This is a genomic window from Luteibacter sp. 9135, from assembly GCF_000745005.1.
In the GTDB taxonomy this organism is placed as follows: domain Bacteria; phylum Pseudomonadota; class Gammaproteobacteria; order Xanthomonadales; family Rhodanobacteraceae; genus Luteibacter.
Genome location: NZ_JQNB01000001.1, coordinates 685,057 through 1,146,429, shown reverse-complemented (window position 1 = coordinate 1,146,429; position 461,373 = coordinate 685,057). Strand labels below are relative to the sequence as shown.

Annotated in this window: 386 protein-coding genes, 2 tRNA genes and 8 pseudogenes (2 of these 396 cut by a window edge); 233 read left to right on the top strand and 163 right to left on the bottom strand. The window is 66.8% G+C overall.

Annotated elements, in window-relative coordinates; all coding sequences use genetic code 11:
- The 3 genes from FA89_RS05045 to FA89_RS05035 form a co-directional block, all read left to right on the top strand.
- Positions 1–535, top strand: the 3' end of a protein-coding gene (locus tag FA89_RS05045) for a prolyl oligopeptidase family serine peptidase (protein WP_036138812.1). Its footprint begins 1,580 nt before the window's first position; the window shows 535 of its 2,115 coding nt (coding positions 1,581–2,115); its start codon lies off the left edge, out of view; it ends in the stop codon at positions 533–535.
- 163 nt (positions 536–698) lie between these two features.
- Complete coding sequence (locus tag FA89_RS05040; protein WP_185754230.1) at positions 699–1,244, top strand: RNA polymerase sigma factor; 546 nt, start codon at positions 699–701, stop codon at positions 1,242–1,244.
- Positions 1,241–2,227 (top strand): FecR family protein, encoded by a 987-nt coding sequence (locus tag FA89_RS05035; RefSeq protein WP_051938547.1) that lies wholly within the window; start codon positions 1,241–1,243, stop codon positions 2,225–2,227. The genes FA89_RS05040 and FA89_RS05035 overlap by 4 nt, the downstream gene beginning before the upstream one ends.
- A gap of 18 nt (positions 2,228–2,245) precedes the next feature.
- Here FA89_RS05035 and FA89_RS05030 read toward each other — a convergent pair whose 3' ends face one another.
- Together FA89_RS05030 and FA89_RS05025 are read right to left on the bottom strand one after the other, a co-directional pair.
- On the bottom strand, positions 2,246–5,083 hold the full coding sequence (locus tag FA89_RS05030; protein WP_036138808.1) for a TonB-dependent receptor: 2,838 nt from the start codon (positions 5,081–5,083) through the stop codon (positions 2,246–2,248).
- Positions 5,084–5,212: 129 nt separating this feature from the next.
- Complete coding sequence (locus FA89_RS05025; RefSeq protein WP_185754229.1) at positions 5,213–6,295, bottom strand: hypothetical protein; 1,083 nt, start codon at positions 6,293–6,295, stop codon at positions 5,213–5,215.
- Between the two features lie 175 nt (positions 6,296–6,470).
- Here FA89_RS05025 and FA89_RS05020 point away from each other — a divergent pair, with 175 nt between their 5' ends.
- Positions 6,471–7,136: an alpha/beta hydrolase gene (locus FA89_RS05020; RefSeq protein ID WP_036138804.1), complete on the top strand. Its 666-nt coding sequence runs from the start codon at positions 6,471–6,473 to the stop codon at positions 7,134–7,136.
- A gap of 40 nt (positions 7,137–7,176) precedes the next feature.
- Positions 7,177–8,259, top strand: coding sequence for a sensor histidine kinase (locus tag FA89_RS05015; protein ID WP_036138802.1), 1,083 nt, complete (start codon positions 7,177–7,179; stop codon positions 8,257–8,259).
- On the opposite strand, the gene FA89_RS05010 is transcribed toward FA89_RS05015, so the two are convergent.
- Both FA89_RS05010 and FA89_RS05005 read right to left on the bottom strand, forming a co-directional pair.
- Positions 8,243–9,304, bottom strand: a complete 1,062-nt coding sequence (locus FA89_RS05010) for a hypothetical protein (protein ID WP_051938546.1) — start codon at positions 9,302–9,304, stop codon at positions 8,243–8,245. The genes FA89_RS05015 and FA89_RS05010 overlap by 17 nt on opposite strands.
- Positions 9,305–9,378: 74 nt before the next feature.
- Complete coding sequence (locus tag FA89_RS05005; RefSeq protein WP_185754228.1) at positions 9,379–10,443, bottom strand: hypothetical protein; 1,065 nt, start codon at positions 10,441–10,443, stop codon at positions 9,379–9,381.
- Positions 10,444–10,609: 166 nt separating this feature from the next.
- On the opposite strand from FA89_RS05005, the gene FA89_RS05000 reads away from it, so the two are divergent.
- Positions 10,610–11,326, top strand: a complete 717-nt coding sequence (locus FA89_RS05000) for a LytR/AlgR family response regulator transcription factor (protein WP_036138800.1) — start codon at positions 10,610–10,612, stop codon at positions 11,324–11,326.
- An 86-nt stretch (positions 11,327–11,412) separates the two neighbouring features.
- On the top strand, positions 11,413–12,333 hold the full coding sequence (hemC, locus tag FA89_RS04995) for a hydroxymethylbilane synthase (protein ID WP_036138797.1): 921 nt from the start codon (positions 11,413–11,415) through the stop codon (positions 12,331–12,333).
- Positions 12,334–12,361: 28 nt separating this feature from the next.
- Here the strand turns inward: hemC and FA89_RS04990 are convergent, their stop codons facing one another.
- A complete protein-coding gene (locus tag FA89_RS04990) occupies positions 12,362–13,240 on the bottom strand; it encodes a DUF481 domain-containing protein (protein ID WP_036138796.1) in 879 nt (292 codons plus the stop codon).
- 85 nt (positions 13,241–13,325) lie between these two features.
- Entirely contained in the window at positions 13,326–14,252 is a 927-nt protein-coding gene (locus FA89_RS04985) for a hypothetical protein (protein ID WP_051938545.1), read from the bottom strand.
- A gap of 194 nt (positions 14,253–14,446) precedes the next feature.
- Between FA89_RS04985 and FA89_RS04980 the strand changes: the two genes are divergently transcribed.
- Positions 14,447–15,439 carry a helix-turn-helix transcriptional regulator gene (locus tag FA89_RS04980; RefSeq protein ID WP_036138794.1) on the top strand — a complete coding sequence of 331 codons (993 nt, stop codon included), beginning with the start codon at positions 14,447–14,449 and terminating at the stop codon, positions 15,437–15,439.
- 13 nt (positions 15,440–15,452) lie between these two features.
- Positions 15,453–16,433 carry a patatin-like phospholipase family protein gene (locus tag FA89_RS04975; protein WP_051938544.1) on the top strand — a complete coding sequence of 327 codons (981 nt, stop codon included), beginning with the start codon at positions 15,453–15,455 and terminating at the stop codon, positions 16,431–16,433.
- 300 nt (positions 16,434–16,733) lie between these two features.
- Here the strand turns inward: FA89_RS04975 and FA89_RS04970 are convergent, their stop codons facing one another.
- The 6 genes from FA89_RS04970 to rsmG all read right to left on the bottom strand — a co-directional run bounded on the left by FA89_RS04970 (position 16,734) and on the right by rsmG (position 21,253).
- Positions 16,734–17,450, bottom strand: a complete 717-nt coding sequence (locus FA89_RS04970) for a glycosyltransferase (protein WP_036138793.1) — start codon at positions 17,448–17,450, stop codon at positions 16,734–16,736.
- A gap of 81 nt (positions 17,451–17,531) precedes the next feature.
- Positions 17,532–18,269, bottom strand: coding sequence for a DUF3379 family protein (locus FA89_RS19100; protein ID WP_051938543.1), 738 nt, complete (start codon positions 18,267–18,269; stop codon positions 17,532–17,534).
- Positions 18,266–18,799, bottom strand: a complete 534-nt coding sequence (locus tag FA89_RS04960) for a sigma-70 family RNA polymerase sigma factor (protein ID WP_036138792.1) — start codon at positions 18,797–18,799, stop codon at positions 18,266–18,268. Before FA89_RS04960 ends, FA89_RS19100 begins: the two co-directional genes overlap by 4 nt.
- Positions 18,800–18,823: 24 nt before the next feature.
- Positions 18,824–19,699: a ParB/RepB/Spo0J family partition protein gene (locus tag FA89_RS04955; protein WP_036138791.1), complete on the bottom strand. Its 876-nt coding sequence runs from the start codon at positions 19,697–19,699 to the stop codon at positions 18,824–18,826.
- A 9-nt stretch (positions 19,700–19,708) separates the two neighbouring features.
- Positions 19,709–20,551, bottom strand: a complete 843-nt coding sequence (locus FA89_RS04950) for a ParA family protein (RefSeq protein ID WP_036138789.1) — start codon at positions 20,549–20,551, stop codon at positions 19,709–19,711.
- 72 nt (positions 20,552–20,623) lie between these two features.
- Entirely contained in the window at positions 20,624–21,253 is a 630-nt protein-coding gene (rsmG, locus tag FA89_RS04945) for a 16S rRNA (guanine(527)-N(7))-methyltransferase RsmG (protein ID WP_036138786.1), read from the bottom strand.
- 115 nt (positions 21,254–21,368) lie between these two features.
- Between rsmG and FA89_RS19095 the strand changes: the two genes are divergently transcribed.
- Positions 21,369–22,571 (top strand): restriction endonuclease, encoded by a 1,203-nt coding sequence (locus FA89_RS19095; RefSeq protein WP_051938542.1) that lies wholly within the window; start codon positions 21,369–21,371, stop codon positions 22,569–22,571.
- A 7-nt stretch (positions 22,572–22,578) separates the two neighbouring features.
- On the opposite strand, the gene FA89_RS04935 is transcribed toward FA89_RS19095, so the two are convergent.
- The gene (locus FA89_RS04935; RefSeq protein ID WP_051938541.1) at positions 22,579–23,013 is read right to left on the bottom strand and encodes an SPFH domain-containing protein; all 435 of its coding nucleotides are present in this window, start codon (positions 23,011–23,013) and stop codon (positions 22,579–22,581) included.
- 369 nt (positions 23,014–23,382) lie between these two features.
- Between FA89_RS04935 and FA89_RS04930 the strand changes: the two genes are divergently transcribed.
- From FA89_RS04930 to FA89_RS04885, 10 genes are all read left to right on the top strand, one after another.
- Entirely contained in the window at positions 23,383–23,652 is a 270-nt protein-coding gene (locus FA89_RS04930; protein ID WP_036138783.1) for a hypothetical protein, read from the top strand.
- On the top strand, positions 23,652–23,915 hold the full coding sequence (locus tag FA89_RS04925) for a hypothetical protein (protein ID WP_036138780.1): 264 nt from the start codon (positions 23,652–23,654) through the stop codon (positions 23,913–23,915). Before FA89_RS04930 ends, FA89_RS04925 begins: the two co-directional genes overlap by 1 nt.
- A 4-nt stretch (positions 23,916–23,919) precedes the next feature.
- Positions 23,920–25,479 (top strand): PepSY-associated TM helix domain-containing protein, encoded by a 1,560-nt coding sequence (locus tag FA89_RS04920; protein ID WP_036138779.1) that lies wholly within the window; start codon positions 23,920–23,922, stop codon positions 25,477–25,479.
- Between the two features lie 268 nt (positions 25,480–25,747).
- Positions 25,748–26,767, top strand: coding sequence for a LacI family DNA-binding transcriptional regulator (locus tag FA89_RS04915; protein ID WP_036138777.1), 1,020 nt, complete (start codon positions 25,748–25,750; stop codon positions 26,765–26,767).
- Positions 26,768–27,009: 242 nt separating this feature from the next.
- Positions 27,010–30,045, top strand: a complete 3,036-nt coding sequence (locus tag FA89_RS04910) for a TonB-dependent receptor (protein WP_051938539.1) — start codon at positions 27,010–27,012, stop codon at positions 30,043–30,045.
- 232 nt (positions 30,046–30,277) lie between these two features.
- Entirely contained in the window at positions 30,278–31,762 is a 1,485-nt protein-coding gene (locus tag FA89_RS04905) for a glucoamylase family protein (protein ID WP_036138775.1), read from the top strand.
- Between the two features lie 5 nt (positions 31,763–31,767).
- A complete protein-coding gene (locus FA89_RS04900; RefSeq protein WP_240003851.1) occupies positions 31,768–33,048 on the top strand; it encodes a sugar ABC transporter substrate-binding protein in 1,281 nt (426 codons plus the stop codon).
- Positions 33,045–33,923, top strand: a complete 879-nt coding sequence (locus tag FA89_RS04895) for a carbohydrate ABC transporter permease (protein ID WP_036138770.1) — start codon at positions 33,045–33,047, stop codon at positions 33,921–33,923. The genes FA89_RS04900 and FA89_RS04895 overlap by 4 nt, the downstream gene beginning before the upstream one ends.
- Positions 33,920–34,741, top strand: a complete 822-nt coding sequence (locus tag FA89_RS04890) for a carbohydrate ABC transporter permease (RefSeq protein ID WP_036138768.1) — start codon at positions 33,920–33,922, stop codon at positions 34,739–34,741. The genes FA89_RS04895 and FA89_RS04890 overlap by 4 nt, the downstream gene beginning before the upstream one ends.
- A gap of 4 nt (positions 34,742–34,745) precedes the next feature.
- The gene (locus FA89_RS04885; protein ID WP_051938538.1) at positions 34,746–37,556 is read left to right on the top strand and encodes a hypothetical protein; all 2,811 of its coding nucleotides are present in this window, start codon (positions 34,746–34,748) and stop codon (positions 37,554–37,556) included.
- Here the strand turns inward: FA89_RS04885 and FA89_RS04880 are convergent.
- The 11 genes from FA89_RS04880 to FA89_RS04835 form a co-directional block, all read right to left on the bottom strand.
- Positions 37,553–37,921 (bottom strand): hypothetical protein, encoded by a 369-nt coding sequence (locus FA89_RS04880; protein ID WP_036138766.1) that lies wholly within the window; start codon positions 37,919–37,921, stop codon positions 37,553–37,555. The two genes, FA89_RS04885 and FA89_RS04880, sit on opposite strands and share 4 nt — an antisense overlap.
- Positions 37,922–38,034: 113 nt before the next feature.
- Positions 38,035–38,865, bottom strand: coding sequence for a pirin family protein (locus tag FA89_RS04875; protein ID WP_036138763.1), 831 nt, complete (start codon positions 38,863–38,865; stop codon positions 38,035–38,037).
- 92 nt (positions 38,866–38,957) lie between these two features.
- Entirely contained in the window at positions 38,958–39,629 is a 672-nt protein-coding gene (locus tag FA89_RS04870) for a YecA/YgfB family protein (RefSeq protein ID WP_036138760.1), read from the bottom strand.
- Complete coding sequence (gene xth / locus FA89_RS04865; RefSeq protein ID WP_036138758.1) at positions 39,626–40,393, bottom strand: exodeoxyribonuclease III; 768 nt, start codon at positions 40,391–40,393, stop codon at positions 39,626–39,628. The genes FA89_RS04870 and xth overlap by 4 nt, the downstream gene beginning before the upstream one ends.
- 56 nt (positions 40,394–40,449) lie before the next feature.
- A complete protein-coding gene (locus FA89_RS04860; RefSeq protein WP_036138755.1) occupies positions 40,450–42,495 on the bottom strand; it encodes a M3 family metallopeptidase in 2,046 nt (681 codons plus the stop codon).
- A gap of 92 nt (positions 42,496–42,587) precedes the next feature.
- Complete coding sequence (locus tag FA89_RS04855) at positions 42,588–43,121, bottom strand: gamma carbonic anhydrase family protein (protein ID WP_036138753.1); 534 nt, start codon at positions 43,119–43,121, stop codon at positions 42,588–42,590.
- A 37-nt stretch (positions 43,122–43,158) separates the two neighbouring features.
- Positions 43,159–43,689 (bottom strand): hypothetical protein, encoded by a 531-nt coding sequence (locus tag FA89_RS04850; RefSeq protein WP_036138750.1) that lies wholly within the window; start codon positions 43,687–43,689, stop codon positions 43,159–43,161.
- 118 nt (positions 43,690–43,807) lie between these two features.
- Positions 43,808–46,108: a TonB-dependent receptor family protein gene (locus tag FA89_RS04845; RefSeq protein WP_036138748.1), complete on the bottom strand. Its 2,301-nt coding sequence runs from the start codon at positions 46,106–46,108 to the stop codon at positions 43,808–43,810.
- Positions 46,109–46,280: 172 nt separating this feature from the next.
- Positions 46,281–46,544: a YkgJ family cysteine cluster protein gene (locus FA89_RS19540; protein WP_240003951.1), complete on the bottom strand. Its 264-nt coding sequence runs from the start codon at positions 46,542–46,544 to the stop codon at positions 46,281–46,283.
- Positions 46,541–47,371, bottom strand: a complete 831-nt coding sequence (aroE, locus tag FA89_RS04840; protein WP_036138746.1) for a shikimate dehydrogenase — start codon at positions 47,369–47,371, stop codon at positions 46,541–46,543. The genes FA89_RS19540 and aroE overlap by 4 nt, the downstream gene beginning before the upstream one ends.
- 76 nt (positions 47,372–47,447) lie before the next feature.
- Positions 47,448–47,996, bottom strand: a complete 549-nt coding sequence (locus FA89_RS04835) for a lipocalin family protein (protein ID WP_081916354.1) — start codon at positions 47,994–47,996, stop codon at positions 47,448–47,450.
- Between the two features lie 108 nt (positions 47,997–48,104).
- On the opposite strand from FA89_RS04835, the gene FA89_RS04830 reads away from it, so the two are divergent.
- A complete protein-coding gene (locus FA89_RS04830; RefSeq protein ID WP_036138742.1) occupies positions 48,105–48,323 on the top strand; it encodes a hypothetical protein in 219 nt (72 codons plus the stop codon).
- A gap of 8 nt (positions 48,324–48,331) precedes the next feature.
- On the opposite strand, the gene FA89_RS04825 is transcribed toward FA89_RS04830, so the two are convergent.
- Positions 48,332–49,816 carry a RimK family protein gene (locus FA89_RS04825; RefSeq protein WP_036138739.1) on the bottom strand — a complete coding sequence of 495 codons (1,485 nt, stop codon included), beginning with the start codon at positions 49,814–49,816 and terminating at the stop codon, positions 48,332–48,334.
- A gap of 239 nt (positions 49,817–50,055) precedes the next feature.
- Between FA89_RS04825 and FA89_RS04820 the strand changes: the two genes are divergently transcribed.
- From FA89_RS04820 to rbsB, 14 genes are all read left to right on the top strand, one after another.
- Positions 50,056–50,526, top strand: a complete 471-nt coding sequence (locus FA89_RS04820) for a GNAT family N-acetyltransferase (protein WP_036138737.1) — start codon at positions 50,056–50,058, stop codon at positions 50,524–50,526.
- 44 nt (positions 50,527–50,570) lie between these two features.
- Complete coding sequence (lptM, locus tag FA89_RS04815) at positions 50,571–50,792, top strand: LPS translocon maturation chaperone LptM (RefSeq protein ID WP_036138735.1); 222 nt, start codon at positions 50,571–50,573, stop codon at positions 50,790–50,792.
- A gap of 7 nt (positions 50,793–50,799) precedes the next feature.
- The gene (gene dapF, locus FA89_RS04810; RefSeq protein WP_036138732.1) at positions 50,800–51,627 is read left to right on the top strand and encodes a diaminopimelate epimerase; all 828 of its coding nucleotides are present in this window, start codon (positions 50,800–50,802) and stop codon (positions 51,625–51,627) included.
- Between the two features lie 82 nt (positions 51,628–51,709).
- Positions 51,710–52,396: a DUF484 family protein gene (locus tag FA89_RS04805; protein ID WP_036138729.1), complete on the top strand. Its 687-nt coding sequence runs from the start codon at positions 51,710–51,712 to the stop codon at positions 52,394–52,396.
- The gene (locus tag FA89_RS04800) at positions 52,393–53,304 is read left to right on the top strand and encodes a tyrosine recombinase XerC (RefSeq protein WP_036138727.1); all 912 of its coding nucleotides are present in this window, start codon (positions 52,393–52,395) and stop codon (positions 53,302–53,304) included. The genes FA89_RS04805 and FA89_RS04800 overlap by 4 nt, the downstream gene beginning before the upstream one ends.
- A gap of 91 nt (positions 53,305–53,395) precedes the next feature.
- A complete protein-coding gene (gene hslV / locus FA89_RS04795; protein ID WP_036138724.1) occupies positions 53,396–53,929 on the top strand; it encodes an ATP-dependent protease subunit HslV in 534 nt (177 codons plus the stop codon).
- 4 nt (positions 53,930–53,933) lie between these two features.
- Complete coding sequence (gene hslU, locus FA89_RS04790) at positions 53,934–55,274, top strand: ATP-dependent protease ATPase subunit HslU (RefSeq protein ID WP_036138721.1); 1,341 nt, start codon at positions 53,934–53,936, stop codon at positions 55,272–55,274.
- A 39-nt stretch (positions 55,275–55,313) separates the two neighbouring features.
- On the top strand, positions 55,314–55,931 hold the full coding sequence (locus FA89_RS04785) for a hypothetical protein (RefSeq protein ID WP_036138719.1): 618 nt from the start codon (positions 55,314–55,316) through the stop codon (positions 55,929–55,931).
- 145 nt (positions 55,932–56,076) lie between these two features.
- On the top strand, positions 56,077–56,430 hold the full coding sequence (locus tag FA89_RS04780; RefSeq protein WP_036138718.1) for a gamma-butyrobetaine hydroxylase-like domain-containing protein: 354 nt from the start codon (positions 56,077–56,079) through the stop codon (positions 56,428–56,430).
- Positions 56,431–56,541: 111 nt separating this feature from the next.
- Positions 56,542–57,438, top strand: a complete 897-nt coding sequence (gene rbsK, locus FA89_RS04775; RefSeq protein ID WP_036138716.1) for a ribokinase — start codon at positions 56,542–56,544, stop codon at positions 57,436–57,438.
- Positions 57,435–57,833: a D-ribose pyranase gene (rbsD, locus tag FA89_RS04770; RefSeq protein ID WP_036138714.1), complete on the top strand. Its 399-nt coding sequence runs from the start codon at positions 57,435–57,437 to the stop codon at positions 57,831–57,833. Before rbsK ends, rbsD begins: the two co-directional genes overlap by 4 nt.
- Positions 57,833–59,320 carry a sugar ABC transporter ATP-binding protein gene (locus FA89_RS04765; protein WP_036138712.1) on the top strand — a complete coding sequence of 496 codons (1,488 nt, stop codon included), beginning with the start codon at positions 57,833–57,835 and terminating at the stop codon, positions 59,318–59,320. The genes rbsD and FA89_RS04765 overlap by 1 nt, the downstream gene beginning before the upstream one ends.
- Before the next feature lies 1 nt (position 59,321).
- Positions 59,322–60,266, top strand: a complete 945-nt coding sequence (locus FA89_RS04760; protein WP_036138709.1) for an ABC transporter permease subunit — start codon at positions 59,322–59,324, stop codon at positions 60,264–60,266.
- Between the two features lie 20 nt (positions 60,267–60,286).
- Positions 60,287–61,222 carry a ribose ABC transporter substrate-binding protein RbsB gene (rbsB, locus tag FA89_RS04755; RefSeq protein ID WP_036138706.1) on the top strand — a complete coding sequence of 312 codons (936 nt, stop codon included), beginning with the start codon at positions 60,287–60,289 and terminating at the stop codon, positions 61,220–61,222.
- Positions 61,223–61,383: 161 nt separating this feature from the next.
- Here rbsB and FA89_RS19535 read toward each other — a convergent pair whose 3' ends face one another.
- The 3 genes from FA89_RS19535 to FA89_RS20930 form a co-directional block, all read right to left on the bottom strand.
- Positions 61,384–61,752 (bottom strand): DUF4279 domain-containing protein, encoded by a 369-nt coding sequence (locus tag FA89_RS19535; protein WP_185754227.1) that lies wholly within the window; start codon positions 61,750–61,752, stop codon positions 61,384–61,386.
- Positions 61,753–61,792: 40 nt separating this feature from the next.
- Positions 61,793–62,749 carry an RHS repeat-associated core domain-containing protein gene (locus FA89_RS19530; RefSeq protein WP_185754226.1) on the bottom strand — a complete coding sequence of 319 codons (957 nt, stop codon included), beginning with the start codon at positions 62,747–62,749 and terminating at the stop codon, positions 61,793–61,795.
- A gap of 104 nt (positions 62,750–62,853) precedes the next feature.
- Positions 62,854–65,568 carry a DNA translocase FtsK gene (locus FA89_RS20930; RefSeq protein ID WP_036138700.1) on the bottom strand — a complete coding sequence of 905 codons (2,715 nt, stop codon included), beginning with the start codon at positions 65,566–65,568 and terminating at the stop codon, positions 62,854–62,856.
- Positions 65,569–65,792: 224 nt separating this feature from the next.
- Here FA89_RS20930 and FA89_RS04740 point away from each other — a divergent pair, with 224 nt between their 5' ends.
- Positions 65,793–67,037 (top strand): PQQ-dependent sugar dehydrogenase, encoded by a 1,245-nt coding sequence (locus FA89_RS04740; RefSeq protein ID WP_036138698.1) that lies wholly within the window; start codon positions 65,793–65,795, stop codon positions 67,035–67,037.
- 54 nt (positions 67,038–67,091) lie between these two features.
- Here the strand turns inward: FA89_RS04740 and FA89_RS04735 are convergent, their stop codons facing one another.
- Entirely contained in the window at positions 67,092–67,886 is a 795-nt protein-coding gene (locus FA89_RS04735) for an SDR family NAD(P)-dependent oxidoreductase (protein WP_036138696.1), read from the bottom strand.
- A 134-nt stretch (positions 67,887–68,020) separates the two neighbouring features.
- On the opposite strand from FA89_RS04735, the gene FA89_RS04730 reads away from it, so the two are divergent.
- Positions 68,021–68,410, top strand: a complete 390-nt coding sequence (locus FA89_RS04730; RefSeq protein WP_240003850.1) for a winged helix-turn-helix transcriptional regulator — start codon at positions 68,021–68,023, stop codon at positions 68,408–68,410.
- A gap of 18 nt (positions 68,411–68,428) precedes the next feature.
- Here the strand turns inward: FA89_RS04730 and FA89_RS04725 are convergent, their stop codons facing one another.
- A complete protein-coding gene (locus FA89_RS04725; protein ID WP_221174279.1) occupies positions 68,429–69,313 on the bottom strand; it encodes an MBL fold metallo-hydrolase in 885 nt (294 codons plus the stop codon).
- Between the two features lie 412 nt (positions 69,314–69,725).
- Complete coding sequence (locus FA89_RS04720; protein WP_036138692.1) at positions 69,726–70,775, bottom strand: NAD(P)-dependent alcohol dehydrogenase; 1,050 nt, start codon at positions 70,773–70,775, stop codon at positions 69,726–69,728.
- A gap of 106 nt (positions 70,776–70,881) precedes the next feature.
- Between FA89_RS04720 and FA89_RS04715 the strand changes: the two genes are divergently transcribed.
- Together FA89_RS04715 and FA89_RS04710 are read left to right on the top strand one after the other, a co-directional pair.
- A complete protein-coding gene (locus tag FA89_RS04715) occupies positions 70,882–71,790 on the top strand; it encodes a LysR family transcriptional regulator (protein ID WP_036138689.1) in 909 nt (302 codons plus the stop codon).
- A 108-nt stretch (positions 71,791–71,898) separates the two neighbouring features.
- Complete coding sequence (locus FA89_RS04710) at positions 71,899–73,125, top strand: MFS transporter (RefSeq protein ID WP_081916812.1); 1,227 nt, start codon at positions 71,899–71,901, stop codon at positions 73,123–73,125.
- Between the two features lie 48 nt (positions 73,126–73,173).
- Here the strand turns inward: FA89_RS04710 and mnmE are convergent, their stop codons facing one another.
- The 4 genes from mnmE to rpmH all read right to left on the bottom strand — a co-directional run bounded on the left by mnmE (position 73,174) and on the right by rpmH (position 76,870).
- Positions 73,174–74,517 (bottom strand): tRNA uridine-5-carboxymethylaminomethyl(34) synthesis GTPase MnmE, encoded by a 1,344-nt coding sequence (gene mnmE / locus FA89_RS04705; RefSeq protein WP_036138686.1) that lies wholly within the window; start codon positions 74,515–74,517, stop codon positions 73,174–73,176.
- A gap of 52 nt (positions 74,518–74,569) precedes the next feature.
- Positions 74,570–76,273, bottom strand: coding sequence for a membrane protein insertase YidC (gene yidC / locus FA89_RS04700; protein WP_036138683.1), 1,704 nt, complete (start codon positions 76,271–76,273; stop codon positions 74,570–74,572).
- 67 nt (positions 76,274–76,340) lie between these two features.
- Positions 76,341–76,721 carry a ribonuclease P protein component gene (rnpA, locus tag FA89_RS19090; protein ID WP_051938536.1) on the bottom strand — a complete coding sequence of 127 codons (381 nt, stop codon included), beginning with the start codon at positions 76,719–76,721 and terminating at the stop codon, positions 76,341–76,343.
- 14 nt (positions 76,722–76,735) lie between these two features.
- Positions 76,736–76,870: a 50S ribosomal protein L34 gene (gene rpmH / locus FA89_RS04690; RefSeq protein ID WP_036109021.1), complete on the bottom strand. Its 135-nt coding sequence runs from the start codon at positions 76,868–76,870 to the stop codon at positions 76,736–76,738.
- A gap of 190 nt (positions 76,871–77,060) precedes the next feature.
- On the opposite strand from rpmH, the gene dnaA reads away from it, so the two are divergent.
- From dnaA to FA89_RS04645, 9 genes are all read left to right on the top strand, one after another.
- Complete coding sequence (gene dnaA, locus FA89_RS04685) at positions 77,061–78,419, top strand: chromosomal replication initiator protein DnaA (RefSeq protein WP_036138681.1); 1,359 nt, start codon at positions 77,061–77,063, stop codon at positions 78,417–78,419.
- Between the two features lie 214 nt (positions 78,420–78,633).
- A complete protein-coding gene (dnaN, locus tag FA89_RS04680; protein WP_036138679.1) occupies positions 78,634–79,734 on the top strand; it encodes a DNA polymerase III subunit beta in 1,101 nt (366 codons plus the stop codon).
- 95 nt (positions 79,735–79,829) lie between these two features.
- A complete protein-coding gene (gene recF / locus FA89_RS04675; RefSeq protein ID WP_036138676.1) occupies positions 79,830–80,912 on the top strand; it encodes a DNA replication/repair protein RecF in 1,083 nt (360 codons plus the stop codon).
- Between the two features lie 66 nt (positions 80,913–80,978).
- Positions 80,979–83,423 (top strand): DNA topoisomerase (ATP-hydrolyzing) subunit B, encoded by a 2,445-nt coding sequence (gene gyrB / locus FA89_RS04670; RefSeq protein ID WP_036138674.1) that lies wholly within the window; start codon positions 80,979–80,981, stop codon positions 83,421–83,423.
- A gap of 282 nt (positions 83,424–83,705) precedes the next feature.
- Positions 83,706–85,007 (top strand): tetratricopeptide repeat protein, encoded by a 1,302-nt coding sequence (locus FA89_RS04665; RefSeq protein ID WP_036138672.1) that lies wholly within the window; start codon positions 83,706–83,708, stop codon positions 85,005–85,007.
- Positions 85,008–85,206: 199 nt separating this feature from the next.
- The gene (locus tag FA89_RS04660; protein WP_036138669.1) at positions 85,207–85,869 is read left to right on the top strand and encodes an energy transducer TonB; all 663 of its coding nucleotides are present in this window, start codon (positions 85,207–85,209) and stop codon (positions 85,867–85,869) included.
- 53 nt (positions 85,870–85,922) lie between these two features.
- Entirely contained in the window at positions 85,923–86,690 is a 768-nt protein-coding gene (locus tag FA89_RS04655; RefSeq protein ID WP_036138666.1) for a MotA/TolQ/ExbB proton channel family protein, read from the top strand.
- Positions 86,691–86,701: 11 nt separating this feature from the next.
- Complete coding sequence (locus FA89_RS04650; RefSeq protein WP_036138663.1) at positions 86,702–87,115, top strand: ExbD/TolR family protein; 414 nt, start codon at positions 86,702–86,704, stop codon at positions 87,113–87,115.
- Positions 87,116–87,120: 5 nt separating this feature from the next.
- Positions 87,121–87,528 carry an ExbD/TolR family protein gene (locus FA89_RS04645; protein WP_036138661.1) on the top strand — a complete coding sequence of 136 codons (408 nt, stop codon included), beginning with the start codon at positions 87,121–87,123 and terminating at the stop codon, positions 87,526–87,528.
- Between the two features lie 51 nt (positions 87,529–87,579).
- Here the strand turns inward: FA89_RS04645 and FA89_RS04640 are convergent, their stop codons facing one another.
- Complete coding sequence (locus tag FA89_RS04640) at positions 87,580–88,323, bottom strand: pyridoxine 5'-phosphate synthase (RefSeq protein WP_036138659.1); 744 nt, start codon at positions 88,321–88,323, stop codon at positions 87,580–87,582.
- Positions 88,324–88,461: 138 nt separating this feature from the next.
- On the bottom strand, positions 88,462–89,088 hold the full coding sequence (locus FA89_RS04635; RefSeq protein ID WP_036143682.1) for a 4'-phosphopantetheinyl transferase family protein: 627 nt from the start codon (positions 89,086–89,088) through the stop codon (positions 88,462–88,464).
- An 89-nt stretch (positions 89,089–89,177) separates the two neighbouring features.
- On the opposite strand from FA89_RS04635, the gene FA89_RS04630 reads away from it, so the two are divergent.
- Entirely contained in the window at positions 89,178–92,666 is a 3,489-nt protein-coding gene (locus FA89_RS04630) for a hybrid sensor histidine kinase/response regulator (protein WP_036138656.1), read from the top strand.
- Between the two features lie 37 nt (positions 92,667–92,703).
- Here FA89_RS04630 and FA89_RS04625 read toward each other — a convergent pair whose 3' ends face one another.
- Both FA89_RS04625 and acs read right to left on the bottom strand, forming a co-directional pair.
- A complete protein-coding gene (locus FA89_RS04625; protein WP_036138653.1) occupies positions 92,704–93,372 on the bottom strand; it encodes a response regulator transcription factor in 669 nt (222 codons plus the stop codon).
- 31 nt (positions 93,373–93,403) lie between these two features.
- The gene (gene acs, locus FA89_RS04620; protein WP_036138652.1) at positions 93,404–95,344 is read right to left on the bottom strand and encodes an acetate--CoA ligase; all 1,941 of its coding nucleotides are present in this window, start codon (positions 95,342–95,344) and stop codon (positions 93,404–93,406) included.
- A gap of 168 nt (positions 95,345–95,512) precedes the next feature.
- Between acs and FA89_RS04615 the strand changes: the two genes are divergently transcribed.
- From FA89_RS04615 to FA89_RS19525, 4 genes are all read left to right on the top strand, one after another.
- Complete coding sequence (locus FA89_RS04615; protein ID WP_036143680.1) at positions 95,513–97,000, top strand: hypothetical protein; 1,488 nt, start codon at positions 95,513–95,515, stop codon at positions 96,998–97,000.
- 10 nt (positions 97,001–97,010) lie between these two features.
- Complete coding sequence (locus tag FA89_RS04610) at positions 97,011–98,675, top strand: MFS transporter (RefSeq protein ID WP_036138651.1); 1,665 nt, start codon at positions 97,011–97,013, stop codon at positions 98,673–98,675.
- Positions 98,676–98,783: 108 nt separating this feature from the next.
- On the top strand, positions 98,784–99,866 hold the full coding sequence (locus FA89_RS04605; RefSeq protein WP_036138649.1) for a PA0069 family radical SAM protein: 1,083 nt from the start codon (positions 98,784–98,786) through the stop codon (positions 99,864–99,866).
- A 514-nt stretch (positions 99,867–100,380) separates the two neighbouring features.
- The gene (locus FA89_RS19525) at positions 100,381–103,062 is read left to right on the top strand and encodes an SIR2 family protein (RefSeq protein ID WP_081916350.1); all 2,682 of its coding nucleotides are present in this window, start codon (positions 100,381–100,383) and stop codon (positions 103,060–103,062) included.
- 197 nt (positions 103,063–103,259) lie between these two features.
- On the opposite strand, the gene FA89_RS04595 is transcribed toward FA89_RS19525, so the two are convergent.
- On the bottom strand, positions 103,260–103,640 hold the full coding sequence (locus FA89_RS04595; protein ID WP_036138645.1) for a VOC family protein: 381 nt from the start codon (positions 103,638–103,640) through the stop codon (positions 103,260–103,262).
- Between the two features lie 50 nt (positions 103,641–103,690).
- Complete coding sequence (locus FA89_RS04590; RefSeq protein WP_036138642.1) at positions 103,691–104,818, bottom strand: FAD-dependent monooxygenase; 1,128 nt, start codon at positions 104,816–104,818, stop codon at positions 103,691–103,693.
- A gap of 287 nt (positions 104,819–105,105) precedes the next feature.
- On the opposite strand from FA89_RS04590, the pseudogene FA89_RS20580 reads away from it, so the two are divergent.
- The 3 genes and pseudogenes from FA89_RS20580 to FA89_RS04575 form a co-directional block, all read left to right on the top strand.
- Positions 105,106–106,773 (top strand): annotated as a pseudogene (locus FA89_RS20580) (methyl-accepting chemotaxis protein); the annotation flags it as partial.
- Positions 106,774–106,857: 84 nt separating this feature from the next.
- Positions 106,858–107,622, top strand: a complete 765-nt coding sequence (locus FA89_RS04580; RefSeq protein WP_036138639.1) for an SDR family NAD(P)-dependent oxidoreductase — start codon at positions 106,858–106,860, stop codon at positions 107,620–107,622.
- Between the two features lie 154 nt (positions 107,623–107,776).
- Positions 107,777–109,603 carry a M61 family metallopeptidase gene (locus tag FA89_RS04575; RefSeq protein WP_185754225.1) on the top strand — a complete coding sequence of 609 codons (1,827 nt, stop codon included), beginning with the start codon at positions 107,777–107,779 and terminating at the stop codon, positions 109,601–109,603.
- A 57-nt stretch (positions 109,604–109,660) separates the two neighbouring features.
- Here the strand turns inward: FA89_RS04575 and FA89_RS04570 are convergent, their stop codons facing one another.
- Positions 109,661–111,367, bottom strand: coding sequence for a methyl-accepting chemotaxis protein (locus FA89_RS04570; RefSeq protein WP_051938532.1), 1,707 nt, complete (start codon positions 111,365–111,367; stop codon positions 109,661–109,663).
- Between the two features lie 353 nt (positions 111,368–111,720).
- Positions 111,721–112,476 (bottom strand): hypothetical protein, encoded by a 756-nt coding sequence (locus FA89_RS19085; RefSeq protein ID WP_051938531.1) that lies wholly within the window; start codon positions 112,474–112,476, stop codon positions 111,721–111,723.
- Between the two features lie 134 nt (positions 112,477–112,610).
- Between FA89_RS19085 and FA89_RS04560 the strand changes: the two genes are divergently transcribed.
- A complete protein-coding gene (locus FA89_RS04560) occupies positions 112,611–113,258 on the top strand; it encodes an SDR family oxidoreductase (RefSeq protein WP_036138634.1) in 648 nt (215 codons plus the stop codon).
- A gap of 40 nt (positions 113,259–113,298) precedes the next feature.
- On the opposite strand, the gene FA89_RS20570 is transcribed toward FA89_RS04560, so the two are convergent.
- Positions 113,299–114,540 (bottom strand): flavin monoamine oxidase family protein, encoded by a 1,242-nt coding sequence (locus FA89_RS20570; protein WP_036138632.1) that lies wholly within the window; start codon positions 114,538–114,540, stop codon positions 113,299–113,301.
- Positions 114,541–114,620: 80 nt separating this feature from the next.
- A complete protein-coding gene (locus tag FA89_RS04550) occupies positions 114,621–115,103 on the bottom strand; it encodes a MarR family winged helix-turn-helix transcriptional regulator (RefSeq protein WP_036138629.1) in 483 nt (160 codons plus the stop codon).
- Positions 115,104–115,167: 64 nt separating this feature from the next.
- Here FA89_RS04550 and FA89_RS04545 point away from each other — a divergent pair, with 64 nt between their 5' ends.
- From FA89_RS04545 to FA89_RS04515, 7 genes are all read left to right on the top strand, one after another.
- The gene (locus FA89_RS04545; RefSeq protein ID WP_036138626.1) at positions 115,168–116,661 is read left to right on the top strand and encodes an FAD-dependent monooxygenase; all 1,494 of its coding nucleotides are present in this window, start codon (positions 115,168–115,170) and stop codon (positions 116,659–116,661) included.
- 499 nt (positions 116,662–117,160) lie between these two features.
- Positions 117,161–126,391 carry an autotransporter-associated beta strand repeat-containing protein gene (locus FA89_RS04540; protein WP_051938530.1) on the top strand — a complete coding sequence of 3,077 codons (9,231 nt, stop codon included), beginning with the start codon at positions 117,161–117,163 and terminating at the stop codon, positions 126,389–126,391.
- Between the two features lie 215 nt (positions 126,392–126,606).
- Positions 126,607–127,965, top strand: coding sequence for a TolC family outer membrane protein (locus FA89_RS04535; protein WP_185754224.1), 1,359 nt, complete (start codon positions 126,607–126,609; stop codon positions 127,963–127,965).
- A 103-nt stretch (positions 127,966–128,068) separates the two neighbouring features.
- On the top strand, positions 128,069–128,401 hold the full coding sequence (locus tag FA89_RS04530; protein WP_036138622.1) for a hypothetical protein: 333 nt from the start codon (positions 128,069–128,071) through the stop codon (positions 128,399–128,401).
- 21 nt (positions 128,402–128,422) lie between these two features.
- Entirely contained in the window at positions 128,423–129,499 is a 1,077-nt protein-coding gene (locus FA89_RS04525) for an NAD(P)H-dependent flavin oxidoreductase (RefSeq protein ID WP_221174278.1), read from the top strand.
- Between the two features lie 34 nt (positions 129,500–129,533).
- Positions 129,534–129,956, top strand: a complete 423-nt coding sequence (locus tag FA89_RS04520) for a hypothetical protein (protein ID WP_036138614.1) — start codon at positions 129,534–129,536, stop codon at positions 129,954–129,956.
- Between the two features lie 25 nt (positions 129,957–129,981).
- Entirely contained in the window at positions 129,982–130,641 is a 660-nt protein-coding gene (locus FA89_RS04515) for a M24 family metallopeptidase (RefSeq protein WP_036138611.1), read from the top strand.
- Position 130,642: 1 nt separating this feature from the next.
- Here FA89_RS04515 and FA89_RS04510 read toward each other — a convergent pair whose 3' ends face one another.
- Genes FA89_RS04510 through FA89_RS04500 form a run of 3 tightly spaced genes read right to left on the bottom strand, consistent with a single transcriptional unit; the run spans position 130,643 to position 132,782 of the window.
- Positions 130,643–130,915, bottom strand: a complete 273-nt coding sequence (locus tag FA89_RS04510) for a DUF3325 domain-containing protein (RefSeq protein WP_036138609.1) — start codon at positions 130,913–130,915, stop codon at positions 130,643–130,645.
- A complete protein-coding gene (locus FA89_RS04505) occupies positions 130,912–132,477 on the bottom strand; it encodes a PepSY-associated TM helix domain-containing protein (protein WP_036138606.1) in 1,566 nt (521 codons plus the stop codon). Before FA89_RS04505 ends, FA89_RS04510 begins: the two co-directional genes overlap by 4 nt.
- Positions 132,474–132,782, bottom strand: coding sequence for a hypothetical protein (locus FA89_RS04500; RefSeq protein WP_081916348.1), 309 nt, complete (start codon positions 132,780–132,782; stop codon positions 132,474–132,476). The genes FA89_RS04505 and FA89_RS04500 overlap by 4 nt, the downstream gene beginning before the upstream one ends.
- A 173-nt stretch (positions 132,783–132,955) precedes the next feature.
- Between FA89_RS04500 and FA89_RS04495 the strand changes: the two genes are divergently transcribed.
- A complete protein-coding gene (locus FA89_RS04495) occupies positions 132,956–135,049 on the top strand; it encodes a TonB-dependent siderophore receptor (RefSeq protein ID WP_051938528.1) in 2,094 nt (697 codons plus the stop codon).
- 69 nt (positions 135,050–135,118) lie between these two features.
- Positions 135,119–136,144, top strand: coding sequence for a glycoside hydrolase family 43 protein (locus FA89_RS04490; RefSeq protein ID WP_051939017.1), 1,026 nt, complete (start codon positions 135,119–135,121; stop codon positions 136,142–136,144).
- 746 nt (positions 136,145–136,890) lie between these two features.
- Here the strand turns inward: FA89_RS04490 and FA89_RS04485 are convergent.
- From FA89_RS04485 to FA89_RS04475, 3 genes are all read right to left on the bottom strand, one after another.
- Entirely contained in the window at positions 136,891–138,339 is a 1,449-nt protein-coding gene (locus FA89_RS04485; protein WP_051938527.1) for a glycoside hydrolase family 19 protein, read from the bottom strand.
- Positions 138,340–138,443: 104 nt separating this feature from the next.
- A complete protein-coding gene (locus FA89_RS04480; protein ID WP_036138598.1) occupies positions 138,444–139,367 on the bottom strand; it encodes a patatin-like phospholipase family protein in 924 nt (307 codons plus the stop codon).
- 101 nt (positions 139,368–139,468) lie between these two features.
- Positions 139,469–140,494, bottom strand: coding sequence for a class 1 fructose-bisphosphatase (locus tag FA89_RS04475; RefSeq protein ID WP_036138595.1), 1,026 nt, complete (start codon positions 140,492–140,494; stop codon positions 139,469–139,471).
- A 137-nt stretch (positions 140,495–140,631) separates the two neighbouring features.
- On the opposite strand from FA89_RS04475, the gene FA89_RS04470 reads away from it, so the two are divergent.
- The 6 genes from FA89_RS04470 to FA89_RS04445 all read left to right on the top strand — a co-directional run bounded on the left by FA89_RS04470 (position 140,632) and on the right by FA89_RS04445 (position 145,721).
- Positions 140,632–141,270 (top strand): glutathione S-transferase family protein, encoded by a 639-nt coding sequence (locus FA89_RS04470; protein ID WP_036138593.1) that lies wholly within the window; start codon positions 140,632–140,634, stop codon positions 141,268–141,270.
- A gap of 21 nt (positions 141,271–141,291) precedes the next feature.
- Entirely contained in the window at positions 141,292–141,996 is a 705-nt protein-coding gene (locus FA89_RS04465; protein WP_036138590.1) for a helix-turn-helix transcriptional regulator, read from the top strand.
- A 35-nt stretch (positions 141,997–142,031) separates the two neighbouring features.
- Positions 142,032–143,801 carry a DUF885 family protein gene (locus tag FA89_RS04460; protein WP_081916347.1) on the top strand — a complete coding sequence of 590 codons (1,770 nt, stop codon included), beginning with the start codon at positions 142,032–142,034 and terminating at the stop codon, positions 143,799–143,801.
- Between the two features lie 94 nt (positions 143,802–143,895).
- A complete protein-coding gene (locus FA89_RS04455; protein WP_036138588.1) occupies positions 143,896–144,297 on the top strand; it encodes an MbcA/ParS/Xre antitoxin family protein in 402 nt (133 codons plus the stop codon).
- The gene (locus tag FA89_RS04450; RefSeq protein ID WP_036138585.1) at positions 144,294–144,995 is read left to right on the top strand and encodes an RES family NAD+ phosphorylase; all 702 of its coding nucleotides are present in this window, start codon (positions 144,294–144,296) and stop codon (positions 144,993–144,995) included. The genes FA89_RS04455 and FA89_RS04450 overlap by 4 nt, the downstream gene beginning before the upstream one ends.
- An 18-nt stretch (positions 144,996–145,013) precedes the next feature.
- A complete protein-coding gene (locus tag FA89_RS04445) occupies positions 145,014–145,721 on the top strand; it encodes an SGNH/GDSL hydrolase family protein (RefSeq protein WP_051938525.1) in 708 nt (235 codons plus the stop codon).
- 572 nt (positions 145,722–146,293) lie between these two features.
- Here FA89_RS04445 and FA89_RS04440 read toward each other — a convergent pair.
- Positions 146,294–146,539, bottom strand: a complete 246-nt coding sequence (locus FA89_RS04440) for a hypothetical protein (RefSeq protein ID WP_036138582.1) — start codon at positions 146,537–146,539, stop codon at positions 146,294–146,296.
- Positions 146,540–146,609: 70 nt separating this feature from the next.
- Positions 146,610–147,497, bottom strand: a complete 888-nt coding sequence (gene phhA, locus FA89_RS04435; RefSeq protein WP_036138580.1) for a phenylalanine 4-monooxygenase — start codon at positions 147,495–147,497, stop codon at positions 146,610–146,612.
- 147 nt (positions 147,498–147,644) lie between these two features.
- On the opposite strand from phhA, the gene FA89_RS04430 reads away from it, so the two are divergent.
- The 9 genes from FA89_RS04430 to FA89_RS04390 all read left to right on the top strand — a co-directional run bounded on the left by FA89_RS04430 (position 147,645) and on the right by FA89_RS04390 (position 153,468).
- The gene (locus tag FA89_RS04430; protein ID WP_036138578.1) at positions 147,645–148,115 is read left to right on the top strand and encodes an Lrp/AsnC family transcriptional regulator; all 471 of its coding nucleotides are present in this window, start codon (positions 147,645–147,647) and stop codon (positions 148,113–148,115) included.
- Between the two features lie 82 nt (positions 148,116–148,197).
- A complete protein-coding gene (locus FA89_RS04425) occupies positions 148,198–148,998 on the top strand; it encodes a lysophospholipid acyltransferase family protein (protein ID WP_036138574.1) in 801 nt (266 codons plus the stop codon).
- Positions 148,995–149,996, top strand: a complete 1,002-nt coding sequence (locus FA89_RS04420; protein ID WP_036138571.1) for a YheT family hydrolase — start codon at positions 148,995–148,997, stop codon at positions 149,994–149,996. The genes FA89_RS04425 and FA89_RS04420 overlap by 4 nt, the downstream gene beginning before the upstream one ends.
- A gap of 69 nt (positions 149,997–150,065) precedes the next feature.
- Positions 150,066–150,689, top strand: coding sequence for a YbhB/YbcL family Raf kinase inhibitor-like protein (locus FA89_RS04415; protein ID WP_036138569.1), 624 nt, complete (start codon positions 150,066–150,068; stop codon positions 150,687–150,689).
- A 126-nt stretch (positions 150,690–150,815) separates the two neighbouring features.
- Entirely contained in the window at positions 150,816–150,974 is a 159-nt protein-coding gene (locus FA89_RS04410) for a DUF1328 domain-containing protein (protein WP_036143663.1), read from the top strand.
- A gap of 103 nt (positions 150,975–151,077) precedes the next feature.
- A complete protein-coding gene (locus tag FA89_RS04405) occupies positions 151,078–151,467 on the top strand; it encodes a DUF883 family protein (protein WP_185754223.1) in 390 nt (129 codons plus the stop codon).
- Between the two features lie 25 nt (positions 151,468–151,492).
- Positions 151,493–151,975, top strand: coding sequence for a hypothetical protein (locus FA89_RS04400; protein WP_036138567.1), 483 nt, complete (start codon positions 151,493–151,495; stop codon positions 151,973–151,975).
- A 3-nt stretch (positions 151,976–151,978) separates the two neighbouring features.
- Positions 151,979–152,308, top strand: a complete 330-nt coding sequence (locus tag FA89_RS04395) for a hypothetical protein (protein WP_036138564.1) — start codon at positions 151,979–151,981, stop codon at positions 152,306–152,308.
- Positions 152,305–153,468 carry an AI-2E family transporter gene (locus tag FA89_RS04390; RefSeq protein WP_036138562.1) on the top strand — a complete coding sequence of 388 codons (1,164 nt, stop codon included), beginning with the start codon at positions 152,305–152,307 and terminating at the stop codon, positions 153,466–153,468. The genes FA89_RS04395 and FA89_RS04390 overlap by 4 nt, the downstream gene beginning before the upstream one ends.
- Before the next feature lie 19 nt (positions 153,469–153,487).
- On the opposite strand, the gene FA89_RS04385 is transcribed toward FA89_RS04390, so the two are convergent.
- The 4 genes from FA89_RS04385 to FA89_RS04370 are packed head-to-tail and all read right to left on the bottom strand — an operon-like array spanning position 153,488 to position 160,071.
- On the bottom strand, positions 153,488–154,261 hold the full coding sequence (locus FA89_RS04385; RefSeq protein WP_081916346.1) for an SDR family NAD(P)-dependent oxidoreductase: 774 nt from the start codon (positions 154,259–154,261) through the stop codon (positions 153,488–153,490).
- On the bottom strand, positions 154,258–155,691 hold the full coding sequence (locus FA89_RS04380) for an efflux transporter outer membrane subunit (protein ID WP_036138559.1): 1,434 nt from the start codon (positions 155,689–155,691) through the stop codon (positions 154,258–154,260). Before FA89_RS04380 ends, FA89_RS04385 begins: the two co-directional genes overlap by 4 nt.
- A gap of 3 nt (positions 155,692–155,694) precedes the next feature.
- The gene (locus tag FA89_RS04375) at positions 155,695–158,886 is read right to left on the bottom strand and encodes an efflux RND transporter permease subunit (RefSeq protein ID WP_036138556.1); all 3,192 of its coding nucleotides are present in this window, start codon (positions 158,884–158,886) and stop codon (positions 155,695–155,697) included.
- Between the two features lie 3 nt (positions 158,887–158,889).
- Positions 158,890–160,071, bottom strand: a complete 1,182-nt coding sequence (locus FA89_RS04370; protein WP_036138553.1) for an efflux RND transporter periplasmic adaptor subunit — start codon at positions 160,069–160,071, stop codon at positions 158,890–158,892.
- Positions 160,072–160,266: 195 nt separating this feature from the next.
- Here FA89_RS04370 and FA89_RS04365 point away from each other — a divergent pair, with 195 nt between their 5' ends.
- Positions 160,267–161,259 carry a LysR family transcriptional regulator gene (locus FA89_RS04365; RefSeq protein ID WP_081916345.1) on the top strand — a complete coding sequence of 331 codons (993 nt, stop codon included), beginning with the start codon at positions 160,267–160,269 and terminating at the stop codon, positions 161,257–161,259.
- A gap of 31 nt (positions 161,260–161,290) precedes the next feature.
- Here FA89_RS04365 and FA89_RS04360 read toward each other — a convergent pair whose 3' ends face one another.
- Entirely contained in the window at positions 161,291–162,085 is a 795-nt protein-coding gene (locus FA89_RS04360; RefSeq protein WP_036138550.1) for an undecaprenyl-diphosphate phosphatase, read from the bottom strand.
- Between the two features lie 178 nt (positions 162,086–162,263).
- Between FA89_RS04360 and FA89_RS04355 the strand changes: the two genes are divergently transcribed.
- The 3 genes from FA89_RS04355 to FA89_RS04345 are packed head-to-tail and all read left to right on the top strand — an operon-like array spanning position 162,264 to position 166,786.
- Positions 162,264–163,778: an efflux transporter outer membrane subunit gene (locus FA89_RS04355; RefSeq protein ID WP_081916344.1), complete on the top strand. Its 1,515-nt coding sequence runs from the start codon at positions 162,264–162,266 to the stop codon at positions 163,776–163,778.
- A complete protein-coding gene (locus FA89_RS04350) occupies positions 163,775–165,232 on the top strand; it encodes an HlyD family secretion protein (protein ID WP_081916343.1) in 1,458 nt (485 codons plus the stop codon). Before FA89_RS04355 ends, FA89_RS04350 begins: the two co-directional genes overlap by 4 nt.
- A 3-nt stretch (positions 165,233–165,235) precedes the next feature.
- Entirely contained in the window at positions 165,236–166,786 is a 1,551-nt protein-coding gene (locus FA89_RS04345) for a DHA2 family efflux MFS transporter permease subunit (protein WP_036138547.1), read from the top strand.
- 299 nt (positions 166,787–167,085) lie between these two features.
- Here the strand turns inward: FA89_RS04345 and FA89_RS04340 are convergent, their stop codons facing one another.
- From FA89_RS04340 to acpA, 3 genes are all read right to left on the bottom strand, one after another.
- Entirely contained in the window at positions 167,086–168,720 is a 1,635-nt protein-coding gene (locus tag FA89_RS04340; RefSeq protein ID WP_036138544.1) for an alpha/beta fold hydrolase, read from the bottom strand.
- 148 nt (positions 168,721–168,868) lie between these two features.
- Positions 168,869–169,090, bottom strand: a complete 222-nt coding sequence (locus FA89_RS04335) for a hypothetical protein (RefSeq protein WP_036138542.1) — start codon at positions 169,088–169,090, stop codon at positions 168,869–168,871.
- A gap of 181 nt (positions 169,091–169,271) precedes the next feature.
- Positions 169,272–170,957, bottom strand: a complete 1,686-nt coding sequence (acpA, locus tag FA89_RS04330; RefSeq protein ID WP_036138539.1) for an acid phosphatase — start codon at positions 170,955–170,957, stop codon at positions 169,272–169,274.
- 237 nt (positions 170,958–171,194) lie between these two features.
- On the opposite strand from acpA, the gene glnA reads away from it, so the two are divergent.
- The 3 genes from glnA to FA89_RS04315 all read left to right on the top strand — a co-directional run bounded on the left by glnA (position 171,195) and on the right by FA89_RS04315 (position 174,755).
- A complete protein-coding gene (gene glnA, locus FA89_RS04325; RefSeq protein ID WP_036138536.1) occupies positions 171,195–172,607 on the top strand; it encodes a type I glutamate--ammonia ligase in 1,413 nt (470 codons plus the stop codon).
- A gap of 73 nt (positions 172,608–172,680) precedes the next feature.
- Positions 172,681–173,457 (top strand): glutaminyl-peptide cyclotransferase, encoded by a 777-nt coding sequence (locus FA89_RS04320; RefSeq protein WP_081916341.1) that lies wholly within the window; start codon positions 172,681–172,683, stop codon positions 173,455–173,457.
- Positions 173,458–173,591: 134 nt separating this feature from the next.
- Positions 173,592–174,755, top strand: coding sequence for a porin (locus FA89_RS04315; RefSeq protein WP_036143651.1), 1,164 nt, complete (start codon positions 173,592–173,594; stop codon positions 174,753–174,755).
- Positions 174,756–174,770: 15 nt separating this feature from the next.
- Here FA89_RS04315 and FA89_RS04310 read toward each other — a convergent pair whose 3' ends face one another.
- The 4 genes from FA89_RS04310 to FA89_RS04295 all read right to left on the bottom strand — a co-directional run bounded on the left by FA89_RS04310 (position 174,771) and on the right by FA89_RS04295 (position 182,290).
- Positions 174,771–176,474, bottom strand: a complete 1,704-nt coding sequence (locus FA89_RS04310) for an alpha/beta fold hydrolase (protein WP_036138532.1) — start codon at positions 176,472–176,474, stop codon at positions 174,771–174,773.
- 171 nt (positions 176,475–176,645) lie between these two features.
- Positions 176,646–177,422, bottom strand: a complete 777-nt coding sequence (locus tag FA89_RS04305; RefSeq protein WP_036138529.1) for a 3-hydroxybutyrate dehydrogenase — start codon at positions 177,420–177,422, stop codon at positions 176,646–176,648.
- Between the two features lie 3 nt (positions 177,423–177,425).
- Entirely contained in the window at positions 177,426–179,603 is a 2,178-nt protein-coding gene (locus FA89_RS04300) for a glycoside hydrolase family 3 N-terminal domain-containing protein (RefSeq protein ID WP_036138526.1), read from the bottom strand.
- Positions 179,604–179,764: 161 nt separating this feature from the next.
- The gene (locus tag FA89_RS04295; RefSeq protein ID WP_051938522.1) at positions 179,765–182,290 is read right to left on the bottom strand and encodes a hybrid sensor histidine kinase/response regulator; all 2,526 of its coding nucleotides are present in this window, start codon (positions 182,288–182,290) and stop codon (positions 179,765–179,767) included.
- A 201-nt stretch (positions 182,291–182,491) separates the two neighbouring features.
- Between FA89_RS04295 and FA89_RS04290 the strand changes: the two genes are divergently transcribed.
- From FA89_RS04290 to lanKC, 6 genes are all read left to right on the top strand, one after another.
- The gene (locus tag FA89_RS04290) at positions 182,492–183,256 is read left to right on the top strand and encodes an ABC transporter ATP-binding protein (protein ID WP_051938521.1); all 765 of its coding nucleotides are present in this window, start codon (positions 182,492–182,494) and stop codon (positions 183,254–183,256) included.
- Between the two features lie 20 nt (positions 183,257–183,276).
- Positions 183,277–185,607: an ABC transporter permease gene (locus tag FA89_RS04285; RefSeq protein WP_185754222.1), complete on the top strand. Its 2,331-nt coding sequence runs from the start codon at positions 183,277–183,279 to the stop codon at positions 185,605–185,607.
- Positions 185,608–185,620: 13 nt separating this feature from the next.
- Positions 185,621–187,000, top strand: coding sequence for a sigma-54-dependent transcriptional regulator (locus tag FA89_RS04280; protein WP_036138524.1), 1,380 nt, complete (start codon positions 185,621–185,623; stop codon positions 186,998–187,000).
- A 53-nt stretch (positions 187,001–187,053) separates the two neighbouring features.
- The gene (locus tag FA89_RS04275; RefSeq protein ID WP_051938520.1) at positions 187,054–188,403 is read left to right on the top strand and encodes a sensor histidine kinase; all 1,350 of its coding nucleotides are present in this window, start codon (positions 187,054–187,056) and stop codon (positions 188,401–188,403) included.
- 160 nt (positions 188,404–188,563) lie between these two features.
- The gene (locus FA89_RS20770; protein WP_255349631.1) at positions 188,564–188,695 is read left to right on the top strand and encodes a hypothetical protein; all 132 of its coding nucleotides are present in this window, start codon (positions 188,564–188,566) and stop codon (positions 188,693–188,695) included.
- A 147-nt stretch (positions 188,696–188,842) separates the two neighbouring features.
- Positions 188,843–191,533, top strand: coding sequence for a class III lanthionine synthetase LanKC (gene lanKC, locus FA89_RS04270; RefSeq protein WP_036138522.1), 2,691 nt, complete (start codon positions 188,843–188,845; stop codon positions 191,531–191,533).
- On the opposite strand, the gene FA89_RS04265 is transcribed toward lanKC, so the two are convergent.
- Positions 191,530–193,833, bottom strand: a complete 2,304-nt coding sequence (locus FA89_RS04265; protein WP_081916337.1) for a TonB-dependent receptor — start codon at positions 193,831–193,833, stop codon at positions 191,530–191,532. The two genes, lanKC and FA89_RS04265, sit on opposite strands and share 4 nt — an antisense overlap.
- Positions 193,834–193,878: 45 nt before the next feature.
- A complete protein-coding gene (locus tag FA89_RS04260; protein ID WP_036138520.1) occupies positions 193,879–194,214 on the bottom strand; it encodes a DUF2946 family protein in 336 nt (111 codons plus the stop codon).
- A gap of 194 nt (positions 194,215–194,408) precedes the next feature.
- Here FA89_RS04260 and glgX point away from each other — a divergent pair, with 194 nt between their 5' ends.
- The 7 genes from glgX to FA89_RS04225 all read left to right on the top strand — a co-directional run bounded on the left by glgX (position 194,409) and on the right by FA89_RS04225 (position 201,448).
- Positions 194,409–196,538, top strand: a complete 2,130-nt coding sequence (gene glgX / locus FA89_RS04255) for a glycogen debranching protein GlgX (protein WP_441295032.1) — start codon at positions 194,409–194,411, stop codon at positions 196,536–196,538.
- Positions 196,539–196,661: 123 nt separating this feature from the next.
- On the top strand, positions 196,662–197,408 hold the full coding sequence (gene modA / locus FA89_RS04250) for a molybdate ABC transporter substrate-binding protein (RefSeq protein ID WP_036138518.1): 747 nt from the start codon (positions 196,662–196,664) through the stop codon (positions 197,406–197,408).
- 6 nt (positions 197,409–197,414) lie between these two features.
- Complete coding sequence (gene modB / locus FA89_RS04245) at positions 197,415–198,089, top strand: molybdate ABC transporter permease subunit (protein ID WP_036138516.1); 675 nt, start codon at positions 197,415–197,417, stop codon at positions 198,087–198,089.
- The gene (locus tag FA89_RS04240) at positions 198,086–198,817 is read left to right on the top strand and encodes an ABC transporter ATP-binding protein (protein WP_051938519.1); all 732 of its coding nucleotides are present in this window, start codon (positions 198,086–198,088) and stop codon (positions 198,815–198,817) included. The genes modB and FA89_RS04240 overlap by 4 nt, the downstream gene beginning before the upstream one ends.
- 4 nt (positions 198,818–198,821) lie before the next feature.
- Complete coding sequence (locus FA89_RS04235) at positions 198,822–199,769, top strand: lysylphosphatidylglycerol synthase transmembrane domain-containing protein (protein ID WP_036138513.1); 948 nt, start codon at positions 198,822–198,824, stop codon at positions 199,767–199,769.
- Complete coding sequence (locus tag FA89_RS04230; protein WP_036138510.1) at positions 199,766–200,917, top strand: serine hydrolase domain-containing protein; 1,152 nt, start codon at positions 199,766–199,768, stop codon at positions 200,915–200,917. Before FA89_RS04235 ends, FA89_RS04230 begins: the two co-directional genes overlap by 4 nt.
- Positions 200,918–200,971: 54 nt before the next feature.
- On the top strand, positions 200,972–201,448 hold the full coding sequence (locus FA89_RS04225) for a T6SS immunity protein Tdi1 domain-containing protein (protein WP_036138507.1): 477 nt from the start codon (positions 200,972–200,974) through the stop codon (positions 201,446–201,448).
- Here the strand turns inward: FA89_RS04225 and FA89_RS04220 are convergent.
- Positions 201,438–202,433 (bottom strand): sensor histidine kinase, encoded by a 996-nt coding sequence (locus FA89_RS04220; RefSeq protein ID WP_051938517.1) that lies wholly within the window; start codon positions 202,431–202,433, stop codon positions 201,438–201,440. The two genes, FA89_RS04225 and FA89_RS04220, sit on opposite strands and share 11 nt — an antisense overlap.
- A 434-nt stretch (positions 202,434–202,867) precedes the next feature.
- Here FA89_RS04220 and FA89_RS04215 point away from each other — a divergent pair, with 434 nt between their 5' ends.
- From FA89_RS04215 to FA89_RS20920, 4 genes and pseudogenes are all read left to right on the top strand, one after another.
- Positions 202,868–208,903: an alpha-2-macroglobulin family protein gene (locus FA89_RS04215; protein ID WP_036138505.1), complete on the top strand. Its 6,036-nt coding sequence runs from the start codon at positions 202,868–202,870 to the stop codon at positions 208,901–208,903.
- Positions 208,904–208,950: 47 nt separating this feature from the next.
- Positions 208,951–211,317 carry a penicillin-binding protein 1C gene (pbpC, locus tag FA89_RS04210; RefSeq protein ID WP_051938516.1) on the top strand — a complete coding sequence of 789 codons (2,367 nt, stop codon included), beginning with the start codon at positions 208,951–208,953 and terminating at the stop codon, positions 211,315–211,317.
- 126 nt (positions 211,318–211,443) lie between these two features.
- Positions 211,444–212,202: pseudogene (locus FA89_RS20925) on the top strand (PAS domain-containing protein); the annotation flags it as partial.
- Entirely contained in the window at positions 212,182–212,745 is a 564-nt protein-coding gene (locus tag FA89_RS20920) for a methyl-accepting chemotaxis protein (RefSeq protein WP_255349644.1), read from the top strand. The pseudogene FA89_RS20925 and the gene FA89_RS20920, both read left to right, overlap by 21 nt.
- 19 nt (positions 212,746–212,764) lie before the next feature.
- Here the strand turns inward: FA89_RS20920 and FA89_RS04200 are convergent, their stop codons facing one another.
- Positions 212,765–213,589 (bottom strand): helix-turn-helix domain-containing protein, encoded by an 825-nt coding sequence (locus FA89_RS04200; RefSeq protein ID WP_081916335.1) that lies wholly within the window; start codon positions 213,587–213,589, stop codon positions 212,765–212,767.
- Positions 213,590–213,756: 167 nt separating this feature from the next.
- On the opposite strand from FA89_RS04200, the gene FA89_RS04195 reads away from it, so the two are divergent.
- The 4 genes from FA89_RS04195 (at position 213,757) to FA89_RS04180 (ending at position 217,066) form a co-directional block, all read left to right on the top strand.
- Positions 213,757–215,151 (top strand): sugar porter family MFS transporter, encoded by a 1,395-nt coding sequence (locus tag FA89_RS04195; protein ID WP_036138503.1) that lies wholly within the window; start codon positions 213,757–213,759, stop codon positions 215,149–215,151.
- Between the two features lie 254 nt (positions 215,152–215,405).
- Positions 215,406–215,951, top strand: coding sequence for a fimbrial protein (locus FA89_RS04190; RefSeq protein WP_036138500.1), 546 nt, complete (start codon positions 215,406–215,408; stop codon positions 215,949–215,951).
- Positions 215,952–216,220: 269 nt separating this feature from the next.
- Positions 216,221–216,439 (top strand): hypothetical protein, encoded by a 219-nt coding sequence (locus tag FA89_RS04185; protein WP_185754219.1) that lies wholly within the window; start codon positions 216,221–216,223, stop codon positions 216,437–216,439.
- 81 nt (positions 216,440–216,520) lie between these two features.
- Positions 216,521–217,066 (top strand): DUF2058 domain-containing protein, encoded by a 546-nt coding sequence (locus tag FA89_RS04180; protein WP_036138496.1) that lies wholly within the window; start codon positions 216,521–216,523, stop codon positions 217,064–217,066.
- Here FA89_RS04180 and FA89_RS20820 read toward each other — a convergent pair.
- Together FA89_RS20820 and FA89_RS04170 are read right to left on the bottom strand one after the other, a co-directional pair.
- Complete coding sequence (locus FA89_RS20820; protein WP_036138493.1) at positions 217,056–218,117, bottom strand: bifunctional transcriptional activator/DNA repair enzyme AdaA; 1,062 nt, start codon at positions 218,115–218,117, stop codon at positions 217,056–217,058. The two genes, FA89_RS04180 and FA89_RS20820, sit on opposite strands and share 11 nt — an antisense overlap.
- A gap of 65 nt (positions 218,118–218,182) precedes the next feature.
- Entirely contained in the window at positions 218,183–219,526 is a 1,344-nt protein-coding gene (locus FA89_RS04170; protein WP_036138490.1) for an MFS transporter, read from the bottom strand.
- 180 nt (positions 219,527–219,706) lie between these two features.
- Between FA89_RS04170 and cyoA the strand changes: the two genes are divergently transcribed.
- From cyoA to FA89_RS04140, 6 genes are all read left to right on the top strand, one after another.
- Complete coding sequence (gene cyoA / locus FA89_RS04165) at positions 219,707–220,768, top strand: ubiquinol oxidase subunit II (protein ID WP_221174277.1); 1,062 nt, start codon at positions 219,707–219,709, stop codon at positions 220,766–220,768.
- Positions 220,769–220,838: 70 nt separating this feature from the next.
- On the top strand, positions 220,839–222,812 hold the full coding sequence (cyoB, locus tag FA89_RS04160) for a cytochrome o ubiquinol oxidase subunit I (protein WP_221174354.1): 1,974 nt from the start codon (positions 220,839–220,841) through the stop codon (positions 222,810–222,812).
- Between the two features lies 1 nt (position 222,813).
- On the top strand, positions 222,814–223,440 hold the full coding sequence (gene cyoC / locus FA89_RS04155) for a cytochrome o ubiquinol oxidase subunit III (protein ID WP_221174353.1): 627 nt from the start codon (positions 222,814–222,816) through the stop codon (positions 223,438–223,440).
- Positions 223,437–223,844: a cytochrome o ubiquinol oxidase subunit IV gene (cyoD, locus tag FA89_RS04150; RefSeq protein WP_036138480.1), complete on the top strand. Its 408-nt coding sequence runs from the start codon at positions 223,437–223,439 to the stop codon at positions 223,842–223,844. Before cyoC ends, cyoD begins: the two co-directional genes overlap by 4 nt.
- Complete coding sequence (locus tag FA89_RS04145; RefSeq protein ID WP_051938514.1) at positions 223,841–224,623, top strand: SURF1 family protein; 783 nt, start codon at positions 223,841–223,843, stop codon at positions 224,621–224,623. The genes cyoD and FA89_RS04145 overlap by 4 nt, the downstream gene beginning before the upstream one ends.
- A gap of 71 nt (positions 224,624–224,694) precedes the next feature.
- Positions 224,695–225,627 carry a DUF535 family protein gene (locus FA89_RS04140; protein WP_051938513.1) on the top strand — a complete coding sequence of 311 codons (933 nt, stop codon included), beginning with the start codon at positions 224,695–224,697 and terminating at the stop codon, positions 225,625–225,627.
- On the opposite strand, the gene FA89_RS04135 is transcribed toward FA89_RS04140, so the two are convergent.
- From FA89_RS04135 to FA89_RS04125, 3 genes are read right to left on the bottom strand one after another with little or no spacing between them, the layout of a single operon-like run.
- Complete coding sequence (locus FA89_RS04135; protein WP_036138477.1) at positions 225,624–228,077, bottom strand: TonB-dependent siderophore receptor; 2,454 nt, start codon at positions 228,075–228,077, stop codon at positions 225,624–225,626. The two genes, FA89_RS04140 and FA89_RS04135, sit on opposite strands and share 4 nt — an antisense overlap.
- Positions 228,078–228,130: 53 nt before the next feature.
- Positions 228,131–229,144, bottom strand: a complete 1,014-nt coding sequence (locus FA89_RS04130; protein WP_051938512.1) for a FecR family protein — start codon at positions 229,142–229,144, stop codon at positions 228,131–228,133.
- A complete protein-coding gene (locus tag FA89_RS04125) occupies positions 229,144–229,683 on the bottom strand; it encodes an RNA polymerase sigma factor (protein ID WP_036138475.1) in 540 nt (179 codons plus the stop codon). The genes FA89_RS04130 and FA89_RS04125 overlap by 1 nt, the downstream gene beginning before the upstream one ends.
- 194 nt (positions 229,684–229,877) lie before the next feature.
- On the opposite strand from FA89_RS04125, the gene FA89_RS04120 reads away from it, so the two are divergent.
- Positions 229,878–231,590: an ArnT family glycosyltransferase gene (locus tag FA89_RS04120; RefSeq protein WP_240003848.1), complete on the top strand. Its 1,713-nt coding sequence runs from the start codon at positions 229,878–229,880 to the stop codon at positions 231,588–231,590.
- A gap of 36 nt (positions 231,591–231,626) precedes the next feature.
- On the opposite strand, the gene FA89_RS04115 is transcribed toward FA89_RS04120, so the two are convergent.
- The gene (locus FA89_RS04115; protein WP_036138472.1) at positions 231,627–232,250 is read right to left on the bottom strand and encodes a YrbL family protein; all 624 of its coding nucleotides are present in this window, start codon (positions 232,248–232,250) and stop codon (positions 231,627–231,629) included.
- Positions 232,251–232,384: 134 nt separating this feature from the next.
- Here FA89_RS04115 and FA89_RS04110 point away from each other — a divergent pair, with 134 nt between their 5' ends.
- Positions 232,385–234,301: an LTA synthase family protein gene (locus FA89_RS04110; protein ID WP_036138469.1), complete on the top strand. Its 1,917-nt coding sequence runs from the start codon at positions 232,385–232,387 to the stop codon at positions 234,299–234,301.
- A 21-nt stretch (positions 234,302–234,322) separates the two neighbouring features.
- On the opposite strand, the gene FA89_RS04105 is transcribed toward FA89_RS04110, so the two are convergent.
- The 4 genes from FA89_RS04105 to FA89_RS04090 form a co-directional block, all read right to left on the bottom strand.
- Entirely contained in the window at positions 234,323–236,554 is a 2,232-nt protein-coding gene (locus FA89_RS04105) for a response regulator (RefSeq protein ID WP_051938511.1), read from the bottom strand.
- Positions 236,555–236,639: 85 nt separating this feature from the next.
- Entirely contained in the window at positions 236,640–237,506 is an 867-nt protein-coding gene (locus FA89_RS04100) for a cobalamin-binding protein (protein WP_036138467.1), read from the bottom strand.
- A complete protein-coding gene (locus FA89_RS04095; protein WP_051938510.1) occupies positions 237,503–238,291 on the bottom strand; it encodes an ABC transporter ATP-binding protein in 789 nt (262 codons plus the stop codon). Before FA89_RS04095 ends, FA89_RS04100 begins: the two co-directional genes overlap by 4 nt.
- Positions 238,288–239,298 (bottom strand): FecCD family ABC transporter permease, encoded by a 1,011-nt coding sequence (locus FA89_RS04090; protein WP_036138465.1) that lies wholly within the window; start codon positions 239,296–239,298, stop codon positions 238,288–238,290. Before FA89_RS04090 ends, FA89_RS04095 begins: the two co-directional genes overlap by 4 nt.
- A gap of 121 nt (positions 239,299–239,419) precedes the next feature.
- Here FA89_RS04090 and mgrA point away from each other — a divergent pair, with 121 nt between their 5' ends.
- Positions 239,420–240,451 carry an L-glyceraldehyde 3-phosphate reductase gene (mgrA, locus tag FA89_RS04085; protein ID WP_036138463.1) on the top strand — a complete coding sequence of 344 codons (1,032 nt, stop codon included), beginning with the start codon at positions 239,420–239,422 and terminating at the stop codon, positions 240,449–240,451.
- Between the two features lie 22 nt (positions 240,452–240,473).
- Here the strand turns inward: mgrA and FA89_RS04080 are convergent, their stop codons facing one another.
- On the bottom strand, positions 240,474–242,231 hold the full coding sequence (locus tag FA89_RS04080) for an alpha-glucosidase (protein WP_036138461.1): 1,758 nt from the start codon (positions 242,229–242,231) through the stop codon (positions 240,474–240,476).
- 91 nt (positions 242,232–242,322) lie between these two features.
- Here FA89_RS04080 and FA89_RS04075 point away from each other — a divergent pair, with 91 nt between their 5' ends.
- From FA89_RS04075 to FA89_RS04050, 6 genes are all read left to right on the top strand, one after another.
- Complete coding sequence (locus FA89_RS04075) at positions 242,323–243,018, top strand: DUF3348 domain-containing protein (protein WP_051938509.1); 696 nt, start codon at positions 242,323–242,325, stop codon at positions 243,016–243,018.
- Positions 243,019–243,028: 10 nt separating this feature from the next.
- Positions 243,029–245,002, top strand: coding sequence for a DUF802 domain-containing protein (locus FA89_RS04070; protein ID WP_036138459.1), 1,974 nt, complete (start codon positions 243,029–243,031; stop codon positions 245,000–245,002).
- On the top strand, positions 244,999–245,643 hold the full coding sequence (locus tag FA89_RS04065) for an OmpA family protein (protein WP_036138457.1): 645 nt from the start codon (positions 244,999–245,001) through the stop codon (positions 245,641–245,643). Before FA89_RS04070 ends, FA89_RS04065 begins: the two co-directional genes overlap by 4 nt.
- Positions 245,640–246,032 carry a DUF2894 domain-containing protein gene (locus FA89_RS04060; protein ID WP_051938508.1) on the top strand — a complete coding sequence of 131 codons (393 nt, stop codon included), beginning with the start codon at positions 245,640–245,642 and terminating at the stop codon, positions 246,030–246,032. The genes FA89_RS04065 and FA89_RS04060 overlap by 4 nt, the downstream gene beginning before the upstream one ends.
- A 48-nt stretch (positions 246,033–246,080) precedes the next feature.
- Complete coding sequence (locus tag FA89_RS04055) at positions 246,081–246,602, top strand: DUF2127 domain-containing protein (RefSeq protein WP_051938507.1); 522 nt, start codon at positions 246,081–246,083, stop codon at positions 246,600–246,602.
- A 309-nt stretch (positions 246,603–246,911) separates the two neighbouring features.
- The gene (locus FA89_RS04050; RefSeq protein ID WP_036138453.1) at positions 246,912–249,224 is read left to right on the top strand and encodes a hypothetical protein; all 2,313 of its coding nucleotides are present in this window, start codon (positions 246,912–246,914) and stop codon (positions 249,222–249,224) included.
- A gap of 243 nt (positions 249,225–249,467) precedes the next feature.
- Here FA89_RS04050 and FA89_RS04045 read toward each other — a convergent pair whose 3' ends face one another.
- Positions 249,468–250,364 (bottom strand): SDR family oxidoreductase, encoded by an 897-nt coding sequence (locus FA89_RS04045; RefSeq protein WP_036138450.1) that lies wholly within the window; start codon positions 250,362–250,364, stop codon positions 249,468–249,470.
- A gap of 97 nt (positions 250,365–250,461) precedes the next feature.
- On the opposite strand from FA89_RS04045, the gene FA89_RS04040 reads away from it, so the two are divergent.
- The 4 genes from FA89_RS04040 to FA89_RS04025 all read left to right on the top strand — a co-directional run bounded on the left by FA89_RS04040 (position 250,462) and on the right by FA89_RS04025 (position 254,566).
- Positions 250,462–251,313 (top strand): helix-turn-helix transcriptional regulator, encoded by an 852-nt coding sequence (locus FA89_RS04040; RefSeq protein WP_036138447.1) that lies wholly within the window; start codon positions 250,462–250,464, stop codon positions 251,311–251,313.
- Positions 251,314–251,334: 21 nt separating this feature from the next.
- Positions 251,335–252,903, top strand: a complete 1,569-nt coding sequence (locus FA89_RS04035) for a glycoside hydrolase family 30 protein (RefSeq protein WP_036138445.1) — start codon at positions 251,335–251,337, stop codon at positions 252,901–252,903.
- A 77-nt stretch (positions 252,904–252,980) separates the two neighbouring features.
- Positions 252,981–254,105 carry a J domain-containing protein gene (locus tag FA89_RS04030; protein ID WP_051938506.1) on the top strand — a complete coding sequence of 375 codons (1,125 nt, stop codon included), beginning with the start codon at positions 252,981–252,983 and terminating at the stop codon, positions 254,103–254,105.
- A gap of 80 nt (positions 254,106–254,185) precedes the next feature.
- Entirely contained in the window at positions 254,186–254,566 is a 381-nt protein-coding gene (locus tag FA89_RS04025) for a hypothetical protein (RefSeq protein ID WP_036138443.1), read from the top strand.
- Between the two features lie 72 nt (positions 254,567–254,638).
- Here FA89_RS04025 and FA89_RS04020 read toward each other — a convergent pair whose 3' ends face one another.
- The 4 genes from FA89_RS04020 to FA89_RS04005 all read right to left on the bottom strand — a co-directional run bounded on the left by FA89_RS04020 (position 254,639) and on the right by FA89_RS04005 (position 259,464).
- On the bottom strand, positions 254,639–255,067 hold the full coding sequence (locus FA89_RS04020; RefSeq protein ID WP_036138440.1) for a DUF3617 domain-containing protein: 429 nt from the start codon (positions 255,065–255,067) through the stop codon (positions 254,639–254,641).
- 114 nt (positions 255,068–255,181) lie between these two features.
- On the bottom strand, positions 255,182–257,218 hold the full coding sequence (locus FA89_RS04015; protein ID WP_051938505.1) for an alkaline phosphatase family protein: 2,037 nt from the start codon (positions 257,216–257,218) through the stop codon (positions 255,182–255,184).
- Positions 257,219–257,423: 205 nt separating this feature from the next.
- Positions 257,424–259,067, bottom strand: a complete 1,644-nt coding sequence (locus FA89_RS04010; RefSeq protein ID WP_051938504.1) for a multicopper oxidase family protein — start codon at positions 259,065–259,067, stop codon at positions 257,424–257,426.
- 115 nt (positions 259,068–259,182) lie between these two features.
- Positions 259,183–259,464, bottom strand: a complete 282-nt coding sequence (locus FA89_RS04005) for a hypothetical protein (protein ID WP_036138436.1) — start codon at positions 259,462–259,464, stop codon at positions 259,183–259,185.
- A gap of 283 nt (positions 259,465–259,747) precedes the next feature.
- Between FA89_RS04005 and FA89_RS04000 the strand changes: the two genes are divergently transcribed.
- Positions 259,748–260,158: a YybH family protein gene (locus FA89_RS04000; RefSeq protein WP_036138434.1), complete on the top strand. Its 411-nt coding sequence runs from the start codon at positions 259,748–259,750 to the stop codon at positions 260,156–260,158.
- A gap of 303 nt (positions 260,159–260,461) precedes the next feature.
- Here FA89_RS04000 and FA89_RS03995 read toward each other — a convergent pair whose 3' ends face one another.
- Positions 260,462–261,391: an AraC family transcriptional regulator gene (locus FA89_RS03995; protein WP_036138432.1), complete on the bottom strand. Its 930-nt coding sequence runs from the start codon at positions 261,389–261,391 to the stop codon at positions 260,462–260,464.
- Positions 261,392–261,482: 91 nt separating this feature from the next.
- Here FA89_RS03995 and FA89_RS03990 point away from each other — a divergent pair, with 91 nt between their 5' ends.
- The gene (locus tag FA89_RS03990; protein ID WP_036138429.1) at positions 261,483–262,550 is read left to right on the top strand and encodes an aldo/keto reductase; all 1,068 of its coding nucleotides are present in this window, start codon (positions 261,483–261,485) and stop codon (positions 262,548–262,550) included.
- A gap of 35 nt (positions 262,551–262,585) precedes the next feature.
- On the opposite strand, the gene FA89_RS03985 is transcribed toward FA89_RS03990, so the two are convergent.
- The 5 genes from FA89_RS03985 to dtd all read right to left on the bottom strand — a co-directional run bounded on the left by FA89_RS03985 (position 262,586) and on the right by dtd (position 266,505).
- Positions 262,586–262,661 (bottom strand) — tRNA-Ile (locus FA89_RS03985).
- A gap of 64 nt (positions 262,662–262,725) precedes the next feature.
- Positions 262,726–263,268 carry a hypothetical protein gene (locus FA89_RS03980; RefSeq protein ID WP_036138426.1) on the bottom strand — a complete coding sequence of 181 codons (543 nt, stop codon included), beginning with the start codon at positions 263,266–263,268 and terminating at the stop codon, positions 262,726–262,728.
- Positions 263,269–263,364: 96 nt separating this feature from the next.
- Positions 263,365–263,895 (bottom strand): hypothetical protein, encoded by a 531-nt coding sequence (locus FA89_RS03975; RefSeq protein WP_036138424.1) that lies wholly within the window; start codon positions 263,893–263,895, stop codon positions 263,365–263,367.
- Positions 263,896–264,019: 124 nt separating this feature from the next.
- Positions 264,020–265,882: an RNA polymerase sigma factor RpoD gene (rpoD, locus tag FA89_RS03970; RefSeq protein WP_036138422.1), complete on the bottom strand. Its 1,863-nt coding sequence runs from the start codon at positions 265,880–265,882 to the stop codon at positions 264,020–264,022.
- Between the two features lie 182 nt (positions 265,883–266,064).
- A complete protein-coding gene (gene dtd, locus FA89_RS03965; protein WP_036138420.1) occupies positions 266,065–266,505 on the bottom strand; it encodes a D-aminoacyl-tRNA deacylase in 441 nt (146 codons plus the stop codon).
- 94 nt (positions 266,506–266,599) lie between these two features.
- Between dtd and FA89_RS03960 the strand changes: the two genes are divergently transcribed.
- Positions 266,600–267,505 carry an LpxL/LpxP family acyltransferase gene (locus FA89_RS03960; RefSeq protein ID WP_036138417.1) on the top strand — a complete coding sequence of 302 codons (906 nt, stop codon included), beginning with the start codon at positions 266,600–266,602 and terminating at the stop codon, positions 267,503–267,505.
- On the opposite strand, the gene FA89_RS03955 is transcribed toward FA89_RS03960, so the two are convergent.
- From FA89_RS03955 to FA89_RS20060, 4 genes are all read right to left on the bottom strand, one after another.
- Positions 267,480–267,806, bottom strand: a complete 327-nt coding sequence (locus FA89_RS03955) for a hypothetical protein (protein ID WP_036138415.1) — start codon at positions 267,804–267,806, stop codon at positions 267,480–267,482. The two genes, FA89_RS03960 and FA89_RS03955, sit on opposite strands and share 26 nt — an antisense overlap.
- Positions 267,803–269,671: an ArnT family glycosyltransferase gene (locus tag FA89_RS03950; protein ID WP_441295046.1), complete on the bottom strand. Its 1,869-nt coding sequence runs from the start codon at positions 269,669–269,671 to the stop codon at positions 267,803–267,805. The genes FA89_RS03955 and FA89_RS03950 overlap by 4 nt, the downstream gene beginning before the upstream one ends.
- Positions 269,672–269,774: 103 nt before the next feature.
- The gene (locus FA89_RS03945) at positions 269,775–270,785 is read right to left on the bottom strand and encodes a glycosyltransferase (RefSeq protein ID WP_036138413.1); all 1,011 of its coding nucleotides are present in this window, start codon (positions 270,783–270,785) and stop codon (positions 269,775–269,777) included.
- Between the two features lies 1 nt (position 270,786).
- Entirely contained in the window at positions 270,787–272,043 is a 1,257-nt protein-coding gene (locus tag FA89_RS20060; protein ID WP_051938503.1) for an O-antigen ligase family protein, read from the bottom strand.
- A gap of 162 nt (positions 272,044–272,205) precedes the next feature.
- On the opposite strand from FA89_RS20060, the gene FA89_RS20055 reads away from it, so the two are divergent.
- Complete coding sequence (locus FA89_RS20055; protein ID WP_036138410.1) at positions 272,206–273,360, top strand: glycosyltransferase; 1,155 nt, start codon at positions 272,206–272,208, stop codon at positions 273,358–273,360.
- 15 nt (positions 273,361–273,375) lie between these two features.
- On the opposite strand, the gene rsmB is transcribed toward FA89_RS20055, so the two are convergent.
- Genes rsmB through def form a run of 3 tightly spaced genes read right to left on the bottom strand, consistent with a single transcriptional unit; the run spans position 273,376 to position 276,130 of the window.
- Positions 273,376–274,683 (bottom strand): 16S rRNA (cytosine(967)-C(5))-methyltransferase RsmB, encoded by a 1,308-nt coding sequence (gene rsmB, locus FA89_RS03930; RefSeq protein ID WP_240003847.1) that lies wholly within the window; start codon positions 274,681–274,683, stop codon positions 273,376–273,378.
- Positions 274,680–275,624 carry a methionyl-tRNA formyltransferase gene (gene fmt, locus FA89_RS03925; protein ID WP_036138407.1) on the bottom strand — a complete coding sequence of 315 codons (945 nt, stop codon included), beginning with the start codon at positions 275,622–275,624 and terminating at the stop codon, positions 274,680–274,682. The genes rsmB and fmt overlap by 4 nt, the downstream gene beginning before the upstream one ends.
- 2 nt (positions 275,625–275,626) lie before the next feature.
- On the bottom strand, positions 275,627–276,130 hold the full coding sequence (gene def / locus FA89_RS03920) for a peptide deformylase (RefSeq protein WP_036138404.1): 504 nt from the start codon (positions 276,128–276,130) through the stop codon (positions 275,627–275,629).
- 207 nt (positions 276,131–276,337) lie between these two features.
- Here def and FA89_RS03915 point away from each other — a divergent pair, with 207 nt between their 5' ends.
- The 6 genes from FA89_RS03915 (at position 276,338) to purD (ending at position 284,621) form a co-directional block, all read left to right on the top strand.
- A complete protein-coding gene (locus FA89_RS03915) occupies positions 276,338–277,498 on the top strand; it encodes a LysM peptidoglycan-binding domain-containing protein (protein WP_036138402.1) in 1,161 nt (386 codons plus the stop codon).
- A 61-nt stretch (positions 277,499–277,559) separates the two neighbouring features.
- Entirely contained in the window at positions 277,560–278,702 is a 1,143-nt protein-coding gene (gene dprA, locus FA89_RS03910; RefSeq protein ID WP_036138400.1) for a DNA-processing protein DprA, read from the top strand.
- Between the two features lie 100 nt (positions 278,703–278,802).
- On the top strand, positions 278,803–281,355 hold the full coding sequence (locus tag FA89_RS03905) for a DNA topoisomerase I (RefSeq protein WP_036138397.1): 2,553 nt from the start codon (positions 278,803–278,805) through the stop codon (positions 281,353–281,355).
- 1 nt (position 281,356) lies between these two features.
- Positions 281,357–281,926 (top strand): L-threonylcarbamoyladenylate synthase, encoded by a 570-nt coding sequence (locus FA89_RS03900; RefSeq protein ID WP_036138394.1) that lies wholly within the window; start codon positions 281,357–281,359, stop codon positions 281,924–281,926.
- A gap of 16 nt (positions 281,927–281,942) precedes the next feature.
- Complete coding sequence (locus tag FA89_RS03895) at positions 281,943–283,307, top strand: AMP-binding protein (protein WP_036138392.1); 1,365 nt, start codon at positions 281,943–281,945, stop codon at positions 283,305–283,307.
- Between the two features lie 33 nt (positions 283,308–283,340).
- Entirely contained in the window at positions 283,341–284,621 is a 1,281-nt protein-coding gene (purD, locus tag FA89_RS03890) for a phosphoribosylamine--glycine ligase (protein WP_036138390.1), read from the top strand.
- Positions 284,622–284,623: 2 nt separating this feature from the next.
- On the opposite strand, the gene FA89_RS20545 is transcribed toward purD, so the two are convergent.
- Positions 284,624–284,920: a hypothetical protein gene (locus tag FA89_RS20545; protein WP_036138387.1), complete on the bottom strand. Its 297-nt coding sequence runs from the start codon at positions 284,918–284,920 to the stop codon at positions 284,624–284,626.
- 42 nt (positions 284,921–284,962) lie between these two features.
- Positions 284,963–285,142: pseudogene (locus tag FA89_RS20915) on the bottom strand (ricin-type beta-trefoil lectin domain protein); the annotation flags it as partial.
- A 1,554-nt stretch (positions 285,143–286,696) separates the two neighbouring features.
- On the opposite strand from FA89_RS20915, the gene FA89_RS03875 reads away from it, so the two are divergent.
- On the top strand, positions 286,697–288,571 hold the full coding sequence (locus FA89_RS03875) for an MFS transporter (protein ID WP_036138383.1): 1,875 nt from the start codon (positions 286,697–286,699) through the stop codon (positions 288,569–288,571).
- A gap of 60 nt (positions 288,572–288,631) precedes the next feature.
- Here FA89_RS03875 and FA89_RS03870 read toward each other — a convergent pair whose 3' ends face one another.
- From FA89_RS03870 to FA89_RS03830, 9 genes are all read right to left on the bottom strand, one after another.
- Complete coding sequence (locus FA89_RS03870; RefSeq protein WP_036138382.1) at positions 288,632–290,560, bottom strand: RICIN domain-containing protein; 1,929 nt, start codon at positions 290,558–290,560, stop codon at positions 288,632–288,634.
- 100 nt (positions 290,561–290,660) lie between these two features.
- A complete protein-coding gene (locus FA89_RS03865; RefSeq protein ID WP_036138380.1) occupies positions 290,661–291,527 on the bottom strand; it encodes a hypothetical protein in 867 nt (288 codons plus the stop codon).
- 46 nt (positions 291,528–291,573) lie between these two features.
- On the bottom strand, positions 291,574–292,515 hold the full coding sequence (gene nudC / locus FA89_RS03860; RefSeq protein ID WP_036138379.1) for an NAD(+) diphosphatase: 942 nt from the start codon (positions 292,513–292,515) through the stop codon (positions 291,574–291,576).
- A 13-nt stretch (positions 292,516–292,528) separates the two neighbouring features.
- Positions 292,529–292,915 (bottom strand): iron-sulfur cluster insertion protein ErpA, encoded by a 387-nt coding sequence (gene erpA, locus FA89_RS03855; protein ID WP_081916807.1) that lies wholly within the window; start codon positions 292,913–292,915, stop codon positions 292,529–292,531.
- 31 nt (positions 292,916–292,946) lie between these two features.
- A complete protein-coding gene (locus FA89_RS03850; RefSeq protein WP_051938502.1) occupies positions 292,947–293,381 on the bottom strand; it encodes a bactofilin family protein in 435 nt (144 codons plus the stop codon).
- Positions 293,368–294,060, bottom strand: coding sequence for a DUF6776 family protein (locus FA89_RS03845; RefSeq protein WP_051938501.1), 693 nt, complete (start codon positions 294,058–294,060; stop codon positions 293,368–293,370). Before FA89_RS03845 ends, FA89_RS03850 begins: the two co-directional genes overlap by 14 nt.
- An 812-nt stretch (positions 294,061–294,872) precedes the next feature.
- A complete protein-coding gene (bfr, locus tag FA89_RS03840) occupies positions 294,873–295,355 on the bottom strand; it encodes a bacterioferritin (protein WP_036109515.1) in 483 nt (160 codons plus the stop codon).
- A gap of 106 nt (positions 295,356–295,461) precedes the next feature.
- Positions 295,462–295,650: a (2Fe-2S)-binding protein gene (locus FA89_RS03835; RefSeq protein WP_441295031.1), complete on the bottom strand. Its 189-nt coding sequence runs from the start codon at positions 295,648–295,650 to the stop codon at positions 295,462–295,464.
- 82 nt (positions 295,651–295,732) lie between these two features.
- Complete coding sequence (locus FA89_RS03830) at positions 295,733–296,275, bottom strand: RNA pyrophosphohydrolase (protein WP_036138375.1); 543 nt, start codon at positions 296,273–296,275, stop codon at positions 295,733–295,735.
- A gap of 142 nt (positions 296,276–296,417) precedes the next feature.
- Between FA89_RS03830 and FA89_RS03825 the strand changes: the two genes are divergently transcribed.
- Positions 296,418–296,494: transfer RNA gene (locus FA89_RS03825), tRNA-Met, on the top strand.
- A gap of 63 nt (positions 296,495–296,557) precedes the next feature.
- Here FA89_RS03825 and FA89_RS20445 read toward each other — a convergent pair.
- Positions 296,558–297,193: a LuxR C-terminal-related transcriptional regulator gene (locus FA89_RS20445; protein WP_221174276.1), complete on the bottom strand. Its 636-nt coding sequence runs from the start codon at positions 297,191–297,193 to the stop codon at positions 296,558–296,560.
- A 209-nt stretch (positions 297,194–297,402) separates the two neighbouring features.
- On the opposite strand from FA89_RS20445, the gene queD reads away from it, so the two are divergent.
- From queD to glmU, 13 genes are all read left to right on the top strand, one after another.
- Positions 297,403–297,759, top strand: coding sequence for a 6-carboxytetrahydropterin synthase QueD (gene queD / locus FA89_RS03815; RefSeq protein WP_036138372.1), 357 nt, complete (start codon positions 297,403–297,405; stop codon positions 297,757–297,759).
- 92 nt (positions 297,760–297,851) lie between these two features.
- A complete protein-coding gene (locus tag FA89_RS03810) occupies positions 297,852–298,178 on the top strand; it encodes a hypothetical protein (RefSeq protein ID WP_036138369.1) in 327 nt (108 codons plus the stop codon).
- A gap of 168 nt (positions 298,179–298,346) precedes the next feature.
- On the top strand, positions 298,347–298,712 hold the full coding sequence (locus FA89_RS03805; RefSeq protein ID WP_036138367.1) for an ATP synthase subunit I: 366 nt from the start codon (positions 298,347–298,349) through the stop codon (positions 298,710–298,712).
- A 3-nt stretch (positions 298,713–298,715) separates the two neighbouring features.
- Positions 298,716–299,555, top strand: a complete 840-nt coding sequence (gene atpB, locus FA89_RS03800; RefSeq protein WP_036138365.1) for a F0F1 ATP synthase subunit A — start codon at positions 298,716–298,718, stop codon at positions 299,553–299,555.
- 85 nt (positions 299,556–299,640) lie between these two features.
- Positions 299,641–299,928 (top strand): F0F1 ATP synthase subunit C, encoded by a 288-nt coding sequence (atpE, locus tag FA89_RS03795; RefSeq protein ID WP_036109522.1) that lies wholly within the window; start codon positions 299,641–299,643, stop codon positions 299,926–299,928.
- An 83-nt stretch (positions 299,929–300,011) separates the two neighbouring features.
- Positions 300,012–300,482, top strand: a complete 471-nt coding sequence (locus FA89_RS03790) for a F0F1 ATP synthase subunit B (protein WP_036109523.1) — start codon at positions 300,012–300,014, stop codon at positions 300,480–300,482.
- A 2-nt stretch (positions 300,483–300,484) separates the two neighbouring features.
- Positions 300,485–301,018, top strand: coding sequence for a F0F1 ATP synthase subunit delta (locus FA89_RS03785; protein WP_036138362.1), 534 nt, complete (start codon positions 300,485–300,487; stop codon positions 301,016–301,018).
- Positions 301,019–301,075: 57 nt separating this feature from the next.
- The gene (gene atpA, locus FA89_RS03780) at positions 301,076–302,626 is read left to right on the top strand and encodes a F0F1 ATP synthase subunit alpha (RefSeq protein ID WP_036138359.1); all 1,551 of its coding nucleotides are present in this window, start codon (positions 301,076–301,078) and stop codon (positions 302,624–302,626) included.
- Positions 302,627–302,720: 94 nt separating this feature from the next.
- Positions 302,721–303,629 carry a F0F1 ATP synthase subunit gamma gene (gene atpG, locus FA89_RS03775; RefSeq protein ID WP_036138356.1) on the top strand — a complete coding sequence of 303 codons (909 nt, stop codon included), beginning with the start codon at positions 302,721–302,723 and terminating at the stop codon, positions 303,627–303,629.
- Positions 303,630–303,706: 77 nt separating this feature from the next.
- A complete protein-coding gene (gene atpD / locus FA89_RS03770) occupies positions 303,707–305,119 on the top strand; it encodes a F0F1 ATP synthase subunit beta (RefSeq protein ID WP_036138355.1) in 1,413 nt (470 codons plus the stop codon).
- A gap of 42 nt (positions 305,120–305,161) precedes the next feature.
- Positions 305,162–305,587 carry a F0F1 ATP synthase subunit epsilon gene (locus FA89_RS03765; RefSeq protein WP_036138353.1) on the top strand — a complete coding sequence of 142 codons (426 nt, stop codon included), beginning with the start codon at positions 305,162–305,164 and terminating at the stop codon, positions 305,585–305,587.
- Positions 305,588–305,779: 192 nt separating this feature from the next.
- Positions 305,780–306,856 carry a DUF748 domain-containing protein gene (locus tag FA89_RS03760; protein ID WP_036138350.1) on the top strand — a complete coding sequence of 359 codons (1,077 nt, stop codon included), beginning with the start codon at positions 305,780–305,782 and terminating at the stop codon, positions 306,854–306,856.
- A 67-nt stretch (positions 306,857–306,923) separates the two neighbouring features.
- Entirely contained in the window at positions 306,924–308,303 is a 1,380-nt protein-coding gene (glmU, locus tag FA89_RS03755; protein ID WP_036138346.1) for a bifunctional UDP-N-acetylglucosamine diphosphorylase/glucosamine-1-phosphate N-acetyltransferase GlmU, read from the top strand.
- 35 nt (positions 308,304–308,338) lie between these two features.
- Here glmU and FA89_RS03750 read toward each other — a convergent pair whose 3' ends face one another.
- Positions 308,339–309,328, bottom strand: a complete 990-nt coding sequence (locus FA89_RS03750; RefSeq protein WP_036138343.1) for a chorismate transformation enzyme, FkbO/Hyg5 family — start codon at positions 309,326–309,328, stop codon at positions 308,339–308,341.
- A 163-nt stretch (positions 309,329–309,491) separates the two neighbouring features.
- Between FA89_RS03750 and FA89_RS03745 the strand changes: the two genes are divergently transcribed.
- From FA89_RS03745 to FA89_RS03730, 4 genes and pseudogenes are all read left to right on the top strand, one after another.
- Positions 309,492–309,779 carry a phosphopantetheine-binding protein gene (locus FA89_RS03745; protein ID WP_255349643.1) on the top strand — a complete coding sequence of 96 codons (288 nt, stop codon included), beginning with the start codon at positions 309,492–309,494 and terminating at the stop codon, positions 309,777–309,779.
- A 61-nt stretch (positions 309,780–309,840) separates the two neighbouring features.
- Entirely contained in the window at positions 309,841–310,155 is a 315-nt protein-coding gene (locus FA89_RS03740; protein WP_036138339.1) for a hypothetical protein, read from the top strand.
- Positions 310,152–311,116: pseudogene (locus FA89_RS03735) on the top strand (LpxL/LpxP family acyltransferase). Before FA89_RS03740 ends, FA89_RS03735 begins: the two are co-directional and overlap by 4 nt.
- A gap of 5 nt (positions 311,117–311,121) precedes the next feature.
- Positions 311,122–311,556: a phosphotransferase gene (locus tag FA89_RS03730; RefSeq protein WP_036143605.1), complete on the top strand. Its 435-nt coding sequence runs from the start codon at positions 311,122–311,124 to the stop codon at positions 311,554–311,556.
- Positions 311,557–311,590: 34 nt separating this feature from the next.
- Here the strand turns inward: FA89_RS03730 and FA89_RS03725 are convergent, their stop codons facing one another.
- The 4 genes from FA89_RS03725 to FA89_RS03710 are packed head-to-tail and all read right to left on the bottom strand — an operon-like array spanning position 311,591 to position 315,990.
- Complete coding sequence (locus tag FA89_RS03725) at positions 311,591–313,195, bottom strand: NAD(P)/FAD-dependent oxidoreductase (RefSeq protein ID WP_081916330.1); 1,605 nt, start codon at positions 313,193–313,195, stop codon at positions 311,591–311,593.
- 37 nt (positions 313,196–313,232) lie between these two features.
- A complete protein-coding gene (locus tag FA89_RS03720) occupies positions 313,233–314,003 on the bottom strand; it encodes a glycosyltransferase family 2 protein (RefSeq protein WP_036138337.1) in 771 nt (256 codons plus the stop codon).
- Positions 314,000–314,803: a beta-ketoacyl synthase chain length factor gene (locus FA89_RS03715; protein ID WP_036138335.1), complete on the bottom strand. Its 804-nt coding sequence runs from the start codon at positions 314,801–314,803 to the stop codon at positions 314,000–314,002. Before FA89_RS03715 ends, FA89_RS03720 begins: the two co-directional genes overlap by 4 nt.
- Positions 314,800–315,990, bottom strand: a complete 1,191-nt coding sequence (locus FA89_RS03710; protein WP_036138332.1) for a beta-ketoacyl-[acyl-carrier-protein] synthase family protein — start codon at positions 315,988–315,990, stop codon at positions 314,800–314,802. Before FA89_RS03710 ends, FA89_RS03715 begins: the two co-directional genes overlap by 4 nt.
- A 115-nt stretch (positions 315,991–316,105) precedes the next feature.
- Between FA89_RS03710 and FA89_RS03705 the strand changes: the two genes are divergently transcribed.
- Positions 316,106–316,813 (top strand): YdcF family protein, encoded by a 708-nt coding sequence (locus FA89_RS03705; RefSeq protein WP_051938500.1) that lies wholly within the window; start codon positions 316,106–316,108, stop codon positions 316,811–316,813.
- Between the two features lie 92 nt (positions 316,814–316,905).
- Positions 316,906–317,808, top strand: a complete 903-nt coding sequence (gene hemF, locus FA89_RS03700) for an oxygen-dependent coproporphyrinogen oxidase (RefSeq protein WP_036138329.1) — start codon at positions 316,906–316,908, stop codon at positions 317,806–317,808.
- Positions 317,809–317,822: 14 nt separating this feature from the next.
- On the opposite strand, the gene FA89_RS03695 is transcribed toward hemF, so the two are convergent.
- Positions 317,823–318,479 carry a hypothetical protein gene (locus FA89_RS03695; protein WP_036138327.1) on the bottom strand — a complete coding sequence of 219 codons (657 nt, stop codon included), beginning with the start codon at positions 318,477–318,479 and terminating at the stop codon, positions 317,823–317,825.
- Between the two features lie 156 nt (positions 318,480–318,635).
- Here FA89_RS03695 and gpmA point away from each other — a divergent pair, with 156 nt between their 5' ends.
- Positions 318,636–319,370 carry a 2,3-diphosphoglycerate-dependent phosphoglycerate mutase gene (gene gpmA, locus FA89_RS03690; RefSeq protein ID WP_036138325.1) on the top strand — a complete coding sequence of 245 codons (735 nt, stop codon included), beginning with the start codon at positions 318,636–318,638 and terminating at the stop codon, positions 319,368–319,370.
- Positions 319,371–319,481: 111 nt separating this feature from the next.
- On the top strand, positions 319,482–320,009 hold the full coding sequence (locus tag FA89_RS03685; RefSeq protein ID WP_036138322.1) for a hypothetical protein: 528 nt from the start codon (positions 319,482–319,484) through the stop codon (positions 320,007–320,009).
- A gap of 15 nt (positions 320,010–320,024) precedes the next feature.
- On the opposite strand, the gene glnK is transcribed toward FA89_RS03685, so the two are convergent.
- A complete protein-coding gene (glnK, locus tag FA89_RS03680; RefSeq protein WP_036138319.1) occupies positions 320,025–320,363 on the bottom strand; it encodes a P-II family nitrogen regulator in 339 nt (112 codons plus the stop codon).
- Positions 320,364–320,545: 182 nt separating this feature from the next.
- Here glnK and ubiK point away from each other — a divergent pair, with 182 nt between their 5' ends.
- From ubiK to FA89_RS03650, 7 genes and pseudogenes are all read left to right on the top strand, one after another.
- Positions 320,546–320,812: a ubiquinone biosynthesis accessory factor UbiK gene (gene ubiK / locus FA89_RS19505; protein ID WP_081916803.1), complete on the top strand. Its 267-nt coding sequence runs from the start codon at positions 320,546–320,548 to the stop codon at positions 320,810–320,812.
- Positions 320,813–320,976: 164 nt separating this feature from the next.
- Complete coding sequence (locus FA89_RS03670) at positions 320,977–322,476, top strand: YifB family Mg chelatase-like AAA ATPase (RefSeq protein ID WP_051938499.1); 1,500 nt, start codon at positions 320,977–320,979, stop codon at positions 322,474–322,476.
- A gap of 129 nt (positions 322,477–322,605) precedes the next feature.
- Entirely contained in the window at positions 322,606–323,271 is a 666-nt protein-coding gene (locus FA89_RS03665; RefSeq protein ID WP_036138314.1) for a lysozyme inhibitor LprI family protein, read from the top strand.
- Positions 323,272–323,318: 47 nt separating this feature from the next.
- Positions 323,319–323,774 carry a hypothetical protein gene (locus FA89_RS20440; protein ID WP_221174275.1) on the top strand — a complete coding sequence of 152 codons (456 nt, stop codon included), beginning with the start codon at positions 323,319–323,321 and terminating at the stop codon, positions 323,772–323,774.
- Between the two features lie 26 nt (positions 323,775–323,800).
- Complete coding sequence (locus tag FA89_RS03660) at positions 323,801–324,478, top strand: peptidoglycan-binding domain-containing protein (RefSeq protein ID WP_343123043.1); 678 nt, start codon at positions 323,801–323,803, stop codon at positions 324,476–324,478.
- Positions 324,466–324,729, top strand: a pseudogene (locus FA89_RS03655) (XVIPCD domain-containing protein); the annotation flags it as partial. The gene FA89_RS03660 and the pseudogene FA89_RS03655, both read left to right, overlap by 13 nt.
- Before the next feature lie 244 nt (positions 324,730–324,973).
- Positions 324,974–326,761: a cation:proton antiporter gene (locus FA89_RS03650; RefSeq protein WP_036138306.1), complete on the top strand. Its 1,788-nt coding sequence runs from the start codon at positions 324,974–324,976 to the stop codon at positions 326,759–326,761.
- A gap of 26 nt (positions 326,762–326,787) precedes the next feature.
- Here FA89_RS03650 and aceA read toward each other — a convergent pair whose 3' ends face one another.
- Together aceA and aceB are read right to left on the bottom strand one after the other, a co-directional pair.
- Positions 326,788–328,083 carry an isocitrate lyase gene (aceA, locus tag FA89_RS03645; RefSeq protein WP_036138304.1) on the bottom strand — a complete coding sequence of 432 codons (1,296 nt, stop codon included), beginning with the start codon at positions 328,081–328,083 and terminating at the stop codon, positions 326,788–326,790.
- A 23-nt stretch (positions 328,084–328,106) separates the two neighbouring features.
- The gene (aceB, locus tag FA89_RS03640) at positions 328,107–329,705 is read right to left on the bottom strand and encodes a malate synthase A (protein WP_036138302.1); all 1,599 of its coding nucleotides are present in this window, start codon (positions 329,703–329,705) and stop codon (positions 328,107–328,109) included.
- A gap of 134 nt (positions 329,706–329,839) precedes the next feature.
- Here aceB and FA89_RS03635 point away from each other — a divergent pair, with 134 nt between their 5' ends.
- Complete coding sequence (locus FA89_RS03635) at positions 329,840–330,868, top strand: LysR family transcriptional regulator (protein ID WP_081916329.1); 1,029 nt, start codon at positions 329,840–329,842, stop codon at positions 330,866–330,868.
- On the opposite strand, the gene FA89_RS03630 is transcribed toward FA89_RS03635, so the two are convergent.
- Positions 330,869–331,330: a hypothetical protein gene (locus tag FA89_RS03630; RefSeq protein WP_036138299.1), complete on the bottom strand. Its 462-nt coding sequence runs from the start codon at positions 331,328–331,330 to the stop codon at positions 330,869–330,871. It lies immediately after the preceding gene.
- 218 nt (positions 331,331–331,548) lie between these two features.
- Between FA89_RS03630 and FA89_RS20040 the strand changes: the two genes are divergently transcribed.
- Positions 331,549–331,947: a hypothetical protein gene (locus FA89_RS20040; protein ID WP_185754216.1), complete on the top strand. Its 399-nt coding sequence runs from the start codon at positions 331,549–331,551 to the stop codon at positions 331,945–331,947.
- 2 nt (positions 331,948–331,949) lie between these two features.
- On the opposite strand, the gene FA89_RS03625 is transcribed toward FA89_RS20040, so the two are convergent.
- The 8 genes from FA89_RS03625 to FA89_RS20765 are packed head-to-tail and all read right to left on the bottom strand — an operon-like array spanning position 331,950 to position 336,899.
- Entirely contained in the window at positions 331,950–332,549 is a 600-nt protein-coding gene (locus tag FA89_RS03625) for a 1-acyl-sn-glycerol-3-phosphate acyltransferase (protein WP_240003845.1), read from the bottom strand.
- Positions 332,546–332,968, bottom strand: coding sequence for an alternative ribosome rescue aminoacyl-tRNA hydrolase ArfB (gene arfB, locus FA89_RS03620; RefSeq protein WP_036138296.1), 423 nt, complete (start codon positions 332,966–332,968; stop codon positions 332,546–332,548). The genes FA89_RS03625 and arfB overlap by 4 nt, the downstream gene beginning before the upstream one ends.
- A gap of 14 nt (positions 332,969–332,982) precedes the next feature.
- Positions 332,983–333,726 carry a pseudouridine synthase gene (locus tag FA89_RS03615; RefSeq protein WP_051938498.1) on the bottom strand — a complete coding sequence of 248 codons (744 nt, stop codon included), beginning with the start codon at positions 333,724–333,726 and terminating at the stop codon, positions 332,983–332,985.
- Positions 333,727–333,731: 5 nt separating this feature from the next.
- Positions 333,732–335,381, bottom strand: coding sequence for a ubiquinone biosynthesis regulatory protein kinase UbiB (gene ubiB / locus FA89_RS03610; protein ID WP_036138294.1), 1,650 nt, complete (start codon positions 335,379–335,381; stop codon positions 333,732–333,734).
- A complete protein-coding gene (locus tag FA89_RS03605; RefSeq protein ID WP_051938497.1) occupies positions 335,378–336,046 on the bottom strand; it encodes a ubiquinone biosynthesis accessory factor UbiJ in 669 nt (222 codons plus the stop codon). Before FA89_RS03605 ends, ubiB begins: the two co-directional genes overlap by 4 nt.
- 23 nt (positions 336,047–336,069) lie before the next feature.
- The gene (locus tag FA89_RS03600) at positions 336,070–336,534 is read right to left on the bottom strand and encodes a tRNA (cytidine(34)-2'-O)-methyltransferase (RefSeq protein WP_036138292.1); all 465 of its coding nucleotides are present in this window, start codon (positions 336,532–336,534) and stop codon (positions 336,070–336,072) included.
- Between the two features lie 7 nt (positions 336,535–336,541).
- Entirely contained in the window at positions 336,542–336,736 is a 195-nt protein-coding gene (locus FA89_RS03595; RefSeq protein WP_036138289.1) for a hypothetical protein, read from the bottom strand.
- A gap of 31 nt (positions 336,737–336,767) precedes the next feature.
- Complete coding sequence (locus FA89_RS20765) at positions 336,768–336,899, bottom strand: hypothetical protein (protein WP_255349630.1); 132 nt, start codon at positions 336,897–336,899, stop codon at positions 336,768–336,770.
- 217 nt (positions 336,900–337,116) lie between these two features.
- Here FA89_RS20765 and FA89_RS03590 point away from each other — a divergent pair, with 217 nt between their 5' ends.
- Both FA89_RS03590 and FA89_RS03585 read left to right on the top strand, forming a co-directional pair.
- A complete protein-coding gene (locus FA89_RS03590; protein WP_036138286.1) occupies positions 337,117–340,026 on the top strand; it encodes a M16 family metallopeptidase in 2,910 nt (969 codons plus the stop codon).
- 89 nt (positions 340,027–340,115) lie between these two features.
- Positions 340,116–340,532: a DUF4156 domain-containing protein gene (locus tag FA89_RS03585; protein ID WP_036138283.1), complete on the top strand. Its 417-nt coding sequence runs from the start codon at positions 340,116–340,118 to the stop codon at positions 340,530–340,532.
- A 68-nt stretch (positions 340,533–340,600) separates the two neighbouring features.
- Here the strand turns inward: FA89_RS03585 and FA89_RS03580 are convergent, their stop codons facing one another.
- Entirely contained in the window at positions 340,601–341,074 is a 474-nt protein-coding gene (locus FA89_RS03580) for a hypothetical protein (protein WP_036138281.1), read from the bottom strand.
- A 190-nt stretch (positions 341,075–341,264) separates the two neighbouring features.
- Between FA89_RS03580 and FA89_RS03575 the strand changes: the two genes are divergently transcribed.
- Genes FA89_RS03575 through FA89_RS03560 form a run of 4 tightly spaced genes read left to right on the top strand, consistent with a single transcriptional unit; the run spans position 341,265 to position 345,112 of the window.
- The gene (locus FA89_RS03575) at positions 341,265–341,756 is read left to right on the top strand and encodes a MarR family winged helix-turn-helix transcriptional regulator (RefSeq protein ID WP_036138279.1); all 492 of its coding nucleotides are present in this window, start codon (positions 341,265–341,267) and stop codon (positions 341,754–341,756) included.
- 11 nt (positions 341,757–341,767) lie between these two features.
- Entirely contained in the window at positions 341,768–343,894 is a 2,127-nt protein-coding gene (locus FA89_RS03570; RefSeq protein ID WP_036138278.1) for an FUSC family protein, read from the top strand.
- Positions 343,884–344,081: a DUF1656 domain-containing protein gene (locus FA89_RS03565; protein WP_036138275.1), complete on the top strand. Its 198-nt coding sequence runs from the start codon at positions 343,884–343,886 to the stop codon at positions 344,079–344,081. The genes FA89_RS03570 and FA89_RS03565 overlap by 11 nt, the downstream gene beginning before the upstream one ends.
- An 11-nt stretch (positions 344,082–344,092) precedes the next feature.
- Positions 344,093–345,112 (top strand): efflux RND transporter periplasmic adaptor subunit, encoded by a 1,020-nt coding sequence (locus FA89_RS03560; RefSeq protein WP_036138273.1) that lies wholly within the window; start codon positions 344,093–344,095, stop codon positions 345,110–345,112.
- Positions 345,113–345,162: 50 nt separating this feature from the next.
- Here the strand turns inward: FA89_RS03560 and FA89_RS03555 are convergent, their stop codons facing one another.
- Both FA89_RS03555 and FA89_RS03550 read right to left on the bottom strand, forming a co-directional pair.
- On the bottom strand, positions 345,163–345,768 hold the full coding sequence (locus FA89_RS03555) for a GNAT family N-acetyltransferase (protein ID WP_036138270.1): 606 nt from the start codon (positions 345,766–345,768) through the stop codon (positions 345,163–345,165).
- Complete coding sequence (locus FA89_RS03550; protein ID WP_036138267.1) at positions 345,769–345,975, bottom strand: YdcH family protein; 207 nt, start codon at positions 345,973–345,975, stop codon at positions 345,769–345,771.
- A 103-nt stretch (positions 345,976–346,078) separates the two neighbouring features.
- On the opposite strand from FA89_RS03550, the gene ttcA reads away from it, so the two are divergent.
- The 4 genes from ttcA to FA89_RS03530 all read left to right on the top strand — a co-directional run bounded on the left by ttcA (position 346,079) and on the right by FA89_RS03530 (position 349,999).
- Positions 346,079–346,951 (top strand): tRNA 2-thiocytidine(32) synthetase TtcA, encoded by an 873-nt coding sequence (ttcA, locus tag FA89_RS03545; protein ID WP_036138264.1) that lies wholly within the window; start codon positions 346,079–346,081, stop codon positions 346,949–346,951.
- Positions 346,952–346,985: 34 nt separating this feature from the next.
- A complete protein-coding gene (locus FA89_RS03540) occupies positions 346,986–348,173 on the top strand; it encodes an amino acid aminotransferase (RefSeq protein ID WP_036138261.1) in 1,188 nt (395 codons plus the stop codon).
- 77 nt (positions 348,174–348,250) lie between these two features.
- Positions 348,251–349,159 (top strand): recombination-associated protein RdgC, encoded by a 909-nt coding sequence (locus FA89_RS03535; protein ID WP_036138259.1) that lies wholly within the window; start codon positions 348,251–348,253, stop codon positions 349,157–349,159.
- 72 nt (positions 349,160–349,231) lie between these two features.
- Positions 349,232–349,999: a M48 family metallopeptidase gene (locus FA89_RS03530; RefSeq protein WP_036138257.1), complete on the top strand. Its 768-nt coding sequence runs from the start codon at positions 349,232–349,234 to the stop codon at positions 349,997–349,999.
- Here FA89_RS03530 and FA89_RS03525 read toward each other — a convergent pair.
- The 7 genes from FA89_RS03525 to plsB all read right to left on the bottom strand — a co-directional run bounded on the left by FA89_RS03525 (position 349,996) and on the right by plsB (position 366,567).
- A complete protein-coding gene (locus tag FA89_RS03525) occupies positions 349,996–353,193 on the bottom strand; it encodes a hypothetical protein (protein ID WP_036138254.1) in 3,198 nt (1,065 codons plus the stop codon). The genes FA89_RS03530 and FA89_RS03525 overlap by 4 nt on opposite strands.
- A gap of 131 nt (positions 353,194–353,324) precedes the next feature.
- Positions 353,325–354,323, bottom strand: a complete 999-nt coding sequence (locus FA89_RS03520) for an alpha/beta fold hydrolase (RefSeq protein ID WP_081916328.1) — start codon at positions 354,321–354,323, stop codon at positions 353,325–353,327.
- A 71-nt stretch (positions 354,324–354,394) separates the two neighbouring features.
- Positions 354,395–356,242 carry a M1 family metallopeptidase gene (locus FA89_RS03515; RefSeq protein ID WP_036138253.1) on the bottom strand — a complete coding sequence of 616 codons (1,848 nt, stop codon included), beginning with the start codon at positions 356,240–356,242 and terminating at the stop codon, positions 354,395–354,397.
- Between the two features lie 70 nt (positions 356,243–356,312).
- Positions 356,313–359,726 (bottom strand): DUF6543 domain-containing protein, encoded by a 3,414-nt coding sequence (locus FA89_RS03510; protein WP_036138251.1) that lies wholly within the window; start codon positions 359,724–359,726, stop codon positions 356,313–356,315.
- 120 nt (positions 359,727–359,846) lie between these two features.
- Positions 359,847–360,596 carry a bifunctional demethylmenaquinone methyltransferase/2-methoxy-6-polyprenyl-1,4-benzoquinol methylase UbiE gene (ubiE, locus tag FA89_RS03505; RefSeq protein ID WP_036138249.1) on the bottom strand — a complete coding sequence of 250 codons (750 nt, stop codon included), beginning with the start codon at positions 360,594–360,596 and terminating at the stop codon, positions 359,847–359,849.
- Positions 360,597–360,669: 73 nt separating this feature from the next.
- Positions 360,670–363,825 carry a dermonecrotic toxin domain-containing protein gene (locus FA89_RS03500; protein ID WP_036138246.1) on the bottom strand — a complete coding sequence of 1,052 codons (3,156 nt, stop codon included), beginning with the start codon at positions 363,823–363,825 and terminating at the stop codon, positions 360,670–360,672.
- A 141-nt stretch (positions 363,826–363,966) separates the two neighbouring features.
- Positions 363,967–366,567, bottom strand: a complete 2,601-nt coding sequence (gene plsB, locus FA89_RS03495; RefSeq protein WP_036138243.1) for a glycerol-3-phosphate 1-O-acyltransferase PlsB — start codon at positions 366,565–366,567, stop codon at positions 363,967–363,969.
- A gap of 142 nt (positions 366,568–366,709) precedes the next feature.
- Between plsB and FA89_RS03490 the strand changes: the two genes are divergently transcribed.
- Positions 366,710–367,669 (top strand): hypothetical protein, encoded by a 960-nt coding sequence (locus tag FA89_RS03490; protein ID WP_036138240.1) that lies wholly within the window; start codon positions 366,710–366,712, stop codon positions 367,667–367,669.
- Positions 367,670–367,783: 114 nt separating this feature from the next.
- On the opposite strand, the gene FA89_RS03485 is transcribed toward FA89_RS03490, so the two are convergent.
- Positions 367,784–368,707 carry a 5'-nucleotidase, lipoprotein e(P4) family gene (locus FA89_RS03485; RefSeq protein ID WP_036138238.1) on the bottom strand — a complete coding sequence of 308 codons (924 nt, stop codon included), beginning with the start codon at positions 368,705–368,707 and terminating at the stop codon, positions 367,784–367,786.
- Between the two features lie 145 nt (positions 368,708–368,852).
- Here FA89_RS03485 and FA89_RS03480 point away from each other — a divergent pair, with 145 nt between their 5' ends.
- A complete protein-coding gene (locus tag FA89_RS03480) occupies positions 368,853–369,872 on the top strand; it encodes an AI-2E family transporter (protein WP_036138236.1) in 1,020 nt (339 codons plus the stop codon).
- A 47-nt stretch (positions 369,873–369,919) separates the two neighbouring features.
- Positions 369,920–370,939, top strand: coding sequence for an AI-2E family transporter (locus FA89_RS03475; RefSeq protein WP_036143587.1), 1,020 nt, complete (start codon positions 369,920–369,922; stop codon positions 370,937–370,939).
- Between the two features lie 4 nt (positions 370,940–370,943).
- Here the strand turns inward: FA89_RS03475 and FA89_RS03470 are convergent, their stop codons facing one another.
- The gene (locus tag FA89_RS03470; RefSeq protein WP_036138234.1) at positions 370,944–372,938 is read right to left on the bottom strand and encodes a UvrD-helicase domain-containing protein; all 1,995 of its coding nucleotides are present in this window, start codon (positions 372,936–372,938) and stop codon (positions 370,944–370,946) included.
- 156 nt (positions 372,939–373,094) lie between these two features.
- Here FA89_RS03470 and FA89_RS03465 point away from each other — a divergent pair, with 156 nt between their 5' ends.
- Entirely contained in the window at positions 373,095–373,748 is a 654-nt protein-coding gene (locus FA89_RS03465; protein ID WP_036138231.1) for a thymidine kinase, read from the top strand.
- On the top strand, positions 373,745–374,518 hold the full coding sequence (locus tag FA89_RS03460) for a hypothetical protein (RefSeq protein ID WP_185754215.1): 774 nt from the start codon (positions 373,745–373,747) through the stop codon (positions 374,516–374,518). Before FA89_RS03465 ends, FA89_RS03460 begins: the two co-directional genes overlap by 4 nt.
- Here the strand turns inward: FA89_RS03460 and mutM are convergent, their stop codons facing one another.
- From mutM to FA89_RS03435, 5 genes are all read right to left on the bottom strand, one after another.
- A complete protein-coding gene (gene mutM, locus FA89_RS03455; protein ID WP_036138229.1) occupies positions 374,519–375,331 on the bottom strand; it encodes a bifunctional DNA-formamidopyrimidine glycosylase/DNA-(apurinic or apyrimidinic site) lyase in 813 nt (270 codons plus the stop codon). It lies immediately after the preceding gene.
- A 69-nt stretch (positions 375,332–375,400) separates the two neighbouring features.
- Complete coding sequence (locus tag FA89_RS03450) at positions 375,401–375,895, bottom strand: hypothetical protein (RefSeq protein WP_036138226.1); 495 nt, start codon at positions 375,893–375,895, stop codon at positions 375,401–375,403.
- Between the two features lies 1 nt (position 375,896).
- Positions 375,897–377,243: a GldG family protein gene (locus tag FA89_RS03445; protein ID WP_036138224.1), complete on the bottom strand. Its 1,347-nt coding sequence runs from the start codon at positions 377,241–377,243 to the stop codon at positions 375,897–375,899.
- Complete coding sequence (locus tag FA89_RS03440; RefSeq protein ID WP_036138222.1) at positions 377,243–377,998, bottom strand: ABC transporter permease; 756 nt, start codon at positions 377,996–377,998, stop codon at positions 377,243–377,245. Before FA89_RS03440 ends, FA89_RS03445 begins: the two co-directional genes overlap by 1 nt.
- Positions 377,995–378,726: an ABC transporter ATP-binding protein gene (locus tag FA89_RS03435; protein WP_036138220.1), complete on the bottom strand. Its 732-nt coding sequence runs from the start codon at positions 378,724–378,726 to the stop codon at positions 377,995–377,997. Before FA89_RS03435 ends, FA89_RS03440 begins: the two co-directional genes overlap by 4 nt.
- 235 nt (positions 378,727–378,961) lie before the next feature.
- Between FA89_RS03435 and FA89_RS03430 the strand changes: the two genes are divergently transcribed.
- Entirely contained in the window at positions 378,962–380,155 is a 1,194-nt protein-coding gene (locus tag FA89_RS03430) for a DesA family fatty acid desaturase (protein WP_036138213.1), read from the top strand.
- A 223-nt stretch (positions 380,156–380,378) separates the two neighbouring features.
- On the opposite strand, the gene rpmG is transcribed toward FA89_RS03430, so the two are convergent.
- Positions 380,379–380,543, bottom strand: a complete 165-nt coding sequence (gene rpmG, locus FA89_RS03425) for a 50S ribosomal protein L33 (RefSeq protein ID WP_036109728.1) — start codon at positions 380,541–380,543, stop codon at positions 380,379–380,381.
- An 11-nt stretch (positions 380,544–380,554) separates the two neighbouring features.
- Complete coding sequence (gene rpmB / locus FA89_RS03420; protein ID WP_036109731.1) at positions 380,555–380,791, bottom strand: 50S ribosomal protein L28; 237 nt, start codon at positions 380,789–380,791, stop codon at positions 380,555–380,557.
- Positions 380,792–381,095: 304 nt separating this feature from the next.
- Between rpmB and secB the strand changes: the two genes are divergently transcribed.
- From secB to FA89_RS03400, 5 genes and pseudogenes are all read left to right on the top strand, one after another.
- Entirely contained in the window at positions 381,096–381,587 is a 492-nt protein-coding gene (gene secB, locus FA89_RS03415; protein ID WP_036138212.1) for a protein-export chaperone SecB, read from the top strand.
- A gap of 3 nt (positions 381,588–381,590) precedes the next feature.
- Positions 381,591–382,634, top strand: a complete 1,044-nt coding sequence (locus FA89_RS03410) for an NAD(P)H-dependent glycerol-3-phosphate dehydrogenase (RefSeq protein ID WP_036138209.1) — start codon at positions 381,591–381,593, stop codon at positions 382,632–382,634.
- A gap of 115 nt (positions 382,635–382,749) precedes the next feature.
- A complete protein-coding gene (locus FA89_RS03405; RefSeq protein ID WP_036138208.1) occupies positions 382,750–385,761 on the top strand; it encodes a DEAD/DEAH box helicase in 3,012 nt (1,003 codons plus the stop codon).
- A 105-nt stretch (positions 385,762–385,866) separates the two neighbouring features.
- A pseudogene (locus FA89_RS20035) lies at positions 385,867–386,142 on the top strand (type II toxin-antitoxin system RelE/ParE family toxin); the annotation flags it as partial.
- Between the two features lie 23 nt (positions 386,143–386,165).
- Positions 386,166–386,450 carry an addiction module antidote protein gene (locus tag FA89_RS03400; protein WP_036138206.1) on the top strand — a complete coding sequence of 95 codons (285 nt, stop codon included), beginning with the start codon at positions 386,166–386,168 and terminating at the stop codon, positions 386,448–386,450.
- 24 nt (positions 386,451–386,474) lie between these two features.
- Here the strand turns inward: FA89_RS03400 and glk are convergent, their stop codons facing one another.
- The gene (gene glk, locus FA89_RS03395) at positions 386,475–387,515 is read right to left on the bottom strand and encodes a glucokinase (protein ID WP_036138205.1); all 1,041 of its coding nucleotides are present in this window, start codon (positions 387,513–387,515) and stop codon (positions 386,475–386,477) included.
- A gap of 227 nt (positions 387,516–387,742) precedes the next feature.
- Here glk and FA89_RS03390 point away from each other — a divergent pair, with 227 nt between their 5' ends.
- The 8 genes from FA89_RS03390 (at position 387,743) to FA89_RS03355 (ending at position 398,011) form a co-directional block, all read left to right on the top strand.
- Positions 387,743–388,837 (top strand): ABC transporter ATP-binding protein, encoded by a 1,095-nt coding sequence (locus FA89_RS03390; protein ID WP_036138203.1) that lies wholly within the window; start codon positions 387,743–387,745, stop codon positions 388,835–388,837.
- A gap of 173 nt (positions 388,838–389,010) precedes the next feature.
- Complete coding sequence (locus FA89_RS03385) at positions 389,011–391,329, top strand: TonB-dependent hemoglobin/transferrin/lactoferrin family receptor (protein ID WP_036138201.1); 2,319 nt, start codon at positions 389,011–389,013, stop codon at positions 391,327–391,329.
- A gap of 10 nt (positions 391,330–391,339) precedes the next feature.
- Positions 391,340–392,413 (top strand): hemin-degrading factor, encoded by a 1,074-nt coding sequence (locus FA89_RS03380; protein ID WP_051938496.1) that lies wholly within the window; start codon positions 391,340–391,342, stop codon positions 392,411–392,413.
- Positions 392,410–393,258 carry a heme/hemin ABC transporter substrate-binding protein gene (locus FA89_RS03375; RefSeq protein WP_036138198.1) on the top strand — a complete coding sequence of 283 codons (849 nt, stop codon included), beginning with the start codon at positions 392,410–392,412 and terminating at the stop codon, positions 393,256–393,258. The genes FA89_RS03380 and FA89_RS03375 overlap by 4 nt, the downstream gene beginning before the upstream one ends.
- Entirely contained in the window at positions 393,255–394,289 is a 1,035-nt protein-coding gene (locus FA89_RS03370; protein WP_036138196.1) for a FecCD family ABC transporter permease, read from the top strand. The genes FA89_RS03375 and FA89_RS03370 overlap by 4 nt, the downstream gene beginning before the upstream one ends.
- Positions 394,286–395,059: a heme ABC transporter ATP-binding protein gene (locus tag FA89_RS03365; protein ID WP_221174273.1), complete on the top strand. Its 774-nt coding sequence runs from the start codon at positions 394,286–394,288 to the stop codon at positions 395,057–395,059. The genes FA89_RS03370 and FA89_RS03365 overlap by 4 nt, the downstream gene beginning before the upstream one ends.
- Before the next feature lie 79 nt (positions 395,060–395,138).
- Positions 395,139–396,128: a porphobilinogen synthase gene (gene hemB, locus FA89_RS03360; RefSeq protein WP_036138194.1), complete on the top strand. Its 990-nt coding sequence runs from the start codon at positions 395,139–395,141 to the stop codon at positions 396,126–396,128.
- Positions 396,129–396,208: 80 nt separating this feature from the next.
- A complete protein-coding gene (locus tag FA89_RS03355; RefSeq protein ID WP_036138191.1) occupies positions 396,209–398,011 on the top strand; it encodes a monovalent cation:proton antiporter-2 (CPA2) family protein in 1,803 nt (600 codons plus the stop codon).
- A gap of 246 nt (positions 398,012–398,257) precedes the next feature.
- On the opposite strand, the gene FA89_RS03350 is transcribed toward FA89_RS03355, so the two are convergent.
- Positions 398,258–401,698 (bottom strand): ankyrin repeat domain-containing protein, encoded by a 3,441-nt coding sequence (locus tag FA89_RS03350; RefSeq protein WP_036138189.1) that lies wholly within the window; start codon positions 401,696–401,698, stop codon positions 398,258–398,260.
- 90 nt (positions 401,699–401,788) lie between these two features.
- Positions 401,789–402,091, bottom strand: coding sequence for a YcgL domain-containing protein (locus FA89_RS03345; RefSeq protein WP_036138187.1), 303 nt, complete (start codon positions 402,089–402,091; stop codon positions 401,789–401,791).
- Between the two features lie 225 nt (positions 402,092–402,316).
- Here FA89_RS03345 and FA89_RS03340 point away from each other — a divergent pair, with 225 nt between their 5' ends.
- Positions 402,317–403,741 (top strand): OmpP1/FadL family transporter, encoded by a 1,425-nt coding sequence (locus FA89_RS03340; protein ID WP_036138184.1) that lies wholly within the window; start codon positions 402,317–402,319, stop codon positions 403,739–403,741.
- A gap of 67 nt (positions 403,742–403,808) precedes the next feature.
- On the opposite strand, the gene FA89_RS03335 is transcribed toward FA89_RS03340, so the two are convergent.
- From FA89_RS03335 to trxA, 4 genes are all read right to left on the bottom strand, one after another.
- Positions 403,809–404,504, bottom strand: a complete 696-nt coding sequence (locus tag FA89_RS03335) for a UPF0149 family protein (protein WP_036138181.1) — start codon at positions 404,502–404,504, stop codon at positions 403,809–403,811.
- A 9-nt stretch (positions 404,505–404,513) separates the two neighbouring features.
- Positions 404,514–405,884, bottom strand: a complete 1,371-nt coding sequence (locus FA89_RS03330; protein WP_036138179.1) for a glutamate--cysteine ligase — start codon at positions 405,882–405,884, stop codon at positions 404,514–404,516.
- Between the two features lie 171 nt (positions 405,885–406,055).
- Positions 406,056–407,945, bottom strand: a complete 1,890-nt coding sequence (gene rho / locus FA89_RS03325) for a transcription termination factor Rho (protein ID WP_036138177.1) — start codon at positions 407,943–407,945, stop codon at positions 406,056–406,058.
- 153 nt (positions 407,946–408,098) lie between these two features.
- On the bottom strand, positions 408,099–408,425 hold the full coding sequence (gene trxA, locus FA89_RS03320; RefSeq protein WP_036143580.1) for a thioredoxin TrxA: 327 nt from the start codon (positions 408,423–408,425) through the stop codon (positions 408,099–408,101).
- A gap of 430 nt (positions 408,426–408,855) precedes the next feature.
- Between trxA and FA89_RS03315 the strand changes: the two genes are divergently transcribed.
- From FA89_RS03315 to FA89_RS03250, 14 genes are all read left to right on the top strand, one after another.
- Positions 408,856–410,634, top strand: a complete 1,779-nt coding sequence (locus FA89_RS03315) for a DEAD/DEAH box helicase (RefSeq protein WP_036138174.1) — start codon at positions 408,856–408,858, stop codon at positions 410,632–410,634.
- Between the two features lie 90 nt (positions 410,635–410,724).
- Positions 410,725–411,402, top strand: a complete 678-nt coding sequence (gene ftsE / locus FA89_RS03310; protein ID WP_036138171.1) for a cell division ATP-binding protein FtsE — start codon at positions 410,725–410,727, stop codon at positions 411,400–411,402.
- The gene (gene ftsX / locus FA89_RS03305; RefSeq protein WP_036138169.1) at positions 411,399–412,379 is read left to right on the top strand and encodes a permease-like cell division protein FtsX; all 981 of its coding nucleotides are present in this window, start codon (positions 411,399–411,401) and stop codon (positions 412,377–412,379) included. Before ftsE ends, ftsX begins: the two co-directional genes overlap by 4 nt.
- 59 nt (positions 412,380–412,438) lie before the next feature.
- Positions 412,439–413,233 carry a response regulator gene (locus tag FA89_RS03300; protein ID WP_051939003.1) on the top strand — a complete coding sequence of 265 codons (795 nt, stop codon included), beginning with the start codon at positions 412,439–412,441 and terminating at the stop codon, positions 413,231–413,233.
- Positions 413,230–413,925 carry a uracil-DNA glycosylase gene (ung, locus tag FA89_RS03295; protein WP_036138168.1) on the top strand — a complete coding sequence of 232 codons (696 nt, stop codon included), beginning with the start codon at positions 413,230–413,232 and terminating at the stop codon, positions 413,923–413,925. The genes FA89_RS03300 and ung overlap by 4 nt, the downstream gene beginning before the upstream one ends.
- Before the next feature lie 243 nt (positions 413,926–414,168).
- A complete protein-coding gene (gene rpoH / locus FA89_RS03290) occupies positions 414,169–415,029 on the top strand; it encodes an RNA polymerase sigma factor RpoH (RefSeq protein WP_036109786.1) in 861 nt (286 codons plus the stop codon).
- A gap of 85 nt (positions 415,030–415,114) precedes the next feature.
- Complete coding sequence (locus FA89_RS03285) at positions 415,115–415,795, top strand: response regulator transcription factor (protein WP_036138164.1); 681 nt, start codon at positions 415,115–415,117, stop codon at positions 415,793–415,795.
- Positions 415,779–417,149, top strand: a complete 1,371-nt coding sequence (locus FA89_RS03280) for a sensor histidine kinase (RefSeq protein WP_051938495.1) — start codon at positions 415,779–415,781, stop codon at positions 417,147–417,149. The genes FA89_RS03285 and FA89_RS03280 overlap by 17 nt, the downstream gene beginning before the upstream one ends.
- An 80-nt stretch (positions 417,150–417,229) precedes the next feature.
- Positions 417,230–420,436, top strand: a complete 3,207-nt coding sequence (locus FA89_RS03275; protein WP_036138162.1) for an efflux RND transporter permease subunit — start codon at positions 417,230–417,232, stop codon at positions 420,434–420,436.
- Positions 420,426–421,601 carry an efflux RND transporter periplasmic adaptor subunit gene (locus FA89_RS03270; RefSeq protein WP_036138160.1) on the top strand — a complete coding sequence of 392 codons (1,176 nt, stop codon included), beginning with the start codon at positions 420,426–420,428 and terminating at the stop codon, positions 421,599–421,601. Before FA89_RS03275 ends, FA89_RS03270 begins: the two co-directional genes overlap by 11 nt.
- Complete coding sequence (locus tag FA89_RS20030) at positions 421,588–423,009, top strand: efflux transporter outer membrane subunit (RefSeq protein ID WP_036138158.1); 1,422 nt, start codon at positions 421,588–421,590, stop codon at positions 423,007–423,009. Before FA89_RS03270 ends, FA89_RS20030 begins: the two co-directional genes overlap by 14 nt.
- A 27-nt stretch (positions 423,010–423,036) precedes the next feature.
- Positions 423,037–424,476, top strand: coding sequence for a coniferyl aldehyde dehydrogenase (locus FA89_RS20025; RefSeq protein WP_051938494.1), 1,440 nt, complete (start codon positions 423,037–423,039; stop codon positions 424,474–424,476).
- 140 nt (positions 424,477–424,616) lie between these two features.
- Entirely contained in the window at positions 424,617–424,922 is a 306-nt protein-coding gene (locus tag FA89_RS03255) for a transposase (protein ID WP_036137204.1), read from the top strand.
- Positions 424,913–425,782 carry an IS3 family transposase gene (locus FA89_RS03250; RefSeq protein WP_185754475.1) on the top strand — a complete coding sequence of 290 codons (870 nt, stop codon included), beginning with the start codon at positions 424,913–424,915 and terminating at the stop codon, positions 425,780–425,782. The genes FA89_RS03255 and FA89_RS03250 overlap by 10 nt, the downstream gene beginning before the upstream one ends.
- A gap of 292 nt (positions 425,783–426,074) precedes the next feature.
- Here FA89_RS03250 and tal read toward each other — a convergent pair whose 3' ends face one another.
- The 3 genes from tal to FA89_RS03235 form a co-directional block, all read right to left on the bottom strand.
- The gene (gene tal, locus FA89_RS03245; protein ID WP_036138153.1) at positions 426,075–427,028 is read right to left on the bottom strand and encodes a transaldolase; all 954 of its coding nucleotides are present in this window, start codon (positions 427,026–427,028) and stop codon (positions 426,075–426,077) included.
- 88 nt (positions 427,029–427,116) lie between these two features.
- Complete coding sequence (locus FA89_RS03240) at positions 427,117–429,291, bottom strand: primosomal protein N' (protein WP_036138151.1); 2,175 nt, start codon at positions 429,289–429,291, stop codon at positions 427,117–427,119.
- Between the two features lie 370 nt (positions 429,292–429,661).
- On the bottom strand, positions 429,662–430,834 hold the full coding sequence (locus tag FA89_RS03235) for a DUF3667 domain-containing protein (RefSeq protein WP_036138149.1): 1,173 nt from the start codon (positions 430,832–430,834) through the stop codon (positions 429,662–429,664).
- 85 nt (positions 430,835–430,919) lie between these two features.
- Here FA89_RS03235 and FA89_RS03230 point away from each other — a divergent pair, with 85 nt between their 5' ends.
- Positions 430,920–432,308: an MATE family efflux transporter gene (locus FA89_RS03230; RefSeq protein ID WP_051938492.1), complete on the top strand. Its 1,389-nt coding sequence runs from the start codon at positions 430,920–430,922 to the stop codon at positions 432,306–432,308.
- 161 nt (positions 432,309–432,469) lie between these two features.
- Positions 432,470–434,296 (top strand): signal peptide peptidase SppA, encoded by a 1,827-nt coding sequence (gene sppA, locus FA89_RS03225; RefSeq protein WP_441295045.1) that lies wholly within the window; start codon positions 432,470–432,472, stop codon positions 434,294–434,296.
- A gap of 3 nt (positions 434,297–434,299) precedes the next feature.
- Here sppA and FA89_RS03220 read toward each other — a convergent pair whose 3' ends face one another.
- Together FA89_RS03220 and FA89_RS03215 are read right to left on the bottom strand one after the other, a co-directional pair.
- Entirely contained in the window at positions 434,300–434,515 is a 216-nt protein-coding gene (locus FA89_RS03220; RefSeq protein WP_036138147.1) for a hypothetical protein, read from the bottom strand.
- Between the two features lie 49 nt (positions 434,516–434,564).
- The gene (locus tag FA89_RS03215) at positions 434,565–435,365 is read right to left on the bottom strand and encodes an ABC transporter ATP-binding protein (protein WP_036138146.1); all 801 of its coding nucleotides are present in this window, start codon (positions 435,363–435,365) and stop codon (positions 434,565–434,567) included.
- Between the two features lie 46 nt (positions 435,366–435,411).
- Here FA89_RS03215 and FA89_RS03210 point away from each other — a divergent pair, with 46 nt between their 5' ends.
- A complete protein-coding gene (locus FA89_RS03210; RefSeq protein ID WP_036138144.1) occupies positions 435,412–436,194 on the top strand; it encodes an SDR family oxidoreductase in 783 nt (260 codons plus the stop codon).
- A 12-nt stretch (positions 436,195–436,206) separates the two neighbouring features.
- On the opposite strand, the gene FA89_RS03205 is transcribed toward FA89_RS03210, so the two are convergent.
- A complete protein-coding gene (locus FA89_RS03205; protein ID WP_036138141.1) occupies positions 436,207–436,860 on the bottom strand; it encodes a DUF4124 domain-containing protein in 654 nt (217 codons plus the stop codon).
- 2 nt (positions 436,861–436,862) lie between these two features.
- The gene (locus tag FA89_RS03200; RefSeq protein ID WP_036138139.1) at positions 436,863–437,807 is read right to left on the bottom strand and encodes a DegV family protein; all 945 of its coding nucleotides are present in this window, start codon (positions 437,805–437,807) and stop codon (positions 436,863–436,865) included.
- Between the two features lie 194 nt (positions 437,808–438,001).
- Between FA89_RS03200 and FA89_RS03195 the strand changes: the two genes are divergently transcribed.
- The 3 genes from FA89_RS03195 (at position 438,002) to FA89_RS03185 (ending at position 440,523) form a co-directional block, all read left to right on the top strand.
- A complete protein-coding gene (locus FA89_RS03195; RefSeq protein WP_036138136.1) occupies positions 438,002–438,787 on the top strand; it encodes an AMP nucleosidase in 786 nt (261 codons plus the stop codon).
- A 170-nt stretch (positions 438,788–438,957) separates the two neighbouring features.
- Positions 438,958–439,635, top strand: coding sequence for a hypothetical protein (locus FA89_RS03190; RefSeq protein WP_036138134.1), 678 nt, complete (start codon positions 438,958–438,960; stop codon positions 439,633–439,635).
- Positions 439,636–439,647: 12 nt separating this feature from the next.
- The gene (locus FA89_RS03185; RefSeq protein WP_036138131.1) at positions 439,648–440,523 is read left to right on the top strand and encodes an EamA family transporter; all 876 of its coding nucleotides are present in this window, start codon (positions 439,648–439,650) and stop codon (positions 440,521–440,523) included.
- 143 nt (positions 440,524–440,666) lie between these two features.
- Here FA89_RS03185 and FA89_RS03180 read toward each other — a convergent pair whose 3' ends face one another.
- Positions 440,667–443,789, bottom strand: a complete 3,123-nt coding sequence (locus tag FA89_RS03180; protein WP_036138129.1) for a TonB-dependent receptor — start codon at positions 443,787–443,789, stop codon at positions 440,667–440,669.
- 254 nt (positions 443,790–444,043) lie between these two features.
- Between FA89_RS03180 and FA89_RS20020 the strand changes: the two genes are divergently transcribed.
- The gene (locus FA89_RS20020; RefSeq protein WP_185754213.1) at positions 444,044–444,238 is read left to right on the top strand and encodes a hypothetical protein; all 195 of its coding nucleotides are present in this window, start codon (positions 444,044–444,046) and stop codon (positions 444,236–444,238) included.
- A gap of 27 nt (positions 444,239–444,265) precedes the next feature.
- Positions 444,266–445,924, top strand: a complete 1,659-nt coding sequence (locus FA89_RS03175; protein ID WP_036138127.1) for a Na+/H+ antiporter — start codon at positions 444,266–444,268, stop codon at positions 445,922–445,924.
- Positions 445,925–445,930: 6 nt separating this feature from the next.
- On the opposite strand, the gene FA89_RS03170 is transcribed toward FA89_RS03175, so the two are convergent.
- Complete coding sequence (locus FA89_RS03170) at positions 445,931–446,716, bottom strand: TatD family hydrolase (RefSeq protein ID WP_036138124.1); 786 nt, start codon at positions 446,714–446,716, stop codon at positions 445,931–445,933.
- 337 nt (positions 446,717–447,053) lie between these two features.
- Here FA89_RS03170 and FA89_RS03165 point away from each other — a divergent pair, with 337 nt between their 5' ends.
- The 11 genes and pseudogenes from FA89_RS03165 to FA89_RS03125 all read left to right on the top strand — a co-directional run.
- Positions 447,054–449,012: a S8 family serine peptidase gene (locus FA89_RS03165; RefSeq protein WP_036138122.1), complete on the top strand. Its 1,959-nt coding sequence runs from the start codon at positions 447,054–447,056 to the stop codon at positions 449,010–449,012.
- A gap of 123 nt (positions 449,013–449,135) precedes the next feature.
- The gene (locus tag FA89_RS03160) at positions 449,136–449,579 is read left to right on the top strand and encodes a post-PEP-CTERM-1 domain-containing protein (RefSeq protein WP_051938490.1); all 444 of its coding nucleotides are present in this window, start codon (positions 449,136–449,138) and stop codon (positions 449,577–449,579) included.
- Positions 449,576–451,558, top strand: a complete 1,983-nt coding sequence (locus FA89_RS03155; RefSeq protein ID WP_051938489.1) for a PA domain-containing protein — start codon at positions 449,576–449,578, stop codon at positions 451,556–451,558. Before FA89_RS03160 ends, FA89_RS03155 begins: the two co-directional genes overlap by 4 nt.
- 123 nt (positions 451,559–451,681) lie before the next feature.
- Positions 451,682–454,210 (top strand): annotated as a pseudogene (locus tag FA89_RS20910) (ESPR-type extended signal peptide-containing protein); the annotation flags it as partial.
- Positions 454,211–454,381: 171 nt separating this feature from the next.
- Positions 454,382–455,698, top strand: a pseudogene (locus FA89_RS20905) (YadA family autotransporter adhesin); the annotation flags it as partial.
- Positions 455,690–457,120, top strand: coding sequence for a YadA family autotransporter adhesin (locus FA89_RS20900; protein ID WP_441295044.1), 1,431 nt, complete (start codon positions 455,690–455,692; stop codon positions 457,118–457,120). The pseudogene FA89_RS20905 and the gene FA89_RS20900, both read left to right, overlap by 9 nt.
- Positions 457,121–457,320: 200 nt before the next feature.
- Positions 457,321–459,045, top strand: a complete 1,725-nt coding sequence (gene gspE / locus FA89_RS03145; RefSeq protein WP_036138117.1) for a type II secretion system ATPase GspE — start codon at positions 457,321–457,323, stop codon at positions 459,043–459,045.
- Positions 459,046–459,055: 10 nt separating this feature from the next.
- Positions 459,056–460,273, top strand: coding sequence for a type II secretion system inner membrane protein GspF (gene gspF, locus FA89_RS03140; RefSeq protein ID WP_036138115.1), 1,218 nt, complete (start codon positions 459,056–459,058; stop codon positions 460,271–460,273).
- A 27-nt stretch (positions 460,274–460,300) separates the two neighbouring features.
- Complete coding sequence (gene gspG, locus FA89_RS03135; RefSeq protein ID WP_081916322.1) at positions 460,301–460,726, top strand: type II secretion system major pseudopilin GspG; 426 nt, start codon at positions 460,301–460,303, stop codon at positions 460,724–460,726.
- A gap of 24 nt (positions 460,727–460,750) precedes the next feature.
- Positions 460,751–461,191: a GspH/FimT family pseudopilin gene (locus FA89_RS03130; RefSeq protein WP_036138113.1), complete on the top strand. Its 441-nt coding sequence runs from the start codon at positions 460,751–460,753 to the stop codon at positions 461,189–461,191.
- A protein-coding gene (locus FA89_RS03125; protein WP_036138110.1) for a prepilin-type N-terminal cleavage/methylation domain-containing protein crosses the window boundary here: on the top strand, positions 461,188–461,373 show its 5' portion. 237 nt of this gene lie beyond the right edge of the window; 186 of the gene's 423 nt are visible here — the first part of the coding sequence; its start codon is at positions 461,188–461,190; its stop codon lies off the right edge, out of view. Before FA89_RS03130 ends, FA89_RS03125 begins: the two co-directional genes overlap by 4 nt.

Here is a 461,373-nt window from a genome sequence, read left to right as displayed (position 1 = left end):
GAACGTGTTCGACGATTTCTTCGCGGCGTCGCAGGCGCTGCTGGATACGAAGTGGACCGATCGCGCTCACCTGGGCATCCTGGGCGGTAGCAACGGTGGCCTGCTGATGGGCGCAGCGCTCACGCAGCACCCGGAGCAGTACCGTGCCGTGGTCGGCGCCGTGGGTATCTACGATGTGCCACGCCATATGACCGCCTTCGCCAACGGCCCCTACAACGTCAGCGAGTACGGCAGCACCACCGACCCGGTCGTCGCCCGCGCCATGCTGGCCTATTCACCGCTGCACAACGTCAAGCCGGGCACGAAGTATCCGGCCGTGCTGCTGGCTACCGGCGCCAACGACCCGCGCGTGGCACCGTGGCAATCGCGCAAGTTCGCCGCCGCGTTGCAGGACGCCACCACCTCGGGCCAGCCGGTGTTGCTGCTGACCCGGATGAACGCAGGCCACGGCATCGGCGCGCCCTTCAGCCAGCGTGTCGGCAACGCCGCGCTGCAGCTGACGTTCTTCGCCACCGAGCTGGGCCTGGGCGAATAAGCCCGGGCCGGCCCGAAAGCCGCCGGCCCCGCCGCGAGGTAGGGGGGCGGCGTGCCGGCTGCGTTATAGCTTCCGATGACTTGATGTCGGGTGAGGTGCGAGCGCGTCGATGCATAAGCTGTGCGTGGTCCCGGGCAGGGCGTCCTGCTGACAGGTGGTGCGGGTGACCGCTGAGGAACGCCAGGCCGGGATGGCCTTCGACCAGTTCGTACGCGAACAGCGTGCGCCGCTGGCGGGCTTCCTGCGCCATCGTGTCGCCACCGAGGACGAAGCCCAGGAAGTGGCGCAGGAGAGTTTCGTGCGCCTGATCCGCTACCGGGATGAACCGCCGGAGTCGTGGCCGGCGCTGCTGTATCGCATCGCCGTGAACGTCATCACCGATCGCGGGCGGCGGGCGCAGTCGCACCGTGCGTCTCACCATGTAGATGTGGATATCTATGCCGAGGCCATCGCGGCCCCGGGGCCCGATCCGGGTCAGGCCCTGGATACGCTGCGTGCGCTGGAGGAAGTGCAGCGCGCCCTGATGTGCCTGCCATCCCGCTGTCGCGACATCTACCTGCTCAACCGCATCGAAGGCATGAGTTATACGGAAGTGGCGGTGCATTGCGGCATCTCCGTCAAGGCCGTCGAAAAGCACATCGGCAAGGCCCTGGTCCTTCTTCGTAAGCAAGTCGGGCATCACCTCTCATCCGTGGTTTCGCAAGCATGACACCCTCACATACAGCGGATATTCCCGACACGGCCGAAGGCTGGGTAGCCCGGCTGGACGCGCCGCACGCGGGTCCGGCGGAAGCCGCGGCGTTCGACGCCTGGTGCGCGCGCGACCCGGCCCACCGGCCGGCCTACCGTGCCGCGCGCCAGCTGCATGACATGGCGCGTCGCCTGCGCGACAACGATATGCTGCGCGCGGCTTCGCGCAGGGCCCTGCGCGATACGGCACGGCGGCGGACGGCGCGGCGCTGGTGGTTCGGCAGCGCGGCGGTGGCCGCCGCGTTGCTGGTGGCGCTGCCCGCCGTGTGGTGGTACCTGCGCATGCCGATGGTCACCGCCGATTACGCCACGCAGACCCACATCGCCACGGTGACGCTGCCCGACGGCACACGCATGGTGATGGATGCCGGCACGCAAGCTGCCATCCGGTTCGACGGGGGGTTGCGCCAGGTGCTGCTCGAGCGGGGGCGCGCCCAGTTCCAGGTCGGGAAGGCCGAGGCGCCCTTCGAGGTGCGCGCGGGCGACGTGCGCGTGCACGACATCGGGACCACGTTCCAGGTGGACCGGAGCGATGCCGGCACGCGTGTCGCGCTGCTGGAGGGTCAGGTGATGGTGTCCGATGCGCGGCTGCCGGCCACGCGCACGCTCACCCACAGCCAATCCGTGCGCGTGGCGGCGGACGGCCACCTGGACGAGACGCTGCCCCTGGATACCGCCGAGGCCGAAGGCTGGACCAACGGCCGGCTGGTCTTTCGCGGCGAGCGACTGGCCGACCTGCTGGCCACGATGAACCGTTACGCGTCGCGCCGGATCACCCTTGCCAACGCCGGCATGGGCGACCTGCGCGTCAGCGGCAGTTTTCACGCCGGCGACCAGGATGCCCTGGTCAGTGCGCTGGTGACGGGCTGGCAGTTGCGGCCCGAGCGACTCGGCGACGGCACGGTGGTGCTGCACGATGGCGCCCCCGCGGTGCTGCGCTGAGCGGCGCCCGGTCGGCGGTCACAGCCGGAACGATACCGTGCCCAACCAGGCCCGGCCGATGACATCGTCGAACAGCGGGTTATAGGCGATACCGGGGGAGCCGTAGTAGACGGGGGCGTGGTCGAACACGTTGTGCAGGTTGAGCGCGAAGGTCCAGCGCGGCACACCGCGATAGGCAAGGCCCGCATCCACGAGGATGAAGTCCGGCGTGGAACAGTGCACGGCGGTGCCGCCGTCCGTTTCGCAGCCCAGCGGGTCGATCGACGACTGCGCATTGCGATAGCGGCCCGTGTAACGCGCGTTGGCGGACACGGTCCAGTCGCCCGTGTGCAGCACGACCTCGGCCAGGCCGGTCCAGCGCGGTTGCGAGGCGTAGCCGGCACCCTGGGCGACGGGCGTGCCATCGAAGGTCTGCCGGTCCAGCTGCCACAGGTAGCTGCCCGTGACTTTCAGGTCCACGCCCCAGGCCGGTCGGTCGACCAGTCGGAACTCGCCGTCCACATCGAGGGTGCGGGCGCTGGTGTGACCCAGGTTCACCCATTGTTGCCGTAGCCCGGTCAGTTCACCGGACGCATCACGTCCGAAGGCTTGCGGGTACGCCTCCGGATGGGTGAGGGCGTACGACAACGGCAGGCTGTCGATCTCGTGGTCGCGGCGAAGTGCGAAATAGTCCAGCGCGAGGCTGGCCGCCGGCGACGGGGCCCATACCAGGCCGAGCGTGTGGCTGTGGGAGGTTTCCGGCCGCAGGTCCCGGTTACGTACCGTGGACATCGTCAGGTAGCAGGTGTTGGCGTCGGTGGTGGGCACCGCCAGCACCCGGCATGGCAGCAGGCTGTCCGGCACATCCAGCAGGAACCCGTTCGGGTAGCTGGGCGACGCACGGCTGAGGTCGAGGGTGGCGGGCGCACGGTAGCCGCGTGCCCATGTCGCGCGCGCCGTGAGTGTCCCGGTCACGTTCCAGCGTAGCGTCGCCTTGGGCGAAAACGCGTTGCCGTAGCCCTCGGACCGGTCGACCCGCCAGGCCAGGCCGGCTTCCAGCCGCGACGTCAGCGGTGCATTGGCTTCCGCATAAGCCGATGTGGTCCAGCGGCTGGCGGAGCGATCGCTCGGACTCACGAACTGGAACACCCGGCCGGAGGTCAGCAGCGCATCCGGTCGGTCGTCGAGGCGATCGCTGGCGACTTCCGCGCCGGCCGTGACCACGAGCGGGCCGCCCGCCAGAGTCGCCAGCGGGTGGGTCGTCTGGAAATGCAGGGCATCGCGCGCGCTGCTTGCATGGCGGTTCGCCGTGGGTGACAGGGTGGTGAGCAGCGACGGGGCGTTGCGTCGCTTCAGCTGGTAGCTGCCGTCGTCCAGCGCACGGGTGAGGCTGTCGGATGGCAATAATCCGCCCAGATAATCGTCATAACTACCACGTTGCCCGTCCACATCGACATGCCAGTCGCCGTCACCCCATGGCCCACGCAAGCCAGTGGTGAACACGTACGTGTCCGACGTGGTGACATCGCGCACGGGCCCCACGTCGTCGAAGCGATAGCCATAGAAAATGCGCGAGGCGTCATCCGGATTGTCCGATGTGCCGGCGGGAAGCACCACGTTGTACTTCAGCGGCGCGGTCTGCTGGCGCTGCTTCTGCGACGTCCAGCGAAGATCCGCATAGGCCTGCACCTCACCGATCGTCCGGTCCGCATGCAGGTACATCGCGTGGCTACGCATGCCGGTCTGCACCGTGGTCTGCGCGGACGATGCATCGACGCAGCGGCTATCGCCCGTCGGGATGGGTCCCGTGCAGTCGGCCGCCTGCGAGCGCAGCTGCGCTCCCTGCAGGTAGAAGTCGTCGGCCGCCTCGGGGCCGTTCGACGCCGTCGCCGCCTGCGCCGGGCGGCTCCATGCACGGTCGCGACCCAGCGTGGGTGCCCGGTCGAGGCTGTCCACCATCAGCAGGAGGTTGCCATGCTCGCCGAGGCGGCCGCCCAGGCTGGCCGAGACGCGACGCTGCAAGGCGTCACCGCGCGTGGAAAGACCCGTGGCCAGCGAGGCGCGCACGCCGTCCAGCTTCTTGCGCAGCACGATGTTGATGACGCCGGCCATGGCGTCGGAGCCGTAGATGGCCGAGGCGCCGTCGCGCAGGATGTCCACGTGATCCACCATGGCCAGCGGTATGCCGTTGAGGTCGGTGACCGTACCCAGATCGTCCTGCGCCAGTCCGTAACCTGCCAGCCGGTGCCCGTCCACCAGCACCAGCGTGGCGTACGAGCCCAGGCCACGCAGGTCCACGGACGACGCGCCGGTGGCGCCGGCCAGTCCGTTGTTCTGGAACAGCGCGACGTTGGACACGCCCACGCCCGCGTTCACCACGCGCAGACCGGGCTGCGCGCGAAGCAGGTCGTAGAGGGTTTCGTAGCCGCCGCGATCGATCTGCTCGCGGCTGATCACGGTGACGGGCGACGCCGTTTCCATCTCGGTGCGACGGATATGGGTGCCGGTGACCTCCACCGGTTCCAGCGGAACGGTGACGGGCGCCTTAGTGGGCCGCAGCGGCGCGGGTAGCGGATGGATACCGAGCGGACTGGCGCGCAGGACGAAGGCCCGTTCGCCCGCGGGCACCACGGCCAGGCCGGTACCGCGGAGCAGGCGATCCAAGGCGTCGCGATCGGTGGTGACGGCGGTGACGCCCGGGCTGTCCAGGGTATGCACCGTGTCGGCGGGATACAGCAACTCGATGCCGCTGTCGCGCGTGAACGCCTGTAGCACATCGTCCAGTTTGCCCGCGGCGATATGGAAAGCGCGCGGCGGGGACGATTCCCCGGCAACCGCGGAACACGGGGCAGCCGCCATGGTCACGACCAGGGCCATGCGGCAAAACGGACGTCCCCTGGGTCGCAACGGCATGCGTGTGGCATCCCCTCCGTGGACCCCGTATTCAGCGCGGGTCGCGCGAGGCTGTCAACCTCGGCGCGACCCGCGCTGTTTACGCATGCGGCTTTAGTTGGATTCGCTGAACTGGATCGCCGGCGACGAGCCGCCGGAGGCCGTGCAGGAACCGAGTGCCAGGTTGTTCTGCTCGAACGTCGTACCGGCACCCGACAGGCAGGTGGGCGCGCTGGTGCTACCGTCCGTCACGCCGACACGCACGTTCAACTTCGAGCCACGGTTGAACGACACCAGGGGCTGCGACGAATCGTTGCCGAAGATGTTGAACTCGGACTGCTTCCAGATCTTGCCGATGTTAAGCGTGGTGGCCGATTCGGACACCGTGTGGGCCGTGCCGTTGATGGTGAAGGTCACGCTGTCCTTGCCGCTCTGGTTGGCCGCACCGGTCAGCCGGATGCTGGCGAGGTTGGCAAGCGGCACGTAGCTCACCGACACGGCGTTGCTGTTCCTGTAGCAGGCGTCCTGGTCCGGGTAGGCGTTCCAGCCCGACGGGCAACCCTGGCTGTTGTATTCGGAATCGCTACCGGCGAAGAACCAGTTCTGGATGAACGCGACGGGGCCGTTGCCATCGTCGGTGGCATAGATGAACTGCTCCCAGGTCTGGCAGCTGCTGTAGCCGAACTGGCTGCAGGTGGTCGGGTTGCTGCCGATGTCGGTGTTGATCTGCAACGAATAGTTCTGCGAGCCGCCGCTGTTGACGCCGGTCACCGTCGGGAACGTACCCACCGCGGTTTTCGTGAAGCCGCTGGTCTTCGCGGCGTAGTCGTTGCCGTTGCCGGTGGTGAGGGTGCCGCTCGTCGCGGCCTGCGGGGTGACACGACCCTTGTGCGCCGCGACGGCCGCCTTCGTGGCAGCGGTCAGGATGGCGGCCGACATGAGCTTCGGCGGCGGCGCGCACTGTTCGGCCGTCCACGTGTTGCTGGGGAACGAGGCGCGGTAGCAGCCGGTGCTGGGCGCGCCCTGCGCGGTGAGGTTGTCGTGCCAGCCGGCGACGGCCTGGGCATGGGCCTGTGCGGCCATTTGGTCGGTAGCCGGCTGCGCGAACGCGGCAGCGCCGGGAAGGCCGGCAACGATGGCGGCCAGCAGCGCACGGCGGATGAACGGCGTCGCACAGAAGCGATTGCTCGAAAGCATGATGAGTCCTCACTAGCGAATAAAAGGTTGCCCTGGTCTTTCCCCTTCTCCTGAAACGGGAGCCGGAGGCGTCCACCCCGTGAACTGCGTCACACTTTCGTGCGTGCCAGGCAGCGCATGTCCTGCCCCGGAGGCGACTGGTAGCATCGGGGGCCTTCGAATCCGGAAACACGCCATGCTCCCCACTGTCGAGAAGGAAACCGGCCCGTCGCCCACCTGGACGGTCCTCTGGCTGCACGGGCTCGGCGCCGATGGCAACGACTTCGCGCCCATCGTGCCCGAGCTGGTCGATCCGTCCTGGCCCCCCATCCGCTTCGTCTTCCCGCACGCCCCGGTGCGCCCGGTCACGGTGAACAACGGCGTGCCGATGCGGGCGTGGTACGACATCAAGGGCGTGTCCATCGCGGATAAACAGGATGCCGAGGGCATCCATGCGTCGATCCACGAGGTGGATGCGCTGATCGCACGTGAGGTCGAGCGCGGGGTGCCGGCCGACCACATCATCCTTGCCGGTTTCTCGCAGGGCGGCGCCATGACCCTCTGCGCCGGCCTGCGCCACGGAGAGGCGCTGGCCGGCCTGCTCGTTCTGTCGGCCTACCTGCCCCTGGCGGATACGCTGGAAGCGGAACGCAGCGACGCGAACCGCTCCACGCCCCTTTTCTGGGGCCACGGTAGCGCCGACTCCGTCGTGCCGATGGCACTGGCCGAACACTCGCGACAGGCGCTCGAAGCACTGGGCCACCACGTGGAGTGGCACAGCTACCCCATGGCCCACCAGGTCAGCCTGCCGGAGATCGCGGACATTCGTGCCTGGCTGGGGCAGCGCTTCGTCGCCCGCTGAAGCCACGCGAGAGCGGCGGACCTTCCGGCATACTCCCGGCATGTCCGCCGCTTCCGACGACACCGCCCCGGTTCCGCGCCCGCCATCGGCGCCGCTGCCCGATTTCTGCAGCCTGCCGGTGCTGTTCGCGTTGCTGGTGGTCGGTGCGCTCACCGTCACGCTGATGTGGCTGGCGCCCGGCAGCCGGGGCGACCTCGGCGACTACGGCACGGCGGTGCTCTTCACCAGCTGGCTGGCGGTGCTGCTGACCGTGGCCCTGTGCAAGCTGACCCCCTGGATGCAACGGCTGCCCGGCCTGCTGCCGTATGCCGCCGTGTGGCTGCTGCTGGTGCTGCTCGTCGGCGTGAGCGCCGCGGTGATCGGCTGGGTGGACCACAGCATCCACACCGGCATGACCCCGGTCTCCCGCGTGCGCTTCGTCCGTGATGCCAGCATCGCCACCGGCCTGCTCGGGGCGGGGCTGCTTCGCTATTTCTACGTGGTGGCGCAGTGGCAGGTGCGCGTGGCCGCCGCCGCGCAGGCGCAGGTCGCCGCCTTGCAGGCGCGCATCCGGCCCCATTTCCTGTTCAACAGCATGAACGCGGTGGCCGCCCTGATCCGGGTCGATCCGGACGCCGCCGAGCGCACGGTGGAAAACCTGGCCGAACTGTTCCGCGCGGCGCTGGGCACCGATCACGAGTCCCTCGGTACGCTGGGCGAGGAGTGGATGCTGGTGGATCGCTACCTGGATATCGAAGCGCTGCGCCTGGGCGACCGCCTGCACGTCGAACGCGCCATCGATGTCCCGGTCGACCTGCCGCTGCCACGCCTGTTGCTGCAACCGCTGGTGGAAAATGCGGTCCGCCACGGTATCCAGCCCAGCCGCCATGGCGGGCGCATTCGCCTCGCCGGGCATCGCGTGCCCGGCGGGGTGGAAATCGTCATCGAAAACACGTTGCCCGGGTCGTCCGCCAACCCCGGCACGGGGCACGGGTTGCGCAATGTCCGCGAGCGGGTGGCCCACCATTTCGGACAACGCGCCAGCGTACGCACGGAACGCCATGACGACAGGTTCGTCGTCACGGTGTTCCTCCCGGAGCCCGGTCAGCGGTTGCTTCCCCGCCGCGCTAGTTGGACTCGCTGAACTGGATATTCGGTGACGTGCCGCCGGCGGCGGTGCACGGACCGAGGTTGAGGTTGTTCGTTTCCGCCGTCGTGCCGGCGTTGGCCAGGCAGGCCGGCGCGTTGGTGGTGCCGTCGACCACGTCAAGGCGCACGTTCACGTGGGATCCCGAGTTGAACGACACGGCGGGAGGCGTTCCCCCGATGACGTTGAACTCCGTCTCTTTCCAGATCTTGCCGATGTTGAGCGTGCTGGCGGGCTGGGACACGGCATGCACGGTGCCGTTGACGGTGAACGTCACCACGTCCTTGCCGTTCTGGTTGGCGGCGCCGGCCAGGCGTACGCTGCCGAGGCTGGAAAGGGGCACGTAGGCCAGCGCCACTTCCTTGCTGTTGCGATAGCACGCTTGCTGTTCCGCATAGGCACCCCAGCCATCCGGGCACCCCTTGCTCTTGTACTCCGATGCGCTGCCGACGTAGAACCAGTCCTGCATGTAGATGCCGATGCCGGTGGCGCTGCCGTCGTTGGTGTCGTAGATGAACTGCTGCCAGGTCTCGCAGGTGGAAAAGCCGTATTGCGTGCATGCACCCGGATTGCTTGCGGAGGTGGTGTTCATCTGCAAGGTGTAGGTCTGCGAGCCGCCGCTGTCGACACCGCTCACCGTCGGGAAACTGCCCACGGCGCTGCGCGTCAGGCCTGTGGTCTGTGCGGCATAGTCGACGCCGTTGCCTGCGTCCAGCGGTTGGACGGCCGCCTGCGTCACCTGCCCGGCCCGCGTGTCGCGTGTCGCCCTGTGACCCGACGGAAACATACGCTTCGGCGGCGGAGCGCACGCTTCGGCGGTCCATGCATAGCTGGGAAACGAGGCGCGATAGCAGCCGGTACTCGGCGGGCCTTGGGCGATCAGCGTGTCATGCCAGTGCGTCATGGCCTGTGCCCGGGCTTCGACGGCCACGGTATCGACGGGCGCCTGCGCCATGGCGGCGAAGGGGGAGCCGCTGACGATGGCGATCAACAGGGCCCGACGAACGGTCGGCGCAGCGTGGTGGTTCTTGCTCGAGATCATGGTGGTTCCTCAGGAAGTGGTATGGCGTGATGGCACCGGCCCTGCGCAGGCAGGAACGGTGACTGACCCTGTCGTTAGTTGGACTCGCTGAACTGGATGCCCGGAGACGCGCCGCCCGAAGCCGTGCAGCTACCCAGCGTGAGGTTGTTCTGCTCGAAGGTCGTACCGGCGTTCTGCAGGCAGCTCGGTGCGTTGGTGCTACCGTCGACGACGTTCAGGCGCACGTTCACCGTGGAGCCCGGATTGAACGTCACCAGCGGTTTGTCCCCGCCGTAACCGAAGACGTTGAACTCCGACTGTTTCCATATCCTGGCGATGTCGAGCGTGGTCGCCGGCTGCGAGGCCGTGAATGCCTTCCCGTTCACGGTCAGCGTGACGACATCCCTGCCGTTCTGGTTGGCGACACCGCTGAGGCGCATGCTGCCGAGGCTGGCGAGCGGGATGTAGCCGACGGCTATCGCATCGCTGTTGCGATAGCAGGCCTGGTCGTCCGTGTAGGGCGTCCAGTCCGCCGGGCAACCCTTGCTGGCGTACTCAGAGGCACTGCCTACGTACAGCCAGTCCTGGATATAGACCGAAGCGCCTTCGCCATCGCCGGTGTCGTAGAGGAACTGCTGCCAGGTACTGCACGATGAATAGCCGTACTGGGGACACGCTGCCGGATTGCTGCCCGTTGTCGTGTTGATCTGCAGCGTGTAGGGCTGCGTGCCGCCGCCGCTCACGCCCGTCACCGAGGGGAAGCTACCCACGGCGCTGCGGGTAAGACCGTTCGTCTGCGCGGCATAATCGTTGCCGTTGCCGGTGGTGGGTGCGACGGCTTGCAGGATGACCCGGCCCGTACGGGAGTCCACGACCTTATGGACGGGCGGCGACACGTGCTTCGGTGGCGGCGCGCACCGTTCAGGCGTCCATATGGCGCTGGGGAACGACGCGCTGTAGCAGCCCGCGTCAGGAGGACCCTGGACGGTAAGCGTGTCGTGCCAGCGGGCGGACGCCTGGGCCTGGGCCTGCGCCGGGATGGAAGGCGTGCCCGCTTGCGCTTGCACTGTCGCCGCGGCGACAGCAAGCACGCCGACGACGGCCAGCGATACGGCACGACAGGCCGATCGCGTGGAAGGACTACGCTTGCTCGATATCATGGTGAATCCTCGGATAGGTAGCGTGATGTGTCCCCTCTCCAGGAGAACAACGCGGGCCGGGCCTGCCCACACCGTGACCCGCGTCTCACTCCCGCACCTGCCTGCCGATCACGTGCGTCGCCGGCGACGCTGATAGCATCGACGCTTTCCACCCGGAGCCCGGTGCATGCGCGTCCTGATCGCCGATGACGAGCCGCTGGCCCGTGCGCGCCTGAGGGTGTTGCTGGCGGCGCGTGGCGAGGTCGAGATCGTCGGCGAGTCCGCCGACGGCGATGCCACGCTCGACGCCTGCCTGGCGCTGCGGCCCGACGTGGTGCTGCTGGACGTGGAGATGCCCGGCCTGTCCGGCACGGCCGTGGCCCGGCAGCTGGCGGCCATGGCCAACCGGCCTCAGGTGATCTTCTGTACCGCCTACGAACAGCACGCCGTGAGCGCCTTCGATCTCGGCGCCACCGACTACCTGCTCAAGCCGGTGCGCGCCGAGCGACTGGGCGACGCGCTGGACCGCGCCGCCGCGCGCCGCCCCCAGGCATCGCCACCCACGCGCGGGGCCTGGCTACGCGCACGCAGCGGCAACGATGAAGTACGGGTAGCACTGGGCGATGTGCTGTACCTGCTTGCCGACGACAAATACGTCGAGGTGCACCACGCGACGGGCATGTGGCTGATCGACGAGTCGCTGCGCCAGCTGGAGATCGCGCACCCCGACCGCCTGGTCCGCCTGCATCGCAACTGCCTGGTGCCGCGCACGCGCCTGCTGGGCCTGAAGTCGCTGGCCGACGGGCGCGTGCTGGCGCGTCTGGCGGGCACGGAGGTGACCCCGGAAGTCAGCCGGCGCAACCTGCCCGCCGTGCGCCAGTTGCTGCGAGCCGACGACGGCTGAGCATCCGGCGTGACACCCCGTCGCGCTGCACGCGACGGCGGTTTGCGGGACAATCACCGTTTCGCCCGAGCCGCCGCCAGGACCCCATGACCCCACCGCTTCGTATCGCCACGCGCAAGAGCGCTCTGGCCCTGTGGCAGGCCGAACACGTGGCCGGCCTCCTGCGTCAGGCGCACCCGGGACTCGTGGTGGAGCTGGTGCCGCTGTCCACGCGCGGCGACGAGATCCTCGACCGCTCGCTGGCCACCATCGGCGGCAAGGGCCTGTTCCTCAAGGAGCTGGAAGTGGCGATGCAGGACGGCCGCGCGGACATCGCGGTGCATTCGCTCAAGGACGTGCCGGCTGCGCTGGAGCCGGGTTTCGAGTTGTCGGCCATCCTGCCGCGCGCGGATGCGGCCGACGCCTTCATCAGCAACCACTACGCGACGCTGGCCGACCTGCCCAACGGCGCGCGCGTGGGCACCTCGTCGCTGCGCCGGCAGGCCCAGCTGCGCGCGGTACGGGGCGACCTGCAACTGCTCGACCTTCGCGGCAACGTCAACACGCGGCTGGCGAAACTGGACGAAGGCCACTACGACGCGATCATCCTGGCCTGCGCGGGCGTGGAGCGCCTGGGTATGGCCCATCGCATCACCACGCGGCTGGCCAGCCCCGACTGGCTGCCCGCACCCGGGCAGGGCGCCATCGCCGTGGAATCGCGCCTGGGCGATGCACGGGTGGCCGGACTGCTGGGCGCCCTGACCGACCCCGACACCTTGCTGGCGGTGAACGCCGAGCGCGCCATGAACGAACGCCTGGGTGGCAGCTGTGCCGTCGCCATCGGCGCGTGGTGCGTCGTGGCCGAGTACGGCCTGACCCTGCATGGGATGGTGGGCGACGCGTTGACCGGCGAACTGCTGCACGCCCAGGCCGACAGCACCACCGACGATCCCGTGACCCTGGGTCACCAGGTGGCCGCCATGCTGCTCGACCAGGGCGCTGCCGCCCTGCTTCAGCCGCAGCGGTAGGAGCGCGGCAGGCCGCGCTCCGGCGCCGTCAGAAGTTGTAGACGAGGTTGGTCGTGGTCAGCTTGTCGGTGCTGACCGTGCCGGGCAGCGTGTCGCTGTTGTAGCGGATCTGGTAACCGATCTTCAGCGCCAGCTTCTTGGTCATGCTGACCGAGAGGCCGATGTCGTTCTGGTAGTACTGGTTCTTCGAGCCCGCTTCCACCAGCAGCGTGTCTTCCACCGCCGTGTTGTCGGTAATGCGGTACTTGGCGTTGATCAGGCTGCGGCCGACCACTTCGCTTTCGGCATCGGGCTTGTAGGTTTCTTCCAGGGGCACGACGCCGCCGGGCTCGAAAGCCGGCGTGCCGTCGGGGTTGGTGGCCTGCCGGGTGGTCTTCGCGGGCTGGTAGCGCTTGAAACCGGGACCGATTTCGAAGGAGAGCTCCGCACGCTCGTTCTTCAGGGCGATGTAGCCGTAGCCCACCGAGATGATGCCCTGCCACAGGTTGGCGCCGAAATCGTCGTGCTCGTAGCGGGCGGCCGTGACCACGTAGCTGCGCGGGTCGAACTTGTAGCCCACCGAGGCGCCGGTGTCGTAGCGGTTGGCGGTGGTGCTGAATTTGTCGATGGGGTTGCCCTGCTGGTCGTCCACCGTGACCTCACCCTTGGAGCGCAGGCCGTTGAGGTAGAAGTTGTTCTTCCACAGCTCGTTTTCCTGGTTGAAACCGAGCTTGGCATTGGCGTTTTCCGACCGCGAGTTGCCGCGCGAGGACGCGAAGCCGAATTCGCCGGAGCCGGTCCAGCCGCCGTTCTTCGAGGCGTCGGCATTCTGGTCCGGCGTCGAGGTGGGGTTGGCAGTGGCGTCCTGGGCCGACGCGGCGAGCGGCAGCGCGGCAAGGACGAGCGTGGCGAGAAGGAGTTGTTTCATCGTCGACCCGTAGATGGAATGGAAAACCGAAGGAACCGCGGCCGTCTGGATGGCCAGGCCGGGTGGAACGCGCCTCGCTGCGAGGTCAGTCGTTCACCCAGTAAACATAGGCCCGACCGTACAGCCGCTGTTCGAGACATTGACCGATAACGCAGCTTAACGCGGCCAGACCCGCCGCGACGGGCAACAGGTGTCCGGCCGGGTGCGATACCAGCAACACGCACGGCAACCCCACGGACAGCGCCGCCACGGCGAAGCGCCAGGCCAGCAGGGAGACCGCGGTGCGCCCGGTTTCAAGGCGGTGCACGGCACCGCGCTCCTCCGCCAGTTGCCGCAGCGCGCGCCAGCGCATGCCCTCTACGACACCCAGCGCCAGCGCCACGGCAAGCAGGGCGAGTCGCCAGGGGTTGAGCGGATTGATCGGCATCTCGGTCTGCAGGGCCACGCACAACCAGAACCAAAGCCCGCCGGCGAACAGGGCGGAGACGGTACGACCCAGCGGCAGTGCGTTGGCCACCGAGGCCACAGACGGCGGCAGGTGACGCGACACACCGCGGGCCGTGTAGACCAGGGTGGCCAGGCTGCAGAGCATGAGGGCCGCACCAGCGAGGCGGGTGGCCCAGAAGTCGTTGCCGCCCCGGGCCAGGCCGGCCAGCGCCAGCATGGGCAGGTAGTTGGCCATCGCCACCATGCCCTCGGGCGTGGGCATCATCCGCTTCACCGGATTCCAGCCGTGCCACTCGGGGGCGAAGGGCAGGCGCAGGCAGGTGGACACCAGGCCCAGGCTGACCAGCACCAGGCCGATCGACAGCGGCACCAGGACCTCGCCGCGGCCGTCGGGGTACAGACCCAGCGCCAGGGCGGTGCCGAGCACCATCCACAGGCCATAGCCCGCCGCCGTGCAGGCCTGGATCACCACCACGGGGGTGGAGAACAGGCTGCGCGCGGGCGTGGTTTCGTCATGCCGGCCCAGAGGGTCCAGCGCGACGGCGGCGTCGTTGGGTTCCGCCATGGTCGAAAAAGGCCTTCGGCGAATCGCAAAGGCACATTTTTGCGCCTTATCGTCCCGGGCGCAAACCCACGGTCGCGCGGTGGGCGAGACTCCCTTGCGGACGGCGCCGGGCGCCGCCATGCTTGGCCCGCGTAGATACAGGCGTCACGCCTGCGCGGACACACTTCCCCACGCTCCTCCTGCCGGCGACACCCATGGACCGCTACGAGCGCATTCTTACCCTGCACCGCCTGCTGAAGTCCGCGCATTACCCGGTGCCCCTGTCCCGGTTGATGGACGAACTGGAGTGCTCGCGCGCCACGCTCTATCGAGATGTGGCCTTCCTGCGCGATGCCCTGGGTGCCCCGGTGCAAAGCGTCGCCGGCGACCAGGCCTCCTTCCGTTACGAGGCGGACGAAGGCGATTCCTTCGAACTACCCGGCCTGTGGCTGACCAGCGACGAGCTGGCGGCGCTGATGGCGTTGAACGAGTTGATCGGCCGTTCCGATCCGGGCGTACTCGCCGGTGCGCTCGCCCCGTTCAAGGCCCGCATCGAGCGCCTGCTGTCCGACCACGGCAGCGGCAAGGCACTGCCGGTGGATCGCATCCGGGTGATCTCCTGGGGCGCGCGCACGATGGACCAGCAGGTGTTCCGGATCGTCGCCGGCGCCACGCTGGAGCGGCGCCAGGTCAGCTTCCGCTACCGCGCGCGCACCACCAATTCCGACACCAAGCGGACCGTCTCGCCTCAGCGCCTCACCCATTACCGCGACAACTGGTACCTGGACGTGTGGGACCACGACCGCGAGGCCCTGCGCAGCTTCGCCGTGGATCGCATCGCCGAGCCGCAGGCGCTGGATGCCCCGGCCAGGGATGTGGAAGACGCCGAGCTCAACGACCTGCTCGCCTCCAGCTACGGCATCTTCGCCGGCAAGCCCAAGGCCTGGGCTACCATCCGTTTCTCCTCGCACGCCGCGCGCTGGGTGGCCGACGAACACTGGCACTCCCAGCAGAAGGGCGAGTGGCTGGGCGATGGCCGCTACGAGCTCAAGGTGCCTTACTCCAACTCGCGCGAGTTGCTGATGGACGTGCTGAAGTACGGCCCCGACGCTGAAATCGTCGCGCCGCTGCCACTGCGCGAGGAAATGAAGATCCTGCTGCAACTGGCGCTGTCCGGTTACCAGAACGGTTCGAACCACTCCCACTGAGCGCGCGCGGTCCATGAGCGATTTCGATATTGCCGAGACCGGCGCACTGCCCGCCACGCTCGCTGAACCGCGCAAGCCGCGCGTCGCCCTGGCCCTGGGGGCGGGGGCGGCCAAGGGACTCGCCCACATCGGCGCCATCGAGGTCCTTGAGCAACGGGGTTTCGAGATCGTCGCCATCGCCGGCACGTCGATGGGCGCGCTGATCGGCGGCATCTACGGCATGGGCAAGCTGGATATCTACCGCGACTGGGTCTCCACCCTGGCGCGTTTCGACGTGCTGCGCCTGGTCGACTGGAGCTTTTCCGGCGGTGGTTTCATCAAGGGCGACCGGATCATGGCCGCGCTGCGCGAACTGATCGGCGAGGTCAACATCGAGGAACTGCCGATCGCCTATACGGCCGTGGCCACGGACATCGACCGTGAGCGCGAGGTCTGGCTGACCCGGGGGCCACTGTTCGACGCGATCCGTGCCTCTATCGCCATCCCCACCCTGTTCCGTCCCTATACCCACGAAGGCCGGCGCCTGGTGGACGGCGCGCTGCTCAACCCGCTGCCGGTGCTGCCGCTGATGCGTGAGGACGTCGATTACGTCATCGCGGTGAGCGTGGACGGCGCGGCCGAGATGCAGCAGCCGCCGGAGAAGAACGTGACGGCCGGGGCCGACGACGGTTACAGCGCGCGGCTGGGCCGACTGTTCGGTCGCCGTGGAATGCCGGTCGGCGAAGGCAAGCCCAAGCTCAAGGACCCCGGTGCCTTCGACCTGATGACCCAGTCGATGGACCTGATGCAGGCCAACCTGTCGCGCCTGCGGCTGGCCGCTTATCCGCCCGACCTGCTGATCGAGATACCGCGCAACGTCTCCACGGTGTACGAGTTCTACCGCGCCCGCGAACTGATCGAACTGGGCCGCCTACGCACCCAACAGATGCTGGACACCTGGCAACCCCGCCAGATCCAAAAAAACCTGCACGCTGTGCGCGATCCCTCTGCGTAGGTACCGGTGCCTGTAGGAGCGCACGATGTGCGCGATCCGTCTACGCAGGTAAGGCGAGGGAAGCCAAGCGCCCCCAAAGCAAAGGCGTTTCCGCCCCCCCATCCTCGGCTCTTTTTCCACCCTCGAAACCGCCGTTTCTCTTACACACACGACCACGTTCTTTTTTTACGTTCGGCTGCGTCTGCAGCGTTGCCGTGAAGGAGGGCGCTTCGTTGGGGTCACGGAAACGCCTTTGCCTTTGGGGGCGCATGGCTTCTTTCGTCGATGCATAGGCAGAGGCATCGCGCACAACGTGCGCTCCTACACCTCTTGTGTGCGGGTGACTTTGGCGCGGCGCATGAGCCAGGCCACGCCGCGGAGGTCGGCCAGGCCGACCCAGAGGCGGTCCAGCATGCCGTACTTCGAGGTGCCGGCGGTGCGCGGGCGGTGGCCCACGGGCACGCTCTGGCTGGCGAAGCCGGCACGCTTGACCAGCGCCGGCAGGTAGCGGTGCATGTGGTCGAAGTAGGGCAGGCGCATGAAGGTCTCGCGTTCGAACAGCTTCAGGCCGCAGCCGGTATCGGGCGTGCTGTCCTGGAGCATGCGCGAGCGCACCGCGTTGGCCACCTTCGACGAGATGCGCTTGTTGAAGCTGTCGCGGCGGGTGACGCGCCAGCCGGCGAACAGTTTGAGTTCCGGGCCGGCGCCCGCGCGCGCGTCCAGCAGCTTGGGGATATCGGCCGGATCGTTCTGGCCGTCGCCGTCCAGCGTGGCGACCCAAGGTGCGCGCGCGGCACGGACGCCGTTCCATACCGCGGTGCTCTGACCGCTGCGGGTCAGGTGGCGGATGATCCGCAGCTCCGGGTACTGCGCACGCGCGGCGGTGAGCACGGCGACGCTGTCGTCGGTGCTGTCGTCGTCGACGTAGATGATCTCGAAGTCGACCCGGCCGCGCAGCGCCGAAGCGATCTCGGCGAGGAGGGGCGGGATGTTGTCGCGCTCGTTGAAGACGGGCACGACCACGGCGAGGTCGGTCATCGCGTTTCCGTGGGCTGGTGGATTCGGGCCGGCATTATCGCGCAACGGGCGCCGCATGGGGCCGCGAGGGCGGCCGTTCGTTCAGATCTGTCCGACGACCGGGGCGACCGGCCCCTCGATAGCTTGCTGCCAGCCGCGTGCCACCGCGTCCATGGTGCCGCGGCTGGCGCCCTGCGCCATCACGATCAGCGTGCCGCCGGCCAGGGCGATCTGCCGACCGTCCCAGCCGTCGCGATGGAACTCCTCCGGGGAACCCGTCTTCATCGCGGGCATATAGAGGGCGACGACGGGCTCGTCGTTCATCCGGGTGACCAGGTGCACGGCCGGATACGGGCCCACCGTGCAGTCGTGCACGTAGGTGACGCCGGCGGGTGCCGGCCCCCTGAGCCGCGTGGCGCGCCCCACGAAGCCGGCTTCGACCTGGGCATCGGTGATCGGCCGGGTCATCGCCAGCGCATCCATCTCACCCGGCATGTGCGCGACCGCCAGGGCGGGCAACGAGTGGGCATCCGTATACCGCCATAGCAGGCCCACGCCACCGAAGGCGATCAGCACGGAGGCGGCCATGGCCATCCAGGCACGGCGATGGCCCACCTGACGGCGCCGCTCCTGCGTGGCCTGGGCGAGCAGGATGCGGTCGGCCAGGCCGTCGGGCACGGAGATCGCGGACAACGCGGTTTCCATGTCGTCCTCGAAGCGCTGCGCGCGCTGCCAGAACGGCGCGCAGCCCTCCTGGCAGGCATCCCTGTGCGCCAGCAGGGCGGCATCGCGCGAGCGCGGCTCGGCGGTGATCCGGCGGCGGAACTCGAGGCAGTTCATGCGCGGCCTCCGTCGGCGGCGGCGCGTCCACCCAGCATCGCCTTGAGCCGCTGGCGCGCGCGGAACAGCTGGGTCATAACAGCACCAGGCTGCTGGTGGGTCGCCTCGGCGATTTCCTCGCAGCTCATGCCGCCCAGCACCTGCATGGCCAGGGGTTCACGGTATTTCTCGGGCAGTTTCAGCATGGCGTCGCGGACCTGGGCGGCATCGCCACTGCGTTCGGGGCTGGCGAAGGCGGCGTCCTCGGCGACGCTGTCGTCGAGCTCCACCGTGTCGAAACGTTTGCGCTCGTAAAGCCGGGCATGCTCGCGGCGCAGGATGGTGATCAGCCACGGCTTGGCGGACTCGGCATCGCGCAAGGCGTCGAGGTTTTTCCACGCGCGCAGGAAGGTCTCCTGGACCAGATCCTGGGCGACGGTTTCAGAGCGCGACAGCCAGAAGGCGAACCGGTAAAGGTCGGCCGACAGGGCGCGCACCATGGCTTCGTACTGGCGCTGCTTCGGGTTCACGTCCTTATGGACCGGCGGCATGCGTACTTCCTTTCAGCAGTCCGCTCAGCGGACCTTGCTCAGGATGCCGTCCAGCTCGTCCAGGCTGTGGTAGTGGATCACCAGCTTGCCCTTGCCACCGCGCCCGTGAGCCAGTTCCACCCGCGTGGCGAAGCGCTCGGCCAGCTCACGCTCCAGGTTGGCGATGTTCGGATCAGCCGCGCCGCCCGCCTTGGCCTTGCCCTTGGGCGCCAGCTGGGCCCGGCGTGCGGCTTCCTCCAGCTCGCGCACGGTCCACCCGCGACGGGCGGCTTCCAGCGCCAGCGGTTCGGCGACGGTGGCCGGCAGGGTGAGCAAAGCACGGGCATGGCCCATTTCCAGCTTGCCCTCGTCCAGCAGCTGCTTGATCGATTCGGGAAGCTCGGTCAGACGCAGCAGGTTGGACACGGCGGCGCGCGAGCGGCCCACGGCATCGGCGGCCTGCTGGTGGGTGAGGTCGAATTCGTCGATCAGCCGCTGCAGCGCCTGGGCTTCCTCCAGCGGGGTCAGTTCCTGGCGCTGGATGTTCTCGATCAGCGCCATGGCCAGCACGGACTGCTCGGGCACGTCCTTGACCAGCGCGGGAATCTCGCTCATGGAGGCGCGCTGGGCCGCGCGCCAGCGCCGCTCACCCGCGATCAACTCATAGCTGTTCTTGCCGATGGCGCGGACGACCACCGGCTGGATCAGGCCCTGGGCCTTGATCGAGGCGGCCAGTTCGTCCAGGGCTTCATCGTTCCAGTGCCTGCGCGGCTGGTACTTGCCGGCCTGGATCTGCTGGATGGGCAGAAGGCGCAGCTCGCCTTCCTGCTCGATCACGGAGGGCGCGGCGTCCGGACCGCCACCGCCACCGAGCAGGGCATCCAGGCCACGGCCCAGACCTCGTTTCTTAGATGCTGCCATGGGTCGTCCTCAAGAAGTGGTCGTGGCGGCATCGGGCGCCGCTTCGTCGCCCGGCTCCACGGCCGTGTCGCCACTCGCGGCAGCGGCGCGGGCCCGGTCGCGGCGGATGATCTCGCCGGCCAGGCCGATATACGCGATGGCGCCACGCGAGCCGCGATCGTACAGGTGGATCGGCTGGCCGTGGCTGGGCGCCTCGGCCAGGCGCACGTTGCGCGGGATGATCGAGCGCAGCACCTGGTCGCCGAAATGCTGGGTGAGCTGTGCCGAGACCTCGTTGCCGAGGTTGTTGCGCACGTCGTACATGGTGCGCAGCAGGCCTTCGACCTCCAGTTGAGGGTTGAGGCGCTGGCGTACCGCAGAGATGGTATCGAGCAGGCTCGACAGCCCTTCCAGCGCGAAATATTCGCACTGCACCGGGATCAGCACGCCATCGGCGGCCGTCAACGCGTTGAGCGTGAGGAGGTGCAGGGACGGCGGGCAGTCGATGATGATGCTGTCGTAGCGGTCGGCCACCTTGGCCAGCTGATCCTTCAGGCGGTGCTCGCGCGCCATGCCGTCCATCAGCTTCAGCTCGGCGGCGGTGAGGTCGCCATTGCCCGGCAACAGGTCGAACGCCGCCTCGGTACGGACCAGCACGTCGGCGATGGGCGCCTCGTCGAGCAACACTTCGCAGCCGTTGGGCTTGGTGTTGTACTTGTCCACGCCCGAAGCCATGGTCGCGTTGCCCTGCGGGTCCAGGTCGACGAGCAGCACCTTGCGCTTCGCGGCGGCCAGGGCCGCGGCGAGATTGACGGAAGTGGTGGTCTTGCCAACGCCGCCCTTCTGGTTGGCGACTGCGATAATGCGGGCCATGGGCTGTCGTTTGCTGCCGTGCGCGGAAAGGGCGTTAGCGTAGCATCGACGGGCGGTTCGCCCTAGGTGACGTCAGCCGCGTCGTATAACGACCAGATGCCGCTCGCCCTCGACATCGGGCACGCTCAAGGCATGGATGGCTTCCACCGTGAATCCGGCCGGCACGCCGGCCAGTTCGTCCCCCGGGTGCTTGCCCTTCATCGCCAGCCATACGCCGCCGGGCGCCAGCAGGTGGCCGCCCCAGCCGAGCATGTCGGCCAGGCTGGCGAAGGCGCGTGCCGTGATGCATTCGAAGCTCCCTTCCACCTCCTCGACACGGCTCTGCAGGGCACGACCGTTGCCGAGCTTCAGCGAGCGGATCGCTTCGCGGAGGAAGCGGACCTTCTTGCCGTTGGAGTCCACCATCAGCACCTCGCGCGCCGGCTCGGCGATGGCCAGCGGAATGCCTGGCAGCCCCGGCCCGGTGCCCAGATCGGCCAGCGTGCGACCCTGGACGAAGGGGACCACGGCCAGCGAGTCGAGCAGATGCCGCGTCACCATCTCGTCCGCGTCGCGCACGGCGGTGAGGTTATAGGCCGTGTTCCAGCGTTCGAGCAGTTCCCGATAGTCCAGCAGGCGGCCGACCGCGTCGTCGGGCAGCGCAATGCCCAGGGCGGCGATGCCGCGTTCGAGTCGGGATTGCAGGGCTTCGCGGGTGGTCATGCGGCACCGGGACGTCGGGAAACCGCAAGTATGGAAGGCATGGCGCTTGCCCGCCAGCGTTCTCAAGGCAGCGCCGTCCGGCTTATCATCCCCCTCCATACGACAGGGAGCGACGATGAAGCGCACAGGGAAACCATGGGGCGGCAAGCGTGTGTCCGTCGTCTACGACGATGCCGTCTCACGACTTTCCTGGGAGCAGTTCGAGCATCTCGTTGCCGCGTGGTATGCCGCCCAGGGCTACACGGTCGACCATCGGGGTACCGCGGCACGCGGCCACACCGATGGCGGGGTGGATCTGGTGGTCCGGCGCAACGGCAGGCGACTCCTGGTCCAGTGCAAGCATGCGAAGGCTTACCAGGTGCCCTACAACCCGGTCATGCAGCTGGCCGCCTTGATCAAGGGCGATTCGGACGACCCGGCCGATGGCGCCGTCTTCGTTACCAGCGGTGAGTTCACCCCGGAGGCGGTCCGAAAAGCGTCCCGGTTTCCCGAGTTGAGCCTGATCGACGGAGCATCACTTCGCCGCATGCTCGGCGCGGTGCCTGCCGAGCCCGCTTCTGCCTTGATCGCTCCTGCCGCAACCGCTCCCATAGCGCTGCCAGGCGAGCTCGCGCAGATGGCCCCGTCGGGCGGCGTGCCAGCCCGCGGCCCGCGTACGCCCGCGCCCGGGGGCCCGCAGCGTGTCACCGTTGGGCAGCGCACACGTCTGCCGGTGGCCACGCGCAAAACGAGTCCGGGACTGCCGCGATTGGCCGCCGTCGGATGTCTACTGACGGGCGTGGCGGCACTGGGTTTCCTGGGAATCCGCTGGCGCGACCAGGGTACCGATGGATCCGGGGCCGCCGGTATGTCATCCGCATCGACCGCACCGGGGCCGTCCGCAGTGCCGGCGGCACCAGGGCAGGGGGGACCGGCATCCGATGACGCGGTCGGGCCGAGGCACGACGCGGGCGGGAGGCGCCGCAACCACGACGCCATCGCCGCCAGGCATCGACCCGTCGCCCCACGTGCGACGCAAGCGCCGGCCGCTCAGGGCCCCACGTCCGACCGCGCATCTACGGCTATCGCATCCGCGGTGGCCGACGGCAAAACGGCGAACATCGCCACGGACGCTGCCACGAGATATCCTGTGATTTACCGGTCCGGCAACATGAGCGACGCGGAGTTCGCCGCGTGGAAACAGCGACGGGCAGGGCGCGAGGGTGGCACCGATGACGGCGAGGCCTCGCCGGCCGAGCCGGCGGATGCCGTGCATGCATCGCGCGGGGAGGTGTCGCCCGAGGCGATGAAGGTCATCCTGCGGACCAACCGGCCCTGATCGTGGATCAGGCGGCGTCGAGTTCCACGCGGGTCACCAACATGCCGCGCGAGCGCAGCGAGCCGTTGACGGCATGCTTGAGTTGGGTGCCGAAGGCCCGGCGGTCGACCTGGTGCGCCGTGGAGGAATCACGCAGCGCGGCCACCACATTGCTGCGGATCAGCTCAGGGGCATCGTCGATCACTTCGTCGGCGGCTTCCGGCTCCAGGACCTGCCAATAGACCGTGCCGCCCTCGAAACGCAGCACCTGGCCGCCGAGGTCGATCTTATGCGAGACGCGATCGATCATCGGCAGGACCACATGCGTACCGGCGGTGAGCAGCGAGGGCGAGCGGCCCAGGCGACGCACGCTGTAGACCTGACCCTCGGGAATACGCCTGACCGAAGCCGCTGCGAAAGCGAAGGCAATCAGGGTCGTGGCGATGAGGGTCGTGGTCAACATGATATCTACATCAATCGTTTATCGGCTTTTCCTGTCGCATCGCGTAAGCACATGGGCCAGGGCGATGATCGGTAGGGTGTTAATTCTAATTTAACGGGTTGGGTTAACGCTAGTTTCACCAAACACCCATGTTCAGTTAGCGGACGGTTTGGTTAAAACTTGAGCAGTGGTCGAAACGTGACCAGTGGGTCGGCATCGGTGGACGGGCGAGGTCGCGCCCGTCGACACCGCTTTGAGATGTTTCCTACGGGCAGGCGCCCGGCGGATTGATCGCCCCGTACGGGACGGCGCGGTAATCGCCAGTCGCGTTGACCGCTCACTCCCAAATGATAATAATTATCAATCAGTAACTTGCCCGGTGTCCGCTTCATGAATCTCCTCGGTTGCCTGGCGGCGCTGCTCGCCATGGCCTTCGCCTATCTGTGCTCGCGCAACCAGCGCCTGCTGACCCGTCCCCTCGGCCGGGCCGCCCGCGTGGCCGGATGGGCATTCGCCGCCCTGGCGCTCATGGCCTGGATCGGCTCGGAGACCTCGTTGCCGGGCGTCTTCTCCGCCTTGACCGCGCTCATGCTTGGCGCGGTGGCGTGGCCGTACATCACCTGGATGCTGCGCCCGGCCGCTCCCCGGAAGCCGCGCTGATGCTCGCCAAGACATTCGCCGGCATCCTGCTGGGCCTGACACTGTCGATGGCAGTCATCGCCCTGGTCATCTGGGTATGGCCTGGCTCCAGCGAAGCGGTGACGCTGCCCGTGATGATGGCTTTCTTCCCGCTGTGGATCGGGATCATGGCCGCCACCTATCTGTTCCGCAGCGGCCGACATGCCTGGGGCTGGCTGGCGATCGCCAACCTTGTCGCCTTCGGCGCGCTGTGGGCGGCCAAGCACACGTTGCCGGGGCTCTGAGACGATGAAAGCCAACACGCTCCGCACCTTTACCCTCGTGCACACCTGGACTGGCCTGCTGGCGGGCTTCGCACTGTTCATCGCGTTCTACGCGGGCGCGCTGACCATGTTCCACGACGAGATCGACACCTGGGCCATGCCCCGTGCCGAGATGGCCCGCGCGGACACCATGGACCGGGCCCACCGCATGCTGGACGACATCGTCGCGAAACACCCGGCGGCACGCGCAAGCATCGGCGTCACCTATCCAGCGGACCATCCGTCGCACGAGGTGGCCGCTTACTGGATGGAGAAGGACGGCAGCTGGCATACGCAATCGCTGGACGACAGCGTCGCGCGCGACGCCGAAGACCACGAGCACGGCCTGGCCGACTTCATCTACGAGCTGCATTACGACCTGGGTATCCCGAAGATCGGCATCTACCTGATGGGCGTGGTCAGCGTCATCTACGGCCTGGCCCTGCTCACGGGCGTGCTGATCCACCTGCCCAACCTGGTTCGCGAGCTGTTCGCCTTGCGCCCCGGGCACAACCTGAAGCGGCTCTGGCAGGACGCACACAACGTCATCGGCATCCTCAGCCTGCCCTTCCACATCATCTTCGCCATCACCGGGGCGCTTTTGTGCCTCACCCTGGTGATGCTGGTGGCCTTCAACACCGTGGCCTTCGACGGCAAGCTGATGGGCGCATTCGAGCGCATGACCAGCGCGCTGCCCGAGACCCGGGACGGCGGTGGCAGCGCCGTCATGCTGACCCCTGCCGAACTCGGCGCGCGCGCCCGCCAGGCGGCCCTGGCGGCCGGCGCCGCGGATTTCGAGCCCGACTACATGCGCTACGTGCATTACGGGCACGCGGGTGCGGCCGCCGAGGTGCGTGGCACGTCCACAAAAACGCTGGGCGAGTACGGCATGGTGTCGTTGGATGCTGTGGACGGAAGGGTGCTGAAGGTCCAGGTCAGCGGCGCACGCGATGCCAATCACGCGACCTATGCCGCCATCTTCGGCCTGCACTTCGGCACGTTCGGTTCACTGTCGCTGCGCTGGCTGTATTTCCTGCTCGGACTGGCCGGTGCCTTCCTCTTCTATTCCGGCAACCTGCTGTACATCGAGACCCGCCGCAAGCGGCGCCAGGCCGACCAGCCGTTGAAGGTGCGCGCCATGGCGACCGCCACGGTCGGGGTGTGCATCGGCGCGTGCTTCGCGATTTCCTGCACCTTCCTCGGCAACCTGCTCGGGTCCGCGGCGGGCGCCGAGGGCACGGACATCGTCCAGCCCGTGTGCTTCGGGACGTTCGCGCTGGCGCTCCTGTGGACGTTCTGGCGCCGGCCCGCCAGGGCGGCGGTCGAGTTGCTGGCGGCTACCGCAGCCGTCAGCATCGCGGTGGGCGCACTGGACATGGTGCTCCACGGGGAGCGGCTGCTGCGCACACTGGCCGAGGGACGCTATGCCGTGCTCGGCCTGGACATCGTCTCTATCGCCATGGGCGTGGGCTTCGCCTGGCTCGCTCTGGCGACCCGTCAGCGCGCGGTAAAGGGTGATCCTTGCAGCGTGTGGGCGTCGACGTAACGCGCGTTACTAAACTCGACAGTTATTAACAATCGCCGTGCTCGGCCGGCATCCCCATGTTGCAACGCCGCAATGCCTTGCGTACCAGTCAAGCGCTTGTCTTGACGGGATTTTCTGACCACCTTCACATAGTGGTATTGCTAACGTAATCGTTTCCTGTCGCACCGCAGCAAGCAGTTGATTTCTCAGGCTTTACAAGGTGCTATGAAAACGTTTACGTTCCGCGCCGTCAGCCCCTCAAGGGGCAGGGGTAGAGGGTAGGAACGACGTGAGTGTGACGATCAAAGACGTCGCGAGGATGGCCAACGTATCGGTGGCATCGGTTTCGCGCGCGCTCAATGGACACAGTGGCGTCACGGCGGAAACGCAAAAACGTATCCGTGACGTGGCTGCTCGCCTGCGCTATGTCCCGCATAGCGGTGCCCGCAGCCTGATCACCCGGCGCACGCAGACCATCGGTGCCCTGCTGCCCGACCTGCACGGCGCGTTCTGGTCCGAACTGATCCGTGGCATCGACCTGGCCGCGCGCGCCCGTGGCCTCTACCTGCTGGTGTCCAGTTCCCACGGCGACGCCACCGAGGCGGCCATCGCCCTGCGCTCCATGCAGGGCCGCGTGGACGGCCTGCTGGTGATGTCGCCGCATGCGGACGAGGCGTTCCTGGAAGAAAACCTGCCCGTCGTGGTCCCCACCGTTCTCATCAACAGCCATGTCCGCTCCCAGCGGCAGGCCTCGCTGGACGTGGACGACTTCGGCGGCGCGAAGGCGATGGTCGAGCACCTGCTCGGCCTGGGCCGGAAGCGCATCGTGTTCATCGCCGGCCCGGAGGTGAACCACGACGTGCAGGAGCGCTGCCGTGGTTACCGCACCGCGCTGGCTGCGGCAGGCCTGGGCGACCGGGCCGCCATCCTGCCGGGCGACTTCACCGAGGAATCCGGCTACCGCGCCGGCAAGCAGGCGCTGGCCATGGTGCCGCGCCCGGATGCGATCTTCGCCGCCAACGACATGATGGCCATCGGCTGCCTGTCCGCCCTGGCCGAAGCGCGGGTGCGCACGCCCGAGGACATCGCCGTGGCCGGCTTCGACGATATCCCCATGGCGCGTTACGTCTCACCGCCGCTGACCACCGTGCGCATCCGCATCGCCGAGTTGGGCGAAGCGGCGCTGGCACGCCTCGCCGGCATGATCGAAGCACCCGACGATGCCACGCCCGAGCCGCGTGTCGTCGGTACCGAACTGGTCGTCCGTGCCTCCTGCGGCGGTAACGACACGCTAAGACGAAGGGCCTGACCGGCCCATCGCTACACGGCTTGCCGGGTCGTGGCTGGATGTATCAGGACGGCGACACAGCAGGACTCACAGCACGATTGCCGGTCCGCCTTGCGGCACCGGCGCCTTACACGGGGGCAGAACGCTCTCAACGAAGAAAAGTGGCACGCCCACCGCGTCACGACATCAACGTCGACCACCGTGAAGGGCGCCCGGCTGGGCCGGACAACACACACAAGAAGATTTGGGAGAGGGGAAAACAAATGAAAGCGTCGATGCATCTAAAGAAGAAGCTGCTGGTCAGCGTGATTGCCGCCGCCGTCGCCACGGCGATCGCACCGGGCATGGTCATGGCGCAGAGCGCCAACGCCACGTTGCGCGGTAAAGCCACGCCGGGCGCCAATGTCACGGTGTTCAACCCGCAGACCGGCTTGACCCGCCACGCCACGGCCGGCCAGGACGGCTCGTATGTCATCAACGGCCTGCCGCCCGCCTCGTACAAGGTGGATGCCGGTCCGGGCACCGAACAGAACATCACCCTGACCGTGGCCTCGACGGCGACGGTCAACCTTGCCGCGCCTGCGCAGGGCGCGACGGCGACCGCCGCCAACGCCACCAGCATGGAAGGCGTGTCGGTTTCCGCGACGACGGTGCAGGAAGTGAAGACGCCCGAAGTGGGACAGACGATCTCGCTGCACCAGATCGCCACCATTCCGCAGGTCTCGCGTAACTTCCTCGAGTTCGCCGACACCGTGCCGGGTATGGTCTTCAACGTGGATGCCAAGGGCAACACGTCGCTGCGCGGCGGCGCGATGAACACCAGCTCGACCAACGTCTACATCGACGGCGTGAGCCAGAAGAGCTACGTGAAGGAAGGTGGTGTCTCGGGCCAGAACGGCAGCCAGGGCAACCCCTTCCCGCAGCTGGCCATCGGCGAATACAAGGTCATCACCAACAACTACAAGGCCGAGTACGACCAGGTCTCGTCCGCGGCGATCACCGCCGAGACGAAATCGGGTACGAACGAGTTCCACGGTGAGGTGTTCGGCACCTACACGAACGACGCGTTCCGTAACCGCACGCCTATCGAGAAGACCAACGGCAAGGTCGATTCGGAATCCAAGGAATACGGTTTCGCTCTCGGCGGTCCGATCATCAAGGACAAGATGCATTTCTTCATCGCCTACGAGCAGAAGAAATTCAACACGCCGATCTCCGTCACGCCCAATGCGGTCGGCGTCGCGAACATCGAGAACGACCTGCCGGAGAACGTCCAGTCGCAGCTTGGCTCCTCGAACCTCACGTTCGACGAGAAGCTGTACTTCGGCAAGATCGACTGGGAACTGACCGACCGCGATCGTATCGAGGTGAGCACGCAGGTGCGCCGCGAGACGCAGCTCGGCGGCACCGGTACCGGCACGGCCGCGTCCGCCGGTACGCAAGGCGAGAACCACGACACGCGTGGCACCTTCAAGTGGGCCCACAGCGGTGACAGCTGGTACAACGAGCTGATCCTCGCCTACGAGAACGCATACGTCGCCGCCAACCCGCTGCAGATCGGCAACGGCTACACGTATTCGTATCCGCAGGACATCGCGAACAACCAGAACCCGACGATCATCACGACCGGCGCCGCCGATCCCCGCGCGACGCAGAACAAGAGCCAGGAGGGTCCGAGCATCTCGGATACCTTCACGTTCAACAATCTGGAGTGGCAGGGCGACCACGTCGTCAAGTTCGGCTACAAGTTCAAGTCGGTCGAACTGAAGGCATCGGACGTGGCCGCGCAGAACCCGCAGTTCTTCTACGACGTGCGCCCGGGCCAGGGCACCTCGGCGGAGCCGTGGCAGGTGTTCTACGCATCCGCGCTCCCGGGCCAGGATGGCGTGGCGAAGACGACGGCTCGCCAGTACGGCGTGTTTGCCCAGGACGACTGGTCCGTCAACGATAAGCTCACGCTGAACCTCGGCGTGCGCTGGGACTACGAGGCCAACCCCTCGTACACCAACTTCGTCACGTCGCAGCGCGTGCTCGATGCGATCAATGCGCAGAACCCGTATGCGGGCGCCGCGCCGGGTGAGACCTATGGCGACGCACTCGCCGCGGGCGGCGTGAACATCGCCGACTACACCAGCAATGGTCACAACCGGAAGAACTTCCGCGGCGCCTGGCAGCCGCGCCTCGGCTTCTCGTACGACCTGTTCGGCGACGAGGCCCACGTGTTCCACGGCGGCGCCGGTCGCGCGTACGACCGTAACCTCTTCGACTATCTGCAGACGGAAGTGACCAAGCAGGCCTTGCCGCAGACCACGCTGCGCTTCAACGTGCCGGGCCATCCGTGCGATACGACCTCGTCGACCTGCGTCCCCTTCAACCCGGCCTTCCTGGGCGGTCAGGGCGTATTGCAGAACTATCTCGTCGGTGGCAACTCCGGCCAGGAAGTCGACATGCTCAACAACAAGCTGAAGGCGCCTTACAGCGACCAGTTCAGCCTGGGCATGTCGAACACGATCGGCGACTGGCAGACCGATGCCACGGTGACGCGCGTGCTCAGCCGCGACGGTTTCGCGTTCACCCTCGGTAACCGCCTGCCGAACGGCAGCTACTTCGCCGTGCCGGGCGGCGCCAGCGCGGGCGACCAGCCCATCCCGAACGTGGGTGGCCTGATCCTCGGCGACAACGGTATCGCCACGCGTACCACCCAGGTCCTGCTGTCGGCCCAGAAGCCGTACACGAAGGAGTCCGGCTGGAGCACCAGCTTCGCCTACACCTTCTCGCACGCCAAGCAGAACCGCGATATCAACGAGCATTACTCGTTCGATTATCCGTCGCTCAACGACTATCCGTTCATCACGTCCAACGCCGTGTCGAAGCATCGCTTCGTGGCCACGGGCGCCCTGGATCTGCCGTGGGGCATCAGTGGATCGATCAAGCTGACGCTGGCCACACCGCTGCCGAAGAACGACGTGGCCTGCTACGGCGCCACGTTCGCCGATGGATCGACCTGCGTACCGGTTTCGGCGACGCCGAGCGGTTCGAAGTTCCTCGTCGGCGGCAACATCTGGGGCTACCGCGACGTCGACCTGCAGCTCACCAAGGATTTCATCCTCGGCGAAGGCACGAAGATCTATGCCCGCTTCGACATCCTGAACCTGTTCAACTGGCAGAACTTCGCCGACTACAACACGAACTGGGGTTCGAACGGCGAGCTCAACAGCCAGCCGGTGGCCTACAACAAGAAGGGCAACATCGTCTTCGTGCCACGTACCGCCCGCTTCACCGTCGGCCTGAAGTTCTGATCCACCCGGCGCGTCCGGTTCGCCGGATGCGCCATACTTTGGCGCCCGCGAGTCTCCCCGCGGGCGCTTCTTTTATGGGAGACCCGGTCCTTCGGGACCTTTATTTTCCCTGTAGCCGTAAACGTTTACGCGCGCAAGCCAGGATCGCCTGCGCTCCCTCACGAGGAAGGCAACCACGACGACGACGGCCCCACCGTGCGTTCCGTGCCTCGCAAGCGCCAGGATTCACGTCATGCAAGTCAACACGATCAAGCGTCTTTCCCTCACCATGGGCGCCCTGCTCGCCTGCGCCGTCCCGCTGGCGATGGCACAGAAGGCACCGGCCATGACCAAGCACGCGCCATCCGCGAGCACACTGAAAGACCTGCGCCCCGTCCCCCCCATGATCGTCGACCTGGAAAAACGCACCTTCCAGTGGTTCTGGGACAGCGGCAATCCGGTCAACGGCCTGGTGCCGGACCACTACCCGACGCAGTCGTTCGCTTCCATCGCCTCGGTGGGCTTCGGCCTTACCGCCTATGGCGTGGGCGTGGAACGCGGCTACATAACGCGTGAGCAGGCGGTGGACCGCACGCTGGCCACGCTGCGGTTCTTCCGCGATGCGCCACAGAACGATTCCGAGGACGACGCCACTGGCTTCCACGGTTTTTTCTACCACTTCCTGGACATGCAGACCGGCAAGCGCGAGGCCCGCTGGGTCGAGGTGTCCACCGTGGATACCACGCTGCTGCTGGGCGGCGTGCTGTTCGCGCAAAGCTACTACGACCGCGACGATGCGAAGGAAAAGGAAATCCGCGACATCGCCGACCAGATCTACCGCCGGGTGGACTGGCCATGGGCGCAGAACAACGCGCCGTTGATCAGCATGGGCTGGACGCCGGGCGGCAAGATGATCCCGCACGACTGGGCGGGCTATAACGAAGGCATGCTGGTCTACATCCTGGCGCTGGGCTCACCCACCCACCCGGTCGGCGAGGACGCGTGGCAGGCCTGGACCAAGACCTACGACAAGACCTGGGGCGAGTTCCACGGGCAGACCTTCCTCAACTTCGCACCGCTGTTCGGGCACCAGTACAGCCATACCTGGGTCGACTTCCGCGGCATCCGCGATGCGTGGGGCCGGGCGCACGACATGGATTACTTCGAGAACAGCCGCCGCGCCGCGTACTCGCAGCAGGCCTATGCGATCGCCAACCCGGGCGGCTGGAACGGCTACGGCAAAAACGTCTGGGGCCTGACCGCGAGCAACGGCCCCGGTGGCCTGATCGTCAAGCAGGGCGACCGCGAGCGCACCTACCAGGGCTACACGGCGCGCGGCGCCGGCCTGGACTACATCTCCGACGACGGCACCCTGGTGCCGACGGCCGCTGGCGGCTCCATCGCGTTCGCACCGGAGATCGTCATCCCGGCGCTGGAGGAGATGAAGAAGAAGTACGGTAAGAACATCTACACGAAGTACGGCTTCGTGGATGCGTTCAACCTCACCTTCGATACCCACACGGAAGTGCGTACGGGCCGGATCATCCCGGGCTTCGGCTGGGCCGATACCGTGCACCTGGGCATCGACCAGGGCCCGATCGTGCTGATGATCGAGAACTACCGCAGCGACTTCGTGTGGAGCGTGATGAAAAAGAACCCGTACATTCGCAAGGGACTGCAGCGCGCCGGCTTCTCGGGCGGCTGGCTGGACGCCGAAACGGCCGCCGACCTGTGGTGAAGCGCGTGACCCGTTACCTGAGCCATGCGGCGGCATGCTTGGCCGTGGCCGTCGCGCTGGTTGCGTGTGCCAAGCCGCCAGCCGGCACCCGCACGCTGCAATTCTGGACCATCGGGCGCGAAGGCGAGGCGGTGGCCAAGCTGCTGCCCGAGTTCGAGCGCGAGCACCCCGGGCTGCACGTGGAAGTGCAGCAGCTGCCGCTCACCGCCGCGCACCAGAAGCTGTTGACGGCCTATGCCGGCGACTCCACGCCGGACCTCACCCAAGTAGGCAATACGTGGGTGCCGGAGATGGTGGCGCTGGAGGCGATCGAACCGCTGGATGCGCGCGTCGCCGCGTCGAAGGTGGTCGATCCGACCGATTATTTCCCCGCGATCTGGTCCACCAACGTCATCGACGGCCACCTGTACGGCGTGCCCTGGTACGTGGACACGCGCCTGCTGTTCTATCGCAAAGACCTGCTGGCCAGGGTGGGCTACGACCACCCGCCACGCGACTGGGCCGAGTGGCAGGCGATGATGGTCAAGCTGGCGCAGCCGCGCGGCACCACCTACGGCGTGCTGCTGCCCACCAACGAGTTCGAGCAGCTGCTGGCGCTTGCCTTGCAGCAGGACGATCCGCTGCTGCGCGACGGCGGACGCTACGGCAATTTCCGCAGCCCGGGGTTCAAGAAGGCGCTGGCGTTCTACGTGTCGATCTTCAAGGACCAGCAGGCGCCGATGATGACCAACGTCGGCGTGGGTAATCCCTGGGCCGCGTTCGGCCAGGGTTTCTATGCGTTCTACCTGTCCGGCCCGTGGAACATCGGCGAGTTCCGCCACCGCCTGCCGCCGGCGCAGCAAGGCGACTGGGGTACGGTGGCGCTACCGGGGCCCAACGGTCCGGGCGCGTCCAACGCGGGTGGCTCCAGCCTGGTGATCTTCCGTCGCTCGCAACACAAGGACGATGCCTGGGCGTTGATCGAGTTCCTGTCGCGCCCGGCCATCCAGGAGCGGTTCTACCAGATCCTCGGCGACATGCCGCCGCGACGCTCTTCATGGGAGGCCCCGGCACTGAAGGATGACGACAAGGCCACGGCTTTCCGCGACCAGCTGGACCGCGCCAAGCCAACCCCGCCCGTGGCGGAGTGGGAACGCATCGTCACCGAGATGCAGCTCGTCGCCGCGCAGGCCGCGCATGGCGACCTCACGGTGGACGAGGCCGCGGCCGAGATCGATCGCCGTGCCGACCGCCTCCTGGAAAAACGCCGCTGGATGCTCGACCACGGCCACAAGGCAAGCCCATGACTACGTCCCGCGCCGCCTGGCTGTTCATCGCACCCGCGATGATCGTCCTCGGATTGTTCTTCCTGCTGCCGGTTATCGCGGCGCTGGTGCTTTCGGTCACCGATTACGACCTCTACGCGCTGGCGGACATCCGCAACCTGCGCTTCGTCGCCCTGCAGAACTACTGGTCGCTGTTGCAGCGACCGTTGTTCTGGTCGGCGCTGGGCCACACCGTGTACTTCGTGGTGGTGGGCGTACCGCTGTCGCTCATGGCCTCGCTGGGTGCGGCCATGCTGCTGAACTCGCCCATGGCGCGGTTCAAGCCGTTCTTCCGCACCGCGCTGTTCGCGCCCGTCGTCACCACGGTGGTGGCGGTGGCCGTGATCTGGCGCTACCTGTTCAACACCAAGTACGGCCTGATCAACTACGTGCTGGATAACCTGGGCGTGCCCACGGTGGACTGGCTGGGCGATCCGCACTGGGCCATGCCCACGATCATCCTGTTCGCGGTGTGGAAGAACTTCGGCTACAACATGATCATCTTCATGGCGGGCCTGCAGGCCATTCCGGGCGACCTGTACGAGGCCGCGCGCATCGACGGCGCCTCGGCCATGGCGCAGTTCCGCCACATCACGCTGCCGATGCTCAAGCCCACGATGGTGATGGTAAGCATCCTCACCGTGTCGGGCTACTTCCAGTTGTTCGCCGAACCGTATGTCATGACCGAAGGCGGCCCGCTGCAAAGCACCACCTCGGTGCTGTACCTGATGTATGAAGAAGGCTTCAAGTGGTGGAACCTCGGTTCCGCTTCCGCGGTGGCGTTCATCCTCTTCGTCATCATGTTCGCCGTCACCGCCGCCATGCTCCGGCTGTCGAAACAGGGAGAGCCTGCATGAGCCCGCGTATCGCCAAGGCCCTCATCAACGGGCTGCTGATCGGCGCGGCCGGCATCGCGCTGGCGCCGTTGCTGTACATGCTGTCGGTGTCGTTCATGACACCCGGCGAGGCCAGCGCCCTGCCGCCGCCCGTGCTGCCGACGCACTGGACGCTGGGCAACTACCGCCAGCTGTTCCTCAATGCGGGCATGGGTCGTTACCTGCTCAACAGCCTGTTGATCTCCACGGCGATCACCGTGGTCTCGCTGGCCTTCAACCTCATGGCCGGCTATGCCTTCGCCAAGCTGGAGTTCAAGGGGCGCCAGCGCCTCTTTCAGCTACTGCTGGGCGCGCTGGTGATTCCCGCGCAGGTGGCCATGCTGCCGTTGTTCCTGCTGTTGAAGTACATGGGCCTGGTCAACACCTACGGTGCCGTGATCGTGCCCGCGCTGGCCACCATCTTCGGCATCTTCCTGGTCAGGCAGTACGCCAGCGGCATCCCGAACGACCTGATGGAAGCGGCGCGCATCGACGGCGCCGGCGAGTTCCGCATCTTCGCCACCATCGTCATGCCGCTGTTGAAACCGATCATGGTGACGCTGGCGATCTTCACCTTCCTGGCCGCGTGGAACGACTTCATGTGGCCGCTGATCGCGCTGACCGGGCAGGAGCACTACACGCTGCCCATCGCCCTGGCATCGCTGTCGCGCGAGCACGTGCAGGACAGCGAGCTGATGATGGCCGGCTCCGTCGTCACCATCCTGCCGGTACTGGTGCTGTTCCTCGCCTTGCAGCGTTATTACCTCGAAGGCCTGCTGATGGGCAGCGTCAAGGGATAGGACCATGTCACGCCTTGCCTCGCTTTCGCTGCTGCTGTCGGCGGCCGTCGTCACCCTGCCTGCGCAGGGCAAGGATGCGCCCCGCCTGCTCGATGGTTTCGACACCACCGCGGGCTGGGCGGCAACGCATACCGACGATGTATCCGCCTCGTTGCGGCTCGTGGAAGGCAAGACCGGGCGGGCGATCTGCCTGGACTATGACTTCAACGGCGTGTCCGGCGCGGCGTCGATCCGCAAGACGCTGCCTCTGGATTTCCCCACGGGTTTCGCGCTGGGCTTCGACGTGCGCGGCAGCATGCCGCCCAACACGCTGCAGCTGAAACTGATCGACGACAGCGGCGACAATGTGTGGTGGTTCCAGCAGCCCGGCTTCGTCCCGACCGATGCCTGGCAGTCCGTGCAGGCGACCAGTCGCCAGGTGTCCTTCGCCTGGGGTCCGGTGAAGGACCGCACGCTGCGGCACACGCGCGAGGTGGAGTTCGTCGTCTACAAGGAGGCGCACGGCCAGGCCGCTATACCGGGTGCGCGCGACGCTATGCTGCCCACCGCGAACCGCGGCTCGGTGTGCTTCGACAACCTCACCCTGACCGCGCGGCCTCCCGAAGCCGTGCCCACGCCCGCAGCCACTGCCAATGCGGTGTTCGAGGAGCGCGCCAAACACGTGCGTCGCGGGCTCTACCCGCGCGGCTTTTCCGGCGAGCAGTCGTACTGGACGATCGTCGGCGTGGATGGCGGCAGCCGCGATTCCGCACTGATCTCGGAGGACGGCGCGGTGGAAGTCACCCGCGGCGGCTTCTCCCTCGAACCGTTCCTGATCGATCGCGGCGCGCTGGTCACATGGGCCGACGTCACCACCACGCAGTCGTTGCGCGACCGCTACCTGCCGCTGCCGTCCGTGCAGTGGACGAAGGGCGACCTCACGCTCACCACCACCGCGTTCGCGCAGGGCGCCGCCGGCGCCTCGCAGCTGGTGGTCGGCTACCGCGTGAATAACGCGGGAGACACCGCGCGTGACGTCACGCTCGCCCTGGCCGCGCGTCCCTTCCAGGTCAATCCACCCACGCAGTTCCTCAATGCGCCGGGCGGCACCAGCCCGATCCACGACCTCGCCTGGGACGGCCATGCGCTGGTGGTGAACGGCACGCGCAAGGTCGTACCGTTGCAGACGACGACCGCCTTCGTCGCCAGCGGCAACACGCCAAAGACGCTCAGCGAGCGACTCGATGCGGGCGAGCGCCCGACGACACGCTCGCTGCATGCCGACGACGGCTTAGCCCAGGGCGCTCTGCTATACGACGTGCACGTGCCGTCCCACGGCCATGTCGATCTGGGCCTGGTGATTCCCGTCAAACAGGACGGCGACATCCCGCTGCCGGCGGACGCCGGCCACTGGCTGGCCAGCCATGCCGATGCCGTGGCGGCGTTGTGGCGCGACAAGCTGGATCGTGTCGCGATACGCGTGCCGACGCAGGTCCAGCCCCTCATCGATACGATGCGCAGCGGTGTCGCGCAGATCCTCATCTCGCGTGACGGCCCCGCGTTGCAGCCGGGCACCCGCTCGTATTCGCGCACCTGGGTGCGCGATGGCGCGATGATGCTGGAGGGCCTGCTGCGTACCGGCCACGAGGACGTCGCCGGCGAGTTCATCCGCTGGTATGCACCGCACCAGTTCACCAACGGCAAGGTGCCCTGCTGCGTCGACGCGCGCGGGTCGGATCCTGTACCCGAGAACGACAGCCAGGGCGAACTGATTTTCAGCGTGGCCGAGTTGTGGCGCTACACGCATGATCGCGCCACCCTGGAAAGCCTGTGGCCCCACGTGGTGCGCGCCGTCGATTACATGGAAACGCTACGCGCCGGCGAGCGTCAGGCCGGGCGGTTGCAGGGCCCCGACCGTGCTCTGTACGGCCTGATGCCGGCGTCGATCAGCCACGAAGGCTATTCGACCAAGCCGATGCATTCGTACTGGGACGACTTCTGGGCGCTCAAGGGCTACGACGATGCGGTGGCACTGGCCGGCGTGCTCGGGCAGACCGATCGGCAGACGGCGTTGCGTGCCTCGCGTGACCAGTTCCGCGACGACCTGCATGCGTCCATCGCCGCTGCGGTCCGCGAGAAAGGCATCGACTTCATTCCGGGATCGGCCGAACTGGGCGACTTCGACGCCACCTCCACCACGATTGCCCTGTCGCCGGGTGGTGAGCAGGCGCGGTTGCCCAAGGCCCTGGTGGACGCCACGTTCGAGAAATACTGGCGGGCCTTCGTGGCGCGACGCGACGGCACGATGGCCTGGAAGGACTACACGCCCTACGAACTGCGCACGATCGCCAGCTTCGTCCGCCTCGGCTGGCGGAATCGCGTGGGCGACCTGATCGCCTTCTTCTTCGCTGACCGGCGACCGCAGGCCTGGAACCAGTGGGCCGAAGTGGTCGGGCGGGACCCGCGCGAGCCGCGCTTCGTCGGCGACATGCCGCACGCCTGGATCGCCTCGGACTATGTGCGTTCCGCGCTCGACCTGTTCGCCTACGATCGCCCATCCGACGAGTCGATGGTACTCGCGGCGGGGGTGCAGCCGGCATGGCTGGCCGGCGACGGCATCGCGCTACGCGACCTGCGCACGCCGTATGGACGTCTCGGCTATACGTTGAAGGCCACCGGCGGAAAGGCCACGCTGACACTGACCCAAGCGATAGACCCTCCCGGCGGACTGGTGCTCTCGTTGCCGTCGGGCGAGGTGAAGCTGCGGCGGGGCGTCACCACGTATACCGTGCCGATGGAAGCCACTGGCACGGCCACGAAGCCGCCGCGCTCCTAGTGCGTGGCGACGCGGGTGCGCAGCAGGGCATCCACCGCCTGCTGCCACTCGAGTGACCCGGGCGCCGACTGTGGCGCCTCCTGGCCCAGCTTCGCGTTCACGGCCTGGTTCCACGCCGGCGTATCCGGCCGCGGGCCATGGCCGTCGTCGCTGACCGCCAGGGTCTTGTCCACCCAGGCATACCACCCGGGCGAACCCAGGGCAGGGTTGGCCGGCGCATTCTTACCAGGTGCCGGCGTGGCATCGGCAGCGGCCGAGGACGCCGCAGGCGGCGCGGTGGCGGAGGCCGCGTCAGGCGACGAGGGCGAGCAGGCGGCGATGATGAGCGCCGCGGCAATCGGTACGACCGTGAGCAAAAAGCGCATGGGCAATGAATTCCTCGCGAATGCGTAGGGTGCCGATGCTAGCGATGGCATCCGGTCTGAAGGCTAAACGGCCCGGGGAACTTCGCCGGGCCGTTCAGTTTCAGCCGGTGCGATCAGAATTTTCCTGCGCGGAAATCGGCGATGGCCTCGTGGATCTGCGCCTGGGTGTTCATGACGAACGGGCCGTAGCGCGCCACCGGTTCGCGCAGGGGACGGCCTGCCACGACCAGGACGCGGGTGGCCTCGGCGGCCGCAAGGCTCAAGGTGTCACCCTCGCTGAGCACCGCCAGTTCGCTGCGTGCCAGCGACTCGCCGGCCACACGGGCGGCGGTGCCGTCGAACACGTAGGCGAACGCACTGTGCCCCACCGGCAGGCCCAGGTCGTAGTGCGCGCCGGCGTCCAGCGCGATGTCCAGGTACACCGGCTGCGTGGCGATACCGGCCACGGGGCCGCTGACACCTTCCAGCTCACCGGCAATCACGCGTACGGTCACGCCGGGCGCCGGCTGCACCACCGGGATGTCGCCCGGCGGGATGTCCTGGTAACGCGGCGCGGTCATCTTGTCCGCGGCCGGCAGGTTCACCCACAGCTGGAAGCCCCACATCAACCCGGCCTCCTGCTGCGGCATTTCCGAATGGACCAGGCCGCTGCCCGCGGTCATCCACTGCACGCTGCCGGGACCCAGGTCGCCGCGATTGCCCTGGTTGTCGCCGTGTTGCATGCGTCCGGCAAGCATGTAGGTCACGGTTTCGAAACCGCGGTGGGGATGATCGGGAAAGCCTTCGATGTAGTCGCCGGCCTGGTCGGAACGGAATTCGTCCAGCAGCAGGAACGGGTCCAGCATGTCCAGCGCCGGCTGGCCGATCACACGCTTGAGCTTCACGCCGGCGCCGTCGGCGGTGTCCATGCCGCGAACGCGGCGCGCGATGGTTCGTTGGATCATGACGTTACTCCGGTGTCGATGCCCACCAAGATGCCGGTTGCCGGGCGCGAGACCAAGGCTCGTCGGGCGAACGATCCGTTTCACCCGCGTCGTCAGTGCACCCAGTGGCCGGAGCGCTGCCGGGGTGGGCCGTCTTCGGCCTCGCTGCGCGGGCGGGTCATCGCCTTGAGCTCGTCTTCCGTGGGGCCGTTGGTGCGCCAGTATTCGCCCACCGCATTGAGCACCTCGGGCAGCTGGCCCAGGCACTCGTCGTATTCCTCGTCGGTGAGTTTCTCGAACTCCGCGTCGGCCTGCAGCACACCTTCGTCGACCGCCAGCGCCATGATGGGGCCGAGCAGCTGCATCAGGGTGGGATCTTCGGCCAGCCGGGTTTCCCACAGCTGCGCGCGCATATCGATGCCGCGGCTGAAGCCCTCGCACCAGCCGCCCGCCGACAGCATGGGGCCTTCGTCGGTGTCGATCTCGCCGAGGATCGGCTCGTAGGCGTCGACGTCCAGTTCCGCGCTGATGGAATCGTTGAGCTGGGCAAGCAGCGCCAGCACGGCGTTGCCTTCGTCTTCGTCCTCGAAGGCGTCGTGCAGCACCTCGTGCAGCCATTCTTCCGGCTTCACCTCGAGCGGCCCGATGGCGATGGCCGAGAGCAGGCCATGCACGCCGTCGAGCATCAGGTCGCCGTCGTTACCGTGGGCACGCAGGTAGATGTCGAGTTTTTCGAGTTCCGCGTCGTCCAGCGAGCGCGGCCATTCGGATTTGGGGGTATTCAAAGCTGCAGCTCCAGCACGACGGGCGCATGGTCGGATGGTTGTTCCCACTTCCGCGGCGCCTTGTCGACGATCGACGAGGTGGCCAGGGATTTCAGCGCATCGCTGATCAAGATGAGGTCGATCCGCAGGCCCATGTTGCGGCGGAAGGCCGCTTGCCGGTAGTCCCACCAGCTAAAAAGACCGGCGTCCTCGTTGAAGAGGCGGAAGCTGTCATGCAGACCGATATCGAGCAGGGCCTGCAGGGCGGCGCGTTCCGGCGGCGAGCAGAAGATGTCCTCGCCCCAGGCGACCGGGTCGTACACGTCGCGGTCGTCCCGGCAGATGTTGAAGTCGCCCAGGACCACCAGTTTCTCGTGGCGGGCACGCTCGCCTTCGAGGAAGTCGCGAACCCGCGCCAGCCATTCGAGCTTGTAGGTGTATTTTTCGTCGCCCAGCGCCTTGCCGTTCACCACGTACAGATCGACCACGCGGATATCGCCGACCGTGGCGGCCAGGATGCGGCGCTGCGGATCGTCCAGGCCCGGGATATCGGTGACCACATCGGCCAGTTCACCCCGTGCGAGGAGGGCGACGCCGTTATAGGTTTTCTGCCCGGAGAACACCGAGCGATAGCCCATCGCAGCGATCTCGTCGACGGGGAATTTATCGTCGGTGAGCTTGGTTTCCTGCAGCGCGACGATATCCGGCTGCACCTCGGCCAGCCATTGCTGGAGGTGGGGCAGGCGAACCTTGAGCGAATTGACGTTCCACGAAGCGATCTTCATGGCGCCATTGTAAAGGAAAGCCGCGCGGGGCCATGGCGCCGCGCGGGGCCGTGCGATCAGGCCAGGCCGTAGCTGCGAAGCAGGGCGTCCGGCTGCGGCTCGCGACCACGGAAGGCCACGAAGGAGGCCAGGGCCGGCCGCGTGGAGCCCACCGCCAGCACTTCCTTCCGGAAGCGCTCACCCGTGGCCCGGTCCAGCACGCCGGCCTGTTCGAAGGGTTCGAATGCATCCGCGGAAAGCACCTCGGCCCACAGGTAGCTGTAGTAGCCGGCCGAATAGCCGCCCGCGAAGACATGGGTGAACGCGTGCGGAAAACGCTGCCATGCCGGCGGATGCAGCACGGCCACTTCATGGCGCACTTTCTCCAGGACGTCCAGGGGACGCGCGCCCACCGCCGGGTCGTAATCGCGGTGCAACAGGAAGTCGAACAGGCCGAATTCCAGCTGGCGGACGAGGAACAGGCCGGCATGGAAATGCCGCGCATCGAGCATCCGCTGGTACAGATCGTCCGGCAGCGGCTCGCCGGTCTGGTAATGCCGGGCGAACTCGCGCAGGGCGTTGCGATCCCAGGCGAAATTCTCCATGAACTGGCTGGGCAGCTCCACGGCATCCCACTCCACGCCCTCGATGCCGCTGATCGAGGGAATATCCACCTCGGTCAGCATGTGGTGCAGCCCGTGGCCGAATTCGTGGAACAGCGTGAGCACGTCGTCGTGGGTGAGCAGGGCCGGCGCGCCGTCGGTGGGCGGCGGGAAGTTGCAGGTGAGGTACGCCACCGGCAGTTGCAGCTGGTCACCGTCGCGGAAGCGCGACACGGCCACGTCCATCCAGGCACCGCCGCGCTTGCCCGAGCGGGCGTACATGTCGAGGTAGGCCCCGGCGAACACGCTGCCGTCGGCGTTCACCAGGTCGTAGTACTTCACGTCCTTGTTCCAGGTATCGACATCGTCGCGCGGCACGAAGCGCACGCCATAAAGGCGCTCCACCACCATGAACAGGCCGTCGATGGCGGCCGAGGCCGGGAAATACGGTTTGATCTGTTCCTCGTCCAGCGCATAGCGCTGCTGGCGCAGGCGTTCGGCCGCGAAACCCACGTCCCAGGGTTCGAGGTTGTCGATCTTCAGTTCGTCGGCGGCGAAGCGGCGCAGTTCTTCCAGTTCCTTCTTCGCCACCGGCCTGGCACGGGCCGCGAGGTCGCGCAGGAAGGTCAACACCGCGTCGGTCGAAGTGGCCATCTTGGTCGCCAGCGACTCTTCGGCCGCATTGGCGAAGCCGAGCAGTTGCGCAGCCTCGTGCCGCAGCGCGACGATTTTTTCGATGCGCGCGGAGTTGTCGAACTTGCCCTTGTCCGGGCCCTGGTCGGACGCGCGGGTCTGGTAGGCGTAGTAGACCGCCTCGCGCAGGTCGCGGTTCTCCGCGTAGGTGAGCACCGCCTGGACGCTGGGTTGCTTGAGCGTGACCAAATAGCCGTCGAGTTTTTCCTCGCGGGCGTATTCACGCAGCACGGCGCGTCCGGAAGCGGGAATGCCGGCCAGGTCGCGCTCGTCGGTGATGTGCTTGTGCCAGGCCTCGGACGCATCCAGCACGGCGTTGGAGAACTCGGTGGTGAGGCGGGAAAGCTCCACGCCGATCTCGCGGAAACGCGTGCGCGCCGGTTCTTCCAGCGCCACGCCGGACAGGCGGAAGTCGCGTAGGGCGTGCTCGACCGCCGCACGCGCGGCGACCGGCAGGCCGGCGAAATCCGGCCGGTCGGCCACGGCCTGCACGGCGGCGTAGAGATCACGGTTCTGGCCCACTTCCATGCCGTGCTCGGTGAGTTTCTCTTCCGCGGCGCCGTGCGCCTTGCGCAGGGCCTCCGAATCGGCCACGGAGTGCAGGTGGCTAACCGGCGACCAGGCCCGCGACATGGCCTGGTCCAGGCGTTCCTGGGCCAGGATCACGTGCTCGAAGTCGCGCGGCGCGCCGGGCGCGGCGATGGCATCGATGGCGGCGCGCTCGGCGGCGATGAGGCTGTCGATGGCGGGCTCGACGTGCTCGGGGCGAATGGCCGAGAACGTCGGCAGGGCCTGCGGGTCCAGCAGCGGATTGGTGCGGGTATCCATGGGTTTATCTCCTCTCAGGCGCCCAGCGTGGAGCCCGCGCGGAGGCAAATCAAGCGGCAACACGTGGGGCCCGCCCCGGCATTCAGGAGCGATCAGGCCAGGTAATCGTCCTTGAGGCGCACGTAATTGGCCGCCGAGTAATACAACTGCTCTACCTGCCGATCGCTCAGCACGCGCACCAGCTTGCCGGGATTGCCCAGCCAGAGCTCGCGCTCGCCGACCACCTTGCCGGGCGGAATGACCGTACCCGCGCCGACGAAGCCGTGTTTCTTCACCACGGCACCATCGAGCACGGTGGCGTGCATGCCGATCAGGCAGGCGTCCTCGATAGTGCAGGCGTGGATCACCGCGCCATGACCGATGGTGACGTCCTCGCCGATGAGGGTCGGGAAACCGCCCGGGCTGTACGGACCATCGTGGGTGACGTGAATGATGGCGCCGTCCTGGAGGTTGCTGCGGGCACCGATACGGATATGGTGTACATCGCCGCGAGCCACCGCGCCCGGCCACACCGATACATCGTCGGCGAGCTCGACATCGCCGATGACGGTGGATGCCGGGTCGACATACACACGGGCGCCGAGGCGGGGAAGGATGCCCTTGAAGGGCCGGATCGGATTCGACATGGCGCGATTCTAACCCCGCGCCCTGTGCACGGTGCGGTCAGCCGTTACGGCGCCGCATCTGCTCGGCCCGCGCCTCGTCCTCGGCGGTGACCACCTGCTGCTGGGCATCGAGCTTGGCCCCAAGGATGATCAGCGTGTAGTTGGTCGGGTCGTAATCGCGCAGCAGGGCGATCTCGCGACGGGCGTCCTGCAGTTCCCGCCGGTTGATCTGCCGCTCGATTTCCTGGGAGGCGAACGGCAGCGTTTCGCGCAACGCGTCTTGGGCGGTGGCGTTGTTGGCGTCCAGCTGCAGCACGCTGAGGTAGTACTCGTAGGCGTTGTTGCCTTCGGGGGCAATCAGCCGGCCGTCACGCGTGGCATCGCGCGCCAGCCCGAGCAGGATGGTCACGCCCGAAGCGTCGGCGCCCGCGGTGGGGGCGGGCGTCGCGATATCGGCAAGGCTGGGGGTGGACATGGCATGCGACCGTTGCTGCATGATGAACACCAAGGTACCCGCAACCGCCGCGACTGCGATGGCGAGGGTAAGGATCGCGCGGCGGGGCACCGCGGCGATGGATAGCTTAGACATGGGGATATCCGGGGGAGGACCGCCCGCAACCAGGCCGTCCCCCTGTCGGACGGCCCCCGCGGGCGGGCCATGGTGCCGCCGGACTGTTGCAATACCGCGACGAGAAGTCGCGACTACCTCAGAAACGCGCGTTGAGGTTGACGAAATACTGCCGCGGCGCGCTCGCCATCAAGGTCTGGTTGTAACCCTGCGCGTCGTACGCCTGGTAACCGTTGGTGCCCGTCGACGCGAAGTAGTGCTTGTTGAACAGGTTGGTCACGTTGGCCCCGATGCTCAGTGCCTTGAACACCGACACGACGCCGAAGTCGTAGGCGATGCCGGCGTTGGCTACCCAGTAGGACGGTACCGCTGAATCGTTGGTGTAGGTGATGTAGCGACGGCCCGTGTACTTGGCCTCGAGGTTGGCGCGCCAGCCCGAGAACGCGTAGTTGATCGAGCTGGAGAACATGGTCTTCGGCACGCCGACCACGTATTTGTCGGCGGTGGGGACCGTGCCGGAGCTCTGGTAGTCGTCCTGGTACTTCGAGTCGTTGTACGAGAACGAGTTGAGCCAGCTGAGGCCGTCGACCGGCTTCCACAGGAAGGCCAGATCCGCGCCCTTGCTCTTCACGTCACCGACGTTGTTGAGCGAGGAGGCGCAGGTGACCACGGCCACGCACGGCGTGGTCACGAGAAGTCGGTTCGCGAAGCGCGTGTAGAACACGCCCACCGACGCCTCGAAGGTGTCGCCATGGGCGCGGTAGCCGGCCTGCCAGGTCTGCGACTCCTCGGGCTTCAGCTGGCTCTTGGCCGCATCGAACGACGCCTGCGAGGTACCGAACGGCGTGAACCCGTAGGCCGCGATGTTCTTCGCATACGAGCCGTAGACGTCCTGGTTGGCATCGAGCTTGTAGTCGATACCGGCCTGCGGGAGGAAGCCCTTGCTCGCCTTCATCTGGCCCTGCGCGAAGGCCGTGGTCGGCACCAGTGAGGTCGCATCCGTGGTCACGCTCAGCGACTTCGCACCGAAGTTGATGGTGAGCGCATCGTCCATCAGGTGGACGGTATCCTCCGCATAGCCCATGCGGGTGCGGGTTTCATAATGCTGAAGGAACCCGCGCAGGAACGGCGCCTGGTCGTTGTAGAAGGTATACAGCGCCGTGTACGGGCCGGTCAGCGTGAAGAAGTTGCGCTCCTGGTTGGTGTTGGCGTCCTCGCCCCACACGCCCACTTCGAGATCGTGGTGGCCCAGCGTGAACTTCAGCGCCGAGGTCACGCCGTAGCGGTCCAGGCCATAGTCGGTGGTACGCATGGACAGTGGCACGGTGGGCGACGAGGCCTGGTACGGCGTGGCCCATTGTCCCTCGCCGCGATCGGCGTGGTAGTAGCCCGTGGTGTCGAGCGTGGCGCCACCGAGGTTGAACGAACCCGACAAGCCGGCCAGCGTGTCGCGACGGATGCCGCCGCCCGCATAGTACGTGGCGTCGCCCTTGTCGTAGTCGGCCGGCAGGCCGTTCAGCGAGGCGGGGTAGGCACCGTTGCCGTTCAGGGCATTGGCGATGCCCACGGCCGTGTTCCAGTCCGGCTGCAAATAGTCCCAGTTCCAGCCCAGCGCCTTCTGGCTGGTCAGGGACAGATCCATGTAGTCGTATTCCTTGCGCTTGCTGCTGTCCACGAACAGGCTGACACGGTTGCCGTCACCCCACTGGTATAGCGCCTTGAGGTTGGCCTGGTTGGACTTCTGGTCGCCGTAGCCCTTCCACTTGTCGGTATCGGCGTGGTCGAACGACACGTACATCGAGAAGCCGCCGTGGTCGCCGCTGTCCGCGCGCACGAAGGTGCGCTTCGTGGCATCGGAACCGATCACCTGGTTGAAGCGCACGCCCGGGGTCATGTCCGGATCGGCCGAATAGAACTGCACCGTGCCGCCCAGGTTGGTGCTGGACGCGGTACCGAGCGCGCCGGCGCCCTGCGCCAGCTCCACGGTGGCGAGGTTGTCCGAGGTGATCGCACGGGTCACCTGCAAGCCGTTGCTGACGCCGTAGCTCATCGTGCCCAGCGGGATGCCGTCGAGGGTGAAGCCCAGGCGCGACTGGTCGAAGCCGTGCAGCGTGATCTGCGTCGACCACTCGTAGGCGCCCCACGGGTCGGCCGACTGGAACTGCACGCCCGGCAGCTTGTCCAGCGCCTTCAACGCGCTGCTACCCGGCGTCTGCTGGCGAAGGATCTCGTCCGTGCCGATGCTCTGCACCTGGCGGGTTTCGCCGGGAGCGATCACGGAGACGGCGTCCAGTTGCTTCGCATCCTTGCTGGTGGTGGCGACATCCGCGGCCGGAGCCGCCTTGTCGTCATCGGCGGCCTGGGCCAGGCCAGCATGCAGGGACAGGGTCAGCGCCGTGGCGAGAGCGGTACGGCGAAGCGAGGCACGTGCGAACGACATCGGGTCGATCCCCTTCAGGAGTAAACCCGTGAGACTCGCGGCTGCGCATGTACACCGCTTTACCCGCAGATGACGGCTGGTTGACGACGCAACATCGCAATATCCTGCACCCACATCCCGCCGACACCAGCCAGATCGCACCGATCCCCGTAGGAGCGGACGATGTCCGCGATCAACGCGTAGCGGCCTCGAGCTCCCCCAACCACCCCAACGCATGCTGCCGATCCCCGCCGCACATCGACACCTCAGGCCGCAACCCACCACACACCTTCGGCCGTTCCGGCCGCCCGAAGATCGCGCAACGGTTGTCTTCGGTCAGCTGGATGCACCGCACACCCGCCGGCTTGCCGTGAGGCATGCCGGGGATGGGCGAACTGATGGAGGGCGCGATACAGCACGCACCGCAACCGGCGCGGCACGACAGCGCCACGGTCAGAAGCGCTGACGTAGCAGGTCGTACACCGGATCGGTATCCGGCCGCTGCCCGTGCCAGCGCTCGAACGCGTCGGCGGCCTGCTCGACCAGCATGCCCAGGCCGTCGCAGAAATAGTGCGTGCCTGCCGCAGTGGCCCAGCCCTTGAAGCTGGCAGAGGCGGTGCCGTAGCAGAGGTCGTAGCAGGTGCCGTGATCCTGCAGGATCGACATCGGCAGGTCGAAGCTGCCGCCGGTGACGCCGATGGACGTCGCATTGACCACGAGGTCGAAGCACTCGCCGTCCAGGCCATCCCAGTAACGCGTATGGCATCGCGCCGGTTCGCCGATGGCATCGGCCAGCGCGTCGGCTCGCTCCGGCGTGCGGTTGACGATGGTCAGCGTCTTCACGCCGGCATCGAGCAGGGCCCAGGCCACCGCCTTGGCCGCGCCACCGGCACCCAGGAGGAGGGCGTCGTGACCGCGCAGGTCGAGTGCATGGCGTTCGGTGATGTCGCGCACGAAACCGCTGCCGTCGGTGTTGTGCGCCTGGACCAGGCCGCCGACCAGCGCGGTGAGGGTGTTGGCCGCGCCGACACGCGAGGCATCCTCGGTGTGCTGCTGGGCCAACGCGAACGCGGCTTCCTTATGGGGCAACGTGACATTGGCGCCCAGTCCGCCATCGTCGAAGAAACGGCGTACGGCGTCCGCGAACCCGGACGGCGCCACATCGATGGTTTCATAACCCAGCCGGATACCCAGCTGCTCGGCGAAAGCCGTATGGATCTGCGGGGAAAGCGAATGCGCGATCGGCTGACCGAACACGGCGTAACGATGCGCTTCAGCGCTCATGGAGGCTCCTGGGCTCTCGATCGGACTCACGCGTCCGTGGGAGCGCAGTCTAGCAATCGTTACCGTCTGGCAACCGTCACTGGAATCCCGGCTTGCCGGCATCCTCGGCGCGCTGCGGCACCTTGCGCATCTGCTCCACCGGAAAACCCTCCTGGCGTGCCTGGTCGATCAGCCGCTGGTAGGCACCGTCATCCAGCGTCCTGTCCTTGGACATGATCCAGAGGAGCTTGCGCGAGGGCAGGCCGACCATGGTCACGCGGTACGCCGGATCCAGCGCGAGGATGATGTAGTCGGAGCGGAAGGGCCACAGCAGCTGCACCTTCCAGCGGGCCGTATCCTTGGGATCGGGCAGCCAGGCCTTGCCGTTCCAGGTCTTCTCCGGCTTATCAAAGCCCTTCCGGTAATGGTAGATGTTCTCGATGGTGCCGTCGGGCTTCAGGCGATATTCGTCCGCCGTGGCGACCTTGCCCTTCTCGAACATGTTCGGGATGGCGCCGATCACGTACCAGGTGCCCATATAGCGCGGCAGGTCGACGTGGTCCACCGCCTTCAACGGTGCATCGGCCGCACACGAAGCGGTGGCCATGCCGGCCGCCATGAGTAACGCCATCGGGATTCTGTTCATGGGGCCAGCTTCCGCCCGAGAGGATCAAAAGCGGGTCAACGCGTCGCGGCCCGTGAGACGGGCGGCACCTAGCCTGTCCATCGACACCTCGTCCTCCGGAAGCCCGCCATGAACGACACGCTCTCGCCCCGCCGTATCCGTGCATTGATCGCCATGGCCTGGATGGGCCTGGGCGCCCTGGTCCTGCTGGTCACGCCGTTGTCCGGGCACAGCGACACCCTGGGCTGGACCCCGGCGTTCTGGCTGCTGCTGGCACCGGCCAGCGTGCTGGTGGCGATGAAACCGGGCCTGCCGCTGCAACTGCTGGCCTCGCTGTTCCGTCGGTGACCCAAGCGTCAGGCGTGGATGCCCAGCCGCTTGCGCTCCAGGCGGCGGAGGAACTCCTGCATGATCCGCAGGTAGAGGTCTTCGCCCAGGTAGGCGTCCTCCACCCCCGCGTCGATCGACGGGTTGTCGTTGACCTCGATCACCACCGGGCGGTCGCCGACCTGTTTCAGGTCCACCCCGTATAGGCCATCACCGATGGTCTGCGTCGCCTTGAGCGCCAGCTTGACGACTTCGGGGGGCGCCTCGCGCACGGGCACGGTGCGGAAGCCACCGGACTTGGCCGTGCCTTTCGCGCCGTGGTTGTAGATCTGCCAGTGGCCGCGCGACATGAAGTACTGGCAGGCGTACAGCGCCTCATGGTTGAGCACGCCGATACGCCAGTCGTACTCGGTGTAGAGGTATTCCTGCGCGATCAGCAGCGCGCTGTGCGAGAACAGTTCGCCAGCGGCCTTCTGCAACGCCTCGCGCGTTTCCACCTTCACCACGCCACGAGAGAACGACCCATCGGGAATCTTCAGCACGATGGGCAGCCCGAGCCGATCGGGCAGTTCACGCAGGCGCCGCGGATCGTCGCGGTAGATGATCTCGGTGATCGGCGTGGCCAGCTTGCGCGCAACCATCAGATCGTTCAGGAAGATCTTGTTCGTGCAACGCAGGATGGATGTCGGGTCGTCCATCACCACCATGCCTTCCTTCTCGGCACGGTGGGCGAAACGATAGGTGTGGTTGTCGCTGGCGGTGGTCTCGCGGATGAACAGGCCGTCGTACTCGGCCAGCCGCTGGTAATCGTTCCTGCCGATCGGGTCCACTTCGATACCGAGGTGCTTGCCCGCCTCGATGAATTGCTTCAGCGCCTTCTTGTTGGACGGCGGCATCGCCTCGTCGGGGTCCACCAGCATCGCGATGTCGTAACGGTAACGACGTCGCGCGCGCGGCTTGCGCCACAGCTTCTTCGAGAACTTGTCCAGCGCCTGGGCAAACGCGTCTTCCTGCGCGTCGTCAAGCGTATGCAGGCCCACCGGCTTGATCGCCGCCACCTGCCACATGCGCTCGCGATGGAACTCGATGCGCATCAGCGGGCAGGGGAATATCTCGAACAGCTGCCTCGCAAGATCCTGCAGATCCGCATAGGCCGTCTCGCCGAAGTACACCAGCACGCCGAAGTCGGTAGTGTCGCGTCCGCCGGCGGGCAGGAAATTGGCCAGCTTCTGGTTGAGGTCGTCGATGTCCAGGCCGTAGAGCGAGCGACGACGAAGATCGTTCACCGTGCGCACCGACGGAATGACCTTGTGCCCGCGCGCTTCGGCAAGCAGCGACACGTAATAGCCCGTGCCCAGGTATTTGTAGCTGCGGCACAGGTTGATGACGTGGGCGCGCTCGTCGTCGCTGCCGATCGGCTCGCGCAGGTAGTCCATGGCGCTGACGACGTTCGCGGACGGATAGTACGAGCCCCAGTCGGAGGCTTTTTCCACGACGATGACGAGCCGGCTCATGTGACCTCGATGGACGGCGAAGGCTTCGTACAGGCTCCACCGGGAGCCGCGCGTTTCACCGGTGGCGCAGTGTGTGCCGCGGTGCCGCCCCGCACAAGCGGGGCACGCGCGTTCCCACGATCGAATTCATGAAAAAGTCATTGATCCGCCGCAGCCCGAGGTCTACAGTGCCGCGCTTGCCGTATCCCCGCACGGCCGCAAGCCGTTCCCCTCCCTCCAGCGCCGGAGTCCCCAAGCGCATGCGTCCACCCCCGGTTACCGCCGCGGTGCGCGTTCGACGCGCCGAGGTCAGCGATCTCGACGATCTCGTCGCACTCGAGGCATCCAGTTTCGCGCAGGACCGGCTCAGCCGTGCCCAGTACCGCAAGCACCTCGACTCGCAGACCGCGCTGGTGCTGGTGGCCAGCGCCAACCACCGGCGTTTCCTGGGTACCGCCGTGGTGTTCTTCCGCAAGGCCACCACGGTGGCGCGCCTGTATTCGCTGGCGACCACGCCCCAGGCACGCGGCAAGGGCGTGGGGTCGGCACTGATCCACGCTGCCGAAGACACCGCACGCTCACGCGGCTGCCGGGTGCTGCGGCTGGAAGTCCGCACGGACAACACCGTGGCCATCGACCTGTACGAGCACCTCGGCTACGAACGGATCGGGGCGTACACGGCCTACTATGCCGACGGCACGGACGCACTGCGCTTCGAAAAGGCGCTTTGACCGAGCCAGGGCTATACTGGCCGCCGTTTCCGGGAAAGAAGCCCATGCGCCGACTGATCCTGCCCGTCGCCTTTGCCGTCACGCTTGCCGCCGGCCTGTCCGGCTGTGGCCAGAAGGGCAACCTCTATTTCCCGCCGCCGCCCGCGCCCGCCGGGGCGGTGACGCCGCAAGGCGGTGCGCAGCCCGCCCATGCGACCACCACCGCCGGGTCGCCCCCACCGGCCAGCACGGCACGCACGCCGTTCAACTCCTCCGTCCAGCCGTAATCCCGCCATGCCGTCGCGCTTCACCAAGATGCACGGGATCGGCAACGATTTCGTGATCGTCGACTGGCGCGAGGATGCGGGACGCGTGCCCGCGCCCTCCCGCATCGCCGCCCTGGCCGATCGCCACACCGGCATCGGCTTCGACCAGCTGATCAGCATCGAGCCACCGCGGGATGCGTCCTGCGCGTTCTACTACGGCATATGGAATGCCGACGGCAGCCCGTCCGGCCAGTGCGGCAACGGGGTCCGCTGCGTCGCCGCGTGGCTCTACCGCGACGGCGCGATCGAGCGCGACACCGATATCCGACTGGAAAGCCCGTCCGGTCCGGTCACGGTACGCGTGCTGGCGGCGGGGCAGGTGCGCGTCGATATGGGCGAACCGGATTTCCTGCCCGCCGCCGTGCCGCTCGACCGTCCCGCGCAAGCCACGTATACGCTGGCCCTCGACGGCGAGGACGTCAGCTTCGCCGCCGTGTCGATGGGCAACCCCCATGCCGTGGTGTTCGTCGACGATGTCGACGATCCCCGTGTGGACCGCCTCGGTCCACGACTGACCACCCATGCCGTATTCCCCGAGGGCGCCAACATCGGCTTTGCCCAGCGTTCGGGACCGGGGCGCATCCGGCTGCGTGTGCACGAGCGTGGTAGCGGCTGGACCCGGGCCTGTGGCACGGGCGCCTGTGCCGCCGCCGCCACGGCGCACGCGCTGGGCCTGACCGGTGCCGTGGTCGATGTCGAGCTGCCCGGCGGCTCGCTTACCATCGAGTGGCAAGGCCCCGGCCATACGCTGTGGATGACCGGCCCCGCCGCCTTCGTTTTCGAAGGCGAGGTGTGACGCCCGCGCCGTAACGCGGCACACTGCTTCCATCCCGGGTCGGTTTCTGTCGACCCGCACGCATGCGACCGAGGAAACACCCATGACCGATACCGCGATCGACGGCGACATCAAGCCAACCACCGTCGCGTCCTACCTGCGGCGGCATCCGGACTTCCTGGCCGATTACCCGGACCTGGCCAACGCACTGACGCTGCCCAGCAGCAACGGCCCCGCCGCGTCGCTGGCCGTCCATCAGCTGCGCGGGCTGCGAGAAAAGAACGCCGAGCTGGAGCGCCGCCTGAAGGAGCTCACCGGTATCGCCGGCGACAACGAGACCCTGATGCGCCGTGTGCACGGGCTGATGCTGGCCCTGCTCAGCGCGCGCGATGTCGAGGAAACGGTGCGGAACGTCGTTCATCGGCTGAAGGAAGATTTCCAGTCGGAGCGGATCAGCCTCGTGTTCTTCGGCAACCTGGCGGGCCTGCCCGACGAGCCCTGGCTGCTGCGCGAGCCGCGCGGCTCCGCCGGCCTGCCGGAGTTCACCTCGTTCCTCGAGCACGGTGACCCGGTGGCCGGGCGCCTCGCGCCGGAAAAACTGCAGCGGCTGTTCGGCGACGACGCCCCCGAGGTGCGCTCGGCCGCGCTCATGCGCGTGGGCCCCGATGCGATCCTGGCGATCGGCAGCGCCGACGCGGATCGTTTCCACCCCGGCATGGGCACGTTGTTCCTCAACATGATCTCGACCACGGTCGGCTCGGCCATCGAACGGGCGCGGAAGGCCGCGTGAACCCCCGCGAGGCGGTGGACGCATTCCTGCGCCACTTCGCGGCCGAGCGGGCGCCGTCGCCGCACACCCTGGCGGCCTACCGACGCGACCTCGACAAGCTGGTTGCGTACATGGAGGCCGAGCGCCTGGCCTCGTTCGACGAGCTGACGCCCGACCGGCTGCGCTCGCTGACCGCCCGCCTGCACCGGCCGCCGCCGGACAAGGACGGCAAGCGGAAGGGGCTGGAACCGACCAGCCTGCAACGGTTGCTGTCCGCGTTCCGCACGCTGTTCCGTTACCTCACGCGCGAGGGCCAGCTCGCCCACGATCCCACGGCCGGCGTTCGCGGCCCCAAGGTGCGTCGGAAGCTGCCCGTGGTGCTGGACGCGGACGAGGCCAAGGAGCTGGTAGAGACCACGCTCGGCGGTTCGCTCGCGCCGCGCGACTCGGCCATGCTGGAACTGTTCTATTCCAGCGGGCTGCGCCTGTCCGAACTGTGCGGCCTGCGCTGGGGCGACCTGGACCTGGACGACGGCCAGGTACGCGTACTGGGCAAGGGCAACAAGACACGCATCCTGCCGGTGGGACGTTTTGCGGTGGCGGCGCTGCGCGCCCTGGCCGCCCTGGGCGAGGCCGGACCGGAACAGCCGGTGTTCAAGGGCCGGGGCGGCGGGCCGATCGGGCCGCGGGCCGTGCAACTGCGCATGGTCAAGCTGTCCAGCGGGCAGGCCAAGCGCGTGCACCCGCACATGCTCCGGCATACCTTCGCCAGCCATATGCTGGAATCCTCAGGCGACCTGCGTTCCGTGCAGGAGCTGCTCGGCCACGCCGACATCGCCACCACGCAGATCTACACGCATCTCGACTTCCAGCACCTGGCCCGGGTCTACGACGCGGCGCACCCGCGCGCCAAGCGCAAGCACGACTAGGTACGCGCCGACCCGCATCCTCCGCGAGGGCCCACCTTGCACCCTTCCCGCGCCATCCCCACCTCTAGCCGACTCCCCCAAGGAACGCGCTATGGACCCGATGCACGCAACGACCATCGTCTGCGTCCGCCGCGACGGCAAGGTCGTCATCGGCAGTGACGGACAGGTCACCCTCGGCAACACCGTGATGAAAGCCAACGCACGCAAGGTGCGGCGCCTGGGCAAGGGCGACGTGCTGGCCGGGTTCGCCGGCGCCACCGCCGACGCCTTCACCCTGTTCGAGCTGTTCGAGGAGAAGCTGGTCAAGCACGGCGGCAATCTCACGCGCTCCGCGGTGGAGATGGCCAAGGAGTGGCGGACCGACCGCCGCCTGGGCCGCCTGGAAGCCATGCTGGCCGTGGCCGACAAGGAAGCCTCGCTGCTGATCTCCGGCAACGGCGACGTGCTCGAGCCCGAGCACGGCCTGATCGCCATCGGCTCCGGCGGGCCCTACGCCCAGTCGGCGGCCCTGGCGCTGATGGAAAACACCGAGCTGGACGCACGTACCATCGTCGAGAAAGCGCTCAAGATCGCTGGCGACATCTGCATCTATACCAATCACAACACCTCGATCGAAGAGCTCTGAACCCATGTCCGAACTCACCCCCCGCGAGATCGTCAACGAACTGGACCGCTTCATCATCGGCCAGAACGACGCCAAGCGAGCCGTCGCCATCGCGCTGCGCAACCGCTGGCGGCGCATGCAGCTGGAGCCGGGCATGCGCGAGGAAGTCACGCCGAAGAACATCCTGATGATCGGGCCCACGGGCGTCGGCAAGACCGAGATCGCGCGCCGCCTGGCCACCCTGGCCAACGCGCCGTTCGTGAAGGTGGAGGCCACCAAGTTCACCGAGGTGGGCTACGTCGGCAAGGATGTGGAATCGATCATCCGCGACCTGGCCGATGTGTCCTACAAGCTGGTTCGCGACCAGGCCAAGACGCGCGTGCGCAGCCAGGCCGAGGACGCCGCCGAGGATCGCCTGCTGGATGCACTTCTCCCGAGGCGCCAGGCAGCCACCGGCTGGGACGACACCGGTTCCAATGTCACCGCCATCGACAGCGACACCCGCCAGAAGCTGCGCAAGCAGCTGCGCGAGGGCGCGCTGGACGACCGCGAGATCGAACTGGATTTCGCGGTGAACGTCGGCGTGGAGATCATGACCCCGCCCGGCATGGAGGAAATGAGCCAGCAGCTGGGCAAGATGTTCCAGAATATGGGCGGCGCCAAGTCGCAGAAGCGCAAGCTGACCATTCGCGCGGCACGGCCGCTGCTGGTGGAGGAAGAAGCCGGCAAGCTGCTCAACGACGAGGAACTGCGCAGCCGGGCCGTGGATATCGCCGAGCAGAACGGCATCGTCTTCATCGACGAGATCGACAAGGTTGCGCAGCGCTCGGAATGGGGCGGGGCGGGCGTGAGTCGTGAAGGCGTGCAGCGCGACCTGTTGCCGCTGGTCGAAGGCTCCACGGTGTCCACCAAGTACGGTTCGATCAAGACCGACCATATCCTGTTCATCGCGTCGGGCGCGTTCTCGCTGGCCAAGCCATCCGACCTGATCCCCGAACTGCAGGGTCGACTGCCGATCCGCGTGGAGTTGAGCGCGCTGTCGGTAGACGACTTCAAGCGCATCCTGCGCGAGCCGAACAACGCCCTGACCAAGCAATATGTTGCGCTGCTGCACACCGAGGGCGTCACGCTGGAGTTCACCGACACGGGCGTGGACCGGCTGGCCGACGTGGCGTTCCAGGTAAACGAGCGGACCGAGAACATCGGCGCCCGTCGCCTCCACACGGTGATGGAGCGGCTGCTGGAGCGGATCTCTTTCGAAGCTGCTGATAAATCCGGCGAAAATTACCTTATCGACGCCGAATATGTCGATAAAAACCTCGCTTCGCTGGTCAAGGACGAGGATTTGAGCCGTTACATCCTCTAAACATCGAACGGCACCCCATCTGCTAAACTGTTGACGTATATGGGCAAGGTTATTCAACTCAAAACGAACGGCCAGCGAGCCAGCCTGCGTGAAGCGCAGGACAGCCGCCAGTTGGTACGTCTGTGGCGCGGCGAACTCGAGCATGGCAGCTTCTGCGGCTATGTCGGCGGGGTCGGCCGCGAGTTCTTCCTGTTGTGGGTCATCGGCGACGGTGTCAGCTACGACGGCATGTACATCATGCGGCACCGCGACATCTCCGAATTCGAGGCGCCGGACAAACACGCCGGCTTCCTCGAGAAGGCTTTGGCGCTGAAGGGCATCCAGCCCACGCCGCCGGCCGACTTCCCCCTCGACGACATCTCGCAGGTCATCCAGGCCGCCGCGGCGCACGCGCCGGTCATCGGCGTGCATGTCGACAGCGAGGAAGAATCGGAGGTCTGCTACATCGGCCGGCTGGTCAGCGTGGAAGACGATGGCTTCAACATGCAGGAGATCACCCCCGACGCGGAATGGCTGCGCGAGCCGTCGTTCTTCTCGTGGGATGAAGTCTCCACCGTGAGCATGGAAGACGCCTACGCCACGTCCCTGCTCGCCGTGGCTGGCACGCCGCCCCCGCTGGAGCAGGGCACCGGCGACGGTTTCGGCCGCGCGCCCTGATTAAGTAATGTAGGAGCGCACGATGTGCGCGATCACGATGTGCGCGATAAACCGTCCGTAATCAACGTATGCGTGATGTGCCGGCCGTCTGTCTAACGGACACGGTTATTCGCGCACATCGTGCGCTCCTACACGGATCCTGCCCATGTCCCGCCCGCGCCCCCTCGACATCATCCTGCACGCGGCGTCTCGCCGGCTCGACGTGGTCTTCGACAACGGTGACCGCTTCGAGCTGCCGTGCGAATACCTGCGCGTGAACTCCCCCAGCGCCGAGGTCCAGGGCCATGGCCCGGGCCAGAAGGTGCTGGTGCACGGCAAGCGCGAGGTCGGGATCACGGCACTGGAGCCCACCGGCCATTACGGCGTGCTGATCCGCTTCGACGACGGCCACGCCAGCGGCATCTTCGGTTGGGACACCCTCTACGACCTCGGCCGCGCCTACGAAACGTCGTGGCCCGCCTACCTGGCCGAACTGGACGCCAGGGGCCTGTCGCGCTGACGACGGCGCGCGTGTGAAAGCCAACACACACGCAAAGGCGTATATTTGCGCGCCATCCCACCCGGCGACAGCACGGACGTTGCGCGGTCACTTCCCGGAGCACCTTCAGGCATGACGCGAATCGTTGTCGTCGGCAGTATCAACATGGACCTGGTCACGCTCGCACCGCGCTTTCCCGCGCCGGGTGAAACGCTGACCGGCGAACGCTTCCTCACCATTCCCGGCGGCAAGGGCGCCAACCAGGCGGTGGCCGCGGCGCGCCTGGGCGCTTCGGTGAGCATGGTGGGCTGCGTAGGCGACGACGCGTTCGGCACGCAGCTCTACGACGGCCTGGTCGCGGAAGGTATCGATGTCACCCACGTCACGCGTGTGGCCGGCATCGGCAGTGGCACCGCCTCCATCACCGTGGCCGGTGGCGAAAACCAGATCGTGGTGGTGCCCGCCGCGAACGGTCGCGTCACCCCGGCCCATGTCGAAGCCGCCCGCGAAACCTTCCGCGGTGCCGACGCGGTGCTGGTGCAGCTGGAAATTCCGCGGGACGCCGTGGAGGCCACGCTGCGCATCGCGCACGACGAGGGCGTGCCGGTCATTCTCAACCCCGCACCCGCGCAACCGCTGCCGCGCGAGTGGCTGGCGCACGTGCGCTTCCTCACGCCCAACCAGCACGAGTTGGCCACGGTGCTGGGCCAGCCCGGCGACACCGATTTCCGCGAACTCATGCGCCTGGCGCCGTGCCCGGTGGTGCTGACCCGCGGCGCCGAGGGCGCCTGGTTCTGCGACACCGACGACACGCCGCACCACCAGGCCGGGTTTGCGGTCGAGGCAGTGGACAGCACGGGCGCCGGTGACACCTTCAACGCGGCGCTCGCGGTGTTCCTTGCCGAGGGGCTGGCGGAGGCGGTGCGCAAGGCCTGCGCCACCGCCGCGATCGCCGTGTCGCGGCTGGGCGCCCAGGGTGGCATGCCCCGCGCCGACGAAGTGGCGGCCTTCCTGGAGACCCATCGATGAGACGTCAAGGCCTGCTGCATGCCGAACTCAACCGCGTCATCGCGGCCATGGGGCACACCGATACGCTGGTGATCGCCGACGTCGGCCTGCCCGTGCCGCCAGGCGTCCGCTGCATCGACCTGGCGGTGCTACCGGGCGTGCCGAGCTTCATGGATGTGTTCGAGGCGGTCTACACGGAGCTGGCGGTGGAGGCCTTCACCCTGGCGGCCGAGATCCATGAGCGCAACCCGGCCATGGTCGCGCTGGCCGATCGCCTTTCGCAGGAAGGCCTCGAACGTTCCGAGGTCAGCCACGAGGATTTCAAGCGGCTGTGCAGTCGCGCGGTCGCCGTGGTCCGTACGGGCGAAACCGCGCCGTACGCCAACATCATCCTGCATGCCGGCGTGACCTTCTGATGAGCGCATCCGCACCCCTGGTAAGGATGCAGGACATCCACAAGGCGTTCGGCCCGGTGCAAGTGCTGGAAGGCGTGGCCTTCGAACTCGTCCGCGGCGAAGTGCACGCGTTGATGGGCGAGAACGGCGCGGGCAAATCCACCCTGATGAAGATCCTCACGGGGATCTACGCGCCCGACCAGGGCACCATCGAGGTGGACGGCCAGCCGGTGACGATCGCCTCGCCCGCCGAGGCCGAGAAACATGGCATCGCCATCATCCACCAGGAACTGAACCTCATTCCGTCGCTCAGCATCGCGGACAACCTGTTCCTGGGTCGCGAACTTCAACGGTTCGGCCTGCTCGACCGTAAGGCGATGACGCGCACCGCACTGGACTGGCTGGCCCGCGTCGGCATGCCCCGGCTCGATCCGGATACACGGATCGAACGCTTCTCGGTCGGCCAGCAGCAGATGGTGGAGATCGCACGCGCGCTTGGCCAGAACGCGCGCGTGCTGATCATGGACGAGCCGACCGCCGCACTGACCGAAAGCGAAACCGGCACGCTGTTCAACCTGATCCGCGAACTGCGCGCGCAGGGCACCGGCATCGTCTATGTGTCGCACCGCATGGAAGAAATCTTCGCGCTGTGCGATCGCATCTCCATCCTGCGCGACGGCCACTTCGTCGGCACGCGCGATGTCGAGGGCCTGGCCTTCGACGAGGTGGTGAAGATGATGGTGGGGCGCACACTGGAGGCGCGCTTCCCCACGCGCGGCGCATCCATCGGCGCGGTCCGGCTCAAGGTGGAGCACCTCACCGGCGGCATGGTGAAGGACGTGAGCTTCGACCTGCACGCGGGCGAAGTGCTGGGCGTGGCCGGCCTGCTCGGCGCGGGCCGTACCGAACTGGCCCGCCTGCTGTTCGGCCTGGACCGGACCGAGGCGGGCAGGGTGTCGCTCGACGGCGTGGCGATGACCCCGAAGACGCCCACCGACGCGATCCAGGCCGGCTTCGGTTTCGTGACCGAGGACCGCAAGGCCCAGGGCCTGGTGCTGGACATGAGCCTGCGCGAAAACGTCAGCCTGCCGCGTGTGCCCTCGCATGCCGGCCTGGTCGACCGCCCGGGCGAGAAAAAACAGACGCGCGGCCTCATCGACGCCCTGAAGATTCGCACCCGCGACATGGAACTGGATGTCCGCGCGCTCTCCGGCGGCAACCAGCAGAAGGTGGTTTTGGCCAAGTGGCTGGCGTTGAAACCGAGCGTGCTCATCCTGGATGAACCCACACGCGGCGTCGACGTCGGCGGCAAGGCCGAGATCTACAACATCATCAATCAACTCGCGGAACAGGGCGTGGCCATTCTCATGATCTCCTCGGAACTGCCGGAAGTGCTCGCCATGAGCGATCGCATCCTGGTCATGCACGAGGGTCGTGCCACGGCCCTGATCGATGCCCACGGCGCCACCCAGGAAGCCGTGATGACCGCCGCGACCGGAGGCAAATGACATGACATTCCCCCTCGACTGGAGCCGCGCCGCCACGCTCATGCAGCGCCTCGGCTCGGTGATCGGCCTGATCCTGCTCTTCATCGTCCTCTCGATCATGAGCCCGGATTTCCTTTCCACGGGCAACCTGCTGACGGTATTGCGGCAGGTGTCGATCAATGCACTGATCGCCTTCGGCATGACCTTCGTGATCCTGGCCGGCGGCATCGATCTTTCGGTCGGGGCCATCCTCGCCCTCACCGGCGCGGTCACGGCCGGCCTGATGGCGGCGGGCCACGGCATGGTGCTGTCCGTGGGCGCCGGCCTGGGCCTCGGCCTGCTGCTGGGCATCGTCAATGGGGTGCTGGTGTCGTGGGGCAAGGTGGCGCCCTTCATCGCCACGCTGGGCACGATGACTTTGCTGCGCGGCGTCACGCTGTCGTACACGCAGGGCAGCCCGATCCCCGTCACCAATCCTGGTTTTGCGCTGCTGGGCGGTGGCTACGTCGCCAACCTGGTGCCCTTGCCGGTGATCTGGATGTTCGTCGCCTTCGTCGTCTGCGCGTTCCTCCTGCGCGGGACGGTGTTCGGCCGCCACGTGGTGGCCATCGGCGGCAATGAAGAAGCTGCGCGCTTGTCCGGCGTGCGCATCTCGCCAATGAAACTGGCGATCTACGGTTTGTCCGGTCTCCTCTCCGCGTTTGCCGGTGTGGTGCTTACCTCGCGCCTGTATTCGGCGCAGGCGACCGCCGGTTCCGGTTACGAGCTGGACGCGATCGCCGCCGTGGTACTCGGCGGCACCAGCCTGTCCGGCGGCCGCGGCTGGCTGTTCGGCACGCTGGTGGGTGCCCTGCTGATCGGCTTCCTCAACAACGGTCTCAACCTGCTCGGCGTCAGCTCCTTCTACCAGCAGGTGGTGAAGGGCATCGTCATCCTGATCGCCGTCCTGCTCGACAGGCGGCAGTAACCCCCACGAGGACACACACCATGCGCAAGCTCACTTTCTTCGCAGCGGCCGCGGCCACGCTGCTCGCCGCCTGCTCCCAGCAAGGCCCGGGCGAATCCGCGCCGGCGGCGGCGTCCACCGCCGGCGGTGCCGCGCCCTCGGGCACGCCCGTGGTCGGTCTCGCGTTGTCGACGCAGAACAACCCGTTCTTCGTCGAACTGAAGAACGGCGCCGAGAAGGCCGCCAAGGACGCCGGCGTGCAGCTGGTGGTCGTGGACGCGCAGGACGATCCGGCCCGGCAGATCTCGTCGGTGGAAGACCTGATCCAGAAGCGCGTCTCGGTCATCCTGCTCAACCCGACCGATTCCTCCGCGCTGGCCGGCGCCGTGCAGTCCGCACAGCGCGCCAACATCCCGGTGGTGACGCTGGACCGTGGTGTCGACGGTGCCGAAGTCGCGTCGCACATCGCGTCCGACAACATCGCCGGCGGCAAGATGGCGGCCGACTACCTGGCCAAGGCGCTCAACGGCAAGGGCAACATCATCGAACTGCAGGGCGTGGCCGGCACCTCGGCGGCACGTGAGCGCGGCAAGGGCTTCGACGACGAAGTGGCCACCACGGGCATGAAGATCGTCGCGCAGCAGCCGGCCAACTTCGACCGTGCGCAGGGCCTCTCGGTCAGCGAGAACCTCCTGCAGGGCAACAGCGACGTCCAGGCGATCTTCGCCCAGAATGACGAGATGGCTCTCGGTGCGGTACAGGCGCTGGCCGGCAAGAACAAGAAGGTGCTGGTGGTCGGCTTCGACGGCACGCCGGACGGCAAGACCGCCGTGCAGAACGGCAGCATGGCCGCCACGGTGGCGCAGCAGCCGGAAGAGATCGGCAAGCTCGGCGTGGAAACCGCGAAGAAGCTCATCGACAAGCAGCCGGTGGAGAAGTCCATCGCGGTGCCGCTGAAGCTCCTGACGAAAGAATAAGCGCGCCAGCAATTGAAATGAAAAGGCCGGGCCATCCCAAGATGCCCGGCCTTTTCATGTAGGAGCCCACGATGTGGGCGATCCACATAACGTCATGGATGAAATGTTATCGCAGTTTTATCGGTTCCTCTTTTGCTCCGCAACTATGATCCGTTACACCACTACGGCTCTACGTTGCACATGGAAAAGCGCACGGGAGCGCCAAGCCTGGACAGGGCATCAAGTGCCTCGGGCGACAGCTCGCATTCGATGGATGAACCCAACGTTCCGTTTGCGACCGTCTGGGCCATAAACACGTCGACGAATGCCTCGTCCACATTTTTCAGCTCACCGGGACGTACATTGCTCTTAATTTGCTGAAGCAAGGCAAGGAGCTCATTACTCACGTCAGCATGACGAGACTTTCGAGCCAACTGCCACGTTGTAGTGTTGTAAACAGGCGCATCGGGAGCACGTGTCCGCGGTGTGCCACGCAGGGTTGCTTTAGACGCGGCTGCCCCTAATGCAAGCGATACGTCGTCGATGCTCATCGTTCTTCCGCTTATGTACAACGACACCTCGAGCAAGACTTCAGTCGCCAAGGTTTCCATAGACCTCTCCTTCAGGATCGTAGACCTCGCCAGTATCTGGATTGACACCCCAGTCGGCTTTACCTCCACCGTGTGTACCGTCGCTCTGCTTTATTCCATGAAAACGACGACGCCCTTCAGCCGTACCTAGCCCACTACGTCGGCCCCATTCCTCGGCACCCTTGTCCGCAGGCCAGACGCCCGGAGGCAGGTTAAATACCAGCGGAGAAACACTTGTACCGCAGCTGATTGATCCGTAGCAGCTATGGTGATCGAAGGCCCATTCGTTAAACGTGTTCGAGTCGACGAAGAACAACCCAGCTACGGCAACTTGAGCAACAATCATTGGTACGGGTATCACGGGTGCTCGCGGAACTGTCCTCGTAGCCCTAGGAAGGGTAACTGTTACTGGGACTACCGGAAGCTGAGTCACGCTTTTAGGAGCAGATGGCGAATCGCTTCCGCTAGGTGGCGATGTGTCTGAGCATTTCGAGTCGCCATTCTGACCCTGTGCCGTACAGTCATCCTTGCCATCCGGATCAACGTTGCTGATCGGGTTGTTAGATGCGTATGCAAAACGATTAAACGAAAATATATCGCCAGGTGTTGGCTTGAACGGGTCTACGCTAACGAAGCGTCCAACGACGACATCGTCGTATCGAGCCTGCATATACGACAAACCAGTATCGTAATCAGAAAAGTGACCCGCGAAGCCAACACCTTTTAGTACGTCTTCCGTTTTAGCCGATTGTCCGTAGGGTCGATAATCTGACCACGTCAGGATATTGCCGTGCTCATCGGTAGTCATAAGCACGTTACCGTTAGGGTCAGTAAAATAATATGTGATTACGGGTTCCGCAGCGATACAAATTGAGCTAACCAGATGGGTGGAAAAAATGAGTAGCAGCGCCCGTGCCAGACGCACGGTACGCCCCGCCAGTGGCTCTCTCTTTTTCAAGGCAATCCCCCGTAAGCCGCAAACCGCAGTTAATCGGATTCAGCCATCAAGTCTTGATCGTGTCAACACCATAAAAAGCACGGAAGACCAGGGTCAACCTTCTATCATTCCTGCGGCACGGGAGCGATCACCTCGCGCTGGCCATTGATGCCCATCGACGAAACCAGTCCGGCGGCTTCCATCGCTTCCACCAGTCGCGCGGCGCGGTTGTAACCGATACGGAACTGGCGCTGCACGAACGAGATCGACGCGCGGCGTGAGCGCAGCACGAAGGCGGCGGCTTCGTCGTAGAGGGGATCCAGTTCGGCGTCGATGCCGTCGTCGCCGGGCTCGCCCTCGATCGCTTCGCTGGGCGGGCCGGCGAGGATCTCGTCCTTGTAGTCGGGCTCACCGAACTGCTTCAGCCAGGCCACGATGCGATGCACTTCCTCGTCGGCGACGAAGGCGCCGTGGATGCGCTGCGGATACCCCGACCCCGGCGGCAGGAACAGCATGTCGCCGGCACCGAGCAGGCTTTCGGCACCCATCTGGTCGAGGATGGTGCGCGAGTCGATTTTCGACGACACCTGGAACGCGACGCGCGTTGGGATGTTCGCCTTGATCAGGCCCGTGATGACATCCACCGACGGACGCTGCGTGGCGAGGATCAGGTGGATGCCCGCGGCGCGCGCCTTCTGCGCCAGGCGCGCGATCAGTTCCTCGATCTTCTTGCCGGCCACCATCATCAGGTCGGCCAGCTCGTCGATGACGACGACGATCATCGGCATCGTGTCGAGGTGCTCGGGCACTTCCGGATGCGCCGGGAACGGATTGAACAGCGGCTTACCGGCCGCACGCGCTTCCCGCACCTTCTGGTTGAAACCGGCAAGGTTACGCACACGAAGGTCGGACATCACCTTGTAGCGGTTTTCCATCTCGGCCACGCACCAGTTCAACGCGTTGGCGGCCAGCTTCATGTCGGTGACCACGGGCGCCAGCAGATGCGGGATGCCTTCATACACCGACAGCTCGAGCATCTTCGGGTCGATCATGATCATGCGCACGTCTTCGGGCGTGGCCTTGTAGAGCATCGACAGGATCATGGCGTTGACCGCCACCGACTTGCCCGACCCCGTGGTGCCCGCGACGAGCATGTGTGGCGCCTTGGCCAGGTCGGCCACCACCGGCTCGCCGGTGATGCCCTTGCCCATCGCCAGTGTCAGCAGCGAATCCGAGTCGCGGTATTCGCGGGAATCCAGGATCTCGGACAACGCGATCATCTGGCGCTGCTCGTTCGGTAGCTCCAGGCCCATGCAGGTCTTGCCGGGAATGGTTTCCACCACGCGGATGGTGGTGCGACCCAGGCCGCGGGCGAGGTCTTTCATCAACGCGACGATCTGGTTGCCACGCACGCCGACGGCGGGCTCCACCTCGTAACGCGTGATCACAGGCCCCGCCGAAGCGCCGACCACCTGCACCGGCACCTTGAACTCGCGCAGGCGTTGCTCGATCAGGTCACCGGTATCGGTCAGTTCCTGCTCGGATACCGAAAGCACGTCGTGCGCGGCGGCGGCGAGCAGGGTCAACGGCGGAATGCCTACCGCGCTGGCCTGGGTGGCCGCACGCAGCGGCTTCACCGGCGAGAGGATGACCGTGGTGACGCGGGCAGGCTCCACCGGCACTTCGTCATTCGCCGCGATGGCGAAGCGGGACACTGGCGCCACCGAAGGCGGAACCGTGGACGCGTTCGCGGGTGTCCGTTCGACGGGCGTAGGCGCAGCGGGTCGTGGTGCGTCGACAACCGGCTCGACGATGGCCGACGCGTATTCGTCGGCGGGTGGCGCATCCGCCGCTTCGAAGGGATCGGTCGTGGTGGTCTCATGCAGACGATCCCTGCCGGGTATCGTGCGCTGCGATGGCGGCAGGAAGGCCTGGCTTTCCATCGGTCGACGGCGGCCGATGAGGGCCGGCATCGTGACGGTCACGGCGTCCGGCGCGATGTCCGGCGCAGGCGTCGGGAGGGGAGCGCGCAAGGATACCTCGGCCGGGACAGCGGTCGAATCATGTGCATGTATCGAGGCGGGCGTCGCCGAGGGCATCGGTGCTGATGGCGGTTCGACGCTGCTTTCTGCGCCCGCGTAGGCGCGAGGCGCCAGCCATGGCTCGCTGATGACGGTGTCGGGGCGCATCCGGTGACGCGGCGGCACGGGCGTGGTGGTGGACGGCCGCACACGGGAGGCACGCAACGGCTCGCCGCGGACGGTGCCGGTGCTCACGTCCGATGCCACGGGCGCGGTCGACGTCGAGGGTTTGGCGACAGGCGCACGCGAGGGAGCCGCCGCCCCGCGACGGCGTGCCGGTGCCCGATCCGCGCGGCGTACGGCCGCGGCGGGACGTCGACCGGTGGCCCGCGCCGCCGAGCGGGTGAACAGGCGGCGGGAGCCCTCGATCGCCAGCGCGCCGACCGGCTCGATCAGGCCGTTCATGCGAGCGAGTGCAGCCGACCAACCGACACCCAGGTACCACGGCAAGGCCACGATCATCACGGCCAGGGCGATGGCCGCCGCGAGGGCGCCGCCAGGAAACGCGCCGAATGCAGCGCCCAGCCAGCGGCACACGGCGCCACCAACGCCCGGATCGTCGGTGTAGTGGGCGATGACGATGCCCTCCAGCGTGGTGCTGGCCAGGAGGACAAGGATGAAGCCGGTCCAGAAGCGGATTGCCCCGGGGCCGGTGGTGGGCGGCGTGCGCCGCCGGATCAGCGCCGCGGTGACGCGCCAGAGCAGGGGAAGCAGCCAGAGGGTGGACAGCCCGAAGGCGCCGAACACGAGAGAAAGCATGCCTAACCGCAAAGATACCGAGCGAGCCCCGTAGTTTAGCCGGCATTCGTGTGAAAACACGCGCAAACGTCGCGTAAGCCGCTGGCAGCATTCACAAGCAGGGTCGGATTCGACGGGAATATGCGAAGCAGTCGCGACTTCCGGCAACCGGGCCGGTTTTGGGCCGTCGTGGGCGTAGCGCCGGGCGTAGCTTCTTGCGACCACTCCCCACGAGGTTCCCCGTCATGCGCCGTTCGCCCTTGCTGACCGTCCTGCTTGCAGGGACATGCATCGCCCCGTGTGCCTTCGCCCAGACCTCCACGTCGTACAACGCTCGCGTGTCCGGTGCGCAGACCGAACCCCCCGCGCCGTTCGTCATCAGGGATATCGCCCCGTTCGACAATCCCTGGGGACTCGACTTCCTTCCGGACGGGCGCGTCGTCGTCACCGAGAAGAGCGACCACCTGTATATCGTGGACGCCAGCGGTGCCAAGCGGGCCGTGACCGGCGTACCCGCGTCCGTCGGCGCGAACGGCGGCGGCGGACAGAGCGGCTTCCACGACGTGGCCGTGCCGGCGACCTACGCCTCGGACCACGTGTTGTGGTTCAGCTATGTCGCGAGGGCGGCAGACGGTCGCAACCACCTCACCCTGGCCAAGGCCCGGGTCGTCGAGTCGGGCACCACGGCCCAGCTCGCCGACGTCACGACGGTATGGCAGGAACCCTCCAGCTACTCCGTGCGTGGCCAGCCGGGAGCCCGCATCGCCTTCGCGCCGGACGGGCAGCATGTGTTCCTCTCCGTCGGCGACGGTGACGTGCCCGACCAGAACCAGGATCGGGGCTTCACCGCGCAGCTGCCGGACAGCGGCCTGGGCAAGATCATCCGCCTGAACCTGGACGGCAGCACGCCCGCCGACAACCCGCATGCCGCTCAGGGCGGCGTGGCCGGACAGATCTGGGCGAGCGGCTTCCGCAATCCCTACGGCCTGGCTTTCAGCGAGGACGGCAAGCTGTGGGAAACCGAGATGGGCCCGTCGTCCGGCGACGAGTTCAACCAGATCGTGAAGGGCGGCAACTACGGCTGGCCGCTGGTGAGCAACGGCAACCACTACGGCAGCGACGCGTATATGCCGGGTCAGCCTTACCCCCGGCACGATACGGCGCCGCAGTTCGTGCGGCCAGCCGCCTACTGGGGCTGGTTCCCGACCACGAACTCGATGTCGCCGTCGGGACTGGCCTTCTACAAGGGCGCACTGTTCCCGCAGTGGCAGGGCTCGGCGCTGCTAGGGTCCACATCCTCGATCGCGCTTTATCGCGTGATTCTGGACAACACCAGCAACGTGACGGGCGTGGAGCGCTACGGACGCGACGCGGCGGGTGTGTATACCGGCAGCGTGCGCGCGCTCAAGGTGAACCCGGCCGACGGCAGCATCTGGTACGTCCGCGGCGGTGGGGATGGCATGCTGCGGAAGATCATTCCGAAGCCGTAACCCCTCATGGCCGGTACAGGCACGCGCAACTGGCGCGCGCCTGTACCGATGCGATCACGCGCGGTAGCGCGGCGCCACATCCTTGCGTGAAAGGTTCGGGGCCATCGCAGCGCGGGCAGCCTCGAAAGCCTGGTACAGGCCCTCGTCGTGCAGCGGCGGGATGGTCACCACCTCGCCACGATCGTAGCCCCGCAGTGCCGCGTCGACCAGGTCGGCCGTGTCCATCACCATGCCCGGCATCAACGCGTCGATATCCTTGCCGGCGTTTTCCCAGATCTCGGAGCGGGTGGCGCCCGGAAGCACCGCCTGCACGCGCACCCCGCGATCCTTCAACTGCACGGCAAGGCTCTGGCTGATGTTCAGCAGGTGGGCCTTGGAGCCGCTGTAGACGCCATCGAACATTTCCGGCGCGAAGGCGAGCACCGAAGCGACGTTGACGATGCCGGCGTTCGTACGTGCGACGAAGACCTTGGCGGCTGCCGCTGCGAGCAGCGTGGGCGCGGTGATGTTGATGGCGATCAGCTTCGCGATCGCCTCGCTGTCGTTCTCGAGGAAGCTGCCGTCCAGCGAGATGCCGGCATTGTTCACCAGCAGGGTGATCGAGTCATCGTCGGTCAGTCGCTTCTCGACCCTGGCGACGTCGGTGCGATCGCCCAGGTCGGCCTTGAGGGTCTCGACCCGGCGGCCGGTGGCGGCGGTGATTTTCGACGCCAGTGCATCGAGGCGGTCGAGCCGACGGGCGACGAGCAGAAGATCGTAGCCTCGCGCGGCAAGCCGCTCCGCGTAAACCTCGCCGATGCCCGACGATGCGCCGGTGACCAGCGCCATGCCTTTGTTTTCGTGACTCATGGGGAACTCCGTACGGTAGGTTGCAATACGATAGTGACTGCGTTGCCGTACGATAGTGACGTTGGTATCATAATGCAATGGACATCGACAGACTTTCTTCAGGGCCATGCGCCATCGCTCGCGGACTCGCTCTCGTGGGCGATACGTGGAGCGTGCTTATCCTGCGCGACGCCAGCCGCGGCATGACTCAGTTCGACCAGTTCCGCACCAGCCTGGGCATTGCGCCGAACATCCTTTCGCGCCGCCTGAAAGCGCTGACCGAGGCCGGCGTGCTGGCAAAGCGGCGCTATAGCGAGCGTCCGCCTCGCGACGAATACGTGCTGACCGAGGCGGGTCGCGAGTTCCTGCCGATCATGGCGGCGCTGGGCGAATGGGGGCGTCGCCACAACGGCGGTGGCGCGGCGCTGTCGCAGCTGGTGGCCGACGAAACGGGCGAGCCGGTGCGGGCGGTGGTGGTCGATGCAGCCAGCGGCAAGCGATTGGACCAGGTACCGATGCACCTGGTCATGCCGCTGGGATCCTGAAAGAAGCGTTGGCCCGCGCTAGGGGCACACCGGCACGTCGAACAGGTCGCGCGGGTCGCCCTTGCGCGACGCGACGATCGGGTGCTGCGCGGCCGTGAACCATGGTTCCTTCGGCCACCAGCGTGGTATCGACGGATGCGTGGTCGGTTCCACCGCCTGCCCCGGCTCGGGAATCAGCACGTCGGCCTTGCTGCACCGTGCCGCCGCGAGGATACGCTCCGCCGGCTCGGTCCAGCCGTGGTGCGCCAGCTTCAGCAGACCCCAATGCACGGGGATCAATACCTTGCCGCGTACATCCTCGTGCACCCTCATCGCCTGCTCGGGGCCGAGGTGCCAGTCGGGCCACTGAGCATCGTACTGGCCATCCTCGATCATCGTCACGTCGAACGGACCGAGGCGACGACCCACGTCGGCGAATGTGTCGTTCATGCCCGTGTCGCCGGAGTAGAACGCACGATGCGTGGGGCCGATCAGGGCGTAACCGGTCCACAAGGTCGCGTCGCTGTGCGCCTCCAGGCGCCCGGACGCATGCCGCGAGGGCGTGGACACGATGCGCAACGTGCCGACGCTCGCCTCCTGCCACCAGTCGAGTTCGGTGATCCGATCGTTGGGCACGCCCCAGTCGCGCAGGTGCGCACCGATGCCCAAGGGCACGATGAAACGGACGCCACGTGCGTTGAACGCCTGCACGGAGGCGCGATCGAGGTGGTCGTAGTGATCGTGGGAGACGATCACGACATCGACGTGTGGCAGATGATCGATCGATACCGGGGGCTCGTACCAGCGCTTCGGGCCCAGCCACGGGAAGGGTGACGCGCGTTCGCTCCAGAACGGATCGACGACGACGTTCACTCCGTCGATCTCCACCAGCATCGACGAATGACCGAACCAGGTGACGCGCAAGCCACTCACCGGCGGCTTGGCCTAGAGCGCTGAAGAATCCTTCGTCGGCACCGGTGCATCGGGTTCCTCGCCGGGCTTGGACTGCAGGATCTGCCAGATGCCGCCCTTGAGGTTCATGTACATCGGCTCGGGATTGGCGAAGCGTTGCCCGTGCCATTGCGGCGATGTCGTGTCGGCCTGTGTCGGTGTGTCCTTCGGCCAAGCGCCGATATTAGGCTAGGCGGTGACGGCCACGAAGGCCAGGAACGCGATGACCAATGCAACGAATAGACCGAGGTAGCGGAGCAATCGCTTCAAGCCGGTTCCTTCGGTCTGGGCGGCGAAATAAGCCAAGTATCGCCCACATCGTGGGCTCCTACCGAGCGATTCGCTCCGCTTGGTAGGAGCCCACGATGTGGGCGATAGGCTTACCTCACGCCGGCATGGTCGCCATGTCGATCACGAAGCGATAGCGCACGTCGTTCTTCGCCAGACGCACATAGGTCTCGTTGATCGAGGCCATGTCGACCACCTCGATGTCGGACACGATGTTGTGCTCGGCGCAAAAATCCATCATCTCCTGCGTCTCGGCCATGCCGCCGATCGCCGAACCGGCGATGGTGCGGCGGGGCAGCATGAGGCTGCCACCGATCACGCCTTCCAGCGGCGTCAGCGCACCCACCAGCACCATGGTGCCGTCGAGCCGCAGCAGGCTGGTGTACGGGTTGATGTCGTGCGACACCGGCACCGTGTTGAGCAGGAAGTCGAAGCTGGCGGCCTGGGCCTTCATTGCTTCCGCGTCGGTGGAGAGCAGCACCGCATCCGCACCGAGGCGCTTGGCATCCTCGCCCTTGGAAGCCGAGGTGGTGATCATCGTAACGTGCGCACCGAGCGCCTTGGCGAACTTCACGCCCATGTGGCCGAGGCCGCCGAGGCCGATCACGCCGACCTTCTGGCCCGGGCCGACGTTCCAGTGGCGCAGCGGCGAATAGGTGGTGATACCGGCGCACAGCAGCGGTGCCGTGGCCTTCAGGTCGAGCTTCTCGGAGATCTTCACCACGAAGCGCTCTTCGGTGACGATCTCGGTGGAATAACCGCCCTGGGTCGGCGTGGTCCGGTCCTGCTCGGTGCCGTTGTAGGTAAAGCTGGTGTGGTTCAGGCAGTACTGCTCGAGGCTCTTCTCGCAGGAATCGCATTCACGGCAGGAATCGACCATGCAGCCCACGCCGGCGAAGTCGCCCACCTTGAACTTCTTCACGGCCGAACCGACGGCGACGACACGCCCGACGATTTCATGGCCCGGGACCATCGGGAACACGGAGTTGCCCCAGTCGCCCTTCGCCTGGTGAAGGTCAGAATGGCAGACACCGCTGTAGAGGATTTCGATGCGAACGTCGTGGTCGCCCGGCTCGCGACGCTGGAAGGTAAACGGAACGAGGGGCGTGGTTGCGCTCTTGGCGGCATATCCGCGGACATCGATCATGGGGTCATCCTCATTCAATTGAAAAAGCTGCGCAACGATAAACCCTCAACAATGACCCCGGCCAGCGGGATTATCGGCACGTATCGTTGAGTTATCCTTGATAATTATGCGTCCCGACAATCTTTCCCACCTTGCCGCTTTCGCCGCCGTCGCCCGTCACGCCAGCTTCCGCAAGGCCGGCGCGGAGCTGACCCTGTCGACGTCCGCCATCAGCTACGCGATACGGGGGCTGGAGGAGCGGCTCGGCGTGGTGCTGTTCCATCGCACCACGCGGAGCGTCTCCCTGACAGAAGCCGGCCAGCGCCTGCTGGAACGGCTGGAGCCGGCCCTGATGGGCGTCAACGACGCCCTGGAGGAGATGAACAACTTTCGGGCGGCGCCCGCGGGCACCTTGCGGATCAACATGCCCCGGGTCACGGCGCAGCTGCTGCTGCCGCCCCTGTTGCCACGGTTCCTGGCCACTTATCCAGATATCCATTTCGAGGCCGTCGAGAACGATGGCCTGATCGATATCGTTGCGTCGGGCTTCGACGCAGGCATCCGCTTTTTCGAACAGGTACCCGAGGACATGATCGCGGTGCCGATCAGCGGTGTGCAGCGCGGTGCGGTGGTGGCCTCGCCGGACTATCTGGCCCGCCGCGGCACGCCGCTGGTGCCCGACGATCTTTTCCAGCACGACTGCATCCGTTTTCGTTTTCCCAGCGGTCGCATCTACAAGTGGGAGCTGGAGCAGGGCTCGACCAAGCTCGAACTGGATGTCCGCGGACGGGTCACGTTCGGCGATTTCCGCATCGCCCTGGACGCCGCGGTCGCCGGCATCGGGCTGACGCTGGTGCTCGACGACCAGGTGAAAGACCTGGTGGCCGACGGCCTGCTGGTGCGCGTGCTCGAGGACTGGTGTCCACCGTATCCCGGTTTCATGCTGTATTACCCCCGCCAGCGGCGAGTCACTTCGGCACTGCGCGCGTTCATCGAGTTCATCCGCGATCACCCGCTTCCCGACACGGCGGCGTGAAGGGCGACGGCTCGATCCACGGTTTCACCGTTCCGGCCACGGGCGTATTCTAGACGCATGCTGCGCCGCATCATGCCGGGCGCGCCTCTCCTGTCGCCGAGTCCTTCCATGTCTGCTTCTGCTCCCCTCCCCGAGCCGGGCGCACCGCCCGTCCGTGTCGCCCATGTCGGCCTGGTCATCCTCGCCCTGGCCGTCGGTGGTTTCGCCATCGGCACCACCGAGTTCGCCTCGATGAGCATGCTCCCCCTGTTCGCGCAGGGCCTGGGCATCGATGCACCCACCGCCGGACATGCAATCAGCGCCTATGCGCTGGGCGTCGTGGTGGGCGCGCCGGTCATGACGGTGCTGGGTGCGCGCGTGCCACGACGCCGCCTTTTGCTGATCCTCATGGCGATGTTCACGGTATTCAACGGGCTGACCGGCCTGTCGCCCGGGTATCACTGGATGCTCGTGTTCCGTTTCCTCGCCGGTCTGCCGCACGGGGCGTATTTCGGCGTCGCCGCGCTGGTCGCCTCGTCCCTGGTGCCGGCCAACCGCCGTACACGCGCGGTAGGGCAGATGTTCCTCGGCCTGACCTGCGCCACCATCGTGGGCGTGCCGATGGCGAGCTGGCTGGGCCAGGCCGTCGGCTGGCGCTGGGCATTCGCGCTGGTCGCCGTTCTCGGCCTGCTCACCATGATTGCGGTCGCCATCTTCGCGCCGAATACGCCGGCGGACGCGAATGCCAGCCCGCTGCGCGAACTCAGCGCCCTGAAGCGCCCGCAGGTCTGGTACACGCTGGCGATCGGCGCGATCGGCTTCGGCGGCATGTTTGCCGTCTATACGTACCTGGCCGACATCCTCATCAACGTCACCCACATGCCGCTGTCCAGCGTGCCGTGGGTCATGGCTGTGTTCGGCATCGGCATGACCATCGGCAACATGGTGGTGCCGGTGTTCGCCGATCGCGCACTGATGCGCACGGCGGGTGTGCTGCTGCTTTGGAGCCTGGTGATCCTGGCGATCTTCCCGTTCACGGCGGGCAACGTGTGGCTGCTCAGCCTGGATGTCTTCTTCATCGGCATCGGCGGGGCACTCGGCACCGTGTTGCAGACGCGGCTGATGGACGTTGCCGGCGATGCACAGGGGCTGGCCGCATCGCTCAATCATTCGGCGTTCAATACGGCGAATGCGCTCGGGCCTTACCTGGGAGGACTTGCCATCGCGGCGGGTTATGGGTGGACGTCACCGGGTTGGGTGGGGAGCTTGTTGGCACTGGCGGGGATCGGGGTGTGGGCGGCTTCGGTGACGGCCGAGAAGCGGGCAGCGAAAGGAGGGGCTACTCCAGCCTGGTGAGCCGTTTTGATGTCGATCTGCCACGTACGAAGAAGCGGCGAGAGCGACCTACTTTCCTATACAGAACGACCCGAATATCGCACCCAGAAGATCGTCGGACGAATAGGCGCCCGTCACTTCACCCAGCGCCTGCTGCGCATGCCGCAACTCTTCCGCTGCAATCTCCCCCGCGTGGGAGCTGTCCAGCGCATCGTGCGCCCAAGCGAGGTGATCGCGAACGCTTTCCAGCGCGACCACATGTCGACGGCGCGCACTGAACGCACCGTCACCTGAGCCCGCGGTAGCCAGTTCCCTCAACATGCGACGCAACGCATCCACACCGAGGCCCGTGTGCGCGGACAACCAAAGCATGTCGTAACCGTCACACCGCTCGATACGTGCGGCCGTGCGGGTCAGGTCGATCTTGTTGACGATAACGATGCGTGTCGCATGGTCGGGGGCACCATCGAAGAACGGCAAATCGTCACTTACATGTGTCTCGTCCGTCACCAGTAGCGCGACGTCGCATCGTTCCAGCTGGGCATGCGCGCGACGAATGCCTTCGCGCTCCACGATGTCGTCCGACTCGCGCAGCCCTGCCGTATCGGCAAGCTCCAATGCCGCGCCGTCGATGCTGATCGATGCGCGCAATACATCGCGTGTGGTGCCGGCGATATCGGTGACGATCGCGCGATCCTCGCCGGCCAGGGCATTAAGAAGACTCGACTTGCCCGCGTTGGGTCGGCCTACGATCGCTACGACGATACCGTCGTTGAGCCTGACCCCGCGACGTGTTTCGACCAGCAGCTCATCGAGGTGCGTGCGCAATGCGCTCAGCTTTTCGCCGATAAGCGGATCGGCCAGGAAATCGATCTCTTCCTCGGGAAAATCGATGGCCGCCTCGATGTGCACGCGCAAGGCGATCAACTCGGCGAGCAACGCATCCACTCGCGCGGAGAACACGCCTTCCATCGAGCGCAGTGCCGCACGCGCGCCCGCTTCCGAAGTGGCGGCCACGACATCGGCCACCGCTTCGGCCTGGGCGAGGTCGAGCTTGCCGTTGAGAAAGGCGCGCTCGGTGAACTCACCGGGTCGTGCCAGCCGTGCACCCAGCTGGATGCAGCGGCGGAGCAGCGCGTCCATTAGCACGGGACTGCCGTGGCCCTGCAATTCGAGCACATGCTCGCCGGTGTAGGAGGCCGGCGCGGGAAAGGACAGCAGCAGGCCGCGATCGATCAGTTCGCCGTCGGCGTCGCGAAACGCGGCGAAATGGGCGTGGCGTGGTGTCGGTTCGCGACCCAGTAAGGTCGCGGCGATGACCGGTGCACGCGGCCCGGAGACGCGAACGGCGCCAACACCGGCCGCGCCGGCGCCGGTGGCGATGGCTGCAATGGTGTCGTCGCCGTGATTCATTTCTTACCCGCCGATGGCGAAGCGGCGCGTCTTTCGACGCGCCGCCTTGAGGTTATGCCTTGGTGATCTTCGCTACCGCGTCGGCGCGTTCCACGCTGCGGTTGATCCACCACTGCTGGAGCAGGCTGGTCGCGCCGTTCACCGTCCAGTACAGCACCAGGCCCGACGGGAAGAAGGCGAAGAAGACGCCGAAGATCAACGGCATCACCTTCATCATCTTGGCCTGGGTCGGGTCCATGCCGGCGGTGGGCATCATGCGCTGCGTGAGCAGCGTGACCAGGAAGTACAGCACCGGCAGCACGTAGAACGGATCGGGCGCCGACAGGTCGTGGATCCAGCCGAAGAACGGCGCATGACGCAGTTCGATCGATTCGGACAATACGCGCAGCAGGCCGATGAAGATCGGGAAGGTGATCAGGATGGGCAGGCAGCCCGCCATCGGATTGATCTTCTCCTTCTTGTACAGCTCCATGGTGGCCTGCTGCATCTTCATCCGGTCGTCGCCGTAGCGCTCCTTGAGCGCGGCGATGCGTGGCTGCAGCTTGCGCATGCGTGCGCCCGAGCGGAACTGCGCGTCGGTGAGCTTGAACAGGGCGGCCTTGATCAGCAGCACCAGCAGGATGATGGCCACGCCCCAGTTGCCGCTGATGGCGTGCAGCTGGGATAGCAGCCAGTGCAGCGGCTGCGCGATGATGGTGAACCAGCCATAGTTGCTTGTCAGTTCCAGGCCCGGGGCGATAGCGTCCAGCGTGCCTTGCAGCTTGGGACCGATGTACAGGCGCGCGACACTGTCGACCGACTGGCCCGGGGCCACCTGCATGGCCGGACCGAACGCACGCACCAGGTAGCGTGGCGTGGCCGAATTGGGATCGACCACGGCGCTGCTATAGGTGACGCTCTGCTCCGCCGGCGGAATCCACGCGACGAAGAAGTAATGCTGGAGCATGCTGACCCAGCCGCCGGTGATAACGCGGTTGAGCGGCTTCTTGGCGAAGTCGACCAGCGGCAGCAACTCGAACTTGGTATCCGGGCTGTACCACGCGGCACCGAAGAAGCTGTGCTGTGCCGGGTCGGTATACGCCTTGAACCAGTTGACCTTCTCGTTGGCGACGCGCTGCAGCTGGTGATAGGCGTTACCCGTCCAGACCGCCGTGGAACCGTTCTCGACGCGCTGGTCGAGATCCACCACGTAATCCATCCGCTTGAGCGTGTAACGCTTCACTACCTTCACGCCGGACGGATCGGTCCAGGTGAGATCGAGGCTGACCGACTTCTGACCATCGACCAGGGTCGTTTCCGTTTTGTCGGCACGGAACAGGGCGCGATGATCCGGAGCCGCACCGTTGCTGCTGACCAGACCATCCTGTGCGGCGAAGAAGTGCGCGCCCTCGTCGTCCAGCAGGCGCACTGGTGGCGAGACCGGATCCTTCTTCGTGACCGGGTTGGTCGGGTAGTAGAGGAGTTCCGAGCGGACGATGCTGCCGCCGCGCGTATCGATCGTCAGGCGCAGCACGTCGTTGGACAGGGTGACCAACTCCGCCTTGCCCTCGGCGGGCGGGGCGTTCTCATTCGGAACAGCGGCCGGCGCGGTGGAACCTGGAATGCTGGCATCGGCGCCGGGCTTGCCGGCGGCATCGACCTGGGCGGCCGGCGCAGCGGGGGCCGGCGGATGGACGTAGTCCTTCTCCCACTCGGTCCACAAGAGATACGCCACGAACATGAGCGCGAAGAAGAGAAGCGTGCGCGTTTGATTCATTGCAGGGCCAGATCCGAATGACGCCGCGGCCGAGGGGCCGGGAAGGGCGGGGGTGACTTAAGAAAGATCAACGCGCGATTGTGCCGTCCGCACCCTCGCGCTTCAACGGCCGAATGCGACGCAACAGGGTTTCCAGCTCGGCAAGCAGTGCTGCGCCTGTCTCCTGCACGGCGATGTCTTTGGCCATGACCAGGATGTCGACAGGCGGAAGATCGGGGCGGGCGCGGCGGAACGCCTCGCGTGCCAGGCGCTTGATCCGGTTACGGTCGACCGCGCGCTTGGAACAGCGCTTGGAGATGGCCAGGCCGAGCCGGGCGGTGTCGACGTCGTTGTTTCCGAAGCGCAAAAGAAAACAGCGGCCGCCGAGGCGACCGCTGACTGTTCGCAACGCGGCGAAGTCGGCGGCGCGGCGTAACCGCGCTTCGCGCGGCATGGCGGCGGCACGCACGACCGTATCGCCGTTTACGGGATCAGACGCTTGCGACCCTTGGCACGACGGGCGTTGATGATCTTGCGGCCGTCGGCGGTCGCCATGCGTGCGCGGAAGCCGTGTGTACGGGCGCGCTTGAGCAAGCTGGGCTGGAAAGTACGCTTCATGGCGAAGACATCCGGGTGAAGATTAAATATGGCCGGCAAGTATGTCCGACAATCCCGAGGACTGTCAACCGGTTGGACACGCGCCCGTCACGAAGTTGCCGCCGATCGGACACCGGGCGGGGGGCGGAACGCTGGTAGACTTTGCCGTCCACCCCGCGCGCAAGCGCCCCTTCTGTGGCAAGAATACCCGATGAGTGATCTTTGGAGGCGCTGTCTCGAGCGTCTTGAAGGCGAATTGACCGCCGAGGAAGTCCATACCTGGCTCATGCCGCTGCAGGCCCGGGAAGACGTCTCCGGCCTGCATCTGTACGCCCCGAACCCGTACTCGCTGGATACCATCCGCGAGCAGTACCTGGAAAAGATCCAGAGTATCTCGGGACACCTGATCGGCCATCCCGTCACGGTACGCCTGGAAGTCGGCTCGTCCGGCGGCAGGGCCGTGCCGGTGCGCGTGAGCAGTGCCACGCCGTCCCCGTCGCCTTCGCAGCAGGCGCCGCGGGCGCCGGAGGCCCCGCCGGAACCGCCCCATGTCCACAACCTGGATATGCACTACACCTTCGAGACCTTCGTCGAGGGCAAGTCGAACCAGCTGGGCAAGGCGGCGGCGATGCAGGTCGCGATGAATCCGGGCAGGGCCTACAACCCGCTTCTGCTTTACGGCGGCACCGGCCTAGGCAAGACGCACCTGATGCACGCCGCGGGCAACATGCTGCTGCAGAACAATCCCGGCGCGAAGGTGTTGTACCTACGCTCGGAGCAGTTCGTCAGCGGCATGGTCAAGGCGCTGCAACAGAAGAACATGGACGAGTTCAAGCGCCGCTTCCGCACGGTGGACGCCCTGTTGATCGACGATATCCAGTTCTTCGCCGGCAAGGACACCACGCAGGAAGAGTTCTTCCACACCTTCAATGCGTTGTTCGAGGCGAAGCAGCAGATCATCCTCACCTGCGACCGCTATCCCAAGGAACTGGACAAGCTGGAGCCGCGGCTGAAGTCGAGGCTGGGCTGGGGCCTGTCGGTGGCGATCGAGCCGCCCGACTTCGAGACGCGAGCAGCCATCTTGCTGGCCAAGGCGGCAGAGAAGCACATGGAAGTGTCCGAGGACGTGGCCATGCTGCTGGCCAAACGCATCCGCTCGAACGTGCGCGATCTCGAGGGTGCCCTGAATACGCTGGCGGCCCGGGCCAATTTCTATCGCAAGCCGATCACCACGGACTTCGCGGAAGAAACCCTGCGCGACCTGCTGAACACCCATGCGCAGGCCGTGACGGTGCCCAACATCCAGAAGACCGTGGCTGATTATTACCAGGTCCGCCTTTCCGATCTGCTCTCCAAGCGCCGCGTGCGCTCCCTGGCGCGCCCCCGGCAGGTCGCCATGGCCCTGTCCAAGGAGCTGACCGAGCATAGCCTTCCCGAGATCGGCGAGGCGTTCGGTGGCCGTGACCACACCACGGTGCTGCATGCCTGCCGGACCATCCGCGGTTTCTGCGAGAAGGACGTGCGCATGCGCCAGGATTGGGAGCAACTCATTCGTATATTGACGGGCTGAGAACCTGTGGATAATAGGTGGATGGACGGAGGATGGATTTGGGCCTCGAAGTTATCCACAAGACACCCACATAGCTTCACCGGTTAGACGCGATAGATATGAAGTTGCAAGTTACTGAAATTTATTTGTTTTTCTGACTTGTCAAGTTATCCACCGCCCTAACAACAACCACTATATAAATCTTAAAAACATTAAAAGCAGGAGTAGGGGTCGCATGCAATTCAGCATCCAGAGGGAAGTTCTGCTCAAACCCCTGCAGCAAGTCGTGGGCGTCGTCGAACGCCGGCAGACGCTGCCCGTGCTCGCCAACCTCCTGGTTCGCGCTTCCGGACAAGAGGTTTCGTTCACCGGTACCGACCTTGAAGTCGAGATGGTCGCCACAACGGCCGCCGACGCTGTCCAGGAAGGCGAGATCACGATTCCTGCGCGCAAGCTGTTCGACATCGTTCGCGCACTACCCGATGGCGCAAAGATCGACATCAAGCTCAACGGCGAACGGATCGCCCTGAATGCGGGCCGCAGCCGGTTCACCCTGGCCACCCTGCCTTCCAGCGAGTTTCCGACCGTCGATGAAATCGAACTGGTCGAGCGGGTCACGCTGCCGGAAGAAGTGCTGCGCGACCTGATGGACCGCACGGCCTTCGCCATGGCCAACCAGGATGTCCGTTATTACCTCAACGGCATGCTGCTGGATCTGCAGGAGCACACGCTGCGTTGCGTGGCCACCGACGGCCATCGCCTGGCGTTGAAAGAAACCAAGCTGCAGAGTTCGGTGTCGGCACGTCGCCAGATCATCATTCCGCGCAAGGGCGTCAACGAGCTGATCGGTTTGCTGGAAGCCGGCGAGGGCTCGGTAGAGCTGGAGTTCGGGCGTAATCATCTGCGCGTGCGGCGTGGTGGCGTCATGTTCACCTCGAAGCTCATCGACGGACGCTTTCCCGACTACGAGGCGGTCATCCCGCTCGGTGCCGACAAATCCGCGACCATCGAGCGCGATGTGCTGCGCAGCGCCCTGCAGCGCGCAGCGATCCTCTCGAACGAGAAGTACCGTGGCGTCAAACTGGAACTGACGCCAGGCCGGATCAAGATCGTTGCGCACAACCCGGAGCAGGAAGAAGCCCAGGAAGAGGTGGAAGCGGAGACCGTCGTCGACGACCTCGCCGTGGGCTTCAACGTCGGCTACCTGTTGGATGCGCTCGGTGCGTTGCGTGGCGAGAAGGTGCGCATCAACCTGCGTGATGCGCAGTCGAGCTGCCTGCTCCAGGAGGAGGGCAACGAAGAAGCGCGCCATGTCGTGATGCCGCTTCGCCTCTGATCGACTTCCACGTTAAAGTTCGGCTGATGACGCCGGGGCTGTCTTCGACACCCCGGCGTTTTTTCGTTTCGTCGTACGGGCCACCACAGGGCGTCATGAAGTTCGAATCACTCAGGATCGCGGGGTTGCGCAATCTCGACAGCGTTTCGCTGACGCCGGCAGCGGGGATCAATGTATTCGTAGGCCCCAACGGTGCCGGGAAGACCAGCATCCTCGAGGCCGCCTACCTGCTGTCCCATGGACGATCGTTCCGTGCGGGATCGCGTGATGTCTTGTTGCAACGGGGCGCCGCCGCCCTGTCCGTTTTCGCGGAAGTGCGCGGTAAAGACGATCGCGTACGACGATTGGGTCTGGGGCGCGAGGGAAGCCGGTGGCAGGCGAGGGTGGATGGCGATACGGCGGCATCGTTGGGCGCACTGGTGCAGGAATGCGCGGTGGTCTGCTTTGAGCCGGGCTCCCATGACCTCATCGCCGGGGCTTCCGATGAACGCCGGCGCTTCATCGACTGGGGTTTGTTCCACGTGGAACATGACTTCGTCGGGCAATGGCGTCGATACCAGCGTGCCCTCAAGCAGCGAAACGCGCTTCTGCGAGGTGGTGGCCCCATCGAACCATCCTGGATCGAACCCTGGGAGGCCGAACTGGCTTCCACTGGGGAAGCGATGACCGCGCATCGCAAGGCTTATCTGGTCCGACTGTTGCCCCACATCCAGGAATTCACCGCTAACGTCCTTCCCGAATTAGGTCCCTTCGACCTGCGTTATCGCCCGGGCTGGGAGGAGGGTGAGCCCTTGCTGGATGTCCTGGCCTCACGGCGCCTTCGTGATCTCGCACGTGGACACACCACCGTCGGCCCACATCGTGCTGATTTCACCATCAACTTCGAACAGGCGCCCCTGAGGGAGCACCTGTCACGCGGCCAGGAAAAACTGACCGCGCTGGCCTGTCTGCTTGGGCAGGCGGCGCTTCACGCAGACATCAAGGGCGAGTGGCCGGTGATATGCCTCGATGATCTTGCGTCCGAGCTGGATCGGACCCATCAAGAGTGGGTGGTAACGCAGCTTCTCGGCCGCGATGCGCAGGTTCTGGTCACCGGAACGGACATTCCGGACGCACTTTCCAGCCAACCGGTCACTGTGTTCCACGTGGAACAGGGTGCCGTCGCGGCTTTGCTATAATCGACCGACTATGCCGGCGCACCTGCGCCGCATCGGGCCGCACCCCGCGCCACCACCAGGCATCGCATGAACGAACCTCTCGATCCGAACCAGTCCAACGCCTACGATTCCGGCAGCATCAAGGTCCTCAAGGGCCTGGACGCGGTGCGCAAGCGCCCCGGCATGTACATCGGTGACACCGACGACGGCACCGGTCTCCACCACATGGTGTTCGAGGTCGTCGATAACGCGATCGATGAAGCCCTGGCTGGCTACTGCGACTACGTCACGGTCGTGATCGGGCAAGACGGGTCCGTCGGTGTTTCGGACAACGGGCGCGGTATTCCGGTCGAGATCCACCCGGAAGAGGGCATTTCCACGGCGGAAGTGGTCATGACCGTGCTGCATGCCGGTGGCAAGTTCGACGCCAACTCGTACAAGGTCTCCGGTGGCCTGCATGGCGTGGGCGTTTCCGTCGTCAATGCGCTGAGCGAGCGTTTGTGGCTGACCATCTGGCGTGATGGCAAGGAATACCGTCAGGAATACGCACACGGCGTGGCCCAGGCCCCCATCGGCCCCGTGGGCGACACCACGCGGCGCGGCACCATGGTGCGGTTCCTGCCCAGCCCGGCCACGTTCACCAACAACATCGAGTTCCATTACGACATCCTGGCGAAGCGCCTGCGTGAGTTGGCCTTCCTCAACTCTGGCGTCACCATCGAGCTGGTGGACGAGCGCAACGAGCGCAAGGATATCTTCGCCTACGAGGGCGGCATCCGCTCCTTCGTCCAGCATCTGTCCCAGCTGAAAACCGCGCTACACCCGACGGTCGTCAGCTTCAGCACGGAAACCGCCGACGGCATTACCGTCGAAGTGGCCATGCAGTGGACGGACGCGTACCAGGAAACGATGTTCTGCTTCACCAACAACATTCCCCAGCGTGACGGCGGTACCCATCTCACGGGCTTCCGCGCCGCGCTGACGCGTACACTGCAGAGCTACATCGAGAAGGAAGGTCTCGCCAAGAACGCCAAGGTGGGCCTGTCCGGCGACGACATGCGCGAAGGCATGATCGCCGTGCTGTCGGTCAAGGTGCCCGATCCGAAGTTCTCCTCGCAGACCAAGGACAAACTGGTTTCCAGCGAGGTGAAGACCGCGGTGGAACAGGTGGTCAACGACCGCCTGTCCGAGTTCCTGCTGGAGCATCCGGCCGAGGCCAAGGCCATCGCTTCCAAGGCGGTGGATGCGGCACGTGCCCGCGAAGCGGCCCGCAAGGCCCGCGAGATGACCCGCCGCAAGGGCGCGCTCGACATCGCCGGTCTGCCGGGCAAGCTGGCGGACTGCCAGGAAAAGGATCCGGCGTTGTCCGAACTGTTCCTGGTCGAGGGTGACTCCGCAGGCGGCTCGGCCAAGCAGGGCCGCAACCGGCGCACGCAGGCCGTGCTGCCGTTGAAGGGCAAGATCCTCAACGTGGAGAAGGCACGCTTCGACAAGATGATCGCCTCCGCCGAAGTCGGCACGCTGATCACCGCGCTGGGCACGGGCATCGGCAAGGACGAATACAACCCGGACAAGCTGCGCTACCACCGCATCATCATCATGACCGATGCGGACGTGGACGGCTCCCACATCCGCACGCTGCTGCTGACTTTCTTCTACCGCCAGATGCCCGAACTGATCGAACGCGGGCACGTCTACATCGGCCTGCCGCCGCTGTACAAGGTGAAGCAGGGCAAGCAGGAGATGTACATCAAGGACGACGTGGTCCTGAACCAGTACCTGATCTCGGGTGCGGTGGATAACGCGTCGCTAATGCCGGAAGAGGGCGCGCCACCCGTGAGCGGCGAAGTCCTGGAGAAGCTGCTGCACGATTACCAGTCCGCCCTGGACCAGATCGCTCGCCTCAGCCATCGCTTCGACACCACCTCGCTCACCGCGATGATCGAGCACGTGCCGATGGAAGAAGGCCTGTGGGCCGACCCTGTCGCCATGCAGGCCTGGCTCGATGGCATTGCCACGCGCCTCAGTGCCAGCGGCCTGGGCAAGCCTACCTACAAGCTGCGCTTCCGTCCGGCGCTGAACGAGCAGGGCGCCGCCGTCGAAGTGGAGCGGATGCAGCACGGCCTCAGCCACACGTGGATCATGCCGCAGGCGTTCTTCGGCGGTATCGAATTCCGCGCCATCCTGGGCATTTCACGTCAGCTCGCCGACCTGCACCTGCAGCCCGGCGCCGTGGTTCGCCGCGGCAATGCCTCGCGCGGCGTGCTCAGCTTCGCGGACGTGCGCAACTGGCTCCTGGACGAAGCCAAGAAGGGCCGCTCCATCCAGCGCTTCAAGGGCCTGGGTGAAATGAATCCGGAGCAGCTGTGGGAAACCACGGTCAATCCGGAAACCCGTCGCATGCTGCAGGTGGGCATCGAGGACGCCGTGGCCGCCGACCAGATGTTCTCGATGCTGATGGGCGAGGCCGTGGAACCGCGTCGCGACTTCATCGAATCGAACGCGCTGAAGGTAGCCAACCTCGACGTCTGACGATCCGGCGTAAGCGTTTACATCACGGAGCCCGATGGCGGTTACGCATCGGGCTCTTTTTTTGACCTGCGTCACAACTCGCAGGGAAGGATGAAAACGCCGTTTTCAAGGGCCATAAGGGCCACAAATTTGCATCGCGCCAACAAACATATAACAAGTCATTGTTTTGACTATTGTTTTTTATCGCACTGCGACTTGTTCTTAGGAATAGAATCAGGTTAACCTCTGTAGTCCCCCGGCACTGTTCTTTGAGCGCCGAGTCCTACAGCCTGAGGTCATTCGATGAAACAGGGTTCCTTCGCAAAGCTCGCGCTCGCCACGGCGGTCGCTCTTTCCCTTGCCAGCGGTGCGGTCAGCGCTCGTGACTCGGCTCCCAAGGACAAGAAAGAAGCGCTGTACCCGAACGCCACGCGTACGGAGCCCAAGCTCGACCTCAAGACCGAGAAGGACCAGAAGGCCATCAACGAGGGCCTGGACGCCGCCAACAACGGCGACAAGGACAAGGCGATGCAGATCCTGCAGCCGCTGGCCGATGGCTCGGGTACCAGCAGCAAGTACGCCCAGGCACTGGCCCTGCAGGGCCTGGCCAACATGAAGTACAACGACGGCGACGTGAAAGGCGCCATCGTCGAACTGAAGAAGGCGCTGGACATCGGCGTCATGCCGAACGACACCTACTTCCAACTGAAGTACATGTACACGCAGTTCCTGGTGGCTGACGAGCAGTACGCCCCGGCGTTGCAGTCGCTGCAGGAATGGCGCTCAGAAGGCAAGAAGGAAACGGCCGACTCCTACGGTCTCGAAGGCAATATCGATTACCGCCTCGAGAAGTACCCGGAAGCCATCGCCGCCATCACCAAAGCGAAGTCGATGCCGGACGCGAAGCCGCAGGGTTCGTGGGACCAGATCCTCGCCGCCAGCTATGCGGAAACCGGCCAGGGCGACAAGGCCGCCGACCTGGCTTCGGCCGAGCTGGCCAAGAATCCGAACGACCCGACCGCGATGCAGAATGCGGCGTCCTCGCTGATCCAGGCGCAGAAGTATCCCGAAGCGATCGCGCTGCTCGAAAAGGGCCGTGCCGCGGGCGCCTTCAAGGACGAGAAGCTGTATATCAACCTCGCCAAGGTCTACCTGATCGATGGTCAGGACCACAGCGAGCGCCAGGAAGCCAACGCCGGCAAGGCGCAGGCCGTGCTGGAAGACGGTCTGTCGAAGGGCGTGGTGAAGCCCTCCGCCGAGGTCTACAAGCTGCAGGGCGACGCCGCCATTACGGCAGGCAACGAGAGCGCCGCGCTGGCCGCGTACCAGAAGGCTGCTCCGCTGGCGAAGGACGGCGAGGTGTCGCTCAGCGTCGCCCGCCTCCAGCTGCAGAAGAATCAATACCCGGCTGCCGAGAAATCGGTGACCGATGCCATCAGCAAGGGCGTTCAGCATAAGGGCCAGGCCTATATGGTGCGCGCGGAAGCCAAGCGTGGTCAGAAGAACAAGCAGGGTGCTATTGCGGACATGAAGCTCGCGGCGCAGGACCCTGAAACGTCTGCCAAGGCCAACGCCTGGTTGAAAAATGCAGAGAACACCAAGTAAGCGCTTGTAAAGTGCTGAAAAGTGGAGGATTTAACGTCGTCACGAATCCTCCCTTCAGGCGCTATACAAACGCCATATGCTGGTGTAACTTGCATATCTTTCCGCTTGCAGAAACCTGCGTTTTCGGCAATGTCAATTGCCGAACGCCGGAAGAGCAGTGCGGGCTCACTTCCGCTTGATTAGCTCTTGATAGTGACTGATGGCCTCAAGTAACGAATCAACCGGCCAAGCGCCGTTCAGTTGGGGGCGCACCAGCGCATTGGCAGTCGCCATTGCGTTGCACTCGTTCGCCTTCCTGCTGCTGGTCGCGCCCATGGCGCCGCCGAAGTCGCAGGAAAAGCAGAAAGAGAAAGTCGTGCAGGTCGATTTTATCGAACCGCCGCCGCCCCCGCCCCCTCCGCCGCCGCCGCCGCCCGAACCCCCCAAGCAGCCGCCGCCGAAGATCATCCAGCAGGTGAAGCCGCCGCCGACTCCGCCGCCGCCGGCTCCACCGCCGCCGGCTGTCGAGGAAGCGAGCTCGAATCCTGTTCCGGCTCCGCCGCCGGCGCCTCCCGCGCCGCCTGCTCCGCCGGCGGATATCGCGCCGAGCGAAAATCTGTCGTACCGTCAGCGTAACCCGCCAAAGTATCCGCCGCAGGCGGTCCGTCAGCGGCATGAAGGTACGGTGGTTCTTCTGGTCCTCGTGGGTGTCGACGGTGCGCCGAAAGACATCAAGGTTGACCAGTCGAGCGGTTTCCGCGAATTGGACAAAGCCGCGGAGGATGCCGCAAGGAACTGGCGATTCAACCCGGGCAAGCGAGGCGGTGCTGCCGTCGAAGGCTATGCACGTGTCCCCGTTACGTTCAACCTAAACCAGCTGTAAGCCCCCACACTTACATCTTTTAAGTTCACGCTTGACTTCCCAAGGGTAGCGTTATGTTGCAAGACACCTCCGCTCAGCCTGCTCAGCCAGGTCAAAACTCCAACGCCGATGCCCTCAAGCAGATGGGCTTCGACCACCTCATTCACAACTTCGACTTCCTCGGTTGGATCGTGTTCGTGGTGCTGGTCGCGATGTCCGTACTCTCGTGGTACTTCATCGTCGCCAACTTCATCCGTAACAGCATGGTGCGGGCCCGCGCCGACAAGGTCATCCAGGGTTTCTGGAACACCTCGTCGACGCAGGAAGCCATTCGTATGCTCGAAGAGCAGCCGAAGGGCGAACCGTTCTCGAAGATCGCGCTCGATGCCGCTTCGGCCGTCGCTCACCACCAGCAGGCTGCTGGCGGTCGCCTCGCCGAAACGCTGTCGCGTTCGGAATTCATCGATCGCGCACTCCGCCAGGCCGTCGCTCGTGAGAGCCTGCGTCTGGAAGGTGGCCTGACCCTGCTCGCCACGGTCGGCTCCTCGGCCCCGTTCATCGGTCTACTCGGTACGGTGTGGGGTATCTACCACGCACTTATCGGTATCGCCGCTTCGGGTTCCGCATCGATGGACAAGGTCGCCGGTCCTGTCGGTGAGGCGCTGATCATGACCGCGTTCGGTCTGTTCACCGCTATCCCGGCCGTGCTCGCGTACAACTTCTTCATGCGCTCCAACCGCCTGACCTACGCCAAGTTCGACGAATTCGCGCATGACCTGCACGACTTCTTCGCCACCGGCGCTCGCGTCGAAGGTACGGCGCCGGTCGTCGTCAAGAAGTAAGGAGCTGACCCATGGCTATGTCCAGCGGTGGCAACAGCGGTGGCCCGATGTCGGAAATCAACGTCACGCCGCTCGTCGACGTGATGCTGGTTCTGCTGATCATCTTCATGATCACGGCACCCCTGATGTCCCATAAGGTCCAGATCGATCTGCCGAAGGCTAATCCGAACGTTAAGGATGACACCCCGGTCGAACCGATGGATCTCGCGGTCAAGCCGGACGGTACGTACTTCCTCAATGACGGTGAAGTCAGCGAGGCTGAACTGAAGGCCCAGTTCGCGGTTGCGGCGGCGAAGTCGCCGCAGCCGGAACTCCAGATCCGTGCGGACCGCACCACCGAGTACAAGGTGGTGAAGAAGATCCTTGGCGATGCCAAGGAAGCCGGTATGGTCCACGTCGGCTTCATGTCGACCGGCAAGGAGTAACGAAAATGGCATTCAGTTCAGGCAACTCTGGTGGTCCCATGGCGGACATCAACGTGACGCCGCTCGTCGACGTCATGCTGGTGCTCCTGATCATCTTCATGATCACGGCTCCGATGCTGTCGCATAAGATCAAGATCGATCTTCCGCAGCCGAATCCGAACGTGCAAAACCCAGAGAACCCGCCGGATCCCGTCCGGCTGCAGATCCGCCAGGATGGCTCGCTCTATTGGAACGATACGCCGGTTGACGAGCTTGGCCTCAAGGCCCAGATCGCGGTGATCGCCCAGCAGTCGAACCAGCCGGAACTGCAGATCGACGCGGACGACGCGGCACAGTACGAGGCCGTGGCTCGCGTGCTTTCCGACGCAAAGGGCCAGGGCCTGACCAAGATTGGTTTCGTCAACTCGAACTGATCCACGGTCTGTCCGGTTAGACGAAAACCCCGCCTCTCGGCGGGGTTTTTTTTACGAGAGAATATCGAGGTAGGCGCGTACCGTTCGCGACAGGCCGTCGTACAAGGCCTCGCCGATCAGGGCATGGCCGATCGACACCTCTGCCAGCCCGGGGATGGCCGACTTGAACGTGCCCAGGTTGGCCTGGCTGAGGTCGTGGCCGGCATTCACGGCCAACCCCGCCTGTTGCGCTCGCTGCGCGGTGTCGGCGAACGCGGCCAGCTCGCGCCGCGCGTCGCCCTGCTCGAAGGCCTCCGCGTAGGGCCCGGTATACAACTCGACGCGGTCGACGCCGATAGCCCTGGCCTCCGCAAACCCGGCGCCGCCGGCGTCGACGAACACGCTGACGCGGCAGCCCAATTCGCGGAACGCGGCCACCACGGGGCGGAGCGTCTCGATGTCGGCCGTGAGATCGAAACCGTGATCGGAGGTGATCTGGCCGTCGCCGTCGGGCACCAGCGTCACCTGGGTGGGGCGTACTTCACGTGCCAGTTCCAGCAGGCCGGGATAGGCGCCGCGTGCCGCCGCGAAGGGATTGCCCTCGATGTTGTATTCCACGCGACCGCGCAGCAGGCCGGCAATGACACGGACATCCGCCGGGGTGACGTGGCGCATGTCGGGCCGGGGATGCACGGTGATACCGCCGCAGCCCGCATCGATGCACGTGTGCGCGGCCTTGGCGATCGAGGGCTCGCTGCCGCCGCGCGAGTTGCGCAGCACGGCGATCTTGTTGAGGTTGACGCTGAGTAGGGTCATCGACGGTCCAAAAAAAACGCACGCCACCTTCGCGACGTGCGTAATGACTGTCTTCCCAGCATAACGCGCCACCTCCCTGTGGCGCACTCCACGGCTCACACACACACGTAACTGAGACACGGCCGACGCCGAAAAGGTTCAAAGCGAAGATGTGAAGACGCGGACCCGGCGTTCACCCCCACGCCAGGCCACCGCGCCCCGCCTTCCCTCGCCCAGCGGCAGCGCCCGCACCTGCCATGCGTCGGCCGGGCCGAGGTCGCCATCGAACGCGAGTGGCAGCGCATCTTCCCCGCGGATCGTGAACGCGGCACGGTGCAGGCCGTAGGACAGCCCGCCACCATGGGCCTTCAGCACGGCTTCCTTGGCAGTCCACAAGGCAAGGAAGCCGGCTACGCGTCGATCCTCGGGAAGGCTTTCCAGCCAGGCGGCCTCATCCGCCGCGAAGAAGCGGCGGGCCAGCTCTAGGGCCCGGGCACGCGGGCGCTCCGTTTCCACGTCCACGCCCAGCAGGAATCCCGCCCGCCCCCGGCCGATCGCCAGCACCGCGACATCGCCGCTGTGCGACCAGCTGAAGCCCAGGCTGTCGAAGGGTGGCGGCAACAGGGGTTTGCCCTGGTCGCCGCGAACGATGGCCGGTGCGCCGGGGCCGGCGTATGCCGCGACGAGCGCCGCGAAGTGGCTTTCCCCTTTGCCGCCGGGCCACGGTGTGTGCCAGACATGGATGTCGTCGTCCGCGAGCGGCGGGATAGGTGGGAGCTGGGGCATGGTGACGATGCTGCGTGGGAACGGCAACGACGGCAAGTGCGCCCGCGTGCCTTAGAATCGAAACGCTGTCGAAGGGGGAGCGAGGTGACGTGATCGCAGGATGGCTTCTGCTGCTGGTGGCCCTGCTTTACGTGGGGCTGCTGTTCGTCATCGCCTACGTGGGCGACCGTCGTCCTTTGTATCCGCGGCAACCCCGACTGCGTCCCCTGGTCTACAGCCTGGCGCTGGCGGTGTATTGCTCGTCGTGGACGTTCTACGGCGCGGTCGGCACGGCGGCGCGTTCCGGGCTGGCCTACCTGCCGATCTACCTGGGACCGCTGCTGCTGTTCGTGCTGGGCTTCGGCCTGCTCGAGCGCCTGGTGCTGGTGGCCCGGGAGCGCAACATCACCTCGATCGCCGATTTCATCGCTGCGCGCTTCGGCAAGTCGCACGGCCTGGCGGCGCTGGTGGCCGTGATCGCCGTGGTCGCCATCATTCCGTACATCGCATTGCAGTTCAAAGCCGTGGCGATGTCGTTCGCCGTGCTCGGCGCCGGTAACTCCGCGTGGTGGTTCGGTGACACGGCCCTGTGGTGCGCCGCCCTGCTCGCTGTCTTCGCGATCCTGTTCGGTACGCGCACCATCGATGCCACCGAACACCACCACGGCATGATGCTGGCCGTGGCGGCGGAGTCGCTGGTCAAGCTGCTGGCCTTCGTCGCCATCGGCATCTACGCCTGGCGACATGGCCCCGGCCTGCAGGAAACGCTGCGGGCGCCGCTCCAGCAGATCGAGAAAGGCAGCATGCCGCCCGGGTTCGTCGCACAGACCCTGCTCGCCTTCTGCGCCATGTTCTGCCTGCCGCGCCAGTTCCAGATCGGCGTGGTGGAATGCGAGGACCCGCGCGACCTGCGCCGGGCCCGCTGGCTGTTCCCGATCTACATGGTGCTGATCTCGCTCGCCGTGCTGCCGATCGTCAGCGCCGGCCTGGGCCTGCCGCAGGTGACCGGTGGCCACGTGGATGCGTGGGTACTGAACCTGCCGCTCGCACACGGCGACACGGGCATGGCCCTGCTCGCCTTCATCGGCGGCTTCTCCGCGGCCACCGGCATGGTGATCGTCGCAGCGGTGGCGCTCGCCACGATGATCAGCAACGACCTGGTCATGCCGATGCTGTTGCGCATCCGCCGCCTGGACCTGGAGAAGCGCGCGGACCTGTCCAGCACCGTGCTGCTGATCCGACGCATCGCGATCGTCGGCCTGGCCGCCATGGCGTACGTTTACTACCGCATCATCGCGGATGCGGAAAACCTTGCCGCCACGGGCCTGCTCTCCTTCGCTGCGGTGGCGCAGTTCGCGCCGGCCATCGTCTCCGCCCTGTACTGGCGCGGTGCCAGCCGCAGCGGCGTGCAGGTTGGCCTGCTGGCCGGCTTTGCCGTGTGGGCCTATACCCTGCTGCTACCCGCCATGACGCGTGCGGGATGGATCGGTACCTCATGGATGCGGGATGGGCCGTTCGGCATTGCCTGGCTGAAACCCACGGAACTGTTCCACCTGACCGGCTGGGAGCCGGTGACGCACGGCACCTTCTGGTCGCTGCTGACCAACGTCGGCTGCCTGGTCTTCATCTCCCTGCGCTTTCGACCCAGCGTGGCCGAGCGGCTGCACGCGGCGCTGTTCGTCGATCCCTTCGTGCGCAGCGCCGGCGGCGCCGGCGACTGGCGCGGTCGCGTCACCGTGCGCGACCTGGGCACCATCGCCGGCCGTATCGTCGGTGAGCGCGTCACCGCGCGTGCGTTCCATGAATACGGCGAGCGCCACGGCGTGGCACTGGTGTCGTCGGATGCCGCGGACCGTCCGTTGATCCAGTTCACCGAACGCCTGCTGGCGAGCGCCGTGGGCGCGGCCAGCGCACGACGCATCCTGATGGGTGCGCTGTCCGGTACCGGACTGGACATCGCCGAGGCCATGGCGCTGCTCGACGAAGCCTCGCAGGAACTGCGCTTCAACCGCGAACTGTTGTCCACGACGCTGGAAAACGTCTCGCAAGGCATCAGCGTCGTGGATGGCGACATGCGCCTGGTGGCATGGAATCGCCGCTACATGGAGCTGTTCGACTATCCCGAAGGGATGGTCTACGTCGGCCTGCCCGTGGCGGACCTGATCCGCTGGAACGCCGAGCTCGGCGAATGCGGGCCCGGCGAGGTGGACGAGCATGTCGCCAAGCGTATCCGCTACATGCGTGCCGGCTCGCCGCACGTGTTCTCGCGCGTACGCCCCGACGGCACGGTGATCGAGATGCGCGGCCGCGCACTACCCGGCGGCGGCTTCGTCACCACGTTCACCGATGTCACCGCGTACAAGACCGTGGAGCAGGCCCTTATCGATGCGAACGAAACCCTGGAACAACGGGTGGAGGTACGTACGGCCGAGTTGTCGGAGGCGTTGAACGCCACGGCGATGGCGCGACGCGACGCGGAAGCGGCCAATGCGTCGAAGACACGTTTCCTTGCTGCCGCCAGCCACGACCTTCTGCAACCGTTGAACGCCGCCCGCTTGTTCACCTCGGCGCTGCGCCAACATCCAGGCCTGGACACGGAAGCGGCCGGCCTGGCCGAACGCATCGATGCGTCGTTCCGCGCGGCCGAGGACCTGCTGGATGCCTTGCTGGATGTCTCGCGCCTGGATGCCGGCAGCTACCGGCCCGAGGTACTCCCCTTCGCCCTCGCGGACCTGTTCGATTCGCTGAAGCAGCAGTTTGCCGTGGTGGCCGAGCAGCGCGGCCTCACGCTTCACGTAGTGCCGTCATCGCTTTCCGTGCGCTCGGACGCGCAGCTGCTGCGACGCATCGTGGCCAACTTCCTCTCCAACGCGTTGCGCTACACGCGCACGGGTGGCGTCGTGCTGGGGGTGCGCCATGAGGGGGACCATCTGCGCATCGAGGTATGGGATACGGGGCCCGGTGTCGCGCCGGAGCAGCAGGCACGCATCTTCGGTGAGTTCCAGCGGCTGGAGCGTCCGTCGCCGTGGGGCGAAAAAGGTCTCGGCCTGGGGCTGTCGATCTGCGAGCGCCTGGCCGGCATCCTCGGCCATACACTGGGACTGCGCTCGCGGGTCGGGCGTGGCAGCTGCTTCAGCATCACCGTGCCACGCACGGCGGCGGTATCGCGCAAGCGCGCACCGACGATGGCGCGTCCCGGCGGCGAGCAACTGCCGCTGACGGTACTGTGCCTCGACAACGACGACACCATCCTGGAGGGCATGCAGGCCCTGCTGGGCCGTTGGGGCGTGGATTGCCGCGTGGCCATCGACGTACCCGCGGCGCTGGCGGTGCTCGCGAGCACGCACGTGGATCTCATCCTCGCCGACTATCACCTGGGCGAAGGCATGGATGGCGTGGACGCCCTGCAACACATCGGCACGACCATCGTGCCGATGCCGCCCGCGGCCCTGGTCACGGCCGACGGCAGCACGGCGCTGAAGCAGCGTGCGCGTACGCTGGGATACCCGGTGCTGCACAAGCCGGTGCGGCCGGCCGCGCTGCGCGCGCTGCTGGTGGCGCTGGCGAAACGCACAGGTACCGGCGCCGGCGCGGGATGAGTCGATGCCACGCCCGGTTGCCCCGCGCTGCGGCGTTTCAGGGTTCCGCGGTGTTTCCGGGGAAGGCTTCCTTGTCCACGTCCAGGTGGCTTGCCGCCAGCGCCACCTGCGTGCGGTTGGACACGCCCAGCTTGCGCATGATCGCCGTCATGTGCGCCTTCACCGTGGCTTCGGAGACACCCAGGTCGTAGGCGATCTGCTTGTTGAGCAAGCCCTCGGCGATCATGCCGAGCACACGAAATTGCTGCGGCGTGAGTGACGCCACGCGCGCGGCGACCGCCGCCTCGTCGGGCTTGAGCTCCACGTTGCCACCGACCAGCTGGTGCGGCAGCCACACGTCGCCGTCCAGTACGGTACGCACCGCCTCCACGATCTGTTCGACAGAGGCCGACTTCGGGATGTAGGCAGACGCACCATGCCCCAGGGCGCGACGCGCCACCTGCGCTTCCTCGTGTCCCGAAACCACCAGCGTGGGCAGCCCCGGGTACTGGCCGCGGATATGTGCCAGCGCGGAATAGCCGCGTGCGCCCGGCATGTGCAGATCCATGAGCAGCAGGTCCGCGTCCGGCAACGATTCGATCAGCGCGAACAGCGCCGGCACGCTGTCCGCCGTGTGCACGACGGCATCGGGCAACGCCGCCAGCACCGCGCGCTGCAAGGCATCGCGGAACAGCGGATGGTCGTCGGCGATGAGGACGTCGGCCATCAGCGACCGCGACGACACGGGCGGCCGGACATCACCGGATCAACCGCTGGTCGACCAGGTTCTGCACGACGCCCGGGTCTGCCAGCGTGGACACGTCGCCCAGCTGGCCGGGCTGGTTCTCTGCGATCTTGCGCAGGATGCGCCGCATGATCTTGCCCGACCGCGTCTTCGGCAGGCCCGGCGCCCACTGCAGGTGATCCGGTGCGGCGATCGGACCGATCTCCTTGCGCACCGCGGCCACCAGTTCCTTCGCCAGCTCGTCGCTGCCACTCTCCCCTGCCTTCAGCGTGACGAAGGCATAGATGCCCTGGCCCTTGATGTCGTGGGCGCAGCCGACCACGGCCGCCTCGGCGACCTTGGCGTGCGACACGAGAGCGCTCTCCACCTCGGCGGTGCCGATGCGATGACCGGATACGTTGATCACGTCGTCCACGCGACCGGTAATCCAGTAGTAACCGTCCTCATCGCGGCGTGCGCCGTCACCGGTGAAGTAGTTGCCGGGATAGGTCTTGAAATACGTGTCGATGAAACGCTGGTGGTCGCCGTACACCGTGCGCATCTGGCCCGGCCACGAATCGGTGATCACCAGGTTGCCGCTGGCCGCGCCTTCCTGCGGCCGGCCCTCGGCATCGACGATGGCCGGCACGATGCCGTAGAACGGCGTGGTGGCGGAGCCGGGCTTGAGGGCGGTGGCACCGGGCAGCGGCGTGATCATGAAGCCGCCGGTCTCGGTCTGCCACCAGGTATCGACGATGGGACAGCGCGATTCGCCCACCACGCGGTGGTACCAGTTCCAGGCTTCCGGGTTGATCGGCTCACCCACCGTGCCCAGCACGCGCAGGCTCTTGCGCGAGGTTTTCTTTACCGGCTCGTCGCCCTCGCGCATCAGCGCGCGGATGGCGGTGGGCGCGGTGTAGAACAGCGTTACCTTGTGCTTGTCGACCACCTGCCAGAAGCGGCTGAAGTCCGGGTAGTTGGGCACACCGTCGAACATCACCACGGTGGCGCCGTTGGCCAGCGGGCCATACACGACATAGCTGTGGCCCGTGATCCAGCCCACATCGGCCGTGCACCAGTAGATGTCGTCCTCGCGCAGGTCGAAGGTCAGCTCGTGCGTGAGGCTGGTATAGACCAGGTAACCCGCACTGGTGTGCAGCACGCCCTTGGGCTGGCCCGTGGAGCCGGAGGTGTACAGGGTGAACAGCGGATCTTCCGCGTTCATCGCCTCGTACGCGCACTCCGCGGACTGGCCTTCCATCAGCGTGTGGTACCAGCGGTCGCGCGGCGACTGCATGTGGATGGCGCCGCCGGTGCGGCGCACCACCACCACGGTATGCACGCTGTTGGTATTCGGGCGGTTCAGCGATTCGTCCACGTTCGCCTTGAGCGGGATCTTCTTGCCGCCGCGACACCCTTCGTCGGCCGTGATGACCAGCTTGGCGCCGGAGTCGGCGATGCGTGCCGCCACGGAATCCGGCGAAAAACCGCCGAACACCACCGAGTGCACGGCGCCGATGCGTGCGCAGGCCAGCATGGCCACCGCCGCTTCGGGAATCATCGGCAGGTAGATCAGCACGCGGTCGCCCTTGGCCACGCCCAGGTTCTTCAGCGTGTTGGCGAACTTGCAGACCTCGGTGTGCAGCTCGCGGTAGGTCAGGCTGCGCGACTCGCCGGGGTCGTCACCCTCGAAGATGATGGCGGTCTTGTCGCCGCGCGTCGCCAGGTGCCGGTCGAGGCAGTTGGCGGACACGTTGAGTTGGCCGTCCTCGTACCAGCGGATGTGCAGGTCGGCCGGGTCGAACGAGATATCCTTGATTTTCTTCGGCGGCACGATCCAGTCGATCCGCGTGGCCATGTCCTTCCAGAAGCCTTCCGGGTCCTGCACGGAGCGGGCGTAGTTGGCCTCGTAGTCGGCCTTGCCGACGCGCGCGGTGGCGGCGAAGGCGGGATCGACGGGATGGATGTCGGACATGCGTGCTCCTGTAAGGACGGCGTTGGGGCTATGAGGGGAAGTTTATCCCCGCCACGCGACCCCAGGGGTCGCACCAGCTACGACTTTGGTCGAGTTTCGACCTTTGGCGAATGGAACCCCGGCCGTAACGGCCACATGCTCGCGCTGCCAATGGTTGGGGAGACCATGATGAAGACGAACCGTTACGGTGGCCGCAAGGCCATCGCCCTCAGTGTCGCCTGTGCCCTCATGCTGCCGATGGTGGCGGTGCCGGACCTCGCCCACGCCCAGTCGCGATCGAAGAAAACCACGAGCCGCGAGGCGGCGCTGGAGTCGCGGGTCAACCAGCTCGAGCAGCAGCTGGCGGAACTGAAGGCGATGATCCAGGAGCAAAAGACGCAGACCACGGAGGCCGCGACCACGGCCCAGGCGGCGCAGGCGCAATCGCAGCAGACCGAGGAGAAAGTGGCCAAGGTCGAGAAGGTGGTCGCCACCGTCCCGGCCAAACCGGCCTTCACCACGGGCACCGCGCCCGGGGTATCGCTGGCGCTGCACGGTTTCATCAACGCCAGCGCCTTCACGCAGAACAAGGCCTATACCTACGGCAACGGCGCCAACTCGGAGTATCCGATCCCCGCCGGCGGCGCGAATCGCGCCGATGGCCGTGTGAGCGGCGTGGACGTGCGCAACACGCGCTTCTGGCTGGACTTCACCGGGGCAAAGTTCAACGAGAACTGGGCCGGCAGCGGCCGCATCGAGATGGATTTCTTCGGTGGCTTCAACGGCACCGGTGCTTATGCCGGCTCGCAGCCGGAGCTGCGTATGCGCCAGGCGTACATGGATATCGCCAACGCCAGCACCGGCACCACGTTCCGCATCGGCCAGATGTGGGACCTGATGTTCCCGCTGGATTACATCCCGCAGTCGCTGTCGCATATCGCGTTTCCGCTGGGCTACGGCAGCGGCGTGATCGGCTGGCGCTTCCCAGGGGCCATCTGGATGCAGGAACTCAACCGCGGTTCCGAAGGCACCAAGTGGCGCTTCGACATGGCGGTGCTGCAGGGCAGCTGGAACGGTCCCGGTGCCAACGCGACCACTAACTACCAGACCGCCGGCAACGCGGGCTTCAAGCCGCAGGTGGAAGCCCGCCTCACCGCCAAGGGCGGCAACTGGCAGGCCTTCGTGGCCGGGCATTACAGCAAGGTGGACCTGCACGGCGTGGATGGCCTTACCGCCACGCCGATCAAGAGCAACCTGAAGAGCACGGCGGTGGAACTGGGCGGCCTGTGGACGCCCGGCAAGTTCATCTTCAAGAGCGTGGTGTACACCGGCAATGCGATCGGCGAACTGTTCGGCGACCTCTCGCAGTTCGGCGACATCAAGGACAAGGGCGGCTACCTGCAGGCGGGCTACAAGTTCGACCCGCACTGGACGGTGTATGCCTTCGCCTCGGTCAGCAAGCCCGACGAGAACGACGTGCTGCGCTGGCGCGCGGCGAACACCCCCGGCCTGCTGAAGAGCCGCCAGAAGGCGGCCAGCCTGCAGTACACCACGGGCCCGTTCGACTTCAGCGTGGAGTGGATCCACGCCAACCTCGACTCGACCACCACCAACGGCCTGGGCCGGCAGAAAACCGCCGGCAACGAACTCACGCTCAACGGCAACTACCGGTTCTAAGGGGAGCGACATGGCGACTACCGCAAGCGGCCTGCGTGCCGACGGCAGCATTGGCACCAGCCACCGGCGCGTGATCTTCGCGTCCAGCCTGGGCACCGTGTTCGAGTGGTACGACTTCTACCTTTACGGCTCGCTGGCCGCGCTGATCGGCAAGCAGTTCTTCACGGGGTTGAACGAGACCAGCCAGTTCATCTTCGCCCTGCTTGCGTTCGCCGCCGGCTTTGCCGTGCGTCCGTTCGGCGCCATCGTGTTCGGTCGCATCGGCGACCTGATCGGGCGCAAGTACACCTTCCTGGTCACCATCCTGATCATGGGCACCTCGACGTTCCTGGTCGGCGTGTTGCCCGGTTATTCGACGATGGGCGTGGCCGCGCCCGTCTTGCTCATCCTGCTGCGCCTGTTGCAGGGCCTGGCCCTGGGTGGCGAATACGGTGGCGCCGCGACCTACGTGGCGGAGCACGCGCCGCCGGGCAAGCGCGGGCTGTACACCAGCTTCATCCAGATCACCGCCACGTTCGGCCTGTTCCTCTCGCTGCTGGTTATCCTTGGTACGCGACTGGGCCTGGGCACCGAGGCGTTCGAAACCTGGGGCTGGCGCATTCCGTTCCTGCTTTCCGCGGTGTTGGTCGGCGTATCGGTCTACATCCGCCTGCAACTGCACGAGTCGCCGGTGTTCCAGCAGATGAAAGCCGAGGGCAAGCAGTCCAAGGCGCCGCTGACCGAAGCCTTCGGCCAATGGAAGAACCTGCGGCTGGTGATCCTGGCACTGTTCGGCGCCACCGCCGGCCAGGCCGTGGTCTGGTACACGGGCCAGTTCTATTCGCTGTATTTCCTGACGCAAAGCCTGAAGATCGACGGCACCACCGCCAACCTGCTGATCGCCGGCGCGTTGCTGATCGGCACGCCGTTCTTCGTCTTCTTCGGCTGGCTGTCCGACCGCATCGGTCGCAAGCCGGTGGTGCTGACCGGTTGCCTGATCGCGGCACTGACGATGTTCCCGATCTTCAAGGGCCTGACCCACTTCGGCAATCCCGCCGTGGAAGCCGCCGCCGCGGCCGCACCGGTGATTGTCACCGCCGATCCGGAAGCCTGCACCTTCCAGTTCGACCCGGTGGGCAAGAAGACCTTTACCAGCTCGTGCGATGTCGCCAAGAGCGTGCTGGCGAAGAAGGGCATTCCGTATACCAACGCCGCCGCACCCGCGGGCACGCTGGCCACGGTGAAGATCGGCGACGCGGTGATCGAATCGTTCGAGGGTGGCAGCCTGGACAAGGCGGCCTTCACCGAGCAGAGCAAGGCGTTCACCGCGAAGGTCGCCGCCCAGGTGAAGACGGCGGGATACCCCGAGAAGGCCGACCCGGCACAGGCGAACTATCCGATGCTGGTGCTCCTGCTGGCCATCCTGGTGCTCTACGTCACCATGGTCTACGGGCCCATCGCCGCGTGGCTGGTGGAGATGTTCCCGACGCGCATCCGCTACACGTCCATGAGCCTGCCGTACCACATCGGCAACGGCTGGTTCGGCGGCTTCGTGCCCACCATCGGCTTCATGCTGGTGGCGTGGAAGGGGGATATCTACTACGGCCTGTGGTATCCGGTGGCCGTGGCGTTGATGACCTTCGTGATCGGATTGTTCTTCATGCGCGAGACCAAGGATGTGCCGCTGGAGGATTGACGGTCTGGCGGGCGGTGGCCTGGCAGCCCCGCCCGACCTTGGCTCGCTTTCGGCATTCTGCGAACCGTATCCCGACTTCTGAGACGAAAGAGGCGTACATTTGTACGCATGTCGACACCTATCCCCCTGTTCCGCAAGCACAAAGGCCGCGGCGCCGCCTCCAACCCGGAAGGCCGGTTCGAGTCCGTGCGGTACCACGCCGAGGACGACGGCTGGGCGCGTGAAGAAGATGCGCGTCGCCCGGTCACCGAGGTGCGCGAGGAACTCGCCCGCAGCGTCATCACGCGCAACGACTCCCCGGACATCGGGTTCGACCGCGCCACCAATCCCTACCGGGGTTGCGAGCACGGCTGCATCTACTGCTACGCCCGGCCGTCGCATGGCTACCTCAACCTGTCGGCGGGCCTGGATTTCGAGACCAAGCTGTTCGCCAAGAGCAACCTGGCCGACGTGCTCCGCCACGAGCTGGCGCGCAAGAACTACACCTGCCAGCCGATCAACATCGGCAGCAACACCGATCCTTACCAGCCGATCGAGAAAACCTGGCGGCTCACCCGCGCGGCGCTCGCGCTGCTGGACGAGTGCAACCATCCCTGCACCATCGTCACCAAGAACGCGTTGATCGAACGCGACCTGGACATCCTCGTGCCCATGGCCGAGCGCAAGCTGGTGCAGGTGTTCATCTCGATCAACTCGCTGGACAACAAGCTGGCGTCGAAGCTGGAACCGCGCGCGAGTGCGCCGCATCGGCGGATGCAGGCGGTGAAGACGCTGCGCGATGCCGGCGTGCCGGTGGGTGTGCTGGTGGCACCGATCATCCCGGCACTCAACGAGAAGGACGTCGAAGCGATCATCGAGCAAGCCGGTGCAGCGGGGGCGAATTCGATCGGGTATACCTGCGTTCGTTTGCCGCACGAGTTGAAGCAGCTGTTTCGCGAGTGGCTCGAGTTGCATTACCCGGATCGGGCGGCGCACATCATCAGCCTGATTCAGCAGATGAATGGTGGTAAGGATTACGACAGCAATTTTGCGACGCGCATGCGCGGGCAGGGGGTGTTTGCGGACATCATTCGGAAGCGGGTGCAGGTGGCGACGCGGAAGGCGGGATTGGAACGGGCTTGGGATACGGTGTTGAATACGTCGGCGTTCGTAGCACCCCGGGCGCACTCGCCGCAGGGGGAATTATTTTAGCCGAGCGAAAGTCGAAACGCTTAAGAACATAGCACGCTATACCTCAACTTCCAGCGTAGCGTTTAAAGTTTTTTAACTTCTCAAACTAGCCGCGTGAAAGACATTTCAGCCAATGGGGGATAAATAATCAATGTGATAAAAACGATTCCGCATTTAATATCGAGTCAAGCCGACGAACTTATTAACGGTGCTTACGTTGTTTGCCCGATCCGAAACTTAACTACCTAAGCGGACCTGCAGAAGCGATCATTATTGGTAGATGATCGCAATGTATGTAAAATTTGCCGGTAATGGTTGTTGTGCAAGCAATAATTCGAGCAAGATTGGATCGAAGGGGAAATTCCACATGGCTTTAGGAAGCGTTATATACCGTATCGATGAATACAAGTCTTCTCGACAGTCGGTCTCGTAATTGCTTATGCTAGATAAATGCTGACTACGTAATGGAAGTCTTATGCGTAAATCAATAGATTATTCATTTTAAATCCTGGCCTGAGGAATAGGGGATAATGTAATGGATGTACACGAAACTGACGCAATAGATAACGTGGCTGACACATCTGCAGACTCGCCTAAGGTAGAGCACAATTTAGCTCTCCAATCACTGGATGCTCTAAAGCAACTCGCTGGAAAACGTCGTTCCTACGAAGACCTTAGTCGATTTTTGAAATCACGTCTGGGGGAAGTTGCCAATTACACTTTATTGTTAGGAGCAGGATGCTCAGTATCATCCAACGTACGTAGCGCAAATGCATTAGTAGAAATATGGCGCCGGGAAATATTCACAAGGTTATGCCCAGGTATCGAATACCTACGGGAGGAAGCGATAGACTTCCTGACCAAAAAACACGGTGTTTGGTATAACCCTGCAAAAGAATATTCATCATTATTTGAAAAAAACTTTGATCTCCCGCGCCAGCGACGTATGTTCGTGGAGCAAGAGGTTTCAAATAAGGCGCCAAATCTTGGATACGCCTATCTTACTCGACTTGTAGAAAATCATTTCATCAACACTATATTCACCACAAATTTTGATGACTTACTGAACGAAGCATTTTTTCGATTTTCGGATACCAGGCCGCTGGTTTGTGCTCATGATTCTGCCGTAAGTAGCATTGCAGTAACATCAAAACGCCCGAAAATCATTAAGCTTCACGGGGATTATCTATTTGACGATATAAAGGCGACGGTACGTGAGACCGAGTCTTTAGAAGAGAATTCACGTCGAAAGCTTATCGAATTCGGAAGGGAATTCGGGATGATCGTTGTTGGATACGGCGGCGGTGATCGATCTGTAATGGATGTGCTTCAATATTTACTAAGAAGTGAGGATTACTTTAAGCACGGTGTGTATTGGTGTATTCGAAAAGGAGATCCGCTTAGCGACGACTTACTAAAATTGCTCTGGCGAGATCGAGTTTATTTTGTAGAAGTTGATGGCTTTGACGAGCTGATGGCTCAGCTTTATCACGATCTAATCGGTAAAGATCTACCTATCGACACAAGTTCAATTACTCAAAAGCCTCAGGCGATCATTGATGGTTTTTGTGAGAACGAGTACCTCCAAACCTCAGCAAGCGCCGTGATCACGAACGATCTCGAGCGTCTACGGAAGCAAAGAGATCGTGAAGAGTTGCTTACACTTTTCCGTACTTCTAAGCAGAACAGTCGATCAGAAGGCGGTCTTGATGACTCATTAAGCGATGCCGAACTTGCAACAGTTCTACAAGTAAAAGAACTTATATCTGCTGGAGAGTATGGTAAGGCGCGCGTCAGGGTAAAATCCGAATTAAATATAGCAAAGGCAGCCAGATTCCGAGAGGAACTGAACGGGTTGCTGATTGTCATCGAAGAATACTCCGGAGATATAAACTCCGCAGTCGCAGTCGTTGACGGAATGATTCAAGATGATCCTAACAACGTCGCGAACGTGATGCGTAAAATCAGTTTAACATCTTCGCGGGAGGATTCACTGAGGCTTCTTGATAAAGCTGTTGAATATTTTTCCGAAGATTTCGTAGTATTTAATAAAAGGATTGACGTTAACGTAGAAGCATATGAGTCTACACCCGAAGTAGAACGCGAACGTTTATATAATAAGATTTCGTCCGACTTCTTAAGATCTATTGAATTAGAACCAGGCCCACGAAATTACTCTTGGTCGACCATGGCTTCTTTCTATGGCGATAAAAATCCAACATTCGATGAGGCGAAGGTCCGACTCGATTCACTTATAGAACAGACGGCTTCGTTTGGAAAGACGTCACTCCCACACATGTCTTTTCGCCAAGCGAGAATCAAGATCGAGGAGTCGGACTCGCCAACTGCGCTTGAGGAAACCTTTTGGAAAGATATTGACGGTGCAATCAAGCGCGCGAGCAAAGCCGATCATGCAGACATGGTGTGGTTTGGCGTCGAGGCGGCCAAGGATCTTTGGCGTTTGGACACCCTCGCACGTAGGGTTGGTGAGGCTGAGCGCGACACAAGCCTAAGTTCTACTCCCGAATTTCTGCGCTATAAGGGCGATCTCCAAATTAAGCTTCATGGTGATGCGGTAGGAGCCGCGAAGCTTTTCAGCGAGGCGCTTGCAAAATCAAGGCGAGCTAGCCGTATCCTCGAATTAGCAAAGTGCTACGGGTTTCTCTCAGATTCTAAGGCGATAAGTGCTCTTCTCGAAGCTCATGGGAACGTGCTCAAACCTGCAGATCGCTTGAGAATCGAAGTAGAAAAATATGAAGCCGAAAAAGATTACGAGCGCTGCCTCGCTAAGGTGCGAGAGCTTTCGGATATAATAGGACGTGACTACGATCAGATAATTGCAGAAACACATCTTCTGCTGCTTCTCCGTAGATATTCTGACGTTATGGCCATGGCGAAAAAGTCGTTGGACAATGCCAACTGGAGTAAAGCCAGTCACGGCCCGCTAATTATTAATTACGAGTTGGCGGCTCTACGACAAAATCAGGGACACAACAAGCAACGACTCGGTGAACTGGCCGAATATCATCGCTCGCCCGAAGTGCGGATATGCGCGTATTACATGTTACGCAATGAGTCTCGAGCACGGAGTTTGATGACTGAACAAATTAAACGTGATAGAGAAAATGGTTTTAGGTTCGGGCGTTGGGCAATATTCTCGGATGACCACGGACGGTCATTATTCACCGGTGTCCTAAGGACAGCGGGTGGCGACTAAGATCTCCGCTAAGGGTCTAATCTAACATTGTTAGAGGCGGTGAGCTGGTTTGAACACAACTAGCAAGCGGGTGTAGGTGGCGACGTGGAAGGCGGGGTTGGAGCGGGCTTGGGATACGGTGTTCGATACGTCGGCGTTTGGCCCGCCTAGAATTGCCTCACCGCAGGGGGGCGTGGTTTTGATGGCATCGGCAGCATCTAGGCGATCGGTTCCGAAATCTCAATGAGGTTGAGGTCCGGATCACGGACGTAGATGGACCGGATCTTCTGCGTCGCCCCGGTCCGCTCGACCGGGCCTTCGACGATCGGCCACTTCAATGCGTCCAGGTGGGCGATGACCTCATCGAGCGGGATGCTGGCCATGAAGCACAAGTCCAACGCGCCCGGGACGGGTAAATGGGCTTTGGGCTCGAACTCATGGCCTTTCACGTGCAGGTTGATCTTCTGATTTCCGAACAGGAACGCCACGCGATCGCCGCGGAACGTTTCCTTCTTCATCCGCAAGACGTCGACGTAGAAATGTGTCGTTGCCTCCGGGTCGGTGCAGGTAAGGACGATGTGGTCCAGGTGATCGATCATGCTGCGGTGCTCCTGTATGTGGCTGCCCAGCAAGGGCGATGAAAGCGATGTTACTGGCTATCCCTGAGCGGCCCATACGTGGCCCGGTAACTGCGCGGCACGATGAACGGCATGGTCAGGCGGCGAATCGCATAAGGAAGTCCCGCCGCCTTGGACAACCGATCGGTCATCGCCTTCACATGTGCGACGCGCTGCATCCGCTGCTGGCGAAAGCGGTCGCCGATGCTCGCTGGATCGTCCACATCCGCAACGAGTGCGGCAAGCGCAAGGCTGTCTTCCATGGCCAATGCCGCGCCCTGTGCCCAGACCGGTGCCGTCGCATGCGCGGCGTCACCGATGAGCATCACCCGGCCTTCGTGCCAGCGGCTCTCATGCACTTCCTCGAGCGGCGAATGATGCAGATGCTCGGGATGCGACAGCGCCCAGTCGAGAGGCTTGCGCGCCCGCTCCGGAAAACGGGCGAACGTGCGTCGAAGGTGTTCATGGTCGTCGGCTGCCGTGTCGGCTTCGCTGACGGTTACCCAGCCGTATACGGTCACGTCGTCGACGGGCAGCAAGAGGATCATTCCGTGCCTGCCTGTCCAGAACGTCCATCCATCGATACCCGGGTTCGGCGCCATGAAACGCCAGCTGGCCGAGGCGATGCGCGCCGACTGGCTTTCGGAGTTACCCATGATCGATTCGCGCACCGTGGAATGAACGCCATCCGCGCCGATCAAGAGGCGTCCGGACAGCGTCTCACCTGTGGCCAGTTGCACGTGGACAGCGTCCGCGTCCTGCGTGATCGCGGTGACGGCGCTGCCGAAACGGCCACGGTCGCTCGGCATCCCTTCTCCCAGCAAGGCCACGAGATCGGCTCGGCGCACCGCGCGGGGACGCATCGCCTCGCCCCAGAAGGCGTCCTCATCAATGGCGGCCAGCAGGCGATCGTCCTCGGCACGGTATTCCCGCCGACGCACCGGGTGGCCGATCCGACCGATGCCCTCGCCCAGCCCCAGCCGGGCAAGCGCCGCGATGGCATTACCCGGCAGATTGATGGCGAGGCCACCATCCACCGACTGCATCCGGCGCTCGATGACTGTCGAGCGCACGCCGTGCTGCTCCAGTGCGCGCCACGCCGCGAGGCCGGCAATACCCCCGCCCGCGATGAGAATATCTTTGGTGGGCTTTATCGACATCGATCGTTCTCTGCTCGAGCGGCACGAAGCCAGGGGGCGTCGAGTATGCCAGCGGTCTCCAGGCTTCAGGCGCCTCACCTAGTCGTCGACATGACGTAAGTTCCTGCGGTATGTCCGCAGACTTACCCTTCGCCCTTTATTCGACGAATATGCCAATTCAGGTCATATCGGTACTCGAGGTAAGGGCATTCCTGTGAACCAAAGCGCGCCGCAACGCCGTCTCGTTGCATGGCATGGTTCTGGCTTGATACCCGGCTCTATCGAAAGATACCGACCAAGGCATCGCCGTGTGGAATCCCTTCGTACGCTTCAAGTCCGACGCTGGCCGCAAGCTCGAGGCCCTTTTTCGCTCCCAGGCCGCCATCGAGTTCGACGTGCACGGCACTATCCTTGCTGCGAACGCACGTTTTTGCGACCTCATGGGCTATGCCGCATCCGAGATCGAGGGCAAACATCACTCGATGTTCATTGCGGCGGAGATGGCGCAGAGCGCCGAGTACGCGGCCTTCTGGGACAGCCTGCGGCGAGGTGAATTCCAGGCGGCCGAGTTTCCGCGTCTGACCAAGCGGGGCGATGTGGTCTGGCTCCAAGCCACCTACAACCCGGTGCTGGACGAGAAAGGCAACGCGGTGTCCGTGGTGAAGATCGCGCAGGACACCACGCAGCGAAAGCTGATGGACCTTCACCGTGAAAGCCAGATCACCGCCATCGGTCGATCGCAGGCGGTGATCGAATTCACGATGGACGGCACCATCCTCACCGCCAACGCCAACTTCCTCGACGCGCTCGGTTACGACCTGGACGAGGTGGTGGGCAAGCATCATCGCCTGTTCGTCGATCCGCAGGAGCACGACAGTCCTGCCTACCTCGCCTTCTGGGATCGTCTGCGCCAGGGCGAGTTCCAGGTCGCGGAATTCAAGCGCGTGCACAAGACGGGAAAGCACGTGTGGATCCAGGCCACGTATACGCCCGTGCTGGGCTTGAATGGTGTGCCGGTTCGCGTGGTCAAGTTCGCCACCGACATCACCGCGCAGGTGACCCAGCGGCAGAGCTTCGAGGTACTGTCGCTAGTGGCGAACGGCACCGACAACTCGGTCATCATCACCGGGCCGGATGGCCGGATCGAATACGTCAACAGCGGTTTCACCAAGCTATCGGGCCATGCGTTCCTGGACGTGATCGGTAAGAAGCCCGGGCCACTGCTTCAGGGTAAGCATTCCGACCCCGTGACGATCGGTCGTATCCGCGCCAAGCTGGAAGCGCGTGAGCCGTTCTACGAAGAGATCCTCAACTACGCGAAGGACGGTACGCCGTACTGGATATCCCTGTCGATCAATCCGATCTTCAGCGCCGATGGGCAACTGCGCAAGTTCATTTCGGTGCAGGCCAACGTCACCGAGACACGGCTTCGTGCGCAGGAAGACGAAACCCGCCTTGCCGCCATATGGAAATCCACGGCCACGGCCAACTGGTTGCCTGACGGCACGGTGCTCGACGTCAGTCCGACGATGCTCGGCGTCCTGGGCATGGACACGGCAGACCAGGCGGGCGCGGCACTGGCATCGATCTTCCGGGCGGTCATGGATGGCGAGGGTCGGACGCGTCTGATCGCCGGCGAATCGATCTCCACGGAACTGGCGGTGCATGTCGCCGACCGCTACCTGTGGCTCCAGGCCACCATCAATCCGATCTTCGCCATCGACGGAACGTTCGCCAAACTGATTCTCTATGCCACCGACGTAACCGGTCAGCGCACGACGCTGGAGCGCGTGCGCACCGCAGTCGATGTGATCAACGCTATCGCCCTGCAAACGCATATCCTCTCCTTGAATGCGACCATCGAGGCGGCACATGCGGGTGAGTCGGGACGCGGGTTCGCCGTCGTCGCCTCCGAAGTGCGGCAGCTGGCGAAGAAGTCGTCCGACTCGGCGACGGAAATATCGGCACTGCTCAACCGATAAGGGACGAGGGTGGCGGATGCGTGGCGAGGCATCGTCCCGGCATAATGCGGGGAGTCATTCCACATCCTGGATACTCCAATGATTGTTCTCGTGACCGGCGCTACCGCCGGGTTTGGCGCCGCCATGGCGCGCCGCTTCGCGTCCGCCGGCCACCGGGTGATCGCCGCGGGCCGGCGCCGTGACCGGCTCGATGCCCTTGCCGACGAGCTGGGCCGGGAACGGGTCCACCCCTTGCAGATGGACGTGCGTGACAGGACGGCCGTGGATGCGGCGTTGTCCAGCCTGCCTGCCGAGCTTGCGTCTATCGACCTGCTGGTGAACAACGCCGGCCTGGCGCTGGGACTCGAGCCTGCGCATGCCGCGGATCCCGATGACTGGGAGACGATGGTCGATACCAACGTCAAGGGCCTCATGTACGTCACGCGCGCCATCCTTCCGGGCATGGTGGCGCGTCGCCGCGGACACGTCATCAACATCGGTTCCATCGCGGCGACGTACCCGTATCCCGGCGGTAACGTCTACGGCGCGACCAAGGCGTTCGTCCGGCAGTTCTCGCTCAATCTGCGCGCCGACCTGGCGGGCACGGGCATACGCGTGACCGACATCGAACCGGGCCTTGCCGGAGGGTCGGAGTTCTCGGTCGTTCGCTTCGGTGGCGACGAGGCGCGTGCCGCCGCCGTCTACGACGGAACCCTGCCGCTGACGCCGGACGATGTCGCCGAGGCCGTGTTCTGGTCGGCGACGTTGCCCGCGCACGTCAATATCAACGCCATTGAACTGATGCCGGTAAGCCAGTCCTTCGGTGCCCTGCCGATCCAACGGAACCAGGGGACGACGTCATGAGGTTGTTCCCTCCCACCGACAGGCGTGAAGGCGCGCGCGTCGCGGTGCCGGCTACCCGGTAATGCAGCACGCCTTACTCGAATCGGCGCGACGCGCAAGGTTGGGCTGGGCGGCCGGCTTGCCGATGCTCGCGATGTCCGCAGGCCTCCATGCCATGCCCGCGAAGCCTCTTTCCACCATCCCTCTGCCCGTCGACCATGCGTTCAAGGGACAGATCGACGTGTCCGTGGATGCGCGTGACACGGCGCACAAGGTCTTCCGCGTGCATGAGGTCATTCCGGTCCAGGCCACTGGCGCAGTCACCCTGCTCTATCCGGAGTGGGAGCTTTCCAGCCATGCGCGCACGATCTCGGCGGCGAGCGTGGCCGGCCTCACGATCGAGGCGGATGGACATCCCCTCGACTGGGTGCGCGACAGCGTCGACATGCATGCCTTCCATGTCGTCGTTCCGCCCGGTGCCCAGCATCTCGATGTGGACTTCCAGTACATCACCCGGGTCGACGACGCGCTGCTGCGCGACGATCTGGTCGACATCGCGTGGCAGCGCCTGATGGTCTATCCGGCCGGCTGGTTCGCCAGGAACATTCCGGTACGGCCCACCCTCGCCGTGCCGGATGGTTTGCAGATCGCGTCGGCGTTGCCGTTGCGGTCACAGCACGGTGGCGATGTCGAGTTCGCGCCGGTGTCCATGGCGACGCTGCTGGATGCACCGGTGTTCGCGGCACGCTACCTTCGCCGCGTGCCGCTGACGACGGGTAGTCCGACCGTCCAGTTGGACCTGATGTCGATGGACCCGGCCGATCTTGCCCTCGCCGCGGACGACGAAGCCGCGTTGAAGCGGCTGATACGTGAGACCTCGGCGGTGTTCGGGCGGGCACCGTATGGGCACTTCGATGGCCTGGTGGTGCTGGACGATGTGTTCCCGGTGGGAGGCATCGAGCATGCCGCGTCCGCGGAGATCTACCTGCCCGCGAACTATCTGCGTCAACCCGCAGCCCAACTCAACAACCGGGATCTCATCGCGCACGAGCACGTGCATGCCTGGAACGGCCGCTGGCGGCAGCCGGCGGACGCGTGGACGGCAACGCCTAACGTGCCCACGCGCAACAGCCTGCTCTGGGTCTACGAAGGGCAGACGGAGTTCTGGGGTCGTGTGCTGGCCGCACGCAGCGGCATGCGGACGCTGCAGCAGACGCGAGATGCGCTGGCACTGGACGCCGCTTCGGTCGATGCACGCGTCGGTAGGGCATGGAAGGACCTGCAGGACACGACCAACGATCCGTTGTACGTCAGCGGTCGCACCACCGTTTGGCCGGAGTGGCAGCGGCGCAAGGACTACTATGCCGAGGGCGTGCTGCTATGGCTCGATGTGCAGGCGCGCCTGCAAGAGGCCACGCATGGCGAAAAGGGCATGGATGACTTCGCTCGAGATTTCTTCGCCGTGACGGATAACGGCACGGGCGTGTCCACTTACACGCTGGACGATGTCTGCACGGCGCTTGCGCGGCAGGCGTCGATCGACTGGAACGCCTTCCTCGACGAGCGCTTGCACGCGAAGGACTCCCGGGTACTGGACGGCCTGCGTGGCCTCGGCTGGGAGCTGGTCTACGTGCCGACACCCTCGGCCAGCTTCGTCGAAGACGAAGCGGCATCGGGCGTGTCCAACCTCGGTTACTCGCTCGGCTTGTCGGTGGACGACAAGGGTCGGGTCCGTGGCGTGGTGTGGGATGGCCCGGCGTTCAAGGCCGGCATGGCACCGGGTGTACTCATCACGCAGGTGAACGGCACCCCGTTCACTGCGGAGGCGTTGTCGTCGGCCCTTGCCGCGTCCGCGCGGCGGCCCGTCTCGTTCGACTTCGAGCGAGACGGCAAGATCCATCATGGCACGCTCGATTATCACGGTGGACCACGCTACCCGGCGCTGCGTCGTGTGCCGGGCGTGCCGGATCGCCTGTCTGCGTTGCTGATGCCGCGGGTCTGAGTTACCGCGCGGCATCTTCTTCGACTGACGCCGTTTCGTTCCGACGGCCGGGTTGACTCAGAACTCCCGCCAGGCCGACTCCATGTCCTTCGCCTGCACGGGCTGCCGTGCAGGGGACTTGATCACGGACACAGCGGCCGGGATGGCAGCAACCGGGCGTGCGGGTGCGGCAACGGTCGTGCTTGCTGGTGCAGGCGATACCATCGATGCGTCGCTGCCGGCCTGTGCCGTGCCGGCGATCCGGAAGAACGCCACCTGCCGAATCAATTCGTCCGACAGTTCCAGCGAATGGCGGCTGGCTGCACTGGCTTCCTCCACCAGCGCCGCATTTTGCTGCGTGACCTCGTCCAGGTCGGTCACGGCCTGGTTGACCTGCTCCACGCCTGCGGATTGCTGCTGCGATGCTGAGGCGATCTCCATGACGATCTCGGCGACACGCGATGCGCCCCCCTGGATCTTGGTCAGTGCTTCACCGGTCTTGCCGACCAGCGCCGCACCCGCTTCCACTCGCTCGGTGGTGCTGCCGATCAGCGCCTTGATTTCCTTTGCGGCCCCCGCGCTTCGCTGAGCCAGGGCACGTACTTCCGAGGCAACGACCGCAAAACCACGGCCTTGCTCGCCGGCCCGTGCCGCTTCCACCGCGGCATTGAGCGACAGCAGGTTGGTCTGGAAGGCGATTTCATCGATCAACACGGCAATCTCGCCGATCTGCCGGCTGGCCTGGGTGATTTGTTCCATCGCCTGCACGGCGTCACCGGCCACATCGCTGCCTGCCAGGGCGTCTTCGCGAAGTCCGCGCGAGATCGTACGGGCGACTTCGGCACTCTCGGCGTTCTGCTTGACCGCCGCGGCCATTTCTTCCATCGAGGCCGCCGTTTCTTCCAGGGACGACGCCTGTTCCTGCGTACGCGCGGACAGGTCGTCGTTGCCTTCGGAGATATCGCGGGCGGCCTGGTTTACCTGGGACGCACTCTCACGCACGCCGGCGACGATGGACGACAGTTTCGTGTCCATGACGGACAGCGCACGCAGCGTGTCGCTGAGCTCGTCCTTGCCGGATACTTGCAGCCGGTGATCCAGTTCGCCCTCACTGATCCGCGTGGCCAGTTCGCGAGCGCGCAGCAGCGGGCGCATCACGGTCCGCGTGAGCTTCACGCCGACGATGGCCACGAGGATGACCCCGAGGAACGCCACGGCGAACATGAACACGGCAGTGCGGTGGACGGCGACAACGGCGGCCTCGTAGGTCTCCGTGGCCTGCTTCTTCTCTCCCTTGACGATTTGGTCGATGTCGGCTGTTTCCGCGTCGTAGGCTGCTCCGAGCGGTCCGACCAGCAGCTCTCGCACGCCAGCCTCGTCTTTGACCTTAAGCCCGGCAAGTGCCTTGGCGGTGAGCTGCCTTTCCGTCTGCTGGTGGGCAAGGAAACGCTTTGCCAGTGCGATTTCCTCATCACTGGACGTGTGGGCGGGGTAGTAATCGCTCCATGCCGCATCAATCAGCGCGGTGCTGTCGGCCAGCTTCTTTTCCGCCTCGGCAATGGTCTGCGCATCCATGCGGATGAATGCCCGGTTTATTGCAAGGCGTATTTCGAAGGTGCGAGCCCGTACCCGCGTAGCGTCCATGATCGAAACCATCGAATCGTCGTAGAGCGTGGCTATGCGGCTTTTCATGCTCATCAGCGATGCCAGCCCGATACCACCCAGGAGCAATGCGACGAAGAGTGAAAAAGCCATGACGAGTGTAATCTTGAGTTTGATTGTCATGAGCAGTCCTGAAAGTGTCTCCCTCTGACGGCACTCCCGCGGGCTTCTTGATGCAAATCTGGCAGATTTGATATTTCCATTAACTGCGCAGTTGGCTTTGTGAGACGTAGTTCACGTTGTTTTGTGCCATATGCCGCACGAAATTCGGACTTTCATCTAAGTGGCGCGGAATTGAGCACAGGTGGGCGGCGCGCTGAAAACACCATAAATTCCGGGTCGAGGCGAGCGATCTTTCGATGCTGCTCGGCTTCGTCATCCGAAGCTGCATGGGCTGGAACGCGCTCACGGGTGTCAAAATGACGTGAATGCGGGCTGTGCGGGAATGAGGCTTCGCATGTTGCTGGCGTTTCGTATCAGGCGTCGACGTGAGCCACGTATCGATGCCAAAGGAATGCAAGGGCGATGGGAAGCAACACGATCTCCGACACGATAGAGAAGACTTGCGCCGCCGTGCCGTAACTTCCCGACATGCCCAAGCCTCCAAAGAACACGAAGAACCACGTCGTCGTCATCGCGATCATCAGTAGTGCTCGTGCCTGATTGCCTTGCGCGATGTTGCATATGAACAGCGGACAGGCCTTCGCGAAGAAGTGTCCGACCAGCAGCATCGACGGAATCATCAACAGGGGGAACAACGCCAGTCTGCCGATCTGCAACCCGCGTGCGGCCAGCGCAATGTCCGCGTGCGTTGCCAGTGCCCGAATGGGTACGTAACTCCAGACATTACCCGCGCACATCAACAAGAGCCAGAACGTGGCGGCAGCCATCCGCCCGCTCGCGCGACGCCTGCATGCGGCGTACAGGCACACGTAAAGCAGCGCATTGCCGATGAAAGGGCCAGCGAGGGCGATCGCCGCTGCGGCTGCCCCATGCCCGCTTGCGAACACGGCGTCGTAAGGCACGTTGTCGCCGACGTCGGACAGCAGGATGAGGTTCGCCGGTGTGAGCCCGCCGTAGTCGAGCGCGAAGGGGTTCGCCATGTAGCCGAGCATCCACGCCATCGTTGTATGCGCGTATTCGTGGGTGAGATAGCTCACGGCGTGGGTGACAAGGATAAGGATCACCATACGCATGGCGAATCGGGTATCGCTGAGCAAGGTAGCCTTCATCGTCATTTCCATCACGCCCAGCCAGAGGCCGCTATCGTAAATCGAATGCCTCGCCCCTGGGGATGGCAGTCGCATAGACGGTACCCCAACAGCCCAATGGCTATAGTCCGGGCAAACCACTAATCGGAAATCCCATGAACCGCATTGCCATCGTCGGCGGCCACGGCAAGGTCGCGCTGCTTCTCATACCCCGGCTCGTCGCTGCGCATCACGATGTGCGTGCACTCGTTCGCAACTCTGACCATGCGCCAGATATTTCCACGTTGGGTGCGCAGCCGTCGGTATTCGATATCGAGCATGCCGACACCGCCGCGATTGCCGTCGAGCTGAAGGGCTGCGAGGCCGTCGTCTGGTCGGCAGGCGCCGGTGGCGGTAGCCCCGAGCGTACCTATGCCGTAGACCGCGACGCGGCCATCCGCACGATGGACGCCGCGGCCCAGGCGGGCGTGAAACGCTTCGTCATGGTCTCGTACGTCGGTGCGGGCATCGACCACGTCGAACCTGACAATGGGTTTTATGCCTACGCGCAGGCCAAAGCCGCGGCAGATGCCTATCTGCGTACCACATCACTGCGCTGGACCATCCTGGGGCCCGGCACATTGACGAGCGACGACGCTTCAGGACGGATCGACCTGGTGGAGGGCCCGTCGTCCGCCGGCGACAAGACATCTCGCGCCAATGTGGCTTGGGTTATTGCCAGCCTTCTTGAAGGTGACAAAGCCGTGGGGAAGACACTGCGGTTCATCGACGGGGAGACGCCGATCGAGGCTGCGCTTGGTTGACAGGTGACCGCCTACTCCCTTGCATAGGTGGCGTCATGCGTCATCTGACATCGAGTGCAGCCAGCACCTCCTCCGCCGCCCGAACCCCACTCAGATACGCCCCATGCGCCGTCGAAAACGCACTCTCGTGCGTTGCTTCGCCAGCAAAAAACACCCGCTCCTGATACGGCGCCGCCAGGGTGCGCCGCGCGGACGACCACTGCGGAAGCGCATGACTGTAGGCGCCACCGATGCGCGTGTCGTGCCGCCACTGCGAGGTGGTCAGCAGCCGCAGGCTCTCACGCGCCTTCCGCCCGAACAGCGCCACCAGCTCGCCCATCACATGCTCGTACGCGGCGATCACGCCTTCCTCGGCCAGTTGCCGCGCGCTCGCGCCGCCGAGGAAACACTCGATCATCGGTCGTCCCAGCGGGCGTATGTGGTACGACACCGTGGCCGCATCGCGCGGGTTGCCGATGGCGTGCTGTTCGGACGGAAACGCGCTGTCGTCGAGGATGCGCAGGAAGACCTTTTCGTCGTGACCTAGCGGCAACCGTCCAGCCGCCTCGCGCCAGGGATCGAGGGCGTCGGGCAGGCGGATCGTGGGGCCGCTCAGTGCCGCGGTGGAGGCGGTCAGGATCACGGCGCGGGCATGCAGGTCGCCGTGTGGCGTGCCCAGCGTCACGCCGCCTGTATCGGGCAGCAGGAGTCGTTCCACCGGTGTCGACAGCGCGCAGGGCGTGTCCATCGGCAGGGACGCCGCGACCAGCGACCCGTAGCCGCGGACCGGTCGCCAGTTCTCGCCGGTGGCCGCGCCCTCGTAGCGTGCATAGTCGGCGATGGACAACTTCTCCAGGTCGGCCCCGTTGATGAAGCCGCTCATCGCCTGCAGGTAGGCATTCCATCGGCCGCCCGGGACGAGATGATCCGCCGCGACGTCGCTCGGCAAAGGCGTATCCATGATCCGGTCGTGCCACTGGTCGTAGGCGGCGCGGGCTTCTTCCTGCTCCTGCACGGAAAACCCGGGTCGGGGGATCGAGCGACCCCAGGGCGGATTGTGGCGATCCACGGCGATGCCGGCTTCGTCGGCGATCGTGGTCCACGGGTTGCGATCCGCTGAATGCAGCCAACCGCAGCCCAGGTCGAGCGGCAGGCCATCGATCTCGACAGTGAAGGCGCGCCCGCCGATGCGCGACGATGCCTCGACCAGCAGGACGTTCCGGCCCGATGTTGCAAGGCGGCGCGCCGCGCCCACGCCCGCGGCACCGGCGCCGACGATCGCCACATCCAGGGTTTCGTTCAAGATCGCGGTCTCCGGCGATGGGGAACCGCCTTTCCCCGGTTGTACTGGCGAGCTCGTGGCGATCCGGTGAGCGGCGGTGCTCAGTCGTCGCGCAGGTGGAGCGCCGGGTCCACGGCCTCCAGTTCCCGCGCGAACCGGGAAAGAAGGCGGGTCAACGTGTCGACATCCGCATCCTCCCAGCGATCGAAGATCTGGCGCGCCATGCGTTCGCGGGCCGTATCGATGGCGGCGTTCATGGCCACGCCTGCCGGGGTGGTCGTGGCTTCGGTGACACGCCGGTCTTTCTGCCCGGGCTGACGCACGATCAGCCCGAGGGATTCCAGTTTGGCCAACTGACGACTGACGGTCGTGTAATCGCGGCCCACGCGATCGGCCAGTTCGCCCACGGCGATCGGACCGAAGCGGCCTGCCAGCACCAGCAGGGGAAACAGCGCGCGATCGAGGCTGACGCCCGCCGCGGCGAGCAGCTGCTCGTCGCGCTGAGGGCGGTTCATCACCCCGACCAGGGCGACCATCGCCATGTGCAGCTCGCGGAACGTCGCCTTTTTATGTGTATCTTGCACTTAGTAATCCATCGCCGTAGACTCGTCCTTAATATGTGCATTCTACACATAATAGGAGCCGAGCATGTCTGTCCAAACGCACGTGGTGATCGCAGGCGCCGGCCCGGCGGGCCTCACCCTCGCTATCGAACTGGCACGCCGCGGCGTGTCCTATCGTATCGTCGATCGCCGTGCCGGGGCATTCGAAGGGTCGCGCGGCAAGGGCATCCAGCCACGCACGCTCGAGATCTTCGCGGACCTGGGCGTCGTCGATCGCATCCTGGCGGCGGGCGGGCCCTATCCCAGCCAATGGATTCACGACGCGGACGGTGGGCGGGAAGAGCAGGTCATCGCAACAGCCGAGGCGACGGCGACGGAGCCCTACGGCGCGCCCTGGATGGTGATGCAGTCACGCACCGAAGCGATCCTTCGCGAGCGGCTCGACGAACTGGGCGGCGCCGTGGAATGGCATACCGAGGTCACGGAAGTGATCCAGGCCGATGCCATACGCGTGGGCCTGCGCACGCCCACCGGAGCAAGCGCGCTTACGTGCTGCTACCTGGTCGGTGCCGACGGCGGGCGCAGCACGGTACGCGGATTGCTGGGCATCGACTTTCCCGGCAAGACGCTGGGTGCTCGCGCCATGGTCGCGGACCTGCGAATGCATGGGCTGGACCGGCGTTACTGGCATCGCTTCAACGACGGCGACATGTCCCGGCAACTCGCGCTTTGCCCGCTGCAGGGCACCGACCTGATCCAGTTACAGGCGCCGGTGGCGGCGGAGGGTGACGTCGGCACCGACATGGCCTGCGTGCAGGCGTTGATCGATGAACGCACCGGTGGCTCCGACCTGCGTGTCGAAGATATCGCGTGGATATCGGTGTACCGCATGAGTGCTCGTCTTGCCACGCATTACCGCAGTGGCGACGTGTTCCTGGTCGGCGATGCGGCCCATGTGCATCCACCCACCGGTGGACAGGGTCTCAACACGAGTATCCAGGACGCCTACAACCTGGGCTGGAAACTGGCAGCCGTATGCGAAGGCGCAGCGGACACGCTGCTCGACAGCTACGAAGACGAACGACGCCCTGTCGCGGAAGAGATGCTGGGCTTGTCCACGCGTCTGCTGGATGCCGCTAGGCAGGGCGACATGCGCCGTGGCCGCGACACCCGCCAGCTGGACATCGGATACGCCTCGAGTCCGTTGCGCTACGAATCCCCGTCAAGGCAGTACGGCCCTCGTGCGGGCGATCGTGCGCCGGACGCCTGGTTCACGACCCGGCACGGCACACGCAAGCGCCTGTTCGAACTCACGCAGGGCCCGCGCTGGACACTGATGATCTTCAACAGCGACGAGGAAACCACATCATGGCCTGCCGGCGTCGATGTCCATCACGTCGGCACGGATCACGAACTGCGCGACAGCGACGGCGTGTTCCAGTCGGCCTACGCGGCATGCGACGGCGACGGGTTCGTTATCAGACCGGACGGCTACATCGGGGCTATCGCGGGCGCCGGGCACCTCGAAACGCTGTATGGCTATCTTCGGTCGCTCCTTCTCGCAGGCGTGCACATTTGAGAAAAACCGCGCAGAGCTCGTCACGCCTTTTCGGTGAAACGCGCTCCGCGCCACAGATAATCGCAAGCGTTATCCGGCAAGAAATCGTTGCGCGAACATGCAGGGCATCGCCCTTCACGCAAGTGAATCGGACGCCGCATGGCATCGACCTGTAAGCACGATATAAACGCATAAATAAAGCGCTTTTCTAAGTAAGTCTACTTACGCGTAAACCGTCGCAAAAACGAATCGCGGTTGCCGCATTTGTACACTGTTTGCCGAATCGTCGATTTTCCCGACATCTCCCCGGAAAGCACACGGAAAGCCACCGCCAGATTTGTGCATCGGAGCGTCGATGCCGGCGCTTAGGCTTGCGCCCGAAAGCAAACGCCTGCGCATGCAGGTTTTGCGGACGTCATCGATCGGATGTCCATCACGGCCCGGAATGTTTCCGGCGCCGTCGCTGAAGTGCGCGCGATCGTCCGCCAGACGGATGACGCGTGTGCTTATGGGGAATGTCATGAGCAAGCGCCGTGTGAAATCTGTCCGTCGTCATCCGATCAGCAAGGGCATCGGCCTTGCCTTCGCCTCGACCCTCCTGGGCCTGGTCAGCCAGCAGGTGTGGGCGGATTGCGCGCCTGGCTCACCCGGCGATGGTGTGACCGTGACCTGCTCGGGCGGCACGACCGTGGGCAACCCGTTCAACACGGCGGCCAACAACCTCACGGTGAACGTCACCTCCGACGGCCGCGTGGCACCCGTGCTCGGCCTGCTCACGCCCGCGATGACGCTCTCGGGCAACAACGTGACGCTGAACAACGCGGGCACGATCGACCCCTCGCTCCTCGGCATTCTCAGTGTGCTGTCGAAGGGCACCATCATCGGTAACGCCAACGCGAGCAACCACGCGATCAACAACACCGGCGGCATGTACGGCACCTTCGGCGTGGCGTCCGTCAACGCTGGCGACCTGAGCGGCGTGGCGCTGGACATTCGCAACGGCGCCGGTGGCACCACCACGCTGGTCAACTCCGGCACCATCGGCGGCAAGCCGCTGGCCGGCGTGAGCGTGCTTGCCGTGGATGCACCGGCGCTCGTCGCGTCGGGCCAGGGCAACGTCACCATGACCAACGCCGCGGGCGGTACTGTGCAGGGGCGCATCGCCTTCAACGGCACGTCCAACACGTTGATCAACAACGGACAGATCCTGGGCAGCGTCTACGTCGGTGGCGGCAACGACACTTTCGTGGCAGACACCGCCGCCAGCGTCAGCAGCACCGGCGTCGGCGTGGCGTTGTCCGTACCCGATCTGCTCGGCGTGGGCGTGCTCAATTTTGCAGCCGCGGGCGTGGTCGACGGCGGTACGGGTGTCGATACGCTGACGTTGAAAAGTGCCGCGGGCAACGGTGCCAACACGGCCACGTCGTCGCAGTACATCAATTTCGAAAACCTCAACATCACCGGCGGACGCTGGACCCTGGTGGGGCGCCTGGCCAACACCAGCAACCTGACCGGTGGCACGGCGGTGCTCAACAACGCGGACAACCTCGGGGCGACGGCGACCGTGTCGGGTGCGGTGCTGGAATCCGCCATCAACGGACTGGGCGTCACCACGGCACTCAACCTGCAAGGCGCGGGCCTGACCGTGCAGGGCACCAACACCCTGGGACTCGCGGGGGCGATATCCGGCACCGGCGCGCTGACCAAGACCGGCACCGGGGCGTTGAGCCTCGCCGCGGGCAATACCTACAGCGGCGGCACCACGCTCAATGGCGGCAGCATCCTGCTCGGCGGCAACGGGGCGCTCGGTACCGGTGCGGTCAACGTCACCGGTTCCAGCACGCTCACCGCGTCCACGGCAACCACGCTGGCCAACACGGTGGCCGTCGGTGGCGGCACCACGCTGACCCTCAACGGAGCGCAGGCGCTCACGCTCAACGGCGCGCTGTCCGGCGCGGGCAACGTGATCAAGGCGGGAGCGGGCACGCTGACCCTGGGCGCGGCCAACACGCTGTCGGGCTCGTTCTCGATCAACGGCGGCACGCTCGCCGTGGGCGCGGGCGGCACCCTGCTGCCGACCCAGGCGGTGACGCTGGTGAACGGCACCACGCTCAATCTCTCCGCCGGTGCCAACCAAACGATCGGTTCGCTCGCCGGTACGGGCGGCACGGTGAACCTAGGTGGCACCACGCTGACTACGGGCGGCCTCGGCACGAGCACCAACTACGCGGGCACGCTGATCGGCACCGGTGGCCTGGTCAAGGTCGGCACCGGCGTGCAGACGCTCGGTGGCGGCAACACCTTCAGCGGTGGCGTGGCGTTGAACGGCGGCGGCCTGCTGCTGGGCAACGCGGGCGCGCTCGGCACCGGCGCGCTGAGCGTCGGCGCGAACGTCACCCTGGACACCACGACGGCACTGACCCTTGCCAACAACGTCAGCCTCAATACGGGCGGCACGCTCAACCTGCCCGGCAACCAGGCGCTGGTGCTCGGCGGCGTCGTCTCCGGCCCCGGCAATCTGGTCAAGACCGGTACGTCGCTGCTGACCTTGAACGGCGCCAACACCTTCGCCGGCGGCCTCACCGTCAACGGCGGCGGCCTGTTGCTCGGCAACAGCGGCGCCCTGGGCAGCGGCGTGCTCAACGTCAATGCATCGACCACGCTCGACGGCAGCGTGCCGCTGACGCTCGCCAATGCCATGAACCTGGGCAGCGGTGCCACGCTCAATGTGCTCGGTGGACAGCCGGCGACGTTCAGCGGTGTGTTGAGCGGTAACGGCGGGTTGCTCAAGAGCGGTGCCTCCACGCTCACGCTGAACGGTGCCAACAGCTTCACCGGCGGCACGCTGATCAACGCCGGCACGCTGGCGCTCGGCGCGGGCGGTACGCTGGCTGCCGGTGGCGCGGTCACCCTCGCCAATGCCGGCGCGGCGTTCGATATCTCGGCGGCGGGCAACCAGACCATCGGCGCGCTGTCCGGCGTGGCCGGTACCACGATCGCGCTCGGCGGCAATGCGCTCACCTTCGGCGACGCCACCGCCCAGACTTTCGCCGGCGTCATCGGCGGCACCGGGTCGCTGGTGAAAACAGGCGCGGGCGTGCAGACGCTCACGGGTGCCAACACGTTCAGCGGTGGCGTCAACCTGAACGCGGGCGGCCTGTTGCTCGGCAACAACGACGCCATCGGCACGGGGCCGCTCACGGTGAGCGGCAATGCGACGCTGGACGGTACCGCGGCGCTCGATCTGGCCAACGCGGTGAATCTGGCCGGTGCCACGCTCACACTCCCCGGTACACAGGCCGTCACGCTGGGTGGCGTGGTGTCCGGCACGGGCAGCCTGACCAAGAACGGCACGACGCAACTGACGCTCAATGGCGCCAATACCTTCAGCGGTGGCGTCAACCTCAATTCGGGCAGCCTGCTGCTCGGCAATGCGGGTGCACTGGGCACGGGTGCGCTGAACGTCGGTGGCGCGGTGGCGCTGGACAGCACCACGGCGCTCACCCTCGCCAACGCGGTCAACTTCGGCAGCGGCACGTCGCTGGCACTCACCGGTAGCCAGGACGTGACACTCGCCGGCATCCTCGCCGGCGACGGCAGCCTCGCCAAGGGCGGTACGTCGGTACTCACGCTGAGTAACGCGAATACGTTTACCGGTGGCCTCAGCGTCACCGGCGGTGGCCTGGTGCTCGGCAACAGCGGGGCGCTCGGCACGGGTGCGTTGAACGTGGGCGGCGCGGTGACGCTGGACAACACGACCGCGGTGGCGCTCGGCAACGCCGTGAACCTCGGAGCTGGCAGCGCGCTCACCGTGCTGGGCAACCAGGACCTGGCGCTCAACAACGTGGTGTCCGGCACGGGCAGCCTGACCAAGAACGGCAACGCGACGCTCAACCTGGCGACGGCCAATACCTTCAGCGGTGGTGTGAACCTCAACGGGGGCAACCTGCTGCTGGGCAACAACGGCGCGCTCGGTACGGGCGCGCTGAACGTCGGTGCCAACGCCTCGCTGGATACCAGCGCGGTGCTCAACCTCGCCAACACCATCGGCCTCGCCGCCGGCGCCAACCTTGCCGTGCAGGGCAACCAGGCGCTGACGCTGGCCGGTGCCCTGTCGGGCGCGGGCAGCCTGAGCAAGGACGGCGCGCAGACGCTCACGCTGGCAGGTGCCAACACGTACACCGGTGGCACCACGATCAACGCCGGCACGCTGGCTCTCGGTGCCGGCGGGAGCCTGGCGAGCACCGGCGCGGTGACGCTGGCCAACGCCGGCGCAACGCTGGACGTCTCGGCCGCGGGCAACCAGACGGTCGGCGCCCTTTCGGGCGTGGCCGGCAGCGCCATCGCGCTCGGCGGCAACACGTTGCAGTTCGGCACGGCGACGGACCAGGTCTTCGACGGTGCCGTGTCGGGTAACGGTGGCCTGGTCAAGGTCGGCGCCGGCGTGCAGACCCTCGGCGGCGCCAGCACATTCAGCGGCGGTGTGACGGTGAATGCCGGCGGCCTGGTCGTCGGCAACGATGCCGCGCTCGGCGTCGGTGCGGTTACCATCGGCGGTGCGGCCACGCTGGATGCGAACGGCCCCGTATCGCTGGCCAACGCCATCGCCCTCAATGCCGGCCTCACCGTGTTGGGTAGCAACGCGCTGACCCTCAACGGCGCGGTCACCGGAACCGGCGGCCTGACCAAGGAAGGCGCGGCCACGCTCACCTTGAACGGCCCCAACACCTACACCGGCGGCACCAACATCAACGCCGGCACGCTGGCACTCGGTGCGGGCGCCAGCCTGGCTAGCAGCGGCATCGTCAACCTCGCCAGCGGTGCCACCTTCGACCTGTCCGCGGGTAACGGCACGCAGAGCTTCGGCACCCTCACCGGTGCGGGTACGGTCGACCTGGGCGCCAATGCCCTGACCATCGGCGGTCCCACCAACGGCGTGTTCGCCGGGGCGATCGCGGGCACGGGCGGCCTGATCAAGGAAGGCACCGGAACGCAGGTGCTGACCGGCGCCAGCACCTTCACCGGCGGCACGACGATCAACGCCGGCACGCTGGCGATCGGTGCGGGCGGCAGCCTCGCCGCCACCGGTGCGGTGAACCTCGCCGCACCGGGCACGGGCTTCGACATCTCCGCCGGCGGCAACCAGGCCATCGGCCTGATCAACGGCGTGGCCGGCAGCACGGTGACCCTCGGCGGCAACACGCTCACCCTCGGCGGTGTCGGCAACAGCGTCTACGACGGCCTGATCGCCGGCACCGGCAGCGTGGTGAAGAACGGCGCCGGCATCCAGGCGCTCGGTGGCGCCAGCACGTTCTCCGGCGGCGTGGCCCTCAACGCCGGCGGCCTGCTGCTGGGCAACGATGCGGCACTGGGCACGGGTGCACTGAACGTCGGCGGCAACGCCTCGCTCGATACCGGCGCCGCGCTGACGCTGGGCAACACCATCGACCTTGCCGGCGGCGCCAACCTCGACCTGCTCGGCAGCAACGCGCTGACCCTCGGCGGCGCGATCTCCGGTGCGGGCGGCATCATCAAGGACGGTCCGGCCACGGTCACGCTCACCGCGGCCAACACCTATACCGGTGGCACGATCATCAATGCCGGCACGCTGGCGCTCGGCGCGGGTGGCAGCCTGGCCGGTACGGGCGCGGTAAACCTCGCCGGCACCGGCACGTTCGACATCACCGCCGCCGGCAACCAGGCCATCGGCTCGTTGAGCGGCGTGGCCGGCAGCACCGTGGCCCTCGGCGGCAACACGCTGGCGCTGGCGGGTGCGACGGACGCCACCTTCAGCGGCAGCCTCACCGGCAGCGGCGGGCTGGTGAAGAACGGCGCCGGCATCCAGACCCTCGACGGCAATAACAGCTTCAGCGGCGGCGTCACCCTCAACGCTGGCGGCCTGATCGTCGGCAACGATGGCGCGCTCGGCACGGGCACCTTCACCGTCGGCGGCGCGGCCACGCTGGATGCCGCCAATGCGGTGACCCTGACGAACGACGTGCTGCTCAACGCGGGTCTTACCGTGGCGGGCAGCAACGACATCGTGCTCAACGGTGCGCTCACCGGCGCGGGCAGCCTGACCAAGGACGGGGCGGCGACGCTCACGCTCAACGGCACGAACACCTATGCCGGCGGCACCTTCATCAACAGCGGCACGTTGGCCCTCGGCGCGGGCGCCAGCCTGCTCAATACCGGCACGGTGAACCTGACCACGGGGGCCACCTTCGACCTCTCGGCCGGCAACGGCACGCAGGTGTTCGGCACCCTGGTGGGCAACGGCACCGTGAACCTCGGCGGCAACACGCTGACGGTCGGCAGCGCGACGGACGGTACCTTCGGCGGCAGCATCGGTGGCACCGGTGGGCTGATCAAGGAAGGCACCGGCATCGAAACGCTCACCGGCATCAACACGTATACCGGCGGGACGCTGATCAACAACGGCACGCTCGCCATCGGCGCGGGCGGCAGCCTGTCGCCCACGGGCGCCGTGACGCTGGCCAACGCGGGCACCGCGTTCGATATCGCCGGCGGCGGCGACCAGGCGATCGGCGTGCTCAACGGCGTCGCCGGCAGCAACGTCACCCTCGGCGGCAGCACGCTCACGCTCAACGGCGTCGGCAACGGCACCTATGACGGCGTCATCGCCGGTACCGGCGCACTGATCAAGAACGGTGCGGGCAGCCAGGAGCTCGGCGGCGCCAACACCTTCAGTGGAGGCGTCACCCTCAATGCCGGCGGCCTGGTGGTGAACGACGATGCGGCGCTCGGTACCGGCGCGTTGACGGTGGCAGGCGCGGGCACGCTCGACGCGCTCAGCCCCGTCACGCTGGCGAACGACGTGGCGCTCAACGCGGGCCTGACCGTGCTGGGCAGCAACGACCTGACGCTCGGCGGTGCCATCACCGGTGCCGGCAGCCTGACCAAGAACGGCGGCGCGACTCTTACGCTGGCGGGTGCCAACAGCTATACCGGTGGCACGATCGTCAACGACGGCACGCTGGCGATCGGCGCGGGCGGCAGCCTGGCCAGCGGCGGGGCTGTCACCCTGGCCGGCACCGGTGGCTTCGACATCGCCGCCGCCGGCAACCAGACCATCGGCTCGCTCAACAGCGTGGCCGGGAGCAGCGTGACCCTGGGTGCGAACGCATTGACCCTTACGGGCAATGCCGATGCCACCCTCGACAGCACCGTCGCCGGCACCGGCAGCCTGGTCAAGAACGGCACGGGCACGCTCTCGCTGGGCGGCACCAACACCTTCAGCGGCGGCGTGACCCTCAACGACGGTGGCCTGAGCATCGGTAACGGCGCGGCCCTGGGTACGGGCACGCTCACCGTCGGCGGCGCGGCCAGCCTCGGCACTACGGCGGTCACCACGCTGGCGAACGACATCGCGCTCAACGCCGCACTGACCTTGCCCGGCAGCAACGACCTGACCCTGGCCGGCGCCATCTCCGGCACCGGCAGCCTCTTGCAGCAAGGCACGATCCGCCTGGTCCTGACCGGCAACAACACCTACACCGGCGGCACCACGGTCGGCGGCGGCACGCTGGTGGTCGGCAGCGACACGGCCCTGGGCACGGGTGGCCTCGCCATCGACGGCGCGGCGCTGCAGGCGAGCACCGGCGTCACGCTCGGCAATGTCGTGACGGTGGGCGGCAACGGCGTGACCGTGCAGGGCCCGGCCGACCTCACCTTGAACGGCAGCCTCAGCGGCACGGGCGGCCTGGACAAGGAAGGCACCGGCAGCCTTACCCTCGGCGGCTCGCTGGCCGGCTTCACCGGTGGCCTGACCGTCAACGGCGGCATCCTCAACGCCAGCAACCCGTACAACGGCGGCATCGCGGTCGGCGGCGCAGGCACGATCAACCTCGGCGGCACCGGCAATGTCGTGACGGTGACGGGCCCGATCGCCGGCACGGTCAATCTCGGCGGCGGCAGCACCATCGGCATCGGGTTCGGACAGCTGCCGGCGGTTACCGGCACCGTGAACGGCACCGGCCCGGGCACCACGCTCGACGTCACGGGCTCGGGCGATGCCACCCTGCCGGGCGGCGTGTTCAACAACATCGACAACCTCAACGTGGGCAACGGCACGCTGTCGATCGGTGCCGGCACCACGGTGAATTTCCCCGGCGGCACCGTCGTGGCGGGCACCATCGCGGTCAACGGCACGCTGGGCGGACCGGCCACGGTCAACCCGGGTGGCGGGATCATCGGTGGCGGCACCGTCACCGGTCCGGTCGTGGTCGACGGCACGGTGGCCCCGAGTGGCGTACCGGGTGCGACCGGCGCGGCCGCGGGCACGGGCACGCCGGGTACGGTGCTGACGGTAGGTGGCCTGACCCTCGGTGCCGGCTCCACCACCTATATCCGCACGGGCGACAACGGCGTGACCGATGCCGTCGTGGTCAACGGCACGGCGGTGCTGGGCGGCAAGGTCACGGTGGAGAACAACGGCACGTCGTTCGGCCCGGTCACGCAGGTGAACGTCATCAGTGCGTCCCAGGGCATCACCGGCAGCTACGCCGGCAGCACCATGACGGGCAGCAACCTGCCGTTCCTGGACACGAGCTGGCAGGTGATCGGCAACAACCTGGCGCTTACCTACAGCCAGGCCGGCAGCGGGCTGGGCTCGGGCGGCATCACGTTCGACCGGTTCCCGGGCCTGGGCGCCAACCAGCGCTCGATGGCCACGGCCCTGCAACGGATTGCCGTCTCCGGTGGCGATCCGCTGTCGAACCTGCTGGGCAACGTGCGCGGGCTGCGCTCGCCGGAGGTGATCCGCGCCTTCGATTCGCTCACCGGTGAAACCTATGCCTCGGCTGCCAATGCCGAGCTGTCGGGCCAGAGCCAGTACCAGGACACGGTGTTCAACCGCCTGAAGCTCCAGCGTGATACCGGCGAGCGTGGTCCGGCCGTCTGGGCCGAGCCGTATACCTCCAGCAGCAGCTTCGACCACAGTGCGGACGTGGCGCAGACCGACTACCGCATCCATGGCGTGGTCATCGGTACCGACGCACCGGTGACGCCGGACCTGCGCCTGGGCGTGCATGCCAACGTCGCCAACTCGCGCACCGAGGTGGATCGCCGCGGCGACTACACGGATGTCGACCAGGCGGCGATCGGCCTGCATGCGCTGTACTTCAACGACAGGCAGTGGTGGGCGCAGGGCCTGGCATCGTACGGCTGGCAGAACGCCGACAGCTCGCGGCGCATCGCGGTGGGCGGCTTCACGCCGCAGGCCACGGGCAGCTACGACGGCAAGACCACCAACGCTTCGCTGGAAGGCGGCTACCGCTTCACGCTGGGTCAGGCCATGCACCTGGAGCCCTTCGTCGGCGCGTATTACAGCAAGGTCAAGTACGACGCCTTTACCGAGAAGAATGCCGGCGACGCGGACCTGCGCGTGGGTCGCGCCAGTGCCAGCAGCCTGCAGTACGGCGTCGGTGCGCGTCTGGTCGGCGATGTGGACCTGGGCGTGGAAGGCACGAAGCTGCATCCCATCGTCATGGTTCGCTACCTGCACAACACCCGCGACAACACGGTGTCGGTCAACAACGCCTTCGCCGGCGAACCGGGTGGCACGTTCTCGGTGCAGGGATCGGAGCCGGTGCGCAACCACTGGCAGGCGGGCGTGGGCATGAGCTTCGACATCACACCGAAGGCCAGCACGTTCGTGTACTACAACGCCGATATCGGCAAGCGCCAGCGCAGCGATGCGGTGAACCTGGGCGTGCGCTGGAACTTCTGACGCGGCCGCTCCCCGTGACCGCCCGTGTCCGCGCGATAACGTCCGCGGACACGGGTCGGCGCCGCCGGTACAGGGGCGCCGTCCACCGCAAGCTCTTGCGAAAAAGCCGTCCGGCCGTCTGAAAGTGCGGCCCGCAGTGCGTTTTACCGCGTTTCCCCACCGTGGCACACCGCTTGCACTGCCCACCCCATCTTCGGGTGCGGGCAAGGGCGGACATGCAAACAAGGTACATATCGGGCGTGCTAGTGGCGTTGCTGGCCCTGGCCGGTGGCCTCCCGGCTACCGCGGGCGCGGAAGACCTGATGGACGTCTACCGCGAGGCCGTGGCCAACGACCCGGTGCTGGCCAGTGCGGACGCGCGCCGGCTGGTGGTGGCGGAAGGCGTGCCCCAGGCGCGTGCGGCCTTGCTGCCGCAGCTGTCCGCCGGCCTCGAGCTGCAGCAGTTCCATCCGGGCAACATCGGCGTGCAGTCCAGCAACGATGCGGCACCATCCACCACCACGGACGGGCATAGCCGGCAACGCGACCTCACGCTGACCCTCGACCAGACCGTGCTGGACCTGTCGAAGTTCTCGCGGGAGCGGCAGGCGGCCGCGACGGCCCAGGCGCAGGACGCGACATACCAGGGCGAACTGCAGGATCTGTACGTTCGCGCGACCACGGCCTACTTCGACGTGCTGGTGGCGCAGGACCAGGTGGAGGTGTTCCGCTCGTACGAAGATGCCTATAAGCAGCAGTACGACCAGGCCACCACGCTGTTCAGGAACGGACTGGCGCCGGAAGCCGACCTCACCCAGTCGCGCGCGTATTACCTCTACATCAAGTCGTCGCGCGTGGATGCGGAGACCTCGCTGAAGGATGCGCGGCGTGCGTTGCAGCAGCTGACCGGCAAGGAGCCCGGCACGCTGAAGGCCCTGCGCGAAGACCTGCCGATGGAAGCGCCCGCGCCCGACGACGCCAACGCCTGGGTGGAACAGGCCATGCGCCAGAGCCCGGACGTGATGGCGGCCAGTCACCTGGTCCGGGCGGACGAGCACGCGATCGCCGCGGCCCGCAGCGGACACCTGCCGACCGTCAACCTCGCCGTGAACTACGACAAGGCCGGCGCGTGGCGCAACGGCGTGCGCGGTGGCGCCGGGTACGGCACGGGTACCACCACGGTCGGACTGGTGCTGGCAGTACCGCTGTTCAGCGGTGGGCTGACCCAGTCGCAGGTGCGCCAGGCGATCCACCAGCGTGACGCGGACGAGGGCGACCTGGAGTCGCTGCGCCGACAGACGGCGCGCGACACCACTAACTACTTCAACCTGGTGACCGCCGGCATCGGTCAGGTCGGCGACGCGCGCGAGGCGGTGGAATCGGGCAAGAAGGCGCTGGCGTCGATGCGCGCGGGCTACGACATCGGCACGCAGAGCCTGACCAACGTCGTCGTCGCCATCCAGACGCTGGCCGAAATCCGCACGCAATACACCGCGCTGCGTCATCAGTTCATCCTCAACAAGCTGCGGCTCAAGCGCGCCGCCGGCATCGCCGAAATCAGGGACATCGAAGCGATCAACCGGCTGCTGCAATAACGTTCCGAGCCGATGGCCATCGTGGGCCATTCGCGCATGTGGCGTGCCAAACACCCACATCGGCGTACCATATCCGCTCTTGCCTACACGGGACCCCGAGCCCATGCCGCGCCGATCCTTCCAGACACCGCTTGCGGAAGGCACGTGCCGCATGATCTGCACGATCTCGGCGGCCATGGTCGGTGTCTGCCTCACCGGCGTCGGGCTGCTGCGCGTGTCCAATGCGGTGAGCCGCACCGACAGCTGGGCCGACGACCTGCTCTCGGTCGATGCGATCTTCTTCCTCGTCGCCACCCTCAGCGCGTATTTCGCGTTGCGGACGGAAACCGAGGTGCGCCTGCACCGCCTGGAACGCATCGCCGATGTCGCCTTCATCGCCGCGATGATCCTGCTGACCGCGGCCTGTTTCTTCATCACCTACGCCGTCAGCCTCTGACCGATGCCGCGAGGAACCGCCGTGCCCAGCTGGACCGATCGCCGTGTGCTCGACCTGCTCGCCATCGAGCAACCGCTGCTGCTGGCGCCGATGGCCGGCGCAGGTGGCGCGGCGCTGGCCATCGCCGTCGCCCGGGCCGGCGGGTTGGGCGCGATCCCCTGTGCATCGCTATCCGCCGCGACCATCCGCGAGCACGTCGCCGCGTTCCGTGGCGCGGTGACGGCGCCGCTCAACCTCAATTTCTTCGCGCACACGCCGGTCGCGCCCGACGAGGCGCAAACACGGCGCTGGCAGGAACGGTTGGCGACGTATTTCACCGAGTACGGCGTGGACCCGGACGCCGCGTCCGCCACAGGGGGCCGAGCGCCATTCGACACCGCCCTCTGCGAACTGGTGGAGGCTTTGACGCCCGAGGTGGTCAGCTTCCACTTCGGGCTGCCCGATCCGGTGTTGCTCCAGCGGGTGAAAGCCGCCGGGGCCATCGTGCTCGCCTCCGCCACCACGGTGGCCGAGGGGCGCTGGCTCGCCGAGCGTGGCTGTGACGTCGTGATCGCCCAGGGTTACGAGGCCGGCGGCCATCGCGGCAATTTCCTTACCCACGACATGGCGGCCCAGCCCGGCACGATGGCCCTGGTACCGCAGATGGTCGATGCGTTGCGGGTGCCGGTGATTGCCGCCGGAGGGATCGCGGACGGTCGCGGCACGGCGGCGGCGCTGTGCCTCGGCGCGTCGGCGGTGCAGGTGGGCACGGCCTTCCTGCGGACGCCGGAAGCCACGATCGCCCCCGTGCATCGCAAGGCGCTGCGCGCCCTGCGCGACGACGGCACCGTGGTCACCAACGTGCTGACCGGCCGTCCGGCGCGTGGCGCGGTCAATCGCATCATGCGCGAACTGGGCCCGCTGGCGGCCGATGCCTTGCCGTTCCCGCTGGCCGCCGGCCCCCTGGCGCCGTTGCGCGCGGCCACCGAAGCCACTGGGCAGGGCGATTTCCAACCCTTGTGGGCCGGGCAGGCCGGCGCGCTCGCGCGGGAGGTGCCTGCGGAGGAGATCGCGCGTACCATGCTCGCCCAGGCAGCGGCACGGCTGCGACTGGGTTGATGCTCGCGGACCCCATCCGCGAGAGGGGGACGACATGATCGACGATGCGAATGAATGGATTCGGCTGCGCCGCAGCGACGATGCCGAAGACCAACAGCGCGCCATGACCGAGGCCGTGCCCGTCGCGGTATGGGCGCAGGTCTATGAGCGCGCGCCGGACCTGCGGCCGTTCATCGCGGCCCACCGCGAGGTGGCCTTGCCGATGCTGGAGCGGCTCGCCGACGATCCGGACGCGACCGTCCGCCTCGCCATCGCCCAGCGAAAGGTTGCGCCGGAAAACCTGCTGCGGCTGCTCGCCGATGACGTGAACGAACAGGTGCGCCTCGCCGTCGCGGCCCATCCGTCGACCGGCAAGGACGTGCTCCAATACCTGTCCCGCGTAGACGGCGCCGAGGCGGTACGCGTTCGTGCCACTGCACGGCTGCGGGCACTCACCCACCCGTCGTCGCATTCCTGACAACCGCCACGGAGCCGAAACCGCCATGCCTGTCGCCACGGCCGAAAACGTCGGCCATCGCTTCGCCCTCGAACGCCTGCTCAGCGCCCGCGAGCGCTCGTGGGCGGCATTGCGCGATATCGCAGCGCACATCCGTCCGGGCATGACCGAGCCGGAGGCCGCGGTGCTGGCGAAGGAACGGCTGCAGGCCGCAGGCATGGACCGCATCTGGCATCCGAGCATCCTGCGTTTCGGCGAGAACACGCTGAAGACCTTCCGCCAGCGTTCGGCGCCGGACACGGTGCTGGGCGATGACGATATCTACTTCGTGGATCTCGGGCCGGTGTTCGACGGCCACGAAGGCGATGTCGGCGATACCTTCGTGCTGGGCGACGATCCACTCAAGCACGCCTGCGCCGAGGCCGCCCGCGAGCTGTTCCGCCGGGGCGAGGCGCGCTGGCGCGATGGCGTGACCGGCGTCGCCCTGTATGCGTACCTGAGTGCGGAAGCGCAGGCCATGGGCTGGCGCCTCAACCATGCGACCAAGGGTCACCGCGTGGGCGATTACCCGCACGCCGTGCACAAGGCGGGCACCCTGGGCAACTTCGACGCGGCGCCGGTGCCCGGGCTGTGGATCCTCGAGATCCAGATCGCGCATCCCGAGCGGCCGATCGGCGCGTTCTACGAAGACCTTCTGGTCGCGTAGCTCACCGGGGCCGCGACAGGCCCATCAACGCCATCGCCACGACCGCCGCGCCGAAGGTCAGCACGCCGACGCCATAGACTGCGCCGAGCGCGGCGCCTTCCGCGAGCAAGCTGCCGGCATAGGCCACGGTCACCAGCAGCCAGCCGGCAGCCTTCGCCGCACGCGTCCGTCCCGCCGGGAGCGACCGGCCGAACAGATCGCGCTGGTGGCGCGACATGCCCAGGCACAGCAGGGCGAAGCCGAGTACCGAGGCCACCAGCGGTAACGCGATCATGCATCCGCTCCGGTGGCGATCACCGCGTGCTTGCGCCTCGCGCCCGCCGGCCGCCTGTACAGCTTCCACGCGGCGATGCCCAGGCCGGCGGCCAGGGACAGCATGGTCAGGTCGAAGCCGACGAACACACCGTCGCCGCGCGCCAGGCTAGGCAGCAAACCGCGCTCCGTGGTCAGCTCGTCCACGACAGGCAGGGCCGCGAAGGCCGCGGCGCCGAGCATGAGCACCGCCAGCCAGGCACGCCGCGGCCGTTGCACGCAGGCGATCAACAGCGCGGCGCCCCAGCCGATGAAGAAGGCATGCACCTCCCACGTCGCCCGGTCGTCCATGCGCACCGGCAACAGCCGGTTGGCCAGGAAGTGGCAGGCGAAGGCCAGCGGCAGGCCGGCGACGGTGGCGATATTGAGCCGCTCGACCAGCACGAAACCGAGATGGGGCCGGTCGGGATCGGGGAGCTGGAGCCGCCGTTTGGCCGTCCACAGGACCAGGCCCGTCGCCACCATCAGCGTGCCGGCCAGGCTGCACAGGAAATACAGCCAACGCAGCGCGTACGGCGCGTAACGCCCCGCGTGCAGGCCCACCATCGTGCTTTCGGTCGCGCTCGCGCCTCCCTTGGACGCCGGCAGCGGATGCATGCGTCCCGTTGCGGCGTCGAACAGCAGGGTCTTTGCGCGGGCGTCCATGGCATCGCCGCCACTGCGGAACAGGCGCACCACGCCATGCCGGTCGCCGGGTAGCGCGATGTCGATGAAGCCCGGCTGCGCGCCGCCCCATACCGCGCGTGCCTGCGCGATCATCCCGGCCAGGGGCGCCATCGGTGCCGGCTGGCCGGAACGCTCCGGCGGCGGCTCGCTGCCGAACGCCTCGGCGAAGTAGGCTGCCTTGCTCGGATACGCGGCCGCCACGCCCCAGGGCATGTACAGCGACTGCAGCGTAACCAGGCCGGTAAACGTGATCATCAGGTGGAACGGCAGGGCCAGCACGGCGCTGACGTTGTGCGCGTCCAGCCAGGAGCGCTGCCCCTTGCCGAAGCGCAGGGTGAAGAAGTCGGCGAAGATCTTCTTGTGCGTGATCACCCCGCTGACGATGGCCACCAGCATGAACATGGCGCAGAAGCCGACCACCCAGCGAGCCCAGATCACCGGCATGTAGTGCAGGTCGAAGTGCATGCGATAGAGGAACGCGCCGCCCAGGGTGGGGCGCGACACCACGGGCTGCCCGTTGCCGTCCAGCGTCAGCGTGTTGTCGCGCGCCGCGCTGCGGTCTTCACCCGCTTGCCGCCAGTAGACCGTGGAGGCGATCGCGCGCTGGCCAGGCAGGGCGATGGACCAGCTGTCCGCGCCGGGCTGGTGGGCGTTAAGCCACGTCACCGCGCCTTCCGCGGCGCGCGTCGGCTGGCGCACGCCGGTGATCTCCGGCTGCATCCATCGGGTGATCTCGTCCTGGAAATACGCGCTGGTGCCGGTCGCGAAGATCGCCAGCAACAGCCAGCCGACGAGCAGGCCCGCCCAGGTATGCAGCCAGGCCATCGACTGGCGCAGGCCACCGTTGACCCCGTTCATGGCGCCGCTCCGTGCAGCGACGCCGCCAGCGCCACCGCGAGCGGTACGCCGATCGCCGCCAGCCCGATCCAGGCATGTGCCGCGCTGCGCGAGGCGAACGCGAAAATGGCCACCGCGGCGTAGACCGCGAACGAGACGAGCATGCCGGCGACTACCGCCTCGACACGCGCCATGGGCAGCCAGCGCGCGCACGCCGCCGCCACCAGGGCCGCCAGCGCATAGCCGCCGAACACCGCGGCGGTGGCTCGGCCCGTCACGTCCAGCGCCCGCATGGGGGAGATGCCTGTCGTCTTGCGCCTGCTCATGCCGGGATGTCTTTCGCCGTGGTGGGTGCGGAAACGGGTCGACCAGTTTACGCAAATGCGATTCATTCGCAATATCAGCGTAAGGTATTGCGGTGCCTGCCACATGTGCGGCATCATGGTAATGAGATTCGTTCGCGTTAACCGCGACATTCCCCCGCTACGGACCCATGCTCATGATCCTTCCCAAGAAGGCGCTGCCCCTGCTCATCGCAGGGGTGTTGGCCTCGCACGCTTCCTTTGCCCAAGACACGAACCGCACCGATAAGGCCGTCCAGCTGGATGCCGTCGACGTGCGTGGCGTCAAGCTCGACCAAGGCTACGCACGGCAGGACGCCGAGGGCGCGACGAAGACCGATACGCCGATCGTCGAAACGCCGCAGGCGGTGTCGGTTATCTCCGGCACGCAGATGCTCGACCAGGGCGTGCTGACGGTGCAGGACGCGCTGCGCTACTCGGCCGGCGTGCGCTCCGATGCCTACGGCGTGGACAGCCGTGGTGACGACGCCTTCGTCCGCGGCGCGTCGTTCACCTCCTACCTGGACGGCCTGCGGCAGTCGTTCGGTGGTTCGTACGCACGCACCGAGCCCTATTTCCTCGACCATATCGAGGTGGTGCGCGGTCCCTCGTCGGTGCTTTACGGACAAGGCACCACGGGCGGTCTGATCGGTCTCACGTCGAAGCGCCCGCAGTTCACCGCGGCGCGCGAGGTGCAGGTGCAGGTCGGCAACAACGCGCGCAAGCAGGCCGCGTTCGACTTCACCGGCCCGCTGGATGCGGCCGGCCATTGGGCGTATCGCCTGATCGGCGTGGTGCGCGACGCCGACTCGCAGATCGACCACGTATCCGACGACCGCAAGGCGATCTCCCCCTCGGTCACCTGGCAGCCCGACAACAACACCCGCTGGACCGTACTCGCCAACCTGCAGTTCGACCACAACGGCTCCTCGCTGAACTTCCTGCCGCACGCGGGCACGCTGCTGTTCAATCCGAACGGGCGCATTCCGACGAATCGCTTCGTCAGCGAGCCCGGCTTCGATCGCTACGACACCAGCCAGCGCGCGCTGTCGTCATTCTTCGAGCACCGCTTCAACGACACGTGGAAGTTCACCCAGAACGCGCGCTACTCGCACGACAACGTGGACTACCGCTCGCTCTATCCGAACGTCTATACCAACCCCGCGTATCCGTTCCTCGACGACGACCAGCGCACCGTGTCGCGCTATAGCTATATCGCCCTCAGCCGGCACAAGCGTTTCGTCACCGATACGCGCCTCGAGGGCGATTTCGATACGGGCGGCATGCATCACCGCGTGCTGTTCGGCGCGGACCTGGGCTATTCGCATACCGACAGCCGCCAGGGCAACGGCGTAGACCTCGTCCCGTTCGACCTGTACGCGCCGGTCTACGGTAACGGCTTCGTGCCGCCCGACATCCTGCCGGCACCGTCCAGCCATACGCGGCAGACCGGTCTCTACGTGCAGGACCAGATCAACTGGGGCGAGCACTGGATCGGCACGGTGGGCGTGCGCCATGATCGTGCCACGTTGACCACCGGCGACAGCCGCTCCGTCGACAATGCGACCACCTCGCGCTTCGGCGTGATGTACCGCTTCGACAACGGACTGGTGCCGTACGTGAGCTATACCGAGTCGTTCCAGCCGCTGGACAGCCTGGATTTCTACAACCGCCCCTACGAGCCGTTGCGCGGCAAACAGTACGAAGCCGGCGTGAAATACCAGCCTGTCGGCGGCTCGACGCTGCTCACCGCGACGTACTTCGACCTGCGCGAGGAAAACCGCCTCGCGCCCGATCCGCAGAATCCGCTGAACCAGGTCCAGGCAGGCCGCGCGAAGACCCGCGGCGTGGAACTGGAAGGCAGCTCGCGCCTGGGCAGCCATGTGGACCTCATCGGCACCTACACCTGGACGAAAGCGCGGCCGGACGACGGCACGATCGTCGCGGGCCTGCCGAAGAACCAAGCCTCCGCGTGGGGCGTGTACCACGTGAACGACGCCGACAGTGACGGTTTCAGCTTCGGCATCGGTGCACGCTACATCGGCACCAACTACGACGAGACCGGCACGCTCGTGGTGCCGCGCAAGACACTGTTCGATGCGATGGTGGCCTACACGCAGGGGCCGTGGCGCTTCTCCGTCAATGCCGCCAACGTCACCGACCAGGCGTACAGCGCCACGTGCCTGGCCCGTGGCGACTGCTTCTACGGCCCGCGTCGCAGCATCATGGGCAACGCCAGCTACCGCTTCTGACCGACCGTGGATTCCGGACGTCCGAACCGTTATGGTCGGATGTTCGGCTCGGGCGAACGGGAGATCGGCATGCGGCTAGGCAGGTTCATCGGGAGCGCGGTGCTTGCCGCGTGCGTATCCTTCGGCGCGCTGGCCGCGCCACCACCGGAGCATGCGGGCAACCCGGTCTTCCCCGGCTGGTACGCCGATCCGGAGGCGGCCATCTTCGACGACACCTACTGGATCTACCCCACCACCTCATTGCCTTACGCGCAGCAGAACCACTTCGATGCGTTCTCCTCGCCCGACCTGATCCACTGGACGAAGCACGCCGACGTGTTGTCGATGCGTGACATTCCCTGGGCGAAGAAGGCGCTGTGGGCACCGGCGCTGGTGAAGAAGGACGGCAAGTATTATTTCTTCTTCGCCGCCAACGATATCCAGAACGACAACGAGGTCGGCGGCATCGGCGTGGCCGTGGCCGACAAGCCCGACGGCCCGTTCAAGGACCTGATCGGCAAGCCGTTGATCGGCGCCTTCCACAACGGAGCGCAGCCGATCGACCAGTTCGTGTTCCGCGACGACGACGGCACTTACTACATGATCTACGGCGGCTGGAAACACGCCAACATCGTCAAGCTGAAACCCGACTTCACCGGCGTCGAGCCCATGGCCGACGGCACCGTGTTCAAGGAGATCACCCCCGCACCGGAGTACGTCGAAGGTCCGTTGATGTTCAAGCGCAACGGCAAGTACTACTTCATGTGGTCGGAGGGTGGCTGGACCGGTCCCGACTACTCGGTGGCCTACGCCGTGGGCGACTCGGTCACCGGGCCGTTCCGCCGCGTCGGCAAGGTCCTCCAGCAGGATCCGAAGATCGCCACCGGCGCGGGCCACCATTCGCTGTTCCATGTGGCGAAGGACGATAGCTGGTACATCGTCTACCACCGCCATCCGCTGGGCGACACCAACGGCAACCACCGTGAGACCAGCATCGACGAACTGCATTTCGCCGCCGACGGCAGCATCCTGCCAGTAAAAATGACGCAAGACGGCGTGCAAGCCAAACCGCTGGTAGGAGCGCACGATGTGCGCGAAAAACCAACAAAGCGGTAAAGCCGGGCCCCGCACGCGTTGAGCAAGAGCCGGCGGGTAGCCCCCTCGGTGCCACGCCGGCGGCGACCCGCTAAGGAAAGGCCGCTCCGCGGCCGTCTATCTATTGCCCTTCGGGCCGGGTCGGGCTTCGCACAGGGGTTTCCGACTCGACATCCTGTCTCGCGAAAACGGCCGACCGTCCTGGTCGGCCCCCTTCGGGCCTGATCTGTGCGAAGCCCTCGCCTGCGGCTACCGGCACCGAGGGGGCTACCCGCCGGCTCTTCCGCAAACTGAGGTGGCGTGTTGGGCGAGCAGCGAGTGGCGTTCGGCGAGCAGGGGTCGGGGGACGGCGTCAGCGCTTTGTTGGCTGTTCGCGCACATCGTGCGCTCCTACCCCGGAGGTAGGGCTCATTTATTCAACGCCTGATCCGCCGGCCGTGTAGGAGCGCACGATGTGCGCGAACCCTCAACACCACCCAAGGCGGCTGATGCCATGCGCAACACGCAAGCGAGCGTTCCCAGCAACGAAGCGAAACCTGGCTCTGCGCTCGACCACACGCAACCTCAGTCCTCGAAAGAGCCGGCGGGTGCCACCCTCGCGGCCGCGGCAGCGGCCTTTCCCTAGCGGGTCGCCGCAGGCGTGGCCCCGAGGGTGGCACCCGCCGGCTCTTGCTCCAAAGCGCGAGGCTCTCGCTTCAAGGCCTCAGCCCAAAGTCAAAGCGCACCGCACACAATCGAGAGTGCACGGTGCGCACCTTCCGTGACGATCACCGCCGTGTATCGTCCACGATCTCCACATCCGGGAATGCCTTACGCACACAGGCGACATACTCACCCGGCTTCAGCGCGGAGAACGCCGTCTGGTAGCCGACGAGCTTGCAGCCCGGCTGCTCGCGCCAGTTGTTTTCCCAATACACCGGCAACGCACCGGCACCGCCTTCGGCGAACTGCTTCATGCCCTTGCAACCGAGCACCTCATCGGCTCCCACCGGCACACCGAGCGTGGCGGCAAAGGCGCGGTAATAGGTGATGCGGTTGCGTGACTGCAGGTGTTCGTCCTGGCCGCCGCACTCCACGCCGCCGTTGATGATCTGCGTGGTGACGCCGAAGCCCGGCACCAGTCCCGCCGCACGATCCGCCGCGTTGGGCTGCCATGTGCCGTCGATGACATGCAGCATGGATGGCTTGGGCGGCTGCGGGTAGGTGAAGAAGAACGTGGCGCTGGCGAGGTTCAGCCAGGTATCGGCCACGCGCTCGGGCGCATCCAGCAGCGTTCGTACGTCACCGTACATGGCTTCGGAAAACGGGCCGTAGTTGTAGTTGTACGACAGCTGCTTGGCCCCGCGGCCGAAGTAGCTCTTGAAGGCGCCATCGGCGTAGGTACCGCAGGGCCAGGTGTCGGCGATCCACCCCTGGCTGGCGCATTCGCCGTTGTAGCCGCCGCGCGCGCCTTCGTTCCAGCCCATCTCGCGCACGTAGGCCAGCGTCTGGCGGTAGTCCTCCTCCGGCCGCCACGATTCGTGCGCGCCGGTTTCCTGGGCGAAGTGCGCGAACATCGTGGCCAGCGTCTTGCGGCAGATCGCTTCCGCATCGCGGCCGTCATCGTAGTCGGCGCACACCGCAGGGAACTTGGCCACGGCCTGGAGCAGCCCGCGATAGGAATACTCCGGCGCACGCAACGGGAACAGATACTCGAAGCGCGCCGCGTCCACGATCGATTCCACGCGCCGCACGTTGGCCGGGTTGGTGGTGCGGCCGGGTTGCACGGCTTCCACCGAGGCATTGTCCAGCGTGCGGATGGAGGCGCGTACCGCACCCATCAGCGGGTCCGTCGTCAGGCGTGATTCGTCGGCCAGCAGCTGGCTGAGCAGGACCTCGCGTGGCTTGCCGGGCGGTGGCGGGGGAGGCGGATCGCCCGGGTTGCCCGGATCGCCCGGGTGACCGGGTTGGTCCGGCCCCGGACATCCCGTGGGCGTATCCCTGGCCGTGCGCTCCCAGGGTGTATCCCACGGGTGGGCGACCTGGTCGACGTGGGCGGGCGAATGGCCGGGTTCGACCCACCACTTCGCGCGGAAGACATCGCCCTTGAACGTGACGACGCAGTTCTCCGTGTAGGTGGAAGAAGGATCGTAGTCCTGGGCGAATGCGGCCGGTATGAGGGCGAGCGCACACAGGGCGCTCGCGACATGCAACGTGCGGAACGGCGTGGAATACATGCAGCCTCCATGGCATCGGGCAACGCGGGCCGCAGGCCGGCCCGCCCGTTCACGCTAGCGCGGCACCGCCTGGCCGCCCATAGGATTCGTCCGAAAAGCGCCGATCAGTGTGCGGGCACCGGCTGCTTGCCCATGGCGGCGGTCTTCTGCGCGATCTTCGCCCGGATCGCGGGAATGACGGCCAGCGCCGCGCGTTCGCCCTCGAGGATGGCGACGTTCTTCTGGTCGAAGTCGGTCGGGCCGATCTGGCCCACCTTCGGGCGAATGACGATATCGGCGCGACCCAGTTCCTGTTCGGCCAGGCGGCGTCCCATGATGGTGATGGATTGCCCGACCACGCCCATCATGCTGCCGGGATTGCTGCCATCCGGACGCGCGGAGATATCCACGGCGATGACGATATCGGCGCCCAGCTGGCGTGCCGCATCCACCGGCACGGGGCTGACCACGCCACCGTCGACGAAGTGCCGGCCGCCGATCTCCACCGGCTCGAACACGCCGGGGATGCTGCTGGACGCGCGCACCGCCTGGCCGGCGTTGCCACGGATGAAGATGGCGCGGTCGCCGTTTTCCAGTTGCGTTGCCACGGCCGCGAACGGCGTGTGCAGTTTCTCGATGGGCGTGTTCTTCACCAGCGCGTTGACGTAATCCTGCAGCTTCTGGCCCTGCACCAACCCGCCGGAAAAGAAACGGACGTCGCGGATGTTGCTTTCGTCCAGCGCGAAGGCCTGTTCCTGCAGCTGGAAGGCATCCATGCCCGAGGCATACAACACGCCGACGACGCTGCCGGCGCTGGTGCCAGACACCACGTCCGCGTGGATGCCGCTGGCTTCCAGCATCTTGATGACGCCGATATGCGCAAAGCCCTTGGCCGCGCCGCCGCCGAGCGCCAGGCCGATACGTGGTTTGGCGGCCAGTACGGGTACGGCCGTATCGGCCCGCTGGTCGGGCTTGCTCCCGCCGAAACAGCCGCTGAGCAGGGTGGCAAGCAGGAGCGGAAGCAGGGTGCGAGCGCGGCGGAACGTCATGTCGGCGACCAGGAAAGGGGCAGGCGGATCATCGGGCGCGGGCAGGGCGCCCGGGTGACGAAGGGATGGCGTAGCCCGGGCGCGGACGGCGCCCGGGTCGATCAGTCGCGCGTGTGGTCCGCATCCAGGTGGTAGCGGGTGGCCACGTCGATCTCGTTCTTCGAGCCCAGGAACACCGGCACGCGCTGGTGCAGGGCCGTGGGCTGCAACGCCATGATCCGTTCGCGGCCGGTGGTGGCGGCACCGCCCGCCTGTTCCACGATGAAGGCCATGGGATTAGCCTCATACATCAGGCGCAGCTTGCCGGTGCCGCCCTTGCCGGTGATCTTGGCATCCAGCGGGTAGATGAAGACACCGCCACGGGTGATGATCCGGTGCACGTCGGCCACCATCGAGGCCACCCAGCGCATGTTGAAGTCACGCCCGCGCGGGCCATCGGCACCGGCCAGCAACTCGCCGATGTAGCGCTGCATCGGTGCTTCCCAGTGGCGCTGGTTGGACATGTTGATGGCGAACTCCGCCGTTTCGGCGGGGATGGTGATGCCGCGACGGGTCAGCACGAAGCTGCCATGCTCACGGTCCAGCGTGAACTCGTGCACGCCATGGCCGAAGGTCAGCACCAGCAGGGTGCACGGGCCGTAGACCACGTAACCCGCGGCCACCTGCTCGGTACCGGGCTGGAGGAAATCGGAGGTCTTCGGTTCGGTGACGCCATCCGGGCAGCGCAGCACCGAGAAGATCGTGCCGACCGACACGTTCACGTCGATGTTGGACGAGCCGTCCAGCGGGTCGAACAACAGCAGGTGATTACCCTTGGGGTAGGCATCGGGAATGGGCTGGGGATCTTCCATTTCCTCCGAGGCGCAGGCGGCGAGGTGACCGCCCCAGGCATTGGCCTCGAGCAGGATCTCGTTGGAGATCACGTCCAGTTTCTTCTGGGCCTCACCCTGCACGTTGTCCGAGCCGGCGTTACCCAGCACACCGCCCAGGGCGCCCTTGCCGGTGGCCACCGAGATGCGCTTGCAGGCGCGGGCGACCACTTCGATCAGCAGGCTGAGCTGGGCATTGATATGCCCCTCGCGCTTTTCTTCGATCAGGAACTGGATCAGCGAAATCGGTTTCGTCATCGGACGGGCTCGGGCGCGAAAACCCGCATTGTCCGGATGTGGCGTGAACGGCGCCAGAGGGCTGCTGACAGAACGCTGTCAGCAGCCCTGGCGCAGACTCGTCCCTCACCGCAGCACAACCAAGGAAGAACTACCGCATGAACCCGAACCGCATCGTCTTCCACCACGCCCCGCAGAGCCGCTCCGGCAGTGTCCTCATGCTGCTGGAAGAACTGGGCGCGCAGTACGACCTGCACGTCATGAGCCTGGCCGCGGGCGAGCAGCGCCAGCCGGCGTACCTGAAGGTCAATCCGATGGGCAAGGTGCCCGCGATCGAGCACCGCGGTGAGCTGGTTACCGAGCGGCCGGCGATCTTCATCTACCTGGCCGATCTTTTCCCCGAGGCGAAGCTGGCGCCCTCGCTGGACGATGCACTGCGTGGCCCCTACCTGCGCTGGCTGGCCTTCTACGGCTCATGCTTCGAGCCGGCCGTTATGGACCGCTGGGCAAAACACGAGCCGATGCCGGCCATGCAGTCGGCCTATGGCGATTTCGATAGCGTGATGGATCTTCTGGAGGCGCAGCTGGCGACGGGTCCGTGGATGTTCGGCGAACGCTTCACCGCGGCCGACCTGCTCTGGGCCAGCTCGCTGTCGTGGACGATGGGTTTCGGTCTGGTACCCCGGCGTGACGTGTTCACCGCCTACGTGGATCGGGTGATGGCACGGCCGGCGGTGGTGCGGGCTCATGCCCAGGACGCGGCGCTGGCCAAGGCCCAGGCGCTGGCGGTCGCCTGACGAGAAAGCGATGATGCGCCCATGCGCCGTGCCGACCGCCTGTTCCTCATCATCAACGCCCTGCGCGGGCGGCGCACGGCGCTGCCCGCGCGGCAGCTGGCGATCACGCTCGAGGTATCGCTGCGCACGGTCTACCGCGATGTGGCCGACCTGCAGGCTTCCGGTGTGCCGATCGAGGGCGAGGCCGGCGTCGGTTATGTCTTGCGCAAGGGCGCGGACATCCCGCCGCTGATGTTCACCGCGGGCGAGCTGGAAGCGCTGGTGGCGGGCACGCGGTTCGTCCGAGCGTTTGCCGGCGAGCGGCTGGCGCGCGAGGCGCAGGCCGCCCTGATCAAGATCGAGGCGGTGCTGCCCCCCGACCTGCGTGAGCGCGCCGCGCAGTCGCGTATCTTCGCGCCCATCTGGCGGGACACGTTCCAGAACGAGGTGGCGGCCATGCTCGACCGCCTGCACGAGGCCGTGCTGGCGCACCGCGTGCTGTGCCTGGACTACACCGATGCGCAAGGCCGCAGCAGCACCCGCGAGGTATTGCCGCTGTGCCTGTCGTTCTGGGGTGGCGCGTGGACCCTGGGCACCTGGTGTCGCCACCGCGATGCGTTCCGCAACTTCCGTCCCGACCGCATCGCCAGCTGCCGCGAATCGGGCGAGGTGTTCGTCGACCAGCCGGGCCGTGATATCGCCGCCTACCTGGTCACGATGCACACCCACTACGCCGGCCTGGAATAGCGCCGCAGCACGCGACGGGATGCGATGATCGGGGTTTGACCACCCCCTTCGGAGCCCGCATGTCCCCCTGGATCCGCGCCATCGCCTTCGCCGGCCTCGTTGCCGGCACCGCCCACGCCGCCGCACCGATGGCCACGCCCGCCGACGCAGCGTTCAAGGCGATCTATACGAAGGAGTGGGCCTGGCGCAACGGCCAGGCCGGGATCCTCACCTCCGGTGAAGCACAGCCCGGCGAGGGTCGGCTGGACACGGTGGACGCCGCCAGTCAGGCGAAGCGTCTCGCTTACTGGAACGACGTGCTGGCGCAGCTGAAGCGGATCGATCCGGCCTCGCTGAGTGGCACGGTGCGCGTGGACTACGAGGTCTACCAGGCGCAGATCGCCAACCTGGCCGCCGCGCAGCGTTTCCAGCAGTGGCAGATGCCGTTCAACAGCGACTCGGCGTTCTGGTCGGACATCGGGTACGTGATGCATGGCGACGACCTGCGCACGCGCGACGACTACCGCAAATACATCGACCGCCTGCGCCAGATCCCCGCTTACATGGACCAGGAGATCGCCAACATGCGCCTGGGCCTGGCGCGTGGTTTTACGGTGCCGCGGGCCGTGCTCGACGGGCGCGACGTATCGATCGCCGCCGTCGCCGACCTGAAGAAGCCGGAGGACAGCGCGCTCTACCGGCCGTTCACCGCGTTGCCGAAGACGCTTCCGGCGGCCGACGCCGAGGCGCTGCGCGCGGAAGCCCGCCAGGTCATCGCCGGCGACGTGATCCCGGCCTATGGCCGCTTGCTCACCTTCTTCCGGACCGAGTACGTGCCCGGTGCGCGGCCCACTCTGGCGGCGGAGTCGCTGCCCGACGGCAAGGCCTACTACCGGCAGCAGATCATCGAGTACACCACGCTGGACCTCACCCCGGATGCCATCCATGCCATCGGCCTGCGCGAGGTGGATCGGCTGCACAAGGAGATGGTGCAGACGATGCAGCAGACCGGATTCAAGGGCGACTTCCCGGCGTTCCTGGCCTTCCTGCGCAGCGATCCGCAGTTCTACGCCAAGACGCCCGACGAGCTGTTGATGCGCACGGCGTGGGTCGCCAAGCAGGTGGACGCGAAGCTGGGCAAGTACTTCGGCCTGTTGCCCCGGCAGCGTTTCGCCATCGAGCCGGTGCCGGCGGACATCGCGCCGTATTACACGTCCGGCCGCGGTGGCCCGGATACGTACCTGGTCAATACCTACGACCTGCCGTCGCGTCCGCTGTTCAACATGCCGGCGCTGACCCTGCACGAGTCGATGCCGGGCCACGCGTTGCAGCTGGCGCTGTCGGCCGAGCAGCAGGGGCTGCCCGACTTCCGGCGCGACGGCTATATCTCGGCGTACGGCGAGGGCTGGGCGCTGTATTCGGAATACCTCGGCGAGGAGATGGGCATTTACCACACGCCCTACGAGCACTTCGGCTTCCTCACCTACCAGATGTGGCGCGCCTGTCGCCTGGTGGTGGATACGGGCATCCACCACCTTGGCTGGAGCCGGCAGCAGGCGATCGATTACCTCAGCAGCAACACCGCGCTGAGCCAGCGCGAGATCGCCAACGAGGTGGACCGGTACATCAGCTGGCCGGGCCAGGCGCTGTCCTACGAACTGGGCTACCTGAAGATCCGTGCCCTGCGCGACAAGGCGGAGAAGGCGCTGGGTGAAAGCTTCGACCTGCGGGCGTTCCACGACACGGTGTTGTCGCTGGGCTCGGTACCCCTGCCGGTACTGGAGCAGCATGTCGACGAATGGATCGCCGCGCAGCGCAAGCATTGACGGGATAGTCCGGGCGCGGTCCAGCGGTCGACGTGCTACCACGATATCCACACATGAAGTAACATAAATCATGTATCCACCAGTGGAGTCGTCGATGCAGCCTGCGATTCATGCCCGTCCGACACCCGTCGCCGACCTCGGCGGCCCGGCACTGCGGGCTTTTTTCGCCTTGGCCGAGCGCTGGAAACTCCGCGGCGCCGAGCAGCGCACCCTGCTGGGCGATCCGCCGGAGTCCACCTACTTCAAGTGGAAGAAGCTGCAGGACGGCGCGCCTGGGCGCGACGTAATCGAGCGCATCAGCTACCTGCTGGGCATCTGGAAAGACCTGCAGATCCTGTTCCCCGAACCCGGCCAGGCGGATGCCTGGGTCCGCAAACCCAACGCGGCCCCGTTGTTCGGTGGCCGCTCGGCGCTGGATCGCATGCTCTCGGGCAACGTCGCCGACCTTTATGTCGTCCGCCAGTACCTGGACGCCCAGCGCGGCTGGAACGGATGACCCCGCTGCCGCCGTCGCGGCGGATACGCTGGGCTCACGCCTACCGCATCGTTCCCAGCCGGTTTCCCCCGGTGGGCCTGTTCGACCGCATCGCCGATCCGAAGGATATCGACGCGGTGATGGCGATCGAGTCGCTGACCAACCCCCGCCTGCGCGAGGAAATAGGCGCACTGAGCCTGCTGCCGCCCGGTCGCCGGGTGTCGGGGCACGGCACTACGCCGATCATGGCCGCCTTCGCCCATATCCCGCCGGAGGGCAGCCGGTTCTCGGACGGCCACTGGGGCGTGTTCTACGCGGCGCACACCGTGGCCACCGCCATCGAGGAAACCGTCTACCACCGGGAAGCCTTCCTGGCGGCCACGCGCGAGCCACCGACGGATGTCCAGGTGCGCTGCTACGCCACGTCCATCGCCGGCCGCCTGCACGATATCCGCGGCGGCTGGCCCGCGGAGCACGCTCCGGATTCCTACGCGGCCAGTGTCGCGCTCGCCCGCCGCCTGCGCGAGGAGGGTTCCAACGGCATCGTCTACGACAGCGCGCGGCATCCCGGCGGCGAGTGCGTGGCGGTGTTCTATCCGGACCTGGTGGCGCCCTGCCTGCAGGCCGAGCACTTCATCTATCGCTGGAACGGCCAGCACGTGGAGGCCGTGCTCAAGGTCACCGCGGTGGATCGTCCGGGTTTGCCCCCGGGCGCCTGAGCGGTTACGTTTCTTCGGATGAAACGCCTGACGATCCTCCTCACCTTACTCGTCCTGTCCTTCGGCGCCCACGCCAAGGCCCCCGACCACAGCCAGTGGGAAAGCGACATCCAGGCCTTCGAGGCCAACGACCGGGCCAACCCGCCGCCCGCGCACGCGGTGCTGTTCATCGGCAGCTCGTCCATCCGCTTCTGGAAGAGCCTGGCCAGCGACTTTCCGAATTACCGTGTGATCAACCGCGGCTTCGGCGGCTCGGACATGGACGACGCCACGGCGTTCGCCGATCGCATCGTGGCGCCCTACAAGCCGGCCGCCATCGTGGTCTACGCCGGCGACAACGACCTGCAGAACGGCGACACCCCCGAACAGGTGCGCGACGATTTCGCCGCGTTCGTGACCAAGGTCCGCCAGGGCCAGCCCGATGTGCCCATCGCCTTCATCTCGATCAAGCCCTCCCTGGCACGCGTGGCCCTGCTGCCCTCCATCAATGCGGCCAATAAGCTGATCAGCGCCTGGGCCATGGCACAGAAGAATGTCGCGTTCCTCGATGTGGCGCCCGCCATGGTCGACGCGCAGGGCCAGCCCAAGCCCGATCTGTTCATCGGCGACGGCCTGCACATGAATCCGAAAGGCTATGCGCTGTGGGTCGCCCAGGTCCGCCCGTGGCTGGCCGACCACGCCACGGCCGCCGAAGTTAAACAGAGCCCAAACACGACCCCCCCGTGATACGGGAACTTCACGGCAACGGCCTTATCTAAGTATTCGATCGCCGAGAGGCGACCCGTTGGCAGAAGGCCGTTTAGATAGCCTTCTGTCCCGGGTCCCGCTATTTCCCCTGATAGCCTGGACCCGACGCGACCCCGGCAGCTCCTCCCCTGGCTGCCGGGGTTTTATTTTTTGCGACCCCCTACTACCGTGCCCCAGGCCTATGTAGGAGCGGACGATGTCCGCGAACCCTCACCGCCAAAGGTCGCGAATGTAGGAGCGGACGATGTCCGCGAACCCTCAGCGCCCCATATCGCGAAAGAAGCCACCCACCCAGCTCTACCGGCGTTTCCGTGAACCCATCGAAGCATGCTCCGCTTTCGATGCACGGCCTCATTTGTACCCGCTGTCCTGGAGCTTCGCCCACATCGTGGGCTCCTACCCCGTTGCCATCCACGCCGTGGTGGGATGCGGGCAAAGAAAAAAGGCCAGCTTTGCGGCTGGCCTTCTTTAAATGTTTCGGTGTTCGGCATCGCCCACATCGTGGGCTCCTACACACCCACCCACGAGGCGTGGATGGGTGCGGCGCGGTGTCAGGCGGCCTGCATACGGCTGTAGGGCCGGATGGACGTATCGAATGCCCGCCATACCCCGTCGTTGCCCTCGATGTTCAATACGATGTCAGACAGCGCGTTGGCGGCCTCGATACGGCGCGCCTCGGCCAGTGCGCATTCGAGCGCATCGTCGCGCGAGCAGAACTCGGCATATTCATTCGCATTCTTCTGGAGCACCCAGAGGCCCGGACCCACGGACTCGAACGGAATATCGAAGACGACCACGACTGAACCCACCCTGTTGACTGAACGTGGGCCCATCGTAAGCGGACGTTCGTTAGGCCGCCGTTGAGGCTCAGTTATCTCCTCCGGAAACGAAGCCTTCGCGGCTGCCGCGATGGAACACGGTGTCCGTCGGCAGCACCTCGGCGGCCGCCACGGCCTGGCCCCGGGCCAGCTGCGCGTAGACCGGGGTGAAATCGGCCGCCGTGGCGTCGAACAACTGGGCGAAATCGTCGATCACGAAGTAGGTCTGCTGGTGCGAATCGATCCGGTAGCGGGTGTTCATCACCCGGGCCAGGTCGAAGCCGATGCGGTTGGGGGCGGTAGAGTCGATGGAATAGATCGACTCGCTCTTGGAACTGACGATGCCCGCCCCGTAGATGCGCAGGCCGGCGTCCGTGCGGATCAGGCCGAATTCCACCGTGTACCAGTAGAGGCGCGTGAGGTTCATCAAGGCTTCCGGCCCGATAGCATGGGCCTTCATGCCGCCCTTGCCGTAGGCCTGCATGTAGTCGGCGAACACGGGGTTGAGCAGCAGGGGCACGTGCCCGAACAGGTCGTGGAAGAGGTCGGGCTCGGACAGGTAATCCAGCTGGTCCGGACGACGAATCCACCAGCTCACAGGAAAACGGCGGTGGGCCAGGTGGTCGAAGAACACCTCGTCCGGCAGCAGGCCTTCCACGGCGACCACTTCCCAACCCGTGGCCGCACCCAGCACGCGGTTCAGGTCGTCGAAGCGCGGAATGCCGCCGTCGCCCAGGCCGAAGCGTTCCACGCCATCGAGGAATTCCTGGCAAGCATAGGCCGGCAACAGGGCCCGCTGCCGGCTGTACAGGGTGTCCCACACGTCGTGATCCGTCTTCGAGTAGCTGGCCCACGGTTGCTCCACGGTGCCGGTGGCGTACACCGGAACGTAACCGCGGCCTGTCTGCTGGTGCTCGACGCGGCGTGGATTTTTCATGGGGCAACTCCTGACGGGTTATATCGAGGTGATAACAACAGATTAGCGCCCGATACGCGCAATAGGGTTGTCTCATTGCGCCATACACGCTCAAGAGCGCAATATACGTGCGCAAACACACGGCATAAGGCTACAAACGTGCAGGCAATGTTCGACCGAACCGATCTGCGCATCCTCGGCGCGCTCCAGGCCCATGGCCGGATCACCAACGCGGAGCTGGCCACCGAGGTCAACCTGTCGCCCTCGGCCTGCCTGCGCCGTGTGCAGAAGCTGGAGGCGGACGGGGTGATCGGTGGCTACGGCGCGCGGCTGGAGCCCCGCGCGATCGGGCTGGGCCTGCAGGCCTTCGTCCGGGTGCAGCTGTCGCGGCACGAGTCAGCCGCCATCGACGCCTTTACCGAGTCGGTCGCCACCTGGGAAGAAGTCGTTTCCTGCTATGCGCTTACCGGGGACATGGACTACCTGCTGCAGGTCTACGTCGCCGATCTGGACGGCTTCTCGCAATTTCTTCTCGACCGGTTGCTCAACGCGGCCGGCGTGGCCGACGTGAACACCAGCTTCGTGTTGAGGACGGTCAAGGCTTCGACTGCCCTGCCGCTCGGGAACGCCCGTGCTTGACCCGGCCCAAGCCCGCGCGGCACACGGGATTGAGAAATTCCCCTAGCGGCAGGGTCCGCCGGTCGTTAATCTTGTGTGCTTGATGGAATCCACCGACGCCAACCCGACCCCGCGCGATCCCTTGCGCCCGCTGCGCTATGTGTGGCGTGTGCCGCTGCTATTGCTCCACGTCCTGTTCGGCATCTTCATCTGCACGGCCATCCTGAGCTGGGCCGGTGGCGTCATGAAGGACGGCAAGGAGCCTTTCGGCCACCGCGCCATCCGCCTGTGGTCCACCCTGCTGCTGCGGATCTTCGGCTTTCGCAGCGTGCGCATCGGTACGCCCTTGCCCGACCCGGTGTTGTTCGTGGCCAACCACACCTCGTGGCTGGACATCGTGCTGCTGCATTCGCAGCGTGCCGCCTGCTTCGTCGCCAAGGCCGAGATCGCCGGCTGGCCGCTGGTGGGGTGGATGGCCGCCCGCGGCGGCACCATCTTCCATCGCCGCGGCAGCAACCACTCCCTGGCGTCGGTCATGGCGGTCATGGTCGAGCGCCTGCGCGAAGGGCGGGCCGTGGCCGTGTTCCCGGAAGGCGGCACGGGCCACAACGGCGTGCTGCGGGTGTTCCATGCCCGCATCTTCCAGGCGGCGCTGGACGCCGAGGTACCGGTACAGCCCGTGGCCCTGCGCTTCGCGCGCCACGGTCGCCGTATCGTGGATGCGGGCTTCCGCGAAGACGAGAGCTTCATGGGCAATTTCCTGCGCCTGCTGGGGGAGCGTCCGCTCGACGTCGAAGTGCATTTCCTCCAGCCCGTGCCGGTGTCGGACGACGGGCGCCGCCGCATGGCGGATGCCTCGCGCGAGCGCATCGCCCTGGCCCTGGATACCGATACCCCGGCATGAGCCTGCCCAAGGGCATCGACCTGAATCCGCCATGGCCGCTACGCAGCGGTCATGTGCAGACCATGCTTTCCTCCAGCGGCATCCGTCGGCGCCTGTTGCCCCGTCGCGCGCACAAGGTGCAGGAAGGGTCGGTCGAAGTGCTGGTGGACGTAGGCCAGGGCGATCGACTCAGCGGTCGCTATACGGCACAGACCACCGGCGGGGCATCCCGCGGGCTGGCCATCCTCTTCCATGGCTGGGAGGGCAGCGTCGATTCCACCTACGTGCTGCAGACCGGTAGCCGGTTGCTCGAGGAAGGCTGGGATGTGTTCCGCCTCAACTTTCGCGACCACGGCGACAGCCACGGCCTGAACGAGGCGCTGTTCCATTCCTGTCGCATCGACGAGGTGGTGACGGCGCTCGGGCAGATCACCCGCATGTTTCCCTCGCGCGTGGTCGGCGTGGCCGGGTTCTCGCTCGGTGGCAATTTCGCGTTGCGCGCAGGCATCCTCGCGCCCACCCAGGGCGTGTCGTTCGACTACGCACTGGCCGTGTGCCCGATCATCGATCCCAGCGAGGGCCTGTTTTCGCTGGAAAGCGAAGCGCCTTGGTTCTACAACGCCTATTTCATGCACAAGTGGCGCCGCTCGCTGCGCCTCAAGCAGCAGGCCTTCCCGCAGCAGACGTATTTCGAGCTGAACGAGCTGAAGCAGAACATGCGCGATCTCACCAGTTCGCTTGTGCTCCGGCACACCGATTTCGATTCGCTCGAGGCCTACCTGGACGGCTACTCGGTCGCCGGCGATCGCCTGATGGACCTTCACATCCCGGCCACCATCCTCACCTCGCGCGACGACCCGGTCATTCCCATCGCCGCGTTCCACCAGCTCCGCCTGCCGCCCAACATCGAGCTGGATATCGCCAACCACGGCGGCCATTGCGGTTTCATCCGCGATTTCAGCATGACCAGTTTTACCGACGACTACATCGCGGCCCGCTTCAACGCCATCGCCGGCTGAGTCCCTGGTTTCACTGCAAGGACTACACACGCCCCGTGATGAAGTGCTGCGATACAACAGGAGTAGCCCATGCGACTGAAGAGCGACAGCATCGAGCACGGCAAGCCGATACCGGCCACCTACGCGTTCATGGACCTCGGCGAGCCGGTGAAGCCGGCGGGTAACGTGACGCCGCACCTGGCGTGGACGGAAGTGCCGACCACGGCCCGATCCTTCGTCATCGCCGTGATCGACACCGACGTGCCCTCCAAACCCGACGACGTCAACGTCGAAGGCCGTGAAGTGCGCCGCGACCTGCCGCGCGTGGAGTTCGTCCACTGGCTGATGGCCAATATCCCCGTGGAGTGCCGTGAACTGGGCGAAGGCGCCTGCGGCGAGGGCATCGTGCCGCGTGGCAAAAAAGAGCCGGTGGGCCCGCCCGGGTCGGTCCAGGGCATCAACGATTACACCGGCTGGTTCAAGGGCGATCGTGATATGGAAGGGCATTACCACGGCTACGACGGCCCGTGCCCGCCCTGGAACGACAGCATCCCCCACCACTACCACTTCCATGTGTACGCTCTGGACGTGGACACGCTGCCGCTGGAAACTGGTTTCAACCTGGCCGAACTGCGCGATGTGATGAAGGGCCACGTGGTGGACGAGGCGGTCATCACCGGTACGTATTCGCTCAATCCGCGGGTTCGCGGCTGAGGCGGACAGCCACGGGACGCCGCGCCAGCCTGAACGGCCTTTGAGCAGGCCGGCGCGGTTTCACGCGGTCTGCGCAGGGTCCGGGACTAAATGGCGTCGCGTCCCATTCTGCCGGAGATTTTCCCCATGCTGCACTACGCTCTCGTTTTCCTCGTCATCGCCATCATCGCGGCTGTCTTCGGTTTCGGCGGCATCGCGGGCACAGCGGCAGGCATCGCCAAGATCCTGTTCATCGTTTTCCTGATCCTGGCCATTATCTCGTTCTTCCGCGGTCGAGGCCGGTAACGTCGATGCGCGCCGGCGGCTTCGGTCGTCGGCGCTTGCGATGACTCCAGCGTCACCCCTTCCGCTCTAATTTGTCCCATCCCGTCCTTTCGGAGTGCACGTCATGAACAATCCCCTCGACCAGGCTGCCAATGCAGTGAACGCCGCCGCGAACAACGTGTCGGCTGCCGAGCGTATCGATGCGCGCGCCGAGCGTGTGAAGCAGGCTACCTCCGACGCCGTGGACCGCACCAAGGACGTGGTGGATCGCGCCGCCGACAAGGTGGAAAACACCCTGCACAGCGCCACCGACAAGGCGGCCGAGGGCGCAACGCGTGCTGCCGAGAAGGCCGAGGAAGTGAAGGTGCGCGGCAAGGAAGTCTATGGCGAGGCCGTGGACACCGCGAACGACTGGCTCGATACCGCCCGCGACTACGTGCGCGAGAAGCCGGTACAGTCCATCGCCATGGCGCTGGCCGCTGGCTGGTTGGCCGGTCGCATCCTTCGCAACTGATCCTTTGTCCCGGGGGCAATGACACATGCAGGAAGACAATCCCTCGGGGCGTAGCGACGTGAACGAACCGGCCGCGGATAGCGCGGGTGCGGCACGTCCGTCGCTGACGATGCCCGCCTGGATCGACGACCTGCGTCGACTCGGTAGTGGCCTGAAGAACCTGTTCGCGGCGCAGTTTGCATTGGCAGGCGCCGAACTGGGGCTGGCACGTGCCGGCATGGTCATGATGCTGTTCATGGGCCTGGCCGCGATCGTCTTCGCGGTGGCGCTGGGCTTGACCCTACTGGCGCTCGCCGGCTGGGGCCTCGCGCAGTGGTTCGGCTCGTGGGCGTGGGCGCTCACTGCGCTGGCCGGCCTGCAGCTGGTATTGCTGGTTGCCGCCATTCTTGTGTTCAAGCGCTGCATGCACTGGATCAGCCTTCCCGGTACGCGTAACGAACTGGCCAGCCTGGCCAGGGAAGCTGTACGTCAGGGCAAGGCGGAAGGCGAAGCCAAGGCAGGGGTGTAGACGATGGGCATTTTCAGCAGCATGGCCAAGGTGACCGCCGCCAAGGCGCGCGTCACGGCGGCGCGCGTCGAGGTGGTGGAACCAGCCGCGGCGATCATCGCGCGCGGTTACGAGCATCCCCTCACTGTGGTGGGCATAGCGACCGGTGCCGGTTTCCTGCTCAGCAACATCAAGCTCAATCCCCTCGCCGTACCCGGTGTCAGCGGGCTGGTGGCCGGCGGTACCGCCGACATCATCGGCAAGGTGATCTCCATGGCCACGGGCAGCCTGCTGGGCGATCTGGCCGGAAACGCCGCGGATGACGTGGCGGACGTAGCCGACGACGCGTCATGAGCGACCTGCCCGGGGCGTTGCCCACGCCGTTGTCGTCGACGATGGCGCCGGGAGCGGCAGTGGCGACGCTGTCCACCCGGCCCCGCCGCAAACCCGGCAGCAGCCGTAGCACCCGTCGCATCTCGCGCCACCTGAAGGCGATCCGTGTTTCCCTGACCGGCATGATCCTGCTGGCGCTGGTCTATACGGTGGTATTGGGCAAGTCGTTGCTGGTGCCACTGGTGCTGGCAGGCTTCCTCGGCCTGGCCCTGAACCCCATCGTCGTTGCCGCGGCACGCGTGCGCATCCCGCGCTGGCTGGCGTCGGTGACCGTCATGCTGATGCTTGGCATCGGGCTGGTCTCGGCCATCGCCACGTTGTCCACGCCCGCGCTGAACTGGTTTCACGAGGCACCGACGGCGATGCGCGCGTTCGCGCCCAAGATCAAGCCGATGACGCAGCAGATCGAAGCGGCCAGCCGGGCCACGCAGAACCTGGTCGGGGGCACGACCGCGCGCAACGCGCCCCAAGCCGCCGCCGGATTCGCTTTCACCGCCTGGGACATCGTGGCCGGTGCGCCGAAAGTGCTGGCCAGCGTGCTGACAGTGGCGCTGCTGGTGTTTTTCTTCCTCGTATACGGCGACGAGATCCTGCGGCGTGCCGTCGAGATATCGCCCACTTTTGCGTACAAGCGACACACGGTGAGCATCGTGCGCAGCATCCAGGTGGAAGTATCCAGCTACCTGCTGCTCACCGCGGCGATCAACGTGACACTGGGGCTGGTCACCGCCGGCATGCTCTACCTTTACGGCGTGCCCGATCCCCTGCTCTGGGGCACGGTAGCCACCGTGGCGAACTTCATCCCGTACGTCGGCGCGATCACCACCACGACCGTGCTGGCCATCGTGGGCGTCCTGCACTTCCAGGAACTGGGCCCGGCCCTGTTGCCGGCCGCCACGTTCGCCGGCATCACCGCCATCGAGGGCAACATGCTCACGCCGATGCTGCAGGGGCGCCGTTCCCGGCTCAGCCCCGTGGCGATCCTGCTGTGGCTGTTGATCTGGGGCTGGCTGTGGGGCATTCCCGGCGCCTTGCTTGCCGTGCCGATGCTGACCTGTGTCAAGCTGATCACCGCCCGTCTGCGCGGGTGGGAGTGGTTCGCGCACATCATCTCGCGCTGACGCCAGACGACACGCGGCGTTACCAGGCGATCGCCTCGCCGTCGCGACAGAACCTGCCATGGATCGCCTCGCGTTCCGGCAACAGCGCGGCCCACACCACGCCGCGTGCACCCTCGGCCACCGGCCGACCACCGCTGCCGCCCAGGGCCGTGGCGGTCCAGCCGGGGGACACGGCGTTGACCAGTACGCCGCTGCCTTCCAGTTCCTTGGCGGCCACCTGGGTATAAGCGTTGAGCGCGGCCTTCGAGATGCGGTAAGCCGGCGCATCGTCGCCACATATGGCATGCGTGGCGCATTCGCTGGACACGTTGACCACGCGACCGTAACCGTGCCGACGCATCAGCGGCAACACCGCCGCGGTCAGGCACCATGCACCCAGCAGGTTTACCTCGAGCGCGCCGCGTATCGTGTCCAGGTCGGGCCGCGAGGCGCGGCTGCCCGTGTCGAAATACCCGCCGGCGTTGTTGACCAGGATGTCCAGCCGGCCCACTCGTCCCTCGATGGCGGCGACGGCGGCCTGCATGTCCGCCGCCCGCGTGACGTCCAGGCGTAGCGCATGCGCGACGCCGCCCGCTTCGCGGAGGGTGCGTGCCGCCTTCTCGGCCCGCGCCATCTCGCGACCGCCGACGAATACCGTGACACCGAGCGCGGCGAGTTGCCTCGCCACCTCGAAACCGATGCCCCGGTTGGCGCCGCTCACCAGCGCCACGCGCTGGCCGAGCGGCGGCTCCACGCCCAGCGGGGTCGAGCGGGGCCTCGCCACCGGTAGCCGATGAAGCGTCGCAGCGGTCATGGCGTCTTCGCCACCTCGCTGCAGACCTCGTTGCCGCAGGCCTGCCAGCCACCGCCGATGGCCTTGTAAAGCTGCACGGCACGCGTGTTGGTCGCCGCTTCGGCTTCCGCCAGCTGATCCTCGGCCGATAGCTGTGTCCGCTGGGCATCGAGCAGTTCGAGGAAGTCGGTGCGGCCGGCGTCGTAGCGCAGTTTGGCCAGTTCCGCCGCGCGGCGGCTTTCGCTGGCCTGGACCACCAGCTTCTCCACGCGCACGCGCTGCTGGTTGAAACCGACCAGCGCGTTGTCGACATCTTCCAGCGCAGTGAGCACGGTGCGGTCGTAGTTGGCCTGCGCCTCTTCCGCGCGGGCCCGTGCGCCGCGCACGCCCGACGCGACGCGCTGCACGTTCAGCCCCGACCACGAAATGCTCGGTGCCAGCTGGAAGGCACGCGAGTCGGCACCCCCGAAATCGTTGCTGCGACCGGCAAGGAAACCGATGAACCCGCCCAGCGAGATATGCGGGAAATAATCGGCCTTGGCCACGCCGATGCGCGCATTGGCGGCGGCCAGTTCGCGCTCGGCGATACGGATGTCCGGACGCCGTTTCAGCACGTCGTCGGCGCCGCCGATCGCCAGGCTGACATCGATCGGCTTGAACGTCGCCGGCGAGAGGTCGACATCCAGCTCACCCGGCCGCGCACCCAGCAGCACCGCCAGCCGGAACGTGTCGGCCTGCGCCTGGGTCTGCAGCACCGGCAATTGCGCTTCCACCGCGGCCATCCGTGCCTTGGCGCTGGCCAGGTCCTGTTCCGCGCCGGTGCCGACATCGACCCGGGCCTGGATGACCTTGAGCGAATCCTGCTGGTTGGCGATGTCACGCCGGGCCACGTCGATCCGTAACTGGGTGCCGCGGAGGTCGAAGTAGTTGCGCGCCACCTCGGCAAACAGGGTGACCTGCGCGTCCTGCAACGAGGCCTCCCCGGCCGCGGCGTCGGCCCGTGCGGCTTCCACCGAACGGCGAATGCCGCCGAACAGGTCCAGCTCCCACGACGCATCGAAACCCGCCTGGTACTGGGTCACCGTGGTGCGCTGGTCGCTGAAGCCCGGCTGTTGCCCACGGCTGCGCTGGAACGATGCGACGGTTTCCACGTCGGGCACCTGCTGCGACCGTGCCGTGCCGAGCGCGGCGCGTGCCTGGTTGAGCCGGGCCGTGGCGATCCGGAGATCCGGCGCACCCTTCGCCGTGCGGGCGATCAGCGCGTCGAGGGTGGGGTCGCCGAACTGCGTCCACCAGCGTGCCTGCACGTCGCCACTGTTCTGGTGCGCGGCGTCGACCCCTAGCAAGGTCACCGGCGCCTGCACGGGCGGATGGTAGTCCGGGCCCACGCTGGCGCAGCCGGCAAGGACGAGGGCGACGAACAGCGCTGTACTGCGAGGAATAAAGGTCATGGCTTACGACTCCCGGGCCGCGTGTGCGAGAAGGCGACGCTCGCGGCGTTCGCGACGACGCGCCTCGGTGCGTTCGTTCCAGCCGCGGATCAGCACGTAGAAGAGCGGCGTGAAGATCAGGCCGAAGAAGGTGACGCCGAGCATGCCGGCGAACACCGCCACGCCCATGGCATGGCGCATCTCCGCACCGGCGCCGTGCGAGGTCACCAGGGGCACCACGCCCATGATGAAGGCGAACGAGGTCATCAGGATCGGACGCAGTCGCAGGCGCGCGGCCTCGAGCACGGCATCCACGCGGTTCATGCCGCCGATCTCCGCTTCGCGGGCAAACTCGACAATGAGGATCGCGTTCTTGCACGCCAGGCCCACCAGCACGATCAGGCCGATCTGGGTGAAGATGTTGTTGTCCCCGCCGGTGACGATGATGCCGACGATCGCGGACAGCAGCACCATCGGTACGATCAGGATCACCGCTAGTGGCAGGCTCAGGCTTTCGTACAGCGACGCCAGCACCAGGAACACCAGCAGCACGGACAGCGGGAACACCAGCACCGCCGTGTTGCCGGCGAGGATCTGCTGGTAGGTCAGTTCCGTCCACTCGTAGGTCATGCCGTTGGGCAGGTTGGCCTTGACCAGCTTCTCCATCGCCGCCTGCGCCTGGCCGGTGCTGTAGCCCGGTGCGGCACCGCCGTTGATCTCGGCCGTGGGATACCCGTTGTAGTGCTGCACGCGGTCGGGGCCGTTGGTCTGGCGTACCGTGAGGAACGATCCCAGCGGCACCAGGTCGCCGGCGGCGTTGCGGGTTTTCAGGCCCACGATGTCGGACGGCTCGTGGCGGAACGACGGTTCCGCGGAAACGTTCACCTGGTAGGTGCGGCCGAAGCGGTTGAAGTCGTTGACGTAGAGCGAGCCGAGGTACGCCTGCATGGTCTGGAACACATCGCCCAGGTCGATGCCTTCGGACTTCGCCTTCTCACGATCGATATCGGCATCGTACTGGGGCACGCTCACCTGGAAGCTGGTGAACAGGTGGGCCAGTTCCGGTGTCTTCTGGCTGGCCGCGATGATCCCCTGCGTCTGCTTGTAGAGTTCCTCGAAGCCCAGGTCGCCGCGGTCCTCGATCTGCATGCGGAAACCGCCGATCGTGCCCAGGCCGTTGACCGGCGGCGGCGGGAAGATCGCGATATAGGCATCCTGGATGCCAGCGAACTGCCCGTTGAGTCGTGCCGCGATCGCCTCGGCGGACAAGTCCCCGGCACGGCGTTCCTCGAACGGCTTCAGCGTGACGAACACGATGCCGGCGTTGGTGCTGTTGGTGAAGCCGTTGATCGACAGGCCGGGGAACTGCACGGCGCTCTCCACGCCCGGGTCCTTCAGCGCGATGTCGCCCATGCGGCGGATCACGCCCTCGGTGCGGTCCAGCGAGGCGGCATCGGGCAGCTGCGCGAACGACACGAGGTATTGCTTGTCCTGGGTCGGCACGAATCCCGTGGGCGTCCGTGCGAAACCGAGCACGCCCAGCGCCACCAGGCCCACGTACAGCACCAGCATGACCGCGGAGAACCGCAGCACCTTCTGCACGCCACTGACATAGCCGTGCGACGCACGCTCGAAGCCACGGTTGAACGGGCGGAACAGCCAGCCCAGGCTGCGCTCCATCCACACCGTGAGCCTGTCCTTCGGCTCGTCGCGGCCCTTGAGCAGGATGGCGGACAGCGCCGGGCTCAGCGTCAGCGAGTTGAACGCGGAGATGACCGTCGAGATGGCGATGGTCAGCGCGAACTGACGATAGAACTGGCCGGTGAGGCCGCTGATGAAGGCGGCCGGCACGAACACCGCGCACAGCACCAGCGCCGTCGCCACGATGGGGCCGGTGACTTCCGTCATCGCCTGGCGCGTGGCCGCCTTCGGGTCCAGCCCGTGCTCGATGTGTCGCTCCACGTTCTCCACGACCACGATGGCGTCGTCCACCACGATGCCGATGGCCAGCACCAGGCCGAACAGCGACAGCGCGTTGAGCGAGAAACCGACCAGGTACATCACGGCGAACGTGCCGATCAGCGACACCGGCACGGCCACCAGCGGAATGATCGAGGCGCGCCAGGTCTGCAGGAACAGGATCACCACCAACACCACCAGCAGGATCGCCTCGAACAGCGTGTGCACGACGGCCTCGATGGAGCCGCGCACGAACACGGTCGGGTCATAGACGATCGAGTAGTCGACGCCCTGCGGGAAGTCCTTCTTCAGGGTGGCCATCTGCGCGCGCACTTCGTCGGAGATGGCGATGGCGTTCGAACCGGGCCGCTGGAAGATCGGGATGGCCACGGCTTCGCGGTTGTTCAGCAGGCTGCGCAGCGCGTAGTTGTTGGAGCCCAGCTCCACGCGCGCCACGTCACGCAGGTGCGTGACCGAACCGGTGGCGTCGCTGCGCACGATGATATTGAGGAAGTCGTCCTCGGTGACCAGGCGGCCGCGCGTGTTGATGTTCACCTGGAACGCGTTGGAATTCGGCCCCGGCGGTGCGTTGAGCGAGCCGGCCGCCACCTCGATGTTCTGCTCGCGAACGGCCTTGATCACGTCGCCCGTGGTGAGGTTGCGGATGGCCAGCTTTTCCGGGTTCATCCACACGCGCATGCTGTACTCGCCCGCGCCGAACAACTGCACGTCGCCCACGCCGTCCAGGCGGGCCAGCTGGTCCTTGATGCGCGTACGTGCGTAGTTCGACAGGTAGAGCATGTCATAGCGATGGTCGGGCGAGGTGAGATGCACCACCATCGTCAGGTCGGGCGAGCTCTTGGTGGTGGTGACACCCAGGCGCTGCACTTCCTCGGGCAGGCGGGGCAGTGCCTGCGCCACGCGGTTCTGCGTCTGCACCTGCGCGTTGTCCAGGTCGGTGCCCAGCGCGAAGGTCACGGTGAGGGTCATCTGTCCGTCGCTGGTGGCCTGCGAGGACGTGTAGAGCATGCCCTCGACGCCGTTGATCTGTTCCTCCAGCGGCGTGGCCACCGTTTCGGCGATGACCTTGGGGTTGGCGCCCGGGTAGCTGGCCTTGACCACGACGGTGGGCGGCACGACCTCGGGATATTCGCTGATCGGCAGCCTGAACACGGCGATGCCGCCGGCGATCAGGAACAGCACCGACAGCACGCCCGCGAGGATCGGGCGGTTGACGAAGTATTGGGCGATTTTCATCGATCAGTCCTGGTTACGCGCCATGGCGAGGGTGCGCGTGCCTTCCGGTACCAGCGAGGCCATCGCGACCCGTTTGGCGTTCACGTCCATGCCCGGCCGCACGTGCTGCAAGCCGTTGACGATCACCACGTCCTCGGCGGTCAGCCCGCTGTCGACCACGCGCAGGCCGTCGACCAGCGCACCGGTGGCGATGCGGCGGTATTCCACCTTCTTGTCCTTGCCCAGCACGTAGACGAACTTGTTGCCCAGGTCGGTGCCCACGGCTTTGTCGTCGATCAGTGCACGCGGCTGGGTGGTGCCGCTGCGCAGTTCCACGCGGGCGAACAAGCCGGCGGTGTACGCGCCATCGGCGTTGGGGAACACGGCGCGCAGGCGGATGGTGCCGGCGCCGGCCCGCACCTGGTTGTCGACGAAGTCGATCCTGCCGGTGTGCGGGTAGCCGGTTTCATCCGCCAGGCCCATACGGACATCCGGCGCGTGGCCGTCCTGGCGGCGCAGGCGATCCAGCTTGAGGAAGGTCTGCTCGTCCACGTCGAAGTAGACATACATCGGGTCGATCGTGACCACGCTGGTCAGCGTGTCGCTGGGGGTGACCAGGTTGCCGGCGGTGATCTGGGCATTGCTGACCTTGCCGTCGACGGGGGCACGCACTTCGGTGAACGACAGATTGAGGCGGGCGGCATCGAGGGCGGCCTGCACCGAGGCGACCTGCGCCTTCGCGCTCACGGCCGCGGTATCCAGGCGATCGGCTTCTTCCTGCGAGACGGCGTGCTGCTGGACCAGCTTGGCGCCGCGTGCGGTATTGGCCTCGGCATTCTTCGCCTCGGCGCGTGCCTGGGCGAGGTTGGCGGCCAGGCGATCGGTTTCCGCGCGGTACGGGCGCGGATCGATGGTGAAGAGCAGGTCGCCCTTCTTCACCGTGGCGCCTTCCCGGAAATGCACGCTGTCGATATAGCCGCCGACCCGGGGCCGGATCTGGATCGAGTCCACGGCCTGAATGCGCCCGGTGAAACCGCTGGCGTCCGACACCGGGCGCAACACCACCTGGGCCACCGTGACCTCGGGCGTGGGCATCGCCATGGCTGTTTCGGCGGCATGCGAGGGAGCGCCACCGCCGCCGAGCCACAGCGCCGAGGCAACGGCGACCGCGAGGGCGGCCGAACCGAGCAGGATTTTCTTCTTCATGGCGGGGTGTCCTGGATGTGTCGAAATAGGCAGGGGAACGGCAAGGCGGCGGAGCGTACGACCTCAAGCGCGCTCGAGGTCAAGCCGGTTCCACCCAGGTGGCGTAATCTAGGTCTTGCCCAGCAAGCGAAAAATGGGTCTACAATCACCCCGCCTGTGACGGCCAGTCACGAATCAATCCAGCGGGAGTCGACCGTGGAAGACTTTTCAGCGATCAGCGTTTTCGTCCGCGTGGTGGAAGCCAAGAGCTTCTCGTCGGCGGCAACGCAACTTGAAATGACCCCGTCGGGCGTCAGTCGGGCGATCTCCCGGCTGGAGGAAAGCCTGGGTGCGCGGCTCTTTTTCCGATCCACGCGTTCGCTGCGGTTGACCGACGATGGCTCCGCGTTCTATGTGCGTTGCAAGGAGATACTGGCCGACCTCACCGAGGCCACAGAGGCCCTGGGCTACGCCAAGACCAAGCCGGTGGGCAAGTTGCGGGTGGCGGCGTCGTCCGCGATCGGGCGCGCCGCGATCATTCCGAACCTCGCGGAATTCGAGCAGCGCTTTCCGGATATCCGGCTCGAACTCACGATGTGCGATTTCCCGTTCGACCTGAACGAAGAAGGCTTCGATTGCGCCATCCGGATGGGCGAGCTGGCCGATTCCAGCCTCATCGCGCGCAAGATCGGCCATTTCAGCAACGTGCTGTGCGCCGCGCCGTCATACCTGGCGCGCCACGGCACACCGACCCGCATCGACGACCTCAAGGCACACCGCACGGTCAACTTCGTGCACCCCAGCACGGGCAAGCCCTACCAGTGGCAGTTCGACTCACCCGGCGGTCGCGTGTCGGTGGACGTGGATGCCCACATGCTGATCAACGATGGGGAATCGGTCATCCAGGCGGCCATCGCCGGCCTGGGCATCATCCAGGCGCCGCATTGCCTGGCCGCCTCCGCGCTGCAGAAGGGCGCGCTGGAAATCATCATGACCGACACGATCTCCACCGGCTCCAACCTGTGGATCGTCTACCCGCAGAAACGCCACCTGTCGGCGCGCGTGCAGGCGTTCATCGAGTGGACCAGCGAGCTGTTCCAGCGCACCAGCACGCCACAATGCAAGATCGTGGAGCAGCAGCAGGCCGAACTGGCGCGCCTGCGCCAGGTGGCGCTGGCCGAGCCGGAGCCGATCGCCGCCGTGGCCTGACCGGCGGCGCGCCGCCGGTGTATGGCGTGGGTCAGCCGCCGGCGGGCAGGAACAGCAGCAGGGCGATGCCCAGCACGATGCGGTAAAGGGCGAACACCGTGAAGCGATGCGAGCGGATGTAGCCGAGCAGCCATTTCACCGCCACGAACGCGACCAGCGTCGACACCACGAAGGCCACGGCGAGGCCCGTCCAGTCCTCGCCCGCCGCGCCGCCGTGCGTGAACGTCTTCAGTAGCTCGTAGCCGGTGGCCGCGTACATCGTCGGGATGCCGACGAGGAAGGCGAACTCCGTGGCCGCGGCCCGGTTGGTGGTGCCGCCCAGCATGGCGACGAAGATGGTGGCCGCCGAGCGCGACGTGCCCGGGAAGATGCCGGCCACCATCTGGGCCAGGCCCACCAGGATGGCGACGCGCCAGCTGACCGCTACCTGGTCGGGTCGATCCGCCGCCACTTTCTCCGCCACGATCATCCACAGGCCGCCCACGATCAGCGCCCAGGCCACAGGCGTGATCGTCTCGGGCAGCTTGAAGCCCAGCTTGGTCACCACCAGGCCCAGCGCCGCGGTAATCAGGAAAGCCACGCCCAGCTTCATCACGTAGTCGCGGGTCTCGGGCTTGCGCCAGTGCACCACCAGGCTCCACAACGTGCGCCAGTAGATGAAGGTGACCGCGAGGATGGCGCCGGCCTGGATGGCCACGTTGAACAGGTCGGACCGGGCCCCGAGCCAGCGTTCGGCAATGAGCAGGTGGCCCGTGCTGGAGACAGGCAGGAACTCGGTGATCCCCTCGACGATACCGAGGAGGATGGCGCTGATCAGGTCATTCACGTGCGTTCGGTCCGGTGGCGGAGCAGGGCCGCCTAGCTTAGCGGCACGGGTTCGTCATTCCATGCGACTTGCTTCACTGGATGAACCGTCACGTATCGCCCACGCCGCCGGCTGGTAATTTTCGCCGACGCGATACGGCGGTTTCACGGCCGCCCGCCTGTATTCAACGGACCTTTCCATGCCCAATCCCCATCGGCACCGCCGCCGGAGCGGCGGCCTCCGCGTTGCCGTTCTCGCTGCGGCCTTGATGCTGGCGGCCTGTGCCCCGGCCGTGCGCCCGCCGGCCTTCGTCCCGCGTGACGAGGTGCCGATCGCCGGCCTTCCGACCAGCCAGGCAGGCTGGCCGCAGCCGGAATGGTGGAAGCGCTACGACGACGCGCAGCTGGACCGCGTGGTGGACCTGGCCATGCGCGGCTCGCCGAACATGGAACAGGCCGAGGCGCGTTATCGTGCCGCGCTGCGGGCGGTGGACTCGGCGAAGGCCGAACTGAACCCGCAGGTGCGCGGGTTGGTCAACGGCGGCCACGGCTACAACGACGTGTCGCTGAACGGGCAGATGCCGGGCGCCGCAGGTAACGCCCAGGGCTTCCAGCTGAACCCCGGCAAGAGCTGGAGCAACAGCGGCGTGGCCGGCGCGCTGGCCACGTGGGACCTGGACCTCTGGGGCAAGCAGAAGGCGGCCGTGCAAGCGTCGGTCGGTCAGGCGCGCGCCGCCGAGGCCGAGCGGGCGTCCGCCGCCACCTCGCTGCAATACAACGTGGTCAACACGTACTTCGACTGGCAGGCCCAGCAAGCCCGGCTCGCCGTGGCCCGCCATGCGGCCGACAGCTCGTCGCAGTACCGCGACCTGGTGGAGCTGCGGGTGCACGCCGGCCTGGACGACCCCACCACGCTCGACCAGGCCGATGCGCAGCTGGCGCAGACCCGACAGAACGTGGCCCAGTTGGACGGCGCGGCCAGCCTCGACCTGGCCCAGCTGGCCGCACTGGCCGGCGTGTCACCGAAGGATCTCGGCACCCTGACGCCTTCGCCGCTGCCGACGCCGGATACCCGCCTGCCCGACGACGCCCGCATCGGACTGCTGGCGCGGCGTCCGGATATCGCCGCCGCGCGCTGGCAGATCGAAGCCTCGTCGAAGAACATCGACCAGGCGCGCAAGGCCTATTACCCCGACGTGAGCCTGATGGCGCTGGGCGCCTTCCTGCGCACGTATCCCGACCTGGGCTCCGGCACGCGTACCGACCTCACGCTGGGTAACCTGGGCGCGTCGGTGCAGCTGCCGATCTTCAGCGGTGGCCGACTGCGGGCCCAGTTCGAGAGCGCGCAGGCCCAGCTGGACAGCGCGGTGGCCCAGTACGACGGCGCCGTGGTGCAGGCCGCAGGAGAAATCGCCCAGGGCATCGCGCAATTGCAGGCGCTGGACGCCCAGCGCGTGCAGGTGGATCGCCAGTACGCGGCCACCGCGGCGCAGAAGGCCAAGGCGGCCGACCGCCGGGGCAAGGGGCTGATCGACGACCGCACGTGGCTCAACGCCGACATGCAGCTCGATCAGCAGCGCGACGCCCGCCTGCAGCTCACCAGCCAGATGCTTTCCGCCAACCTTTCCCTTATCCATGCACTGGGCGGCGGCTATCACGCCGACGACCTGCCCGCTCTTCCGGCCACCGCCGCCGGCAAGGACTCCTCGCGATGACCCCTGATAACGAAATCCCCGGCGAAGGCACCGACGGCGGCCTCGCGCCGCAGCCGTACAAGTACCGTTACAAGTACCTGCACAAGTACGGCGACGAATCGCCGCGCGGTGAGCGCGACGAGCATGCCGGCGATGAAGACGACGACGGCAGGGACGAGGAAAAGGACAAGGGCGCCGGAAAGCAGGACGGCGACAAGAACGATAAGGACCAGAACAAGGACAAGGAAAAGAAAGACGGCAAGGACGGCAAGGACGAGGACGGCAAGGAAAAGAAGGAAGACGACCCCAAGGCCAAGCGCAAGAAGGTCGTCGTGCTGTCGATCATCGCGGCCGTGTTCGTGCTGGCCGGCATCGGCTGGCTGCTCTACTACATCTTCGTGCTGTCGCAGCGCGAGACCACCGACGATGCCTACGTCAAGGGCGATATGGTAACCATCTCGTCCCGCGTGGCGGGCACGGTGGTCGAGGTGGGCGTGGAGGAAACCGAGCGGGTGCACCAGGGCCAGGTGCTGATCAAGCTGGACCCCGTCGACGCCCAGGTCAGCCTGATGAATGCGGAGGGCCAGCTGGCCCAGGCCGTTCGCCAGGCCCAGGCACAGATGCAGCAGGCCAACCAGGCTGATGCCGCCATCCCGCAGCGTCGCGCCCAGTACGAACAGGCACGCGACGACTATAACCGCCGCCATCCGCTGCTCGAGCGTCGCGCGGTGTCCGCGGAGGAAGTGGACAACGGCAAGCGCCAGATGCAGCAGGCCAAGGCGGCGCTGGACGCGGCCGAGCGCGAGGCCGCCGCCGCGCACGCTCAGGTCGATGGCACCACCGTAGAGACCTACCCGGCAGTGATCCAGGCCCGTTCTCAGTTCCGCAACGCATGGGTGAACAGCGGCCGCAACGCCATCGTCTCGCCCATCGAAGGCTACGCCGCGCGTCGCCAGGTGCAGGTGGGCCAGCGTATCCAGCCGGGTCAGGACCTACTGACCGTGGTGCCGTTGGCCGACCTGTGGGTCGATGCCAACTTCAAGGAAACCCAGCTGGAGCACATCCGCATCGGCCAGCCGGTGAAGCTCACCACCGACATGTATTCGGACGTGGAGTACCACGGCAAGGTGGTCGGCCTGAACGCCGGCACCGGCAGCGCGTTCTCGCTGCTGCCCGCTGAGAACGCCACCGGCAACTGGATCAAGGTGGTGCAGCGCCTGCCCGTACGCATCGCCATCGACGCGGAAGACCTGCGCAAGCACCCGTTGCGCATCGGCCTGTCCACCGACGTGAACGTGGACACGCACGACCGCGACGGCCGCGTGCTCTCGGAAACGCCGCGTAGCAAGCCGCTGGCCAGCACCAACGTCTACGAGCAGGAGATGGGCGAGGCCGACCAGCGCGCCGAGCAGATCATCCGCGAGAACACGGTGGATGCAACCCCGAAGCCGGTAGCGGCCAAGCGCGGCGGCTGATCGATGGCCGGGCAGAACGGCAACGGCGGGTCCAGGCCGCCGCTCACCGGCGGCGCGCTGGTGCTGCTTACGGCGGGCGTGGCGCTGGCCACGTTCATGGAGGTGCTCGACATCTCCATTGTCAACGTGTCGGTGCGCACCATCGCCGGCAACGTGGGCGTCAGCAGCAACGAGGGCACCATGGCGATCAGTGCCTACTCGATGGCCAGCGCGGTGATGCAGCCGCTGACCGGTTGGGTGGCACGGCGCTTCGGCGAGGTGCGGACGTTCATGACCTCGGTGGCGCTGTTCGTGGTGTTCTCCGCGCTGTGCGGGTTCTCCACCTCGATGCCCATGTTGATCGTGTTCCGCCTGCTGCAGGGCGCGGTGTCGGGCCCGATGGTGCCGTTGTCGCAAACCCTGCTGCTGAACAACTACCCGGTGGCGCGACGACCCATCGCGCTGGCGCTATGGGCAATGACAGTGGTGGTCGCGCCCGTGTTCGGCCCGATCCTGGGTGGCTGGATCACCGACAACTACCACTGGTCGTGGATCTTCTTCATCAACATCCCGGTGGGCATCTTCGCCGTGGTGGTGACGTACGCCCTGCTGCGTGATCGCGAGTCCAAAGTCACCAAGATGCCGATCGATGCGATCGGCCTGTTCCTGCTGGCGGTGGGCGTAGGCTGCCTGCAGTTCATGCTGGACAACGGTAACGACGACGATTGGTTCACGTCCAAGACCATTACCGTACTGGCGATCGTCTCGCTGGTCTGCATCACCTTCCTGATCGCGTGGGAACTGATGCACAAGCATCCCGTGGTCGAGCTGCGCCTGTTGGGCAAACGCAACTTCTTCGTCGGCGTACTGTGCCTGTCGCTGGGCATGTTCGCCTTCTTCGGCGGCACCGTGGTCATGCCGATGTGGGTGCAGGAGGTCCTGGGCTATACCGCCACCTGGGCGGGCTTCGTGGTTGCGCCCATCGGCATCCTGGCCATCGTGCTATCGCCCATCGTCGGCGTATTCCAGAACAAGTTCGACCTGCGTCTGCTCAACACCATCGGCTTCGCGGTGTTCGCCGCGGCGTCGTTCTACATGTCGACACTGAGCACCAACGCGCCCTACGGGGAGCTGGCCATTCCGCGTCTTTGCATGGGTGCGGGCATCGCTTTGTTCTTCGTGCCGGTGAACCAGATCATCCTCTCCGGTATGCCGGACGAGGAAGTGGCCAGCGCGTCGGGGCTGTCCAACTTCTTCCGCACACTGGCGGGCAGCATCGCCACCGCGGTCAGCACCACGATGTATTCGCACCGCACCACGTACCACCACGCGGTGCTGGTGGAAAACGTGAGCGCGGGCAATCGCGCCACCACCGAATACCTGGACCGCTTCCAGGCACTCGGCGTGCAGGGTCCGCCCGCGAACGCGGCGCTCAACCGCCTCGTGGACATGCAGGCGGCCACGCTGGCGGTGAATGACGTGTTCTGGATCTTCGGCCTGATCTTCGGCCTGGCCATGATCGCGATATGGTTCGCCAAGCCGCCGTTCGCGTCGGGCGGCACGCCAGGGCATTGATCCGGCGTGGCCCGACGTACATCGCATGTCTCAGGGGAACGTCGAAACACGCTCGCGGTTCTGGTCGCTTACCTTGAAATTGCAGGGCATCTGTCGTGGGGATGCGCGTCAAGGTATCCAGGTAATAGGCATGAACGCTGGGCTGACTCCTTGTCGTGTTGATAGGAGCCTCCGTGGCACGCCGTCCGGAGCGTTATGGATTCGCGGTCGTCCCTGCCGTCCGTAAAACGAATGCGTTGCATGCCCGTATCTAGCCAAGATGATGCCGAATCGGCGCGTCGTTGAATTCGGCCCGCTCGTCAGCGGAGGCTGTAATAAGCAGGATGATCGTCGGGCCGCTCGAACGCGCACACCGATTCCTGGCGGTCGTGCATGGGCAACGTACCGTCCAGCAGGTAACGGGCCGCGTCGTGCTCGATGCATGCGGTGCCCGTCTGGCCGAACAGCCCGTGCAGGTCCGTGCCGGTTGCCGTGATCAGGCGTGCGTTGGGATACTTCGGCAACGTGATGTTTCGTGCACCTTCGATCGGCGTTGCCACGTCGTTCTCGGCATGGAGCATCAGGAAGGGTTGCCCTTGCGCGAGCACGTCCAGATCGGGAGTACGTGAGGTACGCGGTCCCCACGATGCGCAGACGAGTTGGACGAACGTCTGTACTCCGTTGTCCAGGGGATACTTGAAGGCGTCGTTGTCCGCGCGGGCGCGTATCTGCGGCTCGCTTCCCCAGTTGGTTTCGTCGTTGCACAGCACGGCGAGGTAGGTGGACTGCGCGTACCGGTCTTCGGGTGACGTGGGCGGTGTGGTCAACGGCGGAGCAAGCCAGGGTGCCAGCAGGTCCCACGCCGCATCCTGCAGCGCCGCATGCGCGGCGCGGTCGGTGCTCATGCGTTCCGCCGCCATGCGCGTGGCGAGGCGTTTCCAGCTGTGCCATCCGTCTTCATCCAGCCAGCGGCTCATCGTCAACGCGGCGGCCAGGTGTTGGGGCGTGTCGAGCATGTCGTACCAGTGCGGCCTCACCGCCGGGTGCAGCGCATGCGGCGCCCAGCGAAGCGCAGCACGATCCGGCGGCTGGCCGAAGCGGACCGGGTCGGCGAGTAACGGTGCCAGCACCTGCGTCTCGAATCGCTGCTGGCGCTTGTCCATCGACGCGTACGTCGCTGTCCTGAAGGAGGCAGGAAACACCATGCTCGAGTCCAGCAGCATGCGGCCGATGTGATCCGGATACATCGCGGCGTACCACGCCCCGACCCTTCCGCCGTACGACGCGCCGTAGAAGTGGATGTGATCCTCGCCGATCGCCCGCCGGACGTAATCCATGTCGTGGACGTGCTGCTCCGTACTGATATAGCGAGCCTCGGGCGCACGGATGCACGCACTGGCCAACGCGCGTGCATCCGCGACCAGCTGGCGCCAGTGTGCGTCGTCGCGATGGGTCGGCAGGAACGGGTGAACCGTGTTGGCGGCCTCGCTGCAATCCAGTGTCCAGCCGCCCTGCATGCCACGCGGTATGACGCCGATGATGTCGTAGCGGTCTACCAGCTCGCGCTTCATGCCATGCACGGGATCGTGTGGGTCCCAGGACTGGAAGGCGGAGACCAGTCCGGTCACCAAGCTGGCCGGATGACCGCCTGGACCACCGATGTTGACGAAGAGTACGCCCTTGCGGTTCGCCCGGTCGCGGGCTGCCATGCGTATGGCGCCGACCTCGATCGTCCGTCCATCGGGCTGGCGGTGATCGAGCGGGGCGAGGAATCGTGAACAACTCAAGCGGCCATCGAACTCATGGTCGTTTTCCTTGACGAGCGACGGGTCGCAGGGCAGCCACGCGATACGCGGCACGTCGTTTGCGGGTGCGGCGGGCGCTGGCTGGGCCGACGAGAACAGAACGACGACGAGACAGGCGGCGATACGGCCGCCAAGCGAACACGATGGCATGCGACATCCTTGTCGAGGAAACGGGGCACGCAGTGTATGCGGCCCCGTTTCCTTTCGCATGCGCTATCGCTACGGCTAGGTGTCAGCGTTTGGCGCGTGGAAGCCTGGTCCAACATCCCGTGCGCAGCAAGCCGAACCTTCGATCGCGTCAGCCGTCGTGGGGGACGTCGTCGGATTTGAACAAACCACGCCCCGGACGGGACAGGTTCGCGTGCTTGAGCAGTTCATCGCGAGGCGTCGGGTCGGTCGAATCGGAAGGTGGAGTTTTCTTGACGTCCCCGGAAGGATCCTCCTTATCGTGAGTGTTTGGGTCGATGATGTTGGCGGCGATGTCATCGTCTTCGGATGGGGTGATTTCATCAGGGGACATGAGCGGAGCTCCTTTGGGTGGGGTGTTACCCACATCTACGCCGATCGATCCCCGAAGGCCATGGGCTCCGCAACCATGACGCATCTGGAATTGCAAGAACAATCAGTGATCTATCCGATCACATGCCCCATGGGCGTAACGATAGTTCCCGCAGGCTGCCGCATCGGCCATAACACAAGACTCAGGCGTTGCCGAAGGTCAGCGTTTCGGTCAGGTCTCCCGGGGGCGGCCCGCCCGCCGCGACCATCGCGTTCTCACGCATCGTCAGTCCCGGCAGCTTCTCCAGTTTGAAACGTCGCGTGAGGAAACGCGCGATGGAGCCGGTGTCGTAGATGGTGTGCTCCACATGGCCTTTCTTCGCGTAGGGCGAGACGACCAGCGCGGGAATCCGCGTGCCCGGACCCCAGCGATCGCCCTTCGGAGGCGCCACGTGGTCCCACCAGCCACCGTTCTCGTCGAAGGTGATCACCACCAGCATGTCCTTCCACTGCGGGCTGTTACGCAACGCATGCACGACCGTGGCGAGGTGGCGGTCGCCGGCTTCCACATCGGAGTAGCCCGCATGCATGTTGAGGTTGCCCTGCGGCTTGTAGAACGCCACGGGCGGCAGCTTGCCGGCGGCGATATCGGCGAGGAAGCGGTTGGTTGCCGCCGTTTCGCCCAGGCCGCCGTCGCGCAGGTGGCGCTTGCGCGCGTCGGTGCCGGGGGCGAGCGATACGAAGTAATTGAGTGGCTGGTGGTGCGGCTGGAAATTGGGGGTCTGCGGAAAGCTGGACTCGCTGCCATCGCCCTTGCCGTCCAACGCGGCCTGGAATCCGCCGGCGTACCAGGCCCAGTCGATGCCCTTCGCGGACAGCATGTCGCCGATGTGCCGGTGCGTCTGCGGCGGCAACGTGTTGGCGCTGGTGGCATCGGCCAGCTCGGGATGCTTGCGGTCCACGTTGAAGCCGGGCGAGTAGGGCGGCCCGATGGTGTTCACGGCCCAGAAATCCGGGGTGAGCGTGTTGTGGTTGGCGAACTTCGGCTTGCCGTCCATCGCGCTCTTCGGGGAATCCTCGGCCATCTTCAGGCGAGGGTCCATCGGGTCGCCGCTTTCCGTCACGGCGATATTGAACTGCGCCGGGCTCTTGTCCGCCGCGGGATAGAACGGCGGCTGCGCGGCCACGAGGTACTGGTGGTTGAGGAACGAGCCACCGAAGGCCCCCATGAAGAAGTTGTCGCACAGGGTGAACTGCGCGGCGATGTTCCACAGGCGCAGGTGCACGGGCGTGCTGGCGTAGCGGCCCATGGTCAGCGCGCCGTTGTCGCCCCAGGCGACGAAGCCGTCGTTCCTGCCACCGTTGATCTGCAGCTGGTTGTTGTAGAACGCGTGGACGAGGTCGCGCGTGACCACGCCGTGCGGCAGCGGTGTGCCATCGCCGGTATGCAGCGCCCACGGCGCATTGGGCAGGCCGGTGATGTCCTTCTCACCGATCTTGTACGTGGCGTGGTCGACCACCTGTTCATGCGGCACCATACCGTCCCAGATCGGCGGCAGGGTCTTCAGCGGCGTACCGTCGCGATCGCGCTGGACCAGGCGCTCCGCCGGGACCGAACTCAGGGGTTGCTGCAAACCCGGGAAATCGCCGAACAGGTTGTTGAAGCTGCGGTTTTCGGCGTAGATCACCACCACGTTGCCGATGTGCTTTTCGAGCAGGGCGTCCAGAGCGGCACCGGTCGGTGCCGGCGCGGCGTTCTTCCGGCCCGTGGTGGAAGCCGCTACGTCCTGCACGCCACCCAGCGCCAGCAGCGCGCCCGTCGTGGCCATGCCGCCCAGCAGTCGGCGGCGCGCGGTGTCGGGGGTGTCGGTATCGTTCTTCTTGGTCATGGCGGCTCGGCATGCGGCGGCCCGGTAGGGGGAGGGCCACAAAAGGGGATGATGAACGCAAAGGGTAAACTAACGCCCCCCCGCGGGTCGCGTCCTGCCCGCACCGCTCCCGGCGGGTGCAATCGATCGGTGCATGCACCTTATTGGTGCAAGTGAGCGGATGTCATGCAGGCGTTTTATGATGCCGGGGCCTGAACCGGATCGCTTCCGACCCCACATCCATTCCGAGGTTTGCCCATGTCCGCCGCTTCCAAAGTGCTGAACCTGATCCAGGACGAGGAAATCGAGTTCGTCGACCTGCGCTTCGCCGACATGCTCGGCAAGCACCACCACGTCACGTTCCCCGCCCATGCCATCGACGAAGGCACCTTCGAAGACGGCAAGATGTTCGACGGCTCGTCGATCGCCGGGTGGAAGGGCATCAACGAATCCGACATGGTGCTGATGCCGGACCCGGAAACGGCCCACCTCGATCCATTCAGCGCGCACAAGCAGCTGATCCTGCATTGCGACGTGCTCGAACCCAGCACCATGCAGGCCTACGGCCGCGACCCGCGCTCGATCGCCAAGCGCGGCGAGGCCTTCCTCAAGTCCACCGGCATCGCCGACACCGCCTTCTTCGGCCCCGAGCCCGAGTTCTTCATCTTCGACTCGGTGCGCTGGCAGAACGACATGGGCCGCGTGTTCTACGAGATCGGCTCGGAAGAAGCGGCCTGGTCGTCGCGCTACAAGTACGACGGCACCAACAGCGGCCACCGTCCGGCCGTCAAGGGTGGCTATTTTCCGGTCAGCCCGGTCGACACCCTGGGTGACCTGCGTGCGGACATGTGCAAGGTGCTGGAATCGCTCGGCCAGGTGGTCGAAGTGCACCACCATGAAGTGGCCAATGCCGGCCAGTGCGAGATCGGCACCCGCTTCAACACCCTGGTGAAGAAGGCCGACGAACTGATGACGATGAAGTACGTCATCAAGAACGTCGCACACCAGCAGGGCAAGACGGTCACCTTCATGCCCAAACCCATCGTCGGCGACAACGGCTCCGGCATGCACGTGCACCAGTCGCTGTCGAAGAACGGCGAAAACCTCTTCGCGGGCGACCTCTACGGCGGCCTGTCGCAGACGGCGCTGTGGTACATCGGCGGCATCTTCAAGCACGCCAAGGCCATCAACGCGTTCGCCAACTCCACGACCAACAGCTACAAGCGACTGGTCCCGGGTTTCGAGGCGCCGGTGATGCTGGCCTACTCGGCGCGCAACCGCTCGGCCTCCTGCCGTATCCCGTACGTGTCCAGCCCGAAGGGCCGCCGCATCGAGATTCGCTTCCCGGATCCCATGCAGTCGGGTTACCTGACCTTCACCGTGCTGATGATGGCCGGTCTCGATGGCATCCTGAACAAGATCGACCCGGGCGCACCGGCCGACAAGGATCTCTACGACCTGCCGCCGGAAGAAGAGAAGAACATCCCGCAGGTGTGCGCCAGCCTCGACGAGGCCCTGGCCGCGCTCGACAAGGATCGTGACTTCCTCAAGGCCGGTGGCGTCTTCACCGACGACTTCATCGACAGCTACATCGCGCTGAAGATGCAGGAAGTGACCCGCTACCGCGCCAGCACCCACCCGCTGGAATTCCAGATGTACTACGCGCTCTGATCGCGTAGCCGTTACATTCCGGAAAGAGGGGCGCTTCGGCGCCCCTCGTCCGTTCTGGCGCGAGGCACATGTCATGAGAACCCTTTCGAACCGCATGCCCATCCTGGCCCTGTCGGCGTTGCTGGCCTTCAGCGGCACCGCGACGGCCGCCGATATCCCGGTGTATCGCTACACCGTCGTGCACACGTATCCGCACGATCCGCAGGCCTTTACCGAAGGGCTGTTCTACGACGGCGGGTTCCTCTACGAAAGCACGGGGGAATACATGGGCTCGGGCGTGCGCAAGGTGCGCCTGGACACCGGCAAGGTGGTGCAGCAGCTGGACACCCCGGCGGGCTACTTCGGCGAAGGCATCATTATCACGGGCGACCGCCTGCTCCAGCTGACCTGGCGTGACGGCGTGGGCTTCATCTACGATCGCAAGACCTTCGCGCCGCTCGGCACGTTCCGCTACCCCGGCGAGGGGTGGGCGTTGACGCGTGACGCGAAGCACCTTTACCTGAGCGACGGCACACCCACCCTGCGCGTGCTCGACCCGGACACGCTGGCACAGACCGGCACCATCGAGGTCACGGCCGATGGCGTGCCCCTGCGCATGATCAACGAGCTGGAATGGGTGAAGGGCGAGATCTTCGCCAACGTCTGGCAGACCGATCGCATCGCGCGTATCGATCCGAAGACCGGCCACGTCACCGGATGGATCGACCTCGGCGGGTTGGTCGACCACAGCCGCATGGCCGACCCGGCCGACGATGTGCTCAACGGCATCGCCTACGATGCTGCGCACGATCGCCTGTTCGTCACCGGCAAGCGGTGGCCGAACGTGTTCGAGATCCGGCTGAAGCGCTGAGGCGCGCGCCTCTTCACTGCCTTTTCGCAAGATTGAGCGGATTCTCAGCCCGCTCGTGCCGTCATGAATAAAGCTCGCCGTGACCCACGGCAGCCTGGGGAGGACATGGTTTGAAGAAGATCGCTATCGGTGCGATGGCGCTGCTCGCCCCTGCGTGGGCCGCTGCCGCCGATCCGACCGCGGCCAGTTACGACTGGCGCAGCAACTGGCCCACGCATGCGGTGCTCGGCGACGGCACGGACATCGGCCTGTCGTTGAAATACCAGTTCGACCTCAATCGCTTCGCACACGACGAGGGGATGTACGAAGACGCCCAGACGAACCGCCGCAAGGAGTTCGGCATCTTCGTGCGCAAGAAGGGCGTCTACGACGCCACGGCAGTGTTCGACTTTCAGTCGCGCACGTGGCTGGACGTGTTCCTGCGCGTGCAGACCAAGGCCGTGCTGGGCGACGACGCCGGCGCCGTACGCGTCGGTTTCATGAAGACGCCGGTGGGATTCGAGGGAAACACCAGCACGGGTACCACCTCGTTCCTCGAACCGTCGTTGCCGATGCAGGCGGTGTACGCGAATCGCCGTATCGGCGTGGACTGGGCGCTGACCCGCAAGCAGTACCTGGTGCAGTTGGGCTACTACCACGGCGGCAACCTGCAGGGCGACCTGGACGGGCGCATGCTGGCCGGGCGCGCCGCCTGGACGCCGCGCAACGCACCGGGCGATGTCGTGCACCTGGGGCTGTCGCTCTCGCGGGAAACCCCCGAAGGCACGACCGACGGCCGTGGGCGCTACACCCCGCCCAACGTACGGTTGCGCGCGCTGCCCGAGGCCGGCTTGATCACGCAGCGCCTGATCGACTCCGGCACGCTCAGCGTGGCCGACCATGTCGATCGGCGCGGTGCCGAAGGCCTGTGGATCGGCGGCCCCTGGTCCGTGCAGGGCGAGTACCTCGACGCTCGCGTCAAACGGGTGGACAAGCCGGCGTACGTCGCGCACGGCTGGTACACGTTCGGCAGCTGGGTCGTGACCGGTGAGTCACGCGCCTACAACGGCGGCAACGTCGGCGACGTGGTGCCCAAGGGACCATGGGGCGCCGTGGAGCTTCTGGTGCGTTACAGCACGCTGGACCTGGACGACGGCCCGGTGATGGGCGGCCGCGAACACGACTGGACGGTCGGCGCCAACTGGTACATCACTCGTTACCTGAAGCTCCAGGGCAACTATGTCCGGGCGACCAGCGACCGGCGCGACCTGCGCATCGACCCGCATATCGTCGAGGTGCGTGCGCAGGTCATGTTCTAGAACGGCGAGGCCGGCTCAGGTCTCGTCGTGCACCGGCGCGGGTGAAGGCGTCGGGGCGGCCACGGGCGCCGGTGCGGTCGCGTTGGGCAGCGGTGCCGGCAGTTCGTCCAGTGGATGCTGGGACGTCGTGTCGCACTCGAGCATGCGCGAGGCATCGGCGGTGATCGTGCCGTCCAGAAGGTAGCGCGCCGCGGCGCGCTCCACGCAGGCCGAGGCGGTGAAGTTGAACAGGCCATGCACCGCCGAACCCTTCGCGATCAGCAAGCGCGCGTTGCCGAAGCGGGCGAGGATGGCCTTTGCCCCGGGCAGCGGCGTGGCCGTGTCCTTTTCCGCCTGGAGCAGGAGGAAGGGCGGTACCTGGGCAAGCGGCCCAAGATCGGGTTGCCGGGCACCCGGGGCGCTCCACCGTCGACACACCAGTTGCTCGAGGATTTCCTCACCGTTGCTGATCAGGTAGGTCGCGGCGTTGCGTTCGGCCATGGCGCGGATCTGTGCATCCGACAGGTACCAGGTGGAGTCGTTACAGGCGACGGCCTGGCGAACGGAATCGCCGTCCTGGCTGATGGCGAACTGCGGCGTGGTTGGTCGGGGCCTCAGGTAGAGGTTGACCAGGACGCCGGCCGCCCAGCGGATGGCCCGATGGGTGTCGGGATCGGGACTGAACGTGGTACGCCGAATGCGCGCCTCGAACTCGCGCATGCCCGAGAGGCCGTCTTGCGTGATCCACGCGGAGAGGTGCAGCGCGGCGGCGAGCCGGTCGGGGTGGTCGAGCACATGGAACCAGGTCTCGCGTGCGCGTGCGGGCAGGTTCTCCACGGCCTCGTTGATCGACAGCGGATCGCCCAGTCCGTAGTGCGATGGGGTATTCAACAGCGGTGCCAGCACCTCGTCGAGGAAAAAGCTGCGACGTGCGTTGAGCGATGCCTCCAGGGCGGTGCGGAAGTCGTGGGTGAAGATCATGCTGGAATCCAGCAGCATGCGACCCGTGTGCGAGGGGTACATCGCCGCATACCATGCGCCCACCTTGCCGCCGTAAGAGATGCCGTAGAAGTTCAGCGTGGCGTCGCCGAGGATACGCCGCACCATGTCCATGTCGTGCACGTGCTGCTCGGTGTTGATATAGCGCGACTCGGGCGCCGCGGTGCACGCGTCGGCCACCGCCTGGGCATCGCCGATGGCCAGCTGCCAGTTGGCGTCGTCCAGGTGCGTGGGCAGGAAGGCATGGCGCGGCGGCAGGCCGGTCACGCACCGAAGTGCCCACCCCGGCGCCAGTCCACGCGGGATCACCGCGACGAGGTCGAAACGCTCGGCAAGCAGTCGCTTGGCTCCGTCGCGCGGATCATCGGCGGCGGTGCGCGACCAGCCCACCGCGATGGACCGGAGCAGCGCGGCGGGGTTGGCGCCCGGGCCCCCCTTGTTGAAGAAGATCGCGCCTTCGCGTCGCGTGGGCGACATGGCGCGAACGCGCACCACCGCGACATCGATCCGCCGTCCATCGGGCGCCACGTGATCCAGGGGCGCACGCAAGGTGCCGCACTGGAGGCGGTCGCCGAGTTCGACGCCACCCGGGCCGACCACCGTTGCCGGGCAGGTCGTCCAGGTGATGCCTCGGGTGGGCACGGAGGGTACAGGGGGCGGCGCGACCACTTGGGCGGTGGAAGGCACGGCGAATGCCGCAAGGAGCCCGGCGTACAGCGCCAGCGAGCGTCGTGGAGTCATCGTGTGCATCCTTGGCACGGAAAGGCCATCCGTGGGGGCTGCACACGTTAGTGAAGCGGCGAGGTGGTCCGTAGCGGACGATGACGCGCCGCGATCAGGGCGAGACCCTTCACCTGCGTAGCGTTTCGTCCCACGAAGGCTTCTTCAACAGCTAAGCGGCTGAGAAACCCCTTACTGCATATGCCAGCCATGCGAGACCAGCAACGACTGCCCGGTGAGCGCGTTCGACCCGAAGCCGGCGAGGAACACTGCCGTGGCGGCGATATCTTCCAGCGTCGTGAATTCGCCATCGACCGTGTCGCGCAGCATGACGTCCCGGATGACGGCGGCCTCATCGATGCCCCGTGCCTTTGCCTGTTCCGGGATCTGTTTCTCGACCAGCGGCGTGCGTACGAAGCCCGGGCAGATCACGTTGGCCCGGATGCCATGCGCGGCACCTTCCTTCGCGATGGTCCGTGCCAGTCCGAGCAGACCATGCTTCGCCGTGACGTAGGGTGCCTTCAACGGCGAGGCCACATGGGAATGGGCCGAGCCCATCAGGAGGATGGAACCGCCCCGGCCGGCCTCGACCATCTGGCGCATGGCGGCACGCGTGGTGAGGAAGGCGCCGTCCAGGTGCACGGCAAGCATCCGCTTCCAGTCCGCGAAGGACAGTTCGGCTAGCGGGGCGATGATCTGCACGCCCGCGTTGCTGACCAGGATGTCGACGGGGCCCATTTCGCGCGACACGCGGGCGAAGCCGTCGTCCACCTGGGCCTCGTCGGTCACGTCCATGCCGATGCCGATCGCACCCGGGGCCATCGCGGCCGCGGCCGCGACGGCCTTGTCCCGCGCGATGTCGGCCACGACCACACGTGCGCCCGCGGCGGCATAGGCGGCGGCGATGGCCTGGCCGATGCCGCTGGCTGCGCCGGTCACCAGGGCGACCTTGCCGGTGAGATCGTGCATCGCTCAGGGGCCGCCGAGCACGAAGGTGGCGGCTTCGCCCTGCTGCGACGACCCAGCGACCCAGACCTGGAAATCGCCCGGCTCGGCCTCGAAGGTGAGACCGTCGCGATGGGTGAAGGCTAGGTCGCGACGGGTGAGTTCGAAACGAACCTCGGCCGACGCGCCCGGGGCGAGGAGGATCTTGCGGAACGCCTTCAGTTCGCGCACCGGCCGCACCCGGCTGGCCACGCGGTCGTGGATGTACAGCTGCACCACTTCTTCGCCCGCCAGCGCGCCGGTGTTGGTGACGGTGGCGGTGACCGCGATGGTTTCGTCCCAGCCGACGGTGGCCTGCACGCGCGGGGCGTCGTAGGCGAACGTGGTGTAGCTGAGCCCATGGCCGAACGGGTACAACGCCTCGAAGGTCACCTCGCGGTAGCGCGCCTTGAACGCCGGCGGCTGGTCGGCCAGCTCGGGGCGGCCTGTCCGCAGGTGGTTGTAGAAGTACGGCTGCTGCCCGGCGTCCTGGGGAAAGCTGACAGGCAGGCGGCCGGACGGGTTGTAAGCGCCGAACACGACGTCGGCGATGGCCGGGCCGGTCTGGCTGCCGAGGAACCAGGTGACCAGGATGGCGTTCGCGTTGCGCACGGCGCCCGTGAGTGCGAGCGCCCGGCCGTTCTTGAGCAGCACGACCACGGGCGTGCCGGTGGCCGCGACGGCTTCGGCCAGCGCCTGCTGCGCCGGCGGCACGACGATCTGCGTACGCGACTGCGCCTCGCCGGAGTAGACCTGCGGCTCACCGATGGCCAGCAGCACGACATCGGCGCGCTTCGCAGCGGCCACGGCGTCGTCGATGCCCCCGTCCAGCGCCTCCTCGATGCCGCTACCGGCCACGACTTCCAGCGCATCACCGGCGGACAGGGCGGCGCGCAGGCCCGCTTCGATGTTGATGTGGCGCGCCTTGTCGCCGAACAGCGTCCAGCAGCCTTCGAGGTTGTCCACGTCGGCACCGAACGGCCCGATCAGGGCGATCTTCTGGCCGGACGTGCGCAGCGGCAGGATGCCGTCGTTCTTCAGCATCACGATGGAACGGCGCGATGCATCGCGCGCCAGCTCGGCATGCGCCGCATTTTTCGAGGTGTCCGCCTCGACGTCGGGGTCGAGCGAACGGTATGGGTTGTCGAGCAGGCCGATGGCGTGCTTCACGGTGAGGACGCGACGTACACCTTCGTCCAACACGTCCATCGGCACGTCGCCGGCGGCGACCAGATCGGGCAGGTGTTCGGCGTAGAAACCGCTCTGCATGCTCATGTCCACGCCGGCGACGAAGGCCAGCCGCGTGGCATCGCGCTCGCCGTCGGCAAAGCCGTGCGCGATCAGTTCCATGTCGGCGGTGTAGTCGGACACCACCAGGCCCGGAAAGCCCCATTCGCCGCGCAGGATATCGGTCATCAGTTCACGATTGGCCGAGGCCGGCACGCCGTTGATGTCGTTGAAGGCGCTCATGAAAGTGAGCGCGCCGGCATCGACGGCGGCCTTGAACGGCGGCAGGTGCACGTCGCGCAATGTCTGCGGCGCGATGTCCACGGCGTTGTATTCCATACCGCCGGCCACGGCGCCGTAGGCGGCGAAATGCTTCGGCGTGGCCAGCAGCGCGTCGTCGGCGGTAAGGTCAGGACCCTGGAAGCCGCGCACGCGCGCGGCAGCGAACGCCGAGCCCAGCACCACGTCCTCGCCGGCGCCTTCGGCCACGCGGCCCCAGCGCTGGTCGCGGGCGATGTCCACGGCGGGCGCGAAGGTCCAGTGGATACCCGCGGCGGTGGCTTCCACCGCCGTGGCCCGCGCGGTGCGCTCGGCCACGTCGGGTTCGAACGTCGACGCCTCGCCCAGCGGAATCGGGAACACGGTGCGCATGCCGTGGATCACGTCGGCGCCCAGCAGCAGCGGGATCCCGAGCCGGCTTTCCTCGACGGCGATCCGCTGCGCCTCGCGACCCTCGGCCGCCCCCACGCCGTTGAATAGGGCACCCACCCGCCCGGCGCGGATCTGCTCGCGGACCTCCGCGGCGCCCAGCGCATTGGCTTCCGGGTTGATGTCCGGCGCGAAGGGGCGCAGGGCATCCGCGAAGCACCCCAACTGGCCCACTTTTTCCTCGACGGTCATGCGGGCAATCAGGTCTTCGATGCGGGGATCACGGTTCATGGTTCGGCCTTGGGGAAGCGATGTGGACGCGCGAGCAGGCGCGTCAGGCGGGCAAGGATACCGGCATCGCGCCACCATGTGGGCACGTAAATACCGTTACATGTAAACGATTACGTCGTTGGGCCGCAAGGTCTCGCCGGTTGCGGAACAGCATTATTAGATCAGCTCGGATCGGCCCGGTTGGCGGGTCTGTCACGGATGACCGGCGTGGGGAACAGGCGCGTCACCGCCTGGTTGAGCGCGGTGGAACCGTAGGGTTTGGCCAGAACCATGCTGCGATCGTCGGCCGGCAGATCCGCGGTTCCCGCATGGCCCGTGGCGAAGATCACGGCCAGCGTCGGCTGCCGTTCGCGCAGTGTCGCGGCCAGATCGATGCCGGACATGCCGGGAAGGCCCACGTCGGTGATCAACAGGTCGGCTTCTGCGTCGTCGAACAGGGCGACGGCGCGGCTGCCGTCGCCCGCCTCGCGCACCTCGTGCCCGCGCAGCTGCAGCATCTCGACCACGGTGCTGCGAACCAGCCAGTCGTCCTCGACGACCACGATGCGCACCGCCCGGGTGGCCGGTGGCGCGGCCGGTGCGGCGACCTGGGCCGCCGGGTCGCCGGCGTTGCGCAGTGCCTGGGCGGAGAGGATCTGGCGCAGCTTCCGGGCCAGGGTTTCGCGCGTGTACGGTTTGCTCAGCAACTCGACGCCGTCGTCCAGGCGGCCCCCGTGCACGATCGAGTTCTCGGTGTACCCCGAGGTGAACAGGACCGCCACGCCGGGCAGCCGTTCCCGCGCCTTGCGCGCCAGCTCCGGGCTTTTCAGGGGGCCGGGCATGACGACATCGGTGAACAGCAGGTCGATCGGGATGCCGCTGTCGACGATCGACAGCGCGCTTTGCGCGTCGCGCGCCTTGAGCACCCGGTAGCCGAGGTCCGCCAGCATGGCCACGACCGTTTCGCGTACCGAGTCGTCGTCCTCCGCGACCAGCACGGTCTCCGTACCGCCGGTCACCGGCCCGGCATCGACATCGACCACGATGTCCTCGGACTGCGTGGTGCGCGGCAGGTACAGTTTCACGGTGGTGCCTTCGCCGGGCTCGCTGTAGACCTTGATGTGGCCGCCGGACTGCTTGACGAAGCCGTACACCATAGACAGGCCCAGGCCCGTCCCGCGTCCTTCCGCCTTGGTGGTGAAGAAGGGCTCGAACACCTTGTCGACGATAGTGGCGTCGATGCCGTGCCCGGTGTCGGTCACCGCCAGCAACACGTACTGGCCCGCCGCCACGTCGGCATCGTCCAGCGCATCGACGTAGCTGGCATCGAGGTAGGCGTTGCCGGCCTCGATGGTGAGCCTGCCCTGGCCATCCATCGCGTCACGCGCGTTGATCGCCAGGTTCAGAAGCGCGTTCTCCACGTTGCCTGGATCGATCAGCGTGTTCCACAACCCGCCCGCGACGATCGTCTCCACCTCGATGGCCTCGCCAAGGGTGCGGCGCAGCAGCTCGTCCATGTCGCGGATGAAGCGCCCTACGTTCACCACCTTGGGCGCCAGCGGCTGACGCCGGCCGAACGCGAGCAGTTGCGAGGCCAGCTTGGAACCGCGCGCGACGCCGGCCAGGGCATGCCGGACACGGCGCTCCGCGCGCTCGTTGCCGCCGATGTCCTCGGCCAGCAGTTGCAGGTTGCCGCTGATCACCTGCAGCAGGTTGTTGAAGTCGTGCGCCACGCCACCGGTGAGGTTGCCGATCGCCTCCATCTTCTGGCTCTGGCGCAGCGCGTCCTGGGTCCGCAGCAACTCGGCGCTGCGCTCGGCAACGCGATCCTGCAGCGTGGCCGCGAAGGTGGCCAACTCGTTCTCGGCGCGCTTGCGCGCGGTGATGTCCATGACGATACCGATGAACCGGCGACGCGCCTGCCCGGCATGGGTGATCACCTCGCCGCGACGGGCGATCCAGCGCACCTCCCCCGTGAGCGGGTCGACGCGACGGTATTCGGTGTACTCCAGGGGATTGGCACGCTCCAGCCGCTGCGGCGCCGCCGCATGGAGGTCGTCAGGATGGAGCAGGCGGCTCAGCATGGCGTCGGTGACCGGTCCCTCGTCGGGCAGGCCCCAGATGCGCCGGTACTGGTCGGAGACCTCCAGCCGGCCGGTTTCCGGGAACCACTCGAACGAGCCCACGCCACCGGCCTGCTGGGCGATGCGCAGGCGTTCCTCGACCTCGACCCGCCGCGTCGTTTCCTTCAGCACGGCCAGTACGGCCACGGGTATGCCGGCGGGGTCGACCACGGGGCTGAAGTCGATGTGCATCCACACATCCTCCGGCTCGCCGGACCGGTTAAGCACGACGTGCCGGTCGCGGTAGGCAAGCGTCCGTCCGGCCATTACCTCGCCGAGGACGTTCCGGTGGAAGTCGGCCAGTTCCGGCCAGGCCTCTACGACGGGCCGGCCCAGTACCTCGGGGTGTCGCATGCCGGCGATGGCCCGGTAGGCGTCGTTGTAGAAGAACACGCCGTCGGGGCCATGGAACAGCGACATGGGGGCATCGGCGCGCAGCATCGTGGCAAGCGCGTGCTGGGTCGCGGCCGCCCAGCTGGCGGGCTCTCCCAGGCCGGTCGAGGACGGGTCCAGGTCGCGAATCATCCGTCCCAGTTCACGGTCGGGAGGAAGGAACCAGACGGGATCGGTCGGCGGAACGGCCATGGGACGAGGCCTCGAGGAGGTGGCGGGACGACGCGGGATGGTAGCGCACACGACAGCCATCGCTTCGGCGAGATGTGTAAGCACTTACCAATATGTTTTTTCGGCAAAATGGTTAAAGCCAACGGACAGGTATCAGGGTGCCGCACCACAACACGAAGTTGCCGCGTTAGTCTTCCGTTGACCACCGCAGGAAGTCGTTTCATGTCCGCGCCACCCAGACATCCTGTGATCGCCATGCGCGATGTGGAAAAAGTATTTCGCGCCGACGGTATCGAGAACCACGTCCTGACGGGGATCCACCTCGAGGTGCGGCACGGGGAGTTCCTGGCCATCGCCGGTCCCTCCGGATGCGGCAAGACCACCCTGCTTTCGCTCATGGGCCTGCTGGATGTCGCGACCGGGGGAGACGTCGCGTTCGAGGGCGTCCAGGTCAATGGTCTGGGTCGACAGGCGCGAGCGCGTCTGCGCAACGAGCGCATCGGTTACGTGTTCCAGGCGTTCAACCTCATCGGCGACCTCGATGTCCTCGACAACGTCGCCTTGCCGTTGACCTACCGCGCAGGCGTGGGTCGTCAGGAGCGCCGCAAGCGGGTGATGGAAGCGCTGGACGATGTCGGCATGACCCATCGTATGCACCACTTCCCCTCGCAGCTGTCCGGGGGACAGCAGCAACAGGTAGCCGTGGCCCGGGCGCTGGCCGGCGACCCGGCGATCCTGCTCGCCGACGAACCGACCGGCAGCCTCGACCTGGCCGGTGCCGAACGAATCATGGCCCTGCTGCGACGCCTGCATGCCGAGGGACGGACGATCTGCATGGTGACGCATGAGGAGCGCTACCGTTGGGCGGCGGATCGCACGGTGCGTCTGCTGGACGGCCGCGTGGTGGACGAGAGCAGCTACGCGCAGTGGCAGCGTGAGGCCGCGTCGGGCTTCGACGACCGCGGGTTCGTGGAGCGATTCACGTGAGCGGATGGGCCGGGGCTTGCGTGCATGCGTGGGTCGCGATGCTCCGGCGTCCGTGGTTCTTCCTGCTGGCTGCATCGACGCTTGCCATGGGGATTGCCACCCTGTCGGCGGCGCTGACCCTGGTCGATGCGCTGCTCTGGCGGTCGCTCCCTTTCGTGGACAGCGACCGGGTGGTCCTGTACGGCGCACGCTACCGCGACGATCCCACCCCGATCGCATCGCCGCGGTATGTCGCGGCGATGGGTGATCTGCCACAGATGGCCTCGCGCGGGGCGACGCGCCTGCCGCGGGCAATGAACGTCGTGTGTACCGACCGGCGCTGGCTGCTCCAGGGCCAGGGGGTGGATGCCGGCTTTCTGACCACCCTGGGTGTCGTACCCCACCGCGGGCGGAACCTCACCCACGAATACGGCGCCATGGTGTCCTATGCGTTCTGGCGGCAACGGCTAGGGGGGCGGGACGACGTGCTGGGACACGTGCTCACGGTCGAGGGCCACCGCCTGCCCATCATCGGCGTCTTGCCGAAGGGGTACCGCTTCCTGACGGACGTCGATGTGGTGGTGCCGCTGGGCATCGCGGGGGCCGACGACGACACCGCCGAGAACCTGATCCCGGCGGCGCGGCTCGCACCCGGGGTCGACCCGCGGGCGGTGTCGGCTATGGTGGCCGCCTATGCCCGCGAAAGGGCAGGACGACCGGGCATAGATACGGGTAGCGGGGCCGATTTCGGCGCCACCCCGCTGGACCATGCGCTGACCTGGCAGGCGCGGCCGCCGCTGCTGGGCATGCTGGGCGCCGCCCTGGTCGTGCTGGCGATCGCCGGCATAAACCTCTCCAACCTCATGCTGGGTCGTGGCCTGGCGCGGTCACGCGATACCGCCGTTCGCGTGGCGCTGGGCGCCCACGCGCTCACGCCTTGGTCGATAGCCGTGGCCATCGGCTTGTTGGCGGCCGCGTTCGGCGTGCCGCTGGGCGACCTCGTCGTGGACATGTTCCGTGACGTGGTGCCCGATGCCTGGCGCAGCACCTCGCTCCCGATCGACTCATCCGCTACGGTGCGCTGGCTCACGGGCGGCGCGGACGCCGTCATCGTCGTCCTGTCAGCGACCTCGGCGTCCGTGCACGACCGGATCGACGATCTGCTGCGCGAGCGTGTCGCGGTGGCGGGCAGCCACAGACCCGGGCGCATGGCCCGTGGTGCCCGCAGTACCATGGTGCTCGTACAGGCCGCGATGGCCAGCGCGTTGCTGGTCTTCGGCGTGGCTGCGCTGGCGCATAGCACGCGGCTGGAGAAGATCGCGCCCGGGTTCGACCCGAAAGGCGCGTTCTTCGCACCGCTGCAACCGGACGTGGCGTCGTATCCCGGAAGCACCGATGTGTCGGACCTGTTCGACGCCCTGCGCCAGGGTGCGATGAGCGCCTCGGGGGAAGAGCCGATGGGCTTTACCAACCTGCTGCCGCTCGGTGATGGGCTGGTGATGCCGTTCCTGGATACCGCCGGACATCGGCATTTCGTCCGCTACGCCGTCATGACGCCGGGCGCCGCCGAGGCGATGGGACTGAAGCGGCTCGCCGGGCGGGGCCTCGGTGCGGGCGACCACGCCGGCGCACCGCCGGTGGCCTGGGTCAACCGTGCCTTCGAGCATCTCATGGGCGGCGGACTGGGCGATGTGGCCCGGTCCGACTCGCGCCTCGCCGTCATGCCGCCCCTGCAGATCGTCGGCGTCGTGGCCGACACGCGCGTCCCGGGCCCGGACGAACGCGCCGTCGCCACGATCTTCGTGCCGCTGGCACAGGTCGATGCGACCGTGTTCGCCTTTATCCGCAGGATCATGCCGATGTACGCCGTGTGGCGGCATCCGGTCGGGGCGCCCGATACCGCCTTCGAACGGCGACTGCGTACGGTGGCGCCGGATCTGGCGGCCGGCGACACCCGTCAGCTCGGCGACATGGCGCGCGCGGTGACCGCCGCTGCACGCCGGAACGCGGCGCTGTTGTGCACGCTGTCGCTCGCGGCGCTGTTCCTCGCCGGCGTGGGCCAATATTCGAGCCAGTCGGTCGACATGGCCGGGCGCCGCCGCGAAATCGCACTGCAGGTGGCGCTCGGCGCACGCGGGACCGACCTGGCGCAGGGCGTGGTGGCGCGCTACCTGTTCGTCGCCTGTGTCGGTGCGCTCGCCGGTGTGTCGGTCGTCATGCTGGCACAGCCGTACCTACGGGTCGCCGATATCGATACCAGCGTGGTGTCCCTGGCCCTGTTTGTCTTTCTCGCCGCGTCGCTGGCGGCCGCGGCGCCGTCGGCGTGGCGCGCCGTCACCATGGAACCGCTCGCCGCGCTACGCGGCGGCTGAGGAGAACGTGACCATGTCCGGACATCTTGCCGAGCCGTCGCTGCCGGTTCTGATCGTCGACGACCATCCGGATATCCGCCTGTCGCTGCGCATCCTGATGCGCTCGGAAGGCATTGCCTCGGTAGACGTCGAGTCGCCCGCGGCCGCGTGCGAGGCCGCGGCCAGGCAGACCTTCGCCTGTGCGATCGTCGATCTGAACTACGCGGCGGATACCACCTCAGGGCTCGAAGGCATGGCCTTGATCGAACGCCTGCGCCACGACGTCCCCGACCTGCCGTTGGTGGTGATGACGGCCTGGGGCAGCGTCGACCTCGCCGTGCGCGCCATGCGGCTCGGCGCGGCGGATTTCATCGAGAAACCCTGGAACAACGCGCGCATGGTGCATACGGTGCGCTCGCAGATCGCCTTGCGACAGATGCGCGAGGAGAACCTGCGGCTACGTACGGAAACCGCGCTGGCGCGGCAATCCGCGGACGTCATGCGCGTCTGTGAATCCTCGGCGATGCGTCGCGTCGTGGAATTGGCATCCCGCATCGCCAGCGGCGACGCCAATGTTTTGGTGCTGGGCGAGAACGGAAGCGGCAAGTCGCTGCTCGCCCGCGAGATCCACGCGCTGTCACCCCGCGCACGGCACCCGCTCATCCGCGCCGACATGGCCAGCATGTCGGAAGCACGCTTTGCCGGTGAGATGTTCGGCGACGAGTTGCCGTCTCCCCGCCCCGGCCGCTTCGAACTGGCGCACGGGGGCAGCCTGATCATGGAGGAGGTGGGAGCGATCCCCCTCGCGCAACAGGCCACATTGCTGCGCGTGCTGGAGGAGGGTGAGTTCGAGCGCGGCGATTCCGTGCGGACGAGGCGAGCCGACGTGAGGGTCATTTCCACCAGCAACGCCGATATGGAGGCCGCCATCCGTGCCCACCGGTTCAGGCGCGATCTTCTGTATCGCCTTAACGCGATGCAGATCCGGCTGCCGTCCCTGCGCGAACGCGTGGAGGACATCGTGCCGCTGGCGCGTCATTTCCTGTTGCGCGAGTGCGTCCGGCGCGGCCGGGGCGGCATGGCGCTGACGCCATCGGCCGAGCGGGCCCTGCGCAATTATCCCTGGCCCGGCAACGTGCGTGAACTGGAACACGTCGTCGCGCGCGCCGTGCTCCTCGGCTCGCACGACGACATCGACGCGGAGGTGCTGGGCTTGTTGCCACCGGAACCCCTGCCGCTCCTGCTCGACCGGCTGACCTTGCCCGAAGCGGAGGAAATGCTCACCCGCCAGGCGCTGGAGCGCTACGACAACAATCTGCAGCGTGCCGCCGATGCGCTGGGTATATCGCGACAGTCGCTTTATCGACGCCTCGAAAAGCACCGAGCCAGGGGCGGGTTCGACCCGGCGGCGTGACAAAGCCACCCTCCGGTAGCCCCCGGCGCCCGTGGATACGCGGATCGGCGCGCTTGCGCCTGGTCGCGCCATGGTGCCTTGGCGCCGTCGCGCCGCTGGCCGCCGCAGGTGGGCTACTCGTCGGTACCGGCCTGCCGCCCGTGTGGCGCGTGGTCGTCTTCGTCGGCGGCCTGAGCACGACCTTGGTCCTTATGGGAGTGCTCGGCTGGCACATGATCCACGCGTGGCGCACGCTGGAAGCGTTGCTTGCCGCGCTGCGCGCCGGCGACTACAGCAGCCGGGCGCGCCTGCCCTCGGTGCACCATCCGCTGCGCGGCCTGGTCGCGGACATCAACATACTTTCGGACACGCTCCGTGAAGGCCGGCGCAAGCGCACCGAAAGCCTGCGATTCCTCGGCAAGACGCTGACCACCTTGCAGGACCCGCTGTTCGTGGTGGACCGCGACAACCGCCTGGTGATGATCAATGCCGCGGCGCGTGCGCTGGTCGGGGCGGTGAACGACAGCGTCATCGGCCGCGACATCGCATCGCTAGGGCTCGGCCCCGTGGTGGCCGCGGGGGAAAACACGATCTTCTCCTGGGACTTCGCCACGCGCAGTGGTCGCTGGATCGTGCGTCGCGCCCTCTGGTACAGCGAGGGCCACGAGAACACCATGTTCATGATGCACGACGTCAGCGTCGCGCTGGGCGAGGAGGAGCGCGACGCATGGCAGCGCCTGATCCGCGTGCTCAGCCACGAGCTGAACAACTCGCTCGCACCCATCGGCTCGCTGGCCGGCAGCCTGTCCGCGCTACTGGCGGACGAGGGCGGCAAGGCGGTGGAAGGCGAGTTGCGCCAGGGCCTGGAAGTGATCGGTCGTCGCTCCGCGTCGCTGGCACGATTCCTCGCCGGCTACGGACGCCTGGCGCGCCTTCCGCCGTTGCGTCCGCGGCCGTTTCGTCTCGACCTGGCGCTGCGGCGTCTCGCCATGCTGGAGCACCGGATGGACATTGCCCTGGTCGGCACGGCGCGGGTCATCCTCATCGGCGACGAAGACCAGCTCGACCAGGCATTCATCAACCTGCTGCGCAATGCCGTGGAATCAGCCGAACCGATGGGCGGCGCCGTACGCGTCGACTGGGCGGTGACGGGTCCGCAGGTGCGTATCACCATCGAGGATGAGGGAGTGGGCCTGCCCGGGCGTGCCTCGCTGTTCGTGCCGTTCTTCACCACCAAACCCACCGGTTCCGGCATCGGGCTCAGCCTTACGCGGCTCATCGTGGAAGCGCACGCCGGTAACGTCGACCTGCGCAACCGCGAAGGTGGCCGCGGCGCGCTGGCCATCGTCCATCTCCCCCTCTGCGAGCCGGAAAACGGCGTCCGTATACGGACGGAAACGTCCGCTTCCGGACACGCGGCCTGACCGGTTTCGTGCGGATCCCGACGATACCTGCGCCCATGTGCCGATTGTCGCCTCCCTGACGTGTTTTTTCGTTGTGGCAACGGAGTGGCACGCCTAGATTGCCGGTGCGCCGCCCCTGCCGACAGAGGCCAGGCGCCTTTCCATCGGCCAGGAGAACCACATGGACCACGTACTGAGATTGCAGTTGCTCGCCGCCGAACCGGGCGTCGCGGGGGAAGCCGACACACCCACCAGCTCGTGCAGCTGGGGTGCATGCTCGTTTGCCAATGCGGACGGTTTCGACGGTCACTAGGTTTCCCGTCCGCGTCGCGGTGCGCGCCCCGTGAAGGGACGCGCACACGGCCGACCGGGGACGAAGGCACGCGGGGCGACGTCCGGGTCGTCGCGCGTGCCGGGTTTTTTCATGCACCAGCTTTCATGCGTGAGGTCAAGGAGCGCCATGCCCGCCGAACGACGTACGGAACTGCTTTATTACACCGCCGTGGATCGCGACTTCTTCGAGATCCATGGCAGCCGACCCATCGACGAGCGCGACTTCGTCGAACCGGTGCGCCGTGCGGTACCGTCCGACTGGCGCATGCACCGCTCCGGTGTATGGATGCACTGCCTGCCCCCCGACGCGCCGTTGCCCATGCAGGGCTGGAAGATCCACATCTCCTCGGTGGTATCCACGGCCGCGATCGTGCTGTCGATCACGGCCGCGACGCTGGCGGCGATGGGCGTGGCGTTCAAGTTCGCGGTGGATGCACGCATGCACGCCTCCATGAACGGCAAGCGGTGGCCGCGCGGCGCGTCGGGAAAGTTCATCACGGTCTATCCCCGCGACCCGAAGGCTTTCCGCGAGTTGCTGGACGAACTGCAGGCGGTACTTGTCGGCTTCGTCGGCCCGTACATTCTCAGCGACCGCCGTTGCCCGGGGTCCAGCGTCGTGCATTACCGTTTCGGCGGCATTCGCGGCGAGCACGTGGTCTCGGCCGGCGGGCAGCGCGATTATTTCCTGCGTGGCCCCCACGGCGAACGCGAGCCCGACATTCGTGCGGCCTACGTCAACCTGCCCGACTGGGTACGCGACCCCTTTCCAGCGGACGTGCCGGCAGCGGGATCGCCCGCGCTGCGCCTGCATGGAGGACGCCACGAGATACGCAGTGCCCTCGCGTTCTCGTCCGCCGGCGGTGTCTACCTCGCCACCGATCGCGATTCGGGACGGCGCGTGGTGATCAAGGAAGCTCGTCCCCATGTCGGTGGCGTGCAATCGGCAACCTCGTTGCTGCGAAAGGAATACCGTCTGTTGCGCCGGCTGGCCGCGCTCGGTGTCACCCCCGCCCCCGTGGAATATTTCCTGGAATGGGAGCACCACTATCTGGTCGAGGAACACATCGAGGGCCAGACCCTTCGCCGCTGGCTGGCGGCGCGCTATCCATGGCTGAAGACACGCGCCACGCGCGCCGACGTCGCGTGCTTCCTGCACGAGGTGTGCGATGTCTTCACCCGCATCGCGCTGGCGCTGGAGACGATTCACGCCGCGCGCATCACGTTGGGGGACTTCTCGTTCCACAACATCATGGTTCAGGACGATGGGCGGGTACGTATCATCGACCTGGAAGCGGCGGTGGAGGACGGGATGGACCGGCCCACGGGGCTGTGTACGCCGGGGTTCGCTTCGCGCGTACCGCGCCGCGCTCGCCACGAGGAGGCCTGCGCCGAGGATCGCCACGCCTTCGGCGCCAACCTGTTCGCGGCGCTGATGCCGGTCAACGCGATGTTGCCGCTGGATCCGGAGGCCGCCCCCCGCTTCGCCCGATGGCTTTGTGACGGCATGGGCTATCCGGACGCCCTTTTCGACGCCGTCGCCACGCTGATGGACGGTGAACCGTCCGCGCGTCCGTCACCGGTGCTCATCATGCAGCGCCTGGATGCGATGCTGGCCGGACTGCCGACCGACGAGCAGCCGGTGCCGTATCTGCGCGGCGCGGTCGTGCCGGTGGACCATGCCGCCGGCGACCTATTCGGCTACATCGAAGCATGCGCGGCACAGGCCCGGCCGGATCGCTACGTGCCAGCCGATCCCCAGGTCTTCGAACGTCACCCCTGGGGCGTGGCTTACGGCGCGGCCGGTATCCTGCATGCCTACCAGCGCAGCGGCCGTCCCGCGCCAGCCGGCTTGCTCGACTACATCGTGGCGGGAGCGCTCAGCGGCGGCGACCGCGGCAGCGACCTCATGCATGGCGACGCGGGAATCGCCTGGGTCCTGTTCGATGCGGGCGAGCGTGAGTTGGGCATGCGGCTGCTGCGCGCATCCGCCGTTGACGGACCCATCCGTGAACAGCCGGGGCTGCACGATGGCCTGGCGGGATGGGGCCTGGCGCGCATTGCTGCGTGGCGAAAAACGCGGGAGGCCACGTTCCTGGCCGACGCCGTCGCCGCGGGCGAGGCGCTGCTGGCTTCCGGACCGGCCGTTGGCGGCAAGCGGTCGTGGCACGCCGACGGTGCCTACCAGCCCGTGGGTCTGGGGCAGGGTGCCGCGGGCATCGCGCTGTTCCTACTGCATCTCTTCCTCGCCACGGACGACGGCCGCTATCGGGAGGCCGGATGCGAAGCCCTGGCTTTCGATCTCGACCACTACGGCCGCAACGCCGATGGTGAACGCACGTGGCGCCGTGAGGTCGGCGGCGTGGCATTGCTGCCCTACCTGCGGCACGGCACCGCTGGCGTACTGGCCGTCGTGGCGCGGTTCTTCATCGCGACCGGCGAGGAGACGTACCGTGACATCCTGCTGGCCGGCGAGCACGACCTCATGCGCGGGCATGCGATGTCACCCGGCCTCGCCGACGGCCTGGCGGGCATCGGCGAAACCCTGCTGGACCTGGCCAGGGCGCTGCCCGACCGGGCCGCGCACTACCTCGGCCAGGCGCACCGCATCGCCGCCGGCATCGAGCCCTTCCTGGTCCGCCGGCCCGGCGGGCTCGTGGTCCCGGGCACCGAACTGCTGCGCTTCAGCTGCGACCTGGCCACGGGCAACGCCGGCGTGGCCGCCTTCTTCGATCGCCTGTGGCACGGCGGGCCGGCGTCGTTCATGCTCGACGAGCACCTGCCGGTCAGGACGACGCATGGGGAACCGGCTGTTGCCTAGAGACGAAACTTTGCCTCCATCAGGTAGGTCCGTGACGGGTAGGGGTAATACACGTAGTAGCGGCGATCGGTGAGGTTGTCCACGCCCACGCCAAGGTTCACCTGTTTACTGGCCTGCCATTGCAGCTTGGCGTCGAAGGTCAGGAATTCGCTGGCGCCGCCGAAGGTGTCGGGGCGGATGTCGCTGTGGTCCAGCGTGTTGTACTGGCGCCCCGAGTACCGCCCGGCCAGGGTCAGCGCCACCGCTTCGGACGCGTGCCAGGTGGCCACCAGGTTGGCGCGCCAGCGGGGTATCCGATAGAACTGCTTGCCTTCCGAGGCCGGGTTGCGCCGGTTGCGCACGGTGGTGGCCTGCGTATAGGCCGCGTTCGCGGTCAGGTCCAGCGTGTCCCACACCACGCCACGTCCGTCGTAGCTGGCCTCGGCGCTGCGCGTACGCACGAGGTCGACGTTCTGCACGTTGGTGACATTGGGAAACACCGTGGTGTCGGTCTGGCTGAACAGCGCGTTGCGGGTGTCGCTCCGGTACAGCGTGAAGCGGGCCACGCCATGCGCCTGGTACCACTCCGCGGAGAGCTCGCGCGAAAGGTCGTTCTCCGGCTTGAGGTTCGGATCGTTGTTGGTGAACGCGATGCCGTTGAAGCTGCCCTGGAACAGTTCGTTGACCGTGGGAAAGCGATAGGCGCGTGCGCCGGACACGCGCAGCAGAAGGCTGTCGCTGGCCGCATAGGACAGCGACAGCTTGGGCGAGGTATGCGACTCGTCGCGTTCCGGGTAGGTCACGGCGGCCGCCGAGCTCGCGCGCTGCCCGCCGAAGGCCCGCCACTGTTCGTAGCGAGCGCCGCCGGTGAGGCGCCAGCGCTCGTCCAGCTGCCAGGCATCCTGCACGTACACCGCCTGTGTCTGCGTGCTGCCGCCGTTGCCGGCCGTCTGCGTGCCGGCGTCGCCGCGGCGCCAGGCGGACAACAGGTAGCTGGCGTTGTCCAGTCGATAGCCGTCGAAGTGATAGCCGAAGCTCACCGTATGCGTGTTGTCCGCCAGGCTGTCCGGCGTGTGGCTGGCGCGCAGGTCGAACGTGCGCCACCGGCTGCCGTCACCGGCGGTGAGCAGGCCGCTGCCGTCGTAGGTCACGGCATCGGCCACGCGGTCTCGGTTGCGGTCCATGTCGAAGTACGACGCGTTGCCCTCGATGTTCCAGCCGCTATCGCGATGCGTGCCGAGCGAGGCGCCGTAAAGATAATTTCGGCTCTGCCGTGTGCTCGGCGCGAAGAAGTTCGCTGGCAGCGTGTATGCCCGGCCGCCGATGCTCACCGGACCCGACCACACCGGCTGGCCGGCGCCATCGCGCAGGAAGGTCGCCGTGCGGTGGGACAGTTCCTGGTTCCAGTAGCCGGCGGTGATGCCACCGGTCAGCTCGGGCGTGAAGTCGTAGGTAAGGCGCAGGTGCGCCTCGTCCTGGCGGGTCGCTTCCTGGCCTTCGCTGTTGATGCCGAGCACCTCGCGCGGCAGGCCGTTGGTGCCGGTGTCGGCGATGGCGCCCGTCACGGGCTGGGCACCGCCCGGGCGGGTCGACTGGTTCTGCGTGGCATAGACCAGCGGCTGACCGTTGGATTGCAGGTGCGCCACGCCGATGAGGAAGGCGAAACGACCCGAGCGGTCGCCCAGGGTGGCGCTCTGCCGGCTTCCACCGTAGTTGCGGTCCACGCCGTAGGTATCCACATGCTGGGTAAAGGCCTGCACCTCGCCGGTGACCTCCAGCCGTTCGGGCATGCGCGTGGTCATCAGCACCGTGGCACCGATGGCATTGCCGGGATACAGCGCGGAATACGCGCCGTAGATCACCTCGACGCGCGCCAGATTCTCGGGGAACGCCATGGACCAGCGCGGCGGATTGCCCCAGCTGTTGCCGAGCAGGTTGGACAGCAGCAGGCCGTCGAGGTAGACCAGCCCGCGCGCGCTCTGCTGGTTGCTGGTACCGCGCACCGAGAAGGTGGCGTTCTCGTCGCCTATGAACCGCTTGCGGATGCCGAACGACGGCAGGTACTTCAGCGCGTCCTCGGTGTTGACCACGTTGAGGCGATCCAGTTTCGCCGCCTCCAGGGTTTCCACGGCCGAAGGCATGTCGGGGTCGACCCGCGAGCCGTGGCTGGCCGCGGAAACGCGCACTTCGCGCAAGGTAGTGGTCTGCGGCGCATCGGGCGTCGCGGGAGTGTCGGCCGCATGGGCGGACCACGCGGTGGCGCCGAGGGCGCAGGCAACGGCGCGCGCGATCGCGCGCCCGTGGAATGAAGGCAGCAGCATGGGAGGTCCGTGGGTCGGTGGCATGGGTCGCGTGGAAAGGAGCGATCAGGCGTAAGTGGGGACCGGTGGACCTCGGGGTGGAGCATGGAAGCGAGCGGGGGAGGCGATATCGTGCGGATGGGGCACGAGTGGATCGATGTGCGCCGCGACATGCGCCACGCTACCGATGAAGAAACTGCCGCCGAGCGCCGGCACCTGCGCGAACAGGGTGCAATAACCGCAGGCGCCATCGGCGTCGGCGTCGCGGTGTTCGGCCCCGCCGTCGTGGTGCGCGGCAGGCGTGGCGTCGCACCAAGCGCCCAGGTCGGGGAAGGCGAAGGCCGGTAGCGTGCGCGAGACCGTGGGCGCGAGCACGGTGAACCAGACGGCGACGATCGCCATCCAGCCCAGCCAACGCCTTCGACCCTGCCCTCGACGCACCGCGGCGCTCCCTTCGAATCGACCCTGGATAAGGGTCCAGGGATGATGTCACGGCTGGAGGTGAAAATACCGTGGCGCGTTGTCGCTGTGCCTGCCACGACAGGGAATTCAAGGCGGCGTGTTCCTCACGTTTTCCTGTCGCGGCCTCGGTCATCGTGCGCTCCCCCACCGAGGATGCCTATATGCCCGATCTCCGCTACGACTCCGCCTCGCCCGTCCGCGAGGGTTCACCGTTTCCGCGCGGAGCGACCTGGGATGGCAACGGCACCAATTTCGCGCTGTTCACCGCCCACGGCACCCGTGTGGAAGTGTGCTTCTACGACGAGGCCGGCAACGAGACGGGCCGGATCGACCTGCCCGAGTACACCGACGAGGTGTGGCACGGTTACGTTCCCGGCGTCGGTCCGGGCCAGTTGTACGGTTACCGCGTGCACGGTCCGTACGAGCCGCAGAACGGCCACCGGTTCAATCCGAACAAGCTGCTGCTCGATCCGTACGCGAAGCACATCGTCGGTGAGCTGACCTGGGCCGACGAACTCTACGGTTACACGGTGGGCCACCCCGATGGTGACCTCAGCTTCGACGAGCGCGACAGCGCGCCATTCATGCCCAAGGCGATGGTGGTGGACACCTCGTACAAGTGGATCGAGCATGGCAAGCCGTCGGTGCCCTGGAACCGCACGGTGATCCAGGAGACCCATGTCCGCGGCTACACCATGGGTCACCCGGCCGTGCCGGAAAACCTTCGCGGCACGTTTGCCGGCCTGGCCACGCCCGAGGTGATCGACTACGTGCGCGGCCTCGGCGTCACCTCGGTCGAGTTGCTGCCCGTGCATGCGTACCTCGACGACCAGCACCTGCTCGAACAGGGCCTGCGCAACTACTGGGGCTACAACACCATCGGCTTTTTCGCGCTGAAGACGCGCTACCTGTCCAGCGGCGACCCGCGCGAGTTCAAGGACATGGTGGCGGCGTATCACCGCGCCGGGCTGGAGGTGATCCTGGATGTGGTCTACAACCACACCGCCGAAGGCAACGAGATGGGGCCGACGCTGTCGTTCAAGGGCATCGACAATGCCAGCTACTATCGCCTCGCCGAAGACAAGCGCTATTACATCAACGACACCGGAACCGGCAACACGGTGAACCTCAGCCATGCGCGCGTGCTGCAGATGGTGACCGACTCGCTGCGCTACTGGACGACGGAGATGAACGTCGACGGCTTCCGCTTCGACCTCGCCACCATCCTTGGCCGCGAGCCCTACGGCTTCGACGAGAACGGCGGTTTCCTCGACGCCTGCACGCAGGACCCGGTGCTCAACCAGACCAAGATGATCGCCGAGCCGTGGGATTGCGGCCCCGGCGGCTATCAGGTGGGCGAGTTCCCGCCGGGCTGGGTGGAATGGAACGACAAGTTCCGAGATACGGTGCGCGCGTTCTGGATCGGCGAGGAAGGCAAGCTGGCGGAATTTGCCCGTCGCTTTACCGGCTCCGCCGACCTGTTCGACAAGCGCGGTCGCCGTCCTTATGCGTCGCTCAACTTCATCACGGCGCACGACGGCTTCACCCTGCGCGACCTGCTCAGCTACAACGGCAAGCACAACGATGCCAACGGCGAAGACAACCGCGACGGCTCGGATAACAACCACTCGTTCAACCATGGTGCCGAAGGCCCGACGGACGACGCGGGCATTCTCGCCGTGCGCCAGCGACAGTCGCGCAACCTGCTGGCCACGCTGCTGCTGGCCCAGGGCACGCCGATGCTGCTGTCCGGCGACGAGCGCGGCAACACGCAGGACGGCAACAACAACGTCTACGGCCAGGACAACCCGCTCAGCTGGATCGACTGGGAAAACGATCCGTCCGACGATGGACTGGCGCAGTCGGTACGCGAGTTGCTGGCCCTGCGCGAGCGCTACCCCATCCTGCGCCGTGGCCGCTTCCTCAATGGACGCTACGACGAGGAATCGGGTATCCGCGATATCGTCTGGCTCAATCCCGGCGGTGGCGAAATGCAGCAGGAACACTGGGACGATCCGCGGGCCCGATCCATCGGCGTGCTGCTGGACGGCCGTAGCCAGGCGTCCGGCGTGCGCGAACACGCGGCTGACCAGACCGTGCTGATCCTGATCAACGCTTTCGACGGCGGCGTGGAGTTCGCACTGCCGGAGGGTCGCTGGAGCGTTGCCTTCTCCAGCGACGAAGAGCTCGCCGTGGACACCGTGGCGGAGGACGGCAAACTGATCGCGTCACCGCGCAGCTTCGTGGTACTGGCCGCGGGGTAAGCACCACGCGTCACCGGCACCTGCGAGGGCGCCGGTGACGCGACCGCAGGGACATCGCGCGTCCGTTGACCGGGCGCGCCAGGCGTTCCTATATTGCGAAGCCTTTTCCGCACGGATATCCCCATGCAGTTCCGGTCGCTCCTCGCGCTGTGCCTCCTTGCCGGCCCTGGCCTGGCGTCGGCCGCCGACCTGACGGTATCGGCCGCGTCCAGCCTCACGGACGCGTTCCGGGCGGTAGGCACCGCTTACGAAACCGCCCATCCCGGCACCCACGTGGTACTCAATTTCGCGGCGTCCGATGTGCTGCTCAGGCAGATCGCCAACGGCGCGCCAGCGGATCTCTTCGCATCGGCCGACCAGACGGCGATGGACAAGGCCGTTGCCGCCGGCGCCATCGATATCGCCACGCGACGGGACTTCGCCAGCAATCGCCTCGTGCTGATCGTTCCGAAGGATGCCAGCGTGCATGTCGGTTCGACGGCCGACCTGCGGCAGTCCACGGTCAAGCGCGTGGCCTATGGCGATCCGGCCTCGGTGCCCGTGGGTCGTTACACCCAGGCGGCGCTGCAGCAGCAGGGCCTGTGGGACGCGGTATCGGCCAAGGGCGTGCTCGCCCAGAACGTGCGGCAAAGCCTCGATTACGTCGCGCGAGGTGAAGTGGACGCGGGCTTCGTCTTCGCCACCGACGCCACCGTCATGAAGGATCGGGTGAACGTCGTCGCCACGGTACCGACGCCGCGCCCCATCCGCTATCCCATCGCCGTGGTCGCGGGCACGCCGCATGCGGCCGAAGCGGCGTCGTTCTCGGCGTTCGTGCAGTCGGCCGATGGTCGGCGCATCCTGGCGTCGTTCGGCTTCCAGGCGCCCTGAGGCAACGTGGGAGCCGCCTGGATTCCCCTGGCACTGTCGCTCAAGGTGGCGCTGTGGGCTACCGCGATCAACCTCGTGCTCGGCGTCGCGGTAGCCTTCGGCCTGTCCCGCTGGCGTTCGCCGGCACGCGATGTCGTGGATGCGGTGCTGACCCTGCCGCTGGTGTTGCCGCCCACGGTACTCGGCTATTACCTGCTGGTGCTTCTCGGCCGCCGCGGCCGCGTGGGCGCGTGGCTGCACGAACGGGGAATCGATCTGGTGTTCACATGGCAAGGTGCGGTGATCGCCGCCACGCTGGTTGCGTTCCCGCTGGTGCACAAGGCCGCCCGTGCCGCCTTCGAGGCGGTCGATCCGCAACTGGAAAGCGCCGCCCGCGTTCTCGGCCTGCGCGAGGCCGCGGTGTTCTTCCGCGTGTCGCTGCCGCTGGCTGCGCGCGGCATCACCGCCGGCGTGCTGCTCGCGTTCGCCCGCGCGCTGGGTGAATTCGGGGCCACGCTGATGATCGCGGGCAACCTGCCGGGGCGCACGCAGACGCTTTCCGTCGCGATCTATACCGCCGTGCAGGCCGGCGACGATCGCTCTGCCGCCCTGATGGTGGCGGTGACGTCAGTGACCTGCGTGGCCGTGCTGCTGCTCGCCGGCCGGCTCGCCCCGGACCCCGTACGGCGGATGCGCCCGTGACGGTCGACGTGGCACTGCGCACGACGCTGTGTGCCGACGAACGTCGCTTCACGCTGGACGTGGCGCTGCGGTCGGACCACCGCCGCATCGTGCTGTTCGGTCCTTCCGGTGCGGGCAAGAGCCTCACGCTGCGCGCCATGGCCGGTTTGATCGTGCCGGAGGCCGGTCATGTGCGTGTCGACGGCCGCACGCTGTTCGATGCCGGCACCCGCGTGAACCTGCCCCCGCGCCAGCGCGGCCTGGCTTACGTGTTCCAGGACTACGCGTTGTTTCCCCACCTGACCGTGGCACAGAACATCGGTTTCGGGCTGCGTGGCGGCTGGCTCAATCCGTCCCGCCGGGGCCCGGATGCGCGCGTGGAGCGCTGGCTGGCTGCGTTCGAACTGGCCGGGGTGGCCGACAGCTACCCGGCGCGGATCTCCGGAGGCCAGCGCCAGCGTGTGGCGCTGGCCCGCGCGCTGGCCACCGAACCGAAGGGCCTGCTGCTGGACGAGCCGTTTGCCGCGCTGGATCCCGCGCTGCGGGGCCGCATGCGCGACGAACTGCTGGCCGTGCAGGCCCGGCTGGACCTGCAACTGGTGGTCATCACCCACGACCCCGCCGATGTGGCGGCGCTGGACGGTGACACCTTCGAACTGCGCGAGGGTCGTGTGGTCGGTCGGTCACGCCCATCCTCGTTGTCGTGGGATCATGGCGCCTTTCCCGGGCAGCGTCCCATGGCAGAGTAACGCGGTGACGCACACCCACAACGAACCACCCCCGGAGCACGCCACCCGCCGCGCGGCCAAGTACCTGCTGGCGGCGTTGTTCGTGGGCGTGGCCGCCTTCCTGCTGCATCGCTACATCGCGCGGATGTCCTGGCACGACATCCGCGCGGCCCTCGAGCGTATCCCGCGCTGGCATGTCCTGGCGTCCATCGGCGCCACCCTGGTCAGCTGGGCCTGCCTCACCGCCTATGACGTGTTCGCCGTGGAGACGGTGGTGCCGGGCGGGGTATCGATGCGGATGAAGATCTTTTCCGGCGCCACCACGCACGCCATCTGCAATGCCCTGGGCTTCCATGCCATCACGGGCACGGCGCTGCGCTATCGCATGCTGTCCACACGCGGGGTGGGCGCCGCCGACGTGGCGCGCGTGGTCGGTCTGGTCGGCTTCGCGGTGGCACTGGGCTTCGCCTCGGTCACCGCGATCGCGCTGCTGCTCGAACCATCCATCGCGCACGGCTGGGGGCGTTGGCCGGGTGTCGCGCTGGTGATCCTGTTCGTCGTCCTGCTGCGCTGGCTGGCGGGCAAGCACGACGAGCTGACCGTGGGGAAGTTCTCCACCCCGGTGCCGTCCGCGCGCTCCGCCGGTGCGCAGATCGCCATCGGCACGCTGGAAATGGTCGCCGCCATCGCCGTCATGTACTTCCTGCTGCCCGTCGACATCGCCGGCAGTTTCCTCGACTTCGCGCCGATCTACGTCGGCGCCATCCTGGCGGGCATCATCAGCAACACGCCCGGTGGCATCGGCGCCTTCGAGGCACTGACCCTGGCGGCATTTCCGCAGGAACAACGCGCCACCGTGCTCGCGGCGCTACTCGCCTACCGGGTCATCTACGGGCTGGGCCCGTTCGTCCTCGCCTCGCTGGCGCTGGGTGGCTTCGAGGTGCGTCGTCGTCGCGCCCGGGGCGTGGCATGACCCGCCGTGTGCCGCGGCTGGCCCTGGCCGGGTTGCTGCTGGTCCTCGGGGCGTGCGCCGTGCCCCATGCCCGCCGCACCGACGTGCTGTTCTGGAACCAGCCGCAACGCGAAGCCGCCTTCCGGGCGATGGATACCCATTACGCAAGCAACGTCGTCCACCACGGCACACCGTATCCACTGCCTGCCGGTACGCCGCTGCATCCGCGCTTCGCCGACGGCACCACGCTCGAGCGCTACATGGCCGACCACCACGTGGCCGGCATCATGGTGGTCCAGCACGGCAAAGTGCGCCTGGAGCGCTACGGCCTGGGTGCCGGACCCGCCACGCGATGGACGTCGTTCTCGGTCGCCAAGTCGTTCACCGCCACGCTGGTCGGCGCGGCCCTGCACGACGGAGCCATCCACGACCTGGACGACAAGGTCATCCGCTACATCCCGGAACTGGCCGCGGGCGCGTACCGCGACGTCACCGTGCGCCAGTTGCTGACCATGACCTCCGGCGTGCGCTGGAACGAGGACTACGCCGATCCCGCCTCGGATGTCGCGCGCATGTACGAAGGCACGCGCCAGCCCGGCGTGCCCCTGCTGGTCTCGTACATGTCCGCGCTGCCGCGCCAGTTCGCGCCCGGGCAGCAGTGGGTCTACAAGACCGGCGAAACCGATCTGGTCGGCATCCTGGTCACGCGTGCCACCGGCAGGACACTGGCCGCGTACCTCGCCGAGAAGGTCTGGGAGCCGTATGGCATGGCCAGCGACGCGTTCTGGCTGAAGGACGACGTGGACGGGACGGAAGCCGGTGGCTCCGGCGTGTCGGCCACGCTGGGCGACTATGCACGCTTCGGCCAGTTCCTCCTCGATGGCGGCAGGGCCGGTGGACGGCAGGTGCTGGACGACGGCTGGCTGGCGGACGCCACGGCGACGCATGCCGGCATCGGCGCACCCGGTCGGGGCTACGGCTACCAATGGTGGACCTACGATGACGGCGGCTATGCGGGCATCGGCATCTTCGGCCAACTGCTCCATGTCGACCCGGCGCGAGAACTGGTCATCGTGCAGCTGGCCGCATGGCCCGTTGCGACCAGCGATGCGGAGGCGCTCGCGCGGGCGGCGTTCGTCAGGGCCGTGATCGCGGGGGCGGGCGACTGAGCCATGCCGGGGGCGTAAACTGTGCCGTCCCCCACCGATCGCAAGGCCCATGCCATGGCCCTCACCTGGAACGACCTCATCTGCACGCCCGACAAGGACGCCATCGACGCACTGGCCGAATCCTGGGCGTGGCGCATCGGCGACGGCTATACCCCGCTGTTGTTCACCGCCCTGGGCGACCTGTTCTACGAGGCGGACGAGGGCGGCATCTTCTGGCTCAACACCGGCACCGCCGAACTCGAGCGCGTGGCCGAGAGCGTGCCGGGCTTCAACCAGTTGCTGCGCGAGGAAATCGCGGACGAATGGCTGCTGCCGTCGCTGGTCGAAGCGCTGCTGGAGGCTGGCAAGGCGCGCGCCGAAGGCGAGTGCTACACCTACGTCACGCTGCCCATCTTCGCCGAGGGCGAGTACACCGTCGACAACCTCAACCCCGTGCCGGCCATCGAGCATTTCGAACTGACCGGCTCGGTCCTGCAACAGATGCAGGACCTGCCCGACGGCACGGCAGTCAAGATCGACATCACGCACTGAGCGCGGTGTCGAGCGCCCAGCGCACACCATCCGCCTCGAAGCAGAGCGTGGAGCGATCGCCGGCCTCGCCGCCGAGGCAGCGTTCGATGAAGCGGCTGCCGAAGCCGCGCCCGACGGGGACACTCACGGCCGGGCCGCCTCGTTCCTTCCATACCAGCCGGAGGCGCTGGCCGCCGGCTTCCACGCATGTCCGCCAGGTGATCGCGACCCGGCCCGTGTGGTTGGACAGCGCGCCGTACTTGACCGCGTTGGTCAACAGCTCGTGCAGCGCCATCGTCAGGGTGACCGCCATCTCCGCGCCCACGACCAGGCAGGGCCCTTCCAGGCGGATGCGCCCGCCGCCGGGGTCGAGCGGGGCGCAGGTGGTGGCGACGAGGTCGCGCAGCGGAACCGTTTCCCATGCGTTGGTGACCAACTGGTCCTGCATCGAGGCCAGCGCGCGCAGCCGGCCGCCGAAGCAGGCGATCGCGTCGGCCATCGGCCGATCCGCGCGGAAGGTCTGCTCGGCTATGGCCTGCACCACGGTGAGCGTGTTCTTCATGCGGTGGTTCAGGTCGTTGATCAGCACGCGCTGGCTGTGCTGTGCATCACGATGCTCGGTGATGTCCGTGCCGCTGCTCCAGTAACCGGCCAACACGCCGTGGCGCGTGAAGGGCTCACCCTTCGCGGCGATCCAGCGATAGCTGCCGTCGCGCCGACGCAGCCGGTAGTCCAGTGCATACGGTTCGCACGCGTCGAAGGCTCGGGCAAAAGCGGCGACGTGCCGGTCCCTGTCTTCGGGGTGGATGCCGTCGATCCATCCGCTGCCTGCTTCCTCGGCGATCGAGCGACCGGTGAATTCGAGCCAGGTGCGATTGAACCAGTCGTCGCGGCGATCGGCGCCGGTGCGCCGGATCAGGATCGGGGCGACCTCCGCCAGTTCACAAAAATCCGGCTCGTCCGCGCAGCGGGCGCGGTCGAAGGGAAGGGTGGCGCGCTCGCTCATCGTTATTCACCGTCGCTGTCCGCGCGTCGCCTTGCTCCCCCGGCGCGGATTGTCCATGGCGGCCCGGCTGACATCCGTGCAGTCGCACCGTCCGCTCATGTGCGAGCGGACGGCGGCACCATAACGTAAGGCTTTTACGCACGATAGGAGCGCACGCGCTGGTCGTGAACATCATCACGCCCGCACGAATGCGCTCGTTTTTTCAGAATTATCCTATTGCCACGCTGCCCGTATTGGCATGTTGCCCGACAAACGCCCGAACGCAGGCGCCGTTATGCCAGAATCCGGTCGCGGCGGTGTCATCGGGCACGCGCAGGATGGACCAGGGATCACGTAAGACACCCGGCGTGCCGCCTTCACGGCGCGCGGGCAGGGGCGTATCCGCCGTTACGGGCTGGGCTGCCGTCACTCATGCAAGGGATGGGAAGGGAACCATGGATCTGCTTCGTTTCATCGTGATGTTGCCCGTGCGCCTGGTGCGTGGCCTCTTCTGGCTGCTCGGCCGCCTGATTCGCCCCGTGTTCGGCGACATGGCCTGGTCGGCGCCACGTTGGATTCCCGCCACCGGCCAAGCCGCGCGCAGCCGGCCGCTGGCGTTCACCGCCACGGTCGCCGCCGTGCTCGTGGTCGCGGCCGGGGCCTGGTTCGGCTGGCACTGGTGGGAAAACCGGCCGAAACCGGCCGAGCCCAACCGCATCACGTTCGAAGCGCCGGCGCCGGTCATCAGCGACTACGAGCATGTCCCCGCCACCATCCATCCGCTGACGGTGACCTTTTCCGGCTCGGCCGCACGGCTGGAGTCGCTGGGCAAGCCGGTGACCGACGGCATCGCGATGGACCCGAAACTGCCCGGCCAGTGGAAGTGGGAAAGCGACCGCGTGCTGACCTTCACGCCGGCCAGCGACTGGCCCGTGGGCCGCAAGATCGAGGTCAGCTTCGACAAGGCCAGGGTGTTCGCGCCGCAGGCGGTACTGGCCGACGACCATTTCAGCGTGTCCACCGCGCCCTTCGCCGCGCGCGTCGTCCACAGCGAGTTCTACCAGGACCCGCAGGACCCCACGCGCAAGAAGACCATCGTGCAACTGGGTTTCAACTATCCGGTGGATTCGGCCCAGCTCGAGAAGCGCCTTTCCCTCGACCTGCGCGAGAAAAACCAGAAGCGTGGCAGCGACCTGAAGTTCTCGGTGACCTACGACGAGCACCGCCTCAACGCCTTCGTCCACTCGCAGCCGCTGCAACTGCCGCGGGACGACGGCTCCGTCGGCCTGACACTGGACGACGGCGCACGCAGCAGCCGTGGTGGCGACGGTACGCAGAAGGCACTGGAGACCACGGTACGCATCCCCGGGCTGTACAGCCTGAAGCTGGACGACATGACGGCCACGCTGGTGGACAACGCCCGCTTCGAGCCCGAGCAGGTGGTGGTGATGAACTTCGGCGGCCCGGTGAGCGATGCCGAACTGGGCAAGCGCCTGCATGCCTGGCTGGTGCCCGACGACGACAAGTACGGTGACGTGTCGCATATCGGTGAGGCCGACCTGCGCGGTTTCACCGCGCTCAAGCCCGACATCGTGCCGACGGAGACCGACTGGTCGGCGACGCAGAGCTTCCGCTACCACGCCCAGCCCGGCCAGCGCATCTACGTGCGCGTGGACAAGGGCATGAGCGCGTTCGGCGGTTACCTCATGGCCGCACCGCAGGCGCAACTGCTGACCGTGCCCGATTACCCGCGCCTGCTGCGTTTCATGGCAGACGGCTCGCTGCTGTCGCTCAGCGGCGACAAGCGGATATCCGTGGTCTCGCGCAATATCCCCGGCATGCGCGTCGAGGTAGGCCGCGTGCTGCCCGACCAGTTGCAGCACCTGGTGTCGCTCAACCAGGGCAGCTACACCAAACCGGAGATGTACGGCTTCACGCCGGACGACATCGTCGAGCGTTTCGTCAGCAAGGTGTCCTTCCCGCAGGACGAACCGGGCAAGGCCCATTATGAAGGGGTCGACCTGGGCCAGTACCTCGCCGCCGGCAAGCGTGGCGTGTTCCTGCTCAAGTTGTCCGGCTACGACGAGAAGGCGGAGAGGGAAGCCCGCGAGCGCCGGGTGAAGGCGGCACGCGAAGCGGCCGCACGCGACGCCGGCGCCGATGCCGATGCGGCGGCCGCCGAAGCGGCCAGGGACGACGCCGCCAGCCACGCGCCCTACGACTGGCCGAAGGACGAGCGCCTGGTGGTCATCACCGACCTCGGCGTCATCGCCAAGAAGTCGATGGACGGCAGCCAGGACATCTTCGTGCAGTCCATTCGTAGCGGCGCGCCGGTCGGCGGCGCCTCGGTGGCGGTGATCGCGAGGAACGGCAGCACCTTGTTCACCCAGACCACCAGCGCGGATGGCCTCGCCCACTTCGCCAATCTCAAGGGCTTTACGCAGGAGAAGGCGCCGGCGATGTACGTGGTGCGCCAGGGTGAGGACCTGTCGTTCCTGCCGGTCAGCACGTATGACCGCACCCTGGATTTCTCGCGCTTCGACATCGGCGGCGAGCCCAACGCGCACAGCCAGGGCCAGCTGTCCGGTTATCTTTTCTCCGACCGCGGCATCTACCGTCCCGGCGATCTCTTCCACATCGGCATGATCGTGCGCGCCAACAGCTGGACGCGCAGCGTGGCCGGCATGCCGCTGATCGCCGAGGTGGTCGACCCGCGCGGCACCACCGTGGCGCAGCAGGCGGTGTCCATGGATGCGGCCGGCTTTGCCGAGCTGGACCACACCACGGCCGAGACCTCGCCCACCGGTAACTGGACGGTCAATCTCTACATCGCCAAGGACGGCAAGCCGTATTCGCAGATCGGCAGCACCACGGTGCAGGTGAAGGAATTCCAGCCGGACCGCATGAAGGTTTCGGCAAAGCTTTCCACCGCGGTGGCCGAGGGCTGGGTCAAGCCCTCGCAGCTGAAGGCGATGGTCGACGTGCAGAACCTGTTCGGCACGCCGGCGGCGGATCGTCGCGTCGAAGGCTCGCTGACCCTGCGCCCGGCTTATCCGTCCTTCCCCAGCTACAAGGATTACCACTTCTACGATATCCGCCGGGCCAAGGAGGGCTTCGAGGAAAAGCTGGCCGACGCCAAGACCGACGACAAGGGCCATGCCGAGTTCGCGCTGGACCTGTCGCGCTACGCCGATGCCACCTATCAGCTGTATTTCCTCGCCAAGGCCTATGAAGCGGAAGGCGGTCGCAGTGTCGCCGCCGCCACGCAGGGAATGGTGTCGTCCAACGACTGGCTGGTCGGCTACAAGGCCGTCGACAACCTGGATTACGTGAGCCGTGACGCCACGCGCACGGTCAACTTGGTGGCCATCGATCCCACGGCGAAGCGGATGGCCCTGAACGGGTTGAAGCAGGCGATCGTCGAGACCCGCTTCGTTTCCGTGTTGACGAAGCAGGATTCCGGCGTCTTCAAGTACGAATCGAAGGCGCGCGAGACGGTGATCTCCGAAACGCCGCTGGCGATTCCCGCCACCGGGCTGGATGTCCCGCTGCCCACGGACAAACCGGGCACCTTCGCGCTGGTGATCAAGGATGCGCAGGGCAAGGAGGTCAACCGCGTGAGCTGGTCCGTGGCGGGCGAGGGCAACGTGTCGCGTTCGCTGGAGCGAAACACGGAACTGCAGCTCACCCTGTCGAAGAAGGACTATGCGCCGGGTGAAGCGGTGGATCTCGCCATCCGTGCCCCGTACGCGGGCAGTGGCCTTATCACCATCGAGCGCGACAAGGTGTACGCGCATGCGTGGTTCCATGCCGACGCGACCAGCAGCGTGCAGCACATTACCGTACCGGCCGATTTCGAGGGCAACGGTTACATCAACGTGCAGTACGTGCGCGACCCGTCGTCCGACGAGATCTTCATGAGCCCGCTGTCATTCGGCGTGGTGCCCTTCTCGGTCAACATGGACGCACGGCGCAACGCCATCGCGGTGGAATCCCCGGCGCTGGTGAAACCGGGCGACACCGTGACCTTCCACGTCACCTCCCCCAGGCCCACGCGTGCGGTGGTGTTCGCCGTGGACGAAGGCATCCTGCAGGTGGCCCACTACAAGCTGGGCGATCCGCTGCAGTATTTCTTCCGCAAGCGCATGCTCGAGGTGTCCACCTCGCAGATCCTGGACCTGATCATCCCGGACTTCCAGAAGCTGATGACGATGGCGGCACCCGGCGGTGACGCGGACGGTGCCATCGGCCGCCAGCTCAACCCGTTCAAGCGCAAGCGCGACAAACCGGTGGCGTACTGGTCGGGCATCGTCGATGTGGACGGCGCGAAAGACCTGACCTACAAGGTGCCGGATTACTTCAACGGCAAGTTGCGCGTCATGGCGATCAGCGTGTCGCCGGAAACCATCGGCAGCGTCGAGGGCGCGACCACCGTCCGCGGTGACTTCGTCCTCTCGCCCAACGTCCCGACCACGCTGGCACCCGGCGACGAAGCCGAGATCAGCGTGGGCGTAGCCAACAACCTCACGGGCCTGGGTGGCAAGTCCGTGCCGGTGGCGGTCACCCTGAAGACGGGCCCGCAGCTGCAACTGGTCGGCGACGCCTCGAAGACGCTGAGCCTGGGCGAGATGCGCGAGGGCGTGGCGATCTTCCGCGTGCGCGCCACCGACACGCTCGGCTCCGGCAACCTGACCTTCACCGCCGCGGCCAGCGGCAAGTCGGCGAAGCAGTCGGTGGATCTCTCCGTGCGTCCGGCATCGGCCATGCGCACCGACCTCGCCTTCGGTCGCGTGGATGCGCACGGCCGTGCCGATGTCACGCCGCTGCGAGACATGCACGCGGAATACGCCCGTCGCGACGTGGCGTTCTCGTCCGTGCCGGTGGTGCTGGCCCGCGGTTTGGCGGCCTACCTGGTCGACTTCCCCCACTACTGCACCGAGCAGGTCGTCAGTGCGGCCATGCCGGCGCTGGTGCTGGGTAACCGGCCGGAGTTCGGCGACGTGAAGCCGGCCCGCATGCAGGGCGACACCGCGCCGCCGGCCGACCCGGTGGCTGCGTTGTTCGACGTGCTGCGCGCCCGCCAGAACGGGCAGGGTGGCTTCGGCCTGTGGACGGCCACGCCGGACACGCAGGCCTTCGTCACCGACTACGCCGTGCACTACCTGATCGAGGCGACCGACCGCGGCGTGGCCGTGCCGCGCGACATGCTGTCCGCCGCGGACAACGCGCTGCGGCAGATCGCGGCCGACGACAGCGGCGACACGCTGGCGCAGATGCGCCAGCGCGCCTACGCGGTCTACCTGCTCACGCGCCAGGGCAACGTCACCACCAACGATCTGGCCGCCGTGCAACGGCGCCTGGAAGAGGCGTATCCCAAGGTGTGGAAGGGCGACCTGGCCGCGGCGTGGCTGGCCGCGTCCTACCAGCTGCTGCACCAGGACCGGCTCGCCGCCGACCTGATGGCCCAGCCGCGACGCCTGCTGGGCCGCAAGCCGGCCGACGAGGCGTACAGCTACGCGGACTATTACGACGCCCCGGTCCGCGACGCCACGGTGTTGTACCTGCTGGCCAAGCACTTCCCGGATCAGGCGAAGTCGCTGCCGCCGGAAACCCTCGACGCGCTGGTGCGGCCGCTGGCCAAGGGCCACTACAACACGCTGTCCTCCGGCATGATCATCCTGGCGCTCGATGCCTGGGCGAAGGAAACCGGTGGCGACATCGCCAGGCTGTCGATCGGTTCGGTGGCCGCCAACGGCACCGTGACACCGATCGGTACGCCGCGCGGCGTGCTGCTGGATGCGCACTGGCCGGCCGCGGCACAGCGCCTTCGCCTGGTCAACGATGGCGACAACGCCGCATGGTATGGCGTGGCGCAGGGGGGCTTCGATCGCAAACCATCGGCGGACACGCGCAAGGACGGCCTGGAGATCACCCGTAGCTACACCGACACCAAGGGCAAGGCGATCGACAGCCTGGCCACGGGCGATGAGATCGACGTCCATGTGCGCATCCGCTCCACCACCAACGCGTCGGTGTACGACGTCGCCATCGTGGACCTGCTGCCCGGCGGCTTCGAGCCGGTGCTGCAGACCGCGCCACCCGCCGATGCCGTTGCCGCCGATGCCGTCGCGCCCGGGCCGTCCTCCGACGAGGACACGACGGACACGGCGGATAACGGCGATGCCACGGAGGCCGACAGCGGCGAGGGCCAGGCCGAAGGGGAGGGCGACGGTGATGACACGCCGGCGTGGCGCTCGCCGATCGGCAACCCGGAATCCACGTGGAAGCCGGACTACGCCGACGTGCGCGAGGATCGCGTGGTGGTGTACGGCAGTGCGAGCACGGACGTGCAGGAATTCGTCTACCGGATCAAGGCGACCAACGCCGGCCGGTTCACGATCCCGCCAGTGTTCGCCGAGTCGCTCTACGACCGCGGTACCCAGGGGCGGGCACCCGGCGGCGGTACGCTGACCGTTACGGCCAAACCGTGAGTGGTGCGCGTGCGGTGCGCCGCTGCGTTCACTGAGCCGGCGCCCGCATGCGTCTGATGCACCGGCTGCGCCGGGTCGGCTGGCACAACGTCCTCGTGGCGTTGCTGCTGGTCGCGGCCGTGCCGGTCACCTGCCGTCTTTGGCCGCACGAGCCGCTGCGCGCGTGGCTGCCCTCGTCCACGGCGGTCTACGACGCCGACGGGCGGCTGTTGCGGCTGACCCTGGCCAGCGACGATCGCTATCGCCTGTGGGTGCCGCTGCGAGACATCGCACCGGAGCTCGTCGACGGCGTGCTGCTGCACGAGGACCGCTGGTTTCGCTGGCACCCGGGGGTGAGCGCGTGGGGCATCGCGCGTGGCGCCTGGATGACCTATGTGCGCCACGGCAATCCACAGGGCGGCTCCACACTGACCATGCAGCTGGCCCGGCTGATCTGGCACCTGGACACGCGCCACCCCGCCGGCAAGTTGGTGCAGATGGCCCGTGCCCTGCAGCTGGAATTGCAGTATTCCAAGCACGACATCCTCGAGGCCTACCTCAACGCGGCGCCCTATGGCCGCAACGTGGAAGGCGTCGGCGCCGCCAGCCTGGCCTACTTCGGCAAGCCACCCGCACGCCTCACCCTGCCCGAGGCGCTGACGCTGGCGGTGATTCCGCAGGAGCCCTCGCGTGGCGTGCCGGGCCGGATCGATGGCACCTCCGTGATCGACACGGCCTTGCGGCGATCCCGCGACCGGCTGTTCGCACGCTGGGTGGCGACCCATCCGGCGGATGCCTCACTGCAGCCGCTGTTCGCGCTGCCGTTCGCTCTGCGCCCGCTGTCGCGCCTGCCGTTCGAGGCGCCGCACTTCGTCGAGCAGGTGCTGGCCGAGCGCCGGCTCGACGGCGACGACGACATGCGCGTGGTGACCACGCTGGACCTCGGCCTGCAGCACAGCCTGGAACGGCAGGTGCGCCAGTACGTCACGCGCGGCGGCGAGCGTGGCATCCGCAACGCCGCGGCGCTTCTGGTCGATACGCGCGACATGGGGATCAAGGCCATGGTCGGGTCGGCCGACTACGCGGATGCGTCGATCCAGGGCCAGGTCAACGGCACGCAGGCCAAGCGTTCCCCCGGATCCACGCTCAAGCCGTTCATCTACGCGCTGGGCTTCGACCAGGGGCTGCTGCATCCGGAGACGGTGCTGCGCGACGTGCCGTCCGCGTTCGGGCCGTACACGCCCGAGAACTTCGACGGCCATTTCCTGGGACCGGTGACCGCCACGCAGGCGCTCATCCGCAGCCGCAACATCCCCGCCGTGCAGATCGCCGCACGACTGGCCAGCCCCAACCTCTACCAGTTCCTGCACGACGCCGGCATCTCGCGCATGGCCAGCGAGAAGCACTACGGGCTGGCGCTGGTACTCGGCGGCGGCGAAGTGACCATGCAGGAGTTGTCCGGGCTGTACGCCATGCTGGCCAACCGCGGCGAACTGCGGCCGTTGCGCACGCTGGCGGCGCAGCCACGGACGCAGGGCACACGCGTGCTCAGCGAGGAAGCCAGCTTCATGGTGATGGATATGCTGCGGCAGAACCCGCGGCCGGACGATGCCGTGGCCGCGCAGCCCTCGCGCCTGCCGGTGTACTGGAAAACGGGCACGTCGTGGAGTTTCCGCGATGCCTGGACGGCCGGCAGTTTCGGGCCCTATGTCCTGGTGGTGTGGATCGGCAACTTCGACGGCGCGGGCAATCCCGCCTTCATCGGCGTGGATGCCGCCGCGCCGCTGTTCTTCCGTATCGCCGATGCGCTGCGCGCCGAGCGCCCGCGCATGGTCGAGCCCGTGCGGCGCAATCCGCCCAACCTGCGCCGCGTCGCCGTATGCCTGGCCAGCGGCGACCTGCCCAATGCCTGGTGCCCGCAGGTCGGCAGCACCTGGTTCATTCCCGGCAAATCACCCATCCGGCTCAGCACCGTGCACCGGCCCGTGGTCGTGGATACGGCGACGGGCAAGCCGGCGTGCCCTCCCTACGATCCGGCGCGCACACGCACCGACGTCTACGAATACTGGCCCTCCGACCTGGCCCGCGTGTTCGCCCAGGCCGGCATGCCGCGGCGAACGCCGCCGGCGCTGCCGGACTGTCAGGGCGGTGGCCAGCTGGCGGGCGATCCGCCGAAGATCACCTCGCCGCTGAAAGGCAGCACCTACCAGATCCGGGTGTCGCGCCTGGGCAGCGAGCGGGTGGCCTTCACCGCCACCGCCGATGGCGCGTCGCGCACGCTGTACTGGTTCGTCGACGATGCCTACCTGGGCAGCGTGCCGAGCGGCCAGAGCCTGATGTGGGCGCCGGAGCGCACCGGGCGTTTCCTCGTGCGCGTGGTCGACGACCGCGGCCGCGCCGACTCGCGCGAGCTGGGTATCGGTGTGGTGGAGTAAGCGTTCCGCGGAATCGCTGTGCGTTTCCGGCAGTGGGCATTCAGCGGCCCCTCGCGATCGTCGATAAGGATGTTCGAGAGTTCACCAGGGGATAACGCCATCATGGCCATCGGTTTGTTCGCCGGCATGCGCCGGGTCGTCGGGGAGTCACGCACGGGGTTGCGGGGCAAGCTGGACGCGCTGGACCGCACGCAGGCGGTGATCGAGTTCGCGCTGGACGGCACCATCCTCGATGCCAACCGCAACTTCGTCGAGGCCCTGGGTTACGCCGACGCGACGGAAATCGTCGGGCGCCACCATCGGATCTTCGTCGACGACGACGACGTCGCCTCGCCTGAATACGCCGCCTTCTGGGCCCGGCTGGCGGCCGGCAAACCCGACGTCGGCCTGTATCGACGCCGCGGCAAGGACGGTCGCGAGGTCTGGATACAGGCCAGCTACAACCCGGTGCTCAATGCCTTCGGCCGGCCGGTCAAGGTGGTGAAGTTCGCCACCGACGTGACCCGGCAGCGCCTGCGTGCCGCCGACATGGAAGGCCGGCTGGCGGCGATCGACAAGGCACAGGCCGTCATCAGCTTCACGCTGGATGGCACCGTCCTGGAGGCCAACGACAACTTCCTCGCCACGATGGGCTATGCCCGCGACGAGGTGGTCGGCCAGCACCATCGCATGTTCGTCGACGCCGCCGACCGGGAGGGCGCCGATTACCTGGCCTTCTGGCAGAAACTGGGGCGCGGGGAATACGATTCCGCGTTGTACCGCCGCGTGGACCGGCACGGCCGTGAGGTGTGGATACAGGGCAGCTACAACCCGATCTTCGACATGTCCGGGCGCCCGTTCAAGGTCGTCAAGTACGCCACGGACGTGACCGCGCAGACGCGTGCCTCGCGCACCCTGCACGCCTCGCTGGCGGAACTGGCCGACACCGTGCCGGCGATCGCGGCGCAGGCCCGCGCGACCAACAACCTGGCCAACGCGGCCAGTCGCTCGGCGGTGGACGGCGGCGCCATGGTGGATGCGGTCATCGCCACGATGTCCGCGATACAGGCCGGCGCGCGTGATATCTCGGAGATCGTCGCGATGATCGACGACATCGCTTTCCAGACCAATATCCTCGCGCTGAACGCCTCCATCGAGGCGGCGCGTTCGGGTATCCACGGCAAGGGTTTCGCCGTGGTGGCGAACGAGGTGCGCATGCTCTCGCAGCGCAGTGCCGAGTCGGCACGCGATATCCGTGAGCTGATCGACGGCACGCTGGAGCGTGTCCGTGAGGGCAGCGCCCGCAGTGGCGAGGCAGGCGCGGCCATGCGCGACATCCTGACCTCCGTGGGCACGTTGCTGGAACGCGTGTCCGACGTGGCCGTGGCGACCACGCAGCAGGCCGGCGGTATCGACAACGTCCGTCGCGCGGTCGCCGAACTGGCCTGACGCGTGCGACCAGGCGGCGTCAGTCGGGCGGGGTATCGTTCGGCGGGGGCAGGGTATCGCTCGACGTGGATGGGCTCTGCCAGCGCCGGCCCTGTTCGATCATGTGCAGTCGGATCTCGTCCTCGGCCAGGGCCGCCAGGGCACGCAGGCCATCCGCCTGGATGATGCTCAGACCCCGCGGTTCGTTACCGAACACGCACAGGGTGCCCAGCACCTGCCCATCCGGACCGCGCAGGGGCTGCCCCGCGTAGAAGCGGATATGCGGCGCGCCCAGGACGAGGGGATTGCTGCGAAAGCGCTCGTCCCGACGCGCATCCTCGACCAGCAACAGCCCGTTGCCGAGCACCGCGTGGCTGCAGATCGCCCATCCGCGCGGGGTTTCTTCCACGTCCAGGCCCTGGCGGGACTTGAACCACTGCCGACGCGAGGTGAGCAATGCGATGGCTGCGGTGGGCGCTCCCACGAGCCGACTGGCCAGCCAGGTGATGCGGTCGAAGGCGGCATCCGGCGGGGTGTCCAGCAGCCCGGAGCGGGCGAGCGAACGCAGTCGCCGGGCCTCGTCGGCGTGTACCGGGTAATCCGGATGCCGCGCGGGGCGCAGTTCGTCCGGCAGCGTGGCGGGCGACTCGCCCGGGGGCGCCATGCGTTCTTCCAGTAACGCCAGCACGGCGCTGCGCCGCATCCGGCGATGGCCGCCGGGCGTCTTCCACGAGGGCAGCGCGCCCCCCTCGATCCACTTCTGAGCGGTGCTGACGGACACCCCCAGCAACTCGGCCGCATCGCGCGTCGTCACGGTGGGATCGTCAGGGGACTCGTTGGGAATTCGGTCGGTCAAGGTAGCCATCGCGCAGTCTTCACGGCCCAAACTAACACAGCCTGCACCGCACCTCGCATCGCACCGCACCTGGGGGGCTGGTCGTCACCCCGGCCGCACGCGCTGCACACCACTCGAACACATGTCTAGGCATCCAATGCGGTCGCCCTTTCTCCCTCACCGAAGGATGCCCACCCATGGATGCCCCGCTCGAACGACAGGCCGCCGCTGCCCACCCCCGGGCGGCGATCGTCACCACCTGCATCCTGGCGGCGTTGGCCGGGCTGATGTTCGGCCTGGACATCGGCGTGATATCCGGTGCCACCCAGTTCATCCAGGCGGACTTCAAGGTCAACGACCACATGATCGAGTGGATCGTGAGTTCGATGATGGGCGGCGCGGCGATCGGCGCGCTGGGTGCGGGCTGGATGTCGGCATCGCTGGGTCGCAAGCGCTCGCTGATCGTCGCCGGCGTCGTCTTCATTGCCGGCTCGCTGTTCTGTGCGGTGGCCTGGTCGCCCCAGATCCTGATCGTGGCACGTTTCGTCCTGGGCATCGCCATCGGCGTGGCGACCTTCACCGCACCGCTGTACCTGGCCGAGGTGGCGCCGGAGAAGGTGCGCGGCGCCATGATCTCGACCTACCAGTTGATGATCACCACCGGCATCCTGCTGGCCTTCCTCTCCGACACCGCCTTCAGTGCCAGCGGCAACTGGCGCTGGATGCTGGGGATCATCGCCGCACCGGGCGTGCTGTTCCTCATCGGGCTGTTCTTCCTGCCTGACAGCCCGCGCTGGCTGCTGATGCGTGGCCGCCGCGAGGACGCGCAGGCCGTGCTGGCGAAGCTGCGCGGGGACGCGGCGGTGGTCCGGAAGGAGATCGCCGATATCGACGAGCAGCTGAAAACCCGCCAGCACGGCTGGAGCATGTTCGGGCAGAACCCCAACTTCCGCCGCTCGGTCGGCCTGGGCGTGCTGCTGCAGGCCGTCCAGCAGTTCACCGGCATGAACGTGGTGATGTACTACGCGCCGCGCATCTTCAAGGACATGGGCTACGACACCCAGGCGCAGATGTGGTTCACCGCCGCCGTGGGTCTGACCAACGTGCTGGCCACCCTGATCGCGTTCGCCTTCGTCGACCGCCTGGGTCGCAAGCCCATTCTCTATGCGGGCTTCACCATCATGGCCGTGGGCCTGGGTGTGGTCGGCACGATGATGAGCCTGGGCATCCATTCCCGCGGCGAGCAATTCTTCACCGTTGGCATGCTCCTGCTGTTCATCGTGGGCTTCGCCATGTCCGCCGGGCCGCTGATCTGGACGCTCTGTTCGGAGGTGCAGCCGTTGCAGGGACGCGATTTCGGCATCGCCGCGTCCACCTTCACCAACTGGGTGACCAATATGATCGTCGGCGCGACGTTCCTGTCGTTGCTCAGCGGCATCGGCAATGCGCCGACCTTCTGGCTGTACGCCGCGCTCAACGCGGTGTTCATCGCGGTCACGTTCTTCCTGATTCCCGAGACCAAGGGCGTGACGCTGGAACAGATCGAACGCAACCTGATGAGTGGCAAACCGCTACGCAAGATTGGCGGCTGAGTGAGCAGCAGCGCACTTCAAGGCCACTTGTAATGAGAAATCAGATCAATTGAGGGCTTGATAGCTGAGAAGGGGGTAGGAAAAAACTCCGATTTTTGAGGTTTATTCCATATGGCTGGGCGGGGGATTCGTACAGAATTCTCGTTGCGCTCGCGTAGTCGAGCTCGGCTGCGTGATGCGCGGGGGTGACCCGTGTCTCCTCCTGCCGACGACCCTCCGGGGCCGTTTCTCAAGTCATACAAAGGGTTAATCGGATGAACCTCAAAGCTATCGCTTCCGCGCTGCTGATCGCCGGGCTTGCCGCGCCATCGGCTTTCGCCTCCACCGGCACCATCACCTTCACCGGCGCCATCACCAACGTCACCTGCAGCGTCGACGGTGGTGCGCCGGGCAGCGGCCCCGACTTCACCGTGAACATCGGCTCGGTGAACGCGGCCGATTTCGGTGACGTGGGCACCACCACGGGCAACACCGGCTACCGCATCTACATCGGCAAGGCCGGCGAGACCACCTGCGCCAACGGCACCCGGGTGTGGGCCACCTACGACACCGGTTCCACGGTCGATCCCCTCACCGGCGCCCTGAAGACCAGCGGTGGCGCGTCGGGTGTGCAGGTCCGCCTGTTCGACAAGAACGGCAAGGCCATCGACATCTGGAGCGACACCCAGGACGGGGTGAAGGAAACCGTTTCCGACAACCAGGCCGTGCTGGCCTATTCGGCGTCCTACGAGCGCACAGGCACCGTCGTGGCCGGCGGCGCCAACAGTTCGGTGACCTACACGATCCGCTACGAACAGTAAGCAAGGAACTCGACCGCCGGGCACGCCCGGCGGTCGAACGGCTCACCCGAAGGAACGCCCGTCATGGAAGCAACGAAACGGAATGTCGCGGGGATGGCGCGCGCGCTGCTGGCGCTGCTGCTGGTCGCCGCCGTACCCGCCTCCGCGGGGGTGGTCATGAATGCCACGCGCTATATCTAGCCTTTCACCTGGTGGTGCAGGAATGCGCCGAACCGGTCGGCCTGGTCGCCTCGTTCACGTTCGGAAGGGCCGCGGACGCGGACCCGACGGTGAGCGAACTCTTCTCGCTCAGTGGCCCTCGCAACGTGGGCCTGGAACTGGCCAGCGACGACACCCGGACGACGATCCGGCCGGGTGTGCCGTTCCCGGCCAACGCGCTGGGTACGGGACGTTCCTACGACTTCAACGTGCGCCTGCGCGAAACCGGCCCGACCGTGCGCGGCGGTGCGTTCCGGCGCCCCATCGTGGTGCAGGTGGATTTCAACTGAGCCGGCGGGGCGGCAGCCCGCCGGCCCCGGTGCGGGTCTTCGGCGCTAGAATCGACGCCCCGCACGTACGAAACCACCGCCATGCCCAATCCGCTCCAGGAACAGCTACTCAAGGCCGGCCTCGTCAAGAAGGACAAGCTGGCCAAGGTCGCGCGCGAACAGGCCAAGGCGCGCCAGGGCAAGGCGCCGGCACCGGATACCGCCGACCAGGTGGACGTTCGCCGGCTCCAGGCCGAGCGTGCCGAGCGCGATCGGGCCCTCGCTGCCGAGCGCAACGCCGAGGCCCGCGCCAGGGAGATCCGCGCGCAGGTCCGGCAGATCATCGAGACGACCCGGGTCAGGCGCGAGGGCGATATCGCCTATCGCTTCAACGATGGCGAGAAGATCGCCAGCATCTTCGTCAACGAGGCGCTGCGTGCGCAGCTTGCCTCCGGCAGCCTGGTGATCGCGCGGGCCGGCGATGGCTACGAGCTCATCCCGCGCCTGCCCGCCGACAAGATCCATGCCCGTGCCACGGACATGATCGTGCTCGATCACGGCCGCAAGGAAGGCGATCCGCTGCCGACCAGTGACGATGACGACGACTACTACAAGCAGTTCGTCGTGCCGGACGATCTCATCTGGTGACCCCCACCACCTTCCGCTCATGCCGCAGCAGCCAGTCCTTCCGCCATAGCCCACCGCCGTAGCCGGTCAGCGCGCCATCGGCGCCGATCACCCGGTGGCACGGGATCACGATGGCGAGCTGGTTGGCCCCGTTGGCCCGGGCAACCGCACGCACGGCCGTATGGCGGCCCGCGGCGTGCGCGATGTCGCCATAGCTCCGGGTACTTCCGGGCGGAATCGCGACCAAGGCATCCCATACGGCCTTCGTGAAGGCGGAGCCGTGACGGGCCAGCGGTGTGTCGAAGGCCAGCCGCCGGCCCTCGAAATAGTCCCGCAGTTCGGCTTCGATGCGGTCGATCACCGGGGTGCGTCCGAACGTGATCGATGACCGGGTCGCCTCGCGCAGCTTCTTCAGTTCGGTGGGCAGCGCGGTACGGTCGAAGAACTCCAGCAGGTGCAGGGCGTGGGCGTCCGCCACCGCCAGCATCGTGCCGATCGGTGACTCGATCCAGTCGGCCCGGAGCAGCTCCCTGCCGCGCAGTGCCACCGGCACCTCGCCCAGCAGGCGCACGATGGCCTCGCGGAAGCCGCTGCCGGACCCGTAGCCGGCAAACTGCTGGGCGTCGATGACGCTGGCGCCGGTGGCGAGCCGGTCCATGCCCCGCCCGGCGCGCCGCAGGCGGGCCATGTCGAGGAAGGTGAGGCCGAGGTGGCGCTTGAATGCGCGGCGGACGGTCGAGGGGTCGTAGCCCAGTTGGACCAGATCGCCCTCGGCCCAGATCCGCTCGGGCTCGTCTTCCAGGCGCCGGAGCAGGGCCGAGACGATCGGCTCCCGCTGGCCCACGGGGTCCAGTGGCCGGCAACGGAGGCACGGCCGGAAGCCCGCCTCGAAGCAGGCGGGTACCGAATCGTAGAAACGGGTGTTTTCGAGCAGTGGCTTGCGTGCCGGGCAGGTCAGCCGGCAGAACACGCCCGTGCTGGTGACCCCGACGAACACATGGCCGTCATAGGCGGGGTCGCGTTCCAGCAAGGCGCGGTAGAGGGTGTCGCGGTCGGGCAGGTCGAAGAGCATGCGGCACAGGGTAAGCCACCCCGGCGGGCCCCGCCCACGCGAATCGGGCGGGGATTTGCTTCCTGTCAGGCCTTGTTGCGGTCGGTTTCCAGCGAGCGGTTGATGCGCAGCGCCAGCAGCGTGCAGGCGGCGCCGGACAGCAGGTAGACGCTGACCGCGGCCAGGCCGAAGCGCATCGACAGGCCCAGTGCCACCAGCGGGGCAAAAGCCGCACCGAACAACCAGGCGAAATCGGACGTCAGGGCCGCGCCGGTATAGCGGAAGCGCTTGGCGAAGTTGGCGGTCACCGTACCTGCGGCCTGGCCGTACGACAGGCCCAGCAGGGCGAAGCCGATCAGGAGGAAGGCGTCCTGGGCCACCTTGCCGCCACCCAGCAGCCAGGGCGAGGCGATGGCGAACAGGCCGATCAACACCGCCATGGTGCCCAGCGTGTTGCGACGGCCGAACTTGTCGGCCAGCACGCCCGAGGCCACCGTGGCCAGCACGGCCAGGAAGGCGCCTACGATCTGCACGACCAGGACGTTGTTGATGTCCTGCGAGCGGTTCAGCGTGATCCACGACAGGGGGAAGATCGTCACGATGTGGAACAGGGCATAGCTGGCCAGGGCGGCGAAGGCGCCGATGAACAGGTTGTAGCCCTGGGCCTGGAACATCTCGATGATGCCGATCGGCTCCAGCTGGCCCTCTTCGAGCAGCTGGGTGTATTCCTCGGTGACCACCAGGCGCAGGCGGGCGAACAGGGCCACCACGTTGATGGCGAATGCCACGAAGAACGGGTAACGCCAGCCCCAGCCGAGGAAATCCTCACGGGACAGCTGGGTGTGCAGGAACAGGAACAGCGAGCCCGCGATCAGGAAGCCGACCGGCGCGCCCAGCTGGCCCAGCATGGCGTACCAACCGCGTTTTTCCTTGGGTGCATTGAGCGACAGCAGGGACGGCAGGCCGTCCCACGAGCCGCCCAGCGCGATGCCCTGCAGGAACCGCAGCAGTGACAGGATCACGATGACCGTGTAGCCGCCATTCGTATTGGCCGGCAGGAAGGCGATGCTGACCGTGGACGTGCCCAGCAGGAACAGCGCGACCGTCAGCTTGGTGCTGCGGCTCCAGGTGCGCTGGATGGCCATGAACAGGGTAGTGCCGATAGGCCGCGCGATAAAGGCGAATGAAAAAATCGTGAAGGCCAGCAGGATGCCGTCCAGCGGGCTGAGGAACGGAAAGAACACCGACGGGAACACGAGCACGGACGCGATGCCGTACGTGAAGAAGTCGAAGTATTCCGAGGCCCGGCCGATAACCACGCCGACCGCGATTTCGCCCGGGGCGACCGGGGCGTGGCTGGTCTGGTGTTGGCGGCGGACGTCCTGCTCGGCGCCCGCGGCGCCCTCGTGCGCATGCGAAATGGTGGTCATCCTGGCTCGGCCCGGGTGGATAGTTGGCTACAGCATAGCGAAGCGGAAGGTCAATGGCGCGTCGAACGGGCACCACGGGACGTCGACCTGGCGCCATGGGACAATGTGTCCTATGGCCTTGGCGGCCTGTTGAGCGTAAATTTTAATGTCCCCACGGTTGCCTCCCTCATGCGAATGTCCATGAAGATGTTGCGCGGATTGCTTATCCCCGCCCTTGCCCTGCTCCTGTCGGGCTGCGATGCCGTGCTGTTCAGCCCCTCGGGCGACGTCGCAAGGCAGCAGCGCGACCTGATCATGATTTCCGTGGTGCTGATGCTCATCATCATCATCCCCGTCATCGTGATGACCTTCCTGTTCGCCTGGAAGTACAGCGAGAAAAACAAGAATCACGGCGGCTACGATCCGGACTGGAACCACTCCACGGTGCTGGAGCTGCTGATCTGGTCCGCCCCGCTGCTGATCATCATCGCGCTGGGCGCCATCACCTGGACCAGCACGCACAAGCTCGACCCCTACCGTCCGCTCGACCAGATCGACGCCTCCCGTTCGGTCCCGGCGGGCACGAAGCCGCTGGTGGTCGAGGTGGTGGCCCTGGACTGGAAATGGCTGTTCCTCTACCCGGAGCAGGGCATCGCCACGGTCAACGAGATGGCCGCCCCGGTCGATCGCCCGATCGAGTTCCATATCACGGCATCGTCGGTGATGAACGCCTTCTTCGTGCCGTCCATGGCCGGCATGATCTACGCCATGCCCGGCATGGAGACCAAGCTGCACGCGGTCATGAACAAGACGGGCGACTTCGAGGGCATTTCCGCCAACTACAGCGGCGCCGGCTTCTCGGACATGCGTTTCCGCTTCCACAGCCTGTCCGACGCCGATTTCGCCGCCTGGGTGGCGAAGGCCAAGGCCAGCGGCGACACGCTCAGCCGCGAGGACTACCTCAAGCTCGAGCAGCCCAGCGAGAAAGAGCCCGTGCATTTCTACGGCAGCGTGGCCCCCAGCCTCTATAACGCCATCCTCAACCGCTGCGTCGAGTCCAACCGCATGTGCCAGAGCGACATGATGGCGATCGACAAGCAGGGTGGCCAGGGCGTGGTGGGTACCTACAACGTCACCTCGCTGGATGCCGCCACCCGCGCGCGGGTGGGCCTGGATACCGCCGGCCCCCGTTATGTGGGTGCGCTGTGCGTCGGCACCGGCAGCGCCGGCCAGCCGATCTCCCCTGCCGGACGTCCGCTGTAACAGCGGCCGCCTGATTTCGATTCAAGCCTTAGCGAGTCCGGTAATGAACATGCCCGATCTAGCCAAACTGATCTTCGGACGCCTCACCATCGAGGCGATCCCGTACCACGAGCCCATCCTGATCGCCACGTTCGCGGGCGTCGCCCTCGGCGGCCTGGTGGTGCTCGGCCTGATCACCAAGTACAAGTTGTGGGGCTACCTCTGGAAAGAGTGGTTCACCAGCATCGACCACAAGAAGATCGGCATCATGTACATGGTGCTGGGCATCATCATGCTGCTGCGTGGTTTCGCGGACGCCCTGATGATGCGCGCCCAGCAGGCGATCGCCTTCGGCGACAACCCCGGTTTCCTCCCACCGCACCACTACGACCAGATCTTCACCGCCCACGGCGTGATCATGATCTTCTTCGTGGCGATGCCGCTGGTCACCGGCCTGATGAACTACGTGGTGCCGCTGCAGATCGGCGCGCGCGACGTCGCCTTCCCGTTCCTCAACAACTTCAGCTTCTGGATGACCGTGTCCGGCGCGCTGCTGGTCATGGCGTCGCTGTTCGTCGGCGAGTTCGCCCGCACCGGCTGGCTGGCCTACCCGCCGTTGTCCGGCCTCGCGGCCAGTCCGGATGTCGGGGTGGATTACTACATATGGTCGTTGCAGGTGGCCGGCGTGGGCACCACGCTGTCCGGCATCAACCTGATCGCCACCATCGTCAAGATGCGTGCGCCCGGCATGTCCATGATGAAGATGCCCGTCTTCACCTGGACCTCGCTGTGCACCAACGTGCTCATCGTCGCCGCGTTCCCGGTGCTAACGGCCGTACTGGTGCTGCTGGCCCTGGATCGTTACATCGGTACCAACTTCTTCACGAACGACTTCGGCGGCAACGCCATGATGTACGTGAACCTGATCTGGATCTGGGGCCATCCCGAGGTCTACATCCTGATCCTGCCGGTGTTCGGCGTGTTCTCCGAAATCGTGTCCACGTTCAGCCGCAAGCGCCTGTTCGGTTACGCCTCGATGGTCTACGCCACGGTGGTGATCACCGTGCTGTCGTACCTGGTCTGGCTGCACCACTTCTTCACCATGGGCTCCGGCGCCAGCGTCAACTCGTTCTTCGGCATCACCACGATGATCATCTCGATCCCCACGGGCGCGAAGATCTTCAACTGGCTGTTCACGATGTACCGTGGCCGCATCCAGTTCGACGTGCCGATGCTGTGGACGATGGGCTTCATGGTCACCTTCGTCATCGGCGGCATGACCGGCGTCATGCTGGCCGTGCCCCCGGCCGACTTCCTGCTGCACAACAGCCTGTTCCTTATCGCGCACTTCCATAACGTGATCATCGGCGGTGTGGTCTTCGGCGTCTTCGCGGCGATCAACTACTGGTTCCCGAAGGCCTTCGGCTTCCGTCTCGACCCGTTCTGGGGCAAGTGCTCGTTCTGGTTCTGGCTGGTGGGCTTCTACTTCGCCTTCATGCCGCTGTACGTGCTCGGCTTCATGGGTGTCACCCGCCGCATCAACCACTTCGAGGACCCGTCGCTGGCCATCTGGTTCCGCCTGGCCGCGTTCGGCGCGGTGCTGATCGCCCTGGGCATCGGCTCGTTCCTCGTGCAGATCTTCGTCAGCATCCGCAACCGCGAGAAGCTGCGCGACGTCACCGGCGATCCGTGGCATGGCCGCACGCTGGAGTGGTCCACCTCGTCGCCGCCGCCGGACTACAACTTCGCGTTCACCCCGATCATCCACGAGTCGGATGCCTGGTGGGACATGAAGGAGCGTAACCACGCGCGCCGCACGGAAGGCTACCTGCCCATCCACATGCCGAAGAACACCGGCGCGGGCATCATCATCGCGGGCTTCGCCTTCGTGCTGGGCTTCGCCATGATCTGGCACATGTTCCTGGTCGCCGGCCTGGCCTTCCTCGGCCTGCTGGTCACCGCGATCGGCCACACGTTCAACTACAAGCGCGACTACTACATCCCCGCCGACGAAGTGGCTCGTACCGAAGCCATCCGCACGGAAGAGCTTGCCGCCCATGTCTGATATGCACGCTACGCCCGCCACCGTCGCGGATGGCCAGGACCTCGAGTTCTGGATGAAGGAAGACCACCACCCGGCCAACGGCACGTTGCTCGGGTTCTGGATCTACCTGATGAGCGATTGCCTCATCTTCGCCACCCTGTTCGCCGTGTACGGCGTGCTCGGCCGCAGCTACGCGGGCGGCCCTTCGGGTGCCGACCTGTTCGAGCTTCCGCTGGTCGCGATCAACACGACGATGCTGCTGCTTTCTTCCATCACCTACGGCTTCGCCGTGCTGGAGATGCAGAAGAACCGCAAGGGCACGATGATGGCCTGGCTGGTCATCACCGGCCTGTTCGGCCTGGCGTTCCTCGGTATCGAGATGTACGAGTTCGCTCATCTCATCCACGAGGGTGCCGGTCCGCAGCGCAGTGCGTTCCTTTCCTCGTTCTTCACCCTGGTCGGCACCCACGGCCTGCACGTGACCTTCGGCATCATCTGGCTGGTCACGCTGCTGTTCCAGGTGGGCCGCCTCGGCCTCACCGCCGCCAACAAGCGTCGCATCATGTGCCTGTCGATGTTCTGGCACTTCCTCGACGTGGTCTGGATCGGCGTCTTCACCTTCGTTTACCTGATGGGAGTGCTGCCGTGAGCGCGCACATCGAATCGCACGACCACCATGACCACCACGACGATCACGACGACGGCGCCAGTCACAGCACGCTGAGGGGCTACATGACGGGGTTCTTCCTCGCCGTGTTCCTCACCGCGGTGCCGTTCTGGCTGGTGATGGGCAAGGTGATCCCGAATGCGCAGACGCTGGCGATCGTGGTGATGTTCTTCGCCGCCATCCAGATCGTGGTGCACATGATCTACTTCCTGCACATGAACACGAAGTCGGAAGGCGGCTGGAACATGCTGGCGCTGATCTTCACCCTCGTGCTGGTGGTGATCACGCTCACCGGCTCGATCTGGGTCATGTTCCACCTCAACTCGAACATGATGCCGGGCATGAGCCACGACATGACCGAGCAGCAGGTCAAGAACCTGCCTTGAGCGCGGATGTTCCAACCACGCCGAAGACGCCGCGCCGAACGCGCGGCGTCTTCGTTCTGGGGTTGCTGGCGCTGTGCGGCCTCGTGCTGTTCACCGGCTTCATGGCCCTGGGCACCTGGCAGGTGCATCGCCGGGCCTGGAAGCACGACCTCATCGCCCGCGTGGACCAGCGCGTGCATGCGCAGCCCGTCGCCGCTCCGGGCCGGCCCCAGTGGTCCACGATCACGACGGCCGACGACGAATACCGGCGGGTGACGATCACCGGCACGCTGTTGCAGGACAAGAGCGTGCGCGTGCGTGCCAGCACCGAGCTGGGCATGGGTTCGTGGTTGCTGACGCCGCTGCGCACGCCTGCCGGCGATGTGGTCCTCATCAACCGTGGCTTCGTCTCCACCACCTGGTGCGGCGGCAAGGCCAGCTGCATGCCAGGGCCCGTCGGTGAAACCACGATCACCGGCCTGCTGCGCATCAGCGAGCCGAAGGGTGCGTTCCTGCAGGACAACGACCCTGCGGGCGATCGCTGGTATTCCCGCGACGTGGCCGCCATTGCCCGGGCGAAGTCGCTTGGCGACACGGCGCCGTACTTCATCGATGCCGATGCCGCCTCGTCCCCCGGCCATGTCGATGGCAACGACGGTCCCGTGGGTGGGCTCACGGTCATCGCCTTCCCGGACAACCACCTCAGCTACGCGATCACCTGGTACGGGCTGGCCCTGATGACCTTGCTCGGTGGCTGGGTGGTTTGGAAGGATGAGCGGAAAAGGCGCGCTTCGCGCTAGTCCCCGGCCTGGGTATACCCCACGGCACGGCGAGCGATTTCAATCCGAAGCCTGCCGAACGTCTTGGGTAGATGCAGACGCACTACCCCCCGTCCCAGGCGATGCGCGACCTCACCCATGCCCGGGCCGGGTCGCGGCGGCCGAGGGCCGCGCTGGTGCTGGCCCTGGACCATCTTCGGCGACGTGCGGCGCTGCGCCGGCAGGGCGCAGCGCCCGAGCCGCGGCTGGCGTACCTGTTGCGCTCGCTGGCCGCGTTCCGTCGCCAGACCGCCTGGCTGGACCTGGTCGGGCGCTCGCGTACCTTGCGGGCCGCGGCGGCTTTGAATCCCCAGGTCTACGAGCGCTGGCAGCGGCACTACATCTCCCGTGACTTCGACCTCGCCACCTGTGCGCGGCTGGTGGAAGCGCATTACCGCTTCATCGCGCGGGAGTTTCCCGAGCGCCTGCGCGAACGGCTGGTGCGCGGACACGACGTGCGCCTGGCCACCCTGCCACTCGGCGACGGCAACGTGGCCTACCTGCATGCGCGCGCCCCCGAAGACGACGCCACGGGCGAACTGGGCCTGTTCCTGCTCAACGACGGCAAGGAGGTGATTTCGTCGTGCACGATCACCTTCGGTGGCGTCGAGGGGCTGCTGATCGGGGCCATGCGCGGCTCGTGGGCTTACCTCGGGCGCGAGGCCATAGGCCGGTTCACCCGGGCCACCGGTGGTCTGCGTCCGCGCGACCTCCTGCTGGCGCTGATCCGCTCACTGGCGGTCCATTACGGCATCGAGCGCGTGCGTGGCGTATCGCGCCAGGCCCATCCGCTGGGACGGCGTGACGGCGTGACGTTGGCGGCTTACGACCGATTCTGGCGGCGGCACGGTGGCGTGCCCGGCGCGGACGGTTGCCATGACATCCCTCTCAGGGAGCCTGCTGCCGTTGGCGAAACAAGGGCGGCTTTCAGCCAGGACGCCTGCGCCGCGGCCTTGCAGGCGTTCACCCGGGCGGGTGCTGCCTAGAAATCGTACGAACCGGTCAGCAGCACCACGCGGCCCTGGCGGATGGGGACGAAGGTCTCGTCGAAGTTCACCGCGTACAGCGTGCGGGCGAAGAGGTTCTTCACGCCCAGCGTCAGCTGCCAGTGCTCGCCGTAGCGCGACACGTTCGCTTCCACGCTGGCCTGCCCGGGAATGCCGAAATACTGGCCGTCGTTGCTGGTGCGGCCGATGCTGCGGCTTCGCGCCAGGATGCCCGCGGCGACGCCCCAGGGCTTGATGTCGCCCTTGCCGAAGCGGTAGCTGCTCCAGACGGCCGCCTGGTGACGTGGCGAGCCGGTGGGTCGCGTATCGTCGTTGTTGTGGATGCGTGCCTCGGTGACGCTGGCGATGACGTCCAGGCCGTCGGCGATGCGGCCGGACAGTTCCAGCTCCACGCCGCGATTGGTCTGGCCGGGGCCGGGCGTGGCGAAGAACGGCGCCTCCGGCGAGACCAGGTCCACGCTGTGGTCCACGCGTATGCGATACACCGCGGCGGTCAGGCGGGCGCGATGGTCGAACAGCTCGAACTTGCCGCCCGCCTCCAGCTGTCGGGAGGTGGCCACGGGCAGCGGCTGGCCGTCCTTGCCCAGCAGCGGATCGGGCTGGAAACCGGTGGAGCTGTCCGCATACAGGGCCACCTCCGGCGACAGCTTGTAGACCACGCCCAGCTTCGGAATCCAGCGTGCCTTGCGCAGGGTGCGCGGGCTGCCGTCGGTCCAGTGCGTTTCCAGCCGGTAGGTGGTGCGCCGTAACGCGGCCAGCACGTTCCAGCGGTCGCCGATGACGATCTGGTCCTGCAGGTAGGCGCCGGCGTTGGTCTGCCACGATCCGCCCAGGGTCTGCACGGTGGTGCTCACGGGCGCCAGCAAGGCGTTGAACCGCGCGGAAAATGCCGTGCCGGTGCGCAGGTCGTAGGCCAGTGGCCGCGTGGCGACGAATGCCTCGCGGTCGCCGACCGTCTCGCTGTCGCTGCCATCGGTCTGGGTGGTGCTGCCGCTGCCGCCGTCACCCGCATGGGTGCGGGCCAGGTCGAAGCCTAGCAACACGGTGTGTGTCACGTCACCCTGCCCGAAGCGGCGGGTGAGGTCGTTCTGCCAGGTCCAGTAGGTGCCCGTGTAGCGGAAGGTGCGTGCCACCGGTGAGAGCACGGCATCGCGGGTGCCGAACTCGCTCGACACGTACGACCAGCTGTTGCCGTTGCTGCGCTGGCGCACGTACTGGCCCTGGCTGTGCAGGGTCCAGTCGTCGAACGCATGGTCGAGCTCGAACACCGCGCGGCCGGTGCGATACGTCGACGTGTCGCCCGGCGTGCCAGGGACGGAGCGGTAGGGCGACGCCGCGGACAACGACGGACCCAGCAGCACGGTGTGCTCCGGGCCGGGCACGCGGTTGTCGACGAACTCCACGCCGCCCATCACGCGGGTACGCTCATCGGCCCATGCGAGCGACGGTGCGAGGTAGGCGCCGCGACCGCCACCGTCGCCACGGGGTGTGGTCTGGCCGCGTTGTCCCGCAGCCACCACGCGGTAAGTGACCGAGCCATCGGTGGATGCGGTGCCGGCCAGGTCCACGCCCAGCCGGCCGCCGTCGTAGCGGCCCGCAGAATAGGTGAGCGTGCGCACCGGCTCCGCCTGGGGCCGCTTCATCACCACGTTGATCGAGCCGCCGAAGTTGTTGTTCCGCGACGCGTCGCCCAGGATGGCCTCGGGTCCGCGCAGCACTTCCACGCGCTCGATGCCGATCAGCGGCGGCAGGTCTTCCGTGCGCGCGATGCCGTTGGGCATGCCGTCGGTCATGCCGTGCCCGGCGTCGAAACCACGGATGAGAAACAGCGGCGCGCCGCCGTAGCCGTCCACGTATTGCACGCCGGCGACATAGCGCGCCACGTCGCCGATCCCCACCGCCTGCTGTGACGCAATCGCATCGCGGGTCACCACGGAAATCGACTGCGGCACGTCCATCAGGTGCGCGTCGTTGCGCGTGGCGCTGCGGGTGGTGTCGGCCTTGAAGCCGACGTCCTGCACCAGGCCCTGCACGTCCACCGTGGCCAGCGGCACCACGGCGCCCGGATCGAACGCCACCGCCGGATCGGCGGGTGCCGGTGTCGCGTTGCCGGCTTGCTGGCGCTGGCGCACCACCACCGTGCTGGCATCGTAGGACTCGCGCTCGAGGTCGGTGCCCCGCAGCAGCTGGTCGAGAGCGGCATCCGGGGTGAGCATTCCCTGTGCACCGGCGGATCGCCAGCTGGCGATCGAGCCGGAGGCGGTCAGCACCTGCACGTTGGCTTGCCTGCCCCACGCCAGCAGCGCCGTGGTCAGCGGTTGCGGCGCGATGGCGAACGGCAGCGTCGCTCCTGCGGACGCCCCGGCAGGGGCGCCCATGGCTTGCGCGGCGCGGACGGCGAGTGTCAGCGCGAGCGCGCCGGTAAGCATGCGCCGGCGCCCGCGAAGCGAATACTGCAACACCTGCGGCCCCGGGCGAATGGTCAGCGCGGCTGCGTACCCCGCGTCATGGCGGTCTGACGGGTGAGTTCGAGCCGGTCGGCGTAGGTATCCACACGCAGCGGAAACACGCGCGGCAGCGCCGATACCCAGCTGTCGATGGTATCGACCTGCACCGTGCCGGTAAACGTCAGCCTGCCCAGCGCCGGGTCCGCGATGTGGATGGGGCGTGCGCTGTAGCGGTTGATGTTGTCCACCACCGAGGACAGTGGTTCGTCGACGAACGCCAGCCGGTGCGCGCGCCAGGCGGTGGCCGTGGCGGGATCGACATCGACGATGCGCATGGCCTGGGTCGCGGGATCGAACGAGACTTCGCGTCCGGCGCCCAGTTCCACGGTGCCATCCTCGTCGTGCGTCGCGGAGGGCGACACGCGGACGCGTCCCTCGGTGACCGCGACCGTCACGCGGTCGCCCGTACGCCGCACGTTGAATGCCGTGCCCAGGTCGCGGATGCGCAGCGGGCCCGCATTGACCACGAAGGGGCGTTCGGCGTGGGTTACCTGGAAGAAAGCTTCACCGGCGTCCAGGTCGATGGCGCGCTCGTCGCGACCGTAGCGTGCCGTGACCGACGTGGCCCCGCCCATCTCGATACGGGAGCCGTCGGGCAGGGCGATGTCGCGGTGGCCGGCGCGCTCGCTGGCATAGTGCCCGGCGGACACGTCGGGCAGGGGCCGCCACAGGAGGAAGGCTCCGGCACCGAGCACGACCAGGGCGGCCAGGGCCGCCGCCACGCGGACGAAGCGTGCATGCCGGGAGCGCGGCGGCGCCGCCGGTGCATACCGCTGGACGAAACGCTCCCGCATCGACGGCGGCATGCCGCCGACCTCCTCGGCCAGTGCCGAGACACGCGCGAAGGCCTCGGCGTGGCGTGGGTCGGCCTCCAGCCAGTCGCTCCATTCCAGCAGGATGCGCTCCGGGAGATCGGCGGCGCGCAGGCGCACCCACCAGTCGGCGGCGCGGTGTTCGAGCGAGTGATCGGCGCTGGGCATGGCGGTCATCAAGGATTCTCCGCGCGATCGCGGCGTTCACGGCAATGCGACAGGGCGTTGCCGACGTGGTAGCGCACCATGCGCTCGCTGAGTTTCATGTCCCTGGCCACATCCGCAAACGCGCGCCCGTCGATGACGTGCATGACGAAGGCGCGGCGGGTCTTCGGCGGCAGTTCGTCGAGCGCCCGGCGCAGGTCGCGCCATTGCTCGAGCGCCGCGGCGTGCTGTTCGGGAATCGGTGTGACGTGCCAGTCGTCGGCATCCGGGTCGACCGGCGCCAGCGCACGGACGTTACGCATGCGCAGGCGGTCCACGGCCAGGTTGGCGGCCGCGCGAAACAGGAAGGCGCGGGGCGAATCGATCGTCGTGGCGGGGTCCAGCGCCAGCAGCTTCAGGTAGACCTCCTGGGCCACTTCCTGGGCATCGGCCAGCGAATTCAGCCGGGCCCGCAGGAAGGCCACCAGGGCGGCATTGTGCTCGCGGAACAGGCCGACCACCTGCGCGGCACGCGTCCCGCCGGGTGAGGCGCCCGCCTCGGATCGATCCATGGGTTGTCTGACCGCATTCATGGGACGGGAATCTATGGTCGCACGGTGGGAAATCGACGCCCGTACGGGCAGGAACGAGCGCCGATTTCCGCACCGGCGAACACCCTAGACGTGCGGGCCGCAAAAAATTGAAATGCAATCCACCCCGCAGCGGTAAGCCATTCGTCAGCGCGGGCCGGGGAAGGTCGGCTACGATGGCCGCCGACTCCGGCCAGCCCGCGCTTTTCATGCACTCGAACGACGACCGATCCCGCCGCGACTTCGCCTGGTTCATGCTCATCGCCCTGGCCGTGCTGGCGGCGGGCATCGGCCTGCGCGACCCCTGGCCGCCGGACGAACCGCGCTTCGCGCTGGTGGCCCGGCAAATGCTCGAATCCGGCCAGTGGCTGTTCCCTCATCGTGGCGCCGAGCTGTATTCCGACAAACCGCCGATGCTGATGTGGACCGAAGCCGCGTGGATGTGGCTGACCGGCGGCTGGCGTGGCGCCTTCCTGCTGACCTCGCTGCTGTCCGGCCTGGGCACGCTGGCGCTCGTGGGATATGCCGGGCGTCGCCTGTGGAACGGCCGCACCGGCCTGTACGCGGCCATCCTCGTGCTCGCGACGATGCAGTTCATCGACGTGATCCGGCACGCGCAGATCGATCCGTTGTCGTTGTTCTGGATCACTGCCGGCAACGTCGGCATTCTCGTGCACTGCCTGCGCGGCCCGGACTGGCGGATGTACTGGCTGGGCTGCTTCGCCGCCGGCCTGGGCGTCATCACCAAGGGCGTGGGCATCGTCGCCCTGCTGATGCTGCTGCCGTACGTGGTCATGCGCGTCCGCCAGTGGCCCGGCATCACCCGTACGCAGGGCGATGGCTGGCGCTGGGCCGGCGGTGCGTTGGCCTTCCTGCTGGCGATATCGTTGTGGCTCGCGCCGATGCTGGTGGCTGCCTACGGGCTGCGCACGCCCGAATACCTGGCCTATGTGCAGGACATCCTGTTCCGGCAGACCGCGGAGCGCTACGCCAATTCCTGGCAGCACGCCGAGGCGCCGTGGTTCTTCCTCGGCGTCATCGCGCAGGACTGGCTGCCGGTGTGGCTGTTGGTTCCGCTCATGCTGCCGCGCTGGCGCGAGGCGCTGCGCCTGCGCGAGCCGCGCGTGTGGATGCCGCTGGTGTCCTGCCTGCTGATCCTGGTGTTCTTCTCCATCCCCCGCGGCAAGCGGGCGATCTACATCCTGCCCGCGCTGCCGATGCTGGCGCTGGCCATGGCGCCCTACTTGCAGGACCTGCTCAAGGCGCGCTGGCTGCAACGGCTGGCGCTCGCTGTCACCGTCGCCTGCGGGCTGGTGTTCGGCGGCGTGGGCCTGTGGGCGCTGCTGGCCCATCCCCGTGCCGCGCAGAAAATGGCGGCGCGCTATGAACTGGCCGATGGCGGGCAGGTGCTGTGGATCGCGCTGGTCGTCATCGGGGCGCTGTTTTTCGTCTGCGCCGCCGTCGGGCGGTCGCGCCGGGGCGTGCTCGCCCTGCTGGCCGGCATGGCGGCCGGCTGGATCGCCTGGCCGCTGATGACCTACCCGGCGCTCAACGACAACGAATCGGCCCGGCAGGTGATGCAGCGGGCCGACCAGGCGATCGGCCCGGACGGCCAGCTGGGCTTGGTGCTTTGGCGGGAGGAAAACCTGTTGCAGGCCGTGCGCCCGGTGAAGGAGTTCGGGTTCAGTCGCAGCGCCCCCGCGCAGCTGGCCGACGCCCGTGCGTGGCAGGCGCAGGACCCGGCACACCGCTGGCTGCTGGCGACCGACGAGGCACTGGACGGCTGCGTGGTGAGCGGCCAGCCGCAACGGCTGGGCACGGCCAACCACCTGGATTATTTCCTGTTGCCGTCCTCGGCGTCCCGGCCGGGCTGCACGCCGCAACCTTAAGCAAGGGCGGCGCAGTACCCCGGCAGAGCGCGCGTGTCAGCGGGAAGGTGCCTCGGCGCGCGTGCGTTTCAGCATCCGCTCGTATTTCTTCGTGGTGCGCGACGCGTTGTGCGCGCGGCTCATCGAGCAGTGGGGGATGATGTTCTTCTCGCCGAAGCCGTCGATCATCACCAGCCGCGGGCCACCACCGCGCGAATCCTCGCCGTAGACCACGTTCCAGGCGTGCAGGTCGGCGGCGATGACATTGTGCGCGAGCAGGCGCGCGTGGAATGCCTCCAGCTCGGCCTGGGTGGTGGCGGTGAAACCTTCGGCCTTGACCCAGTCGTGCAGCGTGATGGCCAGGCCGCCATCGGGACCGCGCACCTTCTCGACCACCTGGCCCAGCCCGATGTCCGTCATCTCGAGGCCGACCACGCGGGCGATCGGCACGCTGTCGTAGCCGCCGGTATGGATGGCGGTGACGTACTCGCGGAACTCGCGCACGAAATCCTTGTACGGGCCGCTGCGGGCCAGCCGGCGATACCACGGGGCGGCGTTCCAGCGCTCCTCGATGGACGCACCCGAGATCACCTTGATCAGCAGGTCGGGTCGGTCGGGATGCTGGTACACCTCGCGCACGTGCCCGGTGGCGATCGGCGTCGCCTCGGCCAGTCTGAACATCGCAAAGATCCTCGTGCGGCGGGCCGAAAGCCGGCCGTAAGTCGTTCGTCGGGCGCACAGTGTAAAGTCATGCGCCTGTAACCTGGCATTTTCACACGCGTGGCGACCCGCCGCGCCTGCTCCGGACCTCCATCGTGCGCAAGCTCACCTGGCGTTTCATCGCCGCCGTCCTCGTTTTCCTGACGCTCTCGCGCGTCGCACTTTCCGCCTGGCAGTGGACCCGCGTCCACGATGCCGGTGGCCTGTGGCCCGTGCTGCTGGGCGGCTGGCGCATCGACCTTTCGCTGCTGGCGATGGTGGTGGCCCTGCCGGCGCTGTTCTCGCCGTGGCTGGGCCACCGGCGCTGGCCCACGCGCATCGCGGCCTGGTGGCTGCGCCTGTGGTGGCTGCTCTATGCGCTGCTGGAAGTGTCCACGCCGCAGTTCATCGTCGAATACGACACGCGGCCCAACCGGCTCTATTTCGAATACCTCACCAGCCCGCATGAAGTCGCGGCCATGCTGTGGAACGGCTACAAGCTGTCGGTGGGCCTGGGCCTGATCGCCTTCGCGCTGATCGCCTGGATCGGCTTCCGCCTGTTGCCCACCCGCCAGCCCGATCGCCGGCCCGTACGCGGATGGATGCGCCCGGTGGCCACGGTGCTCACCTTCGCCGTGCTGTTCCTGGCCGCGCGCGGCACCTTGCAGCATCGTCCACTGAACGCGTCGCAGGTGGCCTTCACCAACGACGCGATGGTCAACACGCTGCCGCTGAATTCGCTCTACAACGTGCTCAACGCCGCCCTGGCCCTGGGCAACGAGCGCTCGGCGTCGGCCGTGTACGGCAAGATGCCGGATGACGAGATGAACGCCATCGTGCGCCGTGCCGCCGGCCTGGACGGCGCGCCGCTCGACCCGCAATACCCCAGCCTGCACCGCCAGGAGCCGACGCGGCAGGGCGACAAGCCGCTCAACCTGGTGATCATCCTGGAAGAAAGCCTGGGCGCGCAGTTCGTCGGCAGCCTGGGCGGCGCGGGCTACACCCCGGAGCTGGATAAACTGTCCAACGAGGGCTGGTGGCTGGAGCGCACCTACGCCACCGGCACGCGCAGCGCGCGCGGCCTGGAGGCGGTCACCACGGGTTTCATGCCCACGCCGGCGGAGGCGGTGCTGAAACTGCCACGCAGCCAGCGCGACTTCTTCACCCTCGGCGCCTTGCTGGATACCTTCGGCTACCACACGCGCTTCCTCTACGGCGGTGAAGCCCACTTCGACAATATGCGCTCGTTCTTCTACGGCAACGGCTTCAACGAGGTGGTGGACAGCGCCACCTTCAAGACCAAGCCCGCGTTCGTCGGTTCGTGGGGCGCGTCCGACGAGGACATGTTCAACGAGCTGCACCAGCGGCTGCTGGACGACGGTGAAAAACCCACCTTGACCGTGGCCTTCTCCGTGTCCAATCACACGCCGTGGGAATACCCGTCGGGCCGCATCACGCCCGAGGGCGATCCGGCCAGCAACGCGAACGCCGTGCGTTACGCCGACTGGTCGATCGGGCGTTTCTTCGAGCGCGCCAAGCAGTCGCTGTACTGGAACCACACGGTGTTCCTGATCGTCGCCGACCACGATGCCCGCGTGTTCGGTGCCAGCCTGGTGCCGGTCCGTCATTTCCATATCCCGGCACTGATCCTGGGCGCGGGCGTGCCGGTGAAGAAAGACGAGCACATCGTCAGCCAGGTGGACCTGGCGCCTACGCTGCTGTCGCTGATCGGCATCCGCAGCGAGCACCCCATGCTGGGCGCGGACCTGACACAGCGCTATCCGGACCGCGCGATCATGCAGTACGGCGACAACTACGGTTACCTCAAGGGCGACCAGCTGATCGTGCTGCGGCCCAACCAGGCGCCGACCCAGTATCACTACCTGCTGGATCATGAGTACTCGGCCGACGGCGAGAAGCTGGAGCCGGAAGCGGTGGACCCGTTGCTCGAGAAGACGGCCCTTGCCCATGCGCTGTGGCCCAGCTGGGCCTACAGCAAGCAGCGGTACCGGCTGCCGCCGAAGGAAAAGTAGGGCGTGTGGATGCCGCGGTGCTCAGGCCCGCGGCAAGGCCCGCGCCACCGTCTCGGTGAGCGCCGCGTACGTGAACGGCTTGGCCAGGCGGGGCAGGTCGTCGGCGGCGCCGCCGGCGATGTCCGCGTAGCCGGTCACCAGCACCACGGGCAGGGTCGGGTCGACCTCGCGCACGCGCTGCGCCAGCTGCGTACCGGTCATCTGCGGCATGGCATGGTCGGTGACCACGAGATGCACCCGTGTGCGTTCGAGCAGCCGTAGGGCTTCGGCACCGGAGCGCGCCGCCAGCACGCGATAGCCCATGGCTTCCAGCATCTCGATCGTCGTCGCGCGCACCAGGTCGTCGTCGTCCACGGCAAGGATCACCCGGGCCTCGTCCGGAGCTGTCGCGGCGACCGCGGGCACCGGTTCGATCGCCCGGCCCGACGTGGCGACAGGCGTCTGCGCATCCACTGCCGGTAGCCAGATTTCCGCCGTGGTGCCGACATCGGGACGGCTGGACAGGATCAGGGTGCCGCCCAGTTGCTCGGCCAGGCCGTGCACCATCGACAGGCCCAGCCCCGTCCCCTTGCCCACGCCCTTGGTGGTGAAGAACGGCTCGGTCGCCCGCTTCAGGGTCGCCTCGTTCATGCCCGAACCGGAGTCGGTCATGGAGAGGCGGACGTAACGCCCCGCCGCCAGCGCGCCATCGTCGGCGGGTACCTGCACCTCGTCGGTGGCGATGGTGATGGTGCCCACGCCGTCCATGGCATCGCGTGCATTCACCGCCAGGTTGAGCAGGGCCGATTCCAGCTGGTTCACGTCCGCGTCCACTACCGCCGGTTGCGCGCCGAAGCGCGTCTCGACGATCACGGTGCTGCCCAGGGCGCGCTGCATCAGTTCGGTCATGCCCTCGACCAGGTGGCGTACGTCGACGCGCTCGGAGGCCAGCTCCTGCCGCCGGGCGAAAGCCAGCATCCGTCGCGTCAGTACCGCGCCGCGTTCGGCGCCGCTGCGCGCATTGTCGACCAGGCGCAACAGCAGGGGATCGGGGGGCATGCGCTCGCGTAGCAGCTCGAGGCTGCCCTGCACGGCCATCAGCAGGTTGTTGAAGTCGTGCGCGATGCCGCCGGTGAGGTTGCCCAGCGCTTCCATCTTTTGCGCCTGCATCAGGGCCTGTTCGGCCTGCATCAGTGCCGCGGTGCGTTCTCGCACCTTTTCCTCCAGCGATTCGCGGAAGCGCCGCTCGCCATCGCGCACGGCCGCCTCGGCGCGTACGCGCTCGATGTGCGCCCAGGAACGCTCCACCACTTCGGTCAGCAGGGCCATGTCGTCGGGCTGCCAGACCCGCGGCTCGCGCTGGTGGATCGCCATCAGCGCGGTCAACCGGCCGCTGCGTATCAGCGGCATGCATACCGTGGCCGCGGCACCGAGGGCGCCGAAAGCCTCGGCTTCCTCAGCCGACAGTTCGGCATGGCTGTCGTTGAGCACGAACGCCTCGCCCGCGGTGAGCCGCGTGACGGCAAGGCGCCCGAAATCGGTGAGCTTGTATCGCCCCACGATGCTTTGCGATCCCGGTGCGGCCCAGTCGCCACGGATGGTGAAGGCGTTCTCGTCGTCATCCATGTCGGCATAGGCGCAGATGGACACGCCGAGGTACTTGCCCAGCATGCGCGTCGTGGTGGCCAGCAGGGCATCCGCGTCCGTGTAGCGGGCCGTGGATTCGCGCAGCGTGTCCAGGAACCGCAGGCGTGCCTCGTTCGCACGGATCGACTGTTCCGCCCGCACGCGCTCGGAGGTTTCCACCACGATGGCGATGACGCCGGCCGGCTGGCCGGATTCATCGATCACCGGCGAGTAATCCAGGTTCATCCACACCGGCTCGGGCCGGCCGTGGCGGTGCAGCGTGAGCTCCTGGTCCTTGTAGGCCAGCGTGCCGCCGGCCAGGCCGACACGCATCACGTTGTCGTTGAAATCGGCGACTTCACTCCACCCCTCGCGCACCTCGGAGCCGAGCAGGTCGGGATGACGCTTGCCGGCGAACAGGGAGTAGGCATCGTTGTAGATCATGTAGCCCCGCTCGCCCCACAACAGCACGATGGGCACGGGCGAGCGCAACAGCAAGCCGGTGGCCGTGCGCAAGCTCTGCGGCCACTCGGCGAGGGGGCCCAGCGCGGTGCCCGACCAGTCGAACGCACGGATGAGCGCACCCAATTCGCCGCCGTCGTCCAGCCATGATCGATCGGAAAGAGAATCGTCGGGGTTAGGGGACATAGACGTCACATTCCGTCTGCGGGGCGGTCGAGAGCAAGTCTAGGAAGACCGATGTGATGGCGACCGCAAGGTCATGAGAGGGGCGTCAGTGCGCGCGACCACGGGCCTGGTCAAGCACCCGGCACAGCGTTTCCACGCCGGGCAGGATGGACGGCGACGGCAGGACGAGGGTGGGTGCATCCAGGACGACCACGTTGCCGTGTTTCACGGCGGCGAGGAACGGCGTTTTCCGCCAGGCGGCCAGCGACTCCGCCGCCTCGGTGCCGGCGAGGATCACCTCCGGATCGCGGGCCAGCACGGCTTCGCGGCTCACGGTAGGCGCCGCCTGGGTCAGGTCGGCGAAGAGGTTTCGACCACCGCACAGGGTGATCGCATCGTCGACGATCTGGGCATGCCCGATCGTCATCAGGGGCCTGTCCCATACCTGATAGAACACGCTGATCTTCGTCTTGCCGGCGTAGCTCGCGCGCAGCGCGGCCAGGCGCGCGTCGAAGGCATCCGCGTTGCGCCCCGCCACCGCGGTCGTGCCGGCCAGCACGCCGAAGCGACGGGTGGCATCGGCCACGTCGGCCAGCCGTGTCGTCTCGGCGAAGAACACCGGAATGCCCAGGCGGGTCAGCTTGTCTACCTGCGCAGCCGGTGTGCCGTTGCGCCACACCACGATCAGGTCGGGCTTCAACGCCACGATGCGTTCCAGGTCCAGCATCGTGGCATCGCCCACCACCGGGATGTGCTTCGCCGCCGCCGGGTGCTCGCTGAAGCGCGAGGTGCCGACCACGTAGTCCCCGGCGCCGGCGGCGAATAACGCGTCGGTGATGTTGGGCGCCAGGCTGACGATGCGATGCGCCGGCTGCGCCAGCGTCACGCGGTGGCCCGCGTCGTCGGTGACGCTCACCGAGGCGGCGGCGGGAAGCGCGAACAGCAGCGCCAGCAGGAGGCAGATACGGATCATGGGGCGTTACCGTCGAGGCGTTCGGCGCGGAAGAACAGCTCGTCGCCGAGCGTCACGCCATGGATCGGATGGTGGAAGGCGGCGGACAGGTGGGTGCTGGTGATGACCGCATCACGTGGCCCGGCCAGCGCGCCGCCGCGGCCGTCCAGCAGCACGGCGTGCGTGGCGTGCTGGTAGGCCAGGTTGATGTCGTGCACGGTGTAGACGACGGACGTGCCGTGCACGCGCGCCACGCGCATCAGTTCGTGCAAGGCCTTCATCTGGTGGTGAAGATCGAGCGACGACAGCGGTTCGTCCAGCAGCATGATGTCCACGTCCTGCGCGAACAGCGTGGCGATGTTCACCCGCTGGCGCTCGCCGCCGGACAGCGTGGTGACGTCGCGGTCGGCCAGCGGCTGCAGCGCGAACGTTTCCAGCGCCTGCCGCGCCGGCCCGGCGTCGTCGTCGCCCCAGGCCCAGAACGACAGCCGTGGGTGGCGCGCCGATACCACCGCCTCCATCACCGAGAGGGAAAAGGCATCCACCACGGCCTGGGGCAGGAAGCCGCGTCGGCGCGCGAGGTCCAGTGGCCGCCAGGCAGCGATGTCGCGATCGTCCAGCGACACGCGACCGCGATCCGCCGGGCGCAATCCCGCCAGCGTGCGCAGGAGGGTGGACTTGCCGGCGCCGTTGGGGCCGAGCACGCACCATACCTGGCCGGCATCGACGGTCATGTCGAGGGAGCCGACCAGTTCCCGCCCGCCCATGGTCAGGCCGAGGGCCGCGGCGACCAGGCGATGGCTCATCGGCGGCCCACCAGCAACACCATGAAGGTGGGCACGCCGATCACCGCCATCACCGCACCCACCGGCAACTGGATGGGCTCGGCAACGATGCGTGCCAGCACGTCCGCCACCACCACTACGATGCCGCCGCCCAGCGCGCAGGCGGGCATCAGTACGCGCTGGTCGTTGCCGACCAGGCGCCGCAGCGCGTGCGGCACCACCAGCCCGACGAAGCCGACGGTGCCCGCCGTGGTCACGGCCACGGCCGTGGCCAGCGAGGCGACGAGGAAGATCGCCGCCTTCACCAGCGGCGGCCGCACTCCCAGCGCGCTGGCGGATTCCTCGCCGCGCAGCAGCAGGTTCAGCGGCCGGCCCAGCGGTGCCATCAGCAGCACGCCGGCGAGCAGGCTGGCGATGGGCACCCACGGATCGGCCACGGCGCTCAGGTCGCCCATCATCCAGAACAGCATGCCGCGAAGGTTCCGGTCCGGCGCCAGCACCAGCATCATGCTGACCACGGCGCCGAACCCGGCGCCCAGCATCACGCCGATCAGGATCAGGTCGGTGGCGTCCTCCCGGTGCGCGGCGCGCTGTCGCGACAGCAGGTCGCGATGGGCCAGCACGAACACGGCGACACAGGCGACCAGCGCGCCGGCGGCGGCCCCCAGCGTCGTGACGACGGCACCCGCGCCGGCCAGCATCGCACCCAGCGCGCCGACGGACGCGCCGCCGGACAACCCCAGCGTGTACGGATCGGCCAGCGGATTGCGCACCAGGATCTGCATGAGGCAGCCGGACAGCGCCAGCAGCCCGCCCACGCCGTAAGCGGCAAGGGAGCGCGGAATGCGCAGCTCCCACACGATGGCGTGCATCGGCGTATCCCCGTCGTGCCACAGCGCCTGCCACGAGGCGGCCACGGTGGACTCCGCCCCGCCCAGCAGCACGGAAACCAGAAGCACCGCCAGCGACGCCAGCAGCATGCCCGACCAGAGCCTCATGGCCGAGGCGAACGTGGCCGTGCGCGGCATCCGCGTTGTCCTGCCCTTGCTTGGCACCTGCACCCGGCTCCCGTAGCGGCTTGGCAGGATAAAGGATTCACGCACGCATGGCTTACCATTCCTCTTTTCGTACGTGAACCGGAGCCCCGTCATGCCCTACCAAGCCGCCGCCGATCGTTACGACGACCTCATGCCTTATCGCCGCTGCGGTCGCAGCGGCATCGACCTGCCGGCGATCTCGCTGGGCCTGTGGCAGAACTTCGGCGGTGCCGACGTGTTCGAGACCGGCCGTGCCAACCTGCGACGCGCGTTCGACCGCGGCGTCACCCATTTCGACCTGGCCAACAACTACGGCCCGCCGTACGGTTCGGCCGAAGAGAACTTCGGCCGCATTATGGCCAGCGACTTCGCGCCGTATCGCGACGAGCTGGTCATCTCGTCGAAGGCGGGCTGGGACATGTGGCCCGGCCCGTACGGTGGCATCGGCGGCAGCCGCAAATACCTCATTGCCAGCTGCGACCAGTCGCTGCGGCGCATGGGGCTGGATTACGTCGATATCTTCTACTCGCACCGCGTCGATGCCAGCACGCCGCTGGAGGAAACCATGGGCGCGCTGGCGCACCTGCACCGCCAGGGCAAGGCCCTGTACGTGGGTATCTCCAGCTATTCCCCGGAACTGACGCGCAAGGCCGCCGCCATCCTGGCCGACGAGCGCGTGCCGCTGTTCATCCACCAGCCCAACTACTCGATGTTCAACCGCTGGATCGAGGATGGCCTGCTGGACACGCTGCACGACCTGGGCACCGGCTGCATCGCCTTCTCGCCGCTGGCGCAGGGCCTGCTCACCTCCAAGTATCTGGACGGCGTCCCCGCCGACGCACGCGCCACACGCGAGGGCTCGCTCGGCAAGGAGCAACTCAACGCCACCAACCTGGAACGCATCCGCGCCCTGAACGTCATTGCCCAGGGTCGCGGCCAGACCCTGGCCCAGATGGCGATCGCCTGGACGCTGCGCGATCCGCGGGTCACCTCGTCGCTGATCGGCGCGCGCACGGTGGCGCAACTGGACAACTCGCTGGACGCCGTGAAGCGCCTGGACTTCAGCGACGCCGAGCTGGCCGAGATCGACCGGCACGCCAGCGACGGCGGCACCGACCTGTGGAAGGAATCGGCGCAGCTATAACCGGCCAGCGTGGTCGCCGCGCTCAGTCGGGCGTGACGACCCACGCGGCATAGGCGGGCAAGCGTGCCCCCTCCAGCGTGGCCGTGGCCGGCAGGGATGCGTCGCTGCCGGCCAGCGTCCTGACCTTGCCCGGCATCAGGCCCTTCGCCAGCGGTTGCGCCTTGCCGCTGAAGTTGAGCATCACCAGCACCGGGCGGTCGCCGCCGTCGCGGCGATAGACCAACACGTCGGGGTTGTCGGTATCGAGGAAGCGCATGGCGCCGTCGCGCAGCGCGGGGTTGTCACGACGCAGGGCGATCAGCTGGCGGTGCCAGCTGAGCAGCGAGTCCGGCCGTGCCGATTCGTCCGCCACGTTGATCGTGACGTGGTTGGGATTGACCGGCAGCCAGGTGTGCGGGTTGGTCGAAAATCCGGCTTGCGGCCCTGCCGTCCACTGCATCGGCGTGCGTTCGCCATCGCGGCCCTTGTCCTTCGGCCAGCCCGTGATGCCGACGGGGTCGCGCACGTCTTCCACGCGGGTGGGCGTGGCGGTGGTCATGCCGATGGGCGCGCCGTAATACGTAAGGGCCACGGCACGCGAGGTCAGCAAGGCGGCCGCCACCACCTTGGCGCGGGCGACATCGTGCTGGCCGTCGCCGAAGCGGTCGATGGAGCGCGGGTTGTCGTGGTTGTCCACCACCAGCAGCGGCTGCCCGTGCACCTGCTGCGATTCCTGCAGGCGCGTGCGGAACCAGCGCGCGTCGAAGCTGGCCTGCCAGCCGAAGCCCAGCTGCAGATTCATGGGCAGGTGCAGTTCGGGGGCGTCTTTCGTGCCGTACCACGCATCCAGCTGGGCGATGTCGGGCTCGTAGGTTTCCCCGATCAGCACACGCTGGCCGGGGTAGGCATCGACCATGGCGCGTAACCGGCGCATCACGCCGTGCACTTCGGGCAGCTTGTCGCTGTACAGCGATTGCAGGTTGGGCTCGCCCTGCGCATTGGTGCCGGAGCGGATGGGATCGTTGCGCAGGCGGGGATCTTCGAACAGCGTGGAGATCGCATCCAGCCGGAAGCCGTCCACGCCGCGATCCAGCCAGAACCGTATCGCGCCGAACATGGCTTTCTCCACCGCCGGGTTGCGCCAGTTGAGGTCCGGCTGCTGCACGTAGAAGCGGTGGTAGTAGAACTGCTTGCGCGCGGGCACCCACTGCCAGGCCGAGCCGCCGAACACCGACTCCCAGTTGTTCGGCGGTGCCTTGCCGTCGTGGATGTTGCGTTTCTGCACGGCGGACAGCGTGGCGCCGGCGGCATCGATGCCGTCGTTCCATACGTACCAGTCGGCCTTGGGGTTGTCGCGCGACGCCGCCGAGGCCAGGAACCAGGTGTGTTTGTCCGAGGTGTGGTTCATCACCATATCGAGCACGACGTGGAGATGGCGCTTCTTCGCTTCCGCCTGCAGCCGGTCGAAGTCGGCCATGTTGCCGTACTGCGGGTCGATCGCTTCGTAATCGGCGATGTCGTAGCCGAAGTCCGCCTGTGGCGAGGGGTACATCGGCGCGATCCAGAGGGTATCGACGCCCAGCTTCTGCAGATCGTCGAGGTGGGCGGTGATGCCGTTCAGGTCGCCCACGCCATCGCCGTTGCTGTCGCCGAAGCTGCGCGGGTAGATCTCGTAGACCAGGGCATGTTGCCACCAGGGTGCGGCGGCGGTGCCGGTGCCGGGGGGCGCCGGGGCGGCGATCGCCGCGGAGCCGAGCCACACCACGCACGCCATGCCTGCCAGTCGGCGAACCATCCCCATCGACCCGTCCCCTCACTTGGAAGACCCCGGATGGTATCCCAGGGGGCGGCTTTTGCCGACGATCCATGGGTCGCCACCGTTCGCGTGTAAAATGGGCGTTTTTTCGCCAGCAGATACCGTGCAACGAGTACAGCGGACGAGCGTCCGTGGCCCCACGTTCATCCGCCTGCTGTCCCGTCTCACCGACGTCGACACCGCGCGTCCGAATATCGCCCTGCCGGACCGGCTGAGCCAGTGGCTCGACTGGACCCACGCGCTTGCCTTGTCCGCGACGCTGGACGGCCCGGCGGCTCCGTCGGCCGACGACCTCTCCCGGCCGCTGTCCGACGAGGTGGCGGAATGCGCGCGGGTGCGCCAGGCGCTGGGCGGCGCCATCGCCGGCGCCCGCGAACTGGTCGCCTCGGGCGACGACACGGGCGGCCTGGCCGACTTCGCCCCGTTCCGCCAGCGCTATCTCGTCCTGCAACGGTCCATGCAGGCGCAGACGGGCCAGCTGCGGGGTCGCCTGCGCGACAGCGTGGCGTCCATGTCCGCCGATATGGCGCGCCTGGCCGGGGTCGATGCCGTCATGGAGGCGGCGCTCAGCCCGCGCGAGCAGGCGCTGCTGGGCCAGGTGCCGGGTGTGCTGGGACGGCACTTCGACCGGCTGCGCATCGCGGCCCAGGCCGAGGGCGCCGCAACCTGGCTGGATACCTTCCGCAAGGACATGCAGAGCGTGCTGCTGGCCGAACTCCACGTTCGCTTCCAACCGGTGGATGCGCTGCTCGCCGCGCTGCCCGCCCGATAACCGAGAAATCATGTCCCGAACTCCTCTTTACCTCGCCGTCTTCCTCGTGGGCCTGCTGGCCGTGTGCTGGATCGGCTTCGGCTACGTGGGCAGCAATCCGCTGGGTGCGGCCGTCGCGCTGCTGATCGGCCTGTGCTACCTGGCCGGTGCGCTGGAACTGCACCGTTACCGGCAGGCCACGTCCAGCCTGCGCCAGGCCGTGGACGACCTGACCGCCACGCCGCCCGGCCTGGGCGCCTGGCTGGAGCGCCTGCACCCCGGCCTGCGCACCGCGGTGCGCCTGCGTATCGAAGGCGAGCGCGTGGCCCTGCCCGCACCGTCGCTCACGCCCTATCTGGTCGGCCTGCTGGTGTTGCTGGGCATGCTCGGCACGCTGCTGGGCATGATGGCCACCCTGCGCGGTACCGGGCTGGCGCTGGAAAGCGCCACCGACCTGCAGGCGATCCGCGGCTCGCTGGCCGCGCCGGTGAAGGGGCTGGGCTTCGCCTTCGGCACGTCGATTGCCGGCGTGGCCAGCTCGGCCATGCTGGGACTGCTGTCCGCCTTGCTTCGCCGTGAGCGGCTGGAAGTGGTGCAGGCGCTGGATGCGAAGGCATCGACCACGCTGCGTGTGTTCTCGCAGGCGCACCGGCGTGACGAGACGTTCCGCCTGCTGCAGCAGCAGACCGAGGTGATGCCTGCGCTGGTCGATCGTTTGCAGGCGATGATGGCCAGCCTGGAGCAGCAGGGCGTGGCCGCGGGCGAGCGCCAGCTCGCCAGCCAGGAAGCCTTCCATGCCGCGACTGCCACGGTCTACACGGGATTGGCCGAGTCGGTTCGTGCGTCCCTGCAGGACAGCGTGGCCGAGAGCGCGCGTGCGGCCAGTGCCGCGTTCCAGCCGGTGATGGCAGCGACCATGGAGGGGCTGGCGCGCGAGACCTCGGCACTGCACGACACGGTGACCCACGCCGTAAAGGCACAGTTGGACGGCCTCGCCGCCGGCTTTGCGAAAAGCACCGCCGAGGTGGCGACGATCTGGCACGACGCCCTGGCCCGCCAGCAGGCCGGCAACGCCACCCTGGTGCAGCACCTGCAAGGCGCGCTGGACGACCACGGTGCCGCGCTGGCCACCCGCCACCACGAGGCGCTGGCCACGGCGGCGGCGACGTTCGACGCGCATACCGCCTCGCTGGTCCACGCGGTCAACCAGTCGCATGCGGAACTGCAGGACGTGCTCGCCTCGCGCGATGCCGCGCGCCTGGCCACGTGGAGCGACGCCCTGGCCGCGATGACCACCTCGTTGCAGGCCCAGTGGGAGGCCGCCGCCGCGGACGCGATCCGTCGCGAGCAGGCCATCTGCGACACGCTGGAGCGCACGGCCACGGCGGTGTCGGCCAGCACCGAGGCCCACGCCGGCGCAACCATCGCCGAGATGGCACGCCTGGTCGAGGCCGCGGCCGAGGCGCCCCGCGCGGCGGCCGAAGTGGTCGCGGAACTGCGCCAGAAACTGTCCGACAGCATGCTGCGCGACACGGCCATGCTCGACGAGCGCAACCGTCTGCTGGCCACGCTGGAAACGCTGCTGGACGCCGTCAACCACGCATCCAACGAACAACGCACCGCCGTGGATGCGCTCGTCACCACCTCCGCCGACCTGCTCGAGCGTGTCGGCACGCGCTTCGGCGACCAGGTGGAGGCCGGCGCGCGCCAGCTCGACGCCGTCGCTGCGCAGCTCACCGGCAGCACCACCGAGGTGGCCGGCCTGGGCGAGGCCTTCGGCAGCGCCGTGCAGTTGTTTGGCCAGTCCAACGAGGCCCTGGCGGAGCGCCTGCAGCACATCGCCGGTGCGCTGGACGGCGCGATGGCACGCAGCGATGAGCAACTGGCGTACTACGTGGCGCAGGCCAGGGAGGTGGTCGACCTCAGCGTGTTGTCGCAGAAGCAGATCATCGAGGAAATGCAGCAGCTGGCGCGCCAGCGTGCGAGCGGGGCGGCCGACGCATGAGTGACGACGCCGAACTCGAAGGCGAAGCCGGCACGCCGATCTGGGCCGCGTTCGGCGACCTGATGTCGGTGCTGCTGGGCGCGTTCGTGCTGATCCTGGTCGGCGTCATCGGCATGCAGTTGCAGCTCACCAGCAAGCTCGACGAAGCGGTGAAGCAGAAACAGGTGGAGCAGCAGCGCCGGCAGACGCTCGAGCAGGCCCTGGCCGCACCGATCGCCGCGGGAAGGGTCACGCTGGTGGACGGCCGCATCGGCATCCGCGGCAGCGTGCTGTTCGCGCTCAATTCCGACCAGTTGCAACCGGAGGGCCAGGAGGTGATGAAAAGCCTGGCCGGTCCGCTCACCGATTACCTGAAGACGCGCGACGACGTGCTGATGGTCAGCGGCTTCACCGACGACCAGCCCGTGCACGACGGCAACCGCCACTTCGTCGACAACTGGGAACTCTCGGCCCAGCGATCGCTCACGGTCACCCGCGCGCTGATCGCCGCGGGCGTGCCGGCGTCGTCCGTGTTTGCCGCCGCCTTCGGAGCCGAGCAGCCGGTGGGCGCGAACACCAGTGAGGAAGGCCGGGCGAAGAACCGCCGCGTGGAGATCGCGCCGATGCCGCGGCCGTCCAAGCCGGCCGCCGGCGCGCCGTGAGCACCCCGCCGCCCTCGGTGCCTCGCGGCCCTCTCGGCCAGCTGGTCGACGCCCTCGCGGCCGAACGCGGCGGCACCTCGTCGTATCCGGAGCTGCCGCTGCTGGACGACTTCCAGCGTCTGTGGTCGCGGGTGCGTACCGAAAGCCAGCTGCGCCAGTCGCTGGCGCCGGTGCCCGAGAACGCCGGCCCGCTGAATTCGTCGGCCCTGGTGCATCGTGCCCTGGGCGTGATGCGCGACGTGTCACCCGGTTACCTGCAGCACTTCCTGGGCTATGTCGACGACCTGGCCTGGATGGAGCGCGTGGGCGAGCGCGGCGGCCCGACACCCGATGGCGCGCCGCAGCCGGCCACCATCGGCAAGCGCGCGCGGAAGAAACCGCGCAAATAATGCCCGCGGCGGATTACGCCACGGCCCTGGCCCATCTATAGTTCGCCGATGACGCCGACCGATCTTCCGAACGACACGCACGCACCCGACCACCACCCTGCCGGCCTGCGCATCATCGCGGTCTACAAGGCGGTCAAGACGATCGGTCTCATCATCATCGCCAGCGCCGCGTTCCATCTCGACCAGGAAGACCGCTTCCGGCACCTGGTCCACTGGCTGGAACACCTGCCGCTGACCGACAGCAACGACCTGCGCTGGAGCCTGGTGCACCTGCTCGAACAGATGGGGCCGGCCAAGGTCGAAGCGGTGGGCATCGTGGCGCTGGTGTATGCCGCCATCTTCGCCACCGAAGGCATCGGCCTGTGGATGCGCAAGCACTGGGCCGAGTGGTTCACCGTCATCGCCACCGGCTCGCTCGTGCCCGTGGAGATCTACGAATGCATCGTGCGTTTCGGCTGGCTGAAGGTTGCTGTGCTCGTCGCCAACGTGCTCATCGTGATCTATCTGGTTCGCCTCGCCATGCGACCGCGTGGTGGCGTGACGGACGCATCGGCGCTGCACGCGCGATAACGACAAGGGTGTGACCGATGGACGCACGGGCCTGCGCAACGCAGTGCCCGTGACGCGTGATGCCCGTGCATCCGTGCGGGCTTGCGCAGCGCGCGCCGGTTTGCGGCGCAGCTCACAAAAGGAGTGATGCATGGCCTCCTTGCCGATTACGACGGGTCGCGTAACCCGGTTCGCGTGATACATCGTAACTGCACATTCCGAAGCCATCGTCGTGCGTCGTCCGTCCACACGTGGTTCGGCAGGTTTCGTTCGTGCGCTCCTCTTTTCTATTCACGCCCGGCATGCGCACGGGCGCCAACGAGTTGCCTCATGAAACAGTCCTGGATCTTCAAGCGTGTCTCCCTGAACCTGCATCGCCCCGACGGCGGCATTGACCTGCGACCGTGGCGTCCTGCCACGGCCGTGCCGGAACCGGGCCAACCGGACATCGCCCGACGGCAGTTCCTTCGCGTCGGTGTTTCCGCCGCGGGTGGCGTCGGCCTGGCCAGCGTGGGCGGTAGCCTCGGCCTGTCCTGGTTGTTCGGCGGCACGGCCAACGCCGGCGCGGTGGTCACCGGCGGCATGCTGCCCGCGGCGAACGCCATTGCCGCGTCGGAAACCATCCTTCGCGCGCGCCGCGAACTGATCATGTTCCATGGCCAGTCCAACGCGGTGGGCACGGGTGGACGACCCGCGCTGACCTTGCAGCAGATCTACGCCAACGTGACCTTCAACGGCGGCGTGCGTCCGGGCACGGACGCCAGCGCCATGACCGGACTGGCGCCGCTCGTGGAATACGACGGCGGCCACGGTACCGGTGGCGAAGTCGGCACCAATGCCTGCGCGGACGGCCTGGTCGATTACACCGCCGCCCTTACCGGCGTGCCCGCGGCATCGCAGTACAGCCGCTATGCGGCCTTCACCAGCGGCGAGGGCGGTCGCCCGATCGGCTACTTCGCCAGCTTCCTCGACGACGACAAGCTCGACGGCTACCAGGGCTGGAACAACAGCCGGCTGCGGCTTACCTCGATGCTGCGGCTGATGCGCGAAGAGGGCCAGCGCGACGGCAGCAACATCGCCTGGCTGGCCACCACCTGGCAACAGGGCGAAGCGGATTCCACGGGCCGTTCGGAAACGCGCGCCACCTACAAGAGCAAGCTGATCGCGCTGGAGCGCGCGCATTGGCAGAAGCTGTGCCAGGTGAACCTGCCGGAGCAGAGCTGGCGACCACTGTGGCTGATCGGCCAGGTATGCAGCCACAACAGCTACGGTGCCATGAGCCTGGCGTTCTGCAATCCGTTCATCGCGCTGGCGCAACGCGATGCGTCCCTGGCCAGCGCGTACCTGCGCATGGTGAATCCGCAGTACCTGTTCGACTACGCCGACGAAGCCGCTGTCGATCAGCCCATGCTGCACCTGACCAACGAAAGCCATCGGTGGCAGGGGCGCTACTTCGCGCGTGCGCTGTACCAGCTGATCCTCGATCGCTCGGCCGGCATCGCGCTGCGCAATCCCGCGCTCGACGTCGTGGCAGCGGTACGAGTCAGCGCCCGTACCATCAACCTGACCTTCAACGTGCCCTCCGGCGTGCTGACGCTGGATACGCGCTGGGTCGCGCCCACGCGTAACTACGGACTGGACGTGCGCGATGCCGACAATCGCATCGTGCCCGCCAGTCCCACCGACAACAACCTGATCGCGTCCGTCCGCGTGGTCTCGCGAGACACCCTGCAGATCACGCTGAAGACGGACCTGCCGTCCAGCGCCAGCAAGATCTCGCTGGGCTGGGGCGACCCCGCCGAGCCGGCGTCCATCGCCGGGCGCAACGGCGGGCCGCGCACCAACATCCGCGACAGCGCTGGCGACACCGACGTCTACGTGGCCAGCAACGGCACGACGCGTCCCATGCACAACTATGCGCTGGTCGCCGATGTCGCGCTGGGCTGGGTCAGGCGTGTGCAACCCACCGGTGAGTGGCACTTCAACGGCAACGCGCGCAGCGACGTGGTCGACCGGTCCGGCAGCGGCCGCGCGGCGCTCACGCTGATCGGACGGCCCAGCTTCACCGCGTCGGGCACGCAGTCGGCCAACGGCACGCAGGGCTTCCAGACCGACATCGACGAAACCGCCAGCATGACGTTCGCGGCAGTGTTCTGCAGTCCCTACGGTGTCGGCCCCGGCAGCAACGCGGGGCGTGCGATCAGCACCTTCCAGGGATTCAGCCCGCGCATGGCGGGCCTGGCCCTGCAGCACTCGTACACGCTGGGCGCCTCCGACGCGGAACTGACCAGCTTCCGGCTGGCGCTCACCGGTAGTGAGAAAGCCGTGACCACGGGCCCTGGCCAATCCACCGACACGCGTTACAAGCCGCGTTTCGCCATCGTGTCGGTGGATGCGGTGGCCGGCACCGTGCGCTTCCTCTGCCCCGCCTATGAAGACCAGCCACGCGAGCAGGGCTATCCCGGCCTGCCGGCGCGGCCGCTCAACGGCAAGGTGCTGATCAACGCATGGAAGGACGGCGGCGACGCCGCGGGGCAGGGTGCGGTGCTGACCCGCTACGCCGCGGTATGGAACCGGGCGCTGAGCTTCGACGAGATGCTGGCGGAGTACGACTATGCACGGGGCCTGTTCGGCAGCGTGTAAATCATGGGGTCGCGCGCCCCGTGCGTACGCAATAAGGCGTAATCTTCGCTGGGTGGACCACGCGTGCGCGCGGTCCACCCAGCGACGGCGATCCGCCGAAGCACCTATCGAGGAGACGCCGTGAGCAAGGGACTGGATTCGAAGAAGGGCGAGAAGAAGAAGCCCGCCAAGACCATGAAGGAAAAGAAAGCGGTCAAGGACGAAAAGAAGCGCAACCAGAAGTAACGCCGCGCTTCTCCCGACTCAGGCGCGGCTGGAGTAATCCATGCGCCTGAGGTCTTCCAGCAGCGTGGGGCCGGTGGGGTACCAGTCCAGCGCCTTGCGGGTCCACTCGCTGGACGCGGCCATGTCCAGGCCGACGAACATACCCAGCCAACCGAAATGATCGGCCGCCTTGTCGGCATCGATCGATGCCACCGGCACACCCATGCCTTCGCCCAGCACCTGCGCGATATCGCGCGCGGGGATGCCTTCCTCCGCCACCGCGTTGTAGCGCGCCCCCGGTGTGCAGCGTTCGATCGCCAGCCGGTATAGCCGTGCCACGTCGAGCACATGCGCTGCGGGCCAGCGGTTCTGGCCATCGCCCACGTAAGCCGAGACGCGCTTCTCGCGCACCACGTCCAGCAACGGGCTGATGAGGCCTTGCCTCACCGTATCGTGTACCTGCGGCAGCCGCACGACCGCCACGGCCACGCCTTCGGCCAGCAGTTCGTTGCCGGCCATCTCCGATGCGATGCGTGGGTTGGGATGCGCGGCGTCGAAGACATCCTCGGTGGCCAGCCGGCCGGGTCCACGGCTGCCGATGCCGGTACCCGAGGTGATCAGCAGCGGGCGCCGCGTGCCGACCAGGGCCGAGCCCAGCGCCTTGATCACCTGCCGGTCCTTCTCGCAGTTGGCGACGAACCGGCTGAAGTCGTGATCGAACGCGGTGTGGATCACGGCATCGGCCTGCGCTGCGCCGGCACGCAGGCTGTCCAGGTCTTCCAGCAGGCCGTGGTGGACCTCGGCGCCCGCCGCCCGCAGGGCCTCGGCACCGGCGTCGGAGCGGGTCATGCCCAGCACCTGGTGCCCGGCCGCGAGCAGTTCGGGAACGATGCGCGAGCCGATGAAGCCGGTGGCGCCGGTAAGGAAGATACGCATGGGATGCCTCTGCTGGGGGTGTCGGGGTACGATGGTCCCGGCCCGCATACGGGTAAAGTAGTGACGTTATCGTGGTATAGAAACCAACAGGCTCGCCATGTCCGACCACCTCGACAATCCGCTGGGCACCTTCCTGCGTGATCGCCGCACGCGGCTCGATCCGGTGAGCTTCGGCTTCGTCGGCGGCCGGCGCCGCACCAAGGGCCTGCGCCGGGAGGAAGTCGCGCAGCGCGCCAACATCAGCCCCACCTGGTACACCTGGCTGGAACAGGGCAGGGGTGGCGCACCCTCGGCCGAGGTGCTCAACCGCATCGCCGCCGGCCTGCTGCTGACCGAGCCGGAGCGCGAGCACCTGTTCATGCTGGCGCTGGGGCGCCTGCCCGAGGTGCGTTACCGATCCTACGACGGCGTGACGCCACGCCTGCAGCGGGTGCTGGATGCCCTGGGCAGCAGCCCGGCCTTCGTGCGCACCGCGCTGTGGGATGTCGTGGCCTGGAACGAGGCCGCTGCCGCGGTGTTCACCGACTACGGCCTACTGCCGCCGGCCGAGCGCAACATCCTCCACCTCATGTTCGCCAATGCCCGCGTGCGCGAGCACCAGGACGATTGGGAAAAGGTGGCGCGGTTCGTCGTGGGCGCGTTTCGCGCGGATGTCGCCCGTGCCGGCGCCACGGCGGAGATCGGCCAGTTCGTGGACGACCTGGCCCGGATCAGCCCGGAATTCGAAGCGATGTGGCTCGACAACGATGTGCGCGCACACGGCGATGGCATCAAGCGGATCCATCATGCGGACCTTGGCGTGCTGGACCTGGAATATTCGGCGTTCGCCGTGGACGGCCGTCCGGACCTGCACGTGATCGTCTACAACGCGGTGTCGGCAGCGGATACGCAACGCATTCGCGAGCGGATCGAGGCACGGCGGGCGATGAACGGGCGAGCCGCCACGTGACGTTGCGCGGGTGTGTCCTTCATGGATGAAGCGCGGCGCGTATCCCACCGCGCGATAGCGGGCGCATTGATGTTGCTCGTGGTGTTGTCCATCACGGTGCTGGTCGTGCCACAGGCGCGGCAGTCGTCGCCTGCACGGACGGCCAAGCCGGCGGTGAAGCCGATCATGCCATCGGTGGATGTGTGGCTGAGCACGGCGGATCGTCGGCTCAAGCTGTCTCCACAGAACGCTGTCGCCATGAGTGCGCGCGACGGGACATCCGCCGACATCGTGATCGACGCGGACACCTCGTACCAGAGCATGACCGGGTTCGGTGCCGCGATGACCGATGCTTCCGCCTGGCTGCTGCGACACCGGTTGAATCCAAGGCAACGCCACGCGTTGATACGCGAGCTGTTCGGACCGCCGCCCGGCCTCGACTTCAACATGATGCGCCTGACCATCGGCGCCTCCGATTTCTCGCGGCACTTCTACACGCTGGACGATATTCCCTTCGGTGAGACCGATCCGGAGCTGAAGCACTTCAACGTAGCCGAGAACCTGCCGGAAGTGATCCCGACCGTGCAGGAAGCGCTTGCCCTGCAGCCCGGCCTGCTGATCGTGGCCTCGCCCTGGAGCGCGCCCGCATGGATGAAGTCCGAGGGCAACCTGATCGGCGGCGAGCTGCTGGAACAGTACGAGAGCGTGTATGCCGATTACCTGATCAGGTACCTCGATGTGTACCGTCACTTCGGCATTCCCGTCTTCGCGCTCACGTTACAGAACGAGCCGCACTTCTCGCCCATGACCTATCCTGGCATGCCGATGGATGCCGCCACGCGTGCCCGCATCATCGGCCAGTATCTCGGGCCGAAGCTCGCCGGACGGACACCGCGCACGCGCATTCTCGACTGGGACCACAACTGGAGCCACCCGGAGGAACCGCTGGGCGTACTGTCGAATCCCGACGTGGCCCGTTATGTCGACGGCGTCGCCTGGCATTGCTACGAAGGCAGCCAGCACGCCCAGGGCACCGTGCATCGCGCGCATCCGGACAAGGACGCCTACATCACCGAGTGCTCCGGCGGCGACTGGGCGCTGAGCATGAATGGCGAACTGCTGTGGTTCACGCGCAACCTGCTGGTCACCGGCACGCGACAATGGGCGCGTGGCGTCATCTACTGGAACCTGGCACTGGACGAGGACCACGGCCCCCACTTCGGCGGATGCGCCGTATGCAAGGGTGTCGTCACCATCGATTCGCAGACGGGCGAGGTCACCCGCAACGACGAATATTACGCACTGGCCCATTTCAGTCGGTTCGTCACGCCCGGTGCCGTACGCATCAAGTCGAACGATACGGATGCGAGCATGGGCATCGCCAATGTCGCGTTCGCCAATCCGGTCGATGGATCGATCGTGCTGGTGGCCGTGAACATCAAGACCGAGGCGCAGCAGCTGACGGTGGCGCAGGGGCGCAACCAGTTCGCATACACCTTGCCGGCGGAAAGCGTGGCTACCTTCGTCTGGCATCCGGACTTGCTGGGTGCGTGGATACGACGTGCGCAGCGGTGGCTGGGGCCGGAGGGGAAGCCGACGCGGGTGGATTAGGCCGCTGCCGACAGGCCCCGTCATGCCGCGTCGATTAGACTAGCCGCGCACCTTTCGTACTTCGTCGGAGCTCCTCCATGGTAAAGCGTACCCTCACCCCGATCGGCACGCCGACCGACGGCCCTGCGCGCCCGCTTTCGAAAGGCCAGAAAGCCTTCAATACGCTGGTCGAGCGGATCGGCAAGCGTCGCGAGGCGCTGGCCGAATGGGCCACGTTCGACACCGAGTTCCAGCGGAAGTACAACAACGAGTTCGTGCCGCTCCTGCAGCAGTACAACGCCGTACGCATCGAGCTGGTCACCCGACTCGATCAGCTGCACGGTCGCAAGGGCCTGACCAAGACCGAGCGCCAGACGATCGCCGATCTGCTGCTGCGTGTCGCCGACGAACTGGCGCGCAGCATCGACGATCCGGTCGTCGAAGAAATTCTTCGTCGATACGACCCCGTGGATCCGGAGGTAGAGGCCGCCACGTTGAACGACATTCGCGAAAGCATGTCCGCGATGTTCGGGGTCGAGATAGGCGACGAGGTCGACATGAGTTCGCCCGAAGACGTCATGCGGCATGTGCAAGAGAAGCTGGACGGGAAAGACGAACGCGAACGCGAGCATCAGCAGGCCCGCGACGAGTACCACGCCAAGCGAAAGAAGACACCGAAGCAGAGTGCTGCCGCCGAACGCGCGCGCACCGAGCAGGACGAGGTCAATCTGTCGATCCGCGAGGTTTACCGCAAGCTCGCCAGTGCGCTGCACCCCGATCGCGAGGCCGACCCGGTGGAACGGGAGCGCAAGGCCGCGCTGATGCAGAAGGTCAACGTGGCCTACGGCAAGAAGAGCTTGCTGGACCTGCTGGAATTGCAGCTGGAGCTGGAACACATCGATCAGTCGTCGCTCGACAATGTCAGCGAGGAAAGGCTCAAGCGGTGGAACACCATCCTCAAGGAACAACTCCACCAGCTCGACGAGGAACTGGTGGACGTGCAGATGGGTTTCCTGATGCGCAGCGGCATGGCACCCACCAGGTCCGTGTCACCCAAGACCGTCAAGCGCAGCCTTGCCGCGCAGATGACCGGCATGCGTCAGGATATCCGCGTTTTCGAAAAGGACCTTCGCCTCTTCGATGATCCGTCACGGCTGAAGTCCTGGTTGAAGGAGATCAGGAAGGAGTTGGCTGAGATGGATTATGACGACCTGATGTTCTGAGGTGCGATGCGTGGATCCGAAGGTGAGCGCCCAGCTAATTTCTGGCAATCGAACGGCAGCGATAGCATGAGACATCGACTATGACTTATTCGAAAGCCACTGACTTACGGCCGTTCATACCAGCCAAAGACTTCGAAGCGTGCAAACGATTCTACGCCGCCCTCGGCTGGGAAACCTTCGATGTCGGCCCCGGCCTTGCGCTGGTACGCCTGGCCGACGAGCAGCATTTCTACATCCAGGATTACTACGTCAAGGCGTTCGCCGAGAACAGCATGCTCCATGTGACGGTGGACGACGCGCAAGCCTGGTACGCGCACGTGGCCTCGGTACTGGATGAAGGAGCCTTTCCGGATGCGCGGGTGCAACCGCCCGCGATGCAGGATTACGGTGCCAGTGTCGTATTCGTGCATGATCCAAGCGGCGTTCTGTTGCACCTGTGCCAGTGGGATCGAGATCGCTGAAAGCGCACGCTACGGCAACGCAGCCCGGAATCGGTCTCACGACACACTGGCGTCGTGGCTGCCGCCGCTGCGTCAATCCTCCGGACTGGTGCAGGCGGCGTAACGGTCACCTTCCACGTGCGTCACCTCGCCACGGCCTTCGACCATGACGCTGCCTGTGTAGTGCTTGGCGTTGTCAAAATCCACATGCGCCGAAGCCGCCGGGCTCCCCTTGCAGGTGAGCTTCCACGCCAGCGAGGTACTGCGGCGTTGCTGGTTCGTGGCAGTGCACTCGCCCTCCGCCGGGGTCCATGCGGCGAACGTGGTCCAGGGATCGGCACCTTCATCCACGCAATGCCACTGCACCTCGGGTGCACCGGCCTTGCCGTTGACCATGTGCTGCACCTTGACCCGCCACAGCCCGGGCATGGCACCGAAGTCGCCGGGATCGGCGTGGACCGGCGTGACCGCCGTCACGGCAAGGGCGCACGCAGCGGCAGCGGCCAGTGCGGTCAGGGCCATTGTTCCGACTCGCCGTCTGGGTAGGGGAAGCTTCATCATCATCGGACTCCTTGTAAACACGAAAACCCTGCCCGCTTTCGCGGGCAGGGTCGGTATCGAACAAACCCTGAGCGATCAGTCAGCGATCGCGGCGGTGTCGTGGACATCCTTTCGGGTGAAGTTGAACATGTCCATGAGGTTGCCGATGGCCGGTGCGTTCACCGGTACATACGGGTTCTCCTTGAACGACACCGGGTTAGGCAGGTTGTCGCGGCTGCGGTTGGAGATCTGGTCCTTCAGGTTCCAGTTGGCCTCGACGAATTTGTCGAACGAGACGTGGTCGTAGTACGTGTGCACGACCTTGCCACCGACCGAGTACTTCGACACCACCAGCAGCGGGATACGCGTGCCGTCGCCGAAGAAGTCGATCGGCTGGATGTAGCCGGAGTCGTAGTAGCCACCGCCTTCATCGAAGGTCACCATGATCACGGTGTCGTCCCACACCTTCGGGTTGGCTTCGGCCATTTCGACGATCTTGCGCACGTAGCCTTCGAACAGGTCCAGCTTCGACGAGGCCGGATGGCCATCGAGGATGCCGTCCGGCTTGGCGATGGAAACCGCCGGCAGCGTGTCGTTCTGGATGTCGTTGTACAGGTCGTTGAGGTCCTGGTTCTTGGCGCGCAGTTCCGGGTTGGTCATGACCTGGGTGGAGTACAGGAACGGGTTGCAGATGTTGCAGAAGGTGCCGCCCTCGCCATCTTCCTTGCCGCCACCGAAGCCTTCACCGTAGTACTTCCACGAAACTTTATGCTTCTCCAGCAGCAGCGCCAGGTTCTCCTGCGTGGTCGGCGGTATAGTGAACTGGTCGGCGCCCAGCGGCGCCGGCGTGCCGTCACCCAGGTAGCCCGGGTTGTAGTTGTTCACCAGGTAGTAGGCCTTGGGCTTGCAGTCCGTGCCCTTGAACGTCAGGTACGGCAGCGAGCGCAGGTAGTTCTTGATCTGTTTCACGCCCGGCTGGCTTTCGTCGGAGCAATTGACGTACGAACCACCGCTGTAACCGTCCTGCATCCACCAGTTGTTGGTGCCGTACTGCGAGTCGGGGTTCTCGATCTGGTTTTTTGGCGGGGTGGCCGGATCGCCGTTGGCGTCCGCGTAGTAGATCAAGGTGCCGTAGCCCAGCATGATGTGGTTGGCACCCGTGCCGCCCATCACCGACTGGTGGAAATTGTCGCTCAGCGCATACTTCTGGGCCAGCTTCTTGAAGTACGGTGCATCGCCCTGAGCCATGTTCAGGAACTGCATGGCGGTGGCGCCTTCACCGGTGCTCTCGTCGTTGAAGTTCGCCGGTAGCGGCTTGCCGTTGGTGCCCGCGCCGATGGTGGTTTCGACCCAGGGGAACAGGTCGTGGCGACACCCGCTCGGGTTGGCGGCGGTGGATGCCTTGGTGTCGCAATCGAGCTGTTGCCACATCTGGAAGAAGCGGTGCACAGGGCTGTTGGCGTAGGCGTCGTAGCCGATCGACGCATGCATGTCGACCGGCGCGTTGGCGAGCTTGGCCGGGAAGCGTGTATCGACCACGCGGTTGGGCAGGCCCGTGCCACCGGCAGCGAGCATGTCGTAAGCGTCATCGGGCAGGGCCGGCTCGATGGCCTGTGCCTGCGTCGCGGAAGCGAAGGGTGCCGCGGTGGGTGCGCCACCGGTGTTCATCTGCGGAAGCGTCTTGTACTTCCCTGCCTTCGTGGGCGACATGTCGAACTTGCCGGTGCTCGAGGCCATGTACTGCGTGGCAAGGTCCACGTTCGGACCCGGCGTGCCGTCGGCATTGACGATGCCCTTGGACAGCAGGTTGTCCACCGACTGCCCCTTGGGCGCCGTGTAGGTGCCGTAGACGTGGTCGAACGTGCGGTTTTCACCGATCAGCAGGATCACGTGCTTGATCGGGGTAACCGTATTGTCGCTGTTGTCCTCGCCATGGTGCGGCTTGTGCATCAAGACGATGCCGCCGGGAAGACCGCCCGGGTTGTTGAAGGGAGCCACGGGCACATTCTGGCGGAACGGCGCATCGTGGTCGGGCGGCGTGGTGTCCTGCGCGCTGACAACACCGGCGAGGCCGGCGGAAAGCGCACCCATCAACAGCGGCAAAAGCCGTGTGCGGTGCAACCGTGTAAGCATTTTGAATCTCTCCCTACCTGAAGTCTTCCCCCTGATGCGTGTCGATAAGGTTGTGTGTGTGGCCTATCGACCGAACTGAGCATCTACCCCGCATGTGACCAATCGTTGGCACACACGCGACAATGCGTGAGTGCGTGATGACATTCCCGTGTCAATGCAAGATATTGCGAACAATCGTCGCGGTCGTAACAAAAAGCGCAAGGCTTCAGACCAGTTCGTAAGGGCGCATCATTTCGTTGTCTTCGTGCTCGAGGTAATGGCAGTGCCAGACGTATTTGCCTGGCTCGCCGTCGAAGCGCGTGATGATGCGCGTGACCATCCCGGGGTCGCAGCGCACGGTGTCTTTCCAGCCGGCTTCATGCGCTGCGGGTGGTATGGATGGCCCGGTGAACTTCAGTTCCTTGCGGGCGTTCCACGCGAAGAGGTCGAACGGACGGCGCTCCAGTACCTGGAAGTGCACAAGGTGCAGGTGGATGGGATGCGCGTCGCCGGTCACGTTGACGAACGTCCAGGTTTCCACCGTGCCCTTCTTGGGTTTTTCGCTGATGGGATCGCTCCACATCTTTCCATCGAGCAGCATCGTCATCGGATTGCCGCCCGAATCGTCCTGCTCGCCCAGTGCAAGCACGCGGTCCTGTACCGCCGTGGCGGGATCGATACGCTGGACCTTCCGCAACGCGGCCGGTACCACCGAGGTATCGCGGCGACCCTTGGCGCGAACGCGGAACTCCACGATGCCCTCGGCCTGGTGGCGTAGCTGCACCGACTGTCCCGCATACGCGCTGAAGTCGACGATTACCTCGGCACGTTCGGCCGGGTAGAGTTCGATGCGCAGGCGATCGGTGGGCGCTGACAGCAGCCCCTGGTCACTACCGATCTGCTGGAACGGCTTGCCATGTGACAGCGACAGGTTGAAGAAGCTGGTATTGGCCACGTTGATAAGCCGCAGGCGGTAGCGGCGCGGCTCCACCTCGAGATACGGATACAGCTTGCCGTTGCACAGCACCGCATCGCCGCGGCATTCGGGCACCCAGGGCGCGTCGGGGTCGTCGGACACCGGGTAGTAAAGCTTGCCGCTCCTGGCGAGCAGGCGGTCGTAAAGCATCAGCGGAATGTCGAACTCGCCGGAGGGTAGCCCCAGCGCCTGCTCGTCGTCGTCATGCACATGGAAGCTGCCGAACAGGCCCGCGTAGATGTTCAGTCGCGTGATGCCCATGGCGTGATCGTGGTACCACAAGGTAGTGGCGTCCTGGTCACCGGGGTAGAGGGCGGTCGACGATTTACCCGGCACGTACCAGTCTTCCGGCCAACCGTCGTTAGGCGCGGAAACGCGCGCACCGTGCACATGGGTGACGGTGCGAACATCGGGTTTCGATTTCTCCGCGCCATGAATGTTGTGATCGATGGGCAGGAAATGCCGGGTGGGAAGCTCGTTGGCCCATTCCACCAGCACCGGCTCGCCACGGCGCGTCATGATCGTGGGGCCCGGCGTACACCCCGCGTAACCCCATTGCGGTGTCGGCGGCAGATCCCGGTGCACCTTGGCACTGAAGGCGCGCATCGGCATGCGATAGAACGGTAGCTGCCGGCCGCCGAACGCGGGGTGGGTACGCTGGCCCGTGGGCACGGCGATCGGTGGCACGGGCAGGGCATCGACGAACCTTGCCATGGTCACCGGGTTTACCAGCGGCACATTCGGCGCGGCCAGGGCCGGCATGGCCATGCGTTGCTTCATGGGCATGGTCATCGGCATGTCCATTGCCTGGGCCACGCGAAAGGGGTCGACGAGAACGCATGCACCGGCGAATCCGCCGGCGACGCCCAGGAAACGGCGTCGGGAATTGTCCATGGGAATCATCGTTGTGGCTTGTCGAGCAGGCCACCGTAGGTCGCCGTAATGACAAGGATGTTTCAATCCGGGTCATCGGTCATGCGTAATTTTTTGCGGTCGGTGTTCCTTTACCTCAAACCAGAAAACTGGCCAGCAGCAGGATTCCCATGGCGATGTCGCACAGCTTGCCAGCGAGCGGCCAATTGAACGATCCCTCGCGATTCAGGCGATAAACCTGCCCGAGAGTGACATTGAGTGCAGGCATGCCGATGAATGCCAATCGCCAGGCGAGCACCAGGAACGCACCTCCCGCCAAAGCGCCCTTCAGGTTTGGGTGCTGGTGATACGCCAGTAGGGCAATGCCTAAAGTACCTATCGAAGCCGCTGCGGTCTTCCAACTACGCTGCGTTGTCATGGGCGCACTCTCATCCCTTATGACCCGACATCCTCATAATGTTCAACCATCGATGCGGCCACATTGCGGTGACCGCAACCGGTCTGGCAATACAGGATCTTATCAGTTGATTTTCTTGGCTGTATGCGGAAGAGTCATGCCATGAACAGTTACCGTTTCCGTTGCGCCAATCCCATTATTATCACCTGCACCTAGGTGGTGGGACTGCGCACGGTATGCCGAACCCCGCCTCAGAAGCGGGGTTTTTCATTCCGGATTCTGAGGCTCACCCAGGAGCACAGAAATGGACGCACTTACCCGAACTCTCAAAGAGACAATCGAGGCCGCTGATCGAGCCATCACAGCCGAAGACTTCGACGAACTGATGACGTTTTATGCGGATGACGCAAGTCTCGTGGTCAAACCAGGACTGACAGTCGCAGGCAAAGACAGCATCCGCCGAGCTTTTGTCGCCATTGCGGCGCATTTCAATAACAGCATCGTTGTCACACAGGGGGAGATGCAGGTTATACGAGGTGGCGATGTGGCTCTCGTTATCATGGAGACCCTGCTACAGGCCACGGAAAAGGCCGGTGTGAAAACTGAGATTTCGCGCAGGGCGACCTACGTGTTTCGACAAATCTCGGAAAAGTGGCTATGCGTAGTGGACAATTCTTATGGGACGACACTACTGGATAGCGTCGTCGGATCGTAGGACATCAAAACGGGTGGTGCCTACCCTGTAAGTAGGCTCCATCATCCACAAACGGAGCCAAGCGTACCGGCCACCCCGTATCGCATCGTGCGCGTCACGAGGGCCAGTGACGCGAATGGCCCTCGGCTCTACCGCATCGACGCTCGCGTCAGCCGCCCTCAACGATCACGGTCCTTAGCGGAGCGGACTCCATTTTGCGGAGCGTAGCGTTATTGCGGGATGCGCTTACGTTGCCCAGTCGACACATGTTGGCGCCCATTGCGCCTGGTCTCTGAGCGTGGCGGCCGTGCGAAGTGCGCCTACCTATACGGGACGGTTGGGGCTTGCCGCATGGTGCCGATAGCGCCCCGGGCTGAGGCCGGTTTCGCGCTTGAACGCCAGGCCGAATGCTGCGGCCGAGCCAAAGCCAATCTCGCTTGCCAAGGTTGCGATGGGCTGGCCTTGGCGTAGGGCCACGCGAGCCAGCAGCATGCGCCATTGCGTCAAGTAGGCGATGGGCGCCTGGCCCACCTTTTGCTGAAACCGCTCTGCCAGGGCCGATCTCGAGAGGCCGACGTGGTTAGCGAGTGTCTGCACGGTCCAGCGCATCTGCGGCTTTTGGTGCATGAGCGACAGGACTGCCGAAATCGCCGGATCAAGGCTGCCGCAAAGCCAACTAGGCCCGATATCGACGCGTGCCGCGTAGATACGAAGGATGCGCACCAGGATCAGGTTGGCAACGTTTGCCAACGCGAACGTCGCGCCTGGGGCTGCATGTTGCGTTTCCTCCTTAAGCATCGCCAGGAGGTTCGCCAGCCGCCCCTGGGTGTCCTCGCTTGCTCGAATGTGAATCAGTGCGGGAAGGAAGCGAAGCTGCCCAGCCATATCGTCATCCGAAAAGGTGAACCGTCCGCCGATCGCCATGCTCGATATAGCGCCCGATCCGACCTCCAAGGCGCCGGAGGGGTCGCCTCCCATTGCGAAGGCAACCGCACCATCGACCAATGGCGTATCCGGCGCCGAAGCGACGTAGTAAGGACGCCCGTCGGTCAGAAGGTAAAAATCGCCCGCGTGCATTCGTATGGGGCTTTCTCCCTCCACACCGATCCAGCGTTCGCCTGCCAGAAGGCTGCCGAACTTCAAGTGTCGGTAGGCTGGATAGCGAGCGCCCCAGTCGCCACGCACCGTCACTTGGGCGGAAACGACGCTCTGGATGGTGACGGCACGGAAAAAGCCCGACAGGGGGTCGGTCATGGACGATCGCTTATGAAATGGCGACGACGAAGGATAGACCGTCCGGTTGTTGCCGCGCCACCATGACATCCCCCTCAACGGATGTCTCGCCATGCACTACGCCACCTTGGGCGCCACTGGACTCTTTGTATCGCGCTTTTGTCTGGGCACCATGACTTTCGGTGGCGCGGACACCGCTGCCGGCAATGCCATTGGCCGCTTGGATGCCCGTGACGCCGATCGCATTCTCGGCGCGGCCATGGAAGCTGGCATCAATATGCTGGACACGGCCGATGTCTATGGCATGGGGGGCTCCGAAGAGATCTTGGGTGAGATCCTGGCCGGTCGCCGCCACGAGCTGGTGGTGGCCACGAAGGCGAGCGCCAGAACGGGTCCGGGCGTCAACGACCTGGGTCAGTCACGCCATCACACGATGGCCGCGCTGGACAGCAGCCTGAAACGGTTGAAGACGGACTACATCGACCTCTATCAGCTCCATAACTTTGACCCATTGACGCCGGCAGAGGTCGTGCTTCGGACGCTGGATGACATGGTGCGATCGGGCAAGGTGCGCCATGTAGGTTGCTCGAACTTTGCGGCCTGGCAGCTGATGAAAGCGCTGGGTCTCGCGGCGCGGCTCAACCTCGAGCCCATTGTTTCGATCCAGGCGTACTACTCACTGGCCGGGCGCGATGTTGAGCGAGAGCTGCTCCCGCTCGCCCAGGACCAGGGGCTCGGCTTGCTCTGCTGGAGCCCGTTGGCCGGCGGTCTCTTGTCCGGCAAGTTCGACCGTTCCGGCACGAGCGACGCGACGGCGCGCCGTGCACGCATCGCGTTCCCGCCAGTGGACGAGGAAATGGCCTACGACGTCATCGACGCGTTGCGTGCGGTCTCCGATCGCCACACGACAACACCGGCGCAGGTCGCGCTGGCATGGCTGCTTTCGCGCAAGGCGGTGACTAGCGTCATCATCGGCGTCAAGCGACCCGACCAGCTGCAAGCCAACCTGGGGGCTTTCGATCTGGCCTTGTCGGCGGGTGATCTGGCGCAGTTGGATGCCGCGAGTGCCCTGCCGGCGTGCTACCCCGGATGGATCCAGTCCTACAATGCCAGGTCGCGCGTCCCTGAGGGCCACCCTTGGGAGGGCAAGAGCTGGACGCTGGGCGAAGCTCCGGAGTAAGCGTCGCAGCCACGTCGGCACTATTCGTCGCAACATGGTGGGCCCACCAGGACTCGAACCTGGAACCAAGGGATTATGAGTCCCCTGCTCTAACCATTGAGCTATAGGCCCGCGCAGCACGGAAGTGTAACCGCTGGCCGGCGCCATCGAAACGCCCCGGCTCACCGCAGATGGCTCAGTTCGACATCAGCACCGCATCGATGTCCGGGTTCTGCGCTGCGAAGGACTGCCCGGCCACGGCGTCGCTCACGTGCGCGGCGATGTAGTCGCAGCCGTCCTTGACCGTCGTCTTTTTCATCGCCGTGGCCAGGTCGAGCAGGGACTGCCTCACCTTCTCCTCCAGCCGCCCACGGTTGGCATCGGTGGCCGAGGCCATCTCCGCCGTCGAGAACCCCGACGCCACCATGATCTTGTCGGCCCGCTCGTACTCGGCATCGTGCTTGCGTTGGAACGCCTTCACGTAGGCCGTCAGATCGACGCCCTCGGCGCGGCATACGTCGCCCGTGGTGCGGCCGTTGATCGTGTAGAAGCCAAGGAACCGACCAGCGGCAAACCGTTTCTGGTCCGCTGGCGGCAGCGAGTTGAGATCCTTGGATGCGGCAGCGCCGGCTTCGGCACGTGCCGGTGCGGCAGGTGTCTGCGGGGCAGCGTGGGCGCAGGCAACGGCCAGGAGGAGCGACACGCTGGCGATCCGTGCGGTGGTGAGAAGCTGTGGCATGGTGATTTCCTTTAGCCGGGACAAGGCCCGAGGCCCATTAGAACGCGCCGGGCGCCGTAACGCACGCCGTCCATCCGAACATCCGATCGGATGGCCTCAGGGCAAGCCGGTCAGCTGCCACGGATACGGCATCAGGTCGCGGAAGCTCATGGTTTCGATGACTTTCTGCTGTTTGTCGGCAACCTCGTGGCACTTGTCCGCCAAGGTGTCGCTTCGGTGGAACAGCGATTCAGTGTCGATGAGTTTTTTGGTAAAGGCTGCCCGGAAGGTCGGGTCCGATCGGGCTGCTTCCCTGATCGGCCGCTCGCTGCCGCCGAGCTTTGCATAGGCCTGGCGCACCTGCTCGTGCTCGGTGTCGTAGCGCGCCTTGAACGCGTCCGCGTAGCCGTCCAGGTCCACGCCCTTGTCATGACACAGCGCCGGGATCATGAGGACATTGCCCCAGTAATAGCCGAGGTAGAGCGCAAGCACGGCAGGGCGTCGCTGGGCTTCCGGCAGTGCGTCCAGGGAAGCCGCCACGGCCTTCCGCGCTTCATGACGTTGGTAAGCAGCCGCTCCACTTCGGAAGACCGCCCAGGCGGCGTAGATCAATACCGCAAAGGCGATGACGCGGAAGATCCCTGTCATGGTGCTGTTCCCTGATTCCCCAAGGCGCATTAGAGCGCAAGATCTTTCGGGGCGCCAGCCGCCGCCACAAAAACGAAAACGCCCGCATAAGCGGGCGCTTCCGACGAAACCCTCAACCCCGATATCAGTCGATATCGAGGAACGAGCGCAGGGTTTCCGAGCGGCTCGGGTGACGCAGCTTACGCAGGGCTTTGGCTTCGATCTGACGAATGCGCTCGCGGGTCACGTCGAACTGCTTGCCGACTTCTTCCAGCGTGTGATCCGTGTTCATATCGATGCCGAAGCGCATGCGCAGCACCTTGGCTTCACGCGGGGTGAGGCCGGCCAGCACGTCGCGCACGGTTTCCATGAGACCCGTTTCCGTCGCCGACTCGATGGGCGAGCTGGCGTTGGTGTCTTCGATGAAGTCGCCCAGGTGGGAGTCTTCGTCGTCGCCGATCGGGGTTTCCATGGAGATCGGTTCCTTCGCGATCTTCAGCACCTTGCGGATCTTGTCCTCCGGCATCTCCATTTCCTTGGCCAGCTCTTCCGGCGTCGGCTCGCGGCCGAACTGCTGGAGCATCTGGCGGGAGATGCGGTTCAACTTGTTGATCGTTTCGATCATGTGCACCGGGATACGGATGGTGCGGGCCTGATCGGCGATCGAACGCGTGATGGCCTGACGAATCCACCACGTGGCGTACGTGGAGAACTTGTAGCCGCGGCGGTACTCGAACTTGTCCACGGCCTTCATCAGACCGATGTTGCCTTCCTGGATGAGGTCGAGGAACTGCAGGCCGCGGTTGGTGTACTTCTTGGCGATGGAGATGACCAGGCGAAGGTTGGCCTCGACCATTTCCTTCTTGGCGCGGCGGGCCTTGGCCTCACCGACGGACATCGCGCGGTTGATTTCCTTGATGTCGGTCAGTGGCAGGTACAGTGTGCGCTCGATGGCGGCCAGTTTTTCCTGCTCGCCGTCGATCACCTCGCGGAAGTTCTTGATGTTGGGCGACCACTTCTGGCGCTTGCGCGACAGCTCGGCGGCCCACTCCAAGTTGCCTTCGTTCGAGGGGAAGCTCTTGAGGAACTCCGCGCGCGGCATCTTCACCTGCTTGACGAAGATGTCCATCAGCACGCGCTCGTGATGACGGATGTCGTTCACCACTTCGCGCAGCTTGCGCACGAAGCTGTCGATCAGCGCCGAGGGCAGCTTGAGGTTGAGGAACGCCTCGGACATCTGCTCGCGGATCTTCGCGACCTTCTTGTCGTTGATCTCGGCCTTGGGCGCGGTCTTCTGGAACTTGCCGTGCAGCGAACGCAGTTCTTCCATGCGGCGCTTCACTTCTTCCGGATCGGGACCGGTGGGACCGGCTTCCTCCTCCTCGGCGCCTTCCACCGCTTCCTCGTCGTCGTCGGACTCGACATCGCCCGCGGCCTCGGCGGCTTCCGCAGCCTCGGCCTTGGCCTGGTCGGCAGCTTCTTCCAGGTCGGCGAAGCCGGCCAGGATCTCGCTCAGGCGGCGCTTACCCTCGACGTGCTGGTCGTATTCCTCCAGCAGCAGCTGGATGGTCAGCGGGAAGCTGGCCAGCGCGGTCTGGACCTGGCTGAGGCCTTCCTCGATGCGCTTGGCGATGGCGATTTCGCCCTCGCGGGTGAGCAGTTCCACGGTGCCCATCTCACGCATGTACATGCGGACGGGGTCGGTGGTGCGGCCCACCTCGGCGTCGACAGCGGACAGCAGTGCTACGGCTTCTTCGGCGGCCGACTCGTCGTCGGTGCTGGTGCCGGGGGCGGCGCCGTCGGAAATCGTGTCGGTATCCGGCGCGGAGTCGTGCACTTCGATGCCGACGCCCTTGAGCACCGCCATGATGTCTTCGATCTGCTCCGGATCGACGATGTCGTCGGGCAGGTGATCGTTGATTTCCGCGTAGGTCAGGTAGCCCTGCTCCAGGCCCTTGGAGATGAGCTGTTTGATTTCAGACTGCTGCTCGTGAGCTTTGTTAGTCATGCCGACCGCCGCGGGTTACAGGAACCGATCAGTATAGTCATTTGATGATTTTTTGACCAGTTTTCAAGTGGATCGGACCCACCGATGCAACGCAAGAATCGCGCCAGATGGCCGTTGCCGGTCGGGCGACCGCGTCGCGGTGGGATGGAAGACGGAGGCCGCAGCCCCCGTGCAGGGACGCCTCAGCGCACCTCTAGACGGAAGGTGACCGGGCCATCGTTGATCAGGTGAACTTTCATATGGGCACCGAAGCGCCCGGTTTCCACCCCCGGCTGGGCGGCGCGGGCCAGTTCGACCAGACGATCGAACCAGCGGCGGGCGTCGTCCGGCGCGGCGGCGGTGGTGAAGCTGGGTCGCATGCCCTTGCGCGTGTCCGCGGCCAGGGTGAACTGGCTGACCAGCAACAGGCTGCCGCCGGTGTCGGCCAGCGCGAGGTTCATTTTCCCGTCGGCATCGGAGAAGACGCGGTAACCGCGCAGCCGTTCCAGCATGCGCACGCACTGGGCCTCGCCGTCGCCCGGTTCCACCGCGACCAGGGCGAGCAGGCCGGCGTCGATGGCACCCACCGTCTGCCCGTCGACATCGACGCGTGCGGATTCGACACGTTGGATCAGTGCAATCATGGCGGGGTTAGCGGCGGCGGGCGGCCAAGCTTAAAGGGTGCACGGCCCGCTTTACAGGAGGCGGGGTTCCGACGTGTGGCTTACACTTCCGCGGATGCGCCCGGATATCTACGTTCTCTATCTCCTGCTGCGGCTGGTCAGCCTCTTCCCGTTGCGTACCGTCCATCGCGTCGGTGCGTGGATCGGTCGTCGTTCGTTGCGGTCCGGCTCGCGCAGCGCGCGTTACAGCGCGGTCAACCTGCGGCTTACCCGCCCCGTGCTCAACGAGGCGGAACACCGGGCGCTGCTCGTGCGCACCATGGAGGAGTCCGGGAAGTCGGTGACCGAGGTGGCGGCCATCTGGGGCGCCGGCGCCGACCGCTCGCTGGGCCTCGTACGGGAAGTGGTCGGCGGCGACCTGTTCGAGGCGGCGCTGGCGTCCGGCAAGGGCACCATCGTCGCCGCGCCGCACCTGGGCTGCTGGGAGTTGCTCAACTACTGGCTGTGCAGCCGGACACCCATGGCGATCCTCTACCGACCGCCGCGCATCGCCGCCATCGAGGCCCTGCTGCGCAAGGTGCGCGGCAAGCTGGCACCGGAACAGGTGCGGGCGGAAGGCGCGGGCGTACGCACGCTGTTCAAGCGGCTGGCCGCGGGTGGCACCGTGGGCATCCTGCCGGACCAGAAACCGCGCGAGGGCGACGGCGAGTTCGCGCCGTTCTTCGGCGTGGAGGCGCTGACGATGGTGCTGTTGCCCCGGCTGGCGGCGCGCACGGGCGCCACGGTGCTCTTCAGCTTCGCCGAGCGCCTGCCGGACGGCCAGGGCTTCCGCATCCACATCCTGCCCGCGCCCGAAGGTATCGACAGCACGGACCTGGGTGTGGCCTGCGCGGCGTTGAACCGCGGCGTGGAACAATGCGTCGAGCGTGCCTATCCGCAGTACCAGTGGCACTACAAACGGTTCACCGCCCACGACCGGCCAGATCCCTACAAGGTCAGCCCTTCCGCGAAAGGCGGTTGAGGAACACCGTCATTTCCTTGCCGGCCTGGATGTCGCCACGCCGCGTGGCCGCCGCGACGCCTTCGCGCCAGGCCTCGGCCGCGGCGTTCTCGTCGTCCTCGGCCAACAGGGCCTTGCCCAGCAGTTTCCACGCTGCCGAGTAGTCGCGGTCGAACGTCAGCGCCTCGCGGAACGCGGCGGCGGCGTCGCGGTACATACCATCGCCCAATAGCGCATTGCCGATCGAGAAGCGCAGCAGCGCGCCATCGCGTGGCCCGCCCATCTGCGCGCGGAGGCGCTCGATCAGGGGATCGGGGCTCATCGGAGTGCCGCCCGCGTGCGCCAGTATTCCTGCGGATAGAGCATGGTCGGCTGCTTCGGCTCCGCGGGCACGCGGCCCGCCTGCAACGCGGCCAGGGTGGGAGCGTCCCAGATCATCAGCCAGCCGGTACGCGAGGGCTGGATCAGCCGGGCGTAGCGGAAGGCCTCCGTCGGCGGATGCTTGGCATAGGACACGATCACGCCGTCGGGGTGGTGGTGCGCGAAGTCCTCCAGGCTGTCGCCGTTGTGTACGGCGGTGTCCTCGTCGTCTTCCACCGGTGTCGCCATGCCCGGCACCACGTTGATGCGCGCGATGGGATGCATCAGGCGCCCGGCAAAGTGGTACTGCCCGTTGTACGACACGCCGAGGTTGCCGATCGGGTGCCCGGCGGCATCGGCCTGGGCAAGGTACTGCGATGCCGGCGCCAGGTCGTAGCGGTACCACACGCCCAGCGTGAACAGCGCATTGAGCGACACCGTGCCGATCAGGCCGGCGAAGGCCAGCCGGCGCATCTCGCCACGGCCGCGCAGCAACAGCAGCGCGCCCAGCACGATGAAGATCACGCCGAAGAAGCGGGCATAGGGCGCCATGCCGGTCAGCCAGAGGTTGTCCGGGAAGCGCGAGGGCACCAGCGACGGCATGGCGAACAGCGCGATGGCGAGTACAAAGGCGCCGACCGAAAGCGGCCACGTGCCCAGCACGTAGCGCGTGGCCAGGCCCGTATGCCGCTCGCGCAGGTCGGCGACCGACGCGGCCACCAGCATGGTGACGCCGGCCAGCTCGGGCAGCAGGTAGTACAACTGCTTGCCGGTGACCAGCGAGAACACCAGCAGCGACGGCAGCAGCCAGGCCAGCAGGAAACGCAGCCCGGTTTCCAGCGGCTGGCGCATCAACGCGACGAACAGCGGCACCACCACCAGCACCACCAGCAGCTTTTCCAGCAGCGGCGGGAAGTGTGCGACCGCGGAAACCAGCGACAGCAGCAGCGCCACGACCGAGCAGGCGATGGCACCGCCGGTGCCTGCGCGCCACGGCCGGCGGAACAGCGCCATCGGCAGGGCCACGATGCCGCGCAGCCAGCCGCTCAGCGGAAACACGATGACCGGCAGGAACAGCAGGTAGTACCAGGCGGGGCGGGCGTGGTTCTGCAGGTCGGCGGCATGCGTGTCGACCACGCGGCCGGCCGTCTGGGTGAAGAACAGCCGCTGGCGGTAGGCCTCGCCGCCCGCCTCGCCGGCGGGCAGCGCCCACGCCAGCAGGATGGCGAAGCCCAGCAGCAGGCCGAGCACGCCGAAGCCGTACCAGCGGGCCTTGTGCTGGCGAGCCCAGTCGCTCCACAGCGGGCCCAGCAGCAGCGGGAACAGCACGTGCAGCGCCATCACCGGGCCCTTGGTCAGCAGACCGGCGCCGACGAACAGGCCGAACAGCCACCAGCGCGGCTCCGCACGCGTCGCCGTGGGCGTCAGGGCGAGCAGGGCGGCTAGCACCCACACCACCAGCAGCACCTCGTACATGATCTGCAGGCCGAACAGGAAGGCGTACGCCAGGCCCATCAGCAGCCACGGCGTGGCCTTGGCGACCCACGGGCGTGCCGGGAAAAGCCGGCTGGCCAGTACCGAGGCCAGCACCAGCTGTGCGCCGCCGAAGATCACCTCGAGCACGCGCGGCCAGACATCGTTGACCCCGAACACCGCCCAGCCGGCGTGGATCATCCAGAACAGCAGCGGCACCTTCTCGCTGTACGGCTCGCCGTTGATATGCGGCACCAGCCAGTGGCCGTGTGCCCACATTTCCCAGGCGACCGCCAGGGTCCGCGTGGAAAACATCGGCATGGGGCCGTGGGAGAAGATCGCCAGCAACGCCATCGCAGCCCACAGCGGCAGCCAGGGCCAGAGGGCGCGAAGGTGTTCCGATCGGTTATAGGCGCTGTTGGACAAGGGCGTCGTCACCGCTGAAGGATCGGGAATTCTAAACGCTTCGGCGTGGTAGCAGCGTATCCAGCGCCCGGCCCAGGCGGGCGGGGAAGCCGGACTGGTTGGCCTCGTACCACGCGCGTGCCGCCCGGGCGAGGGTTTCGACTTCGGCATCCGGCATGTTGATGGCGCGCTCGACGCAGGTTTCCAGTGCTTTTTCGTCGAAGGCCCACAGGGTGGCCGCGTTGAGCGTGCCGTTTTCGTGAGCCGCCACCCGCAAGCCGCGGGTGTCGTCCACCAGCTCGTTCATCGGGGCGCCATCGGTGGCCAGCACCACGGCGCCGCAGCTCATGGCTTCCGCGATGTAATGGCCCCAGCCCTCGGCCTCGGACAGGCACAGGTGGAAACGATGCGTGTTCTGCAGGCGATGGATGGCTTCGGCATCCGCCAGGTAGGTCACCTGGTGGTCGAGATTGGCCGGGGAGGGCGCTGGCTCGGAGGCGGCCACCTGGGGCGACTGCAGCACGTGCAGCGTCGGCCACTCCGGATGCCGGCGCCAGACGTCCAGCAGCCGCTGGGTGCCCTTCATGCGGCTGCCGCCGGCCAGGTGCAGGAATTCGCGGTCGCGCGGCAGGCCATCACGGTGGCAGTCCGCGCTGAGGAAACCGATGTGCGTCACCGGCAGCCCCATCGCGCCGAACGTGGCCATCGCGCTGTGGGTTTTGCACAGGATGGCGTCGAAGCGCGGCAGGTGGCGGCGATCCCGCTGGCTCATCCACTCCGGGTTAGGGATGAGCGCGTTGCGGCGCGACATAGGCAGGTAGCCTGGATGCACATGCTCAATGGTGATGCCGAGGTCGTAGCGTCGCGGGCCGCGCCCGGTCAGCCAGCGCGCAGCCATGGCGGCGCGCTGCGCCCACGCGCGCCAGGGCCACCCACTGTTGCGCTGGGGCGCACGCGTCACGGTCACCTGATGGCCGAGGCCGCGCAAGGCGTTTTCCACCAGCCGGATGTCGTGGGCAAGCCCGCGGCCGTTGTCCCAGGCGATGAGGTTGACGTGGGCCATGTCAGAGCGGCCCGGCGACCGCGCGCCGCCGCTCCCGCACGCGCGCCACGTGTACGGCCAGGCCCAGGGTCAGGAAGAAGAACAGTGAGTGCGGCATGGCCCGGTAGAACACGTTGTCGGTCAGCCCGCACAGCGCATACATGGCGGTGGTGGAAAACCCCGCACAGGCCGGCATCGCCACCGTGTTGTCGGGATTGAGCGCATGGCGCCCGAAGTACCCCAGCGAGCAGCCGAACAGCGCCACCAGGATGAGCAGGCCGGGAATGCCGCCGGTAGCGGCCCATTCAAGGTATTCGCTATGCGGGTGGGTGTAGCGCTCCACGGACGGATTGACCTTCCCGTCGGCGATGCGCGCCCGGGTGAAGCTGCCGAACTGGTTCATGCCCACGCCAGTCAGCGGATGCGCGATCACCGCCATGCGGGCGGCGCGCCACATTTCCAGGCGCTCGCGCACGGCGCCGGTGGCGTCCTGTTCGCTGTAGGTGGCCACCTCGTCCTTGACCGCGGCCAGGCGTTCCACCATCTCGCCGTGCAGCGTGGTGGCCGCGAGGCCGGCCGCGCCCACACCGATCACCAGCGCCAGCACGCTCTGCCGCCAGCGGCCGGTCCGCCGGCCCTGGATGAGCATCAGCGCGGCGAACACCGGCACGAAGGCCAGCAGCGGACCACGGCTCTGGGTCAGCAGGGCGCCGTAGAAAGCGAGTGCGGCGAACACGGCGTGCATCGCCCGTTCGCGCGGGCGCAGCTCGCCACGCAAGGCCTGCAGGATGGCGACGAGGGCGAGTGTCAGCATGAACATGCCGAACTCGATCGCGCCCCATTCGCCGTTGTTAAGGCCGTAGACGCGGTCGATGCCTTCGACGTAGTGCTGTTCGAGGCAGATCAGGCCGAGCACACCGGCCGAGCTGCTGAAGCCGATGCGCACGACGGCGGTGCGCAGGGGCAGCGCGAACGTGCCGGCGATCACCATGAAGGCGAGCATGTGCGAGGTCACGTCGAACTCACGCCAGTCCACGCCGTGGGCGCCGACGTTGACGCCCCAGAACACCAGCGCGATGGCGGCCGGTACGACCACCGGCGCGGCGCGACGATACGCGCGCCTTACGTCCGGGCGTGCCGCGATGGCCCACAAGCCGGTGAGAAACAGGATCAGTGCGGGCAGCGCCTTGGCCTTGACCGGCACGGCGAAGGACAGGGGCATGATCGCGATAAGCAGCGAGACGATCCACGCGCGCCACGGATTCGGTTTTTCGAGCACTCGGCACCTGTCGGAATCGGAACGGTGCGGCGGCTTCGCCGGCACCGGCTCGTGCCGCCGGAGCGGCGCGAGGGCATGGTACTTTAACGGATCGCGGATGCCTCTCCGTGGGCTTCCCGGTGAGCGGCGCCAATTCAGCTTCCGTAAGGACCTGCCCCGCGCATGAAGCTCCTGTTCACCAACTTCCACGCCGGTGACGGCGGCGGGCATACCACCTACCTGATTGCGCTGGCGCGCGGACTGTGCGGTCGCCACGAGGTGCATGTGGCGGCGCCCCCAGGCAGCCGCCTCAACCGCGAAGCCCGGTTGCTGCCCGGTGTGCACGTGCTGGACCAGCCGTTCCCGAACGGCCTGGGCAAGTTGCCCGCACGTCTTCGCGCGCGCCGGCAGTTGTCCGGTTACCTGGCCGACCACCGTTTCGAGCTGGTCCACGTCAATGGCTCCGCCGACCATCGCCTGGTCATGTCGGCGGCTCGCGGCCTGCCGCGCCGGCCGCCCATCGTGCTGACCAAACACAACTCCAAGCCGATGACCGGCATCGGCCATGCCTGGCGGGCGCGGGCCGGTACCGACGGCGTGATCGCCGTATGCGACTACGTGCGGCGCCAGGTCATGGCCTCGCCGTATGCCCGCTGCCGCGTCGCCACCGTGTTCAACGGCGTCGATATCGACCGTTTCGCCCCGCGCCCGGCCGACCCGGCCCTGCGCCAGGCCTGGCTGGCCCCGGACGGTGCGCCCGGCGCGCCGGTGCCGCTGCTGATCGGCAGCAACGCCGGTACGTCGCGCTATAAGGGCTGGATGGACCTGGTCGAGGCGCTGGGGTCGCTGGCACCGGACTGGCGCGATCGTCTGCGCGTGGTGCTGGCCGGTGCGCTGCCCGACGAGGCGGACCGCGCCCGTATCCAGGCCCTGGGGCTGGCCTCGCACGTGCACTTTGCCGGACTGTTGGACGACGTGCGGCCGCTGGTGGCGGCCCTCGACGCAGGTTTCGTACTGTCCTGGGACGTGGAGACCATTTCCTTCGCCTGCCGAGAGATGATGGCGATGGAAAAACCGGTGCTGGTCAGCGATTACGCGGGCCTGCCCGAGAACGTCGATGAAGGCCGCGACGGCTGGGTCGTGCCGGCGCGGGATCGCCAGGCCATCGCCGCAGCGCTGCGCCGGCTGGTGGAACAGCGCGACAGCCTGCCGGCGATGGGCTTCGCGGCGCGTGCCCATGCGGAAGCCGCGTTCGGCCTCGATCGCTTCATCGACGGCACCGAGGCGTTCTATCGCGAGGTCAGGCTGGCCAGCCTGCCGGGTGCGGCACCGGCCTGAGCCCGGCCGGCCCGGTCAGCCGGTCTTGCGCAACAGCGCGTAATACATGCCGTCCAGGTCGCCATCGCCCGGCAGGATCTGCCAGCCGATGGCGGCGGCCTGGCCCACCGGGAGGGTGAACGGCACCACGGTGGCGTCGGTGCGCTCGCCGAGGAACGCGCCGACCACGCCCTCGTTCTCGGCGCGCAGCAGCGAGCACGTGACGTAGAGCAGGGTGCCACCCGTGGCGAGCGTGTCCCAGCAGGCGGCCAGGATGCGCCGCTGCTGCGCCACCAGCGCGGGGATGTCCGCGGCGCGACGATGCAGCCGCACATCGGGCCGGCGGCGGATCACGCCGGTGGCCGAGCACGGGGCGTCGATCATCACGCGATCGAACGGACGGCCGTCCCACCACGCGGCGGTATCGCCGGCATCGCCCACCACTACCTCGGCGGCCAGGCCGAGCCGGTCGAGGTTCTGCCGGATGCGCGGTGCCCGGCGGCTTTCGGATTCCACGGCCAGCAGGGTGACGTCCGCCCGCTCCAGCGCATGGCAGGCCTTGCCGCCGGGTGCGGCGCAGGCGTCGAGGACGCGCTGGCCGTCCGCCAGGTCGAGCAGGTCGGCCGGCACCTGCGCGGCCCCGTCCTGCACGGCGAAATGGCCCGCGGCAAAGCCGGGCAGGCGGGTCACGTCGGTGCTGTGCGGCAGCACCAAGCCATCGGCCAGCCAGTCATGCGGCTGGATATCCTGCCCGGCCTCGCGCAGCGTGGTCGCCAGGGCGTCGCGGTCGGTACGCCGGCGGTTCACGCGCAGCATCAGGGGCGGCTCGTGGTTGGCGGCGGCCATGATCTCGTCGGCGCGTCCGGGCCAGTCGTGCGCCAGGGCCGAGGCCAGCCAGGCAGGATGGGCGTGGCGCGTGGCCGGCGTGGCATCCAGCTCGGCCAGCAGGGCCTCGCGCTCGCGCAGCCAGCGCCGCAGCACGGCGTTGGCCATGCCCGCCAGGCGTGGGCGGCGCAACTCGCGTACGGCTTCCACGGTGGCGGCCACGGCCGCGTAGCCCGGCATCTGCAATACCTCGAGCTGCACCAGCGCGGTGACCAGCAGCGCGTGGACGGCCGGCTCGTTTCGCCGGATCGGTTTTGCCAGCAGGCGATCCAGCGCCGCATCGAAGCGCGGCCACCAGCGCGCGCCCTCATGCAGCAACGCGGTGAGCAGAGCGCGATCGCGCGGGTCGGCCAGCCGTGGCAGCGCGCGGTCCGCCACCTCGCGCAGCGAATGCCCGGAAAGGGCGATGCCGGCCAGCGACTCGGCGGCCAGGGCGCGAACCGAAATGGCCTGGCTCACGGACGCGCCTGCTTCAGCTCCGGGCGCGCGTTGAGATAGTCGGCGGCGCCGATCCGGCGACCGCCGGCGCGCTGTACGGCCAGCAGGCGCAAGGCACCCTGGGCACAGGCGATGTCGATACCGTCGCGCGAGGCGCCCAGCACCTCGCCGGGAGTGCTGCCCGGAACGCCGTCGATGGCGCGTGCCGCCCAGACGCGCAGGCGCTCGCCGGCCACCTCGGCCTCGGCCACCGGCCAGGGATCGAACGCGCGCACCTTGCGCTCCAGCGCGTCGGCGGGCTGCGTGAAATCCAGGCGGGCTTCGGCCTTGTCGAGCTTGTGGGCGTAAGCCACGCCTTCGTCATCCTGGGCACGGGCCGCAAGGACCTCGCCGGCCATCGTGCGCCGCAGCCCTTCCACCAGAGCATCCGCGCCCAGGGCCGCGAGTCGGTCGTGCAGGCTGCCGCCGGTGTCGTCCGCCGCGATGGGGGTGCGCCGTTCGACCAGCACCGGGCCGGTATCCAGGCCCGCTTCCATCTGCATCAGGTCGACGCCCGATTCGGCATCGCCGGCCAGGATCGCCCGCTGGATGGGTGCCGCGCCACGCCAGCGGGGCAGCAGCGAGGCATGCACGTTCCAACAGCCCAGCGCGGGGATGGCCAGCACCTTGCGGGGCAGGATGAGGCCGTAGGCGACCACGACCATCAGGTCGGGCGCGTAGGCGGCCAGGCGATCGCGGTCGGCCTGGGCCTTGAACGATTCGGGTTGTTCCACCGGTACGCCGGCCGCCAGCGCCGCTTCCTTGACCGGGCTGGCCGCCAGCTTGCGGCCACGGCCGGCGGGGCGGTCGGGCTGGGTGTAGGCGGCCACGACCTCGGCGCCCGATGCACGGCAAGCGTCGAAACAGGGAACGGCGAATTCGGGTGTTCCGGCGAACACCACGCGCAACGGACGGATGGCCACGCTCAGGCGCTGGCCTTGCGCTGCTTTTCCATCCGCTTCAACAGCATGCCGCGTTTGAGCGGCGACAGGTGATCGACGAAGACCTTGCCCGCCAGGTGGTCCATCTCGTGCTGGATGCACACCGCGAGCGGGCCTTCCACATCGACGAGAACGGGGTTGCCGTCGGCGTCCTGGGCACGGACCTTCACGTGCAGGGCGCGGGTGACATCGGCGTAGATGCCCGGGAACGACAGGCAGCCTTCCTGGTAGACCTGCTGGCCGTCCTTCTCGACGATCTCGGGGTTGATCAGCACCATCGGCTCGTTGCGATCGTCGCTCATGTCGGCCACCAGCAAGCGCTGGTGCACGTTGACCTGCGTGGCGGCCAGGCCCACGCCGTTGGCGGAATACATGGTCTCGTACATGTCGGCCACGAACTGCTTCAGTTCGGCATCGAACACGGTGACCGGGGCCGCGACGGTGCGCAGGCGCGGGTCCGGGAACTCGAGGATGGTGAGGATCGACACGGTGTCACCTTGAACGTCTGCGCGGGCCACTGCGGCACCGGATAGCCGACACATTGCGGGCGGATCGGCGGAAACCAAGCAGGGGCAAAGGTAGGATGAGCCTGTATTCTACGCGCGCGCCGGGGACGGGGCGAGTCACGCCGAGTATTGTGCCCCTTAACGATTCAGTTACACTCGCGACAGCACCGGGGAAGGGGGAAATCCCGCATGATCAAGAAGTTCGCCATGCTGCTCGCCGGCATGTTCTTCACCGTGGCTGTCTACGCCGCGGCTGCCCAGCTACGCCCCGATCATCCGGATACCTACACGGTCCGCCGGGGCGACACGCTGTGGGATATTTCCGCGCGATTCCTGAGCAAACCGTGGTTGTGGCCCGAGATCTGGCAGGCCAATCCCCAGGTCCGCAATCCGCACCTCATCTATCCGGGCGATGTCCTGAACCTGTCGATGTCCGTCGGCAGCGGTCCGCGTCTGAGCATGGAGCCCCGCGTGCGCAGCGAGGGCGACGCCGTTCCCGCCATTCCGCTCGCCGACCTGCGTATGTTCCTCAAGGAAATGCGGGTCATGGGCGCGGACGACGTGGATCGCCTGCCCTACCTGGTCGGCTTCGAGGAGTCGCACCTGCGCGCGTCGCCGGGTAACAAGATCTACGCCCGCGACCTGGATTCGGCCCTGCCGGGCCAGCGCTGGGCCATCGTCCGCCCGTCCAACCGCTTCCGCGACCATGGCACGTATGCCGGCGACAAGGACATGCTCAACAATCCCAGCCACGGCGCCTTCGTGGCCGACGAGCTGGACAGCGACGCCTCGATGGCGCCCAGCCCCTGGCGCGAGGATTCGCGCCACGACACGCACACCGGCCGTGGCGTGGATCGCGGCGTGGAAGTGTCCGTCATCGGCACCGCCGAGGTCATCGCCGTGCAGCCCGAGCACAACGTGGCCAGCCTGGTCCTGGTCGACTCCACGCAGGAGATTCGCAAGGGCGACCGCCTGATGCAGGTGGACGACAAGCCGTACGATCCCTATTTCTACCCGCACGCGCCGAAGGGCCTGCCGCGGGACGGCCGGGTCATCGGCATCGCCGACGGCAATTTCGCCGGCAGCCGCCAGGTGGTGTCCATCTCCGCGGGCTCGGCCGATGGCGTGGATAACGGCACCACCTTCACCGTGATGGATCAGGGTGAGGTCATCCCCGATGAAGTGGGCGGCAACTACGAGCGCCGCGACACCTCCCGCAAGGTCAAGCTGCCGGATGAATTCGCCGGCCACCTCATGGTGTTCCGCACGTTCGACCACGTCAGCTACGCCCTCGTGATGGATGCCTACCGTCCGATCAAGAAGGGCCAGAAACTGGTCATGCCGGAATAACGGCGACACCGGCGGGTCGTTCGCCGATAGCCAGCCCGGCCGGAGTCTCTACACTGGCCGGATGACCGACACCGACGACCTCCGCGCCTGGCTGATCCTCCTGCGCACGCCCGGCGTCAGCGCCCGACAGCTGCGCGAGGGCCTGCAGGCCCGCGGCAGCGCCCCCGCGCTGCTCGCCTGGCTGCTGCGACACACCGAAGCGCTCGACGCGGAAAGCCAGGCCTGGCTGGAGCGGCCTGACGAAACCGCCCTGGCCGGCGACCTCGCCTGGGTGAACGGCGGCCACGACCAGCGCCTGCTGCGGTGCACGGAGGAAGACTTCCCCCCACAGCTGGAAGCCATCCCTGACCCGCCGGCCGCGCTGTTCGTCAAGGGCGATGCCACCTTGCTGCTGCGTCCGCAGGTCGCCATCGTGGGCGCGCGAAAGGCCCAGGCACCCGGCCTGGCCAATGCCCGCCGGTTCGCCGCCGCCCTGGCCGAAGGGGGCCTGGTGGTCACCAGCGGCATGGCCGACGGCATCGATGGCGCCGCCCACGAGGCCGCCCTGGATGCCGGCCAGCCGACCATCGCCGTCATCGGCACCGGCCCGGACCGGGTCTATCCGCCCAAGCACCACGCCCTGGCCCGGCGCATCGCGGCCCAGGGGGCCATCGTCAGCGAGTATTCGCCGGGCACCAATGGCGTGGCCTACCACTTTCCCCAACGCAATCGCATCATCGCCGGGCTCAGCCTGGGTGTGGTGGTGGTCGAGGCCGGGCTGCGCTCGGGCTCGCTGATCACCGCCCGGGTCGCCGGCGAGCAGGGCAGGGACGTCTTCGCCCTGCCCGGTTCCATCCACAACCCGCTGGCCGAGGGCTGTCACGCGCTGATCGCCGACGGCGCCCGGTTGGTCCAGCGGCCGGACGACGTGCTGGCCGCGCTGGCGCCGGCCGCCATGGAACTGGGCGCCCTGCTGCGCGAGCGGCTGACCGCCGACCAGGCCGCACCGGCCACCGCCCGGTCCAGGCGCGCTCCGTTCGACTGGCGGGCCGATGAGGAATATCGCCGCCTGCTGGACGTCATGGGGTACGATCCCGCTTCTCTAGACGCCCTGGTGGGCACGACGGGGCTCGCCGCCGGGCCGCTGTCGTCCATGCTGCTGATTCTCGAACTGGAAGGCGAGGTCGCCTGCCTCCCTGGAAACCGTTATCAGCGCGTGATGTAAGCACGTGCCGCTTGACAGGCATCCCGGCGTTATGTTCCCACTAAATATATACATACCCTGGGGCCCCCTGGCCCCGGCGGTTTTCGGAATCGGTTAACGCATGGCAAAGAACCTGCTCATCGTCGAGTCGCCCGCCAAGGCCAAGACGATCAACAAGTACCTCGGCACGGATTTCCAGGTGCTGGCGTCGTACGGCCACGTGCGCGATCTTCGGCCCAAGGAGGGCGCGGTCGATCCCGAGCACGGCTTCGCCATGGCCTACGAGGTGATCGAACGCAACGAGAAACACGTCGATGCCATCGCCAAGGCGGCCAAGGCCGCCAGCAGCATCTACCTCGCGACCGACTTGGATCGCGAAGGCGAGGCCATCTCCTGGCACATCAGCGAGATCCTGCGGGAACGCGGCCTGCTCGAGGGCAAGGACGTGCAACGGGTGGTGTTCAGCGAGATCACACCCAAGGCCATCAAGGAAGCCGTGGCCAACCCGCGCAAGCTCTCGCACGACCTGGTCGATGCCCAGCAGGCGCGCCGCGCGCTGGATTACCTGGTCGGCTTCAACCTGTCGCCGGTGCTCTGGCGCAAGGTGCAGCGGGGCCTGTCGGCAGGTCGCGTGCAGTCGCCCGCGCTGCGCATGATCGTCGAGCGCGAACTGGAAATCGAAGCCTTCCGGGCGCGGGAGTACTGGACCATCCAGGCCAACCTCACGCACAAGGACGGCGCCTTCGACGCCCGCCTGGTTCGCCTGGACGGCAAGAAGTTCGAGCAGTTCGACCTCACCAACGAGGCCGACGCGATGTCGGCGCGCACGGCGCTGGAACAGGCCGCGGCCGGCAATTTCACTGTCGGTGAGGTCACCAGCAAGGAGCGCAAGCGTCGCCCGGCGCCGCCGTTCACCACCTCCACGCTGCAGCAGGAGGCCGCGCGCAAGCTCGGTTTTTCCACCAGCCGCACCATGCGTATCGCGCAGGGCCTCTACGAAGGCGTCGGCCTGGGCAGCGAGGGCAACGTCGGCCTGATCACCTATATGCGTACCGACTCCGTGGCCCTGTCCAACGACGCCACGACCGAACTGCGCGAGCTGATCGCCAACGAATACGGCAGGAACGCCTTGCCCGACGCGGTGCAGGCCTACAAGTCCAAGTCGAAGAACGCGCAGGAAGCGCACGAGGCCATCCGCCCCACCTCCGCCATGCGCACGCCGCGCAGCGTCGGCTCGTTCCTCAACGACGACCAGCGCAAGCTCTACGAACTCATCTGGAAACGCACGGTCGCCTGCCAGATGGTCCACGCCACGCTCAACACCGTCTCGGTGGAGTTCCCCGTGGCCGACTCCGCATTCCGTGCCACCGGCACCACGGTGATCGACCCGGGCTTCCTCGCCGTGTACGAGGAAGGCAAGGACCAGAAGGGCGATGAAGACGACGACCAGCGCCGCCTGCCGCGCCTGACCCAGGGCGAGGTCGTGCCGGTCGCCGCCATCGCGGCCGACCAGCACTTCACCGAGCCGCCGCCGCGCTTCTCCGAAGCCAGCCTGGTCAAGACGCTCGAGGAATACGGCATCGGCCGTCCGTCCACCTACGCCAGCATCATCCAGGTGCTGCTCAGCCGCGAATACGTGCTGCTGGAAAGCCGCCGGTTCAAGCCGACCGATGTGGGTCGCGCCGTCAGTCAGTTCCTTTCCGGCCACTTCGCCCAATACGTCGATTACGACTTCACCGCCCGGCTCGAAGACGAGCTGGACGCGGTCAGCCGTGGCGAAGAAGCCTGGGTGCCGCTCCTGGAGCGGTTCTGGCAGCCGTTCAAGACGCTGGTGGACGACAAGACCGAATCGGTCGACCGCAACGAGGCCACGGGCGCGCGCGAACTCGGCGACGATCCGAAATCCGGCAAGCCGGTGTCGGTGCGCCTGGGCCGCTACGGCGCGTACGCGCAGATCGGCAGCAAGGACGACGAGGCCAAGCCCACCTACGCCAGCCTGCGTCCCGGCCAGAGCATGCACACCATCACGCTGCCGGAGGCGATGGAACTGTTCAAGCTGCCGCGCAACCTGGGTCAGTCGGAAGCGGGCGACGATGTCACCGTGGGCGTGGGCCGTTTCGGTCCCTTCGTGAAGCAGGGCAGCATGTATGCCTCGCTCAAGCCGGAAGACGACCCTTACACCATCGAGCTGCCGCGCGCCCTGCAGCTGGTGCAGGAGAAGCTCGAGGCCATCGCCAACCGCATCATCCTGGACTTCGGCGACGGCGTGCAGGTGCTGAACGGTCGCTACGGTCCGTACATTACCGACGGCGAAAAGAACGCGCGCATCCCCAAGGACAAGGAGCCGAAGTCGCTGACCGAAGCCGAATGCCGTGAACTGCTGGCGGCCGCGCCGATCAAGAAGCCGCGCGGCGGCCGTGCGGCGAAGAAAACCGCGACGAAGAAGGCCGCTGCAAAGAAGGCGACCACGAAGAAGGCCGCGGGCGACGCGCCGGCGAAAAAAACGGCCGTAAAGAAAGCGGCGGCGAAAAAGTCCGGCGCGAAGAAATCCACGGCGAAGAAAACCGCAGCAAAGAAGACAGCTGCGAAGAAAGCGTCCGCGACGAAGAAAACGGCAGCGAAGAAGGCCGCCGGCACGGCGGCGTCCAAGACGGCGTCGCCCGCCGCGGACTGATATGCGACGCATCGCTCTCGCCGATGTCGCCCTGGCCGCTGCCCGGCTTCGCGAGGGCGGCGTGCTCGCCTACCCGACCGAGGCCGTGTTTGGCCTGGGTTGCGACCCGCACGACCGCGTGGCCTTCGAGCGGATCTTCGCGCTCAAAGGGCGCCCCTCGTCGCTGGGCGTGCTGCTCATCGCTGCGGATTTCGATCAGGTTTGCCCCTACATCGACGTCAGAACCGTGCCGGCGCAGGTCCTCGAGGATGTGCGTCAGTCGTGGCCCGGGCCGCACACCTGGGTGTTCCCGCGCAGTGGTGACGTGCCCGACTGGGTCGCCGGTGGCCATGCCGGCATCGCGTTGCGCGTGACCGCGCATGCGCCCTCCGCCGCGCTGTGCCGGGCGTTCGGTCGGCCGCTGGTATCCACCAGCGCCAATCCGCACGGCCAGCCGCCTGCGCGCGACCTCGCCACGCTGGAACACTACTTCGGCGACCGCCTGGACGACGCCCTGGACGCCCCGCTGGGCGACCAGTCGCGTCCCACCACCATCCGCGACGCCTTGACCGGCGCTATCATCCGCGCCTGAAACAGGGGGAACCACCGTGTCGACCGCTTGCGAACTCTCCGGCCGTGAAAACGCGCCCAGCCTGCCGCTGCTGATCGGCGCGCCCTCGCGCGTGGTCGCCTGGCGCGACGGTCGCCCCGTCACCGTGTCGACCTTCCTGGCCCATGTGTGCCAGGTGGCCGCGCTGCTTCCCGAGGCGGGCAGTGCCGTCAACCTCTGCGAGGACCGCTACGCGTTCCTTGTCGCCTTCGCGGCACTGATCGTGCGCGGCCAGACCAACCTGCTGCCACCCTCGCGCGCCACGCATGCCGTGGATGAAGTGATGGCCAGCCATGCCGGCTCGTACGCCATCGGCGAGCGGCTGCTGGATCCTTCGCCGGCCGGCTACGTGTGCATGCCCGTGCTGGACGATGCCGCATCGTCGTCCGATCCCGTGCCCGCGATCCCCGCCGATGCGGTGGTTGCGATCGGGTACACCTCCGGATCCACCGGCAAGCCGAAGCCCAACGTGAAGACGTGGGGCAGCTTCGCCGCCAGCAACGCCGGTAACGCCGGCATGCTCGTGGGCACCATCGGTCGCGCCTTCGATGTGGTGGCCACGGTGCCCCCGCAGCACATGTACGGCATGGAGATGTCGGTGGTGATGCCGCTGCTGTCGGAAGTCAGCGTGCACTCGGGTCGTCCCTTCTTTCCCGCCGACGTCGCCACCGCCCTGGCCTCGATGCCCGAGCCCCGGGTGCTGGTGACCACGCCGGTGCACCTGCGCGCGCTGGTGGAGTCCGGCGTCACGTTGCCCGGCCTTGCCGCCTTCGTTTCCGCCACGGCGCCGATGCCGGTGGAGCTCGCCCGCGCCGCGGAGGCACGTTTCGGCGCGCCGTTGCACGAGGTGTTCGGCTCCACCGAGACCTGCGTCTTCGCCAGCCGCCGCACGGCGACCGACGATCACTGGTCGCTGTACCACGGCGTCACCCTGCACCCGCAGCCGGACGGTACGCTGGTCGATGCGCCGCAGCTGGCGGAGCCGATCGCCCTGGCGGACATCGTCACGCTGCACGACGAGGGACGCCGCTTCCAGCTTCGCGGCCGCAACACCGACCTGCTGGAGATCGCGGGCAAGCGCGCCTCGCTGGGCGACCTCAACCGCCGGCTGCTCGACATCGACGGCGTCCAGGACGGCGTGCTGTTCCAGCTCGACGACGCGGACGCCTCGGGTATCCGCCGCATCGCCGGGTTGGTGGTCGCGCCGGCCATGACCGAGCAGGCCGTGATGGCGGCGCTGCGTCGCTCGATGGACCCGGTGTTCCTGCCGCGCCCGTTGCGCCTGGTGGATGCCTTGCCGCGCAACGAGACCGGCAAGCTGCCGCGGGGCCCGCTATTGCAGATGCTGGCGGCGCGCGGCTGATAGAATTCCGGGCTACTTGCCCGGAGAAACAGCATGAAGGTCCTCGTTATCGGCGGCGGTGGTCGCGAACACGCGCTGGCGTGGAAACTCGGCCAGTCCAACCGGGTGGACGAGGTGATCGTCGCGCCCGGCAACGCCGGCACCGCGCACGAGCCGGGCCTGCGCAACGTGCCCATCGCCGTGACCGATATCGATGCGCTCGTGGCGCTGGCCAGGGACGAAGGCGTCGGCCTGACCGTGGTCGGGCCGGAGGTGCCGCTGGTCGCCGGCGTCGTCGACCGCTTCACCGCCGCCGGGCTGCGCTGCTTCGGTCCGTCCGCCGGCGCGGCACAGCTGGAGGGCAGCAAGGCCTTCGCCAAGGCGTTCCTGGCCCGTCACGACATCCCCACGGCGCACTATGCGGTGTTCACGCAGCTGGCGCCGGCCCTTGAGCACGTGCGCGGCACCGGGGCGCCCATTGTCATCAAGGCGGACGGCCTGGCCGCCGGCAAGGGGGTCGTGGTCGCCATGACGCTGGCCGAGGCGGAGGCGGCGCTGGAGGACATGCTCGGCCAACAGGCCTTCGGTGACGCCTCGTCGCGTGTCGTCATCGAGGAATTCCTCGAGGGCGAGGAAGCCAGCTTCATCGTCATCGCCGACGGTCGCCATGCGCTGCCCATGGCCACCAGCCAGGACCACAAGCGTCGCGACGACGGCGACCTCGGCCCGAACACGGGCGGCATGGGCGCCTATTCGCCGGCACCGGTGGTCACCGACGAGGTCTCGGCGCGCGTCATGCGCGAGATCATCCAGCCCACGCTGGATGGCATGCGTGCGGATGGCGTGCCCTTCACCGGGTTTCTCTACGCGGGCCTGATGATCGACGCCACCGGCGCGGCCAAGGTCATCGAGTTCAATGTGCGTTTCGGCGATCCGGAAACCCAGCCGATCATGCTGCGCCTTCGCTCCGACCTGGTCGACCTGGTCGAGGCGGCGCTCGACGGGGCGATAAGCGAGGCCAGTGCCGACTGGGATCCGCGACCCGCGCTCGGCGTCGTTCTCGCCGCGGGAGGGTATCCGGGCAAGGTGCGCGCGGGGGACGCGATCACCGGTGCCGACGGCGATTTCGGTATCGACGTAAAGGTCTTCCACGCCGGCACGGCCCAGGACGACCAGGACCGACCGGTGACCGCCGGCGGTCGCGTGCTGACCGTCTGCGCGCTGGGCGACGACCTGGCACAGGCGCGTGGCCGGGCGTATGCGGCGGTGGAACGCATCCATTTCGCCGATGCGTTCCACCGCCAGGACATCGCCCATCGTGCCTTTGATCGCTGAGGTCAGTGCGCGTCCATCACGGGTTTGATTTGCCAGCGCTGGTCGTCGCTGACGCGCCGGTGATGCCTGAACTCCTCGTACACCAGGTGCGACCCCCCATTGGGATTGGGTGCGGTATCGCCCGGATTCGGCTTCTCCGGATAGGACCACCAGGGCGGCAGCAGCGCATGGTGCCGGTTCGGCCGGATGGCATCGTGCAGGTCAGGATCGAACATCGCGTTGGGTACCCCCTGGCGCAGGTGCAGCCGCCAGCGATCGCCACCGTTCGTTTTCGAGTGCAGACGGTCGGCCGACCACATCCATTGCTGGTTGAGGACCGCGCCGCGGCAAGCCTCCGCGCGAATCGCCCCATCAGTGAGGTCCGTCGTCAGGCAGGCCCCGCTGGCCCGGTTGCGGTAGGTGCTGTCGGTGTCCAGATACCACTGCTGCTCCCGCCCACTGGTACCCATGCCACAGGCCTGCAGGGTGACCGTGGGAGCCGACGGATCGGGCTGGGTCAGGCATAGGCCTTCGCCTTGCATCGATTGCAGGCGCACGCTGGGCTGGCGTCAGATACGGCGAGTCCAGATCCACCCGTAGGGTGAAGCTGATGTCGGATGCCGGGTCATCCGGCAGCGCCTCATCGAACCGCCTGGTGGGCAGCGACGCGTCGAAAAACACGCGGTTGACCACCGTGCTGCGTGTCGTGATGTCGAGCTTGCCCTGCCACTTGCCCGGTACGCGCCACGACGAAGCGGTTTCCACGTTGGCGCTGCGCATCATGCTGGTCGCCTTCTTCATGCTGTAGCGTTCGTAGCCGAGCCTGTTGTATCCCTCGCTGAAGCGCTTCGGGTCGTGGGCGATGTCGCTCGACAAGCCGAAGCTCCAGATCACCTGGTGCACCGTCTCCGTGTCGGCGAGTTGCGTCTCGATCCCGTAATCGTCGATCCGCATCGAGACGATCTTGTCTTCGACCACCTTGTCGATGCCGGGGAACAAGGTAGGCAGCTTGCCCAGCGCGCCGACGGCGCCCGACGGCAGGCTCGTGAGGAAGTCGACGATATTGGCGGGTACGCTGGAGCCGCCGCCGCTCTCCGTCCACAGGCGGCTGGTGACCAGTTGGGCCGTCGGCTGGCCGTTCACCGGCTGCAGGCCCTCCAGCTGGATGGTGACATCGCCGCCGACAGGAGCCACCGACGTACTGACGTCGTAGCGCAACGGAATGAACAGGTAATACCCCTCGTCCGCGCCGAAGCCGTCCTTCCCGAGCGCGCCATTATCGTCGGGCTTCTGCATCACCCGGGTCTTCACCGATAGCACCTTGTCGTCGCGACCGGGGCGGACGTCGCGTGTCACCGTGATGTCGTAGGCAATCTGCCGTCCCCCGGCGAAACGTTTTTCGTTCGTGATATCCAGGCGAGGGACGTAAGTACTGTTCCACGAGGCGCGCGGGGCGGCGAGGAGGGCGGCGAAGCGCTTCGGTCGCGGCGTGTGCCGCTCGATCCACTCCGCGATCATGCTGGCGGCCTCTGTAGGCCCCACTTCGTCCGCGACGGAAGCGACTTCGAGTTTTCCTGCCGGGGTGCGGAGGTAGACGGCGCGCCGGGTGTCCGCCTGGAAGCCGAAAACGTCCAGGCCACGCGACGATGCGTGTTCGCCTGTCACCAGCACGGCCCGGCCCGCATCCAGCGCAGACAGCACCCGCGTGCGCTCCGCCGCATGCGTCAGGTCGGCCTCGTCCACCCATACCAGCCGGCCGCTCAGGCCGTGGGCCACCCATGCATCGCTGGTGGCCGGATGCGCGTCCGGGCTGAGGGCGGCTGAGAGGCTGTCCAACGGGATGGGTCGCAAGGGCGGAGCCGCGCGGGTCGGCGGGGACGCCAGCGGCAACAGCAGGGCGGTAGCGACACAGAGGGTCAGGGATCGATGTTTCATGGGCCATTCCTTTGGCGAGGGGAGTGTCAAGAATCTCGGACTTACCCACGCAACGAAGCCAGCCAGGGCCCGAATATGTGTAGGAAACCGCTGGCGCGCTTTGACCACACAGGCTTCCCCCCGTCGTTTACACTGCGAGCCAAACACGAGGTGACCGGCGCATGTCGCAGTTTTCTTTGTTGGGCACACGTCGCTTCGCGCCGTTCTTCTGGACACAGGCACTCGGCGCGTTCAACGACAACGCGTTCCGCAACGCCATGGTCATGCTGGTGGCGTTCCAGATGGCGCTGCCCAAGGAGCAGGTGTCGCTCTATACGAACCTGGCGCCCGCGCTGTTCATCCTGCCGTACTTCCTGTTTTCCGCCACGGCGGGCCAGCTGGCGGAGAAGTTCGAGAAAACGCGCATCATCCGCTACGTGAAGCTGTTCGAGATTGCCGCGATGACGATCGCCGCGATCGGCTTCTTCACCCACCACATTGCTCTGCTGCTGGTCGTGCTGTTCCTGATGGGCATGCACTCGACCATGTTCGGACCGATCAAGTATTCGATCCTGCCGCAAGCGCTGGACCGGACAGAGCTGGTCGGCGGCAACGCGCTGGTCGAGACGGGCACGCAGCTGGCGATGTTGGTGGGCATGATCGTCGGCAATGCGCTGATGCTGATCGCCGGGTACGGCACGCTGGCCGCATCGCTGACCACGATCGCTATCGCGGTGGCGGGCTACGTGGTCAGCCGGTCCATTCCCGTGGCGCCAGCCACGGCGCCGGACCTGCGCTTCAACTGGAACCCGCTCAGCGAGACATGGCGCGTGCTGAAGCTGACCCACGAAGACCGCGCGGTGTTCAACGCGATCCTGGGTATTTCGTGGTTCTGGTTCTTCGGTACCGTGATGATCGCCCAGTTGCCGAACTACACCCGGGACGTGCTGGGAGGCGACGGTTCGGTCAATACCCTGGTGCTTACGTTGTTCTCGTTGGGCACGGGCGTCGGCTCGCTGTTATGCGAGAGGCTGTCGGGCAAGCGCGTAGAGATCGGCCTGGTGCCGATCGGCGCCTTCGGCCTCACGGTGTTCGCGGTGGACCTGTTCTTCGCCCGGCCGGGCGTGACCCCGGGTCTCTCGCTGGGCTGGATGGCATTCCTCGCCGCACCGGGTGCATGGCGGGTGGCGTTCGACCTGACGATGATCGGCGCGTTCGCCGGCTTCTATGTGGTGCCACTGTTCGCCTTCGTCCAGAGTCGCGCGCCGAGGGAGCGGCTTTCAAGGGTGATCGCGGGCAACAACATCGTCAACGCGGTGTTGATCTGCATCGCGTCGGGATTCGGCCTCGGACTGACCGCACTGGGCCTCGACACGCCGACGATCTTCCTGGTCACCGGGCTGGTCAACATTGCGGTGGCCGCATACATCTTCACGCTCGTACCCGAATTCATGATGCGCTTCATCACCTGGGTGCTCGTGCACACGCTGTACCGCATTCGCGTGCAGGGGCTGGAAAACGTGCCCGACGAGGGCGCCGCCCTGGTCGTCTGCAACCATGTGAGCTTCATGGACCCGTTGATCCTGATGGCCAGCGTGCGACGGCCGATGCGCTTCGTCATGTATCACCGGATTTACGACCTGCCGGTTCTCCATTTCGTCTTCCGCACCGCCAGGGCGATCCCCATCGCTGGCCGTCACGAGGACGAGGCTTTGCTCGCCGCGGCCTTCGAGGCGATCGACCAGGCGCTGGCCGAAGGCGAGGTGGTCTGCATCTTTCCCGAAGGCGGCCTGACCAAGGATGGCTCGATCATGCCCTTCCGCCCCGGGGTGGAACACATCCTCGCCCGCCGCCCTGTGCCGGTGGTGCCGCTGGCCTTGCGGGGGCTGTGGGGAAGCATCTTCAGCCGGCGTGACACGGCGCTGGGCCGGACCCGCCTGCCACGTCGCTTCTGGTCCAGGATCGAACTCGTGGGCAGCGTGCCCACGCCGGCCGCGCAGGCGACCGCCGCGTCGCTGCACGCGCGGGTGGATGAACTTCGTGGTGACCGCGCCTGAAGCCGTCGGCGTCGAGACCTGCACAGTCTCCGGACCGGGGCCATCAGGCGCGGGCGCGATTTACTTGCGCACCAGGACGGGCTGCCAGCGCTCGTCCGCGCTCACCTCGCGATAGGCCAGGTAGCTTTCCGGGACCGGTGGTGAGACGGTAGCGAGCCGCGGAATCACGTCGCCGGGCGTCGGCTTGTTCGGGTAGGACGACCAGGGACGTAGCAGCGGATGGCTGTCGTTGGACACGATGACCTGATGCAGGGCGGGATCGAACTTGGCATTTGGACGTCCGCCGCGGACATGCAGGCGCCAGTGGTTGCCGCCCGCATAGCGCGAGTGGATGCGATCGGCCGACCATGACCACTGCTTGTTGAGCGAGGGGCTGTCGCAGTCGGACACCACTACCTCGCCGCTGGTTTCCTCCGCGGTGAGGCATCGCTTGCTTGCCCGGTTGCGATACGTGCCGTCCAGCTCCAGCATCCACTGCTGCCCGGGATTGGCCTCGCCGCGGTCGCAGGCGGCCATCACGACGTCTGGCCGGCCGGTATCCGGCTGGGTAAGACAGGCGCCCGTGCCCGCCAGCGACTGCAACCGCACGACCGGCTGACGCGCAAGGAACGGCGAGTCCATCGATACGCGTGTCGTGAACTCCATGACGGACTCCTCGTCGTCCTCGACAGTGGAATCGTTTTCAAGCGTGTCGTAGACGCGAGTGGCGACGTCGGCGCGTGTGGTGACGACGAGGTCGCCATCGCGATCACCCTGGATGCGCCATGTCGAGGCCATTTCGAGCGTGGCGCTCTTCATCATCGGCGTGGCTTTCCTCTCGGAAAGCAGCGAGGCGTTATGGTTCTCGCCATCCTTGAAATAATCGATGTCGCTGGCAATGTCGTTCGCCAGCGGGAATGCCCAGCTCACGCCACGTGATTGCCCGATCGTCACCGGAGTGACATGCGTCGTGTAGTCCTTGAGTGTCATGGTGACCGACTGGGTCTCCATGCGCTCCCTGCCACTGGAAAGCATCACGGGAAGTTTGCCCGCCGACGGGGCCCCGACGCTGGCGAGGGCGGCGAGGACATCCGGCGTGGCGCTGAGGTTGCTCGATGCCTTGATGCTGAGCGAGTGATTGACCGTACGCTCTTTCACGCCATCGGATACGGGGGCATATTCCTGCAGCGTCACGAGGGAGGCATCGTCGGCGAAGTTGAGCCCGGTCGTGACGCGATAGCGGTCGGGGACGAGCAGGTAATAAGCCTTGCCGCCCGGATTGGGCGCGCCGTTCCACCAGGTGCCGCGGCGCGATGGGGCCTGGTTGACCTGTGTCTTGACGATGACCACCTTGTCGTCTCGGCTCGGGGTGACGTCGCGCATGATTTTGATGTCGTGGAAGATCCGGCGGCCATCGGCGAACGGCTTGTCCACCCGCAGTTGCAGCGACGGGGTATAGCTTCCATCGTCCAGCTTGTCCGCGGCGTTCACTCCGTCGACCTGGCGGGCCAGACGTACCGGTGTCGGCCGACCGGCCTTCGGCGAGGAACGGGCGAACCAATCAGTCACGCGTGCGGTCGCGTCTTCGACGGACATCGCATCGTCGATGACCATCACGTCCAGCACTCCGTCGGGAGAGCGTCGATAGACCGACATGCCGGACTGGCCGGCGAAACCGAACATCGCTCGTTCGGTGTCGCCCGTGCCGTTCCGGCTTACCAGTATCCCGTCGCCGAGCAACAGCGCTTCCGCCACGAGTTCACGAACCTCCCGCGACGCCAGTTCGGTGCTGGTCAGCCAGAGCAGCCGCGCCTTTGTCTCCGCGCCGGCCAGGTGGGGAAACGAGAAGTGGGAGGCCGATGTGCGTTGTCCGTCGGCGGCTAGCGCTGTGCCGAGTTCGGAGAGCCGAAGATAGACGGGAGGGGCGGATGTTGATGCGGGCGACGCGACGGCATGACCGACGGTGCCCATGAGGGCGAGACTGAGACACAGGGAGAGGGGATGACGCATGCCAGTTCCTTGGCGGTGGGGGGAGCCCGCAGCATCGCAATGTCTATCCTGACTCTTCTGTAGGAAAACCCCGATAAGTGAGTATGTGTTCGCTGCGGTCTCAGGCCACCCATGCCGCGAGCACGATCACCGCGACCACGGCAAGCCAGACGATCAGTACGCGGCGAATCACCCGACGGGCGTCCTCCAGTTCCACCAGCGGGTCACTGACATCCTGTGCGTAACCGTCGCCGGCTTCCACATCGGCGTCGACTCCCGCTCGGGCCACCGCGCCGAGGAAATCCGGCTCCAGTCGCGAGCGCGGGCTGCCCGAGGTGTGATGCCAGTGCTTCCATGCGCCCATCACCGCATCGAAGTCGGATACCAGGGCCATGGCGAAGACCATGAGGTGGGCGGGCAGCCAGTCCAGCGCATCGGCCAGGCGATGTGCCGACGTACGCGTGGCGCCGTCCAGCGACACCGAAGCGTCGCGCCCCAGCACCTGCGCCAGTCTATAGCCCAGCGCGCCGGCGGGGCCCAGCAGCAGGAACCACAGCAGGACGCCGAACCGGCGGCGCAGGGCGCCGTAGAACGCGGCCTCGACGATCGCCGGTGCGTACCACGGCAGGGGCGTCTCGTCATGGCGCAGTGCGTTCAGGGCTTCATCGCGGCGCAAGGGATCGGCGGCGCGCAACACGGCGTCGATATCGGTTTCGATCTCGCGCGGGCCCAGGGAATAGGTGAGCACGACGATGGCGAAGACCAGCCAGGCCAGATCGAAGAAGGGCAGCGAGTAAAGCAGCCCCGAGACGGTCGCGGCCAGGGCGACGGGTACCAGCAGAAGTATCGCCACGCGACCGTGGCCGGACAAGTCTCCCGTGCGCGCGACCCAGCCGCGGAACCAGCGATCATCCCGCCAGCGCGCCAGTCGGGGCACGCTCCAGACGACGACCAGGGCGATGAGGATGGCGAGGAGACGTAGGGCCATGGCGAGCGCAATCCGTAGATGGATGACTCGATTGTAGGCGAAGAACTCAGTGGCGCGGCGCGTCCGCCAGCAGTTGCTCGAGCGATACGTGCCGCTGCGCCAGCCAGTGCTCGATCAGCCGGTACGACACCGACAGCGGCGGTGGTACGCCCAACTCGCCGGAGCGTATGCCGGCGGCGATATCGTCCGCGGTGAACCAGCGGGCGTCTTCCAGTTCGTCGTCGCGAAGCACGATCTCGCGGGTTTTCGCGGTGGCGGTGAAGCCGACCATCAGCGACGCGGGCATGGGCCAGGGCTGCGACGAGTGGTACGTGGCGTGCAGCACTTCCACGCCCGATTCCTCGCGCACCTCGCGCTTGACGGCATCTTCCAGCGATTCGCCCGGCTCGACGAAACCGGCCAGCGTCGAATAGCGACCCGCCGGCCATCCGCGTTGCCGGCCGAGCAGGCAGCGGTCGCCGTCCTCCACGATCACGATGATGGCCGCGTCGGTGCGCGGAAAATGCATGTGGGGGCCATCGGGGTTGGTGCATTGCACGCGATGTCCCGACGCCACGACGAGGGTCGGCGCGCCGCAGAGGTTGCAGAACCGCATCTGCCGCTGCCAGTGCGTAACGCCCTTGGCGAAGGCGAACAGGCCCGCATCGAAGGCTGGAAACACCAGTCCGGCCTCGCGCAGGTTCATGCGCCGAGCGGCGGTCAGGTCGACGAACGTCGCGGCGTGCGCTTCGTCCAGTACCAGGGCGAACCAGGCGCTGCCGGCGGCCAGGCCCAGCAAGGTGGACGGCACGTCGCCGAAGCGCTCGGCGCGCAGGGCCGATGGCATCCACTCGGGATGTTCGGCCTGGGCGGCCACGAAGGTCTGGCCTTCGCTGTCCAGCACCAGAAAGCGTGTATCGGCCGCGCGTTCGATCTCTTCGACCCAGACCCGATCCTCACGGCGCTCGGCCATGCGGTCGATCTCCAGCCCCGCGAAAACATTGCTCACGCGGTGGCGCCGCTCATGCGCTGAACGAGGAGCCGCAGCCGCAGGTCGTCTTCGCGTTCGGGTTGCGAATGACGAACTGCGAGCCGCTGAACGACTCCGCGTAATCGATCTCGGCGCCCGTCAGGTATTGCAGCGACAGGGGATCGACCACCAGCGTCACCCCTTCGCGGGACACGGCCAGGTCGTCTTCGGCCTGTTCCTCGTCGAAGGTGAACCCGTACTGGAAGCCCGAGCAGCCGCCGCCACTGATGTAGACGCGCAGCTTGAGCGACGGGTTACCTTCTTCGTCGATCAGCTCGTGCACCTTGCGGGCCGCGGCCTCGGTGAAGATCAGGGGCGCACCCGCCGTGCGGTAATCCGGCGCGGATGCCGACGGAGCCATGGGGAAGGGGTTGTTCATGCCGTCCATAATGGCGCCGATCGGCGACAGGTCAAGCCTCGGATGTCACCGGCGCGGCGGCGATGGCCGCCTGGGCCAGCTGGCGGACCGTCACCGGGCCGCGGTGGATCATCTTGCCGTTCACCTGCGCGCCGGCCGCCATCTCCAGCACCTGGTAGTGCACATCCCCCTCGATGCGGGCCAGCGGCGCCAGTTCCAGGCGTTCGGCGGCGTCGATATCGCCGGTGACCGCGCCGTTTATCACCGCATGCGGTACCTCGATGCGCCCGACCACGCGGCCGGTCTCACTGATGGTGAGCACGCCGTCGCTGCCCGCCTCGGCGTGGACGGCGCCTTCCACGGTGCCATCCAGATGCAGGTTGCCGTTGAACGACACGTCGCCCCGGATGACCACGCCACGGGCGATCAGGCTCGTCGCCGCGGCATTGACCGCCGGCCCCTGCGTTTTCCCCTTAGTGCTGAACATCGCTAGCCTCGTCGTTGCGTGTGACATCGGTCCAGGACAGCGTGGCGGCGACCTCTTCCTGGCCGGCGCCCTTCGCCTGCAGGCGGAGCCGCGTCGGCTGGAAGCCGGTCGGCAGCGTGAAGCTGCCCTGGACCTGTTGAAAATACCGGAAGGCGAACGGCAGGCCCTCCCCGGAAACGGCCAGCCCGAGCGCGGGGCCTTCCAGCGTGCGCACCGTGTTGTCCTGGATACCCTCGACGGCGAGGCGCAGGTTGCCCTTGACCGGATCGCCGCCCCGGGCGCTACGCGTGAGGGTGACCACCAGGTTCCATGCGTCCGCGCTGCCCCTGACCGCCGTGGCCCGGGCTCCCTGGATCTTCAGGCCGTCGCGCTGGCCGCCGTTGCCCACCAGTCGCGTGTAGAACGCCAGGTCGGCGCGAAGGCCGCTGATTTCCTCGTCGCGCTCGGCGAGGTTGCGCCGAAGCTCCCTGGCGGCAATCCCCGCGACCTGACTGTCGCGCTGCCCGTTGGCAACCTTCTGGCGCAGCGCCTCGCCCTCCGCATCGCCGCTAGCCGCCGTTGTCGATGCGCCAAGGGGATGCGGCTGCCGCGCGCTGACCGCCGCCCAAGTCACCAGTGCCACGGCCACCAGGCTGCCCAGCCAGGCGGCCAGCAGCAGGAGGCGCTTGCGTCGTGCCATCGAGAGATCCTCGAGACGACGTACGACGAAGCGGGGTGGATGGCGTGACGCCATGAGCGGGTCCGTGGAGAATGCGTGAAGGCCGAATGGTATCGCCTTGGCGGCTCCGGGCGAAAAGTTCGTTGCGTATGGCCGTGGTGTTGGTGGGCTCGCCTTCGGCATCGCGTTTGGCTTTGGAGCCTTGGAGCCATGGCGCCTGGAGCAAGAGCCGGCGGCTAGCCCCCTCGGTGCCACGCCTGCGGCGACCCGCTAAGGAAGGGCCGCTCCGCGGCCGTTTATTGATTGCCCTATGGGCCGGGTCGGGCTTCGAACGGGGGTTTCCGATTCGCCATCCCCGGCTGGGGGTAGGAGCGCACGATGTGCGCGAACCCTCAACCTACCTAAGGCGACAGACGCCATACGCAACAGGCAAGCAAGCGTTCCCAGCTACGAAGCGAAACCTGGCTCTTCGCTCTCCCCGCACGCAACCTCACCGTTGGAAAGAGCCGGCGGGCGCCACCCTCGGGGACGGTAGCCGCAGGCGAGGGCTTCGAACGGACAAGGCCGCGTAGCGGGGCCGGCCAGGACGGCCGGCCGTTTCCGCTGAGCCACGGAGGGCGAATCGGAAACCTCCGTTCGAAGCCCGACCCGCCCCGAAGGGGAATAAATACACGGCCGCGGAGCGGCCTTTCATTGACGGGTCGCCGCAGGCGTGGCCACGAGGGTGGCACCCGCCGGCTCTTGCTCCACGGCCCAAAGCCCAATGCGACGCCAAAGGCGAGCCCACCCCATCAGGCGTACAAAGAAAAAACCGCCTCTCGGCGGTTTCTTCTTCAATGCTTGTCGAGCGACCCCACCTTGCTGAGCATGTAGCGCTCCGGCCCGATGTCCGAGATGAGGCTGAACTGCGTCTCGAGCCAGTCGATGTGCTCTTCTTCCTGGCCAAGGATGAACTTGAAAAGGTCGCGGCTGACGAAGTCGTGGATACCTTCGCTGTAGGCAATGGCCTCGCGCAGGTCCTTCGTGGCGATCATTTCAAGGTCCAGGTCGCCCTGGAGCGCTTCGACCACGTTCTCGCCGATGCGCAGCTTGCCCAGGTGCTGCAGGTTGGGCAGGCCGTCGAGGAACAGGATGCGCTCGATCAGCTTGTCGGCGTGCTTCATTTCCTCGATGGACTCTTCGTACTCGTGCTTGGCGAGTTCGTTGTAGCCCCAGTCCTTGAACATCCTGTAATGAAGGAAGTACTGGTTGATCGCGGCCAGCTCGTTGTAGAGGACCTTGTTGAGGAATTCGATGACTTTCGCGTCGCCCTTCATGGGGTGTCTCCCTGGATATTCAGCCGCGACTATACGTGCCGCGGCCAGGGCGTGACGTAACGAGAATGAACAAGGTTCGCGTCCGCAAGTGCGGATACCGCGGGGCTCAGGCCGTGGTGGCCAGGAACGGGAGGGAGCGGCTCTCGCTGACTGCCTGGCGCAGGCACTGGCGGGCTTCCGGCTCGCACGCGCCGCAGCAGTCCGAGCAACCGGTGCGAGCCTGGAGTTCGGCGAACGACTCGACCCCATCGGCCGCGGCGCGGCGAATGGCGTGGTCGGTGACGGCATTGCACATGCATATGTACATGGGTCGGCATTCGAATACGAATGCGAACGATTGTCAACCGCACAAATGTGAAGGCGTGAGCCAGGCCGCCTTACTCGCCGCCGCGGGCCAGTCTTTCCAGTTCGGCCTGTTGGGGGCAGGTGCCCACCGTGACGGAACAGACCGTCTCCACCATGGGCGCGAACTGCCGCAGGGCCCGTTCGTAGACCTGGCGCTTGAAATTCACGACGTGGTTGGCGGGGTACCAGAAGTCCACCCAGCGCCAGAGGTCGAACTCGGGCTTCTCGCAGGCATCCAGGCGAAACGCATCCTCGGTGCATTTCAGGCGCAGCAGGAACCACACCTGTTTCTGGCCGATACAGGTGGGCCGCTGGTGGTGGCGCACGAAGCGGCTGGGCAGGCGGTAGCGCAGCCAGCCACGGGTTTCGGCCAGCACTTCCACGTGCTGGGCCAGTAGGCCGGTTTCTTCTTCCAGCTCGCGGTACATGGCTTCTAGCGGGGTTTCGTCGCTGCGCATGCCGCCCTGGGGGAACTGCCAGCCGTCGCGGTTGACCCGGCGCGCCCAGAACAGGCGCCCGTCGCCATTGAGGAGGACGATGCCCACATTCGGTCGATAGCCATCAGCGTCGATCATCCGCCCTCCGCGAAACATGCCGCTCCTGCTCGATTCAACCACAGCGCGAGAAGACGGGGCAAGGCGCTACTTGAACGGAAGGCCGCCGCCGATTAAACTGCCCGGCCTTCGTGAGCCTAGCTTGCGAACGACCAGGTTCCACGGCTAGGTAGCTCAGCTGGTCAGAGCGCGGCACTCATAATGCTGAGGTCGGCGGTTCGAGCCCGCCTCTAGCCACCAGAAAAACAAAAAGGCCGCACCCCCGGGTGCGGCCTTTTTTTGCCGGTCGCGTCAGGAGCGCGCTCAGGCAGCCACGATTCCTGTATCCGCGGTGTCGCCGGTCGTCCGGCGCCTGGGCCGGGCTGGCGTCGCGGCTGGCGCCTCCAGTACCGCCTTCGCCAGTTCCACCACGTTGTGCACGCGTAGCTTGGCCATCAGGTTGGCGCGATGCAGTTCCACCGTCTTCGGGCTGATCCGCAGTTCCCCGGCGATGACCTTGTTCAGCTTGCCGCCCATGATGCCGTCCAGTACCTGCGACTCGCGGGGCGTCAGTCCCAGGTCCTTCCGTTGGCTGGCAAGGGTAGGCGACGTCGGTGCGACGGGCTCGGTGGCGGGCAGGGGTGTCAGGTACACCGCCTGGAACGCCCCGCCCGATGCCTCCACATGCTGGCGTGTCACCCGGTAGTGGCGGGGTGAGCCCTGGGCATCGTTGAACACGAATTCATCGACGCCCCCCGCCGGCTGCAGGTGCTCGGCGACCCAGCACGGCCCGGCACGGCCGCGCCCCGCGCCGAATTCCAGGCGGAAGGCGGCATTGACCATCACTGCGCGGCCGCCTCCGTGGCGCCATACGATGCAGGGCAGTGGAAGGGCGGCAAACACTTCCTCGGCCAGACCGCACGGGTGCGGCCGGTCGAGCGAGTCACGACCAAGGCACATCGATGCCTCCTTGTGAACGCGAAAAATCCCCCCGACGGTTCCCCCGAATCCGTCGCACCTGTTACGACTGCAACCTTTTCGCAGCCGAATGTCCACGAATCAAAGCAGGTGAGCGCTGAAAATGCGAACTGCGTCGTGAAGGCGACACGCGGAAATCGTGCGCAGCCACGCTCCGCTACACTAGGCAGCCACCCGCGATCGATCACGCCATGCGCATCTTCAAGTCGTTTACCCTCGAGGCGGCCCACCGCCTGCCGAATGTGCCGGAAGGCCACAAGTGCGCGCGCCTGCACGGGCATTCGTTCCGCGTGGAGCTGCATGTCGAGGGGCCGGTGGACACCACGCTCGGCTGGGTCATGGACTTCGGCGATCTGAAGGCCCGGTTCATGCCGATTTACGATCGGCTGGATCATCACTACCTCAACGACATCGAAGGCCTGGAAAACCCTACCAGCGAAAACCTCGCGCGGTGGATCTTCCAGCAGCTGCACCCGTCGGTGCCCGGCCTGGCCAAGGTCGTGGTGCATGAAACCTGCACGTCCGGCGCCGAATACACCGGCGACTGATCGAAAACCTGTCGTCGCAACCATTCGTGGTTGCTGCGTTGCCGCATGCGGGTCTACACTCCGGCACCTTCCCGTTCCGCCGGACGCATGCGATGCCCCACGTAAACGGTTACGCCGATCTTGCCCGCCTTGTCGAGCAGGCCACGTCCGCGCAGGCTGTCGCCTGGCGCGGCATGGAACGCGTGGCCGACCTGCATCTGCAGGCCATGGAAGGTCACGCCCGGGCGGCATCCGGCCTGATGGCCGACGCGATGATCGTCACGGATGCGGCGGCGCTGCGCGCCATTTTCCTCCGCGGAGGCGACCTGCAACGGGAAGGCGTCGAACGCGCGGCGTCCGCCGCGGGCGGCATATTCGATGTGGCCGTGGAGACGGCTACCTCGCTCGGCGCGTTGGCAGGTCAGCCCGCCAGGGCCTGATCCACGCCGCCTCCTTCGCAACGACGCGACGGACCGTCGCGCCGACGGGTGGTTATTGGACTTTCGTCGCTTGTCCCGTCGTTTACGGCGCTGGTATACTTTTCCAGATTAAACCGTGGCCCATAGAACCAAGGTGCCGCCTTCGAGCGAAACCACGGGAGCCTCGCGTTGCTCAACAGTCTTGCCGCCGGTCGTCATCTCGCCTTGCGCGTCGTTATCGCGCAGTTCGTGGTGGCCGTTGTCGCGGGACTCGTGTTTCTACTGCAGGGGCGTGCCGCCGGTATGGCCGCATTTGCAGGGGCCCTGATCGTCGCTATCGCTACCGCGCTGCTTGCCGCGCGAGCTTTCAGCGCGCTGGGCGGAGGCGGAGCGATGTATGCCAGGCTCCTGGCGGGAACGATCCTTCGCTGGATCGTCCTCATCGGTGGCATGGCGCTCATTCTGGTCCAGTGGAAACTGCCATTCTTGCCCGCCCTGGTGGGCCTGGTGGCCGGTTTCACGGTCAACGTATTTGCATTCAGATTCAAGGGTTGAGGCATGGCGAGCGAACCGCAAGGCGGTCTGACCGAATACATCCAGCACCACCTGGGCCACCTGACGGTGAATTTCAGCGCCGATCATTTCTGGTTCTGGAATCTCCGCGTCGACTCCCTCGTGGTGTCGTTCGTACTGGGTGCCATCTTCTGCCTGTGGTTCTGGCTGTTCGCCCGCAAGGCGACTTCCGGCGTACCTTCCAAGGGCCAGGCACTGGTTGAACTGGCGATCGAGTTCGTCGACACGCAGGTGAAGGACACCTTCCACGGCGACCGCCGCACGGTCACGCCGCTGGCGCTGTCCATCTTCATGTGGGTGTTCCTGATGAACGCCATGGACCTGCTGCCGGTGGATCTGGCCGGCTGGCTGGTGCATCTTTTCGCTGGCGCCGATGTCGCCGAAAAGGTTCACTTCCGCGGCGTGCCCACCGCGGACATCAACACCACCGTCGGCCTTTCCGTCGCCGTGCTGTTCATCGTCATCGGCCACGGCATCAAGGCCAAGGGCGGTTTCGGGTTCGGCAAGGAGATGCTCACCGCGCCGTTCCACGCCCACAACCCGGTCGTGAAGCTGGTGCTGGTCATCCCGAACCTGCTGCTCAACGTCGTCGAAACCCTGTCGAAGCCCGTGTCGCTCGCGATGCGACTCTTCGGCAACATGTACGGTGGCGAATTGGTGTTCATGCTGATCGCCGGCCTGATGGTGAGCTGGATCGGCTTCGTGCCCGGCGTCGTGTTCAACACGGCGTGGGCGATCTTCCACATCCTGATCATCGCCCTGCAGGCGTTCATCTTCATGATGCTGACGATCGTCTACATCGCCACGGCGCGTGAACACCACTAACTCACCGCACCGACGTTAGACCCAAGTCCCCTTTCGTTTTTCGTTTCCACCCATTCGTCTTTCTTAGATATCCCAGGAGAACACCATGGAACTCACCGCACTCTTCGCACACGTGCAGGGCATGACCGCCATCGCCATCGGCGTGATCATCGGCCTCGGCGCGCTCGGCGCCTGCCTCGGCATCGCGATCATGGGCTCGAAGTTCCTCGAGTCGGCCGCGCGTCAGCCGGAACTGGTTCCGCTGCTGCAGGGCCGCATGTTCCTGCTCGCCGGCCTGATCGACGCCGCGTTCATCATCGGCCTCGCCATCGCGCTGCTGCTCGCCTTCTCCAACCCGCTGATCGGCGTCCTGCGCACCGCCGCCGGCGGCTAAGCAACACGCTCGTCTTCGTCGCCGCGGCCTGAAGGGCCGCGGCGACCGTCAGTACCCCTGCGTTCGGAGTCTTTGGAGAGATCATGGAAATCAACATGACCTTCCTGGGCCAGATGATCTCTTTTGCGATCCTGGTCTGGTTCACCACCAAGTTCATCTGGCCCCAGCTCAACGGTGCCATCGAAGAACGCCAGAAGAAGGTGGCCGAAGGGCTCGCCGCGGCGGAGCGCGCTCGCGCCGAGCTGAAGGATGCCGACGCCAAGGTCGCCACCGAGATCAAGCAGGCCCGCGTGCAGTCGACGGACATCATCGACAAGGCTCAGCAGCAGGCCAACCAGATTCTCGAGAAGGCCCGCGCCGATGCGATCGAAGAGATCAACCGCCTGAAGGCTTCGGCCCAGGACGAGATCGCCTCGATGGCCCAGCGTGCCCGTGAACAGCTGCGCGAACAGGTCGGCGCCCTCGCCGTCCGCGGCGCGGAAAAAATCGTCCAGCGCGAAATCGATCCGGCGGCCCACAAGGCCCTGCTCGACCAGCTCGCTGCCGAGATCTGATCATGGCCCAGGCGCTCACCCTTGCCCGTCCCTACGCACGTGCCGCCTTCGAAGTGGCGCAGGCGTCAGGGTCGCTAGCCGACTGGTCGTCGGCACTGAACTTCGCGGCCCTGGTCGCGGCGGATCAGCGCGTCGCCGGCCTCGGCAACGATCCGCGCGTGTCGCCGGCCCAGCTGGTCGCGCTGCACCTGCCCGAGGGCATGGCGGCCGGCACGCCGTTCGCGTCGTTCCTCGACGAACTGGCCGACAACCGCCGCATGGCGCTCCTGCCGGAAATCGCAGCGCTCTACGACGACTACAAGCGTGAGTCGGAGTCGACGTTGCGGGTCAAGGTCACGAGCGCGCTGGATCTCGACGCCGCCGAGGCGGACACGCTTCGCGCCTCGCTGAAGCGCCGCTTCAAGCGTGAGATCGAACTGGATACGCACGTCGATCCGGCGCTGCTCGGGGGTGTCGTCATCGACACCGGCGAGCAGGTCATCGACGGTTCGGCGCGCGGCCGCCTGCAGCGGCTGGCCAGCGCGCTGGCGCACTGATACGAGCTTCTCATACCACCGGGTGCCGCTCGTGCGGCGCAACCCAAGGAACCGACCATGTCCAGCACCACACTGAATCCGTCCGAGATCAGCGAGCTGATCAAGACCCGCATCGAGCAGTTCAAGCTCGGCGCCGAGGCACGCAACGAAGGCACGATCATCAGCGTGTCCGACGGTATCGTGCGCATCCACGGCCTGGCCGACGTGATGCAGGGCGAAATGATCGAACTGCCCAACGACACCTACGCTCTCGCGCTGAACCTCGAGCGCGACTCGGTCGGCGCCGTGGTGCTCGGTGAGTACCAGCACCTGCGCGAAGGCGATGCCGCCAAGACCACCGGCCGCATCCTCGAAGTGCCGGTCGGCCCGGGCCTGCTCGGCCGCGTCGTCGACGCGCTGGGCAACCCGATCGACGGCAAGGGCCCGATCGACGCCGTGGGCACCAGCCCGGTCGAGAAGGTCGCGCCGGGCGTCATCTGGCGCCAGTCGGTCGACCAGCCGATGCAGACGGGCTACAAGTCCATCGACTCGATGATCCCGATCGGCCGCGGCCAGCGCGAGCTGATCATCGGCGACCGCCAGACGGGCAAGACCGCCGTGGCCATCGACGCGATCATCAACCAGAAAGACTCGGGCATTAAGTGCATCTACGTCGCCATCGGCCAGAAGCGCAGCTCCATCGCCAACGTCGTGCGCAAGCTCGAGCAGAACGGCGCGCTGGCCAACACCATCGTGGTAGTGGCCTCCGCGTCCGAAGCCGCCGCGCTGCAGTACGTCGCGCCGTATTCCGGCTGCGCCATGGGCGAGTACTTCCGTGACCGCGGCGAAGACGCGCTCATCGTGTACGACGATCTCTCCAAGCAGGCCGTGGCCTACCGTCAGATCTCGCTGCTGCTGAAGCGCCCGCCGGGCCGCGAAGCCTACCCCGGCGACGTCTTCTATCTCCACTCGCGCCTGCTCGAGCGCGCCTCGCGCGTCAGCGCCGAGTACGTGGAAAAGATGACCAACGGCGAAGTGACCGGCAAGACCGGTTCGCTCACCGCGCTGCCGATCATCGAGACCCAGGCCGGCGACGTCTCCGCGTTCGTTCCGACCAACGTCATCTCGATCACCGACGGCCAGATCTTCCTCGAGACCGATCTGTTCAACGCCGGTATCCGTCCGCCGGTCAACGCCGGTATCTCGGTGTCACGCGTCGGTGGTGCCGCCCAGACCAAGATCATCAAGAAGCTGTCCGGTGGCGTGAAGTTGGCCCTCGCGCAGTACCGTGAGCTGGCTGCGTTCGCGCAGTTCGCCTCGGACCTGGACGCGGCGACCCGCGCACAGCTCGATCGTGGCCAGCGCGTCACCGAGCTGATGAAGCAGGCGCAGTACTCGCCCCTGTCCATCGCCGAGCTCGGCGTGTCGGTTTACGCAGCCGAGAAGGGCTACCTCGACGACCTGCCGGTCAACAAGGTACTGGCGTTCGAGAAGGGTCTGCATGCCTTCATGCGCCAGAACCACGGCGACCTGATGACGAAGATCGACGCCACCGGCGACTGGGACAAGGACATCGAGGCGACCTTCAAGTCGGCCGCCGACGAGTTCAAGAAGACCGGTAGCTGGTAATAGCGTAAGGCGCCAAGCGTAAAGCGTCGGTTGCACCATGTAACTGACGCTTTGCCCTCCTAAGTTTTCACGTTTCACGTAACGGCGAGTACCCATGGCTAGCGGCCGCGAAATCAAAACCAAGATCAAGAGCACGCAGAACATGCGCAAGGTGACGCGTGCGCTCGAAATGGTCTCGGCGTCGAAGATCCGCAAGGCGCAGGACCTGATGAAGGCCTCGCGTCCGTATGCGCGTCTCATGCGCAAGGTGATCGCGCACGTGGCCCAGGCCAGCACGGACTTCACCCATCCGTTCCTCACCGAGCGGGAAAAAGTCGCGCGCGTGGGCTTCATCGTGGTGTCGACCGACCGCGGCCTTGCGGGCGGCCTCAATTCCAACCTGTTCCGTCGCACGCTGACCTCGATCCGCGAGTGGCAGGACAAGGGTGCCGAGATCGACGTGGTGGCCATCGGTCAGAAGGCCGTGCAGTTCTTCCGTCGCATCAAGGGCGTGAACCTGATCGGCACGGCGACCCACCTCGGTGAGAAGCCCAAGCTCGAAGACGTCATCGGCGTGATCAAGGTCGTGCTCGACGGCTACAGCGACAACAAGCTCGACCGTGTCTTCCTGGTCTACAACGACTTCGTGAACACCATCGTGCAGAAGCCGACCATCGAGGCGTTGCTGCCGGTGTCGCTGGTCGCGAAGGAACTGGAAAGCGCCGAAGGCGATGCCGCCAAGGGCGTCAAGGTCGAGCAGACGCACGATTGGGACTACATCTACGAACCCGATGCGCGCACGGTGCTCGAGCACCTGATGACGCGTTACATCGAGTCGGTGGTGTACCAGGCCACGCTGGAGAACCTCGCCAGCGAACACGCCGCGCGCATGGTCGCCATGAAGGCCGCCTCCGACAACGCCAACAAAGTCATCGGCGAACTGACGCTGGTCTACAACAAGGCGCGCCAGGCAGCGATCACCCAGGAAATCTCGGAGATCGTCGGCGGCGCCGCCGCGGTCTGATCCCAAAGCTATACGCGATGGCGACGCACAGTGCGGCGCCCGAACCGAAACCTACTTAGATTCATCCGGAGCATTCCATGAGCCAGGGTAAAGTTGTTCAGATCATCGGCGCCGTCGTCGACGTCGAATTCCCGCGCGACCAGGTGCCGCAGGTATACGACGCACTGAAGATCGACGGTACCGAGATCACCCTCGAAGTGCAGCAGCAGCTCGGCGACGGCATCGTGCGCACCATCGCGCTCGGTTCCACCGACGGCCTGCGCCGTAACCTCCTCGCCCGCAACACCGGCGAAGGCATCAAGGTGCCGGTCGGCGCGGCCACGCTCGGCCGCATCATGGACGTGCTGGGCAACCCGATCGACGAAGCCGGCCCCATCGGCGAGAAGGAACAGTGGGTCATCCACCGCGAAGCCCCGTCCTACGACGAGCAGGCCGCGGCCAATGAACTACTGGAAACCGGCATCAAGGTCATCGACCTGATGTGCCCGTTCGCCAAGGGCGGCAAGGTCGGCCTGTTCGGCGGCGCCGGCGTGGGCAAGACGGTCAACATGATGGAACTCATCAACAACATCGCCAAGGCGCACTCGGGTCTGTCCGTGTTCGCCGGCGTGGGTGAGCGTACCCGTGAGGGGAACGACTTCTACCACGAGATGAAGGATTCCAACGTCCTGGACAAGGTCGCGATGGTCTACGGCCAGATGAACGAGCCGCCGGGCAACCGCCTGCGCGTCGCGCTCACCGGTCTCACCATGGCCGAGTACTTCCGCGACGAGAAGGACGAAACGGGCAAGGGCAAGGACGTGCTGCTGTTCGTCGACAACATCTACCGCTACACGCTGGCCGGTACCGAAGTGTCCGCGCTGCTCGGCCGCATGCCGTCGGCCGTGGGTTACCAGCCGACGCTGGCCGAGGAAATGGGCGTCCTGCAGGAGCGCATCACCTCGACCAAGACCGGCTCGATCACCTCGATCCAGGCCGTGTACGTGCCCGCGGATGACCTTACCGATCCGTCGCCGGCCACCACCTTCGCGCATCTGGACGCCACCGTTACCCTGAGCCGCGATATCGCTTCGCTGGGTATCTACCCGGCCGTGGATCCGCTGGCTTCCAGCAGCCGCCAGCTCGACGCCTCGGTGATCGGCCAGGAGCACTACGACATCGCCCGTCGCGTGCAGGGCACCCTGCAGCGCTACAAGGAGCTGAAGGACATCATCGCCATCCTGGGCATGGACGAGCTGTCGCCGGAAGACAAGGCCTCGGTGTCGCGCGCCCGCAAGATCGAGCGCTTCTTCTCGCAGCCGTTCCACGTGGCCGAGGTGTTCACCGGCTCGCCGGGCAAGTACGTCGCGCTGAAGGAAACGATCCGCGGCTTCAAGATGATTCTCGACGGCGACCTCGACCACCTGCCGGAGCAGGCGTTCTACATGGTCGGCGGCATCGACGAAGCCATCAAGAAGGGCGAAGAGATGGGTGCCAAGAAGGCCGCGTAAGCGACCTTCTTCTCCCACTCACGACCAACGGAAGACAAGCCCATGACCCACACCATCCGCGTCGACATCGTCAGCGCCGAAGCCGAGATCTACTCCGGCGAAGCCACGCTCGTGGTCGCCACCGGTGAACTCGGCGAGCTGGGTATCGCGCCGCGTCACGCGCCGCTGATCACCCGCCTCAAGCCGGGCCACGTGGACGTGGTCGGCACCAACGGCGACCGCCAGCAGTTCTATGTGTCCGGTGGCATCCTGGAAGTGCAGCCGCAGGTGGTGACGATCCTCGCCGATACGGCGGCCCGCGCCGCCGACCTCGACGAGGCCGCCGCCCTGAAGGCCAAGGAAGAAGCCGAGGCCGCCCTGTCCCAGCGCGGCCCGCAGATGGACGTCGCCGAGGCCCAGGCCAAGCTGGCGGAGGCCCTGGCGCAGCTGCAGGCGCTGGAGCGCATGCGCAAGACGCTCAAGCACTGAGCGACGACGCCCGTCGACCAAGGACCCCTCTTCGGAGGGGTTTTTTTTGGTTTTTCACGCATGACTTTGGGCCGTCCCGACGCCTCCGCCCCGCTAACGCGCGAAGAACCTCTCTTTGGCGTAATCACCGTCTTCATCCGGAACTAACCCGCGCGGCGCAACACTGGCACGTCATTTACAGGTGATTGCCCCATGCGCACCCGCTACCGCCGAAGCCTCTGGATCATCGGAGTGGTCGCCGTCGTATTGATCGCGGCCCGCATCGCCTTGCCCTATGTCGTGCTCAACTACCTCAATCACCGTCTGGCCCATATGGGTGCGTACAGCGGTCGCATCGCGGATATCGACATCCACTTGTGGCGCGGTGCGTATTCCATCGACGAGATGTCCATCACCAAGGTGGACGGCAAGGTGCCGGTGCCGCTGTTCAAGACAGCCCGGGCGGATATCTCGCTGACCTGGAAGGCGCTGGTGCAGGGGCACTTCCGCGGCAAGATCGATTTCTTCGACCCGGTGGTCAACTTCGTCGACGGTAAGTCCGAAGGCGAGAAGCAGACCGGCCAGGGCGTGGACTGGCGGGAGCAACTGCACGCGCTGGCACCGTTCCGCTTCGACGAGATCAACGTCTCCAACGGCACCATCACGTTCAACAACTTCGTATCCAGTCCCAAGGTCGACCTGAAGATGACCGACGTCAACGGTCAGGTGACCAACCTCACCAACGTCAAGCGCGAAGGTGGCGACCGCGTGGCGCACATGCACGCCACGGCGAGGGTGCTGGGCGATGCGCCGCTGGAGACCAGCGCGGAGATCGATCCCGTGGAACGCCTGGGCGATTTCCACTATTCGATCTCGATCCGCAACATCAAGCTGGTCAAGGCGAACAGCCTGGCGCGCGCGTATTCCGGCCTCGATTTCGCCGGTGGCGAAGGCGATTTCGTGATGGAACTGCAGGCCAAGGACCGCAAGCTCACCGGCTACGCCAAGCCGCTGTTCCACGGCCTGAAGCTCTTCAGCTGGAAACAGGATGTCGAGCAGGACAAGAAGGGCCCGCTGAAGCTGGCTTACGAAGCGGCTGCCGAGGGTGTGGCCAAGATCTTCAAGAACCATGCGAAGGACCAGTTCGCAACGCGGGTGTCCATCTCCGGCAACATCGACGACAAGAGCGTGTCCACGTCCGATGCCATCGTCGGCATCCTGCGCAACGCCTTCGTCGAGGCCTATAAGCCCAACCTCGAGAACCTCTCCAAACGGCCGGACGACAACTAGCCGACTTGGCACGGCCGGCCAAACGCGCGACAGTGCGGCCCTCGTATCCAGGCAGGCCCGATCGCCCATGACCGCTACGCCCCTTCACGTCCTCGTCCTCGCCGCCGGCGAGGGCAAGCGGATGAAGTCCGCCTCCGCCAAGGTGCTGATGCCGCTGGCCGGCCGCCCCCTGCTGGCGCATGTCGTTGCCGCGGCCCGTGCGCTGCACCCGTCGAGCATCCATGTCGTCTACGGCCACAACGGCCAGCAGGTGCGCGACGCGTTCGCCGCCGATACGTCGCTGGGCTGGATCGAGCAGCGTGAGCGCCTGGGCACCGGGCATGCCGTACGTACGGCGCTGGAGCACCTGGACGCCGCGGGCATCCTTGCAGGGCGTGTGCTGGTGCTCTACGGCGACGTGCCCCTGGTCCGGTCGGAAACGCTCGCGGCGCTGGTCGGCGCGCCCGGCGCCCTGGCCATGCTGGCCACGCGCCTGACCGATCCGCACGGTTACGGCCGCGTGGTGCTCGACGCCGACGGCCGGGTCACCCAGGTCGTGGAGGAAAAGGATGCCGACACCGCTCAGCGCGCGATCGACCGCGTCAACACGGGGATCGTTGCCGGTGATGCCGCGCGGTTGCTCGGCTGGACGCAGGGCCTCGGCAACGCCAACGCCCAAGGCGAGTACTACCTCACCGATGTCTTCGCCATGGCAGCCCGTCTCGGCATGCCGGCGGCGTGCGTGCCCTGCGATCCCGTCGAGGCGTCCGGTGCCAACGATCCCTGGCAGCTGGCCGGCCTGGAAGCGCTGCATCGCGAACGCGCGGCGCGCGAGCTGGCCCTGGCAGGCGTGCGCTTGGCTGACCCCGCTCGGCTCGATGTGCGCGGCACGGTGCGTGCGGGCCGCGACGTGGAGATCGACGTCAACGTGATTCTCGAAGGTGAGGTGGTGCTCGGCGACGACGTCCGCATCGGCCCGTTCACGCGGCTGCGCAACGTCACGCTGGCGGCGGGCACGGTGGTGCTGGCGCACGGCGATCTCGACGGCGTGTTGACGCACGGTCCGTGCACCATCGGTCCGTTCGCACGTCTGCGGCCGGGCACCGACCTGGCGGCGGGCGTCCACATCGGCAACTTCGTGGAGACCAAGAACGCACGCATCGGCGCGGGCTCCAAGGCCAATCACCTCAGTTACCTCGGCGACACCGTCATCGGCAGCGGCGTGAATATCGGCGCGGGCACGATCACCTGCAACTACGACGGCGTGAACAAGAGCCGCACCACCATCGAGGACGGGGTGTTCGTCGGCTCCAACAGCGCCCTGGTGGCGCCGGTGACACTGCACGCGGGAGCGACGATCGGCGCCGGTTCCGTGATCACGAAGGACGCACCGGCGAACACCCTGACGATATCCCGCGCGCGGCAGACGGCCATCGAAGGCTGGGCACGGCCCACCAAGAGGTCCTGAGCGAAGGGGCGGCGCCGCACGCCGCCCCTTCGTCATCAAGCGTGGCGGTAACGCCAGCCGTCGATCTCCACCAGCAGCTCGGCACGGCAGATATCGCCGTGCACCAGCAGCAGCGGTGCGCCGGGCAGGCGTCGCACGGCGAAGGCGCGCACCGCTGCTTCGTCGGCCGGATGCCGCACGTAGACTTTCAGCGGTGCCGACGCGCCGAGACCGGCGGGCATGCCTGCGGACTCCAGCAGGGCGTCGAGGTTGCGCAAGGTCTCCGTCAACTGGGCATCGAGGTCGCCCGCATGGGCCGATGCGTGCCCTACGACGGCGGCTGTACCGGAGATCGCCAGCACATCGTCGGCGGGCAGCAGGGTGGCCCGGGCGAAGCTGGGCGGCGTGCGGCCGTACTGGCGCGGGTATTGCCACGCGCTGACCTGGCGGGGGTTTTCCACCCGCGTGCCGGGCCGGTCGGTGGCCAGCAGGTACACCTGGAGCAGGCCGGGATCGTCGTGATGACCGATGGCGGAGGCCGCCGGAAAGCCCTGCGAGAAGGCATCGCCCATGCCACGGATGCGGCCGGTGCAGAAATGCTTGTAACGCTCGTCGTCGCCGCCGCCCTGGTTGATGGCGCCGAGGTAGTTCCAGATGCGCTGCACGTGGCACTCGTCCGCCTGCCCGACAAAGTCGGATAGCAGCCCATAGGCATAGGCTGCGGCGCCTTCAGGGCCGCCGTGGTCGTTCTCATGGCACTGCACCGCGGCGTAAAGCCAGCCGCCGCCACGCGACCAGCGCAGGTCGCCCTGGCGGCCGGCCTCCACCGGGACGTCCACCTCCCAGGCTTCCATCGGAGCATCGCCCAAGGGGCTGAGGGCGACCCGCAGCCAGCGCGGATCGTCGCTGTGGCCGGCGTCGGGCCCGAAGCCGAACAGCGCCAGGGTATGCGGGCCCGGCGCGACTGGGCCGTGGCGGTAGTGCACCCGTGGCGAGGGTGCGGCCGCGAGCGCCGGGCGCTCGCGCATTTCAGTGCCTTGGGGCATCGGATATTCCATAGAACGCGTTCAGGGCATCATATCGCCCCACAACGGGCGTAGAACGTGAACGGACAGGCTCGGTGCCTGGAACTGGCGTCGGCGAACGGTCCAGGGCGCTGTGGTAAACTCCGCGACCGCTGCCATCCGGGGGGAGGCAGGCATATCCAGGATCTGGAAAGACCACATGGCAACGCAAACCGCAGCACAGCACGAACTCGCCGAACTGATCGTCACGAGCCTCAACCTCGAGTCGGTGCAGCCGGCCGACATCGATCCGGATGCGCCGCTGTTCGGTGGCGACCTGGGCCTGGACTCCATCGACGCGCTCGAAATCGCGCTGGCCGTGTCCAAGCGGTACGGCTTCCAGCTGAAGTCCGACAACCCGGACAACCGCACCATTTTCACCAGCCTGCGCACCCTGTCCGATCACATCGAACAGCACCGCGCCGCGGCCTGAGCGTCGTTCCGGTGCGCACGGGATGGGTCGATCCTGCCCCGGCCGCCCACCGGAGATGCCAATGAGCGATGCCGCCGATCCCGCGTCCTGCGTGCGCACCCTGCGCTTCGACGCCAGCCACCCCAGCTTCGCGGGTCACTTCCCGGGGCAACCCATCGTCGCCGGCGTCCTGCTGATCGAGGCTGCCGCCTCGGCGCTGCTCGCGTGGCGGGGCTTGTCCGTGCGCCAGGTGGTCGACGCCAAGTTCCTCGCGCCCCTGCGGCCGGACGAGACGGCTGAGCTGGAGCTTGTCGCACTCGACAGCGGGCGCTTCCGATTCACGGTGCATCGCGGCGCCGACATCCTCGTGCGCGGCACGCTGGAAGGCGCGGCATGAGCCACTGGCAGCAGCGTGAAGGCGGCGGCGTGGTGGCGATCTGGCTGATCCGGACGGTCGCGCTGGGCTTCGGGCGGCGCGTCGCCCGCCTGCTGCTGTATCCGATCGCCCTGTATTTTTTTCTCCGGCGAGCTGACGAACGCGCCGCCTCGCGTGCCTACCTGACCCGTGTCCTGGGGCGTCCGGTGCGGTCCCGCGACGTGTTCCACCACATCCACCTGTTCGCGGGCACCTTGCTGGACCGTTTGTTCTTCCTAGCCCGTGGCGAGCGCGACTTCCAGGTGGAGACCGAGGGGCTGCAGCACCTCGACCGCTGGATCGACGTGGGCCGCGGCGTCCTGCTCATCGGTTCGCACCAGGGCAGCTTCGAGGCGCTGCGCGCGCTCGGTGCCCGACGTCCCGACGTACCGTTGCGCGTCGTGCTCGACAAGCAGAAAACCCCGGCGCTCACCACGGTGCTCGAAGCGCTGGCGCCCGATGTCGGCGCCGCGGTGATCGACGCATCGCGCGGGGGGCCTCGGTCGCGCTGGCCATGGCCGAAGGTGCGGCGCAGGGCGCGATGGTGGCCTTGCTGGCCGACCGCGGACACCGCGACGAAGCCACCCGCAGGGTGCCCTTCCTCGGCACGCCGGCACCGTTCCCGGTGGGTCCGTGGCTGCTGGCCGCGGCACTGAAGATTCCGGTGGTGCTGTGCATGGGCATCTACCTGGGTGGCAACCGCTACCGGCTGATCTTCGAGCCGTTCTCCGACGGCATTGCCGTACCGCGTGCGCAACGTGCCGCGGCGCTGGACGACATCATCGAGCACTATGTCCGGCGTGTGGAGCATTACGCGCGCACCTACCCCTTCAACTGGTTCAACTTCTACGACTTCTGGCAGGAAGGCGATGCCGTCGCCGAAACCTCGGCGGCCCATGCGTCGTCCGCGACCGAACCGCCCGTGGTCGGGCCCGTGCAATGACCGCCATGCTGGACAGGGCCGACTTCATCGATCTCATCCCGCACGCGGGCGACATGTGCCTGCTCGATGGCGTGCTGGCGTGGGATGCCGCGTCCATCCATGCGGTAAGCACCCGCCATGGGCTCGACACCCACCCCTTGCGCGGTGAGCACGGCCTGCACGCGGTGCACCTGGCCGAGTACGGCGCACAGGCCATGGCCGTACACGGCGCACTGTTGGCGAAGGAGCAGGGCCAGACCGAACCGAAGCCCGGCATGCTGGTCAGCCTGCGGGGTGTGCGACTGGCCGTCGACCGCATCGACACGCTGGCCGGCGCCATCGACGTGCACGCCACCTGCCTGATCGCCGACGGCTCGGGCGCGCAATACACGTTCCGCATCGCGCACGATGGCGTGGAGATCGCGTCGGGGCGAGCGGCGGTGATTCACCCGGGCGGGTGAGTCGCGAATGGCGAATCGCGCACAGCGTGCGCTCCTACGCGGCTTCGACCAGGGTGGGGAACAGTTCGGTGCGGGGGCCTTCGAGGTCGAGCAGGTGCGCGGCGTCGTCCAGCACGGACGGATGATCGGCGGCAGCGCGTTCCACGATGGCGGCGGCGAGCAGTCGCATCATGTGCACGTTGTCGCGCAGGCGCGTCGTCAGTGCTTCCGTGTCCAGGGTGTCGTGCAGCGTGGCGTTCATCTGCGCGAACCAGGCCAGCTCACGCTGGTCGAGCATGGTGCGCGGATTACGTCGTTCCGATACCGCGTGCCAGCGTTGGAAGAAGGCCTGCATGTCCGTATTGAGCTGTGACGCCGCGGTCAGTTCCGGCCCCAGGGTTGCGATGAGCGAACTGTCCGCAAGGCGCTTCTGGAACACCAGCTGGCACAGCACGCCCCAGTAGTAGGCGTAATCCCAGATCACCTTGATCGGCAGCACCTCGGGGTCGCCGAACAGGTTGTACTGCCCGCGGTACATCGACAGCGTGTTCTCGTAGAACGAAAAGAACAGCCGCTCGTAGAGGCGTGCGTGCGGCGCCAGGGGCTCACCGCGACGGTCCAGCCCGACCAGTGCGACGATGTAGGTGTTGGAGATGGCGATGAAATCGCTGCCGGGCGAATAGAACGGATCGAGGAAGGCGCCGGCTTCCCCGGTGAGCGCCCAGCGATCGGAGGAATACATGCGCGAGCAGCTATAGGAGAAGTTCCGGAAGAAGGCGAAGTCGAGCAGCTTGTCACGTCGCTTTTCCACCTCGCGCGCCACCAGCGGCTGGTGCTCATGCATCCAGGCGAGCGCAAGGTCGAAATCGCGCATGCCCTCGATCGGATGCATGGTGGCATCCGCCACGATGCCGACGGAATGCGCACCGGACGACAGCGGGATCAGCCACAGCCAGTAGCCCGGGCCGCACAAATGGTTGGTCGAGCGCCAGCGTTCCGCGGGATCGCAGCGCGCCTGCCATTCGGCGTCGGCGCACCAGTCGTCGATGGCCAGGCGGTCGTCGATGCGGAACCAGACCGCGTTGGCGTGGTGCCCGTTGTCGCGCGTGAGTTCCAGCTTGCGGCGGATCATGCCCGCGCGGCCCGAGGCATCGAGCAGCCAGCGGGCCTCCGCCACATGGTCTTCGTCCTGGTGCCGGAAGCGCACGGTGTGAGGCTCGTCGGACGGGCCGATCTCGAAGCCGCGCACGACGGCGCCCGCGAGGAACACGATGCCGCGACGGGTCGCTTCCTCGGCGAGGAAGTTTTCCAGGATGCCGCGGTCGATCTGGTAGCTCGGCGTCGGTAACACGGCGCGAACGCCCAGTTCCACCACGTCGGCGAGGTCGTCGCGCCCCTCGGAGAAGAAGAAGCGGAAGCCGAACTTGCGAATGTGTTCGGACTCCAGGTGCTCACGCAGACCCAGCGTTTCCGCCAAGTAGTGCGCGGCGATCTCCACCGTGGACTCGCCCACCTTGTGTGCCGCCACTGGCAACGGATGCACGTTGCGTTCGAGCACCACGATGCGTATGTCGGGGTATTCGCCCTTCAGTTGCAGGGCCAGCGTCAGGCCGGCAAGGCCTCCACCGAGGATGATTGCGTCGTGTGTCGTGCGATCCATCGTGGTGGCCTCTCGAGCGATGCAGTGGTGCGGGGGATCAATGCGAAGGGTGCGCGGCGCTGCCGGCATCGACCACGACGGGGTGGGCGCGTGACGAGCGGTAGCAGGCCATGACATTGCCGTAGTGAAAGATGCGCCCGATCGTGTAGACCGTGATACGGGTGACGTCGCGTACGGGCTGGAAATGGCTGAGCCGGAACTCGCCTTCGTAACGCGAAGCGATCGGCACGGAGACGACACCGATGCCGCGTTCGCGGCAGGCGGTGATCAGCAGCGCGGCCTCGAAGACGAAATGCTCCGCCGGCAGGTCCACCAGTTCGATGGCGGCACGTGGGTAGAGCCGCTGGCCGCTCTGCGTGTCGGCCACCGGTCGGCCGCAGGCCCACGAGATGCCCCAGTCGGCCACGGCATTGGCCCGGCGGCGACCCGGCGGTTGCTGGTCGCGGGCGAGCAGCCGCGCGCCGATCACGATGCTGCCCGGATAACGCCGGTTGGCCTCGAGGATCGCCGGAATGTCGGACGCGCGATGCTGCCCGTCGCCGTCCATCGTGATCACGTTGTCGATGCCCTGCCTGAGCGCTTCGCGAAACCCGGTGCGCAACGCTTCGCCCTTGCCCCGCCGTGTGTCGTGGCGGAGCAGGGTGACCGGCAGCGCACCGACGATATCCGGGGTGCGATCGTCCGATCCGTCGTCGACGACGATGACAGGCAGGCCCAGTTCCAGGGCCTCGCCGACGACGCGCGCAATGGCGCGTTCCTCGTTGAGGCAGGGAATGAGGATGCAGAAGCGTTCACCAGCCGCGGTCATGCCGAGATCTCCAGATCGATATGCAGGTCAAGCCCCTGGGCGGCCGCCACTCGCAGGGCGGTGGGGCGGCCATGTGCCAGGGCGCGCAGCAGCGGCAGCGCCAGGGCGGAAGGATTGCTCGCCGCTACTGTATCCATCCATGGATCGCCCGAGGGCTCATGGGCGCTGTTGCCCACGGTGGGCATCAGGTCGAGCCGCATGGCGGAACGGTCTTCATGCGGCGACAGCACCAGTGCGCAGGCGAAGGGCCCGGTGCTGCTGGTCATCTCGCCCAGCGGCCCGGTGCCGGCGATGTCGTAGCTGGCGAGCAGCACGTTCCGGTCGTCCGCGACCGCCAGCGTGGCGGCTTCGAGCAGGCCGGCACCGAACGTAGCCTCACCGCCCGTTATCGCGCTGGAGCTGGCATGGCAGTGCGTGGCGATGGTCCAGTAACCGGCCGGGGCGTTGTGCACCGAGTTGTGGAATTTCGTCGGCGACAGTTCGGTCGGTGCGCTGGCCAGGGTGGTGCACATGTAGTCCGTGATGGCCTGGTCACCGTGCGCGGAAGCGAACACGCAGGGCAGCGAGGCGGCATCGTAGCCGCTCATCTGCACGGCCTGTCCGGCGGCGGCGGCGGCAAGCAGCACGCTTTCCGGCGCACGCCGGCGTTCGTTGGGCGGCAGGACGTCCGCCGTGGGACGCGTCGTGGCCGTTTCGGGCGCGGCACCGTCGTTGACGACGGCGAGGAAGCTCGTCCAGTTCGCCACGCCGGGTGCCCACAGGCCGACGCCCTTGACCCATACGGTCAGCGCCGCGCTCATGCCGGTTCTCCGGCGCGTGCGAATGCCAGGCATGCGTTGTTACCACCGAAGCCGAAGGAATTGCTCAGGGCGAAGCGGATATCGGCGGTCTCCCGCTGCCAGGCCATCTGCGGACCGCACAGCGGGTCCGGCACGCTCGCGCCGAGGTTGGCCGGCACGACGCCGTCGCGCATCGCGAGCAGGGTCAATGCGGCTTCGAGGATGCCGGCGGCACCCAGGGTGTGTCCGGTAAAGCCCTTGGTCGAACTGGCGCGCGTCGTGGCGGGGAAGCGGCGCGCTACCAGCGCGGCCTCGACTTCGTCGTTCTTCTGGCTGGCGGTGCCGTGCAGGTTGATGTAATCCACCTTCGTCGCCACGAGGCCGGCGCGGGTCAAGGCGTCGTCGAGGGCCAGTTCGGCGCCCAGGCCTTCGGGATGGGGCGTGGACATGTGGTGGGCATCGCTGGCCTCGCCGTAGCCGATCAACAGCGGCAGGTGTTCACCCTCCACGGCACGTTCCAGCAGGGCGAAGCCGGCGGCCTCGCCGATCGAGATGCCGGCGCGCTCCGCGTCGAACGGCTGGCACGGCGACGCCGAGACAAGTTCCAGCGAGTTGAAGCCGAACAGCACGCTGTCGCATAGCGTGTCGGTACCGCCGACGACGGCGGCATCGATCAGGCCCAGCCGGATCATCCGCTCCGCGTTGGCGAACACCTTGGCGCTCGACGAGCAGGCCGTGGCGACGGTGAGGCAGGGACCCTCGAGCGCGAACGTGGTGGCGACGAAGCCGGCCAGCGAATGCGGGGTATGCAGCATGGGGCGTCGCAGGTCCGCGGGCATGCGCCCGTCGTCCAGGCGGCGGTAACCCTCTTCGGTCAGGCCGATGCTGGCGGTGGAGGTGCCCAGCAGCACGGCGACGCGGGAGGCGCCATAACGCTCGCGTGCCGCATGCACGGCACCGGCGAAACCATCCTGTTGCAGGGCCAGCCAGGCGAGCCGGTTGTTGCGGCAGTCCCACCCGGCCCATTCGGGTGGGAGGGGTTCGTCTTCGAGGCCGTCGACGCGCCCGATCCAGCACGGTAGCGGCGCGGAACTGAAGTCGTTCGGACGAAGGCCCCCTTGTGACGAGGCGATGGCGGCGGCGTGTGCGTCGAGACCGCGACCCAGCGCGGAGGTCGCCGTGTACGCGCGTATGGCGAGGGGGGGCATGGGATGAGGCATGTGAAGAGCCTATCCTTTTTAGCGCGCAGCGTCGCGTGAACGAGGGTCGCAGGGGCGCCATGTCGTTGCGTCGCGCAGCCCGAGTGGCCAGACTCCGCTGCCTATGGCCGGCTTACTCAAACCCCTCCGCCGCGGCGTCTGGCGCTACCTGAGCGATCGCGACATCCTGGTCGCGGCAGGGGTGACCCTCGTCGTCTTCGTCGGCAGCCTCGGCCTGGTCTACGTGGCGCATCTGGTCAACGTGTGGCGCATTGCATGGCGCAGTCCCGTCCTCGGCAACACGCGCCGCGCGCTGCTGATCTTCGGGCGCATGCTGGTCCAGGATCGGCCGGAGGCGGATTTCATCGGTCGCCTGGCACGGGGCCGGGACAACGTGCTGGCCGGCCGGGCCGACCGGGTCCTGCTGCTGGGCGGCAGCAGCGGCGGTTCGATCAGCGAAGCCGAGGCCGGCCGACGCTGGCTGGCCGCGGCCGGCGAGTGGCCCGCGGAGGTCCCCGTGACGCTGGAGCAGCTGTCGATCGATTCCCTCGAAAACCTGCGGCACGCGCGCGAACTCCTGCGCCCCGCTCACGCGGCGCCGTTGCCTGCGGTCTGGCTGGTCACCAGCCGCTATCATCTGGCCCGCTGTCTGTACCTGGCGCGACGGCTCGGCTTCGATGCCGCGCCCATCGCGGCGGAGCCCCGCCTGGCGCTGTCGGGCCGCTATATCGTGCGGATGCTGATGGAAGCGGGTTACCTGATGTGGATCGACATCGGCATGCGCTGGGCGTCGCTCACCGGCAATCGGCGGATGGCCGCGCGCATTTCCTGATGCGTCACCGTCGCGCGGCCGCGTGCCGCAGCAGGGGCGTCGCCGCGTCTTGCTAAGCTTCGGGGTATCCCTCGTAAAAGGCCCTCCGCACCATGTCCGAACAAGCCGACCTAGCCGAATCGTTCCTGCGCGGGCTGCAGGACCGCATCTGCGCCGCCGTGGAAGCCATCGACGGCACCGCGCGGTTCGAGGAAGACGCGTGGACGCGCCCCGCCGGCGGCGGTGGTCGCACCCGCGTGCTGCGCGACGGCGCGGTGTTCGAGCAGGCGGGAGTGAACTTCTCGCGCGTTTCCGGCTCGCAGCTGCCGCCCAGCGCGACGGCGCATCGGCCCGACCTGGTCGGTGGCAGTTTCGTCGCCACGGGCGTGTCGCTGGTGCTTCACCCGCGTAACCCGTATATCCCGACCACCCATGCCAACGTCCGCTATTTCGAGGCATCGAAGGAAGGCGCGGAGCCGGTCTGGTGGTTCGGCGGCGGTTTCGACCTCACGCCGTTCTACCCGTTCGACGAAGACGTGCGTCACTGGCATCGCACGGCAAGGGACCTGTGCGCACCCTACGGCGACGATGTCTACGCGCGTTACAAACAATGGTGCGACGAGTATTTCTACCTGAAGCACCGGGGCGAGACGCGTGGCGTGGGCGGCCTGTTCTACGACGACGTCAACGAAGGCGGCTTTGCACGCTGCCTCGATTTCACGCGCGACGTCGGCCAGGGTTTCCTCGACGGCTACCTGCCCATCGTCGAACGCCGTCGCGACACGCCCTATGGCGAGCGCGAACGGGAGTTCCAACTCTATCGGCGCGGCCGCTACGTCGAGTTCAACCTGGTCTACGACCGCGGCACCTTGTTCGGCCTGCAATCCGGCGGGCGCACCGAGTCCATCCTGATGAGCCTGCCGCCGCGTGTCCGCTTCGAGTACGCCTACACCCCGGAAGCGGACACCGCCGAGGCCCGGCTGTCCGAATACCTCAAGCCGCGCGACTGGATCTGAGTCCGCGGTTCGGGTTACGGCGCGCTGCCCGAGAACGATTGCGGCGTCGCGCCCTCGATCTTGCCGACCTTGGCCGAGGCACTGACATAAAGGTTGACCTCGTGCTCGAAGGTCAGCGGACCCTGGACCACGGCATGGGGCCCGATCACGATCGTCGGGATCTTGTCGTTGCTGCTGTGCCAGCCCATCCTCGGCTTCTTCACCAGGATCCCGCCTTCGACCTTCGCGCCGCCGTCCAGCGTGATATTCGCATTGACGGTCTCGATGCCGCCGCCGACATGCGCGCCGTCGAGGGAGATCTCGCCGTTGACGTTGGACAGTTTGCCCTTGACGTCCGCGCCGCGCTCCAGCTGGACCCGGCCGTTCACGGTGTGCAGATCCTCGCTGACGCGGGTTTGCGGATGCAATGACACGGAACCGTTGACCGTGCTGACCTCCGTCGCCGTGGCGCCCTCGGCGAGGTCGATCGAGCCGTTGACCGTGCTGGCCTTTTCCACGGTGGCGCGCGCGCCGATCTTCACCGAGCCGTTCACCGTGTGCACGTCGCCAGCGGTCTGCCCGGCGTCGACCGAGGCGGTGCCATTGATCTTGCTGATGTCGTCGGCGGCCATCGCGGCGCCTGCGCCCGCCACGGAAAAGGCGATGAGGAGGGAAAGAAGGGTACGACGCATGGTGCGGCACTCCGGCAGTGGACTAGGACACCTGAGATGCGCGCGGGCGTCGTAAGGTTTAGCGTGACTTCCGACAGGGATGCCCCACGCGTGTCGAAGTTGACGCCTCGCGGGCGAGGTTCCACCATCGGATTTTTCTTCCCGACGTTGGATGCCATGTACAAGCTTGTCATGATCCGCCACGGCCAGTCGGCCTGGAACCTCGAAAACCGCTTCAGCGGCTGGGCCGATGTCGACCTGAGCGAGCAGGGCGTGGCCGAGGCCCGCGAGGCGGGTCGCCTCCTGAAGGAAGCCGGCTTCACCTTCGACGTGGCGCATACGTCCTACCTCAAGCGCGCCGTGCGCACCCTGTGGCATGCGCAGGACGCCATGGACCTGATGTGGATTCCGGTGGTTACCGACTGGCGCCTCAACGAGCGTCACTACGGTGCGCTGACCGGCCTCAACAAGGCCGAGACGGCGGCGAAGTACGGCAACGACCAGGTCCATGTCTGGCGCCGCAGCTACGACACGCCGCCCCCGGCGCTCGAGGCCGGTGCCATGGCCTTTGCCGACGATGCCCGCTACGAGGGCATCGACGTGCCGCTGACCGAGTGCCTGAAGGACACCGTGGCCCGCGTGCTGCCGTACTGGCACGAGGTGCTGGCCCCGGCGATCAGGGAGGGCCGGAACGTCCTCATGGCCGCCCACGGCAATTCCATGCGCGCGCTGGTGAAGTACTTCGACGGCATCTCCGACGACGATATCGCCGAGCTCAACATCCCCAACGGCATTCCGCTGGTGTACGAGTTCGATGCCGATCTGAAGGCCGTGAAGCACTACTACCTGGGCGACCAGGCCGACATCGAAGCCCGGATGGCCGCGGTGGCCAACCAGGGCAAAGCGAAGTAAGTCGCCCATTACCTGACATACGTCACCTCGAAACCCTCACATCCGGCCCTGCCGCGGGGCCGGCCCCGGTCGTAAGGTGAGCCCACAGTCCACCCCTGCCGAGGCCATCCCATGCTTGCTCCCGCCGCCATCCCGTTCATCGTCGCCCCGTTGATGGCCTTCGCCGTCTACCGCCGGGTTCGTGGCAGCTTCGGGCGGCAGCCCATCCGGACGAAGCGCATGACCGCCCGCGTGGTCATTTTCGCCCTGGTCGCCTGCTTCGCGATGCTTTCGGGCCTGCAGGATATCCGGCTGGGGGAGGGGGCGTTGGGCGGCATCGTGCTGGGTAGCGCCCTGGCTCTGGTTGGCCTGCGGCTGACCCGGTTCGAATCCACGCCGGACGGCGGCGACTTCTACGTCCCCAATCCCTGGATCGGTGCCGCGTTGACCGCCTTGCTGGTGGGCCGCATGGCCTGGCGTTTCCTGGTGCTGGCCCCGGTCGTGGAGGGCGCGGCGCCGATGGCGGCCCACACGCCGCCGCCGGGGAACAGTCCGCTGACCATGCTGGTGGTAGGACTGACCCTGGGCTACTACGCGGCGTACTACGCCGGCATCCTGCTGCACCACCGCCGCTTCAAGCGGCTGGCTCCCGCCGTCTGATCGTCGACGACGCCGTCAGAGGGCGTCGTTGTCCAGTTCGCCGGTGCGGATACGCACCACCTGGTCGAGCTGGCTGACGAAGATCTTGCCGTCGCCGATCTTGCCCGTGCGGGCCGCGGCCTGGATCGCCTCGACCACGCGCTCGATCTGGTCGTCGGCCACGGCCACCTCCAGCTTGATCTTCGGCAGGAAGTCGACCACGTACTCGGCACCCCGGTAGAGCTCCGTATGGCCCTTCTGACGGCCGAAACCCTTGACCTCGGTCACCGTGACGCCCTGGACACCGACCTCGGCGAGGGCCTCGCGGACGTCGTCCAGCTTGAACGGCTTGATGATGGCGACGACCAGCTTCATGTAACACTCCTGAAGGGCACGTCCGGCTACCGGCGCGCAGGCGGTCATTGTGCCATCCGCGATCGGTTATCGTCTGCCCGAGGCATTTTGTAGGGGAAACCCTACACGCCGTGTAGGCGTAGGCCTATAGCGCCTACAAATGAATCACCTAAACTTCTTTCCACGACATCGGGGTGCGCAAGATGGATGTGCAGGGTATCGATCAACTCGCACAGCGGTTGGCATCGTTGGTTCCGCCAGGGTTGGCGCAAGCGCGTGAGGATATGCACGCCAACTTCAAAGATATTCTGGCGCAGGGACTACGCCGCCTCGATCTCGTTACTCGTGAAGAATTCGATGTGCAGAGCCAGGTGCTGGCTCGTACGCGAGAAAAGCTCGACGCTCTGGAAAAGCGCCTCGCCGACCTGGAAGTCAGCGTAGCGCAGCACGGCCAGCCAGGAAGGCCGTAAGGCCCGGGACCGCCCCTGATCCGTCACCCTCACCCCGAGAGCGGTCGGGGGCGGTTATTTTCCCACGCCGGGCAAAAGGAGAGGTAAATGAGCGCCGGATCCCTACAGGATCGCAGACGTTCGCCTCCCGCCGGTTTGCGTAACCGGTTACGATATCCCTCGTCATGAGCCTCGCCGTCACCTTATCGCGCGCGCAGGAGGGCGTTACCGCGCCACAGGTGATCGTCGAGGTGCACCTCTCCGGCGGACTGCCGTCCACCTCCATCGTCGGGCTCCCCGAGGCCGCCGTACGGGAAGCGCGCGACCGCGTGCGCGTGGCCATCCAGAACACCGATTTCGAGTACCCCAGTCGCCGGGTCACCGTGAACCTCGCGCCCGCCGAACTGCCCAAGGACGGCGGCCGGTTCGACCTGGCCATCGCGCTGGGCATCCTCGCCGCGGGCTCGCAGGTGCCGCGGGAACGCCTGGACGACTGCGAATTCCTGGGCGAGCTGGCGCTCTCCGGCGAGTTGCGGGCCGTCCCGGGCATCCTGCCGGCGCTGATCCGGGCCCGGCGCAGCGGTCGTCGCATCGTGGTGCCGCTGGCCAATGCCGCCGAGGCGGCCCTCATCGGCGAGGGCGACGTGCTGCTCGCCGGCAGTCTTGCCGAGGTCTGTGCCTGGTTGCGCGGCCAGGGGGAGCTCGTCAGTCCGGCGGCCGCGGATTTCCACGACCAGCCCGCCTGCGGCCCGGATATGCGCGACCTCCGGGGCCAGTACCAGGCACGCCGGGCGCTGGAGATCGCCGCGGCTGGCGGCCACCACATCCTGCTGATCGGTCCGCCGGGCACGGGCAAGACCATGCTGGCCGAACGGCTGCCGGGCATCTTGCCGCCCATGACCGAATCGGAGGCGCTGGAAAGCTGTGCCATCCGTTCGCTGTCCGGCGAAGCCATCGATCCGGCCTGCTGGCGCCGGCGGCCTTTCCGGGCACCGCACCACACCGCCTCGGGCGTTGCCCTGGTCGGCGGCGGCTCCAGCCCGCGGCCGGGTGAGATCTCGCTGGCACACAACGGCGTGCTGTTCCTGGACGAGCTGCCCGAATTCAGCCGGCAGGTGCTGGAGGTGCTGCGCGAGCCGCTGGAGTCCGGACAGATCGTCATCTCGCGGGCGGCACGCCAGTCCACGTTCCCCGCCGAGTTCCAGCTCGTCGCCGCCATGAACCCGTGCCCCTGCGGTTACTCCGGCGATCCGCTGCATGCCTGCCGTTGCACGCCCGACCAGATCCATCGGTATCGCGGGCGCATCTCCGGTCCGTTGATGGATCGCATCGACCTCTGCGTGGAAGTACCCCGCGTGCCCATCGCGGAGTTCGCGGGCATGCGTGGTCCACGAGACGACGACAGCGCCACGGTTCGCAAGCGGGTCATCAACGCGCGGGAGAAAGCGTTGCTGCGTGCCGGGCAAGCCAACGCCGAACTGAGCGTCGTCAACCTGGAGCGCGACTGCGCCCTGCCGTCGGCGGAGCGAGAATGGCTGCAGGAAACCCTGGACAGGATGGGGGCGTCTGCGCGGGCGTATCACCGGATACTGCGGGTGGCCCGGACCATTGCTGACATGGAGGGCGGGGCGGGGTGTGTGGAGCAGTCGCACCTGGCCGAGGCGCTGCATTACCGGCGCTTTTGAAAAAGTTGATCCGGCAGACGCCATGTCTTATGTCCGGTTTCGCTTATTACTACGACGCAAGCAGGTATGCTCCGCCGCTTGCTTGCCCGTCGGCATGAGCCGTCGTATCTGATGCTCCAAGGAGAAAACATGCGTCGCATCCACTGGCTTGCCCTCGCCACCCTGGTCATGGTCTCACCGACGTGCTTTGCCGCCAGTTTTGACTGCGCGAAGGCCAGCACACCGACCGAGAAGACGATTTGTGCCGACAGCGCCCTGTCCAGTCTCGATACACGGCTTCAGCAAGCCTATAAGGACGCGATGGCGGCCGCCGCGCCTTCGAGCAAGCCAACGCTCGTCACCGAACAGCGTCACTGGAATCGGTACGTGCGCGACGTATGCACGGATGGCACATGCCTCACGCGTGCCTACGAGGCTCGTATCGCCATGCTGTCCACGAACGACAAGTACATCGCCGATACATCGAAGTGCGACATTCCCGAGGGAAAATCGTGCCGCAGCGTCATTACGATGCGTGATACGGGGGCTCGCGTGGATGAGTTCAACAAGTCGTTGGCGGAGAACAAGAAGCCCGGTCGGATCCTCGGGTGCGACAGACTTATCGACCTGCCCAGCGGTACGTCCGGTGGCAATCACAGTTATGGTGCCCTCTGTACGCTGCAGACCGGTTCCGCGCGCCAGCGTGTGCGCATCTGCAATGACGAGATGGTCGGCCACTTTGCACTGGAACCGTCGACCGACGACTCAGCAACAGCCTTGCGTGAGTTTACCAACAGTCAGTGTTTCGGAGGCTGACGAACCCGTTCCATCCACCGATTCATCGAGCATCAGGAGTTACGATCATGACGGACATGACCACCGACCAGCTGCGCACCATGCTGTTCTCCACTGAGAACGGCAATAACGCGTCGGCACTCAATACCTTCAGCTATGCAGGCGGCGACAAGAGTTCTTATTCATTTGGCATGCTGCAGTTTGATGTACGCACCGACCATGGTGGCGTCCAGGATTTCCTGCGCGAAAACGGGTTTTCGCAGCAGCAGATTCAGGCCCTGTCGCAGCATGGTGGGCTCAGCCAGCAGGAGCTTTCCGGCCGAACGCCCAGCTCCAGGCGATTCCGCAGGCAAGGCTCGATGCATTCACCAATTCGCAGCTCGATGTGGCCGCCAGTCGCGTCAGCGATGTCGTCGATCGAGTCCAGCAGAAGAACCCCGCCGTGGGTAACGCCATTGCGGCCGACCCGGCGTTGCAGCTGGCCCTTGCCGACTACGACAACCAGTTCACCATCAGCGGCATAGACAACGCAGCGGTGCCGAAGAATTCGATGCTCGCATACCTGGAAGGCAACCCGGTAACGCTTCCAGGCGGAACAGTGCAACTGCATGGCGACACGATCACGCGCGAAGACATCCAGACGTTCATCAACGCGACGCGCTATGGTGTGGACCATCCTACCTCGGTGGCCAATCGCGAAACACGGCTTGAAAACGCACTGACGGCTATGCACCTCGGCACCGGCCAGAGTCAGCCGCTACCCAGCGCGCCTGCCGCCCCTGTTCCGTCATCGTCAGGGACCGTACGGGACGCAACCCTGCGCGAGGGCATGCACGATGACGCCGACGTCCGTGCCATGCAAACTGCGTTGAGCACGCTAGGCTACAAGGACGCCCAGGGCCGCCCACTGCATGCGGATGGCGACTTCGGGCCGGCAACGCGCCATGCCGTCGAAGCGTTCCAGCGCGATCACGCTCTGTCAGCCGACGGTGTTGCAGGCAAGGACACCCTGGGCGCCTTGGGGGCGGCCAGCGCGCTACGCAGCACGGTAGCGGGCAACGACATGCAGGCCGCCACCATGGACCAACCCGGCCACGCCGGCAACGCGATGTATACGCAGGCCCTGGCGGCGGTCCATCGCGTCGATGAAGCACACGGGCGCACCCCGACCAGCAAAGTGCGAACTTTGCCGGCTCGCTCGTCGCGAAGGGTCAAGCGGAAGGCTTGAGTCGTATCGACCAGGTGGTTCTGAGTGAGGATGGCACCCGCGCATGGGCCATCCAGGGCGAGCTGAACTCGCCTTTCAGGCGTGTTGCGGAGGTGGAGACAGCGCAGGCAGTCAATACCCCGCTTGCCCGGAGCACACAGGCATTCGAGGAGGCGAATGCGAGGCAAGGCCAGGCGCCGGGGCTTGCCGCTCCGCAAGAGCAGACCGAACAGCAAGCGGCCCGCCAGCCGGCCGTGGCACCGGGCATGTAGGCGACACCACCTTAAACTTATTTCATGTACTGACCAGTTGACGAATGCCGCGGCCGCGCGGATAATTCTGTACCAGGCGGTTCTCTAATGAGCCGCTTGCCCCGCTCCGGTGCTGGAACCCCTCCCTCCCCCCGCTCCAGCACCGGGGCCCGGCCTTTATCTTCACCAACGATTCCCTATGCTCTTCTTTAACGGCCCGCCTTCAGCGTTGGCCGTTTTTTCTTTCCAAGGCACAGGGAATCACATGGGACTCGAACTCGGCATCCTGCTGACATTGATGCTCGGCATCGGCTTCCTATGCCAGTGGGTGGCTTGGCGGGTGCGCCTGCCAGCGATCCTGTTCCTGCTCCTGGCCGGCATCCTGGCCGGGCCGGTGACCGGGCTGCTCAAGCCGGACAAGGTCATGGGCGACCTGCTGTTCCCCGTGGTGTCGCTGGCGGTGGCCGTGATCCTGTTCGAGGGTAGCCTCACCCTGCGCTTCAGCGAACTGAAGGGCATCGGGAGCGCCGTCCGCGGGCTGGTCAGCTATGGCGCGGTCATCGCCTTGCTACTGCTGGCCGCGGCGGCGCACTGGATCGGCGGGCTCAGCTGGGAGCTGGCGCTGCTGTTCGGCGCGCTTACCTGCGTCACCGGGCCGACCGTCATCGCGCCCATGCTGCGCACGGTACGGCCCAATGCGCGGATCGCCAATATCCTGCGCTGGGAGGGCATCGTCATCGACCCGATCGGCGCGCTGTTCGCCGTGCTGGTGTACGAGGCGATCGTGTCGCACCGCGAGGGCCACTCCATTCAGGTCTTCCTCGGCACCATCGCGTGCGGCGCGATCGTGGGTGGCTTGTCCGCGCTGATCCATGGCACGCTGCTGCGGCGCCACTGGATACCCGAGTACCTGCAGAACTTCGGCACGCTGGCCGCCGTGCTCGCCGCGTTCACCCTGTCCAACACGTTCGCGCACGAATCGGGACTGTTGGCGGTGACGATCATGGGCATCGCGCTGGGCAACATGCGCGATGTGCACATCGACGACATCATGGATTTCAAGGAGCACCTGACCACGCTGCTGGTCTCGATGCTGTTCATCCTGCTGGCGGCGCGGCTCGACTGGCCGCTGCCCGACGGCGCGCTGCTGGGTGGCGTGCTGATCTTCTTCGTCGCGCAGCTTTTCATCCGGCCGTTCTCCGTGTTCCTGGCCAGCCTGGGGAGCGGATTGTCGTGGCGCGAACGGGCGTTGATCGCCTGGGTGGCGCCGCGGGGCATCGTCGCGGCGTCGGTGTCGGCTCTGTTCGCCATTCGCCTGGAAAAGGCAGGGATGGCCGGTGCGGACAAGATGGTGCCGCTGGTGTTCCTCATGATCATTGGCACGGTGGTATTCCAGAGCGCCACGGCCCGTCCGCTGGCGCGCTGGCTCAAGGTCGCCGACCCGGAGCCGCGCGGCGTGTTGATCTACGGGTCCGACATCGTGGCCCTGGAGATCGCTCGCTCGCTTGCCGCCATCGAGGGGCTGCGTGTCGTGGTGGCCGATGACGACTGGAACGGTATTCGCACGGCGCGCATGGCGGGGCTGTCCACCTTCTTCGGTAACCCTTCGTCGCAGGCGGCGGACCGCAACCTCGACCTGGCGGGCATCGGCCACCTGCTGGCGGTGTCGACGCATCGCGAGCTCAATTCGCTGGCCAGCGTGCACTACCGCGAGGAATTCGGCCGCGACAAGGTGTTCCGCTTGCGCAACCTGTCGATCGAGGAAAGCCATGGTCGCGCGTCCCTTGCCGGCAGCCTGGTCGCCACGGCGCTGTTTGCCGAGGACATGACCCATGCGCGGTTCGCCGAGCTGCTGCACGAGGGGTGGCGGATCAAGTCCACACGGCTGACCGAGACCTTCGACTGGCCGCACTTCATCGAGGAATACGGCTCGCGTACCGTGCCGCTGTTCGGCGTGGAAGAGAGGGGTGACCTGCGGATCGCGTCCGGCAAGCACTCGCTCGAGCCTCGCCCCGGCTGGACGGTGATCGCGCTGGTGCCGCCGCCGCGCTGACCCGTTGCTGGGCGCCCCCTCATTCCTCAAGCCGCCGAGGCCGACGCCGGATGGAACTGGTGTTCCTCGGTGGACCCACTCAGCGCCGACAATGAGCTGAGCGATCCCGCGATCACCTGGTTGACCGTGTCGAAGTAACCGGTGCCTACTTCCCGCTGATGGCGAGCGGCCGTATAGCCGTCCTTCTCGGCCGCGAACTCTGCTTCCTGCAGTTCGACGTAGGCGGCCATCTGGCGATCGCGATAACCGCGCGCCAGCTGGAACATCGAGTGGTTGAGTGCATGGAAGCCGGCCAGGGTGATGAACTGGAACGCGTAGCCCAGTTCCCCCAGCTTCTGCTGGAAGGTGGCGATGGTGTCCTCGTCGAGGTTCTTCTTCCAGTTGAAGCTGGGCGAGCAGTTGTAGGCAAGCTTTTTACCGGGGAAGCGCGCATGGATGGCTTCGGCAAAGCGCCGCGCCTCGTCCATGTCCGGCGTGGAGGTCTCGCACCAGAGCAGGTCGGCATAAGGCGCATACGCGAGCCCGCGGCTGATCGCCTGGTCGATACCTTGTCTGGCTTCGTAGAATCCCTCCACCGTGCGCTTGCCGGTCAGGAACGGCTTGTCGTGGTCGTCCACGTCGGACGTGACCAGCGCGGCACCCATCGCATCGGTGCGCGCCACGATCAGCGTCGGCACGCCGGCCACATCCGCGGCCAGTCGTGCGGCGATCAGTTTCTGCACGGCCTCCTGCGTCGGCACCAGCACCTTGCCACCCATGTGGCCGCACTTCTTGGCACTGGCCAGCTGATCCTCGAAGTGCACGCCAGCCGCGCCGGCTTCGATCATGTGGGTCATCAACTCATAGGCATTGAGCACGCCGCCGAAGCCCGCCTCGGCATCCGCGACAATCGGCACCAGCCAGTCGATGCCGTGCCGGCCTTCCGCGTGGTGGATCTGGTCCGCGCGTAGCAGGGTCTTGTTGATCTTACGCACCACGTTGGGCACCGAGTCCACCGGATACAGCGACTGGTCCGGATACATCGAGCCAGCCGTGTTGGCATCGGCCGCGACCTGCCAACCGGACAGATAGATCGCCTGCAGGCCGGCCTTGACCTGTTGCATGGCCTGATTGCCCGTGAGCGCACCCAGCGCGTTGACATAAGGCCGCTCGTGGAGCGCGTGCCACAGGCGTTCGGCGCCGTGGCGCGCCAGCGTGTGTTCCACCTGGATCGTGCCGCGCAGTTTCACCACGTCGTCGGCGGTGTAGGGCCGTTCGATACCCTGCCAGCGATCGTTGTTCGTCCAGTCCAGGGTGATGTGCTCGGCGTTGTGCGTCTTCATCGTTCGGATTCCTTGGAGTTCGGTCAGGCCAGGTATTCGTAGGCGGGCAGGGTGAGGAAGTCGCGTAACGTATCGGCATGGGTGAGTGCGCTTATGAGTGCAGCCGCATCGTCGGCGCGCGAGGCGCCGGGCAGCGTGCTGTCGCGCAGGCGATGGGCGTGCGCGGCCAGCGCGTGATCAAACAGGGCGACATCGATATGCGCGTCGTCGCTGAAGGCCAGCGGGCCGTGATGCAGCCACTGCCACAACTGCGCCCGGGCAATTTCCGCCGTGGCGGCGTCTTCCATGAGGTGATGGATGGGCACGCAACCCTGGCCGTCCAGCCATGCCGCGGTATAGCGCAGGCACACTTCCACGTTGTTGTCGAAACCCGTGCGTGTCACGGTGCCGATCGCGGGTACGATCAGCTGTTCCCTCGACACCGAGACATCATCGCGGGAGACATGCAGCTGGTTCGGCGTGGGCATGTGCGCATCGAAGATCGCCTGCGCCACCGGCACGAGCGCCGGATGTGCGACCCAGGTGCCGTCGTGGCCGGCGGTCACCTCGCGAAGCTTGTCCGCGCGCACTTTGGCCATGGCGGCTTCATTGGCGTCGTCGTCACCCCGGATCGGAATCTGCGCGGCCATGCCGCCCATCGCGAAGGCGCCACGCCTGTGACAGGTGCGGATCAGCAACTCCGAATAGGCCTTGAGGAACGGCACGGTCATGGTCACCTGGCCGCGGTCCGGTAGCAGGCGGTCGCCATGCGCGCGGAAGGTCTTCAGGTAAGAAAAGATGTAGTCCCAGCGGCCGCAATTCAGTCCAACGATGCGGCTGCGCAAGGCATGCAGGATTTCGTCCATCTGGAAGGCGGCGGGTAGCGTCTCGATCAGCACGGTGGCCTTCATGGCGCCATGCGGCAGCCCGAGGCGATCCTCGGCGTGGGTCATCACCGATTCCCACAGCGCGGCTTCCTCCATGCTTTGCAGCTTGGGCAGGTAGAAATACGGGCCGCGGTCGTTCTCGTGCAACGTTCGGGCGTTGTGGAACGCGAACAGGCCGAAATCCACCAGCGCGCCGCTGACCACATCGCCATCGACCTCGGCGTGGCGCTCGGGCAGGTGCCAGCCGCGCGGCCTGACCATCAGCACCGCGGGATCGTTGCCCAGGCGGTACACCTTGCCGTCGGCGCTGGTGAACGCGATGCTGCCGTCCACGGCGTCACGCAGGTTGCGCTGACCATCCATCTGGTTGGTCCAGGTGGGCGCGCTCGAATCCTCGAAGTCCGCCATGAACACCTTCGCGCCGGAATTGAGCGCGTTGATGATCATCTTCCGTTCCACCGGGCCGGTGATCTCCACCCGTCGATCCTGCAGCACCGCCGGAATGGCCCCGATGCGCCAGTCCCCTTCGCGAATGGCGGCCGTGTCGGACCGGAAATCCGGCAGCTCCCCGGCGTCGTAGCGCTGCTGCCGTGCGCTGCGCTCGGCCAGCAGGGCCAGTCGCCTGCCGTCGAAGCGCCGGTGCAGGTCGGCGACGAAGGCGACGGCTTCCGGGGTCAGGATGTCGTCGTAGGCATTCGCGGCAGGGTCGAACCGCATGCCGCCTCGGCTATCGATCGCGCTTTCGGGAACAGCCATGGGTCGTGCCTCGGGATAGCGGGGGTGGAAGCCACGCTAGTCCTGCGGATACGATGTTGACAAAGCATATGTTTCAAATATATCTATTAACAAAGTTAATGAAATATTTAAGCTGATGGTTTGAAAGATAAAATATGACTAAGAAACTGCCGGTACGGTCTAGGAAGAGGAAGGGTAGCGCTGTGGAGGCAGACTCTTTCCCAGGGATCGATACGCCTGCGCGCTTTTACTACAAGGGCAACCGACTCAAGCAGCTGCGTGCCTTCGTCTATACGATTCGCCTGGGAACGCTGAGTCGCGCCGCCGAGGCCCTGTTCCTGTCCCAGCCCTCGGTGAGCCTCCAACTCAAGGCGCTGGAGCGCGAACTCGGCATGCCCCTACTGGAGCGCACCCGCCGTCGCGTCACACTGACCGACGCGGGGGAAGCGCTCTACGCCATGGCCCGGCCCCTCGTGGAGGGCTTCGAGAACCTCGATCGTGAGTTCCAGGCCAAGACGCGCACTACCCACAGCGGCAAGCTGACGGTGGCCGCGGGATCGTCCACCATCCAGTACCTGCTGCCCGAGCTGGTCAAGGCCTACCGCGAACGCTACCCCTCGGTGCATCTCCAACTGGCCAACGTGACGGGCAAGGACGGCCTGGCCCTGCTGCGGGCGGACGAGGCAGACATCGCCATCGGCTCGATGCTCGACGTGCCCAACGACATCGCCTGGGCGCCGGTGTACCACTACGACCCCATGCTGATCATGCCGCCGGACCACCCGCTGGCAGCGAAGCAGGACATCCGCCTGGAAGACCTCTCGCCCTACGGACTGATCCTTCCGCCGCAGCGCCTGACCACGTTCCGGTTGGTCGACATGGTGTTCCAGCAGCGCCATGTGCCTTACACGGTGGCGATCGAGGTGGGCGGCTGGGATGTGATCAAGCAGTACGTGGCGATGGGACTCGGTATCTCGATCGTCACCGGCATCTGCATCACCGAGGCGGATCGCGAAACGCTCGCCGTGCGCAACCTTCGACAGTATTTTCCGCAGAGCAGTTATGGCGTGGTGATGCGCAAGGGCAAGTTCCTCAGCCCCGAGGCTCGCGCCTTCATCGATCTCATCCGGCCGGGCTTGCTGACGCACCGGGATTACGACGAGTCGGGACACTCGGGTCGCTGATCAGGCGTAGAGATCGACCGAGTGGCTTCTTAGATAATCTGTGAGTTCCGTGAGGCTTTGCGCCGCAGCGATCCCCGCTTCATATTGGCGGATGGCGAGCGCGTATTTCGCATCGTCCACGCCGCGTATGGTCCTGAGCGCCTCTTTGGTGAGTGCGGTAGGGTCGATGGGAGACCGGTAGTCGACCTGAAATTCGCCGAGTTGCGACCACGCGTCATGAGATAAATAGCCCATGTGGTGAAGCCTTCCCGAAAGGCGACTCAGCTCGACCGGATTGATCGAACGCATGTTGACGGCGGCTAGCTGACGCTTGAGTGCCACCGGAAGGGTTCTCGCGACATCGGCGGCCACGCCACCTTCGATGGGTGTGTCCTGGTAGCCGAATTCGTTGCTTCGTACCCGCTCAAGCCGCCAGCCGGCACTGAACTTTGCAGGTGTCCTGACCGCGCTGTTCGTTCTCATGGGTCCGCTGTCGACAATTCGCTTTCCTGAGCGTGTCATTGCGTTGCCGAGGAAAATGCAGGCCCGCCTATCGTTATCAGGTCGGGCAGTGCTGCTCTGCTGTAGGCAGGAAAGGCAGTCGTGTGTCTTACGAGCAATGGCGTGTTCACCGACAGAATGCCCGATCGACGAGCCTTTAATGTTCCGGACGGCATTACCGCCCTTACTGGAATTGGCTCATGAACCGTGTCGAACGTCGTCGTATTTGTTGCTGCATCGGAGCCGCCGCGGTCATTCTGGCGGCGTACACCGTGCCATTACATGCCGCACCGTTTCGCTTCCCGGGCCGATGCATCGGCCAATTGCCGCAAACGACCTTGAGTGGACGCCTGGGTGCTCATGAAGAGGCGCAGGTGTTCACGTGGAAAACCACCTGCACAGGTCCCTTTTCATCGTCATCGACTGGGCTTGTGACGGTTTCCATCCAGCAGTTCGAAAAAGGCAAGTGGCGCAGCATCGCCCAAGGATATGCGCCGCATATTCCTCGCCTCGGCCCCGGAAGCTATCGCATCGTTGTTAAAAACGATTTGCCGCGGCCCACGGAGTACACCGTGCGTCATTCGCGCGGCCTGGGCTGACCTCAGGCCCCGCGGTGCTTCCCACGATAACCCACGAACAGGCGGCGAATACTCGTCATGTCCGCCTCCATGTCCCCCGTGGCATGCACCAGCGGACCAAGCGTGAAGCTCCGGCTCGGGTAGTCGATGAAGACCGGCTGGATAGGCACGCCACTCGCGTGGGCAATGCGCAGGAATCCGGATTTCCACTGCGTCACCGGTTTACGCGTGCCTTCCGGCGCGATCGCCACCCACATCGTGTCGTGGGTGGCAAATCGCCCGACGATCTGGTCGACCACGTTGGCGGCGGCGGAGCGGTCGATGGGGATCATGCCGAGGCGACGCACAATCGGTCCGAAGGGGCCATTGAGTACCTCGCGCTTGATCATCACGCCGACATCCAGCCCCATGGCCGATTTCATCAGCAGGCCCCAGACGCCGTCCCAGTACGACGAATGCGGCGCGCCGATGACGATCAGCTTCGGCAGGTCGGGAAACTCACCGACCACGCGCCAGCCGCTGCGCGCGATCAGCCAGCGGCAGAAACGCATCCAGCGGGACACCAGCAACGTGGGGACATGGGGCCCCAGCACGGGGATGCCGTCCACGGGGCGAAGGCTCAATCGTGGCTCCAGTCTTTCGAGCGGCCCTTCTTCGTCTGGCTGCGCTGGGTCTTGCCCGCCAGCCGGCGCTCCTTCGAGGCACGTGTAGGGCGAGTCGCCACACGTTTCTTCGCGACCACGGTGGCCGCCCTCACGATCTCCGCCAGGCGGTCCCGGGCGTCGTCACGGTTGCGTGCCTGCTCACGGAACCGGCGCGCCTGGATCACCAGTACGCCGGCATCTGTGATGCGCCGGTCGCCCCGCGCCAGCAGCCGCTCGCGCACCGCATCGGGCAACGACGGCGACGACGCGATATCGAAGCGGAGCTCGACCGCGCTTTCCGTCCGGTTGACGTGCTGGCCGCCCGGGCCGTCGGCGCGGGTGAAGCGCTCGATCAGTTCGGCGTCGGGAATGGCGATGGAGGATGTGACGATGAGCATGGTGGCTGCGGATTCTAGCAGCCGCCCGGTCCGTTCCCGTCGTGCAGTGCGGCAGGCCAGGCGTAGGCGTCCTGCCAGCCGAAGCGTGCGATCAGGCGTAGCCAGGTGTCGTCCAGGGGCGCCTCGATGCACATCGGCCGTACCGCCGTGGGATGCACGAACGCCAGCGCGGTGGCGTGCAGCAGCAAGCGATGCGAGGCGAAGTGCTGCCGGAACAGCCGGTTGTGGTCGCCCCGCCCGTGCTGGCTGTCGCCGACCAGCGGATGATGGATGTGCGCGAAATGCTTGCGGATCTGCCGGAAGCGACCCGTGCGCGGCTCCGCGAGCATTAGGGCGTAGCGCTGTGCTTCATAGCGGCCGAGGGCAATGGGTACCTCGATCGTGGCCAGCCGGCGATAGTCGGTGCTCGCCTCGCGACGCGGCCCGGTATCGCGCGACCCCGGCAACGGATAATCGATGGTGCCTTCCTCGGGATCGGGCCAGCCACGCACCACGGCGAGGTATCGCTTGCGCACGCTGCGGCCCATGAACTGCTCGCCCAGTTGCGCGGCCACTTCGGAGGATCGCGCTACCAGCAGCACGCCCGAGGTGGCGCGATCCAGCCGGTGCGCCAGGTGCAGGCGGCCGTCCACCTGTTCGCGGAGCAGGTCGATCAGGAACGCATCGTCCGGCCCGACGAAGGTGGACCGGTGCACGGCAAGGTTGGCCGGCTTGTTGACGGCGACGATGTCGTCGTCCTGGTAGAGGATATCCAGCACGTCGCTCAGCGAACCCGTCGTGGCCAGCCCACGACGAACACCAGCACACCGACCACCGCGGCGGCGATGCCGGGCCACACGCCGCGCGGCGCCAGCGTGCCGACCAGTGCGCCGCAGATCAGCAGCGTGGCGCCCAGCAGGCCGCAGGCGATCAGGCGGCGCATGCGCCGTGCGTCGTCGCGTGCCACCGCGAGGGCCAGCGGGTCGGCGACGTCACGACGCTGCCCACTGGCGACCTGGAGCAAGGCGTCGCGCAGGAGTTCCGGCGCGCGCGGCGCGGTGCGGATCCAGTCGGGCAGGCGCCGACGCACGTCGCGCAGCGTGGCGCGCACGCTGTAACGCTCGCGCAGGATGCGGCGCAACACGGGGTGCGCCACCGCCCAGATGTCGATGTCCGGGTCGAGCAGGCGACCCACGCCTTCGATGTTGAGCAGTGTCTTCTGCAGCAGGATCAACTGCGGTTGCAGCGTGAGCTCGAAACGCTGTGCGGTGCGGAACAGCTTCACCACCAGGTCGGCGATGGAGATCTGCGACAGCGGGCGGGTGAAGTAGGGCTCGCACACCGTGCGCACGGCGGCTTCCAGCTCGTCGACGCGAACATGGGAGGGCATCCAGCCGGCGGCGACGTGCAACTGCGCGATACGGGCGTAGTCGCGCTCGAACAGCGCGATGAAGTTCTCGGCGAGCCAGTACTGGTCGGCTTCCGGGAGGGAGCCCATGATGCCGAAGTCCAGCGCGATGAAGCGCGGCTCGTCCACACGCGTGGTGTCGACCCAGATGTTGCCCGGGTGCGCGTCGGCATGGAAGAAGTTGTCGCGGAACACCTGTTCGTAGAACAGGCGCACGCCTTTGGCGGCGAGCGCCTTGCGATCGAGGCCGGCGGCGTCGATCGCCACGATGTCGTCGGCGCTGACACCACGCACTCGCTCGAGCGTCAGCACGCCCTGCGTGCTGAAATCCCAGTGGACCTCCGGCACGTAGAGATCGACGCCGCTGGCGAAATTGCGCCGGAGCAGGCTGGCGCTGGCGCCTTCGCGCTGCAGGTCCAGCTCGTTCTCGAGCATCTTCTCGACCTCGGCTACCACCTCCATCGGGCGGATCTTATCGGCCGCGGGATGCCATCGCTGGGCCAGCTCGCCCAGGGAGCGCAGGAGGTCGATGTCGCGCGCGATGCGGCGGTCGATGCCCGGACGCAGCACCTTCAGCACCACCTCACGGCCGTCGTGCAGCGTCGCCGCATGCACCTGGGCGATGGACGCGGAGGCGAGCGCGGTTTCGTCGAAGGCGGCGAACAGCGTGGTCACCGGCGCACGCAGCTCACGCTCGACGATGGCCCGCGCTTCCGCACCGGGGAAGGGCGGCACCTGGTCCTGGAGCAGGGCGAGGTCGTCCGCGATGTCCGGCGGCACCAGGTCGCGCCGCGTGGACAGGACCTGGCCGGCCTTGACGAAGATCGGACCCAGCTCGGTCAGCGCCAGCCGGAGGCGTACGCCGCGCGACAGACCGCGGGTGTCTACCGCCGGACCGGGCAGCAACGGGGTCAGCAGCTTGAGTGGACGATAAAGGCGGGCGCCTTCGATCACTTCGTCCAGCTGGTATTTCAACAGCACGGCGACCACGCGGAACAGGCGCGGGGCAAGGCGGAAAGGCGTCATGCGCGCGACCCCCCGAGGGTCCGGGCGAGGCGGGCAAGCCGGGCCTCGGCGCGTTCCGTGCGTTCGCGGACGGCATCCACACCGTCGAGGAAGGTATCCATTTCGCCCGGGGCCACGGCTACGCGGCCTTCCTCGCGCAGCCAGTCGGCGGTGTCCTCGGTGAGGTGCGAGACGGACTCGCGCGCATGGGCCAGGCCCTCGCGCAGGGCGGTGGCCAGCGGAACGCCCAGCCGGTCGCCGAAGGTCTTCGCGAAAGCTTCCTCAACGTCAGGCGCGTACTGTCGGGCGAGTCGCTCCAGGCGTCGCGCCAGCTCGGCATCGCCCGCGATGTCCACCTTCCCGGGCGCCACGCCGTCGTCGTCGCGGCGCAGCGCCATGGCCAGCAAGCTACCCGGCGAAGCGGCGACGCGCAGGCTGCCGCCTTCCTCGGGCGGCCCCACGCGCAGGCGGCCTTTCTCCACGGTGATGCGGATGCCCAGTTCGGGCCCGGCGAGGTGCACCTGCACGCTGCGGCCGTCGAGTGCGTCGAGTCGGGCACGGGTGTCGGGATCGAGGTCGACCGCGCGGTTGAGCGCGGCCTCCATCGCACGGCCGGCCAGCACACGTAGCGGTCGGGGCAGGAAGCGACGAGGATCGGCGTCGGCCGGGGGACGTTCGGGAGTCATGTCCCGATTGTAGCTTGCGCGGCTCAGGCCGCGCCGTCGAAGCCGGACTGGCGCCACACCTCGAACACGGCGACCGCCACGGCATTGGATAGGTTGAGGCTGCGGTTGCCCGGACGCATGGGCAGGCGCACGCGCTGCCCGGCGGGAAGGGCGTCCAGTACGTCGTCGGGCAGGCCGGCCGTCTCGCAACCGAACAGCAGGGCATCGCCTTCGGCGAAGGTCACCTCGGTATGGAGTTGCTGCCCGCGCGTGGAGAACGCGAATACACGCGGTCGGCCGAGGGCGTCGAGGCAGGCGTCCAGGGTGTCGTGCACCGCCACCCGTGCGAATTCGTGGTAGTCCAGGCCGGCGCGACGCAGGCGGGCGTCGTCGAGTTCGAAGCCGAGCGGCCGTACCAGGTGCAGACCGGCGCCTGTATTGGCGCAGAGGCGAATCACGTTGCCCGTGTTGGGCGGTATTTCGGGTCGGAAGAGGATGACGTGGGGCATGCCCCCATTATGCGGCCGGCGACGCGCAGGTGGCATGCGCGATCATCGCATCGCAGGTGACGGCTGGGGCGATCGTGGCCTGCCCGACGGCGGCCAGCTGGATCGGCGCACCCGTGTAGGTGAGCATGTTGCCGACGATCAGGCCGCAGACGAGCATGGAAGCGACGAGCAGGCTGCGCAGGATGAGAAGTTCGTGTTGCATGGGTGTATCTCCGACAGAAACAGTAGGGCGATCAGACCATCTGGAAGAGCGTGAACCCGCAGAGGAACATCGAGGTGACCAGCAGGCCGTTGAGCATCATCAGTTCGTATTTCATGGCGTGTTCCTTCGAGGAGCCGGGGCAGGAAGCCGCCCGGCGGGGCATGACTAGTAACGCAAGTGCCGTGCCAGCCTTTGAGTGTCGGCAATGAGTTGATTCGTATGAGGTTTGTCATGTGGCTTCCGACAGGTCGCTTGTCCGCGGACACCGACCACCCGCGACCGGACAACCCGCGGACGATCGGACACCACCGATTGCGCCCGACGGAGCGACCGGGCTAGCCTCCGTGCATCCGGGCCACGAGGGCCCTCTGGAGTCGTGCATGAAGAACCGCCTCGCCCTGCTTGCCGTCGGGCTGATCTCCTTCGTCGGGGCCGCCGCTGCGGCGTCGTCCGCGCCCGACACGATTCCGGACATCGCATACACGCGCTTCCAGTTGCCGAACGGCCTCACCGTCGTCGTGCATGAAGACCACAAGGCGCCCGTGGTCGCGGTCAGCATCTGGTACCACGTGGGCTCGGGCGACGAGCCGGCCGGCAAGACCGGCTTCGCCCACCTGTTCGAGCACCTGATGTTCTCGGGCTCGGAGAACCGCAAGGGCACCTATTTCCAGCCGTTCGAGCGCGCCGGTGCCACCGACATGAACGGCACCACGTGGTTCGACCGCACCAATTACTTCGAGACCGTGCCCACCACCGCCCTCGATATGGCGCTGTGGATGGAATCCGACCGGATGGGCCACCTGCTCGGCGCCATCGGCCAGAAGGAACTGGACACCCAGCGTGGCGTGGTGCAGAACGAGAAGCGCCAGGGCGAGAACCAGCCCTACGGCCGCGTGGACGAGAACGTCCTCGTCAATACCTATCCGGCCAATCACCCGTATCACCACGACACCATCGGTTCGATGGCCGACCTGGACGCGGCCTCGCTGGCCGACGTCAAGCAGTGGTTCCACGACTACTACGGGGCAGCCAACACCACCCTCGTGCTGGCGGGCGACATCACGGTGGCCCAGGCCAAGGCGAAGGCCGAGAAGTACTTCGGCGACATCCCCGCAGGGCCGCCGGTGCCCCGGCAGCAGCCGTGGATCACCCCGCTACAGGCCTCGACGCGCGGTATCCAGCACGACCAGGTCGCGCAGGCGCGCATCGTGCGGACGTGGATCGTGCCCCAGCTGGGCACGGACGATGCCTTGCAGCTCGATCTCGCCACTACGGTTCTCGGCGGCGGCAAGACATCCCGGCTTTACCAGCGTCTCGTCTACCAGGACAAGCTCGCCGACGATGTCAGCCTCGGTATCTCGCCGTTCGCCCTCGCCAGCCAGGTGCAGCTCACCGTCGACGTCAAGGCCGGGGTGGACCCGGCAAAGGTCGAAGCGGCCGTGGCATCGGTATGGAAGGATTACCTCGCCACCGGCCCCACGGCCGACGAGCTGGCGCGTGCCAAGGTCGCCAACCGCGCGGGATTCATCCGCGGCCTGGAGAAGGTGGGCGGCTCGGGCGGCAAGGCCGTGATCCTCGCCGAGGGACAGGTCTACCGTAACGATCCGGAGGCCTACAAGAAGGACCTGGAGCGGGCGCAGAACGCCACGACCGCGTCGGTGCTGGCGGCGTCGAAGACCTGGCTGACCCGCGGCGACTACACGCTGACCATCCTGCCTGCGGCAGCCGGCTTCGATCCCGCCGCCGAGGACAAGGCGGTAACCGGCCTGGGTACATCGCCGGGCCGCCCCACCGCCGTCACCCCGCCGGCACGGTCCTATGCCGTCGGCGCGTCCCAGGTCGATCGCAGCAAGGGCGTGCCGTCGGTGGACACCTTCCCCGACCTGTCCTTCCCCACGCTCCAGCGGGGCAAGCTGAAGAACGGCATCGAGGTGGTGCTGGCCGAGCGCCACACGGTACCGGTGACCCAGGTGCTGCTCCTGTTCAACGCGGGCTACGCAGCCGACCAGGGCCGCAAGCTCGGCACCGCCAGCTTCACCTCCGCGCTGCTGGAAGAAAGCACGCGCTCGCTCGATTCGGTGGAAGTGGCACGGCGCAAGGAGCGCCTGGGTGCCATCGTCTCGTCCAGTTGCTCGCTGGATACCTGCAGCGTCGGCCTGAACGCGCTCAACAGCGACCTCACGCCCTCGCTCGCGCTGTTCGCCGACATCACGCGCAACCCTGCGTTCAAGGCGGACGACATCGAGCGCGTACGTGGCCAGTGGATGGCCGGCATCGCGCAGGAAAAAACCGAACCCACCGGCCTCGCGCTGCGCACGTTGCCGCCGCTGCTCTACGGCGCCAACCATGCCTACGGCATCCCGTTCACGGGCAGCGGTACCAAAAAAGCCATTGCCTCGCTCACCGCCGCGGACCTCGCCACCTTCCAGCGCGACTACCTGCGGCCCGACAACGTGCGCATCGTGGTGGCTGGCGACACCACGCTCGCCGACATCCTGCCGCGGCTGGATGCGGTCTTCGGCGACTGGCAGGCCCCCGCCACGGCGGTGCCGGCAAGGAATATCGGGCAGGTGGCGGCCCAGCCGAAGCCGCGCGTCTTCCTGGTCAATCGCACCGACGCCCCGCAGTCGCTGATCCTGGCCGGCCTGCTGGCGCCCTCCACCCGTGCGCCCGACGCACTGGACCTGGGCATCGCCAACGGTGCCTTCGGCGGCACGTTCACCTCGCGCCTCAACATGAACCTGCGTGAGGAAAAACGTTGGGCGTACGGCGCGGGCAGCATGCTTTCCGATGCCCAGGGGCAGCGTCCGCTGCTGTTCTACGCACCGGTGCAGACCGACAAGACGGCCGAATCGGCGGCGGAAATCCTCAAGGAAGCCAAGGCTGTCATCGGGCCGAAGCCGCTCACGGCCGATGAAATCGGCAACATCCAGGCGCAGCGCATCCGCGCGTTGCCCGGTAGCTTCGAGACCACGTCCTCCGTACTGGGCGCCATCAGTGGCATCCTCATCTACGGCCGCCCGGACGACTACGTGCAGACGTTGAAGTCGCGTATCGAAGGCGTCGACCGCGCCAAGGCCGAGGCCGCGCTCGCTGCCGTCATCCGTCCCGACGCCCTGACCTGGGTCATCGTCGGTGACCTGCGCAAGATCGAGGCCCCCGTGCGCGCATTGAACCTCGGCGAAGTGCACGTGATCGACGCCGACGGCCAGCCGGCGAAGGACATCGCGGCGCCGGCACCTGCACGCGCGGGCAAGACCAAGGCGCCGCCCGCGGCCAAGGCACGGTAATCCCCAGCGAAGGGTGCGGTCGATTCAGATCGCGCCCTTCGCGGCATTTGGCTAGCATGTCCCCCCAACGTTTTTCCGGAGCTCAACCCATGCGCAAGGTCCTCGTTCTCTTCGTCCCGCTCGCCCTCTCCGCGTGCTCGTGGGGCATCAAGCTCGACGACAGCGCGCGCAACGTCCGCACGGCCTGGAACGGCGACGTGTCCAGCTGCCGCGACCAGGGCAAGGTCACGGTGTCCGTGCAGAGCCGCGTCGGCCCCATCGATCGCGACGACCTGAAGGTCCGCGACGAACTCGAAGTGCTCGCGCGCAACGAGGCCGCAAAGATGGGCGCGGACACCATCAAGCCCCTGGGCGAACCCAACGGCGGCTCGCAGGACTGGGGTGCGTACACCTGCGGTGCCCGTGGCGCGGCTCCGGTGCGAGGCGCTGCTCCGGCGGCATCGCAGCCGGCCCAGAACGCCGCGCCGCAGGGCGGTGGTTTCGAGACAGTTCCGCTCAAGCAGTAAGCGTGTCACTGCGACCCGACGGCCCGGTCTGCCCACGCGGATCGGGCCGTCCTCGTGTTTGTCGGGCCCTACAGCAGCGAGCACGCCTTCAAGGTCACCTGACCGGCGCTCTCGGACCCATCCCGGCATGACAGTCTCACCGTCGCGCCGGTCTTGAGGGTGGAGACGTCCGGCCAGGCGTCGGCGTCCAGCACGAACCGTGGATCCTTGAATCCCGCCCCGCCTCTCAACGTGAGCACGGGTACGCCATCCCCACCTGCCTCCAGGTTTCCCAGCTCGCCGGTGACTTCGACGACCTGGCGTGCTGAGCGCCTTGTCGATGCAGCGCTATCGCTTGCAAAGTCCCGCGCCAAGGCCCGTGCGGAAATAATCTCGATGCTGGGCTTCTGCACGGGCGGCGAGCCCTGGGCGCGGTGAACGACCTCCGCGACAGAGGCATCCGGCTGCGCGGCGCCCACGGTGGCGGGGCGCCGGCATCCAACCAAGAGAATGATCGTCGCGAGCGCGAAAAGAAGGAAAAGGGCGGAACGGGGCGTGTTCATGCGGACTCCTGGCCGCAAGAATGGGGACGGCCGGACGCTTTTCCAGAGGGTGCTGCTGAGCCGTTTATCTGGTGCGGCATGAGCGAATCCCTTTATGCGTACCGGCCCCCTTCGCCTGCAATACCTTCACCTATTGATAATACATAAATGAACTATATACTTGTGAGGTATCCAGTCCACGGACCTCCCCATGAGCGATTTCGCCCGCACCGAAGCACGCCTCGACGTCACTCTGCGTAAATACCCGGGGTTCCCGCGTCAGCCGGCCGTGCTCGTCCGTCTGGTCAAGCACCTCTACAAGCAGGTGCACGACGAAGCCAACGCGGTGATGAAGCCCTACGGGCTGAACCATCCGGAATACAACATCCTGATGATGCTGTACGGCTCGCCCGACAACGCGATGAACCCGTCGCAGCTGGCCGAGGCGGCCGGTGAGAAACTGGCCAACATCACCCGGCTGACCACCCAGCTGTGCGAGAAGGGCTACGTGGCCCGCGCCGGCAGCGACGAGGATCGCCGCAAGGTCACCCTGACCCTGACGCCGGTCGGGCTGAACACGATCACCCAGTTCCTCCCCGACATCGTCACGTTGCTTCACCGCCAGACTCGTAACCTCGACGCCACCGAACAGACGCAACTGGAACGCCTGCTCAAGAAGATGCTGGCCGGGTTCGGGGAGTGACGGGGGCACCCATGTCCGCCATCGATCTGCAACATGCCACTCCCACCACGCGCCAGGTCGTGGTCGAGACGCTGCGCGAGGAAGTCGACGTCTGGCTGTTCGTCGCCAAGACCCTGCTCGCGTTTTTTCTCACCGGATGGCTAGCCATGCGCCTGGCCCTGCCGGCGCCGTCCACGGCGATGCTGACGACGATCATCGTCGCCAACCGCCAGTCCGGCATGGTGCTGGCCAAGAGTTTCTACCGTGCGATCGGCACGCTGACCGGCGCCGCGGCGGCCATCGTCATCGTGGCCGCCTTTCCGCAGACGCGTGACCTGTTCCTGCTGTCGCTGTCGGTGTGGATCGGCGTGTGTGCCGGTGGCGCCACGCTGTATCGCAACTTCAAGTCGTATGCCTTCGTGCTGGCGGGTTACACGGCGGCCATCGTCGCCATTCCCGTGATCGACAATCCGCCCGGCGTCTTCGATTCGTCGTGGGCGCGTATCAGTGAAGTCCTGCTCGGCCTCATGGTCAGCGGCGTGGTCAACGATGTGGTGTTCCCCAGCCGCATGCGCGACGTCTTGCGGCGCGCGGCGCGCGAGCAGTTCGCGCACTTCGTTGGCTTCGTGCGCGACAGCACGGCCGGGGCGATCGCCCGCGACACGATGGAGAACGCCCACCTGCGCTTCGTGCGCGCTGCAGTCACGCTGGAAGACCTTCGCAGCTCGGTCATTTTCGAAGACGCCGAAGCCCGCGCGCGCAGCAGCCACCTGCGCCTGTTCAACCAGCGTTTCATGGCAGCGTCTACCAGCTTCCAGTCGCTGCACCACCTGATCAACCGGCTGAAGCGGGCGCACCGCGACGCGACCGCACAGGCGTTGATGCGCCTGTACACGCCGATCGGCGACGCTCTCGACGCGCCCATCGAGGCCGGCGCCGCCGCGCGCGTGCTGTTGCCGCGCCTGGTGGCGGCGCGCGACACGATGCGGACGAACACCCCGGCACAACGCGCTGCGCTGGCCGATTCGCAGGACATTCGCGATTTCGACACCGGCGCGTCGCTGCTGGCCCGTTTCGTCGACGAGCTTTACGACTATGTCGATACGGCCGCCTCGTTGCAGACGCCACGGGTGAGCAACGGCGCTGCGGAGCGAGTGCGCTTCGATCGCGGCAACGACTTCCTCGGCGCCGGCCTGGCAACGTTCCGCACAACGCTGACCATGCTGGTGCTGGGGGCGTTCTGGGTGGCCAGCGCCTGGCCGCTGGGTTCCAGTGCCATGTTGCTCGCCACGGTGTTCGCTGGCTTGTTCGCCACCACACCCAACCCGACGCGGGTGACCTGGCAGGTCATGCTCGGCTACCTCTCGGGCATGGTGCTGGGCTTCATCTGCGAGTTCTTCGTCCTTACGCGCCTGGATGGCTACGGCCTGCTGGTGGTCGGCGTGGCGCCGTTCCTGGCCGTTGGCCTGGTGCTCATGATGACCCGACGCTTCGCATCCTACGGCCTGGGCTGGGCCATGGGCTTTGCCTACATCCTCACGCTGAAGAACGTGCAGGTGTACGACCCGGCGCATTTCATCAACGACGCCATCGCGCAGGTCGTTGGGTTGGGCGCCGCGGCGGTGTCGTTCGTAGTCATTCCGCCCGCGATCGGCAGCGCCTGGTTGCGGCGGCGCCAGCTGGCACGCCTGCGTGGGCAGGTCGCGCTCGCCGCGGAGGCCCCGTTGCCCGGCCTTCGCCACCGGTTCGAGAGCGTCAATCACGACCTGGTCAGTCAGGTGGTCGCCCAGACGGAGCCGGGCAGTGCCGACTCGCGCACGCTGATCGCATGGGCCCTGGCGGTGCACGAGACGGGACGGGCGTTGATCGAACTGCGTCACGACATCGCGCGTCGGGATGTCCCGGCCGCCCTGCGTCCGTACCTGCAGGACACGCTGCGTACCCTGGCCCGTTTCTACGAGAAACCCGACGCCGACGGCTATCTGCTCGCGCGGGACGCGGTCGCCACGGCTATCGCCGGCGTCGGTGAGCACGAGGGTACTCAGTACCTGCTGGCCCACCTGCACCTGGTGCGCATGGCCCTGCTCGACGGGGAATCCGTCCTCGCCGCCTACATGCCCGATATGCCGCTCAGCAAGGAGATCGCCCATGCCTCGTGAAATCGCCCTCGGTGATGCACTCGTGCCGGGACTGCTCATCCTCTTCGTCGTCGCGCTGCTGGTGCTCTGGCTTTTCGACAGTATCGCCGGCCGGTTCGGGCTGTATCGCCTGATCTGGCACCCGCCGTTGTTCCGGCTCGCCGTGTTCGTCTGTGTCTTCGGCGCCTTTGCGCTGCTCCTGCTCTGAGTGAAGCCCCTATGAAACTCGCCACCGTCATCCGTTTTGCCGTGACCGCCGTCGTCGTCCTTGTCGCCGCCGTGATCGGGCACGCCCTGTGGAAGCACTACATGTATTCGCCGTGGACGCGCGACGGCCGCGTGCGCGCGGAGATCGTGCGCATCGCGCCCGACGTGGCCGGTCTGGTCACCGACGTGAAGGTCATCGACAACCAGACGGTGAAGAAGGGCGACCTGCTGTTCGTCGTCGACAAGGCGCGTTACGCGAACGCGGTGGCGCAGGCCGAAGCCAACCTCAACGCCGCTGAAGCGGCGGCACGCGCTGCGGGCGCCAGCATCAACGCGGCCCAGGCCGGCGCGTTGCAGAGCCGCTCCAACTTCGAGATGTACGCCGCCCAGTCCGAACGCCGGCAGAAGCTGATCAACAACGTGATCTCGGCGGAAGACAAGGCCAACGCGGTGGCCGCCGCCAACGCGGCCAAGGCGGGGTGGCAGCAGGCCCAGGCGAGTACGAAGCAGGCCAGCGCCTCCCAGCAGCAGGCCCTGGCGGCCGTGGCCCAGGCGCAGGTCGAACTGGCTTCCGCGCAACTCAATCTCGATCGCACGGAAGTGCGCGCCCCGGTGGATGGCTATGTCACCAACCTGGACGTACGCGTCGGCGATTACGCCAGTGCCGGCAGCGCACGCCTTGCCCTGATCGACAGCCACTCGTACTGGATCTACGGCTACTTCGAAGAGACCAAGCTGCCCGGCCTGCGTGTGGGCGATCCGGTCGACATCCGCCTGATGAGCGGTGGCGTGCGGCTGAAGGGCTCGGTGGAGAGCATCGCCCGCGGCATCACCGATGCCGATAACCCGACCGGCAGCGACCTGCTGGCCGACGTGAACCCGACCTTCAACTGGGTGCGGCTCGCGCAGCGCGTGCCGGTGCGTATCCGGATCGACACGGCGCACCTGCCGCCCGGTGTGGTGCTCTCGGCCGGCATGACCGCGACCCTGGTGGTGCACCCTTCGTCCCCGGACGCGGTGGCGACGCGGTAGTTCAACTGCGGTGGGGTCGTCCCGCACCGGCAGCACCTGGGCGCAAGGGCTCAGGCGGCAGGCGGTGCCAGGCGATCCAACCGCAGCTGCAGCCATTGATCGACGTCGGGCCACTCGGTAGCCAGGATGCTGTAACACACCGTGTCACGCAGCGAGCCGTCGGGCCGACGCTTGTGGGCGCGCAGGATGCCCTCGCGCTTCGCGCCCAGTTTCTCGATGGCGCGTTGCGAATCCTGGTTGTAGGCGTCGGTGTGGAACTCGACGGCCACGGCGTCCAGGCCAGTGAAGGCGTGGGACAACAGCAGGTGCTTGCAGGCCGTGTTGACGTGGCTGCGCTGCCAGCGCCGTGCGTACCAGGTATAGCCGATGGCCATGCGCCGCGGATCGTCGACGATGTCGTAGAAGCGCGTGGTGCCCACGATGTCGCCGGAGACGTTCTCGCGCACCACCCAGGGAGACATCCGGCCTTCGTCCTGCCCACGCAGGGCTGAGGCGATGTAGGCCTCCACGCGGCCCGGCGCCGGCACGGAGGTGAACCACAGGTTCCAGAGGTCACCATCAGCCGCGGCACGCTCCAGCGGGCCGGCGTGCACCGGTTGGAGCGGCTCCAGCGTCACGTGGCGGTTGGCCAGCCGGATGGGCGCCACTGCGGCCATTCAGGCGTCCAGGTCGGGGATGAGCCGGCTTTGGATCCGGGAAATAGTGTCCTTCAGCAGCAACTTGCGCTTCTTCAGGCGGGTCAGCTGGAGCTCGTCGCGGCCGATCGCGGCGGCCAGGTGGTCGATGGCGGCGTCGAGGTCGCGGTGCTCGACCTTGAGTTCGGCGAGGCGTTGCTGGAGCTCGTGAGGATCCTGGACCTGCATGGCGTTGGGCCGGGCGAGGAGGGGAAGTCCGATTGTAACCTCCGGCGAGGGGCTCCGCAGCGGCTACAATGGTCAGCCGACCCGTCCCGAACCGCCCATACGCATGTCCGCCACGCCCGACGCCACCCGCAAGCAGAGCTACGAAGCCGGCAAACTGGCCAAACGCCTGCGTCGCCAGGTCGGCCAGGCCATCGCCGACTTCGGCATGGTCGAGGACGGCGACCGCATCATGGTCTGCCTCTCCGGCGGGAAGGATTCCTACACACTGCTGGACATGCTGCTGTCACTGCAGGCCAAGGCGCCGGTGCGCTTCGACCTCATCGCGGTGAACCTCGACCAGAAACAGCCTGATTTCCCCGAGCATGTGCTGCCGGGTTACCTGACCGCGCTGGGCGTCCCGTTCCATGTCATCGAGCAGGACACCTACAGCGTCGTCACCCGGGTCATCCCCCAGGGCAAGACCCTGTGCAGCCTGTGCTCGCGCATGCGCCGCGGGGCGCTCTACCAGTGGGCCGCGGCCAACGGCATCACGAAGATCGCGCTGGGCCACCATCGCGACGACATCCTCGGTACGTTCTTCCTGAACATGTTCTACCAGGGCAGCCTGAAGGCCATGCCGCCCAAGCTGTTGTCCGACGACGGGCGCCATGTGGTCATCCGTCCGCTGGCCTATTGCAAGGAAGACGACATCGCGGCCTACGCGGCCACCCGCGCTTTCCCCATCATTCCCTGCAACCTGTGCGGCTCGCAGGAGAACCTGCAGCGCAAGGTGGTCAAGCGCATGCTCGCCGAGTGGGAAAAATCCAACCCCGGCCGCAGCGAGACGATCTTCCGTGCCATGGGCAACATCGCGCCGTCGCAGCTGACGGATCGCCGCCTGTTCGACTTCGCGGCGCTTGGCGCACGCGAAGACGCGGCGCGACCCGACGCCCACGCCTGGCTCGCTGGCGGCGACACCGTCGACGACAACGACTGATCCTTTCCTCTTCCCGCTTCGAGGCCTGCCGACCATGACCCTTTTCTCTTCCGTCGAACTCGCGCCGCGCGATCCGATCCTCGGCCTCAACGAAGCCTTCGGCGCCGATACCCGCACCGACAAGGTCAATCTTGGCGTGGGCGTCTATTACGACGCCAACGGCCACGTGCCGCTGCTGCGCGCCGTGCGCGAGGCCGAGAAAGCCCGCCTGGAAGCCCAGCTTCCGCGTGGCTACCTGCCCATCGACGGTATCGCGCTGTACGACAGCGCAGTGCAGAAGCTGTTGTTCGGCGAGGCGTCGCCCCTGCTTGCCGAGCGCCGCGTGGTCACCGCGCAGGCCCTGGGCGGCACCGGTGCGCTGAAGGTCGGCGCCGACTTCCTCAAGCGCCTCGATCCCTCCGTGCCCGTGGCCATCAGCAACCCCAGCTGGGAAAACCACCGCGCCCTCTTCGAAGGCGCCGGGTTCGAGGTGGTCGATTACCCGTACTACGATGCCGCCACGCACGGCGTGGATGTGGATGCGATGCTCGCCGGCCTCGCATCGCTGCCGAAGGGTGCCATCGTGGTGCTGCATGCCTGCTGCCACAACCCGACGGGCGTGGACCTGACCCCCGCCGACTGGACGCGCGTCATCGCCACCGTGCAGGCGCAGGGCCTGGTGCCGTTCCTGGATATCGCCTACCAGGGCTTCGGCGACGGCATCGAGTCGGACGCCCTGGCCGTGCGCTTGTTCGCGGAGGCCGGTGTGGCGTTCTTCGTCGCCAGCTCGTTCTCGAAATCGTTCTCGCTGTACGGTGAGCGCGTGGGTGCCCTGTCCATCGTCACCGGCTCGCACGACGAAGCGCTCCGCGTGCAATCCCAGGTGAAGCGTGTCATCCGCACCAACTACTCCAATCCGCCGACCCACGGCGCCGCGGTGGTCTCGGCCGTGCTCAACCACGACGCGCTGCGCGCGCAGTGGGAAGCCGAGCTAGGCGAGATGCGCGAGCGTATCCGGGCCATGCGCCGGGGCCTGGTCGAGCGCCTGGCCAGGCATGGCGATTTCGGTTTCATCGAAGCCCAGCGCGGCATGTTTTCCTACTCCGGGCTTTCCTCTGCCCAGGTGGATCGGCTGCGCACCGAGTTCGGCATCTATGCCGTCGGCACCGGCCGTATCTGCGTGGCGGCGCTCAACGAGGGCAACATGGACCGCGTCGCCGCGGCGATCGCCCAGGTCGTCTGACCCGCTCCGCCGCTCCTTTCGTCGGCGGGTGCATGGCGCCTGTCGCGGTCCCTCATTCGCAAGAGAATCGCCGATCCATGTTCTATCGCAATCTCACCCTGTTCCGTTTCTCCGCTTCCGTCGCCGCCGATCTCGAGCGCCTTGACGAGGCGCTGCCCGAGCATCGCCTGCGTTCCGTCGGCCCCATGGAATTGTCCACGCGCGGCTTCATCTCGCCCCTGGGGCGCCGGGAAGAAGCCCTCACGCATTCGGTGGCGTCCAACGTCATGGTCACCGTGGCCGGTGAAGACAAGCTGCTGCCCACGTCCGTGGTCAACGACGAGCTGGCCAACCGCGTGCAGAAGATCGCCGAGGAAGAAGGTCGCAAGGTCAGCGGCCGTGAGCGCAAGCGGATGAAGGACGACGTCATGAACGAACTGCTGCCGCGGGCGTTCGTGCGCACGTCGCGCATGTCGGCTTTCGCGGACAAGAAAAACGGCTGGCTGATCATGGACACCTCCAGCCGCAAGTCCGCCGAGAACACCCTCAGCCAGATCCGCGAGGCCCTGGGCAGTTTCCCGGCCGTGCCGCTGGCCCCGGAGGAATCGCCTCGCCTGCTCATGACGCACTGGGTGTCCACGGGCGAGCTGCCGGCGGGCCTGGCCCTCGGCGACGAGTGCGAATTGCGCGATCCGGCCACGGCGTCGGGAGCCATTGCGCGCTGCCGCCGCCAGGATCTCGACACCGAAGAGATCCGCGAGCACCTTCGCACCGGGAAGCAGGTGTTCCAGTTGGGGCTGGTGTTCGACGATCGCATCTCGTTCGTGCTGGGTGAGGATCTCATCCTGCGCAAGATCAAGTTCACCGACGTGGTGCTCGACGAGCAGGCAGACAGTCCCGAATCCGCCGCGGCGGAAATGGACGCCAATTTCGCCCTGATGGCCGGCGAATATGCAAGGCTGCTCGGCAAGCTGGAAGAATGGTTCAAGTTGCCGCGCCCTGAGTGACGAAGGCGCCGCGTCGCAGGAATGGATATGGCTTGGTGGGATGTTGGTCGGGATCGGAACGAGACTCGCGACATGGCATCGGAAGACAGCGACTGGCTGGAACTGCCCACGGCAACCGGCGGCACCATCCGGGTGCTCAAGGCAGCGCACCCGCGTGCCCGCCGCCTGCGCCTCACCGTCACCTCCCGGGGGGCGCGCCTTACCTATCCCTACGGCACGCACACGGCACAGATGGCGGCCTTCCTCCGTCATCACGCCGATTGGCTCGAGCAGAAGCTGGAGGAATTCCACCTCGATGCCACGCCGCTGCCAAGGCTGAAGGTGGGGGTGCCCACCACCTTTCCGTTCCGGGGCGAGGACATCGCGCTGGACTGGGCCGAGGGCCCCTATCCTCGTGTCGAACAGCACGACGACGGCATCACCCTGGTGATACCGCGTCCACACGCGCGGGCCCTCCTCCTTGCGCGTGGCCTGCTGGCCACGCACTTCGAGGCGCAGATACGGCGTGATGTGTCACGCTGGTTGCCGGCCTACATACCGATGATCAACGCGGCCCCCACGGCCCTGAAGATCCGTCCGCTGAAAAGCCTCTGGGGCAGCCTGGACACGCGGGACAGGATCAACCTCGACCTGGCCCTCGCGCTCGCTCCGCCCGTGGCCTTGCGTTATGTACTGGTGCACGAGTTGTGTCATCTCAAGGTCCGCAACCACTCGCCGCGCTTCTGGCAATGGGTCGAGAGCATCTTTCCGGACTGGAAGGAGCAGAGGCATTGGCTTCGGGCGCACGGCAGCGGCCTGAAGATGCAGCTCGACCGGCTGGTGGCCGACATCGCCGATTAAGGCGCGGGCTCCGGCAGCTCCGGCAGCTCCGGCACCAGCCGGAACTGCCCGGCTTCCAGCATCACCGGTCGTCCCGGAGGCGTGCGCAGCACATAGTGCCTGCCCTGCGTACCGACGATGGACAACAGATCGAGGCTGTCCGGGCTGGTGGCTCGGGATTGCACCAGGTCCCGCACCTTTACCTCGACGGCGAAACCGCGTGTGCGGTCGAGTAGCCGTACACCGCTACCGTCGACGATGGTATGCACGGGAGCATGTGGCGGCACGGCGCTCAGCCGCACGCCGAAGACATCCCGCTCCTGCGCCTCGCTGCGTATCGCTCCCCACGTCATGCCGGGCCGCGCTGCGCCGAAGAACGCGCTTTGCTGGAGCGGCTTCTCGTCGTAGAACCAGAGGCGCTCGGGCAGGTCGACCTCGGCGATCTGGCGCAGGCGGCCTGGGAGCGAGGGGCCGACGTCGAACGAGGCACGGATGGATTGCTCGGCGCGTGTCAGCGCCTGGTGGAACCCGGCGCGCTGGCCATCGGTGACGATGCGACGCGTGGGCAGTCCACGTATTTCGCGATACATCTGGTCCGACACCAGCTGTCGTTCGATCGCGTCGGGGAAACTCTGTTCGAGTTGATTGACGTATTCGCTGTAGAAGTCGCGCGCGGGCGTGGCATCCGTGGCCGGGCGGCCGACGGAGCGGCGGCGCCCCGCATGACGATCGGCGTGCCATAGCTCGCCCTGCAACCGGATCACGGGCCCTGTTGCCTCGATGCCCGCAGGAGGCGCGGCACCGAGCCGGACGGTGCGGCTGGCTGCGTGGTAATTGGCTTCGTACAGTTTGCCCTCGATCGCCGCATACAGCTTGCCATCGACGCGATACATGCCCTGGGGGTCGGGTACGCCCGTCGCCGTGACGCCTTTGGCCAGATAGCGCCGGTGGGTGCCGGGCTTGGGGCGCGCGAGGGCCCGGCTGACCAGTGCGCCTCCGATCGCGCGGACGTGCACGGCGTAGGGTGCCGTGGTCGCGTGCAACGCCGAGATGCCCAGCGAATACGCCGCCAGTGCCATGACATAGCCTTCGGTGGCGTCGATGAAGCCGTCACCGTAGCCGCCTGCCTTGATCGCGTCGTAGGCCCGCCAGGCGGCCGGAGCGACGCGGAACGGCGCCGTGATGGTGGCGATCACGGTCTGCGCGGGAAGGACGTGAGCCGGATTGCGGTGCCACAGGTCGAACATGAACTCGCGATTTGCGTCACGGGCGCTGCGTGTCAGCGATTGCACGTTGCGCAACGCGTGGTCCAGAGCGGTGTCGTAGACCGCGTCGAAAGGATCGCCTGCGATGTCCTTGAGGCCGGGGGCGATCGTGGCCTCGCCTTGCATCGCCGAGGTGTCCTGGCCGAGTATCCAGGCAAGGCTGCGATTCGCATTCAGGCGCAGGTGTCCCTCTCGCCGCATGGTGTCGGATGCCGCGGGAAGCCGGGCGAGCAGGTAGTCACGGAAGGTGGCATCACGGAAAAACAGGCGATCGGCCTCGTCACGATCGCGGAATTCGCGGAAGGCTGCGCCATCGGGTGCGTCGGGGGTGTAATAGACCAGCGCAGGCGCCGCCGCATCCTTTGCCCCCGTATCGGGCGACTCGATGATTTGCATCACCTCGCGTAGCGGCATGTCGCGAAACGTGACCTGTCGGACCAGGGCGGGCGAGGGTTGGCCCTGGCCCAGGGCATCGAGCAGGGCGTCGACCCGCGCGCGCCCGCTGGCGGTGAGCCCGAGGTGGCGTGCCTCGCCGTAGTCGTGGCGCAGGCTGGCCACGCGCGCCTCGACGGCGTCGTGCCGCATCCGGGCCATGCGCGACTCCCGAAAGCCGCGCCGTCGCAGTGCGGCCTGGGGCCCGTCGCGCAGCTCGCCGAGCAGCTGTGTCTGGTAATGGGTGTGGATGTCCAGCCGGTTGAGAACGGCACGAATGTAGGGATCGCTGAATGCCGGGATGAGGTGACCGTCCTTGCCGTGGGCACTGAACCGGTCCGCACCGATGGCAGGCACGTTGCTGTAGGCGGCGTCGATGAGCGAGGCATGCAGGGGTTCCGGGCCGTAGATCAATGCCGTCAGCGAAGCGAGGCGCGCGGCGGGATCCAGCGAGCGGTCGAGCGTCAGGGTGATGTCGCGGGGATGCTCCGTGACGCCCAGTGCCTTCAGGACGGGCTCCAGTTGCCCGATAGCGTAGTCGAGCAGTTCCGTCGGCGGGTCGACCCCGGCAAGGGCCTGCCGATCCGCCATGGCTTGCAGGGTGTCCATGTATTCCGCGCGGGAGCGTCGCCAGTCGGCGGCGAGCGAGGGGGGCACGGTGAGCAGCCGCTCGCTTTCGAGGGCGATGCGCAGGCGCGCCTCACGCACCCCCAGGATGGCTTCGACATCGACAACGTCGGCCAGGTCGATGGCATCGCGCAGGCGATCGGCCAGGCGCTGGGACCGTCCGGGCAGTACGCGCTCGAGTTCGAATTCAATCCATGCGTGTTCGATCTTGTCGCGCTGCGTGGCGACGACGCGATCGACCACGGTGGCCAGGGCGGGCCCATCCACGCGTCGTGAGTCGACGCATGCCTCGGTGGCATGGACGTTGACCCTGGCACGCGCCAGGCCGGGGAGATCGATCCGTGTGGACAGGACGGCCCGTACCTGTTTCTCGAGGGCGGCATGGGCCTGCGCGAGGTCGGCATAACGATCCCACCCGCGCGTCGCGGTGAAGGCCATGACGATGCCTCCCGGGCGCGTGTCCACGACCAACAGTGAACCGGCGTGCGGCGCATCGCCGATCGTCACCTCGCGCCACTCGATGTAGGGCGGGGGCACGGCATGCGGCACCAGCGCGGCGGCGACGAGCGCGCGGGCGTCGTCGTCCAGCGTGCGATCGAGGCCTTGAAGGACGGCCAGGTCGGACAGGGTCGTGCGCAGGGTGTCTTCCAGGGCGCCGCGCCGCGATCGCGTGCCGGCCGTGGCTTCGATCCCGCCCTCCCAGAAGGCCCCGACGTCGGCCACGAAGGCGCTGAGCGTTTCGGCGGAGAACGTTTCGGGGAGGGCGGGCATCGCCGTCTGCTGCTCGATAAGCCAGCGCTCTGCGGCGATCAGCCTCTGAACGGTGTCGATCGCCTCATGGTGGGTCTCGCGTATCTCGGCGGGCGGCGCGGAAGGGGGCATCGCATCCATGCGGAAACCTTGTGGGAAAGGAATCCGCAGGTTACGGGTGGGGTGACCTCATCGTCTGTCGGTGAAAGACCGCTGCACAAAGGCGCAATGACGCAGCCATCGGCAGGGTGTCACGGACCCCTTGCCCGTCTTCAGTGAGCCAGGGCGAACCCCGTGAGGATACGCGCCGTTTCGTCGGGTTTCTCGAGCATCGGCATGTGGTTGCAACCGTTCATGACGGTGGCACCGATGGACGGGGAGCTTTTCAGTCCGCCGCGCAGCGTGTCCAGCGCGGATGCGTCGATGATCTTGTCCTCGCGGCACCAGACGCCGAGCACCGGCATGGACAGGCTGCCGATGACGGGATCGAGCGAGTAGGCCTGCGCAGGCTCGCTCAGGCGGGCGAAGGTGCGCTCGATGAAGGCGCGATCCTTTTCGTTGCGCGCCAGCAGCGCGTCCTCGACCCGGCCCGGGATGTGCGGCGGGTTGAGGAATATCCGCGCGAGCAGCGCCTCGAGGTCGGCACGGTCGTGGAAGATGAATGGGTCCTTCCCCGCCTTGACGTCGCGCACGAAATCGTTGTCCTTGAAGGTGAGCCCCAGCGAACTCATCAGGACCAGGCTGGCCACCTGGTCGGGGTGTTCGCTCGCGTACACGCCGGCAATGGCGCCACCCATCGAATGGCCGACCAGCAGGAAGTGCCCGAGGCCCGTGGCGGCGGCGAATGCCTGAAGACGCGCCGCCTGGGCGGGGACACCGTAGTCGCCCCCATCGTTGCGCGACGACTCGCCCCAGCCGGGAAGGTCCGGCGCCACCACGTGGAAGTGATCGGTCAGGCCCTTGGCCATCTCCAGCCAGGTCTCCTTGTTGGCCGCGAAACCGTGCAGCAGGACGATGGTGGGGCCGGTGCCGCCTTCGTAGTACGACCAGGTGGTGTCGCCCGCGACCACCTGCTTCTTTTCCATGTGCGCAGCCATCGCCAGGCGGGCCGCGTCGGCCTTCAGCAGCAGCGAGGGTGCGAACAGGTAGACACCGCCGGCGCCGACGCCCAGTACCAGGGCCACGACGACGAGGAACTTGAGCCGGCGGATCAGCAGGCGCTGCCAGAGCGGCCGGCTGGATGTCGGGGCGGGGAGCGGGGTCTTGGCCATGGGATCGGGAGCCTGAACAAAGGACGCCCCGCAAGATGCGGGGCGTCGTGACGGTATGCAAGCCTGGGGGCTTACTTCTTCGATGTGCCGGCGAGGATACGTTCCACCGCCTGCTGGGTCATCGGGTGATAGCCGCTCTTCGCCTTGGCGTACGTGGCCCTGGCATAGGCCAGGCCTTCCGGGGTGCGGGCGAAGGCGCGGTACACCGGCGTGGTCAGGTAGAGCCGGCCGATGCGTGTCATGTGCTCGGCTGCGGCGGTCCAGACGTCCTTGTCGCCGGCGGCGATGGCGTGCGCGTACCAGCGCATGCCGATCTCGGCGTTCGGCGTGCCGGTGAGGTGCCAGGCCGCGTCCAGCGCCTTCATGCTCGCCAGCGGCGGCACGTCGGGTAACCGGTCGAGGAAATACATCCACTCCTGAGTGTTCCAGCCCTTCGCATCGAGCTTGTCGGCGGCGAGGGTGCCGGCAAGGAACGCTGTGCGCTGCGCGTCGATGCTGTCGAAGCGCCGCGAGGCAGGCAGCGGCGCATCCTTCGGGATGCCCGGCTGCCATATCCATGCACGGGCCTCGGCCTCGCTCATCTTGCCGGGGTATTTATCGAGAAGGTTCGCCTTGAGGTAGGCGAACATCGTGTCCGTATCGATACTCTGGAAGGCGAAATGGGCGAAATAACCCTTCAGGTAGGCATCGAACGTGTCGCGGCCGAACCGTTGCTCCAACGTGCGCAGGAACCACGAGCCCTTGTCGTATGCCACGGAGGACAGTGAATCGTCCGCGCCCACGCCACGCGCGTCCGGCGTCAGCTTCTGCGTGTTGGCAGGCATCTGGCCGATCGTCTTCTGCAACTCGCGCGCGGACAACAGGGCTTCCTCGTCCGCCAGCGCCTTGCCGTACACCGCTTCGGTGATGCGGCCCTGGACATAGGTGGTGAAGCCCTCGTTGAGCCAGATATCGCGCCACGCGGCGCTGGTGACCAGGTTGCCCGACCACGAATGGGCCAGCTCGTGCGAGACCAGCGAGACCAGGCTCTTGTCGCCGACCAGCACGGTCGGCGTGGCGAAGGTCATGTTCGGGTTTTCCATGCCACCGAACGGGAACGACGGCGGTAGTACGAGGATGTCGTAGCGGCCCCATGCGTACGGGCCGTACAGTTGCTCGGTGGTGGCGATGAGCTTTTCGGTGTCCTCGAACTCGTGCGCGGCCTTGCCGACCACGCTGGGTTCGGCGTAGACGGCGCTGCGCGGCCCGGTTTCCTTGACCGCCAGGTCGCCGGCGGCGATCGCCAGCAGGTACGACGGAATGGGATGTGGCTGGTCGAAGGTGAAGTCGCCATCCAGCGGATGCTTCGCGTCGTTGATGGCGCTCATTACCACGCGGACATCCTTCGGCGCGTGGATATGCGCGTCGTAGGTGAAGCGGATCGCGGGGGAATCCTGCAGCGGTACCCACGAACGGGCGTGGATCGACTCCGATTGCGAGAACATGAAAGGCTGCTTCTTGTCCGCCGTCTGTGCCGGCGTCAGCCACTGCAGTCCGGAGGCTTCCGGTGCGGTGGCGTAGACGATGCGCACGCTGCCCGGATGCGTGGGGGCCTGGATCGTCAGCTTCGCGCCGAGTTCCTTGTCGCGGGGCGCCAGGGCGAACTTCAACGCCGATGCCTTGCCGCCGGCGTCGAGGGCTTCCACGCGGACGATCGTCAGGTCGCGCGTATCCAGCACCAGGTCGCTGGCCCCGGATGCCTTCCAGTCGAGCTTCAACGTCGCCTGGCCGGCCAGTTCGCGCTTGCCGAAGTCCAGCGTCAGGTCGAGGTCGAGATGGGTGACCCGGACCGTGTCGGGCTGGGCATAGGAGTGCGGATCGGTGGCGAGGGCCGCTGCCGGGAACGCGAGGGCGAGGACCAGGATGGATGGCAGGCGCATGGAGGCTTCCGGTGCAGGCAAGGCGCCAGTATGCCACCCGGTGCCGGAGGTCTTCCGGCACCGGGGCGGATTAGGGGCGTGACACCGCGGCCCGGGGCCAGACACCGAGCTCGTACTCGCCCGCCGCGAGCCATACATCGCGCATGGCCGCCGGATCGCCGATGGAGGGACGGGGCGTGATGACCACGCCGGTGCTGCCCGGCGCACCGGCGCGGGACAACTGGAACAACGGCAGGCCATCGTTGCCTGCGCGCGCCCTTACGGCTCGCAGGTCCACACGCACCCAGCCACGTGCGACGGAACCGAGGGTGTCCCCCGTGCCGACGCCGGCCAGGACCGAACCGGGAATGCCTGCCAGCGGTGTTTCCGGGGGGAGCGTCAATCCGGCGACGCCCGCGACGCGCCCCTGCGCAAGGACGCCCTGCGGGATACGTATGTCCACGGCGCCGGTGCGCGCGGCGACTTCCGCTTCGGACAGGTAGATCCATACCGTGTCCGGCCATGCCGTGGGCGGCAACGCCACCAGCGGCGCCGCGGGCGGTCTTGTCAGCGCGAGGCCTGCCGGATGGCGCACGGCGACTCCGCCGGAGAAACCCGGTTGCGGTCCCGACGGGCGCGGTGCCGACGACGCCGCCGCGGCGCGCGGCCGTATCGCAAACGGCTCCACGCGGCCCAGGGGCGGGATCCTCGGGATCCGCGGGATCTGTTCTGCGTATTCCAGTGCGCGATGGAAATAGCCCTGCTGCACGAGGGTGAGGCCCCGTCCGCGCAACGCGGCGTCCGCAGGCCGCATGCTGGCGTAGATCGACACGGCATCGGCACGGCTGCCCGTGAGACGGCTCAACTCGCTGAGCAGGGCCCTTCGCTGGTTCTGGCTGAGCGTGGCCACGCGTGGCTGGGCACGCTCGGCCCGCATGCGTCCCAGCAGCTTGCGTGAGCCATTCTCGCCACCCCCACGCAACCCGACACCCCGCGACATTCGCCACGCACCGGAAACGCCGCGCTCGACCGCGGGACCGGTGAAATGCGCGTCCAGGGCTCCCGGGCGTGCGAGCCGCCATGTGCCAGCGCCCGCATCGAAGCGCACGCCGTACAGCCGGCCGTGCTGGCTGATGTAATGATTGTCGCGAAGCGTGAGCACGCCCGCATGCACCGACTCGGCCGTGGCGGGGTCGATGCCATGGGCGACGAAACGCGACTCGAAGATGGCGTCCGGATGGGGTACACGCTGGCGGCTGGACACCACACTGGCCGAGCGGTGGCCGGCACGGACCAGGCTACCCGGAAGCCGTGCACCCGGCAGCGATCGCACCCCGATGACGTTCAGTGACGAGTGATACGCCTGGACCAGGTCGAGAAAGGCTTGTGGATGATCGCCTGCCTTGATGTTTTCTTCCATCCGCCACAGAGCGGGCATGATCTGTCCCGTCTGTCGCAGGGCCTGCGCGAGAACCTCGCCCGCGAGGTGGGGCACAGGGCTGGCGGCGGCGGTCGCTGACGCCAGTGCGTGCGTGGCCGACTGCCAGTCCGCTGATGTCGTGGCGCGGGTAAGGGTGGCGACATGATCCTTCATCAACGACACCGAGGTGGCATACAGTGCATCGATCAGATGGCCTTCCACCACGCGGTGATCGAGATTTTCCTCCATGCGTGTGTAGTGCCCCGGATCCTGCTGCGCAAACACCCAGTGGCTTCGTTGCGCGGCGTCGGATACCTTGAATCGTCGTGAGCCGTTGGCCGCGGTTTCCGCGAACGTGCCGGGAAGCCGGTCGAGCAACCAGCCTTCGTTCGCGGGGTTCAGGAAGAAACGGCGCGCCGCGTCTTCGCGCGAATGGAATTCGCGGAACACCACGTCGTCGGGGGCGCCGGGCGTGTAGAGCACCACACGGGACGAGCTGTTCTGCGAGCTGGTGCCAACCTCGAACACCTCCGCCAGGGGTACGCCGCCATACGTCACCTGGCGTGCCACGATCGTGTACCCGTCGACGGTGGGGCGCGACGACGGCGTCGGTGCGTCGATCACCGCCTTCATCCAGCGATAGCCGACGTCCCGGTCGGCATAGGCGAACGCCCGCGGTACATCCTGCCGATAGTAGGACAGGCGGCATTCCTCCAGTTCGAAACGCATGCGGGCCTGCTGCAGGTCGCGAGCGATCGCGCGCGACATCGTCGCCTGCGGGGACGACATCAGCTGCCGATCGAGGTAATCGGCATACGCGGTCCCCACGTCAGCCCTGCGCACGATGTCGCGGATGGCCCGCCCGTCGAGCGACACCGACGGCGCGGCGCCATCGGCGCGTTCCAGGCCCAGCGCTGCCACGGAGAGGCGGCCGATGTTCTGGTAAGCGAACTCCACCAGCCCGGCGCGTTGGGTCGATGGCCCCTGGAAGACATGGGAAAGCAGCCCCGTCACCTCGCCGGGCACAGGGGTGATGCGCACGACGAGATCGGCCGGTGCGTCGGTGACGCCACGTGCCGTGAGTTCGCGCTTCAAGGCGTCTTCGACGAACTCGCCTAGTGGCGTGATATCGGTGAGGCCCGCAGCGGCTCGTCGCTGGCTGGCGGTGGCAAGGGCATCGACGTAGGCTTGGCGTGCGTGTTTCCAGTCGGCGCGTACGGATGCGGGCAGGCTGGCCAGTCGTGCTTCCTGCACGGCGTCGCCCAGACGTACGTCGCGGCGCGCCAGCATCGCATGCACGTCGAGGTGGTCGTTCATGTCCAGTGCGTCGCGCACGCGATCGGCCAGTGCGCCCGCATCGACGAGGCCTTCGGCGACATCGCTCCAGGCCTCCGCGACGCGTTGCTCCTGCACGCGCGCGATCCGCGAGACCAGCTCATGGAAGGGGTCCGGACCCATGGCGCGTGACGAGACAAACGGCGCATCCAGCAGCGGTTCGATGTCGTCTTGCACGATGCCGGGCAGTTCCTCGTCGGTCAGCAGGGCTTCGCGGAAATGCTTCTCGGCGGCTTCGTGCAGGTCGTCCATGCCGGAAAAGGCCTGCCAGCCGGCATCCGGCATGAAAAGCAGCACGAGGTCGGTTTCATCCGGTTTTTGCAGCACCAGCGCCCCGGCGTAGGGGGTGTCGCCGATGAGCAGTTCGCTGGCGATAAACCCCGGTGATGTTGCCGGGGATCGTGAGAACGATGTGGCCCACGCCACCGCGCGCTCGTCCAGCGTGCCGTCCAGCCCTAGCAGCACGGCATCGTCGCGCATCGCGCCGGCCAGTTGCGTGGCGAGCGCGGAAGCACGGGTGACGGGGTCTGCCCCCGGCGCGAGGACGACGGGGGCGCGCCAATAGTCGGTGAGACCGTCCAGGTAGGCGTCTTTCCCTTGCGTCGTGGGCGAGACGGGCCATACGGGCAAGGCGCTGCGTTGTTCCACGAGCCAGCGCTGCACGTCGGCCAGACGCCTGACGGTATCGAGTGCCTGCTGATGCTCGCTCTGGGTTAGTGCGGGCGGTGCCTGCGGCGGGGTGGTGTCCATATCGCGTCCTTTGCGTGGGGAGTCTCCACGTAAAGGTTAGGCAGGCCGAGGGGGTCGGTCTGTCCGTGTCGCACGCCGACAACGTGCCGCCGTCTTACAGCACGGCTGTGGGGAAACCCCTCAGAGCTTATAAGCGCGATGGATCGCGACGATGCCACCGGTGAGGTTGCGCACTTCCACGTGGCCGAATCCGGCTGCCAGCATCATGCCCTTGAGCGTTTCCTGGTCGGGATGCTTGCGGATCGACTCGGCGAGGTACTGGTAGCTGTCGCCGTCGTTGGCGAACAGCCGGCCCAGGCGCGGGAGGATCTGGAAGGAATGCACGTCGTACAGACGCGAGAGGACCGGGCTGTGAACCTTCGAGAACTCCAGCACCAGCGCGCGTCCACCGGGCTTGAGGATCCGGTGCATATCGGCCAGCGCCTTGTCCTTGTCGGTGACGTTGCGCAGGCCGAAGGCGATGGTCACGGCGTCGAAACTGTTGTCGGGAAACGGAAGCGTCTCCGCGTTCATCTGCGCCCAGCGCAGCCCCGAGACCAGGCCTCGGTCGGTCAGGCGGTCGCGACCGACACCCAGCATGGCGGCGTTGATATCGCCCACCACCACTTCACCCTCGTCCCCGACCACCGGCTTGAGCAGGGCGGCGATGTCCCCCGTGCCACCCGCCAGGTCGAGCACGCGGTCGCCGCGACGCACACCGCTGACCGCGACGAAATGGCGCTTCCACAGGCGATGGACGCCGAAGGACATCAGATCGTTCATGAGGTCGTAACTGCGTGCGACCGAGGTGAATACCTGGCCGACGAGTTTTTGTTTGTCTGCGACAGGTACGTCGCGGAAACCGAAATGAGTGGTGTCGTGCTTGTCCATCCATGGATGGTACCCCGTTGCCGATCCCCGGGCGAGCCGTCGCGCCGTGCGGGGATCGGCAGGGTGCGAGGGGCTAGGGGAGATTCAGGGCCGTGAAATCGCCGGCCTCCAGCCCGAGGAAACTGAGCGGGAAACCGGCATCGGGCTGGAGCACATAGGTGGTGACGCCACCGTGCCGGTCCTCGATGACGCGGATCCCCGGACGATCGCCGGCCCCGAGCCGCGCGCGGTATCGATCCAGGCGGATGTGCAGCCAGTCGTGGCCATCCGCGGGCAAGGGTGCATCACCTCTTGCCGGCAGCCCCCGCAGGCCCGATCGGGGTACCGATTGCAGCGGCACGACCAGCGAGCCATCCCGCCCCATGCCGAGCAGCGCATCGCCCGGGTGATGCGCGTGCCATACCGAAGCGGGCCATTCCTCCGGTGACAGGACACGCCACGTCGCGCCGGGCGGCGGCGCGGCGCCCGGAGGCAGCGGCTCGACCGGCGTGCTGCGTGCTTCGCGCAGGGCGTCGTTCCAGGCCGTTCGCTGACGCAGCGTCACGAAGCGCGGCGTCGGTTGGGAGGTGGCTTCCCAGTAGAGCAGGTTGGCCTCACCCACATTGTGCAGGCGGCGTCGGAACGCGTGCTGGAACGTCCAGCGCTGGAACTCGGAAAGTCCCTGCAACTCCTGCCCCATGATGCCGCGCGTGTTGGGCTGCGGCATGGCCCCCGGTTCCACCCAGCCGCCACGCAGGCCGATATCCGTCCGGACCCGCCACGGGCCCGAAGGTCCGGGTTCGATGAGGGGGCCGGGGAAGGTCACGTCCACGGCGTTGGGCCGCTTCAGCCGCCAGGCATCCACCGCGGCGTCCTGGCGTATCTCGAAAACACGGCCTTGCTGACGGAGGTAGCGACGCCCATCCAGCCAGTGAATGCCGTTTGCATCCGGTCGCGTCCCGCTGAGATCGACGCCGTCGACGGCATACCGGGTGTCAAGCGACGGATGGCGGTCGGGAAGACGCAGCGATGACGGCGCGCGCTTCCCGCCGCGACCTTGCGGCAAGGTCAGCACGGACCGGCGGCCAGCGGAAAGTGCACCATGCCAACCCGCCAGGCTCAGGGACGCGGTGTACGCCTCGGTGAAATCCACGAAGGCCTGGCTGCCATTACCGGCCTTGACGTTATCGTAGAAACGCCACGTGGCCTGCAACGCCTGGCCGACGGCACTGATGGTCTCCATGATCGGTGCCGTTGGGCCGCGACTTCCCGACAAGGCTACCCGGAGAATTCCCTTGATCGAATCGGCATCGGCCTGGGCCGTGCTTCGCCCGGCCCAGGCCACGTCGCGGGACTGTCGCACGATCTCCGCATCGAACAGGGCCGTGCGGACGTCGCCATCCACGACCCGTTCCTCAAAGGGGCCCTCCGTGAGCGTGCCACGGCCATCGCTGGGGGCGCTCAGCACCCAGTGCGCACGCGCCGTCGATGCGGACACGCGAAAGCGCCGTCCGCTGCCGTTGGGACGTGTCTCGCCGAATTCGGCGGGAAGCCGCCGCAGCAGGTATTCCTCGAACGCGGGTGCATACAAAAAGTGTCGTGCGGCCGTCGCCCGGTCGGCGAACTCGCGGAACGACAGGCCATCCGGCGCCCCGGGCGTGTAGAGCACCACGCGCGACGAGCTGCGCGGATCCTGCACGCCGATGACCAGCACGTCGCTGACCACCTCGCCCTGATAGACCAGTTGTTGCACGCTGACGCGGTGGCCGCCCACGGTGCGCCGGGTGGCGGCAGCCGGGCTGTCGAGCACCGCTTCGACCATGCGGTATCCCCGGTCGTCGTTGTCGTCGAGGAAAACAGCGGGTTCGTCGGTGAGGTAAGAAGCCATGCGTGCGTCGGCGGCTTCCAGGCGCATGCGCGCCTGCTGCAGGCGCATGGTGCTCGTGCGATAAGGGCGGCCGTCGGGATCGCGCAGCTTTTCGCGCAGGTACGTGGCGAAGCGGGGCGCGAGGTTGATTTCGCGAACGATGTCACGCAGTGCCTGCAAGGGTGGCGGCGTGCCTTTCGCGCTGATCACGCGCAACGATCGCGCATCGATGACGCCGGTGTTGCGCAGCGCGAATTCGGCGAGGCTCATGCGTGTCGTGCCGGTCGATGAGGTTGAGCCCGGCAGGGTCAATGCTTCCGTGCCGGTGGTCTCGATCGCGATGTCGGCCGGATCGACGTCGATCCGTTGCCGCGACAGCGCAGCGACGAGTTCGCGCCGGCTCCACTGTGGAAGGTCGAGCGGAATGTGCGAGGGATGCCGCTGTGCGGAACCGACGGCCAGCATGCCGGCCATCCGATATTCCGCTACGGCGCGGCGCCAGCCCTGCGCCACCTCGGCGGGCACGCGCGCCAGGCGTGCCTCGCTTGCCGCTACCGCGAGGCGCATTTCGCGCGCGCTGATCAGGCCGAACACGTCGATCAGGTCGTGCAGGTCGTCGGCGGCCGCGATGTCGTCGGCGAATGGCGACGCATCTGCCGCGCCCGCTTCCGGCCATGCGTCCGCCACCTTCTGACGGTGCAGCTCGCCCATGCGGTGCGCGAGGGACTGGAATACATCGCCGTGCAGGGGCGCGGAATCGACGAAGCGTACCGCGGTGACGACCTGCTGTGCCTCGTCCGCGCGCACGCCCGGCAGCGTCTGGTGGAGGGCCATGACCTGGCGCAGGCGAACCTCCGTGCGCGCGTGCAACGCATCGAGCGTTTCGAAAGTCTCCCAGCCATGGTCCGGCGTAAAGAGCAGCGTGGGCGATCCTGGCGTTTCGCGGGTGACGATCACCGCGCCGGCGTAATCGGCTTCGCCGATGCGCAGGCTGCGTACGTCGGTACCCGGCGGCAACGCGCCGCCGTAGGAGCGAGCGAAACCGGTGGCCAGCGAAGCGGCTGCCTCGTCCAGGGTGCCGTCGATGCGTCGCACGATGGCTTCGTCGCGCATGGTGGCGGCAAGTCGTGCCGCCAGGGCGTCGATACGCGCCACGGAGGGCGTGCCGGGCGCACCATCGACCGGCTGGCGCCACCACGCATCCAATCCGGCAAGGTACGCCGTGCGATCTTCGGCGTGGGGTGTGGCCGGCAGGGCGGGGAGCGCGGCTTGCTGCTCGGCCAGCCATGCCTGCACGTCCAGCAGTCGCCGAAGCCCGTCGATGGCCTCCTGTTGCGTACTGCTGACGATGGCAGGCGGTGCCTGCGGTGGAGTCATATCCATGCTGCATCCTTTGCTTGGGAAAGTCCGTCGCAAAGGTTAGGTGCGTGGCCCGCGCGTGTCTGTCCCCGGCCAGGCGCGTGCCGTGTCGGGTGATCCAAGGCAGCGGCGTGGGCGGCGCGTCGACGTCGTCACCGCCCGGCCTTACACGCCCGGATGCTCCCGATGACGTATTTCCTCGTTGGCCACATGGCGCTCATGCAGCGACTCGGCGGTGGTTTCACCAGGATCGGCGGGCGGCCGCGCGTCCAGGTCGCGATCGTTGTCGCCGCCGGGGGTGATCTTCAGAATCGAGTGACGCACCTCGCGCGCGAGGATGACGCGTGCATCGCGCACCATGTCCTCCAGGGCGTCGCTGAAATCCAGCTTGCCCGCCTTGTCCGTCCAGACGATCTTCACCTCGCGCAGTTTCTGGATGAAGCCGCGGAACAGCGCCTTGTCGAAGAACTCCGGTGCCGACAGCTCGTTGAGCAGGCCCAGTCGCTGGGCCGTGAGCGTGCACGCGGTTTCCAGCTCGCCGGAACTCATGGTGTGCGGGCCGTTCTTCACCAGCGCGGCGATGGCGATGTAATACCGCTCGAAGGCCTGCAGCATGCTTCGTGCGATGACGCGGAGCTGGTACGCGCCGTCGTCCTGGCCCGGTCCGCGCTCGAGCACGCGACCATCGGCGCTGGACTCGAGCAGGCCCCGGCGGACGAAGAACTCGATGGTGTCCTGCAACTGTGCCGCAAAGCCGTCCTGGTCCCAGGGCAGGAACAGTTCGCCCTGGATGAACGGGTAGATGACCCGGCCCAGCCGGATGACGGACGAGCGCGACATGCGGCGGTTGTTGAGGAAGCACGCCGCCACCCACGCCGCCGCCGCGTTGAGGTGCAGCACGTTGTTGCGGAAGTAGGACAGCAACACCGCCTGTTCGCCGTCCGTGACGAGCACGTCGCCCAGCGGATGGCGCACCCGACGAATCCAGCCCATCTGCTCGCCATAGGCGACGATGCTTTGCGGGTTCATCGGCGTGATGGTGACCCGATCCGAGTAAGGCAGTTCGACGAACATCGACTTCGTCAGTTCGAGCTGGGCCAACAGGTCGTTTTCCGCCATCGCGTGCTTCGGCGTGGCCAGCACCACAAGCGCCAGCAGGTTGATCGGGTTGACGTCTGCGGCGCGGTTGATGTTGATCTGGATGCGGTCGGCAAGATCGTCGACCACGCTGTTCATCCAGTCCGGTCGGGTATCGGCGTCCGCGGTGGTCGCGCGCCAGTCGGGGGCGACGGCATCGAGCATCGGCGTGAGTGCGATCGGCTCGCCGAAGTTCAGCGTCACGTGGCCGTAGCGCTGGCGCAGCACCTTCAGGCCGCGGATCAGGCCGAGCAGGGATTCCTTCTCCTTCGGCTTGCCCGACAGTTCGCCGATGTAGGACTTGCCTTCCATCAGTTTCTCGTAGCCGATGTACACCGGCTGGAACAGCACGGGGCGGCGCGGCGCACGCAGGAACGCGCGCAGCGTCATCACCAGCATGCCGGCGCGTGGCGCGAGCAGGCGCCCCGTGCGCGAGCGGCCGCCCTCGATGAAATATTCCAGCGGCACGCCGCGGTCCACCAGCTGCGCGAGGTATTCGTTGAACACCACGGAGTAAAGCGCGTTGCCCTTGAAACTGCGGCGCAGGAAGAACGCACCGCCGCGGCGCAGGATCGGACCCACCACCGGCAGGTTGAGGTTGACGCCGGCGGCGATGTGCGGCGGCACCACGCCCGAGTGATGCAGCTGGTAGGACAGCAGCAGGTAATCGGTGTGGCTGCGGTGGCAGGGCACGTAGATCACTTCGTGGCCGGGAGCCGCGGCACGCGCCTTGTCGAAATGGTGCATCGCGATGCCGTCGTACAGCTTGTTCCAGAAGTTGGACAGCAGGAACGAGGACGAGCGCACCACGGGATGCGAGTAATCCGCCGAGATCTCCAGCGCGAAATCGCGCGCGCGACGCTGCGCCTTGGCCAGCGTGATGTTTTCCTTGCTGGCGGTGGCGGCGATGGCGTCGCGGACCGGCTCGGTGGTGAGCACGGCATCGACCACGGTGCGGCGATGGGAAAGGTCGGGTCCGATCACCGCGGCGCGAACGCGACGGAAGTGGGTGCGCAGCACGCGGGCGATCTTGCGGGTCAGCCGCTCGGGCGTGAGGCTGTGCGATTCGCCCATGACATCGCGCAACGAGACCGGCGTGGAGAAATGGACCACGGTATCGCGACCGTTGAGCAACAGCGCCAGCATCCGGCGGAAGCGGCCCACCACCAGCCAGTTTTCCGCGAACAACACGCTGAACCAGCCGCTTTCGCGGGCCGGTGCGCGGCCGACGTAGATCGACACCGGCACCACCTGGATGTCGCGCGTGGGATCGTCCTCGATCGCGCGGATCAGCTGGCCGAGCGGTTCCTTCGGGCCCCTGGCGTCCGTGCGCCCGAACAGCCAGCCGTGCCGGCGGCTCAGTGAGAACACGGACCGGCGCCGACGGCCAGGCAGCTCGAGCAGCTGCATCGGGCTGGGCAAGCCGGCCTCGCGGCAGGCGCGCTCGAGGATCAGGGCATCCGACGTGCCGTCGCGCTCGATGGCATAGCAGACCGCCGCGCCGCTCCTGAGCAGGGTGGTCGGCTCGGCCGGATCGCGCTTGATCCGGACCCAGGGTTCGAGGACACGCCCCAGCAGCTTGAACCACCAGGGTGAACGGGCGACATGGACGTGCGGAACCGCACTCATCGGGATTTCGGACATGCGGCGATTGTACGGCCTCAGCGCGCCCGGGCGGCTGCGACGGGTGCGCCGGGGGCTTGCCGGGCGTGGCGGCGGTGGCCGCCGGCGCGGGCGCGCTCGTGGCCGGGGCGGGCTGGGCAAGGCGTGCATGGTCGTCGCGAACGCGTTGAAGCAGGTCGCTGTCGTACCAGCGGCCGTCGAGCAGCACCAGGGTTGCGTCGGTCTGGATCGGCTTGTCGAGAAGGGTATAGGTGATTTTCACGTGCGCCGAACCGCCGTTGTTTTCCAGCGTATCGATGCTCACCGAGTCGAAGCTCTTGTCCACGGACAGGCCGTAGACCGCCAGCAGGCGCTTGAAGCCGAGCCACCCCGTGGACCACGTGGCCATGGATTGCTCGAAGTTCATCGTGTGCAGGGCGTCGGGGGTGGAGAGGCCCGCCTTGCGTGCGGTATCCACGAGGATGCCGATCGCCTCCCGGGCGTGCCCCTGGTCGCCCCAGGCGACGGTCTGCGTCCAGGGGGCGACGATGTTCACCGCCTCGCGCAGCTGCCGTTTCTGCGGCACGGTAAGGTCCTTGGCCTGGTCGATCGCGGTGAGCGCCATCGATTGGCCAACACCCGCGATCAGCGGCATCTGGTCCTTGTAGTCGCGATCGAAGCGCAGCAGCGTGGGCCGCAGGTCGGCGAACAGTTTCTTCTCGGCATCCGGCTCGGTCAGGCGTTTCACGCCCGCCTCGAACTTGGCGCGATCGGCCGGGTCCATCGGTGCCTCGGCCTCGTTGCGGCGCGGCCAGTCCGCGCGCAGATTGGCGAAATCGGCCGGGGGCAGGGCATGGCGCCAGAACATGTCGAACTTGCCGTCGCGGATCAGCTCCAGCGAAGCGCGTGTGGCGTCCTCCGGCGAACCGCCGCCCGGCGTGCCCGGCGTTTCCGCCTTTTTCTTGTCGCAGGCGGCGACGGACACGAGCAGGGCCAGGAGGACCGGTACCAGCAGGAGGGAGCGGCGCATGGGGGCTTCGACGTCTCGGCACGGCGGGGACGGGGAGCGTACAAGAAAAAACCCCGGAGACTCATCGTCTCACGGGGTTATCCAGCCCGAAGCCGGTAAGGGAAATGGCCTTGCCCGCCTTGCTTTGAAGCGCCACGGGTTTCGGCGACGGGGATGATAGTTGGATGACATTGTTAAAGCAATACATCATCTAGAGTCATCTAAGCTATTGATTTAATTGATGCGTAGTGCGTCCAGTTTCTTCTGGCGCCGTTCCGGCCGCGACAGCTCGAAATCATTGTCGAACAGCGCCGGCTCCCACGAACCGTACGTGGGGTTGGGCAGGACGAACCAGCGTTCGCCGATCCACGCCGTGTAAGGCGCCATGGCACGACTGCGGCCCTCGCGCGTGTTTCCGGGGATGCTGGTGAAATCGCCCAGCTGGTCGCCGAACTGCATCAGCACCCGGTGGTGGGCGCCGATCCGCTGCCGCCGGCAGCTCTTCTCGCTGCCTGCCTGCTCGCAACCGTCGACGACCGTGCCCAGGCCGAGGAAGGATTCCTTGCCGGCGACGGGGAAACCGGCGCTGCGCAGGTTGGCCAGCGTGGCTTCGTCGAGGTCACGGGCCCGGTTGGAAATGTAGAACACGGCGATGCCGTGGTCCGCGGCAAAGCGGGTGAAGGCCAGGGCACCGGGCAGCGGCCGGGCTGCCGCTTCCTTGCACCAGGCCGCCCACTCCGCCTCGTTGTATTCGCCGCCGGAACGCACCAGCCGCGCCTGGTAAGGCGAGTTGTCGAGCACGGTCTCGTCGATATCGAGGATCACGGCCGGCTTGAGGCCCTTCAGCGAGGGGTGCGCGGCGCGGTCGTCCTTCGGTAACGCGTCCCACGTGGGGTCTTGCTTCGCCTTGAGGATTTTCTCCTGCGCCTCGCGGAAGGTCTGCAGGTAGATCAGGTCGTGCTCGTCGGCGCGCTGCGACCAGGCCACCGCGTTGAGGTTGTCGTCGGCACCGGCGCCCGAGGCAGGTGCCGGGAGCGTTGCCGCGGCAGTAGGGGCCCCTGCTGGAGTCGCCGGGGCGGCAGCCCGCGGCGCATGGGCGCAACCGCCCGTGGTCAGGGCGAGGACGGCCGCAAGGGCGACCGGAGCGAACTTCATCATGGAAACCCCTTGTCGATCGGGTATCGGCACCCGAGGGGCGGCGATTCTGCGCGCAGTTTACGACAGCCTGACGACGGGGGCATGCCTCTGGCGCTGCCGCCCCACGTACTGACAGACTGCGGCCTTACCCACGACGAGATCGTCCATGGACGCTTCGCCCTCACGGACCCGCGCCGTGCGCATCGCCAGCTATGTCGCCGCGGGTAGCGGCTTGCTGCTGATCCTGTGGCTGCGCCTGCTTCCGGCCCTGCTCGCTGGCCTGCTCGTCTATGAGATGGTGGTCTCCACGGCGCCCCTGATGGGGCGCCGCCTGCCGAACGACCGCGCACGCGTGCTGGCCGTGGCGGTGATCGGGATCGTGGTGGTCGGTCTGCTGACCTTGCTGATCCTGGGCGGCATCAGCTACTTCCGCAACGAGATCGGCAATCCGCAGGAGTTGTGGCAGGACCGCCTTATGCCGCTGGTGGAGCGTGCGCGGCAGCAGCTGCCCCCCGCCATCGTCGATCGCCTGCCCGACAGCGTCGAGGCGCTCCGTTACACGGCGATGGACTGGGCCCGCTCGCACGCGGTGGCGCTGCAACTGGCAGGCAAGGAGGCTGCGCGCGTGCTGGTGCATATCCTCATCGGCCTGATCCTCGGCGCCATCGTCGCCCTCAGCCGCACGCGGCCCAGCCATCAGGTGGGGCCGTTCGCCGCCGAGATGTCACTGCGTAGCGCGCGGCTCGCCGACGCGTTCCACAACATCGTCTTCGCCCAGATCAAGATCTCGATGGTCAATACCGTGTTCACGGCGATCTACCTGCTAGGCATCCTGCCCCTGTTCGGCGTGCACCTGCCGCTGACCAAGACGCTGATCGTCGTGACGTTCCTCGTGGGGCTGCTGCCCGTGATCGGCAATCTTATGTCCAACACGGCCATCACCATCGTCGGGTTGTCCGTCTCGCTTTACGTGGGCCTGGGCGCGCTGGTGTTCCTGGTCGTGATCCACAAGCTGGAATACTTCCTCAACGCGCGCATCGTCGGCGTGCAGATCCGGGCCCGCGCCTGGGAGCTGCTGGTGGCCATGCTGATGTTCGAGGCGGCGTTCGGGCTGCCGGGAGTGGTCGCGGCGCCGATTTTCTACGCCTACCTCAAGTCTGAACTCGAGGCCGCGCGTTTGATCTGACGTTCATCGTCGTGATGCTGGAATCGCCGCCATTCAAGGAACCCGACATGATCAGCACGCCCGGATCTTCCCGCGCCATCCGCGTGGCCACCTATATCCTCGCGGCGCTGGCGCTGTGGGGTGTGCTGATGTTGCACCTCGTCTCCGCGCTGCTGGCGGGGCTGCTGGTCTACGAGGTGGTCGAGGCGCTGACCCCGCTGATCCGGCGCGTCATCCCGGGTGAACGGGCCCGCCTCATCGCGGTGGGCGTGGTCACGGTAATCGTGGTGGGCGCCATCGTGCTGCTGGTCTTTGCGGCCCTGAGCTTCTATCGCCGCGACGTCGGCGATCCACAGCAACTGTGGGATGCAAAGCTGGTGCCGCTGCTGGACAAGGCGCACGAGCAACTGCCTGCGTGGCTGACCTCGCGCCTGCCCGACAGCCTCAACGACTTCCGAACCCAGGGCATGGGCTGGGCCCACGAGCACGCGGGCGACCTGAAGCTGGTCGGCACCACGGCTGCCCGGGTGACGGCGCATATCCTGATCGGCCTGGTGCTGGGTGCCATCGTCGCCGTGTCGCACGGGGCGGGCGGTCGGCCGGCCAAGCCGCTCGCATTCGAGCTGTCGACCCGCTCGATGCGCCTCGCCGACGCGTTTCACAACATCATCTTCGCCCAACTGAAGATATCGGCGATCAACACGACGCTGGCGGCGCTGTTCCTGCTGGTGGCGCTTCCGCTCTTGGGCGTGCACGTGCCACTGGCGAAGACGCTGGTGATCGTGACCTTCGTGGTGGGCCTGCTGCCGGTGGCGGGCAACCTCATTTCCAACGTGCTGATCGTGGTGGCGGGGTTGTCCGTCGCGTTGTGGGTCGGCGTGGCGGCGCTGGTATTCCTGGTCGTGGTGCACAAGCTGGAATACTTCCTCAACGCGAAGATCGTCGGCGGGCAGATCCGTGCGCGCACGTGGGAACTGCTGATCGCGATGCTGGTGTTCGAGGCGGCGTTCGGCATCGCCGGACTGGTGGCGGCGCCGATCTACTACGCGTACCTGAAGAGCGAGCTGGAATCGGAAGGGCTTATCTGAGGCATCAGCCACCGCCCGCCAGCATCGCGCGGATGCGGGCAATGTGGGTGTCGGCGGCTTCCTTCTTCACCTCGGCGTCGGCGTCCGGGTCCTTGCCGTCCCAATGCAGGTCGTCCTGCGGCAGTTCCTCGAGGAAGCGGCTGGGGTCGTTCGAAAGCACCTCGCCGTACTTGCGCGAGCGGGCGGAGAAGGACAGGGTCAGCATCTCCTTGGCGCGCGTGATGCCGACGTACATCAGGCGGCGCTCCTCGTCGAGGCGGCCTTCGTCGATGGCACCTTCGTGTGGCAGCGTGCCGTCTTCGCAGCCGACGATGAAGACGAAACGGAACTCCAGCCCCTTCGCCGAGTGCAGGGTCATCATGCGCAGTGCGTTGCCGGGATCGTCGCGGTCGGCGTGACTGAGCAGGGCGAGCTGGGCGGCGATGTCGCCGGTGCGGCCGCCGTCGCGGCCCATGGCGCGGAACCAGTCGACCAGTTCGCGCAGGTTGCCCAGGCGGCGCTCGCGCAGCACCTCGTCGGTGGTGGACGCCGCGATCTGCGCGCCGTAACCGGTTTTCTCGATCACGGTGTTGACCAGGTCGGCGGCGCTCTCATGCACGGCATGGCTGCGCAGTTCGTCCATCAATCGCGCGAAACCGGCCAGCGCCGAGGCGGCGCGCGGCGCGATGGTTTTCAGTGCGCTGTCGCTGCGTGCGGCATCCAGCAAGGATGCGTTGCGGGACTGCGCCATCTGCCCGAGTTTTTCCAGTGACGTGGCGCCGATCTCGCGCTTGGGTACGTTGACCACGCGCAGGAAGGCGGCATCGTCGGTCGGGTTGGTCAGCAGCCGCAGGTAGCAGAGGATGTCCTTCACTTCCGCGCGATCGAGGAACGAAAGGGCGCCGCTGAGGTGATACGGCACGCGGGCGAGACGCAGCGCCTTCTCGATCACACGTGCCTGGAAGTTGCCCCGGTACAGGATGCAGAAGTCATCCCAGCGAATGCCTTTTTCCTTGTACTTCTCGTGCAGGCTGGCCGCGATGGAAGCGATGCGTTCTGCTTCGTGGTCGTTGTCCTTGCATTCCAGCACGCGGATGGGCGGGCCTTCGGCATGATCGCTCCACAGGCGCTTCTCGTGCACGTGCGGGTTGTTGGCGATCAGATGGTTGGCCGCACGCAGGATGCGCTTGGCGCAGCGGTAGTTCTGCTCCAGCTTGATCACGCGCAGGTTGGTGAAGTCGCGCCCGAGCTGGTCGATGTTCTCGGGGTTCGCGCCGCGCCAGGCGTAGATGCTCTGGTCGTCGTCGCCCACGCAGGTGAAGCGCGCCTTGGGACCGGCGATGGCCTTGAGCAGGCGGTACTGCGCGTCGTTGGTGTCCTGGTATTCGTCGACCAGCAGGTAGCGCAGGCGCTCCTGCCAGACGGCACGCGCATCGTCGTCGGTTTCCAGGATGCGCAGCGGCAGCCGGATCAGGTCGTCGAAGTCCACCGCGTTGAACGCGGCGAGGCGCTGCTGGTATAGGTCGTAGATGGTGGCCGCTTCTATCTCGCGCGGGCTGCGCGCCGAGGCCATGGCTTCCTCCGGGGACAGGCCGCCGTTCTTGGCCTTGCCCACCAGATTGCGGATGCCCTGGATCACTTCCGGCTTCACGCCCTTGGGCGAGAGTTCCTTGATCATGTTGGCGCTGTCGTCGGCGTCCAGCACGGAGAACCCGCGACGCAGCTGCGCGCGGTCGTGCTCGATCTGCAGGAACTTCAGGCCGAGCGCGTGGAAAGTGCAGACCGTGAGCGCCTTGGCCGACTGCTCGGAAATGAGCTTGCCGACGCGCTCGCGCATTTCCTTCGCCGCCTTGTTGGTGAAGGTGATCGCGGCGATCTTCTCGGCGGCCAGATGGCGGCGCGAGATCAGGTGCGAGATCTTTTCGGTGATGACGCGCGTCTTGCCCGAGCCGGCACCGGCCAGCACGAGGAGGGGACCGTCGCAGTACTCGACGGCCGCGTGTTGTTGCGGATTGAGCATCGGGATTCGGGCCGGAAAGGACAGGCGGACGAGACCGGAGATGGTATCAGGTGCCGGCCCGGGGGAAGGGAACGCGACCGTACTCTCAGCGACGGCGAGACTGCCGGCGACGACGCCAGGCGGTACCATGTGCGGTCACGCATCGGAACGACCGGCATGGCCAAGCTGTATTTCTACTATTCGGCAATGAATGCCGGCAAGACCACCACGCTGCTGCAGAGCGCGCACAACTACCACGAGCGCGGCATGCGCACGCTGATCCTCACCCCGGCGCTGGACAACCGCTACGGCGAAGGCGTGGTGGCGTCGCGCATCGGCCTGCAGGCCCGCGCGCTGCGCTTCGCCGGTGACGAGGACATCCTGGCCATCGTGGAGCGGGATATCGCCCGCCGCGGTCCGCTGCACTGCGTGCTGGTGGACGAGGCGCAGTTCATGAGCAAGGCCCAGGTCTGGCAGCTGTCCGACGTGGTGGACCGGCTGGGGATTCCGGTGCTGGCCTACGGCCTGCGCACCGATTTCCGCGGCGAACTGTTCGAGGGCAGCCGCTACCTGCTGGCCTGGGCGGACAACCTGGAAGAGATCAAGACGATCTGCCATTCGGGCAGGAAGGCCACGATGGTGGTTCGTGTGGATGAGCATGGCCGGGCGGTGACCCAGGGCCCGCAGGTTGAGATCGGCGGCAACGACCGCTATGTCTCGGTCAGCCGCGCGGAGTTCAAGAGCGTCACCGCGGGCGATGGCCGTATCGAGTTGCAGCAATCCGTGCTGCCGCTCGGCGAAACCGATTCCGACGAAGGACAGCCCGCGTGACCGAAACGATTACTGCCGCCCCCTCATGGCCGCGTCCCCACTGGCAGCCCAGCGATGAAGAGGCCGTGCTGCTCTTTTTCGTCTTCGGCGCCTTTCCGGAAGACCTGGCCATCCCCGCGGCACGCTACGGTAGCCCGGGCCTGCCCGACGGTGTGGAGCTGCAACGCTTCCAGAACGCCGTGCTGTCCAAGTGGGAAGGCTATCCCCTGGCGGGCGCGCTGGGCGAACTGCTGCGCGAGGATAGCCCGGAGGCTTTCGCGGCAGCCAAGGCCGCGCCGCATGTCGTGGCCATCCGTGGGCGCTTTGCCGACCGCGAGGCCCTGGATTACCTGCGTGACACGCTCGGCGTCGTGGCGGCCCTGACGGACATCGGCGGCAAGGCGGTGGTCGATCCGCAGATCCTCAGCCTGTTCGATGCTGCGAGCTGGCGTGAGCACTACCTGATCAAGGGTGGCGCACCCACGCGCCACCACGTGCTGATCCTGTGCAGCCCGGAAGAGGCCAAGGGCCGCTCCTGGATCCGCACGCGTGGCATGCGCAAGTTCGGGCGTCCGGACATCAGCCTGACCAACGTGCCCGACCGCGAGATCGACCGCGCGGGTGCGCTGGCGGAGCGCTTCGTCGACCTGGGCGCCCTCGGGGCGCATTTCGAGGAAGGGCAGACGGTCGAGGTGGACGGCGTAGCGGGTGGACTGACCGTGGCCCTTTCAGGCGACGAGACCGACCCGCTGTTCAACAACTCGCACGCGGCGATGCGCTGGCCGGATTGATCAGGCCTGGCAGGACGGGCAGTAGCAAGAAGCACGCTGCCCGAGCGTGACGACCCGGATCGGCGAGCCACACTGCTTGCACGGCTCGCCGCCCCGGCCGTAGACGAAAAGCTCCTGGAAGAAATACCCGGGTGCCCCGTCGGGCGCGAGGAAATCGCGCAGCGTGGTGCCGCCCCGGGAAATCGCGTACGCCAGGATGCGCTTGATCTCGGCGGCGAGCCGGGCATAGCGCTGCCGCGACACCTTGCCCGCCGCGCGGCGGGGATCGATCCCCGCGGCAAACAGCGCCTCGCTGGCGTAGATGTTGCCCACGCCGACCACGATGGCGTTGTCCATGATGAAGGTCTTGACCGCCGCGCTGCGTCCCTGTGCCAGGCGCCACAGCACGTCACCGTCGAAGGCGTCGGTCAGCGGCTCCGGCCCGATGCCATCCAGCAGGGCATGGGTTTCCCCCGGCATCTGCCACAGCAGTGCGCCGAACCGGCGCGGGTCGGTCAGGCGCAGCGCCTGGTCGGTTTCCAGCACGATGTCCACGTGGTCGTGCTTGCCCGGCGGCGTGTCCCGCGGCAGCACGCGCAACATACCGGACATGCCCAGGTGGAGCAGGGCCGTGCCCGCCTGCGTTCGCAGCAGCAGGTACTTGGCGCGACGCTCCACCGCCTCGATCACCTGCCCGGGCAAGTGCGAAGTGATCTCCGGCGGAATGGGCCAGCGCAGGTCCGGCCGACGAAGCACCACGCCGGTGACGCGGCGTCCTTCCAGGTGCGGCGCGATCCCGCGGCGGGTGGTTTCGACTTCGGGCAGTTCGGGCATGCGCGGAAGATGGGGCCTGTCGCGGCGGCTGGCAACTACCACGGAGCCCTGGGAATCAGGGCAGGGGGTTCAGGGCGGCGCGCCGGCGCGCGTCGGCAGGGCGGCGGTTCGCTCGGCCCGCGGTAGCGCCTGCGCGGGCACGAAGGCGATGCGATTCCCCACCCTCGCGTAGCGTTGCCTGCCGAGCGCGGCCAAGTCGCCGAAGTCGATGCGCACATCGTCGAGCGCCAGCACGGCGATCGGCGGCGCCAGGCCGATCTTCGCCGGGTCGAACGCCGCGGACGGTTTCCAGTCGGACACCGGTGTGGCCGCGAGCGCGGCCAGGTCATCCAGCCGGCCCTGGTCGACCACGCTACCGTTGCCCTCGGCGATCCAGCGCCCGTCGCGCCGCTCGAAGCGCTGCGGGGTGCTGCCCTTGAACGCGACCTCGATACGCGTGATCGCTTCCGGGTCGAGCGGCGTCAGCGTATGCGCGCGGGCATCGCTTTCGTCCACGTGCCATTGCCACGCCACGGCACCGACCAGCAACGTCAGCACCAGCAGTCCGATCAGCCGGCTTCGCATGTCAGCGCCTCCGGCGTCGCCACGCGATGCCCACGCCGGTGCCCAGCAGCAGGAGGGGCAGGGCGACGAGGAAGCCGAAGGTGAGCGCATTGAGCCCGTCCTGCGACAACGCGATGATGCGGTCGGGCGCGCCGCGCGCCGGCAGGTTCACCAGCACGTCGTCGCCTAGCAGCCAGTCGAGCACGCGCTCTCCAAGGGCCCGGTTGCCGCCGTTGCCGATGTACGTGTTGGAAAGGAAGTCGCCATCGCCGATCACGACCGCGCGCTGTTCGTTGCGATCGGGGCGCGGCGACAGGCGGTTGAGCGCGAAGCCGAAATCCAGCGGCCCCTTCAGTTCACCGGCCTCGGGATGGAACGCCACGGTGGAGGCATGCGCGTTGTCGATGCCGCCGAAGGCGGTCCAGCTGCGCTCGCCCGAGCGCAGGAACGGCACCACGGCCCAGTCGTGATCGGACACCTGCGCCAGCGCCGACACCTGCGGAAACAGGGCACTTTCGTGGAATCCCCGGGTGATGGCGTGGAAGGGGTAGTCCCCCACGACGACCAGGCGGGGGTCGGCGACATTCAGGGTGCTGCCCTGGCCATCCACCAGCACGCCGGGCAGCACCCGCACGCCGAGCGCGTCGGCGAGCGGACCGGTGCCCAGGTCGTCGTTGCCCGGCTCGGTCAGCCACAAGAGGTTGCCGCCGTCGCGCAGGTAGTCCACCAGCGCGGCGACGCTCGCCGCCGGCAAGGGCGCGCCGGGGCTGGCGAGCACGACCAGGTCGGTGTGCTCGGGAACGCCGCGTGTCTGGCTGAAGTTGAGTGGCACGGCACGGATGCCGCGGCGTTCGATCTGGCCCATGAAGGTGCCGAGATCCGCATTGGCGTGGCCATCGGCCTGTCGCTCGCCATCGCCGGTGACGAAGGCGACCACCCGCTCGCCCCCGCGCGCCAGGCGTTCCAGCGCGTTGGACAGGTTGCGCTCGTTGATCGGGCTTTCCACGCGTTGCTCGCGGCCCTGGTAGCGCACCAGCAAGGCGCCGTCGCCGGCGATGCCCAGCTGGCGTGATGCCGCCGGATCGAGGTCGGGATCGACGAAGGACAGGTGCAGGTCTTTCTTCTGGCGCGTGTAACGCTCGAGCACGGCGGCGATCTGCTCGCGCAGCGGGCCGGTCGGCGAGAGGTAACCGATCACCTCGACCGGGCCGTGGAGCGCGTCCAGCACGGCCACGCTTTCCGGTGCCAGGCTGGCGCGGCCACCGCGTGTCCAGTCCGCCGTCCACACATGACGCGAGCTGAGGAAACCGAGGCAGCCGGTCGCCACCAGCAGGCCCAGCAGCACCAGCCAGCGATCGAGGCGGCGCATCACTGGCGCTCCCGGTCGGCGCCGAGGCGGCGGATGGCGAGTGTCAGCGACAGGGCGATCGCCAGCGCGAACCAGGCCAGGTCGGACGACATCACCAGCCCGCGGATCAGGTGCTGCAGGTGGGTCGCCATGGCCAGCCATTCGAGGAAGCCCCCGCTTACGCCGGCCGCCTGCGCGCCGCGGTCGATGGTCCAGAGCGCCAGCGTGACGATGAGTGACATGGCCGCCGCGATCGCCGGGAACGCCGTGGCGGCCGAGCAGGCAAGGCCGATGGCCGCCAGCGTCGCGAGGAACAGGCCCGTGCCCAGCGTGGCCGCGGCGAGCTTGCCCCAGTCTGCGGTGGAGGCGGCGCCCACGCAGAGAGGCATGGCCACCGTGGCCGCCAGCCACAGGGCGAGCCAGCCCAGCACCGCGATGTACTTGCCCAGCACGATGCGTGTCGGCGACAGGCCGGTCGATGCCAATAGTGCCAGGGTGCCGGCACGGCGCTCGCCGGCCAGCTGCGTCATGGTCATCAGCGGCACCACGAGGAAGGCGAGTTTGGCCAGTTCCGCCAGCAGCGGGATGGCGACCAGATCGGTGAATCCCGGCGCGTCGGCGCTGCCGGCCAGCTTCACCTGGGCGCCGAGGAACTGGCCCAGGCCGAGCACGAATGTCCAGGTCAGCCAGGCGATGGTGAGTGCGGCAAGCGCCCAGGCCAGCGGGCGAACGAGGAGGCGGCGCCATTCCAGGCGAGCGACAGCGGCGACGGTCACGCGTGGCCTCCCGTGGCGATACCGAAAAACACGGCTTCGACATCGCCACGGCCGTCGGCGTCATGCAGGGGAGCGTCGTGCCGGAGCCGCCCCTCGTGGAGGATCGCCACCCGATCACAGACGGCCACCACTTCGCCCAGCACGTGGGTGGACAGGATCACCGCGGCGCCCGCCGCGGCGCGTTCCCGGATCAGTCCACGCAGTTCGGCGACCTGGACCGGGTCAAGCGCGTTGGCCGGTTCGTCCAGGATCACGAGCGCGGGCTGGTGGACCAGGGCACAGGCCAACCCGAGGCGCTGTCGCTGGCCCTGTGACAGCACGCCGGCAAGACGCCGGCGGAGGTCGCCCAGCTGGAGCCGGGCGATGATGGCGTCGGTGGCCGTTCTCGCGTCCTTGCGTGCGGCGCCGCGAAGGCGCGAAAACGCCAGCAGGTGTTCGTCTACGGACAACTCGGGCCACAGCGGTGCACTCTCGGGTAGCCAGCCGAGCTTTTTCCGGGCCAAGGAGGGCTGCGCGATGAAGTCCTTGCCGTCGATGTCGATCCGGCCACCTTCCGGCCGGAGGGCGCCCGCGAGCATGGCGAGGGTGGTCGACTTGCCTGCTCCGTTCACGCCCAGCAGGCCCAGGACTTCGCCCCGGTTCAGGCTGAACGACACGTCCTCGACCGCTTGTCTCCCCGCACGGCGACGCGACACCCGCGACACGTTCAGCAAAGGGGGCGCAGTCATGGCGCCGTGAGCACGAATGACGCGCAACGGCGGGCATCGTGCGCACAAAATGCCGCCACGGATCGACCATGCTGAACGTGTAAGGGATCTGTCATCCCGCGATTGTGCGGAATGGGGTCTGGAAATCACAACAGCCGGCTTCACATCTGGCCATTTTCCAGGCTGGTGGGTATGGGATTGGCTCGCTAGACTGGCACCTGTACGACACCTTCACTCCCCGCGCGGTACCGACCTGATGTTCGACACCCTGCTCGATTTCCTGGCCAACGGCCTCACTCGCGCCAGCTGGGGCGAGATAGTCATCTATGTCCTCGTGGTCACCCAGCTCACCATCTTCACGGTGACGCTGTATTACCACCGCAGCGCTACGCACCGCGGCGTGGATTTCCATTGGACCCTCAACGGCTTCTTCCGCTTCTGGGGCTGGCTCACCACGGGCATGGTGGTGAAGGAATGGGTCGCCATTCATCGCAAGCACCACGCCAAGGTCGAGACCGAGGAAGATCCGCACAGCCCGCAGGTCTTCGGCATCAAAAAGGTGTTCCTCGACGGCGTATCGCTCTATCGCGAGGCCAGCTACAACAAGGCCGACATGGAGAAGTACGGTCGCGGCACGCCGGATGACTGGTTCGAGCGCAAGCTGTTCGGCGCGCACCCCTACTGGGGCCCGGTCCTGATGGCCTTCATCGACGTGGCGCTGTTCGGCGTGATCGGCATGGCCATCTGGGCCGTGCAGATGGCCTGGATTCCGTTCTGGGCTGCCGGTTTCGTCAACGGCATCGGCCACTGGTGGGGTTACCGCAACTTCGAAAGCTCCGACACTGCGACCAACATATCGCCGTGGGGCTTCTGGATCGGCGGTGAAGAACTGCACAACAACCACCACGCGTTCCCCAGTTCGGCCAAGTTCGCCCTGCGCAAGTGGGAGTTCGACATCGGCTGGGCGGTGATCTGCAGCCTGCGTTTCTTCCGCCTCGCCAAGGTGCTGCGCGTGGCACCCACCCTGAACATCCGTCCGAATGTGCACCTGCCGGATTCGGAGACGCTCAAGGGCGTGCTGGCGCTGCGCTTCCAGGCCACCACCGACTACTACCGCAACGTCATCCTGCCGACCATGCGCGAGGAAATGACCCAGGCCGGCGACAGCCTGAAGGCCGTGCCGCGTCGCGTGCGTCGGGCACTGGCCGATGGTGGGCGCTGGCTCGACCACGATGCGCGCGAGCGCATGCAGGCGGCGCTGGCCAACCGCCCCGCGCTGACTACGGTCTGCGAGTTCCGCGCCCGGCTGGTGGCGTTGATGGAAGAGCGCGGTGGCGACAAGGCCCTGAAGTCGTTGCAGCAGTGGATCGCCGAGGCCGAGGAAAGCGGCATCCGCTCGCTGCAGCAGTTTGCCCAGCGCCTCAAGGGCTATTCGGCGGTGGGCGCGTAAGCGCAAACGGTCAGCGGTTATTGGAAAGGCTCGCCATCACTGGCGGGCCTTTTTTACGGTTCTTCGCGCGTTAGCGGGGAGGAGGCGTCGGGACGGGCCCGGGTCATTCGTGAAGAACCCTTTTTTCTTCACTGACCGCGACTCGTTCCCGGCCAGGAACGACGAGCCAAAAAAAACCCGCCTCGCGGCGGGTTTTTCAGGAAGATCGAAAAGCGCCAGGCGCTTATTTAATCTTGCCTTCCTTGTATTCCACATGCTTGCGGACGACAGGATCGTACTTCATGAACACCATCTTTTCGGGGGTGTTCTTCTTGTTCTTCGTGGTCGTGTAGAAGTGACCGGTGCCCGCGGTGGAAATCAGGCGGTGCTTATCGCGCTTGCTTGCCATGGTTGATCTCCTTAGATCTTTTCGCCGCGGGAACGGAGGTCGGCCAGCACGGCTTCGATGCCGTTCTTGTCGATGGTGCGCAGCGCGTGGTTGGAAACGCGAAGCTTCACCCAACGGTTCTCGCTCGCGACCCAGAAGCGGCGCTCGTGCAGGTTCGGCAGCCAGCGGCGGCGGGTCTTGTTGTTTGCGTGCGAGACGTTGTTGCCGCTCTGCACGCCCTTGTTGGTGACTTGGCATCTACGGGCCATGATGACCTCCTTTAGATTCGTTGGACCGCCCTTTGGCCAGGGTGGCGACGGCCCAGCCACGGCCCGGGTTGCGGGACGCCATGTGATGGCTGGAGGGGGTGGAGCATCCCGTTCGACAAGGCCCGCATCACATGACGGACGTGCCCGACGTATCGGGTCGGCATAGGGAAGCCGGGCATTCTCTCAGAATCCCACCCCGCCACGCAAGCCGGACTGTGCGGCGCGCCGGGTTGTGTGAAACAATCCCGGCTTTCGTGCCAGCGGCACGTATCCCGCCCATACGACGCCTTCGAGGATTCAAGCAATGGCAGACATCACCGTCAACGGCCAGGCCGGCCAGCCGCAGCTCATGCTGCAAAAGATCTACGTCAAGGATGCCTCCTTCGAAGCGCCCAACGCGCCGCAGGTGTTCCAGGAAATGGGCGAGACGGAAACGCAGCCGCAGGTGCAGCTCAACCTCGGCCACAAGGCCGTCGACCTGGGTAACGACCTGTTCGAAGTGGTGCTCAGCCTCACGCTCACCTGCAACCTGGGCGAGCGCACCGCCTATCTGGCCGAAGTCCACCAGGCCGGCATCTTCGGTATCGGTGGCTTCACCGCGGAAGACCGTGACGGCATCCTGGGCTCCTATTGCCCGAACCTGCTGTTCCCTTACGCGCGCCAGATGGTCTCGGCCATGATCCAGGAAGGTGGCTTCCCGCCGTTCCTCCTCCAGCCGATCAACTTCGACGCCCTGTACGCCGAACAGCAGCGCCAGCAGGTCGAAGGCGCCGGTGCCCATCCGCTCAACAGCTGAGCGATGAACGCCGCTTCCCGACCCACCGTCGCCGTCCTCGGCGCCGGTTCCTGGGGCACGGCGTTAGCCGCGCTGCTGGCACGCAACGACGTCCCCACCCGGTTGTGGGGGCGCGATGCCGATGTGCTGGCGACGATGGCCGCCTCGCGGCGCAACGTGCGTTACCTGCCCGACCTGGATCTGCCGCCGGAACTCACCTACGACGCCGACCTGACCAGCGTCCTGCGCGGGGCGGACATCGTGCTGCTGGTGGTGCCCAGCCACGCATTCGCCGCGCTGCTCGACCAGATCGTGCCGATGCTGGAGCCGGGCGTGCGCATCTCGTGGGCCACCAAGGGCTTCGAAACCGGCACCGGTCGTTTCCTGCACGAGCTGGTCGGCGAGAAACTGCCCGGTCGACCTGCCGCCGTGGTCACGGGGCCGTCCTTCGCGCGCGAGGTCACCGCTGGCCTGCCCAGCGCCGTGACCGTGCATGCCACGGATGACGCTTTCGGCAAGGAACTGGCCGTGCTGCTGCATGCGCCCAATTTCCGGGCTTACACCGGTAACGACATCCTGGGCGCGGAACTCGGTGGCGCGATGAAAAACGTGCTGGCCGTGGCCACGGGCGTCGCCGACGGCATGGAACTGGGGCTCAACGCTCGCGCGGGCCTGATCACCCGCGGCATGAACGAAATGCTTCGCCTCGGCGTGGCCCTGGGCGCACGGGCCGAAACCCTGATGGGTCTGGCCGGCCTGGGCGACCTGGTGTTGACCTGCACAGGTGATCTGTCGCGCAACCGCCGTCTCGGTCTCGCGCTGGGCCGGGGTATCCCGCTGGCCGAGGCGATACGCCAGATCGGCCAGGTCGTGGAAAGTGTAGTAACGGCCGACGAGGTCGCCCGCCTCGCGGGGTTCCATGGGCTGGACCTGCCGATCTCCGCGGCCGTGCGCTCCGTGCTCCATGGCGAGGTCACGCCCGAGCAGGGGCTGCGCACCCTGATGGGCCGTGAGCAGAAGGCCGAATACCCGGTCGACCTCTTCCCGCACCGCGCACCGGTCGCGTGAGGCATCTCCCGGCTGGCTGAACCGGGACGGTCCGCGGGGTAAAAAGTCCTACGGGCACGCCGTGCCGCCTTTGCTAAGCTTCCTGTTTTGGTCGCGCCAAAAGGCTCGCATACGGATGCATCAACCGGACGACAAGCGCAGGCGTCATGCCATGGCCGACGGGTTACCCGTGGCATGGCAGCGCGCGCTCGTCGAGCCGGCGGCCCCCGAGCCATCGGCCGGTCGTATCGTTCTCGGCTTCTTCCTCGAGGGCGTCAACGACGACCACGAACCGGCCGCCCGCCTTGATGTCGCGCCCGTGCTGCTGACGCTCGGCGAGGAAGGGCGCTATGCGCGGCCCACCCCGTTGGACAGCCGCCATCTTCCCGATGCCGCGCTCACCGTGGCCGAAAAACGCCTGGCCTCGACAGTGCTCGGCCTGCCGCAAACCCTTCGCAAGAGCCGCAGCTACGCGCGCTTCGCCGGCGCACTGGGCGACCAGCTGTTATCCGAGGTGCTTGATGGCGCGCCATGCTTTTTCGGCGGCGTGGCGGGACTCAAGCTGTCGCGCGGCCAGCCGCACGCACTCAGCTGGCGCTGGAACCTGGAGAAGGACGGCAGCCAGAAACTGCAGCCGGCACTTCCCGCCAGCCAGCGGCTGTTCCGCGTCGGCTCGCTGTGGTTCCTCGATGCCGAGCACGCGGAAGTGGGCCCGCTGGAGGGCTCGCCCGACGAGGACACCTGGCTGGACCTGCCGCCCCTGCCGCCCGAAAGCACGGCCGCTTTCATGACCGGTGTGGCGGGTACGCGCATGGGATCGCGCCTTCCCGCACCGCAGGTGTTCGGCGACATGCGCCGTGCCGAGGTGTCGCCACGGCCCGTGCTGGTACTGCACGCGCTGACGCGGCACGCCCGTCTTGCCGCCGGCACCCCGCCGCTGGCGTATGGCCGGCTCGCCTTCGACTACGCCGGCGAGCGGCTTCCGGGCCGGGGCGGCGAGCCACTGGTGCGCCGCGTGCGTAACGGTGCCTTGCTGGAGATCGCGCGGCGCCGGGCGGAAGAACTGGCTTCCATGGAAACCCTGGAAGGTGCGGGCCTCAATCCGGCCGTCGATACCGAGGGCCTGCCCTGGGACATGGCCGACACGCTGCCCGACGATGCCTGGCTGTTTCCCGGCAAGGGCTATGCCGGTGCGCTGGAAGTGAACACGCCCGCGCGCTGGCTCGCATTGCGTCCCCGACTCGAAGCCGACGGCTTCGTGCTGGAATACGACCGCAGCTTTCCCTTCGAGGTGCTGGAAGGTCCGGTGCATTGGTACGGCAAGGCTCACGAGGATGACGCCGACCGCGCCTTCGATCTGGAAATCGGCATCGAGGTGGAGGGCAAGCGGGTCAACCTGCTGCCCGCCGTGGCCCATGCACTGGCGGAGCATCAGCTCAGCCTGAGCCCCACCCCGGGCGAGGCGGAGGATTCCGTCTGGTATGCCCCGGTGGACGAGCGTCGCCGCGTGCCGGTACGCCTGAAGGAACTGCGCGGTCTGCTGGCGCCGCTGGCGGAATATCTCGAAAAACCGCGTCAGCAATTGCACCTGCCCCGCGTGCAGGCCGGTCGCCTGGAAGAACTGGTACAGGCCCTGCCCAGCGGCGGTTCGTTCGAGGCGCCCGAGCGCCTGCGTGGTTTTACCAAGCGCCTGCGCGAGGCGGCGGAGCGTGCCAGCGATGCCGTGCCGGAAGGCCTGCGTGCCGAGTTGCGCGGTTATCAGCGTGACGGCCTGCGCTGGATGAACGCGCTGGCCGAGGCCGGCACGGGCGGCGTGCTCGCCGACGACATGGGGCTTGGCAAGACGCTGCAGCTCATCACCCACCTGCTGGCCCTGAAGGAAAGCGGCAACCTCGAGTCGCCGGCACTGGTCGTGGTGCCGACCAGCCTTGTACCCAACTGGTCGTCCGAGCTGGCTCGCTTCGCTCCTGGCCTGCGCGTGCTTGCGCTGCACGGCCCGCAGCGTGCCGAAACCTTCGCCCATATCGGCGAGCGCGATGTCATCCTGACCACGTATGCGCTGCTGCCACGCGATGTGGAAACGCTGAAGAAACAGGCGTTCTCGCTGGTGGTGCTGGACGAAGCGCAACAGGTGAAGAACCCCCGCACGCAGGCACGCCGGGCGCTGCTCGCGATGAACGTGCCGCGCTGCCTCTGTCTCACCGGTACGCCGTTGGAGAATCACCTCGGCGAACTGTGGTCGCAGGTGGACCTCGCCGTCCCCGGCCTGCTCGGTGACGAAGGCGCGTTCCGTCGGCACTATCGCGCGCCGATCGAGAAGCACCAGGACATCGAATGCCAGGACCGCCTTAACCGGCGCATCGCACCTTTCATCCTTCGTCGCACGAAGGCACAGGTGGCCTCCGAACTGCCTGCCAAGACCGAGATCACGCGCCGTGTGGTGATGGAGTCGCGCCAGCGCGACCTTTATGAAAGCCTGCGCCTGTCACTGGCGGAGGAACTGCGCGAGGTGATCGCGCAGCGTGGCATTGCGCACAGCGGCATCGTGGTGCTCGACGCCTTGCTGAAACTGCGTCAGGTCTGCTGCGATCCGCGCCTGGTGAAGCTCGAGGCCGCGCGCGGCGTGCGCGACTCGGCCAAGTTCGAACTGCTGATGGACATGTTGCCCGCGTTGCTGGCCGAGGGCCGTCGGGTGCTGTTGTTCAGTCAGTTCACCGAGATGCTGAAGCTCATCGCGGCCGAGCTCGATCGGCGTCGTATCAGCTACGTTACGCTTACCGGCGAAACGCGCGATCGTGCCGAGCCGGTGCAGCGCTTCCAGGAAGGTGACGTCCCGTTGTTCCTGCTTTCGTTGAAGGCGGGCGGCGTGGGCCTGAACCTCACCAGCGCGGACACCGTCATCCATTACGACCCCTGGTGGAACCCCGCCGCCGAAGCGCAGGCCAGCGATCGCGCGCACCGCATCGGTCAGGACAAACCGGTGTTCGTCTATCGCCTGATCACCGCGGGCACGGTCGAGGAGCGCATCGAGGAACTGAAGGCGCGCAAGGCTGACCTGGCCGATGCCGTCCTCGAAGGCGGCGGCAGCCGGGAGCGGCTGAGTTTCGACGAGAGCGACCTCGACGCCCTGCTGGCGCCTCCCCTCTGATCGGAAAGACTGCTTCGGCAGATCAGCTTTTTGCTGCGTAATCTATCGTCTCGATACTTGTAATCCATAGGTTACATGTGTAACTTATGAGTTACGGTGCGCAGCATGTACGAGATTGCCGAGAGTGAAACGTTCCGCCGCTGGTTGTCGTCGCTCCGCGATCGGTCGGCCGTCACGCGCATCGATGTCCGGATCCGCAGGCTCTCGCTCGGCTATCTCGGTGACGTCAAGCATGTGGGCGACGGCGTCCGCGAGATACGCATCGATCACGGACCGGGCTACCGGGTCTATGTCATACAGCGTTCGGGCGTGATGGTCATCCTGCTCTGCGGTGGAGACAAGACTTCGCAACAGCGTGACATCAGGAAAGCCACGGCACTTGCCGCCTCATGGGACAAGCAAGCATGCAAGAGAAATTCACTCGCTGGGACCCTGTCGAGCGCCTCGTCACCGAGGCGGATCACATGGCCTATCTCAACGCCAGCCTGGACGACGATCCGGGCGATGGCAGCCTCATTCGTGCCGCGCTGGGCGATATCGCCCGGGCGCATGGCATGAGCCGCGTCTCACGCGCGGCGGGCCTGTCGCGCGAGGGGCTGTATCGCGCCCTCTCGGCGGAGGGTAATCCGGAATTCGCGACGGTCATGCGCGTCATGCGCGCGCTGGGGCTCCAGCTGCGCGCGGCATGACGCATTCCGGCTGCCGCCTGGGTGTCAGCGGCGCAGCGGGGTGCCGCCGGCTTCCACGATGGCCAGCGCCGCGCCACCGATGAGGCCCGGTTCCGGGTTCATGATCGCCTGCGTCGGTACCTGTTCCATCGTGTCGCGGAAACGACCCTTCGCCTCGAAGCGCTCGCGGAACTTGCCCTTCTGGATCCATGGAAGAAGGATCGGCGTCATGCCACCGGTAAGGTACACGCCGTCCCAGGCACCCAGGGTCAGCACGAGGTCGCCGGCCACGCTGCCGAAGATGCCGGCAAAGGTTTCCACGGCGCGGTCGCACATGGCGCAACTCTTGTCCGTAGCCAGCTTGGTGATTTCTTCGGGCGTGATGTCCGCGCGCGGCTTCTGGCCGGAGATCTCGCAGATCGCCTCGTAGAGGTTGACCAGGCCCTGGCCGCAGATCAGGCGTTCGTTGGAGACGCGGCCGTAACGCAGGTTCAGCACCTTGAGGATCTCGATGTCCTCGGCGCTGTGCGCGGCGAAGCCGGCGTGGCCGCCTTCGGTCTGCAGCACGCTGACCTTCTCGCCGCGAATGAGCAGGCCACCCACGCCCAGGCCGGTGCCCGGGCCCACCACCACGAAGGTCTGCTCGTCCTTGGCGCCGATCTTCGGCACCGGGACGGTGCCCACCTCCACCAGGTCCTGGTGGCCGCTGGCGTCCTTCGCGGAGCTCATCAGCATGACGGCCATGGACTGCGCGGCAAAATCGTTGACCAGGTGCACCCATTCCAGATCGAGCTCGGCCGCGAGGTTCTTCGCCGAGATCGCCCACGGGTTGTTGGTGACCTTGACCGTCTCGCCGTTGTCGATACGGCCGGCCGCGGCGATGATGGCGCGCTGCGCCTCGTGGCCGGTTTCCTTGAAATACTGCTTAGCGGCGTCACCTAGGGAGGCGTAGTCCTTGACGTGGTAACGCCGGATACTTTCCTGGATAAGTGGTTGATCCGCTTCCGGATGCGCGATGCCGAAGCGCACATTGGTGCCGCCGAGATCGGCGAGCAGAGTCGGCGCCGCGGCGCTCACGTTGGACATGTTTTTTCAGACCTGTCAGATCACGGAAGCCCGCAAGGTTGCCTCGCGCGGGCGCTGGCGTCCAGTGACGGTTTGCTCCACGCCCCGTTGACATACGTGGGGCATCCAAAAACGGTGGCTTGCGACCGACACTTTGACGTAAACGTTTACGCGGGCAGAATACCGCATCGCCCGGGTCCATGGCGGGGCATCTGCCCCCCGGACGCGGGTCAACGGGAGAGTACGTGATGGCAGCAGTCCGCCTCGACAAGGTGCGCAAGGTTTATCCGAACGGGCATGTGGCCTTGAAGGAGGCGAGCTTCGACATCGCCGACGGCGAGTTGCTGGTACTGGTCGGGCCTTCGGGGTGCGGCAAGACCACGTTGTTGCGCATGATCGCCGGGCTGGAGTCGATCTCCGGTGGCACGTTGAGCATCGGCGACCGCGTCGTCAACGATGTGCCGCCGAAAGACCGCGACATCGCCATGGTGTTCCAGAACTACGCGCTTTATCCGCACATGACGGTGCGCGAGAACCTCGGCTTCGGCCTGCGCCTGCGCGGCGTGGACAAAGCGGAGATCGATCGCCGCGTGGCGGGTGCCTCCGACATGCTGGGGCTGGACGAGCGCCTGGACCATCGTCCCGCGGCCCTCTCTGGTGGGCAGCGCCAGCGCGTGGCGCTGGGCCGCGCGATGGTGCGCGACCCGTCGGTCTTCCTGCTCGACGAGCCGCTGTCCAACCTGGATGCCAAGCTTCGCCTTTCCACCCGTGTCGAAATCGCGCGCATCCATCGCCGCGTGGGCGCCACGATGGTGTACGTCACGCACGACCAGATCGAGGCGATGACGCTCGGCCAGCGCATCGTGGTGCTCAACGGCGGCGTCATCCAGCAGCTGGATACGCCGATGAATCTCTACAACAAGCCGGTGAACCTGTTCGTCGCGGGTTTCCTCGGCAGCCCTGCGATGAATCTGTTCCACGGCACGCTGCGCCGCGAGGACGGACTGCGCCTGGTGATGAAGGAGGGTACGCTGGCCCTCGGCACGCAGAGCGACGCGTTGGCCGCGTACGTGGACAAGCCGCTCATCGTCGGTATCCGCCCGGAAGACCTGCTCACCGTCGACGATCACCCCGGTGTCGAGGCACGGCTGCACGCGCATGTCGACGTGGTGGAGCCTGTCGGCAATGAAGTGTTCCTCAACATGCGTCATGGCGGGGGTGAGCTCGTATCCCGCGTGCCGCCGCACTCCACGGTTCGGCCGGACAGCGAGGTGGCCCTCGGTTTCCACCGTGAGCGGGTGCACTTCTTCGATCCGCAGACCACGAATCGTATCGACGCCTGATCCACAGGCAGCCGGTCGGGTGGTTGTTAATGCGAAGCATTCGCATTAACATGGCGCAGCATCGCACCTCCGGGTGCGGCTCCCCTTGACCGGCGCCAGCCGGAGGCAGGACGCCTCCTTCGCAAGCTCCCGAACCGTGCCCCAGCGGCACGACCTTGCGAAGGACCCTGCACGTGTTACCAAAGCATGCCCTCGCCGCGCTGATCGGCGCGGCACTCTCCTGTTCGCCCCTTGCCCATGCCGATGGTCGCGACGCCGCCGACGCGGTGGCCGCCACGACCACCGACGAGCTGCCGCGCATCACCGTGACCGCGATCGGCTCGGCGTTCCGCTTCGATGTGCCGGCCACCGTGTCGGTCATCGATCGCCAGGCCATGGATCGCCACCTCGTCGTCGATATCCGCGACCTGATGAAGTACGAACCCGGCATCTCGGCCGTGGGTACGGCGGGCCGTTGGGGCCTGGACAGTTTCAACATCCGCGGTCTGGATGGAAACCGCGTCGCCATCCTGACCGACGGCGTGTCGGCGTCCAGTGCCTTCGGTTTCTCGACCACCGGCATGCGTGCCGGACGCAGCTTCGTCGATCCGGACACGCTGAAGAGTGTCGAGATCGTCCGGGGCCCTGCATCCGCCCTGGACCCTTCGGACGCCCTCGGCGGCACCGTGCGGTACACCACCAAGGACCCCGCCGACTACTTGCGCGATGGCAAGGATGTCTACGTCTCGGTGAAGGAGCGCTACGGCAGCGCCGATCGTTCGCTGGGAACCTCACTGACGCTGGCGGGCGGCACGCCGAGGAACGGCATCGTCTTCGTCGCCGATCATCGCGAAGCGAACCAGCTCGGCAACACCGGCGATGTCGACACGGCCAACTACTTGCGCACGCGCCCCGATCCGTTGACGCAGAACACCACCAGTGTGTTGGGCAAGTACGTGCATGTTGCCGCGTCCGGACGCGAGGACCGCGTCACGGTCGACATGTACCGTAACCGCGTCGATACCGATGTGCTCAGCGCGCTCGGCCAGGCCGGTACCACGCGGCTCCTGGCGGACGTCGCCGCCGACCGTGCCACGCGCACCCGTGTCTCGGTGGGGCAACGGTACGCCGGCATGGACCTGGGCATCGCCGATCGTGTCGAGTGGGATGTGTGGTGGCAGACGTCGGACACCGAATCGAGCACGCGTACCCTGGCCAATGTGCCCTCACGCGCCGCGACCTACGATCGCCTCTACCTGAGCGATCTTAGCGAAAGGTTGTGGGGCGGCAAGCTCACGCTTTTCCGTTCGCTTGATGGCGGCGACGTCGAACAGCGTATCGCCTACGGCGTCGAAGCCTCGCGTACCACGCCGTCGGGCGAGCTGAACGGTCAGGGTAAAAACGTGGCTACCGGTGTCGTGTCGAGTCGTTCGCCCTACATGCCGGAGAACTACCCGCTGCGCTTCTTCCCGCGCAACGATACCGATCGCTATGCGGTCTTTGCGCAGGACGATGTCTCGCTGTTCGACGGTCGGCTGCATGTCACCCCGGGGGTTCGCTGGGACCGTTATGCCTTCAGGCCCGATCGGAACGATCCTTACTACGACGGCGCGTTCGTCCAGGACGGGCTCGGCAACGTCACGAAGAGCCGGTTTTCGCCGAAGCTCGGCGCCACCTATGCGGTCGCGGAGAACGTCGAGCTCTACGCGAACTACGCGCAGGGTTTCCGCCCGCCGCTGTACAACGAACTGGCGGTCGCATGGGGCACGCCACGTCTCTACGGCATCGTCCCCAATCCGACGTTGAAGCCCGAGACCAGCAAGGGCGTCGAGATCGGCGTGCGCGGCAATGGCGAGTTGGGCTATTTCTCGGCCAGCACGTACTACAACCGCTATCGCAATTTCATCTATGGCGGATACACGCTGGATCGCAGCCAGTGGCCGCAATGGGCACTCAACCAGAACCTGCTGATCGTCATGCAGGCGGTGAACTTTCCCCGGGCCACCATCAAGGGTGCCGAAGCCTCCGGTGGCCTGATGCTTGGCGCGTTGAGCGACGCGCTGCGTGGCTGGCGCATCCAGGGCAGTTTGTCCGCCGCCCGCGGCGACAAGCAGGTCTACGGCGCCGGCGGCACGTCGCCCCTGAACAGCGTCGATCCCCTGTCCGCCGTCGTCGGCGTGTCCTACGACGCGTCGACATGGGGCGCCGAGTTGATCGGCAAGGGCGTGCGTCGCAAGTCGCGTCTGGACGACGCCGACACGTATCGCGCGCCGGGCTACGCGACGATCGACCTCTACGCGCACTGGAAACCCATCGCTGCGCTGGAACTGATGGCCGGCGTCACCAACCTGGCCGATCGCAGGTACTGGGACTGGGGATCGTTGCACGGCGGCGTGCTGACCAACGTGGCCACCGGCGGCGGCGTGGACGACGCCCAGCTGCGCAACGCACAGATCGAACGCCTGACCATGCCGGGGCGTGCCGTCTCGGTATCGGCCCGTTACACCTTCTGAGGACGCGACCATGCAGCAGATTCCCGTGCCGCCGGCATTACGCCTGGACATCCCCACGCTGGTCGACGGCTGGCGACGGCTACGCGACGCCGAACCCGGTCTGCGTGCCCTCGATGCGGCGCATCGCCTGGGCGTAAGCGAGGGCGAGCTCGTCGCCAGTCGTGTCGGCGACGGCGTCACGCGCCTGGAGGGGGAATTGCCGGCCCTGATCCGCGAGCTCCCCTCCCTGGGGCGCGTGATGGCACTCACCCGCAACGCGTACTGCGTACATGAAAAGAAAGGCTGTTACGAGAACATCGATATCGGCGGCACCATGGGCATCGTGCTCGCGGAGGATATCGACCTCCGCCTGTTCCTCACCCACTGGCGTTACGGATTCGCGGTGCGTGAGTCGACGCGCGGACGCACGCTGGAAAGCCTGCAGTTCTTCGACGGCGACGGCAAGGCGGTGCACAAGGTGTACCTCACCGACCGGAGCGATCGCCCGGCCTGGCGCTCATTGGTGCATCGCTACACGGCGGCGGTGCAGTCACCGCTGATCGATTGCGCGGCGGTGGCCGACCCGCTGCCCTTACAGCAAGCGGACGAGGAGGTTGCCGTCGACGCGCTGCGCGACGGGTGGCGCGCACTGCGCGATCCGCACGATTTCTTCGCCTTGCTCAGAAAACACCGGGTGACGCGTGCGCAGGCGTTGCGGCTGGTGGGGGCGGAGTTCGCCACCCGTGTGGACGATGGCGCGTTGCGTCGGGTGCTCGAAGGCGCGGCCGCCGGTGGCGAGCCGCTGATGGTCTTCGTCGGCTCGCCGGGCGTGGTGCAGATCCACACCGGGCCCGTGCGGAAAGTGGCCATGGCCGGCCCATGGCTGAACGTGCTGGACGACGAATTCAATCTGCACCTTCGCGCCGACGCCATCGCCGATAGCTGGATCGTGCGCAAGCCGGTACCCGAAGGCACGGTCACGTCGCTCGAGCTGTATGCGGAGGACGGTACGCAGATCGTGCAGGTGTTCGGCCGACGCAAACCGGGCCTGCCGGAGCGTGACGACTGGCGGGCATTGCTGGCGACGGCCGGAGCGGCGGCATGAAGACCTGTGTCCGTCAACTCGTGCTCGCCGTCCTGCTCGCGTGCGTGTCGCTCGCAGCGAACGCCGCGTCGCGCATCGTCGCCCTGGGCGGCGACGTCACCGAGACCCTCTACGCCATCCACGCCGAGGGCAACCTGGTCGCGGTGGACAGCACCAGCACCTGGCCCGTGGCGGCCACGTTACTGCCGCAGGTCGGCTACGTGCGGCAGCTGAGCGCCGAAGGTGTGCTCGCGTTGCGCCCCGACCTGATCGTGGCGACCCACGATGCCGGCCCACCCACGGCCATGGCGCAGCTGCGCGAGGCGGGTGTGCGCATCGCCTCGTTGCCGGCATCACGCACGCCGGAGGACATCGTCGCGAAAATCCGCGGCGTGGGTGCGCTCACCGGCCACGCGGCGGAAGCGGAGGCACTGGCGCGCAGTGTCACGCGCACGTTCGCCACACTCTCGGCGGCAGTGGATGCGATGCCCCAACATCCCCGCGCGGTGTTCCTCATGTCGACGGGGCAGGGCAGCCCCATGGCGGCCGGCGCGGAGACGGCCGCGGACCGTGCGCTGGTCCTGGCAGGCGCACGCAACGTCGCCACGGGCATCGACGGCTACAAGGCGGTGTCGCCCGAAGCACTAGTGGCCATGGCGCCCGACGTCATCGTGCTCATGCAGGAGCGCGAAGCGGCGGTGGGTGGCATCGCGGGGGTACTGGCCCTGCCGGGTGTCGCCGATACGCCGGCTGGCAAGGCCCGGCGGGTGTACTTCGTGCCGGGCCAGGCGCTGCTCGGTTTCGGCCCGCGCACCGCCGGCGAGGCCCTCGCGCTGCAGCGGCGCCTGGCTTCCCTCGCACCATGAGCACCGTGGCGACCCTGGTGCCGGCCATCGCGTGGCGACGCCTCGCGCTACCGGCGCTCGTGCTGCTGCTGGTCGCGGCGGTGCTGTGGAGCCTGTGCCACGGTGCCATCGACATCCCGCCGCGCGAGGTGCTTGCATCCCTGCTGCGCGCGGCGGACGGCGCCACGGCACGCGGCGATGACACCGTGGTGCTCGGCCTGCGTCTGCCGAGGATAGCGCTGGCGATCCTGGTCGGCTCGGCGCTGGCCAGCGGCGGGGCGACGATGCAGGGCCTGTTCCGCAACCCGCTGGCCGATCCCGGCCTGATCGGGGTGTCCGCCGGCGCGGCCCTCGGCGCCGTCGGCGCGATCGTGCTCGGCGGCCAGTCCGGCTCGTGGCGGGTCGCCGCCGCGGCGTTCGTGGGTGGCCTCGGCGCGACCTCCTTCGTCTACATACTGGGCCGCCATCGTGGCGGCGTAAGCCATCTCCTGCTCGCCGGCGTCGCGGTGAACGCCATCGCCATGGCCGGGGTCGGCCTGCTGACCTACCTGGCCAACGAAAACCAGCTGCGTGACCTGACCTTCTGGTCGCTCGGCAGCCTGGGTGGCGCGAGCTGGTCGCGGCTGGCCACGGTGGCCCCGTGGATACTGCTTCCGCTGCTGTGCCTGCCCGCCGCCGCGGCGGGGCTCAACGCCCTGTTGCTGGGCGAGAACGAGGCGACGCTGCTCGGCTACCGTCCCGAGCGCCTGCAGCCCTTCCTCGTCGGTTTGGTCGCGCTGGCCGTCGGTGCCTCGGTGGCCTTTACCGGCGTGATCGGTTTCGTCGGCCTGATCGTCCCGCACCTGCTGCGCATGGGCTTCGGCCCCGACCATCGCTTCATCCTGCCGGCCTCCGCGGTGGGTGGTGCCACGCTGCTGGTGGCGGCCGATGCGCTGGCGCGCACGGTCGTCGCGCCCGGCGAACTGCCGATCGGCGTGCTTACCGCGCTTGTCGGCGGGCCCTTCTTCCTCTGGCTGCTGCTGCGCGGTCGCGGCCACGGCGGCGGACGATGACGACGATGCCCGGGCGGCTGGCCACCCACCATGTCGACCTGGTTCGCCAGGGCCGGTCCATCCTGCACGACGTGTCGCTGACCGCGACGCCGGGACGGCTGCTGGTGTTGATCGGACCCAACGGCGCGGGCAAGAGCAGCCTGCTGAAGGTGCTTGCCGGCCTGACGCACGCGACGATGGGAACCGCCACGCTCGACGACCGCGCGCTGCCGACGTGGCACCCGCGTGACCTGGCCCAACGACGCGCCATGCTTTCGCAGCGCGTGGACCTCGACTTCGGGTTCCTCGCGGAGGAAGTGGTGGCGCTGGGCCGCAGCCCCCATCCGAGCGACCGGGAGCGCAATGCCGGCATCGTCACCGCGGCGCTGCACGCGGCCCATGCCTGGGCGCTGCGTGGGCGCCGTTACACGGTGTTGTCCGGCGGCGAGCGGCAACGCGTGCAGCTGGCCCGCGTGCTGGCGCAGGTCTGGGAAGGGGCCAGCCACGGCGCGTGGTTGCTCCTGGACGAGCCCGAGGCCGGCCTCGACATCGCCCATCAGCACTTCATCCTGCGCCGCGCCCGCGCCCTTGCGACACAAGGCTTCGGCGTGATCGCCGTGCTGCACGACCTGGCACTGGCCGCCCGCTACGCCGACGAGGTCGCGTTGATGGCCGGCGGCCGCCTGCTGCGGCAGGGTCCGCCGGGGGTGACACTGGATCCGGCACTGCTCTCGGAGGTCTACGGCATCGCGCTGGTCCGCGGCGCGGCGGGCGGTATCGAGGTGGCCTGAGGCCTGCGACCCCGTGCCGCCACCGCGATCGCGGCCGAGGCGTAAAATGGTGGTCTTGCCCACCCACAGGCCACCCTCCATGACTTTTCCCGCCGTCCGCATGCGCCGCATGCGCCGCGATGCCTTCTCCCGCGCCCTCATGCGCGAGACGGTGCTCACCGTATCCGACCTCATCATGGTCGCCTTCGTCGTCGATGGCGAAGGTGTACGACAGCCGGTCGCCTCCATGCCGGGCGTGGAACGGCTCTCGATCGACCAGCTGTTGAAGCTCGGCGAGGAGTGCGTGGCGCTGGGCATCCCGGCACTTGCACTGTTTCCGTCGGTGGGCAACGAGGTGAAGAGCGAAGACGCCGCCGAGGCCTGGAACGCACAGGCGTTGTTCCAGCGCGCGACGCGGGCCCTCAAGGAACGTTTTCCCGACCTGGGCCTGATCGGCGACGTGGCACTGGACCCGTACACCACGCACGGCCAGGACGGCCTGATCGACGCCGACGGCTACGTAATGAACGACGCCACGGTGCAGGCGCTGATCCGGATGTCGCTGGCGCAGGCGGAAGCCGGCATGGATTTCATCGCCCCGTCCGACATGATGGACGGGCGTATCGGTGCCATCCGCGATGCCCTGGAGGAAGCCGGCCATATCCACACGCGCATCCTGGCGTATTCGGCGAAGTACGCGTCCAGCTTCTACGGCCCGTTCCGCGACGCCGTGGGCTCGTCGGGCAACCTGGGCAAGGGCAACAAGCACACCTACCAGATGGACGTCGGCAACAGCGACGAAGCCCTGCGCGAGGTGGAGCTAGACCTCGCCGAGGGTGCGGACGCGGTGATGGTGAAGCCCGGCCTGCCTTACCTGGACATCGTCCGTCGGGTGAAGGACACCTTCGGCGCGCCCACCTTCGTCTACCAGGTCAGCGGCGAGTACGCGATGATCAAGGCCGCCGCGCAGAACGGCTGGCTGGACGAAAAGGCCGTGGTCATGGAATCCCTGCTGGCGATGAAGCGTGCCGGCGCGGACGCGATCCTCACGTATTTCGCGGTGGACGTGGCGCGCTGGCTGAAGGGCTGAGGCGTCGCACCGCCACCCGATCGTGCAAGGCCTGCCCGCTCGCGTGACATAATCCGGAACGATCTTCCGGGAGTCGCAGGATGGATGGACATCACTTTCTCGAGACGGCCGTCGTCTTCCTGCTGGCGACGGTCGTGGCCGTGCCGCTCACGAAGCGCTTCCGCCTGGGCGCCGTGCTCGGCTACCTGCTGGCGGGGGTGGTCATCGGGCCTTCGGTCCTCGGGCTGGTAAACGACACCGAGGGCGTCGCGACGATCTCCGATTTCGGCGTCGTGCTGATGCTGTTCGTCATCGGGCTGGAACTGTCGCCATCGCGCCTGTGGGTGATGCGACGCGCGGTATTCGGCAGCGGCAGTCTGCAGGTCATCACCTGCGCGCTGGCGCTCGGCGCCATCGGCTATTTCCTGTTCGGCCTCACCTGGAAAGCCGGCGTCATCGTCGGCGGCAGTCTGGCCCTGTCTTCCACGGCCTTCGGCCTGCAGATCCTGGCCGAGCGCAAGGAAGCCGGTTCGGCCTACGGTCGCCAGGCCTTCGCCATCCTGCTGTTCCAGGACCTGGCCGCCATTCCGCTGATCGCCGCGGTGCCCCTGCTGGGCAGCGCCGTGGCCCACGATGCGCACGGCCCTGACCTGGCCAGCGTGCTGCGGGTGGTTGGCACCATCTTCGGGGTGATCCTGGGCGGTCGCCTGCTGTTGCGCCACGTGTTCCGTTTCGTCGCCCGCGCCAAGAGCACCGAGGTGTTCACGGCAACGGCCCTGCTCGTGGTCATGGGCACGGCATGGCTGATGGAACTGGCCGGCATCTCGGTCACGCTCGGTGCCTTCCTGGCCGGCCTGCTGCTGGCAGATTCGGAATACCGGCACGAACTGGAATCCAACATCGAGCCGTTCAAGGGGCTGCTGCTGGGGCTGTTCTTCGTCAGCGTGGGCATGTCGGTCGACCTCGCGCTGCTGGTGGCCAAGCCGCTCCTGGTGCTGGGCATGGTGGCCTTGCTGCTGGCCGTCAAGGCGATGCTGATCGTGCCGCTGGGCCGGCTGATCGGTGCACTGACCACCGCGGATTCCGTGCGGCTTGCCGCCGTGCTGGCCAGCGGCGGCGAGTTCGCGTTCGTCATCCTCAACCTCGCCCAGCAGAACCGCCTGATCGACGATAGCCAGCGCGGGTTGATGGTCATGGCCATCTCGCTGTCCATGGCGCTGACACCGCTGCTGGTGCTGGCAGCCTCCCGGCTGGTCCACGAGCGTGTGCATACGCCCGACCGCGCCTTCGACACCATCGAGTCCGATACGCCGCGGGTCATCATCGCGGGCTTCGGCCGCATGGGCCAGATCGTCGCGCGCATGCTGCGCGCGCAGGACATCCCATTCGTCGCCCTGGAAAGCTCGGTGGAGCAGGTGGATACCTCGCGGCGGTTCGGTGGCACGTCGCTGTTCTTCGGTGACCCCGCGCGTCCGGAAATGCTGCGGGCGGCGCAGGCCGACAAGGCCGAGGTGTTCGTCATCGCCACCGACGATCCCGAGGCGAACATCCGCACCGCCCGGCTGGTCAGGCGACAGTACCCGCACCTGAAGATCATCGCCCGTGCGCGTAACCGCCAGCATGCCTTCCGTCTGATGGATATCGGCATCGAAGAACCCGTGCGCGAGACGTTCTACTCCAGCCTGGAAATGACACGCCACGTGCTCCAGTCGCTGGACATGCCGGCGGAGGTCGTCGACAGCCGCATCGCCCGTTTCCGCAAGCACGACGAGCAGGTGCTGCGCGCGCAGTACCTCGTCTACGACGACGACGCGGCCCTCATCCAGTCCTCGAAGGAAGCCCTGCACGACCTGCAGCAGCTGTTCGAAGCCGACGCCGTTGACGAGCGCGAGCGCGACAGTTGAGCCACGTCGATCTCGCAACGCACTACAAGCACGGTATGCATGACATGCGCGACATGCATCTGTAGGAGCGCGCGATGCGCGCGACATCTTTTCGCGATAACTCCGGAGCTGGCGCGCAAGCATGAAAGGCGCCGCGAGACGATGTCGCGCGCATCGCGCGCTCCTACAGGGTGATCGCTTCGCCAAGCGGGGTCGTGGCGCCGATGTGCCGGCGGCGGACATGTCGGCGGCACGTCGGCGAGGGCCTCAATCCGGCTGGGCGGGTTGCCGGAGTGTCTGGCGTACGCTGGGTACGGTGCCGACGCGGCTGCCCAGTTCATGCGCGATGTCCACATAGCCCAGGTGTCGTGCGACATCGCCGGCGGTCCGGCCGAAGCCATCGGCGGCGTTGCGGTTGGCGCCGCGCTGCAGCAGCACGCGCGCCGGCCCGAGCAGGGCATGCATCGCGCTGGCGTGCAGCGCGCTGACGCCGCGGTGGTCGGCATGCTCGATCCGGGCGCCGGCATCCAGCAGCACCGGTACCAGGGCGCCGAGGTGGGTGGCATCGGCGGTGGCGCCGGGGCGCAGGTTCGCACCCAGCAACATCAGCAAAGGGGTCACGCCATCCTTGTCGGCCTTGTTCGCATCGGCGCCCTTGCCGAGCACGGTATCCAGCAGGCGCCGCGCACGCAGGCTGTCGCTACTGCCGAAGCAGTACTGCGCGGCGGCGTGCAGGGCCGTGTGGCCGTGGGCGTCCTCGGCTTTCGCATCGGCACCGGCACGCAGCAGCATGTCGGCGATCTCCGGATAGCCCAGCGCGGCGGCGATCATCAGCGCCGTGGTCTCGCCCGGCAACCGCTGGTCGGCCGACACGCCATGCGCGAGCAGGGCCTCGACAATCGTGTCGCGTCGCGCGTTGACGGCTGCCGCCAGCGGCGTGATGCCGGAGGCGGCGGCGAGGGTCGGATCGGCGCCGGCCTGGAGCAGGTGATCGACGACGTGACGCTGTCCGGCCCCGGACGCGCGAAGCAGGCCGGTCGCGCCCTGGTGGTCGCGTGTGTCGACGGGGAAGCCCAGTTCGATCAGCCGGTCCACGGCTTGCACATCGCCCGCGGCGGCGGCGGCGGGAAGATCGTCGGCACGCAGGGGGCGACGCGGCAGCGGCCACGCTGTCCAGCTGAGCCAGCGCTCCACATCGCCGTGTCCGATGCCCAGTCCGTAGGGTGTCTCGCCATTGACGTCGGCGGCCTCGGGATCCGCGCCGTGGGCGACCAGCAGGCGTACCAGCGGCAGGCTTTCGCCACCTTGCTCGAGCGCCGCGTGCAACGGCGTGCGTCCGCCTGCGTCGCGAACGTTCGGGTTCATGCCACGGGCGAGCAGGGCGCCCAGCAGTGCGGTACGGCCCGTGGACGCGGCCATGTGCAGTGGCGTGCGTCCGCGGGCGTCGGCACCGAACGGATCGGCGCCGGCTTCGAGCATCGCCAGGGTCAGGCGTTCGTCGGCGCCGTCGAGGCGGCAGATCGCCTGGCCGAGCAGACCCGCGCCGGCCGGGCTGGCGCCGGCCCGCATCAGTTGCAGCAGGGCGTCGGCCGACTGCGGCAGCTGGGGTAGCAGTGCATCGAACAGGCGGCGTCCGGCCTGGGGCGTGTCGCCGGGTGCACCCAGCCGTGCCTCGGCATGCAGCCCGTGGTCGAGCAGCCATGCGCGCGCTGCCTCGAAACCGGGACCCGCAAGGTCGACATAAAGGGCCGACAGTTCCTCCACGGGCCAGGCGCGTACCTTGGTGGTGAACGTGGAAGCCACGGCCCAGTGGCCGAAGCGCAGGGCATCGTAGAGGTGCAGGGGCGAATCGGCGCCAGCCTCCGGCACGACCGACTCGCTGAGCGATGTCGGCAACGGTGTTTCCGGATCGAGCAGCGCCACGAAATCCCAGCGTCCGGCCCCGGCCGCGTGGTCGAGCGCGCTCCGCCCGTCCGCGCCGGGCTCTTTCGGCTGGGCGCCGAGCGCCAGCAGCGCCCGCACCGTGGCGGCCTGGGCCCGGGGCGACTGGCAGGCGAGAGTCAGTGCGTCGCGGCCGTGGCCGTCGCGCGGCGAGGCGTCCGCATGGGCGTCGGCCAGCAGTTGGACGATGCCTTGCGCGCCGGCGCGCGCGGCTTCCATCAACGCCGTCGTGCCGTGGCGATCGGCGAGGTTGGGTTGCGCGTGCGCCTGCAACAGCGCGCGGGCGATCTGTTCGTGCCCTTCGGCGGCCGCGGCCATGAGCGCTGAGCGGCCGTGGGCGTCGGTGGCGTTCACCGCTGCCTTGTAACGCAGCAGTACCTTCACGCCCTCGGCATCGTCGTCGGCAATGCCGGCTGCCGCGACCAGTGCGGGTTCGCCGCCCACGGGCGAGGCCTTGGCGCCGTGTTCCAGGAGAAACCTCACCAGCGCCCAGTTGGCTGCGCGGCAGGCGATCGCCAGGGGCGTGTCACCTGCCGCGTTCACCGCATCCACCGGTGCGCCGGCGTCCAGCAGCATGGCCGCCACGGTCGGTTCGGCACTCAGTACCGCGCCATGCAGTGGCGTGTTGCCCTCGTTGTCGACGGCGGCCGCATGCGCGCCATTGGTGAGCAGGGTAAGTACGGCGTCCGGCCGGCCGTGCCAGCTGTCGCGCGTGGCCGCGTGCAATGCGGTGACGCCCTGGTGGGCGCGATCGACCTTCGCGCCCCGCGCGATCAGCGCACGCAGCAGGCGTGAATCGGGTGACAGTGCCGCCAGTGTCAGTACCGGCCGCTGGTCGCGGTCGCCGGGCTCGGCGCCGGTGTCCGGTTCGGCACCGGCCTCGACCAGCGCAACCGCGCGCGCGATATCACCCTCGCGGGTGGCGAGCAGCAGGGCACGCTCGCGGACGCCCGGCTGGCTTTCTTCCGTGCTGAGCACGGGAAGGGGTGCCGGCGGGATGTTTGCCGGGCGCTCCGCGTCCTGCCCGACGTCTTCACGCGACGGGATGCCGCCCCGTTTCGCACCGAGGCGTACGCGGCGATCCGGGAGCAGTGCGCGCAAGGTGCGATTGGCGATCACCATGCCTGCCACTGGCAACAGGACCACGCCGTAGAGCGCCAGCGACGCGAGGCGCATTTCCGCAGGCAGCACGCCGTACAGGCCGGACAACGCCACGGCGCAGAACGCCAGCACCAACAGGCTGAGCGCCGCCGGGAGGAAATGGGAGAAGAAGCGCTCCTCGGCGGACAGGTGGCGGCCGAAACTCACGGATCGCGCCAGCGCCGTGAAAATCCACGAGGCCGTTCCGCTGTCTTCGGGGTAGGCGTCGTCCCAGAGGAAGATCAGGCCGAAGGCGGGCCAGGTCCGCCATAGCGCGGCAAGCGCCACGACCAGGGTGGCAGCCAGCAGGAGCGCCGCGCCCAGGCTGGGCGCCTGGGTCAGCTTGAGCAGGGGCCAGGCCACCAGTACGAAGACCACGAACGTATACGCCGTGAAAATCACCACGTAGGCCGAGCCCCGGCGCAAGGCCGTGCGCAGGTAGCTGGTTTCGGGGTCGAAGCCGATGGCATGGCACACCGCGCCCATGACCAGCGCATTCGCCAGCAGCAGCGGAATCAGCGCCAGCGGTGACGCCGTGAGGCCGGCGCAGGCGACCGCAGCAAGGACGGGGATGAACCAGGGCAGCGCTTTGAGCAGCGACGGTCGACGACGTTTGGGATTGGCCATGCGCGGGAGTATACGGACGCGCATGGCCGTACGCGGTAACGCGGCGTTAACCCTGGTAACGCACCGCGCGCCCGGCGCGGTTTCGCCTGCTCAGGCCCTGACGAGCATCTGGTCGGGATCGATCTCGCGATTGTGGTTCGGCTGGTTGCACACGGTGAGCGTTTCGCCCGGAGGCGTCTGCAGGTGCCAGCCGCATCCGGCGAGGTTGATGAGCACTTGCTCAGTGTCGTTATGCGGCAGCTTGCGCTGGGGGGTGAGTTCCACCTCGAGCACGAAGCGCAGTTCGCCCAGCAGGAGCACCAGCGGTTCGGGAAGCATGTCGAGGCCATCCCGGCGGGTCATCCAGACGTAGGTATCGGGCTTGCGAAGGCTTGCGTAGACATAGCAGTGCATGACGGCGGTCTCGCTGGCGGTTCGAGTACTTAAGGTAGCAAAAGGCCGGCGCCCGCGGGCGCGTGCGGACCACATTCCTGCAGATTTGTTGCACCGGCACTTGCAAATTATTCGTCAAGTCGTCCAGAGTTCCCCCGCAGATTGTTAAACGCGCGTATGAAAACAAGAACGTTTCCGTTGCGCGAATGTGACATCGACCCAGACAGAACAAGCAGGAGCCCCACCATGCAGACGTTGATCCGTACCCGCCCGTTGGCCGTCGCCGCCCTTTCGCTGGCCATCGCCGGCGCGCTGGTGGCTCCGCAGGCCGCCCACGCCAGCGCCTTCCAGCTGAAGGAAAACAGCGCCGCCGCGCTGGGCCGCGCTTTCGCCGGCTCCACCGCGGCAGGTGACGATGCGTCCGTCATCGTGAACAACCCGGCCGCCATGAGCATGCTCAAGGGCACCACGTTCCAGGCCGACGTCACCGGCATCAACTTCAGCACCAAGTTCCACGGTACCGCCACCGACGCGCAGGGTCGTCCCATCTCCGGCGGCAACGGCGGCGACGCGGGCACCACCATCCCGGTGCCGGCCTTCTACGTGGCCACCCAGGTCAGCGACCGCTGGCACGTCGGCTTCGGCCTGACCGCGCCGTTCGGCTTCAAGACCGAATACGACGGCGACTGGAAGGGTCGTTATAACGCCATCAAGTCCGACTTCAAGTCGTATGACGCCACCCTGTCGGCTTCTTTCGACGTCACCGACAACTTCGCCTTGGGCGTCAGCGCCATCGCGCAGAAGACCACGGCCGAACTGACCAGCGCCATCAACTACAACACCGTGGGCCTGGGCCTGATCCAGCGCGCCGCCGCGGCTGGCCAGCTCTCGCCCGCCGTGGCTCGTGCCCTGGCCGGCCAGTACGCCGCGGTGGTGCCCCCGGGCAGCGATGGCGTCGCCAAGATCAAGGGCGACGACTGGGCCTACGGCTGGCAGGTCGGCGGCCTGTGGAAGCTCACCCCGAACGACCGCATCGCGCTGAACTACCGCAGCAAGATCAAGCACACGCTGGAAGGCACGGGTAACTTCACGATGCCGAGCAACGTCTCGGCCGTGCTGTCCAACCCGACCGTCGGTGCACTGCTAGGTAGCGGCCAGCCGCCCTTCACCCACACCAACGGCACGGCGGGCTTCACCACGCCGGTCGTGGCCACCGCCAGCTTCTGGCACCAGGACGTCAAGTTCGGCCTGGGCTTCGACCTGTCGTGGACCAAGTGGGACGAGTTCAAGGACCTGACGGTCGATTACTCGAATCCGAACCAGCCGTCCACCAGCGAGAACTACAGCTGGCGCAACAGCTACTTCCTCTCGGCCGGTGGCGAGTACTACCCGACCGACAAGCTGACGCTGCGTGCCGGTATCGCCGTGGACAGCACGCCGACCTACGACGACACCCGTTCCCCGCGCGTGCCCGACTCCACCCGCAAGTGGCTGGCGTTCGGCGTCGGCTACAAGGCCACGGAGAACTTCGAGCTCAACGCCGGTTACGCGCACATCTTCGTCAACAAGGCGCACATCGCGGGCGTCACCGACGCGACGAACGATCGCCTCGTCGGCCAGAGCGACGACAAGGGCAACCTGCTCAGCGTGTCGGCCAAGTATCAGTTCTGATCGCTTCGGCAATCGACTGATACCGCAAAAAAACTCCCCGGTGACGGGGAGTTTTTTTATGGGCGGATCAACCGCCGGCGCCGCAGCACTTCTTGAACTTCTTTCCGCTGCCGCATGTGCAGCTGTCGTTACGCCCGACCTTCGATTCGTCGCGGCGCTGCGGGCGTCCGTGCTCCGGGTGACGGCGGCGATACAGCGTCGCCAGCTGGAACGGGATCTCGTTGAGCAGCGTCATGCGCTCCTCGAAGGTCGGCAGCGGTACGGCGGGGGTGCCAGGATCGGGATCGGTCTGGTCGGCGGTGAGGGTCAGCAGCATGCCGACGAACGGATAGGTCGATTCATCCAGCCACTCTGACCATTCTTCTTCCCATGCGTCGATGGCGAAGCGGAAGCCGAGCGCCCAGTCGCTGGCAAGCGGGAAATCACCGTCGTACGTGCTGACATCCTCGAGCTCGTCGAACTCCTCGGGGGAATCGACGAACGGAAGAGATTCTTCCCCCATGATCTTCGGATCGCCCGAGACACGCGCCTGGATCACCGCCCAGAACTCCTTGAGCAGTTCGGCAACCTCGGCATGCACCGCCTCGGATTCCCACGGCGTCGCCTCGCCTGCGTCGAAGATGGCCATGCAGTCGTCGATGTCCACCTCGGCCGGACCGACGATGGCCGCGGAAAACAGACCGTCCAGCGTTTCCAGCGAATACCGGTTGGTCGAGATCAGGAGGTCGTCGAGTCGGCCTAGTCGCGCTTCATTCATCTGCATAATGATGGCTCAGTACGCGTAGTCGCGGAAAACGGGATCGACGCTCTGGTTCCACTGGCCGTGGAAAAGCTCGAGCTTGGTATCGGCCTGGGTCTTGCCGGACAGGGCGATCTCCTCCAGCGGCTCGAGGTACACCGACTCGTCCACACCGCGCTGGCCCAGGCGGTTGCGGCGCTTCAGGCCGTCACGGGCGATCTTCACCGCTTCCAGTGAGAGTTCGCGCACACTGTGATCGCGGAAACGCAGCGCGAGCGCCTCTTTCGGCACGCCGTCGCGCAAGGCATGGCGCTCGGCCTTCGTGAAGTCTTTCACGAGATCCCATGCGGCATCCAGTGCGGTGTCGTCGTAAAGCAGGCCCACCCAGAAGGCCGGCAGGGCGCACAGCGAATTCCATGTGCTGGTGTCGGCGCCGCGCATTTCCAGGTACTGCTTGAGGCGCACCTCGGGGAATGCGGTGGTCAGGTGATCGGCCCAGTCCTTCATGTCGGCCCGTACGCCAGGCAACGCCGGCAACTCGCCGCGCATGAACTTTTTGAAGTCCTGTCCGGCCAGGTCGACATACTTGCCGTCGCGATAGCTGAAGTACATCGGTACATCGAGGATGTAATCGACATAGCGCTCGTAGCCGAAGCCGTCCTCGAACACGAAGTCGAGCATGCCGGTACGGTCGGCATCGGTGTCCGTCCATACCTGCGAGCGGAACGACTTGTAGCCGTTGGGCTTGCCCTCGGTAAAGGGCGAGTTGGCGAACAGCGCGGTGGCGATGGGTTGCAGTGCGAGCGCGACGCGGAACTTCTTCACCATGTCCGCCTCGCTGGAGAAGTCGAGGTTGACCTGGACGGTGCAGGTGCGGGTCATCATGTCCAGGCCGAGCGAGCCCACCTTGGGCATGTACTCGCGCATGATCTTGTAGCGCCCCTTGGGCATCCAGGGCATCTGGTCGCGGCGCCATTTCGGCTGGAAGCCCATGCCGAGGAAGCCGATACCCAGTTCTTCCGCCACCGAGCGGACCTCCCTGAGATGGTCTGTCACTTCGTCGCATGTGTCGTGGATCGTCTCCAGCGGCGCGCCGGAGAGTTCGAGCTGGCCGGCGGGCTCGAGCGTGATATTGGCCATGCCCTTGGTCAACGCCACGGGGATATCCCCCTCGCGGGCGACATCCCAGCCGAAGCGCGTGGCCAGCGTTTCCATCAGCTGACGGATGCCGGGGCGGTCGCCGTCGAACGGGGGCGGGGTCAGGTCGTCGCTGTAGAAGCCGAACTTCTCGTGCTCCGTGCCGATGCGCCAGGCTTCGCGGGGCTTCTCGCCCTTGGCGAGATACGCCACCAGGTCGTTACGGTCGCCGATGGGCGTGCTCTTGGCGGCGCTGGGAATGGACACGGGGCTTTCCTTGAAGAGGGGGCTTTTGGCCGATGCCGCCCACATGGGGGCAAACGCCCGACGGTAAAAGGTGTGGCGTGACGGCGCAGGGTAACAAATGCTTTTGTGCGGTAGTGAAAACGAAGAGGCCGCCCTGGGGCGGCCTCTTCGCGAGCTTCCGGTGAGGCGCGATCAGCGCTTCATCGAATTGAAGAACTCGTCGTTGGACTTCGTGTTCTTCATCTTGTCGAGCATGAACTCCATCGCCGCCAACTCGTCCATCGGGTGGAGGAGCTTGCGCAGGATCCAGATCTTGGCGAGAAGGTCAGGATCGATCAGCAGGTCTTCGCGGCGCGTGCCGGACCGGTTGATGTCGATGGCCGGGTAGACGCGCTTCTCGGAAATGCGACGGGAGAGGTGCACTTCCATGTTGCCGGTGCCCTTGAACTCCTCGTAGATCACCTCGTCCATCTTCGAGCCGGTGTCGGTCAGCGCCGTGGCGATGATCGTCAGGCTGCCGCCTTCCTCGACGTTGCGTGCCGCGCCGAAGAACCGCTTCGGACGCTGCAGGGCATTGGCGTCGACACCGCCGGTGAGCACCTTGCCAGAGCTGGGCACCACCGTGTTATAGGCGCGGGCCAGGCGCGTGATCGAGTCGAGCAGGATCACCACGTCCTTCTTGTGCTCGACCAGGCGCTTGGCCCGCTCGATCACCATCTCGGCCACCTGCACGTGACGCACCGCGGGTTCGTCGAAGGTGGAGCTGATCACTTCGGCGCGGACCGTGCGGGCGATTTCAGTGACTTCCTCGGGGCGCTCATCGATCAACAGCATGATCAGATGGACGTCCGGGTGGTTGTACTGGATGGCCTGCGCGACGTTCTGTAGCATCATCGTCTTGCCGGATTTGGGCTGGGAGACGATGAGACCGCGCTGGCCTCGGCCGATGGGCGCCACCAGGTCGAGGATGCGGCCGGTGATGTCCTCGGTGGAGCCGTTACCGCGCTCGAGCTTGAACGATTTGCGCGGGAACAGCGGCGTGAGGTTTTCGAACAGGAGCTTGTTCTTCGACGCCTCCGGCGGATCGCCGTTGATGTCGTCCACCTTGAGCATCGCGAAGTAGCGCTCGCCTTCCTTGGGATGGCGGACGCGTCCGGTGATGTAGTCGCCGGTGCGCAGGTTGAAGCGACGGATCTGGCTGGGCGAGACATAGATGTCGTCCGGGCCGGCCAGGTACGACTCGTCGGCCGAGCGCAGGAAGCCGAAGCCGTCCTGCAGGATTTCCAGCACGCCTTCCGCCCAGATGCCGCCGCCCGACCGGGCGTGGGCCTTCAGGATGTTGAACACCACATCCTGTTTGCGCTGGCGGGCCACGCCCTCGCGCACGCCGAGCGACTCGGCGAACTCGAGCAGCTGGATGGCGTTCTTGCGCTTGAGCTCGGTGAGGTTGATCAGGCGATCGTTGCTGCCGGCATCGGCGTTCTCGTCGTCGTCGACGGGGTAGCCGTTGTTATTGTTGTTGCGCGGATGCTGATAATTGCCACCGCCGCCATTGCCGTTGCCCGGATTGCCACCGCCACCGCCACCCGGACGGGGCGGGTTGCGCTCGTTGCGGCGACGACGGCCGCGGCCTTCGCGCTCGGCATTGTTGGCGTTGTTGGCGCCACCGTTGGGATTGGCGCCACCGTTGGGATTGCGGTCGTTACGGTTCTGCTGCGGGTTGGGGTTGTCGCCCCGCGCCTGCGGCTGGCCGTTCTGACCGCCCTGACTGCCGCCCTGCGGCGGGTTGGCCTGGCCACCGTCACGGGAATCGCCTTGCGACGACGCCGGTCGGGCGTCGGCGGGCGGCGCCGAGGTGTTGCCCAGCTGCAGTTCCGCCTGGGGCGCGGGCGCGGGCATCGGCGCGGGCACCGGTGGCAACGGCGGCGGGGCCTTGACCGGAGCCGGTGCGGGAGCACTCGTCTCTACCGCCTGCGTTTCGGCAGGCGGCGCCTTGCGGCGCGTGCGGGGACGCGGTTCGGTCGCAGGCGTGTCGCCGGCGCCCTTGGCGTCGTTGGAGTCTTTGGTTTCGATATCGGACACGGGCAAACCTCACGGGGCGCCGTTAAAAGAAGAGGGGAGAGGGTTCGCGGCTGGGGGACAAGCGGTGTCCCGGCGAACCCCTAGAGCCTAGCATCGCGTGAGGCGCGACGTAAAGCGCCTCACGCGGTGGCTCGGGTCATGCGATGAACCGGATCAGAGGGCGCCGTCGATGAACTTGGCCAGCTGGCCCTTGCCCACGGCACCGATCTGGGTGCCTGCCACCTTGCCGTCCTTGAACAGCATGAGGGTGGGAATGCCGCGCACGCCGAACTGGCGCGGCGTCTGCTGGTTCTCGTCGATGTTGATCTTGACGATCTTCAGCTTGCCCTCGTATTCGCCGGCCAGTTCGTCGAGCAACGGCGCGATGGACTTGCAGGGGCCGCACCATTCCGCCCAGAAGTCGAGCAGGACGGGGGTGTCGGAATCGAGGACTTCCTGCTGGAACGCAGCGTCGCTCGTATGGGTGATCTTGTCGCTCACCGTGATCTCCAAAAAGGGGTGACTGGGGGGCTTGACGACCGTGACGCTCACATCGGCTACACTAAGGCGCCTCATGTCGCGGGTCGCACCGGAAGCGAAGGTCCTGGCCATTGCAGCCTCGAGCCCTCCTTCCAACGCAACTAGGGGCGCGCTTCAAGCGTTTCAAGGGCGCCGACGGGATGGTTTCCGTTGACATAGGTAAGAAGGTTACCCGTTTTCCAGCCTTTTCACCTATGCCAGCGGAAGCCGTCGGGTCGCGCGCCGCCGCCTCCGGCCATCGTGCGCCGGGCGCGTCGTAAGGCCGCCGGCGGTAACCGGCCGCCCCCGACTCTCCCGTGACGCCGGTCGGATCACCCACCGTCCCCCGATCCTACGGTCGCCGGGGACGCCGCCGCGCATGTGCGTGGCGCGACGCAGGCCATTCCTACCTATGTCCGAAACCGTTCTCACCGACGTCTTCTACGAAAACCTCGACCTCCATCCGTTGCTCCACCAGGGTCTGGCCACTGCGGGCATCACCCGCTGCACGCCCATCCAGGCACTGACCCTGCCGGTCGCCCTGCTGGGGCGCGACGTCGCCGGCCAGGCGCAGACGGGCACGGGCAAGACCTTCGCCTTCCTGGTCGCCCTGATGGACCGCCTGCTCAAGCATCCGGCCGCGGTGGACCGCAAGGATGCCGATCCCCGTGCCCTGATCATCGCGCCCACCCGCGAGCTGGCCATCCAGATCGAGAAGGATTTCCAGACGATCGGCAAGGCCACCGGCCTGCGCAGCGCGCTGATCTACGGAGGGGTGGACTACGACAAGCAGCGCCAGCAGCTGCGCGACGGCTGCGACATCATCATCGCCACGCCCGGCCGCCTGCTCGACTACTACAAGCAGGATGTGTTCGGTTTCGGCGCGGTCGAGGTCATGGTCATCGACGAAGCCGACCGCATGTTCGACCTCGGCTTCATCAAGGACGTGCGCTTCATCTTCCGCCGCCTGCCGGCCCGCGAGAAGCGCCAGGTGCTGCTGTTCTCCGCCACGCTCAGCCACCGCGTGCTCGAGTTGGCCTACGAACACATGCACGAGGCCGAGAAACTGGTGGTGGAGACGGAAAATGTCACCGCCGACCGGGTCCGCCAGGTCGTCTACTTCCCCTCCAAGGAAGAGAAGATGCCGCTTCTGCTCAACCTGCTCGAAGAGAGCAAGACCGAGCGCAGCATCATTTTCGTCAACACCAAGGCCGCCGCCGAACGCATCACCGATCGCCTGAAGCGGCACAACTTCCGCGTCGGCGCCATTTCCGGCGACGTGCCGCAGGTCAAGCGCCAGAAGCTGCTCCAGCGCTTCCAGGATGGCCAGATCGACCTGCTCGTGGCCACCGACGTGGCCGCGCGCGGCCTGCACATCCCGGCGGTCAGCCACGTCTTCAACTACGACCTTCCGCAGGACGCCGAAGATTACGTGCATCGCATCGGCCGTACCGCCCGCCTGGGTGCGGAGGGCGACGCGGTCAGCTTCGCCTGCGACCTGTATGCGATGGGCCTGCCGGACATCGAGACGTACATCAACCAGAAGATCCCCACCGCCTCCATCGACGCGAAGATGCTGGTGATGCCGGCACCGCGTCCGCGCGCCGACGGCGTGCAGGACGAAGTGGACGATCCGAACGACACCGGCGGCCACATCCCGACCCGCGGCGCGCCGCCGGAGAAGGGTGGCCGTGCCGGCCGCGACGGTCGTGGCGGGCCGTCCCGTTCCGGCGAGCGTCCGGCCAGCCGTGAGCGCCGCCCGCGTCCGCCGCGCGAGGACCAGCCCGTGGGCGGTTTCACCGCGGCATCCACCGAAATACCGATGACGACGGTCGTGGTCGCGGAGTCGGTCGAACAACTGCCGGCTGCGGCCGAGGCCATGGCCGCCGACGGCGCGGTGAAGAAGCGTCGCCGCCGTCGCGGTGGTCGCGGTCGAGGCGCACGGGAGGGCCTCGACGTGGCGACCGACGGCCAGCAGGTGGTCGAGGCGGCGGCCACGGCCGATCGCCCGGCGGCGTCGCCGGGCGCGCGCCATAAGGACGAGGGTCCGGCCGAGTCGAACCCGGGGCGTCGTCCGTCACGCCAGGTGGCGGCGAACCGTCCCGCCGGCACGCCGGCTCTCGCGGAAAAGACGCACGAGAAAAAAGTCGGCTTCTTCCGCCGCATCGGTCGCCTCTTCGGCAGCCGCTGAGGTGCCTGCGGGCCGCCTGCATGCAGGCGGCCCGCAAAACCGTCACGACATCCCTTATCCTCTGAGGCTGAACAGCCAACGGGTGACGCGGTGATCGGTTTCGATCTGGTGAGCAAACGATACGAGGGCGATCACCAGGCCCTTACCGACGTCTCGTTCCAGGTCGCGGCGGGCGAGATGGCCTTCGTGACCGGCCATTCCGGTGCGGGCAAGAGCACGCTGCTCAAGCTGCTGGCCATGATCGAGCGCCCGACCAACGGCGTCGTCACCCTCGACGGCCAGAAGCTCAACACCGTCCGCTCGGCGGACATTCCTCGCATCCGCCGCAAGCTGGGCATGGTTTTCCAGGACCACCGGCTGCTGATGGATCGCAGCGTGTTCGCCAATGTCGAACTGCCGCTGGTCATCGCCGGCATCGCGCCCGCGGATCGTTCGCGTCGGGTGCGCGCGGCGCTCGAGAAGGTCGGCCTGCTCAGCTACGAGAAGCAGTTGCCCGATGCCCTGTCCACGGGCGAACAGCAGCGGGTGGGCATCGCGCGCGCCATCGTCGCCAAACCGGCCGTGCTGATCGCCGACGAGCCCACCGGTAACCTCGACCCCCAGCTGGCGATGGAGATCATGACCCTGTTCTCGGAATTCCAGCAGGTGGGCACGGCCGTGCTAGTCGCCAGCCACGATCTCATGCTCATCAAGCGCATGAAGAAGCGCGTGGTCGTGCTGGACCACGGCAAGCTGGTGGCCGATGTGCCTGCCACGGAGGTGGTATGAACGCCGCTCGCGACACCCGCCGCCCCGCAGAACCCGCCAAGACCCAGCGCAGCGAAGCGCGCCGGATGGGGGCCTGGCGCGAACACCACGCGTGGAGCCTCTCGATCAGCCTGCGGCGCCTGGCCGCGCGTCCGCTGAGCACGCTGCTCACGGTGGCGGTCATGGGCGTGGCGCTGGCGTTGCCGCTGGCGTTCTACCTGCTGCTGGGCAATGTCGAGCGCATGGGTGACGCCCTCGGCCGCAACCAGTCCATCAGCGCCTTTATGAAACCGGGCCAGAGCGGCGCCATGGCCGAGACCGCGGCCTCGGCGTTGCGTGGGCGTCCCGAGGTGGCCGACGTGGTCGTGCGCACGCCCAAGGACGGCCTGGACGAACTGGCCGAGGTGCAGGGGTTTTCCGGGTCGCTGCAGTCGCTGGACGTGAATCCCTTGCCCTACGTGCTTTCGGTGCAGCCGCGCAGCGGGCTGTCCGCCGAGGATGCCGGACGCCTGGTCGAGGCGATGAAGGCTACCCCCGGGGTCGACATGGTGCAGGACACCGGTGCGTGGCGACAGCGACTGGACGCCCTGCTCGGCGTCGGTACGCGCGCCGTGAGCCTGCTCGCCACGCTGCTCGGCATTGCCGCGCTGCTGGTCGTGGGCAACACCATCCGGGTCGATATCCAGAGCCGGAGCGCGGAGATCGGTGTGCTTCTGCTGGTGGGCGCCAGCCGGCCCTTCGTGCGTCGGCCCTATCTTTACGCGGGCCTCTGGCTCGGCTTCCTCGCCGGCGTACTGGCGGTGGTGCTGGCCGTCACGCTGGAGCTGGCCATGGCCGGGCCGGTGGGGCGCTTGGCGGCGGCGTACGATGGCAGCGTCAGTTTCGGTGGCCTGCCGGCCTGGTTGCTGCTTTCGGTCCCGTTCGCCGCGGCCTTGCTCGGCTGGCTGGGTGCGCGGCTGGTCAGCGCACGGCAGATCCGCCGCGCCGCGGCGGTCTGACAGGAGGGCACCGGGTGGCGACTCACATCGGTTCGGGCGTGGCCGGCACGGCCCCGCGGATGCTCCTGGTCGACGGCTCCCGGGTCGTTCGCCAGCTCATTTCCCGGGTCGTCACCGCGGAAGTGCCGGGCGTGGAGATCGTGGGCGTGTCCACCGGCGCGGAGGCCCAGGTCGAACTGCAGCGCGGCGTGTTCGATTTCGTCACCGTGGCGTTGCGCCTGCCCGATATGGATGGCCTGGACGTGGCCCGCTTCGTGCGCGAATCCGCGCCGCAGATCTACATGCCCATTGTGGTCGTTTCGGGCGACGTCGAGGAACGCCTCCATCGGCGTGAACTGGGCGAGTTCGTCACCGATTATTTCGACAAGTCGCTGGGCTTCGAGGCCCTGGCCGAATTCATCCGCGGCTATGTCCGACCGGAAGGGGGCGCCGAAGGCGAGGTGCTGTATGTCGAGGACAGCCGGGTGGTCGCGCTGGCCACGCGGCGCATGATGGAAAAATACGGCCTGACCGTGCGTCACGTGATCAGCGCGGAAGACGCCCTGGTCCACCTGCATGAGGCGAAATCCCAGGGGCGGATGGGGGCGGACATCGTGCTGACCGATGTCAGCCTGAAAGGCGAGCTCACGGGCGGCGACCTGGTCGAGCGCATCCGCAACGAGTTCGGTTACGGCAAGGGTCGGTTGCCGACGCTCATCATGACCGGCGACGAAAACCCAGCCAACCAGGCCGCGCTGCTCCGCGCGGGGGCCAACGACCTGGTCGAGAAGCCCGTCGAGGAAAAACTGCTCATCACCAAGCTGCTGTTCCAGCTGCGGGTGGCGCTGCACCTGCGCGAAAGGACACGGGATTGAACGACCGCATCAAGCTGGAGCCGTCCTGGAAGGAACGGATCGGCACTTACCTCGACCGGCCGGACATGCTGGCCCTGTCGCACTTCCTTCGGGAAGAGAAGGCGGCAGGCAAGGCGATCTTCCCGCCGGGCCCGGAGATATTCAACGCCTTCGCGCACACGCCATTCGACCGCGTCCGCGTGGTCATCCTGGGCCAGGATCCCTACCACGGCCCCGGTCAGGCGCACGGGCTGAGCTTCTCGGTGCGCCCCGGCGTGCGGGTGCCGCCGTCGCTGCAGAACATGTTCAAGGAGATTGAAGACAGCCTCGGCATTCCGCGGCCCGACCACGGCTGCCTCACCCCCTGGGCCGACCAGGGTGTGCTGCTGCTCAACGCGGTGCTGACGGTGGAAGCGGGGCAGGCCGCATCGCACCAGGGCAAGGGCTGGGAAGGCTTCACGGACGCCGCCATCGACGCGCTGAATCGCGAGCGCGAAGGCCTGGTGTTTCTCCTGTGGGGAAGCCACGCCCAGAAGAAGGGCCAGCTGATCGACGGCAAGCGCCACCTGATCCTGCGCAGCGTGCATCCCTCGCCGCTGTCCGCGCACCGGGGTTTCATGGGGTGCGGGCACTTCGCCAAGACAAACGCGTACCTGGCGTCCCGGGGCGAGGCGCCGATCGACTGGTCGCTTCCGCCGGCCGCGGCTCTTTAAAGCCCGCCTCGCGGCCCAATGAGGGTGGGTGCGACAGCCGCGTCACGTCTCTCGTGTCACCGTGCTGCCTTGGCCGGGTGGCAGGGTATCCGTCTGCCTCCTGAATACCCCAGTGGGTCCATCTGGACAGGCTGGGGGTATTTCTGTACCATTGCGTACAGTTAACCGATGAACTTCGGGCTGACTTAGCACTCTCACTGCGGGACTGCTAATCTGCATACAGACTTTTTGGAGGTTCCACACATGTCCCAAGCTCTCGTTACCCGTAACTACGGGCTCCCGAGCGTCGTCGGCAGTCTGGATTCCTACATCTCGGCAGTCCATCGCATCCCGGTGCTCAGCCTTGACGAGGAGCAGTCGCTGGCGCGTCGCTTCCGTGACGACGCCGATCTGGACGCCGCCAAGCAGCTGGTCATGTCCCACCTGCGCTTCGTGGTCCACGTGGCGCGCGGCTACAACGGCTACGGCCTGCAGCTGTCGGACCTGATCCAGGAAGGCAATATCGGCCTGATGAAGGCGGTCAAGCGCTTCGACCCGGACCAGGGTGTTCGCCTGGTCAGCTTCGCGGTGCACTGGATTCGCGCCGAAATGCACGAGTTCATCCTGCGCAACTGGCGCATCGTCAAGGTGGCCACCACCAAGGCCCAGCGCAAGCTGTTCTTCAACCTGCGCAAGAGCAAGAAGCGCCTGGGCTGGATGAACGCAGAAGAAGTGCGCGTGGTCGCCCACGACCTGGGCGTTCCCGAGGCCACGGTGCGCGAGATGGAATCGCGTCTTTCCGGCCGCGATGTCGGCTTCGAGGCACCGGCCGACGCCGATGACGACGACAAGCCGGCACCGGCCGCGTTCCTCGTCGACGAGGGCGCCGATCCGTACGACAACCTCGCCGAGGAAGATGCGAGCAACAACCAGATGGGCGCACTGTCGTCGGCGCTCGGTAACCTGGATGCCCGCTCGCGCGACATCATCCAGCGTCGCTGGCTGGCCGAGGACAACAAGGCCACGCTGCAGGATCTCGCGGACGAGTACGGCGTTTCCGCCGAGCGTATCCGCCAGATCGAAGCGAACGCCATGAAGAAGATGCGCGTCGCCATCGCTGCCTGAGTGCCGCGTTGGGCGTAAGATCCGGAACGGCCCCTCGGGGCCGTTTTCCGTTGTTCCTATTCGTTTTGCTCGGGAGTCGCTGCGGATGCCGAAGGCCCTGGTCATCGAGGACGATGAAGTCACCGCGCGTGACATCGTCGCGGAACTGGCCGCGCACGGCCTGACCGCCGACTGGGTGGCCAATGGCCGCGATGGCCTCGCACGCGCCCTGGCCGACGGCTACGACATCATCACGCTCGATCGCATGCTGCCCGGCATGGACGGCATCGACATCGTGTCCGCGTTGCGCCAGCGCCGCATCGATACTCCGGTGCTGATGATCAGTGCCTTGTCCGACGTGGACGAGCGTGTCCGTGGACTACGCGCCGGTGGCGACGACTACCTCACCAAGCCCTTCTCGCCGGACGAACTGGCCGCGCGCGCCGAAGTGCTGCTCCGCCGGCGGCGGCCCAGCGCGAACGAGACCCGGCTGCGCGTGGCCGACCTGGAGCTCGACCTGGTCAAGCACAACGCCATGCGCAACGGCCAGCCGCTTACCCTGCTGCCCACGGAGTTCCGCCTGCTCGAATTCCTCATGCGCAATGCGGGGCAGGTGGTGACGCGGCAGATGATCTTCGAGCATGTCTGGGGGTTCCATTTCGACCCGGGAACCAATGTCATCGATGTCCATATCGGACGCCTTCGCCGCAAGATCGACGGCAGCGGCCAGCCGCCGCTGATCCGCACCGTGCGCGGATCGGGATACCTGCTTGCGCCCGCTGACTGACGCCTGGCGTTCCGCCACGTCGCGCCTGATCCTCATCTACGGGGCGCTTTTCGCGATCTGGTGCGTGGTGTTGCTGGGCGTGGTGCAGTGGGAAACCTCGCGCTACCTGACCGGTGTGGTCGACCAGATGCTGGCCGCGCGCATCCATTACCTGGAAACCACCGACCCGCATCGCCTGCCGGAAACCGTGGAAGCCGCCAGCGCCGTCGACGTGCAGGGCTTCATGTGGGTGGGGCTGTTCGCGGCCGACGGCCGCCGTATCTCAGGCAATATCGCGCACGTGCCGGCCGAACTGACGGAGGACGGCGTGGTGACCTCGGTGCAGGCCAACGTCCTCGCCTCCGCACGCCGCTCACCACTGCGCGCTCGCGGCGTCACCCGCCTGTTGCCCGGTGGCCAGCGCCTGGTGGTGGCCAAAGACAGCACGACCATCGATGGCCTGGGCGCGATCATCCGCCGCGGCCTGCTGTGGGGACTGTCGCTCACGCTGATCCCAGGGGTGTTGGGTGGCGTGCTGATTGCGCGTGGCCCCGCGCGGCGTATCCGTGCCATCCAGCAGGCGATGGCGCCCATTCGCGAGGGTGACCTCAGTGTGCGCCTGCCGGTGACGCGTGGCGGTGACGAGGTCGACCTGCTGGCCGCCACCGTCAACACGGCCCTGGGCGAGATCGAACGGCTGCTCGGCGAGGTCAAGGGCGTGACCGACAACATCGCCCACGACCTGCGGACACCGCTCACGCGTGTGCGCACGCGGCTCTATCGTCTGCAACAGCAGTTTGCCGTGTTGCCCGAAGGCGATGCGCTGGAGGCGTGCGTGGCCGACATCGACACCGTCTTGGGGCGCTTTCGCGCCTTGCTGCGCGTGTCGGAGCTGGAGGATCGCCAGCGCAGTGCGTGCTTCGAACCGCTCGACATCGGCGCCGTGCTGCGCAACGTGCACGAGTTCTACGCCCCGCTGGCGGAGGACCGCGGCCAGGATTTCCGCCTGGAAGTGGGTGCGCTGCCGCCGCTACGCGGCGATCCCCAGCTCATGTTCGAGGCGTTCGCCAACCTCGTCGGCAACGCCATCAAGTTCACCCCGGACCACGGTACGGTGTGCATGGTGGCCTTGACGGACGCGTCGGGCGAGGCGCGCATCGACATCGCTGACACGGGCCCGGGCATTCCCGAGGGTGAGCGCGAAGCGGTATTCCGGCGCTTCTATCGTGCCGACGAAACCCGCGCCAAGCCCGGGTGCGGCCTGGGGCTGGCGATCGTCAGCGCCATCGTGAGGCTGCATGGCTATTCGCTCGCGGTCGGCGGTGACGAGCGCGGCGCCGTGTTCTCCGTGACATGCCCCGCCGTGCCAGCCTAAACAAATCTTAACTACGGCCTGCGGGCCCGTGGGGGCAAACTTCGCCGCGACGCAGCATTCGCGCACGGAATCTTTCTCCCATGATCGGCATCGTCCGGATCGCACTCACGCGACCGTATACCTTCATCGTCCTCGCGTTGTTGATCCTCATCGTGGGTCCGCTGGCGGCGCTGCGCACGCCGACGGATATCTTTCCCGAGATCCGCATTCCGGTGATCGCGGTGGTGTGGCAGTACACCGGCCTGCCGCCCGACCAGATGGCCGGCCGCGTGACCTCGCCATTCGAACGCGTGCTCACCACCACCGTGAACGATGTGGAACACATCGAAGCCAACTCGATCCAGGGCTTCGGCATCGTCAAGATCTTCTTTCAACCGACGGTGGACATCCGTACGGCCAACGCGCAGGTCACCGCCGTGGCGCAGACGCTGCTGAAGCAGCTGCCCCAGGGCATCACGCCGCCGCTCATCCTCAACTACAGCGCATCCACGGTGCCGATCATCCAGCTGGCGCTGTCCGGCAAGGGCCTGACCGAGCAGAACCTGGGCGACCTGGGCCTCAACGTCATCCGTCCGCAGTTGACGTCCGTGCCGGGCGCGGCCATTCCGTACCCCTTCGGCGGCAAGACGCGCCAGGTGCAGATCGACATCGATCCCGGTGCGCTGCAGGCGCGCGGGCTGTCCGCGCAGGACGTGGCCAACGCCCTCGCCGCGCAGAACCTGATCACGCCGGTGGGCACGCAGAAGATCGGACGGTTCGAGTACACGCTGCAACTCAACAATGCGCCCTCGGTGATCGACGAACTGGGCAACCTGCCCGTGAAAACCGTGGACGGCGCCACCGTGTACATCCGCGACGTGGCCCACGTGCGCGACGGCTCGCCGCCGCAGACCAATATCGTGCACGTCGACGGCAACCGCTCGGTGCTGATGACGGTGCTGAAGAACGGTTCTGCATCCACGCTGGCGATCATCCAGGGCATCAAGGACCGTGTCGCCGGGCTGAAGGAGTCCGTGCCTCCCTCGCTGGAGATCAAGCCGATCGGCGACCAGTCGCTGTTCGTCAGCGGTGCCATCGAGGGAGTGGCGCGCGAGGGCGTGATCGCTGCCGCGCTGACCAGCCTGATGATCCTGCTGTTCCTTGGCAGCTGGCGCTCGACCGTGATCATCGCCACGTCGATCCCGCTGTCCATCCTGGGTTCGATCGCCGGACTAGCGGCGTTCGGCGAGACCATGAACATCATGACGCTGGGTGGCCTGGCGCTGGCGGTGGGCATCCTGGTCGACGACGCCACGGTGACGATCGAGAACATCAACTGGCACCTGGAGCAGGGCAAGGACGTGGAGACGGCGATTCTCGACGGTGCCGCGCAGATCGTCACCCCGGCCTTCGTGTCGCTGCTGTGCATCTGCATCGTCTTCGTGCCGATGTTCTTTCTCAACGGTGTCGCCCGCTTCCTCTTCGTGCCGATGGCCGAGGCGGTGATGTTCGCGATGATCGCGTCGTTCATCCTCTCGCGCACGCTCGTGCCCACGATGGCGAAGTACCTGTTGCATCCGCATACTCACGACGATCCGCATGGCGAGGGCAAGGCGCCGTCGCGCAATCCGCTGGTGCGCTTCCAGCGGGGTTTCGAGTCACGCTTCGAATCGGTGCGCGAGCGCTACCACGGGCTGCTCGGTATGGCGCTCGCCCATCGCAAGGTCTTCGTGATCGTCTTCATGGCGTTCGTGGTGCTGTCGTTCGGCCTGGTACCGATGCTGGGCCGTAACTTCTTCCCGTCGGTGGATTCCGGCCAGATCCTCATGCATGTGCGGGCGCCGGTCGGTTCGCGCGTGGAGGAAAGCGCGCGCATCTTCGCGCAGGTGAGCAACGCCGTGCGCCGCATCATCCCGCGGGAAGAACTGGGTACGCTGGTGGACAACATCGGCCTGTCCAACTCGGGTATCAACAACGCGTACAACAACACCGGCACCATCGGTGCGCAGGACGGCGACATCCAGATCGCGCTGAACGAGGGGCACGCGCCCACGGCGGATTACATCCGCACGCTGCGCGAAAAACTGCCGCGGGAATTCCCGGGTACGACGTTCTCGTTTCCGCCGGCGGACATCATCAGCCAGATCCTCAACTTCGGCTCGCCGGCACCGATCGACCTGCAGGTGCGCGGCCCCAACCTGATAGCTAACTTCGCCTATGCCGATCGCCTGTTGCGTGAGATCCGTCGGGTGCCCGGCGTGGCCGATGCGCGTATACAGCAATCGCAGGCCAATCCCACCCTCAACGTGAACATGGACCGCAGCCAGGCCCAGCAGGTCGGCATCACCGCCCGGGACGTCACCAGCAGCCTGGGCGTGAACCTGGCCGGTTCCAGCCAGATCGCGCCCACCTATTGGCTCAACCCGCAGAACGGCGTGTCGTATCCCATCGTGATGCAGACACCGCAATACGCCATGGACTCGCTGGCCGACCTGCAGAACGTGCCGGTCACGCCCAGCAGCGGCACGGCGGGTTCCCAGATCCTCGGTGGCTTCGCCACCATCGAGCGTACGGCCACCAACGCAGTGGTCAGCCAGTACAACATTCAGTCGATGGTGGAGATCTACGCCACCACGCAGGATCGCGACCTGGGCGCCGTGGCCGCGGATATCCAGGCCATCATCGATGCGCACAAGAAAGACCTGCCGAAGGCGTCGAGCGTCGCGCTGCTGGGCCAGGTACAGACGATGAACAACGCGTTCTCCGGGCTGATCTTCGGCTTGCTCGGCGCCATCGTGCTCATCTACCTGCTGATCGTGGTCAACTTCCAGTCGTGGAGCGACCCGTTCGTGATCGTCACGGCGTTGCCCGCAGCCATCGCCGGCATCGTCTGGATGCTGTTCGCCACGCACACCACGCTGTCGGTGCCCGCGCTGACTGGCGCGATCATGTGCATGGGCGTGGCCACCGCCAACTCCATCCTGGTGGTCAGCTTCTGTCGCGAGCGCCTGGCCGAACTCGGCGATGCCACCGCCGCGGCGCTCGAGGGCGGCTTCGTCCGTTTCCGCCCGGTGCTGATGACCGCGCTGGCGATGATCATCGGCATGGGCCCGATGGCGCTGGGCCTGGGCGAGGGCGGTGAGCAGAACGCGCCGCTCGGCCGCGCGGTGATCGGCGGCCTGATCTTCGCCACGATCGCCACGCTGCTGTTCGTCCCCGTCGTTTTCAGCATCATCCACGGCCGTCGCGGCCATGCGTCCCCCACACCACCGGCGAAGCCCTCCGGAGAGCCTGTCCATGTCGCCTGATACGTTGCATACCCCACCGCCGCGTCGTCTGCGCATCGTCGGCATCATCGCCGTCATCGTGGTGCTGGCGATCGTCGTCGCCGGCATCGCTACGCGCGCCAACGACTCACGCAAGCTGCGCACCTGGACGGACGAGCAGGCCGTGCCGACGGTGAACGTGGTCGAGCCGCAGGGCGGGCAGGGCGGCGGCGAGCTCAATCTTCCCGGCCGGTTGCAGGCCTATGCCCGTGCGCCGATCTACGCGCGCACCAGCGGCTACCTCAAGTTCTGGAAAGCGGACATCGGCCAGAAGGTGAAGGCCGGCGATGTGCTGGCCGAAATCGAAACGCCGGATCTCGACCAGCAGCTGCTGCAGGCGCGGGCCGACCTGGCCAGTGCGCGCGCCAACGAGGCGCTGGCGCAGACCACGGCGAAGCGATGGAAATCCATGAGCGATTCCGATTCCGTCTCCCGCCAGGAAGTGGATGAGAAGACAGGCGACTACGAGGCCAAGCACGCGCTCGCCACCGCGGCGCAGGCCAACCTGGAACGTATCCAGGCGCTGAAGGGATTTGCGCGGCTCACCGCGCCGTTCGATGGCACGGTGACGGCACGCGAGACGGATGTGGGCGCGCTGATCAATGCGGGTGGCGGCGGCCAGGAACTGTTCGTCGTCTCCGACACGCGCAAGCTGCGCATGTATGTCAACGTGCCGCAGAACGACGCGCCGTCGATCAAGCGGGGCTCGACCGTGAAGCTCACCGTGCCGGAATACCCGGGGCGTACCTTCACGGGTATCGTGGAATCCTCGTCGTCCGCCATCAATGCGGCCACGGGCACCACGCTGGTCCAGGTGTCCGTGGACAACGCCGAAGGCACGCTGCTGCCCGGTGCCTACGCCAGTGTGACCTTCGACCTGCCCGGTAACGCCGCGTTGTTCAGTGTTCCTGCCAGCGCGCTGGTATTCGACGACCGGGGGCTGCGCGTCGCGGTGCTCGATGCGCACGACAAGGTGAGCTTCCGCACCGTTACCGTCGCGCGTGACATGGGCAAGACCGTGCAGCTGTCCTCCGGGATCGCCCGCGGCGATCGTCTCATCGAGAGCCCGCCGGACGGGCTGGCAGATGGCGACACCGTGCGGGTGAACGCGCCCAAGAAGGCGGAGGGTGATCATGCGCCGGCCTGAGCGGGTAGCGCTGGTGGCCCTCGTCGCCGTCGGCATGACGGCCTGTTCGCTGGCGCCGCCGTACCGGGCCCCCGAGGTGCCCGTGGCACCGCAGTACGCCAATGCCGTGTCGCCGTGGACGGAGGCGAAGCCCGCCGATCGCCTGGCGCGCGATAGCTGGTGGACCCTCTATGGGGATGCCCGACTCGATGCGCTGCAGGCGAAGCTGCTGGCCAACAACGCGTCCCTCGCCGCCGCGCTGGCGCATTACGAACAGTCGGAAGCCGTTCTGCGCCAGGTGCGCGCAGGCCTGTTCCCGCAGATCGGCCTGAATGCCAACGGCACGCGCAACCGCGAATCGGACACCCGGCCTTTGCGCGGTGCCACGTCGCCGTCCTACTACGACTCGTACACGATCGGCGCGCAGCTGGATTACGAAGTGGACCTGTGGGGGCGCGTGCGCGACACCGTCACCGCGGGCAAGGCCGAGCAGGTAGCCGCCGCGGACGATCTTGCCGCCGCGCGCCTCAGCCTGCAGGCGCAGCTTGCCGACAGCTACCTGCAACTCAACGGGTTCGACCGGCAGGTCACCGTGTTGAAGCAGAGCATCGACGCGTTCGCCCGGGCATTGAAGCTGACGCAGTCCCGGCATAACGGCGGCATCGCCTCCGGCCTGGACGTGGCGCGCGCACAGACCCAGCTATCCAGCGCGAAATCGCAGCTGACCCAGGCGCAGGCACAACGCAGCCTGGTGCTGCATGCGATCGCCGTGCTGGTGGGCGATACGGCCTCGAACTTCCAGCTCGCGGCCGACGACGGGCAGGTCAAGGTGCCGACCCTTCCGCTGGAGGTGCCGTCGCTCATTCTCCAGCGTCGCCCGGACATCGCGGCGGCAGAGCGACGCACGGCCGCCGCCAACGCGCGCATCGGCGTGGCGAAATCCGCGTTCTACCCGCAGCTGACGCTGGACGGGCAGGGTGGCTGGCAGAGTTCGTCGTGGGGCAGCATCGCCACGGCGCCCAACCGTTTCTGGGCGATCGGGCCGACGCTGGCGCTCAACCTGTTCGACGGCGGTCGCCGCAAGGCCGTGGTCGCACAGGCGCAGGCCGCCACCGACGAAGCCGGCGCGCGCTACCGCGACGTAGTGCTCAATGCCTTCGCCCAGGTCGAGGACAACCTCACGCTGCTGCGCGACCTGGGTGCGGCACTGGTCGACCAGCGCGCCGCCGCCGATGCGGCCCAGCGATCGGTCGACCTGTCGATGAACCGCTACCGGGAAGGCGCGGTGGGCTACCTGGACGTGGTGCAGGCGCAGACGACCGCGCTGGATGCCCGCCGCAACGTGATCGACCTGGAAACACGTCAGCTGCGCGCCAGCGTGCAGCTGATCCGCGCCCTGGGTGGCGGCTGGTCCGCGTCCGCCACCTGATCACGCATCCGGGCTTACACTGGCCGGATGCAGACCATTCTCGACCGCCAGAAAGCCGCCCAGCTCGCCGAAGGCCCGCCTTCGGCAGAGACGCGCATCGACCGCCTCGATCGTGCCATCGGCCTGCTGGTCGATCACGCGGACGCCATCACCCACGCGCTGAACGAAGACTTCGGCCACCGCAGCGTGGATGCCTCGCTGTTCACCGATGTGGCGGCGTCCATAGAACCGTTGAAGCACGCAAAGCGCCATGTGCGGGCGTGGATGCGCCGCGAGCGCCGCGCGGTATCGCCCGCACCGCTCGCGTTGCTGGGCGCGCGGGCCTGGGTGGACTACCTACCCAAGGGCGTGGTCGGTGTCATCTCGCCATGGAATTTCCCGTTCAACCTCACCTTTGCGCCGCTGGCGGGCGTACTCGCCGCGGGTAACCGCGCGATGATCAAGCCGTCCGAACTCACGCCGCGTTGTTCGGCGCTGATGCAGCAGATGATCGGCACCGCGTTCGCCGACACCGAGATCGCGGTGGTGACCGGCGGTCCGGACGTGGGCGAGGCGTTTTCCCGGCTTCCCTTCGACCATTTGTTGTTCACCGGTGCCACCTCGGTGGCGAAGCACATCGTGCGTGCGGCGGCGGAACACCTCGTGCCGGTGACGCTGGAGCTGGGCGGCAAGTCGCCGGCCATCGTCGGTCGCGATGCCGATCTTGATCTTGCCGCACGTCGGTTGATGTTCGGCAAGACGCTCAATGCGGGGCAGATGTGCGTGGCGCCGGATTATGCACTGGTACCGCGCGATCGTGTGGAGACATTCGTCGCTGCGCTTTCGCGTGCCGCGGGGGCGATGTTTCCGACGTGGCGGGACAGTCCGGACTACACCTCGATCGTCAATGATCGGCATCATGCGCGATTGATGGGTTATCTGGACAATGCGCGTGCTGGCGGTGCGACTGTGCGCATGCTTGTTCCCACCGACACGGAGCTTGCCGTACCCGTCGACGTTGACGTTGGCGCCATCGCTGCCAATGCGGATCGCCGCATCCCGCCGATGGCGGTGCTCAACGCCAACGACGCGATGGACGTCATGCGCGACGAGATCTTCGGGCCGATCCTGCCGGTGTTGCCCTATGACGGTATCGACGACGCCATCGCGTACGTCAACCGGCACGAACGGCCGCTGAGTCTTTATTATTTCGGCAACCATGTGGCGGAGCAGGAGCGCGTGCTGTCACGCACGGTGGTCGGTGGCGTCACGATCAACGATACGGTGATGCACCTGGCGATGGATGACCTGCCGTTCGGCGGCATCGGCGCGTCGGGGTCGGGCGCGTATCACGGCAAGACGGGGTTTCTTACTTTCAGTCATGCGCGACCGGTCTATAAGCAAGCGAGTTTCGATGTGACCGCGATGCTCAGGCCGCCGTATGGCGCAGCTATAAAGCGACTGATGCGCCTCAAGCTCCGTCGCTGAAACGTTGTCATGACATGTGCATGCATGTGTAGGAGCGGACGATGTCCGCGAACCCCTCAACGCCCCTATAACGAATGATGAGCTTGCCCGGATTTGATGGACACCCATCGTGAGCCGTAAGGTTCGTTCAGAGGTGTCCCATGTCAAAAAGAATTCGTCGTCAGTTCACACCTGATTTCAAGGCCGGCGCGGTTGCCCTGGTCCTTGAGCGAGGTCAGCCGGTGTCTCGGGTATGCCGTGACCTGGATCTGGTCGAGAGTGTCTTCAGGCGCTGGATCGAGAAGGTTCAAGCCGGTTCTGGAGCGCCTTCGCGATCGCCCCCCGCCGTTCCGCTGACGGCCGAGCAGGCCGAGATACAGCAGCTTCGACGCGAGAACGAGATCCTGCGGATGGAGCGTGACATCCTAAAAAAAGCGACGGCGTTCTTCGCCAAGGAATCGAGCTGAGATGCCGGTTTATCGAAGCGGAGAGCGCGTCGTACTCCATCGTGGTCCTCTGCCGGCTGCTCGAGGTGGGTCGCAACAGCTTCTATGCCTGGCGGCATCGCCAAAAGCATCCGAGCCCCCGCGTGCTTCGTGACCGCCAGCACCTGGCGCAGCTGAAGCAGTTGCATGAGCGCAGCCGAGGGCTTTACGGCAGTCCCCGGCTATGGCATCTGGCTCGTGAGCAGGGGCTGAGCCTGGGGCGCCATGCGACCGCCCGCTTGATGCGCCAGGGCGGTCTCGTCGGGCGCAGCTGGCGTACAAGCAAGGCATCACGACGGGCCGCCACGGTGTCCGCGGTGGCCGATAACCATGTTGATCGATGCTTCACCACGGCCGCGCCTGATCAGGTCTGGGTAACGGACATGACACAGTTCGCCACGCAACAGGGTCCAATGTATCTGGCCGTCGTGATCGATCTGTACGCCCGGCGAGTGATTGGCCACGCAACGGCTGCGACTATGCATACCGACTTGCCCTTGCAGGCTTTGCGCATGGCCGTAGGCCAGCGCGGTTCGGCGCAGGGAGTGCTCCATCACTCCGACCAGGGCAGTCAGTACACGAGCGCGGCCTATCAGGCCGAACTCGCTCGACTGGGTATGCGGGTAAGCATGAGCCGGCGCGGCGAGTGTTGGGACAACGCGGTGGCTGAGAGCTTCTTCAGTACGTTGAAGTGCGAGATCGCAGCCCCACGCCGCTACGCCTCGATCGAGGAGGCACGCCACGTGGTTTTTGAATACATCGAAGTGTTTTATAACCGGCAGCGCTTACACTCGACCAACGGCTATCGATCGCCTGCGGCGACCGAAGCTGCTATCCCATAACTTGAGTGTCCATTAAACCGGGGCAAGCTCATGATGCCTTTCGCTACGACAGGCGTCGGGGGTGTAGGAGCGGACGATGTCCGCGAATTCATTTCGTTTTGCGTTCGGAAACGCAGGCAGTGGTGTAGGCATGGCTTCGTTCGCGATAGGGGAGTTTAGGGTTCGCGGACATCGTCCGCTCCTAAAGTGGTGCGTTGGTGCGTTGGTGCGTCGGTTAGGCGGTTCGGGGCGGGCGCGAAAAAAAGGGGCCGACGTGAGTCGGCCCCTTTTTGGGTTCAGCGGTGAGCGGGTTTTACAGCTTCGCGCCCAGCAGTTCTTCGAGCTTGCGCTGGTCGACGGCGAACTTGCGGATGCCTTCGGCCAGCTTGTCAGTGGCCATGGCGTTCTCGTTGTGGCCCCAGCGGAACTTGGCTTCGTCGATGCGGCCCGGCTTGTCTTCGCGGCGGCCGCTGTCCTTCAGCGCCACCGGCAGATCGCTGGTGTTCTCTTCCAGTTCCTTGAGCAGGTTGGGCGAGATGGTCAGGCGGTCGCAGCCGGCGAGGGCCTGGATCTGGCCGATGTTGCGGAAGCTGGCGCCCATCACGACTGTTTCGTAGCCGTGCAGCTTGTACCAGTCGTAGATGCGACGGACCGACTGCACGCCGGGATCTTCCGCCGGCTCGTAGGTCTTCTTGTCGGTGTTGGCCACGTACCAGTCGAAGATGCGACCGACGAAGGGCGAGATGAGGAACGCGCCGGCCTCGGCGCAGGCCACGGCCTGTTCGAAGCTGAAGAGCAGCGTGAGGTTGCAGTTGATGCCTTCCTTCTGCAGCTGTTCCGCAGCGCGGATGCCTTCCCAGGTGGAGGCGAGCTTGATCAGGATGCGCTCTTTCTTGATGCCGATGTCTTCGTAGAAGCCGATCAGGCGCTTGGCTTTCTCGATGGACGCGTTGGTATCGAAGGAGAGGCGGGCATCGACCTCAGTGGAAACGCGGCCCGGTACGATCTTGAGGATCTCACGGCCGACCAGCACGGCGAGGCGATCGCCAGCGTCGGTCAGCTGCTGGTCGCGGCTGTTGCCCTGGCTCTTCGCCCAGTCGATCGCCTCGTCGATATAACCCGAGTAAGCGGGGATACCGGCGGCGGCCAGCAGCAGGGACGGGTTGGTGGTCGCGTCTTCCGGCTTGTACTTGGCGATGGCGGTGATGTCGCCGGTATCGGCCACGACAGTAGTGATCTTGCGCAGTTGCTCGAGCTGAGTGGTCACGTTGAGGGTTCCGTTACCTGATAAGACCCCTATTGTCGCGCCGTTCGGCGTGAAGGGACAGGGATCTGTGCGTATCGGTTCAGCAAGTTCAATACAGGTCGATGGGATCCACATCGAGCGACCAGCGCACCTTGCGTGCCGCAGGCAAGGCTACCAGCGCCTGCTGCCAGGGCCGCAGGAAGCCGTGCAGCCGTGCGCGCGTGCCGGCTTCGACCAGCAGCTGCCCACGGTGGCGCCCGGCCCTCAGTGGCATGGGTGCGGGCATGGGGCCGGCGACGCGCAGGTCGGCCGGATCGCCCAAGGCGCCGTGGGCCTGCGCCAGGAACTCTTCCACCTCGGCACGACCGTGCGCATCCGCGCGTAGCAGCACCTGGTGCGAAAGCGGCGGCAGGTCGAGCAGGCGGCGCTCCTCCAGCAGCTCCGTCGCCACCGCGCCATAGCCGCCGCGCAGCAGCGCATGCAGCATGGGGTGGTCGGGGTGGTGGGTCTGCAGGAGCACGCTGCCCGGTTTGCTGGCGCGGCCAGCCCGGCCGGCCACCTGGACCACCAGCTGGGCCAGGCGCTCGCTGGCGCGAAAATCGACACTGTGCAGGCCTTCGTCCACTCCGACGATGGCCACCAGGGTGAGGTTGGGCAGGTCGTGGCCCTTGGCCAGCATCTGCGTCCCGACCAAGATGGCTGGCTTGTCTTCACGCAAATTGTCGAGAATCTGGCCGAAGGCGTCTTTGCGCCGCGTCGTTTCCCTGTCGATGCGCACCACCGGTACCTCGGGGAAGCGTTCGACGAGGGCTTCCTCCAGCCGCTCGGTGCCCTGGCCCTGGGGACTGATGTTGGCCGAGCCGCAGGCGGGGCAGGCCGTGGGCACGGCGGTGATGTTGTCGCAGTGGTGGCAGATCAGGCGGCGCCGGCCGGCGTGCAGGGTCATGGGCCGGTCGCAGCGTGGGCAGTCCGCGTGCCAGCCGCAGTCGTAACACAGCAGCACCGGCGCATAGCCGCGCCGGTTACGGAACACCAGCGCCTGCTCGCCGCGCTCGACGCAGGCCGCCACGGCGTTGATCAGGGTGGGCGACATGCCGTGGTCCAGACGCTGGGCGCGCATGTCGACGATCTGCACGCGCGTGGACTGCGTGGCGCCCGGTCGGCCCTTCAGCACCAGCCGCCGGTAGCGGCCGGCGGCGACGTTGCCCAGCGTTTCCAGCGAGGGCGTGGCCGAGCCGAGCACCACCGGCACGCCGTGCGCCCGGGCACGCACCAGCGCCAGGTCGCGGGCGTGGTAGCGGAAGCCTTCCTGCTGCTTGTACGAGGCGTCGTGTTCCTCGTCGACGATAATCAGGCCGGCGGAGGGCAGGGGGGTGAACACGGCCGAGCGGGTGCCGAGGACGACGCGGGCGCTGCCGTTGCGGGCCCGCAGCCAGGCGCGGGCCCGCTCGCCCTCCGCCAGGTTGGAGTGCAGCACCTCGATCGCCACGCCCAGTCGCTCGCGCAGGCGGCGTACCGTCTGCGGTGCGAGGCCGATCTCCGGCACCAGCAACAGGGTCTGCTTGCCTTCCGCGAGCGCGCGTTCGATCAGGGCAAGGTAGACCTCGGTCTTGCCGCTGCCGGTGACGCCGTCCAGCAGGTAGGGCTGGAACCCGCCGAAGCCCTCGGCAATGGCGGCCACTGCGGCGGCCTGCTCGTCGCTCAGGGCCGGACCGGGAGCGCGGGAGAGCACGGGGCCGGCGTCCTCGTCGTCGTGCCGGACGACCAGCGCCGCGTCGGCCAGCCGCCTGGCTGCTGCCCGCCAGTCCGGCAGGGCCAAGCCCAGTTCGTCGGCAGCCCGGGGGCCGTCGCGCAGGGCGTCCAGCAGCGCGGCTGAGCCGCCCTTGCGGCGCTTTGCATCGAGGGCCACGTGTCCCTCGGGCGTCAGCGACCAGGTTTCGCGTCCGGTGGCCGGGAGCGGGCGCGGCTCGCGCAGGGCCAGGGGCAAGGCGTTGGCAAAGGCCTCGCCTGGTGCGGCGGCCCAGTAATCCGCCGCCCAGGCCAGGGTCGCCATCAGCTCGGCGTCGAGCAGGGGCGCGTCGTCCAGCACCTCGGTGACCCGTTTCAACCGCTTCACCCCCACCGCCGCCTCGGCGGCGGGGTCGACGACGATGCCCACCATCTCGCCACGGCCGAACGGCAGGCGCACGCGCGAGCCCGCCCTGGCCTCGCCTGCCGCGGGCGGCAGGTAATCGAACAGGGTGAGCAGCGGTACCGGTAGGGCGACGCGGAGAACGAGTGTCATGCCAGGCCTAGTTTACCGGTGTGTGCCGATTCCGCTGGTCAAGGTTTGACCAGTGGGCCATGGGCTTGGACCCCATTGGCACCACGGCGGAGAGGAAACGCAGGTAAGTGCCCGCCGTCGGGGAGGTTTCCATGTTATCCACAAGCGCTGTGGATAAGTCTGTGGATGAGCCGCGGATGGAGGGTGCCCAAGGCGCATGGCTAGGCCCTTCCGGTTAGCTTGCGTACATTTTAACCAGACTGAAATAGACTTTATTTTCAGTGGCTTGCAAATCGGTCATGCGAGGCGTTCACAAAGCGTCGGCAAAACCTTGACAAAAGCGAAGGGCTTGCTGCGCCTGTGTACAACCGTCGCCGGGCGGGAAAAAATCCTAGTGGCTCATGCCTATGAGGAAGGCCACGGCGACGACGACGAGCAACAGCCAGAAATACAGGCTGCCGATCAGCCAGTACTTCAGCAGGGTGATGCCCCAGCCCTGTCGGTAGACGCGTTTCTGCATCAGCAGCAGATAGACCGGCATCCATACCCACAGGGCGAACTGCACCAGGCCGATCAGGCTGCCACCCACAGCGAGGTGGGGCTGGATCGCGCTCCGGGCGAAGCCGAGCAGGGTCAGCGCCATCAGCGACAGGAACAGGAACGCATGGCTGTGCAGGGCCACGATCACGTGTTCCATGTACAGCCGGCGCCGGAACACGTAGAACAGCTTGAGGATCAGCGCAAACAGCGGAACCATCACGAACATGGCCTGGGGCAGCACCGAGAAGAAGCCTTCGATGATCCGGTGCATGGCTTCCTGGCGCTGCTCGCCGCCGTTGAGCACGGGGATCAGGTTGGCCTTGAAGTGGGCCAGCGCGGTGTCGATGCGCCGGTTGACCGGGGCGGGCAGCCAGGCGATGTCCATCTTGGTCTTATCGCCGAACCAGCTTTCCACCTTCTGTTCGCCGGTGCGCCTCGTTTCCGGGAGGGGCTCGTCGGCCTGGTCGGGCAGCGTCGCCGCGTTCAGCTGGGTCAGGCGCGCGTTGGCGGCCTGGCGGATGACGCCGGCCGCCATGCCCAGGCCCGCCTTGGCCGCGGCGGGCATGGCCGGGTCGTCGCGAGCGTCACGCACTTCGCGGATCTGGTCGTTGTAGAGGATGTGCACCTCGTCAGCGGTCCTGGCCGACGCAAAGGCTTCCAGTGCGCCTGCCGGGGCGGGCTTGCCGTCGTTGCTGCCGAACTTCGTATCGCCGATGGCCAGGTGCAGCAGGAAGAACGCCAGAAGGCAAAACACGAACATCAGGCGGAACGGCGCGATGTAGCGCACGCGGCGGCCCGAGAAATATTCCAGGGTGAGGTAGCCCGGCCGGCTGAACAGTGGCGGCAGCGTATGGACGATGCGTTCGTCCATGTGGAAGAAGATATCGCCCGCGTCTTCCAGCATGTGGGAGACGGGCTTCAGCACGCTTCCGATGGACTGGCCGCACGCGTGGCAGAACTCGCCCTGCAGCGGCGTGCCGCAGTTTGCGCACATCCGCCCGGCCGATGGCTCGAGATCGTTCATTCCGTAGGTTCCCCTTGTCCCCTGCGGGGTCGGATGATCGCACGGGGAACGCTACAATGGACGGCCCACACGTCATTGCCCTCCCATGTCCCTCGACCGTGCCCGCGCCCGTCGCGAGATCGGCGCCACCGTCCGGTTGGCCCTGCCGATGATCGCCGCGCAGCTTTCCGCCATCGGCACCAACGTCGTCGACGCCGTGCTTGCCGGGCACCAGGGTGCGCATACGCAGGCGTCCGTGGTCACGGGCGCCAATATCTGGGTGCTGGCGATCGTCACCGGCATCGGCACCATGATGGCCGTGCCACCCACGGTCGCCCAACTCGACGGGGCAGGGCGTCGCGGCGAGGTGGGCGCGGTGTTCCACCAGGCGCTGTACATCGCCTGGGCGCTCGGCCTGCTGCTGGCCGTGGCGGTGTGGCACGCCTCGCCGCTGATGGACGTGTTCGGCGTGGTCGAGTCCATGCGGGCGGACGTGCGCGCCTTCCTGCACGCGATCTGCTTCGCGGCGCCGGCGCTCACCACCTATTTCGCCCTGCGCGGGTTGTCCGAGGGCCTTTCCATGCCCCGGCCCTCCATGTACTTCAGCTTCGGCGGCCTGCTGATGCTGGCGCCGCTGGGTTACGTGCTGATGTACGGCAAGCTCGGCATCCCGCCGATGGGCGCCCGCGGCAGCGGTATCGCCACGGCGATCGTGCTCTGGCTGGAAACCATCGGCTTCGGCATCTACGTGTTCCGCCACCGCAACTACCGCGACCTCAACCTCCGCCAGCGGATGGCCCCACCGGACCGTCGGCAGATCGCCCAGTTGCTGCACATCGGCGTGCCCATGGCCGTCACCCTCCTGATGGAGGCGGGGTTGTTCGTCGCCGTGGCCCTGCTGATCGGACGGCTGGGCGAAACGGTCACGGCCGGCCACCATGTGGCCCTCAACGTGGCCTCGGTGGCCTTCATGATCCCGCTGGGCCTGTCCATGGCGATCACGGTGCGGGTCGGCAATGCCGCCGGTCGGGGGGATGCCGTCGGGGTGCGCTACGCGGGCATGTCCGGCATCGTGCTGGTGCTGGTCACGCAATGCGTATCGTCCGGCATCATGCTGCTCCTGCCCGGCCCCATCGCGCGCCTCTACACGGGCGATCCCGCGGTGATCGCCATGGCCTCGCAGCTGCTCGTCCTGGCGGGTCTGTTCCAGTTTTCCGACGGCATCCAGGTCGCCTCCAACGGCGCCCTGCGCGGCCTCAAGGACACCCGGGTGCCGATGGTCATCACCCTGTTCGCCTATTGGGGGGTGGGCATGCCCATCGGCTGGTGGCTGGCGTTTCCCCACCAGATGGGCGCCCGCGGCATGTGGATGGGCCTGATCGCCGGGCTGAGCATGGCCGCCGTGTTGCTGTTCGCGCGGTTCTGGCGCAGCAGCGCCCGGGCCCGCTGGCGCGACGATCCCGACAACGTGGCGCCCGTGTCTTTCCACACGTGATGCCGACGACCCGACGCGCTACGCTGCACACCATCATCAAGGAAGCCACTTAGATGTCGGATCGCTACGACGCCGTGCCCCCGCCCCTGCCCGATCGCCCCCAGCCGGTTCCACCGGTACCGCCGGCGGCGCCGCGTCGCGGCGGCGGTTTCGGCCGCTTCATGCGCACCCTGGGCCGGGGTATCAACCTCACCCGGCTGATCGTCATCAACGTGTTCTTCTTCGGCCTGCTGGCACTGGTGCTGCTGGGCCTGTTCGTCGGCAGCCGCGGTGCCCGGGTCACCGACCAGACGGTGCTGGTGCTGGCGCCCGAGGGCGCCCTGGTCGAGCAGTACAGCGCCGATCCGCTGTCCCGCGCGCTGGGCCGCATGTCGGGCGACGCGGTGAAGCAGGTGCAGGTGCGCGACATGGTGCGCGCCATCGACGCCGCCGCCACGGACGCGCACGTGACCCGCATCGTGCTGCGGCCGGACCGTCTCCAGGCCGGCGGCTTCGCCTCGTTGCGTGAGGTGGGCGCCGCGCTGGATCGCTTCCGCGCCACCGGCAAGCCGGTGCTCGCCTGGGGGGCCAGCCTGGACCAGAGCCAGTACTACCTCGCCTCGCATGCGGACAAGGTCTATATCGACCCGCAGGGTGGCGTCATGGCCACGGGCCTGGCCAATTACCGCCTGTTCTACAAGGATCTGCTCGACCGCCTGGGCGTGCAGGTGCACCTGTTCCGCGTCGGCCAGTTCAAGAGCGCGGCGGAGCCGTTCATCCTCGATCACGCCTCGCCGGAATCGAAGGAAGCCGACGCGTTCTGGCTCGGCGGCCTCTGGTCCACGTGGATCGACGAGGTGGCGGCCCGCCGTCACCTCGATCCCGCGGCGCTGCGCGCCGATGTGGACAACCTGGCCGATCGCGTGCGTGATGCCAGGGGCAGCCTGGCCGACCTGGCCGTCGAGGAAAAACTCGTCGACGGCATCGCCACCGAACAGCAGTTCGTGCAGATGCTGCGCAAGCAGGGCGTACCGGCCGGCAAGAAGGAACAGGGTTTCCGCCAGGTGGACCTGGGCGGCTACCTGGCTGATCGCGGCCTGTCGAACGCGGACATGCTGGAGACGGGCAACGGCGTCACGGTGGTGGTCGCCGAAGGCGAGATCACCGGCGGCAAGCAGGCGCAGGGTTCGATCGGTGGCGACTCCACGGCCGCGCTCATCCGCAGCGTGCGTAACGACGGCCGCACGAAGGCACTGGTGCTGCGCGTGAACTCGCCCGGTGGTGAGGTGTATGCCGCCGAGCAGATCCGCCGCGAGGTCGAACTCACCCGCGCCGCAGGCATTCCCGTGGTGGTGTCCATGGGCGACGTGGCCGCCAGCGGCGGCTACTGGATCTCGATGAATGCCAACCGCATCTATGCCGAGCCCAACACCATCACCGGCTCCATCGGCATCTTCGGCATGTTCTTCACCGTGCCCGACACCCTTGCCAAGCTGGGCGTGAAGAGCGACGGCGTGGCGACCGGTCCGCTGGCCGGCGCGTTCGACGTCACCCGCCCGCTGGACCCGAACGTCGGCGTGCTGATCCAGAGCATCATCGACAAGGGCTACCGCGATTTCGTCGGCAACGTGGCGAAGGCGCGCGGCAAGGACTTCGCGTCCATCGACGCTATCGCGCAGGGTCGCGTCTGGACCGGCCAGCAGGCGCTGGAGCGCGGCCTGGTCGACAAGCTCGGCAACCTCGACGATGCGATCCGCGATGCGGCGCAGGAGGCCCATCTGGGCAAGGATGTCCACGTGCGTTATGCCGAGAAACCGATGGGCGCGTTCGAGCGTTTCCTGACCAACGTCGGCGACAGCACCGAGGCGCACGTGGCGATGTCATGGGGCGTGCGCCTGCCGTCCTGGGTGGCGATGTTGCCGAAGCTGGCACCGGAGTTCGCCTTGTTCCGCACGGCGGAGGCGGGCAAGCCCAACGTCTACGCCTACTGCTTCTGCTCGCCGCGGTAAGGCTTATTGCTCCTGCGCGCGGAGCGCGGCGTCCTGGGCCTTGGCCTGGGCGTCGACCGTGTTCTGCACGTCCTGGGCTTTTTTCTTCTGCGCCTCGAGTGAGTCCCAGGGCGTGTGCACGCGCGCCTGCGGCGCCGGCGGCTCTTGGGCAGGTGCCGGCGGCTTCGAGCATCCCGCACAGGCAAGCGCGATCAACACGGGTAAAGCGGCACGGTTCATGGCAGGCAACTCCTCGGGAGACGCCCCGGAGTCTCTCGCGCAGGCGGTGTCAGCGCAATCGCGTGCCGTAGAACCCGCCGGTGCACTGCACCTGGATGGGCCAGTCGAACAACGCCGAAAGCCGTGCGTCCGTCAGCAGCGCCGCTTTCGGACCCTGCGCGAACAGTGCGCCGTCATGCAGCATCACTACCTGGTCGATCTCCGGAACGATCTCCTCGACGTGATGGGTGACCAGCACCAGGGTGGTGCCCTCGCGGGCCAGTTGGCGCAGCAGTTCGACGAAGCGCCGCCGTGTGCCGGGGTCCAGTCCGGCGCTGGGCTCGTCCAGCAGCAGGGCGCGGGGACGATGCACCAGTGCGCGCGCGATCAGTACACGGCGGGCCTCGCCCGTGGAGAGGGTGCTGACGTCGCGGTCGGCGAGATGATTCGCGCCGACGCGTCGCAAGGCCTCGGTGGCGCCTTCACGCATCGTGTCACTCACCTCGTGATCGAGGCCCAGCGTCGTCGCGGCAAAGAAGCCGGAAAGCACCACATCCATCGCCGTATCGCTGGATGCCTCGAACTCGCAGCGCAGGTCCGCGGATACCACGCCGACCAGGCGACGCAGTTCGGCCACGTTCCAGCGGTCGCGACCGAAGACCTGCACGACGGGTGAGCGATCCGCATGCACCAGCGGATAGAGCCGGCGCTCGATCAGCTTCACCAAGGTGGATTTGCCCGAACCGTTGGGCCCGAGGATGGCCGTGTGCTGCCCTTCGGCGATGACCAGCGACAGCGCATCGAGCAGTGTTCGACCGTCGCGCACCACGGTGGCCCGGTCGATCGAGAGCAGGGGAGTCTGGACGTCCATCCCCGGAGCATACCTTGTAGGATGCGCTCAACGACGGAGACCTTTCATGCATCCACGACTTTCCAGCTGGCGCCTCGACGGGCGCACCGCACTCGTCACCGGCGCGAGCAAGGGCATCGGTTATGCCTGCGCGCGCGAACTGGCCGCACTCGGCGCCGATGTGCTGCTGGTCGCCCGTGACGAACTGGTCCTGCAGGAAGTACGCGACGAACTGGCCGACGAGTGTCCCGATGTCGAGATCCTGGGCATGGCGGCCGACCTTGCCGAGCAGGAAGACCGCCTCGCCGTGTTCGACTGGGTGGTGGACCTGGACGTGGACCTTTCCATCCTGGTCAACAACGTCGGCGGCAACACGCCACGTGCCACGCTCGATTACGAGGCCGACGAATACCGCGCCTTGTTCGAACTGAATGTCTTCTCCGCGTTCGAGATGAGCCGTGCCGCCTACCCGCACCTGATCCAGCATGCCAATGCAGCCATCGTCAACGTCGGCTCGGTATCCGGCGTGACGCACGTGCGTACGGGTTCCCCCTATGGCATGACCAAGGCCGCGCTGCACCAGATGACCCGCAACCTGGCCGTTGAATGGGCCGAGGACGGTATCCGGGTGAACGCCGTGGCGCCGTGGTACATCCGCACGCAGCGAAGCGAGCCCGCACTGGCCGACACGGAATACCTCGAGGAGGTGCTCGATCGCACGCCCATGGGCCGGATCGGTGAACCCGAAGAGGTCGCCGGTGCGGTGGCCTTCCTCTGCCTGCCGGCCTCCAGCTACGTCACCGGCGAGATCGTCGCGGTGGATGGCGGGTTCCTGCGTTACGGGTTCTGATCGCGCCGGCGATCAGCCGCAGCCCGCCAGTTGCCGGCTCAGCGCGGCATCTTTCGCTTCCAGCGGCGGGCGGTCGCTCTTGAAGGCGTTGCGCAAGGCCTTGCGGTTGGCGTCCGCCTCGTCGTGCAGCACACGGCAGGTCTCGTCCAGGCTCAGGCGACGGCAGGTGTCCTGCACCCAGATGTAGTTGGTGTTGGTGAGCACGCCGACGCTGCCCTTGCCTCGATTGAGCTCCGGCGCCGAGGCGATGGCGGCGTTGCGGCCGCTGTACGCTTCGCCGAGGGTGCCGCCGAAGTCGCCCACCACGCCCGACGGCGCGAGGTAGGGCTCGGTGTTGCCGTCCGGCCGCGTGTACGGCGTGCCGTCCGTGGCGCGGATGCAGCCGTAGAGGCGGGGCGGCGGCGCGTCGGGCATCGTGGGCGCCGCGGCATCCGGCGCCGGTGCCGTCTCTCCGACCGGGAGCATGTCCACCGGCGGAGGGGCGCTACGCGCGGCCACCGGTGCGGGATCGGCCAGCCGGATCGTCTGTTGCTGCTGCGACTTCGGACACGGGGTCTGCTGGTAGATGACCTGGCCGGATGCCATGCACTTGTAGACCGTCTCCGCACGCGTGGCGTCGTTGGCCAGCATGGCCAGAGCGACGAGGACGATGTGCCGGCCGTGCACGGTCAAAACTCGGCGACGTGGTCTTCGCCGGCCAGGCCGAGCGTCATCGCGCCTTCGCCGACGTTGACCATGCCGGTGATGCTCATCGGGCTTTCGAGGATCTCGACACCGGCGTCGCCGCAGGCACGGGTGAGCGGGTGGTAGCCGGGCAGGTTGCGCATGTCGTCCAGGTCGCCGCCGTAACTCAGCGACAACGACGGCACCAGCAGTCCGGCCTGCACGCGGCGTGACGCATACTCGAACAACGATTGCGCACCGTGCTCGAACCCCCGCACCTTGCCTACCGGGCCGGTCTCGCCACGGTGCGCGCGCAGGATGGGCTTGATGTCCAGGGCGCTGCCCAGCATCGACGTCAGGAAGCTGACGCTGCGGTCGCCCTTGCTTCGCGCACGCGAACGCAGGTAGTTGAGGTCCCGCGGCAGCATGTAGCCGTACGAGCAGTCGGAGATGTGGGCGGCGCGCTCGCGTACCTCGGCAGGCGATTTGCCCGCGCGGATCATGCGTACGGTCTCGGCGATGGCCGGCACGGAGCCGGCGAAGATAGTGCGGGTGTCGACGACGCGCATCAGGAACGGACCCGTCTGCCCCGCCGCCTCGCGAAGGGGCCGGTAGTTCTTGAGGATGGCGAAGCTGGCCTTGATCACGTTGTCGTGGATCGGGCTGCGCGTGGCCATGATGGTCAGGCAGACCACGCAGTCGAACCGCGCCACCATGTGATCGAGCACCAGGTTTTGCACATCCTCGACCGAGCTGGCCTCGGTTTCTGCCGAGTGGCTGCGGCTGCCCAGCTTCTGGTCGAGGAAACGCCGGATCTCGTCGGGGTCGCGGTCGTCCTTGAAGCTTTGGCCGTCCACCTTGACCGTGACGGGCATGACCGCGATGCCGTTGTGCTCGATGAAGTCACGCGGCACGTCGCAGGCCGCATCGATCGCCACTCCGATTCGCATCGGCACCCTCCCATCCACGGCCGCAAAGCCTCGCGGCGCCCGAAACGCCCGCTGCGTCCCATGTCCTCCGCTGGGCCGGATGCTACACTCCGCCGATTGAATTTGGCACTCCGCCGGCGTGGCGTCGCCGGTAACCGCGCCGTCGGACCGTGAAGGTGGCCTCCGCCGCCGGCGCACGCGCAACCGGATTCCCCATGAAAACCAAGAACGAGATCGTCTCCAACTGGCTGCCCCGCTACACGGGCACCCCCCTGGAGGCCTTCGGCCGGCACATCCTGCTGACCAACTTCGGCCACTACGTGGAGCGCTTCGCCACGGACCATGGGGTGGAGGTACGCGGTCGCGACCGCGCCATGCCCAACGCCACGGCCGACGGCATCACCTTGATCAACTTCGGCATGGGCAGTCCCAATGCCGCGACCATCATGGACCTGCTCAGCGTGATCGAGCCGGAGGCCGTGCTGTTCCTCGGCAAGTGCGGTGGCCTGAAGCGCAAGAACGCCATCGGCGACCTCATCCTGCCCATTGCCGCCATCCGCGGCGAGGGCACGTCCAACGATTACCTCTTGCCCGAGGTGCCGGCCCTGCCGGCGTTCCAGCTGCAACGCGCGGTATCGACGATGATCCGCGACCTGGGCCACGACTACTGGACCGGTACCGTCTACACCACCAACCGCCGCGTATGGGAACACGACGAGGCCTTCAAGGATTACCTGCGGCGCACGCGCAGCATGGCCATCGACATGGAAACGGCCACGATCTTCGCCGCCGGCTTCGCCAACCACATTCCCTGCGGCGCGCTGCTGCTCGTCTCCGACCAGCCCATGATTCCGGAAGGCGTGAAGACCGAATCCAGCGACGCGGCGGTCACGGCCAACTTCGTCGACCGGCATATCAAGGTGGGTATCGAGGCCCTGAAACTCGTGCGTCGGCACGGGCGCAGCGTGAAGCACCTGCGCTTCGAGGATGAAGCGGACTGACGTGAGGTAAGGCTCAGGGGTGCGGCGCAGGCCATCGAAACGCCGGCGTTCCGCCGAGAATGTGGCGCACGTCACGTTTCACGCGGGTACCCCTGAAACTCAGAATTCTTCTATATCGCTCTCCTCGGCCGGGTCCTAGCGTTCCCGCTTCCTTTCATGGGGGCAATGCAATGAGTCAGGCATTTCGGCTGGACGATCGCGTGCGCGAGTATCACTACGACTACGCCACCACACTGGACGGGATCATGGACGCGGCCCAGTGCGCACTGCTGGTCGAGCGGATAAACACACTCATCAATGCAGGTCAGGTGAAGCTCGTGTATCACGAAGGGAGGGGCACCGATGCAGTCTCGGATACAGGTGGCCGCTATCTTCACCACATCTTCGAGGGTGACGACGTACGCCGCCATTTGCCGGAGCTGACCACCGTCTATCGGGCGATCCTGCCCCTGGTCGCCGCAGTGACTAACCAGGAAGCGGTCCTCTCTCCTTATCCCCGGTCGGACGTCAATATCAAGGTTTACCCGCCGGGGGGCGGCACGTTGGGCGAACACTACGACACCAACGGCATCACCGTACTGCTCTTCCTGACGGACAACCGCGAGGCCCCGCTGCGCATGCAGATACCGCGTGCGCATCCTTCACGCGGCGCTTGGGTGGAGCGACGCGCCATCCATGCCCGCGCCGGTACGCTCCTTGTGATGAAGGGTAGGGAGGTGCTCCATGATTGCGAGCCGACGGTGAGCGAACAAAAAATCTCCGTGGTCCTCAACTATTACGTGCGTGGCGATACATGGCGTCACGCATCTTTCGACGATTTCGTCTACGACGGTGTAGCACCTGCCTGAAGGACTTTGACGATGCGCACGCGCGATCTGCTACTCGGGGTGCTGGTTACCGTGATCTGGGGCAGCAACTTCTCCGTGATCGAAGTCGGTCTTCGCGATCTCGATCCCTTCCTGCTCACGGCGCTGCGGTTCCTCATGACCGCCCTGCCGCTGATCTTCTTCTTTTGCCGGCCGGCGAACGTGCCGCTGGCTGCGGTGGCTGGCTACGGCGTGCTGTTCGGCGTGGGGCTATGGTTTGTTGTGAACCTTGCCATGTCCAAAGGGATGTCGCCGGGGCTATCGTCACTGGTACTGCAGTTCGCCGCGTTCTTCACCCTGCTGTTGAGTGCGTTGGTTTTCGACGAGCGAATCCGTCGGCCGCAGGTCGTCGGGATGGCCCTCGCCGTGGGTGGCCTGCTGCTGGTCATCGGCTACACGCAGGGTGCTTCCACCGTGCGCGGCGTACTGCTGGTGCTACTCGCCGCACTCAGCTGGAGTGTCTGCAACCTGCTGGTGAAGCGATACAAGCCGGTAGACATGCTGGCCTTCATCGTCTGGTCGAGTGCCTTCGCCGCGCCGGCGCTGTTGCTGCTGACCGCCTGGGTGCGCGGTGCCGCGCCCTTCGTCGCGCTGAGCCATGGCGTCACGCTGGCTGCGGTTGGATCGATCCTTTTCCAGGCGTATGTCACCACGATTTTCGGCTACTCCGTCTGGAATACCTTGATGAAGACCTATCCGGCGGCCGCGGTGGCGCCACTGTCGTTGCTGGTGCCCGTGTCGGGTATCGCCACGTCGTGGCTCGTCTTCGACGAGCACTTTGCACCGGGTGTGTGGGGTGGTGTGGGGGTGATGCTTTGTGGGGTGGTTGTGTTTGTGCTTGCGCCTAGGTGGGGGCGTCGGGTGCGGTGATCGCGGACATCGTCCGCTCCTACAGGCAGCGGTGAGGCGGGGGCGAAAAAAAGCCGCCCGTGGGAGCGGACGGCGATTCGGGGAGGTTTGCAAGGTGGCGCGCCACGGAGGATGGCGCGCGCCCTGTCTTCTTGTCGTGGTGCTTAGAGCGAGAAGTCGTACTCGGCCGACAGCTGCACGTAGCGCGGCTGCTGGAAGCTGGTCGGGATCTTGTACGTGGTGCCGGACAACGAGTTGCCGTTGTTGTCTTCGCCCACTTCGTTGATCGTCGCCGTGTGCTGCTTGTTGAAGATGTTGAACACGTTGGCCGAAATGGTCAGCCCCTTGGCCCAGTCGGGCTTGTAGGCCGCATTCAGGTCGATGTTCCAGTAGGTTGGTGTGCGACCCACCGAGCCGCGCTGCACCACGAAGCCGTTGCAGTAGAGGTACGCGCCGCCGCCGTAACCGCCGATGGTGCCGTCGATCGGATTCAGGCCGTAGCAGTTTTCCGGGCGACCGGTCTGCAGCAGCGCGTTGGCACCGACCAGGAACTGGGGCGAGATCTGCCATGCGCCGTAGATCTTGAACGTGTGCTTGCGATCGTTGGGCAGGTAGCCGTTGGTGCCGGCCATGATCTCCGGATAATCGAACAGCTCGGTCGTGCCGGTGTCGGCCTGGCCGTTGGCCGAGTCCACGCCACCTTCCGAATTGCCGCGGGTGTGCGACCAGACGTACGACGCCTTCATGTACCAGGTGTTGTCGAAGTTGCGCTCGGCGGTCAGCTGCATCGCCATGTACGAGCGCTTGTACTTCGGCTCGCCCACGACGGCGCCGGGCAGGTGGATGTCGTACAGCGTGCCGGTGGCATCCACGGGCGTGCGCAGGGTGACGGAACTGCCAGGATTGAAGATGTAGCAACCCGGCACATTGGTCGCGGAGGGCGACAGGTTGGTGGTGTCGAGGTTGAGGCCATACTGCGCGTTGGCCGCGGCGGCGATCGGGCGGAAGTCGCACGAGTCGTCGATGCCGGTCAGGATCTTCCGGTAGATCGCCTTCGCGCCGAACGTCCAGTCGGCCACCTGCTGCTGCGCACCGAGGATGAACTCACGCTGCTTGAACGGCTTGAGGTCCTTGGTGGCCACGGCACCCGGATTGGGCACCACACCGGCCTCGCCGTTGGAGTACTGGGTGACGGCGCGCGCCGGGTTGGCTGCCGCATAGGCGGCCGGCACCGGACCCAGTCCGGTCGGTGCGCCCGTGGTCGGATCGATCCCCGTATAGCTGAAATAGTTGATCTGGTAGAGCGAGGCTGCCGCACCACGCAACGCCACGTTGCCGTCCAGCGGCAGCGAGTAGTCGCCCGCGCTGCCGTAAACCTTCAGCGAGGAGTCGCCGTGGACATCCCAGGAGAAGCCCAGGCGCGGCTGCCAGCTGTGGATCTGGCTGACGTAGGTCTGCCCGAGGCTATTGGTGTTGTTGAAACCATCGTTGCGCACGCCGATGCGGGCGACGAAATTGTCGGTGACGTGCCAGTTGTCCTGCAGGTAGTACGACTTCTGCGTGATGCCGACCTTGGCACCCGTCGCGAACACGGCCTGCTTGACGACGTTGTCCGACGGGTTGAGCGTCGCATCGTAGCCCAGGATCGAAGCGGGAATAGGCTGGTAGGTGTAGGTTGAACCACCTTCGTACGCCGTACCGGTATCGGTCGTGAAATGGTCGCGTGCCCAGCCGGCCTTCAGGTCATGGTCGCCCAGGTGGTATTCGAAATCGATGCGACCGGCGTTGCGCTTGTCCTCGCCGTTCGGCGTGGTCAGCTCGCCCGCCGAGGTGAACGAGCAGTGCGGTGCCGCAGGGGCGGAGCCGGCGACCACCGGATTGCGCTGGTCCACGATCACCGGGCAACCCGGCGAATTTACCGCGTCGAAGATATTGCCGTCGTACTGCTCGAGCGTGCCGTCCGCCGTGGTTGCGCGTTCGACGCGACGGTTGGTGCTCTTGCCGTACTGCGCCGACACCGTGAAGTCGTCCGTGATGTAGCTGGTGTACTTCAGGATGTTGTTCATGCCGCCGGTCTTGTCGTACTGCTGACCGAGGTAGTCGCCGCGATGGGGCTGGCCGTTGTCGTCGTAGTTGTAGCCGTAGATGCTCTGTTGTTCCGTGCTGGTATCGCTGAAGCCGGTGTACTCGAGGATGTTGTTCTCGTTGATGTTCCAGTCCAGCTTGACCAGGTAGCGCGGGTCCTTGATGGTCGTCTTGTTGAAGCTGCCGCCGCCGGTGGCGTCGCCGTAGTGCTCGTCCGCCGTGCGCGTGCCGCCCACCAGCGCGAACATGAACAGCTTGTCCTTGATCAGCGGGCCGCCCAGCCACGCGTTCCAGCGCTGGCCGAAGTCGGTGGCGTTGCCACTGCCGTTGTTGCCCACCACGTAGTTGCTGTTGTGGCGGTTGTTCTGCAGCAGCGATCCATTCTGCAGGTAGATGTTGGGCTGGTTGGCCTGCAGCTGGTAAGGGTTCCAGGTGTAGTCGATGCCGCCCTTCCACTCGTTGGTGCCGCGCTTGGTGTTGACCGAGATCACGCCGCCGGTGGAGTTGCCGTATTCGGCGCCGTAACCGCCGTCCTGGATCTCTTCCTGGTCGATGGCCTCGAACGGCACCTGCGCGTAGGTCAGGCTCTGGAAGAAGTTGGTGACGTTGAAACCGTTGACGTAGTAGCTGTTCTCGGCCACGGAGGCACCACCGAACGACGCCAGGTTGCCGAAGGCGCTGTCGCCCTTGGTCGCGCCGGGTGCCAGCAGCGCCACGGCGGTCTGGTTACGCGCCAGCGGCAGCTGCTTGATCTGCTCGGCGGTCATCACCGTGTTGGTCTGGCTGGACGTGATGTCGATCGGCGGCAGTGCGTTGGCGGTCACCGACACCGTGGTCAGGTCTTGCGGGCCGCCGGCGGCTGCATTGGATGCGGGCGCGACAAGGTTCAGGTTGAAGCCCTGGCCCGCCACGACGGTGACGGTCTGGGTCGTGTTCTGGCCACCCTTGACGGACGTGATCTTGTAGTCGCCCGGCGGCAGCGACGAAATATTGAAACGGCCGTCGCTTCCGGCGGTGGCGCTGCGGCTGAGGCCGTTGCCACTGTTGGTGGCGGTGATCTGGGCGCCGGCATCGGCCGTACCGTACACCCCGCCCACGGTGCTTTGTGCGAACGACGCGGCACTGACGATACCGAGCCCGACGGCAATGGCCACCGAAAGCGAACGCCGCCGTGCGCGGTCCGATGAATGACGCAACTGCATGTAGATCTCCCCGGCCACAGGCCCATTGGTTCAAAGTCGCGCCGCCGTCGGCAGAGGGCGGTCGCGGTGTCGTGACGAAAACGTATGGCCGTCCGGGCCCCCTTGGTGGCGTCGACATCCTCCGCGTCGAAGCGCCGCGTGCGTGGTTAACGAAACCGCAACAAGCAGGCCGAAGCTAAGTCGCGGCGATGTATGCACTCAAGGCGATTTGCATGAACGGATTTCCTTGCGCCACTTGCCGGTGCTTCGATCGCATGGATCAGTCGCTGCCTTGGGCTAGGCCGATTGGCTTCACGCGGCCCCGTATGCCGGTTCCAGCCGCAAGAACCCGCGATGCGCGAACCTTCGGCGATAAAAAAAATTTCATGGAAGAAGGTTCCTGCGCACGGCTTGTAGCGCTTCCGAAGCTTTCAAAAAGCTTTCAAACCGGCGACGACGGCCTTGCCTGATGTGCGTCCCGTCGCTAGTTTCCCCGGATGTCACTCGTCATCACCATTCTCGTACTGCTCCTGGTCATCGCGCTGTCCGGGGCGATCGTGCGCATCCTGCCCGTCCGGCTACCGCTGCCGCTCATCCAGATCGCGCTGGGTGCCCTGCTGGCCCGCCCGTTCGGCATGCACGTGGAGTTCGACCACGAGCTGTTCTTCCTGCTGTTCATTCCGCCTCTGCTGTTTGCGGACGGCTGGCGCATCCCCAAGCGGGAGTTGTTCCTGCTGCGCGGGCCGATCCTCGCCCTGGCCATCGGGCTGGTGTTCTTCACCATCGTCGGGGTGGGCTACTTCGTCCACTGGATGATTCCCTCCGTGCCCCTCGCCGTGGCGTTCGCTCTCGCCGCCGTGCTCTCGCCGACCGACGCCGTGGCGGTCACCTCGATCAGCGGCCAGTCGCCCATTCCCTCGCGGCTGATGCATATCCTGTCGGGCGAGGCGCTGCTCAACGACGCATCGGGTCTGGTGGCCCTGCAGTTCGCCGTCGCCGCGGAGCTCACCGGCAGGTTCTCGCTAGTGTCCGCCGCGGGCGACTTCGTCGTCATGGCGCTGGGAGGTATCGCAGCGGGTCTGCTCGTCGGTGTGGGCTTCGGCCTGTTCCGCCGGCGGCTGGTACGCTGGAGCGGCGAGGTGGACCCGGCCGCCCAGGTGGCCCTGCTGCTCCTGCTGCCGTTCGCCGCCTACCTGCTGGCGGAGCATTTCGGTGCGTCGGGCATCCTCGCGGCCGTGGCGGCGGGCATGACCATGAACTACACCGACGTGCTCAAGGGCGGCTATGTGGCGACGCGCATGCAGAACTTTGCCGTGTGGTCGATGGTGGAGTTCGTCTTCAACGGCATGATCTTCCTGCTGCTCGGCCTGCAGCTGCCGGCCATCGTCGACGGTGCCAAGGTCGACATCGCGCAGGCGGGTGGCGGCCCCCTCTGGTACCTGATTGCCTATGTGCTGGCCATCACGCTCGCCCTGGTGGTGCTGCGCTTCATCTGGGTGTGGGTGTCGCTGCGCTTCGTGTTCATGCGGGCCCTGCACCGCGGCGAGAAGCGGCCCCGGGTCGGCACGCGCCTGGTCTGGACGACCGCGCTGGCCGGCGTGCGCGGGGCGATCACCCTGGCGGGCGTGCTGTCGCTGCCGCTGATGAAAGACGTGGGCGTGGCGTTTCCCACACGCGACCTGATGGTCTTCCTCGCCTCGGGGGTCATCCTCAGCACGCTGATGCTCGGCGCCATCGGCTTGCCGTGGCTGGTGAAGGGGCTGAAGATCCCCGGCGAAGACCCACGCGTGCGCGAGGAGCGCAAGGCGCGGGCGCTGGTCGCCGAAGCGGCGCTGCGCAGCATCGAGCAGGAGCAGCGCCGCGTGGCGGAGGAGGGCGACGAGCATGCCATCGCGCTGGCCTCCCGGGTCGGCGCGCGCGTGATGGGCGACTACCAGCAACGCCTGGAGGCGGCGGGCGAGGAAGGCGACGTGCCACACAAGGCCCGCGCCGAGGCGGGCACCGAACGCGCGATGCGCGTGGCCGCGCTGCGTGCGGAACGCCGTGAGCTGTACGAACTGCGGCGCAAGCATGCGATCAACGACGAGACGCTGCGTACCCTGATGCGCGAGGTGGACCTGGCCGAGGCTTCGTTGACCGGCCTGCACGCCGGCTGATCCGGTTCACAGGCCGAAGAAAAGCTCGCTGGTACGGACGGTGGACTCGGTGAGTACTGCGGCCGTCTCGCCACGGTCCCGGGCCACCTCGTCACGGATATGCGCGAGGTACATCGGCTCGTTGCGCCGGTCCTTCGGCAGCGGGCGCACCGTGCGCGGCAGCAGGTAGGGCGCATCGGTCTCCAGCATGAGCCGGTCGGCGGGTATCGATCCGACCAGCTCGCGCAGGTGGGCGCCACGGCGCTCGTCGCAGATCCAGCCGGTGATGCCGATGTGGCAGTCCAGGGCCAGGTAGTCGCGCAGCGCCTCACCGGTGTCGGTGAAGCAGTGCACGACCGCGGCCGGCAGGCGGTCGCGGTAGCGCGTGAGGATGGCGAGGAAGTCGTGGTGCGCGTCCCGCTGGTGCAGGAACACCGGCTTGCCCAGGTCGGCGGCGATCGCCAGCTGTCGCTCGAATACCTCCCGTTGCACCTCGCGCGGCGAGTAATTGCGGTTGTAATCCAGCCCGGTCTCGCCGATCGCACGAACTTCCGGCTCGCGGCCCCACGCGCGCAGCAGCGCGTCGGTGGCGTCGTCGTAGTCGATCGCGTGATGCGGATGCACGCCCGCCGTGGCAAAAAGCCGGCCGCCGCCGGCCTTCGCCAGGGCCAATGCGTGCTCGCTGCCCTCTCGTGATGCCCCCGTTACCACCATCCGACCCACCCCGTGCGCCGTCGCGCGCGCCAGCACATCGTCAAAATCTTGACGGAACGATTCGTGGGTGAGGTTGGCGCCGATGTCGATCAAGTCCATGAATTGGTTCGCTTTGGGACAAGGGTTTGAATGCGATATGCGCGTGTTATTGGCACGCAACATCATGAATTAAAACATGTATGGACGTCCGATCGTGGCAATTGCGGGATTTCCCGTCAACGGCTGTCCGATGCCGATCGAGGTGTCGTCAAAATATTGACGTTCGTATTTTCCTACTGCTAGGTTCAACGAACGCCGTCAGGAAGACGGGCATCAGGGGGACGTCAGAAGGATCTCAAAGCAGGTGTCTCAAGGGGACGTCGTCATACACGTCGAAAAAGGGAAGGGGGCCGGTCACCGGTTCCTGCAGCAGTACCACGGGCAGAGGGTAGTGCAGATGGTAAATCGCATCGTCGCGGGGACGCTCGTCGCCTCGCTTCTCCTGGGCGTCACGCCCGGTGTTTTCGCCGCGGGTCCGGACGCGCCCCAGGCCACGTTCGACGTCAGCAGCCTGCGGGCACCGAAAGGCTACGACCGTTTCATCGTCACCTGGCGTGACGGCACCACGCAGCGCATCAGTGCCTCCGCGGCCACGCAGGCGATCGGCGCAGCGCTCTCGCGCACCGTTGCCACCACCAGCCAGCTGCGTGCCGGCAAGGTCGCCACGACGCAAGCCGTTTACGGACGCAAGCTCGCTACGGGTTCCGACCTGGTCCGCATCTCGCGCAAGCTGTCGCGCAGCGAAGCCGAGACCTTGATCCGGCAGATCGCCGCCGATCCCGCGGTCCGGCATGTCGAGCCCGACGCGATGATGCAGAAGATCGACGATATCCGCGCTACGGCGGTCATGCCGGTGGTCGTCGACGATACGTACTACGCCCGCTACCAGTGGCACTTCCGTCCGGCATCGGGCGAGGCCGAGAAGATCGGCAGCGACACCACCAGCTTCGCCAACCGCGGCGGCAGCAACGTCGCCAATGCATGGAACCTCGCCGACGGTTCGGGCGTTACCGTGGCCGTGCTGGATACCGGCATCACGCAACATCCCGACATCGACCTGTCGCTGGCCGATGCGGGCTACGACTTCATTTCCGACGGCTTCGTGTCGGGTCGCTCGACGGATGCGCGTGCCCCCGGCGGCTGGGATACCGGCGACTGGACCACCGAGGACAAGTACCTGCTCGCCAATGGCGGCTGCATCGATCCCTCCGTCGGCGACCAGCAGGAGGACTCGAGCTGGCACGGCACGCACGTGTCCGGAACGATCGCGGAGCTGAGCAACAACGCCACCGGCATGGCCGGCATCGCCTATAAGGCGAAGGTGCTGCCGGTGCGTGTGCTCGGCCATTGCGGCGGCTACACCTCCGACATCGCGGACGCGATCGTCTGGGCCTCGGGTGGACATGTCGACGGCGTCCCCGACAATGCCCATCCCGCGCAGGTCATCAACATGAGCCTGGGCGGCGGCGGTTCCTGCGCATCCGATGCGGTGACCTCCGACGCCATCGCCTCGGCGATGTCGCGCGGCACGACGGTGGTCGTCGCCGCAGGCAACTCCGGCGACGACGCGGCGAACTACTCGCCGGCCAGTTGCCCCGGCGCACTCACCGTGGCCGCCAACGGCATTGCGGGCAAGCGCGCCTACTACTCCAACTACGGCAGCACCGTGGCCCTATCCGCACCGGGTGGCGGTATCTATGCGAACGACGGCTCCACGGGTGCCACCGTGCAGGCGGGCTTCATCTGGTCCGCGATCAACGCCGGTACGCACGAGCCCACGACCGCCAGTTACGGCGGCATGGCGGGTACCTCGCAGGCCACGCCGCACGTGTCCGGTTCCGTGGCCCTGATCCTCTCCGCCACGAAGGCAGCCGGCCTGGCCACGCCGACACCGGTCGCCATCCGCACGTTGCTCACCGCCACGGCGCAAGCGTTTCCGGCCACGCCGGACAAGCCGATCGGCGCCGGCATCCTCGATGCGTACGCCGCGGTGAACAAGGCCCTCGGCAACGACCCGGGCGAGCCAGGCGGTGACGCCACGACGCTGGACAACGGCGTCGCCCTGCCGGGCCAGGCCGGTCGCGCCGACGGCGTGCTGGTCTACCGCATCGACGTGCCCGCGGGTGCACGCTCGCTCGCCTTGCGCAGCTTCGGCGGCAGCGGCGACGTGTCGCTCTACGTGAAGGGTGGCGAGGCCGCGTCGTCGAGTGTCTACGACTACCGGTCGATCAAGCCGTCGACCAACAACGAAGCGGTGACGGTCGCCCGTCCCGCGGCGGGCAGCTGGTACGTCACGGTGGTAGGCGTGAAGGATTTCGCCAACGTCACGGTGCAGGCGAGTTTCACGGCGCCATGAACCAGGGCCGCCGACGCGTCATGCGTCGGCGGGCCTGCGGGGATTTTTTTACGCTGGCGAGGGGGTCTTCGCCGGTGGGCGTGCAGGGAGGGGTCCCGGCGCCGTCTTAGGGAGGTATCGGCAATGTATTCACCAACACTGGCACAGGCCCTCGGCCTGGTGCTGACGGGCATCTTCACCGTGGCGGGCGCGGCAAGCGCCGCCGAAACGTCACCGGCCGCCGCACCGCAGACCGTCGTGGTCCAGGGCGTGCAGGTCGCCATCGACCCTTCGACCGGTCGACTGCGTGAGCCCACCGCCGCCGAGCGCGCCTCGCTGGCCAAGGCCTTCCAGGCCAACGGCGGCAACGCCGCTTCGTTGAGCGCGCAGCCGCGCACCGCCGCGGAGGCGCGTTCCACCTTCCGCACGCTCAGCCTCGGCAATGGTGTGCATGCCAAGTCCGTCCGCGTGCCGCAGGAACTCATGAACAGCGTCGTCGCCGAACGCACGCCCGACGGCAGCATCGCCGTGCACCACGACGACCACGGCGTGCAACCCGCGACGAACGCACCGGAGGTGACACGATGATCCGCCGCAACCTCCTGTTCACCGCACTGGCCGCCGCCAGCCTGTTCGGCAGCATCGGCGTCGCCCAGGCAGCGGAAATCAAGATCGTCAACCAGGACACCGGCACCGGCAAGGGCCTGGATGATCCGACGCCGGTCTCGCCGGTCGGCGGCAACCCGGGTACCACGTACGGTAAGCAGGCCCTCAACGTCTACCTGTTCGCCGCGGACATCTGGGGCGCCGTGTTGCAAAGCGACGTGACCATCGTCAACAACGCCACGTTCAAGCCGCTGTCGTGCGACGCGACCTCCGGCGTGCTGGGTTCGTCCGGCACCACCAACATCTATTACTTCGACGACACCAGCACGCTGCCGGCGGGCGCGGTGCGCAACACCTGGTACCACGCCGCGCTGTTCGACGCGCTGACCCACGAGGACGGTTCGCCGGGCGAGGCGGATATCCAGAGTCAGTTCAACGGTGCGCTCGGCACGACCGGATGCCTCGAAGGTTCCAAGTGGTACTTCGGCCTGGACGGCAAGACGCCGGCGGGCTCGATCAACTTCCTCAACGTCGTGCTGCACGAGATGGCCCATGGCCTGGGCTTCTCCGGCTTCAACAGCCTGACCACCGGTTCCGGCTACGTGGGCGACGACGGCGTGGCCCGTCCGGACATCTATTCGTCCTTCGTCTACAACGATACGCAGATGAAGAAGTGGTACGACCTGACGCCCGCGCAGCGCGTCACGGCGGCACTGGACGACGGCAAGCTGGTGTTCACCGGAGCGACGGTGAAAGCCGAAGCGCCGCTGGCCCTCGGCCTGCCCAACGTGTTCAAGGTGACCGCACCCGCCGCGGCCGCCGGTGAGTACGGCTATTCGCAGGCGGCCTTCGGTCCGGCCGCCACCTCGGCCAACTTCACCGGCAGTCTGGTGCAGGCCGCACCGGCCGACGGTTGCACGGCGATCACCAACGCCTCGGCGCTGGCGGGCAAGATCGCCATCATCGATCGCGGCACCTGCGACTTCACCATCAAGACGCTGAACGCGCAGGGCGCCGGCGCCACCGCCGTGCTCATCGCCAACAACCAGGCCGGCGCGATCACGCCGGGAGGCACTCCCGCCTCGCCGGTGACCATTCCGGTGATCGCGGTCAGCCAGGTGGACGGCAACAAGCTCAAGGCCAATCTGTCGGGCCTCACCGGTACCGTGGGGCAGGGCACTGGCCTGGCCGGCGCGGATGCGCAGGGCAACGTGTTGCTCTACGCGCCGACCACGCTGGCGCAGGGCTCGTCGTTCTCGCACTACGACACCCGCCTCACGCCGAACGCGATCATGGAGTACGCGATCAACCAGGACCTGGTCGGCCAGATCGACGTGGACCTGACGCCGGCCCTGTTCCAGGACATCGGCTGGGGCCTCAATCGCACCTCGCAGAAGCTGCTCACCTGCGACACCGGTATCCCGACCCTCGTTCCGGGTGGCGTGATCATCGGTGCCAACGTGATCTCCAACGCGAAGATCCTCGCCGGTGCGGCCGCCAGCGTGGGTGACTACCGCGCCGCGGTACGTGGATATGCCACGCAGCTCGCCAGCGACGGCCTGGTCACGGCGGCGCAGGCGTCCAGCCTGAATGCCTGCCTGTCCGATGCGCAGACGCAGGCGCAGTACGCGGCCTGGGGTCCGGCAACGGCGCCGTCGGCGATCGTGCTGAGCAACAACGCCGCGCTGGGTAACCAGAAGGGCGCGCTCGGTGCCTCGGTGGCCTACCAGCTCACGGTGCCCGACAACGCGAAGACGCTCACCCTGCGCACCTACGGTGGGTCGGGCGACGTGTCGATCTCGGTGGCCGATCCCAAGGGTGTGGTCAAGGCGCAGCCGAACCGTCCGGGCAACAGCGAGCCGTTCACGGCGAGCAAGCCGGCCGCCGGCGTGTGGACGCTGACGGTGAAGGGCGAAGCGGCGTACTCGGGCGTCACCGTCCTGGGTGCGTACACGCTCTGAGGACGTGACGGAACGCGGCTCCGGTTCGCCGGGGTCGCGTTCCACGAGGGGGCCCGCAACGCGGGGCGAGGGGTTTCGAAAAAAGACGTATGGACGGCCGAACGATGCTTGTCGTCGGGCCGTATGGACATTCTCGTCCGGCATGTGACGACGGACGGACGACGGGCCGCGCTCAGCGCGCCCGCGCACCGATCGCGCATGGCGGATATCTGGGAGGAAAGTGACGTGAACACCATTTACAGCAAGGTTTGGAACGCATCGCTCGGCATGCTGGTCGTGGCATCGGAACTGGCCCGTGCCAGGGGCAAGGGCGGCGCCTCCCGACGCCTGCGCGCCACCATGGCGGCGCTGCCGCTGGTGGCCGGCGTGATGCTGGCGCTGGGCAGCGGGCCCGTGCAGGCCGGGGATAACGGCACCGTGTGCGGCGGCTTCCTGCTAGGCCTGCAGGGCAAGGCACCGGCGGCCAAGGGCAACGACGCTTTCGCCTGCGGCCAGGCCGCGAAGGCGATCGGCGATTTCAGCATTGCGCTCGGTACGGATGCGAAGGCCAGCGGTGCCGCCAGTTCCGCCGTGGGCCAGGATGCCCAGGCTACCGGTGATTTCTCGTCCGCGATCGGTCAGGGCACGCGTGCGTCGGGTGTGGACAGCACGGCGATGGGGCAGGGCGCCAACGCCGCCTCGGTGGGCAGCACGGCGATCGGGCGTGGCGCCCGCGCCATCGCGAACAACGCGGTGGCGATCGGCAGCGACAGCATCGCCAACCGCGCCAACAGCGTGTCCGTGGGCCGCGCGGGTGCGGAGCGGCAGGTGACCAATGTCGCCGCCGGTACGCAGGCCACCGACGCGGTGAACAAGGGCCAGCTCGACAAGGTGTCCACGACCGTGACCGGCGTCTCCCGCAGCGTGGACACGCTGTCGAAGCGCGTCGACGGCGTGTCGGGCGATGTCACCGCGCTGGCCGACAGCGTCAGCGACGCCACTCATTACTACAAGGCGAACGGTGCGGGTGACGGTAGCGACGATGCGCAGGCGGTCGGCGATTACGCCACGGCCTCGGGTTCCGGCGCGTTCGCCAACGGCACGGGTACCAGCGCGTTCGGCGCCGGTGCGGTCTCGACCGGCGCGTTCGCCACGGCCACCGGTTACGGTTCGGTTGCCTCGGGCCAGAACAGTGCGGCGTACGGTTCGGGCGCACAGGCTACGGCCAACGGCACGACGGCGATCGGCGCGCAGGCGCTGGATGCGGACGGCAATCCGCTGATCACGTACACCTCCACCGGTGAAGCGGTGGGGCCGGCGACGGCCTCCGGCCTGGCCGCCACGGCGATCGGCGCCAGCGCGCAGGCGGAAGGTGCGTATGCGACCGCACTGGGCACGGCGGCGTTCGCCCAGGGCGAACAGTCCACGGCCAGCGGTTTCCTCGCCCAGGCCTCGGGCAACGGCGCGACGGCGACCGGTTCGCAGGCGTTCGCCGATGGCGAACTGTCGGTCGCGAACGGCTACGGCTCCTCGGCGTATAGCGCCGGTGCGGTGGCAGTGGGTGGCAGCGCCAGCGCGTCGGGTGCGGGCAGCGTGGCGATCGGCAACGCGGCGGAAACCGGCTTCGGCCTGTTCGGGCTGGAGGCGGAGAACGCGGTGGCGCTGGGCAGCAACAGCTGGGCGCTGGGCAACAACGCTACGGCGCTGGGTGCGAACGCCTGGGCGCTGGGCGAGAACTCGGTGGCCCTGGGTGCCGGCTCGCAGGCGGAACGCGACAACACGGTGTCGGTCGGCGATGTGGGTAGCGAGCGGCAGATCACGAACGTCGCCGCGGGCACGGAAGCCACCGATGCGGTGAACAAGGGACAGCTGGACGCGGTGTCCACCGCTACGGCGGATGCGGGCCATTACTTCAAGGCGAACGGCAACGGCGACGGCTCGGACGATGCGCTCGCTTCGGGTAACTACGCCACCGCGGCGGGCTCCGGTGCATTTGCCGGCGCCGATGGCGCCACGGCGTTCGGCAGCGGTGCCGTTGCGACGGGCGCGAATGCCACCGCCAGCGGTTACGGCAGCCTCGCCACGGGTGCGAGCAGCGCGGCCTACGGTGCCAACGCCGAGGCGTCCGGTGCGGGCGCCACCGCGACCGGCGAGGGCAGTGCGGCGTTCGGTGATGAATCCAGCGCGCACGGCCACGGCGCGATCGCCGATGGTGCCGGTGCGTCGGGTTACGGCGCGGGCAGCCTCGCCAGCGGCGACTACACCACGGCGGTCGGCCAGGGCGCGGTCGCCCAGGGCACCGGTTCGTCGTCGATCGGCAGCGGTGCCAGCACCAATGCGTCGTTCGCCACGGCCGGCGGTTACGGGGCGTCGGCCTCGGGCCAGAACAGCGCGGCGTACGGTTCGGGCGCACAGGCTACGGCCAACGGCACGACGGCGATCGGCGCGCAGGCGCTGGATGCCGACGGGAAGCCGCTGATCACGTACACCTCCACCGGTGAAGCGGTGGGGCCGGCGACGGCCTCCGGCCTGGCCGCCACGGCGATCGGCGCCAGCGCGCAGGCGGAAGGTGCGTATGCGACCGCACTGGGCACGGCGGCGTTTGCTCAGGGCGAACAGTCCACGGCCAGCGGTTTCCTCGCCCAGGCCTCGGGCAACGGCGCGACGGCGACCGGTTCGCAGGCGTTCGCCGATGGCGAACTGTCGGTCGCGAACGGCTACGGCTCCTCGGCGTATAGCGCCGGTGCGGTGGCAGTGGGTGGCAGCGCCAGCGCGTCGGGTGCGGGCAGCGTGGCGATCGGCAACGCGGCGGAAACCGGCTTCGGCCTGTTCGGGCTGGAGGCGGAGAACGCGGTGGCGCTGGGCAGCAACAGCTGGGCGCTGGGCAACAACGCTACGGCGCTGGGTGCGAACGCCTGGGCGCTGGGCGAGAACTCGGTGGCCCTGGGTGCCGGCTCGCAGGCAGAACGCGACAACACGGTGTCGGTCGGCGATGTGGGTAGCGAGCGGCAGATCACGAACGTCGCCGCGGGCACGGAAGCCACCGATGCGGTGAACAAGGGACAGCTGGACGCGGTATCCGCCGCCACCAGCGATGCCGGGCATTATTTCCGGGCCAACGGCGCGGGCGACGGCAGCGACGATGCGCAGGCGGTCGGCGATTACGCCACGGCCTCCGGCTCGGGTGCGTTTGCGGCAGGTACCGGCGCGACGGCCACGGGTGCGGGTTCGGTGGCCGCCAGCGATTTCGCCACGGCGAACGGCTACGGCAGCGTGGCCAGCGGGAAGAACGCAGCAGCCTTCGGTGCCGGTGCGCAGGCCACGGGCGCGGGTAGCGTCGCGGTGGGTGGCAACGCCATCGACGCGGACGGCAATCCGTTGATCTCCGATACGAACGGCAACCCGGTCGATACCGGGGCCACGAGTGCGGGCGTGGGCGGCACGGCCATCGGCGCAAGCTCGCAGGCCAGTGGCTTCGCGTCCACGTCGGCCGGCGTCGGCGCTTATGCGGCGGGCGCGCAGTCCACGGCGCTGGGTGCGGTGGCGAATGCCACGGGCGACTACTCGACTGCGGTCGGCACGTCGACCACCGCCTCGGGCGCGGGTTCGGTGGCGGTAGGTGGCCCCGGCAACCTGCCGGGCCTGGGCCTCGTCTATACGGGCGCCACCGGTGACAGCGCCGCGGCCTTCGGCGCCGGTGCGCAGGCGACCGCCGATTACGCGACCGCCCTGGGCGGCATCGCGGCCGCCGAAGGCGTGGGCAGCACGGCGCTGGGCTACTTCGCCTATGCGCCGGGTGACAACGCTACCGCGCTCGGCATCAACAGCTGGGCATCCGGGGCCAGCAGTGCGGCCGTGGGCGACTTCTCCACCGCGCGCGGTGCCGCCAGCGTCGCGCTGGGCGCGAACAGCCTGGTCACGACGCCGGCCACCGGCGCGGTGGCGATCGGCAGCGGTGCGACGGCCACTGCGGCGAACAGCGTGGCGCTGGGCGCCGGCGCCAACGCCGATCGTGAGGGCACGGTATCGGTCGGTGCACGGGGCAGCGAACGTCAGGTCACCAACGTGGCGGCCGGTTCGCAGGGCACGGATGCCGCCAATGTCCAGCAGCTGACGGACCTGGCCGGCAGCGTCAGCTCGGCGGCCCACTATGTGTCCGCGACGGGTGCCGGTGACGGCAGCGACGACGCCAGCGCCACCGGCGCCTTCGCCACTGCTATCGGTGCGGGTAGCCGCGCCAGCGGTGACCTGTCGACGGCGCAGGGCGCGTTCGCGACAGCCAGCAGGACGTCGGCCACCGCTATCGGCGCCTCCGCCAATGCCGGCGCTACCAGCGCCACGGCGATCGGCGACAGCGCCCGCGCCCTCGGCGTGAATTCCGTGGCACTGGGTGCCGGATCGGTCGCCACGCGCGCCAACACGGTATCCGTCGGCGGCACGAGCGGGAACCGCCAGATCACCAACGTGGCCGCGGGCACGCAAACCACGGATGCGGTGAACCTGGGTCAGTTGAACACGGCGATGTCGGGGGCCTTTTCCGGCACGTCCAGCCTTGCCGGGAACACCATGGCCATGGCGCTCGGCGGCGGCGCCACGATGGGCGCCAACGGCTTCGTCGGCCCGGTATACAAGGTGCAGGGCGGCGCCTACAGCACCGTAGGCGACGCGGTGGGTGCCTTGGACGGCGCGCTGTCGTCGATCGGCACGCGGGTGAACAAGCTGGAGTCTGCCGCGGGTGGCAGCACGATCCCCGGTACCACGCCGGTAAGGCGCAACGCCCTGGTCTCGACCAGCGTGGCCAGCACGACGCAGGCCACGGCAGCCGACGCGGCCGCTTCCGCACCGGTGACGGCGGCCGCGGCGCCGGTGGTCGCTTCCGCCCCCGTGACTGCCGCCGCCGTGGCGGAAGGCACGGGCGGTGGCACGGCCATCGGCACCGGCAGCTTCGCCAAGGACCCGACCGACCTGGCCGTGGGCACCAACGCCACCGTCGGCGCCGACAGCAGTACCGCGGTGGGTACGGGCGCCACGGTGACGGCGGCCGCCACCAACAGCGTCGCGCTGGGCGCCAACTCGGTGGCCGACCAGGCCGACACGGTGTCGGTCGGCAGTGCCGCCGCGCAACGTCGCGTCACCAACGTCGCCGCCGGCACGTCCACCACCGATGCCGCCAATGTCGGCCAGGTGGATCAGGCGGTCGCTACCGCAAAGTCTTACGCCGATCAGGGAGATGCCACGACGCTGACCAGCGCCAAGGCCTATACCGATCAGAAGTTCGGCGACGTGGTCAGCGGTGGTGCGTTCGACGACTACAAGCGCCAGGTCGATCATCGCTTCAACAACCTCAACGACCGCCTCAACCGGGTGGGCGCCATGGGTGCGGCGATGTCGCAGATGGCCTTCAGTACGCAGGGAGTCAGTGGCGACAACCGGCTCGGCGTCGGCGTCGGCGGGTACAAGGGGCAGGGAGCCCTGTCGGTCGGCTACTCGCGTAGCCTCTCGCCGCGCGCCAGTCTGACCTTCGGTGCCGCCGTCAGCGGTGGTGAGTCCTCGGGTGGTGTGGGTGTGGGCGTCGGCTGGTAATTATTACCGGTAAGTGCCTACACGGCACGGCCAAGTCCTTGAAAGCCGGCGGCAACGCCGGCTTTCTGTTGTTGCGCCCTGTCGCGGATCGGACACGGCCGGGTCGCGATAGACATGGGGTCTGTGCTACCAATAGCGGCCCGGGCGGTCAGGAACGACCGCGTGGCAAGACGTAAACCTGTAGACCGTATGGAGTTGGCATGTCTGCGATGACCGAACCCACCGACATGCTGACCGGCGCACCCGGGGAAGCGCAGGTTTGTGCGCACCTGGTCGCGCATGGCCGTCTCAAGGACACCGATCTCGCGCGGGCGCGTCGCCTGCACGACGAAACCCCCGACGGCACGCTCACCTCGCTGATGGCTCGCCTCGGCCTGGTCTCCGAACGCGACCTCGCCGATGCCTGGGCCGACCTGCTGCGGCTGGACCTGCTGGCCGCCAAGGACGCCCCGGAACTGCCTCCGACGGATGTGGAACTGTCGGTGCGTTTCCTCAAGCAGTACCACGTGGTGCCCGTGCGCGAAGGCGACGACGGCCTGGGCCTGCTCGTGGCCGATCCGGCCGATCCCTACCCGCTGCAGGCCGTGCGCCTGGCCACCGGGCGCGACGTGCAGCTCCGCGTGGGGCTGCGCTCGGAAATCGACGACCTCATCGAACGCTATTACGGCCAGGGCCGCTCGGCCATGGGCAGCATCGTCGAAAGCCTGGACGGCAACGCGGCGGAAGAAGACGACGTGGAGCATCTGCGCGACCTGGCCTCCGAGGCGCCGGTCATCCGCCTGGTCAACCTGATCCTGCAGCGTGCCGTCGAGCAGCGCGCGTCCGACGTGCACATCGAACCGTTCGAAAACCGCCTCAAGGTGCGCTACCGCATCGACGGTGTGCTGCATGAAGTGGAAGCGCCGCCATCCAGTTCCACCGCGGCGGTGATCTCGCGCGTGAAGATCATGGCGCGGCTGAACATCGCCGAGCGCCGCCTGCCGCAGGACGGCCGCATCCAGCTGCGTGTGCAGGGCAAGGAGCTCGACCTGCGCGTGTCCACGGTGCCCACCAGCTTCGGCGAGTCGGTGGTCATGCGCATCCTCGACCGCGAGTCGGTCATCTTCGATTTCGCGTCGCTGGGCTTCACCGACGCGTTCCGCGACCGTTTCGTCGAGGTGCTGGACCGCCCGCACGGCATCCTGCTGGTCACCGGTCCCACCGGCTCGGGCAAGACGACCACGCTGTACACGGCGTTGTCGCAGATCAACACGCCCGACGTGAAGATCATCACCGTCGAGGATCCCGTCGAATACCAGATCGAAGGCATCAACCAGATCCAGGTCAAGCCGCAGATCGGGCTCGACTTCACCGGTGCCCTGCGCTCCATCGTGCGCCAGGATCCGGACGTCATCATGATCGGCGAAATGCGCGACCTGGAAACCTGCCGCATCGCCATCCAGTCGGCACTCACCGGACACCTGGTGTTGTCCACGCTGCACACCAACAGTGCGTCGGGCGGCATCACCCGCATGCTCGACATGGGCGTGGAGGATTACCTGCTCGGGTCCACCGTCAACGGCATCCTGGCGCAGCGCCTGGTCCGCCGCCTCGACCCGGAAACGGCGGTGCCCTACGAAGCCCTGCCCGAAGTGATCGAGCAGTTCGAGTTGCACAAGTACACCGAAGAGCGTCCCATCCGCTTGTGGAAACCCGGCACCAGCGCGGTCAATCCCACGGGCTATCGCGGCCGCCGGGCCATCATGGAATTCCTGGTCATGAGCGATCCGCTGCGCCGCCTGGTGATGAAACGCGCCGACGCGGGCGAGATCGAGCGCCAGGCACGCGCCGAAGGCATGCGCACGATGTACGAGGACGGCCTGGCCAAGGCCGTGGCCGGCATCACCACGATCGAGGAAGTCCTGCGCGTCACGCAGGAATCCTAGGCCCCCACGCATGAGCATGTTCCGCTATCGCGCCATCAGTGCCGCCGGTGAGGCCCTTACCGGTCGCATGGAAGCCGCGTCCGTGGCCGACGTGGTCGCGCGCCTGCAAGACCAGGGGCACACGCCGCTCGAAGCCGCGCCCGCCGAGGGCGCGGCTTCGAGCGGCGGTCTCGCGGGCATGTTCCGCAAGGGCACCTTCACCGGCGACCAACTGGCCCAGTTCACCCACCAGCTGGCCACGCTGCTCGGCGCCGGCCAGCCGCTGGATCGCGCCCTCGGCATCCTGCTCGATCTCCCGGAAGGCGAACGGGCAAAAAACCTGGTCGAGCGCGTTCGCGATCGCGTGCGTGGCGGCACCACCCTCTCCACGGCACTGGACGAGGAAAACGGCGTCTTCCCCCGGCTGTACGTCAGCCTGGTACGGGCCGGCGAAGCAGGCGGCTCGCTGGACGAAACCCTGCGGCGTCTGGCCGATTACCTCGAGCGTGCGCAGGCGCTGCGCGGCAGCATCGTCAACGCGCTGATCTACCCGGCCTTCCTCATGGTCGGCGTGCTCGGATCGCTGGTCCTGCTGCTCGCCTACGTCGTGCCGCAGTTCGTGCCGATCTTCGCCGACATGCAGGTACCCATTCCGCTTATCACCCAGGTGGTGCTCGCCCTGGGCACGGTCATCAGCGACTGGTGGTGGGCGATCGTCCTGGTGATGGTGGTGCTCGGACTGTTCCTTCGCCTGCGACTGCGCGATCCGGACACGCGGCTGGCCTTCCATGGCCGGTTGCTGACGATGCGCGTGGCCGGCCCCTTGCTGCTGAAGGTGGAAACGGCGCGCATCGCACGCACCCTGGGCACGCTGCTGAAGAACGGCGTGCCGCTGTTGTCGTCGCTGGCCATCGCGCGCCAGGTGACCGGCAACCGCGCGCTCGATCATGCACTGGAGCAGGCGGCCGAGCGGGTCAAGGGCGGGTCGGGACTGGGCAGTTCGCTGGCCCAGACCGAACGCTTTCCCCGTCTCGCGCTGCAGATGATCCAGGTGGGTGAAGAAGCCGGCGCGCTCGACACCATGCTGCTGAAGGTCGCCGACACCTTCGACGTGGAAGCCAAGCGCGCCATCGATCGCCTGCTGGCGGCGCTGGTGCCGGCGCTCACCATCGTCATGACCGTCATGGTCGCTTTCATCATGGCGGCGATCCTCCTGCCGCTGCTCAGCCTCACCAGCAACATCAACTGATCCGATCCGTTTCAAGGAGCCTGACCCATGCGTGTGAACCGTACCCTTCGTCACAGCCACGCCCGCGGCTTCACGCTGCTGGAAATGCTCGCCGTGATCGTCCTGATCGGCATCATCGGCGCCATCGTCGTAACCCAGGTCGGCAAGAACGTCGATAAGGGCAAGTACGGCGCCGGCAAGGCACAGCTGACCACGCTGGGCCAGAAGGTCGAGAACTACGCGCTGGACAACGGCAGCCCGCCGCACTCGCTGGACGACCTCGCCACCAAGCCGGCCGATGCGCAGAACTGGCAAGGTCCCTACGCCAAGGCGTCCGACCTGAAGGACCCGTGGGGCCACCCGTTCGGCTACCGCTACCCCGGTGAGCACGGCAGCTTCGACCTGGTCTTCTACGGGCAGGACGGCAAGGCGGGCGGCGACGGCTATTCGGCCGACGTCGGCAACTGGCAGTAAGCCGGCGCGATTCCCGGACCGGCCATGCGCGCGCGCGGATTCACGCTTTTCGAGATGCTGGCGGTCATCCTGTTGATCGGGATCGCGGCGGCGGCCGTTTCGATTCCCGTCACGCAAGGCCTGGCCAGCGCACGGGTGAATGCGGCCAGCGGTGAACTCGCGGCCGCGCTACGCTGGACGCGCGCGCAGTCCATCGTGAAAGGCGAAAGCCTGGCGCTCGAGGTCGATACCTCCGCGGCCACCTATCACGCCCCGGGCAAGCCCGTGGTGCACCTGCCCAGGGACATGCGCGTGGCGATCACCAGCGCACGCGAAGACCAGGCCAACGCCACCACCGGACGCATCCGCTTCTTCCCTGACGGCAGTTCCACGGGTGGCCGTATCACGCTCACGCGTGGCGAGCGCGAGTGGCACGTCAACGTGGCTTGGCTTACCGGCGCCATCCAGGTGGTGGACAGCCGATGACACGCATGGGCCGCCAGGGTGGTTTCAGCCTGCTCGAAGTCATTGCCGCCATCGCCGTGCTGGCCATCGCCTTTTCCGCGTTGATGCAGGTGGCGGGCAGTTCCATGAGCCTGACCGCGCGCGCGAACGAGCGCACGCAGGCAGCGTTGCGGGCACGCAGCCTGCTCGACGGCGCCTTCGTC

Coding starts and splice junctions, on each gene's coding strand:
- FA89_RS05035 (WP_051938547.1), top strand. CDS start 1,241: ATGACACCCTCACATACAGCGGATATTCCCGACACGGCCGAAGGCTGG.
- FA89_RS05030 (WP_036138808.1), bottom strand. CDS start 5,083: ATGGCCCTGGTCGTGACCATGGCGGCTGCCCCGTGTTCCGCGGTTGCC.
- FA89_RS05025 (WP_185754229.1), bottom strand. CDS start 6,295: ATGCTTTCGAGCAATCGCTTCTGTGCGACGCCGTTCATCCGCCGTGCG.
- FA89_RS05020 (WP_036138804.1), top strand. CDS start 6,471: ATGCTCCCCACTGTCGAGAAGGAAACCGGCCCGTCGCCCACCTGGACG.
- FA89_RS05015 (WP_036138802.1), top strand. CDS start 7,177: ATGTCCGCCGCTTCCGACGACACCGCCCCGGTTCCGCGCCCGCCATCG.
- FA89_RS05010 (WP_051938546.1), bottom strand. CDS start 9,304: ATGATCTCGAGCAAGAACCACCACGCTGCGCCGACCGTTCGTCGGGCC.
- FA89_RS05005 (WP_185754228.1), bottom strand. CDS start 10,443: ATGATATCGAGCAAGCGTAGTCCTTCCACGCGATCGGCCTGTCGTGCC.
- FA89_RS05000 (WP_036138800.1), top strand. CDS start 10,610: ATGCGCGTCCTGATCGCCGATGACGAGCCGCTGGCCCGTGCGCGCCTG.
- hemC (WP_036138797.1), top strand. CDS start 11,413: ATGACCCCACCGCTTCGTATCGCCACGCGCAAGAGCGCTCTGGCCCTG.
- FA89_RS04990 (WP_036138796.1), bottom strand. CDS start 13,240: ATGAAACAACTCCTTCTCGCCACGCTCGTCCTTGCCGCGCTGCCGCTC.
- FA89_RS04985 (WP_051938545.1), bottom strand. CDS start 14,252: ATGGCGGAACCCAACGACGCCGCCGTCGCGCTGGACCCTCTGGGCCGG.
- FA89_RS04980 (WP_036138794.1), top strand. CDS start 14,447: ATGGACCGCTACGAGCGCATTCTTACCCTGCACCGCCTGCTGAAGTCC.
- FA89_RS04975 (WP_051938544.1), top strand. CDS start 15,453: ATGAGCGATTTCGATATTGCCGAGACCGGCGCACTGCCCGCCACGCTC.
- FA89_RS04970 (WP_036138793.1), bottom strand. CDS start 17,450: ATGACCGACCTCGCCGTGGTCGTGCCCGTCTTCAACGAGCGCGACAAC.
- FA89_RS19100 (WP_051938543.1), bottom strand. CDS start 18,269: ATGAACTGCCTCGAGTTCCGCCGCCGGATCACCGCCGAGCCGCGCTCG.
- FA89_RS04960 (WP_036138792.1), bottom strand. CDS start 18,799: ATGCCGCCGGTCCATAAGGACGTGAACCCGAAGCAGCGCCAGTACGAA.
- FA89_RS04955 (WP_036138791.1), bottom strand. CDS start 19,699: ATGGCAGCATCTAAGAAACGAGGTCTGGGCCGTGGCCTGGATGCCCTG.
- FA89_RS04950 (WP_036138789.1), bottom strand. CDS start 20,551: ATGGCCCGCATTATCGCAGTCGCCAACCAGAAGGGCGGCGTTGGCAAG.
- rsmG (WP_036138786.1), bottom strand. CDS start 21,253: ATGACCACCCGCGAAGCCCTGCAATCCCGACTCGAACGCGGCATCGCC.
- FA89_RS19095 (WP_051938542.1), top strand. CDS start 21,369: ATGAAGCGCACAGGGAAACCATGGGGCGGCAAGCGTGTGTCCGTCGTC.
- FA89_RS04935 (WP_051938541.1), bottom strand. CDS start 23,013: ATGTTGACCACGACCCTCATCGCCACGACCCTGATTGCCTTCGCTTTC.
- FA89_RS04930 (WP_036138783.1), top strand. CDS start 23,383: ATGAATCTCCTCGGTTGCCTGGCGGCGCTGCTCGCCATGGCCTTCGCC.
- FA89_RS04925 (WP_036138780.1), top strand. CDS start 23,652: ATGCTCGCCAAGACATTCGCCGGCATCCTGCTGGGCCTGACACTGTCG.
- FA89_RS04920 (WP_036138779.1), top strand. CDS start 23,920: ATGAAAGCCAACACGCTCCGCACCTTTACCCTCGTGCACACCTGGACT.
- FA89_RS04910 (WP_051938539.1), top strand. CDS start 27,010: ATGAAAGCGTCGATGCATCTAAAGAAGAAGCTGCTGGTCAGCGTGATT.
- FA89_RS04905 (WP_036138775.1), top strand. CDS start 30,278: ATGCAAGTCAACACGATCAAGCGTCTTTCCCTCACCATGGGCGCCCTG.
- FA89_RS04895 (WP_036138770.1), top strand. CDS start 33,045: ATGACTACGTCCCGCGCCGCCTGGCTGTTCATCGCACCCGCGATGATC.
- FA89_RS04890 (WP_036138768.1), top strand. CDS start 33,920: ATGAGCCCGCGTATCGCCAAGGCCCTCATCAACGGGCTGCTGATCGGC.
- FA89_RS04885 (WP_051938538.1), top strand. CDS start 34,746: ATGTCACGCCTTGCCTCGCTTTCGCTGCTGCTGTCGGCGGCCGTCGTC.
- FA89_RS04880 (WP_036138766.1), bottom strand. CDS start 37,921: ATGCGCTTTTTGCTCACGGTCGTACCGATTGCCGCGGCGCTCATCATC.
- FA89_RS04875 (WP_036138763.1), bottom strand. CDS start 38,865: ATGATCCAACGAACCATCGCGCGCCGCGTTCGCGGCATGGACACCGCC.
- xth (WP_036138758.1), bottom strand. CDS start 40,393: ATGAAGATCGCTTCGTGGAACGTCAATTCGCTCAAGGTTCGCCTGCCC.
- FA89_RS04860 (WP_036138755.1), bottom strand. CDS start 42,495: ATGGATACCCGCACCAATCCGCTGCTGGACCCGCAGGCCCTGCCGACG.
- FA89_RS04855 (WP_036138753.1), bottom strand. CDS start 43,121: ATGTCGAATCCGATCCGGCCCTTCAAGGGCATCCTTCCCCGCCTCGGC.
- FA89_RS04850 (WP_036138750.1), bottom strand. CDS start 43,689: ATGTCTAAGCTATCCATCGCCGCGGTGCCCCGCCGCGCGATCCTTACC.
- FA89_RS04845 (WP_036138748.1), bottom strand. CDS start 46,108: ATGTCGTTCGCACGTGCCTCGCTTCGCCGTACCGCTCTCGCCACGGCG.
- aroE (WP_036138746.1), bottom strand. CDS start 47,371: ATGAGCGCTGAAGCGCATCGTTACGCCGTGTTCGGTCAGCCGATCGCG.
- FA89_RS04835 (WP_081916354.1), bottom strand. CDS start 47,996: ATGAACAGAATCCCGATGGCGTTACTCATGGCGGCCGGCATGGCCACC.
- FA89_RS04830 (WP_036138742.1), top strand. CDS start 48,105: ATGAACGACACGCTCTCGCCCCGCCGTATCCGTGCATTGATCGCCATG.
- FA89_RS04825 (WP_036138739.1), bottom strand. CDS start 49,816: ATGAGCCGGCTCGTCATCGTCGTGGAAAAAGCCTCCGACTGGGGCTCG.
- FA89_RS04820 (WP_036138737.1), top strand. CDS start 50,056: ATGCGTCCACCCCCGGTTACCGCCGCGGTGCGCGTTCGACGCGCCGAG.
- lptM (WP_036138735.1), top strand. CDS start 50,571: ATGCGCCGACTGATCCTGCCCGTCGCCTTTGCCGTCACGCTTGCCGCC.
- dapF (WP_036138732.1), top strand. CDS start 50,800: ATGCCGTCGCGCTTCACCAAGATGCACGGGATCGGCAACGATTTCGTG.
- FA89_RS04805 (WP_036138729.1), top strand. CDS start 51,710: ATGACCGATACCGCGATCGACGGCGACATCAAGCCAACCACCGTCGCG.
- hslV (WP_036138724.1), top strand. CDS start 53,396: ATGGACCCGATGCACGCAACGACCATCGTCTGCGTCCGCCGCGACGGC.
- hslU (WP_036138721.1), top strand. CDS start 53,934: ATGTCCGAACTCACCCCCCGCGAGATCGTCAACGAACTGGACCGCTTC.
- FA89_RS04785 (WP_036138719.1), top strand. CDS start 55,314: ATGGGCAAGGTTATTCAACTCAAAACGAACGGCCAGCGAGCCAGCCTG.
- FA89_RS04780 (WP_036138718.1), top strand. CDS start 56,077: ATGTCCCGCCCGCGCCCCCTCGACATCATCCTGCACGCGGCGTCTCGC.
- rbsK (WP_036138716.1), top strand. CDS start 56,542: ATGACGCGAATCGTTGTCGTCGGCAGTATCAACATGGACCTGGTCACG.
- rbsD (WP_036138714.1), top strand. CDS start 57,435: ATGAGACGTCAAGGCCTGCTGCATGCCGAACTCAACCGCGTCATCGCG.
- FA89_RS04765 (WP_036138712.1), top strand. CDS start 57,833: ATGAGCGCATCCGCACCCCTGGTAAGGATGCAGGACATCCACAAGGCG.
- FA89_RS04760 (WP_036138709.1), top strand. CDS start 59,322: ATGACATTCCCCCTCGACTGGAGCCGCGCCGCCACGCTCATGCAGCGC.
- rbsB (WP_036138706.1), top strand. CDS start 60,287: ATGCGCAAGCTCACTTTCTTCGCAGCGGCCGCGGCCACGCTGCTCGCC.
- FA89_RS19535 (WP_185754227.1), bottom strand. CDS start 61,752: ATGAGCATCGACGACGTATCGCTTGCATTAGGGGCAGCCGCGTCTAAA.
- FA89_RS20930 (WP_036138700.1), bottom strand. CDS start 65,568: ATGCTTTCTCTCGTGTTCGGCGCCTTCGGGCTGTCCACCCTCTGGCTG.
- FA89_RS04740 (WP_036138698.1), top strand. CDS start 65,793: ATGCGCCGTTCGCCCTTGCTGACCGTCCTGCTTGCAGGGACATGCATC.
- FA89_RS04735 (WP_036138696.1), bottom strand. CDS start 67,886: ATGAGTCACGAAAACAAAGGCATGGCGCTGGTCACCGGCGCATCGTCG.
- FA89_RS04720 (WP_036138692.1), bottom strand. CDS start 70,775: ATGATCGATGTCCGCGGATATGCCGCCAAGAGCGCAACCACGCCCCTC.
- FA89_RS04715 (WP_036138689.1), top strand. CDS start 70,882: ATGCGTCCCGACAATCTTTCCCACCTTGCCGCTTTCGCCGCCGTCGCC.
- FA89_RS04710 (WP_081916812.1), top strand. CDS start 71,899: ATGTCTGCTTCTGCTCCCCTCCCCGAGCCGGGCGCACCGCCCGTCCGT.
- mnmE (WP_036138686.1), bottom strand. CDS start 74,517: ATGAATCACGGCGACGACACCATTGCAGCCATCGCCACCGGCGCCGGC.
- yidC (WP_036138683.1), bottom strand. CDS start 76,273: ATGAATCAAACGCGCACGCTTCTCTTCTTCGCGCTCATGTTCGTGGCG.
- rpmH (WP_036109021.1), bottom strand. CDS start 76,870: ATGAAGCGTACTTTCCAGCCCAGCTTGCTCAAGCGCGCCCGTACACAC.
- dnaA (WP_036138681.1), top strand. CDS start 77,061: ATGAGTGATCTTTGGAGGCGCTGTCTCGAGCGTCTTGAAGGCGAATTG.
- dnaN (WP_036138679.1), top strand. CDS start 78,634: ATGCAATTCAGCATCCAGAGGGAAGTTCTGCTCAAACCCCTGCAGCAA.
- recF (WP_036138676.1), top strand. CDS start 79,830: ATGAAGTTCGAATCACTCAGGATCGCGGGGTTGCGCAATCTCGACAGC.
- gyrB (WP_036138674.1), top strand. CDS start 80,979: ATGAACGAACCTCTCGATCCGAACCAGTCCAACGCCTACGATTCCGGC.
- FA89_RS04665 (WP_036138672.1), top strand. CDS start 83,706: ATGAAACAGGGTTCCTTCGCAAAGCTCGCGCTCGCCACGGCGGTCGCT.
- FA89_RS04660 (WP_036138669.1), top strand. CDS start 85,207: ATGGCCTCAAGTAACGAATCAACCGGCCAAGCGCCGTTCAGTTGGGGG.
- FA89_RS04655 (WP_036138666.1), top strand. CDS start 85,923: ATGTTGCAAGACACCTCCGCTCAGCCTGCTCAGCCAGGTCAAAACTCC.
- FA89_RS04650 (WP_036138663.1), top strand. CDS start 86,702: ATGGCTATGTCCAGCGGTGGCAACAGCGGTGGCCCGATGTCGGAAATC.
- FA89_RS04645 (WP_036138661.1), top strand. CDS start 87,121: ATGGCATTCAGTTCAGGCAACTCTGGTGGTCCCATGGCGGACATCAAC.
- FA89_RS04640 (WP_036138659.1), bottom strand. CDS start 88,323: ATGACCCTACTCAGCGTCAACCTCAACAAGATCGCCGTGCTGCGCAAC.
- FA89_RS04635 (WP_036143682.1), bottom strand. CDS start 89,088: ATGCCCCAGCTCCCACCTATCCCGCCGCTCGCGGACGACGACATCCAT.
- FA89_RS04625 (WP_036138653.1), bottom strand. CDS start 93,372: ATGGCCGACGTCCTCATCGCCGACGACCATCCGCTGTTCCGCGATGCC.
- acs (WP_036138652.1), bottom strand. CDS start 95,344: ATGTCCGACATCCATCCCGTCGATCCCGCCTTCGCCGCCACCGCGCGC.
- FA89_RS04615 (WP_036143680.1), top strand. CDS start 95,513: ATGAAGACGAACCGTTACGGTGGCCGCAAGGCCATCGCCCTCAGTGTC.
- FA89_RS04610 (WP_036138651.1), top strand. CDS start 97,011: ATGGCGACTACCGCAAGCGGCCTGCGTGCCGACGGCAGCATTGGCACC.
- FA89_RS04605 (WP_036138649.1), top strand. CDS start 98,784: ATGTCGACACCTATCCCCCTGTTCCGCAAGCACAAAGGCCGCGGCGCC.
- FA89_RS19525 (WP_081916350.1), top strand. CDS start 100,381: ATGGATGTACACGAAACTGACGCAATAGATAACGTGGCTGACACATCT.
- FA89_RS04595 (WP_036138645.1), bottom strand. CDS start 103,640: ATGATCGATCACCTGGACCACATCGTCCTTACCTGCACCGACCCGGAG.
- FA89_RS04590 (WP_036138642.1), bottom strand. CDS start 104,818: ATGTCGATAAAGCCCACCAAAGATATTCTCATCGCGGGCGGGGGTATT.
- FA89_RS04580 (WP_036138639.1), top strand. CDS start 106,858: ATGATTGTTCTCGTGACCGGCGCTACCGCCGGGTTTGGCGCCGCCATG.
- FA89_RS04575 (WP_185754225.1), top strand. CDS start 107,777: ATGCCCGCGAAGCCTCTTTCCACCATCCCTCTGCCCGTCGACCATGCG.
- FA89_RS04570 (WP_051938532.1), bottom strand. CDS start 111,367: ATGACAATCAAACTCAAGATTACACTCGTCATGGCTTTTTCACTCTTC.
- FA89_RS19085 (WP_051938531.1), bottom strand. CDS start 112,476: ATGAAGGCTACCTTGCTCAGCGATACCCGATTCGCCATGCGTATGGTG.
- FA89_RS04560 (WP_036138634.1), top strand. CDS start 112,611: ATGAACCGCATTGCCATCGTCGGCGGCCACGGCAAGGTCGCGCTGCTT.
- FA89_RS04545 (WP_036138626.1), top strand. CDS start 115,168: ATGTCTGTCCAAACGCACGTGGTGATCGCAGGCGCCGGCCCGGCGGGC.
- FA89_RS04540 (WP_051938530.1), top strand. CDS start 117,161: ATGAGCAAGCGCCGTGTGAAATCTGTCCGTCGTCATCCGATCAGCAAG.
- FA89_RS04535 (WP_185754224.1), top strand. CDS start 126,607: ATGCAAACAAGGTACATATCGGGCGTGCTAGTGGCGTTGCTGGCCCTG.
- FA89_RS04530 (WP_036138622.1), top strand. CDS start 128,069: ATGCCGCGCCGATCCTTCCAGACACCGCTTGCGGAAGGCACGTGCCGC.
- FA89_RS04520 (WP_036138614.1), top strand. CDS start 129,534: ATGATCGACGATGCGAATGAATGGATTCGGCTGCGCCGCAGCGACGAT.
- FA89_RS04515 (WP_036138611.1), top strand. CDS start 129,982: ATGCCTGTCGCCACGGCCGAAAACGTCGGCCATCGCTTCGCCCTCGAA.
- FA89_RS04510 (WP_036138609.1), bottom strand. CDS start 130,915: ATGATCGCGTTACCGCTGGTGGCCTCGGTACTCGGCTTCGCCCTGCTG.
- FA89_RS04505 (WP_036138606.1), bottom strand. CDS start 132,477: ATGAACGGGGTCAACGGTGGCCTGCGCCAGTCGATGGCCTGGCTGCAT.
- FA89_RS04500 (WP_081916348.1), bottom strand. CDS start 132,782: ATGAGCAGGCGCAAGACGACAGGCATCTCCCCCATGCGGGCGCTGGAC.
- FA89_RS04495 (WP_051938528.1), top strand. CDS start 132,956: ATGATCCTTCCCAAGAAGGCGCTGCCCCTGCTCATCGCAGGGGTGTTG.
- FA89_RS04490 (WP_051939017.1), top strand. CDS start 135,119: ATGCGGCTAGGCAGGTTCATCGGGAGCGCGGTGCTTGCCGCGTGCGTA.
- FA89_RS04485 (WP_051938527.1), bottom strand. CDS start 138,339: ATGTATTCCACGCCGTTCCGCACGTTGCATGTCGCGAGCGCCCTGTGT.
- FA89_RS04480 (WP_036138598.1), bottom strand. CDS start 139,367: ATGACGTTCCGCCGCGCTCGCACCCTGCTTCCGCTCCTGCTTGCCACC.
- FA89_RS04475 (WP_036138595.1), bottom strand. CDS start 140,494: ATGACGAAACCGATTTCGCTGATCCAGTTCCTGATCGAAGAAAAGCGC.
- FA89_RS04470 (WP_036138593.1), top strand. CDS start 140,632: ATGAACCCGAACCGCATCGTCTTCCACCACGCCCCGCAGAGCCGCTCC.
- FA89_RS04465 (WP_036138590.1), top strand. CDS start 141,292: ATGCGCCGTGCCGACCGCCTGTTCCTCATCATCAACGCCCTGCGCGGG.
- FA89_RS04455 (WP_036138588.1), top strand. CDS start 143,896: ATGCAGCCTGCGATTCATGCCCGTCCGACACCCGTCGCCGACCTCGGC.
- FA89_RS04450 (WP_036138585.1), top strand. CDS start 144,294: ATGACCCCGCTGCCGCCGTCGCGGCGGATACGCTGGGCTCACGCCTAC.
- FA89_RS04445 (WP_051938525.1), top strand. CDS start 145,014: ATGAAACGCCTGACGATCCTCCTCACCTTACTCGTCCTGTCCTTCGGC.
- phhA (WP_036138580.1), bottom strand. CDS start 147,497: ATGAAAAATCCACGCCGCGTCGAGCACCAGCAGACAGGCCGCGGTTAC.
- FA89_RS04430 (WP_036138578.1), top strand. CDS start 147,645: ATGTTCGACCGAACCGATCTGCGCATCCTCGGCGCGCTCCAGGCCCAT.
- FA89_RS04425 (WP_036138574.1), top strand. CDS start 148,198: ATGGAATCCACCGACGCCAACCCGACCCCGCGCGATCCCTTGCGCCCG.
- FA89_RS04420 (WP_036138571.1), top strand. CDS start 148,995: ATGAGCCTGCCCAAGGGCATCGACCTGAATCCGCCATGGCCGCTACGC.
- FA89_RS04415 (WP_036138569.1), top strand. CDS start 150,066: ATGCGACTGAAGAGCGACAGCATCGAGCACGGCAAGCCGATACCGGCC.
- FA89_RS04410 (WP_036143663.1), top strand. CDS start 150,816: ATGCTGCACTACGCTCTCGTTTTCCTCGTCATCGCCATCATCGCGGCT.
- FA89_RS04405 (WP_185754223.1), top strand. CDS start 151,078: ATGAACAATCCCCTCGACCAGGCTGCCAATGCAGTGAACGCCGCCGCG.
- FA89_RS04400 (WP_036138567.1), top strand. CDS start 151,493: ATGCAGGAAGACAATCCCTCGGGGCGTAGCGACGTGAACGAACCGGCC.
- FA89_RS04395 (WP_036138564.1), top strand. CDS start 151,979: ATGGGCATTTTCAGCAGCATGGCCAAGGTGACCGCCGCCAAGGCGCGC.
- FA89_RS04390 (WP_036138562.1), top strand. CDS start 152,305: ATGAGCGACCTGCCCGGGGCGTTGCCCACGCCGTTGTCGTCGACGATG.
- FA89_RS04385 (WP_081916346.1), bottom strand. CDS start 154,261: ATGACCGCTGCGACGCTTCATCGGCTACCGGTGGCGAGGCCCCGCTCG.
- FA89_RS04380 (WP_036138559.1), bottom strand. CDS start 155,691: ATGACCTTTATTCCTCGCAGTACAGCGCTGTTCGTCGCCCTCGTCCTT.
- FA89_RS04375 (WP_036138556.1), bottom strand. CDS start 158,886: ATGAAAATCGCCCAATACTTCGTCAACCGCCCGATCCTCGCGGGCGTG.
- FA89_RS04370 (WP_036138553.1), bottom strand. CDS start 160,071: ATGAAGAAGAAAATCCTGCTCGGTTCGGCCGCCCTCGCGGTCGCCGTT.
- FA89_RS04355 (WP_081916344.1), top strand. CDS start 162,264: ATGCCCAATCCCCATCGGCACCGCCGCCGGAGCGGCGGCCTCCGCGTT.
- FA89_RS04350 (WP_081916343.1), top strand. CDS start 163,775: ATGACCCCTGATAACGAAATCCCCGGCGAAGGCACCGACGGCGGCCTC.
- FA89_RS04345 (WP_036138547.1), top strand. CDS start 165,236: ATGGCCGGGCAGAACGGCAACGGCGGGTCCAGGCCGCCGCTCACCGGC.
- FA89_RS04340 (WP_036138544.1), bottom strand. CDS start 168,720: ATGCCATCGTGTTCGCTTGGCGGCCGTATCGCCGCCTGTCTCGTCGTC.
- FA89_RS04335 (WP_036138542.1), bottom strand. CDS start 169,090: ATGTCCCCTGATGAAATCACCCCATCCGAAGACGATGACATCGCCGCC.
- acpA (WP_036138539.1), bottom strand. CDS start 170,957: ATGACCAAGAAGAACGATACCGACACCCCCGACACCGCGCGCCGCCGA.
- glnA (WP_036138536.1), top strand. CDS start 171,195: ATGTCCGCCGCTTCCAAAGTGCTGAACCTGATCCAGGACGAGGAAATC.
- FA89_RS04320 (WP_081916341.1), top strand. CDS start 172,681: ATGAGAACCCTTTCGAACCGCATGCCCATCCTGGCCCTGTCGGCGTTG.
- FA89_RS04315 (WP_036143651.1), top strand. CDS start 173,592: ATGGCGCTGCTCGCCCCTGCGTGGGCCGCTGCCGCCGATCCGACCGCG.
- FA89_RS04310 (WP_036138532.1), bottom strand. CDS start 176,474: ATGACTCCACGACGCTCGCTGGCGCTGTACGCCGGGCTCCTTGCGGCA.
- FA89_RS04305 (WP_036138529.1), bottom strand. CDS start 177,422: ATGCACGATCTCACCGGCAAGGTCGCCCTGGTGACCGGCGCAGCCAGC.
- FA89_RS04300 (WP_036138526.1), bottom strand. CDS start 179,603: ATGAACCGTGATCCCCGCATCGAAGACCTGATTGCCCGCATGACCGTC.
- FA89_RS04295 (WP_051938522.1), bottom strand. CDS start 182,290: ATGGCCGTTCCGCCGACCGATCCCGTCTGGTTCCTTCCTCCCGACCGT.
- FA89_RS04290 (WP_051938521.1), top strand. CDS start 182,492: ATGTCCGCGCCACCCAGACATCCTGTGATCGCCATGCGCGATGTGGAA.
- FA89_RS04280 (WP_036138524.1), top strand. CDS start 185,621: ATGTCCGGACATCTTGCCGAGCCGTCGCTGCCGGTTCTGATCGTCGAC.
- FA89_RS20770 (WP_255349631.1), top strand. CDS start 188,564: ATGGACCACGTACTGAGATTGCAGTTGCTCGCCGCCGAACCGGGCGTC.
- lanKC (WP_036138522.1), top strand. CDS start 188,843: ATGCCCGCCGAACGACGTACGGAACTGCTTTATTACACCGCCGTGGAT.
- FA89_RS04265 (WP_081916337.1), bottom strand. CDS start 193,833: ATGCTGCTGCCTTCATTCCACGGGCGCGCGATCGCGCGCGCCGTTGCC.
- FA89_RS04260 (WP_036138520.1), bottom strand. CDS start 194,214: ATGGCGATCGTCGCCGTCTGGTTCACCGTGCTCGCGCCCACGGTCTCG.
- modA (WP_036138518.1), top strand. CDS start 196,662: ATGCAGTTCCGGTCGCTCCTCGCGCTGTGCCTCCTTGCCGGCCCTGGC.
- FA89_RS04230 (WP_036138510.1), top strand. CDS start 199,766: ATGACCCGCCGTGTGCCGCGGCTGGCCCTGGCCGGGTTGCTGCTGGTC.
- FA89_RS04225 (WP_036138507.1), top strand. CDS start 200,972: ATGGCCCTCACCTGGAACGACCTCATCTGCACGCCCGACAAGGACGCC.
- FA89_RS04220 (WP_051938517.1), bottom strand. CDS start 202,433: ATGAGCGAGCGCGCCACCCTTCCCTTCGACCGCGCCCGCTGCGCGGAC.
- FA89_RS04215 (WP_036138505.1), top strand. CDS start 202,868: ATGGATCTGCTTCGTTTCATCGTGATGTTGCCCGTGCGCCTGGTGCGT.
- pbpC (WP_051938516.1), top strand. CDS start 208,951: ATGCGTCTGATGCACCGGCTGCGCCGGGTCGGCTGGCACAACGTCCTC.
- FA89_RS04200 (WP_081916335.1), bottom strand. CDS start 213,589: ATGGCTACCTTGACCGACCGAATTCCCAACGAGTCCCCTGACGATCCC.
- FA89_RS04195 (WP_036138503.1), top strand. CDS start 213,757: ATGGATGCCCCGCTCGAACGACAGGCCGCCGCTGCCCACCCCCGGGCG.
- FA89_RS04190 (WP_036138500.1), top strand. CDS start 215,406: ATGAACCTCAAAGCTATCGCTTCCGCGCTGCTGATCGCCGGGCTTGCC.
- FA89_RS04180 (WP_036138496.1), top strand. CDS start 216,521: ATGCCCAATCCGCTCCAGGAACAGCTACTCAAGGCCGGCCTCGTCAAG.
- FA89_RS20820 (WP_036138493.1), bottom strand. CDS start 218,117: ATGCTCTTCGACCTGCCCGACCGCGACACCCTCTACCGCGCCTTGCTG.
- FA89_RS04170 (WP_036138490.1), bottom strand. CDS start 219,526: ATGACCACCATTTCGCATGCGCACGAGGGCGCCGCGGGCGCCGAGCAG.
- cyoA (WP_221174277.1), top strand. CDS start 219,707: ATGAAGATGTTGCGCGGATTGCTTATCCCCGCCCTTGCCCTGCTCCTG.
- cyoC (WP_221174353.1), top strand. CDS start 222,814: ATGCACGCTACGCCCGCCACCGTCGCGGATGGCCAGGACCTCGAGTTC.
- FA89_RS04140 (WP_051938513.1), top strand. CDS start 224,695: ATGCAGACGCACTACCCCCCGTCCCAGGCGATGCGCGACCTCACCCAT.
- FA89_RS04135 (WP_036138477.1), bottom strand. CDS start 228,077: ATGCTTACCGGCGCGCTCGCGCTGACACTCGCCGTCCGCGCCGCGCAA.
- FA89_RS04130 (WP_051938512.1), bottom strand. CDS start 229,144: ATGACCGCCATGCCCAGCGCCGATCACTCGCTCGAACACCGCGCCGCC.
- FA89_RS04125 (WP_036138475.1), bottom strand. CDS start 229,683: ATGGATCGATCCGAGGCGGGCGCCTCACCCGGCGGGACGCGTGCCGCG.
- FA89_RS04120 (WP_240003848.1), top strand. CDS start 229,878: ATGGCCGCCGACTCCGGCCAGCCCGCGCTTTTCATGCACTCGAACGAC.
- FA89_RS04115 (WP_036138472.1), bottom strand. CDS start 232,250: ATGTTCAGACTGGCCGAGGCGACGCCGATCGCCACCGGGCACGTGCGC.
- FA89_RS04105 (WP_051938511.1), bottom strand. CDS start 236,554: ATGTCCCCTAACCCCGACGATTCTCTTTCCGATCGATCATGGCTGGAC.
- FA89_RS04100 (WP_036138467.1), bottom strand. CDS start 237,506: ATGATCCGTATCTGCCTCCTGCTGGCGCTGCTGTTCGCGCTTCCCGCC.
- FA89_RS04095 (WP_051938510.1), bottom strand. CDS start 238,291: ATGAGCCATCGCCTGGTCGCCGCGGCCCTCGGCCTGACCATGGGCGGG.
- FA89_RS04090 (WP_036138465.1), bottom strand. CDS start 239,298: ATGCCGCGCACGGCCACGTTCGCCTCGGCCATGAGGCTCTGGTCGGGC.
- mgrA (WP_036138463.1), top strand. CDS start 239,420: ATGCCCTACCAAGCCGCCGCCGATCGTTACGACGACCTCATGCCTTAT.
- FA89_RS04080 (WP_036138461.1), bottom strand. CDS start 242,231: ATGGGGATGGTTCGCCGACTGGCAGGCATGGCGTGCGTGGTGTGGCTC.
- FA89_RS04075 (WP_051938509.1), top strand. CDS start 242,323: ATGGGCGTTTTTTCGCCAGCAGATACCGTGCAACGAGTACAGCGGACG.
- FA89_RS04070 (WP_036138459.1), top strand. CDS start 243,029: ATGTCCCGAACTCCTCTTTACCTCGCCGTCTTCCTCGTGGGCCTGCTG.
- FA89_RS04065 (WP_036138457.1), top strand. CDS start 244,999: ATGAGTGACGACGCCGAACTCGAAGGCGAAGCCGGCACGCCGATCTGG.
- FA89_RS04055 (WP_051938507.1), top strand. CDS start 246,081: ATGACGCCGACCGATCTTCCGAACGACACGCACGCACCCGACCACCAC.
- FA89_RS04050 (WP_036138453.1), top strand. CDS start 246,912: ATGAAACAGTCCTGGATCTTCAAGCGTGTCTCCCTGAACCTGCATCGC.
- FA89_RS04045 (WP_036138450.1), bottom strand. CDS start 250,364: ATGCGTATCTTCCTTACCGGCGCCACCGGCTTCATCGGCTCGCGCATC.
- FA89_RS04040 (WP_036138447.1), top strand. CDS start 250,462: ATGTCCGACCACCTCGACAATCCGCTGGGCACCTTCCTGCGTGATCGC.
- FA89_RS04035 (WP_036138445.1), top strand. CDS start 251,335: ATGGATGAAGCGCGGCGCGTATCCCACCGCGCGATAGCGGGCGCATTG.
- FA89_RS04030 (WP_051938506.1), top strand. CDS start 252,981: ATGGTAAAGCGTACCCTCACCCCGATCGGCACGCCGACCGACGGCCCT.
- FA89_RS04025 (WP_036138443.1), top strand. CDS start 254,186: ATGACTTATTCGAAAGCCACTGACTTACGGCCGTTCATACCAGCCAAA.
- FA89_RS04020 (WP_036138440.1), bottom strand. CDS start 255,067: ATGGCCCTGACCGCACTGGCCGCTGCCGCTGCGTGCGCCCTTGCCGTG.
- FA89_RS04015 (WP_051938505.1), bottom strand. CDS start 257,218: ATGCTTACACGGTTGCACCGCACACGGCTTTTGCCGCTGTTGATGGGT.
- FA89_RS04010 (WP_051938504.1), bottom strand. CDS start 259,067: ATGGACAATTCCCGACGCCGTTTCCTGGGCGTCGCCGGCGGATTCGCC.
- FA89_RS04005 (WP_036138436.1), bottom strand. CDS start 259,464: ATGACAACGCAGCGTAGTTGGAAGACCGCAGCGGCTTCGATAGGTACT.
- FA89_RS04000 (WP_036138434.1), top strand. CDS start 259,748: ATGGACGCACTTACCCGAACTCTCAAAGAGACAATCGAGGCCGCTGAT.
- FA89_RS03995 (WP_036138432.1), bottom strand. CDS start 261,391: ATGACCGACCCCCTGTCGGGCTTTTTCCGTGCCGTCACCATCCAGAGC.
- FA89_RS03990 (WP_036138429.1), top strand. CDS start 261,483: ATGCACTACGCCACCTTGGGCGCCACTGGACTCTTTGTATCGCGCTTT.
- FA89_RS03980 (WP_036138426.1), bottom strand. CDS start 263,268: ATGCCACAGCTTCTCACCACCGCACGGATCGCCAGCGTGTCGCTCCTC.
- FA89_RS03975 (WP_036138424.1), bottom strand. CDS start 263,895: ATGACAGGGATCTTCCGCGTCATCGCCTTTGCGGTATTGATCTACGCC.
- rpoD (WP_036138422.1), bottom strand. CDS start 265,882: ATGACTAACAAAGCTCACGAGCAGCAGTCTGAAATCAAACAGCTCATC.
- dtd (WP_036138420.1), bottom strand. CDS start 266,505: ATGATTGCACTGATCCAACGTGTCGAATCCGCACGCGTCGATGTCGAC.
- FA89_RS03960 (WP_036138417.1), top strand. CDS start 266,600: ATGCGCCCGGATATCTACGTTCTCTATCTCCTGCTGCGGCTGGTCAGC.
- FA89_RS03955 (WP_036138415.1), bottom strand. CDS start 267,806: ATGAGCCCCGATCCCCTGATCGAGCGCCTCCGCGCGCAGATGGGCGGG.
- FA89_RS03950 (WP_441295046.1), bottom strand. CDS start 269,671: ATGGCGTTGCTGGCGATCTTCTCCCACGGCCCCATGCCGATGTTTTCC.
- FA89_RS03945 (WP_036138413.1), bottom strand. CDS start 270,785: ATGGCCCACGTCAACCTCATCGCCTGGGACAACGGCCGCGGGCTTGCC.
- FA89_RS20055 (WP_036138410.1), top strand. CDS start 272,206: ATGAAGCTCCTGTTCACCAACTTCCACGCCGGTGACGGCGGCGGGCAT.
- FA89_RS03915 (WP_036138402.1), top strand. CDS start 276,338: ATGATCAAGAAGTTCGCCATGCTGCTCGCCGGCATGTTCTTCACCGTG.
- dprA (WP_036138400.1), top strand. CDS start 277,560: ATGACCGACACCGACGACCTCCGCGCCTGGCTGATCCTCCTGCGCACG.
- FA89_RS03905 (WP_036138397.1), top strand. CDS start 278,803: ATGGCAAAGAACCTGCTCATCGTCGAGTCGCCCGCCAAGGCCAAGACG.
- FA89_RS03900 (WP_036138394.1), top strand. CDS start 281,357: ATGCGACGCATCGCTCTCGCCGATGTCGCCCTGGCCGCTGCCCGGCTT.
- purD (WP_036138390.1), top strand. CDS start 283,341: ATGAAGGTCCTCGTTATCGGCGGCGGTGGTCGCGAACACGCGCTGGCG.
- FA89_RS20545 (WP_036138387.1), bottom strand. CDS start 284,920: ATGTGGTCGGCCGACCGTCTGCACTCGAAAACGAACGGTGGCGATCGC.
- FA89_RS03875 (WP_036138383.1), top strand. CDS start 286,697: ATGTCGCAGTTTTCTTTGTTGGGCACACGTCGCTTCGCGCCGTTCTTC.
- FA89_RS03870 (WP_036138382.1), bottom strand. CDS start 290,560: ATGCGTCATCCCCTCTCCCTGTGTCTCAGTCTCGCCCTCATGGGCACC.
- FA89_RS03865 (WP_036138380.1), bottom strand. CDS start 291,527: ATGGCCCTACGTCTCCTCGCCATCCTCATCGCCCTGGTCGTCGTCTGG.
- erpA (WP_081916807.1), bottom strand. CDS start 292,915: ATGAACAACCCCTTCCCCATGGCTCCGTCGGCATCCGCGCCGGATTAC.
- FA89_RS03850 (WP_051938502.1), bottom strand. CDS start 293,381: ATGTTCAGCACTAAGGGGAAAACGCAGGGGCCGGCGGTCAATGCCGCG.
- FA89_RS03845 (WP_051938501.1), bottom strand. CDS start 294,060: ATGGCACGACGCAAGCGCCTCCTGCTGCTGGCCGCCTGGCTGGGCAGC.
- bfr (WP_036109515.1), bottom strand. CDS start 295,355: ATGAAGGGCGACGCGAAAGTCATCGAATTCCTCAACAAGGTCCTCTAC.
- FA89_RS03835 (WP_441295031.1), bottom strand. CDS start 295,650: ATGTGCAATGCCGTCACCGACCACGCCATTCGCCGCGCCGCGGCCGAT.
- FA89_RS03830 (WP_036138375.1), bottom strand. CDS start 296,275: ATGATCGACGCTGATGGCTATCGACCGAATGTGGGCATCGTCCTCCTC.
- FA89_RS20445 (WP_221174276.1), bottom strand. CDS start 297,193: ATGTGCCTTGGTCGTGACTCGCTCGACCGGCCGCACCCGTGCGGTCTG.
- queD (WP_036138372.1), top strand. CDS start 297,403: ATGCGCATCTTCAAGTCGTTTACCCTCGAGGCGGCCCACCGCCTGCCG.
- FA89_RS03810 (WP_036138369.1), top strand. CDS start 297,852: ATGCCCCACGTAAACGGTTACGCCGATCTTGCCCGCCTTGTCGAGCAG.
- atpB (WP_036138365.1), top strand. CDS start 298,716: ATGGCGAGCGAACCGCAAGGCGGTCTGACCGAATACATCCAGCACCAC.
- atpE (WP_036109522.1), top strand. CDS start 299,641: ATGGAACTCACCGCACTCTTCGCACACGTGCAGGGCATGACCGCCATC.
- FA89_RS03790 (WP_036109523.1), top strand. CDS start 300,012: ATGGAAATCAACATGACCTTCCTGGGCCAGATGATCTCTTTTGCGATC.
- FA89_RS03785 (WP_036138362.1), top strand. CDS start 300,485: ATGGCCCAGGCGCTCACCCTTGCCCGTCCCTACGCACGTGCCGCCTTC.
- atpA (WP_036138359.1), top strand. CDS start 301,076: ATGTCCAGCACCACACTGAATCCGTCCGAGATCAGCGAGCTGATCAAG.
- atpG (WP_036138356.1), top strand. CDS start 302,721: ATGGCTAGCGGCCGCGAAATCAAAACCAAGATCAAGAGCACGCAGAAC.
- atpD (WP_036138355.1), top strand. CDS start 303,707: ATGAGCCAGGGTAAAGTTGTTCAGATCATCGGCGCCGTCGTCGACGTC.
- FA89_RS03765 (WP_036138353.1), top strand. CDS start 305,162: ATGACCCACACCATCCGCGTCGACATCGTCAGCGCCGAAGCCGAGATC.
- FA89_RS03760 (WP_036138350.1), top strand. CDS start 305,780: ATGCGCACCCGCTACCGCCGAAGCCTCTGGATCATCGGAGTGGTCGCC.
- glmU (WP_036138346.1), top strand. CDS start 306,924: ATGACCGCTACGCCCCTTCACGTCCTCGTCCTCGCCGCCGGCGAGGGC.
- FA89_RS03750 (WP_036138343.1), bottom strand. CDS start 309,328: ATGCCCCAAGGCACTGAAATGCGCGAGCGCCCGGCGCTCGCGGCCGCA.
- FA89_RS03740 (WP_036138339.1), top strand. CDS start 309,841: ATGAGCGATGCCGCCGATCCCGCGTCCTGCGTGCGCACCCTGCGCTTC.
- FA89_RS03730 (WP_036143605.1), top strand. CDS start 311,122: ATGCTGGACAGGGCCGACTTCATCGATCTCATCCCGCACGCGGGCGAC.
- FA89_RS03725 (WP_081916330.1), bottom strand. CDS start 313,195: ATGGATCGCACGACACACGACGCAATCATCCTCGGTGGAGGCCTTGCC.
- FA89_RS03720 (WP_036138337.1), bottom strand. CDS start 314,003: ATGACCGCGGCTGGTGAACGCTTCTGCATCCTCATTCCCTGCCTCAAC.
- FA89_RS03715 (WP_036138335.1), bottom strand. CDS start 314,803: ATGAGCGCGGCGCTGACCGTATGGGTCAAGGGCGTCGGCCTGTGGGCA.
- FA89_RS03710 (WP_036138332.1), bottom strand. CDS start 315,990: ATGCCCCCCCTCGCCATACGCGCGTACACGGCGACCTCCGCGCTGGGT.
- FA89_RS03705 (WP_051938500.1), top strand. CDS start 316,106: ATGGCCGGCTTACTCAAACCCCTCCGCCGCGGCGTCTGGCGCTACCTG.
- hemF (WP_036138329.1), top strand. CDS start 316,906: ATGTCCGAACAAGCCGACCTAGCCGAATCGTTCCTGCGCGGGCTGCAG.
- FA89_RS03695 (WP_036138327.1), bottom strand. CDS start 318,479: ATGCGTCGTACCCTTCTTTCCCTCCTCATCGCCTTTTCCGTGGCGGGC.
- gpmA (WP_036138325.1), top strand. CDS start 318,636: ATGTACAAGCTTGTCATGATCCGCCACGGCCAGTCGGCCTGGAACCTC.
- FA89_RS03685 (WP_036138322.1), top strand. CDS start 319,482: ATGCTTGCTCCCGCCGCCATCCCGTTCATCGTCGCCCCGTTGATGGCC.
- glnK (WP_036138319.1), bottom strand. CDS start 320,363: ATGAAGCTGGTCGTCGCCATCATCAAGCCGTTCAAGCTGGACGACGTC.
- ubiK (WP_081916803.1), top strand. CDS start 320,546: ATGGATGTGCAGGGTATCGATCAACTCGCACAGCGGTTGGCATCGTTG.
- FA89_RS03670 (WP_051938499.1), top strand. CDS start 320,977: ATGAGCCTCGCCGTCACCTTATCGCGCGCGCAGGAGGGCGTTACCGCG.
- FA89_RS03665 (WP_036138314.1), top strand. CDS start 322,606: ATGCGTCGCATCCACTGGCTTGCCCTCGCCACCCTGGTCATGGTCTCA.
- FA89_RS20440 (WP_221174275.1), top strand. CDS start 323,319: ATGACGGACATGACCACCGACCAGCTGCGCACCATGCTGTTCTCCACT.
- FA89_RS03660 (WP_343123043.1), top strand. CDS start 323,801: ATGCTCGCATACCTGGAAGGCAACCCGGTAACGCTTCCAGGCGGAACA.
- FA89_RS03650 (WP_036138306.1), top strand. CDS start 324,974: ATGGGACTCGAACTCGGCATCCTGCTGACATTGATGCTCGGCATCGGC.
- aceA (WP_036138304.1), bottom strand. CDS start 328,083: ATGAAGACGCACAACGCCGAGCACATCACCCTGGACTGGACGAACAAC.
- aceB (WP_036138302.1), bottom strand. CDS start 329,705: ATGGCTGTTCCCGAAAGCGCGATCGATAGCCGAGGCGGCATGCGGTTC.
- FA89_RS03635 (WP_081916329.1), top strand. CDS start 329,840: ATGACTAAGAAACTGCCGGTACGGTCTAGGAAGAGGAAGGGTAGCGCT.
- FA89_RS03630 (WP_036138299.1), bottom strand. CDS start 331,330: ATGAGAACGAACAGCGCGGTCAGGACACCTGCAAAGTTCAGTGCCGGC.
- FA89_RS20040 (WP_185754216.1), top strand. CDS start 331,549: ATGAACCGTGTCGAACGTCGTCGTATTTGTTGCTGCATCGGAGCCGCC.
- arfB (WP_036138296.1), bottom strand. CDS start 332,968: ATGCTCATCGTCACATCCTCCATCGCCATTCCCGACGCCGAACTGATC.
- ubiB (WP_036138294.1), bottom strand. CDS start 335,381: ATGACGCCTTTCCGCCTTGCCCCGCGCCTGTTCCGCGTGGTCGCCGTG.
- FA89_RS03605 (WP_051938497.1), bottom strand. CDS start 336,046: ATGACTCCCGAACGTCCCCCGGCCGACGCCGATCCTCGTCGCTTCCTG.
- FA89_RS03600 (WP_036138292.1), bottom strand. CDS start 336,534: ATGCCCCACGTCATCCTCTTCCGACCCGAAATACCGCCCAACACGGGC.
- FA89_RS03595 (WP_036138289.1), bottom strand. CDS start 336,736: ATGCAACACGAACTTCTCATCCTGCGCAGCCTGCTCGTCGCTTCCATG.
- FA89_RS20765 (WP_255349630.1), bottom strand. CDS start 336,899: ATGCCCCGCCGGGCGGCTTCCTGCCCCGGCTCCTCGAAGGAACACGCC.
- FA89_RS03590 (WP_036138286.1), top strand. CDS start 337,117: ATGAAGAACCGCCTCGCCCTGCTTGCCGTCGGGCTGATCTCCTTCGTC.
- FA89_RS03585 (WP_036138283.1), top strand. CDS start 340,116: ATGCGCAAGGTCCTCGTTCTCTTCGTCCCGCTCGCCCTCTCCGCGTGC.
- FA89_RS03580 (WP_036138281.1), bottom strand. CDS start 341,074: ATGAACACGCCCCGTTCCGCCCTTTTCCTTCTTTTCGCGCTCGCGACG.
- FA89_RS03575 (WP_036138279.1), top strand. CDS start 341,265: ATGAGCGATTTCGCCCGCACCGAAGCACGCCTCGACGTCACTCTGCGT.
- FA89_RS03570 (WP_036138278.1), top strand. CDS start 341,768: ATGTCCGCCATCGATCTGCAACATGCCACTCCCACCACGCGCCAGGTC.
- FA89_RS03565 (WP_036138275.1), top strand. CDS start 343,884: ATGCCTCGTGAAATCGCCCTCGGTGATGCACTCGTGCCGGGACTGCTC.
- FA89_RS03560 (WP_036138273.1), top strand. CDS start 344,093: ATGAAACTCGCCACCGTCATCCGTTTTGCCGTGACCGCCGTCGTCGTC.
- FA89_RS03555 (WP_036138270.1), bottom strand. CDS start 345,768: ATGGCCGCAGTGGCGCCCATCCGGCTGGCCAACCGCCACGTGACGCTG.
- FA89_RS03550 (WP_036138267.1), bottom strand. CDS start 345,975: ATGCAGGTCCAGGATCCTCACGAGCTCCAGCAACGCCTCGCCGAACTC.
- ttcA (WP_036138264.1), top strand. CDS start 346,079: ATGTCCGCCACGCCCGACGCCACCCGCAAGCAGAGCTACGAAGCCGGC.
- FA89_RS03540 (WP_036138261.1), top strand. CDS start 346,986: ATGACCCTTTTCTCTTCCGTCGAACTCGCGCCGCGCGATCCGATCCTC.
- FA89_RS03535 (WP_036138259.1), top strand. CDS start 348,251: ATGTTCTATCGCAATCTCACCCTGTTCCGTTTCTCCGCTTCCGTCGCC.
- FA89_RS03530 (WP_036138257.1), top strand. CDS start 349,232: ATGGCATCGGAAGACAGCGACTGGCTGGAACTGCCCACGGCAACCGGC.
- FA89_RS03525 (WP_036138254.1), bottom strand. CDS start 353,193: ATGGATGCGATGCCCCCTTCCGCGCCGCCCGCCGAGATACGCGAGACC.
- FA89_RS03520 (WP_081916328.1), bottom strand. CDS start 354,323: ATGGCCAAGACCCCGCTCCCCGCCCCGACATCCAGCCGGCCGCTCTGG.
- FA89_RS03515 (WP_036138253.1), bottom strand. CDS start 356,242: ATGCGCCTGCCATCCATCCTGGTCCTCGCCCTCGCGTTCCCGGCAGCG.
- FA89_RS03510 (WP_036138251.1), bottom strand. CDS start 359,726: ATGGACACCACCCCGCCGCAGGCACCGCCCGCACTAACCCAGAGCGAG.
- ubiE (WP_036138249.1), bottom strand. CDS start 360,596: ATGGACAAGCACGACACCACTCATTTCGGTTTCCGCGACGTACCTGTC.
- FA89_RS03500 (WP_036138246.1), bottom strand. CDS start 363,825: ATGGATATGACTCCACCGCAGGCACCGCCTGCCATCGTCAGCAGTACG.
- plsB (WP_036138243.1), bottom strand. CDS start 366,567: ATGAGTGCGGTTCCGCACGTCCATGTCGCCCGTTCACCCTGGTGGTTC.
- FA89_RS03490 (WP_036138240.1), top strand. CDS start 366,710: ATGGTCGTCGCGAACGCGTTGAAGCAGGTCGCTGTCGTACCAGCGGCC.
- FA89_RS03485 (WP_036138238.1), bottom strand. CDS start 368,707: ATGATGAAGTTCGCTCCGGTCGCCCTTGCGGCCGTCCTCGCCCTGACC.
- FA89_RS03480 (WP_036138236.1), top strand. CDS start 368,853: ATGGACGCTTCGCCCTCACGGACCCGCGCCGTGCGCATCGCCAGCTAT.
- FA89_RS03475 (WP_036143587.1), top strand. CDS start 369,920: ATGATCAGCACGCCCGGATCTTCCCGCGCCATCCGCGTGGCCACCTAT.
- FA89_RS03470 (WP_036138234.1), bottom strand. CDS start 372,938: ATGCTCAATCCGCAACAACACGCGGCCGTCGAGTACTGCGACGGTCCC.
- FA89_RS03465 (WP_036138231.1), top strand. CDS start 373,095: ATGGCCAAGCTGTATTTCTACTATTCGGCAATGAATGCCGGCAAGACC.
- mutM (WP_036138229.1), bottom strand. CDS start 375,331: ATGCCCGAACTGCCCGAAGTCGAAACCACCCGCCGCGGGATCGCGCCG.
- FA89_RS03450 (WP_036138226.1), bottom strand. CDS start 375,895: ATGCGAAGCCGGCTGATCGGACTGCTGGTGCTGACGTTGCTGGTCGGT.
- FA89_RS03445 (WP_036138224.1), bottom strand. CDS start 377,243: ATGCGCCGCCTCGATCGCTGGCTGGTGCTGCTGGGCCTGCTGGTGGCG.
- FA89_RS03435 (WP_036138220.1), bottom strand. CDS start 378,726: ATGACTGCGCCCCCTTTGCTGAACGTGTCGCGGGTGTCGCGTCGCCGT.
- FA89_RS03430 (WP_036138213.1), top strand. CDS start 378,962: ATGTTCGACACCCTGCTCGATTTCCTGGCCAACGGCCTCACTCGCGCC.
- rpmG (WP_036109728.1), bottom strand. CDS start 380,543: ATGGCAAGCAAGCGCGATAAGCACCGCCTGATTTCCACCGCGGGCACC.
- rpmB (WP_036109731.1), bottom strand. CDS start 380,791: ATGGCCCGTAGATGCCAAGTCACCAACAAGGGCGTGCAGAGCGGCAAC.
- secB (WP_036138212.1), top strand. CDS start 381,096: ATGGCAGACATCACCGTCAACGGCCAGGCCGGCCAGCCGCAGCTCATG.
- FA89_RS03410 (WP_036138209.1), top strand. CDS start 381,591: ATGAACGCCGCTTCCCGACCCACCGTCGCCGTCCTCGGCGCCGGTTCC.
- FA89_RS03405 (WP_036138208.1), top strand. CDS start 382,750: ATGCATCAACCGGACGACAAGCGCAGGCGTCATGCCATGGCCGACGGG.
- FA89_RS03400 (WP_036138206.1), top strand. CDS start 386,166: ATGCAAGAGAAATTCACTCGCTGGGACCCTGTCGAGCGCCTCGTCACC.
- glk (WP_036138205.1), bottom strand. CDS start 387,515: ATGTCCAACGTGAGCGCCGCGGCGCCGACTCTGCTCGCCGATCTCGGC.
- FA89_RS03390 (WP_036138203.1), top strand. CDS start 387,743: ATGGCAGCAGTCCGCCTCGACAAGGTGCGCAAGGTTTATCCGAACGGG.
- FA89_RS03380 (WP_051938496.1), top strand. CDS start 391,340: ATGCAGCAGATTCCCGTGCCGCCGGCATTACGCCTGGACATCCCCACG.
- FA89_RS03375 (WP_036138198.1), top strand. CDS start 392,410: ATGAAGACCTGTGTCCGTCAACTCGTGCTCGCCGTCCTGCTCGCGTGC.
- FA89_RS03370 (WP_036138196.1), top strand. CDS start 393,255: ATGAGCACCGTGGCGACCCTGGTGCCGGCCATCGCGTGGCGACGCCTC.
- FA89_RS03365 (WP_221174273.1), top strand. CDS start 394,286: ATGACGACGATGCCCGGGCGGCTGGCCACCCACCATGTCGACCTGGTT.
- hemB (WP_036138194.1), top strand. CDS start 395,139: ATGACTTTTCCCGCCGTCCGCATGCGCCGCATGCGCCGCGATGCCTTC.
- FA89_RS03355 (WP_036138191.1), top strand. CDS start 396,209: ATGGATGGACATCACTTTCTCGAGACGGCCGTCGTCTTCCTGCTGGCG.
- FA89_RS03350 (WP_036138189.1), bottom strand. CDS start 401,698: ATGGCCAATCCCAAACGTCGTCGACCGTCGCTGCTCAAAGCGCTGCCC.
- FA89_RS03345 (WP_036138187.1), bottom strand. CDS start 402,091: ATGCACTGCTATGTCTACGCAAGCCTTCGCAAGCCCGATACCTACGTC.
- FA89_RS03340 (WP_036138184.1), top strand. CDS start 402,317: ATGCAGACGTTGATCCGTACCCGCCCGTTGGCCGTCGCCGCCCTTTCG.
- FA89_RS03335 (WP_036138181.1), bottom strand. CDS start 404,504: ATGCAGATGAATGAAGCGCGACTAGGCCGACTCGACGACCTCCTGATC.
- FA89_RS03315 (WP_036138174.1), top strand. CDS start 408,856: ATGTCCGAAACCGTTCTCACCGACGTCTTCTACGAAAACCTCGACCTC.
- ftsX (WP_036138169.1), top strand. CDS start 411,399: ATGAACGCCGCTCGCGACACCCGCCGCCCCGCAGAACCCGCCAAGACC.
- FA89_RS03300 (WP_051939003.1), top strand. CDS start 412,439: ATGCTCCTGGTCGACGGCTCCCGGGTCGTTCGCCAGCTCATTTCCCGG.
- rpoH (WP_036109786.1), top strand. CDS start 414,169: ATGTCCCAAGCTCTCGTTACCCGTAACTACGGGCTCCCGAGCGTCGTC.
- FA89_RS03285 (WP_036138164.1), top strand. CDS start 415,115: ATGCCGAAGGCCCTGGTCATCGAGGACGATGAAGTCACCGCGCGTGAC.
- FA89_RS03275 (WP_036138162.1), top strand. CDS start 417,230: ATGATCGGCATCGTCCGGATCGCACTCACGCGACCGTATACCTTCATC.
- FA89_RS03270 (WP_036138160.1), top strand. CDS start 420,426: ATGTCGCCTGATACGTTGCATACCCCACCGCCGCGTCGTCTGCGCATC.
- FA89_RS20030 (WP_036138158.1), top strand. CDS start 421,588: ATGCGCCGGCCTGAGCGGGTAGCGCTGGTGGCCCTCGTCGCCGTCGGC.
- FA89_RS20025 (WP_051938494.1), top strand. CDS start 423,037: ATGCAGACCATTCTCGACCGCCAGAAAGCCGCCCAGCTCGCCGAAGGC.
- FA89_RS03255 (WP_036137204.1), top strand. CDS start 424,617: ATGTCAAAAAGAATTCGTCGTCAGTTCACACCTGATTTCAAGGCCGGC.
- FA89_RS03240 (WP_036138151.1), bottom strand. CDS start 429,291: ATGACACTCGTTCTCCGCGTCGCCCTACCGGTACCGCTGCTCACCCTG.
- FA89_RS03235 (WP_036138149.1), bottom strand. CDS start 430,834: ATGAACGATCTCGAGCCATCGGCCGGGCGGATGTGCGCAAACTGCGGC.
- FA89_RS03230 (WP_051938492.1), top strand. CDS start 430,920: ATGTCCCTCGACCGTGCCCGCGCCCGTCGCGAGATCGGCGCCACCGTC.
- sppA (WP_441295045.1), top strand. CDS start 432,470: ATGCGCACCCTGGGCCGGGGTATCAACCTCACCCGGCTGATCGTCATC.
- FA89_RS03220 (WP_036138147.1), bottom strand. CDS start 434,515: ATGAACCGTGCCGCTTTACCCGTGTTGATCGCGCTTGCCTGTGCGGGA.
- FA89_RS03215 (WP_036138146.1), bottom strand. CDS start 435,365: ATGGACGTCCAGACTCCCCTGCTCTCGATCGACCGGGCCACCGTGGTG.
- FA89_RS03210 (WP_036138144.1), top strand. CDS start 435,412: ATGCATCCACGACTTTCCAGCTGGCGCCTCGACGGGCGCACCGCACTC.
- FA89_RS03200 (WP_036138139.1), bottom strand. CDS start 437,807: ATGCGAATCGGAGTGGCGATCGATGCGGCCTGCGACGTGCCGCGTGAC.
- FA89_RS03195 (WP_036138136.1), top strand. CDS start 438,002: ATGAAAACCAAGAACGAGATCGTCTCCAACTGGCTGCCCCGCTACACG.
- FA89_RS03190 (WP_036138134.1), top strand. CDS start 438,958: ATGAGTCAGGCATTTCGGCTGGACGATCGCGTGCGCGAGTATCACTAC.
- FA89_RS03185 (WP_036138131.1), top strand. CDS start 439,648: ATGCGCACGCGCGATCTGCTACTCGGGGTGCTGGTTACCGTGATCTGG.
- FA89_RS03180 (WP_036138129.1), bottom strand. CDS start 443,789: ATGCAGTTGCGTCATTCATCGGACCGCGCACGGCGGCGTTCGCTTTCG.
- FA89_RS20020 (WP_185754213.1), top strand. CDS start 444,044: ATGGATCAGTCGCTGCCTTGGGCTAGGCCGATTGGCTTCACGCGGCCC.
- FA89_RS03175 (WP_036138127.1), top strand. CDS start 444,266: ATGTCACTCGTCATCACCATTCTCGTACTGCTCCTGGTCATCGCGCTG.
- FA89_RS03170 (WP_036138124.1), bottom strand. CDS start 446,716: ATGGACTTGATCGACATCGGCGCCAACCTCACCCACGAATCGTTCCGT.
- FA89_RS03165 (WP_036138122.1), top strand. CDS start 447,054: ATGGTAAATCGCATCGTCGCGGGGACGCTCGTCGCCTCGCTTCTCCTG.
- FA89_RS03160 (WP_051938490.1), top strand. CDS start 449,136: ATGTATTCACCAACACTGGCACAGGCCCTCGGCCTGGTGCTGACGGGC.
- FA89_RS03155 (WP_051938489.1), top strand. CDS start 449,576: ATGATCCGCCGCAACCTCCTGTTCACCGCACTGGCCGCCGCCAGCCTG.
- gspE (WP_036138117.1), top strand. CDS start 457,321: ATGTCTGCGATGACCGAACCCACCGACATGCTGACCGGCGCACCCGGG.
- gspF (WP_036138115.1), top strand. CDS start 459,056: ATGAGCATGTTCCGCTATCGCGCCATCAGTGCCGCCGGTGAGGCCCTT.
- gspG (WP_081916322.1), top strand. CDS start 460,301: ATGCGTGTGAACCGTACCCTTCGTCACAGCCACGCCCGCGGCTTCACG.
- FA89_RS03130 (WP_036138113.1), top strand. CDS start 460,751: ATGCGCGCGCGCGGATTCACGCTTTTCGAGATGCTGGCGGTCATCCTG.